This is a genomic window from Mycolicibacterium sp. ND9-15, assembly GCF_035918395.1.
Classification (GTDB): domain Bacteria; phylum Actinomycetota; class Actinomycetes; order Mycobacteriales; family Mycobacteriaceae; genus Mycobacterium.
In genome coordinates this window covers 382,340-832,058 of sequence record NZ_CP142362.1, presented here as the reverse complement: position 1 = coordinate 832,058, position 449,719 = coordinate 382,340, and the positions used below count along the sequence as shown (strand labels likewise).

The 449,719-nt window shown below is 67.0% G+C and carries 442 protein-coding genes, 6 tRNA genes and 9 pseudogenes (2 of these 457 cut by a window edge); 266 read left to right on the top strand and 191 right to left on the bottom strand.

Features of this window, described 5'->3' with window-relative positions; all coding sequences use genetic code 11:
• Window positions 1-1,090 carry the 3' portion of a hypothetical protein gene (locus tag QGN32_RS04115; protein WP_326547381.1) on the top strand. 785 nt of this gene lie to the left of the window's left edge, so 1,090 of the gene's 1,875 nt are visible here — the last part of the coding sequence; the start codon falls outside the window, past its left edge; it ends in the stop codon at window positions 1,088-1,090.
• 121 nt (window positions 1,091-1,211) lie between these two features.
• Window positions 1,212-1,655: a hypothetical protein gene (locus tag QGN32_RS04110; protein ID WP_326547380.1), complete on the top strand. Its 444-nt coding sequence runs from the start codon at window positions 1,212-1,214 to the stop codon at window positions 1,653-1,655.
• A 77-nt stretch (window positions 1,656-1,732) separates the two neighbouring features.
• On the opposite strand, the gene QGN32_RS04105 is transcribed toward QGN32_RS04110, so the two are convergent.
• The 3 genes from QGN32_RS04105 to QGN32_RS04095 form a co-directional block, all read right to left on the bottom strand.
• Complete coding sequence (locus QGN32_RS04105) at window positions 1,733-2,779, bottom strand: NAD(P)-dependent alcohol dehydrogenase (protein WP_326547379.1); 1,047 nt, start codon at window positions 2,777-2,779, stop codon at window positions 1,733-1,735.
• A 122-nt stretch (window positions 2,780-2,901) separates the two neighbouring features.
• Window positions 2,902-3,177 (bottom strand): YciI family protein, encoded by a 276-nt coding sequence (locus tag QGN32_RS04100; RefSeq protein WP_326547378.1) that lies wholly within the window; start codon window positions 3,175-3,177, stop codon window positions 2,902-2,904.
• Between the two features lie 10 nt (window positions 3,178-3,187).
• Window positions 3,188-4,303 (bottom strand): iron-siderophore ABC transporter substrate-binding protein, encoded by a 1,116-nt coding sequence (locus tag QGN32_RS04095; RefSeq protein WP_326547377.1) that lies wholly within the window; start codon window positions 4,301-4,303, stop codon window positions 3,188-3,190.
• A gap of 161 nt (window positions 4,304-4,464) precedes the next feature.
• On the opposite strand from QGN32_RS04095, the gene ctaD reads away from it, so the two are divergent.
• The 8 genes from ctaD (at window position 4,465) to QGN32_RS04055 (ending at window position 12,944) form a co-directional block, all read left to right on the top strand.
• The gene (gene ctaD, locus QGN32_RS04090; protein ID WP_326548924.1) at window positions 4,465-6,210 is read left to right on the top strand and encodes an aa3-type cytochrome oxidase subunit I; all 1,746 of its coding nucleotides are present in this window, start codon (window positions 4,465-4,467) and stop codon (window positions 6,208-6,210) included.
• A gap of 10 nt (window positions 6,211-6,220) precedes the next feature.
• Window positions 6,221-7,462, top strand: coding sequence for a phosphoserine phosphatase SerB (gene serB / locus QGN32_RS04085; RefSeq protein ID WP_326547376.1), 1,242 nt, complete (start codon window positions 6,221-6,223; stop codon window positions 7,460-7,462).
• Window positions 7,463-7,592: 130 nt separating this feature from the next.
• Window positions 7,593-8,435, top strand: coding sequence for an ABC transporter ATP-binding protein (locus QGN32_RS04080; protein ID WP_326548923.1), 843 nt, complete (start codon window positions 7,593-7,595; stop codon window positions 8,433-8,435).
• Between the two features lie 35 nt (window positions 8,436-8,470).
• Window positions 8,471-9,325, top strand: a complete 855-nt coding sequence (locus QGN32_RS04075; RefSeq protein ID WP_326547375.1) for an NUDIX hydrolase — start codon at window positions 8,471-8,473, stop codon at window positions 9,323-9,325.
• Complete coding sequence (locus tag QGN32_RS04070) at window positions 9,322-9,969, top strand: enoyl-CoA hydratase (RefSeq protein WP_326547374.1); 648 nt, start codon at window positions 9,322-9,324, stop codon at window positions 9,967-9,969. The genes QGN32_RS04075 and QGN32_RS04070 overlap by 4 nt, the downstream gene beginning before the upstream one ends.
• A gap of 11 nt (window positions 9,970-9,980) precedes the next feature.
• Window positions 9,981-11,018: a class I SAM-dependent methyltransferase gene (locus QGN32_RS04065; RefSeq protein WP_326547373.1), complete on the top strand. Its 1,038-nt coding sequence runs from the start codon at window positions 9,981-9,983 to the stop codon at window positions 11,016-11,018.
• Window positions 11,015-12,184, top strand: coding sequence for a class I SAM-dependent methyltransferase (locus QGN32_RS04060; protein ID WP_442791777.1), 1,170 nt, complete (start codon window positions 11,015-11,017; stop codon window positions 12,182-12,184). Before QGN32_RS04065 ends, QGN32_RS04060 begins: the two co-directional genes overlap by 4 nt.
• Window positions 12,185-12,251: 67 nt before the next feature.
• Complete coding sequence (locus tag QGN32_RS04055; protein WP_326547372.1) at window positions 12,252-12,944, top strand: esterase; 693 nt, start codon at window positions 12,252-12,254, stop codon at window positions 12,942-12,944.
• 9 nt (window positions 12,945-12,953) lie between these two features.
• Here QGN32_RS04055 and QGN32_RS04050 read toward each other — a convergent pair whose 3' ends face one another.
• Complete coding sequence (locus tag QGN32_RS04050) at window positions 12,954-14,249, bottom strand: outer membrane protein assembly factor BamB family protein (protein WP_326547371.1); 1,296 nt, start codon at window positions 14,247-14,249, stop codon at window positions 12,954-12,956.
• Window positions 14,250-14,330: 81 nt separating this feature from the next.
• Between QGN32_RS04050 and QGN32_RS04045 the strand changes: the two genes are divergently transcribed.
• Both QGN32_RS04045 and QGN32_RS04040 read left to right on the top strand, forming a co-directional pair.
• Window positions 14,331-15,068, top strand: coding sequence for an acyltransferase (locus QGN32_RS04045; protein ID WP_326547370.1), 738 nt, complete (start codon window positions 14,331-14,333; stop codon window positions 15,066-15,068).
• Window positions 15,069-15,436: 368 nt separating this feature from the next.
• On the top strand, window positions 15,437-18,598 hold the full coding sequence (locus QGN32_RS04040; RefSeq protein ID WP_326547369.1) for an AAA family ATPase: 3,162 nt from the start codon (window positions 15,437-15,439) through the stop codon (window positions 18,596-18,598).
• A gap of 1 nt (window position 18,599) precedes the next feature.
• Here the strand turns inward: QGN32_RS04040 and QGN32_RS04035 are convergent, their stop codons facing one another.
• The 3 genes from QGN32_RS04035 to QGN32_RS04025 form a co-directional block, all read right to left on the bottom strand.
• Window positions 18,600-19,841: a glycosyltransferase family 4 protein gene (locus tag QGN32_RS04035; RefSeq protein WP_326547368.1), complete on the bottom strand. Its 1,242-nt coding sequence runs from the start codon at window positions 19,839-19,841 to the stop codon at window positions 18,600-18,602.
• A gap of 94 nt (window positions 19,842-19,935) precedes the next feature.
• Window positions 19,936-21,489, bottom strand: coding sequence for a 1,4-alpha-glucan branching protein domain-containing protein (locus tag QGN32_RS04030; RefSeq protein ID WP_326547367.1), 1,554 nt, complete (start codon window positions 21,487-21,489; stop codon window positions 19,936-19,938).
• Entirely contained in the window at window positions 21,486-22,256 is a 771-nt protein-coding gene (locus tag QGN32_RS04025; RefSeq protein ID WP_326547366.1) for a class I SAM-dependent methyltransferase, read from the bottom strand. Before QGN32_RS04025 ends, QGN32_RS04030 begins: the two co-directional genes overlap by 4 nt.
• 194 nt (window positions 22,257-22,450) lie before the next feature.
• Here QGN32_RS04025 and QGN32_RS04020 point away from each other — a divergent pair, with 194 nt between their 5' ends.
• From QGN32_RS04020 to mnmA, 6 genes are all read left to right on the top strand, one after another.
• Window positions 22,451-23,242: an electron transfer flavoprotein subunit beta/FixA family protein gene (locus tag QGN32_RS04020; protein WP_326547365.1), complete on the top strand. Its 792-nt coding sequence runs from the start codon at window positions 22,451-22,453 to the stop codon at window positions 23,240-23,242.
• 41 nt (window positions 23,243-23,283) lie between these two features.
• Entirely contained in the window at window positions 23,284-24,240 is a 957-nt protein-coding gene (locus QGN32_RS04015; RefSeq protein WP_326547364.1) for an electron transfer flavoprotein subunit alpha/FixB family protein, read from the top strand.
• A 206-nt stretch (window positions 24,241-24,446) separates the two neighbouring features.
• Complete coding sequence (locus QGN32_RS04010) at window positions 24,447-25,298, top strand: GNAT family N-acetyltransferase (protein ID WP_326547363.1); 852 nt, start codon at window positions 24,447-24,449, stop codon at window positions 25,296-25,298.
• A complete protein-coding gene (locus tag QGN32_RS04005; RefSeq protein WP_326547362.1) occupies window positions 25,295-26,122 on the top strand; it encodes a lysophospholipid acyltransferase family protein in 828 nt (275 codons plus the stop codon). Before QGN32_RS04010 ends, QGN32_RS04005 begins: the two co-directional genes overlap by 4 nt.
• Before the next feature lie 45 nt (window positions 26,123-26,167).
• Window positions 26,168-27,370: a cysteine desulfurase family protein gene (locus QGN32_RS04000; protein WP_326547361.1), complete on the top strand. Its 1,203-nt coding sequence runs from the start codon at window positions 26,168-26,170 to the stop codon at window positions 27,368-27,370.
• 25 nt (window positions 27,371-27,395) lie between these two features.
• Window positions 27,396-28,463, top strand: coding sequence for a tRNA 2-thiouridine(34) synthase MnmA (mnmA, locus tag QGN32_RS03995; protein ID WP_326547360.1), 1,068 nt, complete (start codon window positions 27,396-27,398; stop codon window positions 28,461-28,463).
• 6 nt (window positions 28,464-28,469) lie between these two features.
• Here mnmA and QGN32_RS03990 read toward each other — a convergent pair whose 3' ends face one another.
• Entirely contained in the window at window positions 28,470-29,108 is a 639-nt protein-coding gene (locus tag QGN32_RS03990) for a sensor domain-containing protein (protein ID WP_326547359.1), read from the bottom strand.
• A gap of 58 nt (window positions 29,109-29,166) precedes the next feature.
• On the opposite strand from QGN32_RS03990, the gene QGN32_RS03985 reads away from it, so the two are divergent.
• Window positions 29,167-30,177, top strand: coding sequence for a uroporphyrinogen decarboxylase/cobalamine-independent methonine synthase family protein (locus QGN32_RS03985; RefSeq protein ID WP_326547358.1), 1,011 nt, complete (start codon window positions 29,167-29,169; stop codon window positions 30,175-30,177).
• A gap of 324 nt (window positions 30,178-30,501) precedes the next feature.
• Here the strand turns inward: QGN32_RS03985 and QGN32_RS03980 are convergent, their stop codons facing one another.
• The 3 genes from QGN32_RS03980 to QGN32_RS03970 form a co-directional block, all read right to left on the bottom strand.
• On the bottom strand, window positions 30,502-31,077 hold the full coding sequence (locus QGN32_RS03980) for a hypothetical protein (RefSeq protein ID WP_326547357.1): 576 nt from the start codon (window positions 31,075-31,077) through the stop codon (window positions 30,502-30,504).
• Window positions 31,078-31,171: 94 nt separating this feature from the next.
• Entirely contained in the window at window positions 31,172-32,776 is a 1,605-nt protein-coding gene (locus tag QGN32_RS03975) for a 4-coumarate--CoA ligase family protein (RefSeq protein WP_326547356.1), read from the bottom strand.
• Between the two features lie 38 nt (window positions 32,777-32,814).
• Complete coding sequence (locus tag QGN32_RS03970; protein WP_326547355.1) at window positions 32,815-33,213, bottom strand: MmcQ/YjbR family DNA-binding protein; 399 nt, start codon at window positions 33,211-33,213, stop codon at window positions 32,815-32,817.
• Window positions 33,214-33,265: 52 nt separating this feature from the next.
• Here QGN32_RS03970 and ligA point away from each other — a divergent pair, with 52 nt between their 5' ends.
• Both ligA and QGN32_RS03960 read left to right on the top strand, forming a co-directional pair.
• Window positions 33,266-35,365, top strand: coding sequence for an NAD-dependent DNA ligase LigA (gene ligA / locus QGN32_RS03965; RefSeq protein ID WP_326547354.1), 2,100 nt, complete (start codon window positions 33,266-33,268; stop codon window positions 35,363-35,365).
• 61 nt (window positions 35,366-35,426) lie between these two features.
• Window positions 35,427-35,681 (top strand): metallothionein, encoded by a 255-nt coding sequence (locus QGN32_RS03960; protein ID WP_326547353.1) that lies wholly within the window; start codon window positions 35,427-35,429, stop codon window positions 35,679-35,681.
• A gap of 16 nt (window positions 35,682-35,697) precedes the next feature.
• Here the strand turns inward: QGN32_RS03960 and QGN32_RS03955 are convergent, their stop codons facing one another.
• Complete coding sequence (locus tag QGN32_RS03955; RefSeq protein WP_326547352.1) at window positions 35,698-36,363, bottom strand: ACT domain-containing protein; 666 nt, start codon at window positions 36,361-36,363, stop codon at window positions 35,698-35,700.
• A gap of 102 nt (window positions 36,364-36,465) precedes the next feature.
• Here QGN32_RS03955 and gatC point away from each other — a divergent pair, with 102 nt between their 5' ends.
• The 5 genes from gatC to QGN32_RS03930 all read left to right on the top strand — a co-directional run bounded on the left by gatC (window position 36,466) and on the right by QGN32_RS03930 (window position 42,439).
• Window positions 36,466-36,765 carry an Asp-tRNA(Asn)/Glu-tRNA(Gln) amidotransferase subunit GatC gene (gene gatC / locus QGN32_RS03950; protein ID WP_326547351.1) on the top strand — a complete coding sequence of 100 codons (300 nt, stop codon included), beginning with the start codon at window positions 36,466-36,468 and terminating at the stop codon, window positions 36,763-36,765.
• A gap of 14 nt (window positions 36,766-36,779) precedes the next feature.
• On the top strand, window positions 36,780-38,243 hold the full coding sequence (gatA, locus tag QGN32_RS03945) for an Asp-tRNA(Asn)/Glu-tRNA(Gln) amidotransferase subunit GatA (RefSeq protein ID WP_442791819.1): 1,464 nt from the start codon (window positions 36,780-36,782) through the stop codon (window positions 38,241-38,243).
• Between the two features lie 77 nt (window positions 38,244-38,320).
• The gene (locus QGN32_RS03940) at window positions 38,321-39,352 is read left to right on the top strand and encodes an ATP-dependent 6-phosphofructokinase (protein ID WP_326547349.1); all 1,032 of its coding nucleotides are present in this window, start codon (window positions 38,321-38,323) and stop codon (window positions 39,350-39,352) included.
• Between the two features lie 128 nt (window positions 39,353-39,480).
• Window positions 39,481-40,986, top strand: a complete 1,506-nt coding sequence (gene gatB, locus QGN32_RS03935) for an Asp-tRNA(Asn)/Glu-tRNA(Gln) amidotransferase subunit GatB (protein WP_326547348.1) — start codon at window positions 39,481-39,483, stop codon at window positions 40,984-40,986.
• A gap of 259 nt (window positions 40,987-41,245) precedes the next feature.
• A complete protein-coding gene (locus QGN32_RS03930) occupies window positions 41,246-42,439 on the top strand; it encodes an integrase core domain-containing protein (RefSeq protein ID WP_326544898.1) in 1,194 nt (397 codons plus the stop codon).
• A gap of 280 nt (window positions 42,440-42,719) precedes the next feature.
• Here QGN32_RS03930 and QGN32_RS03925 read toward each other — a convergent pair whose 3' ends face one another.
• On the bottom strand, window positions 42,720-43,841 hold the full coding sequence (locus QGN32_RS03925; protein ID WP_326547347.1) for a PQQ-dependent sugar dehydrogenase: 1,122 nt from the start codon (window positions 43,839-43,841) through the stop codon (window positions 42,720-42,722).
• Window positions 43,842-43,980: 139 nt separating this feature from the next.
• Here QGN32_RS03925 and QGN32_RS03920 point away from each other — a divergent pair, with 139 nt between their 5' ends.
• On the top strand, window positions 43,981-44,811 hold the full coding sequence (locus QGN32_RS03920; RefSeq protein WP_326547346.1) for a DoxX family protein: 831 nt from the start codon (window positions 43,981-43,983) through the stop codon (window positions 44,809-44,811).
• Between the two features lie 260 nt (window positions 44,812-45,071).
• The gene (locus tag QGN32_RS03915) at window positions 45,072-46,283 is read left to right on the top strand and encodes an IS110 family RNA-guided transposase (RefSeq protein ID WP_326547345.1); all 1,212 of its coding nucleotides are present in this window, start codon (window positions 45,072-45,074) and stop codon (window positions 46,281-46,283) included.
• A gap of 21 nt (window positions 46,284-46,304) precedes the next feature.
• Here QGN32_RS03915 and QGN32_RS03910 read toward each other — a convergent pair whose 3' ends face one another.
• Window positions 46,305-46,652 carry a PH domain-containing protein gene (locus QGN32_RS03910; RefSeq protein WP_326548921.1) on the bottom strand — a complete coding sequence of 116 codons (348 nt, stop codon included), beginning with the start codon at window positions 46,650-46,652 and terminating at the stop codon, window positions 46,305-46,307.
• A gap of 307 nt (window positions 46,653-46,959) precedes the next feature.
• Between QGN32_RS03910 and QGN32_RS03905 the strand changes: the two genes are divergently transcribed.
• The 3 genes from QGN32_RS03905 to ilvC are packed head-to-tail and all read left to right on the top strand — an operon-like array spanning window position 46,960 to window position 50,380.
• On the top strand, window positions 46,960-48,828 hold the full coding sequence (locus QGN32_RS03905; protein WP_442791776.1) for an acetolactate synthase large subunit: 1,869 nt from the start codon (window positions 46,960-46,962) through the stop codon (window positions 48,826-48,828).
• Window positions 48,828-49,337, top strand: coding sequence for an acetolactate synthase small subunit (gene ilvN / locus QGN32_RS03900; protein ID WP_326547344.1), 510 nt, complete (start codon window positions 48,828-48,830; stop codon window positions 49,335-49,337). The genes QGN32_RS03905 and ilvN overlap by 1 nt, the downstream gene beginning before the upstream one ends.
• Before the next feature lie 41 nt (window positions 49,338-49,378).
• Window positions 49,379-50,380: a ketol-acid reductoisomerase gene (gene ilvC, locus QGN32_RS03895; protein ID WP_326548919.1), complete on the top strand. Its 1,002-nt coding sequence runs from the start codon at window positions 49,379-49,381 to the stop codon at window positions 50,378-50,380.
• Between the two features lie 60 nt (window positions 50,381-50,440).
• Here ilvC and QGN32_RS03890 read toward each other — a convergent pair whose 3' ends face one another.
• Window positions 50,441-50,872: a hypothetical protein gene (locus QGN32_RS03890; RefSeq protein WP_326547343.1), complete on the bottom strand. Its 432-nt coding sequence runs from the start codon at window positions 50,870-50,872 to the stop codon at window positions 50,441-50,443.
• 70 nt (window positions 50,873-50,942) lie between these two features.
• Between QGN32_RS03890 and QGN32_RS03885 the strand changes: the two genes are divergently transcribed.
• On the top strand, window positions 50,943-51,836 hold the full coding sequence (locus QGN32_RS03885) for a MerR family transcriptional regulator (protein WP_326547342.1): 894 nt from the start codon (window positions 50,943-50,945) through the stop codon (window positions 51,834-51,836).
• A gap of 66 nt (window positions 51,837-51,902) precedes the next feature.
• Window positions 51,903-52,442, top strand: a complete 540-nt coding sequence (idi, locus tag QGN32_RS03880; protein WP_326547341.1) for an isopentenyl-diphosphate Delta-isomerase — start codon at window positions 51,903-51,905, stop codon at window positions 52,440-52,442.
• A 12-nt stretch (window positions 52,443-52,454) separates the two neighbouring features.
• Here idi and QGN32_RS03875 read toward each other — a convergent pair whose 3' ends face one another.
• From QGN32_RS03875 to QGN32_RS03835, 9 genes are all read right to left on the bottom strand, one after another.
• Window positions 52,455-53,462, bottom strand: a complete 1,008-nt coding sequence (locus tag QGN32_RS03875; protein ID WP_326547340.1) for a Rieske (2Fe-2S) protein — start codon at window positions 53,460-53,462, stop codon at window positions 52,455-52,457.
• On the bottom strand, window positions 53,459-54,976 hold the full coding sequence (locus tag QGN32_RS03870) for an FAD-dependent oxidoreductase (RefSeq protein WP_326547339.1): 1,518 nt from the start codon (window positions 54,974-54,976) through the stop codon (window positions 53,459-53,461). Before QGN32_RS03870 ends, QGN32_RS03875 begins: the two co-directional genes overlap by 4 nt.
• Window positions 54,973-55,704: a class I SAM-dependent methyltransferase gene (locus QGN32_RS03865; protein WP_326547338.1), complete on the bottom strand. Its 732-nt coding sequence runs from the start codon at window positions 55,702-55,704 to the stop codon at window positions 54,973-54,975. The genes QGN32_RS03870 and QGN32_RS03865 overlap by 4 nt, the downstream gene beginning before the upstream one ends.
• Complete coding sequence (locus tag QGN32_RS03860) at window positions 55,701-56,030, bottom strand: lycopene cyclase domain-containing protein (protein WP_326547337.1); 330 nt, start codon at window positions 56,028-56,030, stop codon at window positions 55,701-55,703. The genes QGN32_RS03865 and QGN32_RS03860 overlap by 4 nt, the downstream gene beginning before the upstream one ends.
• Complete coding sequence (locus QGN32_RS03855) at window positions 56,027-56,371, bottom strand: lycopene cyclase domain-containing protein (RefSeq protein WP_326547336.1); 345 nt, start codon at window positions 56,369-56,371, stop codon at window positions 56,027-56,029. Before QGN32_RS03855 ends, QGN32_RS03860 begins: the two co-directional genes overlap by 4 nt.
• Before the next feature lie 2 nt (window positions 56,372-56,373).
• Window positions 56,374-57,321 (bottom strand): phytoene/squalene synthase family protein, encoded by a 948-nt coding sequence (locus QGN32_RS03850; RefSeq protein ID WP_326547335.1) that lies wholly within the window; start codon window positions 57,319-57,321, stop codon window positions 56,374-56,376.
• Window positions 57,318-58,826: a phytoene desaturase family protein gene (gene crtI, locus QGN32_RS03845; protein WP_326547334.1), complete on the bottom strand. Its 1,509-nt coding sequence runs from the start codon at window positions 58,824-58,826 to the stop codon at window positions 57,318-57,320. Before crtI ends, QGN32_RS03850 begins: the two co-directional genes overlap by 4 nt.
• The gene (locus tag QGN32_RS03840; protein WP_326548918.1) at window positions 58,826-59,929 is read right to left on the bottom strand and encodes a polyprenyl synthetase family protein; all 1,104 of its coding nucleotides are present in this window, start codon (window positions 59,927-59,929) and stop codon (window positions 58,826-58,828) included. Before QGN32_RS03840 ends, crtI begins: the two co-directional genes overlap by 1 nt.
• A gap of 152 nt (window positions 59,930-60,081) precedes the next feature.
• The gene (locus QGN32_RS03835; RefSeq protein ID WP_326547333.1) at window positions 60,082-61,512 is read right to left on the bottom strand and encodes a phytoene desaturase family protein; all 1,431 of its coding nucleotides are present in this window, start codon (window positions 61,510-61,512) and stop codon (window positions 60,082-60,084) included.
• Between the two features lie 54 nt (window positions 61,513-61,566).
• On the opposite strand from QGN32_RS03835, the gene serA reads away from it, so the two are divergent.
• Window positions 61,567-63,153, top strand: coding sequence for a phosphoglycerate dehydrogenase (gene serA, locus QGN32_RS03830; RefSeq protein ID WP_326547332.1), 1,587 nt, complete (start codon window positions 61,567-61,569; stop codon window positions 63,151-63,153).
• Between the two features lie 8 nt (window positions 63,154-63,161).
• A complete protein-coding gene (locus QGN32_RS03825; RefSeq protein ID WP_326548917.1) occupies window positions 63,162-64,172 on the top strand; it encodes a 3-isopropylmalate dehydrogenase in 1,011 nt (336 codons plus the stop codon).
• 46 nt (window positions 64,173-64,218) lie between these two features.
• Here QGN32_RS03825 and QGN32_RS03820 read toward each other — a convergent pair whose 3' ends face one another.
• Window positions 64,219-65,424, bottom strand: coding sequence for an MFS transporter (locus tag QGN32_RS03820; RefSeq protein WP_326547331.1), 1,206 nt, complete (start codon window positions 65,422-65,424; stop codon window positions 64,219-64,221).
• A gap of 125 nt (window positions 65,425-65,549) precedes the next feature.
• On the opposite strand from QGN32_RS03820, the gene QGN32_RS03815 reads away from it, so the two are divergent.
• From QGN32_RS03815 to QGN32_RS03800, 4 genes are all read left to right on the top strand, one after another.
• Complete coding sequence (locus QGN32_RS03815) at window positions 65,550-66,365, top strand: fumarylacetoacetate hydrolase family protein (RefSeq protein WP_326547330.1); 816 nt, start codon at window positions 65,550-65,552, stop codon at window positions 66,363-66,365.
• The gene (gltX, locus tag QGN32_RS03810) at window positions 66,362-67,843 is read left to right on the top strand and encodes a glutamate--tRNA ligase (RefSeq protein ID WP_326547329.1); all 1,482 of its coding nucleotides are present in this window, start codon (window positions 66,362-66,364) and stop codon (window positions 67,841-67,843) included. Before QGN32_RS03815 ends, gltX begins: the two co-directional genes overlap by 4 nt.
• Before the next feature lie 117 nt (window positions 67,844-67,960).
• Window positions 67,961-68,035, top strand: a tRNA-Gln gene (locus tag QGN32_RS03805).
• Window positions 68,036-68,097: 62 nt separating this feature from the next.
• Window positions 68,098-68,170 (top strand) — tRNA-Glu (locus QGN32_RS03800).
• Window positions 68,171-68,240: 70 nt separating this feature from the next.
• On the opposite strand, the gene QGN32_RS03795 is transcribed toward QGN32_RS03800, so the two are convergent.
• Window positions 68,241-68,942 carry an IclR family transcriptional regulator gene (locus QGN32_RS03795; protein WP_326547328.1) on the bottom strand — a complete coding sequence of 234 codons (702 nt, stop codon included), beginning with the start codon at window positions 68,940-68,942 and terminating at the stop codon, window positions 68,241-68,243.
• A gap of 38 nt (window positions 68,943-68,980) precedes the next feature.
• Here QGN32_RS03795 and leuC point away from each other — a divergent pair, with 38 nt between their 5' ends.
• The 3 genes from leuC (at window position 68,981) to QGN32_RS03780 (ending at window position 71,871) form a co-directional block, all read left to right on the top strand.
• Complete coding sequence (gene leuC, locus QGN32_RS03790) at window positions 68,981-70,441, top strand: 3-isopropylmalate dehydratase large subunit (RefSeq protein WP_326547327.1); 1,461 nt, start codon at window positions 68,981-68,983, stop codon at window positions 70,439-70,441.
• A gap of 14 nt (window positions 70,442-70,455) precedes the next feature.
• A complete protein-coding gene (gene leuD, locus QGN32_RS03785) occupies window positions 70,456-71,049 on the top strand; it encodes a 3-isopropylmalate dehydratase small subunit (protein ID WP_326547326.1) in 594 nt (197 codons plus the stop codon).
• Between the two features lie 192 nt (window positions 71,050-71,241).
• Window positions 71,242-71,871, top strand: coding sequence for an HU family DNA-binding protein (locus QGN32_RS03780; protein WP_326547325.1), 630 nt, complete (start codon window positions 71,242-71,244; stop codon window positions 71,869-71,871).
• Between the two features lie 128 nt (window positions 71,872-71,999).
• On the opposite strand, the gene mutT1 is transcribed toward QGN32_RS03780, so the two are convergent.
• From mutT1 to cofC, 3 genes are all read right to left on the bottom strand, one after another.
• Window positions 72,000-72,923 carry an 8-oxo-(d)GTP phosphatase MutT1 gene (gene mutT1, locus QGN32_RS03775; protein WP_326547324.1) on the bottom strand — a complete coding sequence of 308 codons (924 nt, stop codon included), beginning with the start codon at window positions 72,921-72,923 and terminating at the stop codon, window positions 72,000-72,002.
• 71 nt (window positions 72,924-72,994) lie between these two features.
• The gene (locus QGN32_RS03770) at window positions 72,995-75,184 is read right to left on the bottom strand and encodes an RNA degradosome polyphosphate kinase (RefSeq protein ID WP_326547323.1); all 2,190 of its coding nucleotides are present in this window, start codon (window positions 75,182-75,184) and stop codon (window positions 72,995-72,997) included.
• Window positions 75,185-75,236: 52 nt separating this feature from the next.
• Window positions 75,237-75,881, bottom strand: a complete 645-nt coding sequence (gene cofC / locus QGN32_RS03765; protein ID WP_326547322.1) for a 2-phospho-L-lactate guanylyltransferase — start codon at window positions 75,879-75,881, stop codon at window positions 75,237-75,239.
• Between the two features lie 44 nt (window positions 75,882-75,925).
• Here cofC and QGN32_RS03760 point away from each other — a divergent pair, with 44 nt between their 5' ends.
• The 3 genes and pseudogenes from QGN32_RS03760 (at window position 75,926) to QGN32_RS03750 (ending at window position 78,950) form a co-directional block, all read left to right on the top strand.
• A complete protein-coding gene (locus tag QGN32_RS03760) occupies window positions 75,926-76,924 on the top strand; it encodes an NAD(P)H-dependent glycerol-3-phosphate dehydrogenase (RefSeq protein WP_326547321.1) in 999 nt (332 codons plus the stop codon).
• 3 nt (window positions 76,925-76,927) lie between these two features.
• Window positions 76,928-77,736: pseudogene (locus tag QGN32_RS03755) on the top strand (PLP-dependent transferase).
• A gap of 59 nt (window positions 77,737-77,795) precedes the next feature.
• Entirely contained in the window at window positions 77,796-78,950 is a 1,155-nt protein-coding gene (locus QGN32_RS03750; protein WP_442791775.1) for a D-alanine--D-alanine ligase family protein, read from the top strand.
• Window positions 78,951-79,021: 71 nt separating this feature from the next.
• Here the strand turns inward: QGN32_RS03750 and QGN32_RS03745 are convergent, their stop codons facing one another.
• Window positions 79,022-79,588: a DUF3515 domain-containing protein gene (locus QGN32_RS03745; RefSeq protein WP_326547320.1), complete on the bottom strand. Its 567-nt coding sequence runs from the start codon at window positions 79,586-79,588 to the stop codon at window positions 79,022-79,024.
• Between the two features lie 153 nt (window positions 79,589-79,741).
• Here QGN32_RS03745 and QGN32_RS03740 point away from each other — a divergent pair, with 153 nt between their 5' ends.
• The 3 genes from QGN32_RS03740 to QGN32_RS03730 are packed head-to-tail and all read left to right on the top strand — an operon-like array spanning window position 79,742 to window position 81,687.
• Window positions 79,742-80,701 (top strand): thiamine-phosphate kinase, encoded by a 960-nt coding sequence (locus QGN32_RS03740; protein ID WP_326547319.1) that lies wholly within the window; start codon window positions 79,742-79,744, stop codon window positions 80,699-80,701.
• 15 nt (window positions 80,702-80,716) lie between these two features.
• Complete coding sequence (locus QGN32_RS03735) at window positions 80,717-81,007, top strand: DUF1330 domain-containing protein (protein WP_326547318.1); 291 nt, start codon at window positions 80,717-80,719, stop codon at window positions 81,005-81,007.
• Complete coding sequence (locus tag QGN32_RS03730; protein WP_326547317.1) at window positions 81,004-81,687, top strand: uracil-DNA glycosylase; 684 nt, start codon at window positions 81,004-81,006, stop codon at window positions 81,685-81,687. Before QGN32_RS03735 ends, QGN32_RS03730 begins: the two co-directional genes overlap by 4 nt.
• 3 nt (window positions 81,688-81,690) lie before the next feature.
• Here the strand turns inward: QGN32_RS03730 and QGN32_RS03725 are convergent, their stop codons facing one another.
• Both QGN32_RS03725 and rpmB read right to left on the bottom strand, forming a co-directional pair.
• Window positions 81,691-82,023 (bottom strand): hypothetical protein, encoded by a 333-nt coding sequence (locus tag QGN32_RS03725; RefSeq protein WP_326547316.1) that lies wholly within the window; start codon window positions 82,021-82,023, stop codon window positions 81,691-81,693.
• A 57-nt stretch (window positions 82,024-82,080) separates the two neighbouring features.
• Entirely contained in the window at window positions 82,081-82,275 is a 195-nt protein-coding gene (rpmB, locus tag QGN32_RS03720; RefSeq protein ID WP_326547315.1) for a 50S ribosomal protein L28, read from the bottom strand.
• A gap of 248 nt (window positions 82,276-82,523) precedes the next feature.
• Between rpmB and QGN32_RS03715 the strand changes: the two genes are divergently transcribed.
• The 3 genes from QGN32_RS03715 to QGN32_RS03705 are packed head-to-tail and all read left to right on the top strand — an operon-like array spanning window position 82,524 to window position 87,078.
• Window positions 82,524-84,161 (top strand): DAK2 domain-containing protein, encoded by a 1,638-nt coding sequence (locus QGN32_RS03715; protein WP_326547314.1) that lies wholly within the window; start codon window positions 82,524-82,526, stop codon window positions 84,159-84,161.
• A 2-nt stretch (window positions 84,162-84,163) separates the two neighbouring features.
• Window positions 84,164-86,374 carry an ATP-dependent DNA helicase RecG gene (gene recG / locus QGN32_RS03710; protein ID WP_326547313.1) on the top strand — a complete coding sequence of 737 codons (2,211 nt, stop codon included), beginning with the start codon at window positions 84,164-84,166 and terminating at the stop codon, window positions 86,372-86,374.
• Window positions 86,371-87,078, top strand: a complete 708-nt coding sequence (locus QGN32_RS03705; protein ID WP_326547312.1) for an HNH endonuclease family protein — start codon at window positions 86,371-86,373, stop codon at window positions 87,076-87,078. The genes recG and QGN32_RS03705 overlap by 4 nt, the downstream gene beginning before the upstream one ends.
• Before the next feature lie 218 nt (window positions 87,079-87,296).
• Here QGN32_RS03705 and QGN32_RS03695 read toward each other — a convergent pair whose 3' ends face one another.
• Window positions 87,297-88,127: an aldo/keto reductase gene (locus QGN32_RS03695; protein WP_326547311.1), complete on the bottom strand. Its 831-nt coding sequence runs from the start codon at window positions 88,125-88,127 to the stop codon at window positions 87,297-87,299.
• A gap of 5 nt (window positions 88,128-88,132) precedes the next feature.
• Window positions 88,133-88,963, bottom strand: coding sequence for an aldo/keto reductase (locus QGN32_RS03690; protein ID WP_326547310.1), 831 nt, complete (start codon window positions 88,961-88,963; stop codon window positions 88,133-88,135).
• On the opposite strand from QGN32_RS03690, the gene QGN32_RS03685 reads away from it, so the two are divergent.
• The 9 genes and pseudogenes from QGN32_RS03685 to QGN32_RS03645 all read left to right on the top strand — a co-directional run bounded on the left by QGN32_RS03685 (window position 88,962) and on the right by QGN32_RS03645 (window position 98,164).
• The gene (locus QGN32_RS03685; RefSeq protein ID WP_326547309.1) at window positions 88,962-90,068 is read left to right on the top strand and encodes an alpha/beta hydrolase; all 1,107 of its coding nucleotides are present in this window, start codon (window positions 88,962-88,964) and stop codon (window positions 90,066-90,068) included. The genes QGN32_RS03690 and QGN32_RS03685 overlap by 2 nt on opposite strands.
• A gap of 34 nt (window positions 90,069-90,102) precedes the next feature.
• A complete protein-coding gene (locus QGN32_RS03680; RefSeq protein ID WP_326547308.1) occupies window positions 90,103-90,879 on the top strand; it encodes a DsbA family protein in 777 nt (258 codons plus the stop codon).
• Window positions 90,876-91,508, top strand: coding sequence for a vitamin K epoxide reductase family protein (locus QGN32_RS03675; RefSeq protein ID WP_326547307.1), 633 nt, complete (start codon window positions 90,876-90,878; stop codon window positions 91,506-91,508). The genes QGN32_RS03680 and QGN32_RS03675 overlap by 4 nt, the downstream gene beginning before the upstream one ends.
• Before the next feature lie 29 nt (window positions 91,509-91,537).
• Window positions 91,538-94,930, top strand: a complete 3,393-nt coding sequence (locus QGN32_RS03670; RefSeq protein ID WP_326547306.1) for a pyruvate carboxylase — start codon at window positions 91,538-91,540, stop codon at window positions 94,928-94,930.
• Window positions 94,927-95,505, top strand: coding sequence for a 16S rRNA (guanine(966)-N(2))-methyltransferase RsmD (rsmD, locus tag QGN32_RS03665; RefSeq protein WP_326548915.1), 579 nt, complete (start codon window positions 94,927-94,929; stop codon window positions 95,503-95,505). The genes QGN32_RS03670 and rsmD overlap by 4 nt, the downstream gene beginning before the upstream one ends.
• Before the next feature lie 11 nt (window positions 95,506-95,516).
• Window positions 95,517-95,996: a pantetheine-phosphate adenylyltransferase gene (gene coaD, locus QGN32_RS03660; protein WP_326547305.1), complete on the top strand. Its 480-nt coding sequence runs from the start codon at window positions 95,517-95,519 to the stop codon at window positions 95,994-95,996.
• Between the two features lie 138 nt (window positions 95,997-96,134).
• Window positions 96,135-97,457, top strand: coding sequence for an ISL3 family transposase (locus QGN32_RS03655; RefSeq protein WP_442791774.1), 1,323 nt, complete (start codon window positions 96,135-96,137; stop codon window positions 97,455-97,457).
• A gap of 29 nt (window positions 97,458-97,486) precedes the next feature.
• Window positions 97,487-97,768: pseudogene (locus QGN32_RS03650) on the top strand (type II toxin-antitoxin system prevent-host-death family antitoxin).
• Window positions 97,765-98,164, top strand: a pseudogene (locus QGN32_RS03645) (type II toxin-antitoxin system VapC family toxin). The pseudogenes QGN32_RS03650 and QGN32_RS03645 overlap by 4 nt, the downstream one beginning before the upstream one ends.
• Here the strand turns inward: QGN32_RS03645 and QGN32_RS03640 are convergent.
• Genes QGN32_RS03640 through QGN32_RS03620 form a run of 5 tightly spaced genes read right to left on the bottom strand, consistent with a single transcriptional unit; the run spans window position 98,151 to window position 106,647 of the window.
• Window positions 98,151-98,918 carry a M48 family metallopeptidase gene (locus tag QGN32_RS03640; protein ID WP_326547303.1) on the bottom strand — a complete coding sequence of 256 codons (768 nt, stop codon included), beginning with the start codon at window positions 98,916-98,918 and terminating at the stop codon, window positions 98,151-98,153. The pseudogene QGN32_RS03645 and the gene QGN32_RS03640 overlap by 14 nt on opposite strands.
• Entirely contained in the window at window positions 98,905-101,997 is a 3,093-nt protein-coding gene (locus QGN32_RS03635; RefSeq protein ID WP_326547302.1) for a type I restriction endonuclease subunit R, read from the bottom strand. Before QGN32_RS03635 ends, QGN32_RS03640 begins: the two co-directional genes overlap by 14 nt.
• Entirely contained in the window at window positions 101,994-102,938 is a 945-nt protein-coding gene (locus QGN32_RS03630) for a GIY-YIG nuclease family protein (RefSeq protein WP_326547301.1), read from the bottom strand. The genes QGN32_RS03635 and QGN32_RS03630 overlap by 4 nt, the downstream gene beginning before the upstream one ends.
• Window positions 102,935-104,209: a restriction endonuclease subunit S gene (locus QGN32_RS03625; RefSeq protein ID WP_326547300.1), complete on the bottom strand. Its 1,275-nt coding sequence runs from the start codon at window positions 104,207-104,209 to the stop codon at window positions 102,935-102,937. Before QGN32_RS03625 ends, QGN32_RS03630 begins: the two co-directional genes overlap by 4 nt.
• Window positions 104,206-106,647 (bottom strand): type I restriction-modification system subunit M, encoded by a 2,442-nt coding sequence (locus QGN32_RS03620; RefSeq protein WP_326547299.1) that lies wholly within the window; start codon window positions 106,645-106,647, stop codon window positions 104,206-104,208. The genes QGN32_RS03625 and QGN32_RS03620 overlap by 4 nt, the downstream gene beginning before the upstream one ends.
• A 218-nt stretch (window positions 106,648-106,865) precedes the next feature.
• Between QGN32_RS03620 and QGN32_RS03615 the strand changes: the two genes are divergently transcribed.
• The 14 genes from QGN32_RS03615 to QGN32_RS03550 all read left to right on the top strand — a co-directional run bounded on the left by QGN32_RS03615 (window position 106,866) and on the right by QGN32_RS03550 (window position 123,660).
• Window positions 106,866-107,432, top strand: coding sequence for a hemerythrin domain-containing protein (locus QGN32_RS03615; protein WP_326547298.1), 567 nt, complete (start codon window positions 106,866-106,868; stop codon window positions 107,430-107,432).
• Window positions 107,433-107,617: 185 nt separating this feature from the next.
• Window positions 107,618-108,355 carry a cell division protein SepIVA gene (sepIVA, locus tag QGN32_RS03610; protein ID WP_326547297.1) on the top strand — a complete coding sequence of 246 codons (738 nt, stop codon included), beginning with the start codon at window positions 107,618-107,620 and terminating at the stop codon, window positions 108,353-108,355.
• Between the two features lie 43 nt (window positions 108,356-108,398).
• Complete coding sequence (locus QGN32_RS03605) at window positions 108,399-109,001, top strand: YceD family protein (protein WP_326547296.1); 603 nt, start codon at window positions 108,399-108,401, stop codon at window positions 108,999-109,001.
• On the top strand, window positions 108,994-109,695 hold the full coding sequence (rnc, locus tag QGN32_RS03600) for a ribonuclease III (protein WP_326547295.1): 702 nt from the start codon (window positions 108,994-108,996) through the stop codon (window positions 109,693-109,695). The genes QGN32_RS03605 and rnc overlap by 8 nt, the downstream gene beginning before the upstream one ends.
• On the top strand, window positions 109,688-110,542 hold the full coding sequence (gene mutM / locus QGN32_RS03595; RefSeq protein ID WP_326547294.1) for a DNA-formamidopyrimidine glycosylase: 855 nt from the start codon (window positions 109,688-109,690) through the stop codon (window positions 110,540-110,542). Before rnc ends, mutM begins: the two co-directional genes overlap by 8 nt.
• 144 nt (window positions 110,543-110,686) lie before the next feature.
• Complete coding sequence (locus QGN32_RS03590; protein ID WP_326547293.1) at window positions 110,687-111,103, top strand: OsmC family protein; 417 nt, start codon at window positions 110,687-110,689, stop codon at window positions 111,101-111,103.
• Window positions 111,087-111,371 (top strand): acylphosphatase, encoded by a 285-nt coding sequence (locus QGN32_RS03585; RefSeq protein WP_326547292.1) that lies wholly within the window; start codon window positions 111,087-111,089, stop codon window positions 111,369-111,371. The genes QGN32_RS03590 and QGN32_RS03585 overlap by 17 nt, the downstream gene beginning before the upstream one ends.
• Before the next feature lie 26 nt (window positions 111,372-111,397).
• On the top strand, window positions 111,398-114,985 hold the full coding sequence (gene smc, locus QGN32_RS03580; protein WP_326547291.1) for a chromosome segregation protein SMC: 3,588 nt from the start codon (window positions 111,398-111,400) through the stop codon (window positions 114,983-114,985).
• A 128-nt stretch (window positions 114,986-115,113) separates the two neighbouring features.
• Window positions 115,114-116,427: a signal recognition particle-docking protein FtsY gene (gene ftsY, locus QGN32_RS03575; protein WP_326548914.1), complete on the top strand. Its 1,314-nt coding sequence runs from the start codon at window positions 115,114-115,116 to the stop codon at window positions 116,425-116,427.
• A 123-nt stretch (window positions 116,428-116,550) separates the two neighbouring features.
• Window positions 116,551-117,951 carry an ammonium transporter gene (locus QGN32_RS03570; protein ID WP_326548913.1) on the top strand — a complete coding sequence of 467 codons (1,401 nt, stop codon included), beginning with the start codon at window positions 116,551-116,553 and terminating at the stop codon, window positions 117,949-117,951.
• A gap of 33 nt (window positions 117,952-117,984) precedes the next feature.
• The gene (locus QGN32_RS03565; RefSeq protein WP_018600748.1) at window positions 117,985-118,323 is read left to right on the top strand and encodes a P-II family nitrogen regulator; all 339 of its coding nucleotides are present in this window, start codon (window positions 117,985-117,987) and stop codon (window positions 118,321-118,323) included.
• A gap of 76 nt (window positions 118,324-118,399) precedes the next feature.
• A complete protein-coding gene (locus QGN32_RS03560) occupies window positions 118,400-120,925 on the top strand; it encodes a [protein-PII] uridylyltransferase (protein ID WP_326547290.1) in 2,526 nt (841 codons plus the stop codon).
• A 69-nt stretch (window positions 120,926-120,994) separates the two neighbouring features.
• Complete coding sequence (gene ffh, locus QGN32_RS03555; protein WP_326547289.1) at window positions 120,995-122,554, top strand: signal recognition particle protein; 1,560 nt, start codon at window positions 120,995-120,997, stop codon at window positions 122,552-122,554.
• Between the two features lie 2 nt (window positions 122,555-122,556).
• Window positions 122,557-123,660, top strand: coding sequence for a metal-dependent hydrolase family protein (locus QGN32_RS03550; RefSeq protein WP_326547288.1), 1,104 nt, complete (start codon window positions 122,557-122,559; stop codon window positions 123,658-123,660).
• Window positions 123,661-123,730: 70 nt separating this feature from the next.
• Here the strand turns inward: QGN32_RS03550 and QGN32_RS03545 are convergent, their stop codons facing one another.
• Both QGN32_RS03545 and QGN32_RS03540 read right to left on the bottom strand, forming a co-directional pair.
• A complete protein-coding gene (locus QGN32_RS03545; RefSeq protein WP_326547287.1) occupies window positions 123,731-124,576 on the bottom strand; it encodes a D-alanyl-D-alanine carboxypeptidase family protein in 846 nt (281 codons plus the stop codon).
• 73 nt (window positions 124,577-124,649) lie between these two features.
• On the bottom strand, window positions 124,650-125,525 hold the full coding sequence (locus tag QGN32_RS03540; RefSeq protein WP_326547286.1) for a D-alanyl-D-alanine carboxypeptidase family protein: 876 nt from the start codon (window positions 125,523-125,525) through the stop codon (window positions 124,650-124,652).
• A 32-nt stretch (window positions 125,526-125,557) separates the two neighbouring features.
• Here QGN32_RS03540 and QGN32_RS03535 point away from each other — a divergent pair, with 32 nt between their 5' ends.
• The 6 genes from QGN32_RS03535 (at window position 125,558) to trmD (ending at window position 129,623) form a co-directional block, all read left to right on the top strand.
• The gene (locus tag QGN32_RS03535) at window positions 125,558-125,989 is read left to right on the top strand and encodes a nuclear transport factor 2 family protein (protein WP_326547285.1); all 432 of its coding nucleotides are present in this window, start codon (window positions 125,558-125,560) and stop codon (window positions 125,987-125,989) included.
• An 11-nt stretch (window positions 125,990-126,000) separates the two neighbouring features.
• Window positions 126,001-127,356 (top strand): magnesium transporter, encoded by a 1,356-nt coding sequence (gene mgtE, locus QGN32_RS03530; RefSeq protein WP_326548912.1) that lies wholly within the window; start codon window positions 126,001-126,003, stop codon window positions 127,354-127,356.
• A 199-nt stretch (window positions 127,357-127,555) separates the two neighbouring features.
• Window positions 127,556-128,149, top strand: a complete 594-nt coding sequence (gene rpsP, locus QGN32_RS03525; RefSeq protein ID WP_326547284.1) for a 30S ribosomal protein S16 — start codon at window positions 127,556-127,558, stop codon at window positions 128,147-128,149.
• An 8-nt stretch (window positions 128,150-128,157) separates the two neighbouring features.
• Window positions 128,158-128,400 (top strand): RNA-binding protein, encoded by a 243-nt coding sequence (locus QGN32_RS03520; protein ID WP_003928628.1) that lies wholly within the window; start codon window positions 128,158-128,160, stop codon window positions 128,398-128,400.
• 8 nt (window positions 128,401-128,408) lie between these two features.
• Complete coding sequence (rimM, locus tag QGN32_RS03515) at window positions 128,409-128,924, top strand: ribosome maturation factor RimM (RefSeq protein WP_326547283.1); 516 nt, start codon at window positions 128,409-128,411, stop codon at window positions 128,922-128,924.
• A 12-nt stretch (window positions 128,925-128,936) separates the two neighbouring features.
• On the top strand, window positions 128,937-129,623 hold the full coding sequence (gene trmD, locus QGN32_RS03510; protein WP_326547282.1) for a tRNA (guanosine(37)-N1)-methyltransferase TrmD: 687 nt from the start codon (window positions 128,937-128,939) through the stop codon (window positions 129,621-129,623).
• On the opposite strand, the gene QGN32_RS03505 is transcribed toward trmD, so the two are convergent.
• Window positions 129,620-130,564, bottom strand: coding sequence for a serine hydrolase (locus QGN32_RS03505; protein ID WP_326547281.1), 945 nt, complete (start codon window positions 130,562-130,564; stop codon window positions 129,620-129,622). The genes trmD and QGN32_RS03505 overlap by 4 nt on opposite strands.
• A 320-nt stretch (window positions 130,565-130,884) precedes the next feature.
• On the opposite strand from QGN32_RS03505, the gene rplS reads away from it, so the two are divergent.
• From rplS to QGN32_RS03450, 11 genes are all read left to right on the top strand, one after another.
• Complete coding sequence (gene rplS / locus QGN32_RS03500) at window positions 130,885-131,226, top strand: 50S ribosomal protein L19 (RefSeq protein WP_326547280.1); 342 nt, start codon at window positions 130,885-130,887, stop codon at window positions 131,224-131,226.
• Between the two features lie 86 nt (window positions 131,227-131,312).
• Window positions 131,313-132,128, top strand: coding sequence for a signal peptidase I (gene lepB, locus QGN32_RS03495; RefSeq protein ID WP_326547279.1), 816 nt, complete (start codon window positions 131,313-131,315; stop codon window positions 132,126-132,128).
• A gap of 28 nt (window positions 132,129-132,156) precedes the next feature.
• Window positions 132,157-132,888, top strand: coding sequence for a ribonuclease HII (locus QGN32_RS03490; protein WP_326547278.1), 732 nt, complete (start codon window positions 132,157-132,159; stop codon window positions 132,886-132,888).
• Between the two features lie 61 nt (window positions 132,889-132,949).
• Window positions 132,950-133,255, top strand: coding sequence for a DUF2469 domain-containing protein (locus QGN32_RS03485; protein ID WP_326547277.1), 306 nt, complete (start codon window positions 132,950-132,952; stop codon window positions 133,253-133,255).
• A 571-nt stretch (window positions 133,256-133,826) separates the two neighbouring features.
• The gene (locus QGN32_RS03480; protein ID WP_326548911.1) at window positions 133,827-135,017 is read left to right on the top strand and encodes an MCE family protein; all 1,191 of its coding nucleotides are present in this window, start codon (window positions 133,827-133,829) and stop codon (window positions 135,015-135,017) included.
• Window positions 135,014-136,039, top strand: a complete 1,026-nt coding sequence (locus QGN32_RS03475) for an MCE family protein (RefSeq protein WP_326547276.1) — start codon at window positions 135,014-135,016, stop codon at window positions 136,037-136,039. Before QGN32_RS03480 ends, QGN32_RS03475 begins: the two co-directional genes overlap by 4 nt.
• Window positions 136,039-137,139 (top strand): MCE family protein, encoded by a 1,101-nt coding sequence (locus tag QGN32_RS03470; RefSeq protein ID WP_326547275.1) that lies wholly within the window; start codon window positions 136,039-136,041, stop codon window positions 137,137-137,139. The genes QGN32_RS03475 and QGN32_RS03470 overlap by 1 nt, the downstream gene beginning before the upstream one ends.
• Window positions 137,136-138,518 (top strand): MCE family protein, encoded by a 1,383-nt coding sequence (locus QGN32_RS03465; protein WP_326547274.1) that lies wholly within the window; start codon window positions 137,136-137,138, stop codon window positions 138,516-138,518. Before QGN32_RS03470 ends, QGN32_RS03465 begins: the two co-directional genes overlap by 4 nt.
• Window positions 138,518-139,678 (top strand): MCE family protein, encoded by a 1,161-nt coding sequence (locus QGN32_RS03460; protein WP_326548910.1) that lies wholly within the window; start codon window positions 138,518-138,520, stop codon window positions 139,676-139,678. Before QGN32_RS03465 ends, QGN32_RS03460 begins: the two co-directional genes overlap by 1 nt.
• The gene (locus QGN32_RS03455; protein WP_326547273.1) at window positions 139,678-141,285 is read left to right on the top strand and encodes an MCE family protein; all 1,608 of its coding nucleotides are present in this window, start codon (window positions 139,678-139,680) and stop codon (window positions 141,283-141,285) included. Before QGN32_RS03460 ends, QGN32_RS03455 begins: the two co-directional genes overlap by 1 nt.
• Complete coding sequence (locus QGN32_RS03450; RefSeq protein WP_326547272.1) at window positions 141,282-141,761, top strand: Rv2253/PknI dimerization domain-containing protein; 480 nt, start codon at window positions 141,282-141,284, stop codon at window positions 141,759-141,761. Before QGN32_RS03455 ends, QGN32_RS03450 begins: the two co-directional genes overlap by 4 nt.
• A gap of 74 nt (window positions 141,762-141,835) precedes the next feature.
• Here the strand turns inward: QGN32_RS03450 and QGN32_RS03445 are convergent.
• A pseudogene (locus tag QGN32_RS03445) lies at window positions 141,836-141,976 on the bottom strand (dihydrodipicolinate reductase); the annotation flags it as partial.
• 143 nt (window positions 141,977-142,119) lie between these two features.
• Here QGN32_RS03445 and QGN32_RS03440 point away from each other — a divergent pair.
• The 3 genes from QGN32_RS03440 (at window position 142,120) to QGN32_RS03430 (ending at window position 145,480) form a co-directional block, all read left to right on the top strand.
• Window positions 142,120-143,088, top strand: coding sequence for an LLM class flavin-dependent oxidoreductase (locus QGN32_RS03440; protein WP_326547271.1), 969 nt, complete (start codon window positions 142,120-142,122; stop codon window positions 143,086-143,088).
• A gap of 15 nt (window positions 143,089-143,103) precedes the next feature.
• Complete coding sequence (locus tag QGN32_RS03435; protein ID WP_326547270.1) at window positions 143,104-144,177, top strand: NAD(P)H-dependent amine dehydrogenase family protein; 1,074 nt, start codon at window positions 143,104-143,106, stop codon at window positions 144,175-144,177.
• Window positions 144,178-144,283: 106 nt separating this feature from the next.
• Window positions 144,284-145,480: a cytochrome P450 gene (locus QGN32_RS03430; protein WP_326547269.1), complete on the top strand. Its 1,197-nt coding sequence runs from the start codon at window positions 144,284-144,286 to the stop codon at window positions 145,478-145,480.
• A gap of 100 nt (window positions 145,481-145,580) precedes the next feature.
• On the opposite strand, the gene QGN32_RS03425 is transcribed toward QGN32_RS03430, so the two are convergent.
• The 6 genes and pseudogenes from QGN32_RS03425 to QGN32_RS03400 all read right to left on the bottom strand — a co-directional run bounded on the left by QGN32_RS03425 (window position 145,581) and on the right by QGN32_RS03400 (window position 149,151).
• Window positions 145,581-146,870, bottom strand: a complete 1,290-nt coding sequence (locus tag QGN32_RS03425) for a TetR/AcrR family transcriptional regulator (protein ID WP_326547268.1) — start codon at window positions 146,868-146,870, stop codon at window positions 145,581-145,583.
• A gap of 141 nt (window positions 146,871-147,011) precedes the next feature.
• Window positions 147,012-147,152 (bottom strand): hypothetical protein, encoded by a 141-nt coding sequence (locus QGN32_RS03420; RefSeq protein WP_326547267.1) that lies wholly within the window; start codon window positions 147,150-147,152, stop codon window positions 147,012-147,014.
• Between the two features lie 64 nt (window positions 147,153-147,216).
• Window positions 147,217-147,264, bottom strand: a pseudogene (locus QGN32_RS03415) (hypothetical protein); the annotation flags it as partial.
• Window positions 147,265-147,324: 60 nt separating this feature from the next.
• The gene (locus QGN32_RS03410) at window positions 147,325-147,453 is read right to left on the bottom strand and encodes a hypothetical protein (protein WP_326547266.1); all 129 of its coding nucleotides are present in this window, start codon (window positions 147,451-147,453) and stop codon (window positions 147,325-147,327) included.
• Between the two features lie 17 nt (window positions 147,454-147,470).
• Window positions 147,471-148,118, bottom strand: coding sequence for a nitroreductase family protein (locus tag QGN32_RS03405; protein WP_326548909.1), 648 nt, complete (start codon window positions 148,116-148,118; stop codon window positions 147,471-147,473).
• Between the two features lie 103 nt (window positions 148,119-148,221).
• Window positions 148,222-149,151, bottom strand: a complete 930-nt coding sequence (locus tag QGN32_RS03400; RefSeq protein ID WP_326547265.1) for an SDR family NAD(P)-dependent oxidoreductase — start codon at window positions 149,149-149,151, stop codon at window positions 148,222-148,224.
• An 81-nt stretch (window positions 149,152-149,232) separates the two neighbouring features.
• On the opposite strand from QGN32_RS03400, the gene QGN32_RS03395 reads away from it, so the two are divergent.
• The 10 genes from QGN32_RS03395 (at window position 149,233) to QGN32_RS03350 (ending at window position 160,801) form a co-directional block, all read left to right on the top strand.
• Window positions 149,233-150,927, top strand: a complete 1,695-nt coding sequence (locus tag QGN32_RS03395) for a nitric oxide reductase activation protein NorD (RefSeq protein WP_326547264.1) — start codon at window positions 149,233-149,235, stop codon at window positions 150,925-150,927.
• A gap of 54 nt (window positions 150,928-150,981) precedes the next feature.
• Window positions 150,982-151,788 (top strand): CbbQ/NirQ/NorQ/GpvN family protein, encoded by an 807-nt coding sequence (locus QGN32_RS03390; protein WP_326547263.1) that lies wholly within the window; start codon window positions 150,982-150,984, stop codon window positions 151,786-151,788.
• Window positions 151,789-151,850: 62 nt separating this feature from the next.
• Complete coding sequence (locus QGN32_RS03385) at window positions 151,851-152,963, top strand: ABC transporter substrate-binding protein (RefSeq protein ID WP_326547262.1); 1,113 nt, start codon at window positions 151,851-151,853, stop codon at window positions 152,961-152,963.
• A 3-nt stretch (window positions 152,964-152,966) separates the two neighbouring features.
• A complete protein-coding gene (locus QGN32_RS03380) occupies window positions 152,967-154,106 on the top strand; it encodes a spirocyclase AveC family protein (protein ID WP_326547261.1) in 1,140 nt (379 codons plus the stop codon).
• A 25-nt stretch (window positions 154,107-154,131) separates the two neighbouring features.
• The gene (locus tag QGN32_RS03375; protein WP_326548908.1) at window positions 154,132-155,019 is read left to right on the top strand and encodes an SDR family oxidoreductase; all 888 of its coding nucleotides are present in this window, start codon (window positions 154,132-154,134) and stop codon (window positions 155,017-155,019) included.
• A gap of 19 nt (window positions 155,020-155,038) precedes the next feature.
• On the top strand, window positions 155,039-156,490 hold the full coding sequence (locus QGN32_RS03370; protein WP_442791818.1) for an aldehyde dehydrogenase family protein: 1,452 nt from the start codon (window positions 155,039-155,041) through the stop codon (window positions 156,488-156,490).
• A 9-nt stretch (window positions 156,491-156,499) separates the two neighbouring features.
• Entirely contained in the window at window positions 156,500-157,723 is a 1,224-nt protein-coding gene (locus QGN32_RS03365) for a cytochrome P450 (RefSeq protein WP_326547259.1), read from the top strand.
• Window positions 157,720-158,631 carry an SDR family NAD(P)-dependent oxidoreductase gene (locus QGN32_RS03360; protein WP_326547258.1) on the top strand — a complete coding sequence of 304 codons (912 nt, stop codon included), beginning with the start codon at window positions 157,720-157,722 and terminating at the stop codon, window positions 158,629-158,631. Before QGN32_RS03365 ends, QGN32_RS03360 begins: the two co-directional genes overlap by 4 nt.
• The gene (locus QGN32_RS03355; RefSeq protein WP_326547257.1) at window positions 158,628-159,896 is read left to right on the top strand and encodes a cytochrome P450; all 1,269 of its coding nucleotides are present in this window, start codon (window positions 158,628-158,630) and stop codon (window positions 159,894-159,896) included. Before QGN32_RS03360 ends, QGN32_RS03355 begins: the two co-directional genes overlap by 4 nt.
• Before the next feature lie 23 nt (window positions 159,897-159,919).
• Window positions 159,920-160,801 (top strand): mycofactocin-coupled SDR family oxidoreductase, encoded by an 882-nt coding sequence (locus QGN32_RS03350; protein ID WP_326547256.1) that lies wholly within the window; start codon window positions 159,920-159,922, stop codon window positions 160,799-160,801.
• On the opposite strand, the gene QGN32_RS03345 is transcribed toward QGN32_RS03350, so the two are convergent.
• Together QGN32_RS03345 and QGN32_RS03340 are read right to left on the bottom strand one after the other, a co-directional pair.
• Window positions 160,798-161,454, bottom strand: a complete 657-nt coding sequence (locus tag QGN32_RS03345; RefSeq protein WP_326547255.1) for a TetR/AcrR family transcriptional regulator — start codon at window positions 161,452-161,454, stop codon at window positions 160,798-160,800. The genes QGN32_RS03350 and QGN32_RS03345 overlap by 4 nt on opposite strands.
• An 88-nt stretch (window positions 161,455-161,542) precedes the next feature.
• Window positions 161,543-162,754, bottom strand: a complete 1,212-nt coding sequence (locus QGN32_RS03340) for an IS110 family RNA-guided transposase (protein ID WP_326547254.1) — start codon at window positions 162,752-162,754, stop codon at window positions 161,543-161,545.
• Between the two features lie 403 nt (window positions 162,755-163,157).
• Between QGN32_RS03340 and QGN32_RS03335 the strand changes: the two genes are divergently transcribed.
• Entirely contained in the window at window positions 163,158-163,946 is a 789-nt protein-coding gene (locus tag QGN32_RS03335; protein ID WP_326547253.1) for a spirocyclase AveC family protein, read from the top strand.
• A gap of 28 nt (window positions 163,947-163,974) precedes the next feature.
• On the opposite strand, the gene QGN32_RS03330 is transcribed toward QGN32_RS03335, so the two are convergent.
• The 3 genes from QGN32_RS03330 to QGN32_RS03320 are packed head-to-tail and all read right to left on the bottom strand — an operon-like array spanning window position 163,975 to window position 166,882.
• Window positions 163,975-164,982, bottom strand: coding sequence for a hypothetical protein (locus tag QGN32_RS03330; protein WP_326547252.1), 1,008 nt, complete (start codon window positions 164,980-164,982; stop codon window positions 163,975-163,977).
• The gene (locus QGN32_RS03325; protein ID WP_326547251.1) at window positions 164,979-166,304 is read right to left on the bottom strand and encodes a Dyp-type peroxidase; all 1,326 of its coding nucleotides are present in this window, start codon (window positions 166,302-166,304) and stop codon (window positions 164,979-164,981) included. Before QGN32_RS03325 ends, QGN32_RS03330 begins: the two co-directional genes overlap by 4 nt.
• A 17-nt stretch (window positions 166,305-166,321) precedes the next feature.
• On the bottom strand, window positions 166,322-166,882 hold the full coding sequence (locus QGN32_RS03320; protein WP_326547250.1) for a hypothetical protein: 561 nt from the start codon (window positions 166,880-166,882) through the stop codon (window positions 166,322-166,324).
• Window positions 166,883-167,185: 303 nt separating this feature from the next.
• On the opposite strand from QGN32_RS03320, the gene QGN32_RS03315 reads away from it, so the two are divergent.
• From QGN32_RS03315 to QGN32_RS03295, 5 genes are all read left to right on the top strand, one after another.
• Entirely contained in the window at window positions 167,186-167,488 is a 303-nt protein-coding gene (locus QGN32_RS03315; protein WP_326547249.1) for a hypothetical protein, read from the top strand.
• A gap of 37 nt (window positions 167,489-167,525) precedes the next feature.
• Window positions 167,526-167,867 (top strand): heme-binding protein, encoded by a 342-nt coding sequence (locus tag QGN32_RS03310; protein ID WP_326548907.1) that lies wholly within the window; start codon window positions 167,526-167,528, stop codon window positions 167,865-167,867.
• Between the two features lie 61 nt (window positions 167,868-167,928).
• Complete coding sequence (locus QGN32_RS03305) at window positions 167,929-168,669, top strand: HAD-IIA family hydrolase (protein ID WP_442791817.1); 741 nt, start codon at window positions 167,929-167,931, stop codon at window positions 168,667-168,669.
• 33 nt (window positions 168,670-168,702) lie between these two features.
• Window positions 168,703-169,923: a CoA transferase gene (locus QGN32_RS03300; RefSeq protein ID WP_326547247.1), complete on the top strand. Its 1,221-nt coding sequence runs from the start codon at window positions 168,703-168,705 to the stop codon at window positions 169,921-169,923.
• Complete coding sequence (locus QGN32_RS03295) at window positions 169,920-170,726, top strand: acyl-CoA thioesterase (RefSeq protein WP_326547246.1); 807 nt, start codon at window positions 169,920-169,922, stop codon at window positions 170,724-170,726. Before QGN32_RS03300 ends, QGN32_RS03295 begins: the two co-directional genes overlap by 4 nt.
• Here the strand turns inward: QGN32_RS03295 and QGN32_RS03290 are convergent.
• The 5 genes from QGN32_RS03290 to QGN32_RS03270 form a co-directional block, all read right to left on the bottom strand.
• Window positions 170,704-173,193, bottom strand: a complete 2,490-nt coding sequence (locus tag QGN32_RS03290) for an AMP-binding protein (protein ID WP_326547245.1) — start codon at window positions 173,191-173,193, stop codon at window positions 170,704-170,706. The genes QGN32_RS03295 and QGN32_RS03290 overlap by 23 nt on opposite strands.
• A complete protein-coding gene (locus tag QGN32_RS03285; RefSeq protein ID WP_326548906.1) occupies window positions 173,190-174,185 on the bottom strand; it encodes an ABC transporter ATP-binding protein in 996 nt (331 codons plus the stop codon). The genes QGN32_RS03290 and QGN32_RS03285 overlap by 4 nt, the downstream gene beginning before the upstream one ends.
• 44 nt (window positions 174,186-174,229) lie before the next feature.
• Window positions 174,230-175,810: an ABC transporter permease gene (locus QGN32_RS03280; RefSeq protein WP_326547244.1), complete on the bottom strand. Its 1,581-nt coding sequence runs from the start codon at window positions 175,808-175,810 to the stop codon at window positions 174,230-174,232.
• Window positions 175,811-176,827: an iron ABC transporter substrate-binding protein gene (locus QGN32_RS03275; protein ID WP_326547243.1), complete on the bottom strand. Its 1,017-nt coding sequence runs from the start codon at window positions 176,825-176,827 to the stop codon at window positions 175,811-175,813.
• A gap of 257 nt (window positions 176,828-177,084) precedes the next feature.
• On the bottom strand, window positions 177,085-177,903 hold the full coding sequence (locus QGN32_RS03270) for a DUF1206 domain-containing protein (protein ID WP_326547242.1): 819 nt from the start codon (window positions 177,901-177,903) through the stop codon (window positions 177,085-177,087).
• Between the two features lie 138 nt (window positions 177,904-178,041).
• On the opposite strand from QGN32_RS03270, the gene QGN32_RS03265 reads away from it, so the two are divergent.
• The 7 genes from QGN32_RS03265 (at window position 178,042) to QGN32_RS03235 (ending at window position 185,079) form a co-directional block, all read left to right on the top strand.
• The gene (locus QGN32_RS03265; protein ID WP_326547241.1) at window positions 178,042-178,410 is read left to right on the top strand and encodes a YraN family protein; all 369 of its coding nucleotides are present in this window, start codon (window positions 178,042-178,044) and stop codon (window positions 178,408-178,410) included.
• The gene (locus QGN32_RS03260; RefSeq protein WP_326547240.1) at window positions 178,411-179,922 is read left to right on the top strand and encodes a YifB family Mg chelatase-like AAA ATPase; all 1,512 of its coding nucleotides are present in this window, start codon (window positions 178,411-178,413) and stop codon (window positions 179,920-179,922) included.
• Window positions 179,919-181,043, top strand: a complete 1,125-nt coding sequence (dprA, locus tag QGN32_RS03255) for a DNA-processing protein DprA (RefSeq protein WP_326547239.1) — start codon at window positions 179,919-179,921, stop codon at window positions 181,041-181,043. The genes QGN32_RS03260 and dprA overlap by 4 nt, the downstream gene beginning before the upstream one ends.
• Before the next feature lie 104 nt (window positions 181,044-181,147).
• A complete protein-coding gene (locus QGN32_RS03250) occupies window positions 181,148-181,996 on the top strand; it encodes a siderophore-interacting protein (protein WP_326547238.1) in 849 nt (282 codons plus the stop codon).
• Between the two features lie 24 nt (window positions 181,997-182,020).
• Window positions 182,021-183,181, top strand: a complete 1,161-nt coding sequence (locus tag QGN32_RS03245; RefSeq protein ID WP_326547237.1) for a lactate 2-monooxygenase — start codon at window positions 182,021-182,023, stop codon at window positions 183,179-183,181.
• Window positions 183,182-183,213: 32 nt separating this feature from the next.
• Window positions 183,214-184,122 (top strand): tyrosine recombinase XerC, encoded by a 909-nt coding sequence (locus QGN32_RS03240; protein ID WP_326547236.1) that lies wholly within the window; start codon window positions 183,214-183,216, stop codon window positions 184,120-184,122.
• 69 nt (window positions 184,123-184,191) lie between these two features.
• Window positions 184,192-185,079, top strand: a complete 888-nt coding sequence (locus tag QGN32_RS03235; RefSeq protein ID WP_326547235.1) for an alpha/beta fold hydrolase — start codon at window positions 184,192-184,194, stop codon at window positions 185,077-185,079.
• 229 nt (window positions 185,080-185,308) lie between these two features.
• Here QGN32_RS03235 and QGN32_RS03225 read toward each other — a convergent pair whose 3' ends face one another.
• A complete protein-coding gene (locus QGN32_RS03225) occupies window positions 185,309-185,809 on the bottom strand; it encodes a M23 family metallopeptidase (protein WP_326547234.1) in 501 nt (166 codons plus the stop codon).
• A 282-nt stretch (window positions 185,810-186,091) separates the two neighbouring features.
• Between QGN32_RS03225 and rpsB the strand changes: the two genes are divergently transcribed.
• From rpsB to QGN32_RS03210, 3 genes are all read left to right on the top strand, one after another.
• Window positions 186,092-186,985 carry a 30S ribosomal protein S2 gene (rpsB, locus tag QGN32_RS03220; protein WP_326547233.1) on the top strand — a complete coding sequence of 298 codons (894 nt, stop codon included), beginning with the start codon at window positions 186,092-186,094 and terminating at the stop codon, window positions 186,983-186,985.
• 12 nt (window positions 186,986-186,997) lie between these two features.
• Window positions 186,998-187,813: a translation elongation factor Ts gene (gene tsf / locus QGN32_RS03215; RefSeq protein ID WP_326547232.1), complete on the top strand. Its 816-nt coding sequence runs from the start codon at window positions 186,998-187,000 to the stop codon at window positions 187,811-187,813.
• A 71-nt stretch (window positions 187,814-187,884) separates the two neighbouring features.
• Entirely contained in the window at window positions 187,885-189,306 is a 1,422-nt protein-coding gene (locus QGN32_RS03210; protein ID WP_326547231.1) for an amidase, read from the top strand.
• Here the strand turns inward: QGN32_RS03210 and QGN32_RS03205 are convergent.
• Window positions 189,298-190,422, bottom strand: coding sequence for a glycerate kinase (locus tag QGN32_RS03205; protein WP_326547230.1), 1,125 nt, complete (start codon window positions 190,420-190,422; stop codon window positions 189,298-189,300). The genes QGN32_RS03210 and QGN32_RS03205 overlap by 9 nt on opposite strands.
• Before the next feature lie 20 nt (window positions 190,423-190,442).
• Window positions 190,443-190,877, bottom strand: a complete 435-nt coding sequence (locus QGN32_RS03200; protein WP_326547229.1) for a MarR family winged helix-turn-helix transcriptional regulator — start codon at window positions 190,875-190,877, stop codon at window positions 190,443-190,445.
• Between the two features lie 36 nt (window positions 190,878-190,913).
• Between QGN32_RS03200 and QGN32_RS03195 the strand changes: the two genes are divergently transcribed.
• From QGN32_RS03195 to QGN32_RS03180, 4 genes are all read left to right on the top strand, one after another.
• Window positions 190,914-191,591 carry a class I SAM-dependent methyltransferase gene (locus QGN32_RS03195; protein WP_326547228.1) on the top strand — a complete coding sequence of 226 codons (678 nt, stop codon included), beginning with the start codon at window positions 190,914-190,916 and terminating at the stop codon, window positions 191,589-191,591.
• Window positions 191,592-191,795: 204 nt separating this feature from the next.
• A complete protein-coding gene (gene pyrH / locus QGN32_RS03190; RefSeq protein ID WP_326548905.1) occupies window positions 191,796-192,497 on the top strand; it encodes a UMP kinase in 702 nt (233 codons plus the stop codon).
• Between the two features lie 79 nt (window positions 192,498-192,576).
• Window positions 192,577-193,134 carry a ribosome recycling factor gene (frr, locus tag QGN32_RS03185; RefSeq protein WP_326547227.1) on the top strand — a complete coding sequence of 186 codons (558 nt, stop codon included), beginning with the start codon at window positions 192,577-192,579 and terminating at the stop codon, window positions 193,132-193,134.
• Complete coding sequence (locus QGN32_RS03180; protein WP_326547226.1) at window positions 193,134-194,012, top strand: phosphatidate cytidylyltransferase; 879 nt, start codon at window positions 193,134-193,136, stop codon at window positions 194,010-194,012. The genes frr and QGN32_RS03180 overlap by 1 nt, the downstream gene beginning before the upstream one ends.
• On the opposite strand, the gene QGN32_RS03175 is transcribed toward QGN32_RS03180, so the two are convergent.
• The 6 genes from QGN32_RS03175 to QGN32_RS03150 all read right to left on the bottom strand — a co-directional run bounded on the left by QGN32_RS03175 (window position 193,942) and on the right by QGN32_RS03150 (window position 203,218).
• Window positions 193,942-194,373: an ANTAR domain-containing response regulator gene (locus tag QGN32_RS03175; RefSeq protein WP_326547225.1), complete on the bottom strand. Its 432-nt coding sequence runs from the start codon at window positions 194,371-194,373 to the stop codon at window positions 193,942-193,944. The two genes, QGN32_RS03180 and QGN32_RS03175, sit on opposite strands and share 71 nt — an antisense overlap.
• Window positions 194,370-197,267, bottom strand: a complete 2,898-nt coding sequence (locus QGN32_RS03170) for an FAD-binding and (Fe-S)-binding domain-containing protein (protein ID WP_326547224.1) — start codon at window positions 197,265-197,267, stop codon at window positions 194,370-194,372. The genes QGN32_RS03175 and QGN32_RS03170 overlap by 4 nt, the downstream gene beginning before the upstream one ends.
• 19 nt (window positions 197,268-197,286) lie before the next feature.
• Window positions 197,287-198,429, bottom strand: a complete 1,143-nt coding sequence (locus QGN32_RS03165) for an enolase C-terminal domain-like protein (RefSeq protein WP_326547223.1) — start codon at window positions 198,427-198,429, stop codon at window positions 197,287-197,289.
• On the bottom strand, window positions 198,426-200,219 hold the full coding sequence (locus tag QGN32_RS03160) for a thiamine pyrophosphate-requiring protein (protein WP_326547222.1): 1,794 nt from the start codon (window positions 200,217-200,219) through the stop codon (window positions 198,426-198,428). Before QGN32_RS03160 ends, QGN32_RS03165 begins: the two co-directional genes overlap by 4 nt.
• 117 nt (window positions 200,220-200,336) lie before the next feature.
• A complete protein-coding gene (locus QGN32_RS03155) occupies window positions 200,337-202,157 on the bottom strand; it encodes a glycoside hydrolase family 15 protein (protein ID WP_326547221.1) in 1,821 nt (606 codons plus the stop codon).
• A gap of 2 nt (window positions 202,158-202,159) precedes the next feature.
• Window positions 202,160-203,218: a glucose 1-dehydrogenase gene (locus QGN32_RS03150; protein WP_326547220.1), complete on the bottom strand. Its 1,059-nt coding sequence runs from the start codon at window positions 203,216-203,218 to the stop codon at window positions 202,160-202,162.
• Window positions 203,219-203,326: 108 nt separating this feature from the next.
• Here QGN32_RS03150 and QGN32_RS03145 point away from each other — a divergent pair, with 108 nt between their 5' ends.
• Complete coding sequence (locus QGN32_RS03145) at window positions 203,327-203,779, top strand: MarR family winged helix-turn-helix transcriptional regulator (RefSeq protein ID WP_326547219.1); 453 nt, start codon at window positions 203,327-203,329, stop codon at window positions 203,777-203,779.
• 36 nt (window positions 203,780-203,815) lie between these two features.
• Window positions 203,816-205,027 (top strand): 23S rRNA (adenine(2503)-C(2))-methyltransferase RlmN, encoded by a 1,212-nt coding sequence (rlmN, locus tag QGN32_RS03140; RefSeq protein WP_326547218.1) that lies wholly within the window; start codon window positions 203,816-203,818, stop codon window positions 205,025-205,027.
• A 131-nt stretch (window positions 205,028-205,158) separates the two neighbouring features.
• On the opposite strand, the gene QGN32_RS03135 is transcribed toward rlmN, so the two are convergent.
• The 3 genes and pseudogenes from QGN32_RS03135 to QGN32_RS03125 all read right to left on the bottom strand — a co-directional run bounded on the left by QGN32_RS03135 (window position 205,159) and on the right by QGN32_RS03125 (window position 207,526).
• The gene (locus QGN32_RS03135; RefSeq protein ID WP_326547217.1) at window positions 205,159-205,614 is read right to left on the bottom strand and encodes a hypothetical protein; all 456 of its coding nucleotides are present in this window, start codon (window positions 205,612-205,614) and stop codon (window positions 205,159-205,161) included.
• Window positions 205,611-206,136: pseudogene (locus QGN32_RS03130) on the bottom strand (hypothetical protein). Before QGN32_RS03130 ends, QGN32_RS03135 begins: the two are co-directional and overlap by 4 nt.
• 28 nt (window positions 206,137-206,164) lie before the next feature.
• On the bottom strand, window positions 206,165-207,526 hold the full coding sequence (locus QGN32_RS03125; RefSeq protein WP_326547216.1) for an aromatic ring-hydroxylating oxygenase subunit alpha: 1,362 nt from the start codon (window positions 207,524-207,526) through the stop codon (window positions 206,165-206,167).
• A 170-nt stretch (window positions 207,527-207,696) separates the two neighbouring features.
• On the opposite strand from QGN32_RS03125, the gene QGN32_RS03120 reads away from it, so the two are divergent.
• On the top strand, window positions 207,697-208,095 hold the full coding sequence (locus QGN32_RS03120) for a hypothetical protein (RefSeq protein WP_326547215.1): 399 nt from the start codon (window positions 207,697-207,699) through the stop codon (window positions 208,093-208,095).
• A gap of 38 nt (window positions 208,096-208,133) precedes the next feature.
• On the top strand, window positions 208,134-208,736 hold the full coding sequence (locus QGN32_RS03115; RefSeq protein WP_326547214.1) for a TetR/AcrR family transcriptional regulator: 603 nt from the start codon (window positions 208,134-208,136) through the stop codon (window positions 208,734-208,736).
• A 70-nt stretch (window positions 208,737-208,806) separates the two neighbouring features.
• Here the strand turns inward: QGN32_RS03115 and QGN32_RS03110 are convergent, their stop codons facing one another.
• Genes QGN32_RS03110 through QGN32_RS03095 form a run of 4 tightly spaced genes read right to left on the bottom strand, consistent with a single transcriptional unit; the run spans window position 208,807 to window position 212,450 of the window.
• A complete protein-coding gene (locus tag QGN32_RS03110) occupies window positions 208,807-209,241 on the bottom strand; it encodes a nuclear transport factor 2 family protein (protein WP_326547213.1) in 435 nt (144 codons plus the stop codon).
• A gap of 11 nt (window positions 209,242-209,252) precedes the next feature.
• Window positions 209,253-210,749: an aldehyde dehydrogenase family protein gene (locus tag QGN32_RS03105; protein WP_326547212.1), complete on the bottom strand. Its 1,497-nt coding sequence runs from the start codon at window positions 210,747-210,749 to the stop codon at window positions 209,253-209,255.
• 31 nt (window positions 210,750-210,780) lie between these two features.
• On the bottom strand, window positions 210,781-211,326 hold the full coding sequence (locus QGN32_RS03100; protein ID WP_326547211.1) for a TetR/AcrR family transcriptional regulator: 546 nt from the start codon (window positions 211,324-211,326) through the stop codon (window positions 210,781-210,783).
• Between the two features lie 20 nt (window positions 211,327-211,346).
• Window positions 211,347-212,450: a phosphotransferase gene (locus QGN32_RS03095; protein WP_326547210.1), complete on the bottom strand. Its 1,104-nt coding sequence runs from the start codon at window positions 212,448-212,450 to the stop codon at window positions 211,347-211,349.
• A 44-nt stretch (window positions 212,451-212,494) separates the two neighbouring features.
• On the opposite strand from QGN32_RS03095, the gene QGN32_RS03090 reads away from it, so the two are divergent.
• Genes QGN32_RS03090 through QGN32_RS03080 form a run of 3 tightly spaced genes read left to right on the top strand, consistent with a single transcriptional unit; the run spans window position 212,495 to window position 215,878 of the window.
• Window positions 212,495-213,667, top strand: coding sequence for a CaiB/BaiF CoA transferase family protein (locus QGN32_RS03090; protein WP_326547209.1), 1,173 nt, complete (start codon window positions 212,495-212,497; stop codon window positions 213,665-213,667).
• A gap of 28 nt (window positions 213,668-213,695) precedes the next feature.
• Window positions 213,696-214,826: an Rv3169 family protein gene (locus tag QGN32_RS03085; protein ID WP_326547208.1), complete on the top strand. Its 1,131-nt coding sequence runs from the start codon at window positions 213,696-213,698 to the stop codon at window positions 214,824-214,826.
• Window positions 214,823-215,878, top strand: a complete 1,056-nt coding sequence (locus QGN32_RS03080; RefSeq protein ID WP_326547207.1) for a phosphotransferase family protein — start codon at window positions 214,823-214,825, stop codon at window positions 215,876-215,878. The genes QGN32_RS03085 and QGN32_RS03080 overlap by 4 nt, the downstream gene beginning before the upstream one ends.
• Before the next feature lie 15 nt (window positions 215,879-215,893).
• On the opposite strand, the gene QGN32_RS03075 is transcribed toward QGN32_RS03080, so the two are convergent.
• Window positions 215,894-216,952, bottom strand: coding sequence for a phosphotransferase family protein (locus QGN32_RS03075; RefSeq protein WP_326547206.1), 1,059 nt, complete (start codon window positions 216,950-216,952; stop codon window positions 215,894-215,896).
• Complete coding sequence (locus tag QGN32_RS03070; RefSeq protein WP_326547205.1) at window positions 216,949-217,497, bottom strand: TetR/AcrR family transcriptional regulator; 549 nt, start codon at window positions 217,495-217,497, stop codon at window positions 216,949-216,951. The genes QGN32_RS03075 and QGN32_RS03070 overlap by 4 nt, the downstream gene beginning before the upstream one ends.
• 38 nt (window positions 217,498-217,535) lie before the next feature.
• Between QGN32_RS03070 and QGN32_RS03065 the strand changes: the two genes are divergently transcribed.
• The gene (locus tag QGN32_RS03065; RefSeq protein ID WP_326547204.1) at window positions 217,536-218,777 is read left to right on the top strand and encodes a cytochrome P450; all 1,242 of its coding nucleotides are present in this window, start codon (window positions 217,536-217,538) and stop codon (window positions 218,775-218,777) included.
• A 9-nt stretch (window positions 218,778-218,786) separates the two neighbouring features.
• Window positions 218,787-218,978, top strand: coding sequence for a ferredoxin (locus tag QGN32_RS03060; RefSeq protein WP_326547203.1), 192 nt, complete (start codon window positions 218,787-218,789; stop codon window positions 218,976-218,978).
• 48 nt (window positions 218,979-219,026) lie between these two features.
• Here QGN32_RS03060 and QGN32_RS03055 read toward each other — a convergent pair whose 3' ends face one another.
• Together QGN32_RS03055 and QGN32_RS03050 are read right to left on the bottom strand one after the other, a co-directional pair.
• Window positions 219,027-219,869 (bottom strand): thioesterase family protein, encoded by an 843-nt coding sequence (locus QGN32_RS03055; protein ID WP_326547202.1) that lies wholly within the window; start codon window positions 219,867-219,869, stop codon window positions 219,027-219,029.
• Complete coding sequence (locus QGN32_RS03050; RefSeq protein WP_326547201.1) at window positions 219,866-220,684, bottom strand: SMP-30/gluconolactonase/LRE family protein; 819 nt, start codon at window positions 220,682-220,684, stop codon at window positions 219,866-219,868. Before QGN32_RS03050 ends, QGN32_RS03055 begins: the two co-directional genes overlap by 4 nt.
• Before the next feature lie 73 nt (window positions 220,685-220,757).
• On the opposite strand from QGN32_RS03050, the gene QGN32_RS03045 reads away from it, so the two are divergent.
• The 7 genes from QGN32_RS03045 to QGN32_RS03015 are packed head-to-tail and all read left to right on the top strand — an operon-like array spanning window position 220,758 to window position 227,592.
• Window positions 220,758-221,495 carry an NIPSNAP family protein gene (locus QGN32_RS03045; protein WP_326547200.1) on the top strand — a complete coding sequence of 246 codons (738 nt, stop codon included), beginning with the start codon at window positions 220,758-220,760 and terminating at the stop codon, window positions 221,493-221,495.
• Window positions 221,492-222,730 (top strand): cytochrome P450, encoded by a 1,239-nt coding sequence (locus QGN32_RS03040; RefSeq protein ID WP_326547199.1) that lies wholly within the window; start codon window positions 221,492-221,494, stop codon window positions 222,728-222,730. The genes QGN32_RS03045 and QGN32_RS03040 overlap by 4 nt, the downstream gene beginning before the upstream one ends.
• 1 nt (window position 222,731) lies before the next feature.
• Entirely contained in the window at window positions 222,732-223,700 is a 969-nt protein-coding gene (locus QGN32_RS03035) for a zinc-binding dehydrogenase (protein WP_326547198.1), read from the top strand.
• Window positions 223,697-224,443: an HpcH/HpaI aldolase family protein gene (locus QGN32_RS03030; RefSeq protein ID WP_326547197.1), complete on the top strand. Its 747-nt coding sequence runs from the start codon at window positions 223,697-223,699 to the stop codon at window positions 224,441-224,443. Before QGN32_RS03035 ends, QGN32_RS03030 begins: the two co-directional genes overlap by 4 nt.
• Window positions 224,440-225,168: an SDR family NAD(P)-dependent oxidoreductase gene (locus tag QGN32_RS03025; RefSeq protein ID WP_326547196.1), complete on the top strand. Its 729-nt coding sequence runs from the start codon at window positions 224,440-224,442 to the stop codon at window positions 225,166-225,168. Before QGN32_RS03030 ends, QGN32_RS03025 begins: the two co-directional genes overlap by 4 nt.
• 8 nt (window positions 225,169-225,176) lie before the next feature.
• Window positions 225,177-226,673, top strand: a complete 1,497-nt coding sequence (locus QGN32_RS03020; RefSeq protein ID WP_326547195.1) for a flavin-containing monooxygenase — start codon at window positions 225,177-225,179, stop codon at window positions 226,671-226,673.
• A 4-nt stretch (window positions 226,674-226,677) separates the two neighbouring features.
• Window positions 226,678-227,592 carry an alpha/beta hydrolase gene (locus QGN32_RS03015; protein ID WP_326547194.1) on the top strand — a complete coding sequence of 305 codons (915 nt, stop codon included), beginning with the start codon at window positions 226,678-226,680 and terminating at the stop codon, window positions 227,590-227,592.
• A gap of 102 nt (window positions 227,593-227,694) precedes the next feature.
• Here QGN32_RS03015 and QGN32_RS03010 read toward each other — a convergent pair whose 3' ends face one another.
• Window positions 227,695-228,162, bottom strand: coding sequence for an SRPBCC family protein (locus tag QGN32_RS03010; RefSeq protein ID WP_326547193.1), 468 nt, complete (start codon window positions 228,160-228,162; stop codon window positions 227,695-227,697).
• 66 nt (window positions 228,163-228,228) lie between these two features.
• Here QGN32_RS03010 and QGN32_RS03005 point away from each other — a divergent pair, with 66 nt between their 5' ends.
• Window positions 228,229-229,398, top strand: a complete 1,170-nt coding sequence (locus tag QGN32_RS03005; RefSeq protein ID WP_326547192.1) for an acyl-CoA dehydrogenase family protein — start codon at window positions 228,229-228,231, stop codon at window positions 229,396-229,398.
• A gap of 92 nt (window positions 229,399-229,490) precedes the next feature.
• Here the strand turns inward: QGN32_RS03005 and QGN32_RS03000 are convergent, their stop codons facing one another.
• Window positions 229,491-230,423, bottom strand: a complete 933-nt coding sequence (locus QGN32_RS03000; protein ID WP_326548904.1) for a TIGR03560 family F420-dependent LLM class oxidoreductase — start codon at window positions 230,421-230,423, stop codon at window positions 229,491-229,493.
• Window positions 230,424-230,528: 105 nt separating this feature from the next.
• On the opposite strand from QGN32_RS03000, the gene QGN32_RS02995 reads away from it, so the two are divergent.
• Window positions 230,529-231,446, top strand: a complete 918-nt coding sequence (locus QGN32_RS02995) for an LLM class F420-dependent oxidoreductase (protein WP_326547191.1) — start codon at window positions 230,529-230,531, stop codon at window positions 231,444-231,446.
• A gap of 68 nt (window positions 231,447-231,514) precedes the next feature.
• Here QGN32_RS02995 and QGN32_RS02990 read toward each other — a convergent pair whose 3' ends face one another.
• Window positions 231,515-232,189, bottom strand: coding sequence for a DUF427 domain-containing protein (locus QGN32_RS02990; RefSeq protein ID WP_326547190.1), 675 nt, complete (start codon window positions 232,187-232,189; stop codon window positions 231,515-231,517).
• Between the two features lie 108 nt (window positions 232,190-232,297).
• Between QGN32_RS02990 and QGN32_RS02985 the strand changes: the two genes are divergently transcribed.
• Together QGN32_RS02985 and QGN32_RS02980 are read left to right on the top strand one after the other, a co-directional pair.
• Entirely contained in the window at window positions 232,298-233,737 is a 1,440-nt protein-coding gene (locus tag QGN32_RS02985; RefSeq protein ID WP_326548903.1) for a WS/DGAT/MGAT family O-acyltransferase, read from the top strand.
• Window positions 233,738-233,840: 103 nt separating this feature from the next.
• Window positions 233,841-234,398, top strand: a complete 558-nt coding sequence (locus QGN32_RS02980) for a hypothetical protein (protein WP_326547189.1) — start codon at window positions 233,841-233,843, stop codon at window positions 234,396-234,398.
• On the opposite strand, the gene QGN32_RS02975 is transcribed toward QGN32_RS02980, so the two are convergent.
• Window positions 234,395-234,649 carry a DUF2631 domain-containing protein gene (locus QGN32_RS02975; RefSeq protein WP_326547188.1) on the bottom strand — a complete coding sequence of 85 codons (255 nt, stop codon included), beginning with the start codon at window positions 234,647-234,649 and terminating at the stop codon, window positions 234,395-234,397. The two genes, QGN32_RS02980 and QGN32_RS02975, sit on opposite strands and share 4 nt — an antisense overlap.
• Before the next feature lie 88 nt (window positions 234,650-234,737).
• On the opposite strand from QGN32_RS02975, the gene QGN32_RS02970 reads away from it, so the two are divergent.
• Window positions 234,738-235,598: a mycofactocin-coupled SDR family oxidoreductase gene (locus QGN32_RS02970; RefSeq protein WP_326547187.1), complete on the top strand. Its 861-nt coding sequence runs from the start codon at window positions 234,738-234,740 to the stop codon at window positions 235,596-235,598.
• On the opposite strand, the gene QGN32_RS02965 is transcribed toward QGN32_RS02970, so the two are convergent.
• Window positions 235,591-236,883, bottom strand: a complete 1,293-nt coding sequence (locus QGN32_RS02965; protein WP_326547186.1) for a cryptochrome/photolyase family protein — start codon at window positions 236,881-236,883, stop codon at window positions 235,591-235,593. The genes QGN32_RS02970 and QGN32_RS02965 overlap by 8 nt on opposite strands.
• A 39-nt stretch (window positions 236,884-236,922) precedes the next feature.
• On the opposite strand from QGN32_RS02965, the gene QGN32_RS02960 reads away from it, so the two are divergent.
• Together QGN32_RS02960 and QGN32_RS02955 are read left to right on the top strand one after the other, a co-directional pair.
• Window positions 236,923-237,795, top strand: a complete 873-nt coding sequence (locus tag QGN32_RS02960; protein ID WP_326547185.1) for a TIGR03619 family F420-dependent LLM class oxidoreductase — start codon at window positions 236,923-236,925, stop codon at window positions 237,793-237,795.
• Window positions 237,792-238,130 (top strand): annotated as a pseudogene (locus QGN32_RS02955) (ester cyclase); the annotation flags it as partial. The gene QGN32_RS02960 and the pseudogene QGN32_RS02955, both read left to right, overlap by 4 nt.
• Before the next feature lie 138 nt (window positions 238,131-238,268).
• Here QGN32_RS02955 and QGN32_RS02950 read toward each other — a convergent pair.
• The 3 genes from QGN32_RS02950 to QGN32_RS02940 form a co-directional block, all read right to left on the bottom strand.
• Window positions 238,269-238,847: a fasciclin domain-containing protein gene (locus QGN32_RS02950; protein ID WP_326547184.1), complete on the bottom strand. Its 579-nt coding sequence runs from the start codon at window positions 238,845-238,847 to the stop codon at window positions 238,269-238,271.
• 93 nt (window positions 238,848-238,940) lie between these two features.
• Window positions 238,941-240,677 carry a cytochrome c biogenesis protein DipZ gene (locus QGN32_RS02945; protein WP_326547183.1) on the bottom strand — a complete coding sequence of 579 codons (1,737 nt, stop codon included), beginning with the start codon at window positions 240,675-240,677 and terminating at the stop codon, window positions 238,941-238,943.
• 87 nt (window positions 240,678-240,764) lie between these two features.
• Entirely contained in the window at window positions 240,765-241,439 is a 675-nt protein-coding gene (locus tag QGN32_RS02940; RefSeq protein ID WP_326547182.1) for a fasciclin domain-containing protein, read from the bottom strand.
• Between the two features lie 167 nt (window positions 241,440-241,606).
• On the opposite strand from QGN32_RS02940, the gene dxr reads away from it, so the two are divergent.
• From dxr to QGN32_RS02885, 11 genes are all read left to right on the top strand, one after another.
• Window positions 241,607-242,767, top strand: a complete 1,161-nt coding sequence (gene dxr / locus QGN32_RS02935; RefSeq protein WP_326547181.1) for a 1-deoxy-D-xylulose-5-phosphate reductoisomerase — start codon at window positions 241,607-241,609, stop codon at window positions 242,765-242,767.
• Entirely contained in the window at window positions 242,764-243,987 is a 1,224-nt protein-coding gene (locus QGN32_RS02930; protein ID WP_326547180.1) for a M50 family metallopeptidase, read from the top strand. The genes dxr and QGN32_RS02930 overlap by 4 nt, the downstream gene beginning before the upstream one ends.
• A 9-nt stretch (window positions 243,988-243,996) precedes the next feature.
• Entirely contained in the window at window positions 243,997-245,169 is a 1,173-nt protein-coding gene (gene ispG / locus QGN32_RS02925; RefSeq protein WP_326547179.1) for a flavodoxin-dependent (E)-4-hydroxy-3-methylbut-2-enyl-diphosphate synthase, read from the top strand.
• Window positions 245,170-245,224: 55 nt separating this feature from the next.
• Entirely contained in the window at window positions 245,225-246,079 is an 855-nt protein-coding gene (locus QGN32_RS02920) for a GNAT family N-acetyltransferase (protein WP_326547178.1), read from the top strand.
• Window positions 246,080-246,114: 35 nt separating this feature from the next.
• The gene (locus QGN32_RS02915; protein WP_326547177.1) at window positions 246,115-246,774 is read left to right on the top strand and encodes a GNAT family N-acetyltransferase; all 660 of its coding nucleotides are present in this window, start codon (window positions 246,115-246,117) and stop codon (window positions 246,772-246,774) included.
• A gap of 151 nt (window positions 246,775-246,925) precedes the next feature.
• Window positions 246,926-248,734 carry a penicillin-binding transpeptidase domain-containing protein gene (locus QGN32_RS02910; RefSeq protein ID WP_326547176.1) on the top strand — a complete coding sequence of 603 codons (1,809 nt, stop codon included), beginning with the start codon at window positions 246,926-246,928 and terminating at the stop codon, window positions 248,732-248,734.
• A 32-nt stretch (window positions 248,735-248,766) separates the two neighbouring features.
• A complete protein-coding gene (locus QGN32_RS02905) occupies window positions 248,767-249,345 on the top strand; it encodes a DUF1707 SHOCT-like domain-containing protein (protein WP_326547175.1) in 579 nt (192 codons plus the stop codon).
• A gap of 46 nt (window positions 249,346-249,391) precedes the next feature.
• Entirely contained in the window at window positions 249,392-250,249 is an 858-nt protein-coding gene (gene map, locus QGN32_RS02900; RefSeq protein ID WP_326547174.1) for a type I methionyl aminopeptidase, read from the top strand.
• Window positions 250,250-250,322: 73 nt separating this feature from the next.
• Window positions 250,323-251,810: a cobyric acid synthase gene (locus QGN32_RS02895; RefSeq protein WP_326547173.1), complete on the top strand. Its 1,488-nt coding sequence runs from the start codon at window positions 250,323-250,325 to the stop codon at window positions 251,808-251,810.
• Complete coding sequence (locus QGN32_RS02890) at window positions 251,807-252,469, top strand: hypothetical protein (protein WP_326547172.1); 663 nt, start codon at window positions 251,807-251,809, stop codon at window positions 252,467-252,469. Before QGN32_RS02895 ends, QGN32_RS02890 begins: the two co-directional genes overlap by 4 nt.
• 62 nt (window positions 252,470-252,531) lie before the next feature.
• Window positions 252,532-253,095, top strand: coding sequence for an alpha/beta fold hydrolase (locus QGN32_RS02885; protein ID WP_326547171.1), 564 nt, complete (start codon window positions 252,532-252,534; stop codon window positions 253,093-253,095).
• Between the two features lies 1 nt (window position 253,096).
• Here the strand turns inward: QGN32_RS02885 and ngg are convergent, their stop codons facing one another.
• Together ngg and QGN32_RS02875 are read right to left on the bottom strand one after the other, a co-directional pair.
• Complete coding sequence (gene ngg, locus QGN32_RS02880) at window positions 253,097-254,863, bottom strand: N-acetylglutaminylglutamine synthetase (protein ID WP_326547170.1); 1,767 nt, start codon at window positions 254,861-254,863, stop codon at window positions 253,097-253,099.
• Entirely contained in the window at window positions 254,860-256,695 is a 1,836-nt protein-coding gene (locus tag QGN32_RS02875; protein WP_326547169.1) for an N-acetylglutaminylglutamine amidotransferase, read from the bottom strand. The genes ngg and QGN32_RS02875 overlap by 4 nt, the downstream gene beginning before the upstream one ends.
• 344 nt (window positions 256,696-257,039) lie before the next feature.
• Between QGN32_RS02875 and QGN32_RS02870 the strand changes: the two genes are divergently transcribed.
• The 11 genes from QGN32_RS02870 to QGN32_RS02820 all read left to right on the top strand — a co-directional run bounded on the left by QGN32_RS02870 (window position 257,040) and on the right by QGN32_RS02820 (window position 265,757).
• Entirely contained in the window at window positions 257,040-258,407 is a 1,368-nt protein-coding gene (locus QGN32_RS02870; protein WP_326547168.1) for a glutamine synthetase family protein, read from the top strand.
• The gene (locus tag QGN32_RS02865) at window positions 258,394-259,167 is read left to right on the top strand and encodes a gamma-glutamyl-gamma-aminobutyrate hydrolase family protein (RefSeq protein ID WP_326547167.1); all 774 of its coding nucleotides are present in this window, start codon (window positions 258,394-258,396) and stop codon (window positions 259,165-259,167) included. The genes QGN32_RS02870 and QGN32_RS02865 overlap by 14 nt, the downstream gene beginning before the upstream one ends.
• Window positions 259,164-260,528 carry an aldehyde dehydrogenase family protein gene (locus tag QGN32_RS02860; RefSeq protein ID WP_326547166.1) on the top strand — a complete coding sequence of 455 codons (1,365 nt, stop codon included), beginning with the start codon at window positions 259,164-259,166 and terminating at the stop codon, window positions 260,526-260,528. The genes QGN32_RS02865 and QGN32_RS02860 overlap by 4 nt, the downstream gene beginning before the upstream one ends.
• Window positions 260,525-261,301 (top strand): 3-oxoacyl-ACP reductase, encoded by a 777-nt coding sequence (locus tag QGN32_RS02855; RefSeq protein WP_326548902.1) that lies wholly within the window; start codon window positions 260,525-260,527, stop codon window positions 261,299-261,301. Before QGN32_RS02860 ends, QGN32_RS02855 begins: the two co-directional genes overlap by 4 nt.
• 103 nt (window positions 261,302-261,404) lie before the next feature.
• Window positions 261,405-261,734: an ArsR/SmtB family transcription factor gene (locus tag QGN32_RS02850; protein ID WP_326547165.1), complete on the top strand. Its 330-nt coding sequence runs from the start codon at window positions 261,405-261,407 to the stop codon at window positions 261,732-261,734.
• 34 nt (window positions 261,735-261,768) lie between these two features.
• Window positions 261,769-261,957 carry a hypothetical protein gene (locus QGN32_RS02845; RefSeq protein ID WP_326547164.1) on the top strand — a complete coding sequence of 63 codons (189 nt, stop codon included), beginning with the start codon at window positions 261,769-261,771 and terminating at the stop codon, window positions 261,955-261,957.
• Between the two features lie 239 nt (window positions 261,958-262,196).
• Entirely contained in the window at window positions 262,197-263,045 is an 849-nt protein-coding gene (locus QGN32_RS02840) for a class I SAM-dependent methyltransferase (RefSeq protein ID WP_326547163.1), read from the top strand.
• A gap of 174 nt (window positions 263,046-263,219) precedes the next feature.
• Window positions 263,220-263,897: an energy-coupling factor ABC transporter permease gene (locus QGN32_RS02835; protein ID WP_442791816.1), complete on the top strand. Its 678-nt coding sequence runs from the start codon at window positions 263,220-263,222 to the stop codon at window positions 263,895-263,897.
• Complete coding sequence (locus tag QGN32_RS02830) at window positions 263,894-264,250, top strand: PDGLE domain-containing protein (RefSeq protein ID WP_326547161.1); 357 nt, start codon at window positions 263,894-263,896, stop codon at window positions 264,248-264,250. The genes QGN32_RS02835 and QGN32_RS02830 overlap by 4 nt, the downstream gene beginning before the upstream one ends.
• 2 nt (window positions 264,251-264,252) lie before the next feature.
• Window positions 264,253-265,026 (top strand): cobalt ECF transporter T component CbiQ, encoded by a 774-nt coding sequence (cbiQ, locus tag QGN32_RS02825; RefSeq protein ID WP_326547160.1) that lies wholly within the window; start codon window positions 264,253-264,255, stop codon window positions 265,024-265,026.
• Window positions 265,023-265,757, top strand: coding sequence for an energy-coupling factor ABC transporter ATP-binding protein (locus QGN32_RS02820; RefSeq protein WP_326547159.1), 735 nt, complete (start codon window positions 265,023-265,025; stop codon window positions 265,755-265,757). The genes cbiQ and QGN32_RS02820 overlap by 4 nt, the downstream gene beginning before the upstream one ends.
• Window positions 265,758-265,765: 8 nt before the next feature.
• On the opposite strand, the gene mtr is transcribed toward QGN32_RS02820, so the two are convergent.
• Together mtr and QGN32_RS02810 are read right to left on the bottom strand one after the other, a co-directional pair.
• Window positions 265,766-267,181 carry a mycothione reductase gene (gene mtr / locus QGN32_RS02815; RefSeq protein ID WP_326547158.1) on the bottom strand — a complete coding sequence of 472 codons (1,416 nt, stop codon included), beginning with the start codon at window positions 267,179-267,181 and terminating at the stop codon, window positions 265,766-265,768.
• Window positions 267,178-268,158 carry an alpha/beta hydrolase gene (locus tag QGN32_RS02810; RefSeq protein ID WP_442791815.1) on the bottom strand — a complete coding sequence of 327 codons (981 nt, stop codon included), beginning with the start codon at window positions 268,156-268,158 and terminating at the stop codon, window positions 267,178-267,180. Before QGN32_RS02810 ends, mtr begins: the two co-directional genes overlap by 4 nt.
• 252 nt (window positions 268,159-268,410) lie before the next feature.
• Here QGN32_RS02810 and mqo point away from each other — a divergent pair, with 252 nt between their 5' ends.
• The 9 genes from mqo to QGN32_RS02765 all read left to right on the top strand — a co-directional run bounded on the left by mqo (window position 268,411) and on the right by QGN32_RS02765 (window position 280,684).
• Window positions 268,411-269,859, top strand: coding sequence for a malate dehydrogenase (quinone) (gene mqo / locus QGN32_RS02805; protein ID WP_326548901.1), 1,449 nt, complete (start codon window positions 268,411-268,413; stop codon window positions 269,857-269,859).
• Complete coding sequence (locus tag QGN32_RS02800; RefSeq protein ID WP_326547156.1) at window positions 269,856-270,302, top strand: GNAT family N-acetyltransferase; 447 nt, start codon at window positions 269,856-269,858, stop codon at window positions 270,300-270,302. Before mqo ends, QGN32_RS02800 begins: the two co-directional genes overlap by 4 nt.
• Window positions 270,299-272,164, top strand: coding sequence for a magnesium chelatase subunit D family protein (locus QGN32_RS02795; protein WP_326547155.1), 1,866 nt, complete (start codon window positions 270,299-270,301; stop codon window positions 272,162-272,164). The genes QGN32_RS02800 and QGN32_RS02795 overlap by 4 nt, the downstream gene beginning before the upstream one ends.
• Window positions 272,165-272,178: 14 nt before the next feature.
• Complete coding sequence (gene cobO, locus QGN32_RS02790) at window positions 272,179-272,793, top strand: cob(I)yrinic acid a,c-diamide adenosyltransferase (protein ID WP_326547154.1); 615 nt, start codon at window positions 272,179-272,181, stop codon at window positions 272,791-272,793.
• A 158-nt stretch (window positions 272,794-272,951) separates the two neighbouring features.
• Window positions 272,952-274,391 (top strand): cobyrinic acid a,c-diamide synthase CobB, encoded by a 1,440-nt coding sequence (locus QGN32_RS02785; RefSeq protein ID WP_326547153.1) that lies wholly within the window; start codon window positions 272,952-272,954, stop codon window positions 274,389-274,391.
• Window positions 274,388-275,593 carry a uroporphyrinogen-III C-methyltransferase gene (cobA, locus tag QGN32_RS02780; protein WP_326547152.1) on the top strand — a complete coding sequence of 402 codons (1,206 nt, stop codon included), beginning with the start codon at window positions 274,388-274,390 and terminating at the stop codon, window positions 275,591-275,593. Before QGN32_RS02785 ends, cobA begins: the two co-directional genes overlap by 4 nt.
• Before the next feature lie 32 nt (window positions 275,594-275,625).
• A complete protein-coding gene (locus QGN32_RS02775; protein WP_442791773.1) occupies window positions 275,626-277,212 on the top strand; it encodes an MFS transporter in 1,587 nt (528 codons plus the stop codon).
• Window positions 277,213-277,384: 172 nt separating this feature from the next.
• Window positions 277,385-278,902 (top strand): MFS transporter, encoded by a 1,518-nt coding sequence (locus QGN32_RS02770; protein ID WP_326547151.1) that lies wholly within the window; start codon window positions 277,385-277,387, stop codon window positions 278,900-278,902.
• 27 nt (window positions 278,903-278,929) lie between these two features.
• Window positions 278,930-280,684 carry a proline--tRNA ligase gene (locus QGN32_RS02765; RefSeq protein WP_326547150.1) on the top strand — a complete coding sequence of 585 codons (1,755 nt, stop codon included), beginning with the start codon at window positions 278,930-278,932 and terminating at the stop codon, window positions 280,682-280,684.
• A gap of 51 nt (window positions 280,685-280,735) precedes the next feature.
• Here the strand turns inward: QGN32_RS02765 and QGN32_RS02760 are convergent, their stop codons facing one another.
• A complete protein-coding gene (locus tag QGN32_RS02760; protein WP_326547149.1) occupies window positions 280,736-281,206 on the bottom strand; it encodes a ferritin-like domain-containing protein in 471 nt (156 codons plus the stop codon).
• Window positions 281,203-281,712: a hypothetical protein gene (locus QGN32_RS02755; protein ID WP_326547148.1), complete on the bottom strand. Its 510-nt coding sequence runs from the start codon at window positions 281,710-281,712 to the stop codon at window positions 281,203-281,205. The genes QGN32_RS02760 and QGN32_RS02755 overlap by 4 nt, the downstream gene beginning before the upstream one ends.
• Window positions 281,713-281,846: 134 nt before the next feature.
• Here QGN32_RS02755 and rimP point away from each other — a divergent pair, with 134 nt between their 5' ends.
• From rimP to QGN32_RS02720, 7 genes are all read left to right on the top strand, one after another.
• A complete protein-coding gene (rimP, locus tag QGN32_RS02750) occupies window positions 281,847-282,386 on the top strand; it encodes a ribosome maturation factor RimP (protein WP_326547147.1) in 540 nt (179 codons plus the stop codon).
• Window positions 282,383-283,426 (top strand): transcription termination factor NusA, encoded by a 1,044-nt coding sequence (gene nusA / locus QGN32_RS02745; protein WP_326547146.1) that lies wholly within the window; start codon window positions 282,383-282,385, stop codon window positions 283,424-283,426. Before rimP ends, nusA begins: the two co-directional genes overlap by 4 nt.
• Window positions 283,427-283,440: 14 nt before the next feature.
• Entirely contained in the window at window positions 283,441-283,872 is a 432-nt protein-coding gene (locus tag QGN32_RS02740) for a YlxR family protein (protein ID WP_326547145.1), read from the top strand.
• 101 nt (window positions 283,873-283,973) lie between these two features.
• Window positions 283,974-286,679 carry a translation initiation factor IF-2 gene (gene infB, locus QGN32_RS02735; RefSeq protein ID WP_326547144.1) on the top strand — a complete coding sequence of 902 codons (2,706 nt, stop codon included), beginning with the start codon at window positions 283,974-283,976 and terminating at the stop codon, window positions 286,677-286,679.
• A 1-nt stretch (window position 286,680) separates the two neighbouring features.
• A complete protein-coding gene (gene rbfA / locus QGN32_RS02730) occupies window positions 286,681-287,175 on the top strand; it encodes a 30S ribosome-binding factor RbfA (protein ID WP_326547143.1) in 495 nt (164 codons plus the stop codon).
• The gene (locus QGN32_RS02725; RefSeq protein WP_326547142.1) at window positions 287,150-288,148 is read left to right on the top strand and encodes a DHH family phosphoesterase; all 999 of its coding nucleotides are present in this window, start codon (window positions 287,150-287,152) and stop codon (window positions 288,146-288,148) included. The genes rbfA and QGN32_RS02725 overlap by 26 nt, the downstream gene beginning before the upstream one ends.
• A complete protein-coding gene (locus QGN32_RS02720; RefSeq protein WP_326547141.1) occupies window positions 288,141-289,505 on the top strand; it encodes an MATE family efflux transporter in 1,365 nt (454 codons plus the stop codon). Before QGN32_RS02725 ends, QGN32_RS02720 begins: the two co-directional genes overlap by 8 nt.
• Before the next feature lie 87 nt (window positions 289,506-289,592).
• On the opposite strand, the gene QGN32_RS02715 is transcribed toward QGN32_RS02720, so the two are convergent.
• Together QGN32_RS02715 and QGN32_RS02710 are read right to left on the bottom strand one after the other, a co-directional pair.
• Complete coding sequence (locus QGN32_RS02715) at window positions 289,593-290,159, bottom strand: class I SAM-dependent methyltransferase (RefSeq protein ID WP_326547140.1); 567 nt, start codon at window positions 290,157-290,159, stop codon at window positions 289,593-289,595.
• A gap of 81 nt (window positions 290,160-290,240) precedes the next feature.
• Window positions 290,241-291,008: an enoyl-CoA hydratase gene (locus tag QGN32_RS02710; RefSeq protein ID WP_326547139.1), complete on the bottom strand. Its 768-nt coding sequence runs from the start codon at window positions 291,006-291,008 to the stop codon at window positions 290,241-290,243.
• A 24-nt stretch (window positions 291,009-291,032) separates the two neighbouring features.
• On the opposite strand from QGN32_RS02710, the gene QGN32_RS02705 reads away from it, so the two are divergent.
• Together QGN32_RS02705 and QGN32_RS02700 are read left to right on the top strand one after the other, a co-directional pair.
• Window positions 291,033-291,317: a DUF2277 domain-containing protein gene (locus tag QGN32_RS02705; RefSeq protein WP_326547138.1), complete on the top strand. Its 285-nt coding sequence runs from the start codon at window positions 291,033-291,035 to the stop codon at window positions 291,315-291,317.
• Window positions 291,318-291,326: 9 nt separating this feature from the next.
• Entirely contained in the window at window positions 291,327-291,887 is a 561-nt protein-coding gene (locus QGN32_RS02700; RefSeq protein ID WP_326547137.1) for a DUF1802 family protein, read from the top strand.
• 10 nt (window positions 291,888-291,897) lie between these two features.
• On the opposite strand, the gene QGN32_RS02695 is transcribed toward QGN32_RS02700, so the two are convergent.
• Both QGN32_RS02695 and QGN32_RS02690 read right to left on the bottom strand, forming a co-directional pair.
• The gene (locus tag QGN32_RS02695; protein ID WP_326547136.1) at window positions 291,898-293,571 is read right to left on the bottom strand and encodes a CocE/NonD family hydrolase; all 1,674 of its coding nucleotides are present in this window, start codon (window positions 293,569-293,571) and stop codon (window positions 291,898-291,900) included.
• Between the two features lie 33 nt (window positions 293,572-293,604).
• A complete protein-coding gene (locus tag QGN32_RS02690) occupies window positions 293,605-294,174 on the bottom strand; it encodes a DUF3558 domain-containing protein (protein WP_326547135.1) in 570 nt (189 codons plus the stop codon).
• A 132-nt stretch (window positions 294,175-294,306) separates the two neighbouring features.
• Between QGN32_RS02690 and pptH the strand changes: the two genes are divergently transcribed.
• The 4 genes from pptH to QGN32_RS02670 are packed head-to-tail and all read left to right on the top strand — an operon-like array spanning window position 294,307 to window position 297,288.
• Window positions 294,307-295,263: an ACP phosphodiesterase PptH gene (pptH, locus tag QGN32_RS02685; RefSeq protein ID WP_326547134.1), complete on the top strand. Its 957-nt coding sequence runs from the start codon at window positions 294,307-294,309 to the stop codon at window positions 295,261-295,263.
• Window positions 295,260-295,940 (top strand): 4'-phosphopantetheinyl transferase PptT, encoded by a 681-nt coding sequence (pptT, locus tag QGN32_RS02680; protein ID WP_326547133.1) that lies wholly within the window; start codon window positions 295,260-295,262, stop codon window positions 295,938-295,940. The genes pptH and pptT overlap by 4 nt, the downstream gene beginning before the upstream one ends.
• Window positions 295,941-295,978: 38 nt before the next feature.
• A complete protein-coding gene (gene truB / locus QGN32_RS02675; RefSeq protein ID WP_326548899.1) occupies window positions 295,979-296,818 on the top strand; it encodes a tRNA pseudouridine(55) synthase TruB in 840 nt (279 codons plus the stop codon).
• 53 nt (window positions 296,819-296,871) lie between these two features.
• The gene (locus tag QGN32_RS02670) at window positions 296,872-297,288 is read left to right on the top strand and encodes a DUF6632 domain-containing protein (RefSeq protein ID WP_326547132.1); all 417 of its coding nucleotides are present in this window, start codon (window positions 296,872-296,874) and stop codon (window positions 297,286-297,288) included.
• Here QGN32_RS02670 and mntR read toward each other — a convergent pair.
• Window positions 297,285-297,980, bottom strand: a complete 696-nt coding sequence (gene mntR, locus QGN32_RS02665; protein ID WP_326547131.1) for a manganese-binding transcriptional regulator MntR — start codon at window positions 297,978-297,980, stop codon at window positions 297,285-297,287. The two genes, QGN32_RS02670 and mntR, sit on opposite strands and share 4 nt — an antisense overlap.
• Before the next feature lie 84 nt (window positions 297,981-298,064).
• Here mntR and QGN32_RS02660 point away from each other — a divergent pair, with 84 nt between their 5' ends.
• From QGN32_RS02660 to bla, 5 genes are all read left to right on the top strand, one after another.
• Window positions 298,065-299,036: a bifunctional riboflavin kinase/FAD synthetase gene (locus QGN32_RS02660; protein WP_326547130.1), complete on the top strand. Its 972-nt coding sequence runs from the start codon at window positions 298,065-298,067 to the stop codon at window positions 299,034-299,036.
• 222 nt (window positions 299,037-299,258) lie between these two features.
• A complete protein-coding gene (rpsO, locus tag QGN32_RS02655; RefSeq protein WP_326547129.1) occupies window positions 299,259-299,528 on the top strand; it encodes a 30S ribosomal protein S15 in 270 nt (89 codons plus the stop codon).
• Between the two features lie 312 nt (window positions 299,529-299,840).
• On the top strand, window positions 299,841-302,114 hold the full coding sequence (locus tag QGN32_RS02650) for a polyribonucleotide nucleotidyltransferase (RefSeq protein ID WP_326547128.1): 2,274 nt from the start codon (window positions 299,841-299,843) through the stop codon (window positions 302,112-302,114).
• Window positions 302,092-303,432: a M16 family metallopeptidase gene (locus QGN32_RS02645; protein WP_326547127.1), complete on the top strand. Its 1,341-nt coding sequence runs from the start codon at window positions 302,092-302,094 to the stop codon at window positions 303,430-303,432. The genes QGN32_RS02650 and QGN32_RS02645 overlap by 23 nt, the downstream gene beginning before the upstream one ends.
• A gap of 18 nt (window positions 303,433-303,450) precedes the next feature.
• Window positions 303,451-304,338, top strand: coding sequence for a class A beta-lactamase (gene bla, locus QGN32_RS02640; RefSeq protein ID WP_326547126.1), 888 nt, complete (start codon window positions 303,451-303,453; stop codon window positions 304,336-304,338).
• 223 nt (window positions 304,339-304,561) lie between these two features.
• Here bla and QGN32_RS02635 read toward each other — a convergent pair whose 3' ends face one another.
• Window positions 304,562-305,044, bottom strand: a complete 483-nt coding sequence (locus QGN32_RS02635; RefSeq protein WP_326547125.1) for a YflT domain-containing protein — start codon at window positions 305,042-305,044, stop codon at window positions 304,562-304,564.
• A gap of 76 nt (window positions 305,045-305,120) precedes the next feature.
• Here QGN32_RS02635 and dapB point away from each other — a divergent pair, with 76 nt between their 5' ends.
• From dapB to QGN32_RS02615, 4 genes are all read left to right on the top strand, one after another.
• A complete protein-coding gene (gene dapB, locus QGN32_RS02630) occupies window positions 305,121-305,855 on the top strand; it encodes a 4-hydroxy-tetrahydrodipicolinate reductase (protein ID WP_326547124.1) in 735 nt (244 codons plus the stop codon).
• The gene (locus tag QGN32_RS02625; RefSeq protein ID WP_326547123.1) at window positions 305,855-306,322 is read left to right on the top strand and encodes a tetratricopeptide repeat protein; all 468 of its coding nucleotides are present in this window, start codon (window positions 305,855-305,857) and stop codon (window positions 306,320-306,322) included. The genes dapB and QGN32_RS02625 overlap by 1 nt, the downstream gene beginning before the upstream one ends.
• 19 nt (window positions 306,323-306,341) lie before the next feature.
• Window positions 306,342-306,797, top strand: a complete 456-nt coding sequence (locus tag QGN32_RS02620) for a flavodoxin family protein (RefSeq protein WP_326547122.1) — start codon at window positions 306,342-306,344, stop codon at window positions 306,795-306,797.
• A 133-nt stretch (window positions 306,798-306,930) separates the two neighbouring features.
• On the top strand, window positions 306,931-307,704 hold the full coding sequence (locus QGN32_RS02615; protein WP_326547121.1) for an SDR family NAD(P)-dependent oxidoreductase: 774 nt from the start codon (window positions 306,931-306,933) through the stop codon (window positions 307,702-307,704).
• Here the strand turns inward: QGN32_RS02615 and QGN32_RS02610 are convergent.
• A complete protein-coding gene (locus QGN32_RS02610; protein WP_326547120.1) occupies window positions 307,658-308,836 on the bottom strand; it encodes a hemerythrin domain-containing protein in 1,179 nt (392 codons plus the stop codon). The two genes, QGN32_RS02615 and QGN32_RS02610, sit on opposite strands and share 47 nt — an antisense overlap.
• Window positions 308,837-308,849: 13 nt before the next feature.
• On the bottom strand, window positions 308,850-309,875 hold the full coding sequence (locus tag QGN32_RS02605; protein ID WP_326547119.1) for a pyridoxamine 5'-phosphate oxidase family protein: 1,026 nt from the start codon (window positions 309,873-309,875) through the stop codon (window positions 308,850-308,852).
• Between the two features lie 79 nt (window positions 309,876-309,954).
• On the opposite strand from QGN32_RS02605, the gene QGN32_RS02600 reads away from it, so the two are divergent.
• Both QGN32_RS02600 and QGN32_RS02595 read left to right on the top strand, forming a co-directional pair.
• Window positions 309,955-310,671: a TetR/AcrR family transcriptional regulator gene (locus tag QGN32_RS02600; protein ID WP_326547118.1), complete on the top strand. Its 717-nt coding sequence runs from the start codon at window positions 309,955-309,957 to the stop codon at window positions 310,669-310,671.
• A 179-nt stretch (window positions 310,672-310,850) separates the two neighbouring features.
• Complete coding sequence (locus QGN32_RS02595) at window positions 310,851-311,309, top strand: hypothetical protein (protein WP_326547117.1); 459 nt, start codon at window positions 310,851-310,853, stop codon at window positions 311,307-311,309.
• Here the strand turns inward: QGN32_RS02595 and QGN32_RS02590 are convergent.
• The gene (locus QGN32_RS02590; RefSeq protein WP_326547116.1) at window positions 311,303-312,226 is read right to left on the bottom strand and encodes an HpcH/HpaI aldolase/citrate lyase family protein; all 924 of its coding nucleotides are present in this window, start codon (window positions 312,224-312,226) and stop codon (window positions 311,303-311,305) included. The two genes, QGN32_RS02595 and QGN32_RS02590, sit on opposite strands and share 7 nt — an antisense overlap.
• A 46-nt stretch (window positions 312,227-312,272) precedes the next feature.
• Window positions 312,273-313,013 carry a dienelactone hydrolase family protein gene (locus tag QGN32_RS02585; protein WP_326547115.1) on the bottom strand — a complete coding sequence of 247 codons (741 nt, stop codon included), beginning with the start codon at window positions 313,011-313,013 and terminating at the stop codon, window positions 312,273-312,275.
• Between the two features lie 43 nt (window positions 313,014-313,056).
• Between QGN32_RS02585 and QGN32_RS02580 the strand changes: the two genes are divergently transcribed.
• The 3 genes from QGN32_RS02580 (at window position 313,057) to QGN32_RS02570 (ending at window position 315,664) form a co-directional block, all read left to right on the top strand.
• The gene (locus QGN32_RS02580; protein WP_326547114.1) at window positions 313,057-313,857 is read left to right on the top strand and encodes a thymidylate synthase; all 801 of its coding nucleotides are present in this window, start codon (window positions 313,057-313,059) and stop codon (window positions 313,855-313,857) included.
• Window positions 313,847-314,335 (top strand): dihydrofolate reductase, encoded by a 489-nt coding sequence (locus QGN32_RS02575; protein WP_326547113.1) that lies wholly within the window; start codon window positions 313,847-313,849, stop codon window positions 314,333-314,335. Before QGN32_RS02580 ends, QGN32_RS02575 begins: the two co-directional genes overlap by 11 nt.
• A 111-nt stretch (window positions 314,336-314,446) precedes the next feature.
• Entirely contained in the window at window positions 314,447-315,664 is a 1,218-nt protein-coding gene (locus QGN32_RS02570) for a winged helix-turn-helix domain-containing protein (RefSeq protein ID WP_326547112.1), read from the top strand.
• 3 nt (window positions 315,665-315,667) lie between these two features.
• Here QGN32_RS02570 and QGN32_RS02565 read toward each other — a convergent pair whose 3' ends face one another.
• A complete protein-coding gene (locus QGN32_RS02565; protein WP_326547111.1) occupies window positions 315,668-315,970 on the bottom strand; it encodes a DUF4193 domain-containing protein in 303 nt (100 codons plus the stop codon).
• Window positions 315,971-316,124: 154 nt separating this feature from the next.
• Between QGN32_RS02565 and thyX the strand changes: the two genes are divergently transcribed.
• The 3 genes from thyX to QGN32_RS02550 all read left to right on the top strand — a co-directional run bounded on the left by thyX (window position 316,125) and on the right by QGN32_RS02550 (window position 319,483).
• On the top strand, window positions 316,125-316,877 hold the full coding sequence (gene thyX / locus QGN32_RS02560; RefSeq protein ID WP_326547110.1) for an FAD-dependent thymidylate synthase: 753 nt from the start codon (window positions 316,125-316,127) through the stop codon (window positions 316,875-316,877).
• Between the two features lie 78 nt (window positions 316,878-316,955).
• On the top strand, window positions 316,956-317,804 hold the full coding sequence (dapA, locus tag QGN32_RS02555; RefSeq protein WP_326548898.1) for a 4-hydroxy-tetrahydrodipicolinate synthase: 849 nt from the start codon (window positions 316,956-316,958) through the stop codon (window positions 317,802-317,804).
• Window positions 317,804-319,483: a ribonuclease J gene (locus QGN32_RS02550; RefSeq protein ID WP_326547109.1), complete on the top strand. Its 1,680-nt coding sequence runs from the start codon at window positions 317,804-317,806 to the stop codon at window positions 319,481-319,483. The genes dapA and QGN32_RS02550 overlap by 1 nt, the downstream gene beginning before the upstream one ends.
• 85 nt (window positions 319,484-319,568) lie before the next feature.
• Here the strand turns inward: QGN32_RS02550 and QGN32_RS02545 are convergent, their stop codons facing one another.
• From QGN32_RS02545 to QGN32_RS02535, 3 genes are all read right to left on the bottom strand, one after another.
• A complete protein-coding gene (locus tag QGN32_RS02545) occupies window positions 319,569-320,381 on the bottom strand; it encodes a mycofactocin-coupled SDR family oxidoreductase (protein WP_326547108.1) in 813 nt (270 codons plus the stop codon).
• Window positions 320,381-320,695 carry a putative quinol monooxygenase gene (locus QGN32_RS02540; RefSeq protein WP_326547107.1) on the bottom strand — a complete coding sequence of 105 codons (315 nt, stop codon included), beginning with the start codon at window positions 320,693-320,695 and terminating at the stop codon, window positions 320,381-320,383. The genes QGN32_RS02545 and QGN32_RS02540 overlap by 1 nt, the downstream gene beginning before the upstream one ends.
• 69 nt (window positions 320,696-320,764) lie before the next feature.
• Window positions 320,765-321,217 carry a DUF2834 domain-containing protein gene (locus QGN32_RS02535; RefSeq protein WP_326547106.1) on the bottom strand — a complete coding sequence of 151 codons (453 nt, stop codon included), beginning with the start codon at window positions 321,215-321,217 and terminating at the stop codon, window positions 320,765-320,767.
• A gap of 98 nt (window positions 321,218-321,315) precedes the next feature.
• Here QGN32_RS02535 and QGN32_RS02530 point away from each other — a divergent pair, with 98 nt between their 5' ends.
• A complete protein-coding gene (locus tag QGN32_RS02530; protein ID WP_326547105.1) occupies window positions 321,316-323,805 on the top strand; it encodes an FtsK/SpoIIIE family DNA translocase in 2,490 nt (829 codons plus the stop codon).
• Between the two features lie 48 nt (window positions 323,806-323,853).
• On the opposite strand, the gene QGN32_RS02525 is transcribed toward QGN32_RS02530, so the two are convergent.
• A complete protein-coding gene (locus tag QGN32_RS02525; protein ID WP_326548897.1) occupies window positions 323,854-324,336 on the bottom strand; it encodes an amino-acid N-acetyltransferase in 483 nt (160 codons plus the stop codon).
• Between the two features lie 69 nt (window positions 324,337-324,405).
• Here QGN32_RS02525 and pgsA point away from each other — a divergent pair, with 69 nt between their 5' ends.
• The 5 genes from pgsA (at window position 324,406) to pspM (ending at window position 327,693) form a co-directional block, all read left to right on the top strand.
• Window positions 324,406-325,002, top strand: a complete 597-nt coding sequence (gene pgsA, locus QGN32_RS02520) for a CDP-diacylglycerol--glycerol-3-phosphate 3-phosphatidyltransferase (RefSeq protein ID WP_326547104.1) — start codon at window positions 324,406-324,408, stop codon at window positions 325,000-325,002.
• Window positions 324,980-325,468: a CinA family protein gene (locus QGN32_RS02515; protein WP_326547103.1), complete on the top strand. Its 489-nt coding sequence runs from the start codon at window positions 324,980-324,982 to the stop codon at window positions 325,466-325,468. Before pgsA ends, QGN32_RS02515 begins: the two co-directional genes overlap by 23 nt.
• A 131-nt stretch (window positions 325,469-325,599) precedes the next feature.
• Entirely contained in the window at window positions 325,600-325,920 is a 321-nt protein-coding gene (gene clgR / locus QGN32_RS02510) for a transcriptional regulator ClgR (protein WP_326547102.1), read from the top strand.
• Between the two features lie 113 nt (window positions 325,921-326,033).
• A complete protein-coding gene (pspA, locus tag QGN32_RS02505; protein ID WP_326547101.1) occupies window positions 326,034-326,849 on the top strand; it encodes a phage shock protein PspA in 816 nt (271 codons plus the stop codon).
• A 13-nt stretch (window positions 326,850-326,862) separates the two neighbouring features.
• A complete protein-coding gene (gene pspM / locus QGN32_RS02500) occupies window positions 326,863-327,693 on the top strand; it encodes a phage shock envelope stress response protein PspM (RefSeq protein WP_326547100.1) in 831 nt (276 codons plus the stop codon).
• A gap of 4 nt (window positions 327,694-327,697) precedes the next feature.
• On the opposite strand, the gene QGN32_RS02495 is transcribed toward pspM, so the two are convergent.
• Window positions 327,698-328,138, bottom strand: coding sequence for a limonene-1,2-epoxide hydrolase family protein (locus QGN32_RS02495; RefSeq protein ID WP_326547099.1), 441 nt, complete (start codon window positions 328,136-328,138; stop codon window positions 327,698-327,700).
• Between the two features lie 42 nt (window positions 328,139-328,180).
• On the opposite strand from QGN32_RS02495, the gene QGN32_RS02490 reads away from it, so the two are divergent.
• Window positions 328,181-329,353, top strand: coding sequence for a glycosyltransferase (locus QGN32_RS02490; RefSeq protein WP_326547098.1), 1,173 nt, complete (start codon window positions 328,181-328,183; stop codon window positions 329,351-329,353).
• A gap of 9 nt (window positions 329,354-329,362) precedes the next feature.
• Complete coding sequence (locus QGN32_RS02485; RefSeq protein ID WP_326547097.1) at window positions 329,363-329,557, top strand: DUF3046 domain-containing protein; 195 nt, start codon at window positions 329,363-329,365, stop codon at window positions 329,555-329,557.
• Window positions 329,558-329,563: 6 nt separating this feature from the next.
• On the opposite strand, the gene QGN32_RS02480 is transcribed toward QGN32_RS02485, so the two are convergent.
• Window positions 329,564-330,004: a hypothetical protein gene (locus QGN32_RS02480; protein WP_326547096.1), complete on the bottom strand. Its 441-nt coding sequence runs from the start codon at window positions 330,002-330,004 to the stop codon at window positions 329,564-329,566.
• 315 nt (window positions 330,005-330,319) lie between these two features.
• Here QGN32_RS02480 and QGN32_RS02475 point away from each other — a divergent pair, with 315 nt between their 5' ends.
• On the top strand, window positions 330,320-330,568 hold the full coding sequence (locus QGN32_RS02475; RefSeq protein WP_326547095.1) for a hypothetical protein: 249 nt from the start codon (window positions 330,320-330,322) through the stop codon (window positions 330,566-330,568).
• An 87-nt stretch (window positions 330,569-330,655) separates the two neighbouring features.
• Here the strand turns inward: QGN32_RS02475 and hypD are convergent, their stop codons facing one another.
• From hypD to QGN32_RS02390, 18 genes are all read right to left on the bottom strand, one after another.
• Entirely contained in the window at window positions 330,656-331,783 is a 1,128-nt protein-coding gene (hypD, locus tag QGN32_RS02470) for a hydrogenase formation protein HypD (RefSeq protein WP_326547094.1), read from the bottom strand.
• 10 nt (window positions 331,784-331,793) lie between these two features.
• Window positions 331,794-332,066 (bottom strand): HypC/HybG/HupF family hydrogenase formation chaperone, encoded by a 273-nt coding sequence (locus tag QGN32_RS02465; protein ID WP_326547093.1) that lies wholly within the window; start codon window positions 332,064-332,066, stop codon window positions 331,794-331,796.
• A 14-nt stretch (window positions 332,067-332,080) separates the two neighbouring features.
• On the bottom strand, window positions 332,081-333,175 hold the full coding sequence (hypE, locus tag QGN32_RS02460; RefSeq protein ID WP_326547092.1) for a hydrogenase expression/formation protein HypE: 1,095 nt from the start codon (window positions 333,173-333,175) through the stop codon (window positions 332,081-332,083).
• The gene (locus tag QGN32_RS02455; protein ID WP_326547091.1) at window positions 333,172-333,858 is read right to left on the bottom strand and encodes a D-sedoheptulose-7-phosphate isomerase; all 687 of its coding nucleotides are present in this window, start codon (window positions 333,856-333,858) and stop codon (window positions 333,172-333,174) included. Before QGN32_RS02455 ends, hypE begins: the two co-directional genes overlap by 4 nt.
• Window positions 333,855-334,583 (bottom strand): HypC/HybG/HupF family hydrogenase formation chaperone, encoded by a 729-nt coding sequence (locus QGN32_RS02450; RefSeq protein ID WP_326547090.1) that lies wholly within the window; start codon window positions 334,581-334,583, stop codon window positions 333,855-333,857. The genes QGN32_RS02455 and QGN32_RS02450 overlap by 4 nt, the downstream gene beginning before the upstream one ends.
• Window positions 334,580-335,308: a DUF6390 family protein gene (locus QGN32_RS02445; protein WP_326547089.1), complete on the bottom strand. Its 729-nt coding sequence runs from the start codon at window positions 335,306-335,308 to the stop codon at window positions 334,580-334,582. Before QGN32_RS02445 ends, QGN32_RS02450 begins: the two co-directional genes overlap by 4 nt.
• Window positions 335,305-337,611: a carbamoyltransferase HypF gene (gene hypF / locus QGN32_RS02440; protein ID WP_326547088.1), complete on the bottom strand. Its 2,307-nt coding sequence runs from the start codon at window positions 337,609-337,611 to the stop codon at window positions 335,305-335,307. Before hypF ends, QGN32_RS02445 begins: the two co-directional genes overlap by 4 nt.
• Window positions 337,608-337,871, bottom strand: coding sequence for a HypC/HybG/HupF family hydrogenase formation chaperone (locus QGN32_RS02435; RefSeq protein ID WP_326547087.1), 264 nt, complete (start codon window positions 337,869-337,871; stop codon window positions 337,608-337,610). The genes hypF and QGN32_RS02435 overlap by 4 nt, the downstream gene beginning before the upstream one ends.
• 3 nt (window positions 337,872-337,874) lie before the next feature.
• The gene (locus QGN32_RS02430) at window positions 337,875-338,351 is read right to left on the bottom strand and encodes a hydrogenase maturation protease (protein ID WP_326548896.1); all 477 of its coding nucleotides are present in this window, start codon (window positions 338,349-338,351) and stop codon (window positions 337,875-337,877) included.
• 28 nt (window positions 338,352-338,379) lie between these two features.
• On the bottom strand, window positions 338,380-338,499 hold the full coding sequence (locus tag QGN32_RS24235) for a DUF6893 family small protein (protein WP_442791772.1): 120 nt from the start codon (window positions 338,497-338,499) through the stop codon (window positions 338,380-338,382).
• Entirely contained in the window at window positions 338,490-339,827 is a 1,338-nt protein-coding gene (locus QGN32_RS02425; protein ID WP_326547086.1) for a hypothetical protein, read from the bottom strand. The genes QGN32_RS24235 and QGN32_RS02425 overlap by 10 nt, the downstream gene beginning before the upstream one ends.
• Window positions 339,824-340,468, bottom strand: a complete 645-nt coding sequence (locus QGN32_RS02420; RefSeq protein ID WP_326547085.1) for a DUF6084 family protein — start codon at window positions 340,466-340,468, stop codon at window positions 339,824-339,826. The genes QGN32_RS02425 and QGN32_RS02420 overlap by 4 nt, the downstream gene beginning before the upstream one ends.
• Complete coding sequence (locus tag QGN32_RS02415; RefSeq protein WP_326547084.1) at window positions 340,456-341,097, bottom strand: DUF5947 family protein; 642 nt, start codon at window positions 341,095-341,097, stop codon at window positions 340,456-340,458. Before QGN32_RS02415 ends, QGN32_RS02420 begins: the two co-directional genes overlap by 13 nt.
• On the bottom strand, window positions 341,094-342,026 hold the full coding sequence (locus QGN32_RS02410) for a NifU family protein (protein WP_326547083.1): 933 nt from the start codon (window positions 342,024-342,026) through the stop codon (window positions 341,094-341,096). The genes QGN32_RS02415 and QGN32_RS02410 overlap by 4 nt, the downstream gene beginning before the upstream one ends.
• Before the next feature lie 3 nt (window positions 342,027-342,029).
• Window positions 342,030-343,826: a nickel-dependent hydrogenase large subunit gene (locus tag QGN32_RS02405; RefSeq protein WP_326547082.1), complete on the bottom strand. Its 1,797-nt coding sequence runs from the start codon at window positions 343,824-343,826 to the stop codon at window positions 342,030-342,032.
• Window positions 343,827-343,913: 87 nt separating this feature from the next.
• Window positions 343,914-344,969 (bottom strand): NADH-quinone oxidoreductase subunit B family protein, encoded by a 1,056-nt coding sequence (locus QGN32_RS02400; RefSeq protein ID WP_326547081.1) that lies wholly within the window; start codon window positions 344,967-344,969, stop codon window positions 343,914-343,916.
• 124 nt (window positions 344,970-345,093) lie between these two features.
• Window positions 345,094-345,888: a hydrogenase nickel incorporation protein HypB gene (gene hypB / locus QGN32_RS02395; protein WP_326548895.1), complete on the bottom strand. Its 795-nt coding sequence runs from the start codon at window positions 345,886-345,888 to the stop codon at window positions 345,094-345,096.
• 2 nt (window positions 345,889-345,890) lie between these two features.
• A complete protein-coding gene (locus QGN32_RS02390) occupies window positions 345,891-346,220 on the bottom strand; it encodes a hydrogenase maturation nickel metallochaperone HypA/HybF (RefSeq protein ID WP_326547080.1) in 330 nt (109 codons plus the stop codon).
• Window positions 346,221-346,490: 270 nt separating this feature from the next.
• Between QGN32_RS02390 and recA the strand changes: the two genes are divergently transcribed.
• The gene (gene recA, locus QGN32_RS02385) at window positions 346,491-348,854 is read left to right on the top strand and encodes an intein-containing recombinase RecA (protein WP_326547079.1); all 2,364 of its coding nucleotides are present in this window, start codon (window positions 346,491-346,493) and stop codon (window positions 348,852-348,854) included.
• Window positions 348,823-349,344 carry a recombination regulator RecX gene (gene recX / locus QGN32_RS02380; RefSeq protein ID WP_326547078.1) on the top strand — a complete coding sequence of 174 codons (522 nt, stop codon included), beginning with the start codon at window positions 348,823-348,825 and terminating at the stop codon, window positions 349,342-349,344. Before recA ends, recX begins: the two co-directional genes overlap by 32 nt.
• 9 nt (window positions 349,345-349,353) lie before the next feature.
• Here recX and QGN32_RS02375 read toward each other — a convergent pair whose 3' ends face one another.
• Window positions 349,354-349,632: a hypothetical protein gene (locus QGN32_RS02375; RefSeq protein WP_326547077.1), complete on the bottom strand. Its 279-nt coding sequence runs from the start codon at window positions 349,630-349,632 to the stop codon at window positions 349,354-349,356.
• Complete coding sequence (locus QGN32_RS02370; RefSeq protein WP_442791814.1) at window positions 349,629-349,973, bottom strand: DUF1622 domain-containing protein; 345 nt, start codon at window positions 349,971-349,973, stop codon at window positions 349,629-349,631. The genes QGN32_RS02375 and QGN32_RS02370 overlap by 4 nt, the downstream gene beginning before the upstream one ends.
• A 143-nt stretch (window positions 349,974-350,116) precedes the next feature.
• Here QGN32_RS02370 and QGN32_RS02365 point away from each other — a divergent pair, with 143 nt between their 5' ends.
• Window positions 350,117-350,938 (top strand): TIGR03619 family F420-dependent LLM class oxidoreductase, encoded by an 822-nt coding sequence (locus QGN32_RS02365; RefSeq protein WP_326547075.1) that lies wholly within the window; start codon window positions 350,117-350,119, stop codon window positions 350,936-350,938.
• Here the strand turns inward: QGN32_RS02365 and QGN32_RS02360 are convergent, their stop codons facing one another.
• Genes QGN32_RS02360 through QGN32_RS02345 form a run of 4 tightly spaced genes read right to left on the bottom strand, consistent with a single transcriptional unit; the run spans window position 350,939 to window position 354,081 of the window.
• Window positions 350,939-351,820 carry an amino acid ABC transporter permease gene (locus QGN32_RS02360; protein WP_442791771.1) on the bottom strand — a complete coding sequence of 294 codons (882 nt, stop codon included), beginning with the start codon at window positions 351,818-351,820 and terminating at the stop codon, window positions 350,939-350,941. It lies immediately after the preceding gene.
• Window positions 351,817-352,500 (bottom strand): amino acid ABC transporter permease, encoded by a 684-nt coding sequence (locus QGN32_RS02355; RefSeq protein WP_326547074.1) that lies wholly within the window; start codon window positions 352,498-352,500, stop codon window positions 351,817-351,819. Before QGN32_RS02355 ends, QGN32_RS02360 begins: the two co-directional genes overlap by 4 nt.
• Before the next feature lie 27 nt (window positions 352,501-352,527).
• The gene (locus tag QGN32_RS02350; RefSeq protein ID WP_326547073.1) at window positions 352,528-353,337 is read right to left on the bottom strand and encodes a glutamate ABC transporter substrate-binding protein; all 810 of its coding nucleotides are present in this window, start codon (window positions 353,335-353,337) and stop codon (window positions 352,528-352,530) included.
• A gap of 15 nt (window positions 353,338-353,352) precedes the next feature.
• Window positions 353,353-354,081: an amino acid ABC transporter ATP-binding protein gene (locus tag QGN32_RS02345; RefSeq protein ID WP_326548893.1), complete on the bottom strand. Its 729-nt coding sequence runs from the start codon at window positions 354,079-354,081 to the stop codon at window positions 353,353-353,355.
• A gap of 271 nt (window positions 354,082-354,352) precedes the next feature.
• On the opposite strand from QGN32_RS02345, the gene miaB reads away from it, so the two are divergent.
• Both miaB and QGN32_RS02335 read left to right on the top strand, forming a co-directional pair.
• On the top strand, window positions 354,353-355,792 hold the full coding sequence (miaB, locus tag QGN32_RS02340; RefSeq protein ID WP_326548892.1) for a tRNA (N6-isopentenyl adenosine(37)-C2)-methylthiotransferase MiaB: 1,440 nt from the start codon (window positions 354,353-354,355) through the stop codon (window positions 355,790-355,792).
• Window positions 355,780-356,385: an Rv2732c family membrane protein gene (locus tag QGN32_RS02335; protein WP_326547072.1), complete on the top strand. Its 606-nt coding sequence runs from the start codon at window positions 355,780-355,782 to the stop codon at window positions 356,383-356,385. Before miaB ends, QGN32_RS02335 begins: the two co-directional genes overlap by 13 nt.
• Before the next feature lie 151 nt (window positions 356,386-356,536).
• Here QGN32_RS02335 and QGN32_RS02330 read toward each other — a convergent pair whose 3' ends face one another.
• Window positions 356,537-357,862 carry a DUF349 domain-containing protein gene (locus QGN32_RS02330; RefSeq protein ID WP_326547071.1) on the bottom strand — a complete coding sequence of 442 codons (1,326 nt, stop codon included), beginning with the start codon at window positions 357,860-357,862 and terminating at the stop codon, window positions 356,537-356,539.
• A gap of 163 nt (window positions 357,863-358,025) precedes the next feature.
• Between QGN32_RS02330 and QGN32_RS02325 the strand changes: the two genes are divergently transcribed.
• From QGN32_RS02325 to hflX, 5 genes are read left to right on the top strand one after another with little or no spacing between them, the layout of a single operon-like run.
• Complete coding sequence (locus QGN32_RS02325) at window positions 358,026-358,913, top strand: DMT family transporter (RefSeq protein WP_326547070.1); 888 nt, start codon at window positions 358,026-358,028, stop codon at window positions 358,911-358,913.
• A gap of 10 nt (window positions 358,914-358,923) precedes the next feature.
• Window positions 358,924-359,625 carry a class III extradiol ring-cleavage dioxygenase family protein gene (locus QGN32_RS02320; protein WP_326547069.1) on the top strand — a complete coding sequence of 234 codons (702 nt, stop codon included), beginning with the start codon at window positions 358,924-358,926 and terminating at the stop codon, window positions 359,623-359,625.
• Window positions 359,622-360,530, top strand: coding sequence for a tRNA (adenosine(37)-N6)-dimethylallyltransferase MiaA (miaA, locus tag QGN32_RS02315; RefSeq protein WP_326547068.1), 909 nt, complete (start codon window positions 359,622-359,624; stop codon window positions 360,528-360,530). The genes QGN32_RS02320 and miaA overlap by 4 nt, the downstream gene beginning before the upstream one ends.
• Window positions 360,531-360,534: 4 nt before the next feature.
• Window positions 360,535-361,407: a diaminopimelate epimerase gene (dapF, locus tag QGN32_RS02310; RefSeq protein ID WP_326547067.1), complete on the top strand. Its 873-nt coding sequence runs from the start codon at window positions 360,535-360,537 to the stop codon at window positions 361,405-361,407.
• 45 nt (window positions 361,408-361,452) lie between these two features.
• Window positions 361,453-362,898: a GTPase HflX gene (gene hflX / locus QGN32_RS02305; RefSeq protein WP_326547066.1), complete on the top strand. Its 1,446-nt coding sequence runs from the start codon at window positions 361,453-361,455 to the stop codon at window positions 362,896-362,898.
• An 80-nt stretch (window positions 362,899-362,978) separates the two neighbouring features.
• On the opposite strand, the gene mbp1 is transcribed toward hflX, so the two are convergent.
• On the bottom strand, window positions 362,979-363,221 hold the full coding sequence (mbp1, locus tag QGN32_RS02300) for a microaggregate-binding protein 1 (protein ID WP_326547065.1): 243 nt from the start codon (window positions 363,219-363,221) through the stop codon (window positions 362,979-362,981).
• Window positions 363,222-363,342: 121 nt separating this feature from the next.
• Window positions 363,343-363,846, bottom strand: a complete 504-nt coding sequence (locus QGN32_RS02295) for a hypothetical protein (RefSeq protein WP_326547064.1) — start codon at window positions 363,844-363,846, stop codon at window positions 363,343-363,345.
• Between the two features lie 596 nt (window positions 363,847-364,442).
• Here QGN32_RS02295 and QGN32_RS02290 point away from each other — a divergent pair.
• The gene (locus QGN32_RS02290) at window positions 364,443-366,461 is read left to right on the top strand and encodes a sunset domain-containing protein (RefSeq protein WP_326547063.1); all 2,019 of its coding nucleotides are present in this window, start codon (window positions 364,443-364,445) and stop codon (window positions 366,459-366,461) included.
• Here QGN32_RS02290 and lexA read toward each other — a convergent pair.
• The gene (gene lexA, locus QGN32_RS02285) at window positions 366,458-367,153 is read right to left on the bottom strand and encodes a transcriptional repressor LexA (protein ID WP_326547062.1); all 696 of its coding nucleotides are present in this window, start codon (window positions 367,151-367,153) and stop codon (window positions 366,458-366,460) included. The genes QGN32_RS02290 and lexA overlap by 4 nt on opposite strands.
• Before the next feature lie 209 nt (window positions 367,154-367,362).
• Between lexA and QGN32_RS02280 the strand changes: the two genes are divergently transcribed.
• A complete protein-coding gene (locus tag QGN32_RS02280; protein ID WP_326547061.1) occupies window positions 367,363-367,815 on the top strand; it encodes a LysM peptidoglycan-binding domain-containing protein in 453 nt (150 codons plus the stop codon).
• Between the two features lie 160 nt (window positions 367,816-367,975).
• The gene (nrdR, locus tag QGN32_RS02275) at window positions 367,976-368,446 is read left to right on the top strand and encodes a transcriptional regulator NrdR (RefSeq protein WP_326547060.1); all 471 of its coding nucleotides are present in this window, start codon (window positions 367,976-367,978) and stop codon (window positions 368,444-368,446) included.
• A gap of 18 nt (window positions 368,447-368,464) precedes the next feature.
• Here nrdR and QGN32_RS02270 read toward each other — a convergent pair whose 3' ends face one another.
• The 4 genes from QGN32_RS02270 to sthA all read right to left on the bottom strand — a co-directional run bounded on the left by QGN32_RS02270 (window position 368,465) and on the right by sthA (window position 372,851).
• Window positions 368,465-369,151 carry a PhzF family phenazine biosynthesis protein gene (locus QGN32_RS02270; RefSeq protein ID WP_326547059.1) on the bottom strand — a complete coding sequence of 229 codons (687 nt, stop codon included), beginning with the start codon at window positions 369,149-369,151 and terminating at the stop codon, window positions 368,465-368,467.
• 57 nt (window positions 369,152-369,208) lie between these two features.
• Window positions 369,209-370,231: an alpha/beta fold hydrolase gene (locus tag QGN32_RS02265; RefSeq protein WP_326547057.1), complete on the bottom strand. Its 1,023-nt coding sequence runs from the start codon at window positions 370,229-370,231 to the stop codon at window positions 369,209-369,211.
• Window positions 370,232-370,302: 71 nt separating this feature from the next.
• Complete coding sequence (locus tag QGN32_RS02260; RefSeq protein WP_326547056.1) at window positions 370,303-371,301, bottom strand: proteasome assembly chaperone family protein; 999 nt, start codon at window positions 371,299-371,301, stop codon at window positions 370,303-370,305.
• 143 nt (window positions 371,302-371,444) lie between these two features.
• Window positions 371,445-372,851: a Si-specific NAD(P)(+) transhydrogenase gene (gene sthA / locus QGN32_RS02255; RefSeq protein WP_326548891.1), complete on the bottom strand. Its 1,407-nt coding sequence runs from the start codon at window positions 372,849-372,851 to the stop codon at window positions 371,445-371,447.
• Between the two features lie 161 nt (window positions 372,852-373,012).
• On the opposite strand from sthA, the gene QGN32_RS02250 reads away from it, so the two are divergent.
• Window positions 373,013-374,053 carry a DUF4192 domain-containing protein gene (locus tag QGN32_RS02250; protein ID WP_326547055.1) on the top strand — a complete coding sequence of 347 codons (1,041 nt, stop codon included), beginning with the start codon at window positions 373,013-373,015 and terminating at the stop codon, window positions 374,051-374,053.
• A gap of 43 nt (window positions 374,054-374,096) precedes the next feature.
• Here QGN32_RS02250 and QGN32_RS02245 read toward each other — a convergent pair whose 3' ends face one another.
• The 3 genes from QGN32_RS02245 to QGN32_RS02235 form a co-directional block, all read right to left on the bottom strand.
• Entirely contained in the window at window positions 374,097-374,792 is a 696-nt protein-coding gene (locus QGN32_RS02245) for an iron-dependent transcriptional repressor DtxR (protein ID WP_326547054.1), read from the bottom strand.
• A 135-nt stretch (window positions 374,793-374,927) separates the two neighbouring features.
• Window positions 374,928-375,887, bottom strand: a complete 960-nt coding sequence (gene sigB / locus QGN32_RS02240) for a sigma-70 family RNA polymerase sigma factor SigB (RefSeq protein WP_326547053.1) — start codon at window positions 375,885-375,887, stop codon at window positions 374,928-374,930.
• A 148-nt stretch (window positions 375,888-376,035) separates the two neighbouring features.
• Window positions 376,036-376,437: a DUF3099 domain-containing protein gene (locus QGN32_RS02235; protein WP_326547052.1), complete on the bottom strand. Its 402-nt coding sequence runs from the start codon at window positions 376,435-376,437 to the stop codon at window positions 376,036-376,038.
• A gap of 67 nt (window positions 376,438-376,504) precedes the next feature.
• Between QGN32_RS02235 and QGN32_RS02230 the strand changes: the two genes are divergently transcribed.
• The gene (locus QGN32_RS02230) at window positions 376,505-376,741 is read left to right on the top strand and encodes a DUF3039 domain-containing protein (protein ID WP_326547051.1); all 237 of its coding nucleotides are present in this window, start codon (window positions 376,505-376,507) and stop codon (window positions 376,739-376,741) included.
• Here QGN32_RS02230 and QGN32_RS02225 read toward each other — a convergent pair.
• On the bottom strand, window positions 376,731-377,759 hold the full coding sequence (locus QGN32_RS02225; RefSeq protein WP_326547050.1) for a YihY/virulence factor BrkB family protein: 1,029 nt from the start codon (window positions 377,757-377,759) through the stop codon (window positions 376,731-376,733). The two genes, QGN32_RS02230 and QGN32_RS02225, sit on opposite strands and share 11 nt — an antisense overlap.
• Window positions 377,760-377,823: 64 nt before the next feature.
• Window positions 377,824-378,018: a DUF7455 domain-containing protein gene (locus QGN32_RS02220; RefSeq protein ID WP_064350917.1), complete on the bottom strand. Its 195-nt coding sequence runs from the start codon at window positions 378,016-378,018 to the stop codon at window positions 377,824-377,826.
• Between the two features lie 130 nt (window positions 378,019-378,148).
• Here QGN32_RS02220 and QGN32_RS02215 point away from each other — a divergent pair, with 130 nt between their 5' ends.
• Entirely contained in the window at window positions 378,149-378,526 is a 378-nt protein-coding gene (locus tag QGN32_RS02215) for a DUF952 domain-containing protein (protein ID WP_326547049.1), read from the top strand.
• Here QGN32_RS02215 and QGN32_RS02210 read toward each other — a convergent pair.
• Window positions 378,505-378,879, bottom strand: a pseudogene (locus tag QGN32_RS02210) (RidA family protein). The gene QGN32_RS02215 and the pseudogene QGN32_RS02210 sit on opposite strands and share 22 nt — an antisense overlap.
• 57 nt (window positions 378,880-378,936) lie before the next feature.
• On the opposite strand from QGN32_RS02210, the gene QGN32_RS02205 reads away from it, so the two are divergent.
• Window positions 378,937-379,719: a hypothetical protein gene (locus QGN32_RS02205; RefSeq protein ID WP_326547048.1), complete on the top strand. Its 783-nt coding sequence runs from the start codon at window positions 378,937-378,939 to the stop codon at window positions 379,717-379,719.
• A gap of 6 nt (window positions 379,720-379,725) precedes the next feature.
• On the opposite strand, the gene QGN32_RS02200 is transcribed toward QGN32_RS02205, so the two are convergent.
• On the bottom strand, window positions 379,726-380,790 hold the full coding sequence (locus tag QGN32_RS02200; protein WP_326547047.1) for a methyltransferase: 1,065 nt from the start codon (window positions 380,788-380,790) through the stop codon (window positions 379,726-379,728).
• 240 nt (window positions 380,791-381,030) lie between these two features.
• On the opposite strand from QGN32_RS02200, the gene QGN32_RS02195 reads away from it, so the two are divergent.
• Window positions 381,031-381,483, top strand: a complete 453-nt coding sequence (locus QGN32_RS02195) for a hypothetical protein (RefSeq protein ID WP_326547046.1) — start codon at window positions 381,031-381,033, stop codon at window positions 381,481-381,483.
• A 129-nt stretch (window positions 381,484-381,612) separates the two neighbouring features.
• Entirely contained in the window at window positions 381,613-381,981 is a 369-nt protein-coding gene (locus tag QGN32_RS02190) for a hypothetical protein (protein WP_326547045.1), read from the top strand.
• A 66-nt stretch (window positions 381,982-382,047) separates the two neighbouring features.
• On the opposite strand, the gene QGN32_RS02185 is transcribed toward QGN32_RS02190, so the two are convergent.
• The 11 genes from QGN32_RS02185 to ppgK form a co-directional block, all read right to left on the bottom strand.
• Window positions 382,048-383,148 carry a hypothetical protein gene (locus QGN32_RS02185; protein ID WP_326547044.1) on the bottom strand — a complete coding sequence of 367 codons (1,101 nt, stop codon included), beginning with the start codon at window positions 383,146-383,148 and terminating at the stop codon, window positions 382,048-382,050.
• A 533-nt stretch (window positions 383,149-383,681) separates the two neighbouring features.
• Entirely contained in the window at window positions 383,682-384,059 is a 378-nt protein-coding gene (locus tag QGN32_RS02180) for a hypothetical protein (RefSeq protein ID WP_326547043.1), read from the bottom strand.
• A complete protein-coding gene (locus QGN32_RS02175) occupies window positions 384,056-384,397 on the bottom strand; it encodes a hypothetical protein (RefSeq protein WP_326547042.1) in 342 nt (113 codons plus the stop codon). Before QGN32_RS02175 ends, QGN32_RS02180 begins: the two co-directional genes overlap by 4 nt.
• 4 nt (window positions 384,398-384,401) lie before the next feature.
• Window positions 384,402-384,563 carry a hypothetical protein gene (locus QGN32_RS02170; protein WP_326547041.1) on the bottom strand — a complete coding sequence of 54 codons (162 nt, stop codon included), beginning with the start codon at window positions 384,561-384,563 and terminating at the stop codon, window positions 384,402-384,404.
• Complete coding sequence (locus QGN32_RS02165; protein ID WP_326547040.1) at window positions 384,560-386,350, bottom strand: DNA primase family protein; 1,791 nt, start codon at window positions 386,348-386,350, stop codon at window positions 384,560-384,562. Before QGN32_RS02165 ends, QGN32_RS02170 begins: the two co-directional genes overlap by 4 nt.
• On the bottom strand, window positions 386,347-386,763 hold the full coding sequence (locus QGN32_RS02160) for a DUF2742 domain-containing protein (RefSeq protein WP_326547039.1): 417 nt from the start codon (window positions 386,761-386,763) through the stop codon (window positions 386,347-386,349). The genes QGN32_RS02165 and QGN32_RS02160 overlap by 4 nt, the downstream gene beginning before the upstream one ends.
• A gap of 108 nt (window positions 386,764-386,871) precedes the next feature.
• Window positions 386,872-387,114: a hypothetical protein gene (locus QGN32_RS02155; RefSeq protein ID WP_326547038.1), complete on the bottom strand. Its 243-nt coding sequence runs from the start codon at window positions 387,112-387,114 to the stop codon at window positions 386,872-386,874.
• 117 nt (window positions 387,115-387,231) lie between these two features.
• A complete protein-coding gene (locus QGN32_RS02150; protein ID WP_326547037.1) occupies window positions 387,232-387,480 on the bottom strand; it encodes a hypothetical protein in 249 nt (82 codons plus the stop codon).
• Complete coding sequence (locus QGN32_RS02145) at window positions 387,477-388,406, bottom strand: tyrosine-type recombinase/integrase (RefSeq protein WP_326547036.1); 930 nt, start codon at window positions 388,404-388,406, stop codon at window positions 387,477-387,479. The genes QGN32_RS02150 and QGN32_RS02145 overlap by 4 nt, the downstream gene beginning before the upstream one ends.
• A gap of 91 nt (window positions 388,407-388,497) precedes the next feature.
• Complete coding sequence (locus tag QGN32_RS02140) at window positions 388,498-390,042, bottom strand: RNA polymerase sigma factor (RefSeq protein WP_326547034.1); 1,545 nt, start codon at window positions 390,040-390,042, stop codon at window positions 388,498-388,500.
• A 203-nt stretch (window positions 390,043-390,245) separates the two neighbouring features.
• On the bottom strand, window positions 390,246-391,052 hold the full coding sequence (gene ppgK, locus QGN32_RS02135) for a polyphosphate--glucose phosphotransferase (protein WP_326547033.1): 807 nt from the start codon (window positions 391,050-391,052) through the stop codon (window positions 390,246-390,248).
• A gap of 121 nt (window positions 391,053-391,173) precedes the next feature.
• Between ppgK and QGN32_RS02130 the strand changes: the two genes are divergently transcribed.
• Window positions 391,174-392,022, top strand: a complete 849-nt coding sequence (locus QGN32_RS02130; RefSeq protein WP_326547032.1) for an inositol monophosphatase family protein — start codon at window positions 391,174-391,176, stop codon at window positions 392,020-392,022.
• A 39-nt stretch (window positions 392,023-392,061) separates the two neighbouring features.
• Here QGN32_RS02130 and cei read toward each other — a convergent pair whose 3' ends face one another.
• Window positions 392,062-392,718, bottom strand: coding sequence for an envelope integrity protein Cei (gene cei / locus QGN32_RS02125; protein ID WP_326547031.1), 657 nt, complete (start codon window positions 392,716-392,718; stop codon window positions 392,062-392,064).
• 166 nt (window positions 392,719-392,884) lie between these two features.
• Here cei and QGN32_RS02120 point away from each other — a divergent pair, with 166 nt between their 5' ends.
• Window positions 392,885-393,187, top strand: coding sequence for a DUF4193 domain-containing protein (locus QGN32_RS02120; RefSeq protein WP_112555248.1), 303 nt, complete (start codon window positions 392,885-392,887; stop codon window positions 393,185-393,187).
• On the opposite strand, the gene QGN32_RS02115 is transcribed toward QGN32_RS02120, so the two are convergent.
• Window positions 393,184-393,660 (bottom strand): DUF3093 domain-containing protein, encoded by a 477-nt coding sequence (locus QGN32_RS02115; RefSeq protein ID WP_326547030.1) that lies wholly within the window; start codon window positions 393,658-393,660, stop codon window positions 393,184-393,186. The genes QGN32_RS02120 and QGN32_RS02115 overlap by 4 nt on opposite strands.
• A gap of 25 nt (window positions 393,661-393,685) precedes the next feature.
• On the opposite strand from QGN32_RS02115, the gene dut reads away from it, so the two are divergent.
• A complete protein-coding gene (dut, locus tag QGN32_RS02110; protein WP_326547029.1) occupies window positions 393,686-394,150 on the top strand; it encodes a dUTP diphosphatase in 465 nt (154 codons plus the stop codon).
• Window positions 394,150-394,923: a DUF3710 domain-containing protein gene (locus QGN32_RS02105; RefSeq protein WP_326547027.1), complete on the top strand. Its 774-nt coding sequence runs from the start codon at window positions 394,150-394,152 to the stop codon at window positions 394,921-394,923. The genes dut and QGN32_RS02105 overlap by 1 nt, the downstream gene beginning before the upstream one ends.
• A gap of 72 nt (window positions 394,924-394,995) precedes the next feature.
• On the opposite strand, the gene QGN32_RS02100 is transcribed toward QGN32_RS02105, so the two are convergent.
• Complete coding sequence (locus QGN32_RS02100) at window positions 394,996-395,694, bottom strand: serine aminopeptidase domain-containing protein (RefSeq protein WP_326547026.1); 699 nt, start codon at window positions 395,692-395,694, stop codon at window positions 394,996-394,998.
• 134 nt (window positions 395,695-395,828) lie between these two features.
• On the opposite strand from QGN32_RS02100, the gene QGN32_RS02095 reads away from it, so the two are divergent.
• Both QGN32_RS02095 and QGN32_RS02090 read left to right on the top strand, forming a co-directional pair.
• Complete coding sequence (locus QGN32_RS02095; protein ID WP_326547025.1) at window positions 395,829-396,200, top strand: OB-fold nucleic acid binding domain-containing protein; 372 nt, start codon at window positions 395,829-395,831, stop codon at window positions 396,198-396,200.
• Complete coding sequence (locus tag QGN32_RS02090) at window positions 396,197-396,880, top strand: DUF3159 domain-containing protein (protein ID WP_326547024.1); 684 nt, start codon at window positions 396,197-396,199, stop codon at window positions 396,878-396,880. The genes QGN32_RS02095 and QGN32_RS02090 overlap by 4 nt, the downstream gene beginning before the upstream one ends.
• Window positions 396,881-396,893: 13 nt before the next feature.
• On the opposite strand, the gene QGN32_RS02085 is transcribed toward QGN32_RS02090, so the two are convergent.
• Together QGN32_RS02085 and QGN32_RS02080 are read right to left on the bottom strand one after the other, a co-directional pair.
• Complete coding sequence (locus QGN32_RS02085; RefSeq protein WP_326548890.1) at window positions 396,894-397,559, bottom strand: potassium channel family protein; 666 nt, start codon at window positions 397,557-397,559, stop codon at window positions 396,894-396,896.
• Window positions 397,560-397,596: 37 nt separating this feature from the next.
• On the bottom strand, window positions 397,597-398,268 hold the full coding sequence (locus tag QGN32_RS02080) for a potassium channel family protein (RefSeq protein ID WP_326547023.1): 672 nt from the start codon (window positions 398,266-398,268) through the stop codon (window positions 397,597-397,599).
• A 78-nt stretch (window positions 398,269-398,346) separates the two neighbouring features.
• On the opposite strand from QGN32_RS02080, the gene QGN32_RS02075 reads away from it, so the two are divergent.
• Genes QGN32_RS02075 through QGN32_RS02065 form a run of 3 tightly spaced genes read left to right on the top strand, consistent with a single transcriptional unit; the run spans window position 398,347 to window position 402,098 of the window.
• Window positions 398,347-400,347, top strand: coding sequence for an APC family permease (locus QGN32_RS02075; RefSeq protein ID WP_326548889.1), 2,001 nt, complete (start codon window positions 398,347-398,349; stop codon window positions 400,345-400,347).
• Window positions 400,344-401,582 (top strand): class I SAM-dependent RNA methyltransferase, encoded by a 1,239-nt coding sequence (locus tag QGN32_RS02070; protein WP_326547022.1) that lies wholly within the window; start codon window positions 400,344-400,346, stop codon window positions 401,580-401,582. Before QGN32_RS02075 ends, QGN32_RS02070 begins: the two co-directional genes overlap by 4 nt.
• An 18-nt stretch (window positions 401,583-401,600) precedes the next feature.
• Window positions 401,601-402,098: an MSMEG_6728 family protein gene (locus QGN32_RS02065; RefSeq protein ID WP_326547021.1), complete on the top strand. Its 498-nt coding sequence runs from the start codon at window positions 401,601-401,603 to the stop codon at window positions 402,096-402,098.
• Here the strand turns inward: QGN32_RS02065 and QGN32_RS02060 are convergent.
• Window positions 402,083-402,544, bottom strand: a complete 462-nt coding sequence (locus QGN32_RS02060; RefSeq protein ID WP_326547020.1) for an Rv1443c family protein — start codon at window positions 402,542-402,544, stop codon at window positions 402,083-402,085. The genes QGN32_RS02065 and QGN32_RS02060 overlap by 16 nt on opposite strands.
• Window positions 402,545-402,673: 129 nt before the next feature.
• Here QGN32_RS02060 and nhaA point away from each other — a divergent pair, with 129 nt between their 5' ends.
• The 4 genes from nhaA (at window position 402,674) to QGN32_RS02040 (ending at window position 408,343) form a co-directional block, all read left to right on the top strand.
• Entirely contained in the window at window positions 402,674-403,999 is a 1,326-nt protein-coding gene (gene nhaA, locus QGN32_RS02055) for a Na+/H+ antiporter NhaA (protein WP_442791770.1), read from the top strand.
• Between the two features lie 28 nt (window positions 404,000-404,027).
• Window positions 404,028-405,941, top strand: coding sequence for a 1-deoxy-D-xylulose-5-phosphate synthase (gene dxs / locus QGN32_RS02050; RefSeq protein WP_326547019.1), 1,914 nt, complete (start codon window positions 404,028-404,030; stop codon window positions 405,939-405,941).
• A 291-nt stretch (window positions 405,942-406,232) separates the two neighbouring features.
• Complete coding sequence (locus QGN32_RS02045) at window positions 406,233-407,390, top strand: alpha/beta hydrolase family protein (protein ID WP_326548887.1); 1,158 nt, start codon at window positions 406,233-406,235, stop codon at window positions 407,388-407,390.
• A 41-nt stretch (window positions 407,391-407,431) separates the two neighbouring features.
• Complete coding sequence (locus tag QGN32_RS02040) at window positions 407,432-408,343, top strand: alpha/beta fold hydrolase (protein ID WP_326547018.1); 912 nt, start codon at window positions 407,432-407,434, stop codon at window positions 408,341-408,343.
• On the opposite strand, the gene QGN32_RS02035 is transcribed toward QGN32_RS02040, so the two are convergent.
• Window positions 408,340-409,608, bottom strand: a complete 1,269-nt coding sequence (locus tag QGN32_RS02035; RefSeq protein WP_326547017.1) for an HRDC domain-containing protein — start codon at window positions 409,606-409,608, stop codon at window positions 408,340-408,342. The two genes, QGN32_RS02040 and QGN32_RS02035, sit on opposite strands and share 4 nt — an antisense overlap.
• A 2-nt stretch (window positions 409,609-409,610) precedes the next feature.
• Window positions 409,611-410,156: a DUF3000 domain-containing protein gene (locus tag QGN32_RS02030; RefSeq protein ID WP_326548886.1), complete on the bottom strand. Its 546-nt coding sequence runs from the start codon at window positions 410,154-410,156 to the stop codon at window positions 409,611-409,613.
• Window positions 410,157-410,309: 153 nt separating this feature from the next.
• Between QGN32_RS02030 and hemE the strand changes: the two genes are divergently transcribed.
• From hemE to QGN32_RS02010, 4 genes are read left to right on the top strand one after another with little or no spacing between them, the layout of a single operon-like run.
• Window positions 410,310-411,374 (top strand): uroporphyrinogen decarboxylase, encoded by a 1,065-nt coding sequence (hemE, locus tag QGN32_RS02025; RefSeq protein ID WP_326547016.1) that lies wholly within the window; start codon window positions 410,310-410,312, stop codon window positions 411,372-411,374.
• Complete coding sequence (locus QGN32_RS02020) at window positions 411,371-412,726, top strand: protoporphyrinogen oxidase (RefSeq protein WP_326547015.1); 1,356 nt, start codon at window positions 411,371-411,373, stop codon at window positions 412,724-412,726. The genes hemE and QGN32_RS02020 overlap by 4 nt, the downstream gene beginning before the upstream one ends.
• A gap of 4 nt (window positions 412,727-412,730) precedes the next feature.
• Window positions 412,731-413,426: a hydrogen peroxide-dependent heme synthase gene (gene hemQ, locus QGN32_RS02015; RefSeq protein ID WP_326547014.1), complete on the top strand. Its 696-nt coding sequence runs from the start codon at window positions 412,731-412,733 to the stop codon at window positions 413,424-413,426.
• A gap of 27 nt (window positions 413,427-413,453) precedes the next feature.
• Window positions 413,454-413,765: a hypothetical protein gene (locus QGN32_RS02010; protein WP_326547013.1), complete on the top strand. Its 312-nt coding sequence runs from the start codon at window positions 413,454-413,456 to the stop codon at window positions 413,763-413,765.
• Between the two features lie 69 nt (window positions 413,766-413,834).
• Here QGN32_RS02010 and msrB read toward each other — a convergent pair whose 3' ends face one another.
• From msrB to QGN32_RS01985, 5 genes are all read right to left on the bottom strand, one after another.
• Window positions 413,835-414,248 carry a peptide-methionine (R)-S-oxide reductase MsrB gene (msrB, locus tag QGN32_RS02005; protein ID WP_326547012.1) on the bottom strand — a complete coding sequence of 138 codons (414 nt, stop codon included), beginning with the start codon at window positions 414,246-414,248 and terminating at the stop codon, window positions 413,835-413,837.
• 9 nt (window positions 414,249-414,257) lie between these two features.
• Window positions 414,258-424,985 (bottom strand): nuclear transport factor 2 family protein, encoded by a 10,728-nt coding sequence (locus QGN32_RS02000; protein WP_326547011.1) that lies wholly within the window; start codon window positions 424,983-424,985, stop codon window positions 414,258-414,260.
• A 2-nt stretch (window positions 424,986-424,987) separates the two neighbouring features.
• A complete protein-coding gene (locus QGN32_RS01995) occupies window positions 424,988-426,055 on the bottom strand; it encodes an oxidoreductase family protein (RefSeq protein ID WP_326547010.1) in 1,068 nt (355 codons plus the stop codon).
• A 158-nt stretch (window positions 426,056-426,213) separates the two neighbouring features.
• Entirely contained in the window at window positions 426,214-427,503 is a 1,290-nt protein-coding gene (gene aftC / locus QGN32_RS01990; protein ID WP_326547009.1) for an arabinofuranan 3-O-arabinosyltransferase, read from the bottom strand.
• Between the two features lie 36 nt (window positions 427,504-427,539).
• Window positions 427,540-429,105 (bottom strand): alpha/beta fold hydrolase, encoded by a 1,566-nt coding sequence (locus tag QGN32_RS01985; RefSeq protein WP_326547008.1) that lies wholly within the window; start codon window positions 429,103-429,105, stop codon window positions 427,540-427,542.
• Window positions 429,106-429,254: 149 nt separating this feature from the next.
• On the opposite strand from QGN32_RS01985, the gene zapE reads away from it, so the two are divergent.
• Window positions 429,255-430,286, top strand: a complete 1,032-nt coding sequence (gene zapE / locus QGN32_RS01980; protein WP_326547007.1) for a cell division protein ZapE — start codon at window positions 429,255-429,257, stop codon at window positions 430,284-430,286.
• A gap of 22 nt (window positions 430,287-430,308) precedes the next feature.
• Here zapE and QGN32_RS01975 read toward each other — a convergent pair whose 3' ends face one another.
• The 6 genes and pseudogenes from QGN32_RS01975 to QGN32_RS01950 all read right to left on the bottom strand — a co-directional run.
• Complete coding sequence (locus QGN32_RS01975; protein WP_326547006.1) at window positions 430,309-430,842, bottom strand: GNAT family N-acetyltransferase; 534 nt, start codon at window positions 430,840-430,842, stop codon at window positions 430,309-430,311.
• A 6-nt stretch (window positions 430,843-430,848) separates the two neighbouring features.
• A complete protein-coding gene (locus QGN32_RS01970; protein WP_326547005.1) occupies window positions 430,849-431,340 on the bottom strand; it encodes a hypothetical protein in 492 nt (163 codons plus the stop codon).
• Between the two features lie 58 nt (window positions 431,341-431,398).
• Window positions 431,399-431,992 carry a methylated-DNA--[protein]-cysteine S-methyltransferase gene (locus tag QGN32_RS01965; protein ID WP_326547004.1) on the bottom strand — a complete coding sequence of 198 codons (594 nt, stop codon included), beginning with the start codon at window positions 431,990-431,992 and terminating at the stop codon, window positions 431,399-431,401.
• Entirely contained in the window at window positions 431,989-432,465 is a 477-nt protein-coding gene (locus tag QGN32_RS01960; protein ID WP_326547003.1) for an RNA polymerase sigma factor, read from the bottom strand. The genes QGN32_RS01965 and QGN32_RS01960 overlap by 4 nt, the downstream gene beginning before the upstream one ends.
• A 41-nt stretch (window positions 432,466-432,506) precedes the next feature.
• Window positions 432,507-433,229, bottom strand: coding sequence for a Clp protease N-terminal domain-containing protein (locus tag QGN32_RS01955; RefSeq protein ID WP_326547002.1), 723 nt, complete (start codon window positions 433,227-433,229; stop codon window positions 432,507-432,509).
• 79 nt (window positions 433,230-433,308) lie between these two features.
• Window positions 433,309-433,479 (bottom strand): annotated as a pseudogene (locus QGN32_RS01950) (SRPBCC family protein); the annotation flags it as partial.
• 77 nt (window positions 433,480-433,556) lie between these two features.
• On the opposite strand from QGN32_RS01950, the gene QGN32_RS01945 reads away from it, so the two are divergent.
• Window positions 433,557-433,910, top strand: coding sequence for a helix-turn-helix transcriptional regulator (locus tag QGN32_RS01945; protein WP_326547001.1), 354 nt, complete (start codon window positions 433,557-433,559; stop codon window positions 433,908-433,910).
• 4 nt (window positions 433,911-433,914) lie between these two features.
• On the opposite strand, the gene QGN32_RS01940 is transcribed toward QGN32_RS01945, so the two are convergent.
• Entirely contained in the window at window positions 433,915-434,334 is a 420-nt protein-coding gene (locus tag QGN32_RS01940) for a hypothetical protein (RefSeq protein WP_326547000.1), read from the bottom strand.
• Window positions 434,335-434,909: 575 nt separating this feature from the next.
• On the opposite strand from QGN32_RS01940, the gene QGN32_RS01935 reads away from it, so the two are divergent.
• Window positions 434,910-435,569 carry a hypothetical protein gene (locus QGN32_RS01935; protein ID WP_326546999.1) on the top strand — a complete coding sequence of 220 codons (660 nt, stop codon included), beginning with the start codon at window positions 434,910-434,912 and terminating at the stop codon, window positions 435,567-435,569.
• Between the two features lie 143 nt (window positions 435,570-435,712).
• Here QGN32_RS01935 and QGN32_RS01930 read toward each other — a convergent pair whose 3' ends face one another.
• Both QGN32_RS01930 and QGN32_RS01925 read right to left on the bottom strand, forming a co-directional pair.
• Complete coding sequence (locus QGN32_RS01930; protein ID WP_326546998.1) at window positions 435,713-436,513, bottom strand: hypothetical protein; 801 nt, start codon at window positions 436,511-436,513, stop codon at window positions 435,713-435,715.
• 171 nt (window positions 436,514-436,684) lie between these two features.
• Window positions 436,685-437,104 carry a PASTA domain-containing protein gene (locus tag QGN32_RS01925; RefSeq protein WP_326546997.1) on the bottom strand — a complete coding sequence of 140 codons (420 nt, stop codon included), beginning with the start codon at window positions 437,102-437,104 and terminating at the stop codon, window positions 436,685-436,687.
• 652 nt (window positions 437,105-437,756) lie between these two features.
• Between QGN32_RS01925 and QGN32_RS01920 the strand changes: the two genes are divergently transcribed.
• Window positions 437,757-438,344 carry a DUF2510 domain-containing protein gene (locus QGN32_RS01920; protein WP_326546996.1) on the top strand — a complete coding sequence of 196 codons (588 nt, stop codon included), beginning with the start codon at window positions 437,757-437,759 and terminating at the stop codon, window positions 438,342-438,344.
• A gap of 200 nt (window positions 438,345-438,544) precedes the next feature.
• On the top strand, window positions 438,545-439,006 hold the full coding sequence (locus QGN32_RS01915) for a hypothetical protein (protein ID WP_326546995.1): 462 nt from the start codon (window positions 438,545-438,547) through the stop codon (window positions 439,004-439,006).
• A gap of 227 nt (window positions 439,007-439,233) precedes the next feature.
• Here the strand turns inward: QGN32_RS01915 and QGN32_RS01910 are convergent.
• The 3 genes from QGN32_RS01910 to QGN32_RS01900 form a co-directional block, all read right to left on the bottom strand.
• Window positions 439,234-439,308: transfer RNA gene (locus QGN32_RS01910), tRNA-Val, on the bottom strand.
• A gap of 12 nt (window positions 439,309-439,320) precedes the next feature.
• A tRNA-Cys gene (locus QGN32_RS01905) sits at window positions 439,321-439,394 on the bottom strand.
• Between the two features lie 27 nt (window positions 439,395-439,421).
• Window positions 439,422-439,494 (bottom strand) — tRNA-Gly (locus tag QGN32_RS01900).
• 362 nt (window positions 439,495-439,856) lie between these two features.
• Here QGN32_RS01900 and QGN32_RS01895 point away from each other — a divergent pair.
• Together QGN32_RS01895 and QGN32_RS01890 are read left to right on the top strand one after the other, a co-directional pair.
• Window positions 439,857-439,928 (top strand) — tRNA-Val (locus QGN32_RS01895).
• 87 nt (window positions 439,929-440,015) lie between these two features.
• The gene (locus tag QGN32_RS01890) at window positions 440,016-440,444 is read left to right on the top strand and encodes a pyridoxamine 5'-phosphate oxidase family protein (protein WP_326548885.1); all 429 of its coding nucleotides are present in this window, start codon (window positions 440,016-440,018) and stop codon (window positions 440,442-440,444) included.
• A 10-nt stretch (window positions 440,445-440,454) separates the two neighbouring features.
• Here the strand turns inward: QGN32_RS01890 and QGN32_RS01885 are convergent, their stop codons facing one another.
• From QGN32_RS01885 to QGN32_RS01870, 4 genes are all read right to left on the bottom strand, one after another.
• Complete coding sequence (locus QGN32_RS01885) at window positions 440,455-441,339, bottom strand: universal stress protein (RefSeq protein ID WP_326546994.1); 885 nt, start codon at window positions 441,337-441,339, stop codon at window positions 440,455-440,457.
• A 15-nt stretch (window positions 441,340-441,354) separates the two neighbouring features.
• Window positions 441,355-442,320, bottom strand: coding sequence for an L-lactate dehydrogenase (locus QGN32_RS01880; protein ID WP_326546993.1), 966 nt, complete (start codon window positions 442,318-442,320; stop codon window positions 441,355-441,357).
• Window positions 442,321-442,385: 65 nt separating this feature from the next.
• On the bottom strand, window positions 442,386-442,682 hold the full coding sequence (locus QGN32_RS01875) for a DUF3618 domain-containing protein (RefSeq protein ID WP_326546992.1): 297 nt from the start codon (window positions 442,680-442,682) through the stop codon (window positions 442,386-442,388).
• Window positions 442,679-443,080 carry a phage holin family protein gene (locus QGN32_RS01870; protein ID WP_326546991.1) on the bottom strand — a complete coding sequence of 134 codons (402 nt, stop codon included), beginning with the start codon at window positions 443,078-443,080 and terminating at the stop codon, window positions 442,679-442,681. Before QGN32_RS01870 ends, QGN32_RS01875 begins: the two co-directional genes overlap by 4 nt.
• Window positions 443,081-443,414: 334 nt before the next feature.
• On the opposite strand from QGN32_RS01870, the gene QGN32_RS01865 reads away from it, so the two are divergent.
• Window positions 443,415-443,903, top strand: coding sequence for a hypothetical protein (locus QGN32_RS01865; protein ID WP_326546990.1), 489 nt, complete (start codon window positions 443,415-443,417; stop codon window positions 443,901-443,903).
• A 209-nt stretch (window positions 443,904-444,112) separates the two neighbouring features.
• Complete coding sequence (locus QGN32_RS01860; protein WP_326546989.1) at window positions 444,113-444,988, top strand: L,D-transpeptidase; 876 nt, start codon at window positions 444,113-444,115, stop codon at window positions 444,986-444,988.
• 4 nt (window positions 444,989-444,992) lie between these two features.
• On the opposite strand, the gene QGN32_RS01855 is transcribed toward QGN32_RS01860, so the two are convergent.
• Window positions 444,993-445,694: a GAF and ANTAR domain-containing protein gene (locus tag QGN32_RS01855; RefSeq protein ID WP_326546988.1), complete on the bottom strand. Its 702-nt coding sequence runs from the start codon at window positions 445,692-445,694 to the stop codon at window positions 444,993-444,995.
• Window positions 445,695-445,826: 132 nt separating this feature from the next.
• The gene (locus QGN32_RS01850) at window positions 445,827-446,324 is read right to left on the bottom strand and encodes a DUF1990 domain-containing protein (protein WP_326546987.1); all 498 of its coding nucleotides are present in this window, start codon (window positions 446,322-446,324) and stop codon (window positions 445,827-445,829) included.
• Between the two features lie 176 nt (window positions 446,325-446,500).
• Between QGN32_RS01850 and QGN32_RS01845 the strand changes: the two genes are divergently transcribed.
• The 4 genes from QGN32_RS01845 to QGN32_RS01830 form a co-directional block, all read left to right on the top strand.
• Window positions 446,501-447,166, top strand: coding sequence for a PaaI family thioesterase (locus QGN32_RS01845; protein ID WP_442791769.1), 666 nt, complete (start codon window positions 446,501-446,503; stop codon window positions 447,164-447,166).
• Window positions 447,163-447,582: a TIGR02611 family protein gene (locus tag QGN32_RS01840; RefSeq protein ID WP_326546986.1), complete on the top strand. Its 420-nt coding sequence runs from the start codon at window positions 447,163-447,165 to the stop codon at window positions 447,580-447,582. Before QGN32_RS01845 ends, QGN32_RS01840 begins: the two co-directional genes overlap by 4 nt.
• A gap of 64 nt (window positions 447,583-447,646) precedes the next feature.
• A complete protein-coding gene (gene thrS / locus QGN32_RS01835) occupies window positions 447,647-449,713 on the top strand; it encodes a threonine--tRNA ligase (RefSeq protein WP_326546985.1) in 2,067 nt (688 codons plus the stop codon).
• Window positions 449,710-449,719 carry the beginning of an ATP adenylyltransferase gene (locus tag QGN32_RS01830; RefSeq protein ID WP_326546984.1) on the top strand. 569 nt of this gene lie beyond the right edge of the window, so the window shows 10 of its 579 coding nt (coding positions 1-10); the start codon lies at window positions 449,710-449,712; its stop codon lies off the right edge, out of view. The genes thrS and QGN32_RS01830 overlap by 4 nt, the downstream gene beginning before the upstream one ends.

The window sequence follows — 449,719 nt, the reverse complement described above, 5'->3', positions numbered from 1 at the left end:
CCTGCCTGCGGAGAGGCATCTGCGCGATACCCGCAGCCTTGCCGTCGCACCCGCCCCCGACGGTTACGCCATGACCGGCGGGGCATATGAAGATGCCGCCGACGACGTGGAAGCGGCCCAGCCCGGCGAGCACTTCGAATACCGGCTCGGTACGCCGGTATCGCTGAAACGTGGTGGTGCCGCGATGGTTCCACTGGTCGTCAAACCCGTCGACGGCGTCCGCCGAGAACGCGTCTGGCGGGACGGCGCCGAGCCCGCTCCCGCCATCGTGCTGTTCTTCGCCAACACCACCGGCGTCGTGCTCGAGGAGGGTCCGGCCGTCGTCTACGACCAGGGCGGCTACGCCGGCGAGGCGATGGTGCCGTTCACGGCGCGCGGGGGGCGCACCCGGCTGTCGTTCGCGAAGGACCTCGCCGTGCGTTGCCGCCGCACGTCCACGGTCGACACCGTGACCGCTCGGATCTGGCTGACGGCAGAAGCCGTAGTGGAGGAACAGCGCCAGGAGGAGCTGCACACCCTGCACGCCGAGAACGACCACGACGAACCGGTCGAGGTGATCTTCGAGCTGTTCCGCACGTCGGGTTGCACGATCACGTCGGTCACCGGCGCCGACCAGGAAGCCGATGACGAGGACTGGCACCGGTTCCGGGTTCAGGTGCCGGCACACGGTGTTGCGGAGGCGACGGTGCTGGAAACCTGGCCGAATTATCGGCACGTCGGCTACGAGGAACTCTCGCCCGGTCAACTCGAGGACTGGCTGGCTGGACGTTGGCTCGATGCGGCCACGGTCGAAGCGCTGTCGGACGTCCTGGCGCACCGGGCCGAGGCGACGCGGCTGGACGAGGAACGTCGCCACCTCGACGAGGAGCGCGACGATCTCTACAACGGCCAGAGTCGCATCGGCGAGCAGTTGCGGGTGCTGAGCGCGGACGGAGCGGAGGGCGAACTGCGCCGTCGGCTCGTCACCGAACTCGAAACGATGCAGGACCGCGTCGTTCGTCTGGAGGCGGAGATCCGGGGGCGCCGCGACGCGGCCGATGAAGCTCGCCGGGCCGCGACGGATGAACTCAAGCGGGTGATCGCCGTCTAGGTTTCAGGCCGGCTGGCGCGGATGCAACCGGCCGACTTCTCGGGAAACCGGCCTGTCATGATCAGCGCCGTGAGACCATCCCGGCTGAAGGTGATGGCGCGGCTGTGACGTGGAGACGGGCATGATTCGGCAGGCAGTGACGGCTTTAGGGGCAGCAGTTCTCGGTGCGGTGGTGTTGGCGCCGCCGTCGGCAGCTGACGCGGCGCAGCAGGTGCTGATCGACTCCGGCGCGGTGCGGTGCGTGCTCAGCACGGATGAGGTCGCGTTCGGCGGCGGGCCGATGACGGTATGCGCGCTGACAAACGGACAGCCATGGGGTGCGGCGCCCTTCGAAACGTCCAAGTGGAACCAGCGGCCGAACCTCGCTGTCGTGCGGGGGGCCGGGCCATTCGTCTGGGAGCGAGGCACTATCGCCGAACCAGTCGCCGCGCCAGTTTCCGTGGACAGCCAGACCTTCAAAGCGAACGGTTGGACCGTCGAGCCACAGGGAATGCGCACGCGTATCAGCTACGACAGGACCGGTCACGGATTCTTCATCAACGCCTTCGATATTCGCGGTTTCTGACACCAAGTCGGCCTTCGAAACTGCGGGGAGATCGCAACTTCGGCGAAAACTGCGATCTCACCGCAGTTTGGGCGATATCAGGCGCGCAGTGACGACGTGTCGATCACGAACCGGTACCGCACATCGCTGGCGACCACCCGCTCGTAGGCCTCGTTGATGTAGTCGGGCTCGATGATCTCGATCTCCGGCCGCACGGCGTGTTCGGCGCAGAAGTCGAGCATCTCCTGCGTCTCGGCGATGCCGCCGATCAACGAGCCGGCGATGCGGCGCCGGCCGGCGATCAGCGCGCCGGCGGGCACCGACATCGGGTTCTCCGGCATACCGAGTTCGACCAGCGTCCCGTCGACTGCGAGCAGCCCGAGGTAGCGGCCGAGATTGAGGTTGGCCGACACGGTGTTGAGGATGAGGTCGAACGAGCCCTTCAGCTTGGTGAACGTCTCCGGGTCGGAGGTTGCGTAGTACTCGTCGGCGCCGAGGCGCAGACCGTCCTCCATCTTCTTCAGCGACTGGCTCAACACCGTCACGTGGGCGCCCATCGCGTGGGCGAGCTTGACGCCCATGTGGCCCAGGCCGCCGAGACCGACGATCGCCACCCGGGTGCCGGGTCCCGCATTCCAATGGCGCAGAGGCGAATACAGCGTGATCCCCGCGCACAGCAGCGGCGCCGCGGCGTCCAGGGGCAGGCTGTCGGGGATGCGCAACACATAGTTCTCGTCCACCACGATGGCGCCGCTGTAACCGCCGTGCGTCGGCTCGCCGTCGCGGCCGACCGCGTTGTAGGTGCCGACCATGCCCCTGGCGCAGTACTGCTCCTCACCCGCCAGGCACTGCGCGCACTCGCGGCAGGAGTCGACGAAGCAGCCGACACCGACGCGGTCGCCGACCTGGAACTTGGTGACCTCAGCGCCGACGGCAGTGACGATCCCGGCGATCTCGTGCCCGGGCACCAACGGATACTTCGCGCGGCCCCACTCGTCGCGCACGGTGTGAATGTCGGAGTGGCAGATGCCCGAGAAGTGGATGTCGAAGGCGACGTCGTGCGCCCCGACCTCGCGACGGGTGATGGTGGTCTTGGTCAACGGCCCGGTCGCCGACGGTGCGGCATATGCGGTGACTGTGCTCATTACGACCTTCTTCTGCATCGAATCGACTATCGAGAAAAGGCGCCGTCAATAGGTGCGGCGAACCCCCATAGACAACCGAAGAGCGCGTCGTGTTGATTCCGCGGGGCGCTGTGAGATTGCTCCTAGAGGCCTGGCGCCCGGAACGCGCCGTTGAACGACACGCGTTCGTAGCGGGCGACACCGGCGGCCGTGTAGGGGTCCCGGTCGACGATGTCCTGCGCCTCCTCGGCATCGATGTCGCCGGTGATCAGAACGGCGCCGGACTCGTCCTCCTGACGGCCCGCCAGCACGATCCGGCCGGCACTCACCTCGTTCTCGAGCCACTCGAGATGGGCGGGTCTGATTTGGTGGACGACGTCGGGTGGCTGCAGATAGGTCGACTTCAGCACGTGAAACACGGCCCCGAGGTTAGTTGATCGGCGCGTTGAGCCACTGCAGGTCGGCGAGCATTCCGCGCGCTGCGACGATGCCCTCGCCGGTCTGCCACACCTCGTTGTTGACCGCGAAGACCCGGTTGTCGCGGGTGGCGCCGAGCTTCTTCCACGCGTCGCTCTCGAGCACCGCGGGTGCGCGGTCCCGCGCGGCGGGGGAGTCGAAGGACAGGTAGACGATGTCGCCGTCGGCGATAGACAGGTCGGGATGGTCGGCCAGGTCGGTGTCGGTGATCCCCACCTCGAGGTAGGGCTTGTCGGTGAAGCGTTGCGTCACAGGGCGATCGACGCCCACGTCGGTCAGCACGCTGCCCGGAAAGGTCTTGGCGCCGTAGACCCGCATCGTGGTGTCGGTCAACTGCACGACCGACGCCTGGAAATGTGCGGCGTCGTTGTCGGCGCCGGTTTTGTCGGCGGCCCGTTGGAATCCGTCGACCAGACCGTTCGCCGCATCCTGGCGGCCGGTCGCCGCGCCCACCGTGCGCAGGTTGTCCTGCCAGGCCGGTCCGGGCGCCCCGGTGAACACCGTCGGCGCGATCTCCGAGAGCGCTCCGAATGCCTCGGGCGTCAACGCCTCAGAACCGAGGATCAGCTCGGGCGCCGCGGCCCTGACGCCGTCGAGGTCGGGCGTGCCGCGGGTGCCGACCGCGGGCACGTCGTGGATCACCTGGCCCAGGTACGACGGCTGGCTGTCGGCGCCGTCGGGCAACGCGGCCGCCACCACCCGCGACTGCAGGCCCAGGGCGCACAATGCGTCGAGCTGGTCGCCCGACAGCACCACGATGCGCTGCGGGTCTTCGCGTACCAGGGTCTCGCCGGCGGCGTGGCGCACCAAGCGGTCCGGCGGACCCGGGTCCACGGGCGTCGGTTCGGGCGCGCACGACTCGTCGGGTCTGCGCTGGTTGCCCAGCACCCCGGCGCCGGCGATTCTCGTCGTACTGGTCACGATCGACTGCGTTGCGGTGGTGTCGGACGACTCTTCGCCACCGGAGCCGCAACCGCTCACCGCCGTCACGCCGACAGCGGTGGCGATGGCTGCCAACGCCAGCGTCCTGGCGGCCGCCAGGCCCCAACGCGGTCCGCTGATCAGCACGTCGCCGACGGTAACATCCGGCCAGCTCCAAGGCGTCGAGCCGGCTTCGGCGCTCGAATACGACAGTTTGTAGGACCGCCCCCGACTCGGCGGCGAGACGGCAGCTAGGATTCAACGAGTAAACGGCGGGGATGTCCCGACCTGGATTTATGGAGGACCTGTTGGTAGCCGAAGCGCCCCCCATCGGAGAACTCGAGGCACGGCGTCCGTTCCCGGAGCGACTCGGTCCCAAGGGCAACCTGGTCTACAACCTCATCACCACCACCGATCACAAGCTGATCGGGATCATGTACTGCGTCACCTGCTTCATCTTCTTCTTCATCGGCGGGCTGATGGCGCTGTTCATGCGCACCGAGTTGGCGATGCCGGGGCTGCAGTTCCTGTCCAACGAGCAGTTCAACCAGTTGTTCACCATGCACGGCACGGTGATGCTGCTGTTCTACGCCACCCCGATCGTGTTCGGGTTCGCCAACCTGGTGCTGCCGCTGCAGATCGGCGCCCCCGACGTCGCGTTTCCGCGGCTGAACGCGTTTTCCTTCTGGTTGTTCCTGTTCGGTGGGCTCATCGCGATCTCCGGCTTCATCACCCCCGGCGGTGCGGCGGACTTCGGCTGGACGGCGTACGCGCCGCTCAGCACCGCGATTCACTCGCCCGGCGCGGGCGGTGACCTGTGGATCCTGGGCTTGGCGGTCGCCGGTCTGGGCACGATCCTGGGCGGGGTCAACATGATCACCACCGTGGTGTGCATGCGCGCACCCGGGATGACGATGTTCCGGATGCCGGTGTTCACCTGGAACATCCTGGTGACGTCGGTGTTGGTGCTGATGGTGTTCCCGTTGCTGACCGCCGCGCTGTTCGGCCTGGCCGCCGACCGCCATCTCGGCGCGCACATCTACGACCCGGCCAACGGTGGTGTGCTGCTGTATCAGCACCTGTTCTGGTACTTCGGCCACCCCGAGGTGTACATCATCGCGCTGCCGTTCTTCGGCATCGTGAGCGAGATCTTCCCGGTCTTCAGCCGGAAGCCGATCTTCGGCTACACCACGCTGATCTACGCGACCATCTCGATCGCCGCGTTGTCGGTCGCGGTGTGGGCGCACCACATGTACGCCACCGGCGCGGTGCTGCTGCCGTTCTTCTCGTTCATGACGTTCCTGATCGCGGTGCCGACTGGCATCAAGTTCTTCAACTGGATCGGCACGATGTGGAAGGGCCAGTTGACGTTCGAGACACCGATGCTGTTCTCGATCGGCTTTTTGGTCACCTTCCTGCTGGGTGGCCTGTCGGGTGTGCTGTTGGCCAGCCCGCCGCTGGACTTCCACGTCACCGACTCCTACTTCGTGGTCGCGCATTTCCACTACGTGTTGTTCGGCACCATCGTGTTCGCCACGTACGCGGGCATCTACTTCTGGTTCCCGAAGATGACGGGCCGGCTGCTCGACGAACGGTTGGGCAAGCTGCATTTCTGGTTGACGCTGATCGGTTTCCACGGCACGTTCCTGGTGCAGCACTGGCTCGGCAATGAAGGCATGCCGCGCCGCTACGCCGACTACCTGTCCACGGACGGGTTCACCACCCTCAATGTCGTCTCGACCATCGGCGCGTTCATCCTCGGCATCTCGACGATCCCGTTCGTGTGGAACGTGTTCAAGAGTTGGCGCTACGGCGAGCCGGTGACCGTCGACGATCCGTGGGGTTACGGCAACTCGCTGGAGTGGGCGACCTCGTGCCCGCCGCCGCGGCACAACTTCACCGAGCTGCCCCGGATCCGTTCGGAGCGACCGGCATTCGAGCTGCACTATCCACACATGGTGGAGCGGATGCGCGCCGAGGCCCACATCGGCCGCAGCCACGGACCCACCGACGGCGATGTGACACGGTTGGACGACGCGAGCGTCCGTACCTGACGATCGCGGCATGACCGGGCAACCGCGCGAGCGTTCGTCGCTGCTGATCACGGTCACCGGCCGTGACCAACCGGGCGTCACCTCGGCGCTTTTCGAGGTGCTGTCCCAGCATCGGGTCGAGTTGCTCAACGTCGAACAGGTGGTGATCCGCGGCCGGCTTACGCTGGGTGTGCTCGTCGCTGGATCGGCGGAAGTAGTCAGCGGGCCGGAGCTCCGCGATGCGGTGACTCGGGCGATCCACGACGTCGGCCTGGACGTCACGATCGAGCGCAGTGACGGCGAGCCCATCATGCGTGAGCCATCGACGCATACCATCGTCGTGCTCGGCCGCCCCATCACCGCCGAGGAGTTCGGTGTGGTGGCGCGCGAACTGGCCAGACTCGACGTCAACATCGACACGATCCGCGGTGTATCGGATTATCCGGTAACGGGATTGGAGCTGCGGGTATCGGTGCCTTCGCGCGCCGTCAACAACGAACTGCAGAAGGCGCTGGCCAGGGTCGCGGTCGCCGAGGAGATCGATGTCGCGGTCGAGGATTACAGCCTGACGCGGCGGGCCAAGCGCCTCATCGTCTTCGACGTCGACTCGACGTTGATCCAGGGCGAGGTGATCGAGATGCTGGCTGCCCGCGTGGGTGCGGAGGCGGCCGTGGCCGAGGTGACCGAGGCGGCCATGCGTGGCGAACTCGACTTCGCCGAATCGCTGCACCGGCGCGTGGCCACGCTGGCGGGTCTGCCGGCCTCCGTGCTCGACGACGTCGCCGAACAGATCGAGTTGACCCCCGGCGCCCGCACCACGCTGCGCACGTTGCGGCGGTTGGGGTTTCACTGTGGCATCGTCTCGGGCGGGTTCCGTCAGGTCGTCGAACCGCTCGCTCACGAGCTGATGATGGATTTCGTCGCCGCCAACGAACTCGAGATCGTCGACGGCAAGTTGACCGGTCGGGTGATCGGCCCCGTCATCGATCGGGCCGGAAAAGCCAAGGCGCTGCGCGATTTCGCGCACCAGGCCGGCGTGCCGATGGAGCAGACGGTGGCCGTCGGCGACGGCGCCAACGACATCGACATGCTCGCCGCGGCGGGACTCGGCGTGGCGTTCAACGCCAAGCCGGCGCTGCGGGAGGTAGCCGACGCGTCGCTGAGCCAGCCGTATCTGGACACCGTGCTGTTCATTCTCGGCATCACGCGCGGCGAGATCGAAGCGGCCGACGCGCTTGACGGCGTGGTGCGCCGGGTCGACATTCCGGACTGAACCTGCCTGCGAGCGACCGCACTTGTACGCGCTTGCCCGGCGTGTCGCGGGACAAACCCGGCCGCTCGCGGGGGTGGCGGGGGTGGCGGGGGTCAAGGGGGTGGCGGAATCACTTGACTACGATGAGCGGGTGCCCGCCGCCGAAGGAGATGCAGCCGACCCCGACGTGCTGATCGACTTCGCCAAGGTGTCGCTGCGGCGCGGCGGTCGGGTCCTGGTCGGCCCCGTCACGTGGGCGGTCGAACTCGACGAGCGCTGGGTGATTATCGGTCCCAACGGCGCGGGGAAGACCTCGCTGCTGCGGATGGCTGCAGCGCTGGAGCATCCGTCGTCGGGGACGGCGTACGTGCTCGGCGAGCGGCTCGGCCGCACCGACATGTTTGAGCTGCGCGCCCGGGTCGGGCTCAGCAGCTCGGCGTTGTCGCAGCGGGTGCCCGACGGCGAGGTGGTGCGCGATCTGGTCGTCTCCGCCGGCTACGCGGTGCTGGGCCGGTGGCGCGAGGCCTACGACGATGTCGACTACGAGCAGGCGCTCGACATGCTCGAGAGCGTCGGCGCCGAACACCTGGCGGAGCGCACGTACGGCACCTTGTCCGAAGGCGAACGCAAGCGGGTGCTGATCGCGCGGTCGATGATGACCGACCCCGAGCTGTTGTTGCTCGACGAGCCCGCCGCCGGACTGGACCTGGGCGGGCGGGAAGAACTCGTGGCCCGACTCGAGGATCTGGCCGCCGACCCGGATGCCCCGGCGATGGTGCTGGTGACCCACCACGTCGAAGAGGTTCCGCGCGGCTTCTCCCATGCACTGATCTTGTCCGAGGGCAAGGTGGTCGACTCGGGCCTGCTGCCGGACGTGCTGACCGCCGAGAACTTGTCCAAGGCGTTCGGCCAGGCGATCACGCTCGACATCGTGGACGGGCGGTACTTCGCGCGCCGAGCCCGGACCCGGGCAGCGCACAGGAGGCGAGCATGACTTCTCCGGTGGGTAGGAGCGAAGCGACTGGGGATATGACAGACGAACCAGCCGAAGAACCACTGGCGCCCCGTCCGGCCGCGACGGTGATGCTGATCCGCGAGACCCCGGATGTCACCCGGGAAGTGGAAGTGTTCCTGATGCGGCGGCATTCGGCGATGGATTTCGTCGCCGGTGTGATGGTGTTTCCCGGCGGAGGTGTCGACGATCGGGACCGCAACGCCGACATCGCCTGGTTCGGTCCCGAACCGGACTGGTGGGCAGAGCGATTCAACGTCGAGCCCGATCTGGCGCAGGCGCTGGTGTGCGCCGCGGCGCGGGAGACCTTCGAGGAGTCCGGGGTGTTGTTCGCCGGGGCCGCAGACGACGCCGACGTGCTGGTCGACGACGCCTCGGTCTACCGCGACGAGCGCGCCGCGCTGGTCGACCGGTCGCTGTCCTTCGCCGACTTCCTGCACCGAGAGAAACTGGTACTGCGCGCGGATCTTCTTCGGCCGTGGGCCAATTGGGTGACGCCGAAGGAGGAGCGCACCCGCCGCTACGACACCTATTTCTTCGTCGGCGCGCTGCCCGAGGGTCAACTCGCCGACGGTGAGAACACCGAGACCGACACCGCCGAATGGATCACGCCGCAGCGAGCGCTCGACGACTTCGCCGACGGGCGGACGTTCCTTCTGCCGCCCACATGGACCCAGCTCGACTCGCTCAACGGCCGGAGCGTCGCCGAAGCGCTTGCGGTGGAACGCCAGATCGTGTCCGTCACACCGCACCTGGCGGCCAACAAGGACACCGGCAACTGGGAGATCGAGTTCTTCGACAGCGACCGGTACAACGCCGCCCGCAACCGTCGCTCTCCTGAGGGTTACGGTACGGACGCGCGTCGAGCATGAGCGAGTTCGTCTCCGTTCACACCAGCGATGAGCAACCCGGCATCGCCACCCTGCTGCTGTCTCGGCCGCCGACCAACGCCCTGACCCGGCAGGTTTACCGCGAATTGGCCGGTGCGGCCCGACGCATCGGGGGCCGCGACGACATTCATGCCGTGATCATTTTCGGTGGCCACGAGATCTTCTCCGCCGGCGACGACGTGCCCGAACTGCGCACCCTCGACGCCGACGAAGCCGCCGTGGCCACGCGGGTCTGCCGCGAGGCCATCGACGCGGTGGCGGCCATTCCCAGACCCACCGTCGCCGCGATCACTGGCTACGCGCTAGGCGGCGGGATGACCCTCGCGCTCGGCGCCGACTGGCGGGTCTCCGGCGACAACGTCAAGTTCGGCGCGACGGAAATCCTGGCCGGGCTCGTTCCTGCCGGCGGCACGTCGCGGCTGACCCGCGCCGTCGGCCTCAGCAAGGGCAAGGAGCTGGTCTTCAGCGGGCGGTTCATCGACGCCAAGGAGGCGTACGCCTTGGGTTTGATCGACCAGATGGTGGCCCCCGACGCGGTGTACGACGCCGCGCTGGCCTGGGCGCAACGGTTCCTCGAGCACCCACCCCCGGTACTCGCTGCGGCCAAGGCGACGTTCGACCCCTAGGCTGCCCTGTTATGAGCTTTGAGGAAACCGACACTATCTCTGACGTCGCCGACCCCGCGGCTCCCGGGTCTGACGTCGCCGGCTCCGCTCCGGTGCCGAACCCGCACGCCACCGCCGAACAGGTCGAGGCGGCCCGCCACGACTCCAAACTGGCCCAGGTGCTGTACCACGACTGGGAAGCCGAGAGCTACGACGAAAAGTGGTCGATCTCCTACGACAAACGCTGCGTCGACTACGCCCGCGACCTGTTCGACGCGACGGTGCCCTTCTCCGAGCAACGCAAACTCCCGTACGACCGGGCGCTGGAGCTGGGATGCGGCAGCGGATTCTTCCTGCTCAACCTGATCCAGGCGGGCGTCGCGCGACGCGGCTCGGTCACCGACCTGTCACCGGGCATGGTCGAGGTCGCCACCCGCAACGGCGAAAACCTCGGCCTGGACATCGACGGGCGGGTTGCCGACGCAGAAGGCATCCCGTACGCCGACGACACCTTCGACCTGGTGGTCGGCCACGCGGTGCTGCATCACATCCCCGACGTCGAACTCTCGCTGCGGGAAGTGGTGCGGGTGCTCAAGCCGGGCGGCCGCTTCATCTTCGCCGGCGAGCCGACGAACGCCGGCGAGAACTACGCGCGCCCGCTGTCGACGCTGACGTGGCGAGCCGTGACGAACGTGACCAGGCTGCCGGGGCTGACCGGTTGGCGCCGCCCGCAGGCCGAGCTCGACGAGTCGTCGCGCGCGGCCGCGTTGGAGGCGATCGTCGACCTGCACACCTTCGCTCCCGCAGACTTGGAACGCATGGCACGCAACGCCGGCGCCGTGGAGGTCTCGACGGCCACCACCGAGTTCACCGCCGCGATGCTGGGCTGGCCGCTGCGCACCTTCGAGGCCGCGGTGCCGCCGGACCGATTGGGTTGGGGCTGGGCCAAGTTCGCGTTCACGAGCTGGATCGCGTTGTCCTGGGTGGACCACAACATCTGGCGCCAAGTGGTGCCGAAGGGCTGGTTCTACAACGTGATGGTCACGGGAGTCAAGCCAGCCGCGAAGTGAGCGTAGCCTTCGGCGTCGAAGACGTCGGCTATCTGCGGAGCGAGGCAGGTGTCGCAGCCCTGCGGGAAACCGCCGCGCTGCGTCTGACGAGTGCGACGCTGGTCTCCGACATCGCTTGGGCGCGTGCGCGTTTCGGTGAGCGCGCCGCGGTTCTGGTCGAGACGACGGTGTTGCGCCGCAAGGCAGCGGCGAAACTCTCCCATCCCGAGGGCTGGTTGTTCACCGACGAGGCGCTGCAGCAGGCCACCGCCGAACCGGTCGCCCGTCACCGCGCCCAGCGGCTCAGCCGCGCTCGTGTGCACGATGCGACGTGTTCGATCGGCACTGAGCTTGTCGCACTGCGGGATTCGGCCACGCTGGTGATCGGCAGCGATATCGACCCGGTCCGGCTCGCCATGGCACGGAACAACGTCACCGACGTCGATGTCTGCCGCGCGGACGCGCTTCGACCGGTCACGCGGAACACCGTCGTGGTGCTCGACCCGGCGCGACGTAGCGGCGGACGGCGCCGATTCGATCCGCGTGACTACACACCCGCGCTCGATGAACTCCTCGACGTGTACCGCGGACGCGACGTCGTCGTCAAGTGCGCTCCTGGAGTCGATTTCGACGCCCTGACACAATTGGGCTTCGACGGCGAGATCGAAGTGACGTCGCTGGCAGGCAGCGTGCGCGAGGCATGCCTGTGGTCCGCGGGACTTGCGGCTTCCGGGGTCCGGCGCCGAGCCACGTTGCTGGACACCGGCGAACAGGTCACCGACGCCGAATCCGACGACTGTGCGGTGGCACCCGCCGGACGGTGGCTCGTCGACCCGGACGGCGCCATCGTGCGCGCCGGCCTGGTCCGTCATTACGCCGCACGCCACGGCTTGTGGCAACTCGACCGCGACGTCGCGTACCTGTCGGGTGACCTGCTACCGCCGGGGGTACGCGGTTTCGAGGTGCTTGACGAACTGGCGTTCAACGAACGGCGGTTGCGCCAAGCGCTTTCGGCGCGCGACGTCGGCGCGGTTGAGATCCTCGTCCGTGGTGTCGGAGTCGACCCCGATGCGCTGCGACCGCGGCTTCGCCTGCGCGGCTCGCAGCAGGCTTCGGTGGTGATCACCCGCATCGGCGCCGGAGGTGCAAGTCGGGCAACGGCATTCATTTGCCGTCCGTCCCGCTGATCGTGCACGTATTCTTGCGGTGATGCGCCGGTATCCAGATCGGCGCCGGCGACAAGGACGTCCGACGATGCGCACTTTCAGGTGGCTCGCTGTGTTCGCGGTCACCGCGGTCGCGGGCGCGATCGCCGGCCCCGCGGCAACCGCCCAATCGGGGTGCGCCGACCTGCGGGGTAGCGTCGGGCCGGACCAGATCTGCCGCGTGCAGGTCCAGAATCCGACGTACACCCTCGATCTGAGCTTTCCCAACGACTATCCCGACCAAGCGCCGCTGGTGGCGTATTTGACGCAGGTGCGCGACGGCTTTGTCAACGTCGCGCAGAATCCGGACGCCTACAACCTGCCCTACGAACTCGACGCCGAGGGCACCGGCTACCGGTCGGGGCCGCCGACCACCGGCACCCGCAGCGTGGTGTTCACAGTCTGGCAGAACGTCGGCGGAGTACGCCCGCAGACCTTCTATCAGGCGTTCAACTGGAACCTGGCCAAGAAGGCGCCGATCACCTTCGACACCTTGTTCAAGCCGGGTACCAAGCCGATGGACGTGATCTCTCCCGAGGTCGACCGGTACCTCGAAAGCCAGGGGATGATCGACCCGGTGCCACCGGGCGACGGCATGGATCCCGCGAATTACCAGAACTTTGCGATAACCGAGGATTCGCTGATCTTCTTCTTCAGTCAGGGCGAACTGTTCCCGGAATCCGCGGGGCCGGTTCAGGCGACCGTGCCGCGCGCCGCGGTGGCGCCCATTCTCGCGCTGTAGGCCGGCGCGTCAGGCGGGCGCGAAGCCGTACACCACACCGTCACTGGTGGCGGTGACGACGCGGCGATCGTTGCCGACCGAGACGCCGACGGGCCACCCGCTCGCCTTCGGGAGCGGATAGGTGTTCAGCGTGCGGCCGTCGGCGGGATCGAAGACGAGCAAGGTCTGTCCGGCCTCCTCCCCGGTTCCTTCGCGCACGACGGTGTAGGCGACCTCGGGGCCGGATCGGCTCGATGTCGACAGCGGCGCCAGGTCGTCTCGAGTCCATTGCACTTCGCCGCGGTCACCCTCGTCCTTGATCCCGACCAGCTTTGCGCCCGGGCCCCCGCCCGCGACGATCAGCCCGTCGGGGGACACCGACGGCGGGGTCTGTGCGAGGTAGTCGAGCGGCACCGACCACTTCGTCTTGCCGTCGTCGGCGTCGAGCGCCCATAGCTGGTCGTCGTGGCCGTTCACATACACCGTCGACCCGTCGGCCGAGAACACCGGGCTGGCAAGGGGTCCGCCACCGACGGCGTCGCTGGTCCACTCGCGGGTCAGCAGCGGTGACTGCCCGGGCCGATAGCGCAGTCCGACGAGGATGGGTGCCTCCGCGTCGGGTTCCCAGAGACCCAGCACGACGATGCCGGTGGATGCGGCGAACGCCGGTGCGGCGGCTACGGGGCAGCGGGGCCGGGCGGGGCGGCAGTCGGCGAGTCCGCGCTCGGAATCCTTCGGGTCCAAGCCGGCGATCAGGTCCAGCGGGCTACCCTCCACGGTGCCCCGGTGAGCGTCGAAAACCAGCACCTGACCCAGATGCGTCACGACCAGCAGGTGACCCGGGTCCAGGATCCGCGCCGTGGTCGGCATCCCGATGACCGGTTGGCGCCAGCGGATCCATTGCGTCGGCGGAAACGACAGCATGGCCCCGGGCTGCCCGATGTAGACGTTGTCGAAGCCATCGAATAACGGACCGGAAGCACCACCGCCCTGCACGAGCCGGGTGCACCAGCGCTGCCGCGCCTTGTTGTCGGCCTCCCACACCATCAACGAACACCCGGCGGAGGTCTGCGCGTTGACGGCCAGGTAGCTGCCCGAGCCCAGCGCGACTGCGGCGGCGAGATCCCCCTTGACCGATCGCACCCATTCCAGGCGGAGTGTGTCGGCGCCCGCGTCGGGTCGGTAGCTGCTGTTGGCCGCGTCGCGGTATTGGGCCGCCCAGGCGTCGGCGGCTTTGGCCTCCACCCACGAGTCGGTGTCCTGGCAGCCTGCCAAGGTGGCCGTGATCAGCGCTGTTGCCGCCAGCACGGTCAATCGCCGGAACACTCGATCCTTTCCCGTTCCTAGTCTTCGGTCCAGGTGAGGGTAACCGTTCGGGGCGCAACCGCTCGCGTAGGCTTTCCGGCCATGACGACCATGTGGGGCGCGCCGTTGCACAAGCGCTGGCGGGGGTCGCGGCTGCGTGACCCGAGGCAGGCCAAGTTCCTGACCCTGGCGTCGCTGAAATGGGTGTTGGCCAACCGTGCCTACACCCCCTGGTATCTGGTGCGTTACTGGCGGTTACTGAAGTTCAAGCTGCGCAACCCGCACATCATCACTCGGGGCATGGTGTTCCTCGGCAAGGGTGTCGAGATCGAGGCGACGCCGGAGTTGTCGACTATGGAGATCGGCCGCTGGGTGCACATCGGCGACAAGAACACGATCCGCTGCCACGAGGGTTCGCTGCGGTTCGGCGACAAGGTGGTACTCGGCCGCGACAACGTCATCAACACCTACCTCGACATCGAGTTGGGCGATTCGGTGTTGATGGCCGACTGGTGCTACATCTGCGACTTCGATCACCGGATGGACGACATCCACATGCCCATCAAGGACCAGGGAATCGTCAAGGGCCCGGTGCGGATCGGTCCCGACACCTGGGTCGGCGTCAAGGTCACGGTGTTGCGCAACACCACGATCGGGCGCGGTTGCGTGCTGGGGTCGCATGCCGTCGTGCGGGGCGACGTTCCCGATTACTCGATTGCGGTCGGCGCGCCGGCGAAGGTGGTCAAGAACCGGCAATTGGCGTGGGAGACATCGGCAGCGCAGCGCGCGGAACTCGCGGCGGCACTTGCCGACATCGAACGCAAGAAGGCCTCCCGCTGAGGCTTCCTCGCGTTTGCGCGAGCGTGCGATTCGTTCCGCGAGCGTGCGTGTCCGTCGCCGACATGCCGCCGAGATTCGACGGTTCGCGCACGCTCGTGGGCGCTCAGCGCGCACATCGACTAACGGGGAGCCGTGTCGAACCTGCACTCGTCTGCCGAAGCGAGGAGGCGGCGAACCGTTTTCCAAGGTCTTGCCGACCGGGATCGCGCCATGTGCAGCGCCGACGTCGACGTGAGCACCACCGTCGACACCCACCTCTTCTGACACACGCCAGTCGGCACGTCTACCGTCGACTCACCGGCCCACCGGTTTTGACCGCACTCTGCCTCCGGTGGTGACACGATGATTTCCGTGAGCGGCGGTTCGCCATGACCACAGCGGCCGCGGGATGCACGTCATGCGGCGCGGAACTGACCACGACGGCCAAGTTCTGTGGCGAATGCGGTGCGGCCGTGGATCAGTCGCGCTTGGGCGCCGAATACAAGCAGGTGACGGTGTTGTTCGCAGATGTGGTCCACTCGATGGACATCGCCGCTGCGGTCGGCGCGGAGCGGTTGCGCGACATCATGACCGAGTTGTTCAATCGGTCGTCCGCAGTGGTGAAACGGTACGGCGGAACCGTGGACAAGTTCACGGGCGACGGCATCATGGCGGTGTTCGGAGCGCCGGTTGCGCTGGAAGACCATGCCCTGCGCGCCTGTCTCGCAGCGCTAAACATCCAACGCGCGGCCACCGATGTGGCTGTCGATGTCGATCGCAAGGACGGTGTTTCGCTGCAGATGCGGGTCGGCTTGAACTCGGGCCAAGTGATCGCAGGCAAGATCGGCTCCGGCCCGCTGAGTTACACCGCAATCGGCCAGCAAGTCGGCATGGCGCAGCGGATGGAATCCGCGGCGACGCCGGGTGGTGTCTTGGTCAGTGACTCGACCGCCAGGCTGGTCGAGGACGGCGCCGTACTCGGTGAAGCCGAAATGGTCAGTATCAAAGGGTCGGGCGCACCGGTATGCGCGCGGCCGCTGATAGACATCGCCACGAACCAGCCGCGTCCAGTCCGGCGGTTGATGAAGCTGGTTGGGCGTGAATGGGAGTTGAGCACCATTTCCGGGCTTCTCGATCAGTCAATGGCCGGCGCCGGCCGCGTTGTTGGAATCGTCGGGCCACCGGGAGTGGGTAAGAGCCGGATGGTGGCGGAGGTGGCGTCTCGAGCCGCCGAGCGCGGTGCCGAAGTGGTGACGACGCACTGCGAATCGCACGCCAAGGATATTCCACTTCATGTTGCGTCCCGACTGTTACGCAATGTTTTTGGGGTAGATGATCTAGACGCCCACGCGGCGCGGTGCCGGATTCGAGCACGCCTGCAAGATAGCGACCCCCAGGATGTTGTCTTGCTCGAAGACGAGCTGGGCATCCGCGACACCGATGTCGAGCTGCCCGATATCGATCCCGACGCCCGCAGACGCCGGGTGGCCGCGTTGTTGAACGGATTGGCTGTCAGACGCACATCGCCGTCACTTCTCGTCATCGAGGACGCACATTGGATCGACGAAGTGAGCGAGACGATGATCGCCCAGCTCGCCAATGTGGTGCCGCGGACACGCACCCTTGCGGTCATCACCTACCGCCCGGAGTACTCCGGAGCGCTTGCCCGGTTGCCCAATTCGCATCGTATTGCCCTTGATTCGCTCAGCGAGTCGGCATCCACCGTGCTTGCGATCGAGTTGATGGGTTCGGACCCATCGGTCGCAGATCTTGTTCGGCAAGTTTCCGAGCGAGCGGCGGGCAACCCGTTCTTCGCCGAGGAGATTGTCCGGGACCTGGCTGAGCGAGGCGTCATCGAAGGGAACCCCGGCGCGTATGTCCGTCGACTTGATTCGGCCGACGCGTCGGTACCTGCGTCTCTGCATGCCGCCATCGCCGCCCGCATCGACCGCCTGAGCGGACCTGCCAAGCAGACGTTGAACGCCGCGGCTGTGGCCGGGTCGCGTTTCGATTCGGCGACGTTGGAAACGCTTGTCGCACATTGTGAAGTCACCGAACTCGTCGACGCGGAGTTGATCGATCAGGTGACGTTCACCGCGCCAAGTGAATACTCGTTCCGTCACCCGTTGATCCGCTCGGTGGCATACGAGTCGCAGCTCAAGTCGATACGGTCCCAGCTGCATCGAAGTCTCGCCGACACGATCCAGGCGCGTGACCCGGATGCGGCCGACGCGAACGCTGGGCTGATCGGTGAACACCTCGAGGCGGCAGGCGATTTCGACGGGGCGTACACATGGCACACGCGCGCCGCGATGTTCGCAGATGCTCGTGACGCCAGGGCCGCTCGAGCGAGTTGGCAGCGCGCGTGCGGTGTAGCCGACCGAATGCCCGATAATCAACCCGACCGGATGGCGAAGCGGATCGCGCCGCGCATCCAACTGTGCGCCGGGACGTGGCGAGTGTGGGGTAACGCAGACGCCGACTTCCGCGAACTGGATGCGCTGTGCACCGAAGCCGGAGATCTGGTCTCGAAAGCGATAGGCATGGCGGGTTTCGTCACCGGTTGCGTTTTCGAAGACAGATACCGTGATGCCGAAATCTTCGGGTCGGAGTTGGCCGATCTGGTCGAATCGATCAACGACCCCGGTATTGATCAGCTTCTGATCGGTGCCGCCAACGGGATGATGCAGGGCGGGCGCGTCGTCGACGCTCTGCGCGTCAACCAGATTGCGATCGACCATGGTCAGGAGGAATTGTCGCTGGCCAACTTCGGCATGACAGCGGTGCTCGCAGCATCGGTCGGAATCCGTGCCCTGTGCCGCTGCAGTCTTGGGATCGACGGGTGGAAAGCGGACTTCGACCACGCCATCGCAATCGCACGGTCGGCCGGCGACCCGACCGCTTACGCCGCTGCAAACATGTACGAGTACGTGTTCGCGATGCACAACGGCGCGGTCCTACCCGCTGCCGACGCCGAGGAGAGCACCGCTGCCGCAGTGGAATTCGCCGGTCGGGCCAGCGAGGATTTCGCGTATGAAGCCGCTTGTCTTTCTCGTGGCATGGTGCTCATCTACGGTGACGGCACGCGGCGTGCAGCAGGTTACGATCTCGTTCGAAGGTACCGAAGTGACGTTGCTTCAAACAATAAGTCGATGAACGTGCGGTTCGCCGACACGGAGATCGCAAAGGAGAAGGCCGCGGCCGGAGATCTCGACGGCGCCATCGCGTCGGCGCGCTCGACCATCGACTATCTCCAAGACTCGGGCGACATGTGCACTCGCGGACCTGCGGTCACCACGCTGGTCGAATCGTTGCTGCGCCGCGGAGCACAAGGTGATCTCGCGGAGGCGAAGGCTGCGATGTCCCGGCTCGCCGCGATTCCGACCGACCCCGGCTTCGTGCTGCACGAGCTTCCGTTGCTACGGATGCATGCGCTGGTGGCCCGCGCCGAGGGCGATGAAGCGGCGTATCGAAACTTCGCCGATCGCTATCGCACAATGGCGAATCGGCTCGGATTCGAAGGGCATATGGCGACCGCTGCCACCATGTGACCTAGCGATTGGGCAGCGCGTGCTCCACGATGGGGCGGCGCCGATGCGGTTCGCGCTCCCGCCGCTTGGCGGCCAGGTACACCTGGGTGGTTTCATCGGCGATCGTGTGCCATTCGAACTGCGTGGTGAGTCGCTTGCGGGCGGCGATGGCGCGCTGCTGGGCGGCTTGCGGATCGTCAAGCACGGTGCGGACTGCGGCCGCTAGGGCTGTGATGTCACGTGGCGGGAAAGACACGCCGGTTTCGCCGTTGATGACCGCTTCGCCCAAACCACCGACGTTCGACGTGACCAAGGGAATTCCGGTCGCCGCTGCCTCCAGCGCGACGATGCCGAACGGCTCGTAGTGGCTCGGCAACACGGCGGCGTCGGCGGCGTGCAGCAGATCCACCAAGGCATCGTGGTTGAGATGACCGACGAATTCAGTGGCCTTGAGCACCTTGTACTTTCGCGCCTGATCCAGAAGCCGGTCCAATTGCGTGCCCTCGCCGGCGATCGCCAGCGTGGTACCGGGATGCGTGCGCCTGATACGGGGCAGCGCGGCAATCGCGTCGTGAATGCCCTTCTCGTACTCGAGTCGGCCGTGGTACAGCAACCGCGCCGGGCCTGTCCTGGGCCGCCGCTGTGCAAACGGCCATCGCCCACAATCGATTCCGTTGCGGATGACGTGGGTTTCGGCCAGTCCGGGCCCGAACAACTCGGTGATCTCGTCGCTCATCGACCTCGAACAGGTGATGAGCGAATCGGATTCATGCACCAACCAGGATTCGACCGCATGTACCTGTCGGCTGATCCGACCCGACACCCATCCGGAGTGTCTACCGGCCTCGGTGGCATGAATCGTGGAAACCAATGGCGCGTCGTAGAATTCGGCCAAGGCTATCGCTGGGTGCGCGACCAGCCAGTCGTGTGCGTGGACGACATCGGGTCGCCAGGGACGGCCGCGCCGGGTCTTCAGCGCTAAACCGGTGCGGACCATCGAATGGCCCATCGCCAGTGTCCAGGCCATCATGTCGCTGCCGAAGTCGAACTCGTGCGGATCGTGCGCCGCAGCGACGACGCGCACGCCTTCGGCAATCTCGTCGGTGGACGGGTGCGTGCTCGGGTCGGTGCCGCTCGGTTGCCGGCTCAGCACCACGACTTCGTGGCCGACGTCGGCCAGTGCGGTCGCCAGGTGATGGACGTGACGCCCGAGCCCGCCGACGACAACCGGCGGGTACTCCCACGACACCATCAGGATTTTCACGGTCGCTCGCTCCGGCGGGAGGGTGCGCAAAGTGCCGCTGTTGAGCGGCGTGTCGCGCAGCAGACACGCACGCTCGCGCAGAGAGGGGAGGGGCTCACTTCGGTAACCGTCGCGCGTCCAGGGCGCCGAACAGGCCGTCGGCACGGTTCCAACCCGCGGCCAGACGCTGCGCGTGCTCATGGCGACCGGACGCCACGGCGTCGGCGATCTCGCGGGTGGCGTGGGCGTGCAGATGCGCGCGGTAGCGCGCATAGTCGGCCGCGGAATCCTTGCTGACCATGAAGGGCCAGTCACTCGACACGGTGAGCAACGTCTCGCGAAGGATCTGGTCGGCGACGAAGTTGCGGGCCGGCGAAGTGTCGGTCTCGCCGAGCGTCTTGTCGACTGTCGTCAGCGCGGTATCGACGACCTCACTGTTCAACTGCACCAAGTCGGCTACCTGCTTGCCGGCCCATACCTGCCAGTCCTTACCGGAACCCCAGGAGCTGGGCGGTAATTCGACGGCAGCGCCGAGAAAACCGTCGGCCTTCGCGTCAGCCAGCGTGCCGACGCGCACACCTGCCTCCGGCAGCGCGCGCAGCACCCGTTCCAGCCACACCGGACCCTCGTACCACCAGTGGCCGAACAACTCGGTGTCGAATGCGGCGATGACGTGTGCGGGACGTCCGATGCGTTCGCTCTCGTCGCACAGTCGCTGTCGGACCACCCCGACGAAGTCGGCGACATGGGAGTCGATCGCTCGGTCGGCACGCTCGGGGTCGTACGGCGCCTTGGCCTCCGACGGCACGTTGCGCCCCGACACCCTGGCCGGCTTGAGGCCGGTGGTGTGGTCGTAGGTGTGGAAGTCGCGGTAGGCGGCATGCCCGGGGTAGCCGGATTTCGGCGACCACACCCGGTAGCTGACGTGCAGATCCCGGCCGAACGCGACGACGTCGGACGACGCGACGGGCCGGCCCAGCGCGGTGTCGCCGTGCAGCGATGGGCCGTCGACCATGAAGTGGCCGACACCCGCTGCGGCATAGTCGCGTTCCATCCCGGGCGCATACGCGCACTCGGGCGCCCAGATGCCAACCGGCGTGTGCGCGAACCGGAGTCGGGCGTCGGCGAGCCCCTCGCGCAGCGCGAACTCGCGCAGCCGCGGGTTGAGCAGCGGCTGGAACGGATGCGACAACGGCCCACCGAGCAGTTCGATCGTGTCGGCGTCGACCAACTCGCGCAGCAGCGGGCTGCCGCCGTGGGACCACAGCGTGGCGAAGTCGTCGAGCGCCTGCTCGGCTTCGGTGTGCTCGCGAACACCGAACTGCCGCAGGGGATCTCCGAGTGTGGTCGCCTCCAGCGCCCGAAGTCGCCAGTTCGCCAGCCAGTGGTGCATACCCGAGAGGCAGTACGGGTCGTCGAGTTGCGCGGTGACCACGGGGGTCATGCCCAGCGTCAACTGGTGCCGACGGTCCTCGGCGGCCAGCGCCCGCAGCACCCGCATGAGCGGTAGGTACGCCGCCGACCATGACTGATAGAGCCATTCCTCCCCGACGGGCCACCGGCCGTGATGGGCAAGCCACGGCAGATGCGTGTGCAGGACGAACGTGAAGAGCCCCGGAACCGGAGGGCCGGTGACATCCAGTCGGGGTACGGGATCGGAAGAAGTCACGGCCGCACCGCGATCGCGACGAGATCCAGGCTGTCGTCGATGTTCCGGTCGCGCGCGTCGACCAGGTCGAAGTCGTCGCTGCGCACCGACGCCACATCGGCGAGCAGGTCTTCGGGCCACCGCGCATCGGCCAGCGCCCGGGCGATCTGGGCGTCGATGATCGATCCGCCGTGGCGCGCGTCGAGTTCGACCAGTCGCGGGCCATGAAAAACCCCGTAGACGCCATCAATAGAAAACCCCGCAGCCGTCAACAGCTCGGTCAGCTCGGCGGCGTCCAGCTCGCGGGTGTGGAACGGGTTGATCGGCGTATCACGGCCGGGGGAGAAGGTGATCCGGTTCGGCGTCGACATGAGCAAAGTGCCGCCGGGCCGCAGCACCCGGAAGCATTCGGCGACGAATTGCCCCTGATCCCAGAGGTGTTCGATCACCTGAAAGTTGACCACCACATCAACCGCATCGTCGGCCAGCGGCAGCTCGGCGAGATTGCCGTGGCGCATGTCCACCCGCGGATACCGCGCGCGGACGTGAGCGACCGCCGACTCGTCGTAGTCCAGGCCGATCACGCGCCGGGCCACCTCGGCGATCAGGCCCGCGCCGTAGCCCTCGCCGCAGCCCGCCTCGAGCACGTCAAGCTCCGCGCAGCGGTCGGCCAGCCGCTCGTAGACGACCTCGTGACGGCGGAACCAGTAGTTCTCCTCCGCCAGCCCCGGAACCGTGCGTTCCCCGGTCAGGGGCAGGTCGGGACCGTCGGTGACAAATGCGCTCATTGCAACGCAGGCTAACGCGAATCGGTCCACAGGCGAACGGTTCACCGCCTACGTGCTGCTAGAACACCAACACCGACCCGCTACAGTGTTCCTGCGAACCAGCATAAGTTACCGGCGAGTAACATGTTGGTTGTTGCTCACAGCGTCGTATTGCGGGCCGCCAACGGTCCCTTCGAGGAGGACGAACCAGACTCATGACGAACATCGTGGTCCTGATCAAACAGGTCCCTGACACCTGGTCGGAGCGCAAGCTGACCGACGGCGACTACACCCTCGATCGGGAGGCCGCCGACGCGGTGCTCGACGAGATCAACGAGCGCGCCGTCGAGGAAGCGCTGTTGATCAAGGAGAGGGAAGGCGGCGAAAGCACTGTGACGGTGCTCACAGCCGGCCCGGAGCGCGCGACCGAGGCGATCCGCAAGGCACTGTCGATGGGTGCCGACAAAGCCGTGCACCTCGTCGACGACGGCATGCACGGCTCGGACATGATTCAGACCGGCTGGGCCCTGGCGCGCGCGCTGGGCACCATCGAGGGCACTGAGTTGGTCATCGCCGGCAATGAGGCCACCGACGGCACCGGCGGCGCGGTTCCCGCGATCATCGCCGAGTACCTGGGCCTGCCGCAGTTGACGCACCTGCGCAAGGTGACCGTCGAGGGCGGCAAGGTCAGCGGCGAACGGGAGACCGACGACGGCGTCTTCACCGTCGAGGCGCCGCTGCCCGCCGTGGTGAGTGTCAACGAGAAGATCAACGAGCCCCGCTTCCCGTCCTTCAAGGGCATCATGGCCGCCAAGAAGAAGGAAGTCACCAAGCTCACGCTCGCCGAGATCGGCGTCGAGGGCGACGAGGTCGGTCTCGACAACGCCGGTTCCAAGGTGCTCTCGTCGACGCCGAAGCCGCCGAAGACCGCGGGTGAGAAGGTCACCGACGAAGGCGACGGCGGCACCAAGATCGCCGAGTACCTGGTCGCTCAAAAAATCATCTAGCAGATCATTCCTTCCGTACTTGAGAAACGAGAGACATACCAATGGCTGAAGTACTCGTGCTCGTCGAGCACGCCGAAGGTGCGCTGAAGAAGGTCACCTCGGAGTTGATCACCGCGGCTCGCAAGCTGGGCGAGCCCTCGGCCGTCGTCGTCGGCGCACCGGGCACCGCACAACCGCTCGTCGAGGGCCTCAAGTCCGCCGGCGCCGCCAAGATCTACGTCGCGGAGTCCGAAGACGCGGAGAACTACCTGATCACGCCGCAGGTCGATGTGCTGGCCTCGCTGGTCGAGTCCGCCTCCCCGGCGGGCGTGGTGTTGGCCGCCAGCGCCGACGGCAAGGAGATCGCCGGGCGCCTCGCGGCCCGGATCGGTGCCGGGGTCCTGACCGACGTCGTCGGCCTCGAAGAGGGCGGCGTGGCCGTTCACTCGATCTTCGGCGGTGCGTTCACCGTCGAGGCCCAGTCCACCGGTGAGGTTCCGGTCATCACGCTGCGCGCCGGCGCCGTCGACGCCGAACCCGCCGACGGTGCAGGCGAGGTCGTCAACGTCGAGGTGCCCGGGCAGGCCGAGAACGCGACGAAGATCACCAAGCGCGAACCGGCCGTCGCCGGCGACCGGCCGGAGCTCACCGAGGCCACGGTGGTCGTCTCGGGCGGCCGCGGTGTCGGCAGCGCCGAGAACTTCACGGTCGTCGAGGAACTGGCGGACTCGCTCGGCGGCGCCGTCGGCGCGTCCCGTGCCGCGGTCGACTCCGGCTACTACCCGGGCCAGTTCCAGGTGGGCCAGACCGGTAAGACGGTCTCGCCGCAGCTGTACATCGCGCTCGGCATCTCCGGCGCGATCCAGCACCGCGCCGGTATGCAGACATCCAAGACGATCATCGCGGTGAACAAGGACGAAGAGGCGCCGATCTTCGAGATCGCCGACCTCGGCATCGTCGGCGACCTGTTCAAGGTCACACCGCAGTTGACCGAGGCGGTCAAGGCCCGCAAGGGCTGAGTTTCCTGCGCGAAGGCCCCCGGACACTGTTCGGGGGCCTTCTGCCGTCCCCGCGAGCGCTCACTCCTGTACAGATTCGGGCGCTTGTGGCGTACCAGGATGAGCGCTCGCGCGGGTAAGGCGCTGCGGGAATTCGTCACCAGGCGCTCAGCGACACGTCACCCGCCCGATGCCACCCGGAGATGCGGCTGGGCGAGCGTGCAGGCATGAGCACTGCTTCTGTACTCATCGCCCCTGACGAAACCGACCGCGCGCAAACCGGGTCCTCGACGTCCGCGCCGCGCTACACGCTCCTGCTGTCGACCGATGCCACGCTGGTCGAGGCGGCGCAGCGCCTCCGCCACGCGGTGTTCACCTCCGAGCCCGGATTCGCGCTGAGCGGCGCCCCCGACGGCTTGGACGCCGACCGGTTCGACGAGCATTGCGACCATCTTCTCGTCCGCGAGGACCTCTCCGGCGAATTGGTCGGCTGCTATCGGATGCTGCCGCCGGCCGGCGCGGTCGCCGCCGGCGACCTTTACAGCGCAACGGGATTCGACGTTCGAGCACTCGACCCGCTGCGTCCGGGCCTGGTCGAAATGGGCCGGGCCGTGGTGCGCGCGGATCACCGCAACGGCGGCGTGGTGCTGCTGATGTGGGCCGGGATTCTGGCGTATCTCGACCGCTGCGGCTACGACTATGTCACCGGCTGCGTGTCGGTGCCGGTGCGCGGTCCCGACGGCGACGCCCCGGGCGCGCAGATCCGCGGAGTACGCGACTTCGTCCGCCGTCGGCACGCCGCCCCGGCGCGCTACACCGTGCGCCCGCATCAGCCCGTGACCGTCGGCGGCAACGGGCTCGACGACATCGATCCACCGGCCCGAGTGGCCGTGCCCGCCCTGATGCGGGGCTACCTGCGGCTCGGCGCGCAGGTATGCGGCGAACCCGCGCACGATCCCGACTTCGGGGTGGGCGACTTCCCGGCGTTGCTCGACAAACGCCGAGCCGACACCAGGTATCTGCGCAGGCTGCGCTCCGTCGGAGCGGCCGCAGCCATGGCCGGTGAGACCGCGCGATGACCACGAGTTCGTGGGTGCCGCGGGCGGCGTGCGACGCGAGTTGCGCCAGCGCCGCCACCGGGCATGCGGGTCGCCGGGTGATCGTCACCTGCCGCGCCACGTTGCGCGCCACGGTGGCCCTTTCCCTGCTGGTGCTGGCCCCGCTGCTGGCCGTCCCTGCGCCGGGCCGATCCCACGTCCAGCGTGGCTACTGCCGGTTGCTGCTGCGTTGCCTGGGTGTGCGGACCACGGTGTCCGGCGGGCCGATCCGCAACTTGAGCGGCGTGCTGGTGGTGAGCGGGCACATATCCTGGGTGGACGTCTTCGCGATCGGTTCGGTGCTGCCGGGACGGTTCGTCGCGAAGTCAGAACTCATCGACTGGCCAGGCCTCGGCCTGCTGGCCCGGGTGCTGAAGGTGATTCCGATCGAGCGGGCCAATCTGCGGCGGCTGCCCGATGTGGTGGGCGCCGTCGCCCGTGGGCTTCGCGCCGGCCAGACGGTGGTGGCCTTCCCCGAGGGCACCACTTACTGCGGCCTGGCCTACGGGCGCTTCCGGCCCGCGATGTTTCAGGCCGCCATCGACGCCGGCCGGCCGGTCCAACCGCTACGGGTGAGCTACCACCACCCCGACGGGGCGCCGTCCACCGTTGCCGCCTATGTGGGCGACGACACACTGCTCGAGTCGATCCGGCGCCTGATCACCGCGAAGCGCACGGTCGTGCGGGTGCAGGTGGAGTCGTTGCAGCTACCAGGAACCGACCGTCGTGAACTGGCAACCCGCTGTGAGACCGCGGTGCGCGGCGATTCGGGGCAACGCTCGGCCGGTCACGCCCTGGTGGCCTGAGCGGATCGGAGGAGCCCCCGGCTCGACGGCTATTCTGGACTGGTTATGTCCCCGGATCAGCCGGTCTACCTCGATCACGCCGCCACCACCCCGATGTACCCCGTTGCCATCGAGGCGATGACGGCTGCGCTGGCCACGGTCGGCAACGCATCGTCGCTGCACGGCACTGGCCGGGCCGCGCGCCGGCGGATGGAGGAGTCACGCGAGACGCTGGCCCAGCTGCTCGGCGCACGCCCCTCTGAGGTGATCTTCACCGCCGGCGGCACCGAGAGCGACAACCTGGCGATCAAGGGCATCTACTGGGCGCGCCGCGATGCCGATCCGCACCGCACCCGAATCGTGACCACGCCGGTCGAGCACCATGCCGTGCTGGACTCCGTCGAGTGGCTGGTCGAGCATGAGGGCGCCGAGGTGAGCTGGCTGCCCGTCGAGAAGGACGGCTCGGTGACGCCGGCGGCGCTGCGCCGGGCGTTGCAGGACCACGACGACGTGGCCGTGGTATCGGTGATGTGGGCGAACAACGAGGTCGGAACGATCATGCCGATCGCCGAACTCGCCGCTGTGGCAGGTGAATTCGGCGTCCCCATGCACAGCGACGCCGTCCAGGCCGTCGGCCACATTCCGGTCGGCTTCGGGGCGAGTGGACTATCGGCGATGAGCATCGCGGCGCACAAGTTCGGTGGACCCACCGGGATCGGGGCGTTGCTGCTTCGTCGGGACACCGCCTGCGTGCCGTTGCTGCACGGCGGAGGTCAGGAGCGCGATGTTCGTTCCGGCACACCCTATGTGGCGGGTGCCGTCGCGATGGCCGCCGCGGCGGGGGCTGCCCTTGGCGGATTGGAGGCCACCAGTGCGCGAGTGTCCGCGCTTCGCGACCGGTTGGTCGAAGGTGTGTTGGCGAGCATCGACGACGTCGAGGTCAACGGGGCGACAGGGGCTGGCAGGCTGCCGGGCAACTCCCACTTCACTTTTCGCGGTTGCGAGGGGGACTCTCTGCTGATGCTGTTGGACGCCAAGGGTATCGAGTGCTCGACGGGTTCGGCTTGCACGGCCGGGGTCGCGCAGCCGTCGCATGTATTGCTCGCGATGGGCGCCGACCCGGTTAGTGCGCGCGGATCGCTTCGGCTGTCGTTGGGCCACACCAGCACCGACGGCGACGTCGATGCCGCGCTCGCTGCGCTGCCCGCCGCGGTGGAGCGGGCACGGCAAGCCGCCCTCGCCAGTTCGGGGGTCGTCGAGTTCCGATGAGCGCTTGCGCGAAGACAGTATGACCATGCGGGTACTCGTGGCGATGAGCGGTGGCGTGGACTCCTCGGTCGCCGCCGCCAGGATGGTCGACGCGGGCCATGACGTGGTCGGTGTGCATCTGGCGCTGTCGCCTTCACCGGGCACGCTGCGCACCGGGTCTCGCGGCTGCTGCTCGAAAGAGGACGCGGGTGACGCGCGCCGGGTCGCCGATGTTCTCGGCATCCCGTTCTATGTCTGGGATTTCGCCGACCGCTTCTCCGAAGACGTCATCGACGATTTCGTGTCGTCCTATGCCCGCGGTGAGACCCCGAACCCGTGCGTGCGCTGCAATGAGCGCATCAAGTTCTCCGCGTTGGCCGCTCGTGCGCTGGCACTGGGTTTCGATGCGCTCGCCACCGGACACTATGCGCGGCTGTCCGACGGCCGGTTGCGCCGTGCCGTCGATGCGGACAAAGACCAGTCGTACGTACTGGCCGTCCTCACGGCCCAACAGCTGCGTCACGCGGTGTTCCCGGTCGGCGACACACCCAAGCCGCAGATCCGTGCGGAGGCCGCGGGTCGTGGGCTCGCTGTCGCCGCCAAGCCGGACAGCCACGACATCTGCTTCATCCCGTCGGGCGACACTCGCGCGTTTCTGGGGGCCCGGATCGGTGTCCGGCGTGGGTCGGTCGTCGACGCCGCGGGCGTCGTGCTGGCCGAACACGACGGTGTGCACGGATTCACGGTCGGTCAGCGCAAGGGGTTGGGCATTGCCGGGCCCGGCCCCGACGGGCGGCCGCGGTATGTGACGGAGATCGACCCGGACACCGCGACCGTGCACGTCGGCACCGCTGCCGACCTGGACGTGTGGACGTTGACCGGCGAGCGGCCGGTCTTCACCTCCGGTGAGGCGCCAACGGGTCTCGTCGAGTGCCAGGTGCAGGTGCGTGCCCACGGCGGTATCGGCGACGGGGTGGCGCAGCTCCGTGACGGCCGGCTCGTGGTCGACCTGCGCGCACCACTGCGCGGTGTGGCGCCGGGCCAGACCATGGTGCTCTACCGTCCCGACCCCGCCGGCGACGAGGTGCTGGGTAGCGCGACGATCATGCGATAGCCCAAGCTATTCGGGCACGTTGGCGAGGATATTGGTGATGACGATCGCGGGTACGGAGTCGGGGTACCGGCACGCGGTCACCTCCACCAGCACCACCGACTTCACCCGGTAATCGCGACCGCACGCACCCGAGGGCCGGGTCTGCAGGGTGTCCACGCTGACCGTCCAGTCGCCGACAAACATCGGACCCGAAGGCGTTGCGCTGCAACCGTCGACAAGTGATACCAGGTAATCGAAAGCCCGCCGTGCAGTGACGGCGTCGCGATATGCGGCCGCGCCCTCGGAGATCAATCCGCCGCCGGGCGGGTTCTGGAAGGTGGTCTTGTGGAACTCCTCGACGTCCGGTCCGAACGTCCGGGTTTCGGCGAAAATCCATTGGCACTGCGGGGGAGTGGTCTCGACGAGCGGTTGGATGTCGACCGGGGTCTTTGCGTCCATGGTCGGGATGATCGTGAGATCCCCGCCGGTGATCGCGCGCATCTGCGATTGGTCGAGCATGATCGTTTCGACGTCGATCGGTGACAGCGATCCGTCGTCCATGCCGGGGATTACTCGCATCGCATGGCCGCTGACGGTGTGAGCACATCCCGCTGCGAGCGCCGCCATGGCGCACCACAGCGCGATCGACCGTAGCGCTGCGGGCATGCGTGTCCTTCCCAACCCGTCCGGACCGAGATTAGCCCGATCGAATACTGTCGAACGAGTGAATGCCTTCGCCGCAGCCACCGGGATCGGGTCGTGGCCGGGGACGGAGCCGCGCGAGGCCGCCGAGGTCGTCGTCGGCGAACTGCACACCTTGCCGCATCTGGTCGAACTGCCCGGCCGTGGCGTCGGCGCCGACATGATCGGCCGGGCCGGGGCGCTGCTCGTCGACATCAGCATGGACACCGTGCCCCGCGGCTATCGGATCGCATCCGGCCGCACAGCGGTGGCCAAGCGGGCGGTGAGCCTGCTCGACGAGGACCTCGACGCGTTCGAAGAGGCTTGGGAGAAGGCAGGTCTGCGGGGTGGCGGGCGCACGGTGAAGGTGCAGGCGCCGGGACCGATCACGTTGGCGGCGCAGCTGGAGCTGGCCAACGGCCACCGTGCGCTCACCGATCCGGGCGCGGTACGCGACCTGGCCGCCTCGCTGGCCGAGGGGATGGCGGCGCATCGCGCGCACGTCGGCCGGCGACTGGACGCGGCGGTGGTGGTGCAGTTCGACGAGCCGCTGTTGCCCGCGGCACTGGCGGGGCGGTTGACAGGGGTCACCAGCTTGACGCCCGTCCACGCGGTCGACGAGCCGGTCGTCACCGGACTGCTGGACGAGTGCGTCGCGGCGGTGGGTTCTCCCGTCGTGGTGCACAGCTGTGCATCGGGTGTGCCCTGGAAAGCCTTGCAGCACAGCACCATCGATGCCATCTCCGTTGACACCTCCGCACTCGTGACCGCCGATCTCGACGGAATCGGCGAGTTCGTCGACTCCGGACGCGCGGTGTTGTTCGGGGTGGTGCCGACGATGCCGCTCGACGCCGCGCCGTCGGTCGAGGGAACCGCAAAGGCCGCGGTGTCGCTCACCGATCGGCTCGGGTTCGCCCGATCCGTGTTGCGGGAGCGGATCGGCATCACGCCGGCGTGCGGTCTGGCAGGCGCCACCAGCGAGTGGGCGCGCACGGCGATCGGGTTGGCGCAGCAGACGGCGGACGCCTTCGCCGAGGATCCCGACGCCGTCTGATACGGCCACAGTCGAGGGTGAGAGCTGCGGTCGCCAGACAATTTACGGACGTTCCCGGAAGGGTCCGCATTGAGTGCGTGCCCCATGCCAGAATGCTTCGCAAACGACGTCGATCGTCGTCACGGAGAAGAGAGTTGGTTTCCGGATGAACGCGCGCCTCGCCGCAGGTGTCGGCGTGGTGTCCGTGTTTGTCCTGTTGGGCGGCTCGAGTGCGGCCGTCGCATACGCCGGTCCCGGTGATTCGCGGGACTCCGACCGAGGACACAGCTCCGATCGTGGCGGCGGTGGGTCCAACAAGGGCAAGCCCGACGACGACCGTCGTGGTTACGACAACGGAAACCGGGATCCCAACAGCAACCGCGGCGGTGGCACCGTTAAGTCGAACCGCAGCGCCCCTAAGTCGCGGGTCGGTTCGGGCCGCGACGACGACGGGCCACAGCTGTCGTCGAGTAGCCGGTCGGCCGCCACCACCCACCCGGACTCGGGCACGCGCTCGACCGCGCCGAACACGTCGGCCAGCCGGTCGGCGGCCGGTACCGAATCGAGTGCCGGCGAAGCGCCCCTCGGCAAAGTACCGGCGCCGAGCACCGCGGATGCTGCCGGTTCGGCCGGCGGGTCCGATTCCTCGAGTGCGCCGGTGCATGCATTCGAGCCCCCGCAGGTGACGGTCGGCAACGGCCGCAGACCGGCGACGAAAACCGGTGGACCCGAACAGCATCGGCAGCCTCCCGCGCCGGCATCCGCCGCGCCGGCACCCGCGCCGGTGCCGCCGCCGAGGCTCCCACCGCCGCCGCCACGGTCGGCGCCGGTCCCGCTCCACCCGGTGGACAAGCCGCCCGCGGTGATACGACAGTTCGTCGTCGCGCCCGGAGTCGGGTCGACCGACCCACTGTGGGGCATTGCCGGGCTATTGCTCATCCCTGTGGCAGGTGCCGCGCTGGGCTACCGGCAGGCGCGCGGGGCTCAAGCCGCCGAACGGATACACCGGTCCTGATCAGCCACGCAGATCCTTGCGCAGGATTTTGCCCGAGGCCGACTTCGGCACCGCATCGATGAACTCGACCTGGCGAACCTTCTTGTAGGGCGCCACCTGACCGGCGACGAACTCGATGATCTCCTCCTCGGTCAACTCAGCACCGGACTGCTTGACCACGAACGCTTTCGGGATCTCTTCACCTTCGGCGTCGTGGACCCCGATCACGGCGGCGTCCGCGACGGCGGGATGACTCAGCAGCAGGGCCTCCAGTTCGGCGGGCGGTACCTGATAGCCCTTGTACTTGATCAGCTCCTTGAGTCGGTCGACGATGTACACGCAGCCGTCCGCGTCGACCTGCGCGAGGTCGCCGGTGTGCAGCCAGCCTCCGTCGTCGATCGTCTCCTTGGTGGCTTTCTCGTTGCCGAGATAGCCGGCCATCACGTTGGGTCCCTTGAACCACAATTCGCCGGTCGCGCTGAGACCCTCTGCCGGCGGGTCGATTTCGTCACGGGTCTCGGGGTCGACGATCTTCGATGCAGCGTTGGACACCGTCCATCCGACCGAGCTCAGCGGCGCGACCATCTTCATCTCGTGCCGGCCGCCGTCGAACGGCGTGATGTGGCTGACGGGGCTGAGTTCGCTCATGCCGTAGCCCTGAACGACGCTGCAATCGAGTCTTTTCGCGACGGCGTGGCCGAGCTCGGCGTCCAGCGGGGCCGCACCCGACATCACGACGTTCAACGACGACAGATCGTATTCGTCGACCGACGGATGCTTGGCCAGCGCCACGGCGACCGGCGGTGCGATGAAAGCGATCGTGCACCGGTGGTTCTGGATGTTGGCCAAGAAGTCGCCGAGGTCGAAGCTCGGCATGATGACGAGCCGGGCCCGGGCGTGCACTGCGGCGTTGAGCAGAACCGTCAGCCCGTAAATGTGGAAGAACGGGAGAACCGCAAGCACCGTGTCGTCGGCGACCATTCCGTGCAGCGGCCGGATCTGGGCCACATTGGCCACCAGGTTGCGGTGGGTGAGCATGACACCCTTCGGGTATCCGGTCGTTCCCGAGCTGTACGGCAGCGCCGCCAGGTGTGACGATGGCGCGAAGCTGACCTGCGGCGGCAGGTGGCCGCGCCCCATCAGGTCTGCGGCGTTGGGATGGCCGTCGCCGGCTTGGCCGGGCCCGTCGAGTACCACCAGGCCGTCATCGGGCAGCCCGGCGGCCGCTGCCGCTTCCTCGGCGTGCGCCAACAGCGGCGACACCGTGACCAACATCTTGGCGTTGGAGTCGGTCAGTTGGTTGGCGATGTCCTTGGCGGTGAACAGTGTGTTGATTGTGGTGGCCGTCGCGCCTGCGCGCAGAATGCCGTGAAAGGCGACGGCGAAGCCCGAACTGTTCGGCGAGAGCAGCCCGACGACGTCTCCCACGCCGATCCCGCGCCCGGCGAGCGCGCCCGCGAACGCGTCTACCCGCGATATCAGTTCGCGGAAGCTGGTCTCGCGACCGGACTTCGCGTCGACGAGCGCGACACGATCGAGGTCGGTTTCGGCGATGTCGCCGAACAGGTAGTCGTAGACGCTTTTGGACGGTATGTCGACTTCGGGGAACGGGCTGGCAAAACTCATGTCGTCTCCGATCGAATCATGGCCTGTCGACTACTGGGTCAGACTTCGTCGAGCTGTTTGACGAGTTTGTTGGGCGCGGTCAGTCGGAACGAGGCATCGATCAGCTCGCGCACTTCACCCCAGTCGTACTCGCCCGTCAGATCCAGACCCAACCACCCCGACGGTCCGAGGTAGGCGGGGACGAAGAACCGGGCGTCCTGCCGCAGCGCCCGCCGGTCGCTTTCGTCGACTTTGACGATGATCGACTGCGGGTACTGCAGATACTCGCCTCTGGTTTCTGGTTTGACGCTGCCGCCGTACATGACGAACATGTTCGCGACGAAGAACGCGGGCCTGCCGTGGGAGACCTTCTCGTAGGCCTCGGGAAACGAAAGTGCCACCGTGCGCACCCGCCCCAGCACCGGGTCGTCGTCGCGGAACATGAGCGGGTGCGGCATGGGGCCAGGGTAACGGTGCGGTCCTGTCAGGCTGCTCCGTTAGCCTGCGAAGGTGACCTCCGAGGGTGCAGAAGACGAGCTGGCCGCGCAGGCCGACGACGGCTCCGACGGAGATTTGCGTCGTCGCTGGCAGACGCTCGCCGACGAGGTCCGCGAGCACCAATTCCGCTACTACGTGCGTGACTCGCCGATCATCAGCGACGCCGAGTTCGACGAGATGCTTCGCGAACTGGAGGCGCTCGAGGACGAGCACCCCGAGCTGCGCACGCCCGACTCACCGACGCAGCTTGTCGGCGGCGCCGGCTTCGCCACGGACTTCACCGCCGCCGATCATCTCGAGCAGATGTTGAGCCTGGACAACGTGTTCACACCCGACGAGCTCGCCGCATGGGCCGCGCGGATCAAAGGCGAGATCGGGGACGACGCCTACTTTCTGTGCGAGCTCAAGATCGACGGGGTGGCCCTGTCGCTGGTGTATCGCGACGGCCGGTTGGAGCGCGCCGCCACCAGAGGCGACGGCCGCACCGGTGAGGACGTCACGTTGAACGCCCGTACCATCGGCGACATACCCGAAAAGCTCAAGGGAAGCGAGCAATTCCCGCTACCGAAGGTTCTCGAGGTGCGCGGTGAGGTGTTCTTCCGGGTGGCCGACTTCGAGGAGCTCAACGCCGGGTTGGTCGCAGAGGGTAAGCCGCCGTTCGCCAACCCGCGCAACAGCGCCGCCGGCTCGCTGCGCCAGAAGAACCCGGCCGTCACCGCGCGTCGCAAGCTGCGGATGATCTGCCACGGCGTGGGCCACATCGAAGGCTTCCGGCCGAAGACACTGCACGGCGCCTACCTGGCCCTCGCGGCCTGGGGGCTGCCGGTCTCCGAGCACACCACCCGGGTGAAGGGGATGGCCGCGGTCACCGAGCGAATCGCTTACTGGGGTGAACATCGCCACGAGGTCGACCACGAAATCGACGGTGTGGTGGTCAAAGTCGATGACGTGGCGCTGCAGCGCCGTCTGGGATCGACGTCGCGGGCGCCACGGTGGGCGACCGCATACAAGTATCCGCCCGAGGAGGCGCAGACCAAGCTGCTCGACATCCTGGTCAACGTCGGCCGCACCGGCCGGGTGACGCCGTACGCGTCCATGGTGCCGGTCAAGGTGGCCGGCTCGACGGTCGGTCAGGCCACGCTGCACAACGCTTCGGAGGTCAAGCGCAAGGGCGTGCTCATCGGCGATACGGTGGTGATCCGCAAGGCCGGTGACGTGATCCCCGAGGTACTCGGTCCGGTCGTCGATCTGCGCGACGGTTCCGAACGCGAGTTCGTGATGCCGACGCACTGTCCGGCGTGCGGAACCAAGCTGGCGCCCGCCAAGGAGGGCGACGCCGATATTCGCTGTCCAAACACCCGGTCCTGTCCGGCGCAGTTGCGCGAGCGCGTGTTTCACGTCGCGGGCCGCGGCGCGTTCGACATCGAGGGCCTGGGCTACGAGGCGGGGACCGCGCTGCTGCAAGCCGGCGTCATCACCGACGAAGGCGACCTGTTCACGCTGACCGAAGCGGACCTGCTGTGCACCGATCTGTTCACCACCAAGAACGGTGAGCTGTCGGCGAACGGCAAACGGTTGCTTGCCAATCTGGACAGGGCCAAGTCGCGACCGTTGTGGCGGGTGCTTGTCGCATTGTCGATCCGTCACGTCGGGCCGACCGCGGCCCGCGCACTGGCCACCGAGTACGGCAGCCTGGACGCGATCATGGCGGCCTCCGAAGACGAATTGGCGGCCGTCGAGGGCGTCGGACCGACCATCGCAGCCGCCGTGACCGAGTGGTTCACCGTCGACTGGCACCGCGCGATCGTGGACAAGTGGCGCGCTGCCGGCGTGCGGATGGTCGACGAACGCGACGCGAGCATCGCGCGCACCCTCGAGGGGCTGTCGATCGTCGTCACCGGGTCGCTGACCGGGTTCTCCCGGGACGAGGCGAAGGAGGCGATCGTCACGCGCGGCGGTAAGGCGGCGGGCTCGGTGTCGAAGAAAACGGCCTATGTGGTGGCGGGGGATTCGCCCGGCTCGAAATACGACAAGGCTGTCGAGTTGAACCTGCCGATCCTCGACGAGGACGGTTTCGCCCGGCTGTTGGAGTACGGACCCGACGGCATCTGAGGTCGCGTTTGTCTGTCCCGTCCATCGGGCACTCGACCGGGCGAGGCGACAAGGAGTTGTGATGGCGATCTGTGATACCTGCGGCAACGACTACGACAAGGCGTTCAACGTGACATGGCCCGACGGGCGCAGCGCGACGTTCGACAGCGTCGAGTGCGCGGCCGTGCAACTGGCCCCGGAGTGTGCCCATTGCGGGTGCCGAATCCTCGGCCATGGCGTGGAGACCGAAGAAGCGATCTTCTGCTGTGCGCACTGCGCGCGCAAGGACACCAACGCCGACGTCAACGACCGCTGGCCCGTTCCCGCGGGCGGCTGACGCCCGGCTGCGCGGGTCAGCGCAGAATCGTCGCGACGATGCCCGCCAGATAACCGAGCCTGGCGACCTCCGACGGGCGGAAAAGCGGTCCACCCGGGCGGCCGAGCACCACCGCGGTGCGCGGGTCGCCGAGCGGGGCGGCCGCCAGCGTGGTGGCCATGTCGCGCCACAGCTGCGGAACCCAATCGGCGTCGCCGTCGAGCGCCTCGGCGTGCTGCAGCGGCAGCCACGGCGTTTCTGCCGTCTGGGTTTCGGGGGCACCATGACTGCCGGCCACCCGTTCGGGTCCCGCCTCCGTCAACCGGACCACCGAGCACCAGCCGACTCGAAGCACCCTGGGCGCCTCGTCGACGAGCACCTGGAGCTTCTGGGCCCTGGGCGCCGCAGCGACGTGGTCGACGAGTTCGAGCTCGCGGTGTGCCTCGAGCAGCCCGGTATGCGGCCGGACCGAGTCGACGTAGACACCCTTGATCTGTTCGGCGGCGGTGATCAGCATGTCGGGCATCGCACCGGCGGGCAGTTCGACCACGAGATCGTCGACGGCATAGCCGGCCGAGCGTTCCACCACGTCGAGAGACAGGATGTCGGCGCCCACCGAGCCGAGCGCCACGGCAAGTGAGCCGAGGCTGCCCGGTCGGTCCTCGAGCTGGACCCGCAGCAGGTACGTAGGCACGCGCAACACTGTTGCACAAGGCGCCGTCCCGAGCATTCTCGCGATGAGCGCTTGCGCGAAGCGAGACGACCGCGTCGGGCGCAGCGGCGACGGTGACTAGGCTTGCTTGTCGTGTCGCAGATCTCCCGAGACGAGGTGGCCCACCTGGCCCGTCTCGCTCGCCTCGCCCTGACCGAAGACGAGTTGGACAGCTATGCCGGGCAGTTGGACGCCATCCTCGACCATGTCAGCCAGATCCAGTCCGTCGACGTCGCCGGCGTCAAGCCGACCGGCAACCCGCTCACCGACGTCAACGTCTTTCGGCCCGACGTCGTCGAGCCGTGCCTGACCCAGGGAGAGGCACTGGACCAGGCGCCCAAGGCGGCCGAGGGCCGGTTCGCGGTCCCGAGGATTCTGGGGGAGGCGGAGTGAGCGACCTGACCAGGATGGACGCGTCGACGCTCGGGCAGAAGATCGCCACCAAGGAGGTGTCGTCGACCGAGGCCACCAAGGCATGCTTGGACCAGATCGCGGCGATCGACGACCGTTACCACGCCTTCCTGCACGTTGCGGAGAACTGCGCCTTGGCCGCCGCGGCACGAGTCGACGCCGCCGTGGCCGCCGGAGAGGCTCTGCCCTCGCCGCTGGCCGGGGTGCCGGTGGCGCTCAAGGACGTGTTCACCACGACCGACATGCCGACGACCTGCGGCTCCAAGATCCTCGAGGGCTGGACGTCGCCGTACGACGCGACTGTCACCGTGCGGTTGCGTGCGGCGGGCCTACCGATCCTGGGCAAGACGAACATGGACGAGTTCGCGATGGGTTCGTCCACCGAGAACTCCGCGTACGGGCCGACCCGCAACCCGTGGGACGTCGACCGCGTCCCCGGCGGGTCCGGCGGCGGCAGTGCCGCCGCGCTGGCGGCGTTTCAGGCGCCGTTGGCCATCGGCACCGACACCGGTGGCTCGATCCGCCAACCGGCCGCGCTGACCGCCACCGTCGGCGTGAAACCGACCTACGGCACCGTGTCGCGCTACGGGCTCGTCGCCTGCGCGTCGTCACTCGACCAGGGCGGCCCGTGCGCCCGCACCGTCCTCGACACCGCCCTGTTGCACCAGGTGATCGCGGGCCACGACGCGAAGGATTCGACGTCGGTCGACGCCGCGGTGCCCGATGTCATCGGCGCGGCCAGGGCGGGCGCGGCCGGCGACCTGAACGGTATGCGGATCGGCGTGGTCAAGCAGTTGCGCGGCGAGGGCTACCAAGCCGGCGTGCTGGCGTCGTTCAACGACGCGGTCGAACAGCTGACCGCGCTGGGGGCCGAGGTCAGCGAGGTGGACTGCCCGCACTTCGACTACGCGCTGTCCGCCTACTACCTGATCCTGCCGTCCGAGGTGTCGAGCAACCTCGCACGGTTCGACGCGATGCGGTACGGGCTTCGCGTCGGCGACGACGGCACGCGCAGCGCCGAGGAGGTCATGGCGTTGACCCGCGCCGCGGGATTCGGCCCAGAGGTCAAGCGCCGCATCATGATTGGCACGTATGCGCTGTCGGCGGGCTATTACGACGCCTATTACAACCAGGCCCAGAAGGTCCGCACGTTGATCGCGCGCGACCTCGATGAGGCCTACCAGAAGGTTGACGTGTTGGTGACGCCGACCACTCCTTCCACGGCATTCCGTCTCGGGGAGAAGGTCGACGACCCGCTGGCCATGTATCTGTTCGACTTGTGCACGCTGCCGCTGAATTTGGCGGGACACTGCGGGATGTCGGTGCCCTCGGGCCTGTCGCCCGACGACAATCTGCCGGTCGGGCTGCAGATCATGGCACCGGCCCTGGCCGACGACCGGCTCTATCGCGTCGGCGCCGCCTACGAGGCGGCGCGGGGTCCGCTGCCGACGGCGATCTAGGTACCGCGAGCGCACGTTCTTCTACGCAAACACCGACAGAGGGCGCGAACTACCGCGCACTCGGGGAGGATGTAGGCATGCGAGTCGGAGTGCTGACCGGTGGCGGCGACTGTCCAGGACTGAACGCGGTGATCCGAGCGGTGGTCCGCACGTGCGACGTGCGGTACGGCTCGTCGGTCGTCGGATTTCAGGACGGCTGGCGCGGGCTGCTGGAGAACCGTCGCGTCCAACTCGCCAACGACGACCGCAACGACCGGCTGCTGGCGAAGGGCGGCACCATGCTGGGTACGGCGCGCGTGCATCCGGAGAAGCTGCGGGCCGGGCTTGACCAGATCAAGCAGACGCTCGACGACAACGGCATCGACGTACTGATCCCGATCGGCGGCGAGGGCACGCTCACCGCGGCGCACTGGCTGTCGGAGGAGAACGTCCCGGTGGTCGGGGTGCCCAAAACCATCGACAACGACATCGACTGCACCGATGTGACGTTCGGACATGACACCGCCCTCGGCGTGGCGAGCGAGGCCATCGATCGGCTGCACAGCACGGCGGAGTCCCATCAACGGGTGATGCTCGTCGAGGTGATGGGCCGGCACGCGGGATGGATCGCGCTGAACGCCGGCCTGGCCTCGGGCGCGCACATGACCCTCATTCCCGAGCAGCCGTTCGACGTCGAAGAGGTCTGCCGACTGATCAAACAGCGCTTCGTGCGCGGTGACTCGCATTTCATCTGCGTGGTGGCCGAAGGAGCCAAGCCCGCGGAGGGCACGATGCAGCTGCGGCAGGGCGGTATCGACGAGTTCGGTCACGAACGCTTCACCGGCGTCGCGCAGCAACTCGGGTTCGAGGTGGAGAAGCGGATCAACAAAGAGGTGCGGGTGACGGTGCTCGGTCACGTGCAGCGCGGCGGCACGCCGACGCCCTTCGACCGCGTGCTGGCCACCCGCTTCGGGGTCAACGCCGCCGACGCCGCGCACGCCGGTGAGTACGGGATGATGGTGTCGCTCCGCGGGCAGGATATCGGCCGGGTTTCGCTGGCCGACGCGACCCGTCAGTTGAAGCTGGTCCCGCAGAGCCGTTACGACGACGCCGCGGAGTTCTTCGGCTGATCTACCCCTGGCAGACCCCACGGCGAGCGCAGAGGCAAACCCCCTCTGTTCCGCCGTTTCGAGCAGTCGCGGGTCTGTCCCCGACTTCGTGTGAGCCCACGCCGGTGACGGCCACTAGGATCGGCCGCATGACTGCCACGGCCCAGGCTGACCTGCTGGACTACGACGACGTCGTCGCCAAATACGACCCTGTGCTGGGCCTAGAGGTGCACGTCGAGCTCAACACCGCCACCAAGATGTTCTGCGGGTGCGCCAACAAGTTCGGGGCCGAACCCAACACCCAGGTGTGCCCGGTCTGTCTGGGCCTGCCCGGATCGCTGCCGGTGCTCAACTTGAAAGCCGTCGAGTCGGCGATCCGGATCGGGCTCGCGCTGAACTGTGAGATCGTGCCGTGGTGCCGGTTCGCTCGGAAGAACTACTTCTATCCGGACATGCCGAAGAACTACCAGATCTCGCAGTACGACGAGCCGATCGCGATCGACGGTTTTCTCGACGTGCCGCTCGACGACGGTTCCACCTGGCGGGTCGAGATCGAGCGCGCCCACATGGAAGAGGACACCGGCAAGTTGACCCACCTGGGCAGCGAGACCGGGCGCATCCACGGCGCGACGACGTCGCTGATCGACTACAACCGTTCCGGTGTGCCGCTGATCGAAATCGTCACCAAGCCGATCGAGGGCGCAGGCCCGCGCGCTCCCGAGGTGGCCCGGGCCTACGTGACCGCGCTACGGGACTTGTTGCGCGCGTTGGATGTATCCGATGTCCGGATGGATCAGGGGTCGATGCGCTGCGACTCCAACGTCTCGCTGAAGCCAACCGGGCAGCAGGAGTTCGGTACCCGCACCGAGACCAAGAACGTCAACTCGCTGAAGAGTGTCGAGGTCGCTGTCCGTTACGAAATGCGCCGCCAGGCAGCCATTCTCGAGTTTGGAGGCCGAATCCATCAGGAAACAAGGCACTTTCACGAGGACGGCCACACATCGCCGGGCCGCAGCAAGGAGACCGCCGAGGACTACCGGTATTTCCCAGAGCCCGACCTCGAACCGGTGGCCCCCGGCGCCGAGTGGGTCGAGCGTCTGCGCCAAACGATCCCCGAGCTTCCATGGGTGCTACGCAAACGGATTCAGGACGACTGGGGGGTCTCCGACGAGGTGATGCGCGACCTGGTCAACGCCGGCGCAGTGGAACTGGTCGCGGCCACCGTCGAACAGGGCGCCTCCAGCGACGCCGCCCGGGCCTGGTGGGGAAACTTTCTGGTGCAGAAGGCCAACGAAGCCGGCGTCGAACTCGACGATCTGCCGATCACGCCCACCCAGGTGGCCGCGGTGGTCAAGCTAGTCGACGACGGCAAGTTGTCGAACAAGCTCGCGCGCCAGGTCGTCGAGGGTGTGCTCGCCGGCGATGGCGAACCCGAGCAGGTGATGAAGGACCGCGGGCTCGAGGTCGTGCGTGACGACTCGGCGCTGCAGTCCGCCGTGGACGAGGCGCTGGCCGCCAACCCCGACGTCGTAGAGAAGATTCGCGGCGGCAAGGTGGCCGCCGCGGGCGCGATCGTCGGCGCGGTGATGAAGGCCACCAAGGGGCAGGCCGATGCGGCACGGGTGCGCGAACTGGTATTGACTGCCTGCTCCTAGCGTCGAGAGCCGAGCGTTGCTGCAAGCCCACCGAGGACCTGTTGTCTCACTTGATCGACCTCGAGGTCGGCGGGGCCGAACTGACCGTCGACGACATTCACCGCTTCGTCGCCACGCTGGTGACCAACACTCCCGTCGCCTGAGCGATTTGTGGAGTCGCACCGGCGGTCAGCGCCGTGTTCTGTTCGGGGACATCGCTGACAGTTGTATGTCTCGGGACATCGCTGACACTTGAGTAGGGCCTGGGCCAGGATGGCTCATGGCTCAGAAGGTGACGGCGATGGACATTCGGATGGCTTCGGCGTTGGCCGGCCAGGTCGACAACGTGGCGCAGTTCTGCCGGGACAGCGCGATCAGTCGACAGACGTATTACAAGTTCCGCAAGCGTTTCCGTGACGGTGGGATCGAGGGTCTGCAGGATCGGTCGCGGCGTCCGCTGACTTCGCCGGGGCAGACCCCGGTCGAGGTGGAAGACCTGATCGTGTTGCGGCGTAAGCAGTTGATCGAGGATGGCCGCGATCACGGTGCACAGTCGATCGTGTGGTCGTTGCAGCGCGAGGGTATCGCGGTGCCGTCAGTGTCGACGGTGTGGCAGATCTTGACCCGTCGCGGGGCGATCGTCCCGCAGCCACAGAAGCGGCCGAAGTCGGCGACCAAACGGTTTTGCTTCGATCGGCCCAACGAGTGTTGGCAGTCCGATTGGACCGGATGGACGCTGGCCGACGGCAGCGCGGTGGGCATCGCGGGCAGTCTCGACGACCACTCCCGGTATGTGGTGGGTTTGCGCGCGGGTGCCGGTGACGCGGACGCCGAGCTTGTCTGGGAGGTGATGCTGGCAGGCATCGACGAGTGCGGGATACCATCGATGTCGTTGTCGGACAACGGAATCGTCTACACTGGCCGCTTCCACGCGCATGAATCAGCTTTCGAGGTCAATCTGCGCGCTCTCGGGGTGCGGACCATCAACTCGACGCCGTTTCACCCGCAGACCTGCGGCAAGATCGAGCGGTTCTGGCAGACGCTGAAGAAGTGGCTGTCTGCCCGCGATCCGGCGGCTACTGTCGAGGAACTCAACGCCCTGCTCGAGCAGTTCCGCACCTATTACAACCACCAACGGCCGCACCGCGCGCTACGTGGCGCCACCCCGGCCGAGGCATTCAGCGCCACCGTCATGGCCCGCCCCGCCGAGCGTCCACTGCCCGCACCGGTGTTCGTCAGCCGCCGCACCGTCGGAGAGAAGTCGGGACAGGTGTTCGTCGCGCCCTACAAGGTCAACGTCGGGCTGCGCTGGGCCGGCCACGACTGCGATGTCATCCGCGACGGCGAGCACATCACCATCTTCAGCGGCAACCGACTCGTGCGCACTCTCACTGCCGATCCCACACGCAACTACCAGTCCATCGACAAGACCACCCGCACCTATCGCACCCGCGAGCCCAAACCGGCATCATGAGTGTCAGCGATGTCCCGAGACATAAGTGTCAGCGATGTCCCGAGACACCACACGGCGGTCAGCGCCGCTAACACTCCAGAAATCGCACGTAGTTACCCCGTTTACGCCATGACGTGCTTGATGCGGGTGTAGTCCTCGAACCCGTACATCGACAGGTCCTTGCCGTGGCCCGACGACTAGAACCCGCGGTGAGCGGTGTCGCGGTGTCCACGTTTGCGTACAGGGCTGTTCGCTGGCCAGAACCGCAGCCATGGCTGCAATATCGAGCGAGGCCAGCCGGTCAGGTGTTGTCCGCGGGACTGCGTGGGAAACCGCCGCCCTGTGGGAACAGCGGGAAGACGACATCGTCGAGCTTCTGCGCGTCGCCCGCCGTCTTGTTGATCGTGGCGCCCCAGATATTGCCGTCTGGCGACATCGCCAGCGCCCAGGCGTGGCCGTGCTGGTCCTGGCGCACCACCTCGGGGTCGCCGGTGACCGCGCCAGTCTCGGGAGCCATTCGGACGGCGACGGTCTGCTTGGTGTTGACGAGGTTGACCAGCACCGACCCGTCGAGCGCCGCGCAACCCGCCACGCCCGGCCGGTCGGGCCAGGTCCACACCGTCGAAGTCTTGGAGTCCTTCGTGATGCGCTGCAACCGGTCACCGGACGGTGCGCGGTCGGTGACGTACAGGGACCCGTCCGAATGATCGATACACATGCCGCCCGCGGCGCCCAGGCCCGACAGCGCCGTCGTCGTCGGGGCCTGGTCGACCGTGGTGGGCTGTTCGATGCGCAACGCCTTGCCCGCCAGAGATTGCGGGTTCGCGGCGTCGGCGGCGTTTCCCGCGTCGCCGGTCTGCACGAGCAGCGTCGTCGGGCTGGTGAAGATCAACGAGCCCGTGTTGCCGGTGGCGCCCTTCGGGATGCCGGTGAGGATCGGCTTGGGGATGTCGCCATCGGCGATGCGGACGACGCGGTTGTCCGTCGGGGTGCTGACGTAGGCATACATCAGCCGGTCCTGTTGATAGGTCGGCGAGAGCACGATGTCCATCAGCCCGCCGTCGCCCGAGCCGTCGACCGGCAGCGTCGTCTTGACCTTGGGCTCAGCCCGGACCGAAACCTCCTTGACAACGCCGGTCGTGCGCTCAGCGACCAGCGCTGACTGGTTGTCGGGGAGCATGATCAGCCCGCTGGTGCTTTCCAGGCACCCTTGCATGACGCCGGGCGCCGGGCACTCCTTGGGGAACGGCGTCGGCGGCAGCGGAGGCGGGGGTGGCGGCGTCGACGTCGGGCCCGGCTCGAGTTTCGGCTCGGTGGTGAACGGCTGCGACTGCAGATCGTCGAATCGCGCACATCCCGACCCGACGAGCAACGCCGCACACGACACGGCGAGCACACCCCGCATCGGACGGCGCAGTTTCATGCGAGCCAGGTTACGGATCGTTCGGCCGTGCCCGCCACGCGCACCCGCCGGACGCAGCGGCAGAGAACCGGTGAATTAAGGCCCCGAAAGCACCGCGCCAATACCCGGTTACCGGGTCATCAGCACTTACGCTGGCAGTGTGACCAGTCATTCCAATGACCCACGTGCCTGGCAGCGGCCCGACGACGCGGCCGGGCAGCCGGCGTCGGCGAGCCTGGTCGACCCCGAAGACGATCTTCCCTCCGCCAACTACGCGGGCGACTTCGAGACCACCGCGATCCCGCACTACGACGCCAACAGCGCCGCACCGGTCTCGCCTGGGTTCGGATTGCTAAACGACCCCGAACCGCTGCCGTACGTGCAGCCTGGCGATCGACACGTACTGGACAGCTATTCGCCTGAGCCCGCCGAGGTCGGGCCTGACCCGTTCAGGGGTGCGGCGGACCGTCGCGGCACGCTCGACCTGGGCCTTCTCTTGCTGCGGCTTGCGGTGGGCGCGCTGTTCATCGGCCATGGGCTGCAGAAGGCGTTCGGCCTGTGGGGCGGCCCCGGGCTCAGCGGGTGGGAAACGGAACTGTCCGATATGGGCTTCCGCTACGCCGACATCCTGACCTACGTGGCGACCGGCGGTCAGATCGTTGCCGGGGTGCTGCTGATCCTGGGTCTCTTCACTCCGGTCGCGGCCGCCGGTGCGCTGGCATACCTGGTGACCGGTGTGCTGGCCGAGGCGATGGTCGCCCACGAGGCGGCGCGGCTGTCGGACTTCCTGACCGACGGGCACGAATACAAGGTGTTCCTGACGTGCGCGGTAGCGGCCCTCGTGCTGACCGGGCCCGGCCGGTACGGATTCGACGCCGGACGCGGATGGGCGCGCCGGCCGTTCCTAGGGTCGTTCGGCGCGTTGGTGCTCGGCGCGGGCGCGGGTGTCGCGATCTGGGTGCTGTTCAACGGCGGCAATCCGTTCGCCTAATGGGAGTCGATCGGCGAGCCTCGAATGAATAGTGATTCGGTGCGGCGACGCTGATTATCGAGCCGCTGGTCGGTGAGCACTGCGTTCGCCTGGAGTGCTGTTCGACTCCTATGACTAGATCGTGCCCCGACCGGTTCGGTGAGGTCGCTTATAGCGCTGATGGGGTGTCGTGCCGTGCGTGAGCACTGATCCATTAGGTCGCCGCCGAGTGTCCTCGGGCTCACATCTGAATCAACGACGAGCGCAGGAGGTGGACACTGATGATCTTCGTCGGCGACGACTGGGCCGAAGACCATCACGACGTGTATCTGATGGACGAGACAGGCCAACACTTGGCGGCCCGGCGATTACCCGAGGGCCTGGCCGGTATCCGGGCCCTGCATGAGCTGATCGCCGCGCACGCCGAGGAGCCAAACCAGGTGCTGGTCGGCATCGAAACCGATCGGGGCCTGTGGGTCTCGGCGTTGGCCGCGGCCGGCTATCAGGTGTGGGCGATCAACCCGATGGCGGCCGCCCGCTACCGCGATCGGCATCACGTGTCGGGGGCGAAGTCCGATGCCGCTGATGCCAAGCTGTTGGCCGATCTGGTCCGCACTGACCGGCACAATCACCGACTGATCGCCGGCGACAGCCCGCAGGCTGAGGCGATCAAGGTGCTGGCCCGTTCTCATCAAAGCTTGATCTGGGCACGCACCCGGCATGCCAACATGCTGCGCAGCGGGCTGCGGGAGTACTACCCCGCTGCGCTGGAGGCCTTCGATTCGCTCACCGACAGCGACGCACTGGCCATCCTGGGACGTGCTCCAACACCTGACCAGGGCGCTCGACTGAGCGTGGCCAAGATCGGATCGGCACTCAAAGCTTCTGGACGGCAACGCAACATCGAGTCACGCGCCACCGAGATACAAGCCGTGCTGCGCCGTGAGCATCTCACTGCACCGCCCGCGGTCACAGCCGCGTTCGGGGCCACCACGACCGCGGCGGTGCACGTCATTGCCGCGCTGAACACTCAGATCACCGACCTCGAAACCGCGCTGGCCGACCATTTTGAGACGCACCCGGACGCCGACATCTACCGCTCCCTGCCAGGACTTGGTGTTGTGCTCGGCGCCCGGGTGCTCGGTGAGTTCGGGGACGACCCGAACCGGTTCACCACGGCCAAGTGTCGCAAGAACTACGCGGGAACATCACCGTTGACCATCGCGTCGGGTCGAAAACGTGCCGTGCTGGCCCGCCACATCCGCAACAAACGCCTCTACGACGCAGTCGATCAATGGGCGTTTTGCACGCTGACCCGAAGCGTCGGCGCTCGTGCCTACTACGACGAACACCGCGCCAACGGCGACACCCACCACCAAGCCATACGCGCACTCGGAAACCGCCTCGTCGGCATCCTCCACGGCTGCCTACGCCACCACACCCGCTACGACGAACACAAAGCCTGGGCACACAGACAAGCCGCCGCCGCTTGACCCGCTACACACCTGGGGTATCTAGTCCTGCGGATAGGGGTTCGGAACGCGGCCGCCGCTGGCCTCGGTCAGCAGCGGCAACGTCGCGAATGTCACCGCCGGCAGGCGCAGTTGCCTGCCGTCCCGAAGATGCGCGTAGGCCGACGAACCCTTGCCGAATCGCAGGCCGTCGACGTCGTCCCATCGCACCGTCTCACTGCCCAGCAACGTGCGCGCGGTCAGGGCGTCGCGGTCGGCCACCGTCCGGGAGCGCGCGACGTGGACAGAGAGTCCGATCGGCACGATCAAGAGCAGGGCCACCCAAGTGAGACCCGCGAGAACGAGCGCGAGCAGGCTGAGCGCCAGGAACCCGACGGCGAAATGCGCCATCGGGGAGATTCGGATGACGACGGGGGCAGGCACAGCGTCGGGACTCACCCCGCCATCTTCGCACTGAGTCGCGATTTGACCCGTGACCAGTGCAGAGGCTACCGTAGACGGCTATGCAGACCGTGGGGGTGCTCGTAGTAATTGGTAAGCGCGTTGATGCCGCGCTCGCCCTTATGCGGGCATAGCCACCGGCACCGACGCGCGACCCTCGTACAGCAGCCTTGCTGACGGGGGTTTTTTCTTGCCCCGACAACCGATTTGAGACCCTAGATACGGATCCGAACCAGGATTTAGGAGAACGAACACCGTGAGCGCACCAACAACTCGACCGCTGGAGCAGGTGGCCGCAACCGTGCCCGATGACGGACATGTCGAGAAATCGCGAGCGACGTCGACGCCCGCGTCGGCCCAACGCGTTGCGCCGCAACAGATGACCGGCGCGCAGGCGGTGATCCGGTCGCTGGAGGAACTGGACGTCGACACGATCTTCGGGATCCCCGGCGGCGCGGTGCTGCCGGTGTACGACCCGCTGTTCGACTCCCAGAAGCTGCGCCACGTACTGGTCCGCCACGAGCAGGGCGCCGGCCATGCGGCCAGTGGTTATGCGCACGCGACCGGCAAGGTCGGCGTGATGATGGCCACCTCGGGTCCTGGTGCCACGAACCTGGTCACGCCGCTGGCCGACGCGCACATGGACTCGATCCCGGTGGTCGCGATCACCGGTCAGGTCGGGCGAGGCCTGATCGGCACCGATGCGTTCCAAGAAGCCGACATCTTCGGCATCACGATGCCGATCACCAAGCACAACTTCCTGGTGCGCAGCGGCGACGAGATCCCGCAGGCGATCGCCTCGGCGTTCCACATCGCGTCGTCAGGACGTCCTGGTCCGGTGCTCGTGGACATCCCCAAGGACGTCCTGCAGGGCCAGTGCACATTCAGCTGGCCGCCGCGCACCGACCTGCCCGGCTACAGGCCGAACACCAAGCCGCACAGCCGCCAGATCAGGGAGGCCGCGAAGCTGATCGCGGCGTCCCGCAAGCCGGTGCTCTACGTCGGCGGCGGCGTGATCCGCGGCGATGCCAGCGCGGAGCTCCTGGAACTGGCCGAGCTGACCGGTATTCCGGTAGTCACCACGCTGATGGCGCGCGGTGCGTTTCCCGACAGTCATCCGCAGAACATGGGCATGCCCGGGATGCACGGCACGGTGTCGGCGGTGGCCGCCCTGCAGCGCAGCGACCTGTTGATCGCGCTGGGCACCCGCTTCGATGACCGGGTGACCGGCAAACTGGATTCCTTTGCGCCGGAGGCAAAGGTCATCCACGCCGACATCGACCCCGCCGAGATCGGTAAGAACCGTCACGCCGATGTGCCGATCGTGGCTGACGTCAAGGCGGTCATCGCCGAGCTGATCGGGGCGCTGCGCCGCGACGACATCGCCGAGACGCTCAAGATCGACAACTGGTGGGAGTATTTGCACGGGGTGCAGGCGACATACCCGTTGAGCTACGGGCCGCAGAGCGACGGCAGCCTGTCGCCGGAGTATGTGATCGAGACGCTGGGCAAGATGGCAGGGCCGGAGGCGGTGTACGTCGCGGGCGTCGGACAGCACCAGATGTGGGCCGCCCAGTTCATCTCCTACGAGAACCCGAAGACGTGGCTCAACTCCGGCGGCCTGGGCACCATGGGTTACGCGGTGCCCGCGGCGATGGGCGCCAAGTTCGGCCGCCCCGAGGCCGAAGTCTGGGCCATCGACGGCGACGGCTGCTTCCAGATGACCAACCAGGAGCTGGCGACCTGTGCCGTCGAGGGTGCGCCCATCAAGGTGGCGCTGATCAACAACGGCAACCTCGGCATGGTGCGTCAGTGGCAGACGCTGTTCTATGACGAGCGGTACAGCCAAACGGATCTGGCCACGCACTCGCGCCGCATCCCCGACTTCGTCAAGCTCGCCGAGGCGCTCGGCTGCGTCGGATTGCGTTGTGAGCGAGCCGAAGACGTCGAGGACGTGATCAGGCAGGCACGTGAGATCAACGACCGTCCGGTGGTGATCGACTTCATCGTCGGTGCGGACGCCCAGGTGTGGCCCATGGTCGCGGCTGGCACCAGCAACGACGAGATCCAGGCCGCTCGCGGCATCCGCCCGCTGTTCGACGATCCGGAAGAAGGGCACGCCTGATGAGTACGGCCGCAACGCACACATTGTCGGTGTTGGTCGAGGACAAGCCCGGTGTCCTGGCACGGGTCGCGTCGCTGTTCTCACGCCGCGGCTTCAACATCCAGTCCCTTGCGGTCGGCGCGACCGAGCACAAGAACATGTCGCGGATGACGATCGTCGTCAGCGTGGAGGAAGCGCCTCTCGAGCAGATCACCAAACAGCTCAACAAGCTGGTGAACGTGGTCAAGATCGTCCAGCAGGAAGAGGACAACTCGGTATCCCGCGAGCTGGCGCTGATCAAGGTGCGCACCGACGCGTCGACCCGCGGGCAGGTCATCGAGGCGGTGAACCTGTTCCGCGCCAAAGTCGTCGACGTGTCGACGGAGTCGTTGACGATCGAGGCGACCGGCACCCAAGAGAAGCTCGAGGCGCTGCTACGGGTATTGGAACCCTTCGGGATTCGCGAGATCGTGCAGTCCGGTGTGGTCTCGCTGTCGCGCGGCCCCCGCGGTATCGGCAACACCAAGTAAGCCAAGTCAGTTAGTAGATAGGAAAGTACGTGGCAGTTGAGATGTTCTATGACGACGACGCGGATCTGTCGATCATCCAGGGCCGCAAGGTCGGCGTCATCGGGTACGGCAGCCAGGGCCATGCGCACTCGCTGAGCCTGCGCGACTCCGGTGTGCAGGTGAAGGTCGGGCTCAAGGAAGGGTCGAAGTCGCGCGAGAAGGTCACCGAGCAAGGCCTGGAGGTGGACACTCCGGCCGAGGTCGCCAAGTGGGCCGACGTCGTCATGCTGCTGGCGCCCGACACCGCGCAGGCCGACATCTTCGCCAACGACATCGAGCCCAACCTCACCGACGGCAACGCGCTGTTCTTCGGTCACGGCCTCAACATCCACTTCGACCTGATCAAGCCGCCGGCCGACGTCACCATCGGAATGGTCGCCCCGAAGGGACCCGGGCACCTGGTGCGCCGGCAGTTCGTCGACGGCAAGGGCGTGCCCTGCCTGATCGCGATCGACCAGGATCCCAAGGGCGAGGGGCAGGCGCTCGCGCTGTCGTACGCCAAGGGCATCGGCGGCACCCGCGCCGGGGTCATCAAGACCACGTTCAAAGACGAGACCGAGACCGACCTGTTCGGGGAGCAGGCCGTGTTGTGCGGTGGCACAGAGGAACTTGTCAAGACAGGCTTCGACGTCATGGTGGAGGCCGGATACGCGCCGGAGCTCGCGTACTTCGAGGTGCTGCACGAGCTCAAGCTGATCGTCGACCTGATGTACGAGGGCGGCATCGCGCGGATGAACTACTCGGTGTCCGACACCGCCGAGTTCGGCGGCTACCTGTCCGGGCCGAGGGTGATCGACGCGGACACCAAGGAGCGGATGCGCGACATCCTCTCCGAGATTCAGGACGGCACCTTCGTCAAGAAGCTGGTAGCCAACGTCGAGGGTGGCAACAAGGAACTCGAGGCGCTGCGCAAGAAGAACGCCGAGCACCCGATCGAGGTCACCGGCAAGAAGCTGCGCGACCTGATGAGCTGGGTCGACCGCCCGATCACCGAGACGGCTTAAGACGCGATTTTGTGGAGCCGCAGCGGCGCTCAGCGCCGCTAGCGCTCCACAATCGCACGGTCAGGGGCGGTGTTCGTGCCCGGGACGACCCCGGGTACGACGCCGCTCCTTCATTTCGGACTCGAACACGTGCCTGCGGCCCTGCTGAAGTTCGTCGCGCACCCGGCGCTCGTGATCGCGGAAGACCGACCAGTAGCTGTCGTCGAAGTCCTCGACGATCTGGAAGGTCCAGCGCCCGTAAAGCACATTGCGGCCGACGACTTCGGATTCCAGGCGCTCGGCGACGGCGTCGTGACCGGCTTCGCGCAGTTTGTCGCAGGCCTCGCCCAGCAGTAGGTCCGCCCGTCCCATCAACTGGTGAAACGAATACAACTCGCCGCGCGCGCGTTCCACCCACTCCAGCGCCTCCGATACGGCGCCCACCGCCTCGACGGTTGCGTCGTCGAGTCCCTCGGGGCGGCTGTGCTGTACCTCGTCCTGTCGATCGGTCATGCGGCTATGAGTACCCTCTTCGCTCCAGCCGCCATATCCACTAAGCGAATATTGCATCAGCCTTGCATCGATGAGTTTCCGGATCGGGGTAAACGTCAACCCTGGCCAGGTCGACACCTTAGTGAGCAGGGCGATGGACGACGCTGACAAACCGCGGTACACGGTCCGCGTCGTGGCCGAACGCGTCGGCGTTCCGACCGCGACGCTGCGCAGCTGGAGCCAGCGATACGGAATCGGACCTTCTCACCACCGCCCGGGCCGCCACCGGCTCTACAGCGAGAACGACATCGCCGCCGTGCAGCACATGCACGAGCTGATCGAGCAGGGCACCAGCACGAGCAGTGCCGCCGAACTGACGGTCGAATCGACCATGCCGGCGCGTGGTGACGTCGATGCGGTGTTGTCGGCCGCACTCGAGCTCGACCTCGGCTCGCTGGGCCGACTCCTGCAGACCCACCTGCGTCACTTCGGCGTGCTCGATACGTGGGAGCTGATCGTGCGGCCCGCGTTCGAGGCCATCGTGACGAAACAGGACGGCGGCGGTTGCGTCGACGTCGAGCACGCGCTGTCGTGGACGGTTTCCCGGACGCTGCAGGCGACGCCGCTCGCGCCCCCGGGCGCCTCGACCTCGGTGATCTTGGGCTGCACGCCGCGAGAGACGCACGTTCTGCCGCTCGAAGCCCTGCGCGCGGGCCTTGCCGAACGCGGGCACGGTGCGCTCATGCTCGGTGCCGACGTCCCCATGAGCGCGCTGACGGACGCTATCGCACGGGTCCGATCGCCCGTAAGGGTGATGCTGTGGTCGCAGACCGCCGATACTTCCGACATGGCGATGGTTCGGGCCGCCGCTGGTGCGCAAGTCCTTCTCGGCGGGGCCGGGTGGGACGCCATCTCGCGCGTAGACCCGGGCGTGCGGTTGCACAGCCTGCGCGCGGCGCTGGAATGCTGTGCAGCTGATGCGTGACACCGGACGCATCGATTTCGCGTCGGTTAGCCCCACAGATGTGGGTACATATACGAGGTGTCCGCATTGACGACTACGACGGCGGAGTCCGTCGTCCTGCTCGACGAGGACGGCCGGCCCATCGGCAGTGCCGCCAAGTCCGCCGTGCACCACGCGCAGACCCCTTTGCACCTCGGGTTTTCCTGCTATCTGTTCGACGCCGGGGGACGGGCGCTGTTGGCTCGGCGCGCGCTCGGCAAGCAGACCTGGCCGGGGGTGTGGTCGAATTCGTTCTGCGGGCACCCGGCGCCGGGCGAGAAGGTCGACGACGCGGTGCGCCGACGCGCCGCGCAGGAGCTGGGTGTGGTGATCGAATCGCTGGTCTGCGTGCTGCCGGACTTCCGCTATCGCGCGGTGGCCGTCGACGGCACCGTCGAGAACGAGATCTGCCCGGTGTACGTCGCACGCTGCGACGGCAGGATCCAGGCCGACCCGGCAGAGGTCATGGAATGGATGTGGGTCTCCTGGGAGCAGCTTCGCTCGGCCGTCGAATTGCCGTGGTCGATCAGCCCCTGGGCCATCGAACAGATACCGCTACTCGACGAACGCTACCTGGCCGGATCGTGACCCTGTGCGGCGTCACGTCTGTGCGCGCAGGCGGTACAGCCGTTCGGCGTAGGCGAGGTCGTCGCGCCACAACCGGGTGGCCGCGCGTCGCATGAACGGGGTGATCAACGGCGCGCCGCGTAGCGCATGAGCGAAGCCCGGACGTTCGGAGTGCGCGATGACGGCCTCGATGACCGCGGTGCGCGGGGAACCGTCGCGATCCGCGCCGAGTGGCGTGGCGTGCGTCTCCACCACGCTGCCCGCGCCCTCGCCGTCGATGATGCGCATGACGATGGTGCGTGGCTCGGGCGTGCTGAACTCGGCGATCACCGGAACGCCCAGGCGCCCGATGCGAAACGTCACGGCTACCAGGAAGCGGTCCGCGTCTTCGGGCAGGTCGTCGTCGGCGGCCGGCGCCGAAAGCACCTCGAGCCGCGTGAACGAGTACGGGTGGAACCACGCCCCGTGCCACGGGTCGAGCCGGTTGGCGATGACGTCGGCGGGCTCGCACGTACCGACCAGCCGCGTCACCGCAGACAGCTGTGCGCCGTCCGGACGCTTCGGCAGTATCGGTGCGGCGGTGGGGGTTTCACCGCCAAGCGAATCGAGCCGCACCCACGCAAGAACACCGTCGTCGTGTGCCGGGTAGGGCCGCCAACTCCAGGTCCGGCCGCCGTCGAAGCGCAGGCCGTGCCACGGACAGATCAACGTGCCGCAGTCGATCGTTCCGCCCGCCAGGTCCGCACCGAGATGCGGGCAGGCGGCGGGACCGACCGCCAGCGCGCCGTCGTGGGCACGCCACGCGACCAGTTCGACCCCGCCGACCGTGGCGCTGACCGGGCGCTTGCCGATGTCGTTGCTCGCCGCGAACGCATACCAGTTGCCGCTCGGCCTGGTTTGGGAGCGGCGCAGCGCGGAGTGGATCAGTTCGGGTTCGGCATCGCGATAGGTGGGCTGTTGGCTGGACCACGGGATGCGCGGGAGCATTTCGAACGGCGTGGTTTTCGCCAACCGGGCTCTGAGATCGGCAAGCATGTTCATCTGTGCTGCCTTTCGGCCAGTCGGCGCAGCGGTGCGAAGCGACCCTGGGTGGGCACGGTCTGCAGGTCGTGTCCGGTGAGGCCGAACCGCGTCAGCAGGCGGTTGGCCGCCGACCATCCGGTGGTGGCGGCACGCTCCATCAGTGCGACCGGGAGATCGACGCGGATACCGTCGCCGGCCAGCGCCAAACCCGCGTGCGGTGTTGCCACGGTCGGACGCCGCGAGAAGTCGCCCGGGGCGAAGCGCGGGCAGTCCTGACGGCACAACACCCGTTCACCGACGACCCGCGCGGATGCCGTCTCGGGATAGAGTTCGCGCATCCGGGCCGGTAACCGCTCAAGCACCTCGTCTGGTCCGTCGGTCACGGCGTACGAGTGCAACTCCACCACGGAGCCGCCGGTGCGGCGCGACCAGGTGACCGCCTCGCGCTCGTATCTGTCGAGCACGCTGACATTGTCCAGCGGCGGCCGCCCGCCCGTCCCGAGAAACGCAGCGCGGTCCGGCTTCACCGGCCGATCCAGCCACAGTCGCTGCACCACGAACGGTGCGGCGGTGCGCATCGCGGCGATTCGGGACCGCCAGTCGTCGTCGCCGAGGGAGGGTGAGTCACCGACGATGCGCTGCAGGCCCGCGACGTCGGTTGCCAGCACCACCCCGTCGGCCTCCATGGAGTCACCGCCGTCCGAGCACACCACGAACCGCGCGCCGCTGCGTACTTCGGTCGCCGATACGCCGGTGTGTACCCGCACCCCCAGTGAAGCCAGATAGGCATGCAGCGGATTCCACAGTGCGGTATCGAAGTTGGCGTTCGCGACGTCGAAAACCAGACCTTCGCTGGAGCCCAGGAAGTAAATGTGAAACATCGTCGCCAACTCCGCGGCCGAGAGGTTGGCCGGCTCGGAGAAGAAGCTCCTCGAGAACACTTCGAAGGCCAGATGACGCGCGGCTTCGGGGAAGTTGATGTCGCGCAGGAACGTGTCGGCGTCGATGTGATCCAGCTCGTCATAGATCCTCGGCACCGAGACCGCGGCCAGCGGCGCCGCGGCGCGCGCATTCAGACGCGCCAGGTCGCGCAGGCGGAACGTCGGGCTGCGCAGCGCGAAGGCCAGCGCGTTGAGCGGTGGTTTCTGTGGCAGATTGCGGAAAGTGTCACGCCTGCCGTGCGCATCGACGAGCGGGTAGTCCGAGGCGGGTGTGAGCATGCCCAAGGCGGGATCGATGCGCCGCAACATGTTTCGCAGGTTGTAGTACTGCCGGAAGAACGCATGGAAGCCGCGGTTCATGGCGACCGGGGTGCCGTCGTCGAGCGACTCGGTCCAGCCTCCGACGCGCCCGCCGAGATACGGCTCGCGTTCGAGGACGTCGACACTCACCCCACGTTCGGCCAGGCCGGTGGCCGCCGCCAAGCCGGCGATACCCGCGCCGACGACCACCGCGTGGGGACGGTCCGGCAGCGCTGCCGCTTCGGGCGAACCGGTCGGTGCGGTGTGCGTCACGCGGCGCGGATCGGTCATCGGGGCGCCTCGGCGAGGAAGGTGTGCACGATGTTGCGTTGCCAACCCGGCATCGTCTGGCTGTGCACCGCGGTGAACCCGTTGCGATGCAGGCGATCACGAAACGCGGCGGCGCCGTCGAAGCGATTCACGCTGCGTCGCAGGTAGCGGTAGAGCGATGCGTCACCGCTGCGGAGCCGGCCGCTCGGGATGATGATCGCGGCGCAGACGGCGTTCCACACGGCGGTGGCCAGCCGCGAGTCGCGCACCGAGTACTCGTGTACGGCCAGCGTCCCGCCGGGCCGTAGCAGTGAACGGAACTCTCGCAGTTGAGCATCGGGGTCGGGCAGGTTGCGCACGAGGTAGGCGGCGAAGATACCGTCGAAGGGCCCGGTGACCCCCGCCTCGGCGAGGTCCTCGATGCGGCTGTGTACGAACCGCACCGACGAGGGCCACTGCTTGGCGCGCGCCTCCGCCAGCATCCCTGCCGAGCCGTCCACACCGACGATCTCCGCGTGCGGGGCCACCGCCAGCAGCGCGGCGGTGGATGCGCCGGTGCCACAGCCCGCATCGAGTAGGCGCAGCCCCCGGCCCGAATCGGGTAACCGGAGCCGCTGAGCGGAGATTCGCAGGTGTGCGTGGTAGCCGGGGTTGGAGTTCACCAGCGTGTCGTAGGCCGGCGCGCCCTCGTCGAATGCGGCCGGAACATCCGAGGGATCTTCGGAATTCCGGCCCGCGCAAAGCTTCACGACGCGTCCTCTTTCGGTGCGCGCGGCCGCTGACGCTCCCACAGCAGCAGCACCGCGGTGACCATCGCCCAGCCGAAGAGGAAATCTTCGACCGGGATGTCGAACGGGAACCGTATCCCGCTGGTGTGTTGTTCGTCGTAGATGACGATCGGCGCGCTCAGCTTGGTGAGCCACCCGTCGACCGGAATCTGGAAGCCGAGGACGATCGCCATCGAAATCCAGTACGCCGGCTTGCGAAACAGCCCGGTGCGCAGAACGCCCAACTCCAGCGCGCACACGGCGATCACCGAAAGCGCGGCGGGCACGGTGTATCCAAGTCCGCTCACTCGGCGTGCTCCGCTCGAGCCCGCATCCGCTGGGCCCACGTCAGTATCGTGCTGACGGCGTTATAGGTCAGCAGGCCGCAGATCGGAATCACGAGGAAGAACAGCAGTTCCTCGACGGGCATCACGCCCAGAACGTCGATACCCGTGACGTATTGCGGGTTGTAGGTCCAGACGTCCGCGAAGATGGCGATCGCGTCCCAGAACACGAACACCGCCGCCACGGGCAGCACCGCGGCCGCGGCCCGCCGCGCCTGGCGGTATACGCCCGCGCCGAAGATCTCCAGCGGCGCGGTGATCACCAGGCAGGCGACCAGCACCAGAAGGTAATGCCAGTTGTCCATCGTCACATCCTGTGGTCCCGGCGGCGTGCGCGCCATGCCTTGACCAGGCCGGCCCCGCCGACGCGCAGACGGCGGCCGGTGCCGACGGTGGCGCGCTGGCTGAACACCGCGAAATCGATGTCCTCGATGCTGTCGAGGATCTCGGAGTACAGCGTCAGGGCCGCCGCGACGCACGGGCGCGAACGCGGACGCAGATGGGCGATACCGCGTCGCGCGAAGTCGTAGACGCGCCGGTTGATGGCGTGCTGTTCGACCAGTGCGCGCCGCACCTTGGCGTCGGTGCGCCGGTTCTCGCGGCACCACGTCAGCACATCGCGGTCGACCCCGTGGGCGGCCAGCTCGTCGGCGGGCAGGTACACCCGGCCGCGCTCGAGATCCTCGTCGACATCGCGCAGGAAGTTGGTGAGCTGGAACGCCTTTCCCAACGCGGCCGCGTACGGGGCGGCCTCCTCGCGTGGGCCGACGGTGCCGAGCACGGGCAGCAGTTGCAGGCCGATGACCTCCGCGGAGCCGTACATGTAGCGGTCGAGCGCGGCCCGGTCGGGATAGTCGGTGACGGTCAGGTCCATGCGCATCGAGCCGAGGAAGTCGTCGAACAACTCCCACGGGATGCCGTAGCGGCGCGCGCAGTGCACGACCGCGGCGAGCGCTGGGTCGCCGTCGTCGCAACCGCCTTGCGCGAGTCGGTTGAAAAGCTGGGTGGCGAGCCGCTGTAACTGGTCGGCACGTTCGCTCATGCTGACGACGGGATCGAAGTCGTCGAGGATGTCGTCGGCGCGGCGGGCGAAGCCGTACAGCGCGTGCACCGCCGGACGCTGTTCGGGTGCCAGCAACCGGGTGGCCAGAAAGAATGTCCGGCCGTGCTCGGCGTTGATCGTGCGACAACGCCGGTAGGCCGCGCGCAGTGCCGGGTCGTGGACGCCCGCGGCGTCGAGTTCGGAACCGATCATGCCTGCACCACCTGGCTACGGGGCCGCCGGATCGGCAGGCCGGTGATTCGGTCGGCGGCCAGCCGACCGGACAGCATTGCGGTCGGCACGCCGACTCCGGGGACGGTCGACGAGCCCGCCAGCACCACGTTGGTGACGCCGCGCACGGTGTTGGCGGGACGGAAGGGACCGGTCTGGCTGAACGTGTGCGCCAACGCGAACGGGGTCCCCGCGGCCATACCCTGACGCGCCCAATCCGCCGGATCCACGACGTGCAGCACCTCGGCGTCCACTCCCAACTCGGGTAGCCGCGCGGTCACGACGTCCATCATCTGTCGCACGTAGCTGTCCCGTGTAGATGCCCAATCTACTTGCCCTACCGCGAGATTCGGTGCCGGCGCGAGGATGTAGAGCAGGTCGCGGCCCGCGGGTGCCAGCGACGGGTCGCCGGCGCTGGGCCGGGTCACCAACAGCGACGGATCGGACATCACACGGCCGTCGTCGATGATGTCGGTGAACGTCTGCTGCCACTCGGCGCCGAAAACGATGGTGTGGTGTCCGACGTCCGGTCCGACGGCACGACAGCCGACGTGGGCGACGACCGCCGACGGCGCGGGCCGCAGCGCCAGTGCGCGACGTGGCCTGCGCTCGAGCAGTCGGTAGGTGTCGGGCAACTCGGTGGTCAGCACGACCGCGTCGGCGGGAATCCGGTCGCCGCCGTCGGTGCGCACGGCCGCCACCCGGTCGCCGGTCCGTTCCAGTGCCGAAACCGCCGAGCCGTACCGGAATTCGACGCCGGCGTCCGTCGCGGCAGCGGCCAGCGCATCGGGTAGCGCGCGCACGCCGCCGCGGGGGAAGTACACGCCGGCGATGGTGTCCATGTAGGCGATCACGGCGTACACCGCCAGCGCCCGGTGCGGCGGCACGCCCGCGTACAACGCCTGAAAGGTGAACACCCGCTGCAATCGCTCGTCGCTGATGAAGCGGCGCACCACCTTGTCCCAGCGCCGAAAGCCGCCGATGGCGGCCAACCGGGCGAGCTGCGGTGTCAGCAGCGACAACGGCGAGTCGAAGTTCGCGTCGATGAACCCGTCGAACTCGACCTGGTAGAGCTTGGTCAACCAGTTGCGCAGGCGCACGTAGCCGTCGGCCTGGTCGCGCCCCGCGAACGACTGGATCTCGGCCGCCATCGCGTCGGCATCGCTGTGGACGTGCAGTCCGCTGCCGTCGGCGAACGAGGCGCGGTATGCGGGATCGACGCTTATCATCTCGAGCCGGTCCGAGATGGTCTCCCCGACGGCGGCGAACGCGTCGTCGATGATGTCGGGCATGGTGAGCACGGTCGGGCCGGTGTCGAGGCGGTAGCCGCCGATGTCCAGACGGCCGACGCGTCCACCGGGGTGCTGTCCGCGTTCGACGACGGTCACGCTTCGGCCCCGGCCGGCCAGTTGGAGTGCCGCGGACAGCCCGGACAGCCCGGCGCCGACCACCACGACGCGGTCGGTGCGGCCCCCGACGGTGCGCATCACGCGGCCCGTTCGGTGCAGGCGGTGGCCATGTCGGCCAGGGCGGTGCGGATCAACGGGTCCAGCGGCCCGGAGTCGATCGTGTCGAGTGCGCGGGTCAGGCGTGAACGGATGAGTTGCTCGATCCATTCGACGGCGCCGGAGGCGACGATCAGCTTCCGCCACCGCCGCACGTCGGCGTCGCTCAGATCGGAGGTGCTCATCAACTGCGTGAGCTCGCGGCGAAGGGACCCGTTTGCGAGCCGGTAGGCCGCGACCACGACACTGGTTGCCTTGTGCTCGAAGAGATCGCTGCCCGCCGGTTTCCCGGTGATCTCGGGTGACCCGAAGATGCCGAGGACGTCGTCGCGCAACTGGAACGCCTCGCCGACCGCTTCGCCGTAGTCGCCGAGCAGAACCAGGACGCCGGGTGCGCAGCCGGCCATTTCGGCTCCGATCTCGAGCGGTCTCCGAACGGTGTAGCGGCCGGACTTGCGCCGCAGCACGTCGAGAACCTGTTGCCACTCGGGGAATTCGGCGGCGTCGTTGACCAGGTCGGCGAACTGGCCCACAGCGAGTTCGGTGCGCATCGCGTCATAGCGCGGCCACGCGCGCGTCAGCGCATGGTCGCCGATGCCGCTCTCGCGCATCATCTGCTGGGCCCATACCAGGCACAGGTCGCCGAGCAGGACGGCGGCGGCCTCGCCGAAGCGTTCGGGGGATCCCGAGAGCGCCCGTTCGCGGTGCCACTGGGTGAACCGGACGTGGGCCGCCGGTCGTCCGCGCCGCAGCGCCGAACCGTCCATCACGTCGTCCTGCAGGAGTGCGAACGCGTGCAACAACTCGAAACTCGCCGCCGCCCGCAGCGCGCCGGGATCGTCGTCGGCGTTGCACAACCAGCCCAGGTACGCGAACGTGGAGCGCACGCACTTGCCCCCGTCGACGAAGTCCCGCAGTACGTCGGTCGCGATATCGACTCCAGCGGCGTTGAGGTCATCGGAGATCTGCGTAGCCACGAAATCTGCGAGTGATCGCAACACCTCGCGCCGCATGGCGTCGCGCCATACCGGAAAACCAGCGGTCATCAGCCCGCTGTCGGGAGCGCCGAGCTTCGACTTCGCCATCACGAGGGGGCGCATATGTCCATTGATACCGCTCAAGCACCGTCCCCTTCACTCGATGCGGCGAGAAGTACCCGAACTGACCGCACTCAACCGCGGTGTACCCCCGTCCCACCGCACCTATGCATCGAATCCGCATCGATGCAAGAAGGCCGTCAGGGGGACAGTGAAGGCAACGTCTTGATGCCGAACTCGCGGCGCAACACGGTACGGGCGGCGAAGTAGCCCGCCATGCCGTGCACACCGCCGCCCGGTGGGGTGGCCGACGAGCACAGGTACGCCCCCGGGATGGGCGTGCTCCAGGGATTGAGCCGGGGTGTCGGTCCGGCCAGTGCATGCATCAGCGTGTTGCCGCCGACGCCGATGTCTCCGCCGACGAGGTTGGCGTTGTGCTCGGCCAACCTCGCGGCGGGCACGGATCGGACCGCCACCACGATGTCGCGGAAGCCGGGCGCGAAGCGCTCGAAGATGTCGGTCACTTGCTCGGCCTGGTCGAGCGTCGAACCGTTGGGCACATGCGCGTAGGTCCACAGCGGGCGACGGCCCTCGGCGTCGATGCGACCTGGATCGGCCAAATGCGGCAGGGCGGCGAGCACCATCGGCCACTCGGGGTGACGTCCGGCGACGATCTCGCGTTCGGCGTGAGCCATCTGCTCGCGGGTGCCACCCATGTGCAGCGTCGGGGACCGTCGTAGCCGCTCGTCGGCGAACGGCACCTCCTCGGACAGCACGAAGTCGACCTTGGCCACACCGGGTCCGAATCGATACCGCTGCAACGCCTTTGCATACCGGCGGGGCAGCTTGTCACCGTAGATGCGCGCCACCGCGGTGGGTGCGGTGTCGAAAAGCGTGACGCCGCCGGGCGGTTCGGTGACCTCGCGGTCGACGGCGATCACGCCCCCGTGCGCACGAAGGTCGTCGACCAGCGCGTCGGCGATGGCCTGGCTTCCGCCCACGGGTATGGGCCAGCCGACGGTGTGCGCGAGCGTCGCCAGCATCAGGCCGCCACCGGCCGACACCAGTGAGGGCATCGGCGAGATCACATGTGCGGCAACTCCGCTGAACAATGCGCGCGCGTCGGCCCCGGACAGTGCGCCCCACGCGGGCGTGCCCTGCTCGAGCAGCCGGCGGGCCACCTGGATGGCCGCGATCGGATTCCTCGGGATCGAGCGCTTGTCGCCGAGCAGCAGTTCGAGCACCGCGGTATCGCGTTCGACCATCGGACCGAACAACCTGCGCCACGAATCCCCGTGCTCGAGTTCCGCGGCGGTCCGGTCGAGGTCGCGATAGCCGATCGCCGAGCGTGCGCCCGGGAGCGGATTGGCGTAGGACACCTCGGGCACCTGGAGGGTCACCCCGCGGGCGGGTAGGTCGAACTCGGCCAGGAACGGCGATGCCAGCGCGAGCGGATGCACGGCCGAACAGATGTCGTGGGAGACGCCGGGAAACTCGGCGTCGGGCAGCGTGCGCGCGCCACCGCCCAGGGTCGGTTGCGCCTCGAGGACCTGCACCGAGAGCCCGGCCCGAGCGCAGACGACGGCGGCGGCCAAGCCGTTGGGTCCGCTACCGACGACGGTGACATCCACGTGTGCTTTTCTCCCGCCCACCACCTGATGATTCAAGCCCATTAGTCTGACCGCGTGAGTCTGCCCGTTGTACTGATCGCCGACAAATTGGCTGAATCGACGGTCGCCGCCCTCGGTGACCAGGTTGAAGTCCGCTGGGTCGATGGCCCGGACCGGCCGAAGTTGCTGGCCGCGGTGCCCGAAGCCGACGCACTGCTGGTGCGTTCGGCGACCACGGTCGACGCCGAGGTGCTCGCCGCGGCCCCCAAGCTCAAGATTGTCGCCCGTGCCGGCGTCGGTCTGGACAACGTCGACGTGGCTGCGGCCACGGCCCGAGGGGTGCTGGTGGTCAACGCGCCGACCTCCAACATCCACAGTGCGGCCGAGCACGCGATCGCCCTGCTGCTGGCCGCGGCTCGAGAGATCCCGGCCGCCGATGCGTCGCTGCGCGCGCACACCTGGAAACGCTCGTCGTTCTCGGGCACCGAGATCTACGGCAAGACGGCCGGCGTGGTCGGTCTGGGGCGCATCGGCCAGCTGGTCGCCCAGCGGCTCGCGGCGTTCGGCTCCCATGTGGTGGCGTACGACCCGTACGTGTCGCCGGCCCGCGCCGCGCAGCTGGGCATAGAGCTGCTCGCACTGGACGAACTGCTGGGGCGCGCCGACGTCATCTCCGTACACCTGCCCAAGACCCCGGAGACGGCGGGGTTGATCGGCAAGGAGGCGCTGGCGAAGACCAAGCCCGGCGTCATCATCGTCAATGCGGCCCGCGGCGGCCTGATCGACGAGGAGGCGTTGGCCGAGGCGGTCCGGTCCGGTCATGTACGCGGGGCCGGTGTCGACGTGTTCGCGAAGGAGCCGACGACCGAGAGCCCGCTGTTCGACTTGCCGCAGGTCATCGTCACCCCACACCTGGGGGCGTCCACGGCCGAGGCGCAGGACCGGGCGGGCACCGACGTCGCGGAGAGCGTGAAGCTCGCGCTGGCCGGCGAGTTCGTGCCCGACGCGGTCAACGTCGGCGCCGGTCCGGTCAGCGAAGAGGTTGCCCCGTGGCTGGAGCTGGTCCGCAAACTCGGACTGCTGGCCGGGGTGCTCGCCGACGAACCCACGGCCACCCTGTCGGTCTGCGCGCAGGGTGAGTTGGCGGCCGAAGACGTTGAGGTGCTTCGCCTTTCGGCGCTGCGAGGGCTGTTCTCGACGATAACCGACCAGCAGGTCACGTTCGTCAACGCACCCGCACTGGCCGACGAGCGCGGCTTGGACTCCGAGATCAGCACGGTCAGCGAGAGCCCCAACCACCGCAGTCTCGTCGACGTGCGGGCGCTGGGGGTCAACGGCTCGGTCACCAACATCGCAGGCACCCTGTCCGGCCCCCAGCAGGTCGAGAAGATCGTGCAGATCAACGGCCGCAACATCGACATGCGCGCCGAGGGGATCAACCTGATCATCCACTACGTCGACCAGCCGGGAACCCTCGGCAAGATCGGCACGATGCTCGGCGCCGCCGACATCAACATTCACGCCGCACAGCTCAGCGAGGACGCCGAAGGGCCGAACGCGACGATCCTGCTGCGCATCAATCGTGACGTCCCTGAGGACGTCCGCGCCGCGATCACCGAGGCCGTCGGCGCCAACCTGCTGGAAGTCGTTGACCTGTCATGACTTCGACGATGAGGTTGGCGATCATCGCCGGCGACGGCATCGGTCCGGAGGTCGTCGGGGAGGCCGTCAAGGTGCTCGACGAGGTGCTGCCCGGTGTCGACAAGACGCCGTACGACCTCGGCGCACGGCGTTACCACGCCACCGGCGAAGTGCTACCCGACTCCGTGCTCGACGAACTGCGTGGGCACGACGCGATCCTGCTCGGCGCGATCGGTGACCCGTCGGTGCCCAGCGGTGTACTCGAACGCGGTCTGCTGCTGCGTATCCGGTTCGAACTCGACCACCACATCAACCTGCGGCCAGGACGGCTGTATCCCGGCGTGACCAGTCCGCTGGCGGGCAACCCCGACATCGATTTCGTCGTCGTGCGCGAAGGCACCGAAGGTCCCTATACCGGGACCGGCGGCGCCATCCGCGTCGGCACACCGCACGAGATCGCCACCGAGGTCAGCGTCAACACCGCCTTCGGTGTGCGGCGCGTCGTGACCGACGCGTTCGCCCGCGCGCAGCAGCGGCGCAAGCACTTGACGTTGGTGCACAAGAACAACGTGCTGACCTTCGCCGGGGCGCTGTGGTGGCGCACCGTGCAGGAGATCGCCACGGAATTCCCAGACGTCGGGGTGGCCTACCAGCACGTCGACGCCGCGACCATTCACCTCGTCACCGACCCGGGCCGGTTCGACGTGATCGTCACCGACAACCTGTTCGGCGACATCGTCACCGATCTCGGCGCCGCGGTGTGCGGCGGTATCGGCTTGGCGGCCAGCGGCAATATCGATGCCACCCGGACCAATCCGTCGATGTTCGAACCCGTGCACGGCAGCGCCCCGGACATCGCGGGCCAGGGGATCGCGGACCCGACCGCCGCGATCATGTCGGTCGCGCTGCTGCTGGCCCACGTCGGCGAGGCCGATGCGGCCGCACGCGTCGACAAGGCCGTCGAGCAGCATCTGGCCACTCGCGGTGACGAGAAGTTCTCGACCGCGCAGATCGGTGAGCGGATCGCCAGCTATCTCTGAGATCGGCGTCAGCGACTTCTGCGTGAGGGTCGTTCCGACGCCGAAATCACAGCCGTAGTGCAGACTTCGGTGAACTCTCGGAGTCGGGCGGCACGACCGGTATCGCGACGAGCGGCAGCACGGCGCTCACCGCGAATGCCGCGGGATAGCCGGCGACCCCGATCAGCGCGCCGAACAGCGGGGCGGATGCCGCCGAAGCCAGGTGCTGGCTGGTGTTCTGGGTGCCCAGCGCGCGCCCGCTCCAGAACGGTCCCGCGATCTCGGCGATGGCGGTGAACGCCAACCCGTTGTCCGACACCGTGATCACCGACGCGACCACCATCAACACCACGCTGACCGGAGAATTCAGCCAGTCCGACAGCGCCAGCAAGGCCATCGCGGCCGCCGCGCCCGCGGCGATAGTCCGGATCGGACGCAGTCGTTGCCCCATCCGGTCGGACCAGTGGCCCGCCGCGACACGGCCCAGGGCGCCGAGCAATTGAGCCACCATGACGATGACGCCGGCCGAAGACGCCGACCAGCCGCGCTCCGACATCAACCACACCAGTGTGAACGTCCACACGACGGCCTGCGGCACCACGAGCAACACCGAGACGGCGTGGATCCGCCACAGCACCGCCGATCCGCGGTAGGGGTTGGCCAGCTGCTCGATCGGCGCCTCCGAGCGCGGCGGTCGGGGCGGGTCGATCACCAGCACCAGGCACACCAGCGCCGAGACCGCGCACACGGCCGCCGGGAACACCAACGCGGCCGATATGCCGTAGCTTTGGGCGAGCCGCGGAATCACCAACGCGCCCAACCCAACCCCCAGCGGGGTGGCCGTCTGCCGGATGCCCATGGCCAGCCCGCGTTGCTCCTGCGGGAACCAGCCGACCACCAACCGCCCGCTGGCCGAGTTGCTGCTCGCGGCCGCCATGCCGCCGAGAAGCAGGAATGTCCCGACCGCGAACAGTGATTCGACCGACGCGGCGGCGAACGCCGCTGCGGCAATCAACGCCGACCCGACGGTCAGCACGATGCGCTCGCCTAAGCGGTCGACCACATACCCCCACGCGATCAACGTGACGACCAGTCCGAAACCCGGCATCGCGGAGAGCAGACCGGCAGCGGCCAGGTCGAGTCCGCGTTCGGTCTGCAGGGTCGGGATGAGAAACGCCGCGCCGTTGATGAACACGTTGGCGCTCGTCGTCGCCGCCAGCGCGATGCACAACATCGACCAGCGCCGCGCGGTGCTGATCGACTCGACGGGCATCGGACCATGGTGGCACATCGATCTCACGATGTTGAATAGATATCTCACTATACGAGATGACGGTGACGGGGCGCGGTCGGAAGGCGCCGTGACCGATGCTGTTGGCCGGCCACTAGGCTGACCGCATGCGTCTTGGCCGAATCGCCAGTCCCGACGGGGTTGCCTTCGTCAGCGTCGAGGGGCCGCCCGACGATCCCGCGCAGGCCGTCGTGCGGGAGATCGCCGAGCACCCGTTCGGCAACCCCCAGTTCACCGGCAGACAGTGGCCACTGGCCGACGTCCGCCTGCTCGCCCCCATCCTGGCCAGCAAGGTGGTCTGCGTCGGCAAGAACTATGCCGCGCACATTCAGGAGATGGCCGCGCACGCAAGGAGCAATGGGGGCAACAGCGGTGAATTCGACGACCCGATCATCTTCATGAAACCCAACACCGCGATCATCGGCCCGTACGTGCCGATTCAGCTGCCCGCCGACGCCGATCCCGTGCATTTCGAAGGTGAGCTGGCCGTGGTGATCGGGCGGCCGTGCAAGGATGTCCCGGCCGCCCGCGCCGCGGAAAACATCCTGGGGTACACGATTGGCAACGACGTGTCGGCCCGCGACCAGCAGCAGAAGGACGGCCAGTGGACCCGCGCCAAAGGCCATGACACGTTCTGCCCGGTCGGGCCGTGGATCGTCACCGACGTCGATCCCGCGGACCTCGAGATCCGTACCGAGGTCAACGGTGTGGTCAAGCAGCACAGCCGGACGTCCATGATGATCCACGACGTCGGCGCGATCGTCGAGTGGATCTCGCGGGTGATGACGCTGCTGCCCGGTGATCTGATCCTCACCGGAACCCCGGAAGGCGTCGGCCCGATCGAGGATTCCGACACCGTCAGCATCACCGTCGAGGGCATCGGTACGCTGACCAATCCGGTTGTGCGCAAAGGAAAGTCATGACAAGTGAAAACACCGTCCGGGTGCGGTTCTGTCCGTCGCCCACCGGCACGCCGCACGTCGGCCTCATCCGCACCGCGTTGTTCAACTGGGCATACGCCCGCCATACGGGCGGCGCCTTCGTGTTCCGCATCGAGGACACCGACTCGGCGCGCGATTCGGAGCAGAGCTATCACGCGCTCCTCGACGCGCTGCGCTGGCTCGGTCTCGACTGGGACGAAGGACCGGAAGTCGGTGGGCCGTATGGGCCGTACCGGCAGTCGCAGCGCCTGGACCTCTACCGTGACGTGATCGCCCGACTCGTGCAGGCCGGTGACGCGTACGAGTCGTTCTCCACGCCCGAGGAAGTCGAAGCGCGCCATCTGGCCGCCGGACGAAGCCCGAAACTCGGCTACGACAACTTCGATCGTGACCTCACCGAGGAACAGCGCTCGACGTTTCGCGCCGAAGGCAGGCGCGCCGTGGTGCGCTTGAAAATGCCGCACGAGGACTTCGGCTGGCGTGACCTCGTGCGCGGGGAGACCTCATTCCCGGCCGGATCGATCCCCGACTTCGCGTTGACCCGTGGCAACGGAGAGCCCTTGTACACGTTGGTCAATCCCGTCGACGACGCGCTGATGCGCATCACTCACGTGTTGCGCGGCGAGGATCTGCTGTCGTCGACCCCACGTCAGATCGCGCTCTATCAGGCGCTGATCCGGATCGGCGTGGCCGATGGCGTGCCCGAGTTTGCGCACCTGCCAAGCGTTCTGGGAGACGGCAACAAGAAGCTGTCCAAGCGCGACCCGCAGTCCAACCTGTTCCTGCATCGCGAGCGCGGCTTCATTCCCGAGGGCCTGCTCAACTATCTCGCGCTGCTGGGATGGGGCATCGCCGATGACCGCGACGTCTTCGGCCTCGACGAGATGGTGGCCGCGTTCGACGTCGCCGACGTCAACTCGAATCCGGCCCGGTTCGACCAGAAGAAGGCCGACGCGCTCAATGCCGAACACATCCGGATGTTGAGCGAGGAGGACTTCACCGCTCGATTGCGGGCGTACTTCGCCGAACACGGATACGACACCAGCCTCGATGACGGGCGATTCGCCGAGGCCGCCGCCCTGGTGCAGACGCGCATCGTGGTGCTCGGCGACGCCTGGGACCTGTTGAAGTTCCTCAACGACGGTGAGTTCGCGCTCGACGAGAAATCAGCGGCCAAGGAGTTGCGCCCGGAGGCGGTTCCGGTACTCGATGCGGCGCTGGCCGCGCTCGACGGCACCGGCGACTGGTCCACCGCGGCGATCGAGACGGCCCTCAAAGCGGCTCTGCTCGAGGGCCTGGGGCTGAAGCCCCGCAAGGCGTTCGGGCCGATCCGCGTCGCCGCCACCGGCGCGTCGGTCAGCCCGCCGCTGTTCGAATCGCTCGACCTGCTGGGTCGTGAGCGCAGCCTGGCCCGTCTGCGCGCCGGACGCGAACAGGCGTCGGCCGGCGCGGAGGCCTGAGAAGCGGTCCACAAATCTTTGGTAGTCTGCACGTCGGCCCGGTACCACACGCGACAGGATGCGCTCGTCGCGCACGGGCCCGAAAAAGGCCTGTGACCTACGGTTACGGGCAGCCAATGGGGTATGGTGTAATTGGCAACACAGCTGATTCTGGTTCAGCCATTCTAGGTTCGAGTCCTGGTACCCCAGCCAATGACCGTGATTAGGCCGACATATCTCGCTGAGATATGCTGGCGATCCGGAAACCAGTTCTGGCCCCCGTCGTCTAGCGGCCTAGGACGCCGCCCTCTCACGGCGGTAGCGTGGGTTCGAATCCCATCGGGGGTACACCTTGTGCGGATTCGGTGCGCTACAGGTCGGCGAGCGACTGGTAGCGCACCGAAATCACTCGTTGGATTCAGAGCCGGCGGGTCAACGCGTCGGCGGCCGCCAACAGATCGGCGGCCCACCGCGCACCCGGTCGTCGGCCCATTCGGTCGATCGGACCGGACACCGACACTGCGGCGATCACCGTGCCGCGACCGTCCCGTACCGGCGCCGAGACACTCGCCACACCGGGTTCGCGTTCGGCGGCGCTCTGCGCCCAGCCACGCTTGCGCACCTCGGCGAGGGCGCGATCGGTGAACTTCGCGGTCGGCAGCACGTTCTGCTGGGTGGCCGCGTCGGCATAGGCCAACAGGACCTTGGCGCCCGAACCCGCCGTCATCGGCAACCTGCTGCCGACCGGCACGGTATCGCGCAGCCCCGCAGGCGGTTCCAGCGCCGCCACGCAGATCCGTGAGGTGCCTTCGCGACGGTACAGCTGCACGCTTTCGCCGGTGATCTCGCGCAACCGGGGCAACACCGCCGCACCCGCTGCCACGAGCGGGTCGTTGACCTGCGCGGCCAATTCGGACAAGCCGGGACCGAGGCGCCAGCGGCCGTCGCCGTTGCGCGTCAGCAGGCGATGAGCCTCCAGGCCCGCGGCAAGGCGGTGCGCGGTGGCACGCGGCAGCCCCGTGCGCTCGCACAGTTCGGCCAGCCCACATGGGGACTCGGCCACGGCATGCAGCACGCCCACGGCTTTGTCCAACACGCCGATGCCGCTATCCTGTCTCACAAGGAGATACTAGCGTCCCAGATTGTGAGATAGTCAAGATGTCCACCGATGTTTCCAGCGCCGCTCGCCGGCCCGTCGACAAGCCGCGAACCATGGCCGAGAAGGTGTGGGCCGACCACGTCGTGGTCGAGGGCGGCGGTCAGGGTGCCGCGCGCGAACCCGATCTGATCTACATCGACTTGCATCTCGTCCACGAGGTGACCAGCCCGCAGGCGTTCGACGGACTGCGGTTGGCGCGGCGTCCGGTGCGCAGGCCGGATCTGACGATCGCCACCGAAGACCACAACGTGCCGACGATCGACATCGACAAGCCGATCGCCGATCCCGTGTCGCGCACGCAGGTGGAGACCCTTCGGCGCAACTGCGAAGAGTTCGGTATCCGGTTGCACCCGATGGGCGACGCCGAACAAGGCATCGTGCACATCATCGGACCGCAACTCGGGCTGACCCAACCCGGTATGACGGTCGTGTGCGGCGACAGCCATACCTCCACGCACGGTGCGTTCGGCGCGCTGGCGATGGGCATCGGCACCTCCGAAGTCGAGCATGTGCTCGCCACGCAGACGCTGCCGCTGCGCCCGTTCAAGACGATGGCGGTCAACGTCGACGGCCAACTTCCCGACGGGGTCAGTGCCAAGGACGTCATTCTCGCCGTGATCGCGAAGATCGGCACCGGCGGCGGACAGGGGCACGTCATCGAATACCGCGGCAGCGCCATCGAATCGCTGTCGATGGAAGGACGCATGACGATCTGCAACATGAGCATCGAGGCCGGGGCGCGCGCCGGAATGGTGGCGCCTGATGACACCACCTTCGAATTCCTGCGTGGCCGTCCGCATGCCCCGCAGGGGGCGCAGTGGGACGAAGCGGTCACCGCCTGGCGGCGCCTGCGCACCGACGACGGCGCCGAATTCGACACCGAGGTTTACATCGATGCCTCGACGCTGAGCCCGTTCGTCACCTGGGGGACCAACCCCGGGCAAGGGGTGCCGCTGTCCGATTCGGTCCCCGACCCCGAATTGATGTTCGACGACGGGGAACGGCAAGCGGCCGAAAAGGCATTGGCATACATGGGCCTTCGGCCCGGTACGGCAATGCGTGACATCGCGGTCGACACCGTCTTCGTCGGCTCGTGCACCAACGGCCGCATCGAGGACCTGCGGGTGGTCGCCGACGTGCTGCGCGGGCGCAAGGTCGCCGACGGCGTGCGCATGCTGGTCGTGCCCGGGTCCATGCGCGTGCGGGCGCAGGCCGAATCCGAAGGCCTGGGCGAGATCTTCACCGCGGCCGGAGCGGAGTGGCGGCAGGCGGGTTGCTCGATGTGCCTGGGGATGAACCCCGATCAACTGTCGCCGGGCCAACGCTGCGCGTCGACGTCCAACCGGAATTTCGAGGGCAGGCAAGGCAAGGGCGGCCGTACCCATCTGGTGTCGCCCGCGGTCGCCGCCGCCACCGCGGTACGCGGCACGCTGTCCTCCCCGGCGGACCTGACCAACTAGGAGGAGGAGAAGCGATGCAGGCCTTCCGTACCCACACCGGCATCGGCGTCCCGCTGCGCCGGTCGAATGTCGACACGGATCAGATCATTCCGGCCGTCTATCTGAAGCGAGTCACCCGAACGGGTTTCGAGGACGGCTTGTTCGCCGCCTGGCGCAGCGACCCGTCATTCGTGTTGAACCTACCCCCGTTCGACAGGGGTTCGGTGTTGGTCGCCGGTCCCGATTTCGGCACCGGTTCCTCACGCGAGCATGCCGTATGGGCACTCATGGATTACGGGTTCCGGGTCGTTATCTCGTCCCGCTTCGCCGACATCTTTCGGGGCAACGCCGGCAAGGCCGGCCTTCTGGCAGCCGAAATTGCGCAAGATGATGTCGAAATTTTATGGAAGCTCATCGAGGAGCGGCCAGGTCTGGAAATCACTGTGAATCTTCAAGATCGAACCGTCGCCGCCGGAACGGTCATGGTGCCGTTCAGGATTGACGACTACACGGCTTGGCGGCTGCTCGAGGGGCTTGACGATATAGGTCTTACGCTGCGGAAATGCGATGACATCGAGGCTTATGAAGCGCTCCGGCCGGACTGGAAGCCACGCACTCTGCCGGCCTGAGAAACGTCGCCGGTGAGCTGAAATCACCGCCACTGAGCCCGGTTCTTCCGGCCCCCGCAGGAGATAAAGGGGGGCAAGAAAGTTCGCCGGCTTTACCTGAAATTGCGCGTGGCTCTTGGAAATCAATGGGGAATGGGTTTACCGTGTCCTCTAGTCGGTCCAGAGAGGACCACTGGTTTCCGGAGGTTATGCATGAACAAAGCAGAGCTCATCGACGTACTCACGGAGAAAATGGGCTCGGATCGTCGGTCGGCAACCGCCGCGGTGGAGCACGTCGTCGACACCATCGTGCGTGCGGTTCACAAGGGTGACAGTGTCACCATTACCGGCTTCGGCGTTTTCGAACAGCGCCGCCGCGCCGCACGCGTCGCGCGTAACCCGCGCACCGGCGAGACCGTAAGAGTGAAGCCCACCTCCGTGCCGGCATTCCGGCCCGGTGCACAGTTCAAAGCCGTTGTCTCTGGGGCGCAGCGCCTCCCGTCGGAAGGACCAGCAGTGAAGAGAGGCGTTACGGCCGGAAGCGCCCGCAAGGCCGCGAAGAAGAGCCCGGCCAAGAAGAGCGCGGCGAAGAAGGCGCCGGCCAAGAAGGCCGCGACCAAGCGGACGGCGGCCAAGAAGACCGCCGCCAAGAAGTCACCCGCGAAGAAGGCCGCGACCAAGCGGACGGCAGCCAAGAAGACCGCCGCCAAGAAGTCACCGGCCAAGAAGTCCGCGGCGAAGAAGGCGCCGGCCAAGAAGGCCGCGACCAAGCGGACGGCGGCTAAGAAGACTGCGAAGAAGGCTCCGGCCCGCAAGGCGCCGGCCAAGCGCGGCCGCAAGTAGTTCCTCACGGAGACGCCGCGGGTCATCGAGATCCGCGGCGCTTCCGTATGTCGTGCCCCGACTAAAATTCATAGGGCTCAATCGTTTCGGGCCGGCGGTGGGCCGAACTTGTATTCAACTGGCGAGCGTCACTTGGTCGCCAGTGGACTTCCGATGTGGTCGGCCGCCACCAACCGTCCATCGTGCAGCGACATCACCCAGGCACTGCCCTTCCGGTTGCGGGACTTGTCGGGTCGCACGCCGTCGCGCCCGCACCACCACTCGATCAGGTCCGGGATCACCTTGCCCTGGCTGCAGATAACCGGTGTGCCCGCAGAGTCGGCGATCTCCAGGAATCGCTGTCGGGCCGCCTTGCGGTTGTCGGCGTAGGCTTCTTCGGTCAACAACCCATCGCTGTGGATCGACGTGCCGAGTTCTGTTGCCAACGGTTCCAGCGTCGACACACAGCGCACCCGGTCGGCGGCGAACAGGTGGTCGGCACCGAAGGCGAGCAACACCCCGACGAGTGACTCTGCCTGCGCACGGCCGTTCTTGTCCAAGGGTCGTTTACGGTCGTCGCCCTTGAAGCGTGACTTGCTACCCGCGGTCGCGTGGCGGACGATCAGCACCGTCTTGGTGTCGACCGGGATCTTCCTGAAGTGGCGCAGAACCTTTCGGTCCTGCGGATAGCTGACCTGGTTTATCGCTGCGGAAACGGGAAGCCACTTCAGCTCGTCGACCTCGTCGTTCGAGCGGAACTCGCCGCGGATCTGGCGCGCCGCCCAATAGCGCACTTTCTTCTTGCCCTGCTCTACGGGATAGCTCACCGACGTGAGCCGTCGACCGAGACGGGCCGTGTATCCGGTCTCTTCGCTCACCTCGCGGACGGCGGTGACGGGTTGGGTCTCACCGGGATCGACTTTGCCCTTCGGCAGCGACCAGTCGTCGTAGCGAGGACGGTGAATGAGTGCGACCTCTGGCGCATCGGGGGCACCATTCGGTCGCCACAACACCGCCCCCGCGGCAAGGATCGTCCTCGCGTCGGCGTCCGTCTCGGTTGTCTGCTTCGGCACCTCAACTCCCGCAGATCATTCCGGGCACCACGATCCGCGATGACGATCCGAAAAGATGCTGTGCCGTTCTGTCATGGCTGCCGGCGGCGTTCCATCAACGAAACCTGGTGGTCGCGAACCGTCTGACCCTCCTGCGGTGACGCCGTCCATTTACCGTCCACGCCCAACTCCCAGCACCGGGTCGCGGGATCCAAGGCCGACTCGAAGATGTCGTCAAGTTGTGCTTTCAGGCGCGGATCCTTCACTTCGGCCATGACTTCGACACGTCGATCGAGATTGCGATGCATCATGTCGGCGCTGCCGATCCAGAACTCATCGATGGCACCGAAGTGAATGATGCGCGAGTGCTCGAGGAACCGACCGAGAATGGAGCGGACGACGATGTTGTCCGAATACCCCGGCGCTTGGGGGCGCAGCGCGCAGATGCCGCGCACCACGACCTCTACCCGCACGTCGGCCTGCGATGCGCGGTACAGCGCGTCGATGACCTGCTCGTCCACCAATGCGTTGGCCTTCACCCTGATCCGGCCCGCGCCGCCGTCGCGGGTGGCGGTTATTTCGCGCTCGATGCGCTCGATGATGCCCCTGCGGACGCCTTGGGGAGCCACCAGCAGGTTGCGGTAGGAGTCCTTGCGCGAGTAGCCCGTCAGCGAGTTGAACAGGTCGGTGAGGTCGGCCCCGATATCGGGCGCGGCGGTCAGCAGGCCGATGTCCTCGTACAACCGCGCGGTTTTCGGGTTGTAGTTGCCGGTGCCGACATGGCAGTAGCGACGGATCAGCGAACCCTCCCGACGCACCACCAGACACGTCTTGCAGTGGGTCTTGAGCCCGATGAGCCCGTACACCACGTGCACCCCGGCACGCTCCAGCGCACGGGCCCATTGAATGTTTGCCTGCTCGTCGAACCGGGCCTTGATCTCAACGAGAGCGACGACCTGCTTACCCGCCGCGGCAGCGTCGATGAGCGCGTTGATGATTGGCGAGTCGCCCGAGGTGCGGTACAGCGTCTGCTTGATCGCCAGTACGTTCGGGTCGGCCGCGGCCTGCTCGATGAACCGCTGCACGGTGGTGGAGAAGGAGTCATATGGGTGATGGACGAGCACATCGCCGTCGCGCAGCGTCGAGAAGATGCTCTTGGGCGTCTCGCGTTCCCCGAAGGCCGGCGGCGTGGCCGGCACGAACGGCCGGTCTTTGAGGGCCGGGCGGTCGAGATCGTAGATCTGCCACAGCGAGGAGAGATCGAGCAGACCGGGGACCTCGATGACATCGCCGGGCGCGACGTCGAGTTCGCGCAGCAGCAACTCGAGCATGCTCTCGGTCATGTCGTCGGAGACTTCCAGCCGGACAGGGGAACCGAACCGGCGGCGAGCCAATTCGCGTTCGAGCGCCTGCAACAGGTCTTCGTCGCGGTCCTCTTCGACCTCGAAATCCGCGTTGCGCGTGATCCGGAACGCATGGTGCTCGACGATCTCCAGGCCGGGGAACAACACATGCAGGAACGCTGCGATCAATTCCTCCATCGGGAGGAACCGCACGATCTGCGCGTCGGCTTCGCGAGCCCCCAACTCGACAAAGCGTTCGACGTTGTCGGGCACCTTGATTCGGGCGAAGTGCTGACCGCCGTCGTCGGGATGTTTGACGGTGATCGCCAAGTTCAGGCTCAGGCCACTGACGAACGGGAACGGGTGTGCCGGATCGACCGCGAGCGGCGTCAGCACCGGGAACACCTGCTCGTGGAAGTAGGTGGACAGCCGCGTGCGTTCGGCCTCGTCGAGTTCGGCCCAGGTAACGATCACGATGCCCTCGTCGGCCAACGCAGGCCGCACCGCATCGAGGAAGACGTGCGCATGCCGGTTCGCGAGGTGTTGGGTGCGCTCGTTGATGCGGCGCAACTGCTCGCGCGGGGAAAGGTTGTCGGCGGAGCGCACCGACAGACCCATCTCATCGCGCCGCTTCAGCCCGGCGACCCGGACCATGTAGAACTCGTCGAGGTTCGATGCGAAGATCGCGAGGAACTTCGCCCGCTCCAGCAGCGGCAGCGACTGGTCGGCGGCCAGCGCCAGCACCCTGGCGTTGAAGTCCAGCCAACTCAACTCGCGGTTCAGATAGCGGTCTTCGGGCAGCGCGTTGTCGACCGCAGGCGCGGTCGCCGCGGGAGGCGCCCCCGGCGCCGAGTCGCCGGAGTCTGGCGATACGGGTCGGATGCTCGCGGCTACCGACTCGCTGTCGCTGTCACGAACCTGCGTCTCGGCTTCCGTCATGCCTCAGATGATTCCCTATCCAATGGTGTTCATGCCAGGCGCATACACCGGTTCAGCCCGAAGTCGCGATCGCAGCCGTCGTCGCCGCGCCGACGCCCAGACGGCGCGCGACCAGCAGATCATCGGGGGTGTCGATGTCACAACGCAGGCCCGGCCACGCTCCTGTCAGCTCGAGCGCGCCGGAACCGCGGTGGCGCCGAGCGGAGTCGGCGCCGAAGTGCGGGTCCAGGGCCACCCCGAACGAGAACAACGCCGATGTGCCGGTGCCGTGCCGGTCGCCGACGAAGCTGCGTGGGTGCCTGCGGGCGGCCGCGATCGCCGCGGCCAGTTCATGCGGCTGTAACGCGGGCAGGTCGCCTTGCAGCACAACGACATTGGCGGTCTCGCTCCGCACTTCTGCTTCGCCGGCGGAGATCGCGTTGTTCAACGGGTCGCGATGACCGTCGGGGGTCGGGTCGCTGAGCACCCGCGCACCGAGCCGGGCGGCGGCGTCGGCGGCGGTCTCGTCGGGAGTGACGACGGTGATCGCCCGCACCGCCGGGACAGCCGAGGCGGCGGCGATCGTGTCGATCAGCATCGCCAGCACCACCTTTTCGCGGGTGCCCGCGGGAAAGACCGGCGCCAGCCGGGTCTTGGCGGCGGCGAGTCGTTTTACCGCGATCACCAACCCGATGTCGGCTTCCGGTGACCCGCTCATATGCGTCATCCTGCCAGCAGACCCACCCGGGTTACGCTGAAGGCGTGGTCGAGGCAGCGGTATTGGGCGCCGGTGCGTGGGGAAGCGCACTGGCCAAGGTCCTTGCCGATGCGGGCAATGAGGTGAGGCTCTGGACCCGTCGCCCCGAATTGGCCGACGAGATCAACGACACCCATCGCAACCCTTCTTATCTCGGTGATGCCGAGTTGCCGAAGACCGTCCGGGCCACCAGCGACGCGGGGGAGGCGCTGGACGGCGCATGCACCGTGCTGCTCGCGGTACCGGCCCAGACGCTGCGGGCCAATCTCGAACAGTGGATCGGGCTCATCGACGACGACGTCACGTTGGTGAGCCTCGCCAAGGGCATCGAGCTCGACACCCTCATGCGGATGAGTCAGGTGATCATCCAGGTGACCGGTGCCGACCCGTCCCGCGTCGCGGCGGTCACCGGCCCGAACCTCGCGAGCGAGATCGTCGACGAACAGCCGGCGGCGACGGTCGTCGCCTGTAGCGACTCCGGACGGGCGGTCGCACTGCAGCGGGCGTTGTCGACGTCATACTTCCGGCCCTACACCAACGCGGATGTCATCGGCGCCGAGGTGGGTGGCGCCTGCAAGAACGTCATCGCGCTGGCCTCCGGGATGGCGGCGGGCGTCGGACTGGGGGAGAACACGGCGGCAGCCATCATCACGCGCGGACTCGCCGAGATCATGCGGCTGGGAATCGCATTGGGTGCAAAACCGGCGACGCTGGCCGGCTTGGCCGGGGTGGGCGATCTGGTCGCGACGTGTACGTCAGCGCAGTCCCGCAACCGCACCTTCGGGATGCGCCTCGGTCAGGGCGGCACCATGGAATCGGCGATGCTCGCGACCGAAGGCCACGTTGCCGAGGGCGTCGCATCATGTCAATCGGTGCTGGCATTGGCGGACAGCTACGACGTCGAGATGCCGCTCACCGACGCGGTTTTCCGGGTCTGCCACCGGGGGTTGTCGGTGGATGAGGCCGTCGCATTGTTGCTCGGGCGCAGCACCAAACCGGAGTAACCGGTGGACGGTCAGTACGGCGATTCCACCCGCAGCGTGAAATCCGTTGCATCAGAGGCTGTTCCGGGTCACCCGTGCGCCATCGCCGGTTCCGGCGACCACCTTCCATCCGTCATCCGACCAAGCGGATCCGCTCGACACCTACGGCCGCAGCTCGAGTCCGATGTGGCGCCGGCTGGAGTCGGCAGCAAGCTCGTCGTGCCCGCCGACGGCCATTACCAAGTCCGTCGCTATGCCACGGAATACCTTGCCGCGCAGGGTGTAACGGTCGTCGTGGCGAACAGCGAGCAGATGTGCGCCGCATCGGTGGACGCAGACGTGGTGTTCGCCGAAAGCCCGACGAACCGCGGTCGCGCGCGAACGGCTGCTCTCCGGTGCGGTCCTCGGCGCGTTCGAGGCCTGGCTGCTGTTGCGCAGCCTGGGCACCGGTGCTTGCCCTGACTGGGCCTTCGGTTCGAACGACAGTGCCACAACGCGGCGGCGCTCGCCGTGGCGCTGCACGCTCATCCGGCGGTGCGGGCGGTGCGCTATCCCGGGCTGCCCGACGACCCGTTCGCACCGCATCGCCGGTGCCCCAGATGAGACGGTTCGGCGGCCTGGTCGCCGCCGAGTTCGTCGCCGCCGCCGCCGTGCACGCCCTGGTCGAACGCAGCGCGCTGCTGATCGCCTCGACGAGCTTCGGCGGCATCCACACGTCGGTCGACCGTCGTGCCCGCTGGGGTGACGACGTCAGCGACGGGTTCGCGCGCATCTCACTCGGAATCGAGGACGCCGACGACCTGATCGCCGACATCGATCAGGCACTGGCCTGAAACCGGTTCGCCGTTGTCGGACGACCTCCGTGCGGCCCGGGCGGTAGCCTCTCTAGGTTGTGACCGCCCGCTATGACCCCGGAGCCGCCCGGCCGGCGACATCGGGCCGGAGCGCCGGACGCGTCCGTGTTGCCGTCGTCTACGGCGGACGCAGTTCCGAACACGCGATTTCCTGCGTCTCCGCGGGCAGTATCCTGCGCAACCTCGATCCGCGGCGGTTCGAAGTCGTCGCAGTCGGCATCACTCCCGAAGGGGCCTGGATGCTGACCGACGCGCAACCGGACACCCTTGCGATCGCCGACGGCCGGTTGCCGGAGGTGACCGCCGCGTCCGGCACGGAACTCGCGCTCGCCGCCGATCCGGGTCGAGGCGGACAGCTGCTGTCACTCGGGCAGGGCGCCGGCGACCTGTTGGCCACGGTCGACGTGGTGTTTCCCGTCCTGCACGGCCCGTACGGCGAGGACGGCACGATCCAGGGGCTGCTCGAGTTGGCCGGGGTGCCGTATGTCGGAGCCGGCGTGCTGGCCAGCGCGGTGGGCATGGACAAGGAGTTCACCAAGAAGCTGCTGGGCGCCGCGGGGCTGCCGATCGGCGACCACGAGGTGCTGCGGCCCCGTCAGGACACGTTGGGCTTGGCCGTGCGGGAGCGCCTCGGCCTTCCCGTCTTCGTCAAACCGACGCGCGGGGGATCGTCGATCGGCGTCAGCCGGGTCACGGCGTGGGATCAGCTGCCGCAGGCGATCGAACGGGCCCGCCGGCACGACCCGAAGGTGATCGTCGAGGCCGCCGTGCCGGGCCGCGAACTGGAATGCGGCGTGCTCGAGTTCCCCGACGGCAGGGTGGAGGCCAGCACCGTCGGCGAGATCCGTGTTGCCGGCGTACGCGGTCGCGAGGACGGGTTCTACGACTTCGCGACGAAGTACCTCGAGGAGGCCGCCGAACTCGACGTGCCCGCCAAGGTCGACGACGCCGTCGCGGACGCGGTTCGCCGACTGTCGATCCGCGCCTTCAACGCGATCGACTGTCAGGGGCTGGCCCGCGTCGACTTCTTCCTCACCGAGGACGGGCCCGTGGTCAACGAGATCAACACCATGCCCGGATTCACCACCATCTCGATGTACCCGCGGATGTGGGCGGCCAGCGGGGTCGACTATCCGACCCTGTTGGCCACGATGGTGGAGACCGCGCTCAACCGCGGCACCGGTCTACGCTGAGGCACCCGGTCCTTTGTCGATTCTGCGCCCAGGGCGCGATTCGCCCAGTCGATCACGCGCTCACCGCAGGATCAGCGCACCGGGCCCGGGTTGACGGGCTTGGCGGGCAAGGCTTTCGCGACGACGGCCGACAGCAGCTGGATCGGCGTCGGCCCCGAGCCTTGCGGCAACGTCAGCGCGACGTACACGCCGCGGTCGACGGCGTACCACGTGCTGCGTTCCCCCTCCGCGCCGGCAGCATCGGGGCCGCCTTCACCCACGCGGAACCACTGCACGTCGTCGACCACCTGAAGCGGTGCCCCTACGACGAACTCGACGGGTGGATCCACTCCGCAGCGCATGATGATCGGCTCACCCTCGCCGTCGGCCCGCCATGCCGCCGCGCCGGCGGGCGCCGGGTCGGCCAGCGGTGCGCGGGTCAGGTCATCGAGCTTCTCCGGCAGGTTGGCGATCAGCGTGGCGCACTCGGAACTGGCGGCCTGCGGGGCCGGCACCGCCGCCAGCGGGACGGGTTGCTGCTGCGCCGGATTCTGCCGCACCACGGCGACCACCAGGATCGCCACGACCGCGGCGACGGCGACGGCGAGGGCCGCGACCAGCAGCGCCCGCGGGGGCCCGTCACCGGTCTCCAGATCCACGGCTCAACTCTAGAGAGGCGCCCAATCGGCATGAAAGCGTCGACCACCCGCTGTCTGACCACATCGCTGCATAGACTCCACGCCGCAGGCGCTTGACGTAACCGCAGGTGCGGCCGGCGTGTGGGTCACGGTGCGGCCGCGACAGGAGGTGACATGGCGACCGACGATGCGGCCGAGACCCTGGCGCAAGTGGGAGAGTTCGCCGTGATCCGGCGATTGGTTGCGGACCGTCGCCAACCGGACGCGGTCGCGCTGGGACCCGGAGATGACGCGGCGGTGGTGGTCGCGCCCGACGGTAGGACCGTGGTGTCCACCGACATGCTGGTGGCCGAGCGCCACTTTCGGCTGGACTGGTCGACGCCGCATGATGTCGGGCGCAAGTCGATCGCGCAGAACGCGGCCGACATCGAGGCGATGGGGGCGCGCGCGACCGCGTTCGTAATCGCGTTCGGCGCTCCCCCGGAGACACCGGCCGAGCAGGTGCTGGCGCTGGCCGACGGGATGTGGCAGGAGGCCGAGTCGATGGGTGCGGGCGTCGCCGGCGGCGACCTGGTCAGCGCCCCGCAATGGGTGATCTCGGTGACGGCGCTCGGCGACCTGGACGGCCGTGAGCCCGTGCGCCGCAGCGGGGCAAGACCAGGCGATGTAGTGGCGATCGCGGGCGAGGTCGGCCGATCGGCCGCCGGATGTGAATTGTGGCGCAACGGTATTGAGCGGTTCAGCGAGCTGCGTCGCCGCCACGTCGCACCGCGACCACCCTATGGACAGGGTCGCATCGCCGCCGACAGCGGCGCCACCGCGATGACCGACGTGTCGGACGGGTTGCTGGCCGACCTCGGCCACATCGCCGAGGCGTCCGGTGTCGGCATCGACCTCGCTGCCGGCGCGTTCTCCGCCGACCGCGACGCCCTGGCCGGCGCCGCCGAGGCGGTGGGCGCCGATCCGTGGGCCTGGATCCTCGGCGGCGGCGAGGACCACGCACTGGTCGCGACCTTTGCGACCGCACCGCCGCCAGGGTGGAAAGCGATCGGCCGGGTGCTCGACGGTCCCGCGCGGGTCCTGGTCGACGACGCGGTGTGGCAGGGGAATCCCGGGTGGCAGTCGTTCGGGTAGCTAGGGTGTCGGATCGTGACCGTGTACGCCATCGCCCAGCTGAGGTTCACGGACCGGGCTGCCTATGACCGCTACCAAGCCCGTTTCCTGGATGTCTTCGCCCGGTTTTCGGGGACGCTGCTCGCAGCCGACGAGTTCCCGCAGATTTTGGAGGGCCGGTCCGACCGCGAAAAGGTCGTGTTGATGTCGTTCCCCGACGAGACATCTTTTCGTGCTTGGGCGAATTCTGCCGAGTATCAAGAAATCTCGAAGGACCGCCGAGCCGGCGCCGACTCTTTGGTGATGCTGATCGACGGGTTGGCATGACCGCGCGGCCGCTGCGCGAGCTCGTCGACGACGGCTGGGCCGACGCGCTGGAACCGGTCGCCGCCCAGGTCACGCAGATGGGCGAGTTCCTGCGCACCGAACTGGCCGCCGGCAACGGCTATCTGCCGGCGGGGCAAAACGTGTTGCGCGCGTTCACCTTTCCGATGGACAGCGTGCGGGTGCTGATCGTCGGCCAGGACCCGTACCCGACGCCCGGTCACGCCGTCGGCCTCAGCTTCTCGGTGGCGCCCGGCGTGCGGCCCCTGCCGCGCAGCCTGGAGAACATCTTCAAGGAGTACGGCAGCGACCTCGGCTACCCCGCCCCGGCGACCGGCGACCTGACGCACTGGGCCGAGCGCGGGGTGATGCTGCTCAACAGGGTGCTCACGGTCCGGCCGGGCAGTCCGGCGTCGCATCGGGGTCAGGGCTGGGAAGTCGTGACCGAGTGCGCGATTCGCGCGTTGGTCGCACGCAAGCAGCCGTTGGTAGCCGTGCTGTGGGGCCGGGACGCCTCGACGCTGAAACCGATGCTCGACGGCGCCGACTGCGTCGCTATCGAGTCACCGCACCCGTCGCCGCTCTCGGCGTCGCGCGGTTTCTTCGGTTCGCGGCCGTTCAGCCGCGCGAACGAGCTGCTCGAGAAGATGGGCGCCGAGCCGATCGACTGGCGGCTGCCCTGAACGTCACGGGTTGGGAACCTGGACGTTCGGCGGGTTGGGAATCTCGATGTCTGGCGCATCGGGGACCGTGATGTCCGGGGCGGGCGGAACCGAGATGTCCGGCGCCGGCGGTACCGTGACCGTTCCTTCGCCCTGGGTCCCAGTCGGCGCCCCGGGCGCGGGCGTGGTCGGCACGACGGTTTCGGTCTGCGTCTCCGTCGGTTCGGTCGTGGTGGTCGGCTCGGTTGTGGTTGTCGTGGTGGTTTCTTCTGCGTCGTCACCACCGCCGCACGCCGTCAGCAGGGAAACGGCCGCCATAGCGGAGGCCAGTGCGAGCAGAGACCGGGTCGATGCCATACGGAAATTCATGCCAGCCCGCCTACCCAGCCCGCCGGGATTTGAAACGGCCGACCGTCAGCCCCGCATGACCTTGCCGGCCTTGATGCACGAGGTGCACACGTTCATCCGCTGCTTGTTGCCGCCGGGACGGGTGACGGCGCGCACGGTCTGGATGTTGGGATCCCAGCGACGGCTGGTCCGGCGATGGGAGTGCGAGACCGACTTGCCGAAGCCGGGGCCCTTCCCGCAGATATCGCACACGGCAGCCATATGCAGAACTCCTCAGATCAGTACGTGGGGGTTCGGGTCTCTGCCCGCGACCGGCGCGACTCGACCCGACAACCTGACCAGGATACCGGGCGCCCCAGCGATCGCCAAAACGCTGTCCCATGCGGCGCGGGTACCTTCATCAGGCCACCGAGCGGCGGGAACGTTATCGCGGCGTTGTCTGCTCCAGTGGATAGGCTGATCCGCACGGCGGGGTGCGCCCAGCGCGTCACATTCTGTGGAGGTTAGGCATGTCGGCTCGACTGCTTGATGCCTCGATGCTGCGGGAATGGGCGCACGCGGCGGTCGGTGAGCTGATCACCCACACCGATGAGATCAACCGGCTCAATGTGTTCCCGGTCGCCGATGCGGACACCGGCACGAACATGCTGTTCACCATGCGTTCGGCATGGGCTCAGGCCAACGCGCTCTCGGGTGTCGACGACGTGGCCGAGGTCGCCGCGGGGCTGGCTCGGGGGGCCCTCAACGGTGCCCGCGGCAATTCCGGCGTGATCCTGTCCCAGATTCTGCGCGCGTTGGCCGAGGTCATCGCCGAGGCGTCGGCCGACCGGGGCGGTGCTGTCGCCGCCGTCGACGGGCCGCTCTTCGCCGCCGCGCTGCGCCACGCGGTGGTGCTCGTCATCCGGTCGATGGGGGAGGTCGTACCGGGCACCGTCGTCACGGTGCTCCAGGATGCGGCCGACGCCGCCGAGCACGCCTCGGCCGGGGGTGCCGAAGCGGCCGGCGTGGTGTGCGCGGCGGCCGACGCTGCGGCACGGTCGCTGGACGCGACCCCCGGCCAACTCGAGGCGCTGGCACGCGCCGGTGTGGTGGATGCCGGCGGCCGCGGGCTGCTGGTACTGCTCGACGCGATGAGCACGACGCTGACCGGCCGCGCCTCGCGGCGAGTCGAGTACGTGCCGAAGCCACCGCGCGCCGAGGAGGCGACCGCCCGCGTCGCTGCGGTCCCGCAGTTCGAGGTGATGTACCTGCTCAGCGGATGCGACCCGGAAGCGGCGGAGAAACTGCGCAGCGAGCTGGACGAGCTGGGCGAGTCGGTGGCGATCGCCGCCGCGTCGGGCGGCAGCGGCCAGTACTCGGTACACGTGCACGCCGACGACGCCGGCGCGGCCGTCGAAGCGGGGCTCGCCGTCGGTCAGCCGAGCCGCATCCAGGTCACGGCGCTCACCGGTGCGGCGAGTACGCGGCCGACCGGCGGTCGGTCGCGCGCCCGGGTGGTGCTTGCGGTCGTGGACGGAGAGGGCGCCGCCGGGTTGTTCGCGGCCGAGGGTGCACACGTCCTGCGGCTCGAGGACGACGCGCCGGTCAGCGCCAAGCAGCTGCTGCACGCCTTGGTCAACGCCGACGCGGGACAGGCGATGATCCTGCCGAACGGATTCGTCGCTGCCGAGGAACTCGTCGCGGGGTGTACGGCCGCGATCGGCTGGGGCATCGACGTGGTGCCGGTGCCCGCGGCTTCGATGGTGCAGGGGCTGGCGGCGCTGGCGGTGCACGACGCTTCGCGCCAGGCCGTCGACGACGGATACACGATGGCCAGGGCCGCCGCGGACGCCCGGCACGGGTCGGTGCGAGTTGCCACGGAGGAGGCACTGACGTGGGCCGGTATGTGCAAACCCGGCGACGGCCTCGGCATTTCGGGCGACGAGGTGCTGATCGTCGGCGATGACCTGGTGGCGGCGGGGGCGGGCTTGATCGACCTGCTGCTCGCCGCCGGCGGGGAACTGGTCACGGTGCTCACCGGTGCGGGGGTCGACGACGGTGTCGCAGCCGCGCTTGGCGATCACGTGCATGAACGGCATCTCGGCACGGAACTGGTCAGCTATCACACCGGCCACCGCGGCGACGCGCTGCTGATCGGAGTGGAGTAGCCGTGGCCACGCTGACCGACCGCCTCGACTACGTGCTCGGCAAGAAGGCCGCCGACCCGCTGGCGGAACACTTCGGCATCCTCACGGTCAACGATTTGCTGCGCCACTACCCGCGCAAGTACAGCGACCAAATGACGACCGGAGGCGAGGGCGAGGCTTTCGAAGAAGGTGAACACGTCACCTTCCTCGACGTCATCACGAAGGCCGAACTAAAGGAGACCAACCGCGAACCGCGGCGAGAATACCTCGTCGTCACCCTCGGGAACCGGCGCCCGAAGGTGACTGCAACCTTCTTCAACGTGAAGTTCATCAAGCATCAGTTGGTCGAGCGCGCAAAGGTGCTGCTCTCCGGAGAGATCGGCTATTTCAGGGGCACCTTGCAGCTGACCCATCCGGCGTTCCTCATCCTGCACGGGAGCGGCCGGATGAAGGGGTCGAAGTCACTCAAGGCGATCGCGGAGGCGTCCGGCGCAACCGGCGAGGACCTGCTGGCCGCCTTCGAACGGGACTTCTTCCCGATCTATCCCGCCAACAAGAAGGTGCAGACCTGGGAAATCTACGGCTGCGTGCGCCAAGTGCTCGACGTGTTGGATCCAATTCCCGAACCGTTGCCCGAATCGCTTCTCCGACAACATCGGTTGATCACCGAAGACCAGGCGCTCCGCGCGATACACACCGCCGAAAAGGCGGCTGAGCGGGATGCGGCAATCGCGCGCCTGACCTATGACGAGGCGCTCGGTCTGCAGTGGGCGCTGGCCGAACGGCGCCACAGTGAGATCAGCGGGTCCGGCCCCGCTGTTGCGCTTCGCGACGACGGTCTTGTCGGCGCCATGCGCGACCGCCTGCCGTTCGAATTGACGGACGGTCAGAAGGAAGTGCTTGACGTCGTGTCCGCCGAACTCGCCGGCACCCGCCCGATGAACCGCATGCTGCAGGGTGAAGTCGGTTCCGGTAAGACCATCGTGTCTGTCATGGCGATGTTGCAGATGGTGGACGCCGGATATCAGTGTGCGCTGCTCGCGCCAACCGAAGTGCTTGCCGCACAACATGACCGGTCGATCCGCGAGGTGCTCGGCCCGTTGGCGATGGCCGGCCAGCTCGGCGGCGCCGAGAGCGCTACCCGTGTCGTGTTGTTGACCGGATCGATGTCGCCCCAACAGAAGCGCGCGGTGCGCGACGAGGTCGCCGGCGGTGAGGCAGGTATCGTCATCGGCACACATGCGCTACTGCAGGACGCCGTGGAGTTCCACCGCCTCGGCATGGTGGTCGTCGACGAGCAACACCGGTTCGGGGTCGAACAACGAGACCGGCTGCGCAGCAAGGCTCCCCAGGGCATGACGCCCCACCTGCTGGTGATGACCGCTACCCCGATACCGCGCACCGTCGCACTGACCTACTACGGCGACTTGGAGACCTCGACGTTGCGCGAGTTGCCGCGAGGCAGACAACCGATCACCACCAACACCGTGTTCCTCAAGGAGCACCGGTCCTGGTTGGACCGAGCCTGGCAACGCATCACCGAAGAGGTGCGCGACGGCCGACAGGTCTACGTCGTCGCATCGCGTATCGACGAGAACGACAAAGCCAAGAGCGACAACAACGGGGGCCCGCCCCCGATCACCGTCGTCCAGCTGTACGACCGGCTGAGCCGCGGGCCCTTGTCCGGCCTGCGACTCGGTCTCATGCACGGCAGGCTGCCCGCCGAGGAGAAGGACGCCGTGATGGCCTCGTTCCGCGCCGGCGAGATCGATGTGCTGGTGTGCACCACGGTCATCGAGGTCGGCGTCGACGTGCCGAACGCCACCATGATGGTTGTGATGGACGCCGACCGCTTCGGAATCAGCCAACTGCACCAGTTGCGTGGGCGGATCGGTCGCGGCCGGCATCCCAGCCTGTGCCTGCTCGTGAGTGGACTACCGGAAGGCTCGAAGGCCGGGGCACGGCTGAACGCTGTCGCGTCGACTCTGGACGGCTTCGAGCTCGCCGACCTGGACCTCTACGAGCGCCAAGAAGGAGATGTGTTGGGGTTCAGCCAGTCCGGCCGCGCGATCACGCTGCGTTTCCTGTCGCTACACGAGCACCTCGACATCATCGTCGAGGCTCGCGACTTCTGCGCGAAACTGTTCGAGAAGGATCCCGCCAACCCGGGTATGGCGGCACTGGCGGCGCCGTTCGTCGACAGCGACCGCGTCGAGTTCCTGGACAAGGCATGAGGCGCAGGCACCTGCTGTGGCTGACCGCGGTCGTCGCGCTTCTGGTGGCGGTCGCCGTGCAGACGGTGGTGTCCTCGCACGATCGCGGCGACTTCATCGCGCGCGCCGACATCCCGACCGTCGCGCCCGGCATCGACGTCCTCGCGGGAGTGCCCGTCATCCCCCTGCGCATCCGCGGATACGACTACCGCAGAGCCGCTTTCGGCGACAGCTGGACCGACGACACCACCGCGCCCGGTGGGCACAACGGCTGCGACACACGTAACGACATCCTCGACCGCGACCTGGACGGCAAGACGTTCGTGTCGATCAAGCGCTGCCCCCGCGCGGTGGCGACCGGCACGCTGATCGACCCGTACACCAACGCCGTCATCGCATTCACGCGCGGTGAGAAGACCGGCGCGGCCGTGCAGATCGACCACATCGTGCCGCTGGCACTCGCCTGGGACCTCGGCGCGCGCAACTGGCCCGAGGAGTTGCGCGTGCGGTTCGCCAACGATCCCGCCAACCTGCTCGCGGTGGCCGGCCCGGCCAACCAGGATAAGGGCGATGGGGAGCCGGCGACCTGGATGCCGCCCAACGCGGCGTTCCACTGCCAGTACGCGATGCAGTTCATCGCGGTGCTACGCGGATACTCGCTACCGATCGATGCGCCGTCGGCCGCCGTGCTGCGCGGCGCCGCAACCACCTGCCCGACGGGTTGACCGGCGTCAGGGCACCTTCGGCTTGATCTCTTCCATCACCCACTGCGCGTAGTCGAGGTAAGCGTCCACGCATGACACCGGTGGGATCGGACTCCGGAGATCGTGACTCGGAGTTCTGCGAACCAGCCCAATTGGTCGATCATCTCGTCCGCGCTCATCCGGGCAGTTGGGTCAGATCGTCGACCTCATTCGGCGAACGCAAACCGGTGCACGCCGGGTCAGGTGCCGGTGTAGGTTTCCGGGTCTGGGCGAAACCGCGTGCCGTCGTCGAGGCCGTTGAGCACGCCCATCTGATCGTCGGTGAGCTCGAAGTCGAACACCTCGAGGTTCGACGCGATCCGCTCCGCCGAGGAGGAGCGCGGGATCACCACGTTGCCGAGCTGCAGGCTCCACCGGATCAACACCTGCGCCGGCGTCTTACCGTGCGACTGCGCCACCGAGACGACCGTCTCGTTGTCGAGCAAGCGTCCGACGCCCAACGGGGCGTACGCCTCGGTGACGATGCCGTAGCCGGCGTTGATCTCGCGCAGCTCCGCCTGGTTCAGCAGCGGGTGCAGCTCGATCTGATTGATCGCCGGGGTGAAGAACGACAGGTCGATGATGTTCGACAGGTGTTCGGCATGGAAGTTGCACACGCCGATCGACTTGGTGTCGCCGACCTCCTTGCGCTTCATCAGCCCGCCCCAGCTGTCGACGTACTTGCCCTGCTCACCGGCCGGCCAGTGGATCAGGTACAGGTCGACGTAGTCGAGTGCCAGCCGGTCGAGGCTCGCCTTGAGCGCATCCTGCGACGACTGGAAGCCCAGGTCGGGGGTGGCCAGCTTGGTGGTGACGAAGATGTCCTCGCGGGGCACGCCGGACGCCTTGATCGCCCGCCCGACCGCCTCCTCGTTGTCGTAGGCGGCCGCGGTGTCGATCAGCCGGTAGCCGGCCGCCAAGGCCGACAGCACCGCCTGTTCGGTCTCGGAGTCCGACAGTTCGCCTACGCCGAGACCGAGTACGGGCATCGGGTGGTCGTCGTTGAGCGTGACGGTCGGAATCGAGGTCATCGCACCTATCCTGTGAATTCGAATGTTCGTGGATCGGGGCCCAACCGAGTGCCGTCGCCGAGCGCGGAAATGGACGCCATGTCGTCCTCACTCAGCTCGAAATCGAACACGTCGAAGTTGCTCACGATTCTCTCGGGGGTCACCGACTTCGGGATGACTATATTGCCGAGCTGCATATGCCACCTAATCAATGCCTGGGCCGGTGTCTTTCCGTGCGCCTCGGCGACGGCGACGACGGTGTCGTTCGACAGCAGCGACCCCTGGCCGAGCGGACTCCACGCCTCGGTGGCGACGCCCAGCTGGGCGTGCGCCTCCCGCAACTCCTCCTGTTGAAGCAGCGGATGCAGTTCGATCTGGTTGACCGCGGGGACGATCCCGGTGGCGTCGACGAGTGTGCGCAGATGTTCAGGCTCGAAGTTGCTCACCCCGATCGAGCGGACGCGACCCTGCTCACGCAGGTACGCGAAGGCCTTGAACGTCTCGACGAAAGCACCCTTGGCCGGCATCGGCCAGTGGATGAGGTACAGGTCCAGATAGTCGAGCCCCAGCCGCTGCATGCTCTTGTCGAACGCGGCCAGCGTGCTGTCATATCCCTGGTCGGCGTTCCACAGCTTCGTGGTGATGTACACGTCGCTGCGCGGCAGACCCGAGTTCGCGAGCGCTTGGCCGACCTCGCGTTCGTTGCCGTACGCGGCGGCCGTGTCGATGTGTCGGTACCCGGCATCGAGCGCGGTCGCGGCCGCACGTTCGGTGTCCTCGGGCGGGGTCTGCCAAACCCCGAGCCCGACCTGGGGTATGGAATTACCGTCATTCAACGTGATCGATGGAGACGCCATGACCGAAAGTCTGCCAGCCAGTCCGCCGACCGAAGCCTTCCGGAGTCCGAGCCGCAAGGAGGTCCTCGTCAATGCCGTGGCGAGTGTCACAGTGCGTTCACTGGCCCACCTACCCGACGCCGTCAAGCGTGCGTTGCTCCGGGGTCGCACGGTCGCCGTCGACGGCAACACGCTGGACACCACGCTGCAGTTGATGCTGGCGGGGCAGAAGCTGATCGGGTTCGACGGGCTCAGCGGACCCGGTGACGTCGCCGCATCGCGCGCCCAACTGGAAGAGTTGTCATCCGGGTTCCTCCGGAACATCCCCGTCGCCGGGGTGACGAATCTCTGGGTTGACGGGGCCAACGGGCCGATCCCGGCCAGGCACTACCGCAGCGCCGTCGCCGGCGCCCCATTGCTGGTGTTCTTCCACGGCGGCGGCTTCGTGATCGGGGACCTCGACATCTACGACGACGTATGCCGCCTCATCTGCCGCGACGGCGAGATGAACGTGCTTTCCGTCGACTACCGGTTGGCACCCGAACACAAGGCGCCCGCCGCGTCCGATGACGGCTTCGCCGCCTATCGGTGGGCACTCGACCACGCGGCCGAACTCGGAGCCGACCCCGACCGCGTGGCGGTCGGGGGTGACAGTGCGGGCGGGAACATCGCCGCGGTGGTGACTCAGCGCGCACGTAACGAACGGGTCCGGTTGCCCGTCGTGCAGTTGCTCATGTATCCGTGGACCGACCTCAGCGAAGAAAGACGGTCACGGACCTTGTTCGCCGACGGATACTTCCTCACCAAAGCCGACCTTGCCTGGTTCGCCGACCATTACCTCGCCGACGCGCCGGTGTCGGCGACCGACCCGCGGGTCTCGCCGCTGCTGGCCGACGATCTGTCCGGGCTGTCGCCCGCGCTCGTGCTGACCGCCGGATTCGACCCGCTGCGCGACGAAGGCAACCAGTACGCCGAGGCTCTGCGCGCCGCCGGGGTGCCCGTCGACCTTCGACAGTTCGGGTCGTTGATCCATGCCTTCGCGAACATGTTCCCGGTCGGCGGTGACAGCGCTGCCGCCGTCGCGGAGATGATCTCTGCGCTGCGCGCGCATCTCGCCCGCGGCTGACGGGGCGCGAAAACACCGCCGGTACTCTTACCCCGTGGCCTCGAAACCTAAGAAGACCCCGCGTTACGACCTAAAGGCGGCCGACCGCAAACGCAACCTGGCCGTGCAGATCGGGTTGACCGCCGTCGTCGTGATCTTCGCCATCGCGCTGGTGGCGTACATCGTGATGACCAAGGAGGACAAACCCGGCGAGGGCGAAGCCAAGGCGATCCAGATCACATCGGGCAACCTGATCACCAAGGAAGGCACCTCGGAGCCCAAGGCCGTGATCTCGATGTACGAGGACTTCTTGTGCCCCGCGTGCGGCAACTTCGAGAAACAGTTCGGCCCCACCATCGACAAGCTGGTCGACAGCGGCGCGGTGGCCGCCGACTACCGCATGGTCTCGATCCTCGACCGGGCCGGGCAGGGCTACTCGACACGCGCGGCGAACGCGGCCTACTGCGTCGCCGACGCCGACACCGACGCCTTCCGGCGATTCCACGCCGCCCTCTACGCCCAGCAGCCCCCGGAAGGTGTGGGCCCGTTCCCCGACAACGCCCGGCTCATCGAGGTCGCCCGCCAGGCGGGAGTGACGGGAGACGTGCCCGCGTGCATCAACAACGGTCGCTACAACGACATGGTGAAGGGCCTGGCCAAAGCGAGCGGCGTGAACTCGACGCCGACCATCCGGATCAACGGCCAGGACTACTCGCCGTCCACACCCGATGCGCTGATCGCGGAGATCGAGAAGATCGTCGGCGAGGTGCCCGCGCTCGACGCCGGCGCACCGCCGCCCAACGCCGATCCGACACCGCCGGCAGCGCCGTGACAATCGCCGCGCCCGGCACCGTCCAGCCGGCCGAGCCCGCGGCCGACCAGCCGTCGGGCCTGCCGGTGGGACGTCCGAGCGCGGTCTGGATTCTGATCGCGGGCGTGCTGGGACTCGCCGCGGCGATCGCGTTGACCATCGAGAAGATCGAGCTGCTGGTCGATCCGGAGTACATCCCCACCTGCAGCTTCAACCCGGTGCTGTCGTGCGGTTCGGTGATGGTCACGCAGCAGGCGTCGGTCCTCGGCTTCCCGAACGCGCTGATCGGCATCGTCTCGTTCACCATCGTCGTCGTCACCGGCGTGCTGGCGCTCGCGCGGGTCGAGCTGCCGCGCTGGTACTGGGCGGGATTGGCCGTCGGTGCCCTACTGGGTGCCGCCTTCGTGCATTGGCTGATCTTCGAGAGCCTCTACCGCATCGGCGCGTTGTGTCCGTACTGCATGGTGGTGTGGGCGGTGACGATCCCGCTGCTGGTCGTCGTGGCCGCCATCGCGCTGCAGCCTCAGCAGGGGAATGCCGTTGCGCGCGTACTGCACACATGGCGGTGGTCGGTGGTGGCGTTGTGGTTCACCGGACTGGTCCTGCTGATCCTCGTGCGGTTCTGGAGCTACTGGTCGACGCTGGTCTGAGCACCCGGCGCAACGGTTAAAGTACGCGCGTGATCTCCAAAGTCCTGGTCGCCAATCGCGGCGAAATCGCGATCCGCGCCTTTCGCGCCGCCTATGAGATGGGGATCGACACCGTCGCGGTCTACGCCCACGAAGACCGCAACTCCCTGCACCGCCTGAAGGCCGACGAGTCCTATCAGATCGGTGAGACCGGCCACCCGGTCCGCGCGTACCTGTCGGTCGACGAGATCATCAGAGTGGCCCGGCATGCGGGTGCCGACGCGGTCTATCCGGGCTATGGCTTCTTGTCGGAGAACCCGGCGCTGGCGGCGGCGTGCGTGGACGCCGGGATCACGTTCGTCGGGCCCGGCGCGAAAGTGCTCGAGCTGACCGGCAACAAGACCCGCGCGATCGGCGCGGCCCGCTCCGCAGGGCTGCCGGTGCTGAACTCGTCGGCCCCGTCGGCGTCGGCCGAGGAGTTGATGGCGGTCGCGGCGGACATGGAGTTCCCGTTGTTCGTCAAGGCCGTGTCGGGCGGTGGCGGCCGGGGGATGCGGCGGGTCGCCGACATCGGGGCGTTGCCCGACGCGATCGAGGCCGCGTCGCGGGAGGCCGAGTCGGCATTCGGCGATCCGACGCTGTATCTCGAGCAGGCGGTGCTCAACCCCCGCCACATCGAGGTCCAGATCCTGGCCGACACCCACGGCAACGTGATGCACCTGTTCGAACGCGACTGCAGCGTGCAGCGCCGGCACCAGAAGGTCATCGAGTTGGCGCCCGCGCCGAACCTGTCCGGCGAACTGCGGCAACGGATCTGCGCGGATGCGGTGGCCCTGGCCCAGGAGATCGACTACACATTCGCAGGCACCGTCGAATTTTTGCTCGACGAGCGCGGTCACTACGTGTTCATCGAATGCAACCCTCGCATCCAGGTCGAGCACACCGTCACCGAGGAGATCACGGACGTCGACCTGGTGTCGAGCCAGTTGCGGATCGCCGACGGGGAGACGCTGGAGAGCCTGGGGCTGAGTCAGGACACGCTGACCGTGCACGGTGCTGCCATGCAATGCCGCATCACCACCGAAGATCCGGCCAACGGTTTCCGCCCGGACACCGGCCGCATCACGGGGTACCGCACGCCGGGCGGTGCCGGCATCCGGTTGGACGGCGGCACGCATCTGGGCGCGGAGGTCAGCGCACACTTCGACTCGATGCTGGTCAAGTTGACGTGCCGGGGACGCGACTTCGGTGCGGCCGTCGCGCGGTCACGCCGGGCGCTGGCGGAGTTCCGGATCCGCGGCGTATCGACGAACATCCCGTTCCTTCAGGCCGTCGTGAACGACGCCGACTTCCGCGCCGGACGGATCAGCACGTCGTTCATCGACGAACGCCCGTACCTGCTGACCGCGCGGACCCCGGCCGACCGGGGCACCAAGATCCTCAACTACCTGGCCGAGGTGACGGTCAACCAGCCGCACGGCCCCCGCACCGCGTCGGTCTATCCGCAGGACAAGCTGCCCGACATCGACCTCGACGCGGCGCCGCCGAACGGCAGCAAGCAACTGCTGGTCGAACTCGGTCCCGAGGGGTTCGCCCGCTGGCTGCGCGACACCAAACCAGTGGCCGTCACCGACACGACCTTCCGTGACGCCCACCAGTCGCTGCTGGCCACCCGTGTGCGCACGACGGGGCTGTTGATGGTGGCGCCTTACATAGCGCGGATGACGCCACAGCTGCTCTCCCTGGAATGCTGGGGCGGGGCGACTTACGATGTGGCGCTTCGGTTTCTGAAGGAAGACCCGTGGGAGCGGCTGGCCGCGCTGCGCGAGACGGTGCCCAACATCTGCCTGCAGATGCTCCTTCGGGGCCGCAACACCGTCGGCTACACCCCCTATCCGGAGACCGTGACCGACGCGTTCGTCGCCGAGGCGACGGCGACCGGCATCGACATCTACCGGATCTTCGACGCGCTCAACAACGTCGAGTCCATGCGCCCGGCTATCGACGCGGTCCGCGAAACCGGCACGGCGGTGGCCGAAGTCGCGATGAGCTACACCGGCGACCTGTCCGACCCCGGCGAGAACCTCTACACGTTGGACTACTACCTGAAGTTGGCCGAGCAGATCGTCGACGCGGGCGCGCACGTGCTGGGGATCAAGGACATGGCCGGGCTGCTACGGCCCCAGGCCGCGCGCCGGTTGATCACGGCGCTGCGCTCCCGATTCGATCTGCCCGTCCACGTGCACACCCACGACACCCCGGGCGGGCAACTCGCGACGTATCTGGCGGCCTGGCAGGCGGGCGCCAGCGCGGTCGACGGGGCGGCGGCGCCGCTGGCCGGCACCACCAGCCAGCCCGCACTGAGCTCGATCGTCGCCGCCAGCGCGCACACCGACTACGACACCGGGCTGTCCTTGTCGGCCGTCTGCGAGCTCGAACCGTACTGGGAGGCGCTGCGAAAGGTCTACGCGCCCTTCGATGTCGTGACATCGGGCCCGCCCGCCCCGACTGGGCGGGTGTACCGCCACGAGATCCCCGGCGGGCAGCTGTCGAACCTGCGCCAGCAGGCGATCGCGCTCGGGTTCGGCGACCGCTTCGAGGAGATCGAAGCCAACTACGCTGCCGCCGACTGGGTACTCGGTCGACTGGTCAAGGTGACGCCGTCGTCGAAGGTGGTGGGGGACTTGGCGCTGGCCCTGCTCGGCGCGGGAATCACCGCCGACGAGTTCGCCTCGGACCCGGCGCGTTTCGACATTCCCGATTCGGTGATCGGGTTCCTGCGCGGCGAGCTCGGCGACCCGCCCGGGGGCTGGCCCGAGCCGCTGCGCACCAAGGCACTGGCGGGCCGTGCGCCGGCCAAGCCGCAGCAGGAACTCAGCGAGGAAGACGAAGCGGCGCTCGCCCACTCCGGGCCCGAACGCCAGGCTGCGCTGAACCGGTTGCTGTTCCCCGGTCCGACAAAGGAACTCGAGGCGCACCGCGAACAGTACGGCGACACCTCGAGCCTGTCGGCCAACCAGTTCTTCTACGGACTGCGCAGCGGCGAGGAGCATCGGGTCCAGCTGGAACGCGGTGTCGAACTGCTGATCGGGCTCGAGGCCATCTCCGATCCCGATGAGCGCGGCATGCGCACGGTGATGTGCATCCTCAACGGTCAGCTTCGTCCGGTGCTGGTGCGTGACCGCAGCGTCGCCAGTGACGTTCCTGCCGCCGAGAAGGCCGACAAGACCAATCCCGACCACATCGCCGCGCCGTTCGCCGGCGTCGTCACCGTCAGCGTCGCCGCCGGCGACGCGGTCCAGGGCGGTCAGACCGTCGCCACGATCGAGGCGATGAAGATGGAGGCCGCGATCACCGCGCCGAAGGCCGGCAAGGTGGATCGGGTCGCGGTCTCGGCCACGGCACAGGTCGAAGGCGGCGACCTGCTGGTGGTGGTCAGCTGACCCGCATCATCGCCGGCGCGCTGGGCGGTCGTCGAATCACCGTGCCGCAGAACCGATCCGGGAGTGGTACGCGACCCACCACCGACCGGGTACGGGAGGCGTTGTTCAACGTGCTGGCGGCGCGGGTCGAGTTCACCGGCGCCGCCGTGCTCGATCTGTATGCGGGGTCGGGCGCGCTCGGCCTGGAGGCGCTGTCCCGCGGGGCCGCGGAGGCGACGTTCGTGGAGGCCGACCGGCGCGCGGCCGGCGTCATCGCCGACAACATCGGCGCACTCGGTGTGACGGGCGCTTCGGTGCGGCGAGGCGCCGTCGCCGCGGTCCTGGCCGCCGGATCTCAACGGGCGATGGACCTGGTCTTCGCCGACCCGCCCTACGACGTCGAGGCCGACGAGGTCGAATCGATGCTGTTCCTGCTGACCGAACGGGGTTGGGCCCGGGCGGGGACCGTCGTCGTAGTCGAGCGTGCGGTGACCGGGCCGCCGCTGAACTGGCCGCCAGGCTGGCAGGTGTGGCCTGCGCGCACCTATGGCGACACCCGCCTCGAGCTTGCCGAGGCGCCGCGGCTCCCCTGCTAGCGTCATCGCTCATGAGCGGCGCGGTTTGCCCGGGCTCCTTCGACCCGGTGACTCTCGGTCACATCGACATCTTCGAGCGCGCGGCCGCGCAGTTCGACGAGTTGGTGATCGCCATACTGATCAACCCGAACAAGAAGGGCATGTTCAACCTCGAGGAGCGCATCGCGATGATCGAGGAATCCACCGAACATCTGCCGAACCTGCGCGTCGAGTCGGGGCAGGGGCTGGTCGTCGACTTCGTCCGGCAGCGCGGGTTGACCGCGATCGTCAAGGGCTTGCGCACCGGTACCGACTTCGAATACGAGCTGCAGATGGCGCAGATGAACAAGCACATCGCCGGTGTCGACACCTTCTTCGTGGCCACCACACCGCGATACTCGTTCGTGTCGTCGTCGTTGGCCAAGGAGGTTGCGACGCTCGGGGGCGATGTCTCCGAACTGCTGCCCGCACCGGTGAACCGGCGGTTGCGGGAGAAGCTCAGCGGCGGTTAGCGGCTCTTCGTGAATGAGAGTGCACGATTGGTTGGCGGGTGACGGGAAAGGTGTCGTGTCGGTGAGCTGAGGTGGGGCCTCGGTGGGTGACGATGCGGGTTCCTACACCGAGCTTCATCAACACCACCGAGGTGCCCGTTGTCGAAGGCTACTGCCTGTCCGCCGTCTGTTGTTGCCGACACGATCATGCGCACGATCGAGTTGGGCGTGACGATTACCGACGCTGCCGTCGATGATGAGCGTACGACGATCTTTTGTACTCCGGTGAGCCGCGATCCACGCTGCCCGGATTGCGGCCGCGAGGGGCGCTATCGCGACACCGTGGTCCGGCCGCTAAACGATCTGCCGGTGGCCGGCTACCCGCTGGTGCTGCAGGTCGCCGTGCCCCGCTACCGCTGTCTGACCGCGCAGTGTGGCCGGGCGGTGTTCAACCAGGACCTCGGTAAGTTGGCCGCGCCACGCTCGGCGACAACGCGACGGTGTGCCCGCTATGTGTTGCGGCGGTTGATGATCGATCGCACCACCATCTCGGCGATCGCCGCCGAACTCGGTGTCAGCTGGCATACCGTCAACACGATCGCGATGCGGGCTGTGGCCGATCTAATCGCTGCGGCTGGACCCGATCGGCTGGCCGGGGTGCGAGTCATCGGAGTCGATGAACACCGCTGGGCGCCAAGGCGGCGCGGCACCGAGGGGTTCGTCACGCTGATCATCGACCTCACCCCGGTCCACGACAAGACGGGCCCGGCGCGGCTGCTGGACCTGGTCGCGGGCCGCTCTGCGGCAGCATTGGCCAACTGGCTCAATGAGCAGCCCCCCGCGTTTCGCGAGCAGGTCGAGGTCATCGCCATGGACGGTTTCGGCGGCTACAAGACCGCCGCCACCGCACAACTGCCCGACGCCACCGCGGTCATGGATCCCTTCCACGTCGTCGCCCTGGCCGGCCTGAAGTTGGACCTGTGCCGCCAACGCATCCAACAGCTGACCCAAGGCCACCGGGGCCGCGCCGGTGATCCCCTCTACGGTGTGCGCCGCACCCTACGCACCCGGTACCCCTTGCTCACTACCCGGCAACGCGCCCGACTGGAAGCGGTGTTCGCCACCGACGACCACCTCGGGGTCATGGTGACCTGGAGCGTCTACCAGCGCATCATCGCTGCCTACGGCCACCCCGACCGGCGTCGCGGCAAAACCATGATGACCACGATCATCGACTCGCTACGCCGCGGCGTCCCCGCGGTCCTGACCGAACTGGCCCAACTCGGCCGCACCCTGCACCGCCGCCGCCACGACATCCTGGCCTTCTTCGACCACCACGCGTCCAACGGCCCCACCGAAGCCATCAACGGCCGCCTGGAAGCACTGCGCCGCAACGCACTGGGATTCCGAAACCTCACCCACTACCGCTGGCGCTCACTACTGCACAGCGGCGCCTTGCACCCACTCGTCAATGCACTCTGAATTACGAAGAGCCCGGTTAGCGGCTACGGCTGCGCTACGGTCGTAGCACGTCTGAGGTGGCCTCTCGGGGGAACTGCCCAACGACACCGCCGGGCTGCTTCGGCGTGTGCAAGCCGGCGAAGACATCACGATCACTGTCAACGGTAAGCCTGCAGCAGTGCTGACCTCGAAACGTCCGTCACGACGTCGTTGGCTCAGTCGCCACGAGCTGTTGCTCCGTCTGCGTGACGCGCAGGCAGACCCCGGACTTCGTCGCTACCTTGATGAGTTCGCCGGAGAAAACCACCGACGAACTCGGTCCACTCCGATGACCGCTGCCGGCGTGTTGGACAGGTCGGTGTTCATCGCCCACGAAACGGGCCGTCGAATCCAGGAATCACTCATCCCCCGATGAGGTGGCGACCACGGTGATCACACTCGCCGAACTCAACGCGGGTGTCCTCGCGGCCGTCGATGCCGACGTTCGGGCGCAGCGACTCGTCACGCTCGACGCGGTCGCAGACATGATGACTCTTCCCGTCGACGAGCCCGCGGCACGCATGTGGGCTCGGCTGCGTGTCCATCTCGCCGAAGCGGGCAAGCGCGCACGGATCAATGATCTGTGGATCGCCGCCATAGCGGCATCGCACGGACTACCGGTTGTCACCCGAGATGGAGACTTTGACGCACTGGATGGGGTGGCCGAAGTGGCCATCATCCGTGTTTGATCTGACCGCATGTCGCGAAAGGTGTCTGACCGTCACGCCACTCCTCATGGGCGAGCGGCGAGGTGTTGAGTTCATCGCGGCGTGCGCGCCAGTCCGGCAGGAGACCGTCCATGAGCTTGACGAAGCGCTCGGTGTGGTTGCGCTCGAGATAATGGACCATCTCATGCACCACGACGTATTCGAGACAGTGGGGGTGTTTCTTGGCCAGTTCGACGTTGAACCACAGTTGCAGGTTTTCGCGGTTGCATGAGCCCCACTTGGTCTTCATGCGGCGAACGCTCCAGCGCGGCACGGTCACGCCGATGATTGGTTCCCATTCGGCGATTAACGGCGGAATCGCAACCCGAAGCTGGTGCCGATACCACCGATCGAGCAGAGCGCGCCGTCGCTCGGCATCGGTACCGTCGGGAGTGAACAGGGTCAGGCGGTCGGCTTCCGTCTCGACATGGGCCTGGCCGGGCCGCTCGACCACTTTGAGCCGGTGCCGCACCCCCCAGACGTAGTGCGACTCCCCGGTCACCATCTCTCGCTTGGACTGGCGCTCGGCGTCCCGAAGTCGTTTGCGCTGCTTCTTGATCCAGGGGAGGCGTTCTACCACTGCAAGGCGCACCCGGTCGTCATCGAGCCGTTGGGGGGCCGATACCCGGACCCGGCCGAGGGGAGGGTACACGCCGATGTGGAGGTGTTTGATGTCCTTGTACACCACGTCGATATCGATTCCCGCGACGGTGAGGTAGGCGCTACTGGTACTCATTTTGGGCCTTGACGAGATCGAAGAGGTCCTCGAGTTTTTCGGCGTCGAACTTCGCCGGTAGGACTTTCTTGATTGCCCGCAGCACCACCTTTTCTTTCAGCGTATGACCCACCCAGTCGTGCGGCTTGCTGGTGAGGATCGCCGTGTCGACCTGCATCGGGATCGCCAGGTCGGGCCACCCGAAGTCGATCAGGGCACGTCGGGCAGGGTTGTCGGCCCACTCCGGGTAAACGGTGTCCGATGCGCCCGTGCCGAGTTGGGCTGCCTGCTCGAGCAGTTGGTCGAGATATTGCTTGTACTCCAATGCGCCTTTGCGGCGTTCTTCGAGGAGCGCGTCGAGCAGCTCGGACATCTTGTCGTAGTACTGCGGGTTCGTCGCGCGCTCGTCGACGATCAGCTTGCGCATGTTGTTGACGATCGTCTCGGCGACGGCCTCGGAGTCGTTCTTGATGCCCTCGGGCAGCTTGTCGACGGCGCCTTTCCCGAGCTTCACGATGAGCTCGACGAGCCCGTCGTTCTCGAAGTTCGACACCACTTCCGAGGGTTTGGCGCTGATGTAGGTGTCGAGGAGGTGTCGCATACCGGCTTCGTACTGTTTGAAGTCGACGTCCTCACCCGCGCCGAGTTTGACTTCCTGACGCACGCTTGCGTAGTGGCGTACCTCGCTCTTGATGGCCGCGGCTTCGGCCGCGCTGTACCTGGCGGCGGCCATGTCGTTGGCGACGTTGGTGTAGGCGCGGGTCAGAGCCGCGATGGCCTTGTAGAGCTTGACGCGTTTGGGCTCGTTGACTTTGATCTGCTCGGCGTCGCCGGGTTCGCTCCCGCAGAAGTATTGCTGGTATTGCAGCGTGCCCTTCGGCGGGGCCACCGGCTCGCACATTGCCCGGATCTGCTCCAGCGCGTCGTCGAGGTCCTCCCGCGCGCCGGCCAGGCGGTCGGACAACAGACCGTCGATGTCTTGCTTGTCGTAGCCGTCGAGCGCCCCGCCGGTGTAGTCGGTGATCGCCGATTGCAGCGAATTGAACAGGTCTCGATAGTCGACGATGTAGCCGTAGTCCTTGTCGTCGCCGTCGAGGCGGTTGACCCGGCAGATGGCCTGGAACAGGCCGTGGTCGGCCATCTTCTTGTCGATGTAGAGGTAGGTGGCGCTGGGCGCGTCGAACCCGGTCAGGAGCTTGTCGACGACGATCAGCAGTCGCATCTGGCCGGGTTCGTTGACGAACTTGTGCTTGACGTCCTTCTCGAACTGCTCGACCTTGCCCATCGCGGCGTCTTCGGACTCGCCGAAGTGACCGGCCAGCATGCGGCGGTAGATCTCGTACTGGCGCAGCCTTTCGGTTGCGCCGTGGCCGGACTCTTCGGTGGCGATGTCTCCCGGATTCGGCCGGTAGCTGGTGACGATCGCGCACTTGCCCTTCAATCCGGCCTGGCAGAACAACTCATAGAACTTGCACGCCTGGTAAATGCTCGAGCCGACGAGCATGGCGTTGCCACGCCCGCTCACCAACCGGGGCTTGGTGTTCATGTCCATGAGAATGTCGTCGACGATCTGCCGGGCACGCGGCTCTGCACTGGCGATCTTCCGCACGGTGCCCCAACGCTTCTTGAGCTCGGCCTTGGACAGGTCGGTCATGCCCTTGGTCTGGGCGTCGAACCACTGATCGACTTTGGCCGGTGAGGTCAGCTCTTGGTCGATGTTGCGGGCCTCGTAGCGCAGGTCGACGACGACACCGTCCTGCACTGCCTCGTCGAACTTGTAAGTGTGGATGAAGCTGCCGAACGTCTCGATGCTGGTGGCCTTGTCGGCCTTGAGCAGCGGGGTGCCGGTGAAGCCGATGAACATCGCCCCCGGCAGCAGCTTCTTCATCGCCTCCTGCAGCTTGCCGGACTGGGTGCGGTGCGCCTCGTCGATGAACACGAAGAGGTTGCCCTTGGCCTTGAAGTTCTTCGGGATTTTCGAGTTGAGTTCCTCGATGAAGTCGGCTTCGTCGGCATCGCGGGCGGCCTCGTCGTCGGACCCCCGGAACTTGTAAATCAGCGAGCAGATCAGCCACGGCGCGCTCTGGTTGAGCGTGGCGAGCAGGTCGGCGCCCGAGGAGGTGCGGTAGATGTCTTCGTCGACGCCGCCGAAGACCTTTTCGATTTGCTCGTCGAGCTCGGTGCGGTCGGTGATCAGCAGCACCCGGGCGTCGTGCTGGTGTTCGCGGATCCACTTGGCCAGCCACACCATCGTCAGCGACTTGCCCGAGCCTTGGGTGTGCCAGATGATGCCGCCCTCCCGTTTGGCGATGCGCTGCTGGGCGGCCTTGACGCCGAAGTACTGGTTGTGCCGCGCGGTCTTCTTGACCCCGGAGTCGAAGACCATGAAGTCGTGCACGAATTCGAGCAGCCGCTGTTTCGAGCACTGCTGGGTCAGCGCACGGTCGAGCGGCGCCTCGATGTCCGACGGTTCCCTCCAATTCAGCCAATACTTCTCGGGTGTGTCGATCACCGCGTAGCGCAAGCCCTCGACGTCGTTGCCGGCGAACACCAGTTGCACCGTCGTGAAAAACGGGCGGATGAAGTGCGCCTGTTGGTTGCCGATGGTCTGGCGGATGCCCTCGGACACCGCGACTTTGGAGCGCTTGAGTTCGATGGTGGCGAGCGCGATGCCGTTGACATAGAGGACGAGGTCGGGCCGCTTGTCGTGGTTGCCGGTGACGGTGACCTCTTCGGCCAGTGCGAAGTGGTTGGCTTCGGGGTGTTTCCAGTCGATCAACCAGACGGTCTCGTAATGCTCGCCGTGACCGGCCTTGACCTTGACTCCGTATCGCAGCAGCCCGTAGACGTCGCGGTTGGCCTCGTAGAGGGCGCGGTCACCGCCAAGCGACGCCTCGCTCTTGAGCCGGTCGATCGTCTTGGTGATCAGCGTGTGGCTGTAGCGGCGGCTACGGAGGTTGTCCTGCAGCAATTCGACCTCAACATTGCTGTTGTCGTCGCGGTGCGCCCAGTTGCCGAGGTAGTCGTGGCCCAAGGAGTCGCGGAACAGCTCGACGACGTGCTTCTGGGTTTTACGCTCGACCTGGCCGACGGTGCTCATGCCGACTGCTCTTCCGATGCGTCGTCCACGCCCTGGTTTTGCCAGGCGCCGTAGGTGAGTCCAGTGCCTTGCACCTTCCATTCGATGCGACCATTCGCGGTCCGGCCGACGACGACCGCTGCAGCTGCACTGGGACTAGCAAACACCGTGTCGTGGGCAAACCGAAGGGAACCATCCTCAGCGGGGCCGATCGCGCCTTCGTGCAGGAGCTTTTCGCGGAGGGCTTCGTAGCCATGGTTGCTAGGGCCAACCCATGCCTGGCGAGCGTGGGAGCCTCCCAGCACAGTGAATTCTCCGTCGACCTCACGAGCGAGCGCCTGAATGTCTCCTTTCTTCAGGCGCAGTTCGAACAATGGAGATTCTTCCGTGGGCACCTTCACTTCAGCATCGGTAGCCGACGCCGTAGCGGCCGACGTAGCCGCTGAGCGAAGGAGATTCACTCCCAGCACCGGAAGGACAATCTTGGCTTGCGAGATGTAGTACTCCATGTCGGATGCATCGGCTTCGGGCAAGGCCGGCGTCGGTGGTGTTGTCCCGTTGAGCAGGTGCGCTCGCTTGGCCAGCTTCGCTAACGCGATGAACCGGCTCTCCAGATACCGGGCATGAGCCTTCGTGAGATTGGCGTCCTTGCTCGTCAGGATGATGGCCCGATTCCAGAAGTCCTTGCCGCCCTGTTCTTCCGGCCGTGAGTGTTGCTGCAAGCGCTTACGGATGTCATCGCCCTCGCCGATGTAGGCGATTTGTCCGCCCAAGGTGTCCGGATCATCCCCCAGCAGAACGTAGACGCCGGTGCGCGACGTTTCCGGACGTTTCATGAGGGCGGCGAGATCCGACCGCGGGGCGGCGACGACATGTCCGGTCCAGTTCATGATCTCGGCCGTCAGCAAGCCGCCCGGCGAGCCATCGGCGAGGAACAGTCGCACCGACTTGCCGAAATTCATAACGCGACCTCGTTGACGGGTAGGCGGATGCGCCCGATGAGGAGTTCTTGCATCATTCCTTGCTTGATGGCGCGGGCTTTATGGAGCCGCTGACCGAGAGCGTCAAGCTCACGGTCGCAATCTCGCAGAACTGTGGCGATCGCCTCCTGCTCGTCGATTCCAGGAATTCGTAGAGTGATGCTAGAGATGTGCGAGCGGTTAGTTGCCAAAACTTTGGTGCCAGCCGCCAGACGGAGTAACGCGTCCCGGAAGTCCGGTATGAATTGCAGGTACGCCTTGAACCCGTCGGCGAGAACAGTTTTGTCAAATCGGGCGGCGATGGTGTGGAGTCCGGCGACCACTCCCTCTCGCGGGGTAGCAGTGATCTCAACTGATTTGCCTACGCCGACCAGATCTTCTGAGGCATCCACAAAAACCAAGTCGCCAACTTTCAGACGGTCCGCATCGCGGGCCAGCGACACAGGGGCACGCGGCATCTGCTCTTGTGAGGTATCAACCAAGACGCCGGCACGAGTATGGATGTCCCCGTAGTGCAAATATCGAAGCGGTGAATCAGCATCTAGCTGCGCCCGTGATAGTGGAACTACCTTGAGGTATGAAACGTGATCGCCGAGACGAACCTGCTGCCACCTTGCGCTGAACCCAGGCAACCTAGCCTTACCCGTGAGGAGCTGTTGCATCATGCCCTGTTTGATCGCCTGCTTCTTTTCGATTAGATGCTCCAGCGTCTTGAGTTGGCTCGCGGCGTCATCGAGTACCTCGGCGATGGCGCGCTGCTCTTTAAGGCTGGGTATCCTCAGAACGACAGATTTCAGATCGCGTTGCCCGATGTTCGCTCGAATGCCACCCTGGCCGCGTGAAATGATTTGGTCACGTACATAAGCTGCTCGAAGCGCGTATTTGGAGTAGTTGACGGCCATGGCATCTGTTACTGGACGACCTCGGAATACGAATCCACCGAAAACAATAGGCTCATCCGCGAGGTACACGGATGAAATCCCAACTTCGTCTTGGGTTTCGGACGTCCGGTTGAACAAGATATCTCCACGCCGGACCTCATAGCGTTGCAGAATCTTTCGCGGAAGCTCAATCCGGCCGGGAATGTCTTGTGCACGGAGAGATTCGTAGGTGATGACCTCAAGAACGTTGGCGAAGGGAACACCTGAACCGTACACGGATTTATCAGCGTTGATGCCGTTGCTGAAGGTTAGGAGGTCGCCGAGGCTGATGTCTTGCCAGTCATCGGGTGTAGGGAATGTCGATTCCGTCACGGTTCGATACCCATCGAAGCCAAGTGCGCGGCCACTTTAGTTCCGATCTGTTGCAGTTCGATATCGAGCGCGGCAACTGTGTCGGCATATCGGTGGCCCAATTCTTGGATGCGGTTCACAAGCGCAAGCGTCAACGAATCGACCTCACCGGCCACGCGGCTCGCCACGGCGCCGCACCACTTGTCCTCCAGGACCAATTGCGTGACATCACCAACCTTCAGCTTCCCGTACTGCTTCAGCGTCGCCTCACCGAGCGCCGCCTGCGCCTCCTTGGCCTTCTTCTTGGCGGCGGTTTCGGCATCGTAGAGCTGGATCAGGTGCTCCAGTGCTTTGATTTCGCCGCGATCAGCCTTCTCGCGCCTCGCTTCTCGAAGACGCGCTGCAGTAAGCGCTTTGGTGATCTTTCCGTCCTCGTCCATCGCCGCGGCCAGGGCGCCGTCTTCAACTGCGTGTTCCTCGACGTACTCCTCGATAGCACGGGTGGCTTCCTCGACCGCGGCGGTCAGCTCGTCGACCTCGGCCTGCTCGTCGGCGAAGTACCGCGCCACGACTAATGCCGGCGGGATGAGATCCATCTTGTACTTCACCGCGCTGCGGCCGGACCCGACAACGAGATCCGGTGTTTCGCTGAGCTTGCGGTCTTTGTCCTCGATCGTCTTGCGCGGCTTGGCCGCATTCAGCCAGCCCTCGCTCATGATGAGAAACACGTCGTCGTGCATGGCGGTGTGCCAGTAGCTCATCAGCTGCTCGTATACGTCGTACTCGTCGAGCAGTGGCATCGCCTTGAAGCGCTCGAGCAGGTCGTCGCTGATGGTCGCGATGAGGTCGTTGGGCACCGTGTGTGCGTCGACGGCCTCCAGCGCCGGCCGATGTTTGGCGAACCAGTTCGCGACCTTGCGGGCCGCCTTCTTCGCAAACTTCTTGAAGTCCTCGGAGTCCAGGATGGTCTGCTGCACCTCGCCGACGTCCATGCGCAGGGCGCTGTAGCCGGCGCGCTTTCGCTTGAACAACGCGGAGCGCAAGTCGGGGAACGCATCCCAGTAGCCAGCCAGCGCATCGAGGTCGCGGTTCGGGATGCCGCCGTGCATATGGGCGTGCAGGTCCTGAATGTCTTCCGGTTCCGACGAGTCGATGTAGCGCGGGATGTTGAGGTTGTAGTCGTTCTTCGGGTCGGCGATCTCGGCCAGCGCCACCATGCGTGAGTAGCGCTCGACTTCCAGCTGGCGCGTGAAGACGTCGACGATCTGGTGGATGTCCCGGCTGCGCAACCGGTTCTTGGCCCCGTCCTTCATGAAGCCCTTGGCGGCGTCGATCATGAAGACGCCGGTGCGCCCGGCGGCGTTCTGTTTGTCCAGGATCACGATGCAGGCCGGGATGCCGGTGCCGTAGAACAGGTTCGGCGGCAGGCCGATCACACCCTTGATGTAGCCACGCTTGAGCAGCTCCCTGCGGATGGCGGCCTCGGCGTGGCCGCGGAACAGCACACCGTGGGGCAGGATGATCGCCGCCTTGCCCGTGCTCTTCAGCGACTTGACCACATGCAACAGAAACGCGTAGTCGCCGTTCTTCTCCGGCGGGCTGGCGAACCCGTCGAACCGGCCGTACTCGTTTTCCAGCCCGTTGGTCCACGACTTGACCGAGAAGGGCGGATTCATCACCGCGAAGTCGAACGCCTCGAGCTGACCGCGCTCGGTGAACTGCGGGCTGGTCAGCGAGTCGCCCTTGCGGATCTCGGCGATCTCGTTGCCGTGCAGGATCATGTTCATCCGGCACAGCGCCCAGGTGGCGTTGTCCTTTTCCTGGCCGTAGATCGACATGCCCCGCGGCGCCTCGGCGGCGGCCTTGAGCAGCAGTGAACCCGAACCGCACGCCGGGTCGTAGACCGTGGCGCTGCGCGGGGTCTGCGGGCCGATGCCGACCACCTTCGCCATCACCCGCGACACCTCGGCCGGGGTGTAGAACTGCCCCTTGCTCTTGCCGGACTCGGTGGCGAAGTGGCGCATGAGGTACTCGTAAGCGTCGCCGAGCAGGTCGTCGCCCTCGGCGCGGGAGCGCCGGAAGTCCAGGTCGGCGAAGATGGTGACCAGCTTGGAGAGCCGGTCCTGCATCTCCTTGCCCCGGCCCAGCTTCTCCTCGTCGTTGAAGTCTGCCAGGTCGATGACCTTCTGCAGCCCGTTGCCCTCGGCCAACTTGGCGATGATCTTGTTGATCCGGTCGCCGATCTCCTTGTCGCCCTTCAAGGCGAGCATGTCGTCAAACGACCCGCCCTTGGGCACCTCGATCAGGCTGTCGCGGTCCGCCTTCGCCTTATCCGAAACGTACTTCACGAACAGCAGCGTCAGGATGTAGTCCTTGTACTGGCTCGCATCCATACCGCCGCGCAGCTCGTCACAGCTACGCCACAGCGAGCTGTAGAGGTCGGACTTCTTTAATGCCACCGGTCGCCACCCCCGCTCAGTGTGTTTGCTTTCCGCCGTTGCGGCGAGCTTATCGACGCACGTCGACATGGTCATTGGGTTCGGAGACGGAACGTGAGGTCAACCAGACACCAAAGCCGAGCAGTGGCGCGCATAAGTTTCCGGCTCGCGGGTAAGCCGTTCCTTGGCGCACAGCCCACCCGCGCCGTCACTATCCACCAATTGCGGAGGTAAGTTCCGTGGTCGAAACGTTTGTTCAATCGACGGATGACGTCGTCCGGTTCCTGAAGGATCAGCACAACCTGATCAAGGACCTGTTCGAGGAGGTGCTGCACGCCTCGGAGGACAAGGCCCGCGAAAAGGCGTTCGTAGAACTACGCCAGTTGCTGGCGGTGCACGAGACCGCCGAGGAGATGGTGGTCCATCCGCGGGCGCGCGGTGAGATCGACAACGGCGACGAGATCATCGATGCCCGTCTCGAGGAGGAGAACGAAGCGAAGCACAAGCTCTCTGCGCTGGAGGACATGGACTTCGGCTCGAAGGAGTTCCTAGACGAGCTCACTGCGTTCCGCGACATGGTCGTTGCGCACGCCGAGGCCGAGGAGAGCGAGGAGTTCAACAAGCTGCAGCGCGAACTGGAGGGTGACGACTTGAAGCGGATGGCCGCGGCCGTTCGGGCGGCGCAGGCCATCGCGCCGACGCGCCCGCATCCGGGGGTCGAGTCGGCCAAGTTGAACATCGCCGTCGGGCCGTTCGCCTCGATGATCGACCGGGCCCGCGACGCGATCGAGGCTGCCCTGCGCTGAACCCGGCCGCTCTTTCCCGGCGCGGATTTCGCCTTGCCATAATCGCGGCAGGCAATTCAGTCAAGAGTTGCGGCCTGGGAAGCGGTGAACAGCAAAGTCGAGGCGACACACCGGGCGGGAAGCTGAGTCACACGGGTAACACCAGGCACAATAGTAACTGACCACTACGCCTGGAGGGTGTTGCCGTGTACCGAGTTTTCGAAGCGCTCGACGAACTGAGCGCGATTGTGGAAGAAGCCCGCGGTGTGCCGATGACGGCAGGCTGCGTGGTGCCCCGCGGCGATGTCCTCGAATTGATCGACGACATCAAGGATGCAATTCCCGGTGAGCTCGACGACGCCCAGGATGTCCTCGATGCGCGCGACGGGATGCTGCGCGAGGCCAAGGATCATTCCGACTCGATGGTGTCGACGGCCACCGCCGAAGCGGACTCCGTGCTCAACCATGCCCGTGCGGAGGCCGACCGGCTGCTGGCCGATGCGAAAGCGCAGGCAGACCGCATGGTGGGCGAGGCTCGCCAGCACAGCGAGCGGATGGTTGGCGAGGCCCGGGAGGAGGCCAATCGCATCGCCGCCACCGCCAAACGCGAATACGAGGCCAGCACGGGACGGGCCAAGACGGAAGCCGACCGCCTCATCGAGAGCGGCAACCTCGCCTACGAGAAGGCCGTGCAGGAGGGGATCAAGGAGCAGCAGCGGCTGGTCTCCCAGACCGAGATCGTGCAGACCGCGACCGCCGAGGCGACCCGGCTGATCGACTCGGCGCACGCCGAGGCGGACCGATTGCGCGGCGAGTGCGACATCTACGTCGACAGCAAGCTCGCGGAGTTCGAGGACTTCCTCAACGGAACGCTGCGCTCGGTCGGGCGTGGTCGGCACCAGCTGCGCACCGCCGCGGGCACGCACGACTACGCGGCGCGCTGAGCGCCGAGGGGCGCCAAAAACCCTCGCCGTAAAATCGATCCTTATGGCGACGCATGCCAGAGCGGCGGCGCATCGCGCGCCACAATCGCCGCTGGTGATCAACATTTCCCGGCTCGGTAGGCGGCCCGGGTCGATGATGACCGTCTCCGAGACGGTGCCCAGCCCGTCGCGGATCGGGCTCGACCTGGTCGCCATCGAGGAAGGCGCCCCACTGGCTCTCGAGCTGCGGGTCGAGTCGGTTTCGGAGGGTGTGCTGGTCAGCGGAACGGTGTCCGCGCCGACGGCGGGCGAGTGTGCCCGCTGCCTGACGCCGGTCACCGGAGACGTCGAGATTGACCTCACCGAGTTGTTCGCCTATCCCGACAGCGCCACAGATGAGACGACGGCCGCCGACGAACTCGGGCGCGTGGTGAACGACACCGTCAACCTGGAGCAGCCGATCATCGACGCCGTCGGATTGGCGCTGCCGTTCGCTCCGCTGTGCGGTCCCGACTGCGCGGGTCTGTGCCCGGACTGCGGCGTGGCGTTGGCCACTGCCGAGCCCGGCCACCACCACGAGCGGCTCGATCCGCGCTGGGCCAAGTTGGCCGGCATGCTCGACACTGTCGGCGGAGCCGACGATCCCACTGAGGAGACGCGTGACTGACCGCGCCGCGTTGTTGGCGGCGCTAGGCGTCGACCTGCCCGACGAACTTCTCACCATCGCGCTCACCCATCGCAGTTACTCCTATGAGAACGGTGGCCTGCCGACCAACGAGCGATTGGAGTTCCTCGGCGACGCGGTGCTCGGGCTGACCATCACCGAGGAGCTCTATCATCGGCACCCTGACCGGTCCGAGGGCGATCTGGCCAAGCTGCGCGCCAGCGTCGTCAACACCCAGGCGCTCGCCGACGTAGGTCGTCACCTGTCCGACGCCGGCCTCGGCGCGTATCTGTTGCTCGGCAAGGGGGAGGAGAACTCCGGCGGCGCCGACAAGGCCAGCATTCTCGCCGACGGCGTCGAATCCCTCTTGGGCGCAATCTATTTGGAGCACGGCATCACGGTCGCCCGGGAGGCCATCCTGCGGCTGTTCGGCCAGCTTCTCGATACTGCGCCCACCCTCGGCGCCGGGCTGGACTGGAAGAGCAGCCTGCAGGAGCTGACCGCCTCGCTGGGATTGGGGGCACCGTCGTACGCCGTCACCTCGACCGGTCCCGACCACGACAAGGTGTTCACCGCGACGGTCGTCGTCACCGACACCGAATACGGCAGGGGCGTCGGGCGCACGAAGAAGGAAGCCGAGCTCAAGGCGGCCGCGGCGGCGTGGAACACGCTGACCGCAGCCGAGGTAGATGCCTGAGCTTCCCGAGGTCGAAGTCGTACGGCGTGGTTTGGACGCGCACGTCGTCGACAAGACGATCACCGCCGTCCGGGTGCACCATCCCCGCGCGGTGCGCCGGCACGAGGCGGGCCCGGCCGATCTCACCGCGCGGTTGCTCGACACCAAGATCACCGGCACCGGGCGCCGGGGTAAGTATCTGTGGCTGACGCTGGACGACGGCTCCGCGCTGGTCGTGCACCTCGGTATGAGCGGGCAGATGCTGTTGGGCGCGGTGCCCAACGAGAACCATTTGCGCATCGCCGCGTTACTCGACGACGGCACCGCGCTGAGCTTCGTCGACCAACGCACATTCGGCGGTTGGATGCTCACCGAGATGGTCACCGTCGACGGCACCGAGCTTCCGGTGCCCGTCGCACACCTGGCCCGTGACCCGCTGGACCCGAGGTTCGATCGCGATGGCGTCGTTAAGGTGTTGCGGCGCAAGCACTCCGAGATCAAGCGTCAACTGCTCGACCAGACCGTGGTTTCGGGCATCGGCAACATCTACGCCGACGAGGCGCTGTGGCGCGCCCAGATCAACGGCGCCCGGGTGGCTTCGTCGCTGACCCGGTCGAAGCTGGCCGAACTGCTCGACGCGGCAGCCGAGGTGATGGCGGAGGCACTCGGACAGGGCGGCACCTCGTTCGATTCGCTGTATGTCAACGTCAACGGGGAATCGGGCTACTTCGACCGGTCTCTGGACGCCTACGGTCGCGAGGGCGAGCCGTGCCGGCGCTGCGGTGCGGTGATGCGGCGGGAGAAGTTCATGAACCGGTCGTCGTTCTACTGTCCGAAATGCCAACCCCGCCCGCGCGTCCGGCGCTGATATTTGCGCGAGCGTGCGAGTCTGTCGACGACACGCCGCGTATTTACAGCAGTTTCCGCACGCTGGCGCGCGGCGAGCGTGCGCGAAATGCGCCTCGATCGCGGCGTGTTGTGAACAAACACGCACCCTCGCGGAAAGGAAAGCATGACCGAACTGTGGGTTGAGCGCACCGGCGAGCGCCGCTACATCGGGCGAAGCTCGCGTGGCGCGGAGGTGCTCGTCGGCAGCGAGGACGTCGATGGCGTCTTCACGCCGGGCGAGTTGATGAAGATCGCACTGGCGGCTTGCAGCGGAATGGCCAGTGATGCGCCGCTACGACGCAGGCTCGGCGACGACTACCGCACGACGATCCGCGTCTCCGGTCCAGCCGATCGCGAACAGGAACGGTACCCGCTGCTCGAGGAGCACATGGAACTCGACTTGTCGGGACTGTCGGAGGACGAACTCTCGCGGGTACTCACGGTGGTCAAGCGTGCGATCGACCAGGTTTGCACGGTCGGCCGCACCCTCAAGGCCGGGACCAAAGTGACATTTGAGGTTTATGATGCAGGAGTTAGCTGAGGTGCGCCTGACGGCTTGGGTGCACGGACACGCGCAGGGCGTCGGGTTCCGGTGGTGGACCCGCGCCCGCGCCCTCGAACTGGGCCTGACCGGCTTCGCGACCAATAAGCCGGACGGCCGCGTCCAGGTGGTCGCCCAGGGGCCGAAGCAGGCCTGCCAGCGCCTACTTGACCTGCTGCAAAGCGGCGACACGCCGGGCCGGGTCGACGATGTCGTAGCCGACTTCACAGAACCTCGCGACTCGCTTCAAGGGTTCACCGAGCGATAGCCGTCTCGGCGGTAGTGTGGCACGTCGTGCACCTCAAGAGTCTGACCCTGAAGGGCTTCAAGTCGTTTGCTTCGCCGACGACTCTGCGCTTCGAGCCAGGCATCACATGCGTGGTCGGCCCGAATGGTTCGGGCAAGTCGAACGTGGTCGACGCGCTCACCTGGGTGATGGGCGAGCAGGGCGCCAAGACGCTGCGCGGCGGCAAGATGGAGGACGTCATCTTCGCCGGCACGTCATCACGGCCGCCTCTGGGCCGTGCGGAGGTGACGGTCACGATCGACAACTCCGACAACTCGCTGCCGATCGAGTACTCCGAAGTGTCGATCACGCGGCGGATGTTCCGCGACGGCGGCAGCGAGTACGAGATCAACGGCAGCAGCTGCCGGTTGATGGATGTCCAAGAACTGCTCAGCGACTCCGGCATCGGCCGCGAGATGCACGTGATCGTCGGGCAGGGCAAGCTCTCGGAGATTCTCGAGTCGCGGCCCGAGGACCGGCGCGCATTCATCGAGGAGGCCGCCGGCGTCCTCAAACACCGCAAACGCAAGGAAAAGGCGGTCCGCAAGCTCGATGCGATGTCGGCCAACCTGAACCGGCTGACCGACCTGACCACCGAACTGCGCCGCCAGCTCAAGCCGCTCGGGCGGCAGGCCGAGATGGCGCGCCGCGCCCAGACGATTCAGGCCGACCTGCGCGACGCCCGACTCCGGCTGGCTGCCGACGACCTCGTCACACGCCGTGCCGAGTTCGAGAACACCAACCAGGCCGAGACCACGCTGCGCCGCGAACACGACGAGATCGCCTCCCGGTTGGAGGCCAAGACCGTAAAACTGTCCTCGTATGAATCGGCAGTCGAGAGCCTCAGCGAACGCGCGGATGCCGCGCAGCAGACCTGGTTTGCGCTGTCGGCGCTCGCCGAACGCGTCAGCGCGACGGTGCGCATCGCAAGCGAGCGCGCACAGCACCTCGATGCCGAGCCCGACGCGTCGACCGGCCCTGACCCCGATGCCCTGGAAGCCCAGGCCGACGAGGTCGCCGAGCAGGAGCGCCAACTGCTCAGCGACCTGACCGAATCGCGTGGAAAGCTCGAGGCCGCGCGCGCCGAGCTCACCGAACGCGAGCGGATCGCCGCCGAAGCCGAACGCGCCCACCTCGCCGCCGCCCGCGCCGAGGCGGACCGCCGCGAGGGCCTGGCCCGGCTCGCGGGCCAGGTCGACACGATGCGCACACGCGTGGAGTCGATCGACGAGACCGTCGCGCGGCTCACCGGCACCATCGATGAGGCTGCGGCCCGTGCTCAGCAGACCCAGGCCGACTTCGAGACTGTGCAGAGCCGCGTCGGTGAACTCGACGCCGGCGAAGTCGGCCTGGACGAACACCACGATCGGACGGTGGCCGCGCTGCGGTTGGCTGACGAACGTGTCGCCGAACTGCAGGCCGCCGAGCGCGGCGCCGAACGTCAGGTCGCCTCGCTGCACGCCCGCATCGAAGCCCTCTCGGTCGGTCTGGACCGTAAGGACGGCGCTGCGTGGTTGCAGAAGAACCGCGGCGGCACAGGCCTTCTGGGTTCGATCGCCAACCTGTTGAAGGTGCGCGACGGCTACGAGGTGGCCGTCGCGGCGGTGCTCGGCGCGGCTGCCGACGCGGTCGCCGCCGAAAGCCCGAGCGCCGCCCGCGCCGCGGTGACGGCGCTCAAGGAGTCCGATGGCGGCCGGGCGGCTATCGTGCTCAGCGATTGGCCGGATCACGTTGCGGCACAACTTGAGTCGTTGCCTCGCGGCGCAGCGTGGGCGGTGGAGTTGGTCGAAGCACCGCCGCGGCTTCGGGGCGCGATCCGGGCGATGCTGTCGGGCGTCGTGGTGGTGGCGGACCTCGCTGCCGCGCTGGATCTGGTTGCCTCGCAGCCGAAGTTACGCGCGGTCACGACCGATGGCGACCTCGTGGGAGCGGGCTGGGTCAGCGGGGGGTCCGATCGCAAACCCAGCACGCTCGAGATCGCCTCGGAGGTCGAGAAGGCCCGCGCCGAGCTTGCCGAAGCCGAGCGGCAGGTCGGCGAGTTGTCGGCCGCGCTGTCCGGTGCACTGACCGAACAGGCGAGCCGTCAGGACGCGGCGGAGCAGGCGCTCGCCGCGCTCAACGAATCCGACGCTGCGATCTCGGCGATCTATGAGCAGTTGGGCCGCCTCGGTCAGGAGGCCCGTGCCGCCGACGACGAATGGCAACGGCTGATTCACCAGCGAAACGAGTTGGAGACCAACCGTTCAGGCACCGTCGAGGAGCTCGCGGGGCTCGAGCAGCGGCTGCACAATGCGCAGCAGGAACCGACATTCGAGGCCGAACCCGTCAACCGGCGGGAGACGACGGCTGCCGCTGAGGCGGCCCGTGCCGTGGAAGTGGAGGCCCGGTTGGCGGTGCGTACCGCTGAAGAGCGTGCGAATGCCGTTCGCGGAAAGGCGGATTCGCTGCGTCGGATGGCGGCCGCCGAGCGTGAGGCCAGGTTGCGTGCGCTGCGCGCCCGCGAGGCGCGACAGCACGCCGCCGCGGTGGCGGCTGCGGTTGCGGAGTCGGGTCGCCTTGTCGCGCAACGGCTGAGCATTGCCGTGGCGGTGGCATCACGCGGTCGCGACGAGGTCGCCGCTGAACGCCAGCATCGCGCCGCCGCGCTGGCCAACACGCGCGAGGAGGTGAACGAGCTCACCGCCAAGGTCAATGGTCTCACCGAAGCGCTGCACAAGGACGAGGTCGCCAAAGCGCAAGCCGCACTGCGAATCGAGCAGCTCGAAGAGCACATCCTCGAGCAGTTCGGCATGGCGAGCGCTGAACTGATCGCCGAGTACGGGCCAGAGGTGCCCTTGCCGCCGACGGAATTGGAAATGGCCGAATTCGAGCAGGCGCGGGAGCGCGGCGAGCAAGTCACCGCGCCCGCCCCGATGCCGTTCGACCGGCCCACTCAGGAACGGCGTGCCAAGAAGGCCGAGCGAGAGCTCAACGAGCTGGGCCGGGTCAATCCGTTGGCGCTCGAGGAGTTCGCCGCACTCGAGGAGCGGTACAACTTCCTGTCCACCCAGCTCGAGGACGTCAAGGGCGCGCGCAAGGACCTGCTCGACGTGATCGACGACGTCGACGCCCGCATCCTGCAGGTGTTCACCGAGGCGTACGCCGATGTGGAACGCGAGTTCACGCAGGTGTTTTCGACGCTTTTCCCGGGCGGCGAGGGCAGGCTGCTGCTGACCGATCCCAACGACATGCTCACCACCGGCATCGAGGTCGAGGCCCGCCCGCCGGGCAAGAAGATCAAGCGGCTGTCGCTGCTTTCCGGCGGGGAGAAGTCGTTGACCGCGGTCGCGATGCTGGTGGCGATCTTCCGCGCCAGGCCGTCGCCGTTCTACGTCATGGACGAGGTCGAGGCGGCGCTGGACGACGTGAACCTGCGTCGGCTGATCAGCCTGTTCGAGCAGCTTCGCGAACGCTCTCAGCTGATCGTCATCACCCATCAGAAGCCGACGATGGAGGTCGCCGACGCCCTGTACGGGGTGACCATGCGCGACGACGGCATCACCGCGGTGATCAGCCAGCGCATGCGGGGGCAGGAACTGGTCGGCGCCGCCAACTAGGCTGAGGTCGCCCGCTGCGCGCTAAGTGGTGGTTTGTCAGCAGGAGATGCGTGCGATCAACCAGTGAAGGCGCGGCCGGCGCCGCCCGGCGGCCCTGACACAATGGCTCGGTGACAGAAACCGCCTGGATGTGGATCGCGATCGCGGTCATTGCCGTTCTGCTCCTGACCGCGCTAGTCGTCGGACTGGTGCGTCACCGGCGCCGTCGAATCAGCTTGTCGAAGACCGACACGGCCACCCCGATCGACCGCTCGGGCGGCTATACCGCCTCGTCGGGCATCACGTTCTCGCAGTCCGCGCCGGCCGAGCCCGTCGAACGGATCGACTCCAGCGGACTGCCCGCGGTCGGTGATGACGCCACTATCCCGCGGGACTCACCGAAGCGCCCGATCGCGGACGTGCAGTTGCCGGAGGCGCCGGTCGAGGAGCCCGCGTCTCCGGCGCCCGAGAAGCCGGCCGCTCCAGTTATCGACGAGCCCGCTTCGGCCGTCGCGGAGCCTGCTCCCGTGTTCGACGAGATCGCGCCCACCGAGGGACGGCTGGAGCGGCTGCGGGGACGGTTGGCCAAGTCGCAGAACACGCTCGGCCGCAGCATGCTGGGTCTGCTCGGCGGCGGCGACCTCGACGAGTCGTCCTGGGAGGAAGTCGAGGACACGCTGCTGATCGCCGACCTCGGTCCCGTGGTGACCGAGTCGGTGGTCAAGTCGCTGCGCTCGCGGATGGCCAGCAGCCGGGTGCGTACCGAGGACGACGCCCGGGCCGTGCTGCGCGAGGTTCTCATCGACGAACTGCGACCCGAGCTGGACCGCTCGATCAGGGCGCTGCCGCACGCCGACAAGCCTTCGGTGCTGTTGGTCGTCGGAGTGAACGGCACCGGTAAGACGACCACCGTGGGCAAGCTGGCTCGCGTGCTCGTCGCCGACGGTCGCCGCGTGGTGCTCGGCGCGGCCGACACCTTCCGCGCCGCCGCGGCCGATCAGCTGCAGTCCTGGGCGTCGCGGGTGGGCGCGCATGTGGTGCGTGGCGCCGAAGGCGCCGATCCCGCCTCGGTGGCGTTCGACGCTGTGGACAAGGGCATCGAGGACGGCGCCGACGTCATCGTCATCGACACCGCCGGGCGGTTGCACACCAAGACCGGGCTGATGGACGAACTGGGCAAGGTCAAGCGGGTCGTCAGCCGCCGGGCCGAGGTCGACGAGGTGCTGTTGGTGCTCGACGCCACGATCGGCCAGAACGGTCTGCCGCAGGCCAGGGTGTTCGCTGAGGTCGTCGATATCACTGGGGTCGTGCTGACGAAGCTCGATGGCACGGCCAAGGGCGGGATCGTCTTCCGGGTACAGCAGGAACTGGGGGTGCCGGTCAAACTCGTCGGGCTCGGCGAAGGCGCCGACGATCTCGCGCCGTTCGAGCCCGCGGCGTTCGTCGACGCGCTGCTCGGGTAGCCGATCTGGCCGACCGGCCGCGCGGAAACACGAGCGTAACGATTCTCGCGTGTGCGTTCACTTGGTGGAAACCGAACAGAATCACCGGTGAAACGCGAGCCAAAGAGTCTCTTCGGGAGGCCGATGCTGTCGGCCCACTTCCCAAGGAGGTTCACACAAGTGGTTTCAGCCCTACCCCTTGCACTGCCCGATGACGCGTTCGCGCCGTTCGGCCCGGACGGGTTGAGCTCAGGCGACACCGCATGGGTGCTCACCGCCGCGGCGCTGGTTCTGTTCATGACGCCCGGCCTGGCGTTCTTCTACGGTGGGCTGTCGCGACAGAAGTCCGTTCTGAACATGATGATGATGTCGTTCGGGACCCTCGGCGTCGTGAGCGTCATCTACGTGCTGTGGGGTTACTCGATGTCGTTTGCATCGGCCCATACCGGCAACAGCGACATCGCCGGCGTCTTCGACAACCCGTTCGCGCTGTTCGGGCTGAGCCCGCTACTGGAGACCATGGAGGTGGACGGGACCACCCTCTACGTTCTCGGCGGATTCGGTTCGGTTCCCGCGATCGTCTGGGCGGGATTCCAGCTGACCTTCGCGGTGATCACGGTGGCGCTGATCAGTGGCGCGGTGGCCGAGCGAATGAAGTTCGGCACTTGGCTGGTTTTCGGTGGCCTCTGGGCGACGCTCGTGTATTTCCCACTTGCCCATATGGTTTGGGGCGGCGGACTGCTGTCCGGTGCTGCGGACGGCATCGCGGCCAGACTGTTCGGCGTCAACGACGAAGGCACCGCGAACGTGTCTCCGATCGACTTCGCGGGCGGCACCGTCGTCCACATCAACGCCGGCATGGCCGCCCTGGTTCTCGCGCTGCTGCTGGGCAAGCGGACCGGCTTCGGCAAGATCGCCTTTCGGCCGCACAACATTCCTTTCGTGATGCTGGGCGCCGCCATCCTGTGGTTCGGCTGGTTCGGCTTCAACGTCGGATCCGAGGGAGCGGCCGACATGCTCGCCGGCCAGGTCTGGGTCAACACCACCGCCGCCACCGCCGCCGCCATGCTCGGCTGGCTGCTGGTGGAGCGCATCCGGGACGGCCATGCGACCAGTGTCGGCGCCGCATCCGGCGTCGTCGCCGGCCTCGTTGCGATAACCCCCGCCTGCGGTTCGCTGTCGCCGATCGGGTCGCTGATCCTGGGCGGCGTCGCCGGTGCGCTGTCCGCCCTCGCCGTTGGCCTCAAGTACAAGCTCGGCTACGACGATTCGCTCGACGTGGTCGGCGTGCACCTGGTGGCGGGCCTGTGGGGCACGGTCGGCATCGGCCTGCTGGCCACCGAAACCGGGCTGTTCTACGGCGGTGGTTTCGAGCAACTCGTCGTGCAGGTCGTGATCGCCTCGGTGGCCGTTATCTTCACTGGCATCATGACGACGATCATTGCCTTTATCGTGAAGCCGTTGGGCTGGCGCGTTACCGCGGAAGACGAGGACACCGGCATCGATGAAACCGAACATGCTGAAACCGCTTACGAGCTCGTCTGATCGGCAACAATTTCCTCGGAAGGGATCGACTACATGAAGCTGATTACTGCGATCGTCAAGCCGTTCACGCTCGAAGATGTCAAGACCGGGCTCGAGCAGACCGGCATCCTCGGCATGACCGTCAGCGAGGTTCAGGGCTACGGCCGCCAGAAGGGTCACACCGAGGTTTACCGGGGTGCCGAGTACTCCGTGGATTTCGTGCCGAAGGTGCGAGTCGAGGTCGTCGTGGAGGACTCCGCCGTCGACAAGGTGGTCGATGTCATCGTTCAGGCCGCACGGACCGGCAAGATCGGTGACGGCAAGGTGTGGGTGAGCCCCGTCGACACCGTTGTCCGCGTGCGCACTGGTGAGCGGGGCGCCGACGCCCTTTGAGCCGCTTGAAGACCTGAGAGTTTGTCTCCGTCCGATCACAAGCGTGAACAGTTCTCGACAGGCCGGGGAGAACGAGATGACAGAGCAAGAACGAAGGATCGCCGACGAGCGCTTGCGCGTGGGGGTACCGCCCGCCCGAAGGGCAGGGGGAGAGCAGACGGCCGCCGACGCTCGATGGGTGGGCCCGGCGGCGGGCTCGTCTCGGCCGGCGACCGACCTCGCCGCCGCGAGTGAGCAGTTGTTGGGGGGCGGTGCGCGCCAACTGGATTCGGCCGCATTGCGGCACGCGCTGCAGGATCTGCACGAGTTCTGGATCAACACAAAGGCTACCGAGATCGGCATCACGCCTACCAGTGGATTCGCGATCATCGCGACGGGTGGCCTGGGTCGTGGCGAGTTCGTACCGTATTCCGACCTCGACCTGATGTTGTTGCACGACAACATGGCGTCAGACGTCGTCGGGCAGGTGGCGGAGCTGTTGTGGTACCCGTTGTGGGACGCCAACATTCGCATCGACCACAGCGTGCGGACGGTGCCCGAGGCGCTGAAGGTGGCTGGTCAGGACATCTCGGCGGGACTGGCGATGCTGGAGGCGCGCCACATTGCCGGTGATGCAAATCTGTCGACGCTGCTGATCGGAGGGGCCCGCCGGCAGTGGCGCACCGGAATCGCCTCGCGCTTCGACGAACTCGTCGAACACACCCGGGCGCGCTGGCAGCGTAGCGGCGAGATCGCCCACCGCGCCGAGCCGGACCTCAAATGCGGCCGCGGTGGTCTGCGCGACGTGCAACTGCTCAATGCGCTGGCGATCGCACAGCTGGCCGACGTCTACCCCAACCGGACCTTGGCATCGCCGCTGGGATCGCTGGGCGAGGCTCATCTGGCGTTGCTCAACGTGCGGACCGAGCTACACAGGGTCGCCAGGCGTGGGCGCGACCTGCTGCTGGCCCAGCATGCCGACGAGATCGGCGCGGCACTGCACATCGGGGACCGATTCGATCTGGCCCGCACGCTGTCCGACGCCGCGCGCACCATCAGCTTCTACGTCGACGCCGGTGTGCGCACCGCGGCCAACGCGCTTCCCCGGCGCGGATTCGCGGCGCTGCGCCGCCCCGCTCGTCGCCCCCTCGACGAGGGCGTCATCGAGTTCGCCGGCGAGGTGATCCTCGCGCGCGACGCGCGCCCCGAGCGCGATCCGGGTTTGATCCTGCGGGTGGCCGCCGCGTCGGCGACCACCGGACTCCCCATGGCGGCTTCCACGCTGGCCCGGCTCGCCGAAGCCGCCCCCGAGCTGCGTACACCGTGGCCGCGACAGGCACTCAAAGATCTGCTCGTGTTGCTCGGCGCAGGACCCTCGGCGGTCGCCACGATCGAGGCGCTGGACCGCACCGGACTGTGGGGGCGTCTGTTTCCGGAGTGGGGCGCGGTCCGCGACCTCCCTCCTCGCGACGTGGTACACATCTGGACCGTGGACCGGCATCTCGTCGAAACCGTTTCGCGGGCAAGTGCTTTCACCACCCGGGTATCCCGCCCCGATTTGCTCATACTGGGCGCACTGTGCCATGACATCGGCAAGGGACGCGGCGGCGATCACAGCGTCATCGGTTCCGAGCTGGCCACCCAGATCGGTACCCGGCTGGGCCTGTGGCCCTCGGACGTGGAGGTGTTGTCCAAACTCGTGCGCCACCACCTCCTGCTGCCGCATACCGCGACGCGGCGTGACCTGCAGGACCCCAACACGATTGCGACGGTGATCGACGACCTCGACGGCGACCTTGTGCTGTTGGACCTGCTGCATGTGCTGGCCGAAGCCGACTCGCTGGCGACCGGGCCCGGCGTCTGGGGCGACTGGAAGGCGTCGTTGATCGGCGATCTGGTCCACCGGTGCAGCAAGGTGATGGCCGGCGAGCCGCTGCCGCAACCGGATCCCATTGATCCACGCTATCTATCACTGGCCGCCGAGGTGGGTGTGCACTTGGAGCTGGCACCCGCGGACAGCCCGCACATCTACAACGTCACGATCATCGCGCCGGACCGACGCGGGCTGTTGTCGAAGGCGGCCGGGGTGCTTGCCCTGAATTCGTTGCGTGTCCATTCGGCCTCGGTCAACGGTCACGAAGGCTCGGCGATCAACACGTTCGTCGTCTCACCGCATTTCGGGTCGCCACCGGCGGCTGAGCTGCTGCGGCAACAGTTCATCCTCGCCCTGGACGGCGAACTCGACGTGCAGGAGGCACTTGATCGCCGCGAACGCGACGCCGCGCAACACGGCACCGCTCGCGCGGGTGAGGTGGCGGCCGCCGTCCCGATCAATCAGGTCACCGCCCCGCCGCGCGTGCTGTGGTCCGAGGGCGCCCGAGCCGGCGAACTGGTCGTGCAGATCCGCAGTACCGACCGCGCCGGCCTGCTGGCCCGGCTCACCGCCGTCTTCGAGCGCGACGGCGTCGACATCGCCTGGGCGAAGGTGACCACGCTGGGCTCCTCGGTGGTGGACCTGTTCGGCATCACCGCCGGCTCCGCCATGCGCGTAGAGATCGAGCGCGACCTCTACGCGATGCTGCCTACGCCGCCGGCCGCGAAACCGGTGCCCGAGGCGGGCTGATCGGGGCCGTTCCCGCTGCACACGCCCTGCCCGGACCGCCTCCACCCGGCCCCCATTAGGCTGGACGCCGTGTTTGAATCGCTGTCCGACCGGTTGACCGGCGCCCTGCAGGGGCTGCGTGGCAAGGGGCGGCTGACCGACGCCGATATCGACGCGACCACTCGTGAGATCCGGCTGGCGTTGCTGGAAGCCGATGTGTCGTTGCCCGTCGTGCGCGCATTCGTCAACCGCATCAAGGAGCGCGCCCGCGGCGCGGAGGTGTCCGGGGCGCTGAACCCGGCCCAGCAGGTCGTCAAGATCGTCAATGAGGAACTGATCGGCATCCTCGGCGGTGAAACCCGACCGCTGGCGTTCGCCAAGACGCCGCCGACCGTCATCATGCTGGCCGGCCTCCAAGGCTCAGGTAAGACCACACTGGCCGGCAAGCTCGCGAGATGGCTTCGGGGACAAGGGCATACACCACTTCTAGTGGCGTGCGACCTGCAGCGGCCGGGTGCGGTGAATCAGTTGCAGATCGTGGGTCAGCGGGCCGAGGTCGCGGTCTTCGCACCGCACCCCGGTGTGTCGGCCGAAGGGTCGGCGGACGCGGCACCGGGTGATCCCGTCGCGGTCGCCGCGGCCGGTCTGGCCGAGGCCAAGGCCAGGCATTTCGACGTGGTCGTCGTCGACACCGCGGGCCGCCTCGGCATCGACGACGAGCTGATGGATCAGGCCGCGGCGATCAGGCAAGCTGTGAACCCGGACGAAGTGATCTTCGTGCTGGACGCGATGATCGGCCAGGACGCCGTCACCACCGCCGAAGCGTTCCGCGAGGGTGTCGGGTTCACCGGTGTGGTGTTGACCAAGCTGGACGGCGACGCGCGTGGCGGCGCCGCGCTGTCGGTGCGCGAGATCACCGGTGTGCCGATCCTGTTCGCCTCGAGCGGGGAGAAGCTCGAGGACTTCGACGTCTTCCATCCCGACCGGATGGCCAGCCGCATCCTCGGTATGGGTGATGTGCTCTCGCTGATCGAACAGGCCGAGCAGGTCTTCGACGCCGAGAAAGCCGAAGAGGCGGCCGCCAAGATCGGCAGTGGCGAGCTGACGCTAGAGGACTTTCTCGAGCAGATGCTGGCGATCCGCAAGATGGGTCCGATCGGCAACCTGCTGGGTATGTTGCCGGGCGCGGGCCAGATGAAGGATGCGCTGGCCGCCGTCGACGACAAGCAACTCGACCGTCTGCAGGCGATCATCCGCGGCATGACGCCCCAGGAGCGCGCCGATCCGAAGATCATCAACGGTTCACGTCGGCTGCGCATCGCCAACGGGTCGGGCGTGACGGTCGGCGAGGTCAACCAGCTCGTCGAGCGGTTCTTCGAGGCCCGCAAGATGATGTCGAGCATGGCCGGTCAGATGGGAATGCCGTTCGGCCGCAAGCCATCCAACCGCAAGGGCAAGAAAGGGAAGAAGGGGAAGAAGGGTGGTCGGGGACCGACGCCGCCCAAGGTGCGCAATCCGCTCGGCGCCGGAATGGCTGGGATGCCGCCGGGCTTCCCCGATCTGTCCGATATGCCCAAGGGACTCGATGAGCTGCCACCGGGGCTCGCCGACATCGACCTGTCGAAGCTGAAGTTCCCGGGCCAGAAGTAGCCGTGCGCCTACACGTGCGCGGCGTCGGGTTGCCCGACGAGCAACCGGTGGAGTGGTGGATCGTCGATGAGCCCTCGGGCGAAGAGCCCGGCCGCCGTGGCGTACTGAGCGCCGAACCGGTCAGCGGCGCGGTGACCGTGTTTGACGGAGGGTGGATCCTGCCCGGTCTCGTCGACGCGCACTGCCACGTCGGTCTCGGCGACCACGGCCCGCTCGACAACCTCGACGATTGCATCGCGCAGGCCGAGGTCGAACGCGACGCGGGTGCGCTGCTGCTGCGCGACGCCGGTTCTCCGATGGACACCCGCAGCCTCGCCGAACGCGACGATCTTCCCGAGATCATCCGCGCGGGTCGCCATCTGGCGAGGCCGAAGCGGTATCAGCGCGGGTTCGCGATCGAGTTGGAAGACGAGTCCGCGCTGCCCGAGGCCGTGGTCGAGCAGGCCCGGTTCGGCGACGGCTGGGTCAAGCTCGTCGGCGACTGGATCGACCGCGAGGTCGGCGACCTGGCGCCGCTGTGGTCCGACGACGTGCTCAAGGCCGCGATCGACGCCGCCCATGCCAACGGCGCACGCGTGACGGCGCATGTGTTCAGCGAGGATGCGCTGCCGGGACTGATCAAGGCCGGTATCGACTGCATCGAGCATGGAACCGGCCTGACCGACGACACCATCGACTTGATGGTCGAGCACGGCACGGCGCTGGTGCCGACGCTGATCAACGTCGCCAACTTCCCGGGCATCGCCGACGGCGCCGAGAAGTATCCGAAATACGCCCGGCATATGCGGGACCTGTACGAAAAGAGCTTTTCGCGCATCGCCGCGGCCAGGGAGGCCGGCATCCCCATCTACGCGGGCACCGATGCGGGCAGCATGGTGGCGCACGGTCGGATCGCCGACGAGATCGATGCGCTCACCGACATCGGGATGACGCCGACCGAGGCCCTGGGCGCCGCCTGCTGGAGCGCCCGCGAGTGGCTCGGCCGGCCGAATATCGAGCACGGTGCACCCGCGGACCTGGTGTGCTACACCGACGATCCTCGGCGTGGTGCCGCTGTCCTCAACCGCCCGGATCTGGTGATCCTGCGCGGGCGCACCTTCCCCTGAGGCGCGAGCGACCGCAAAATGCCGCGAAGAGGCGGCGTGTCGTGCGCAGACACGGTCGCTCGCGCATTGCCTAAGGCTGGCTGAAGCCCCAGTCGAACAGCTCGATCGCCTGGCCGTAGAGGTCGCCGTTGCCGTACAACTGCGCGACCACCAGCCGACGACCGCCGCGTTGCGCCGCGGCGACGAAGGTGTCGCGTGCCAGATTGGTGTAGCCGGTCTTGCCGACGAGCGTGCCCGGATATCGCTTCAGCAGCTGATTCTGGTTGGTGATGGTCTTCGGACCGTCGTCGGTCGGAATCAACGACGACTGCTGGCGCACGATCGCCGCAAAGGCGGGGTACCGCAGCGCGTGGCGATAGATCACCGCAAGATCTTTGGCGGTGGTGACCGACTCCATGCCGGGCCCGTCCAGCCCGGACGGCGATGACGCGCGCGTGTTGCGCGCACCCAGACCCGAGGCCTTGGCGTTCATCTTCGCGACCGCGACCCGGTAGCCGCCGAGACCGTCGGCGAGGACGTTGGCGGCGTCGTTACCCGATACCAGCATCAGCCCGTCGAGCAGTTGACGGACTGTGTACGCGCGTCCGGATTTCACTCCGGCACAAGAGCATTCGACGTCCGCGGCCGCCGGCCTGGCCGCAATCACCCCGTTGAGTGGAAGCTGGTCGAGCACGACCATGGCGAGCAGCGCCTTGATGGTGCTGGCGGGCGCGTGCGGCTCGAGGGGATTGCGGGAAGCGAGGATTCGGCCGGAGTCGAGGTCAGCGAGAACCCAAGACTGTGCCGGCCCGTCGGGCAGCGCGACGGCCCCCGACGGTTCGCCGCCCGGCTGCGCCGAGGCCGGCGGAGCGACACCGATGGCCGGGGACATCGCGAAAGTCAGCGCGATGGCCAACGCAGCCAGCATGTGACGCATGGCCGCCGAGCGTATCGGCCGCGGCCCCCGGCCCGGTCTCGGATGCGTTGCGATTCAGCAACTCAAGCGGCGGTCACAGCGATCCCACACTGGTGCCGGGACTCAGCGCGAAGCCCCAGTCGAACAGGCTCGCCGCCTGATCCCAGTACGTTTGGCCGGGCTTGTCCATGCCGAACATCAACGCGAGGACAAGGCGACGTCCGTCGCGTTGCGCGGCGCCGACGAAGGTCTTCTTGGCGCGGTCGGTGAACCCCGTTTTCCCGCCGAGTGTGCCCGGATACCGCTTGAGCAGTTCGTCCTGGTTCACCAGCACCTTGTCGCCGGTCTCGGTGGGGAATACCGCGGTCGGCTGGGCGGTGATCGAGGCGAAGACCGGGTTGGCCATCGCGCTGCGGAAGATGAGCGCCAGATCGTGCGGCGACGACCACATCTCGATGCCGGGTCCGTCGAGGCCTGACGGTGAGGCAGCGTTGGTGCCGTACGCGCCGAGCAGGGCCGCCTTGGCGTTCATCTTGGTCACCGCGACGTCGTAGCCGCCGAGCATGGTGGCCAAGGTGTTGGCCGCATCGTTGCCCGACACCAGCAGCAGCGCCTCCAGCAGTTGGCGCGTGGTGTAGACCATGCCGGGCGTGACCCCCGCGCAGTTGCACTCGACCTCGGTGTCGGCCTCGTTCGCGACCACGGTGGCGTCGAGCGGTAGTTCGTCGAGCACGGTCAGGGCCAGCAGCACCTTGATCGTGCTGGCGGGCGCGTACTGGCCGTACTCGTCGCGGGCGGCGAGCACCGCGCCGGTGTCCATGTCGGCCAGAATCCATGCTTGGGCGGGCCCGTCGGGGACCGGAATCGACCCCGACGGTTGGCTCACTCCGACGGGTGCGGCCGCGGCGACAGTGGTTCCCCAGGCCACCAGGCACAGGACACTCGTCAGGCAGATCAACAGCTTGCGCATGGGCAGGCAGCCTAGTCGTGTTCAATCGACGCATGTTGAGCCTGGAGGAGATTTCGGACCGCTTTGAAATACAGCAGCTGTTGATCGACTATTCGACCGCGATCGACCAGAAGCGATTCGACGACCTCGATCAGGTATTCACCGCGGACGCCTACATCGACTACCGCGCGATGGGCGGGATCGACGGCGGCTACCCGCAGATCAAGGCGTGGCTGGCCGAGGTGCTGCCGAACTTTCCGGCCTACGCCCATCTGCTGGGCAACTTCGACGTGAACATCCGCTACCACTCCGACGGCGACACGGCCGCCGCGCGCACCCTCTGTTTCAATCCGATGGTCTTGGGCGGCGACAAGGGACAAGTTCTGTTCTGCGGGCTCTGGTACGACGACGAGTTCGCCCGCACCCCCGACGGCTGGCGGATTACCCGCCGCGTGGAAACCAAGTGCTTCGACAAGGTGGTGTAGTGGTGTGCGGGCTGACCGTCAACGATGCGGCTCCTGACGCCCGCCTCAAGGCGGTGCTCACCGCGCTGGATGCGCTGGATCTACCCGCGCTGAACGTAGCGGTGCGGCCGCTGTCGACGGCTGAGGTCGTCGAGATCCTCGAACGGCTCGGTCACCGGCAGCGCGCCGTCCTGTACCGGGTGCTGCCCAAGGGTCAAGCGCTGGCGGTGTTCGAGAGTCTCGACCCCACCCTGCAGAGCGATCTGCTGGGCGGGTTGCAGGAGAACGACGTGGCCGCGTTGTTCGCCGACCTGGACCCCGACGACCGAGTGGAACTGATCGACGAATTGCCGGCAACGGTCGCGCGGCGGCTTCTGCAGGGTCTACCGCAGCGGGAGCGGGAGATGACCGCCGGCATCCTCGACTATCCGCGGGACTCGATCGGTCGCCGGATGAGTCCGGAATTCGTGTCGCTGCGGCCGCAGATGACCGTCGCCGAGGCGTTGACGCGGGTGACCGACCACCTCGAGGACGCCGAAACCATCTACGCGCTGCCGGTCACCGACGACCAGCGGGTGCTGGTCGGTGTCGTGGGCCTGCGCGGGCTGTTGCGCTCGTCGTCCGACGTCACCATCACCGAGGTGATGCGGCCCGCGCACTCGGTGCGGGCCACCGAGGACGCCGAGATCGCGGCGCGCCGCTGTGCCGACCTCAAACTGCTGGCGCTGCCGGTGGTCGACAACGAGTCCCGGCTCGTGGGCATCCTCACCGTCGACGACGCGCTGCGGATCCTGGAGAGCGAGGAATCCGAGGACCAGGCCCGGCTCAGCGGTTCAGAACCGTTGCGCCGGCCGTATCTGACGGCGCCGGTGTCGAACCTGGTGCGCTCGCGAGTGGTGTGGCTGCTTGTGCTGGCGGTCGGCGCGACGTTGACCGTGCAGGTCTTGGAGATCTTTGAGGCCACACTGTCCGAGGTGGTGACCTTGGCGCTGTTCGTGCCACTGCTGATCGGCACCGGCGGCAACACCGGCAACCAGGCGGCGACCACTGTCACCCGCGCGTTGGCGCTTGGCGACGTCGGGCCGCGGGACGTGTTCAAAGTGCTGTTCCGCGAGTTTCGCGTGGGTTTGTCGCTGGGTCTCCTTCTCGGGTCGCTGGCGTTCGTGGTGACCAGCCTCGTCTACGACATCGACATCGGCATCGTGATCGGGTTGACGTTCGTCGGCGTGTGCGCCATGGCGGCCACCGTCGGCGGGGCGATGCCGCTGGTCGCGCGCGCACTCCGGGCCGACCCGGCGGTGTTCTCCAACCCGTTCATCTCGACCTTCGTCGACGCGACCGGTCTGCTGGTCTACTTCCTGATCGCCAAGGCGGTGCTGGGTCTCTGAAACCGCCGCTTTGGGAGAACCATCCGTGGTCTGGCACAATGGGCGGCTGTCTACCGCGGGACCCGTTCTGAGCGATCCGCCTCCGGCTGCTCGCTGGGCGCTCCTGCGGCGGTCACACACGCAAGGCAAAACCGGACCGAGGCAACCCGCCTCGATCGCTGAATTGCAGCGTGGCAATCACAGGAGAAGTAGCACAACCATGGCTGTAAAGATCAAGCTCGCTCGGCTTGGCAAGATCCGCAATCCCCAGTACCGCATCGCCGTCGCCGACGCGCGCACCCGCCGTCAGGGCCGGGCGATCGAAGTTATCGGGCGGTACCACCCGAAGGAAGATCCCAGCCTCATCGAGATCGACTCGGAACGGGCCCAGTACTGGCTTGGTGTCGGTGCCCAGCCCACCGAACCCGTACTCGCGCTGCTGAAGATCACCGGTGACTGGCAGAAGTTCAAGGGTCTGCCCGGGGCCGAGGGCACGCTGAAGGTCAAGGAGCCCAAGCCCAGCAAGCTGGACCTGTTCAACGCGGCGCTGGCCGAAGCCGAGGGCGGTCCGAGTACCGAGGCCACCCAGCCCAAGAAGAAGAAGGCGCCTGCAGCCAAGAAGGCCGCGCAGGCCGCCGACAAGGCGTCCGACGAGTCGGATCAGAAGGCGGTCGAGGCCACGGCCCAGGCCGACCCCAAGACCGACCCGGCCCCCGTCAAGGACCAGTCCGAACCGCCGGCCGAGGGCGAGGACGCCAGCGTCGCCGGCGCGACGGCCGACGGCTCCTCGGACGAGCCCTCGGCTGAGAGCTGAGCCAGGCCGTGAGTTCTGTCGTCGTCGACGCGGTCGAACACCTGGTGCGCGGGATCGTCGACAACCCCGACGACGTCCGTGTCGACATGGTGACCAACCGGCGCGGACGTACCGTCGAGGTGCACGTGCATCCCGATGACCTGGGCAAGGTGATCGGACGAGGTGGACGCACTGCGACCGCGCTGCGCACGCTCGTCGCCGGTATCGGCGGTCGCGGCATCCGCGTCGACGTGGTGGACACCGACCAGTAACCGGTCACATGGACCTCGTTGTCGGGCGGGTCGTCAAAGCGCACGGCATCACCGGTGAGGTGGTGGTGGACGTCCGCACCGATGACCCCGACGCACGGTTCGCACCCGGCACATCGCTTCGCGGCCGTCCCGCCAAGGGAACCCCGGAGCGCGAGTACGCGATCGAGTCGGTGCGCGAACACGGCGGCCGTCTGCTGGTGCGGCTGAACGGAGTGGCCGACCGCAACGCCGCGGACGCGTTGCGGGGCACGTTGTTCGTCGTCGACTCGCGGGAACTGCCGCCCATCGACGACCCCGATGAGTACTACGACCATCAACTCGAGGGTCTGCAGGTGCGGACCGTCGCCGGCGACGTCATCGGTTCCGTGGCGGAGGTGTTGCACACCGCGGCGGGCGAACTGCTCGCGGTGCGCGGGGCCGAGCGCGAGGTGCTGGTTCCGTTCGTCGGCGCGATCGTGACGTCGGTGTCGCTGACCGATCGGGTCATCGAGATCGACCCGCCCGAGGGCCTGCTGGAACTGTGAGGATGCCAAGCCGTGCTCATTGATGTGGTCACGATCTTCCCGGCCTACCTCGAGCCGCTGCGACAGTCGTTGCCAGGCAAAGCGATTGAGAAGGGCATCGTCGAGCTGGCCGTGCACGATCTGCGGCGCTGGACCCACGATGTGCACCGTTCGGTCGACGACGCACCGTACGGGGGCGGGCCGGGAATGGTGATGAAAGCCCCCGTGTGGGGCGCTGCGCTCGACGAGATCTGCTCGCATGAAACACTTCTCGTGGTACCCACGCCGGCCGGGCGGCTTTTCGGGCAGGCTGACGCGCAAGCGTGGGCGGAGGAAAAGCACCTAGTGTTCGCATGCGGCCGATACGAGGGGATCGATCAACGGGTCGTCGAGGACGCGGCGCGCCGGATGCGCGTTGAAGAAGTGTCCATCGGCGACTACGTACTGCCCGGCGGGGAGTCGGCGGTCCTGGTGATGATCGAAGCGATCGTTCGACTGTTGCCGGGCGTGCTCGGCAATCCCGCGTCGCACCAGGATGATTCGCACTCGCAAGGGGTACTGGAGGCGCCGAGCTATACCCGGCCGCCGAGTTGGCGCGGCCTCGATGTGCCCGACGTCCTGTTGTCGGGCGACCACGCGAAGGTGGCGGCTTGGCGGCGTGAGCAAGGATTGCAGCGCACACGGGAACGCCGACCGGATCTGCTCGACCCGACGGACTAAACGTGCCCGCCTGGGAACATCGTCTTGACGGCCTGGGTGATCGTGTCGCGTGCGGTGGCGTCGTCGGTGGGCTGCATCGAGGCGATCGCCATGACATAGCGATGGTCGTCCCCGATCGCTCCGGTCGACCAATGCACCCAGTTGCCCCCGTCCCAGCAGCAGAACCAGCCCTGCTTGACGGCCACCCGCTCGGCGTAGAGGCCCTCGGGGATGCCGAACCGCTGCGGGTAGACGCCGCCGGGCACCGTGCCGTCGGGCGCCGTCGGCGTCGACGCCGCCAGATTCGACAAGATGACGTTGGCCTCGTCGCGGGGTAACCCGCCGCTGCCGGACAGCAGTTGGGCGTAGTACCGAACGAGGTCACCGGTGGTGCTCAAGGTGTTGAACCAACGGCCGTTATAGGGCGTGCTGGTCGCCCCCAGGCCGTATCGCGCGGTGACCCGCGACACGATCGCGCTGCCGCCGCCGCGATTCCAGAAGACCTCGGCCGCGCTGTCGTCCGAGGACCGCAACATCGCTTCGAACGCCCGGCGATCCGCAGGCGTGAGCTCGGTCCGCCCCTGCGATTCCTGCAGCAGCAGGTCATCGGCGATGAACAGCTTGACCACCGAGGCGATGGGCATCGCCTCGCTGTTGCCGTTCGAGACGAGCTGCCCGGTGTTGCGGTCAAGGACGGTGATCGAGAGGTCGGCCCCGGCCTCGGCGGCCAGGGCGGTCGCCGAGCGTGTGCGATCCTCGAGGCCGCCGAAAGATGCGGGAGGTTCGTCGGGTGGAGCTTCGGGCAGCGGCGCCATGCCGCCCTGCGGCACGACGACGGTCAGGTGCGGGGACGCCGGGCGGGGCGGCGTTCCGTGCACTTTGGCCTCACAGCCGGCGGCCGCCAGAACCGCAACCGTAATGATCGCGAGCGTGCTGACCAGGCTCGACGGCCGCCTTCGCATGACCCTCCTCAGGTACTCCGCGGTGGGATGAGTAAAGCCCGCCGCGTCGCTCAAGCCTTGTTTCAGCGTAATGGCTAAGTACCCGGGGCGCCTGTTTAGTTAACCTTACGAACCGGAGGCGAGGCGGCGCGGTGCGATTTCGCTGGCGGGCTCCGATCTGGCACAATTGAGCAGTTGTCTGTGCAGGACCCGGGAACGGCCAGTTCCGCCCGCTGCGAGATACACCCCGATACGCCCCATCAGATCGGCTCGGCAGTCCCATGTCACGGCGTCAGTCGTGACAGCGGCCCGCAGCCGCCAACCGCAAGGAAGTGTCACCGATGAACACGCTGGACTTCGTCGATCAGACATCGCTGCGCGACGACATCCCGGACTTCGGTCCCGGCGACACCGTGAACGTGCACGTCAAGGTCATCGAGGGCGCGAAGGAGCGCATCCAGGTCTTCAAGGGTGTGGTTCTGCGTCGTCAGGGCGGCGGTGTCCGGGAGACCTTCACCGTGCGCAAGGAGAGCTACGGCGTGGGCGTCGAGCGGACCTTCCCGGTGCATTCGCCCAACATCGACCACATCGACGTCGTGACCCGCGGCGACGTCCGCCGCGCGAAGCTCTACTACCTGCGCGAGTTGCGTGGCAAGAAGGCGAAGATCAAGGAAAAGCGCTGACTTCCCGGCCGGCTGCCGGCGCGGGAGCCTGATCGTTGGAGCGCGAGCAGCGCGGGGCCGAGGACCGCGCTGGCTACCCTGATGCGGTGGCCGGTCACCCAGAATCAGACGAGTCGACAGCCGAGCGCCCATCCGAGGCCACGGCGCCGGACAGCGATGCGGTCCAGCCCAAGAAAAAAGGCGGTGCCCTGCGGGAATTCGCGATCCTCATCTCGATCGCACTGGTCCTGTACTACGTCGTGCTGACGTTCGTCGCGCGGCCCTACCTGATCCCGTCGGAGTCGATGGAACCCACGCTGCACGGCTGTCCCGGCTGCACCGGTGACCGCATCATGGTGGACAAGCTGACCTACCGGTTCGCGTCTCCGGAGCCCGGCGACGTGGTCGTGTTCAAGGGGCCGCCGAACTGGAACATCAACTACCGGTCGATCCGCTCGGACAACACCGCCGTGCGATGGGTGCAGAACGCACTGTCGGTCATCGGTTTCGTTCCGCCCGACGAGAACGACCTCGTCAAGCGGATCATCGCGGTGGGCGGGCAGACCGTCGAGTGTCGAGCCGCGACGGGGCTGACCGTCGACGGTAAACGGCTCGACGAGCCATACCTGGACCCCGACACGATGCGTGCCGACCCAGCGGTCTACCCATGCCTGGGCAATGAGTTCGGGCCCGTGAAGGTACCGCGGGACCGGTTGTGGGTGATGGGCGACAACCGCACCCACTCGGCCGATTCCCGCGCGCACTGCACCAGCACCCCCGCCGATGCCCAGAAGGGTCTGCTGTGCACGGGCGACCCCACGGCGGGCACAGTGCCGGTGGACAATGTCATCGGAAAGGCACGGTTCATCGCCTGGCCCCCGTCGCGTTGGGGCGGGGTGGGCAGCGTGAACCCCCAGACGTAACCGCCACGACGCAGTAGGAGATCCGTCCTTGCCGGCGACATGGCCGCCACGCACCGTGATCCGGAAGTCCTCGGGCTTGCGCACACTGGAATCTGCGCTGTATCGCAGTGGCCTGGGACCCGTTGCCGGCGTCGACGAGGTCGGCCGGGGCGCGTGCGCGGGACCGCTGGTCGTCGCCGCCTGCGTACTCGGTCCGAACCGGTTGGAGAGCCTGGCAGCGCTCGACGACTCCAAGAAGCTGAACGAAAAGGAGCGGGAGCGGCTGTACCCGCTGATCCGGCGGTATGCGCTGGCCTACCACGTGGTGTTCATTCCGTCGACGGAGGTCGACCGGCGCGGCGTGCATGTGGCCAACATCGAGGGCATGCGCCGGGCGGTGGCCGGCCTGTCGGTACGGCCAGGTTATGTGCTCTCCGACGGGTTTCGGGTGCCCGGTCTGCCGGCGCCCTCGCTGCCGGTAGTGGGTGGCGACGCGGCGGCGGCCTGCATTGCGGCGGCCAGCGTACTGGCCAAGGTGAGCCGCGACCGATTGATGGTGAGGATGGAGGCCGAGCACCCCGGTTACGGGTTCGCCGAGCACAAGGGCTACAGCACCCCGGCGCACAGCGCGGCGCTGGCCGAGTTGGGCCCCTCCGCCCAACACCGGTATTCGTTCATCAACGTCCGCCGGGTGGCCACGGCCGGCGGGATCCAGGTGGTGACCGAGCTCGTCGACGCCGGCGATGTCGGTCCACCGGATCACCGTGGCGAAGTGGGGTAGGGGACAATGGCGGTGGAAGAGCTGGCGAGGGCCGAGACCAACATGAAGGACAGCTGAGCCGATGAGTGCCGAAGATCTCGAGAAGTACGAAACCGAGATGGAGCTCTCGCTCTACCGCGAGTACAAGGACATCGTCGGGCAGTTCAGCTACGTGGTGGAGACCGAGCGGAGGTTCTACCTCGCGAACAGCGTCGAGGTGGTGCCGCGCAATTCCGAGGGCGAGGTCTACTTCGAGCTACGGCTCGCCGACGCCTGGGTGTGGGACATGTACCGGCCCGCCCGCTTCGTGAAGCATGTTCGGGTAATTACCTTCAAAGACGTCAATATTGAAGAGGTCGAAAAGCCCGAATTGCGCCTTCCCGAATAGCGGCTGCGCTGGGCGGACAAAGCTTTTGGCAAAGGTCGGTGCGATTCGCACGATGCTCGGTGTCCAGGATTTTCGCGGCGTCAATCTTTTCCGATACCGACCGTCTCTCTTCTTATAAAGATTGTCATTTAGCCGAGTACCGGCGTGTCGACGCGGCATGATTCATTGGGGCGCGCGGACTGACGGGTGAAATCCAACCGACGCCCAGGCGAGCGAGCCTAATCCTTGTTCCGCTATGCGCGGATCAGTCGAGCCAGTTGACGCCCGCTGAACGGGCGTACCACGTGTGAGACAGACAACATCGCGGTGTCTAATTTCTGCCTATTGAACAGGCCCGAAGTCTGTGACATTCTTGCACAGCAAATAAGTATTCGCGTCGGCACAGTGGTGGTGAGGCATCGAATATCCGGCGTAGACCATATGAACACGGGAGCGATTGACCCAAAGATATGTTCCGGCGTAAAGTCCTGCACCGTCCTCGAACGCGCTCTGGGGGGAAAACGGGCTTGTCATACCGACCAACGGGGTGCGGTTGTGAGCGCTCCCGCTGCGGACGCGAGGTCGGTCGGTGATGCAGCATCTGCTGCGTCCGCTCGTCGGGTTGGCATCCATCGTCTTGGCAGTGGCCGTGTTCGTGTTGGCGGCAAACCTGTTTCGGGGCAGTCTCGCTGACACCGTGCCGGTCACGGTCATCTCGCAGCGCGCCGGCCTGGTGATGAATCCTGATGCGAAGGTTCAGGTTCGCGGCGTTCAAGTGGGGCGAGTCGCGTCGATCGAGGAACTACCGAGCGGTGAAGCGGCGATCCACCTTGCGATGGATCCCTCACGGCTCGACGCGATTCCGGCCAACGCGCTGGTGGACATCGCGTCGCCGACGGTGTTCGGCGCGAAGCAGGTGCAGTTCGTCTTCCCCGACGACCCGTCACCGCAATCGCTGCGCGCCGGTCAGGTGATAGAGGCCCAGCACGTGATGGTCGAGGTGAACACCGTCTTCGAGCAGCTGACCTCGGTACTGTCCACGATCGAGCCGGCGAAGCTCAACGCTACCCTGGGGGCCATCGCGTCAGCCGTGTCCGGGCGGGGGCAGAAGTTCGGTCAGATGCTTTCCGACCTGGATTCCTACCTCGCGGCGTTGGAACCGAGCCTGCCCGCGCTCAGTCGCGATCTGAAACTCGCCCCCGATGTGCTGCGCGCATATGCCGACGCGGCAGGGGATTTCGTGTCGGTCGCCGACAACGCGACACGGATCAGCGAGACCTTGGTCGAGGAGCAGCAGAACCTCGATGCGGCGCTTGTCGGCGTGATCGGCCTGGCCGACGTCGGCAACGAGGTGATCGGCCAGAACCGGCATTCCCTGACCGAGGTGCTGCGGTTGCTGGTGCCGACCACTGAGCTGACCAACGAGTACAACCAGGCGCTGTGGTGCGCGCTGGCGGGCATGGTCGAGGCGTCTCATCTGCCACCACTCAAAGAGCCGGGGGTCGAGGTGCTGGCCGGCTTCCTGTGGGCCCAGGAACGCTACCGGTATCCGCTGGATCTACCCAAGGCCGGTGCCGAAGGCGGGCCGCAGTGCACCGGGTTGCCGAAGATGCCCTTCGAGGGTGTCGCACCGTACGTGGTGGCCGACACCGGAACGAATCCGTGGCGACGCACCTACCCGGGTATCGTCCTCAACGCCGACATCATCAAGCAGATCATGTTCCCCGACACCGAAACCGCTGGGCCACCGCGCAATACCGCGCAGATCGGGCAGCCCGGATGAGGCGCTCGTTGCGGTCGACGCTGATCAAGTTCGGAGTCTTCGCGCTCGTCATGACCGTGCTGACCGCATCGTTGTTCTTCATCTTCGGTCAGTACCAGACCGGCCGCACAAAGGGCTATTCGGTGGTGTTCGCCGACGCCTCCCGGTTGGAGGCGGGGCAGTCGGTGCGGGTGGCGGGGATGCGGGTCGGCACGGTCAACAGCGTGAAACTGCGCCCGGACAAGACGGTGCTGGTCACCTTCGACGCCGACCGGAACGTGCGCATGACGACGGGCACGCGGGCGGCGGTGCGCTACTTGAACCTGGTCGGCGACCGTTACCTGGAACTGCTCGAGGGCCCGGACGGGACGCCGATGCCGCCCGGCTCACAGATTCCGGTGGAGCGGACCCAGTCGGCGCTCGACCTCGACTTACTGCTGGGCGGTCTCAAACCCGTTATCCGAGGCCTGAATCCCGAAGACGTGAACACGCTGTCGGCGTCGCTGATCCAGATCTTCCAGGGCCAGGGCGGCACCCTGCACTCGCTGCTGAACAACACCTCCGGTTTCACCACCGCGTTGGCCGAGCACAATCAGACCATTCAGGCGCTGATCGACAATCTGCGCACGCTGCTCGTCACGCTGAACCGGGAGGGGGACAAGTTCTCGGGCACGGTCGACCGGTTGGAGAGGTTCGTCACCGAGCTTGCCGCAGAGCGGGATCCGATCGGGACGGCGATCGAGTCGCTGAACAACGGAACGGCGTCGGTGGCTGATCTCCTCACCGATGCGCGGGCGCCGCTCGCCGGCACCGTGGACGAACTCACCCGCTTGGCAATCAACCTCGACTTCCAGAAGGACCGGGTGGACACGAGTCTGCAGAAGGCGCCGGAGAACTACCGCAAGCTGATCCGCACGGGGTCCTACGGCAGCTTCTTCAACTACTACATCTGCGAGCTCAAGTGGCGGGTGACCGACCTGCAAGGTCGCACGGCGGTCTTCCCGTGGCTCCGACAAGAAACCGGGAGGTGCGCCGAGCCCTGATGCTGAAATACCGTGGCAGACATCTCATCCGGGCCGGTCTCATCGGCGCGGTGCTGATCGTGCTCGTGATCGCCGTCGGGCTTGCCCCGGAGCGGCTCGTGTCGTGGGCGACCGCGGTCCGGTACCAGGCGCAGTTCGCCGACGCCGGCGGCGTAGCGGCCGGCAACGACGTGACGATTTCGGGTATCAAGGTGGGCAGGGTGTCCAGCGTCGCGCTGGACGGTCGCAACGCGTTGGTGACGTTCGCGATCGACGGCTCGGTGGCGCTGGGCTCGGACACGACCGCACACATCCGCACCGGAACCCTGTTGGGCGAGCGCGTCGTGACCCTGGAATCCAAGGGCGACGGGTCGCTGCATCCGAGGGATGTGATCCCGTTGTCCCGCACCGCATCCCCGTATTCGCTCACCGAAGCGGTGAGCGAGTTGACGACCAACACCGCGGGCACCGACACCGCCTCGTTGAACCAATCGTTGGACACCTTGTCGGCCACCCTGGACCAGGTTGCCCCGCAACTGGGGCCCGCGTTCGACGGGCTGACCCGGTTGTCCCGGGCGATCAACGACCGCGACGACACCCTGGGCGAACTGCTCGAAAACGGCGCAGATGTCACCGAGATCCTGTCGGATCGCAGCGAACAGGTGAACACGCTGATACTCAACGCCAACGACCTGGTGACGGTGTTGTCGGCGCGGCGCCATGCCATCGTCGAGTTGCTCGCGCACACCTCGGCCATGTCCAGGCAGTTGTCCGGGCTCATCGCCGACAACGAGCGGGAGCTCGCGCCCACCCTCGAGAAGCTCAACCGAGTCACCGAGGTCCTGGAGAAGAACCGCGACAACATCGCGAAAGCCCTTCCCGGGCTGGCGAAGTTCCAGATCACGCTGGGCGAGACCATCGGAAACGGTCCGTACTACCAGGCCTACATTCCCAACATCGTCTTCGGCCAGCTGCTGCAGCCGTTCTTCGACTACGCGTTCGGGTTCCGGCGCGGCGTCAATGCCGGCCAGCCACCCGACAACGCCGGACCGCGCGCCGAGCTCCCGTTCCCCTACAACGGAATTCCGATGCCCCATGAGCAGTGGAGGCCGGGACGATGAACAGCTTCGTCAAGCGTGCGGTCGCGGTGGCGCTGGTGGCGGTCCTCGTCGGCGGGGTGGTGGTGCTGGTCCGGCAGACCGTCTTCCATCCCACGACGATCACCGCCCGTTTCACCACCGCCACCGCGATCTACCCCGGCGACGAGGTCCGCATCGCGGGCGTCAAGGTGGGCACCATCGAGGCCATCAAACCAATCGGCACCCAGGCCGAGATGAAGCTGGCCGTCGACCACGGCATCAGGGTTCCCGCCGACGCCAAGGCGGTGATCGTCGCCCAGAATCTGGTCTCGGCCCGGTATGTCCAACTCACACCCGCATACGAGTCGGGACCCGCGATGGCCGACGGGGCGGTGATCCCCATCGAGCGCACCGCCGTGCCGGTCGAGTGGAACGAGGTCAAAGAGCAACTGATGCGCTTGGCGACGGATCTGGGTCCCGCCGAAGCGATGTCGACCGGTTCGGTGGGCCGGTTCATCGACGGCGCGGCCACCGCCCTGGACGGCAACGGCGACAAACTGCGCCAGACGCTGGCGCAGTTGTCCGGCGTCGGCCGGATCCTCGCCGACGGCAGCGGCAACATCGTCGACACGATCGCCCACCTGCAGACGTTCGTCACCGCGCTGCGAAACAGCAACGAACAGATCGTGCAGTTCCAGGACAGGTTCGCGACATTGACCAGCGTTGTCGACGACAGTCGATCCGATCTCGACGGCGCGCTGAAGAACCTGTCCGACGTCGTCGGGGAGGCGACCCGCTTCATCCGCGGAACGCGAGACCAGACCGCCGAACAGATCCAGCGACTGGCCAACGTCACGCAGAACCTCGCCGACCACCGCATGGCGCTGGAGAACGTCCTGCACATCGCGCCGCACTCGATCGCCAACGCGGTGAACATGTTCGACCCGCGCACCGGCGCCGCCAGCGGCGTGTTCGTACTGAACAACATGTCGAATCCGGTGTGGGCCATCTGCGGCATGATCGGGGCGCTCGAGAACGTCACCGCGCCGACGACGGGCAAACTGTGCTCGCAGTACCTCGGGCCGGGCCTGCGCACCGCGAACTTCAACAACGTGCCGTTCCCGTTCAGCTTGTTCCTGTCGTCGAACCCGCCGCCGTACATGCTGCGGTACTCCGAACCGGAGCTGATGCCCGGTGCGGGCGGACCGACGGACGAGCAGCCAGAGAGCCCCCCCGCGGTGTCGGCGTACACCGGGGCCGGTGACGTGCCGCCGCCGCCCGGTTTCGGGCCGCCGCCGGGCGTCGCGCCCCCGCCACCCGGTCCGCCGACTCTGCAGGACATGTTGCTGCCGGCGGAGCGACCGGATACACCGGGCCAACCGGCGGTGCTGCCGCCGGTGCCGAACGGTGGGACGCCGTGATGATGGGCCGGCGGATGGGAGCGATCGGGCTCAGCGTGCTGCTGACGGTCACCGGATGCTCGTTCCAGGGCGTCAACTCGCTACCGCTGCCGGGTGCGGTGGGCCGCGGCGCCGACGCCAACGTCTACCACGTCGAACTCGCGAACATCGGTACGCTGGAATCGAACTCGCCGGTGATGATCGATGACGTCGTGGTCGGCAGCGTGGGCAGGATGACGTTGCACGGCTGGCACATCGACCTCGAGCTCTCGGTCAAACCCGAGGTGGTCGTGCCGGGCAACGCGGTCGCGACGGTCGGGCAGACCAGCCTCCTGGGTTCCATGCATGTGGCGCTTGACCCGCCGCCGGGGGCGGCGCCCAGCGGCCGGCTGAGCCCCGGCGCGACGATCGCTCTCGACAAGACATCGACCTATCCGTCGACCGAGCAGACGCTGTCCTCGCTGGCAGCCGTCGTCAACGGTGGCGGGCTCGGCCAGATCGGCGACATCATCGCCAATTTCAACACCGCGCTGTCGGGGCGTCAGGGCGCCGTGCGTGATTTGATCACCCGCCTGGACACCTTCGTCGGTACCCTCTACCAGCAGCGCGACAACATCATCGCGACGATCGTAGAGCTGAACAGGTTTTCGCAGCGGCTGGGCGATGAGCAGCAAGTGCTGACCCGGGCGCTCAACAAGATCCCGCCCGCGCTCGACGTCCTGCTCCAGGAGCGGCCCAGGTTCACCACCGCGCTGGAGCGGCTGGGGCAGTTCAGCGACACGGTGTCCGGGTTGATCAACGACACGCAGGCCGATCTCGTGAAAAATCTGCAGAACCTGGAGCCGACGTTGCGGGCGCTCGCCGATGTGGGTCCCGAGATCGACACCGCGCTGGCCTGGCTGCCGACGTTCCCACTGACCCAGAACCTGATCGACCGGGGCGTCCGCGGGGACTACGTGAACCTCTGGGTCACGGTCGATTGGACGAATGCCCGACTCAAGCGCGGGTTGCTGCTCGGCACCCGCCTCGGACAGGACCGTGCGTCGTTGATCCCCGCGCCCGGCGATCCCGGCTACGACGCGTATTACACGAAATTCCCACTGGGAGTGGGCACGTCGCCGCCGTTCGGCCCGATCCCGAATGCGGCCCCCGCGCCATGGGAGCCCGGGGGTGGTGGCTGATGCTGCCGCGCATGGTGCGGATCCAACTCGTGATCTTCACGATCGCGTCGATCATCGGTGTGCTCGCGATGGTCTTCGTCTACATGCAGGTTCCCACTCTCCTGGGGGTCGGAAAGATCACCGTCACGCTGCAATTGCCGTCCTCGGGCGGGCTGTACCGCTTCGCCAACGTCACCTACCGGGGCGTGCAGGTCGGCAAGGTGACCGAGATGGATGTGTCCCGCACGCAGGCCACCGCCACGCTTCAACTCGACACCTCGCCCAAGATCCCCGCCGATCTACACGCCGAGGTGCGCAGCGTCTCCGCGGTCGGTGAACAGTACGTCGAGCTGCTACCGCGCACGGACTCACCGCCGTACCTGCAGGACGGCTCGGTGATCCTGATGGCCGATACCACGATCCCGCAGCAGGTCAGCCCGATGCTGGATCAGGTCAACACGTTGATCGCGAGCATCCCCAAGGGGCAGCTGAAAACGTTGATCGACGAATCGTTCGAGGCGTTCGGAGGTGCCGGTTACGACATGGGGTCGCTGGTCGATTCGTCGGCCACGATCGCGGGCGCCCTGAACAGCGATGCCGCCAGCTCGGCGAGGTTGGCCGAAGATTCTGTGCCGCTGCTGGATTCGCAGGCCCGAACAACCGATGCGCTGCGGCTGTGGGCACAGAGCCTCGCCGGCGTCACCCAACAGGTCGTGGTCAACGACCCGCAAGTCCGCACGCTACTGGAGCAGGGGCCGGCCGCCGCGAATGAGGCCGCCCTACTGCTCGAGCAGATCAAACCGACCCTGCCGGTGCTGTTGGCCAACATGACCACTTTCGGTCAGGTGGCGGTGACCTATCGCCCCTCGCTCGAACAGGTGCTCGTGCTGCTGCCGCCGTTCGTGGCCAACGTGCAGTCGTCGGCTCCCCAGAACAATCCGACCGGTATCGCGCTCGGCGACTTCCGGATTCAGATGGCGGATCCCAACCCGTGCACCGTCGGCTTTCTGCCGCCCTCGGAATGGCGCAACCCGGCCGATCTGACCACGGTCGACACCCCGGACGGGTTGTACTGCAAGCTGCCGCAGGACTCGCCGATCGTCGTGCGCGGTGCCCGCAATGCGCCGTGTATGGGTGTGCCGGGCAAGCGAGCACCGACGGTTGAGCAGTGCTACAGCGACAAACCCTATGAACCGCTTGCGATGCGGCAGCACTCGCTCGGCGCGTACCCGATCGATCCCAACCTGATTGCACAGGGTGTGCCGCCCGACGACCGGGTCAGGGCCGACGAGCACCTTTTCGCTCCGCTCGAAGGCACCCCGCTCCCTCCCGTGGCCAGTCCGCCCCTGGTACCGGGAGCGGTGATCCCACCGCTGGGGCCGGGAGCGATTCCGCCCCTGCCCGATGCTGCGGCAGCGCCGGCGCCCTCACCGGGCGCGGTGGCATCCGCGGCGCCGAGTGCGTTTGGCACCGACGCGGCCGGGGCGGGCCCGTCCGTGGCGATCGCGCACTATGACCCGCAGAGCGGTCAATACGCGACATCGGACGGAAACGTCGGCCGCCAAACCGATCTCGTCGAGAGCCCGAAGTCATGGCGGGACCTGATCTACGAGGAAGGGACACGATGATCCGGCTGATGGCGATCACGGCGGCGATCATCGCGGCGATCAACGTCGCACCCCATGCGCACGCCCAGAACGAGGTGGCGCTCAACGGCGTCTTCACCGCGTTCTCCGACGGCCGGTGGGCGAAGACCAACGACTCGCGTCACGACGAGGCGAGCGTCACGCAGACCTGGACGATCACCTCGGCGTGCACCACCTATCAGGACTGCACCGGCCGTGTGGTCAGTGATCAGGGCTGGAGCGCCGACCTGGTCTATCTGAGCGGCCGCTGGAAGGTCACCCGGACCGTGGAGAACTGGGAGCCCTGCATCGACGGCACGGCCTACCCGGGCAGGCAGACGTGGAAATTCTGGCTCGACTACCCGCAGGACCCCAACCGCTACGTCGGCTGGGACAAGACCGAAGGGCCGAGCGGAGCCTGCGGATTCAACAAGGTGCTCGACATCGAGATGCCGTTCACGCTGACCCGCGTGGGTTGAACGCGTGCCGCGGAATCGTCAACGGCAAATCGAGCGAAGCAGACCCGGCTGCGCGGAAACGACATACGGCACCGCGCGTCGCGGCCGTCCTTTTCGGGAGAGTGCACCCACACGCCGACGAGGTCAAGATCAGCGCGCCGGCCGATGGCGCGGATTGCGATGGACCCGATGCCGCCGGTGGACCAGACCACGATGCGGTGCTTACCTTCGGTCATCGATCCTCCTCGGAGAGAGTGCGATATGGCAACCTTCATAACCGCGCGCCAGGCTGAGAATAGCATTCACTATTAAGCGGGACCAGAACAAAAATTAGGTTAGAGTCGGTCATCGTGAACCCTTCGGCCTTGTTGCGGCGCTGATGTTCACGCTCCGTTTCGACATGCGCGCGCCCGCGGATGGTGCGCCTGCGACCGAGCTGTATGCGGCCGCTGTGCGGATGTGTGAATGGGCCGAGACGCGCGGTGCGGTCGTTGCCGTGCTTTCCGAGCATCACGGCGCTGCCGACGGCCACCTGCCTGCGCCGCACCTACTGGCTGCGGCGATCGCCGCGCGAACCACCGAACTGGCCGTCTTGTTGGCCGCCGTGCCGATCACGTTCTGGGATCCCGTCCGGCTCGCCGAGAACATCGCCGTCCTCGACATCATCAGTCGCGGCCGGGTTTCCTACGCGTTCGGCATCGGCCACCGCGCCGAAGAGTACGAGCACTTCGGTGTGGACATGAGCCGGCGGGGCGCACTGGCCGACGAATCGTTGGCACTGCTTCGGCGCCTGTTGACCGGGGAGCCGATCGACATCGACGGACGTCGCGTTCAGGTTACGCCGCCTCCCGCCTCTCCCGGCGGGCCGTACATGCTCATCGCTGGAGGCAGCAAGGCCGCCGCTCGGCGCGCCGCGCGGCACGGGCTCGGTTTCATCTCCCAGGTCGCGTCCGACGAGCTGAAAAAGTTCTACGAAAGCGAGTCCCGTAACAACGGATTCGAGCCCGGCCTCATGCAGTTCCCCGTCGAGGGAGCCCCGACGACCGTCTTCGTCGCCGACGATGTGGATGCAGCGTGGCAGGAGCTGGGACCGTACCTGCTGCACGATGCGGTGACGGCCGCGTCCTACCGGCACGGCGACGACTCAGTGGCGAGTATTTCGACGGCGCAAAGCGAGTCCGAACTGCGGGAGGCCGGCGGGCCCTACCGCATCTTCACTCCCGCGGAGGCCGCCGCGTATGTCCGAAACGGCAGACCACTTCCGCTGCTTCCCCTCTGCGGCGGCTTGCCGCCCGAGGTGGCCTGGCCCTATCTCGAGCGCGCCGCAATGGCGTCCGTGCGAGCCTGACCGACAGGAGGTTTCATGACAACACCGCTGAGAACCGTTGTCTGGTCCACGGGCGGTGTCGGATCGATCGCCATCGACGCGATCCGGGGCAGACCCGACCTCGAACTGGTGGGGGTGTGGGTGCACTCAGACGAGAAGATCGGCAAAGACGCGGGAGAGTTGGCCGGTCGGGAGCCGATCGGGGTTGCGGCAACCAACGACGCCGACGCCCTGGTCGCGCTACAACCGGACTGCGTGGTGTACGCCGCGAGCGGACCTGACCGCGACGCGGGTGCGGTGCCCGACTATCTGAGGCTGCTCGAAGCCGGGATCAACGTCGTCTCGACTTCGTCGACGACACTGGTCTATCCACCTGCCTACTACTCACCCGAGTGGCGTGACCAAATGGAACAGGCCGCGAAGGCGGGAAACGCGTCGTTCTACGCTTCCGGAATCTTTCCCGGTTTCGGCTCCGATCAGCTCGCGCTGGTACTCGCGACGCAATCGAAGCGGATCAGGTGTCTGACCGTCACCGAGGTAGCGCTCAACGACCACTATCCGGTTGCCGACGTGATGATGGACGGCATGGGTTTCGGCCGCCCGTTGGATTTCGAACCTCTGCTGAAGACGCCGGGATACATCGAAATGGCTTGGCGCGCGCCGATTCACCTGATGGCTGCGGGCCTCGGCGCGGAGGTCGAGGAGGTCCGCGGCACGCTCGACCGCCGCGTCACGGACAGGGACATCGAGGTGGCGTTCGGCACCATCGAGGCAGGAACCTGCGGTGCGGTGAGCACTCGCGCCGCGGGCATGGTCAACGGCCGGGAAGCCATCGTCGTCCAGCACATCATCCGGATGGCACGTGACGTGGCGCCGGACTGGCTGTCCTCGGAGTTCGACGCCACCTATCGCGTCGACATCGATGGTGACCCCGACATTCACTGCGCGATGAACGTCGGTGCCGCCGAGGGGCATGGCGCGGGGCACGCTGCGATGACCGCGACCGCGATGCGGGTGGTCAACGCGATCCCCTATGTGGTGGCGGCTCCCGCGGGCCTACTCAGCTCCCTGGATCTGCCGAACACGTTGCCCCGGCACGCTTTCGGTTGAGCCAGGAAAGGCCATGCGGCGGTATCCCACCTGAGATCGCATGGCCGTATCTGAGACGGGTCGGCGAAGTGATCACGAACCTGACGACAACGAGAGGGAGCAACGAATGACCGGTACGAACACCGTCGACCTGTACTACGATCCGTTCGACTTCGACATCGATGACGATCCGTACCCGGTCTGGAAGCGGATGCGCGACGAGGCGCCGCTCTATTACAACGAGAAGTACAACTTCTACGCATTGAGCCGCTACGACGACGTCGCACAGGGGTTACACGACTGGGAGACCTACCGGTCCGGCAAGGGCACCACGATGGACGTCATCATGAGCGGCGTCGAGGTGCCGCCAGGGGTGATCCTGTTCGAGGATCCGCCACTTCACGACATTCATCGGCGGGTGCTGTCGAAAGTGTTCACACCGCGCCGAATGGAAGCCATCGAGCCGCTGACACGCCAGTTCTGTGTTCGCGCGCTCGACTCACTGGCCGGCGCTTCCCGTTTCGACGTGATCGGCGATTTCGGGGCGCTGATCCCGATGCGGACCATCGGCTATCTGCTGGGCATCCCCGAACAGGGCCAGCAGCAGATCCGCGACAACACCGATGCGTCGATCGGGCTGAAAGAGGGTAGTTTCCAGTCGGTGTCGGCCGCCACGTTCGAGAACGCCTATCAGTTGTTCGCCGACTACATCGAATGGCGGGCCGAGCATCCGTCGGACGACGTGATGACACAGTTGCTCAACGCCGAGGTCGAAGACGCAGGGCAGCTTCGACCTCTGTCGCGCCTGGAGGTGTTGACCTACACGAGCATGATCGCCGGTGCCGGTAACGAGACGACCACCAGGCTGATCGGTTTCATCGCTCAACTGCTTGCCGAGCACCCCGATCAGCGACGCGAACTGGTCGACGACTTCTCGCTGATCCCCCGGGCGATCGAGGAGGTGTTGCGTTACCAGGCGCCGTCGCCGGTGCAGGCCCGGTATGTCGCCCGTGAGACCGAGAGTTACGGACAGAAGATCACCGAGGGTTCGGTGATGTTGCTGCTCAACGGTTCTGCCAACCGGGACGAGCGGCGTTACTCCGATGGAGAGAGTTTCGACATCCACCGCGGCGGATCGCACCTGTCGTTCGGTCAGGGACTGCACTTCTGCCTCGGTTCGTCGCTGGCCCGGATGCAGGCCAGGGTCGCACTGGAGGAGATGCTGCGGCGGTGGCCGGAGTGGGAGGTCGATTACGCAGACGCCGCCATGGCACATACCTCGAGCGTCCGGGGGTGGGGCAAGCTGCCGATCACGGTCGCCTAAACGCCGTCACTGCCGGTCACTGCCGTCGTGAGCGCGCATCGTTGTACGGTTTCAAGCCCTAAACCCGTACCAGGGTGAGCGCTCGCGCAGAACTGGCCCCTCAAGCCGAGCGCGTGGTGACCCCGCGGAGCAAGGTGTCGCGCACGTGGATCTGCGACGCGCGGGGTCCGAGATCGTGCAGGAGGTTCTCCGGGATCCACGACACCCCGATCACGACGCGGGCCAGTATCTCGTTGGACGGGCCGTCGATCGAGATCTCACCGGAGCGAATCCCCGCGGTGAGTAGGGATTTCATCTGCCGGACGCGTTTGGTGAACAGCCACGCGATGTTCGGGGTGTCGGGGGGCGACTGGCGCATCCACGCCAGCTGGATCCGGAACTCGTCACCGAAATGAGCCAGGGCGTTGGTGTGGATCCAACTGAGTGCGTCCAGCTTCTCGACGGCCGACGAGTCGGACCGCAGCACGCTGGTCCAACCCACCTCAGCGACCTTCTCGCCGAACGACTGCATGATCGAGGCCAGCAGCTCCTCCTTCGACCCGATCAAGCGGTACACCGTTCCGGTGCCCAGGCCCGCGGCCGCGGCGATGTCGCGGATCGTGGTGACCTCGTAGCCTTTTCGCCCGAACTCGGCACGCGCGACCGCGCGCACGTGTGCGACCTTGTCATCGCGGGCGTTCTGCTCGTCCTCGATCCACGACTTGACCGCGTCGTCGGCGGCGATGAACGCGGCGGAGCGATCGAGTTCGGCGTCGCTCGGCGGGACGGTAGCCAGGCCCTCCAGCAGGATCCGGCACAACGTCGCCGCGACCTTGTCGGCTCCCGCACTGTGCCGGATGACGTCGAGACCGACCTGACGCATCGACTGAACGATCCGGTCGGCCAGGATCGGCAGATCGACGTCGGGGCGCAGATACCCGCTCCACCGCGCGGCACGCAGCGTCTGCACCATCGCCTCGAGGATCTTCGCGGGGCGTTGTTGTGCCAGCGCGGCGAGTTCCGGGTTCGACGTCGGGGCTTCGTAGAACGTCATCTGCAATGCGGCACTGTGCGTCACCGCGCACTCGGCGATCGCTGCGCCCAGTTCCACGATCCGGTCGAACGCCGACAGCGAAGCCGGATCGTCGAGACGGTCGAGGGCCTGCTCGGCGATGCGGTCGAGATCCTCGTGATAGCGCCGCAGCAACTCGACGAGGATCGCTTCCTTGGATTCGAAGTGGTGGTAGAGGCTGCCCGGAAGGATGCCTGCGGCGTCGGCGATCTCCTGCAGCGATGTCCGCAGCCCGGACGTGGCGATCAACGACGCAGCCGTCTGCAGGATCTCGGTTCGCCGAGTGCCGTCGCCGTATGAATGGCCAGCCCGCTTCCCGAGGTCCGCCTTCGGCGTCACGCGGCGCCCCACAGCACCTCCAAGACCAGGCTCCCGTCCACCTGTTTGGTCGAACCGACCCAAAGTTTGGTTAACGCTACCAGAGCCGAGTTATCGCGCAGCGTCGCTCGAGGTGAAGGCACCTGTGGCGGGTTCGCACGATCAGTGAGACGGCGAGCGAACGATCTTCAGGGGGCGCGCGTAGGAGATGTCGGTGTGATCGTGCGCGACGGTGAGGATCTCGCCGAGAAACCCCATCGTCTCGTCGGTGATCAGCGTCGTGCCCTCCGTATGCGACCACACACACCCGCGCGGCGATGGCCCAGCGGTCGTCCCGACGCTCGAGCCGGTCGATGTAGCGGCCCCCGTTGACGGTCAGATGGTTCTCCGGTGCGCGGTCGGTGCCGACGAACAGATAGTAGGTTTCCGCGTGCGCCTCATCGCCCGCGGTCCGCGGTGTGGTTCAGCAGCTGTGCTAGTAGCGAGCCTGCGTCTGGTATGCGAACGCCCAGTCGATGAATCTGTCGACGTGGCACACGAAACCGATGTGCTCGTCGATCCCGTCGTCGTGGTGGGCCGAGCGGATGTCCGCGCGATCGCACATTTCCTGCACCCTGGCATTCACAGCGGCGGCCCCTCCCACGTGTCCACGGCGACCACTTCGGAGATCGGCCGACGTTCGGCCGGACGGAACGTGACGCCGGGCCGCAGCCGCCCCACGGGTAGCAGGCAGCCTTGCACGTACGTTTGCGGAATGCCGAGCAGTTCGCGGACCGCCGCCTCGTGGGTCAGGTGCAAGGTCGTCACGCAGGTCCCATAGCCGCGCGTGTGCAGGGCCAGCGCGAAATTCCATACGGCGGGGAAGATCGAGCCGTACAGCGTTGCCTGGTAGAAGGATTCATCACCCTGGGTGCGGGGGAGATACGGTTCATAGCACGGGATGACCAGGAGCGGGACCTTCGCCATGTTCTCGACCAGCCACTCCGTCGAGGACATGATCTTCTTGCCGGGTGCCTCGGGCGGTAGGAGGTCGCCGATCAGCTGGCCGCCGACCTTCTGCAGATAGGCATCGCGGTAGAACTCCGCGAGCCGTGCGCGGAGCGTCTCGTCGAGTACGGCCACCCATCGCCAACTCTGCTGGTTCGAGCCGTTGGGGGCGTGCATCGCGATCCGAAGGCAGTCCTCGACCACATCGCGATCCACCGGGGCGTCGAGGTCGAGTGACTTTCGCGCCGACCGTGTGGTCGTCAGAAGCTGGTCGGTGTCGATGGCGCGCTCCTCGTGCTGATCACTCGAGCCGACGATAATCGGGAACAGATTTTTGGTCAACGATGGTTGTGGCTCGTTGACTAATGTCGTCGCCGGGCCACGATCAGCCGGTGACGCCGAGGCGATGCGTCACCGCGAAGACCTCGTCGTAGATCGAACCCGGGACCGTGAACGGCTCGGTGGCCGCCACCTCGGCGAGGTGCGCGGCGACGTCCTCCGCCGTCGGTTCCCCGTCGCGCGGCGCCAGCCAGCCCTCGCCGAGCCCGATGAACACCCTGGCGAACCGGCCCGCGCAGGCGGAGAAGTTCTGATGGCTGAACTCGCAGGCCCGACTAGCCAGATACACCACGATCGGCGCAACGAGTTCGGGGCGGATCGCGGTGAAGAAACCGTTGCCCTCGAGCACCTTCGGATCGCCCAGCGTCTCGGTGACCATGCGGGACGACCCGAACGGCAGCACGGTGTTCGCGCGGATCCCGTGCGGTTCGCCTTCGAGCGCGATGACGTTGGTCAGGCCGACGATGCCCGCCTTGGCCGCGGCGTAGTGCGCCTCGAGATGCTGGCCGAACATTCCCGCCGACGAGGCGACGAACACGAACCGGCCGTAGCCTTGCGCCTTCATCACCCGGTAGGCGGGCTGGGACAGGTAGAACGCGCCGTCGAGATGGACGGACAGCATGCGGCGCCAGTCGTCGGGTGTCAGTTCGTCGAATGCGATGGCGTTGAAGATGCCCGCGTTGCTGATCACCGCGTCGAGCCGGCCGAACGCGTCGACGGCGGTCCGCACGATCGCCTCACCACCCGCCGGGGTCGCTACCGAGTCGTATGACGCGGCCGCGGTGCCGCCCGATGCGGTGATCTCGTCGACCACCTGGTCGGCGACCGCGGTGTCCTCCCCGTCACCGTGCATCGTTCCGCCGAGGTCGTTGACGACCACCGCCGCTCCGCGCCTTGCCAACTCGAGCGCATAGACGCGGCCGAGGCCGCGGCCGGCGCCCGTCACCACGACGACCTGGCCGGTGAAGTCGATCATCGTCCCTCCAATGATTGACGGCGGTCCGGCCGGACTTTACGTTGGAACAGATATTTGGTCAACGAGGAAAGGGCGTGCTCGATGACGAGCGAGGACGCCGACGATCCCAGGCGCCTGGCGCTGCTGGCATCGGCTCTGGCCGGCCGCACCATAGCGGTCGCGCCGGCGACTCCGGGTGAAGCGGCCTGGACCGACGGCGTCACGGTCTTCGTCGACCCGTCCGCCAGCGCGCCCCGCCAACTCGAGTCGGTCACGGTGCAGGCGTCGCTTCTGGCCAGTGGGGGTCTGGGCGCCGATGTGGTACGCAGGCTCGTCAGACGTCCGGCGCTGGCCCGGCGATACCTGGCGGTGGAAGGCCAGCGCGCGTTGTCGGCCAACGACCACCTGCTGCCGTCCGGAGTCCGTTCGCTTCTCGACTGTGATCTCGCGGCACGTGCGGATTCCGCTGCCGGTTCGCTGAAGGTGGCCGGGGAGCACCGTGACATCGCCGATCCACCGGCGGGCTTCGGCGTGATCAAGGCACAGAAGCTGCTGTCGATGCGCGCCGCCGCACAGGTGGAACCGGCGGGCGGACACATCCCACGTCGCGGGTCGAACTTGGATCTAACCGAATCGGACGACGACGATGACGTCGACGGCGACGACGTCGCCGATCCCTTCTCCAGTCCCGTCGGCGGAGGCGGCGCGCTCGGCAAGCTCCTGAAGCGTATGACCAAGAGTGTCCGTAGGCTCTCCGGCGGCGGCACACCGGGAGCCGATACGCCAACTCATCGCTCCCGCAGGGGACTTCGCGGTGCGGGTGTGGTGACCTCGAGCGCGGCCGGGGCGGCGGACACCGATGGCTGGACAGCCGCCACGAACGAGCGGCGCACCTACCACGAGTGGGACTTCGAGCGGCGCTGCTATCGGCTGGACTGGTGCACGGTGCTCGAGATCGACCCCCGGATCGAGAAGGGGCATGTGCTGGTTCGTCCTGATGTGCACGCGTTGAGGCGGCCGCTGACCCGGCTCGGTATCGGGCTGGACCGATGCCACCGGCAGACTCAGGGTGACGACATCGACGTCGACGCGGCGGTCGAGGCGCGCGTGGAAACGCTGGCGGGTTCGACGCCCGACGAGGCCGTCTACCTCGACAGCTTGCGCAGGCGTCGCGATCTGGCCGTGCTCGTCCTGCTCGACGTCTCCGGTTCGGCCGGGGAGGCAGGCACTTTCGGACAGACCGTGCACGAGCAGCAGCGGGCGGCTGCGGCGGCGCTGACGGTCGCGCTGCACGAGCTCGGAGACCGCGTGGCGATGTACGCATTTCAGTCTCAGGGTCGCTCCGCGGTTCATCTGGTGCCGGTGAAGCGCTTCGACGATCACCTCGACGCGATGGCCATGCGGCGCCTTGGCAGTCTCACCCCGGGCGCCTACTCACGGCTGGGGGCGGCCATCCGGCACGGTACCGCGGTGATGGCGGAGAAGGCCGGCACGTCACGCCGCTTGCTGGTCGTGCTCTCCGATGGGTTGGCCTACGACCACGGTTACGAGCGGCTGTACGGGGCAGCCGACGTACGACGGGCACTGGGGGAGGCCCGGCGCGAGGGTGTCGGCTGTCTGTGCTTGACGATCGGGGCCGCCACCGACTCCGGTGAGCTGGCCAGGGTGTTCGGCAGCGCCGCACACGCGTCGATCCCCAAGCCCGCGCAGTTGGCGGACGTGATCGGACCGCTGTTCCGCTCGGCTCTCCGCACCGCGGACCTGCGACGGCGCGTGTCGACACCGGCGATGTCTTGAACCAAACATCTGTTCCCCGTTAGGGTCCATGAAACGAGTGAGCGAAGGGAAGTCATGCAGGTGAAGCCGCCGCGCCCGTACTACGTGCCCGTCGCAAACGAGGAGCAGGTGTTCAAGGCCGCCTACAAGCAGGGGCTCTCGATCGCGTTGAAGGGTCCGACGGGATGCGGAAAGACGCGGTTCGTCGAGGCGATGGCACACGACCTGGACCGGCCGCTGGTCACCGTCTCCTGCCACGACGACCTGACCACCGCCGATCTGGTCGGCCGGTTCCTTCTGCGCGGCGGTGACACCGAGTGGGTCGACGGGCCCCTGACCCGTGCGGTCCGGGACGGTGCGATCTGCTATCTCGACGAGGTCGTGGAAGCCCGACAGGACACCACCGTCGTGCTGCACCCGCTGGCCGACCACCGCAGGCAACTGCCGATCGAACGGCTGGGCGTCACGCTGGACGCGGCGCCGGGCTTCTGTCTGGTCGTTTCCTACAACCCGGGTTATCAGAGCGTGCTGAAAGATCTCAAAGACTCCACCAGACAGCGGATGGTCGCGATCGAATTCGGCTTTCCGACAACCGATGTCGAGGAGAAGGTCGTCGCCAGCGAAGCGACCATCGACCACGACCACGCGGCCGAGCTCGTACGGCTGGGCCACGCGATCCGGCGGTTGGAGACCGGGGGACTTCGCGAAGTCGCGTCGACGCGGGTGCTGATCGCCGCCGGCCGGCTGATCGCCGAGGGCTTGACCCCACGAGACGCCGCGCGCGCCGCGATCGCAGGCCCGCTCACCGACGACGCGACCGTGACCCGCGGATTGATCGAGATGATCGACGCCTACTTGGCCGACCCGCCAACGGACGATTGACGCTGATCACAACCCCCGCTACTGTCTGAACAAATATTAGGTTTCACGTCGACGGAGGGTGCATGTCCTACGAGAGCACCGCGGAACCGATCAAGTTCGGGTACCTCATGGACTTCAAACTGCCCGACCTGTACCCGCAGGAGATGAAGGAAGATCTGTCCAATCCGTTCGAGCTGATCTTCGCCGAGGCGGTCGAGAACGGGGTGATCGACCGACCCATCCAGATCATCTACAAGGAGGTCGAGGGGCTGCCGAAGGGCTCGGTCAAAGCAGTGATCGACGCATACGGCGAGCTCGTCGACGAGGGATGTCTCGCGGTGTTCGGGCCGCACATCACCGACAACTGCGTGCCGACCCGCGAGGCCATCGAGGAGCGCTTCCGGGTCCCGGCGCTCAGCGTCACCGGCAGCGACGCCTGGCTGGGGGAGTGGACGTTCTCGTTCCCACAGGGATCGCTGACCGACGAGCCGATCTTCTGGGCAGACCTGTTGGCCAAGGGCGGCCACCGCGAGGTCGGCATCCTCATGGAGCAGTCGCTCGTCGGTGAGACGTACGTGAAGAATTTCCGGAGCGCATGCCGGCGTAAGGGATTAAGGATAGTCGCCGAGGCGGCGATTGCTCAGACGGCGCAAGATGTCTCGGATGCGGTGCGCACTCTGCACGAAGCGAAGGCACAGGCCGTGGTGCACGCCGGCTTCGGATTCGGCATCGTGTTCGTCAACCCGGCGCTCGAAGCGCTCGGCTGGGATCCGCCGCGGTTCACCAGCACCGCCTTTCAGAACGCGTGGATCAACCCGATCATGTGGAACGCGTTCATGGGGTGGACGGGCGTCGACCAGTACGACGAGGGCAACCCCGTCGGTCAGCGGTTTCTCGACAAGTATCAGGATAAGTTCGGCCGCCGGCCGGAATACTGTGTGCCCGTGGTGAACTGCGATGTCGCCACGGCACTTCTACGCGCGTGCACCGATGCTCATCCGCTGAGTCCGCGAGGGGTCAAGGAGGCGCTGGAACGCGTCAAGATGATGCCTGCCGCCGCGGGTGCGCCGGGGACCCGCGTCTCGTTCGGCAACTGGACGCGCCGGGCCTGGATGGGCGCCGGTTATCTCGTGGCCCGAAGGCTCGACCCCGACGGCGTCAACTCTCATCTTGTCGACCGCTTTGGTGAGGAGTAACCCGTGACCACTGAAACACCGAAGGCTGATCCCACCCAGCCCGCTGTCGCCGAGCCGACGAAGCGCTCCTGGCTCGGGCCGTGGATCGCGGTGGCGGCACTCCTTGCCGTTGCGGTGTTCTTCGCCGTGAACACCCGCAAGGGTCCGGGCTCCCCGCGGATCGCCAATCCGGACGTCGAGGGCGCGCCGCGACCCGTCGGGGTGTTGTTCGGGTGGAGCACATCCACTTGGGTCGTGATCCTCGAGACCTTCACCGTCGTCACGATGGTCGTCATCGTCATCCTGTGGGTGGTGCACTGGCGGCGCAACCCACACAACCCGACGTTGCTGATGGCGCTGGTCACGTCGTTGATCGTGTGGCAGGACCCGATCATGAACTGGTCGCCGTTCGCGGTCTACAACCCGGAACTGGCACACCTGCCCGAGGACTGGCCGCTGGTGTCGCTGTCACCGACGGTGGAGCCGTTCGTGGTTCTCGGTTACGTGATGTTCTACCTTGGGCCGTACTTTCCGGCCATCTGGATTCTGCGGAAACTGCAGGCGCGCAGGCCCGTTGACTCGTTCGTATGGCGGCACCCGCTGATCAGCCTGGCGGCCATCATCTTCCCGATCGGGATGGTCGTGGACGCGGCGCTCGAGATCACCTTGGTGCGCACCGGTATGTACATCTATTCGCAGGTGCCGCCGTGGGCGTCGGTGTTCACCGGGGAACCCCATCAGTTCCCGCTGATCTGGGAAGTCGTCGCGGTGACATTCGTGATGATCCCAGCCGGTGTACTGCTGTATCGGGACGACACCGGCAAGTCCGTCGCGGAGAAACTCGCTCAGCGGGCCCGGATCTTCGCCTCTCGGCCCAGACTGGGCACCTTCGTCGTGATGTTCGTGATCATCAACGTCGCCTATCTCTGTTACGGCGGGCTGTTCGCGATCGTGAAAGCGACCAAGATCTCCACCTCAGTGGCCTGCCCATGGCCCTATCCGGAGGTGAAGACCTATGACCCGCAGGGTTTCTACGAGCAGAACGGGCAACCCGGTCCGTATTCCGCCGGGATCATGTCGACCTGGATGAGCGGACAGCCCGACGGACGACCGGACGTGGAACTGGGCGCCAGAAGTGATCGGTGCGCACCGGGCAATGAGTGATGAGCGCTGGCGCGAGGAACAGACGATGGGTGAACCGCGCAGTGTCGTCATCACCGGCGCCTCGCGAGGCCTGGGGCTGGCATCGGCCTCCCACCTGTACCGGCAGGGCTGGCAGGTCATCGCGGCCATGCGGTCGGTCGATGCCGGCATGCAACGGCTGCGGGATGCCACGGGCGCGGCGCCGGACGATCCGAACCTCATCGGTGTCACCCTCGATCTCACCGACACCGCGTCGATCGAGGCGGCCGCGAAGTCGATCGAGGAGGCGGTCGGTGCGCCCTACGCGCTGGTGCACAACGCCGGGATCTCGGCGGCCGGAATGGTCGAAGAGACACCGGTGAGCCTGTGGGAGCAGATGTTCGCGACCAACATCTTCGGCCCCGTCGCATTGACCAAGGCGCTGCTGCCGGCCATGCGTGAAGCCGGACGCGGTCGGATTGTCCTGGTGTCGAGCCAACAAGGAGTACGGGGGATGCCCTCGACCGCACCCTATTCGGCGGTCAAGGGTGCGCTGGATCGGTGGGGCGAGGCGATGGCCGGTGAAGTGGCGCCGTTCGGGATCGGCGTGACGATCCTCGTGACTGGGGTCTACGACACCGAAATCATCACCGACGCGGGAACCACCGATTGCCGCGATTTGGACGGCCCGTACGCTGCGCATCACCGCACCATGGACAAGCGAGGGCGCGCCGCGATGAAGATTGCCGCTCGCCCGCCGGACAAATTCGCCGTGTATCTGGCGAAGGCGCTGGACAGCGCGAAACCCTTCGCCAAGTTGCCGGCCGGCCCATCCGCACGAATGTTGTTGATCGCCAACCGCGTATTCCCGTCCGCCGGATTGCACCAGATGATCCGGCTGATGATGGGCATCCCGCGGTTCGGCGCGCTACGAGGAAGCAGAGACCATGGCTGACGCTCGCTTCGAGACCAAGATGATGATCGACGGCAAGCTCGTCGACGGTGAGGCGGGCACCTTCACCAACATCAACCCGGCGACCGAGGAGGCGCTCGGCGAGGTCGCCGATGCCTCGAAGGCCGATATGCACCGGGCGATCGATGCGGCGCGGCGAGCGTTCGACGAGACGGACTGGTCCACCGACCATGCGTTCCGGCAGCGGTGCCTGCTGCAACTTCAGGAGGCGCTCGAGTCCGAGCAGGAAGAGTTGCGTGAGGAACTCATCCTCGAGGTGGGCTGTCCGCGTGCCATCACGCACGGCCCTCAACTCGATGCGCCGCTTTCCGACGCCCTGAAATACCCGGCCCGGCTGATCGACGAATACCGTTGGGAGACCTCGCTGGGCGATGCGCTGGTGTCGGTCACCGGGGTCAACACCACCCGCAAAGTCTGGCGCGAGCCCGTCGGTGTGGTCGGGGCGATCGTGCCGTGGAACTTCCCGTTCGAGGTCACCATCCAGAAGATCGGGCAAGCCCTCGGCACCGGCAACACCGTCGTCCTCAAGCCGGCACCGAACACTCCGTACAACGCGACCCGGCTGGGGCGGCTCATCGCGGAGAACACCGACATCCCACCGGGCGTCGTGAACGTCGTCACCGCATCGGATCACTTCGTCGGCGAAGAACTCACCCTGTCGCCGAAGGTCGACCTGATCTCTTTCACCGGGTCCACCGCCGTCGGCCGTCGGATCATGGAGAAGGGCGCCGCGACGATGAAGCGGCTGTTCCTCGAACTGGGCGGCAAGTCGGCGACCATCGTGCTGGAGGACGCGGATTTCGGGGTGGGATGCATGATGGGCATTGCGCCGTGCATGCACGCAGGCCAAGGGTGCGCCAACCCCACCCGGCTGCTGCTGCCGCGCTCCCGCTACGACGAAGGCGTGCAGATCCTCAAGGGCATCTACGAGGGTGTCGCGGCCGGCGATCCGCAGGATTTCGGCACCATGTGCGGCCCGGTGATCTCCGACAGGCAGCGCAGCCGCATCCGCGGATACATCCACAAGGGCGTCGAGGAAGGCGCGACCCTGCTGGTCGGGGGAGCCGAGACACCCGACGGTATGGACAAGGGCTTCTTCGTCAAGCCAACGCTTTTCGTCGATGTCGACAACTCGATGACCATCGCGCAGGAGGAGATCTTCGGTCCCGTGCTGTCGGTGATCCGGTTCGACGACGAGGACGACGCGGTGCGCATCGCCAACGACAGCCCGTACGGCCTGGCGGGCAACGTCATGGCCGGCACGCTGGACCGCGCCCTGTCGGTGGCGAGGCGACTTCGCGCCGGATTCATCGGGTTGAACGGCACCGCCGGCTATGGCGCCGACACGCCGTTCGGCGGATACAAGGCCAGCGGCATTGGGCGCCAGAACGGTGTCGCCGGGTTCGACCAGTACACCGAGATCAAGTCCGTCGCCTACCCGGCCGGTTCGTAGGAGTAAGCCATGCAACAGTTGTTCGACGACCTCGAGGACTTCGGCGAATTCGACGACTTCGTGTCCGGTGATGTGCGCGACCCCTACACCGAACTGGCGAGGTTGCGTCGCGAAGAGCCCGTCCAGAAGATCGAGATCCCCGGTATCCCAGGGCAGGAGGGTAAGCCGATCGTCATGGTTTACCGCTATGAGGAAGCCCAGCAGATGCTACGGGACAACGAGACGTTCTCGTCGTCGATCATCATCCAGGCGTTCGGCGACGTGTTCGGCAAGCATGTGATGCTCGGCATGGACGAACCCGAGCACGGCCGGCACCGGGGGTTGGTGGCAAAGGCGTTCTCGCAGAAGGCGCTGGCCCGTTGGGAAGACGCGCTGGTCACCACGATCGGCAACGCGTTGATCGGCCGGTTCGCCAGCCGCGGAAGTGCCGACCTGGTCAAGGAATTCAACTTCCCGTACCCCACGCTGATAATCGCCGGGCTGCTGGGTCTGCCCCAGGACGACTACGCGCAGTTCCAGAAGTGGTCCATCTCGCTGCTGTCGTTCACCGTCAACCCCGAACGCGGTCGGGAGGCGTCCACCGCGCTGGCCGACTATTTCCGGCCCATCCTGGCAGCGCGTCGCGAGGACCCGCGCGACGATCTGATCAGCCGGTTGGCCGCGGCCGAGATCGACGGGGAAAAGCTCTCGGACGAGGAGATCTTCTCGTTCCTGCGGTTGCTTTTACCCGCCGGTGTGGAGACCACCTACCGGGCGTTCGGCAACCTGATGTTCGGGCTGCTGACCAATCCCGAACAGCTGGAAGCCCTTCGGGCCGACCGGTCATTGATACCCCAGGCGATCGAGGAGGCGGTGCGCTGGGAGCCGCCGCTGAGCATGATCACCCGGATCGCAAGCCGCGACACCGAACTCGGCGGCGTTCACATTCCCGAGGGTTCGTCGGTGATGCCCGTGTTGGGTGCGGCCAACCGACAGGACGAGCGGTTCCCCGACCCCGATCAATTCGACATCTTCCGAGAATCCAAGGCCAACATCGGGTGGGGCCACGGTGTGCACGTCTGCCTCGGCATGCACCTGGCGCGGCTGGAGATGCGGGTCGCGCTCAACCTCCTACTGGACCGCCTGCCCAACCTGCGGCTCGATCCGGGCGCCGAGGAGGCCTACATCCGCGGCCAGGTGTTCCGGTCACCGACGGCGCTTCCCATCCTCTTCGACACCCCGGTGAGCCCATGACTGATCTACGCTTCGACGACAAGGTGGTGGTCGTCACCGGAGGCGGCCGGGGAATCGGCCGCGGCCACGCGCTGCTGCTCGCCGCCAAGGGGGCACGCGTCGTCATCGCCGACAACGGGGCGGACATCGACGGACGCGCCTGCGCATGGCGACCGGCTGACGCAGTGGTCGAGGAGATCGCCCAAGCCGGCGGCCGAGCCGTGGCGTGCAGCGCATCGGTCGCCGACGAGGCGGGGGCGCAGTCGATCATCGACACCGCCGTCGACGCGTTCGGGCGCATCGACGCGGTGATCAACAATGCCGGCGTGCACGACCCGGGGCTTTTCGAGACGCTGTCGATGGACCGGATCCGCACAATGCTCGACGTTCATTACTTCGGAACGCTTTTCGTCTCGCGGGCGGCATGGCCCCATCTCGTCGACGCCGGCCGAGGCCGGATCGTCAACACGGTTTCAGAGGCCATGCTCGGCGGCATCCCGGAACTCACAAGCTATGGCGCGGCGAAGGGAGCGGTCTGGGGCCTGACCCGTAACCTCGCCACCGAGGGCGCCGCGCACGGGATCGGCGTCAATGCGATTGCGCCGAGGGCCTACACCCGCATGTCCGCGTCACAGGGGCGGCAACTGGCGCAGCTGTACGGCATGTCAGAGGACATGATGGCCGAGATCAACGCCAGCATGCCTCCCGAACTATGCGCTCCGGCAGCGGTTTTCCTCGCACACGAGTCATGCTCGTGCAACGGGGAGGTCCTGCTGACGGGGATGGGCGGTGTCTCACGCCTCGCGGTCGTGCGCACCCAGGGCATCTGGAAGCAAGCCCTGAGCGCCGAAGACGTCGCCGAGAACCTCGACCAGATCATGAACGTCGACGACGCCTATGTGACCGAAGTAACGAGGAGTGTCTTGTGACCGATTTCGAGACCGTCGACTTCTTCACCGATGAGACGCTCGTACCAGATCCATACCCCTACTTCGATTTCTTGCGGTCCAGTTGTCCAGTGGTGCAGGCGACCCCGTTCAACGTGCTTGCCGTCACCGGCTACGACGAGGCGCTTGCGGTTTACAAGGACCCGGCGTTCTCGTCCTGCGTCTCGGTCGCCGGTCCGTTCTCGGGCATGCCCTTCGGTGCCGGTGAATCCGACGACGTCACCGAGTTGATCGAACAACACCGCGGTGCTGTGCCGATGGCCGAACACATCACGTCGCAGGATCCGCCGCTGCACACCCGCACGCGGGGGCTTCTGAACAAACTCATCACCCCCAAGCGCCTGAAGGAGAACGAGGACTTCATGTGGCGGTTGGCCGATCAGCAACTGGACACGTTCCTCGACAAGGGCAGCTGTGAATTCCTCGCCGCCTACGCCAAACCGTTCTCGTTGCTGGTCATCGCCGACCTGCTCGGTGTGCCGCTGGAGGACCACGAGGAGTTCAAGGAGGTCTTCGCGCTCGAAACCGTCGGCGAACTCGGCAAGGAGGCGCCGACTTCGCACAACCCGTTGGAGTGGCTCAACGAGAAGTTCCATTCCTACATCGAGGATCGCAGACGCTCACCGCGTTCCGACGTGTTGACCGAGCTGGCGCAGGCCAAGCACGAAGACGGCTCGACCCCCGACATCGAGGACGTCATGAACCTGTCGACGTTCCTGTTCGCGGCAGGCACCGAGACGACGACGAAACTGGTCAGTTCGGCGGTCCGATTCATCGCCGAAAACGTGGGTTTCGAAAGGAAGCTCCTCGACGACCGCAGCACGATCCCCGCCTTCCTCGAGGAGACGTTGCGGATGGAAAGCCCTGTCAAATCCCATTTCCGGATGGCGCGCACCACCACGAAGATCGGCGAAGTCGAGGTGCCGGCGGGAACAATTGTGATGCTGCTGCCCGGTGCGTGCAACCGCGACGAACGTAAGTTCGCCGAGCCCAACACCTTTAAAGCCGATCGGCCCAACGTGCGCGAGCAGATCGCGTTCATCCGCGGCGTTCATTCCTGCCCGGGTGCGCCGTTGGCCCGCGCGGAAGGTCGGATCTCGTTGAACCGCATCCTCGACCGGATGACCGACATCACGATCTCCACCGAGCATCACGGCCCGCCGGGCAACCGCCACTTCACCTATGAGCCGACGTTCATCATGCGCGGCCTGTCCGAACTACACATCACGTTCACCCCGGTCACCTAGATCGGCCAGCAGAGGAGTACGACATGACCGGGAAGCTCGACGGAAAGGTCGCTTTCATCACGGGGGCCGCCCGCGGTCAGGGCCGCGCGCACGCGATCGCGATGGCCAGAGAAGGCGCCGACATCATCGCGGTCGACATCTGCCGTGACATCCCGTCCAATCCCTACCCGCTGGCCACCCTCGACGACCTCGCCGAAACCGAGCGCGCGGTCAAGGAGACCGGTCGGCGCGTCGTCGCCCGGGTCGCCGACGTCCGGGAGCGCCATGAGCTGCGGGACGCCGTCGAAGCCGGGGTCGCCGACCTCGGCAAGATCGACATCGTCGTCGCCAACGCGGGCATTCTGCCGATGGCCATGGGCAGACCGCACGACGCGATGTCGTTCGTCGACGCCTCCGACGTCGACCTGCTCGGCGTGATGAACACCGTCGCGGTCACGGTTCCGCACCTGCCCGACGGATCATCGGTCATCATCACCGGGTCGACGGCAGGCATGATCCGCGGCACCACGGACAACCCCAACATGGGGCCCGGCGGCAGGGGATACGGCTGGAGTAAGCGGGTGCTCATCGAATACGTCGAAGAGATGTCAATGGCACTGGCAGCCAGGATGATTCGCGTCAACGCGATCCACCCGACCAACTGCAACACTCATCTGCTGCAGAACGACGGGATGTACAGCATGTTCCGGCCCGACCTCACCGCCGAGGGCAAGCAGGCCACACGCGAGGACGCCGAGCCGCTGTTCACCATCTTCCAGGCGATGCCGATCCCCTATATCGAACCGGAGGACATGGCGAACCTCGGAGTGTTCCTCGCCAGTGACGACAGCCGTTACATCACCGGCCAGCAGATCCGCGTCGACGCGGGGTCACTGCTCAAGTGGCCCAACGGGCCCGGCGGTTAAGGCCGGTGTAGGAAACCGTGTAACACCGCCTGGACGAGTTCGTCGACGATCGCCTCACGCGACGGCGGCCTGTTGCCGAAGAAGGTGGAGCGCAGCGCCACCATGCCGACGATCATCGCAACCGTGGAATGCGCAGGGAGGTCTGGCTGTTCCGAACGCAATCCTCGCAGACGGATACCTTCGGCGCTGATCCGACCGAGCAGCGTGAGCGCCCGCCTGATGTCGGCGATGCCTGCGCTGTCGATCTCTTCGTCGGTGAGCCCGTCGGCGGCGACGAGGGTCACCAGCAGGCCGCGATGCTCGATGAGAACGTCGTAGAGCCGGCCGACGAACTGCCGGGTCAGTTCCTCCTCGGTGATCTTGTCCGGGATGACGGCCTGCCAGGTCTTGCCGAAGTCGTCGACGAAGTCGGTGAACGGGAGTACGAGTGCCTCCCGGAACAGGCCCGCCTTGGAGCCGAAGTGACGGAACAGCAGATATTCGGTGACACCGGCCGCCTCGGCGATCTCCCGCGTGGTGGTGCTGCGATAGTCCCTGCGCGCGAACAGCTCACGGGCGGCGGCGAGCAGGAGCCGACGCGCCTCGCCGGGAGGCCTGCGCGCGGTGGGCACCTCTGCGGCGGATCCCTTCTTCGACGAACGTCGCTGGGGCATGGGAATCGACGATAGCCGCCTCTTGACCGGAACATCGGTAATAGTATCCACTATTCAGGCTGACTAGATACCCCAGGTGTGTAGCGGGTCAAGCGGCGGCGGCTTGTCTGTGTGCCCAGGCTTTGTGTTCGTCGTAGCGGGTGTGGTGGCGTAGGCAGCCGTGGAGGATGCCGACGAGGCGGTTTCCGAGTGCGCGTAGTGCTTGGTGGTGGGTGTCGCCGTTGGCGCGGTGTTCGTCGTAGTAGGCACGAGCGCCGACGCTTCGGGTCAGCGTGCAAAACGCCCATTGATCGACTGCGTCGTAGAGGCGTTTGTTGCGGATGTGGCGGGCCAGCACGGCACGTTTTCGACCCGACGCGATGGTCAACGGTGATGTTCCCGCGTAGTTCTTGCGACACTTGGCCGTGGTGAACCGGTTCGGGTCGTCCCCGAACTCACCGAGCACCCGGGCGCCGAGCACAACACCAAGTCCTGGCAGGGAGCGGTAGATGTCGGCGTCCGGGTGCGTCTCAAAATGGTCGGCCAGCGCGGTTTCGAGGTCGGTGATCTGAGTGTTCAGCGCGGCAATGACGTGCACCGCCGCGGTCGTGGTGGCCCCGAACGCGGCTGTGACCGCGGGCGGTGCAGTGAGATGCTCACGGCGCAGCACGGCTTGTATCTCGGTGGCGCGTGACTCGATGTTGCGTTGCCGTCCAGAAGCTTTGAGTGCCGATCCGATCTTGGCCACGCTCAGTCGAGCGCCCTGGTCAGGTGTTGGAGCACGTCCCAGGATGGCCAGTGCGTCGCTGTCGGTGAGCGAATCGAAGGCCTCCAGCGCAGCGGGGTAGTACTCCCGCAGCCCGCCGCGCAGCATGTTGGCATGCCGGGTGCGTGCCCAGATCAAGCTTTGATGAGAACGGGCCAGCACCTTGATCGCCTCAGCCTGCGGGCTGTCGCCGGCGATCAGTCGGTGATTGTGCCGGTCAGTGCGGACCAGATCGGCCAACAGCTTGGCATCAGCGGCATCGGACTTCGCCCCCGACACGTGATGCCGATCGCGGTAGCGGGCGGCCGCCATCGGGTTGATCGCCCACACCTGATAGCCGGCCGCGGCCAACGCCGAGACCCACAGGCCCCGATCAGTTTCGATGCCGACCAGCACCTGGTTTGGCTCCTCGGCGTGCGCGGCGATCAGCTCATGCAGGGCCCGGATACCGGCCAGGCCCTCGGGTAATCGCCGGGCCGCCAAGTGTTGGCCTGTCTCGTCCATCAGATACACGTCGTGATGGTCTTCGGCCCAGTCGTCGCCGACGAAGATCATCAGTGTCCACCTCCTGCGCTCGTCGTTGATTCAGATGTGAGCCCGAGGACACTCGGCGGCGACCTAATGGATCAGTGCTCACGCACGGCACGACACCCCATCAGCGCTATAAGCGACCTCACCGAACCGGTCGGGGCACGATCTAGTCATAGGAGTCGAACAGCACTCCAGGCGAACGCAGTGCTCACCGACCAGCGGCTCGATAATCAGCGTCGCCGCACCGAATCACTATTCATTCGAGGCTCGCCGATCGACTCCCATTAGGCGCCGCAGAAGGGGACATGGTCATGGGCCAGCTCATCATGCTCGGAACTCTGTTCGGGCTCTTCGTCTTGATCTTCGGCGTTGTGCTGTACTTCGATCCCGAAGCGCGCGGCGCTAAGGCGGTTGCCGAGGACGACCGATGAGTACCGAGCTGACGCCGGCGTTGATCGTCGGCTTGTCCTTCGCCTACATCGGCGGAGTGCTGTTTCTGGCCTACGGCGCGTACCTGAGCATCCGGCGTGGCCGCTTGCATCCACTGCTGCTGGTATCCATCTCGGCGATCTCGTTCTCGTGGATCGAGGCGCCCTACGACTGGGCGATGTATGCCCAGTTCCCGCCCGCGCTGCCCCGCATGCCGTCGTGGTGGCCGCTGAACATGACGTGGGGTGGCGGACTTCCGTCATCGGTGCCGATCGGCTATATCGCCTACTTCGTGGTGCCCGCCGTGATCGGCGCCGCGCTCGGCCGGCGGCTGATTCGGCGATTCGGTTGGCGCAGACCACAGACCCTGTTGATCGTGGGGCTGCTCGTCGGCTTCTGCTGGGCCCTGCTGTTCAACGGGTTCTTCGGTCCCCGCCTCGGCGTCTTCTACTACGGCTACGTGATTCCGGGATTGGCGATCTTCGAAGGGAGCAAATTCCAGTACCCGATCTACGACGCGATCGCGATGGGACTGCAGATGATGGTGTTCACCTACCTCCTCGGGCGTACCGATGCACAGGGCCGCAACGCGATTGAGGTGTGGGCAGACAAACGAACGACGAGTCGCGTGGGATCGTCGCTTCTGTCGATCGCGGCCGTCGTCGTGGTCGGCCACCTCATGTACGGCGCGGTTTTCGCACCGCACCTGGTGACGAAACTCGCCGGCTACGTGACGTCCGGTCCGACGGAGCAGTTGTTCCCCGGCGTGCCGAACCAGCCTCGGTGAACCCGCCGACTGAACGCGGGCCCAGCCCTCACCGCATGGTCGCCACGTTGTGCCAGAGGTTGCGCAGGCTGTCGGTGCCCCCGAAGAGCGTCGTGAAGTGCGTCGAGTCGATCAACACAATGTCACCGGCGCGCTGATCCGCCGACGGCATCCAGATCAGCGCGTTGAACTCGGCGGCGCCGTCGGCGGTGAACGGGTGCGGTCGATGCGGGTCGACACGCTGACGGCCGAGCACCCGAACGGCGTCGCTCTCCGGTGCGGTCAGCTCGTAGTGGGGGAGGTGTGGGTGGAAGTTGAACGTGGTGACGTTGGCGAGCAACCCGGCCGAATCGAGGTCACGGAACCCGGTCAGCGGTGCGATCTCGCGCGTGCCCTCCACGACCGCGGGCCGCAAACCCCACGTGTTATGGACCGGCACGTCGAGCGCCTTCATCAGTGACCTGGTGTACTGACCGAACCGCTGCTGGCGCGGAACCAACGGGTCGCCGTGGTGCGCGTACTCCATCTGTCGCTGGGCGAAGTCATCAGTGAAGCCGACGTCGTGATGGGGCGCGAGCAGTAGGCAGGTGCCCTCGCGCGTGAGCCACTGGCGCAGGGCGGCAACCTCTTCCGGCGCCGCTTGCTGTTCGGACAGGATGTGGTCGAGACCGAAGACCATCAGGGTGTCGGTGTCGGCGAGGATCCGCTCGTCGATCGGCAACCGGTAGCCGGCCTGGTCGATGCGCTGAAAAACGGCGACGGGATGGCCGGTGGCTTCGCCGGCGAGGTCCTGGAAGGCCAACGTCGACCGATGGAACAACTCCAGGGTGCCCGCGATTCCCTGTAGGAAGTGGGCCGCATCGTATTCGGTGGTTTCGTAACGCGGCCACAGCGCGTTTCGTACTTCGGTCATGGTGGAGAAGCGGTTGTACATCTCGCCGGGGTCGCGCTGTGCTTCCCACGGGTAGCTCCACGTCCAGTAGATGCTGATTCGTCTGCGGCCGTCGTGCGCGCGTGGGACATGGCTCTGGTTGTAGGTGCGAGCCATGGTGCTCATGACGTTTCTCCCAGTGTCGCAAGGTATCGGAGACCGCCCATTCCTGGAAGAAAGAAGTACGCGCCGCCCTTGAGAGTGGTGAACGCCGGAATCCCCCTGTGTACTTTGCGGATGGGCCGCTTCGGAACCGTGAAGTCGAGCGTGCCGTCCTGGGTCCCACAGATGGGGTCTCGCTCGTTACCGAGTTCGTGAAAGGTCTTGTCATTGATCCAGACGTTCTGCGCGAACTCGAACTGCCGCACGAGGTCGGCGCAGATGATGAAGGCGGCGATACCGCGATCGACACCGTCGTCGGGTGCGCCTTCGGCCAGTGCGGGCCCGTACGTGGCCCCGCGGCGGATCATCCGGCGTCGGTTCATGTAATGCGCGGTGTCGCGCGGGTTCAGTCGCCGGGCATGTGAGCCGAGAGGGCAGGCGTATCCGAACGGGTCCATCTCCTGGTAGTTGAAGTCGTTGTTGCGCATCGGATCTGCACCCAACTCCGGGTCGTCTTTGTCGGGCGCGAGTACGAGTGGCGCGCCGCTTCGCCATCGGCCCATGAACTTCGCGGCCAGCAACTCCTCCTCCTCGGGAGTCTGGGAGTTCGTCTTCAGATACTCGCGGAACATCCCGACGTGTTCCTGTAGCCGGCGATAGGCCATATAGCTGCCGTTGCGCGACAAGATCTCGGGCTGTGGCAGGTCGAGCACCGGCCCGTTCTCGTCGGGATAGCCCAGGATGAATTCACCCGGTTCCAACGGGTCGCCCGAGCCCGGCGTGGGTTGTTCACCGGACCCCTTCATCACCGGCTGGGACAACCGGTCGCGGAAACCGAAATGGTCGTGGGCGTAATCGAACGGTGGGCTCGCGTTGAGGTCGAGATGCGAGAGGCTGCGCACGCCCTCGGTTCGCGCGAGCAGCTTGTCGTGCTCCTCGAGCGATCGCCGGCACTGTTCGTCGGTACGGGAGAACAGGATCGCGATGGCGTGCAGATCGTCGCCGGCCACCCCGCCGCCCCAGTGTTCCGGTGCGCATGACCCCGTGTCACCGAGGATGCTCGCCCGCGCTGCCATGCCTTCGCGGAACGCCTCGGGAAACGTCGCCAGCGACTCCATGGGAACACCGAGCGCGCGGAGGCCCTGCCAGGTGAAGGCCAAGGTGACCCAGCGATCCGAGGTGTCCATCGTGGCGCGGACATCGGCTGCGGACTGAACCTTGCCGAGCAGTGCGGTGAGCCAGGCGCGGCCGCCTTCGGCGGTGTCGAAGGTCAGGAATTCGTACCGTCCGGTGATCGCGGGTGTACGCGTCAGCAGGATGTGCTGTATGTCGTCGAGCTCAAGCATTGTGCGCCCCTCGAGGACTACTGCATCTGGTCGAGCATGGTGGAGAACGCCGCCTTCAGGCGCAGTGCCTTCTTGATCTCCTCAGAGGTGACGTATGGGTACTCGCCATACTCCAAGAAGCTTGGAACTTGGTGCTCGCGAACGAATGTCACGAATGCCTCCGGGTTCTCCCGCCAGTCCTCGGGGAAGCCTTCGAGGTTGGTGAACACCGTCGTGATTCCGGTGGCGCTGAACAACTGAACGGCGTCCTCGGTGTACTTGTCGAAGTCGGTGTCGAAAATGCCTTGGTACTGAAAGTGCAGGCCCGAGCCCACGTCGAACAGAATCCAGCGCAGGTAGTGCAACCGGAGAGGCGCGAGTACGTCGGGGCTCGCCGCGACGGCCTCTTCGATCTGCTTGCCGTACGCCCGGACGGCCGCCTCACGGCCTTCTTTGACCTTTGCGATGATCGAGAAGCCGTAGCAGGCCGGGGTCCTGGGGAAGACCGGTCCGTAGCGGCCACGCTCGAGTTCGAAGTAACCGGTCTCGGGAATGGCCATGGCTGCGGGCCGAGTCCAGTCTTGGCGGTCGGCGGCCATAGTGCCCCCCCAATTGTCGTCACCTGAGCAGACATTAGCACTGCTCGAGTGGGCGACACGCTCAATTCTTCCAGGCCTTTTCGCGTGGCCGGGAAGCGTTCGGCTCTGACTGCTTGCCTCGGGAAAGTGATGCCCGACTAATTAGCCAAACCATCCGCACGGCGAAGAGATTCACGCGCCGACGTGACGCAGAATTGCGAATTCATGAACGAAAATCTGGCACCGAATTACGCTGCGGACATTGCGGAAGTCGGCGCGTCGCCCACGGTGGCACGCGACCCGATCATCGGAAAGGAGGCGGCCATGAGGTTCACCAATCGCTGCCTGCTGGTGACACTCTCGATGACGGTGGCGCCGATCGGTGTCGCGGTCACGCCCGTCGCGTCAGCGGACTGCACGAACGCGGGCGCCGCCACCGTATGCGCGCAGGGAACCGTACGCGGCGGCGGGCCCGATGCCCCGCAGGCCGGTCCCGTCTACCCCGGTTACTGCGCCGACCCGTGGTATTGCAGCGACGATTGGGGCGTCGACGTCATCCTCGACCCGGGACCTCCGCTCATCGACATCGGCCGTCCGGGGCGACCCGGCGGTATCGGTCCGCGCTGAAAAGTCCGTTCACTATTTGAGTAAGGAGCTGCCAATGTTGTTCCGCCGCAGTGCTGTCGGTGCCGGTGTGATCGCCGGCGCGATCCTCTTCGGCGCCGCGCCCGCCGCCGCCGATCCGCCCAACTGCACGGCCGCCGACCTGGCCGGTGTCATGTCCGGGGTTTCCGCGGGCATGTCGTCGTACCTGTTCACCCATCCGGAGGTGAACGCGTTCTTCACCGGACTCAAAGGCAAGCCCAGGGATCAGATGACGACGGAGATCAAGGCATATCTGGATGCCAACCCGCAAGTTCGCGACGAGCTGCGAGCGGTCCGGCAGGCCGCGATCGACTTCCGTGACCGCTGCGATGTGCCGATGCCCGATATGCCGATGGGCTAGCGGTCCAGGAAACTGACACACTGGATCGGTGCGCGACACACCGAAGTGCTGGCTCACCGACATGGACGGTGTGCTCGTCCGCGAGGAACATGCGCTGCCCGGCGCCGCCGAGTTCCTGCAGCGATTAAGCGACCGTGCTCGGCCCTTTCTAGTGCTGACCAACAACTCGATCTTCACGCCCCGGGACCTGTCCGCGCGGCTGCGGCGCGCGGGCCTGGTCGTGCCCGAGGAGTCCATCTGGACCTCCGCGCTGGCGACCGCGGCGTTCCTCACCGACCAGCTGCCGGGCGGATCGGCCTATGTCATCGGCGAGGCCGGGCTGACCACGGCATTGCACGAGGCGGGGTACACCCTCACCGATATCGAACCGGACTTCGTGGTTCTCGGAGAGACGCGGACCTACTCGTTCGAGGCGATCACCAAGGCGATCCGGTTGATCCTCGGCGGCGCCCGGTTCATCGCCACCAACCCCGACGTCACCGGCCCGTCCGCGGAAGGACCGCTACCGGCCACTGGGTCGGTCGCCGCGATGATCACGAAGGCCACCGGCCGCGAACCGTACTTCGTCGGCAAGCCCAACCCGATGATGTTCCGCAGCGCGCTGAACCGGATCGAGGCGCATTCGGAGAGCACGGTCATGGTGGGCGACCGGATGGACACCGACGTCGTCGCGGGCATCGAAGCGGGGCTGGAAACCATCCTCGTACTCACCGGTTCGACGAACATCGACGACGTCGAGCGGTATCCGTTCCGGCCCAGCCGGGTACTGGCGTCCATCGCCGAAGCCATCGAACTCGTGTGAGTTGCGTTTGAGCAACCTCTTACACTGACCCCGATGACCGCCACACCCGATGCGACTCGGCCGCTGGCCGGTGTGCGCATCGTCGAGATCTCCAGCTTCGTCGCCGTCCCACTGGCCGGGATGACGCTGGCCCAACTCGGCGCGGAGGTAACGCGGGTCGATCCGATCGGCGGCGCCGCCGATTACCGACGATGGCCCGTCACCGGCGATGGCGAAAGCATCTACTGGGCAGGCCTGAACAAGGGCAAACGATCGCTCGCTGCAGATGTGCGCTCCGAAGCGGGACAGCGTCTGATCCAGCGGTTGATCGCGGGTGGCGGCATTCTGATCACGAACGTGGCCGGACGCGAATGGCATTCGTACGACACCTTGACGGCGCTGCGGCCCGACCTGATCCATGTCGAGGTCTCCGGGCGCGCCGACGGCGGCACGGGTGTGGACTACACCGTCAACGCGGGGATCGGCTTTCCGATGGTGACCGGTCCGTCCGAACTTGCCACACCCGTCAACCACGTTCTGCCCGCATGGGACGTCGCCTGCGGCATCTACACCGCACTGGCTGTGGTGACCGCCCTGCGGCATCGCGATGTGACCGGCGAAGGCCGGCGGATCAGCATTCCGCTGGAGAACGTCGCGCTGGCGACGGCGGGTAACCTCGGCTTCTTCACCGAAGTGATGATCAACGGCACCGCGCGCGAGCGTATCGGCAACTCGGTGTACGGCCAGTACGGCCAGGACTTCGTCAGCAGCGACGGGGTCTCGTTCATGGTGGTCGCGCTGACCGGCAGACATTTCCGGGACCTCAGCGAGCTCACCGGCACCGCGAAAGCCGTTGCCGCGCTGGCGGAAACACTGGATGCGGATTTCGCCGACGAGGGGCAACGTTTTCTACATCGCGACGCGTTGAGTGGGTTGTTCGCCGAGTGGTTCACCGCGCACACGGCAGACGAGATCAGCGCCGCGCTCTCGGCCACCTCGGTGTTGTGGGAGCGGTATCGTACCTTCGCCGAAGCTGCCACGGCCGACAAGATCGCCACCAACCCGTTGTTCACTTCGCTCGATCAGCCGCGGATCGGCACCTATCTGGCGCCGGGGCTGCCGATTTCGATCGACGGCCAGTATCCGTGCGCGGTCGCGTCGCCGGTGTTGGGGGACGACACCGTCGGCGTGCTGAACGACTGGTTGGGATTGTCCGCCGAGGAGGTCGACGGGTTGGTCGCATCGGGGACGGTGGCGACGGGCCGCGGCGAGTGAGCACGCTGCTCGATCTGCTCGACCTGCGCGCCGGTGAGGGCGCCGACACCTGGGTCGGCCCGGCAAGCGGTCCAGCCGGAAAGCGCGCCTACGGCGGGCAATTCGTTGCGCAGAGTCTGGCCGCGGCGTGCCGCACCGTCGACGCGGGCCGGCTGCCGACGAACCTGCATCTTCAGTTCTTGCGCGGCGGCGAGGCCGGCGACGAGGTCGAGTACACCGTCGCACGGGTCTTCGACGGCCGCACATCGTCGGCACGCCGTGTCGAATCTCACCAGCAGGGCAGGATGTTGACGACGGCCACGGTGTCCTTCGCCGTGCCCACCGGCGGACCCGAACACGGGCGCCGACCGTCCTTACCGCACGATGCGGAGTCGTTGCCTCGCACGGGACCTGCCGGCCCCGCACCGTCGATGCCGCTCGACGAACTGGACATCAGGATCGCCGACGACACGTCGACAGGCGAATTCGTCCGTCGGTTCTGGTGGCGCGCGACGCTGTCCCTTCCCGACGATCCGCTGCTGCACACGCTGATCGCGGTCTACGTGTGCGACGTGTACATGATCGATCCCGCCCTACAGGTTCATGGCCACTCGATGAAGGCGCGGACACACCGCAGCGGCACAACGGATTCCTCGATCTGGTTTCACCGGCCGGTGTACGCCGACCAGTGGAACCTGCTCGAGTCGACATCGCCGGCCGCCGCCGCGGGCAGAGGCGTCGTGACTGGCAGCCTCATTCGCGCCGACGGCGTCATTGCCGCCACGCTGGCACAGGAGGGCCTTATCGCGGAGCGGGATACCTAGCCGAATCCGGCGACGCGGTGCGCACCCGCCGTCGTAGCACGGTCACCAGATAGGTGAGCAGGATGCCGACGGCGAGCGAGGCGATCACCCCGAGAGCGGGGTGGCCGGGGAACAGCGCATAGACCTGGTAGTGAACCAGGTAGGTGTACAGCGATGCCTCGGCGAGGACCCCGCCCGCGCCCACCAACGCTGCGGGGCAGCGGATGGTGGGCAGCCAGATCACCAACGCGAGACCGCCGAACACGAGAAGCGCTCGCAACGTGCTGTCGAAGTAGCCGTGCAAAGCCACCGCCAGCACCGCTGTGAGCAGCGCACGCTGCGCGATCGTGGTCGCCTTCGACGCCGCCCACCCGATCGCAAAGAACCAGAACGCGAGCATCGTGAACCAGGCGTCCCGGCCCATGTCCAATCCCAGCACGTCGTAACGCAATGCCAACCCGGCGATTGCGAACACCACGGCGACCGCGAACGGCCGTTGGCGCTCAACGCGATCCATCGCCGGTAGCCAGAACAGCAGCGCCAGCGCGACGAGCGTCCACACCAGAACCTCGACGAACCACAGGCGGCCCGCGGTCATGCTGTCGTGCGGACCGAAGAACTTGTTGGCCAGCAACAGGTTCGTCCAGGTGTAATCGTCGGTCAGCAGCAACGCGACGCCGACCCACAGGACCGACGGGAGCGCTATCCAGCCGATGGTGTTTCGCAGGTGGCGCACCCGCTTCGTGCGGGGCACCGGTGTGAGGCAGAATCGGCCGAAGTTGTACCCGGCGATACCCAGCAGAAGGTGAGCGCCGCCCCACAACTCGAACAGCTCGGCGTGCGAACCGACGATCAAGATGATCGCGACGGCCCGCAACGCCACGCTGGTCTCCAGCGTGGCGTTCCACAGCCGCCACCGCCGCCGTCGCGGCGTCGCCAGCGTCTCCAGTTCACGCAGCGGTCGCTGCTGCCATTCGGCGGGCAGCTGCCCCAGCGCGCGCTCCAACCGTACCGACATCGCCACGTAGGACAGCGAATCGCCGCCGAGGTCGACGAAGCTTGCATCGGGGCCGATGGTGGTCGGGTCGATCTGGAGTACGTCGGCGAACAACCCGCGCAGGTCGGTTGTCGGTGACACCTCCCGGGCGAGCGCCAGCTCGCGGACGGTGCGGTAGTCCGGTTTGCCGGACGGCAGCAAAGGCAGCTCGCCCACCCAGACCGCACGGACGCCGGACGCCGGTATCCCGGCGGCCTCGGCCGCGATGCGCTGGACGTCACGCTCGGCATGTGCGCCCGTCGCCGCTACGAGGAGGCGGTCGTCGTCATTGGTGCAGAACGCGGTGACCCCAGCGGCGCTGAGTGCGGACTCGACGCGCTGCAAATCGATACGCAGCCCGTACATCTTGACGAACCGGCTGGTGCGGCCGACGATCTCGTAGAGCCCGTCGGGAGCGCGGCGGGCGAGGTCACCGGTGTGCAGTGACTCGACGGTCTTGCCGAGTGCGAGGTCGGCCGGATCGTGGGCGTAACCCATCATCACGTTGGGGCCGCGGTACACCAATTCGCCGACCTGCCCGTCGGAGCCTCCGGCGACGGGCTCGATCGTGAAGGAACCGCCAGGGACGGGCTTCCCGACCGCATTGGGCCTCGACAACGCTAATTCCGGTGGCAGGTAAGCCATTCTGGCGGTGGCTTCGGTCGCCCCATACATGACGAACAGCTGCCAGCTGCCGTCGCGCGCCTGTTCGGCGAACCGCCGCACCTGCTCGGGCGGCATTCGCCCACCTGCCTGCGTCACGTAACGCAGGTCGGGCAGGTCCATTCGGTCGAACCCGACCTGCTCGAGCAGTTCGAACGTGTAGGGCACACCTGCGAACGAGGTGCCGCGGTGGCGGCGGAACAGGTGCCAGAACCGCTCGTCGGTCACCGAAAGATCGGTGAGGATGAGGCAGGCGCCGCGGAGCAGGTGGCTGTTGACGACTGACAATCCGTAGCAGTAAGACATCGGGAGTGTGGTTGCTGCACGGTCGGTCTCGCGAATATCGAGGTAGTCGGCGACCGCGGCGGCATTGGCGAGCAGATTGGCGTGCGAGAGCCGCACGAGTTTTGGTGAGCCGGTGCTGCCCGACGTGGACATCAACACGGCGAGGTCGTCGTGCAGGGCGCGGCTACCTGCCCTGCGGCGGTGCTGGACGACGCCGTCACCGATGACGGTGTCGGGATCGTATGTCTGCAGTATCAAGGAGTGGTCACGGCCTGCCGGGACCAACAGCACCACGTGACGGCCGGCGTGCGCGCCGAGATACTGAACCAAAGTCTCGATGTCGTTGCGGGTTTCGAGCAAGACCAGGCGTCGGGTGTCGCCGAGGTCTCTTGCCGCGGCCTGGACCAGGTCGGCCAGCGTGGCGTAGGTCAGTTGCTGCGTCTCGGTGCACACCGCGATGTCGTCACCGTAGGCCCGCAGGTGGTCGATGAGAAGGCTCGTCACAACGCGACCCCGTTGCCCACCACCTGGATGTGCACCTTCGCGTTGACAGGTGGCGGATCGAGGCTGTGCTGGCGCACGATGATCGGGTCCGCGTCCCCGGCCGGGTCGACGGTCAGGAGCACGTCGTGGCCGAGGAACTCGACGGACAGCACGGTGCCGACGCCTTCTAGCCTCTCGGTGTCGGAAATCACCGTCGCGACAAGCTGTTCGGGCCGCAGCAGCAACGTCGCGGGACCAGCCGAAGACGACCCGGCTACGCGGATCTTCCCGAGCGCACAGTTGGCGACGCCGTCGGCGACCGTGCAGGGCAGTGAGATGCAGTCGCCGAGGAACGCGGCGGTGAAATGGTCGGCCGGTTGGCGGTACACCTGTTGCGGCGACCCGACCTGGGTGAAGCGACCGTCACGCATGACCGCGACCTGATCGGCGACCGACAGCGCTTCCTCCTGGTCGTGGGTGACCAGCAGTGTGGTCACGCCCGCGTCGGTGAGCATGCGCGCAACGGCTTTTCGAGTAGACGCACGCAACCCGGTGTCGAGGGAGCTGAACGGTTCGTCGAGAAGCATCACGATCGGTTTGCGAGCCAGCGCCCGGGCGAGGGCAACCCGTTGCTGCTGGCCGCCGGAGAGTTCGTGCGGCCGGCGTGACGCATAGGAGGGGTCCAGCGAGACCGTTTCGAGCAGTTCGCCTACGCGCGCGCGGATCTCGGCCCGACGCGATGCGCCGCCCAGCCCATAGGCGATGTTCTGTCCCACGGTGAGGTGCGGGAACAGTGCGCCGTCCTGGGCGACATATCCGACCGCCCGCCGGTGCGGTGCCACCGCGGTGCCCGGGCCCGCGACCAGCCGGCCGCCGATGGTGATGGTGCCGTCATCGGGGGTTTCGAAGCCGGCGATCAACCGCAGCAGTGTGGTCTTGCCGCACCCCGAGGATCCGACGACCGCGGTGATGCTGCCCGCATGCAGTTCGAGGTCGATGTGGTCGAGCACCATGTGGCCGTTGAACGACTTGGCCAGCCCGTGGGTTTCCAGAACGGTCACAGCGCGGCCGCCTTCGTGGCTTGCCGGTACAGCATGAGTGTCACCGGTATGGCGAGCACCACGAGCACCAACGCGTAGGGCGCGGCGGCCGCGTAGTCCAACTCGCTGGAGTACGACCAGAACATCATCGCCAACGTGCGGGTGCCGGTGGGCGCGAGCAGCAGCGTGGCGGTCAGTTCGGTTGCCACGGCGACGAACACCAGCGAGGCACCGGCCGCGGCGGCGGGTGCCGTCAACCGCAGCGTCACCCGGAAGAACGTCGCGGTCGGTGAACTTCCCAGCGACCGGGATGCCTCCTCGAGGCTCGGCGGGACCTGAGCGAGGCCGGCCCGGACATTGATCAGCGCCCGCGGCATGAAGAGCAGAACGTAGGCGAACACGATCAGCGCCACGCTCTGGTAGAGGGGGCGGACGAAGTGGATCGTGACGGTCACCAGCGCCAGCGCGGTGACGATGCCGGGTAGCGAACTCGTCACGTAGTTGGCGCCTTCGACGACGCGGGCCAGCACACCGCTCGAACGCACCGCCACCCACGCGACCGGGAATGCGAGCACGGTGGTCAGAACCGCTGCGGCGGAGGCCAAGCCGATGGTCTGGCCGAGCGCGGACAGGATGTCGTCGACGAGCCAGACCTCGGCGCCGCCCAGCCACAGCCACCGCAGGATCGTCCCGACCGGTACACCGATCGCCAGTACCGCCAACGCCGTCAGCGCGATCGTCGCCGGAATCACGCTGTAACGCAGGCGGATCGGTGTCCCCGCGCGGGGCGCGCCCGAGCCGATTCGCGCGAAGCGGGCGTTGCCGCGGGTGGCCGCCTCGGCGGTCAGCAGCACCAGGCACAGCAACACGAGCACACCGGCCAGCATGCTGCCTGCCGCCCCGTCGAACGTCGCCTGAAACTGCTGGAAGATCGCGACGGTGAAGGTGTCGAACCGCACCATCGCGAACGCACCGAACTCGGCGAGCAGGTGCACACCGACCAGCAGCGCGCCGCCGAGGATGGCCAGGCGTAGCTGTGGGAGCACGACCCGGAAGAACACCCCGGCCGAGTGCGACCCCAGCGCTCGGGCCGACTCCTCGACGGCCGGATCGAGCCGCCGCAGCGTGGCGGCGACCGGCAGGTACATGAACGGAAAGTAGGACAGCGTCGTGACCAGCACGCCCGCCCCCAGGCCGTGCAGCGACGGGATCAGCCCGATCCACGCATAACTGTTGACGAACGCCGGAACGGCGAGCGGCGCAACGAACAGTGGTCGCCAGAACGCTCGGCCCGGTAGGTCCGTCCGCTCCACCAGCCACGCAGTCCCCACCCCGATCACCACGCACAGTGGGAGGGTGATGAATACCAGAGCGACGGTGTTGACGAGCAGTTCCCCGACACGGGGGCGTACGACCAATTCATACGCCCGCGCCCAGCCGACCGAGACCGTCGCCCACGCCACGTAGCCCAGGGGGATGCACGTCGCAGCGACGAGGATCGCGACCGTCGCCGACACCAGCGGACCCGGCCGGGCCGTCCTCGTCGACCGCGAAACCGGTGCCGCGGGCGCAGGGATGGGGGGAGCGGCGGCGACCACCTACAGCAAGCCAGCCTTCGTCATCAGGTCGGTGACCTTCTGCGCGTCCAGGTTCGACGGGTCGACGTTGGGTGCCTGCAGCGTGTCGAGCGGCGGCAGAGCGGGATTCGCGGGCACACCGCTGGCGACGGGGTATTCGAACGACGTCCCCTTCTCGAGCACCTCCTGGCCGGCCTTGCCGGTGATGAACCGGACGAACTGCTGGGCCTGGTCGATCCTGTCGCTGGAGGCCAGCACGCCGCCGCCGGACAGGCTGACAAAGGCGCCGGGATCTTCGTTCTTGAAGTAGTGCAGCGCGGTATTGCCGCTCATCTCTTTGGTTTTCACCTGATCGCGGAACCAGTAGTAGTGGTAGATGACACCGCCGTCGACCTCACCGGCGTTGACGGCCTTGAGAGTGGCGATGTTGTCGCTGTAGAGCTTGGCGTTGGTCTTCATCGCGGCCAGCCACTGGGCGGTCGCGGGCTCGCCTTTCAACTCGAGCAGCGCCGAGACGATCGCCTGGAAGTCGGCCTTGGTCGGCGGCGCACCCCACCGCCCCTTCCACTCCGGTTGCTGCAGATCGAGCAGCGACTTCGGCAGCTGGTCCGGTTGCAGCCGTGACGTGTTGTAGACGAACACGGTGCTGCGCGCGGCCACCCCGGTCCACTTGCCGCTTGGCGGGCGGTACTGCGGTGGCACCTGATCGAGCGTGCCGGGTTCGAGGCCGGCGAAGAGTCCGGCGCGCTCGACTGCGGCCATCGCGGGCGAGTTCTCGGTCAAGAACACGTCGGCCGGCGACGCTTTTCCTTCGGCCACAAGCTGATTACCCAGTTCGGTGTCACCGCCCTGGCGGTAGGTGACCTTGATGCCGGTTTCCTTGGTGAAGGCGTCGATCCATTCCTTGGTGAGCGACTCGTGCTGGGCGTTGTAGACCAGCAATTCGTCGCTGTCACCCGAATCCGAGCAGGCGGTCGCGGCGGCAGCGACGGCGAGGGTTGACAGGACGGCGGCGATCCGCCTCCACCGTGGTCGCATGCAGGGGATCCTTTCGCGGTTCGTGCAGGTCAGATCGCAGGATCTTTAGCTGAGGTTTACCTAATGAACATACCCTTTCGACGGTCTTCGCTCGTTGGCTGTATCGCAATTGCGCTCCGGCCCTTCCGCGCCATGCTCCGGCAGGACCGTCAGGGGTATGGCTGCGAGGAACCGCTGCGCGGGATATGCGCGCGCAGCGCGGTGCCGCGGTCAGTTCCGGACGGCTGGCCGCGCTGTTCGACGCGATGACCGAATGGTCACATCCGACCGGATCGGGCCCGAACGAAGTTGTAGACGCCGAAGGCGGCGATGCCGACTGCGGCGAGAATGAGAAGGAACTTGCCGAACGGCGCGTGTCCGAGCGTCTTGACCGCCGCGTCCAGCCCCGTCGCCTTGGCGGGATCCGCCTGCAGCGTCGCGACGATGACCAGCACCCCAGCGCCCGCGAGCACCAGCCCCTTCGCCCCGTAGCCCGTGATCCCGACGGCGGTGACACCCGTGCCACCGGAGGCGCGCAGGTCGTTGAAGAACCTCTTCGTCACGCCCTTGTAGACGTGGTAACCGCCGACACCGATCAATCCGAGGCCCACCACAATCAGCACGGCCTTGCCCCATCCGGTCTGCATCAGCTGCGCGCTGAGGCCGGCGTTCTGCTCGGTGCTCTGCTGTCCACTGCCCGTGGCGAAGCGCGCCGCCGAGAATGCGATGGCGAAGTTGACCGCGGCCAGGCCGAGCGACTTCACCCGCTTCCACGCCGGAGCGTCATCCCGGAAACGGCCCGATCCTTCACCGGGCCTCGGGCCGACAATCGCCTCGGCAACCCGCCAGAGGCCGAGCGCCAGCAGTCCGATTGCGACGACCCACAACAACACCGCGCCGCCGGTTTGTTGTGCCAGCGTCGTCAGCGCCCCGGACTGGTCGGCGTTGCCGCCGGATCCCAGGGCGATGCGCAGGATCAGATAACCGACGAGCAGGTGCAGCACGCCGCTGACGGCGAATCCGGCGCGTGCCGTGTATTCGAAGGCATCGCTGTCGGTCGCTCGGTCGGCGACGCCGTGTAACGACTTGTCGGTCATGCGGGCGTTGTACCCGATTGTTTACGCCGGCGAAACCGGACGCGTCCAACTTGTGGATGAATTGCTCGTTGGGGATGACGGCCCATAACGGCGCCCGGATCGCGGCAAGGTGTCGGCCGACCTCTGCACGGTAGGGGCATGACTCTGTTGACCCGCGCCGAGATCGGCGCACTGGGAGAAGAACTCGCGGTCGAGCACCTGCGGTCACTGGGCTTACGGGTGCTCGACCGCAACTGGCGATGCCGGTACGGCGAGTTGGACGTGATCGCCGCCGACGACACGGCCCGCACGGCGGTGTTCGTCGAAGTGAAGACCCGCACCAGCGATCGGTTCGGCGGTGTCGAGCAGGCCGTCACCCCGCAGAAGGTGCGCCGGCTGCGGCGCCTCGCCGGCCTGTGGCTGGGGGCCCAGGAGGCCGGGTGGTCGCAGGTGCGCATCGACGTGGTCGGGGTACGCATCGGCAGACAGCGGGCACCGCAGATCATCCATCTGCGGGGGGTGGGTTAGGTGGCGTTGGGGCGCGCCTTCTCCGTGGCGGTCCGCGGGCTCGACGGGCAACTCGTCGAGATCGAGGCCGACATCACCTCCGGGTTGCCCGGGGTTCACCTGGTCGGTCTTGCGGACGCGGCCCTGCAGGAGTCGCGCGATCGGGTTCGTGCGGCGATCACCAACTGCGGCAATTCCTGGCCGATGGCGCGGCTGACCCTGGCGCTCTCCCCGGCGACCTTGCCGAAGATGGGCTCGGTGTACGACCTGGCGCTGGCCTTGTCGGTGTTGTCGGCCCACAAGAAGGAGCAGTGGGCCCGTCTCGAAAAGACCGTCTTGCTTGGTGAACTGGCGCTCGATGGGCGGGTCCGACCGGTCAAGGGTGTCCTTCCGGCGGTGCTGGCCGCCAAACGGGAGGGATGGCCCGCGGTGGTCGTGCCCGTGGACAACCTCGCCGAAGCGAGCCTGGTAGACGGTATCGAGGTGTGCGGGGTGCGCACGCTGGGCCAGCTCCAGTCTTGGGTCAAAGGGCGCGGCGCGCTCGAATCCCGAATCGCATCGCCGTCGCGGCAGCAGAAGCCGGTGGCCGATCTCGCCGATGTGATCGGCCAGACCCAGGCGAAGTACGCGGTCGAGGTCGCCGCTGCGGGCGGGCACCACCTGATGCTGACCGGGCCGCCCGGGGTAGGTAAAACCATGCTGGCTCAACGGCTTCCGGGTCTGCTGCCGTCGCTGTCGGAAAGCGAGGCACTGGAGGTGACGGCGATCCACTCGGTGGCGGGCCTGCTGTCGACCAACACACCGCTGATCACCACGCCGCCGTTCGTGGCGCCGCACCACACTTCGAGCGTGGCGGCGATGGTCGGCGGCGGCACCGGGATGGCGCGCCCCGGCGCGGTCAGCCGGGCGCACCGCGGGGTGCTCTTCTTGGACGAGTGTGCCGAGATCGGCGTCAGTGTGCTCGAGGCGTTGCGGACACCGTTGGAGGATGGTGAGATTCGGCTCGCTCGGCGCGACGGTGTCGCGCGCTACCCTGCCCGTCTCCAACTCGTGCTGGCAGCGAATCCATGTCCTTGCGCACCGCCCGACCCCCACGACTGCATCTGCAGCGGCCAGGAGAAGCGGCGCTATCTCGGCAAGCTGTCCGGTCCGTTACTCGACCGCGTCGACCTGCGGGTGGAGATGCATTCCTTGCGGGCGGGCGCGATCGTCGCGCAGGACGGCGAGTCCACGGCCGACGTGCGTGAGCGGGTCGCTAGGGCGCGAGCGGCCGCCGCCGAGCGCTGGCGGCCATACGGCATCAGCACCAACGTCGAGGTCAGCGGCTCGCTGCTACGACGCAGGTTCCGACTGCCGGCGGCGGTGATGAGGCCGCTGCACTCGGCACTTGACCGCGGTGCGTTGAGCGTCCGGGGGATGGACCGCACCATGCGGGTGGCTTGGTCGCTGTGTGATCTCGCGGGGCGCACGTCGCCGGTGGTCGACGACGTCACCGCGGCGTTGAGCTTTCGGCAAGGGGGAAGGGTGCGATGACCGATGACGTGACCGCGGCGTGGGCGTATTTGTCGCGGGTGGTTGAGCCGCCGTGCCCGGAGTTAGCGGCGTTGGTGGCACGCCTGGGTCCCGTTGAGGCGGCCGAGCGGGTGCGACGCGGGCAGGCCGGTGACAAGATCGACCGGCACGCCGAGGCTCGTCGTCACATCAACTGCGCTGCTGCGGATCTCGATGTATTGGCGCGGCTGGGTGGGCGGCTGGTCACGCCGGACGACGACGAGTGGCCGCTGTTGGCGTTCACCGGGTTCGGTGGGATCGCCGAGCGGCTCCGTCCGCAGGCTCATCCGCCCATGGTGTTGTGGGCGGTGGGACCCGCAGCGCTCGACGAGGTCGCCTACCGGGCGGCCGCCATCGTGGGTACGAGGGCCGCGACCGCCTACGGCGAGTTCGTCGCGGCCGACCTTGCCGCCGGTGTGGCCGGACGCGATGTCGCGGTGGTGTCCGGTGCCGCATACGGCATCGACGGGGCGGCGCACCGCTCGGCTCTGGCCGCCGATGGATTGACCGTGGCGGTACTCGCCGGCGGTATCGACATTCCCTATCCGGCGGGGCACGCTGCGCTGCTGCGCCGGATCGCCGAACAAGGCGTGGTGATCAGTGAGTATCCGCCCGGCGTACGCGCTGCTCGCCACCGCTTTCTGACCCGTAACCGATTGGTCGCGGCGCTGGCCGGGGCTACCGTGGTCGTCGAGGCCGGAGCACGCAGCGGCGCGGCGAACACCGCGGCCTGGGCGCGTGCGCTCGGACGGTCGGTGTGCGCGGTTCCCGGTCCCGTCACGTCATCGGCATCGGTTGGATGCCACGCTCTGCTGCGTGGCGATGCGCAGATCGTCACGCGCGCGGTGGACATCGTCGAACTGGTCGGCAACATCGGAGAACTGGCGCCGGAGGAGCAGCGCGCCGTCTCACCGCTCGACGAGCTCACCGAGACCGACAAACGGGTGTACGACGCGCTCCCACGACGTGGCGGACGCACCGCCGACGAGATCGCCATCACCTCGGGCCTGCCTGCCCGTCAGGTGCTGGGTCCGCTGGCGAACCTCGAGCTGTCGGGCTTGGTCGTGTGCCGAGATGGGAGGTGGAAGCTTGCGGCCCGCTGAGTTCGCATGAGGCCGTACAAGGTAGGGCGCCGCCGGCGGTGGCCCGCTCGTATAGTCGGTGAGGCCGGCTAATCATCAGGTCGGCCGAGGTTTGGAGGACTCTTGTGGCAGGGCGACCGATACACACCTTCGAAGTGGTGCGTACCGAGCAGATGACACCGCACCTCATCCGGCTGGTGCTCGGTGGCGCCGGGTTCGACACGTTCACCCCGAACGAGTTCACCGACGCCTACGTCAAGATCGTGATCGTCAACCCCGAGGTCGATGTCGCGAGCCTGCCGAAACCGCTGACCCTTGACTCGTTCTCGTCGTTGCCGCCGGAGCAGCGGCCCACCGTACGCACGTACACCGTCCGCAATGTCGACCCAGGGCGCCGCGAGATCTGCATCGACTTCGTCGTACACGGAGATCACGGCGTCGCCGGACCGTGGGCGTCTGCCGCCACCCCCGGCCAGCGGGCCTACCTCATGGGGCCGAGCGGCGCATATGCGCCCGATCCCGCTGCGGACTGGCATCTGATGGCTGGCGACGAAGCGGCGGTTCCCGCGATCAGCGCTGCGCTGGAAGCACTGCCGGACAACGCGATTGGCAAAGTGTTCATTGAGGTCGCCGGTTCGGACGACGAGATTCCGCTGAAGAAGCCAGACGGAGTCGAGGTGCGATGGATCTACCGCGGCGGCCGCGCCGACCTGGTGCCCGAGGACCAAGCCGGCGACCACGCGCCGTTGATCGCCGCGGTCAAGGAGACGCCGTGGCTGCCAGGGCAGGTGCAGGTCTTTATCCACGGTGAGGCGCAGACCGTCATGCACAACCTGCGGCCCTACATCCGCAAGGAGCGTGGCGTCCCCGCGAAGTGGGCGTCGTCGATCTCCGGGTATTGGCGACGCGGCCGCACCGAGGAGACGTTTCGCGAGTGGAAGGCCGACCTGGCCAAGGCCGAAGCCGGTACCTGACCGGCGCCCTGGCACGCTTGGCGCATGACGTTCGGGAACTACCAGTTCGAGATCTACCTGCAAGGCTTGTCGGGCATCGTGCCGAAGCTGCCGATGACGTTCGCGGAGTGGGAGGCCAAGGCGGAGTCGGCCATGCCGCCGTCGGTGTACTCCTACGTCGCGGGGGGCGCTGGCGACGAGCGCACCCAGCGACTCAACCGCACCGCATTCGACAACTGGGGTCTGATGCCGCGGATGTTCCGCGCGACCCGCGAGCGCGACCTGTCTGTCGAGCTGTTCGGCATGACGTTGCCGTCGCCGGTGTTCATGGCGCCGGTCGGGGTGATCGGCATCTGCGCCCAAGACGGCCACGGCGACCTCGCCACCGCCCGCGCGGCAGCGCGCACCGGCGTGCCGATGATTGTCTCGACCCTCACCGAGGACCCGCTGGAAGACGTGGCAACCGAATTCGGCGACACCCCAGGCTTTTTCCAGCTGTACACGCCGACCGACCGGGAGCTGGCCGCCAGCCTCGTGCACCGCGCCGAGGCCGCCGGATACAAAGGAATCATTGTCACCCTCGACACCTGGGTACCGGGCTGGCGTCCCCGCGACCTGTCGACGTCGAACTTCCCGCAGCTGCGCGGGCGCTGTCTGGCGAACTACACCAGCGACCCGGTGTTCTGCGCCGCGCTGGCGCAGCCGCCCGAGGAGAACCCCCAGGCCACGGTCTTGCACTGGGTGGGGCTCTTCGGGAATCCGCTGACGTGGGACGACCTCCCGTGGCTGCGGTCGCTGACCGACCTGCCCCTCGTCGTCAAGGGCATCTGCCATCCCGACGACGCGCGGCGCGCCAAGGACGGCGGCGTCGACGCGATCTACTGCTCCAACCACGGTGGCCGACAGGCCAACGGTGGGCTGGCGGCCATCGACTGCCTCCCCGGGGTGGTGGAGGCGGCCGACGGGTTGCCCGTGCTGTTCGACTCGGGCATCCGCAGCGGCGCCGACATCGTCAAGGCGCTCGCCCTCGGCGCCACCGCGGTCGGGATCGGGCGGCCGTACGCGTACGGGCTCGCGCTCGGCGGCGTGGACGGCGTCGTGCACGTGCTGCGTTCGCTGCTCGCCGAGGCCGACCTGACGATGGCCGTCGACGGCTATCCCACCCTGGCCGATCTCACTCCGGACACGCTGCGGCGCGTCACCTGAACGTCGCGGTCGGCTTCTGCGACGGTTGAGACGTGGAAGCCGTCCTCGAAGAGTTCGACGAGTACCTCGCGCTGGAGCGAAACCGCTCCGAGCACACCCGTCGCGCATACCTCGGCGATCTGCGGTCGCTGTTCGGGTTCCTGGCCGACCGCGGGGCAAACGCCGACCATGGGCTGGCCGGTCTGAGCCTGCCGGTCCTGAGGTCCTGGCTGGCCGCGCAGGCCGCCGCGGGCGCAGCACGCACGACGTTGGCACGGCGTACGTCGGCGGCGAAGATGTTCACAGCGTGGGCGCTGCGGCGCGGACTGATCGAAAGTGACCCGGCCACCCGGCTCCAGGTGCCCAGGGCCCGCCGCGCACTGCCCGCGGTGCTGCGCGAGGATCAGGCGCTCGACGCGATGGCGGCCGCGAAATCTGGTGCGCAGCAAGGTGACCCGCTGGCACTTCGCGATCTGCTGATCGTGGAGTTGTTGTACGCCACCGGTATTCGCGTCAGCGAGCTGTGCGGGCTCGACATCGACGACATCGACATGCCGCGGCGACTGCTGCGGGTGTTGGGCAAGGGCAACAAGCAGCGCACGGTGCCGTTCGGCGGGCCCGCGCAGGAGGCGCTGACGGCGTGGCTCGACGACGGTAGGCCGGCGTTGGCGACGGCGGATTCGGGTCCGGCCCTGCTGCTAGGTGCGCGCGGGCGCCGGCTCGACCCGCGACAGGCGCGCACCGTCGTACACCAGACCGTGTCCGCGGTCGACGGCGCGCCGGACATCGGGCCGCACGGGCTACGGCACAGCGCCGCCACGCATCTGCTCGAAGGCGGGGCGGACCTGCGCGTCGTGCAGGAACTGCTCGGCCATTCCACGCTGGCGACCACACAGCTCTACACGCACGTCACGGTCGCACGGCTGCGCACCGCCCACGACCAGGCCCACCCCCGCGCGTGAAATGGTGATTTCGGTGCGCTACTGATCGCTGACCGATCGAATGGGCACCGAAATCACCGAAGGAGGGACGTGCTCAGGTCGGCGGTTCGGCTGTCGTGGGGACCGGTTTCCTATCTCGAATGGACGCCGGTACGAGCCGACGACGCGGCGACGGTGGTGCTGCTGCACGGCGGCGGGGTGGATAGCGCGTCGCTGTCCTGGGCCGGCGTCGGACCGCGGTTGGCGGCGGCCGAATGCCGCGTTCTGGCCCCCGATCATCCTGGCTACGGGCAGAGTCCGCCTGCGCCGTGGCCGGCGACGCAGGACCGGTTGGTCGGTTACGTGAATGAGTTCGTCGACGCGGTCGTCTTTGGCCGTTACGCGATCGGCGGATTGTCCCTAGGCGGCGGAATGACGATCGGCCACGTGTTGGAGCGTCCCGAAAATGTCACCGGCGCAATGCTATTGGGTAGCTACGGCATCATGCCGAGGCTGTCGGATGGGCCGCTGTGCAGGGTGCGGCAGGCGCTGACGTGGGCGATGTCGCGGACCGGGCTGCTGACAGCCGTGACCAAGTGGTCCGGCCGGAACCGTCAGGTGATGACGCGGGTCATTCCGGCCCTCATTCGCGATCCCGCGCAACGCACTCCCGAACTGCTCGACGAGATCCTGGCGGCCGCTCGATCGGAACACGCATTCGACGCGTTCGCTCAATGGCAGCGCGACCAGTTCCGGTGGGACCGTCTGACCACCGACTACCGGGCCCGGCTGACATCGTTTCCCCGCCCGGCGCTTATCGTCCACGGTGACAGGGACACCAGCGTGCCGATCGCGGCGGCGCGGGCGGCCGCTGACCTGATACCGGATGTCCGCTTCGAAGTTGTTGCCGGCGCAGCGCATTGGGTGCAACGGGACCGGCCCGAGGTCGTGATAGCGGCCATGCTCGACTTCCTCGACACGGTCAACGCAGCAACTTGATCACCTCGGCGATAACCGACATCGCGGAAGCCCGAACCGTTGCCGGCGTTGCGTGAGTTGTTGGGCCATCTGTTCGTGCGCGCCGATCAACGCGAACGGGGAGCCGAGAAGGCCGGCGGGGAGGCGATGGCGCCGAGTATGGGCACGGTCGTCGTCGCGCGAGCGTGCGCAACTGGCTGAAAGATTGCGGCGTGTCGCGCGCAAGCGCGCACGCTCGCCGAAAAGGGGTTCAGCCGGTGATCGGTTTGAGACGGATCGGGGTGGTGGTCACCAGGCCGAGCGGGTCGACGTAATCGGCCCGCGACGCCGGCCCCCACATCGCGCCCCAGTGCAGACAGGCCGACACCGGGCAGCCGGGATGCCCCGCCTCCAGCACACCGATCGCCGCTTCGGGGTGCAGGCGTTGTCCCGGCTGGACCGTCGCCCGGACCGGTTCATAGCTCGTCCGTAGCCCGCCCGGGTGAGCGATCGACACGACGGGCCGTCCCGCCAGTTCCCCCGCGAAGACCACGATGCCCTCGGCCGCGGCGAGCACTCGCTGGCCCGGTGTGCCTGCCAGGTCCACGCCGCGATGTCCGGGTGTCCAGTTCGGCGAGGGTGCGTCGTAGGCGCGCGTCACCTCAGGGCGCGGCCGTAGCGGCCAGGCCAACCGGCCGGGCTCCGCGGCGGCGGGCGCCGCCCAGACCAGCGCCGAAGCCAGCGCCGCGACCGTCCGTGCAATCCATTGCATCAGCCCAGCTCAGCGCATACTGGGCGAAGGGTGCCAGGCCTCGGTCGCGATCTGTGGATCACCAGGTCGGTGTGGAAAAGCACCCCTGTGCAGCGTGTAAACTGCTAACCGCAGCTCGCTTGCGCGGGCTGACTTCGCGTGTCTGCGCACGACCCGTTCCACTAGGTCGTATCCCGGATGCCGTCGGTCCCGACTCGGTTTCGAGACGGGTCTGGCATTCCGAGCAGCCACCAGGGCCAGGCGTCACCCGGCGCCGGCATCAACCGACGAAAGGAATGACTCATGGCTGTTGTGACCATGAAACAGCTGCTCGACAGCGGCACCCACTTCGGGCACCAGACCCGTCGCTGGAATCCCAAGATGAAGCGGTTCATCTTCACCGACCGCAACGGCATCTACATCATCGACCTGCAGCAGACGCTGACCTACATCGACAAGGCGTACGAGTTCGTCAAGGAAACCGTCGCGCACGGCGGCACGATCATGTTCGTCGGCACCAAGAAGCAGGCCCAGGAGTCGATCGCCGAAGAAGCCACCCGCGTCGGCATGCCCTATGTGAACCAGCGCTGGCTGGGCGGCATGCTCACCAACTTCTCGACCGTGCACAAGCGGCTGCAACGTCTCAAGGAACTCGAGACGATGGAGCAGACCGGTGGGTTCGAGGGTCGCACCAAGAAGGAAATCCTGATGTTGACCCGCGAGAAGAACAAGCTCGAGCGGTCGCTGGGTGGCATCAGGGACATGACCAAGGTGCCCTCGGCGGTGTGGGTCGTCGACACCAACAAAGAGCACATCGCCGTCGGCGAGGCCCGCAAGCTCGGCATCCCGGTCATCGCGATCCTCGACACCAACTGTGATCCCGACCTGGTCGACTACCCGATCCCGGGCAACGACGACGCGATCCGGTCGGCCGCATTGCTGACCAGGGTGATCGCCGCCGCGGTCGCCGAGGGCCTGCAGGCGCGCGCCGGCGTGGGGCGGGACGGCGACAAGCCGGACGCCGGCCAGGGTTCTCTGGACGCCGAGCCGCTCGCCGAGTGGGAGCAGGAGCTGCTGGCCTCAGCGGCCAGCACGGCGACCAGCACGGCCACCGCATCCCCGACCGCCGCCGGCGCCGAGCCCGGTACCCCCGAGGCAGACATCCAGACCGAACCGAAACCCGCCCAAAACCCGTAAGAGAAGGCTGATATGGCTAACTACACCGCTGCCGACGTCAAGCGACTGCGGGAGCTGACCGGCGCCGGCATGCTCGACAGCAAGAACGCGCTCGTCGAGGCCGACGGCGACTTCGACAAGGCCGTCGAACTGCTGCGCATCAAGGGCGCCAAGGATGTCGGCAAGCGCGCCGAGCGTGCGACAGCCGAGGGCCTGGTGGCCGCGAAGGACGGCGCGCTGATCGAGTTGAACTCAGAGACCGACTTCGTCGCCAAGAACGCCGAATTCCAGGCGGTGGCCGACCAGATCGTCGCCGCCGCGGCAGCCGCCAAGGCGAACGATGTCGACTCGCTGAAGGCAGCCAAAGTCGGCGATACGACGGTCGAGCAGGTCATCGCGGACCTCTCGGCCAAGATCGGCGAGAAGCTCGAGCTGCGCCGGGTCGCCTACTTCGACGGCACGGTCGAGACCTACCTGCATAAGCGCGCCGCGGACCTCCCGCCCGCAGTCGGTGTGCTCGTCGAGTACACCGGTTCCGACGAGCAGGCGGCCCACGCGGTCGCCTTGCAGATCGCCGCGCTCAAGGCCAAGTACCTCACCCGCGAGGACGTGCCCGAGGACGTCGTCGCCAACGAGCGTCGCATCGCCGAGGAGACCGCCCGCAACGAGGGCAAGCCCGAGCAGGCACTGCCGAAGATCGTGGAGGGTCGGGTCACCGGGTTCTACAAGGACGTCGTGCTGCTCGACCAGCCGTCGGTGTCCGACAGCAAGAAGACCGTCAAGGCCCTGCTCGACGAGGCGGGTGTGACCGTGACCCGGTTTGCCCGCTTCGAGGTCGGTCAGGCCTAGAACTCTCCCGCGCCGCTCGGGCGTGGGTCCTGTAGTTCCCACGCCGCGGTACGAGTTGGTACCGTCGTTGCATGGGTCGCATTCATGCCTTCGGCGACGATGCTCTCGGCGATCTCGACGCTGTCGGTCTGGTTGAGGCGTTGCAGTCCGGCGCGGTATCGCGAGCCGAACTGGTCGACGCGGCGATCGCCCGAGCGCAGGGCGTCAATCCGGCGCTCGATGGGCTGGCCTACGAGGCGTTCGACCAGGCGCGGACTCGCGCCGCCGCGGCACGCTCTTACGGCGGCTACTTCAACGGCGTGCCGTCCCTCCTCAAGGACAACGTCGCGGTCGCCGGCATGCCGACGATGAACGGCACCGACGCGTGGGATCCGCGCCCGGAGCGGGGCCACGGCGCTTTCGCGCGTTCGTTCCTCGCGACGGGCCTGGCGCCGTTCGGCAAAACGCGGATGTCCGAGTTCGGCTTCAGCGCTTCGGCAGAGCATCCCCGGCTGGGCCCGGTGCGCAATCCGTGGAATCCCGAACACACCGCGGGCGCGTCGTCGTCGGGGTCCGCGGCGTTCGTCGCTGCCGGGGTGGTGCCGATCGCACACGCCAACGACGGCGGCGGCTCGATCCGAATTCCCGCGTCCTGCAACGGTTTGGTGGGACTCAAGCCCTCGCGTGGTCGCCTGCCGCTGGACAAGAAACTGCGGCAGATGCCGTTGCGCATCGTCGCCAACGGTGTCGTCACCCGCTCGGTGCGCGACACCGCGGCCTTCTACCGTGAGATAGAGCGGGTGTATCGCAATCCGCGGCTGCCCGCGATCGGCGACGTCTCCGGTCCCGGTATGCAGCGACTGCGAATCGCCGTATGCACCCAGTCGATCGCGCGGGCGGCCAGTCCGGAGATACACGAGCTGACGTTGAAGAATGCCGCCCTCCTCGAGGAGCTGGGCCATCAGGTCAGCGTGATCGACAACCCCGTGCCGTCACGTTTCATTGACGACTTCCTGCTGTATTGGTCGTTTCTGGCGTTCGCGCTCGTTCGCGGGGGACGCCGCACGTTCGGCCCCACTTTCGACCGCGGGCGTCTGGACAACCTGACTCTGGGGCTCGATCGCAACGCATCGCGCAACCTGCACCGGTTGCCGTCGACGATCGCGCGGCTCTCGCGGGTGCGCCAGATCACCTCGCGGCTCAGCCAGATCCACGACGTCGTGCTGACCCCGACGCTTGCCGAGGTCACACCGCGGATCGGTCACCTCGACCCCACGCTCGACTATCAGCAGATCATCGATCGCCTCATCGAGTGGGTGGCATTCACACCGCTGCAGAACGTCACCGGCGAGCCCGCGATCTCGCTGCCGCTGGCCGAGTCCGCGTCGGGTCTGCCGGTCGGGATGATGTTCGCCGCGCCGGTCGGCCAGGAGGGTCGGCTGCTGCAGTTGGCGTACGAACTCGAGGAGGCCCGGCCCTGGCGACGCATCCAGGACCGATCCGCCTCAAGCTAGGTCGCGGCAGATTTCGGCGGTGGCGCGGGTCAGCGACTCGGCGCCGTCACACAGCGCCTGTTCGATCGGCGTACCGGGAGCGGTGATCGCGACGAGTCGCTCGACGTCGTGATCCAGCAGCACGGCGGCGTCGGGGGCGACCCGGCCCGCGAAGATGATCACCCGTGCCCCGGCGCGAGCCGCCGCCTGGGCGACGCCGAACGGCGTCTTACCCATGACGGTCTGCGCGTCGACGCAACCCTCACCGGTGAACACCCAGTCCGCGCCGAGCAGCGCCCGCTCGAGCGCGACGGTTTCGGCGACTTCTTCGACGCCGGGTCTGCTTACCGCGCCGAGGAATTCGACCAGTGCGAAGCCCGTCCCCCCCGCCGCGCCCGCCCCGGGGCGCTGTGGTTGTGTGCCGCCGAGGGTCGCGGAGGCGACGGTGGCCAGCCGGGACAGGCCCGACTCCAGTCGCGCCACCTCGGCCGGACCGGCCCCCTTCTGCGGCCCGAACACCGCGCTGGCACCGCTGGGTCCCAGCAGCGGCGCCGTGACGTCGGATGCCACGCGAATGCACACGTCGCGCAGGCGGGGATCGAGACCGGTCAGGTCGATGCGCTCGAGCCGGACGAGATCCGCGCCGCCCGGTGCCAACGGTTCGCCGTCGGCGTCGAGGAACTTCGCACCCAGCGCGGTGAGCATGCCCGTCCCGCCGTCGTTGGTGGCCGACCCGCCCAGCCCGATCAGGAAATCCTCGGCGCCACGGTCCAGCGCGGATCGGATCAGTTCACCCACACCGAACGTGCTGGCGCGCAGAATGTCTCGTCGACCGGGTGGGATGAGTTCCAGACCCGCCGCGGCCGCCATCTCGATCACCGCGAGTTGACGCAGCGGCACATAGCCGTATCGGGCGGCGACGGTGCGTCCGAGCGCGTCGGACACCGCTACCTCGACATGCTGGCCGTGCAGTGCGTCGACGACGGCGTCGACGGTGCCTTCGCCGCCGTCCGCCATCGGTACGCCGACGACTTCTGCCTCCGGAAGTACCGCCGCCACGCCGGCGCGCATCGCCGCGACAGCTTCCGGCGCGGTCATTGACTCCTTGAACGAGTCCGGCGCCAGGACGATCTTCATGGACCGTAGTCTGGCAGAACTCAGTCCTTTCCGAGCGCTGCGAGAATCTGTTTGAACTCGTGTTGTTGGCGCTGCGTGAGGTTGGTCATCAGCCTGCGCTCGGCCGCGCGCACACCGGCGTCGGTGCGTTTCAACAATTTCCGCCCCTCCGGAGTGAGTTGTGCCGGCAGTGAGCGGCCCGACGGCACACGTGCCGGGCGAGTGACCAGGCCGCGGTTCTGAAGACCGCGCAGCACCATGTTCATCGCCTGCGGGGAGACGTTGAAGTCGCGGGCCAGTTCGGCATTGGACCGCCCGGGGTACTGCGACAGGATTCGCATGCAGAGGTACTGGGGGAATGCCACGTCCATGGGTTCCAGGACCGTCGCGGTCACTTCGGCGCGCAATGCATTCGCCACCCGCGACAGCAGGAAGCCCAGCGGCTGATCCTCCAGCGGCCCATCCATATCAATCATATTGACATATATCAACCACATTGATATCAACAAGTCATGACGGAACCGACTGGCGAGATGTTCGATAGCGCATACAAGGGCGAAATGCCCGAGATGAGCGGCGCGAAGCCACCGTGGAGCATCGGTGAACCGCAGCCCGAGCTCGCCGCCCTAATCGAGCAAGGCAAATTCCACGGCGACGTCCTCGACGCCGGATGTGGCGAGGCGGCCATCTCCTTGTATCTGGCCGAACGGGGCGTAACCACCGTCGGTCTCGACCAATCGCCGACCGCGATCGAGTTGGCTCGAGAGGAGGCCGCCAAGCGCGGGCTGGCCGCCGCCAGTTTCGAGGTCGCCGACATCAGCGGCTTCGGCGGTTACGACGGCCGGTTCGGCACGATCGTCGACTCGACGCTGTTTCACTCGATGCCCGTCGGACTGCGCGAGGGGTACCAGCGCTCGATCGTGCGGGCCGCGGCGCCCGGAGCCTCGTACTTCGTGCTGGTGTTCGACAGGTCCGGGATGCCCGAGGGGCCGGCCAACCCCGTCACCGAGGACGAGTTGCGCGACGTCGTCTCGAAGTACTGGACGATCGACGAGATCAGGCCCGCGCGCATCCACGCCGTCTTCCCGGATGGCTTCGAGGAGTTCTTCCCCGTCACCGACGTGCGCGATGAGCCGAAAGGGCGCAAATCCGTGCCTGGCTGGCTGCTGAGCGCTCACCTGCCGGGCTGACTCGGCGAGTCGCGACCCAGTCGCGGCCGTTCGGTCGGTCATGAGGCAGGATGAGGGGCATCTCAGCGAGGACCCCGAAGGAGTCGGATGGCGGACCCCAATGTCGCCGGTCAAGCGGCTCCGGACCCCAATATCGCCGCCGGGGCGGCTCCGGATCCGACCAGTCCCAACGGAGCCGAGGCATCCCCGGGTTCGAGCCGCCCGATGTACAACCGCGTGCTGCTCAAGCTGGGCGGCGAGATGTTCGGCGGTGGGGGGGTAGGCCTCGACCCCGATGTCGTGCACCTGGTGGCTCGCCAGATCGCCGAAGTGGTCCGCAGCGGCGTGCAGGTGGCCGTGGTCATCGGCGGCGGCAATTTCTTCCGCGGTGCGCAGTTGCAGCAGCGCGGCATGGAGCGCACCCGAAGCGACTACATGGGCATGCTCGGAACCGTCATGAACAGCCTTGCCCTGCAGGACTTCCTGGAAAAGGAAGGGATCGCCACCCGAGTCCAGACAGCGATCACGATGGGGCAGGTCGCAGAGCCGTACATACCGCTACGGGCGGTGCGTCACCTCGAGAAGGGCCGCGTGGTCATCTTCGGAGCGGGTATGGGCCTCCCGTACTTCTCCACCGACACCACCGCCGCGCAACGCGCGCTGGAGATCGGCGCCGAGGTGGTGCTGATGGCCAAGGCCGTCGACGGCGTCTTCACCGCTGACCCGCGGGAGCACCCCGACGCCGAACTCCTCACCAAGATCAGCCACCGCGAGGTCATCGACCGCGGCCTCAAGGTGGCCGACGCCACCGCATTCAGCCTGTGCATGGACAACGGCATGCCGATCCTGGTGTTCAACCTGCTCACCGATGGCAATATCGCGCGGGCGGTCGCGGGTGAGAAGATCGGGACACTGGTCACCAGCTGACACCCGCGCAAGGAGACGGCAGCGCAGTTGTGCACGCCGGGACCCGGTGAAGGACGCACGCCGACGAAGGAGTAGGACCGTGATCGACGAAACCCTCTTCGATGCCGAGGAGAAGATGGAGAAAGCGGTGTCGGTCGCACGTGACGACCTGTCGTCGATCCGCACCGGCCGGGCCAACCCTGGCATGTTCGCGCGCGTCAACGTCGATTACTACGGATCTCCCACACCGATCACGCAACTGTCGAGTATCAACGTGCCCGAGGCGCGGCTGGTGGTGATCAAGCCGTATGAGGCGGGCCAACTGCGCAATATCGAGGATGCGATCCGCAACTCCGACCTCGGGGTGAACCCCACCAACGATGGCAACGTGATTCGCGTCGCCATTCCGCAGCTGACCGAGGAGCGCCGCCGCGACCTGGTCAAACAGGCCAAGGCCAAGGGCGAGGACGCCAAGGTGTCGGTGCGCAACATCCGCCGCAAGGCGATGGAGGAACTGCACCGCATCAAGAAGGACGGCGAAGCGGGCGAGGACGAGGTGGGGCGCGCGGAGAAGGATCTCGACAAGGCGACTCACACCTACACCACGCAGATCGACGAACTGGTCAAGCACAAAGAAGGCGAGCTGCTGGAGGTCTAGTGACCAAACAGCACAAGAGTCCCGTGGCAGAGACGCCGGTCGACGAACCGCCCAAGAAGAAGTCGCGGGCGGGTCGCGACTTGCCCGCCGCGATCGGGGTCGGCGTCCTTCTCGGTGGGATGGCGATCGGCACGCTGCTGTTCTGGCCGATCGGGTGGCTGCCGGTGCTGGCGGTCTTCATCCCGATCGCCACCCACGAGGTGATCCGCCGGCTGCGCGAGGCCGGCTACGACCTTCCGGCTCTTCCGCTGCTGCTCGGCGGCCAGGCGATGATCTGGTTGAGCTGGCCGGCGGGTCCGGCCGGCGTGCTCGGCGCCTACGGCGGGACGATCGTCGTCTGTATGGTGTGGCGGCTGGTCGGGCACGGGCTCCGGCAGCAGCCGGTCAACTACCTGCGCGACATCGCCGCCGCCGTGTTGCTGGCGACGTGGGTGCCGTTGTTCGCGAGCTTCAGCGCGTTGCTGATCTTCCAGGACCACGGCGGCGGCCGGGTGTTCACGGTGATCGCCACTGTGGTCTTCGCCGACATCGGCGGCTATGCGGCCGGTGTGTTGTTCGGCAAGCATCTGATGGCGCCGGCGATCAGCCCGAAGAAGTCCTGGGAGGGGCTGGGCGGCTCGCTGCTGTTCGGCGTCGCGGCCGCGGTGCTGTCGGTGACGTTCCTGATGGACAAGCCGCCGTGGGTGGGCGTGCCGCTGGGACTGATGCTCGTCATCACGGGCGTGCTTGGCGACCTGGTCGAGTCGCAGGTCAAACGCGACCTGGGAATCAAGGACATGGGCACCCTGCTGCCGGGGCACGGCGGCATCATGGACCGCATCGACGCAATGCTTCCGTCGGCCGTGGCGGGTTGGGTGGTCTTGACGCTGCTGACGTAGTCGCTCTGGCCCCCGCCGTGGCGTGGTGAGTCCTGAGCCGGTCACGCAGCGTCAGCAGAAATTCAGAAGCGGCGTCGAAGTCGGCGCGAGGGCCGCGGCGCGTCCAGGACTCGACGACGCAACGGGCAATCCAGCGCAATCTGACGTTGCTGTTCTGGGACAGCATGCGTAGGAGGTCGAACGCTTCGTCGGCGGAAAGACCATAGGTTTGCATCAGCATGCCCTTGGCTTGCTCGATCACGGGCTGGCTCGCCAGCTTCTCTTTCAGCTGAGCGAGCTGCAGGCGCAGCTGCTCGGTCTCGTCGGCGGATACCGTGACTGCGGATCGGTCTGCGCCGGACATGTCGAGGGTTTGCGTCATTGCTGCTCCTTTCGGGGTCGGATGGCGCCGGCGAGGACGGAAGCGGTGTGCCGGGGAGTGCAGTGGCCGGCCAGATCGCGGATCTGTGTCCGGCAACTGAACCCGTCGGCGAGCACCGCGGTGTCGGAATCCAGATCGCGCAGGGCGGGAAGCAGTTTGTCCTCGGCGCAGGCGACAGAGACGTCGTGGTGACCGCGTTGAAAGCCGAAATTGCCTGCCAGGCCGCAGCATCCGGCGTCGAGGATGTGTGCGTCTACGCCGGCGTCGTCGAGAAGTTCCTTTTCATGCGTGTAATGCAGCACCGCGTGCTGGTGACAGTGGGGCTGTACGACCGCGTGGCCGCCGGTTCGAGGGGGATGCCAGTCCGGCGCCTTGCGGTGCAGGAGCTCGCCGATCGTGTAGGTCTGCGCCGCGAGTCGGTGGGCGTCCTCGTTGCCGTGCAACAGATCGAGCGCATCCGAGCGGAACACCGCGCCGCAACTCGGTTCCAGCACCAGGATCGGGGTACCGGCGCGCAGCACCGGCCGCAATGCCCGCAGCGTCCTGCCCAGAACCTTCTTCGCGACGCCGAGTTGACCTGTCGAGATCCACGTCAGACCGCAGCACAGCGCGCGGTCGGGGACGGTCACGGTGAAGCCGACCGCCTGCAGCACCTCGACCGCGTCGCGGGCGATGGCCGGATCGAAGTTGTTGGTGAACGTGTCCGGCCACAGCAGCACGGGGCCGCGGGCACCGGTCGGGTGGGGCTGCTTGCGCCACCACCGCGTGAAACGTTGTGCGGCGAACCGCGGTACGTCGCGGTGCGCGTCGATTCCTCCGGCGGCCTTGACGGCCGCGTCGAGGCGCGGCGCATGGGTCACCGCGTTGACCGCACGAGGCGCCGCCGCGGCCAGCCGCGCCCATAGCGGAATCCACCCCATGGAGTAGTGGGCCATTGGGCGCAGCCGGTGCCGGTAGTGGTGAAAGAGGAACTCCGCCTTGTAGGTTGCCATGTCGACGTTGACCGGACAGTCGCTCAGGCAGCCCTTGCAGGCCAGGCACAGGTCGAGAGCGTCGCGCACCTCGGTCGAGGCCCAGCCGTCGGTGATCACGTCGCCTTGCAGCATCTCGAACAGCAGTCGGGCCCGGCCGCGGGTCGAGTGGTGCTCCTCCCCGGTGGCGCGATAACTGGGGCACATGACCCCGGACTCGTCGCCGCGGCACTTTCCGACACCGACGCAGCGTGCGGCGGCATGCGAGAAGCGGTGCCCGTCCTCGGCGTAGGCGAAGGCGGTCGCCGGCTCGATCGGCAGATACCCGGTGCCGAACCGCAGATTCTCGTCGAGGCGGTACGGCTTGACGATCTTCCCCGGGTTCATGTGGTTGCCGGGATCGAACAGTGCCTTGGTCTTCTCGAACGCGTGGACGACACGCTGCCCGAACATGATCGGCAGCAGCTCGCCGCGCGACTGGCCGTCGCCATGCTCACCCGACAGCGACCCGCCGTAGTCGACCACGAGGTGGGCGGCGTCGTGGGCGAACCGGCGGTAGGTGGCGATTCCGTCGGAGGTGCGCAGGTCGAACGGGATCCGGGTGTGTACGCAGCCCTGCCCGAAATGCCCGTAGAGCGAGGATGTTCCGTAGTCGTAGCGGTCCAGGAGGGCGCGGAAGTCGCGCAGGTAGTCGCCCAGCCGCTGCGGGGGGACCGCCGCGTCCTCCCACCCCTCGTGTGTCTCCGGGCCGACAGGTGGATATGCCGTCGCTCCCAGGCCGGCCTCACGGGCGGCCCAGACCTGCTTCTTGCGCACCGGATCGTCCAGCACGGCGGCGTCGCAGTTCGCCACTTTCTGCAGCGCCTCGATCAGGGCCTTGGCGCGATGGTCGGCGTCATCCTGGTCGTGCCCATCCATCTGCACCATGAGCCAGCCGTGACCGCGGGGGAGTTGGTGCAGCGCCTGCTCGGCGAGCCGTCGGGAATGTTCGAGTTCGACCAGCCGATGGTCCAGCCCCTCCAAGGCGGCCGGCTCGTGCTCCAGAACGGCCGGCACGGCGTCCGCGGCGTCCGCGATGTCGTCGAACCCGAACAGCACCAGCGCACTTGCCGCGGGCCGGCGGACGAGGTCGATCTCCGCGCGCGTCACAGTGATCAGCGTGCTCTCACTGCCGACCAGAGCCTTGGCGAGGTGAAACCCGTTCTCGGGCAACAAGCTGTCGAGGTTGTAACCCGATACCCGGCGCGGGATGTTTGGGTAGCGCGACCTGATGTCCTCGGCGTAATCGGAGATGATCGACCGCAGCCCGCCATAGAGTTCACCGACACGACCGCCCGCGGTGATCACCCGCTCGACCTCCGCGTCGTCGGCGTCGCCGACCCAGCGGTGCACGCCGTCGTACGTCAGGATCTCCAGCGCGCGAACCGAATCGACCATCTTGCCGTAGGCCTGCGCGGTGGAGCCGCAGGAGTTGTTGCCGATCATTCCGCCGATTGTGCAGCTGACATGGGTGGAGGGTTTGGGCCCGACCATCCAGCCGGAAGCGGCAAGGTGGTCATTGAGGACGTCGAGTTTGATACCCGGTTCGACGACGGCCGTGCCGTTGTCGGTGTCGACGGCATGCACGCGGGTGCAGTACTTGCTCCAGTCGAGCACCACGGCGGCGTTACAGCACTGCCCGGCGAGGCTGGTGCCGCCGCCGCGGGAGAGCACAGGGACGTCGTTGTCGCGGCACACCGCGATCGCCGCGACGGCGTCGTCGGGTGTATAGGGCACGACGACGCCGATCGGCACCTGGCGATAGTTCGACGCGTCGGTGGAATAGGCGGCCCGCGACCCCGGATCGAAGCGGACCTCCCCTGCGATGTGGCGGTCGAGTTCGGCGGTGAGCTTGTCGTAGAGCAGCGGCGGGTGAACGCTCATGATCCAAAGTCCTTCGGTGTCAACGGACGCGGTAGGGTTCGAGATCCGTGCTGCGCACGGCGAGGCCGTGACCGGGGCTGGCGGGGTCGGGTCGGAGCACGCCGTTGACGGGCGGCGTCGCGCCCTCGAAGTAGCGGGTCTCGATGCGGGCGTGATCGTGGAACCACTCGAGGTGGCGCAGGTTGGGTGTCGCCGCGCCGATCGCCGCGTGCAGCCACGGCGCGCAGTGGGCGGAAATGTCGAGGTGGTGTGCGGCCGCCAGGGCGGCCACCCGCAGCCATTCGGTCACCCCGCCGCATCGCGACGCGTCTGCCTGCAGGCAGTCGACCGCCGAACACAGCGGCACGAAATCCGTTAGGCGATAACCGTATTCGCCGGCGGCGACGTCGGCGGCGACCGCGTCGCGCACAGCGCGCAGCCCCGCGAGGTCGTCGGAGGAAACCGGCTCTTCCAGCCAGGTGATATTCAGCTCGGCGACCGTCGACATCAGCCGGACGGCCTGTTTGGCGGTGTAGGCGCCGTTGGCGTCGACCAACAGTTCGGCGCCCTCGCCGATCACGGCGCGGGCCTGGTGCATCCGGGAAACATCGCGTGCGGTGCACGTTCCCCACGATTGTCCGATCTTGATCTTGACGCGCGGAATGCCGAGATCGCGCACCCAGCCCGTCAGCTGGTCGCGCAGCTGATGATGGTGGTAGGTGGTGAATCCGCCGCTGCCGTATACCGGAACGGCATCACGGACAGCACCGACGAGGCGGTGCAGTGGCGTGCCGACCAGCCTGGCCTTGAGGTCCCACAGCGCGACGTCGACCGCGGAGAGCGCCTGCCCGGCGATGCCGCCCCGTCCGATGTTGCGCACCGCTTTGGCCATGGCATCGAAAGCCGCGCCGACGGCGAGCGCGTCGCGCCCGACGACGTGGGTGGCGAGGTTTTCGGTGATGACGTCGACGCAGGCCGGATGCCCGTAGGTCCATCCCGTTCCGGTGACCTGCCCGCAGTCGGCGCGCGCGATGATCAGCGTGGTGTGGTCCCAGGCCAGCGTCCCGTCGGCCTCGGGGGCTTCGGTGGCAATGGTGTACGCCGCCGCGTGCAGTCCGGTCACCGCCTCGGCTGGGCGGACCGCCCCGTCCGCGCGGGCGGCGTTGTCGGTGCCGGCGGTCATGAGCGTGAATGCGGTAAGAACTCTTGCATTTTGGTCTTGAGGCCTTCTTTGATGAAGCCCCGGCTGTCCTCGTCACCCTTGAGCACCGCGGTGGCGGTCGCCTTGGCTTGTTCGAAGGTGGCGTGCGGCGGGATGGGCGGCATGTTGGGATCGGTATGTACGTCGAGGACGGTGGGGCGGTCGGCCGACAGCGCCGAACGCCACGCGCCGGCCAACTCGTCGGCGTCGCGAACGGTGTACGCATTGAGCCCCAGGCTGGTGGCGAAGCCGGCGAAGTCCACATCCGGAAGTGTTTGGGATGCGGCGAATTTCGGCGACCCATTCATGGCACGCATTTCCCAGGTGACCTGGTTGAGGTCGTTGTTGTGCAGGACCGCCACGATCAGCCGCCGATCGGACCACTGCTGGTAGTAGTGCTTGATGGTGATGAGCTCGGCCATACCGTTCATCTGCATGGCGCCGTCGCCCACGAATGCGATTGCGGGGCGGTCGGGGTGGGCGAATTTGGCGCCGATCGCGTAAGGAACGCCGGGGCCCATCGTCGCCAGCGTTCCCGACAGTGACCCGCGGATCCCGGGCCGGAACCGGAGTTGCCGGGCATACCAGTTGGCGGCGGACCCCGAATCGGCGGTGACGATCGCGTTCTCGGGCAGCTGCGCGGAGAATTCGGAGAACAGGCGCAGCGGGTTGACCCGGTCGGTGCCGACCCCGGCCTCCTTGGCCATGGTCTCCCACCAGCGGCTGACGTTCGACTCGATCGTGCCGCGCCACGACCGATCGGATTTGCGTTTCAGCTCCGGAATCAATGCGCGCAGAGCGGTTTTCGCGTCGGCGACGAGGTTGACTTCGTAGGGGTAGCGCATACCGATCAGCGTGGGGTCGATGTCGATCTGAACGCCGCGGGCCTGTCCGAAGTCGGGGAGGAACTGGGAGTAGGGGAAACTCGATCCGACGGTGAGCAGCGTGTCGCAGTCGCGCATCAGCTCGTAGCTGGGCCGCGTACCCAGTAGGCCGATGGAACCCGTCACCCAGGGCAGTTCGTCGGACAACACGTCCTTGCCCAACAGCGGTTTGGCCGCTCCGGCGCCGAGCAGCTCGGCGACCTCGGTCAGTTCGGCTTCGGCGCCGCGCGCGCCGTTACCCACCAGCATGGCTACTTTCGTTCCCGTATTGAGGATCTCGGCGGCCCGGCCGATCGCCGCGTCGTCGGGGCTGACGGCGGGCCAGTCGACACCGAGACTCGACGGCACCATCTTGAAGGCGTGTCGGGGTGGGCTGTACGACAATTCCTGCACGTCGGCCGGAATGATCAGTGCAGTCGGGGCGCGCCGGCCGATCGCGGTGCGGATGGCACGGTCGAGAACGTTCGGCAGTTGTTCGGGTACCGTGACCATCTGCACGTAATCCGCGGCGACGTCTTTGTAGAGGCTCAGCAGGTCGATCTCCTGTTGATAGGAACCGCCCATGGCGCTGCGGTTGGTCTGTCCGACGATTGCCACCACGGGTACGTGGTCGAGCTTGGCGTCGTAGAGGCCGTTGAGCAGATGTACCGCACCGGGACCGGACGTCGCCATGCAGACTCCGAAGGTACCGCTGAACTTCGCGTAGCCGACGGCTTCGAAGGCACTCATTTCTTCGTGGCGGGATTGGATGAATTGGGGGCTGTCGTCGGCGCGGACCCAGGCGGCCAGGATCGCGTTGATCCCGTCGCCGGGATAGGCGAACACTTGGCGTACCCCCCAGGCGCGTGACCGGTCGAGCAGGAAGTCGGCGACGGTCTGATCAGGCATGGCTGCTCCTCTTTGGATCGATCCGTGCATAGGCCGCTGTCTCCGTCCTACGCCTTTGGTTGCTTGTCAGCAACGATTGCGTCCTGGGAATTAAATAAGACTTCGGCATCGGCTGGGCTACTCGTCGGGTCGTCCGTCGGGGTGAAGACGCTGTTGACTGCGGCGTGCGGACGTGGTCGTGTGGTGACCGCTGAGCTGTCGGGCGCCGTTGATCAATCCGACGAGGCTGAACGCCTGGGGCGTGTTGCCGAGATGCCGCTGGGCCTTCGGGTCGTATTCCTCGCTCAGCATTCCCACGTCGTTGCGCAGCCGCAGCAATCGCTCGTAGAGCGCGGTGGCCTCCTCGGTGCGCCCGATGCCGCAGAGCGCCTCGACGAGCCAGAAGCTGCATGCGAGGAATACGCCTTCGCCACCGGGAAGGCCGTCGTCGCTCTTCTCCGGGTGGTATCGCAACAGCAGTCCATCACAGTCGAGTTCGGTTCGTACGGCCTCGATGGTGGCGACGATGCGGGGATCGTCGTACGGCAGAAAGCCGACGCGGGGTAACAGCAGAAGCGCCGCGTCGAGGTGGTCGGACCCGTAGGACTGGGTGAACGATCCGCGCTCGGCGTTGTAGCCACGGTTGCAGATGTCGTCGTGGATCTCCGTGCGCAGCCCGCGCCATCGCCGCAGCGGCCCGGGCAGGTGATGGTGTTCGACGGTCCGCACCGCCCGGTCCACTCCCGCCCACGCCATGACCTTGGAATGCACGAAGTGACGTGCCGGGCCACGGATTTCCCACAGGCTGCAGTCGGCGTCCGTCCAGTTCCCCTCCAGGAAGTCGAGCAGCGCGCACTGGACGTCCCAGGCGGTGTCGTCGGTCGGCAGACCGAAGTCCCGGGCCAGGTGCAGCCCGTCGAGCACTTCGCCCCACACGTCGAGTTGCAGTTGAGCAGCGGCGGCGTTGCCGACCCGGACCGGGCCCGAGCTCTGGTAGCCGGCCAGCCATGGCAGTTCGAATTCGGGCAGCCGCCGCCGCCCGTCGACGCCGTACATGATCTGCAGGTCTGCGGGATCGCCTGCGACCGCGCGCACCAGCCACTCCCGCCAGGCCCGCGCCTCGTCGACGAAGCCCGTGCCGAGCAGCGCCTGGAGCGTGAACGTGGCATCCCGAAGCCAGCAGTAGCGGTAATCCCAATTGCGAGGGCCACCGACCTGCTCGGGCAGCGAGGTCGTCGCCGCCGCCAGGATGCCGCCGGTGGGGGCGAAGGTGAGCGCCTTGAGCAGCAGCAGGGCCCGCCGTACCTCGGGTTGCCACCGCCCGCTGTAGCGGCATTGCGCCATCCAGTCGCTCCACCAGCCGGCGGTTTCCGCCAGGGCACGCTCGGCGTCGACCGGCCGCGGCGGTGGCAGATGGGACAGCTGATGAGTGAGCACGAACGGAATGCGTTGGCCTTCGGCGACGGTGAAGTCGGCAACCGTCGTCAGGTCCCGTCCTTCCGTACGAACCGGCGTGCGCAGCCAAACCGCGTCCGGACCGGCTATGGCCGACAGGCCGTTATCGCGGCGGCGGACCCACGGCACGACATGGCCGTAGTCGAACCGCAGACGCAGCGTCGACGTCATCGGGACCGTGCCGCTGACGCCCTCGACGATGCGGACCACATCAGCGGCGGTCCCGCGCGGCGGCATGAAGTCGATGAGCCGGACGCATCCCTGCTCGGTGTCCCATTCGGTCTCGAGCACGAGCGAGTCGTCGCGGTAGCGCCGCCGCGTGGACGGGCCGCCCGCGGCGGGCGCCACCCGCCAGGTGCCGGCGTCGGGGCCGCCGAGGAGCGCCGCAAAACAGGCCGGTGAGTCGAAGTAGGGCAGGCAGAGCCAGTCGAGGGCTCCGTCGCGCCCGACGAGCGCCGCGGTCTGCAGGTCTCCGATGAGCGCGTAGTCCTCGATCGCACTCATTGTCAGCTTGCGTCGTCGAGCGTGATGACCACCTTCACGTCGTCGGGCCCGGCGGTGAACGCCTCGCGGGCCCGGGCCAGCGGCACGCGCCGGGTGATCAGGCTGGCCAGCCAGTCCTTGTCGGCTTTGGCCAGCGCCTCGGCGGCTTGGCGGTAGTGACGCAGGTTGGCGTTGACCGAACCGACCACGGCATCGTTCTCCAGCACCAGTTCGCGGTTGACCGCACCGGCGTCGATCTGTAACCGCCGTCCCCTGGGCGACACCCCGGTCAAGCAGACGATGCCGTAGGTGGAGGTGTTGGCGATGGCCCCGAAGACCACCGGCCCGGCTCCGGTCGCCTCGATCACCACATCCGGTTGTAGTCGGGAGGCGACGTCGTCGATGTCGTCGTGGTGGTATGTCGCGCCCAGCGCAGCGACGATACCGGGCTTGGGGCCGTCGGTGACGCGGTCGAGGATGTGGGTGTCGAAACCTTGCTGGACCGACAGCAGGGCGGCCAGCAGTCCGATGGGCCCGGCGCCGGTGATCAACGCCCGCTCGGGATCGAAGTATCCCCGCTTTCCTACCCGTCTCACCTGCTCCCACGCTTTGGCCACCACCGTGGTCGGCTCCATGAGCATTCCAACGTCGGCCAGGTTCTCGTCGAGAGCGACCGCGTAATCGGTTTCCACCCGCCAGCGGCTGCTGCCGTAGCCGTCGATCTCCTTGATGCCGCGTTCGGTGTAGCGGCCGTTGCGGCACATGTCGAACTCGCCGTGCGCGCAGGCCCGACACGGCTCCGGGTCAGGCCGGCGCACCACACCCACGACCAGGTCGCCGGTGGAAAACGTACTGTCGGGCGGTGCCTCGGCCACCCGCCCCAGGGATTCATGTCCGAGCACCAGCGTGTCGCGCCCGGGTGGCGCCCACCCGTAGTGTCCGCTTGCGATCTCCTTGTCTGTGCCGCACACACCGATCGCCAGGCCGTCGACCAGCAGTTCGTCGGGTCCGCGGCGCGGTTCTTCGACATCGTCGACGGTGAGCGACCCCGCATTGCCGGGCCTTATCGTCAGTGCCTGCATACGGAGATGACTTGCCGCTGCGCAGTAATTGCAAACACCCAATAATTGCGCTTTGATAACGACCGACAACCGGAAGTGAGGCAGGAAATGGCAGGTCGCGGCGGCGCTGTGACGAGCGAACAGGTCGAGTCGGTCATGCGGGCGTCGCGGGCGCTGGTGGGCATCACCGCGGCCTCGATCTCCATAGCTGACGACGTGGTCACAGTGCCCCAGCTGCGGGTCATGATGATGATTGCGACCCGAGGTGCGATGAACCTTGCCGGCGTCGCGGCGGGTCTTCAGGTCAGCCCCTCCAACGCCAGTCGGATCTGCGACCGGTTGCTCAAGGTCGGCATGGTCGACCGGCGCGATGATCCGGCCGACCGGCGCAATATCGCCCTCACGTTGACGGCCGACGGCCAAGATCTGATCGACCGCGTGATCCATCACCGCCGCAACGCAATCCGGCGGGTATTGCGGCAGATGCCAGCGGAGCGGCGAGACTTGCTGACAGTCGTCCTCGACGACTTTGCGACCGCCGCGGGCGAACCCTCCGAGGAGCACCGGCACGCGTTGATCTGACCCGTGCGCCGGGCAATGGAATACTGGGTTGAGCCCATGTCTGAACCTTCCGCGGCGCTGCCGCTCGTGTTCGATCCGCCGCGCCGCGCCATGCCGCCGCGGCACTTCGCCGACCTCGACGAGGCGGGCCGCGCCGCTGCCGTCGGCGAGCTCGGGCTGCCGGCTTTCCGGGCCAAGCAGTTGGCCAACCAGTACTACGGCAGGCTGATCGCCGACCCACACCAGATGACCGATCTGCCGGCCTCGGTGCGCGACCAGGTTGCCGACGCGCTGTTCCCGAAACTGCTCGACGCGGTTCGCGAGGTCGAGACCGATGCGGGCGAGACGCGCAAGATGCTGTGGCGCGCGGTGGACGGCACCACGTTCGAGTCGGTGCTGATGCGCTACCCGCAGCGCAACACGGTCTGTATCTCGTCACAGGCGGGGTGCGGAATGGCCTGCCCGTTCTGCGCGACGGGCCAGGGGGGACTCAAGCGCAATCTGTCGACCGCCGAGATTCTCGAGCAGGTGCGGGCGGCAGCCGTCGAACTCCGCGACCGCGACGGGGACTGGATTGCGCGCACCGCGCGCGGGGACCGGATTGCGCGCACCGCGCGCGGGGACTGGATTGCGCGCACCGCGCGCGGGGAAATCGCGGGATCGCCCCGTGGCGGCAGGCTGTCCAACATCGTGTTCATGGGCATGGGCGAGCCGCTGGCCAACTACAACCGGATGCTCGCCGCGGTGCGACGGATCATCGCGCCCGTTCCCCACGGCTTCGGCATCTCGGCCCGCTCGGTCACGGTGTCGACGGTCGGGTTGGCGCCCGCGATCCGCAAGCTCGCCGACGAACGGCTCGGCGTCACACTGGCGTTGTCGCTGCACGCCCCGGACGACGAACTGCGCGACACGCTCGTTCCGGTGAACAACCGCTGGAAGGTGTCCGAGGCGCTCGACGCCGCGCGGTACTACGCGGACGCGACCGGCCGGCGAGTGTCGATCGAGTATGCGTTGATCCGCGACGTCAACGACCAGCCGTGGCGCGCCGACCTTTTGGGCAAGCGGCTACACGGCGCGCTGGGTCCGCTGGCCCATGTCAACGTCATCCCGCTGAACCCGACGCCCGGCAGTGAGTGGGATGCCAGCCCCAGACCCGCTGAACGCGAGTTCGTTCGCCGGGTCCGCGAACGTGGCGTGTCGTGCACCGTGCGCGACACTCGGGGCCGCGAAATCGCCGCTGCGTGCGGCCAGTTGGCGGCGCAGGGCTGACAATCGCTCAGGCTCGCCGCTTCCGAGCGGTCGTGTCGTACTAACCGGTTGATCCCACGCATCGGGTGCGAGCGATCAACCGCTTAGAGCGCGGGCCGTTCATGCGCGAGGACTTCAGTCGGCGGATCGTCTTACCCGGCGCCGTCAAACGTCGGCACGGAGCCGGTAGCGGGGAGCGCCATCTGCAGATAAACAGCGATGCGCCGAACCTTGTTGTCGGGGTTGAACTCATACACCGACACACTGTTGACCACGCTGCTGAAGTCACCCATGTGGCTGCGCTCCTCCAGTTCGAGGAACACCACGTCAGGAGTCTCGGTCAGGCGCTGGAACGTGCAGTTCCACTCAGACGACTTCGCCCAGTTGGTCAGGAACTCCACGTAGGACGTCCAGTCCATCACCTCTTTGAAAGGCCCCACTCGCACGAAGTTGTCGACGTCGATCAGCTCCGCCAGCGGCGCCCAGTCCGCGGAGGTGAAGTCGGGGTTCTTGGCGGCCTCCACGAGACGCTCGGTGATCCGGCTGTACTCCAACACGATCCGCGACCGCCCGGTCGCCGTTGCGAGGATTTCGTCCAGGGTCGTCACGCCCGCACCTCCGATTCGGCCAGGCGGCGCTCCAATGCCTCGAGGTACTCACCGGCGCCGTGGAATGGCCCGTGCACGCCGATCGCGACGTCGAGGAATGCGTTGTACTCGTCGTTGACGTGGGTCTCCCAGCGAGTGATCTCGCAATCGTCGTTGGTCTCCAGGAAACTGTAGGAGTAGAAGCCCATCTCGGCGCCGTCAGCGGTATGGCCTTCCCACCGTGTCTTCATCACCAACCCATTCTCCGATGGCCAATAGTTGAACGAAGCCGGTTTCCAGTCGGGAAAGCTCAACGAGTAGACCTTGGCCTCGAGGGTCGACGCACGTGCCGTGTCGGACGGGAACTCGCTGAGCTTGAACACCTGGTCACCGGTGAAGTACGGCGAGACGTACACCCCGTCGGCCGCGAACTTCCATGTGCCTGCGAACGCCTCGCCGTCCTTCACCCCCTGACGCAGGTATGCATCGCGATAAGCTTCGGCCATCCCGTGCATGGCGGACGATGCGCTCTTCGAGAGTCATTGATTCCTTTCGCATTTGGAGATGCTCGTCAGGCATCGGCCATGTATCGGTCGACGACGGAGTGGAAGTGGCCGATGACGACTTCCTCCTTCACCAAGGACATGTGATCGAGCCGGTTGTTGCGCAAACCCTTCTGCTGGCGGGGCATCTGGACGTAGTCCTGGTTCAGCGCCTCGAAATACTTGTAGCTGCCGGGATCGTCGACCTCGATCAGCTCCGCGCGGAAGGCGTCTCGGTGTTCGGCCGGCAGATACATGTAGCTGCTGACGTGCCAGATGCAGCGGTTCGGGTCGCCGTCGGGATGCGGCACCGCCATGATGATGTGGCATTCGCCTGCCCGGACGGTCATGAAGAAGTTCGGGAACAGCACCCAGCCCTGGTTGTCGCTCATCTGGTCGTCGGTCAGCCCGCTGACGTCGAGGCCCATGCCCGTCAGGGTGTCGCGGGTGGCCTGTTGCAGCAGACGGCGTGCCGTGACGCCGTCGGGGAATTCGACCTCACCGTCCGCACCCTGGTACGGCGCGACGAGTTCGGAGAACCGCGGGATCACCGCGGCGGTTCCTGGGAACGTCTCGGGCAGGGCCATGATGCCGTCGACCTGCTTCTGCGCACCGGCGCCCTGCACCTCGAACGGTGCGACGGCAACGCTGTGGTTGTCGAAGAACTGGTAGCGGGTGGTCGCCGGGTCGATGTTGAGGACGGCGAGCAACTGCGGGTGAATCCCGTTGATGTGGTAGCCCTCTTCGAAGGCGTCCATGACGACTTTCCAGTTGCAGTCGAGCGCCTCGCAGACGTCCATGACGGTGGTCATCTGGTCGAGGTGGTAGGGCTCGAGCAGTTCGATCACCGTGTCGCCCAGATAATCCCGTAGCGGTTGAGCGTTGGGGTCCGGGTTGAGGAAGATGAACCCCCCGAAGGTGTCGACCGAGACCTCCAGCAGCGAGTTGTCGCTCTTGTCGACCTGGCCGGCCAGGTTCTCCCGCAGCACACCGCGCAGCTTGCCCTCCAGGTCGTAGGACCACAGGTGGTACTGACACAGAAAGCCGCGCTTGGCATTACCGGTGTTGGTCATGCAGAGCATGTTTCCTCGGTGCCGACACGCGTTGACGAAGCCTCGCAGCTTCTCGTCCTTGCCGCGGACGATGACGTAGGATTGGTCGAGGATCTGATACCGCTTCCAGTCACCGACCTTGGGCAGGTCGTCGACGCGCCCTGCGACCTGCCATACCCGCGACCAGATGCGTTCGCGTTCGAGCGCGGCGTACTCCGGGGAGGTGTAACGGTCCGTCGAGATGCTCATGTTGAAGGTCCCGGGCTTGACGTCGTCGAGGCCGAGGCCGATTCCTGAATCCGGCTTGAGCCACTCGCCGGAGCGGATCACCTGTGTCATTGCCAACCTCCTGGTCAGGGAACTGGGCTGTGTGGTGCACTTACACGCGTCTTGCGGCTGTGACGACAGTCACTATACATCGACGTATTCTATATACAACAATGTATGAAAGTGGCTTGAGTCATATTACGTCGCGGTTAGGCGCCCGGCCTGACAGGAAGGAACCGGCGATGGACTGTGTGCTGGACGTCGAAGCCGCGGAGGCCGTGGAGTTGATCAGGGTCGCGGGCGGCTGGCTTTGCGACCGGGCGATGGCCGGCTGGACGGTAACGGTGCGGGTTCCGAACCTCGACCATGCTCGGAGTTTGTCGATCATCGGTGTGACCACTCGCGCGTCGACCGTCGAGGCCGATGCGTTGGTCGTACACGGCGCCGTTGGCTACCGGCACGGCTGCGTGCGTCACCGCGTCAGCCGCGCGGCCCGTGCGTTCAAGGCTCGGGCGTTACTCGCCGCCGGTCTGCCGCCGACCATCGTCGATCTCGAGACGTTCTGGCTTGGTCCGTCGTCGAACTTCTTGGTGGCGCGAGAATGCGCGCACACCCAGGCATCGGCGCTGGCGTCGCCGTGACGGTCCGTGGTCGCACGACACTGTGGGAGGATCGGCGGATGCCAGAGCGGTGGACGAGGGAGCGGCGTCTCGAGCACACCCGTAATCTGCTGCTCGACGCCGCCGAGGACGTATTCGCACGCAAGGGTCTGACCGGCGCCGCCCTGGAGGACATCGCCGACGTGGCCGGCTACACCCGCGGGGCGATCTACTCACACTTCGGCGCCAAGGAGGAGTTGTTTCTGGCGGTCGTGGACCGGCAGCGGCAGCGGTTCCTCGACGGGTTCAACGACATCATCCAGTCGTTCGCGCGGCTGGACGAGCTCAGCGTCGACGAACTCGCGGACCGTTGGCGTGAGGTGGGTAGCGATCCAAATCGGGCTGCCCTGAATTACGAACTCACGCTGTACCTTCTGCGAAACTCCGAGGCGCGTGAACGTCTCGGCGCGCAGCGGCGCGAAACGATCCGATCGCTCGGTGAGTTCATCAGCAAGAACGTCGCACGGTTGGGCGCGACACTCACATTGCCCGCCGACACGTTGGCCCAGTTGATCCTCGCGGTCAACGACGGTGTCACCCTTGGCAGCCATCTCGACGGGGCCGACCTCTACCGGCCCTATCTGCAGCTGATCGTTTCGAGCATCGTCCCGGCGGGCGACTGACCGGTCGCATCGAGACCTCCGTTTTGGCGGGTTTAGCTCGCACATTTCCGCCAAAACGTCGATCTCAGCGTCACGATCCGGGCGGATTCGTGAACCAGACGTTCTCCTCGACCAGGCGGCGGCTGCGCCACCCGTCGGGAGTGCGCACGAGTTCGTGGTGGTAATAGCCGCCGCAGAAGCTGGGCTCGGACATGCCGGGCAGCTGCATCGGGTTGTAGAACATCGCGCGCACCCGCGCGTTGTCGCCATCGGGGCCAGTTTCGACGTCGGCCTCTATGTTCGTGATGTGGTGCATGCTCCATGGAATCACGCCGAAATTCGCGGCGAACCAGTCGACGACCTCGTCCCGGCTCCCGACGACCGCGCCGGCCGACGAATAGTCGATGTGCGCGTCGTCGGTGAACACCGAGCGGTACAGCTCCCAGTCCTTGGTGTCTACCGCGCGGGCGTAGCGGTGCAGCAGCGCGGCGATGTCAAGTTCGTCGCGGACCTGCCGATCGTTCATCAATGCCTGCTTCACGGTTCGACCGTTTCGGGCATGCCGATCGTCTTGGCCTCGAGATATTCCTTGTATCCCTCTTCGCCGTTGCGGTAGCCCAGCCCGCTCTGCTTGGTGCCGCCGAACGGGCTGTTGATGCCGAAGTGGCTCTTGCCGTTGATCGTGACGTTGCCGGTGCGCATGCGGCAGGCCACTTCGAACGCTCGGTCCACGTCGGCGCCACTGACCTCACCGGACAGCCCGTAGATCGAATTGTTCGCGATGGCGATCGCCTCGTCGTCGGTGGCGTATGGCGTGACGGTGAGCACCGGGCCGAAGATCTCCTCCTGCGCCACTTGTGAATTGGGATCGACATCGGCCAGCAGGGTCGGCTGTGTGTAGTAACCGGTCGGCAGGTTCTCGGGGATACCGCCGCCGGTGACCAGCCGTGCGCCGGAGTCGATGCCGCTCTTGATCAGTCCGAGCACTTTCTGGCGCTGGGTCTCGCTGATCTGCGGGCCCTGCATGTTGCCCGGGGTCCACGGGTCGCCGACGGGGAAGCCCTCCATCATCGTCTTGAGGATCTCGATGCCTTCGTCGTAGCGGCTGCGCGGCAACAGAATCCGGCTCGGCAGGATGCAACTCTGGCCGGACATCACGCACGCCATCATGGCCGCCAACGGCAGCGCGGAGTTGAAATCGGCGTCGTCGAGCACGATGTGGGCCGACTTGCCGCCCAACTCCAGCAGCGTCTTCTTCACCGTCGACGCACCGGCGGCCAGGATCGCCCGTCCGGTCGCGGTCGACCCGGTGAACGTGATCATGTCGACCCGCGGATCGGCCGACAACGCCGCCCCGACCTCGTTGGCGCCTGCCACCACCACGTTGAACACACCGGCCGGGATGTCGGTCTCCTCGGCGACGATGCGGCCGTACTCACTGCCCGACCACGGGGTCAGCTGGGCGGGTTTGAGGACGACGGTGTTGCCGGCCATCAGCGCGGGCACGGTCTCGGCAACGTTGAGGTAGAACGGCACGTTCCACGGCGTGATCGCACCGACCACGCCGACCGGCTCGTAGTGGATCTTGCGCCGGGCCGGCCCCAGCGGCGTGTCGTGCACACCGTTGTCGACGAGGTACTCGAAGTTCTTGCCGTGCTCGGCCCAGTGCTTGACCTCCTCGATCGGGCTCTCGATCTGGCTGCCGGTCACCGAAACCGGACAGCCGACCTCGGTGATGAGGATCCGCCGCAGCCGTTCCTTGTTGCGTTCGAGCGCCTCGTGCAGCTGGGTCAGACAGTGGTGGCGGAAGTCCAGATCCCGTGACCAGTCGGTCTCGTCGAAGGCCCGCCGCGCGGCGCCGACGGCCCGCGCCATGTCCTCGACGGTTCCGTCGGTGGCCCGCCCCGCGACCTGTTCGCTGGCCGGATGGATCACATCGAACGTCGCTCCGCCGGCCGTGGTCTGCAGTTCGCCGTCGATCAGCATCCGCTCGTCGCCGGCAAGCACGCCGGTGTCGGTCTCTACCTGGGTCATGCGGACAGCTTTACAAATTTTTGCGCGAGTGTCAGCCGTTCGCCTTGATCCCGGTGGCGTGCCGCAGTTGCGCCAGGAACTGATCGTCGTCGTCACTGCGGACGATGTAGTGCGAGACGGCGACGCGAATTGCGGTGGCCGCCTTGACCGCTGCGTTGGGGCCGCTCAGCAGTCTCTGCAGCCGCGCCCGCATCACCGGGATGATCTTCGTCAGCTGGGCGATGACCACCTCGGGTTCGATGTCGACCAGCCGCACACCCGAGTACGAGTGCTGGTAGTCGACGATGAACCGCAGCGCGGCGTCGAGCTTCTCGGCGCCCCGCAAGCCGGCCGTCGCCTTGCTGATGCCGTTGTCGAAGAGGTCGCGTTCGTAGACACCGAACGCGCCGAGCAGTTCCTCCTTGGAGGCGAACCAGCGGTACAGCGTCGGCCGGGACACTCCGGCCTGGAGCGCGACCTCCGAGAGGCTGAGCTTGGTCTGCCCGCTGCGGGCGAGCACCTCCGCTGTCGCGACGAGTATCCGGTGTTGGGTCGAGGTGTCCTCGTGCCCAAGCGCGTCGCGCAGCGGTTCGTTCACGTGGCAAGCGTAGATCGAACTCACATCGACTTCTGGAGTACGGCGATCGTGTCGAGATCTTCCAGGGCCGCGACGCCGCGGCGCAGGCCCTCGAGCGCGATGTCCTCGTCCTGCATACCGCCCATGCCGGCGGTGATCAGCGCGGCGACGTAGGCGTAGAGCGCGCCCTGCCGGTACCGGTCCCAGAGCTCGGTGCGGTCGAGCTCGGGTCCGCCGCAGGCGGCCAACGCCCGGCGGTAGACGTCGAGCAGCTCACCTTGGTGCGCCTGGCGGTCCGCCGGCGCCATGCTGGTGACCAGTGTGTATGCCAGTTCGCGGTTGGGATGCCCGCGCCGCACGGCCTGCCAGTCCAGCAGCCCGGCCTCGCCGTTGCGGAAGTAGACGTTACCCGGATGAGCGTCGCCGTGCATGACGGTGTGCGGCGGTTCGTCGATGAGCCGGGCCACGGCGCGGTAGTTCTCGTCGATGAATCGTCCGGCCTCGACGTCGATGTCAGTGCGCTCGGCGATGCGGCGCGCCGACGTCTTGAGCAGCGGGCCGGTGAGCAGCGACGCGGTGTCGCCGGACGCAGTGTAGAGCCAGCCGGGCACCCGGTTCCAGAAGGTGGCATGCAGCTTCGCCAGCAGTTCGACGATCTTCGCCGCCCGGTCGGCGCTGATCGGGTGCAGGGTGTCGGGGAACTCGCACTCGTCTGCGGGCAGATCCTCCAGGGCCAGCACGTACCGCCCGGTCACCGAATCGAACTCCGAGCCGTGATACGCCGGCAGCCCGGACAGCCGCGGCGAGAGTTCCCGGTAGAAGCGGGTTTCGGTGGCGCCCAACCGGCCCATCTCGCCCATCAGCCGCGTGGCGACGGTCTCGGCGGCCAGCTTGACGAACACGGTCGGCGGGACGTCGTCGCCGCCCAGGGCGAGGCGGGCGCGCGACGAGGTGCCGGTGTCGCCGCTGAGTACCGACACCGCGGTCACCCGACGGCCGATGATCCGCGACATGGCCGTCGCATCGAGCTCGGACACGGATCGCGGAAGTGATCGGAGCCCGCCGATGGCGGCGTCGGTGGCGATACGTTGTACCCCGCGGCCCAGATGTGCGGCAAGGCCGACGACCGGCGCAGCGTGCTTCACCACGCTAGTTTACAAAGTTGTCAGTAAATGTAAAGAAGGTGTCGATGGCGGGTCCACTGGAGGGTGTGCGGGTCGTCGAACTCGGCGTGTGGGTGGCGGGACCGGCTGCGGGCGGCATCCTCGCCGACTGGGGTGCCGATGTCGTGAAAATCGAACCGCCGGCCGGCGACCCCGGACGGATGTTCGGCCGCATGCTGGGCATCGAGGGCGATTTGAGCCCGCCGTTCGAGATGGACAACCGCGGTAAGCGCAGCGTCGTACTCGACATGACTCGCGACGACGACCGCGCCGCGGCGTTCGAATTGATCTGCGGCGCCGACGTTTTCCTCACCAACGTGCGCCCGGCCGCGCTGACGCGCCTGGGTCTGGACTTCGAAGCGGTGTCGACGCGCAACCCGCGTCTGGTGTACGGCCTGATCACCGGCTACGGCGAAACCGGGCCCGATTCCGACCGCGCCGCATACGACGTCGCGGCGTTCTGGGCGCGCTCCGGCCTGGCCCATCTGCTCACCCGGCCCGGCGACACGCCGCCGTTTCAGCGCGGCGGCATGGGCGACCATGCGGCGGGCATGACGCTCGCCGGGGCGGTGTGCGCGGCGCTGGTCGCGCGAAACCGCACCGGTGAAGGACAGTTGGTCAGTACGTCGCTCTACCGGCAGGGCGCCTACACGGTGAGCTTCGACCTGAACACGTTCCTGCTCACCGGGCATCCGATCGCGATCGGTCAGCGCGAGACCATGGGCAACCCGTGCATGAACAACTACGTTGCGGGCGACGGGCGACGGTTCTGGATCGTGGGCCTGCAGGCCGGCAGGCACTGGCCGCCGCTGTGCCGCGCGGTCGGACGACCCGAGTGGCTCACCGATCCGCGCTTCGACACCCCGCAGGCACGCGCCGCCAACGCGGCCGAGTTGATCGCCGCTCTCGACGAGATCTTCGCGACGAGACCGCTCGTCGAGTGGGCCGAAGCCTTTGCGGCCGAACCGGATCTGTTCTGGTCGCCGATCAACACGCTGGAAGACGTGGTGGGCGACGAACAGTTCCACGCCGCCGGCGGAATCGTCTACGTGCCTGACGACGACGCGACGGTGCCGATGGTCGCCTCCCCGGCGGATTTCCACGGCACCCCGTCGGCGCCGCGGTCGGTGGCGCCCAAACTCGGTGAGCACACCGACGAGATCCTGGCGGAACTGCGCGACGGCCATACCTTTACATAATCGTCAAAAAGTGTCACCCTGCCTGGCTATGGGATACAGCGCCGCCGACGAGTCGTTCACTCACCAGTTGCCTCGACCGTTCGACGAAGTGCACCATCCGGACGCCACGTGGTCGGACCGGTGCTACTTCTTCGCCGCGTCACCCTCCGGCGATGTGTTGCTGACGTCCGGCTACGGCAACAACCCGAACACCGGGACGGGCCTCGGGTACATCAAGGTGACGCTCGCCGACGGCCGCCATTACGACCTGCTGGCCGGCCGCCCGGTCGACGGCGCGGCCAGGGCGGAGGTCGGCGCCGGCCCAATGCGGTGGACATGCGTTGAGCCGCTGAAGAAGTGGCGACTCGACGTCGAACCCAACAATTCCGGAATCGCGTGGGAGCTGTACTACGAACCGACCGCCCCGATGTGGGAAATGCTTCCCCTGCACGTCACAGGCAAAGACGGCAGGGTGATCGCCGACATGTACCACATGAAGGAGCCGGGACGGTGGTCCGGCTGGGTCGAGATCGAGGGTGAGCGTATCTGCGTGGACGGTTTCCACGGCGGCCGCGACCGTACCTTCGGCGTACGGGTCGCCGACGAGATCGACTTCTGGCTGTGGCTCGACGCGGGTTTCGAAGACCGCGCCATCGAAGCATGGGTCTTCGAAACCTCCGACGGCACAGTGACATACGTCGACGGAGGCATCACCCACCACGACGGCACGCTGTCCAAGCGTTTCGTCAAGATCGAGCACGACGTCGAATTCGACGCCGACCGCAAACGCCCGGCCCGGGCGGTGCTCGTCTTCACCGACGAAGACGGCGAGCAGTACCGCGTCACCGCGGACTCACCGAATCAACACGTCAACGTCTACTACGGACTGCCGATGTCGAAGTGCAGGTACGAGGATCTGGGCGGCGGGGCCTATTTCATCCACTTCCAGTGGGACAGCAGCGACCGCGAAGAGTTGGTAGAGAACGAGGACAAGGCCATGGCGCTGGATCAGCTGATGCGCTTCGACTTCGAGGGTCGCACCGGCTGGGGCATCTTCGAGATCCTCATGGGCGGTGCGGCATACCGCCGCTATCCCAACTGGCAACCGATGGACATGGCGAAGTTCAAGCAGGACAGGAGGGCGGTCGATCGTCCGCCCGCACCCGAGGCGCAGGCATGACCTCCGACGGAGATGTCCGCGGTCGCCTCACAGGGTGGCTGGCGGGTCGAGTCCCCGACGCCGCCGACCTTCGAGTGGAGGGGCTGGACCGCGTCGAGTTCGGTCACTCGGCGGAGATGCTGACCCTAACGATCGTCACTGGTACCGGCCCGGGCGAAATCCGCAGCGACGTCGTGGTCCGGCTGCGGCCCCGGCCGCCCGCGCTTCTCGAACCCTATGACCTGGCACGGCAGTTCACCGTGCTGCAAGCCCTGCACGGTTCTTCGGTGCGGGTGCCGCGGGCGATGTGGCTCGAGGACACCGGTGCCGTTCTCGGCCGCCCTTTCTTCGTGATGGAGCGGGTGGCGGGGACCGTCTACGAGATGGAAGCGCCGGACACGTCACGCGACGGTGTGCGGCGAATGTGCGAGAGCCTGACCGATCAACTCGCCGCCATCCACACCGTCGACATCGCCGCCGCGGGATTGGCTGCCATGGACGACGGGACTGACCACCTCGACCGCGAAATCGGGCACTGGGCCGGTGAGATGGAGCGCGTGAAACGAGGGCCGCTGCCGGCGCTCGAGCGGCTCCTGGAGGAGTTGAACACCTCTCGGCCGCAACGCTGTTCGAATGTGACGCTGCTGCACGGCGATGCCAAGCCGGGCAATTTCGCGTTCGTCGACGACGAGGTGAGTTTGGTGTTCGACTGGGAACTGACCACCGTCGGTGACCCGTTGACCGACATCGGTTACCTCGAACTGTTGTGGCGCATGCCGGTCGGCATCCCCTCTCACGACGCGGCCCTTTCGATCGACGAGATCATCGCCCGCTACGAAGCGTCGAGCGGAATCGAGGTCCGGCACCGAGAGTGGTACCGGGCGCTGAACGCGTTCAAGTTGGCCGTGATCAACCTCGTCGGCGCCCATCTGTACGACACCGGTGCCACCGACGATCAGCGATTCGCGCTGAACGCCTACGGGATACCGCTGTTCACCCAAATGGGTCTGGCCGACCTCGGCGTATCCGACAAACTCGACGACGGCCCCGTCATGCCCGCGAGAAGCGCGTGAGGAATCGAGGTTTGATCAGCTGACGCGGTCGGCCAACCGGCTCTCGAGCAGGCCGATGACATCGAGGTCCTCGATGGCCTGCGTCGTGCTGATCATCGCCGCACGTGACACCTCAATCGGCTGCCACTGCGAACCCATCGCGGCGGTGGATGCGGCGGCTATCCACGAGTAGACCGAGAACAAGCGGTACTGCTCGTGCGCGATGCCCTCGTCGAGCGCGACCCCGTACCGGGCGAGGCCGGCCCGATATCGGTCGAGCAAAGCGCGCTCCTCGGTGCGACGTGTCGGGATCGGCATCGAGTTGCACAGGAAGTACGCGACATCGCGAACGCCGGGTGCCCGGCCGGCGACCGCCCAATCGAAGAAACCGGTGCGGGTGCCGTCGACGAACAGGTTGCCGCTGTGGGTGTCGCCGTGCACGAGGGTGCGGTCGCCCTCGTTGAACAGTGCGACGATCTCCAGCGGGCGCGCCGCGTACAACTCGCCGATCCGCGCAAAGGCAGGCGGCATTTCGTCGGCGAACTGTTCGAGTGCGGAGACGATGAAACGCGCTCGCCTCGACGCGATCTCGGCATCCTCCGGTCTGCTCCGCATACCCGACGGCGTGCGCAGCCAGCCGAGGTTCTGGGACCGGAAATGGGCGTGTAGTGCTGCCAGTTCGTCGACGAGCGATTCGGCGACGTCGACGATGTCCTCGTCCCCGGGGGTGACGAACCGGCAGCCGGTGGCCTCGAGGTCCTCGAGAACCATGACGAACGAGCCGTCGGACTCGTCGTAGTCGGCGTGCCAGACCCGGGGAGCGCGCACCGGTAGCTCATTGCCGATGTGGGCGAAGAGCCGAGCCTCGGCCACCCCGAGCCCGATCTGGCGCAGGAACTTCCGCTGCCCGGGCGCGAACGGTTGCAGTTTGACGAAGACCGTGTCGGGCACCTGCGAGCGTGACGTCAACGCGATGCGGGCCCGGCCCGTGGTGCCTGAATGCGCGTCCAGCACGCGCGCCGCGTCCACCGGTGCGTCGAAGATCGTGCTGAACCAGTCGGCGGTGAGGTCGTCGACGGACACGGGGATGCTCATACATCGCCTCCCGGCGCGTGGTGTTTGACCCGGGCGGCGTGGCGCAGTTGCGCGAGGAAGTCGGCGTCGTCGTCGCTGCGCACCAGGTAGTGCGACACCGCGACGCGTACCGCCGTCGACATGGCAAGCCCCGGGTCGGGTCCGGTCGACAAGCGTTCCAGCCGTTGGCGCATCAACGGGATGACCCGGGAAAGTCGTTTGATCACCTGTTCGGGTTCGATGTCGATCATCCGCAGGCCCGGATAGGACTGCTGGTACTCGACGATCACCCGCAGCGCCGCGTCGAGCCGTTCACCCGGTGGCAGATCGGCGGTCGCCTCGGCCACGGCGCGTTCGTAGTACTGACGCTCCCACACCACGAACGCGTCGAGCAGGTCACGCTTGGAGGCGAACCAGCGGTAGAGGGTGGGACGCGACACGTGCGCCTGCAGCGCGACTTCGGAGAGGCTGAGCTTGGTCATGCCGTGACGACCGAGCACCTCCGCGGTCGCGGCAAGGATGCGATCCCGCGTCGAGGAGTCCGCGTCGAGTACCGGCACCGTCATAGCTTTACAAACTTTCGTCGAAGTGTCACGCTGATTCGGTGACATCGGCCCGTGAATTCAGTGCGGTGGACATCACGTCGGAGGACTTCTGGAGTAGGCCGTTCGGCGAGCGCGACGCGTCGTTCGCGCGGCTGCGGGGCGCCGAGGGGTTGAGCTGGCACCCGCCGCTGCCGTCGATGTTCCCGATGGAGGAGCCGGGATTCTGGGCGTTGACGCGACGTGCCGACATCGCCTACGTCAGTCAGCACCCCGAACTGTTCACCTCGGCCCAAGGCGTGGCGCTGAACCCGATGCCCGCCGAGATCCAGCGTTTCGCCTCGTTCTTCCTGACCATGGATCCGCCTCAACACACGGTGTACCGCCGGCTGATCAGTTCTGCGTTCACGCCGCGCAACGTCCGGCTGATCGAGGAGCAGATCCACAAGAACGCGGTCACCATCGTCGAAAACCTCGTCGGCGTAGGCGAAGTCGAGTTTGTGTCGGCGTGTTCGGCCAAGCTGCCGATGTTGACGATCATGGACATGCTCGGCGTGCCGAGCGCCGACCAGCCCGCGGTCGCCTACGCCGCCGAAAAGCTGTTCGGCATGAGCGACGAGGAGTACGCCAGCGCCGAGGAACGCGCCGACGACCCGGTCGCGCAGATCACGCTGCTGTCGAACACCGGGGTGGAGTTGGCCAAGTTCCGTCGTACCCATCCCGGTGACGACCTGATGACGAGCATCGTCAACGCCGAGGTCGACGGGCACCGGCTGACCGACGAGGAGATCGGCGCGTTCCTGATCCTGCTGGCGTCGGCGGGCAACGACACCACCAAGCAGGCGACGACACACGCGATGATGGCGCTCGTCGCCAACCCGGCCCAGCGGGACTGGCTGATGGCGGATTTCGACGGCCGAATCGGTTTGGCGATCGAGGAATTCGTCCGCTGGTCCTCGCCGGTGCTGCAGTTCGCCCGCTTCGTCACCGAAGACACCGACATCAACGGCCACCCGGTCGAGGCGGGGGACAAGGTTGGGCTCTTCTACTGTTCGGCGAACCGGGACGAGACCGTGTTCGACAGGCCCGGTGCGTTCGATCTCGCCCGCTCGCCGAACCCGCACCTCGCTTTCGGCGGCGGGGGTCCGCACTTCTGCCTGGGTAATCAGCTGGCCAAAGCGGAGTTGCGAAACCTGTTCCACGAGTTGCTAACTCGGTTGAGCACCGTCGAGTTCGGCGAGCCCGACCTGCTGTACAGCAGCTTCGTGCACGGCGTCAAACGGCTGCCCGCCGTGGTTCGCTAGGGGGTGAGCATGCGCGTCGAAGTCGATCTCGACAAGTGCACTGGACACGGCATCTGCGAGTCGATCGCCGAGGAGGTGTTCGAGGTGGGTGACGACGGCATCGTGGTGATCGGCGAGGTCGAGCGGCCGGAATCCGACCGGGAGCGCATGCAACGGGCCGTGACGCAGTGCCCCGCCGCCGCGTTGCGAATCATCGGCTGACGACCGCCTGCACCGTTGTCGTTCGCCCGTGATGGGTGTGTCCCCTGATCAGCGGTCGGGCTTGCTCTCTCCCACCCCGGCTCCACCCGTCGGCCGGATGAGCACGGACTGTTGTATCGCGCCGACCGCGCCGATCTCGTCGAACAGCGTGCCCAGCGTCGTTCCGATGCCGTCGGGGCCGTAGCTGGTTTCGGCGCGGATGCCGATCCACTCGCCCGCCGGGATGCGGTGCACGTGCACGACCAGGTCGGTGTTCATGAACGTCCACTTGCGGATGTCGAGTTTGGTGCCGATGCCGTTGGCGTCATCGGCGACCGCAAACAACCGCTCCAGCGGCGTCATGGTCTCGCCTTTGACCAGGTCGACCTCCGGGCGGAGCCACGACTCGCCGGGGCCCTCGCACAGCGGTTCGGTCAGCCACCGCCAGTCCACGCTGTGCACGTAGTTGCGGTCCCAGTCCTTCTTCATGTCCCGGCTCCTCGCCTCGGAGAGCGGGCGCAGCGGCGGCGCCGGCGCGTGCAGCAGGGCCCGGGTGTCGACGGTTTTCAACCTCCACCCGCTCGCCTTCGCGACGGGTCGCGGCTCGCCGTCCGGACCCTGCGCGAGCAGCTCTGCGCTGAGAAGTTGGATCTGCTTGCCGGACCGCTCGATTCGCGACCGCACCCACAAGTCACCCGCGGCGGGCACACCGCCGAGCAGGTCGATCAGCACCCGGCTCAACCGGGTGTCGTCGCCGGCCACGCAACGTTCGAGGGCCCGCACCAGCAGGGCCGACACCGGCGCACCGTGTTGGATCGCGGCCGACCAGGTGCTGCGCACGAGGTCGGTGGCGCGGAACTTCTCGCCGAGTTGGTCGGCGTCGTCGACGAGTTCGTAATAGGAATCGCTCATGGCAGCCCCGCTCCCGGTATGCCGACGGTGGTCGCATCGACGCGCGACAGCTTGGTGCCGATCAGCCGCTGCGGGTACGCGTCGGTGCTGGACAACAGAAACAGCGTGCGCCGCTCGGGACCGCCGAGCGCGCAGGCGATCGCGGTCCGCTCGCCGATGTCGACGCGGTCGGTGACGACGCCGCCTTCGATGATCCGCTCGAACTGATGAGCAAGCGTCATCGCGGTCCAGACCCCGCCTTCGGCGTCCAGACAGATGCCGTCCGGTGGTCCGTCGAGCCCGTCGGCGAACGTCCGACGGTCGGTCAGCGAGCCGTCCGCAGCGATGGCGTACGCGGTCAGGCGCCGCCCAATCGACTCGGCGACGATCAGGGTCGCGCGGTCGGGTGTGATGACCATCCCGTTGGGGAAGTCGAGGTCGTCGGCCACGACCGTGGAGGTGCCGTCGGGGTCGAGGCGCACGATCAGCCCACCTTCTCGGGCTTGGGACCCGACGTAGGCGCGGCCGTCGTCGTCGACGACCATGTCGCCCAGGCTGGCCGGCACCGTCATGGACAGGTCGGCGATCTCGGTCACGTTCTCGCCGTCGTAACGGAGCACCCGGCACTTTTTGGTGGAGGAGATGAGGAGCGACCCGTCGGGCCGAAAGCCCAGGCCGGAGGGGTGGTGGCCGGGCAGCGGCAGCGTGGTGAGGCCCCCATGCATATCGACGGTGTGCACCGCTTCGCCGAGCATGTCGGAGAACCACAGCAGACCTTCGAACCAGCGCGGCCCCTCTCCGAAGCAGAATCCGTTCGCCAGCGGCGTCGGCGTCACCCGGGACACACCTTTACAAAACACGCGACAAGTGTCACGCTCGCAGGGTGTCACTGTCAACTGGGCGCAGGTCATGAAGAAGTACTACGGTCACACTCTGCTCTACCTTCACCAGACCATCGAGCTGGGGTCGGGCCGCGCCGACCGCTTTGTCGGCGACGAGCGCTCACGCGAAGAGCAATTCACGGAGGTTTTCGGCGACGTCTATCACCCGATGATGGCGGACCTAGGTGCGCGGTTGTTCGCGATCTGGGGGACAACGCCTTACAACGGGCACTGGCCACAGTTGACGGTGATCTGGGAGATCGACGGATTCGCCGACTATGCGCGGATCGGCAAGGCGCAGGCCAGGGGCGGCAGCCACGAGGAAGCGGCCGCGAAATGGTCGACGTTCCTCGCCGAGATCGGTGCGTCGGGTGAGGGCCGCATCATGTACGCGGGCAAGTACAACCGGACACTGGCGCAACTACAGGAGGCCGACTTCGGCGCCGGCCTGGTGATACAGGAGATCATGCAGACCAAACCCGGTCGCCAGGACGACTACATCCGCGAGTTGGAACGCCTCTACGTGCCATGGTCCGAACGCACCGGGAAGCGTTGGCTCGGTTCGTTCATCACCACGTTCCGTTTCAACGAGGTGATCCACTACTGGGCGCTCGACGACGACTGGGACTGTTTCGCCAACCACTATCCGTCATGGAAGGACAGTCCACCCGCCGAAATCGTCACATGGATGAGCGTTGCGCCGGCACTGCGCGACGGCTGGGAAGACTCGATCCTGGCTGCCCTACCGCCCTCGCCGCTGCAATGAGCAATTCTGTGTTACAGGACTTCTCCTACGATCCGTTCGACCCGGCGGTGATGGCCGACCCGCTGTCGTACTACCGGACGATGCGCGATCGGCATCCGGTGTACTACGTCGACAAATGGGACACCTACGCCCTGTCGCGCTTCGACGACATCTGGCGGGTGCTCGAGACGAACGATGGCACGTTCGTCGCATCGGAGGGAACGCTGCCCGCCGCAACGGTTCTGGCCACCCATAACGACGGTCCGGTGCCCGACCCGCCGCTGCATCCGATGCCGTTCCACGCGAATTTCGATGCACCGATCTACGACACCGTGCGCCGTTGCACGTCGGCCCCGTTCCGGCCGAAATCGGTGAGCAAGTTGGCCAACCGCATCCGCACCCTGGCCAACGAGCGCCTCGACGAGTTGCTGCCGCGCGGGCGTTTCGACCTCACGCAGGAGTACGGCGGAATCGTCGCTGCATCCGTGGTATGCGAGCTTCTCGGCCTGCCTGTCGATCTCGCGGCCGATGTGCTGGCCACCGTCAACGCGGGCAGCCTTGCGCAGCCGGGCAGCGGGGTGGAGGTGGCCAACGCCCGGCCGGGTTATCTGGAGTACCTCATCCCCATCATTCAGCGCAGCAGGACCTGTCCGGGGCTGAACGCAGTCGCCGACAACCTGATCGACTACCGGCTGCCGGACGGATCGGCGTTCGACGATGCCGAGGCTGCCACCCAGATGCTCGGAATCTTCATCGGCGGAACCGAAACCGTGCCCAAGATCGTCGCGCACGGCCTGTGGGAGCTCGGCCTTCGGCCCGACCAGTTGTCCGCCGTGCGTGCTGACCTCGAGGCCAACGTCCCCGTGGCGCGTGAGGAGATGATTCGCTATTGCGCACCGGCGCAGTGGTTCGCGCGCACCGTTCGCAAGCCGTTCACCATCCACGACACCACGATCCGGCCCGGTCAACGGATCATCAGCCTGTTGGCATCGGCCAACCGCGACGAACGCCAGTATCCCGACCCGGATGCGTTCGTCTGGGACCGCCGCATCGAGCGTCTGCTGGCATTCGGCCGCGGACAACACTTCTGCATGGGTGTACACCTGGCGCGGCTGGAGATCGGGATCATGGTGACCGAGTGGCTCAAGCGTGTCACCGACTGGCGCGTTGACCACCAGGCCGCATTCCGGCCGCCGTCGAGCTTTCAGTGGGGCTGGAGCAGTGTTCCCGTGGAGGCCCAGGTGGAGGGCGCGTGAGATGTGGTCATACCGGCTGGTTGCGCCGTATACGTTCGAACGAGACGAGATTCCGGAGAAAACGCCTGAGTCGCTGGGCGACCGACAGGTGCTGCTGCGCTTCCATGCCGCAGGTGTCTGCGGCAGCGACCTGCCGCCGTTTCGGGGCGTACGCGGCAAGATCGCGGGTGATCGAGGGCGCAGCGCGGCCGAGATGCCGGGCTTTCCCATCCACGAGGTGGTCGGGGAGGTCATCGCGAGCCGGCACCGCAGCCACGGCCTGGGGGACCGGGTGGTCGGCTGGGCATCCGGCTTCGACGGGTTGATGCAACAGGTGGTCGCCGACGGTGACGGGCTCGCCTACTACGACCCCAGACTCGGTCCACAGCACGCCGTCGCGCTGCAGCCGCTGGCCTGTGTGCTCTACGCGATCGAACAGCTGCCCAAGCTGAAGGGATTGCACGTCGCCGTGATCGGGCAGGGCTCGATCGGTCTGCTGTTCTCCTATGTCGCAAAGGCTTTCGGGGCACGTCGGGTGACCGGGGTCGATCCCGTCGACCGCGACGCGGTCGCCAAGGAGTTCGGCGTCGACGCGATCGTGCGTGCCACCAGCGACCGCTGGGTGAGCCACCTCGAGGCTGGTGACCGACCCGATGTCGTGATCGAAGCCGTCGGCCACCAGGTCGCCACCCTCGGACACGCGATCGAGGCCGCCGCACCGGGTGGAACCGTCTTCTACTTCGGGGTGCCCGACGACGACAGCTACCCGGTCAACATGCGCACCATGCTGCGCAACAACCTGACGCTGAAGTCAGGCGTGACACTCGATCGGCGCCGCATGCTGACCGCGGCCGACGAGTTCGCGCGGCGCCATCCCGACCTCATACCCGCCTACGTGACCCACACATTCGGCGTCGAGGACACTCAGGCGGCGTTCGAACTCGCGTGCCGGCCGGCACCGGACCGCATCAAGATCGCGATCGTGGAATGACCCCGAGCAGGCTGCAGGACGCGCTCGCCGACAAGGAGCGGGTGTGGGGTGGCTGGGTCGTCGGCCCCACCGTCATCGGTCCCGAGGAGTTCGCCCGCGCCGGTTACGACTACGTCGGATTCGACATCCAGCACGGCTATCTCGACGACGCTGACGTCGCGCTCCTGCTGCGGCGGTGCGAACATGTGCCGATCGCGACCGCAGTGCGCGTGGGATCGACCGATCCCGGGCCGATCGGCCGGGTGCTCGACGCGGGCGCCGACGCCGTGATCGTGGCGATGGTCGAATCGCCCGAGCAAGCCGCCGCGTCGGTCGCCGCGACGCGCTACGCGCCTGCGGGAGTGCGCAGTTACGGGCCTCTCAGTCCCAGCATCGGCCGCGAGCCCGCCGCACACGAAGAGCGGGCCACCGTGTTCGTGATGATCGAGAGTGCGCGGGGGTTGACCGCGGCCGAAGAGATCTGCGCAACGCCGGGCCTTTCCGGCATCTATGTCGGCCCGGCGGACCTGGCGATCTCGCTCGGGTACACACCTGCAGAAGCCTGGACCACCCCAGCGGTGCAAGACGCGATCGCCCGAATCGGAACCGCCGCCACGGACGCCGGGTTGGTCGCGGGCATCCACGCCGGGTCGGGGAAGGCCGCGAGGGCGATGACGGAGTTGGGCTTTCGAATGCTGACCCTGGCGTCGGAGTCTCAGGCGCTGCGCCACGGTGCGGCCGAGATCCTGCGGGAGGTTCGATGACGTCGACGGATCGCGTCGCCTTGGTGACGGGGGCCGCCCGGGGCCAGGGCGCGGCGATCGTGCGGCGGCTTCGCGGGGACGGCTTTCGTGTCGCGGCATGTGACCTGCTGGTCGACGAATTGACCCGCACAGTCGCGGAAGGCGGTGACGACGGCGTCATCGCGGTCGGCCTCGATGTGACCTCCGCCGAGCAGTGGACGGCGGCGGTGGAAACCGTCGCCGCACGGTTCGGGCCGGTGACGACGCTGGTGAACAACGCCGGGGTGCTGCACCGTGCGGCACTGGCGGACGAGACCCTCGCGGGATTCGAAAGCAGCTGGCGCGTCAACTGTCTCGGGCCGTTCCTGGGCATCCAGGCGACACTCGACCACCTCTGCCGAGCCCACGACGCGGCGATCGTGAACACCTGCAGTACCGGCGCCATGCGAGCGTTCCCGAACCATGCCGCCTACGGCTCGTCGAAGTGGGCGCTGCGCGGCCTCACCCAGATCTGCGCTGCCGAACTGGCTCCCAAAGGTATCCGCGTCAATGCGGTGTTCCCCGGTCCGATCGCGACGCCCATGCTGGACGACGCGACACAGACCAGGTTGACCGCGACGTTCGGTCGGCTCGGCCAGCCAAAGGAGGTGGCCGACGCGGTCGCCTATCTGGTGTCGGATCACGCGTCGTTCATCACCGGTGCGGAGCTCGCAGTGGACGGAGGCCAATGTCTCCGAATCGGATGAAGCATCGGATGAATCCGTCGGTAGGCATCATCGGCGCCGGACCCGGCGGGCTGGCAATGGGAATCTTCCTCCACGAAGCGGGCTTTCGCGATTTCACGATCTTCGACCGCGAGGACGGCGTCGGCGGAACCTGGCGGATAAACACGTACCCCGGTCTGGCCTGCGATGTGAAGTCACACCTGTACTCCTACTCGTTCGACCTGAACGCCGACTGGTCGCGACTGTGGTCGGGACAGAAGGAGATCCTCGAGTACTTCGAACGCTGTGCGCAGCGCTACCAGCTCGCGTCCAACCTGAAGCTGAACACCGAGATCGCCTCGGCGCGTTGGATGGGCGACGCATGGCAGCTGACCTCGGCCGCCGGCGAACACTACGTGTTCGACGTGGTGGTCTCCGCCGTCGGCCTGTTCACCCGGCCGGTGATGCCCGACCTCGTGGAGTCCGAGCCGTTCACCGGTACGCTGATGCACACGGCGCGGTGGGATCACGCCGTCGACCTCGCGGGCCGGCGAGTCGCCGTGCTGGGCACGGGATCGACCGCGGCACAACTTATTCCAGAGGTCGCCAAGGTCGCCGAACGGGTTTATTCGGTGCAGCGCTCTCCGACATGGATACTGCCCAAGCCCGACCGCGCGTACAGCGAACGCGAGAAGTGGGTATTCCGCAACATTCCGTTGGCCAAGAGGATCTACCGCACCAGGCTGTGGCTGCGCAGCGAGTCGAACATCTCCGTGATCGAGAACGGCAGCGACAAGACGCAGGAATTCAAGGCCATTGCGCTCAAAGCGCTCGAGGCGAGCGTCGCCGACGATGGGTTGCGCGACAAGCTGACTCCCGACCATCCGCTCGGCTGTAAGCGGTTGGTGTTCGCGACCGATTATCTGAAGGCATTGACGCAACCGCACGTGGAGGTCGTCGCCAGCCCGGCACGAACGCTGCGGGCCCGGTCGCTGGTGACCGAAGACTGCACCGAACTCCACGTCGACGTGGTGCTCTGCGCGACGGGCTACGCCGCTGCCGATTACCTGGGGCAGATCGAGGTAGTGGGCGAGAACGGGGTGACGCTGCGCGAAACGTGGAGTGACGGGGCATACGCCTATCTGGGCATGGCGGTGCCGGGCTTCCCGAACTTCTTCATGCTCTACGGGCCCAACACCAACGTCGGCTCCAACAGCGTGATCTTCATGCTCGAGGCGCAGGCGCACTACGTCATGCGTGCGCTGAAGTACCTGCGGCGCAAGGGCGGATCCTATATCGCGGTGCGGCCCCAGGCCATGACGGAGTTCCTGGCCAAGATCGATCGCTGGATGGAGGGCACTGTGTGGCTCACCCGATGCAGCAACTACTTCCGCGCCGCCAACGGACGAGTCGTCACCCAGTGGCCACGCAGCGCGCGCACCTTCTGGGCGATGACCCGGCGGTTCAGGGCAACTGACTACACGTTCGATCCGCCGCCGAAGCAGCGGGTGCCCGACACGGTGACCCAGACGGCGGCGAGACGCTGAGGCCGTGACCATCATCGACCGTCTCGACCCCGCCTTACGCCACCTGGCGGAGGCCCGCACCGATCTGTCACCCGGAGTGCTCGGCGTTGTTCGCGACTCACTGAACCGGCGTCGGGCCGAAACGGTCAAGACGGTCAACGACGTCGGTGTCGAGATCGAGAATCGGATGGCCCGCTCGGTTCCGGTGCGGATCTACCGCGGCGGACCCGCCCCGGCCCCTGCGGTGATCTATTGCCACTCGGGCGCATTCGTGTTGGGCAACCTCGACACCGACCATCTGCAGTGTGTCGAGTTAGCCAGGCGCGGTTGTTGCACGGTGCTGTCGGTCGACTACCGGTTGGCGCCCGAGCATCCCTACCCGGCGGCGCTGGACGACGCTGCTGCCGTGCTGAACTGGGCGACCGAGTGCGCGGCCGAACTCGGGATCGATGCCTCCAGGCTGGCGGTCGGAGGAACCAGCGCAGGCGCCGCGCTGGCCGCGGGGCTAGCGCAGCGCGCTGCGGAGTCGGCGGCACCGCCGGTGCTGTTCCAGTTGCTGCACCAACCGGTGCTCGACGATCGGCCCACCGGTTCCAAAAACGAGTTCGCCACGACTCCGGGTTTCGACGCCCCCGCGGCCGCGATGATGTGGCGGCATTACCTAGCCGACGCGCCTGCCCAAGCCGCTGCGGTGCCCGCTCGCGTGACCGACTTGTCCGGTGTGCCAAGCGCTTTCATCAGCTGTTCGGAACTCGACCCGCTGCGTGACGAGGCCGTCGATTATGCGAGGCGACTGATGCGCGCCGGTGTCGCCGCCGAACTGCACGTGTTCCCCGGCACCTGTCACGGGTTCGACTCGCTGGCCCCGGAGTGGGACGTCAGCGTCCGGCTGTTCGAGCTTGCGGGCGCGGCGCTGCGGCGTGCGCTGCACGGGAGCTAGTGTTCGCGCGTCTGATACGCACGCTCGAAGCGGCGCGAGCGTGCGCAAGTGTCGCTCTTTCGCGGCGTGTTGCTCTGCAGACCCGCACGCTCGGGCAACACTTCAAGCGAGTTCGCGGGCGATCGCGGCGTGGTAGGTGTCGATGTGCGCCGGGTTCACCGCCCGGAAGAACGCGTCCGGCAGGGGGGCATGCTTGTAAGCCTCGACCGTCATCGTCCGGGTGAACAGCGTGATGTCTTCGCCCGGACTGGTGAAGTGGTACTGGACGGTGATGCGGCCTTCCATACCGCCGTTGCCGTCGCGGTCGTGGCCGAGTCGTCCGACCGAGGTGAAAACCCACAGGGTCGGACGTGCGGCGATGGCGAGGTGCCAGGTGAAGATGCGGTCACCGTCGGGACCGGTCTCGGTCCAGGTGTCGCCGACCCTCAACGGCAGGTGGTCCGGCAGCCCGCCGATGTGCGCGCTGGTGGGATAGGTCTTGGGCCAGTTCGCCGGGTTCGTCACGAAATCGTAGATCGCCTCCGGCGCCTGACTGAACGCGGTTTCCGAGCTGGTGGTGACGATGCCCAATGTGCTGCCTTCCGTGGAGGACGGTACGGACTTTACAACTAACCGCAATAGTGTCACGGTGTCCAGGTGGACTTCTCGCGCGTGCAGCTCAGTGAGGACGACCAGACGTTCCGCGACGAGCTCCGCGGTTTCCTGCGTTCTGTGGTGACCGACGAGGTGATCCGGCGGGACCGCGAAACCGGTGAGAACTTCGATGAGGACGTGCATCTGGCACTGGGCGCCGAGGGCTACCTGGCGGCCGACTTCAAGGCCGAGTCCGAAGGCGGGTTCAGCCTGGTGCGCCGGCGGATCTGGGAGCTCGAGATCGGTCGTGCCCACGCCCCGTGGTTCCACTGGCCCACCACGTCGATGGTCGCGCACTGTCTGCAGCAGTTCGGTTCCCAAGAACTGCAAGACGAAGTGCTGCCGCGGGTGCTTTCGGGGCACGTCCGGCTGTGCCTCGGCTACACCGAGCCCGAAGGCGGCTCTGACGTCGCGACGTGCAAGACGCGCGCGGTGCGGGAGGCGGATGGATCGAGCTGGGTCATCAATGGCTCGAAGATGTTCACGTCGAACGCGCAGAACGCGCAGTACGTCTTCCTGATCACCAACACCGACCCCGATGCGCCGAAACACCAGAGCCTCACCATGTTCCTGGTGCCGCTGGGCTCCCCGGGCATCGAGATCCAGCCGATTCGCACCGTCGACGGCGACCGCACCAACATCACCTACTACAGCGACGTGCGGGTCGCCGACAGGTACCGCGTCGGTGATGTCAACGGTGGCTGGACGGTGTTGCGCGACGCGCTGAACGCCGAACACGGCACCGTCGAACGAGACGACGAGGGCCTGCACAAGCTGGCGACCATGACCGAGCACCTGCTGTTGCTCGCCGAGGCGGTCGACCACATTGCGGCCGTTGCGAGCGACGAGGATTCGGTCAGACACCGCCTCGGTCGCGCGATCGCCCGGATCGAGGCGGCGATGAGCACATCGGACATGTTCGGGCGGGTGGCGAACGCGCAGACGATGCGCGACGTCACGCCGGATCTGATGGACCTGCTGGGTACCGCGTCGAGTCTGCCGGCCGGCGTCGAGGGCGCCGCGGACGACGGGGGAGCGGAGTACATCTTCCGGTTGGCCGGGCCCACCGGAGTCTACGGCGGCACGCTGGAGGTGTTCCGCAACATGATCGCCCAGCATGCGCTGGGGCTCGGACGCCCGAACTACTCGCCGCCGGCCAGGCGCCCGGCCTGATGGGCGAGACGAGCCGGTTTTAGCGCTGAGGGTCGTGGCATCGTGGCGAACAGCCCTGTGCAATACCGAGCGCTCCCGGCCAAGCGGCCCGGCTAGAGGCGCGCGATGACTTCGGAAGCCAGCAGGTCCAGGGTCTCGTCGGACGCGCGGTCGTGGGTGAACAACACGATCTGCCCGAATCCCAGCGACTGCAGTTCGCCGATACGGTCGACGATCACGGGCGGCGTCCCGACCAAACCCCCTTCGTCGAGCCCGAATGCCGGTACACCGAACCGTCTTTCGGCGAGTCGACGCACCTCCGGCAGCGAGGCGTCGTCGGGTGCCAGCGCCATCACCGCCTCGACCGACAGAAGAATCGTTGACGGATCGCGACCGATGTCCTCGCAGATAGACCGCAGCACCGACACCTTGTGTTCCAGTTCGCCGAGCGCGTAGGTGGGTACGTTCCACACGTCGGCGTACCGGGCGACCAGCGGCAGCGTGTACTTCTCGCCGACGCCGCCGACCACGATCGGCGGTCTCGGCTGCTGGACCGGCCCGGGTTTGACCGGAAAATCCGAAACGGTGAAGTGCTTGCCGCGAAAGTCGATCCGCTCGTCGGTGAAGGCCTGCGTCACGATCTCCAGCGTCTCGCCGAGCCGTTCGGAGCGCTCCCGAAACGACTCCCAGGGCAGCCCGACCCGGCGGTGCTCGTCCTCGATCGACCCGCTGCCGAGGCCGAGTTGCAGCCGGCCCGCGCAGATCTGGTCGAGCGTGGTGGCCATCTTGGCCAGCACCGCGGGATGGCGAAACTGATTGCACAGCACCATGTGTCCGATCCGGATGCGCTCGGTGTTTGCGAGCAACGCCGTGGCCAGCGTCCACGCCTCCAGCGACGGGTAGTCCGGCACACCAGGTCCGAAGAGGTGGTCGTAGAGCCACAGCGAGTCGACGCCGAGATCTTCACACCGCCGGGCGCGATGCAGCATCTGCTCGTAGGTGAACCCCATCTGCGGTAGGTAGACGCCGATCTCCGGCTTGCCCATATCTGGAGTCATCCGCGTCCCATCCTGCCGACCCTGTACTTTCCGCGGTTCGCATGGTAACGACATTCTCAGAAATTGAGAAGAACGTTCTAGACGGGACACAATATGCGGTTCACTTTCACCCACCCGATGCACAGCCACCCGTACAACCCAGAGCTGGTCACGGGCAAGGGGATTGCAACGGTCGCGGCCGCCGCCGAGGCGGCGGGATTCCACGGCTTCGGCTTCACCGACCACCCGGCGCCGACGCAGCGCTGGCTGCAGGCGGGCGGACACGATGCGGTGGACCCCTTCGTGGCGATGGGCTATGCGGCCGCAACCACGACGTCGCTGCGCCTCATCCCGAACATCGTCGTGCTGCCCTACCGCAACCCCTTCGTCGTCGCCAAGTCCGGCGCCACACTGGACCTGCTGTCGGACGGGCGGTTCACCCTCGGGGTGGGAGTCGGCTATCTGAAACGGGAATTCGCCGCGCTCGGAGTCGATTTCGAGGAACGAGCCGCACTGTTCGAGGAAGCGCTGGAGGTCATCCGCGGAATCTGGACCACCGACGACTTCTCCTATGAGGGCCGACACTTCACCGCCAGCGGCATCACCGCGCATCCCCGGCCCCTCAGCGACCCCCACCCACCGATCTGGATCGGCGGCAACACCGCCGCCGCCCGCAAGCGCGTCGTCACCCACGGCGACGGGTGGTGTCCGTTCCCTGCGCCGGCCGTGCTGGCCCAAACCGCGCGCACCGCGGCGATGGACGCTCAGACGCTGGCCTCGGGCATCGACGACCTCCGGCGCCGGTTCGACGAGGCCGGACGCGACTGGTCGCGAATCGATATCACGTTCACCAACCCCGACGGAGGGAGCCCCGGCGACGACGGCTTCAACGCCGATGCCTACCTCTCGGGCCTGGAGAGGCTGGGCGCGATCGGGGTGACGTGGGTACAGGTCGGGCTGCCCGGCGACAGCCTCACGCACGTGCTGGAGACCATCGAGCGGTTCGGTGAGTCGGTGATCGCCGCAGCCTGATGCGAGATTTCGGCCGAAAGTCGAGCACAAGCTCACGTTGGGCGACGGCGACGGCGGGGCGGCGGAAGTCAGCCCGGCAGTTCGGCCAGCACCTGCGCACGGATGGCATCGAAGCTGAAGAACCCCTTGATCGGTAGCGTTTCCGGCGGCGGGTCCGGATAGCTCCATGCGACGTCCTCGACCGTCGCATCCCCGATGACGGCCGACCAGTACGTCGCGTAACCCTTGTAGTTGCAGTAGCTGCTGGTCTGTGACTGCCGCAGCAGGTCGGTCCGCACATGCGCCGGAGCGACGTAGAGGCGGGGTTCCAGCGATGTCTCGAAGACGATCACCGTCTCGGTCGTGTCGACCAGCGGTTCGCCTGCCACCGTCACCCGCAGCGCGCGATTCGTCGGCCGACAGTCAACCCGGTGATACGGGTTGGGCGGATAGTGCACGAGCGTGCGGCCCTCCTCGAGCCAGGTGTCGACCGCATCCCAGGGCACATGGACGAACCCGGGCGCCTCCGCGACCGGTTCGCACGGGAGGTCGCCGACCACGTCGGCGGGAAACGCGTAGCTGAGCGGGTGGTCGCGACGGTGCACCATCAGCGCCCGCTCGGTGTCAAGGACCTGGCGCCCGTCGCGCAGGGCCTGCACGCGCCGCCGGTGCGGTTCGACGAACACCACGCCGTCAGGTAGTGCCGGGGTGAACCAACCGGCAGGATCGTTGCTCAGCGGCCCGCGGGCGGCGACCAGACTCATGCTGTTCAGCTTTACAAATTTCGACCACAGCGTCAGTTCTTCTCCGGACTTGCATGAGGTCGAGTGCAATTGGGAAGCCGGTACGAAGACAACGCGTCGGGGGCGGGGATGAAGCGACTCAACGGGGTGGACGCGCTGATGCTGTACAGCGAGACGCCCGAGATCCACATGCACACGCTCAAGATCGGCATCCTCGATGTGTCGGGCGTCGAAGGCTACAGCTTCGAGATGTTCCGTGAAATCGCGTATCCGCGGCTGATGGGGCTGTCCGCGTTGCGCTATCTCCTCGTAGACATCCCGTTGAGACTTCATCATCCGATGTGGTGGGAAACCCCCGATATCGACCTCGACTACCACCTCCGCCAAGCGCGCGTACCGGAGCCGGGTGGGCGTCGCGAACTCGACGACCTGATCGGTGAGATCGCGAGCACGCCGTTGGACCGAAGTCGTCCGTTGTGGGAGATGTACGTCGCCGAGGGACTGGCCGACGACCGGATCGCGATCATCCACAAGGTGCACCACGTGCTGGCCGACGGTGTCGCGTCGGCGAACCAGTTGGCCAAAGCGTTCGAACCCGACGCGCCGTCTCCGATCAGGGTCGTCGCCGACCCCACCGAGCGAACGACCGCGCAACTGCTCAAAGCCGCCGGCCGCGACCACGCGCACCTCATCCGCAAGCTGCCCCGGCTGATGAGCGAGACCGCCGCCGGGGTGTCGCGGGTTCGTAAGCGCGCCGGCGAGCGTGGCCGACATCCCGAATTGGCCCGCAGCTTCGCACCGCCACAGAGCTTCATCAACCATGTCGTCTCGCCCGGACGGCGCTTCGCGACGGCCCCGCTGTCGTTGCCCGAGGTCAAGCAGACCAGCAGGCAGCTGGGCGTCACGCTCAACGACATCGTGTTGGCGACCGCCGCGGGCGCGCTGCGCACACTGCTGCTGCGCTACGACGGGCGGGCCGACGCGCCGCTGATCGCCGGCGTCCCGGTCAGCACGGACCCGTCGCCGGATCGGTTGGTGGGCAACGAGTTCACCTACATGATGCCGTCGCTGCCGGTACACATCGACGACCCACTGGAACGGGTCAGGCTCACCGCGGTGTCGACGAAGATCGCCAAAGACAGCCATCAACTGCTCGGGCCGACTGTGCTGCCCGCCTGGATGTCCTACCTGCCGCCGGCGTTGGCGCCGAAGTTCTTTCGGATGCAGTCCCGCCGAATGGGGTCCGGTGGGGTGATGAACCTGACCATCTCCAACGTGGCGGGACCCCGCGAACGTGGACAGGTCGCGGGCGCCGTCTGCAGCGAGATCTATTCGGTTGGGCCCGTCGTTACCGGCAGCGGAATGAACATCACGGTGTGGAGCTACGTCGACCAACTCGCCATATCGGTGCTGACCGACGATCGCACGCTCACCGACCCGCACGAGGCGACCGACGCGCTACTGGATTCCTTCGCCGACATCCGCCGCGCCGCGGGGCTCCCCGGTGAGTTGGCCACCATGGGTTCGACCCTGCCGCTGGCCACCGCCTCGCGTCGGCCGACGGTGTAGGGCCGGAGAAACCTGACCTTTACAGATCAGCGCAATAGTGTCACGCTCTAGGGGTGCCGGCGCGTCCCCTCGACTGGCGTCGCTGACCTGACGGATAGGAACCATGGCAACTCGACTCTCCACCGATGACATCGTGTCGGCCGACTGTGCGCAGGCTGCCGTCGGCCCGCTCAAACATCATCGACTCACCATCCTGGCGGCCGGCCTGGCCGACGTGGTCGGGCTCGCGGGCGGTTGGCTGTTCGACCGGGCGCGGGCCGGCTGGGACGTCAACGTCCGGGTCGAGGGCTGCCGGGATGTGCGCCCGCTGGTGATACTCGGCGCGAGCGCGGTCGAGGGGCCGGCCGAAACCGTCCTGCGCGATGTGGCCTGCGATGGTGCGCTCGCGGTCAGCACGAGGCTGCTGCGGGCGGATTCGCGCGTTCGCGCCCACGTCTACGACCTGGCGAAGGGTGGCGGCGCCGAGGTGATGGCGTGGGGCGAGGACTGGCCGGTGGAACTCGGCGGCCGCATCGACGCCGTCGAGCACCGGTTGAGTGTCGCGGCGCGCGCGTTCAAAGCCCAGGCGCTCATCGCGGCGAAATCGGATCGGGCTGTCAGCGCCACCGAGACCCTGTTCGACCTGGCGACCGAGTCGATCCGGCCGCTGTACCCGGTCTAACGAATCCAGCCGCGCCGGCGCAGCCACCAGTCGCGCGCGACCGCGGCGAGGATCAGCACGGCGAACCCGATCAGGAAGAGGTCCTCGACGCGTCCGGTGTGGTTGCCGTGGATGAGGGCCAGCAGAAACAGCGCCGCGATGATGCCGCCGATGTGGAAGAACTTGACGTTCTCCTTCGACCAGCCCCATTCAGCCGACGGCACGTCTTCGACGTCGACTCCGGTGTGTCGCTCCACCTCGGTGTTGGCCACGGCTGCTCCTCACGGTCGGGCTGGTACTGCCGACATTCTGGCATATGCCTAAAACAGGCCTACTACGCGCGCCGTAGGGTGTTGCGTCATGACACCGCGGACGCGAGGAGCAGAACGGCGGATGCAGTTCGACGGCAAGGTCGCCTTCATCACCGGCGCGGCGCGGGGGCAGGGCCGGGCGCACGCGGTCCGATTCGCCGAGGAGGGCGCCGACATCGTCGCGGTCGACCTGTGCGAGCAGATCGACAGCGTCGCCTACCCCATGGCGACCCCGGAGGACCTCGACGAAACCGTCAACCTGGTGGAGAAGGCCGGTCGCCGGATCATCGCCGAACGCGGTGACGTCCGCGACCTCGGGCGACTACAGGACATCGCGGCGAAGGCAGCGGCGGAGTTCGGGCGCATCGACTTCGTGCTCGCCAATGCCGGAATCCTGCCCGCAGCGGGGGAGCAGGGGCGCGGTATCTCCGCATTCGTCGACGCGGTGAACGTCATGCTCAACGGCGTCTACTACACGATCACCGCGACGCTGCCCGCCCTGCTCGCGCACGGCGACGGCGGAGCCATCGTCATCACCAGTTCGGCTGCGGCGTTCAAACCCGTCACTGTGGACTTCGGCACGATGAACCACGGCGCGGCGGGTTACACGGCGGCCAAGCACGGTGTCATCGGGGTGATGCGGCACTTCGCACGAGCGCTGGCGGAGAAGAACATTCGCGTCAACTCCGTGCACCCGGGCGGGGTAGCCACGCCGATGATCTACAACGAGGCGCTGGCCGAGTGGTCGGGCGAACATCCGGCATTCAGTGTGTCCCAGCAACCGCTGCTCAACGTTCCACCGGTGGAGCCGGAGGCCATCAGCGACGCGATGGTGTACCTGTGCGGCGCGTCCGGTAGGTACCTGACCGGAGTGGCACTGCCGGTCGACGGCGGCCAGATCGTCAAGTGATGTCGGTGTACCGGCGCAGCGCCTCCTTGCGCTCGGCGGCGTGGTCGACGATGGGTGCCGGGTAGCTGTCGTCGTCGAGTTCGGGCACCCAGCGCCGCACATAGCTGCCGTCGGGGTCGAACTTGGCGCCCTGGGTGGTGGGGTTGAAGACGCGGAAGAACGGCGCGGCGTCGGTCCCGGTGCCCGCCACCCACTGCCAACCGTGCTGGTTGTTGGCCATGTCGCCGTCGATCAGCTGCTCGAGAAACCAGCGCGCCCCCCATTGCCACGGCAGGTGCAGATCCTTGACCAGAAACGAGGCGACGATCATCCGGACCCGGTTGTGCATCCACCCGGTCTCGGCCAGTTGGCGCATGCCGGCGTCGACGATCGGGAACCCCGTGCGTCCCGCCTTCCATGCCTCGAACCGCCGCTGCGCCTCGGCGCCGTCGTCGTGTTTCATCCCGTCGAACAAGGGGTTCCAGTTCCGCCAGACGCTGCGTGGCCACTCGTTGAGGACCGCGGCGTAGAAGTCGCGGAAAGCCAGCTCCCGTAGATACGCCTGCGCGCCGTCGCTCCTACCGAGGTCGACGACCATGGTCCGGGGATGGATGGTCCCGAACTTCAAATGCGCCGACATCCGGCTGGTGGCATCCAGGTCGGGGCGGCTCCGCTCGTCGGCATAGCCGTCGAGCCCGTTGTCCACGAACGTCTTCCACTGCTTACGGGCAGCCGTCTCCCCGGCGGGGAGCTCGAGGTCGCCCCCGGCATCGGGGACGTTCACCGCGCCGGACACCTCGGCTGGGTCGAGCCAGCGCGCCGATTCCGGGCCCGATCGGGCGGGTTGGCGCCAACCATGTTCACGCCAGGCGCCGTAGAAGGGCGTGAACACCTTGTAGGCGGTGCCGTCTTGTTTGGTCACCCGACCGGGCGACACCAGATACGGCGAGCCCGACGCCTGAAGCGGGATCTCGTCGAGCGCGGCCCCCACCGCGTGGTCGCGCCGACGACCGAACGGCGTGTGGTCCGCGGAGACGTGCACCGCCGATGCGCCGATCTCCTTGGCCAGAAACGGTACTCGCTGCTCGGGCCGCCCCCGTGTCACGAACAGCTTGCCGTCGAGGCTGTCATGCAGAGCGCGTAGCGCGTCGTAGAGGTACCGCAGTCGCCGGGGTCCGGCCGACGCTTCGAGCCGGGGGTCGAGGACGTAGCAGGCGAGTACCTCGCCGTCGGCGGTCGCCGCGGCCAGCAGTGGCGGTAGGTCGTGCAACCGCAGATCGCGTCGAAACCACAACAATGCGGGCATGGCATTGATGCTGCCCCGAATTCGCGGTAGAGAAACAGGATGGAGTTCTGGTCGGGCACCGCGTTCACGAAAACGTCAGAGATCCTCGGCCTCGCGCGCGCGTTCGACGAGGCCGGCTACGACGGGATGGTCTGCTCGGACCACATGATCTATCCCCGCGAGCTGAGCTCGCCGTATCCGGATTCGCCGACCGGTAAGCCGATGTGGGCGCCCGAGACCCCGTGGCCGGACTGCTGGGTGCAGATCGGTGCGATGGCGGCGGTCACCACCCGGCTGCGGTTCTCCAACGCCGTCTACATCGCGCCGGCCCGTCCGCTGCTGGAGGTGGCCAAGCAGGTCGCGACGGCGTCGGTGCTGTCCGGCGGCCGGGTGTCGCTGGCCGCGGGCGTCGGGTGGATGCGCGAGGAGTACGAGTTGATGGGCCAGGATTTCGGCACCCGCGGCAAGCGGCTCGACGAGATGATCCCCGCGCTGCGGGAACTGTGGCGCGGCGGGTGGGTGTCGTGGAGCGGCGAGTACTACCAGGTGCCCGAGATGATGATCGAACCTCATCCGGCGGCGCCGGTGCCCATCCTTTGCGGAGGGGAGTCCGAGGCCGCGCTGCGTCGGGCAGCACGACTGTGTGACGGCTGGGTCGGCTACGCGTACCGATGGGACGAGGCCGTCGGCTACGCGCAGAAGCTGCGCGCGCTACGGCGCGAGTACGGCCGTGAGGATGAGCCTTTCGACATCATGCTGGCGCTGCTCGAACCCCCGTCACCGGACTTGTACAAGCGGGCCGAAGACGCCGGCATCACCGCGGTGATGTGCAGTCCGTGGATGGGCATGGACCTGGAGCCCGGGGGTGTCGAGAGATATCGGGAGCCCATCGAGCAGTTCGCCGAGACGATCATCGCCAAGGTGCGCGCATGAGCTTCTCCGACGGCGAGATCCGCGACCTGGTCGAGCGCCTCTACACGTCGGTGGACCGGCGGGACTGGGAGACGGTAAAGGCCCTGGTCTCGCCTCGACTGGTCGTCGAGGTCGGCAGTGGACCGCCGGTCGGCTGGCAGGAGTGGCGGGCATACCTCGAAGAGTTCACCCGCGCGTTTTCCGACGGCCGGCATGTGATCGAGGAGGTTCTCGTCGACGGCTCCCACGGCATCTCCAGGTTCACATTCACCGGCACCCACGACGGCGAGTTCCGCGGCATCGCGCCGACCGGCGCCAAGGTTTCGATCGCCGGCATCCAGATCGACCGGTTCCAGGGCGACACGTTGGTCGCGCATCGCGGTCAAACCGATGTCCACGGCCTGTTGCAGCAGGTGGTACCGCATAGCCGCGCCCGGGGAGGGCAGCCCGGCTGGGGGTGGCACGGGCTGCCCTCGATCCTGTTGTGGCACAGGTCAGTTCGGGGGCATGAGCACCGAGTCGATGAGGTAGACGGTCGCGTTGGCCGTCTGTACGCCGCCGCACACCACCGAGGCGTCGTTGACCTTGAGGTCGTTCCCGCCGCCGGTCACGGTGACGTCGGCACCCTGCACGGTCTTGTGCGTACCGACCACCTGTGCCGGGCCGGCCTGCCCGGGCACGACGTGGTAGGTCAGGATGCTGGTCAAGAGCGCCGCGTCGGTCTTGAGCTGCTCGATGGTGGCCGGGTCGATCTTGGCGAACGCGTCATCGGTAGGCGCGAACACCGTGAACTGACCGCCGTTGAGCGTGTCGACGAGGTTCACCCGCGGATTGAGTTGACCTGAAACGGCTTTCGTCAGCGTCGTCAGCAGCGGGTTGTTCGAGGCGGCGACCGCGACCGGGTCCTGGGCCATGCCCATCACCGAGCCCGGACCCACCGGCACCTGCTGCGCATAGCCCGCGCACCCGGGGCCCACCATCTCGGCCTGGGCCGTGGTCGCGGTGCCCAGCATCAGGCCGGTGGCTCCCAGTGCGGCCAAGCCTGCGCTGACCATCTTCTTCCTGGTATTCATCACTCGCACTCCATTTCTGGTCGGGACGGCACTGCGCCGCCGGAACTGCGATCACTATTCGGAGCTGACTGGAATCCGGATGGGTCGCAATTGTCAGCCGTAGGTGAATGAGAACGCCTGCAGGCCTTGACTCAGCTGGACCTCGAGCGTGCCACGGCGGACATCGTCGTCGCCGACGAGCTGTCGCAGCGTCGGCGGACCGTCGACCGCGATCCGGCGGGATTCGCCGCCGCGCGTCACCGTCACCGTGCCGGTGCCGCCGACCACCAGGTAGACGTTGCGGGCGCGATAGTCGAGCCGGATGCTCGAGTCCGGACCCTCGGCGGTGGCGCCCTGGTAGTCGAGCGCCCAGCGCCCTCGAAGCCCGAAACTGTCCTCGGGCAAGCGTTTCGGATACTCGAAGGTGAATACGCCTTCGTCGTAGGCTCCGGGACCGCCGTAATTGACCATCTTGCCGACACCGAGGTACGTCTCGGGGGTGAGGTCGCGCGACGGGGTGGAGTCGGTCTTCTCCGTGGCGGGTGGCAGGTCAGCGGCGGGGTTCGCCTCCGAAAGCAGTTGCCGGATCAACTGTTCGGTCCTCGCGTAGTCGCCCTCGCCGAACTTGATGTGCCGCACCGTGCCGTCGGCATCGATCAGGTACTTGGCCGGCCAGTACCGGTTACGGTAGTTCGTCCACGTGGAGTAGTTGGTGTCGAGCGCGACGGGATAGGTGATGCCCAGGTCTCGAGCGCCGCTGCCAACGTTGGCCGGTACCCGCTCGAAGGCGTACTCGGGTGTGTGCACACCGATCACCTCGAATCCGGCGTCTTCGTATGCGGCGTACCAGTCGACGACGTGGGGAACCGCGCGCTGACAGTTGATGCACGAGTACGCCCAGAAGTCGATGAGAACAACCTTGCCGCGCAGCGATTTCAGGTCGACCGGGGCGCCGCCGGGGGTGTTCTGCCAACCGGTGATGCCCGTGAGATCGGGCGCCGTGCCGCAACTCTCCAACTCGGGCGCACCGTTGGTGCAGTTGGACAGCATTCGGTTCTGGTCGTTGACCAGCCCGCCGAGGTTGAGCTGTTCCCGGATCTGGTCTTCGCCGCCGACCCTCTCCTGAAGCGTGCCGGTGTAATCGGGGATGGCGCGCTGCAGCGCGGCGGGCAGGTTTAACGCCAACGCGATCGCCAGCAGGATCGTGACCACACCGGCGGCGATGCGAATCTGGCGCTGACGGCTTCGGAAGGCCGCGACCCGTTCCGCGACGCGACGGCCCGCAAGAGCGAAGAACAGCAGCGGCAGCGCGGCGCCGATGGCAAAGGACAGGGTCAGCGCGACGGTGGCGATGCCGACGGTGCCGGTGGCGCCGGCGATGATGATGGCGGCCAGCACCGGACCCGCGCACGGCACGTACAGCACGCCGAGCGCCAGCCCGAGGCCGAAACCGCTTCTACCGGAGCCGAATTGCTTCTGGGGCAATCGCGCAAACGGCTTCTCCAGCAGCGCCTCGAATCGCGGGAAGATCAGCCCGGCACCGATCGCGACGAGCGCAATCAGCGCCACCCAGCGGATCGCGTCCTGGGGCAGGCGCAGCAGCGACAACACGGTCGAGCCGAGCAGGGTCACCGTCGAGAAGCTGGCCACCAGCCCGGCGATCACGAGGTAGGGGCGCAACCGCTCGACGAGTAAGGGCCGCGTCGCGGTTGCCGCGGGTGCGGCTCCACCGGCCTCGACGCGGGCGGTCTGGGTGCCGGAAAAGAAGATCACCGGCAGCACCGGCAGGATGCACGGCGAGATGCCGGTGATCAGCCCGCCGAGGAAGCCGATGAGAACGAGGGTGAACATGACCGGTCCTTAGGGCGCGCGAGCGGGCACGGAATCGCGCATGTGGAGTTCTTCAAGCGATTCCGAGCCCGCTCGCAGGGAATTGGCCTAGGAGGCGGCCGGGGGCATCAGGACGGTGTCGATCATGTACACCGTCGCGTTGGCGGTGGACACCCCGCCGCACACCAGCCCGGCGTCGTTGACCTTGAGGCCGTCGCCCTCACCTGTGACCGCGACGTTGGCGCCCTGCACGGTCTTGTGGTCGCCGGCCACCTGCGCCGGACTGGCCTGTCCCGGCACCACGTGATAGGTGAGGATGCCGGTCAGCAGTTCGCTGTCGGTCTTGAGCGTCTCGATGGTGGCCGGGTCGAGCTTGCCGAAGGCCTCATCGGTCGGCGCGAACACCGTGAACTCGCCCCCGTTGAGCGTGTCGACGAGGTTGACTTTCGGGTTGAGCTGCCCGGAGACCGCTTGCGTCAGCGTCTTGAGCATCGGGTTGTTCGACGCGGCGACGGTCACCGGGTCCTGCGCCATTCCGGCCACCGAACCCGGACCCGACGGCACCTGCTCGGCGTAGGTCGCACAACCGGTGCCCACCAGGTTCGCGGCCGGATCCATGGACCGCTCCATCGGCGCGGGGGCGCCGGTGGTCGCACGGGAAGTTGTCTCCGGGGCCGCGGTGGGCGCCGGGGTCTCGGCCTCGTTCGAACACGCCGAGATGGTCAGGATCGCGGCCGCGGCCACACCCGCCGCCGTGACAGACTTGCGAAATTCGAGTTTCATGCGCTGCTCCCTTGTCGCGGGCGGCTTTCCCACCCCTCTGCTGTGACACCCGGAATTCGGACCGGCGCGCGACGTGGATGGGTCGCGTTAGATGTGCGTCACATTTTGATCGCATCGGTGAGCCCGGCGGGTGACGACCGCACGCCGGTAAGCGGCACAATGGTTCGGTGAGTGCAAGACGCCGCGTGCTGATACTGGGCAGCACCGGATCGATCGGTACCCAGGCGCTGGACGTCATCGCCGCCAATCCCGACCGCTTCGAGGTCGTCGGCCTGGCCGCCGGCGGTGGTAACCCGGACCTGCTCGGCCGACAGCGCGCCGCCACGGGTGTGGCCAACATCGCCGTCGCCGACGAGTCCGCCGCCGCGCGGGTCGGCGACGTGACCTACGCCGGGCCGGACGCCGTCACCGCGCTGGTTGAGAACACCGAGGCCGACGTGGTGCTCAACGCGCTCGTCGGTGCACTGGGGCTCAAACCGACGCTAGCCGCGCTGGCAACGGGCGCGCGCCTGGCGCTGGCCAACAAGGAGTCGCTCGTCGCAGGTGGGCCACTGGTGCTCAAGGCGGCCCGGCCGGGCCAGATCGTGCCCGTGGATTCCGAACACTCGGCGATGGCCCAGTGCCTGCGGGGCGGCACCCCGGACGAGGTCGCCAAGATCGTGCTGACCGCCTCGGGCGGCCCGTTCCGCGGCTGGAGCTCCGAGAAGCTGGAGTCGGCCACCCCCGAGCAGGCCGGCGCCCACCCGACCTGGTCGATGGGCCCGATGAACACGCTGAACTCGGCGTCACTGGTCAACAAGGGGCTCGAGCTGATCGAGACCCACCTGCTGTTCGGGGTGCCCTACGACCGCATCGAGGTGGTCGTCCATCCGCAGTCGATCGTGCACTCGATGGTCACGTTCACCGACGGTTCGACGCTGGCCCAAGCCAGCCCGCCGGATATGAAGCTGCCGATCGCGCTGGCGCTCGGCTGGCCCGAACGGGTGCCCGCGGCGGCCCTCGCATGTGATTTCTCCACGGCTTCGACCTGGGACTTCGAGCCGCTCGACGATGAGGTATTCCCGGCGGTGGCGCTGGCCCGGCAGGCGGGGGTAGTCGGCGGCTGCCTGACCGCGGTCTACAACGCCGCCAACGAGGCGGCGGCCGCGGCCTTCCTCGACGGGTGCATTCGGTTCCCGGCGATCGTGCGCACCATCGGCGACGTGCTGCGCGCTGCCGACCAGTGGGCCGCCGAACCCGCTACCGTGGATGACGTACTTGACGCCCAACAGTGGGCGCGTGACCGCGCCACGCGCGCGGTCGAGCGGGAGGTAACCACCACCAGATGATGTGGCTGACGGGTGTCGTGCTGTTCGCACTGGCCATCCTGGTTTCGGTGGCTCTGCACGAATGCGGGCACATGTGGGTGGCGCGCGCCACCGGCATGAAGGTGCGCCGCTACTTCGTCGGGTTCGGACCCACGCTGTGGTCCACCTGGCGGGCGAACAAGCTCGGCGACCGCACCGAGTACGGCGTCAAGGCGGTCCCGCTCGGCGGGTTCTGCGACATCGCGGGCATGACCTCGGTGGAGGAACTCGCGCCCGACGAGCACGAGCGCGCGATGTACAAACAGAAGACATGGAAACGGGCTGCGGTGCTCGCCGCCGGCCCCGGCATGAACTTCGTCATCGGCCTGCTGCTGATCTACGGCATCGCGGTGGTGTGGGGACTGCCCAACCTGCACGCGCCGACCACCGCGATCGTCGGCGAGACGTCGTGTGTGAAGGCCGAAGTCAGCAAGGGGCAGCTCGGCGACTGCCTGGCCCCGTCGTCGGCCGCCGCCGCGGGCATTCGGGCCGGCGACACCGTGGTGAAGGTCGGCGACACCCCGGTGGCGAATTTCGACGAGATGGTCGCCGCCATCCGCCCGCTGAAGGGTCCGACTCAGTTCACCGTGCAGCGCGACGGCGACGAGTTCACCACCGTCGTCGACGTCGTCCCCGCCCAGCGCTGGGTCGCCAGCGGAGACTCCGCCGAGCCGGCCCCGGTCGGCACGGTCGGCATCACCGCGGCGCAATTCGGGCCCACGCAGTACAACGCGCTGTCGGCGGCGCCCGCCACGGTCGCGTTCACCGGCGACCTCGCCGTGGAGATCGGCAAGTCGCTGGCCAAGCTCCCGACCAAGATAGGCGCATTGGTGCACTCCCTTGGCGGCGAGGAGCGCGACCCCGAGACCCCGATCAGCGTGGTCGGCGCCAGCATCATCGGCGGCGACGCCGTGGACCAGGGGCTGTGGGTCGCGTTCTGGTTCTTCCTGGCGCAGTTGAATTTCGTGCTCGGTGCGATCAACCTCGTACCGCTGTTGCCGTTCGACGGTGGACACATCGCGATCGCGTTCTACGAGAAAGTCCGCAACATGATCCGGTCGGCGCGCGGCAAGGTGGCCGCGGCTCCGGTCAACTACCTCAAGCTGATGCCCGCCACATACCTGATCCTCGTGGTGGTGGCCGGCTACATGCTGTTGACCGTGACCGCCGACTTCATCAACCCCATCAGAATCTTCCAGTAGGAGAGGTAAATGGCCTCCGGCCAACAGATAGGACTGGGGATGCCGGCGCCGCCGGCACCGGTTCTGGCGCCCCGCCGCAAGACCCGTCAGTTGATGGTCGGCGATGTCGGCATCGGCAGCGAGCACCCGATCGCCGTGCAGTCCATGTGCACCACCAAGACCCACGACGTCAACAGCACGCTGCAGCAGATCGCCGAGCTGACCGCGTCGGGCTGCGACATCGTGCGGGTGGCCTGCCCGCGTCAGGAGGACGCCGACGCGCTGGCCGAGATCGCCCGGCACAGCCAGATCCCCGTGATCGCCGACATCCACTTCCAGCCGAAGTACATCTTCGCCGCGATCGACGCCGGGTGCGCGGCCGTGCGCGTCAACCCCGGCAACATCAAGGAATTCGACGGCCGGGTCGGCGAGGTCGCCAAGGCCGCGGGCGCTGCGGGCATCCCTATCCGCATCGGCGTCAACGCCGGGTCGCTGGACAAGCGGTTCATGGAGAAGTACGGCAAGGCCACCCCCGAGGCGTTGGTCGAATCCGCGCTGTGGGAGGCATCACTGTTCGAGGAGCACGGCTTCGGCGACATCAAGATCAGCGTCAAGCACAACGACCCCGTGGTGATGGTGGCCGCCTACGAACAGCTGGCCGCGCAATGCAATTATCCGCTGCATCTCGGCGTCACCGAAGCTGGCCCGGCTTTCCAGGGCACGATCAAGTCGGCGGTCGCGTTCGGCGCGCTGCTGTCCCGGGGCATCGGCGACACCATCCGCGTCTCGCTGTCCGCGCCGCCCGCCGAAGAGGTCAAGGTCGGAAACCAGATCCTCGAATCGCTGAACCTGCGTCCGCGGACACTGGAGATCGTGTCGTGCCCGTCGTGCGGACGTGCCCAGGTCGACGTCTACTCGCTGGCCAACGAGGTCACCGCCGGGCTGGAAGGCCTGGATGTCCCGCTGCGCGTCGCGGTGATGGGTTGTGTGGTCAACGGTCCCGGCGAGGCGCGAGAAGCCGACCTCGGGGTCGCATCCGGCAACGGCAAGGGCCAGATCTTCGTCAAGGGTGAGGTGATCAAGACCGTGCCCGAGGCGCAGATCGTCGAGACGCTGATCGAAGAGGCGATGAGACTGGCATCCGAAATGAACACAGAGGGCGGAACAGATGCCAGCGGTTCGCCGGTCGTGACCGTAAGCTGAATGTGATCCCACACACTGGGTGATCATCGCCCGGCGTCGGTTAGAAAGAGATCCCATGTCGGCACCGCCGCTGTTTCGTCACGTCGACGAACGACGGGTCTCGGTGGTGCGTGACGTCGGCGCCGTCATACGTGTCCTCGACGAGGATCCGGTCGGATCCTGCATGGTCGCCTGCCGGGTGGCCGACAACGGTGTGGAGCCTTCGGCGATCGGCGGCGAACTGTGGACGCGGTGCCGGCCCACCGAGTCGCTGTGCTACGCAGGGGCGAACCTCATTCCGTTGCGCGGGGCGATGATCGATCTGCAGGCGTTCGCCGAGAAGGCGATGAGCACCGCACGGCGCTGCTCGTCGCTGGTCGGTCGGGCCGAATTGGTGCTGCCGATGTGGCGTCGCCTCGAGCAGGCCTGGGGCACCGCGCGTGACGTCCGCGAGCATCAGCCGTTGATGGCGCTGAGCACGCCGCCGCTGTGCGCCACCGATCCGGCGGTGCGTCAGGTGCGCGCCGACGAGCTCGACGCCTATCTCGTCGCCTCCGTCGACATGTTCATCGGCGAAGTCGGCATCGACCCGCGGCTCGGCGACGGCGGGCGCGGTTACCGCCGACGCGTCGCCGGGCTGATCGCGGCAGGCCGCGCCTGGGCCCGCTTCGAGCGCGGCGAGGTGGTGTTCAAGGCCGAGGTCGGCTCCCAGTCGCCGACGGTCGGCCAGATCCAGGGTGTGTGGGTGCACCCCGACTGGCGCGGGCACGGTTTAGGCACCGCGGGTACCGCCACCCTGGCGTCGGCGGTGGTGCGCTCCGGCCGCACGGCGAGCCTGTATGTCAACGACTTCAACACCGTCGCGAGGGCCACTTACGACCGGGTCGGCTTCCGACGGGTGGGAACGTTCGCGACCGTTCTGCTCGACTGACGATCCCAGCCGTCCGACTGATTTACGCTCACGTCATGGCTGACGACAACCGCACAATCGCGCGCAGAGAGATCGCCGACACGATGCTGCGCGCCCTCGAACGGCGACATGAACTTCTCGACGTCATCGTAGAGTCCGAGGACTACGACGCGGCCGTCGAAGCGATCGCCGGCATGCTCGGTGCGTCGCACCCGGCCGCCGAAGCGGTGCTGCGGTTGTCGTTCGATCGGCTGACCAAGGTGTCGCGGCGCCGGATCGCGGCCGAGCTGGAGGATCTCAACAACCAGCTCAGCTTCACCATGGGCGAGCCCGCCCGCACCGCTGACAGCATGGTGCTGCGACCGTTCCACGCCGACGCCGACCGTGACATCTTCGCGGCGCGCACCTCCGACGTCCGCGAAGCGGGCGACGGGTCTCGCGCCCCGGCAGGCGACCTCGACGACGAGATCCGCGGCGGCTTGCGCCGCGTCGATGCCGAAGAGGCGGCCTGGCTGGTGGTGGTGCACGACTCCGAGAAGGTCGGCATGGTCTTCGGCGACCTCATCTCCGGCGAGGTCAACGTGCGAATCTGGATTCACCCCGACTACCGCAAACAGGGGTACGGCACCGCCGCGCTGCGCAAGTCGCGGTCGGAGATGGCCGCGTATTTCCCGGCGGTGCCGCTGGTGGTCCGGGCACCGGCGGCCGGGTCGTAGCCCTCGCCCCTCGCGCCGCTCGTGTCGTTCGGCCGCTAACCGGTTGATCCCACGCATGGGGTGAGGGCAAGTAACCAGTTAAGGCTCCGAAGTCGCGCGCATCGGTGCGCCTCCCGCGCTTACAGGTCTCGACTTCGTAACATCTGCCCCAATGGCATCTTCAGTAACACGCATAACGAGCTTGCTGGCGGTCGGCGTGGTGATTGTCGGCCTCAACAGCGCATGTACCCCCAGGCCCGCGGGACCCGAGCCGACCGCCGAGAAGTTCTTCGCCGCGCTGGCGACCGGCGACACTGCGCGCGCGGCCGAACTCAGTGACCGGCCGGCCGAGACGCGCGAAGACCTGAACGGGGCATGGGCGGGTCTGCAGGCCACGCACCTCGACACCCAGATCCTGGGGGCCAAGTACGCCGAAGACACCGGCAGTGTGACCTATCGCTACACCTGGCATCTGCCGAAGGACCGCACCTGGACCTACGACGGGCAACTCAACATGGTCCGCGACGAGGGCCGGTGGATGGTGCGGTGGAGCGCCACCGGGCTGCATCCGCGGCTCGGCGACAACCAGACTTTCGCGCTGCGCGCGGACGCGCCACCGCGGGCATCGGTGATCGAGCGGGGCGGCACCGAGGTGCTGGTGCCCGGCTATCTGTACAGCTACACGTTGGACGCGCGGGCGGCGGGCGGGGCGCTGATGCAGACCGCGCGCGCCGTCGTCGACGCGCTGCGGCCATTCGACAACACGCTGGACCCGCAGCGGCTCGCCGAACAGGCCAGCTCGTCGAAGCAGCCACTGAACCTGATCACGCTGCGCAAATCCGACCACGACCGGGTCGCCGCCGCGATCGGCGCACAACCTGGTGTGGTCATCACGCCGCAGAACGAAATGGTGCCTACCGACGAGACTTTCGCGCCCGCAATCGTCAGCGAGGTCAAGAAGGCGGTCGTCGGCGAACTCGGCGGGCAGGCGGGCTGGCGGGTGGTCACCGTCAATCAAAACGGCGTCGACGTCGATGTGCTCAACGAAGTGCCGGGTACGCCTGCACCCTCGATCAGGATCAGCCTCGACCGCGCGGTCCAGGACGCCGCACAGAACGCGGTCAACTTCACCGGCAAGAAGGCGATGATCGTGGTGATCAAGCCCTCCACCGGCGAGATCCTGGCCGTCGCGCAGAACGCGTCCGCCGACAGCGAAGGGCTCATCGCCACCACCGGCCTGTACCCGCCAGGGTCGACGTTCAAGATGGTCACGGCCGGGGCGGCCATCGAACGCGACATGGCCACTCCCAACACGCTCCTCCCGTGTCCCGGGACGATGGACATCGGTCATCGGACGGTGCCCAACTACGGTGGCTTCGACCTCGGCACGGTGCCGATGTCGCGGGCTTTCGCCAGTTCGTGCAACACCACGTTCGCCGAACTGGCCAGCCGGATGCCGCCGCGCGGATTGACGATGGCCGCGGCGAGGTACGGCATCGGCGCCGACTACGACATCGAGGGGCTGAGGACCGTGACGGGTTCTGTGCCGCCCACCGTCGATCTGGCCGAGCGCACCGAAGACGGCTTCGGCCAGGGTAAGGTGCTGGCCAGCCCGTTCGGCATGGCGCTGGCCGCCGCGACCGTAGCGGCCGGTAAAACCCCTGTGCCGCAACTCATTCAGGGCAGGCAGACCGAGGTCACCGATAACCCCGCGCCGATGGACCCGAAGATTCTCGAGGGGCTGCGACCGATGATGCGGTTGGTGGTCACCAACGGCACCGCAGAGGATCTGCAAGGCGCGGGCGACGTGCGCGGCAAGACCGGTGAGGCGGAGTTTGCGGGCGGTTCGCATTCGTGGTTCGCCGGGTACCGCGGCGACATGGCGTTCGCCGCGCTGATCGTCGGCGGCGGATCGTCGGAGTACGCGGTGCGGATGCTCAAGGGCATGCTCGACGGGCTTCCGCCGGACTACCTGGCCTGAACCCCGCCGTTCGCCGTACCGTGGAACGTGCGATGACCGACATCAATTACGACGCCATGCGCGTCTCCGACGCCGACCGCAACGGCACGCTGCGGCGACTGCACAATGCCGTCGCGCTGGGCCTCATCGACATCGACGAGTTCGAGGAACGTTCGGCGGCGGTGGCGCGGGCGCGGCTGCACTCCGACCTGGACGCGCTGGTCGGCGACCTACCCGGCCCAGGCGCGATCGTCACGTCGGCCGCCGACCGGGTCGAGTTGCGAGGTGTCCTCGGGTCGCTCAAACGGCACGGCGAATGGACCGTACCGAGCCGACTGGCTCTGCACCGGCGGGTGGGTTCGGTGGACCTGGACCTGACGAGGGCGCGGTTCGCCGGGCCGATGGTGGTCATCGAACTCGACCTGAAGTTCGGGGGCCTGGACCTGCGACTGCCCGAAGGCGCCAGTGCTTCGATCGACGATGTCGAGGTCGTCGTCGGCAGCGCCGAAGACCACCGCAGGGATGCGCCGGGCGACGGCACCCCGCACGTCATCCTGACCGGCAAGGTGGTCTGCGGCTCGATCGACATCCGCGGCCCGCGTAAGTCCTGGCGGTTGGGCCGGTTCGGCTGACGAGCGGCTCCCTCTTGCCTGGCGAAGGGTCCGCTACGCTGGCATCATGGCTGTTCGCACCGCCCTTCGCCCCGGCGTCGTATCACCGACGCTGCCGGTGCCCAGCTCGATTCCGCGGCCCGAGTACGCCTGGAAGTCGACCGTCGACGAGGGCAGCGAGCCCTGGGTGCAGACGCGCGAGGTGATCGAGAAGATGCGGGTGGCCGGGCGGATCGCGGCGGGTGCGCTCGCCGAGGCCGGAAAGGCCGTCGCGCCCGGGGTCACCACCGACGAACTTGACCGCATCGCCCACGAGTACATGGTCGGCCACGGCGCCTACCCCTCCACCCTCGGCTACAAGGGCTACCCGAAGTCGTGCTGCACCTCGCTGAACGAGATCATTTGCCACGGCATCCCGGACTCGACCGTTATCGAGGACGGCGACATCGTCAACATCGACGTGACCGCCTACATCGACGGCGTGCACGGCGACACCAACGCGACGTTTCTCGCGGGCGACGTGTCCGAGGAGCACCGGCTGCTCGTCGAGCGCACGCACGAAGCGACGATGCGCGCGATCAAGGCCGTCAAACCCGGCCGTCAGCTGTCCGTCGTCGGCCGGGTCATCGAGGCGTACGCAAATCGGTTCGGCTACCACGTGGTTCGCGACTTCACCGGCCACGGAATCGGCACCACCTTCCACAACGGCCTGGTGGTGCTGCACTACGACCAGCCCGCGGTGGAGACCGTGCTGCAGCCCGGCATGACGTTCACCATCGAGCCGATGATCAACCTCGGCGGGCTCGACTACGAGATCTGGGACGACGGCTGGACCGTCGCCACCACGGACAAGAAGTGGACCGCGCAGTTCGAGCACACACTGGTGGTCACCGACGACGGCGCCGAGATCCTGACCCAGCTGTGAGACTTCTCTTCGCGAACGTGCATCCATTGCGATTTTCCGGCCGGATTTTCGCAGTGAGCGCACATTCGGCGCGATGAGCGGCGCGCTGCTCGTCGCCGGCACGACATCGGACGCCGGCAAGTCGATGGTGGTTGCTGGGCTGTGCCGGCTGCTGGCGCGCAAAGGCATTCGCGTCGCGCCGTTCAAGGCGCAGAACATGTCGAACAACTCGGCGGTCACCGTCGACGGTGGCGAGATCGGTCGCGCGCAGGCGATGCAGGCCCGCGCGGCAGGCCTGGCGCCACACACGCGGTTCAACCCGATCCTGCTCAAGCCCGGCAGCGACCGCACCTCCCAGCTGGTGGTGCGCGGTCAGGTCAGAGACACCGTAAGCGCGCGCGACTACATCACCCACCGCGACCGCCTGGCCGCGGTGGTCGCCGACGAACTGGCTCAGCTGCGCTCCGACTTCGACGCCGTCATCTGCGAGGGTGCCGGATCGCCCGCCGAAATCAATTTGCGCGCAACCGATCTGGCGAACATGGGGCTGGCGCGCACGGCGCAGCTTCCGGTGATCGTCGTCGGCGACATCGACCGCGGCGGGTTGCTCGCCCATCTGTACGGCACCGTCGCGGTGCTCGCCCCCGAGGACCAGCGGCTGATCGCCGGGTTCGTCGTCAACAAGTTTCGCGGCGACCCGTCACTGCTCGCGCCCGGGTTGGCGCAACTGGCGGAGTTGTCCGGGCGGCCGACCTACGGCGTCATTCCCTACGCCGAGGGGTTGTGGCTCGACACCGAGGACTCCGTGTCGGTGGTGGCGCACCGCGTGGTCGGTGACCCGCAGCCCCCGCGCGGGCAGCAGTGGCTGCGGGTGGCCGCGATCCGGTTGCCCCGCATTTCGAACTCGACCGACGTCGAGGCGCTGGCCTGCGAACCCGGCGTGCTGGTGCGCTGGGTGGCCGACCCTGCCGACTTCGCCGACGTCGACGTGGTCGTGCTCCCCGGCAGCAAAGCCACCGTCGCCGATCTGGACTGGCTGCGCCGCAGCGGCCTGGCTCAAGCGGTGGCCGCACATGCCGCCCGCGGACTGCCCGTGCTGGGGGTGTGCGGCGGGTTCCAGATGCTGTGCTCGCGCATCGACGATCCGGTCGAGTCACGCGCCGGCGTCGTGGCAGGTCTGAACCTGCTTGACGCGGACATCGTCTTCACCCCCGACAAGACGCTGCGCCGCCACCGAGAACCGTTGTCGGGCTACGAGATTCATCATGGTCAGGTCAGCCGGTCGGCGGAACGGGAGTGGTTCGGGGTCGGCCTCCGGCGCGGGTCCGTGTACGGCACCCATTGGCACGGGCTGCTCGACAACGACGAGGTCCGGCGGTCGTGGCTGGCCGAGGTCGCGGCCGCTGCCGACCGCAGCGGGTTCGTCGTCGCCGACGACGTCGATGTTTGCGCCCGCCGCGACGCCCAACTCGACCTGATGGCAGACCTGCTGACCAGCCATCTCGACCTCGACGCGGTACTCGCCCTGCTGGACGACGGCGCCCCGGCCAGACCCACCGTCGTCACGGGACTGCGGCGATGACCTGGCGACACGGGGTGGCGGCGCTGCTCACCGCGGCGACGCTGATCGGATGCGCCCACCAGGTCGCGGGCGCTCCGACCTGGCCGGGTGCCCGATTGGACAGGGCGCTGCTCACCGCCGCCGACTTCCCGCCGGAAGTGCAGTATGACCGCGTCGTGCGTGAGCCGGGACAGCCCGACGGCGCGGGCGGTCCGCAGGCGATGCTGTCCAAGCCCGCGGGCTGCTCCGACGGCCTGACCCGGGTGATCGCCGACTCGGCCGAGCGCGGCCCGGGCAGTGCGGCCGAGTACGTCGTCGGTTACGACGGAGCGCGCATCGTGATGACGGTGCTGACGTCTAATCTTGATCTCGACAAGCTGGCGGCCACCGCCGACCGGTGCGCGCGCTTCGAGGCGTTCTTCGACCTGTCCTCGCCGGGTATCCCGATGACGACGACGAAGATGGATACATCTCGCGGGGACGCGCTCGTCTATCGGCAGACGATGCGGTTGGGCGACATCGACAACCATGTCTACTTCTCGTTCGAGAACATCGGGACCATGGCCGTGTTCGGTATCGCCTTTCCCACGCCGAACCCGACAATCTCGGTCAAAGCCACGCTGCCGCAGACTTTTCTGGACATCGCGGCCAAGCAGGCCGAGCGCCTCGCGGCGGTCTGATTCGCACGTTCACTCCCGGCGAAACGACCGCGTCGGCCCATCGGCCGCTGTAGCGTGGCCCAATGCCGTCCACTACGGTGACCGTCGAGGGAATCAGCGTGCCCGTCGACGTCGCAGGACCCGACAAGGGTTCCGTCGTGGTGGTGCTCGGCGCTGGACATCAGTCGACCGCCGCGTACGACGCGGTGTGCCAACGGCTGCACACCGCATCGCTGCGGACGGTCGTCGTCGCCCCCGATCCGCGGCTGACCGCCAAGTCGGTCGTGGGCATCCTCGACGCGCTCGACATGAAATGGGCGCTGCTGGTGGGGGACCGCATCGGCGGCGAGTTGGCATGGGAACTCGCCGCCACCCGGCTCGACCGGTTCATCGGGCTGGTCGTCATCGACCGCGGGCACCCACGTGTCGCCGACGCCTCCGGCGTGATCCGCGACGAGCACTGTCCGCCGGTCGAGATGAACACCACCGCGCTGGTCAGCACACCCGCCGCGCGCGCGGTGGCCAAGGCCAGCCAACGCTATGTGTACGGCGACTACCGGATGGTCGACCTGCTCGGCAGGCGCAACGCCGCGGAATCCACGGCGCAGTTGGCCGCCGAAATCGTGATGCGCACCAGCACCTGGTAGCTCAGGCGGACGCCTCGTCCGGTGTCCAGGCCTGCGGCAGCGCCGGGCTTCCCGGAAACAAGAAATCGACGAAAGCCTTTGCGGTGGGCTGTGGTTCATGGTTGGCCAACCCGGGTCGCTCATTGGCCTCGATGAACACGTACTCCGGTTCGGTGACGTCGGGCACCAGCAGGTCGATACCGGTCACCGGGATGCCGATCGCGTGGGCCGCCTTGACCGCGACCTCACACAGGTGAGGGTTCACCTTCGCCGTCACATCGTGAATGGTGCCGCCCTGGTGCAGGTTCGCGGTTCGGCGCACCCGCAGGCGATGTCCCTCGGGCAGCACGTCGTCGAAGGACCAGCCCGCTTCGGCGACCGTCGATTCGGTGACCGCGTCGATCGGGATCCGGGATTCGCCACCCGTGGCCGCCTCCCGGCGCCGACTCTGCGCTTCGATCAACTCCCGCACGGTGTGGTGTCCCGTCCCGACGATCTCCGCCGGCCTGCGCAGTGCGGCGGCCACCACCTTGCCGTCGATCACCACCAGTCGAAGGTCGTCACCGGGCGCCCGCTGTTCGATCAACACATGCGGATGTTCCTTGCGGGCACGGGCCAGCGCGGCGTCCAACTCCTCGGGGCTGCTGATCCCGACGGTGATGCCCTTGCCCTGCTCACCGCGGGTCGGTTTGACCACCACGTCGCCGACCTCTTCGAGGAAGGCGTGGTCCTTCTCGTCGAAGGTCGCCAACCTGCCTTTGGGCACCGCGATACCGGACTCGGCCACGAGACGCCGGGTCAGCCGCTTGTCGTCGCAACGTGCCATCGCCACCGCGGAGGTGAACTCCGACAAGGATTCCCGGGTGATGACGCTGCGACCGCCGTGCGACAGCCGCATCTCGCCGGCCTCGGCGTCGAGCACCTCGACCCAGATGCCGCGGCGCATGGCCTCGTCGGCGATGATCCGCGCGTACGGGTTCAGGTCTTCTACGGTTTCGGGCGGATGGGTGAACAGCGGTTCGTTGATCGCATTCTTGCGCTTGACCGCCATGACCGGCACGCGCTCGAATCCGAGCTTTTCGTACAGCGCGATCGCGGCGGCGTTGTCATGGCTCACCGACAGGTCCATGTAGGCGCGGCCGCGGTCGCGGTAGATTGCGGCCAGCGCGTGGGTGAGCGCGGCGCCGACACCCGGCAGGCTGGTGGTGGGGTCGACGGCGAGCGTCCACAGGCTCGACCCGTTCTCCGGGTCGGAGAACAACCGTTTGTGGTCGACGCCGGTGACGGTGCCCACCACGGATCCGTCGTCGTCACGCACCGCGACCAGATAGTCGACCGCGTCCTGGCTAAGGTGGTTCTGCCACAACACGTCGACGGGCCCGGGCACCATTCCGCATCGCACGTAGACGCGGTTCATCTCGTCGGCATCCTCGGCGCTGCGCAACGCGCGCACCGAGAACCCGCTCGGCGACAGATCCAGGTCCTCGTCGGTGAACCTCAGCCGGTAGGTGTGGCTCGGATCGATGAAGAGCTCAGCGGGCGCCATCGAGACCAGGACATGGGGTTCGCGGGCGTAGATGCAGATGTCGCGACGGCCCGGCCCTTCGTGCCGCAACACCTCGGCGAGCTTATCGGGCTTGGCGAATGTCTGCCCGAAAATCAGTCGGCCCCAGCCCATTTCGATGACCACGTCGTCGGCCATCGCGTCCACGAGATGTTGGGGTGAGGCGTCGTGCAGGCCGAGCGTGATCGCTTCGGTCTGGTCGGTTTCGGGGTCGAGCGAGGTCATGCCGCCGGCCCTGTGATCCCATGCCGCTGCAGCCACAGCTCGAGCAGCGCGAGCTGCCAGAGTTCGTTGCCGCGCAGCGGGGTGAGCCGCCCGTTCGGGTCGGCGAGCAGCCGGTCGATCGCCGCGGGCCGGAACAGGTCGCGTTCCTTGGCGGCGGGTGCGTACAGCGCGTCGCGCACCATGTCCAGATAGGGTCCCTCGAGGTGGGTGAGCGCGGGCACCGGGAAGTAACCCTTCGGACGGTCGATGACGTCGGACGGAATGACTCGCCGCGCGGCCTGCTTCAACACGCCCTTGCCCTCGTGCGCGATCTTCAGCTCGGGTGGGCAGCTCGCGGCGAGTTCGACGAGCTCGTGGTCGAGAAACGGCACGCGACCCTCCAGCCCCCAGGCCATGGTCATGTTGTCCACGCGCTTGACCGGATCGTCGACGAGCATCACCGTGGTGTCGAGCCGAAGCGCACGGTCGATGCCGGTTTCGGCGCCGGCGCGCGCGAAGTTCTCCGTGACGAACCGCAGGCTGGGGTCGTCGCCGGAGCCGTCTGGTCGGCGACCGAGCGCCTCCGTGGTGAACGCCGGCGAGACGAGCGCCTCGTACCCGGACTGGTCGCGGTCGAAGAACGCCTTGCGGTAGCTGGCCACCGAGCCGTCGACGGAGGCCGCGGCCGGCGCGCCCAGCGGCGGATACCAGTGGTATCCGGCGAACACTTCGTCGGCACCCTGGCCGGACTGCACGACCTTGACGTGCTTGGACACCTCCTGGCTGAGCAGATAGAAGGCCACGCAGTCGTGGCTGACCATCGGTTCGCTCATGGCGCCGATCGCGCCGTCGAGCGCGGGCAGCATGCGTTCGGTGCCGATCCGGATCTGGTGATGGTCGGTGTCGAAGCGCTCGGCGATGATGTCGGAGTACTTGAACTCGTCGCCTGCAACGCCGGCGACGGATTCGAACCCGATGGAGAACGTCGCCAGCCCGTGCTGGCCGGCCTCGGCGAGCAGCCCGACGATCAAGCTGGAGTCGACACCGCCGGAGAGCAGGCAGCCCACCGGGACGTCGGCGACCAGTCGGCGCTCGACCGCGACGCGCAGGGAGCTGAGAACGGCTTCCTCCCAGTCGTTTTCGGACCAGTCGGCCCGGTCCGCATGCCGGGTGAAATCGGGTTCCCAGTATGTCGTGGTGCTGCGGCTTCCGTCGGGTTCGATCGCCACCAGCGACGCCGGCGGCACCTTGGTCACCCCACGCAGGATCGTGCGGGGCGCGGGCACCACCGAATGGAACGTCATGTAATGGTGCAGCGCGACCGGGTCGATGCGAGTGTCGATGTCGCCACCTGCCAGCAGCGCGGGCAGCGATGACGCGAACCGGATGCGAGCGGAGTTCTCGCTGATATAAAGCGGTTTGATGCCCAGCCGGTCGCGCCCGAGCAACACCCGGCCGCTGTCGCGCTCGACGATCGCAAACGCGAACATGCCGTAGAGGCGGTCGACGAACCGGTCACCCCACTGGTGGTACGCCTTGAGCAGCACTTCGGTGTCGCTGTGCGAGAAGAACCGGTAGCCGTGCTCGCCGAGCTCCCGGCGCAGCTGCTTGTAGTTGTAGATGCAGCCGTTCCACGCGACCGCCAGCCCCAGGTCGGAGTCGAGCATGGGCTGACCGCCCGCTTCGGACAGGTCGATGATCTTCAGGCGACGGTGACCGAGCGCAACCCTGCCTTGAGACCATGCGCCCGCCGAGTCCGGACCTCTGGGCGCCATTGCCTCGGCCATCGCCGAGACAGCTGCGACGTCAGGCACCCGGCCGTCGAGACGCACCTCGCCGGTGGCTCCACACACGCCCTCGACACTACCCCTGTTGACGCCAGCGAAACGTGAGACGGGTGTGACTCGGGTGTACTCGGCGCTGGTGGCGCGGTGGAACCGCGGTGACAGCGTGCTCTGTCAGCAACGATCTCGAATCACGACGAGAACCGAGGCGATGGTCATACCAGGCTGTAGGTGGACGCCACCGCAGCTCTTCAGCTTTTCGTCGACAACGAACCTTGGCAAAGGTCTGACACCCTGCCTCTAGAAGTGACATTTGCGTAGAGACGTGGCGGAACGCCGAAGCCAACCACTGACAATGGTTGACTAACGGTCAATCTCGCGCCGCCAGCGACATGGAGGAAGGCCCCACCACGATGAGCGTCACATCGGGCATGTTGTCGCAGGCCGATCTCGAGCGGCTGGTGACGGCCGGGGACATCGACACTGTCATCGTCGCGTTCTGCGACATGCAGGGCAGGCTGACCGGCAAGCGGGTGTCGGCCCGGATGTTCGTCGAGGAGGTAGCCACGCACGGCGCCGAATGCTGCAACTATCTGCTGGCGGTCGACGTCGATATGAATACCGTTGACGGGTACTCGATGTCGAGCTGGGAGACCGGCTACGGCGACATGGTGATGACGCCCGACTTCTCGACGTTACGGCTGATCCCCTGGCTGCCCGGGACGGCGCTGGTCATCGCCGATCTCGGCTGGCACGACGGTAGCGAAGTCCGGCAGGCCCCGCGCAGCGTCCTCAATAACCAGATCGACCGGCTCGCCGAACGCGGACTGGTGCCTTACGTCGGCACCGAACTCGAGTTCATGGTGTTCGACGACGGCTTCCGCGAGGCGTGGGCCAAGGGGTATCGGGGGCTGACGGCGGCCTCCGACTACAACGTCGACTACGCGGTGCTCGGGTCGACGCGGATCGAGCCGTTGCTGCGCGACATTCGTCTCGGCATGACCGGTGCGGGCATGTACTGCGAGGGCGCCAAGGGGGAATGCAATCTCGGCCAGCAGGAGATCGCGTTCCGATTCGACCACGCGCGGGTCACCTGTGACAACCACACGATCTACAAGAACGGCGCCAAGGAGATCGCCGACCAGCACGGCAAGAGTGTGACGTTCATGGCGAAATTCGATGAGCGCGAAGGCAACAGCTGCCACATCCACATATCGTTGCGGGGAACCGACGGTGCCGCGGTGTTCGCCGACGAGACCGATCCGCGGGGCATGTCCCCGATGTTCCGCAGCTTCATTGCCGGCCAGCTGGCGACGCTGCGAGAGCTCACACTGTTCTACGCGCCGAACGTCAACTCCTACAAGCGGTTCGTCGACGGCAGTTTCGCGCCGACCGCGATCGCGTGGGGGCTGGACAACCGGACCTGCGCTCTGCGGGTCGTCGGCCACGGGCACGGCATGCGGATGGAGAACCGGGCACCCGGCGGCGACGTCAACCAGTACCTGGCGGTGTCGGCGCTGATCGCAGGTGGGCTGTACGGCATCGAACGTGGGCTCGAACTGCCCGAGCCGACGAAGGGTAACGCCTATACCGGTGGCGCAGAGCGACTCCCGACGACACTGACCGAAGCCGCCGCGTTGTTCGAGAAGTCGGAGGTGGCGCGGACGGCGTTCGGGGACGAGGTCGTCGAGCACTATCTGAACAACGCCCGCGTGGAGCTGGCCGCGTTCAACGCCGCCGTCACGGATTGGGAACGGGTGCGGGGCTTTGAGCGGCTCTGACTTCCTGGCTCGAGAGAGAAGTGTCCGCCCGGTCATCGGGCTGACCACCTATCTGCAGCAAGCGCAGACCGGAATCTGGGATGTGCGGGCAAGCTTCCTGCCGGCGATCTACTTCGACGGCGTCGCGCTGGCGGGTGGTATCGCGGTGCTGCTTCCACCGCAACCGGTCGACGACGACATCGCCGACCGCGTGCTCGACGGGCTCCACGGCGTCATCATCACCGGCGGCCGCGACGTGGTACCCGAGTACTACAGCCAGGAGCGGCACCCGGCCACCGACCAGGGCACCGCCGACGACCGCCGCCGCGACGAGTTCGAGTTCGCGCTGGTGCGGGGGGCGATGCGGCGCGGTATGCCGGTGCTCGGGATCTGCCGCGGGGCCCAGGTGCTCAACGTCGCGTTCGGTGGGACGCTGCACCAGCACCTGCCCGACGTCATCGGTCACACCCGCCATCAGCAGGGCAACGCGGTCTTCAGCACCTCGACGATCCGCACCGTGCCCGGCACCAGGTTGGCCGGGCTGATCGGGGAGACGTCGGACGCCCAGTGCTATCACCACCAGGCGATCGACAAACTCGGCGACGGGTTGGTGGTCTGCGCGTGGGACGAGGACGGGGTCATCGAGGCGGTCGAGATCCCGGGCGAAGAGTTCACGCTGGCGGTGCAGTGGCATCCCGAAGAGCGCCTCGACGACCTGCGGTTGTTCGCCGCGGTTGTCGAAGCCGCGGATGTGTATGCGAGGGGAAGGACGAACACGTGAGCGCATCCGACGTGATCAACCCGGCGACCGAGGAGTTGCTGCGCACCGTCGAGCGGACCGACGAAGCCGCGGTCGACGATGCGGTGGCGCGGGCGAAGGCGGCGCAACGGGATTGGTCGCGACGGGCCCCCGCCAAGCGCGCGGCGGCGTTGCGCGCATTCGCGGAGACGGTGGACGCGCGCATCGACGAGCTGGCGGCCCTGGAAGTCGCCAACTCCGGGCACCCGATCGGCAACGCCGGGTGGGAGGCCGGCCACGTCCGCGACGTGCTGCACTTCTACGCCGCCACACCAGAACGGTTGTCCGGCAAGCAGATTCCGGTCACCGGTGGGATCGACGTGACATTCAACGAACCGCTCGGGGTGGTCGGCGTCATCACCCCGTGGAACTTCCCGATGACGATCGCGTCCTGGGGGTTCGCCCCTGCGCTCGCCGCCGGTAACGCGGTGCTGATCAAACCGGCCGAGTGGACGCCGCTCACCACGATCCGCCTGGGGGAGTTGGCCGTCGAAGCCGGCATTCCCGCCGATCTGTTTCAGGTGCTGCCCGGCAAGGGCTCGGTGGTCGGTGAGCGGTTCGTCACCCACCCCGACGTGCGCAAAATCGTGTTCACCGGCTCGACCGAGGTCGGCACCCGGGTGATGGCGGGCGCCGCCAAGCAGGTCAAGCGCGTCACGCTCGAGTTGGGCGGCAAGAGCGCCAACATCGTGTTCGACGACTGCGATCTCGAGCAGGCGGCGGCCACCGCGCCGTACGGTGTGTTCGACAACGCCGGCCAGGACTGCTGTGCACGCAGCCGAATCCTGGTGCAGCGCAACGTCTACGACCGCTTCATGGAGATGCTCGAGCCCGCGGTCAAGGGCGTCGTCGTCGGTGACCCGCGCGCCAAGGACACCGAGATGGGCCCGTTGGTGTCCAAGGCGCACTGGAACGCCGTGGCGTCCTTCGTCCCCGACGACGCGCCGGTCGCGTTCCGCGGGTCGGCACCGTCGGGCCCCGGATACTGGTTCCCGCCGACAGTGCTCACACCGCAGCGCACCGACCGGACCGTGCGGGAGGAGATCTTCGGCCCAGTCGTCACGGTGCTGCCGTTCGACGACGAGGCCGATGCGATCGCGCTCGCCAACGACACCCCGTACGGATTGTCCGGCTCGATCTGGACGGACAACCTGTCGCGGGCGATCCGCGTCTCGCGGGCGGTGGAATCGGGCAACCTTTCTGTCAATTCGCACTCGTCGGTGCGCTACAACACGCCGTTCGGCGGGTTCAAACAGTCCGGCCTCGGCCGTGAACTCGGCCCGGACGCACCGCTGTCGTTCACCGACACCAAGAACGTCTTCATCGCGGTGCAGGAGGCCTGATGGACCTGACGCAACGACTCGCCGGCAAGGTCGCCGTCGTCACCGGCGGCGCCAGCGGCATCGGACTGGCGGCCGCCAGGCGAATGCAGGCCGAAGGCGCCGTCGTCGTCATCGGAGATGTCGACGCGACGACCGGCAAGAGCGTCGCCGACGACTTGAACGTGACCTTCGTGCAGGTCGACGTCTCCGACAAGGTTGCGGTGGACAACCTGTTCGACACCGCGTTCGAGGTGCACGGCGGGGTCGACATCGCGTTCAACAACGCGGGTATCAGCCCGCCCGAGGACGACCTGATCGAGAACACCGGCATCGACGCCTGGCAGCGGGTACAGGACGTCAACCTCAAGTCGGTGTTCTTCTGCTGCAGGGCGGCGCTGCGGCACATGGTGCCCCGGCAGAAGGGTTCGGTCATCAACACCGCTTCGTTTGTGGCGGTGATGGGTTCGGCCACCTCGCAGATCTCCTATACCGCGTCCAAGGGCGGGGTGCTCGCGATGTCGCGTGAGTTGGGGGTGCAGTACGCGCGGCAGGGCATCCGGGTCAACGCGCTGTGCCCGGGACCGGTGAACACCCCGCTGCTGCAGGAGTTGTTCGCCAAAGACCCCGAACGGGCCGCGCGGCGGCTGGTGCACATCCCGGTCGGCCGGTTCGCCGAACCGGCGGAGATCGCGGCCGCGGTGGCGTTCCTCGCCAGCGACGACGCCTCCTTCGTCACCGCGTCGTCCTTCCTGGTCGACGGCGGCATCAGCGGTCACTACGTCACGCCGTTGTAAGGCCGCGACCGTGCGGGTTTGTCGGGGACACGCAGGTTGATTCCCGACATTTGCGCACGGTCATGCACCCGCGAGCGTGCAGATCGGCGCTACATTGAGTGACGTGAACGAGCCCGCCGCCCAGGTGGACGTCGAACGTGCGGCGTCCGCGCTGGCCGACGTCGACACGGCCAGTTGGGCTCAGCGGTTCGACTTGTTGTCCGACCCGCACCGGCTGGAGATCTTGCTGACGCTGCACCGGGTGCCGGGAATCCGCGTCGGCGACCTCGCGGCCACGCTGGGCCGCTCGGAAAACGCAGTGTCGCAAGCGCTTCGTGTGCTGCGGCAGCAGGGCTGGGTCAGCGCCACCCGCGTGGGCCGGGGCGTCAGTTACCGCCTCGACGACGAGATCGTGCACGACCTGCTGCACTGGATCGGCGCCCGGCACAACTGACGCGGCCGCCGTGTCCTGGCGGTTCTTCCGGTCGATGTCAACAATCCAGCACCGCCCGACCAGCGCGCGGGCGCTGCGCTATGTCCTGGTCCGCGCGGGGAAGCCCTCGCCGTTCACCGACGACCGGCTCGCCGGTGTTGTCGACCAAGCGGGATTCGGCGCGCTCAGCGGCGCCGAGTCGGTCCGTCGGGGCCGCGCAGCCCTCAGCGAAGCAACTTCTTAGCGGTTCGGCGGCGATGCCGTAGCGGCGGCCCTCAGGGCGTCTTGACCCGCGAATTTCGGGGTCGGACAATTGGTCACGAAACCGCTTATCGAACACTTGCTTCCGGAAGGCACGCTAGGCACCGCCTTTCGTCGAACCGATCGACGACGAGGCAACCGAATGCGAGCAGGGCGACGGCACGATTTAGGCGTATCGACGCAGCGGCGGCAACGGCGGAAGAAAACTGCGAGGAGGTTGAAATGGTAACGGCAGAAAAGAAATCCGTCACCGGCGAGGCCGATCGTCAGCTCAAGGCCAAGCACCGCGCACTGTGGGCGTCGGGGGACTATCCCGCGGTGGCCGCCGAGCTGATCCCCGACCTGGGAGCTGAACTCGTCCGCGCCTGCGGCGTGCGACCGGGCGATCAGGTACTCGACGTGGCCGCGGGCTCGGGCAATGCGGCCATCCCCGCGGCCGTGGCCGGCGGCATCGTCACCGCGAGCGATCTCACCCCGGAGTTGTTCGACGCCGGACGGCGGATCGCCGCCGAGCACGGGGTGAGCTTGGAATGGGCGGAGGCCGACGCGGAGGCGTTGCCGTTCGCCGACTGCAGCTTCGACGTCGTGATGTCGTGCGTCGGTGCGATGTTCGCTCCGCACCATCAGGCGACGGCCGACGAGCTGATCCGCGTCGCCCGTCCCGGCGGAACGATCGGAATGATCAACTGGACGCCGGAGGGTTTCGTCGGCAACCTGTTCGCGACAATGAAGCCCTACGCGCCGCCGCCGCCTCCCGGGGCCAGCCCGCCGCCGCTGTGGGGCAGCGAAGACCATGTGCGCGAGCTGTTCGGCGACCGGGTCGACGGCCTCGAGACGCGACGCCAGATCGTCGTGATGGACCACTGCGCGACCGCGACCGAATTCCGCGAGTACTGGAAGCGCAACTACGGGCCCACGATCGGCGCCTACAAGTTCAACGCCGATAAGCCGGACCGGGTCGAGGCGCTCGACCGCGACTTCCTGGCCTTCCTCGAGCGCTCCGCTCGCGGCGACACGGGACAGGTGTTCTGGGAGGCCGAGTATCTCCTGGTGACCGCGACGAAGCGATAGCGGTACGTCAATCACGCCGAGCGCTCATCCCGGTACGAATTCCCGCGCGCGAGCCGTACCAGGGTGAGCGCTCGCGCAGGTGTCTCGACAGGAATACCGCCTGAATACCTGTTCAGCTAGACAGGTGTTCATCGGGGGATCTAGGCTCGCTGGGTGACCTCTTCGTACGTCGCGATGCACATGAGCGACGGCATCGTCAACGCCCCGACGTCCGTTGTGTTCGGCTTGATCGCCGTCGTCGCAGTCGCGTTGTGCGCGGCCAAGGCCAGAAACGAACTCGACGAACGCACCGTGCCGCTGGCGGGCCTCGTCGCCGCATTCATCTTCGCTGTGCAGATGATCAACTTCCCGATCCTGCCGGGAGTCAGCGGTCATCTGCTGGGCGGGGCGCTCGCCGCGATCTTGGTCGGCCCCTACACCGGGGCGCTGTGCATCGCAATCGTGCTCGTTGTGCAGGCGCTGCTGTTCGCCGACGGCGGGGTGACCGCGTTGGGCACGAACATCGTCAACATGGCGGTGATCGGTGTGGCGGCCGGATACTTCACCGCTGTACTGCTCTACACCGTCGCCACCAAGCGCGCGGCCGTGCCCGTCGCCGGCCTCGGCGCCATCTCCTTCGTCGCCGCATTGATCGGCACCGTCTGTGCGGCAATGGGCTTCGTCGCCGAGTACGCGATGGGCGGAGCAGCGACGACGTCGCTCGGCGCGGTGACGGGTTACATGCTCGGCACCCACGCGCTGATCGGCGTGGGGGAGGGTGTCATCACCGCGGTCACCGTGATGGCCGTCGCGCGTTCGCGGCCCGATCTGGTCTACCTGTTGCGCCGGAGCCGGCAGGAGGTCGCGGCATGACATCCCGCTGGCAGTTCTGGGCCGTGTTCGCCGTGGCCACACTGCTGATCGCGGGCGTGGTGTCCTACTTCGCCAGTTCGAGTCCGGACGGGCTCGATTCGACGACGCTGCGGGGCTGCGAGGTCGTCGAGACCGCCGCCGGCGACAGACTCACCGGGGAGTGCATCGCCCAGCACGCCGACGAACACAGCCTGGCGGCCTCCCCGCTGGCCGACTACGCCGTCGGCGGCCGCGACGGCACCGGCGGCATCGCGGGGATCATCGGCGTGCTCGCGACGGTCGTGGTCGCCGGATCGCTGTTCTGGTTGATCGCCCGCACCCGTAGAGCGGGCGACCGCAGCAGGTCAGGCTAGCCATGGGCGCGGGCGCTCATCCGCTCTACCGGCACGACGACTCCGCGGTGCACCGCGCCCCCGCCGAGGTGAAGGTCGTCTGCTTGCTGGTGTTCGTGCTCGCCGTCGTCGCGACCCCGCGGGAGATGTTCTGGCCCTTCGCCGTCTACGCCGTGATCATCGTCGGCGTGTGGCGCCTCGCGCGCATCCCGATGCGTTGGATCCTGCCGCGGATGCTGATCGAAGCGCCGTTCCTGGTGCTGGCGGTGTTGCTGCCCTTCGCCGAAGGTGGGGAGCGCATCGACGTTGCGGGGTTGCAACTTTCGGTCGCGGGGCTGTGGGCGGCATGGGGAATCGTGGTCAAGGGCACGCTCGGCGTCGCGGCCGCACTGACCGTGGCCGCCACCACGTCGACGACCGAATTGCCGACCGCACTGAGCCGGCTCGGCGTGCCTGCGGTCGCGACCTCGGTGCTGGTCCTGATGATCCGGTATGTCGACCTGCTCAGCGCCGAGGCGAGTCGGATGCGGATGGCGCGAATCTCGCGGGGTGATTCGCCGCGCGCTCTGCATCAGGCGGGCGCGATCGCGAAGGGAATCGGCGCGCTGTTCTTGCGGTCCTACGAACGCGGCGAGCGGGTCTACGTCGCGATGCTGTCCCGCGGATTCGACGGCAGTGCACCGGATCTGGCGGTGATCGGGGCGCCGCCCCGGGCGGTCGCTTCGCAGTGGGTGGTCGTGATGACACCCGCCGTGGCCGCGGCAGGGATAGCGACGGCGGCGTGGGTGCTGCGATGAACGCGATCGTGGTCGATGCGCTGCGCCACGTCTACCCGGACGGCCATGTGGCCCTCGACGGCGTGAACCTGACCGTGGCGCGCGGCGAGCGCATCGCGGTGCTGGGCCCGAACGGCGCGGGCAAGACCACGCTGATGTTGCATCTCAACGGTGTACTCACCGCGACGTCGGGCGCGGTGCGGATCGGCGATGTCACGTTGACCCGCAAGACACTTCACGATGCCCGCAGGCGCGTGGGCCTGGTCTTCCAGGACCCTGACGATCAGTTGTTCATGCCGACCGTCGCCCAGGACGTGGCGTTCGGCCCGGCGAACTTCGGGTTGCGCGGCGAGGAGTTGGCTGCGCGGGTACGGCAGGCGTTGGAAACGGTGTCCCTAACCGAAGAAGCCGACCGAAGCCCCACCCACCTGTCGGCGGGCCAACGTCGCCGTGCGGCGCTGGCGACGGTGCTGGCATGCCGGCCCGACATCCTGGTGCTCGACGAACCGTCGGCCAACCTCGATCCGGTCGCGCGCCGCGAACTGGCCGGAACCCTGTCGGGATTGGGCTCCACCATGCTGATCGTCACGCACGATCTGCCCTACGCCGCCCAACTGTGTGAGCGGGCGGTGGTGATGGATCGCGGCATGATCGTGGCCGACGGGCCGATGCGAGACATCCTCGCTGACGCGGAACTGCTTGCCGCGCACCGGCTTGAGCTGCCCTGGGGCTTCGAGGTGCCGACCCGGTAGCGACCCGGCTAGTGCCGTTTGGAGGGCGGCCACGGCGGTTCGCCGCACAGGGCCAGCAGCGCGTTCTCGATGACCTCCGGTAGGGCGGGGTGAATCCAGTACTGGCCCCGCGCCATCTCCTGCGCGGGCAGGTCGAACGCCATCGCCTGCACGACGGGCTGAATCAGCGACGATGCCTGATGGCCCATGATGTGTGCGCCGAGCAGCAGGCCGGTGTCGTCGTCGACGATGAGTTTGGCGACACCGGTGGTGTCCTCCATCGCCCACCCGTAGGCGACGTCGGCGTAGTCCTGGATCTTGACCTTGATCCGGAAACCCTGTGCGCGCGCGTCGTTTTCGGTCAGGCCTACACTGGCGATCTGCGGATCGGTGAACACCGCCGAGGGCACATAACGGTGGTTGGACGACATCAGCGCATCCGTATCGTCCCAGTCCTGCAGAAGGTTGTGTTTGACGACGCGCGCTTCGTGGTTGGCGACGTGCTTGAGCTGAAAGTCCGAGGATACGTCGCCGAGCGCGAAAACGCCGCGCGCGGTGGTGCGTTGGTACTCGTCGACGACGACCTGTCCGTTCGCGGTCACCTTCACACCGGCCTGCTCGGCGTCGAGCAGATCGCCGTTGGGCACCCGGCCCGTCGCCACCAGTAAGGCGTCGCCACGGACTTTCGTCCCGTCTGTGCAGATGATCTCGACACCGTCGCCCGTCGCTCGGGCGTCGGCCAGTTCATGGTGATCGCGGACCTCCCATTTCTTGGCGGCGAGGTCGGTGAAGCGCATCGCGATGTCGTCGTCGTGACCGCGCAGCAGGGTGCTGCCCCGGATCAACAGCGTGACCCGGCTGCCCAGCGACGAGAAGATGTGGGCGAACTCGGTCGCGATGAATCCGCCGCCGATGATGACCAGATGCTCGGGAACGTCGGCGATCCGCATGATGGTGTCGCTGGTGTGGTACGGCACCCCGCACGTGGTGACGGCCTCCGGGACGACCGCCCGCGAACCGGCCGCGATCACCACCTGGTCGGCCGTGAAGTCGTCGCCGTCGTCGGTGCGCAGCGCATAGCGACCGTCGGGTCTGGTGGGCCGAAACGTGGTGTGCTTGGCGAACACCTCCACATTCGGAGAGGAGCGTCGATAGTTCTCGCCGCTCAACGCGATCGGATCGATGCGCCCGAAGACCCGTGAGACGATGTCGGGCCACCGTACCCCACCGAGCTGCGCGTCGATGCCGTACTGCGATGCCGCAACGACGTCGCGGGCCACCCCGGCCGCGTAGACGAACATCTTCGTCGGGATGCAGCCGACGTTGAGGCAGGTGCCGCCGAAAACGGCTTGCTCGCAGATCGCCACCTTCTTGTCGATGTAGCGCTCGTCGAGGATCGAGTTGCCGGAACCGGCGCCGATGATCGCGATGTCGAAATGCGTCATGGCGATCGCGCTTGCCGGGCTCGGGTGGCGGCGTCGCAGCCGCGCGCGAGATGCCAGTCCAGCCACCGGTCGAGTTCGCGGTAGGCGGCCTGCCGCGGTTCGGGCACCGACAGGAATACGTCGTGTTTGGCGTCGGTGATCGGCACGATCGTGGTCCGGTTGCCGATGCAGCCCGCCCATCGGGCGATCTGCCTGACGTCGAGCACGGCGTCACCGCGCTGAATCTCTGCGACTCTTCGCGGGTCCCGCACCTCGCGAACACTGCGGTCCGAGCGCAGGACGAGGTTCGGCACACCGACATCGAGCCCGCGGTGAAGTCTCGCGTGCCCCCGGCGGATTGCGGTGATCCAGCCCGTCGTGACGGGAAAGCCGCCGACAGGTTTCCATTTCAGGTCGTAGTCGAAGTCACCGTGATAGTCCCGATGCAGTGTCGTGCCGTACCCACCCTCGCTCGGCGGGCGCACCACCATCCGCTTGCGCATCCGCGAGACGGCACCCAGCGCGGCACGCGTCGGGGCGGCTCGCAGAATGGACGGTCCCTGCAGGTCCAGCCAGGGGCTGTTGAGGACGAGACCGCCGACGCGTTTGCGTTCGGTCAGCCCGCGGGCGTGCAACCGGTCCAGCCACAGCGACACGATGAGACCACCGGCCGAGTGCCCGTACACCAGCACCTCTGCCGAGGACACCGAGCCGATGATGTCGAGAGCGCGCTCGAGTTCGACGTCGTAGCGGGTCAAATCGGTGGTGAAGTGCGGGGTTTGCCCCTCTCGCCATGAGCGCCCGCATTTGTGCAGGTCGACCGCGTAGAACGCGAACCCGCGGGTGGAAAAGTGGTCGGCGAGCTCGGTGTTGAAGAAATAGTCGGTGAACCCGTGCACCAACAACACCGCGCGAGTGGCCGACGCAGCAGGCTCCCCTCGGCGCACGATGGTCGCGACGAGCTCGCCCTCCCCGTCCGGGTCAGTTCCGAGGGTCATCGTGTGCTGCCAATAGCCAGGCAGCACGTCTGCCTTCCAGTCGGGCACGACAGCAACGATAGTCGGCGCGACCGATATCGCCCGGTAAGCGGCGGCTCTGCGTGCGCGGGGTTGAGAACAGCGCCTCCGGGCTAACCTGATGCCGAGCACACACGCAACCACAGGGGCCAACCGATCTCAGCGTCTGGGGGACTGACAGTGTCTGACGGCGAACCGGGGACGACAGACGTCGTGCTTGTCGGGGCGGGCATCATGAGCGGCACGCTGGGCGCCCTGCTGCGCCTGCTCGAGCCGGACTGGTCGATCACGCTCGTCGAGCGCCTGGACGCGGCGGCCGCCGAGAGCAGTGACGCGTGGAACAACGCGGGTACCGGCCACTCGGCGCTGTGCGAGCTGAATTACACGCCGCAGAAGCCCGACGGGTCGATCGACATCTCGAAAGCGGTGCGCGTCAACGAACAGTTCCAGGTGACGCGCCAGTTCTGGGCCTACGCCGTGGCGAACGGGTTGATCGGCGATCCACGCAGCTTCCTCAACCCGACGCCGCACGTGAGTTTCGTGCACGGCACCGCCGGTGTGAAGTACCTGCAGCGCCGGTACGACGCGTTGGTGACCAATCCGCTCTTCGCCGGGATGGAGTTCATCGATGACGAGGACGAGTTCGCCCGGCGGCTGCCGCTGATGGCCGAGAGGCGCGACTTCTCCGACCCGGTGGCGCTGAACTGGACGCAGCAGGGTACCGACGTCGACTTCGGTGGGTTGTCGCGCCAGCTGCTCGGCTACGTCGCCCAGCGCGGCATGACGACCCGGTTCGGTCACGAGGTCCGCGACCTGCGCCAGGAGCCCGACGGCTCGTGGACGCTGAAGCTGGTCAATCTGCGCACCGGCCGCACCAGCAAGCTCACGTCCCGCTTCGTGTTCGTCGGCGCGGGCGGCGGGGCGTTGAACCTGCTGCAGAAGGCCGGCATCAAGGAGGCCAAGGGCTTCGGCGGCTTCCCGGTCAGCGGCAAGTTCCTGCGTACCGACGTATCGAGACTGACCTCCGCGCACCGGGCCAAGGTGTACGGTCAGCCGCCGGTGGGCGCGCCACCGATGTCGGTTCCGCATCTGGACGCCCGCGTCATCAACGGCAGGTCCTGGCTGCTGTTCGGGCCGTTCGCCGGCTGGTCGCCGAAGTTCCTCAAACAGGGCGACGTCCTCGATTTGCCCGAGTCGATCACGCTGAACAACTTCGCTTCCCTGGTCAACGTCGGGCTCACGCAGTTCGGGTTGCTCAAGTACCTGGTCGGCCAGTTGATGCTGTCAGATGCCGAGCGAATCGACGCGTTGCGCGAATTCGCGCCCAGTGCAAGAGATTCCGATTGGGAGCTCAACGTCGCGGGACAGCGGGTGCAGGTCATCTGCGGCAAGAGCGGCAGGGGCGTTCTGGACTTCGGGACGACGGTGCTGGCGTCCGGCGACGGGACGATCGCGGGTCTGCTCGGCGCATCGCCGGGGGCGTCGACCGCCGTGCCCGCGATGCTCGAGGTGCTGGAGCGCTGCTTCGCCGAGCGCTACCAGAGGTGGCAGCCCCGGATCGAAGAGATGGTGCCGTCGCTGGGTCACGAGCTGTCCTCCGAGCCGGCACTGTTCGATGAGGTGTGGTCGCACGGGACCCGGGTGCTGCGGCTCGACGAATCCTCGGCGGTGGCCACCGGATGACGGTTGCGCTGCGCCGCAGCTGGTCGCGCGACCTCGACGCCGCGATGCTCTACGAATTGCTGAAGCTGCGGGTCGAGGTGTTCGTCGTCGAGCAGGCCATCCCGTACCCCGAACTCGACGGCCGCGACCTACTGGCCGAGACGCGGCACTTTTGGCTGGAAACCCCTACCGGCGAAGTCATTTCGACGTTGCGGCTGATGGAGGAACATCCCGGGGGGCAGAAGGGCTTCCGGATCGGGCGGGTGTGCACCAAGCGCGAGGCGCGCGGAAGCGGGCACAGCACGCGGCTGCTGCAGGCCGCGCTGGCGGAAGTGGGCGACTATCGCTGCCGAATCGACGCGCAGACGTACCTGGCCGACATGTACGCCCGCCTCGGCTTCGTCCGCGACGGCGAGGAGTTCATGCAGGACGGCATTCCGCACGTCCCTATGCTGAAGCCGTGACATACCCCTTCAGCGCGATCGTCGGACATGACCGCCTACGGCTGGCCCTGCTGCTGTGCGCGATCCGCCCGGACATCGGCGGGGTCCTGATCCGCGGCGAGAAGGGCACCGCCAAGTCGACCGCCGTGCGAGGGCTGGCCAAGGTGCTGGAGGCGGTCGGGGATGTGGACGCCGCGACACCGGGGGCCGCCGGCGGGCAGCTGGTCGAGTTGCCGATCGGCGCCACCGAGGACCGGGTCGTCGGATCGCTGGATCTGCAGAAGGTGCTGCGCGACGGTGAGCATGCGTTCTCCCCGGGACTGCTCGCGCGCGCACACGGTGGCGTGCTCTACGTCGACGAGGTGAATCTGCTGCACGACCATCTGGTCGACGTGCTGCTCGACGCCGCGGCGATGGGCCGGGTGCACGTCGAGCGCGACGGCGTCTCGCACAGCCACGACGCCCGCTTCATCCTGATCGGCACCATGAACCCCGAAGAGGGCGAACTGCGGCCGCAACTGCTCGACCGGTTCGGGCTGACCGTCGACGTGCGGGCGTCCCGCGAGGTCGACGTGCGCGTCGAGGTGGTTCGGCAGCGGATGGCGTACGAGGCCGATCCAACCCGCTTCGCCCGGGAGTACGCAGACGCCGACTCCGAGCTCGCGCGACGGATCGCGGCCGCTCGCGCTTCGGTGGGCTCGGTGTCATTGCCGGACAGCGAGTTACGGCGTATCGCGGCGCTGTGTGCGGCGTTCGACGTCGACGGCATGCGCGCCGACCTTGTCGTCGCCAGGACCGCCGTCGCCCATGCCGCGTGGCGCGGGGCCGACGTGGTGACCGAAGAAGACATCCGTGTCGCCGCCGAACTCGCGCTGCCGCACCGCCGTCGCCGCGACCCGTTCGACGACCCGGGCCTGGACCCAGGCCAACTCGATGACGCGATGGCTCAGGCCGACGAGGCCACCGACCAAGACCGGGGGCCCGAGCCCGATCCGGACCCGCCTGGTGGCGGTATGTCGTCACCGGAGGGCGATGACCGGGACAACACGGTGCCGCAACGAGATTCAGCGGGCGCGACACGTAGCAGCGCACCGCCATCGGCGGTGTTCCGCACCCGGTCGCTGGTGGTGCCGGGGGTGGGCGAGGGTGCGCCGGGGCGCCGGTCGCGCGCACGCAACCGCACGGGCAAGGCGATCTCGGCCACGAGCAACGACGGGTCCGGCCACGGGGTGCATGTCTTCGGCACGCTGCTGGCCGCGGCGGAACGGCAGCGTGGGCCGGGACGGCCGCGGCCACAACCGGGCGATGTGCGACGAGCGGTCCGCGAGGGCCGCGAAGGCAATCTGGTGATCTTCGTGGTCGACGCATCGGGTTCGATGGCTGCGCGGGACCGGATGTCCGCGGTCGGCGGCGCGACGCTGTCGCTGCTGCGCGATGCGTATCAGCGGCGCGACAAGGTCGCTGTCATCACCTTCCGCCAGCAGGACGCGAAGGTGCTGCTGCCGCCGACGTCGTCGGTGCACATCGCGAGCCGGCGCCTCGCCCGCTTCGACACCGGCGGCAAGACGCCTCTGGCGCAAGGGCTGTTGGCGGCCCGGGACCTGGTCGTGCGGGAGAAGGCCCGTGACCGGGCGCGGCGCAGCCTGGTGGTGGTACTGACCGACGGGCGTGCCACCGGTGGTGCCGACCCGCTGGGCCGGGCGCGGTCGGCGGCGGCCCGGCTGCTCGCCGAAGGGGCCGCCGCCGTCGTCGTGGACTGCGAAACTAGCTATGTGCGACTGGGGTTGGCCTCAGAGCTCGCCGCGCAACTGGGCGCCCCGGCGGTACGGCTGGCTCATCTCCGAGCGGACAGCCTCACCGACGTGGTCCGCACCGCCGCCTGATCAAGGAGTCCGTCATGCCGCAGGGCCAGCCGACAACCGTTCCCGACGACGGGTTGACGACACGTGCGCGGCGGAACACACCGCTGTTCGCCGTGCACACGGGTGCGGGCAAGGGTAAGTCGACCGCGGCGTTCGGGATGGCTCTGCGCGCCTGGAACCAGGGGTTCGACATCGCGGTGTTCCAGTTCGTCAAGAGCGCCAAGTGGAAGGTGGGCGAAGAAGCGGCCTTCCGCGAACTCGGCAGGCTGCACGACGAGCACGGCGTCGGTGGGCCGGTGCAGTGGCACAAGATGGGGTCCGGTTGGTCGTGGTCGCGCAAACACGGTGACGAGGACGACCACGCCGCCGCCGCGGCCGACGGATGGGCCGAGATCGCGCGGCGGCTCGCCGACGAGCGCCACCATTTCTATGTGCTCGACGAGTTCACCTACCCGCTGAAATGGGGCTGGATCGACGTCGACGAGGTTGTCGACGTGATTCGCTCGCGCCCCGGCAACCAACATGTCGTCATCACCGGCCGTGACGCACCGCGGCAACTCGTCGACGCCGCGGATCTGGTCACCGAGATGACAAAGGTCAAGCACCCGATGGACGTCGGCCGCAAGGGCCAGAAGGGCATCGAGTGGTGACTCTCGATCGGCGCGAGCGTGCGTGTTTGCACACGGCACGCCGCGCGAACTCAGGCAGTTGCGCACGCTCGCCGCGCTCCGAGCGGGCGCAAAGTGTCGAGAACTCGCGGCGTGTCGTCTACAGACGCGCACGCTCGCGGAAGTAGGGGGAGGGTGGCGTGACCAGGGCGACGCCCGCCGTCGTGATCGCCGCGCCCGCCTCGGGTAGCGGAAAAACCACCGTCGCAACGGGTTTGATGGGTGCACTTCGGCGCGCGGGGCGAGCCGTCGCACCGTTCAAGGTCGGCCCCGACTACATCGATCCCGGCTACCACGCGTTGGCCACCCGCCGACCGGGCCGCAACCTCGACCCGGTGCTGGTGGGGGAGCAGCTGATCGGACCGTTGTACCGGCACGGCAGCACCAGCGCCGACATTGCGGTCATCGAAGGCGTGATGGGCCTGTTCGACGGGCGTATCGCCGAGGGTTCACCGAGCACTCCGTTCGGGTCCACCGCACATGTCGCCAAGCTGTTGGGCGCGCCGGTCGTCATGGTCGTCGATGCCCGCGGGCAGAGCCACAGTATCGCCGCACTGCTGCACGGCTTTTCGACGTTCGACGCTTCGGTTCGCATCGCCGGGGCGATCCTCAACCGGGTGGGCTCGCCGCGCCACGAGGAGGTGCTGCGGCAGGCTTGTGAGCAAGCCGGCGTGCCCGTCTTCGGCGCGATCCCACGCAGCGACGAATTATCCGTTCCCTCAAGGCATCTGGGTCTGGTCACCGCGATCGAACACGGCGATCGGGCCCGCGCGGCCGTCGAGGCGATGACCGCGCTCGTCGGGCGCCATGTGGACCTCGTCGGGATCACCGCGCTGGCCGCCAGTCGGGTGATGGCCGATCCTTGGGATGCCGAGGAGGTGACGCCCGTCGGCGGAAGCGCCACGGTGGCGCTCGCGTCGGGCCGCGCCTTCAGCTTCGGCTATGCCGAGCATCGCGAAGTGCTCGCCGCCGCCGGTGCCGAGGTCGTCGAGTTCGACCCGCTGACCGATCCGCTGCCACAGCACACCGCCGCCGTCGTGCTACCGGGTGGCTTCCCCGAGGAGTTCGTCACCGAACTGTCGGCCAACGACATCGCGCGGGCGCAGATCAAACAATTGGCGGCGGCGGGTGCGCCGGTGCACGCCGAGTGTGCGGGGCTGACCTATCTCGTCGACGACCTCGACGGTCACCCGATGTGCGGTGTGCTGTTCGGGTCGGCGACGTTCACCGACCACCTCACCCTCGGCTACCGCGAAGCGGTCGTGGTGACCGACTCGCCGTTGCATTCGGTCGGCGACCGCATGATGGGGCACGAGTTCCACCGCACCGCAGTCTCTTTCGCCGACAGCTACGAGCCCGCGTGGATCTTCGCCGGCCGCGAAATCGAGCGCAGACGCGACGGTGCCGTGGACGGCGGCGTGCATGCCGGCTACCTGCACACCCACCCGGCCGCGCACCCGCAAGCGATCAGCCGCTTCGTGGCCGCGGCCGCAGCCTCTAAGCTCGCGCCGATGAGCCGCTTGCGCGAAGAGAATGAGGCGCCGATGAGCCGCTTGCGCGAAGAGAATGGGATCCGGTGACCGAGAACGCCTACCTCGTCGGCCTGCGCCTGACCGACAGGAAGGTTGTCGTCGTCGGCGGCGGCAGCGTCGCGCAGCGGCGATTGCCGCTTCTGGTGGCCAACGGTGCCGATGTGCACGTGATCGCCCGCGAGGTCACCCCGGTGGTCGAGGCGATGGCCGGGATCACCGTGTTGCTGCGCGAGTTTGGTGCCGGTGATCTCGAGGGCGCCTGGTATGCGATCGCGGCCACCGACGACCCAGCGGTCAACGCCGCCGTCGTGGCGGAGGCCCAGCAACGCCACATCTTCTGCGTGCGCGCCGACGTGGCCATCGAGGGCACCGCGGTCACCCCCGCGTCGTTCGAGTACGAGGGCCTGTCGGTGGGCGTGCTGGCCGGCGGTGAGCACCGCCGCTCGGCAGCGATCCGGTCGGCGATCCACGAAGCCATGCAGCGGGGGCTGATCGCCCCGGACATGTCGGCGACCCCCGACGTCGTGCACGGCGGCGTGGCGCTCGTCGGCGGAGGGCCCGGCGACCCCGAACTGATCACCGTCCGTGGCCGTCGGTTACTGGCGCACGCCGACGTCGTCGTCGCGGACCGCCTCGCCCCTCAGGAACTGCTGGCCGAACTGTCCCCGCACGTCGAGGTCATCGACGCGTCGAAGATCCCGTACGGCCGGGCCATGGCGCAGGAGGCGATCAACGGCCTTCTGATCGATCGCGCGAAGGCAGGCAAGTTCGTCGTGCGACTCAAGGGCGGCGACCCGTTCGTCTTCGCGCGCGGGTACGAAGAGGTGCTCGCGTGCGCCGAGGCCGGAATACCTGTCACCGTCGTCCCGGGAGTGACCAGTGCCATAGGGGTACCGGCGCTGGCCGGCGTGCCGGTCACCCACCGCCATGTCACGCACGAATTCGTGGTGGTCAGCGGGCATGTCGCACCGGGGGATCCGGAATCGTTAGTGAATTGGAATGCCCTGGCCGCACTTTCGGGCACAATCGTGTTGCTGATGGCGGTCGAACGCATCGAACTTTTCGCCAAGGCCCTGCGGGAAGGCGGACGACCTGCGGATACGCCGGTGCTGGTGGTGCAGCACGGCACGACGATGGCGCAGCGCACTTTGCGGGCCACCCTCGCCGATGTGGCGGAACGGATCCGGGAGGACGGAATTCGGCCGCCGGCGATCATCGTGATAGGCCCGGTGGCCGCCTTCGGCGGTTAAAGGATTCTTAAGATTACTGTAAGGTAACCCGCATGACGGCTCTCAATGACGCTGAGCGTGCTGCCATGCGCCGTGACGCCGAGGGCGGGGACCGGGCGTTCCCAACGCACTCCCAGAGGAGCGCCACGCAGTCCGCGCGGGAGCGGACCGGCCGGCCGGCGTGGCTGCCCTCGCGCCGCTTCTTCGCCGCGGTCATCGCGATCGGCGGTATGCAGCTCCTCGCCACCATGGACAGCACCGTTGCAATCGTGGCGCTTCCCAAGATTCAGGACGAGCTGAGCCTCTCCGACGCCGGCCGCAGCTGGGTCATCACCGCATACGTGCTGACCTTCGGCGGGTTGATGCTGCTCGGCGGGCGGCTGGGCGACACGATCGGCCGTAAGCGCACCTTCATCGTCGGCGTCGCGCTGTTCACCATCGCTTCGGTGCTGTGCGGCCTGGCGTGGAACGAGGCGACGTTGGTGGTCGCCCGGCTGCTGCAGGGCGTCGGCGCGGCGATCGCGTCGCCGACTGCGCTGGCACTGATCGCCACCACGTTCCCGAAGGGCCCCGCCCGCAACGCCGCCACCGCGATCTTCGCCGCGATGACCGGCATCGGCTCGGTGATGGGTCTGATCGTCGGCGGCGCGCTGACCGAGGTGTCGTGGCGGTGGGCGTTCCTCATCAATGTGCCGATCGGGTTGGTGATGATCCACCTGGCCCGCAAGACGCTGCGCGAGACCAGCCGCGAGCGGCTCAAGCTCGACGCGGCCGGCGCGATCCTGGCCACGCTGGGATGTACCGCCGCGGTGTTCGGGTTCTCGATGGGACCCGAGCAGGGCTGGCTGTCGCCGATCACGCTGGGTTCGGGCCTCGCCGCGGCTGCGGCCCTGCTCGCCTTCCTCTACGTCGAGCGCACCGCCGCCAACCCCGTCATGCCCTTCGACCTGTTCAAGGACCGCAACCGGGTCGCGACGTTCGCGGCGATCTTCTTGGCCGGCGGCGTGATGTTCACGCTGACCGTCCTGATCGGGCTGTACGTGCAGGACATCATGGATTACAGCCCCCTGCGGGCCGGCATCGGATTCATCCCGTTCGTGATCGCGCTCGGGATCGGGCTCGGGCTGTCGTCGCAGCTGGTGCAGATGTTCCCGCCGCGACTGCTGGTGATCGCCGGCGGCGTGCTGGTGCTCGGCGCGATGATCTACGGCTCGACCCTGGACGCCAACATCCCGTACTTCCCGAACTTGGTGCTGCCGATCACCGTCGGCGGCCTGGGCATCGGCATGATCGTGGTGCCGCTGATGCTGTCGGCGATCGCCGGCGTCGGCTTCGACCAGATCGGCCCGGTGTCGGCCATCGCTCTGATGCTGCAGAACCTCGGCGGTCCCGTCGTACTCGCCGTGATCCAGGCCGTGATCACCTCGCGCACGCTGTACCTGGGCGGCACCACCGGCCCGGTCAACGACATGACCGCCGCGCAGTTGCATGCGCTGGATCAGGGTTACACGTACGGCCTGCTGTGGGTGGCCGCGGTCGCGGTGATCGTCGGCGGTGCCGCGCTGTTCATCGGCTACACAGCATCGCAGGTCGCGCATGCGCAGGAAGTCAAGGACGCGATCGAGTCCGGAGAGCTTTAGCTCGACATCTGACTCCGGAGAGCTTTAGCTCGACATCTGACTCCGGAGAGCTTTAGCTCGACATCTGACTCCGGAGAGCTTTAGCTCGACATCTGACTCCGGAGAGCTTTAGCTCGACATCTGACTCCGGAGAGCTATAGCGCGAAAACCGCACTCGGTAGGGTGGCTTTCCATGTCTGCCGTCGGTGGTCCCACGGGATCGACAGACCGCCCCGTGCCGCCCGCGGCGCTACCGCTCGCCTCGTCGGTTCTGGGCCCGGCGATCCTCGCGATCACCGGCATGCAACTCATGGCGACCCTCGACGGCACGATCGTGATCGTCGCGCTGCCCCGGATGCAGGCCGACCTCGGCCTCACCGACGCCAGCAAGAGTTGGGTGATCACCGCCTATGTCCTGGCGTTCGGCGGCCTGCTGTTGCTCGGTGGGCGCGTCGGCGACGCGATCGGCCACAAGCGCGCGTTCCTATCCGGCGTCGGGGTCTTCACGATCGCCTCGCTGGTGTGCGGCCTGGCCACTGACCCCGCCACGCTCATCGTGGCCCGAGCGGTGCAGGGCACCGGGGCGGCGGTGGCGGCGCCCACCGGGCTCGCGCTGATCGCGACGACGTACAGGGTCGGGCAGGCGCGCAACCGCGCGCTGGCCATCTCGGCGGCCATGCAGGGCGTCGGCTCGGTACTGGGGCTGGTCCTGGGCGGGGCACTGACCGTGATCTCGTGGCGGCTGGCGTTCCTGATCAACGTGCCGATCGGCATCGCGATCATCGCGATCGCGGTCCTCAAACTCGCCGAGACGCACCACGAGCGGCTCAAACTCGACGTCACCGGTGCGCTGCTGGCCACCCTGGGCTGCTCGTCGGCGGTGCTCGTCTTCACGCAGGGCCCTCCGCGCGGCTGGATCGACCCGCTGGTGATCGGCGCTGGGGTCGCGTCGGTGACCTTCTTTGTCAGCTTCCTGATTGTCGAGCGCACCGCGCAGCACCCGATCGTGCCGTTCTCGGTGTTCGACAACCGGAACCGGGTGATGACGTTCGTCGCGCTGTTCCTCGCGGGTGGCGTACTGCTGACGCTGACCGTGATGATCGGGCTGCTGGTGCAGGACGTGCTGGGCTATTCGGCGCTCGAGGCGGGGATCTGCTTCATCCCGTTCGCGCTCGCGTTCGGGGTGGGCACCGCGATGGCCGCCCGGCTTGCGCCGCATGTCGCGCCGCGCTGGCTGATCCTCGGCGGCGGCCTGTTCGTGCTCGGGGCGATGCTGTACGGCTCTACGCTGGACCGCAGCATCCCGTACTTTCCGGACCTGTTCGCGCCGATCGTCGTCGGTGGATTCGGCATCGGGGCGATCGCGGTGATCCTGCCGCTGTGCGCGATCGCCGGAGTGGGCCCCGGCGAGATCGGTCCGGTGTCGTCGATCACGCTGATGGTGCAGAACCTCGGCGGCCCGCTGGTGCTGGTCGTCATCCAAGCCGTGCAGACGTCTCGCACCCTGTACCTGGGCGGCACGACCGGACCGGTCAAGGACATGACCCCGGCCCAGCTCGACGCCCTCGGCCAGGGCTACACCTACTCGCTGCTCTGGGTCGCCGGGGTGGCCGTGATCGTCGGCATCGCCGCGTTCGGGATCCGATTCTCCCCCCGCCAGATCGCCGCCGCGCAGCACACCAAGGAGGCGGTGGAGGCGGGCGAGCTGTAGCTCACTCAGTCAGTAAGGTTGTCGGCTGTGATCACCCGCATGTCGGAGTTGTTTCTGCGCACCCTGCGCGACGACCCGGCCGACGCCGAAGTGCCCAGCCATAGGCTGCTGATCCGGGCGGGCTACATCCGCCCGGTCGGGCCGGGGCTGTACAGCTGGCTGCCGCTGGGGCTCAAGGTGCTTCGCAAGATCGAGCAGGTCGTTCGCCACGAGATGGCCGCGATCGGCGGACAGGAGATCCTGTTCCCGGCGCTGTTGCCCAAAGGTCCCTACCAGACCACCAACCGATGGACCGAGTACGGCGACAGCGTGTTCCGCCTGCAGGACCGTCGCAGCAACGACTACATGCTCGGGCCGACGCACGAGGAGTTCTTCACCCTGACCGTCAAGGGGGAGTACAGCAGCTACAAGGACTTTCCGCTGCTGTTGTTCCAGATCCAGAACAAGTATCGCGACGAAGCGCGGCCACGCGCCGGAATCCTGCGCGGGCGCGAGTTCGTCATGAAGGACTCGTATTCGTTCGACGTCGACGACGACGGACTGCGGGCGGCCTACCTGCGCCACCGCGACGCTTACCAGCGGATCTTCGACACGCTGGGCGTGCGCTACGTCATCGTCTCGGCGGTATCCGGTGCGATGGGCGGCAGCGCGTCCGAGGAGTTCCTGGCCGAGAGCGAGATCGGCGAGGACACCTTCGTGCGGTGTCTGGAGTCCGGCTACGCCGCCAACGTCGAGGCGGTCACCACCGCGGTCCCTGCGGCCCTGCCGATCGACGGCCAACCCGAGGCCAAGGTCTACGACACCCCGGACACCCCGACGATCGCCTCGCTGGTCGACTGGGCCAACTCGGCGCTGGACCGCACCGTCACCCCGGCCGACACGCTGAAGAACGTGATGCTCAAGACCCGTGCGCCCGGCGGGGAATGGGAACTGCTGGGCGTCGGGGTGCCCGGCGATCGGGAGGTCGACGACAAACGGCTCGGTGCCGCGCTCGAACCTGCCGAGTACGCGTTGCTCGATGACACCGACTTCGCCAGGTATCCGTTCCTCGCCAAGGGGTACATCGGTCCGAAAGCGTTGCTGGCCAACGGTGTTCGCTATCTCGTCGACCCACGGGTGGTCGACGGCACGTCGTGGATCACCGGTGCCGACGAGTCCGGCAAACATGTGGTCGGCCTGGTTGCCGGGCGCGACTTCGTCGCCGACGGCACCATCGAGGCAGCCGAGGTACGCGACGGCGACCCGTCGCCGGACGGGGCCGGGCCGCTGGTGTCCGCGCGCGGTATCGAGATCGGCCACATCTTCCAACTGGGCCGCAAGTACACCGAAGCGTTCGAGGTCGACGTGCTCGGCGAGGACGGCAAGCCGGTCCGGTTGACCATGGGTTCCTACGGCATCGGGGTGTCGCGGCTGGTCGCGGTCATCGTCGAACAGCACCACGACGAGCTCGGCCTGCGGTGGCCGTCGTCGGTGTCTCCCTTCGACGTCCACCTGGTCATCGCGAACAAGGACGCGGCGGCCCGCGCGGGCGCGGAAGAGTTGGCGGCCGAACTGGACCGCCGCGGTGTCGACGTTCTCCTCGACGACCGGCAGGCATCGCCGGGGGTGAAGTTCAAGGACGCCGAACTGCTCGGCGTGCCCTGGATCGTGGTGGTCGGCCGCGGCTGGGCCGACGGCGTGGTCGAACTGCGCAACCGGTTCACCGGAGACAACCGGGAGATAGCCGTCGGCGCCGCGGCAGCGGACATCGCGACGACCCTCAGTTCGCCGAACGTGCGCTGAGCGCGAGAACACGACTGGAATCTCGCAGTGAGCGCACGTTCGGCGCGTGGGTTATTCGTTGCCGCCGGGAAATGCCACCGTGACCGGTGTCGTGCCGAGCACCTGGCTCCAGCGCGCTGCCTTCACCGCACACTGCGTCAGCGCCGCCACGCCGAAGGCGCGGTCCTGCTCGGTGGTGGCCTGCTCGACGACCGCCCGCCACGCAACCGCAGCGTCCTGCTCCATGCGGACGGCGAGCTTGGCGGCATCGGTCGGGGTATCGACCTTCATCGGGAGCTGATATCCAGCGGCGGGCAGGGGAGCCTCAATCGATCGCTCGCTCAGCATCGCCAGCCCGGCCTCGCGGCGGTCGCGGTGCTCGGCCATCGACTTCGACACCAGGTAGTTGTCCTCGGGCGTGGAGTGCGCCGAGACAATGCCGTATCCGTAGATGGTGGCGTGCTCGGTGGCGATCGCATCGAACAGCGCGCCGTCAGCGGGGTTTGACGGACGCGCCGGTCCGGTCGGCTCCACCGACGTCATCGCGGCCGCCGCGGTTCGCCGAGGGCCACCGTGTACGCGGCGGTGCACGCCGCGGCGATCGACGCGATCAGCCCGGCGCGGTAGCCCGAGAGCTTGGCCGCCAACTCGGTGGCGGCGGCCGCCGACGCCCGCAGCGCGTTGACCGTGTCCTTGACGGTGGGTGGCTTCACCGGCTCGGCGGTCGTGCTGGTCGGCGTCTGGGTGGGTGCCTCGTCGCCGCGGATCCGGACCAGTTCGTCGGCCAACGCCTGGGCATGGGCCGCGCGTTCGGCGGCCACGGCGGTCAATGCCTGCGCGACGGCCCCGCGTTCGTGTGCGGCGGCATCGGTGGCCAACTGGCTGTCGGCGCGCGCCCGGTCGAGTTGTGCGGAGAGTTCGTCGACCTGCGGTGGCGGTGGCGGCGAGCCGCATGCGGCCGCGGTAGCGGCGAGCAGCGCCAACGCCGCGGCCGAAGCCAGCACGCGTCGCCTGTTGATGGTCGGCGGAGGGCTCGGCACGACAAACATCTTGCCATTGCGCTCCCCTCGCATCGGTGCTCGTTTGGCGGTTACCGCGGCAGTGCTGGCGTATCGTGGAGTGTCGGTTCCAGGGTGTGCCGCCCGGGAGTCGGGTCCGGACAACTCAAGACGAGGAGCTCGCCGTGACGGAGCGTTCTGCGGGATTGCCGTCGCAGAAAGAGGTGATCGAGCTACTCGACGGCGAGTTCGCGCGCGCAGGTTACGAAATCGAGGGCGTGATCGTCGATACCGCCGCGCGTCCGCCGCGCGTCACGGTGGTAGCCGACGGGGACGGCGGCCTGGACCTCGATTCGATCGCCGAGCTGTCCCGTACCGCGTCGACGCTGCTCGATGAGGTCGACGCGAGATCCGCACCCTATGTCCTCGAGGTGACCTCGCCGGGCGTGGACAGGCCCCTGACCGCTGAAAAGCACTACCGCCGGGCGCGCGGCCGCAAAGTCGAACTGACCCTCGCCGATGGCACCCGACTCACCGGGCGGGTCGGTGAAATCCACGACGCCGTACTGCGTTTGGTGGTGCGGGACGGCAAGCGGCCCACCTTCTCGATCCGGGAGCTGCCGTTGGGTGAGATATCGAAAGCCGTTGTGCAAGTTGAATTCTCGCCTCCTAATCCACGAGAGATGGAGCTGGTCGGCCAATCTGGGAAGGAGGATCCCGCGTGAACATCGACATGGCCGCGCTGCATGCCATCGAGGTGGATCGGGGCATCCCGGTGGGCGAACTCGTCGAAACCATCAAGTCGGCACTCCTGACCGCCTATCGACACACTGCGGGGCACGCCGCCGAGGCCCGGATCGAGATCGACCGCAAGACCGGCGAAGTCAAGGTCATCGCCACCGAACTCGACGAGGACGGCAACACGGTCTCCGAATGGGAGGACACCCCAGAGGGTTTCGGCCGTGTCGCCGCCACTACGGCACGCCAGGTGATGCTGCAGAGGTTCCGTGACGCCGAGAACGAGAAGACCTACGGCGAGTTCTCGGCACGGGAGGGCGACATCGTCGGCGGCGTCATCCAGCGCGATGCGCGCGCCAACGCGCGGGGCCTTGTCGTGGTCCGGATGGGCAGCGAAACCAAGGGGTCGGAGGGCGTCATCCCCGCCGCCGAGCAGGTGCCCGGTGAACGTTACGACCACGGCGACCGGCTGCGCTGCTATGTCGTCGGCGTCAGCCGCGGCGCGCGTGAACCGTTGATCACGCTGTCGCGCACGCATCCGAACCTGGTGCGCAAGCTGTTCTCACTGGAGGTCCCCGAGATCGCCGAGGGGTCCGTCGAGATCGTGGCGGTGGCGCGGGAAGCCGGCCACCGGTCGAAGATCGCGGTCACCTCCCGGGTGCCTGGCCTCAACGCCAAGGGGGCCTGCATCGGGCCGATGGGCCAGCGAGTGCGCAACGTCATGAGCGAGTTGTCGGGCGAGAAGATCGACATCATCGACTACGACCCCGATCCGGCGAAGTTCGTCGCCAACGCGCTTTCGCCGGCCAAAGTGGTCTCGGTGGCGGTCATCGACGAGACCGCCCGTGCGGCCCGCGTCGTGGTGCCAGACTTCCAGTTGTCGCTGGCCATCGGCAAGGAAGGGCAGAACGCCCGGCTGGCGGCCCGACTCACCGGTTGGCGCATCGACATCCGCAGCGACGCGGCCCCTGCCGGGAAGGCCGAGCCCGGCCAGGACGCGGCGGGCGGGGCCGTCGGCGAGCGGTAGGCACCGGTCGGCGCGTGCGCCAACGCCGACCAGTGCAGCCATTTCAAATACCAGCGACAGTGGCGGTAGACTCACCGGTGATCCAGCGCGAGACTTCGGCTTCGACGCAACGACGCAGCCCCGACGAACCTGTCGGACCGGTGCGGACCTGCGTTGGCTGCCGAAAACGAGAGCTGGCCGTCGAACTGCTTCGGGTGATCGCTGTCGGCAACGTTGACGAGGCTGGGAATGGTCCCAGCGTCGTAACCGTTGACCCGGCGAGAAAGCTGCCGGGGCGGGGTGCATGGCTGCATCCCACCCCACAGTGCCTCGACGCAGCAATGCGACGGCGAGCGTTCGGTCGAGCGTTGCGCATCACCGGTTCACCGGACCTATCCGCGGTGATCGAGTACGTCGGCACTGTGAGCAGTGCGGACACCCCGGTCGCACGGCAACAGAACAGGTAGCGAAGAACATGAGCACACCGTGAAGTCCCGATGACCATGCGTCATAGCTAACCCGAGGCGCGGCGCCCACCACCGCTGACGCCTCTAGAGATGGAGATGTAGTGGCAGGTAAGGCCCGTGTACACGAGTTGGCCAAGGAACTCGGTGTCACCAGTAAGGAAGTTCTCGCTCGTCTGAGCGAACAGGGTGAGTTCGTCAAATCCGCGTCCTCCACGGTGGAGGCGCCGGTTGCGCGCCGGTTGCGCGAATCCTTCGGCGGCGGGAAGGCCGCGGAGAAGGTCGCGGAAAAGGTCAAGGCCGACGGCAATGGGTCGTCGGCTGGCTCGCCGGCGGCCGCACCGGCCAAGAGCGCGGCGAAGACACCCGCGCCCAAGCCTGCCGCACCCGCCGCTGAGGCGCCGCCCGTCGCACCTCAGCCCGCAGCGGCCACTCCGCCGGCCACGCCCGCCGCGCCACCCACCCGCCCGGGTCCGACACCCGGTCCGCGACCGGGCCCGCCGAGCGCGCCGAAGCCGGCGCCACGCATTCCGCGCGTCGGAAACAACCCGTTCTCCTCTCAACAGCCGGTCGACCGTCCGATCCCCCGTCCTCAAGGCCCCCGGCCCGGTCCCGGGGCTCCGCGGCCCGGTGCGCCGCGGCCAGGCGGCGCGACGCCCGGCAACATGCCGCCGCGCCCACCCGGCGCCCGGCCCGGCGCCATGGGCCGTCCCGGCGGTCCGCGTCCCGGCCCCGGCGCCCGCGGGCCCGGTGCCGGCGGCGGTCGTCCCGGCGGTCCGGGCGGTGGTGGCGGCGGCGGTAACTACCGCGGCGGCGGGGCCGGTGCGCCTGCCGGTGGTGGTGGCTTCCGCGGCCGGCCGGGTGGCGGTGGTCGTCCCGGCCAACGCGGCGGTGCTGCCGGTGCGTTCGGTCGACCCGGTGGTGCGCCGAAGCGTGGCCGTAAGTCGAAGCGGGCGAAACGCGCCGAATACGAGAACATGCAGGCCCCGGTCGTTGGTGGTGTTCGGCTGCCGCACGGCAACGGTGAGACGATCCGGCTCGCCCGCGGTGCGTCGCTGAGCGACTTCGCCGAGAAGATCGACGCCAATCCGGCCGCGCTGGTGCAGGCGCTGTTCAACCTCGGCGAGATGGTTACCGCGACGCAGTCCGTCGGCGACGACACCCTCGAACTGCTCGGCAGCGAGATGAACTACAAAGTTCAGGTCGTCTCGCCGGAGGATGAGGACCGCGAACTGCTGGAGTCCTTCGACCTCACCTACGGCGAAGACGAGGGCGGCGAAGAGGATCTCGAACAGCGTCCGCCGGTGGTCACCGTCATGGGCCACGTCGATCACGGCAAGACCCGACTGCTGGACTCGATCCGTCAGGCCAACGTCCGCGAGGCCGAGGCAGGCGGCATCACCCAGCACATCGGCGCCTACCAGGTCGAGGTCGATCTCGACGGCAACGTCCGGCCGATCACGTTCATCGACACCCCGGGCCACGAGGCGTTCACCGCCATGCGTGCGCGCGGTGCGAAGGCCACCGACATCGCGATCCTCGTGGTGGCCGCCGACGACGGCGTGATGCCGCAGACCGTCGAGGCGATCAACCACGCGCAGGCCGCCGAAGTGCCGATCGTGGTGGCGGTCAACAAGATCGACAAGGAAGGCGCCGACCCGGCCAAGATCCGCGGCCAGCTCACCGAATACGGGCTGATCCCCGAGGACTACGGCGGCGACACCATGTTCGTCGACATCTCCGCCAAGCAGGGCACCAACATCGAGGCGCTGCTGGAAGCGGTCGTGCTGACCGCCGACGCCGCCCTCGACCTGCGGGCCAACCCCGACATGGAGGCCCAGGGCGTGGCGATCGAGGCGCACCTGGACCGCGGGCGCGGGCCGGTGGCCACGGTGCTGGTGCAGCGCGGCACGCTGCGCGTGGGTGATTCGGTGGTCGCCGGCGATGCCTACGGCCGCGTCCGACGCATGGTCGACGAGCACGGCGAGGACGTCACCGAGGCCCTGCCGTCGCGGCCCGTCCAGGTCATCGGCTTCACGTCGGTGCCCGGCGCCGGTGACAACTTCCTCGTCGTCGACGAGGACCGCATCGCGCGTCAGATCGCCGACCGTCGCAGCGCACGCAAGCGCAACGCGCTGGCCGCTCGCAGCCGCAAGCGGATCAGCCTCGAGGATCTGGATTCGGCGCTGAAGGAAACCAGCCAGCTGAACCTGATCCTCAAGGGCGACAACGCCGGTACGGTCGAGGCTCTCGAGGAGGCCCTGCTGGGCATCCAGGTCGACGACGAAGTCGAGCTGCGCGTCATCGACCGCGGCGTCGGTGGCGTCACCGAGACCAACGTCAACCTGGCGTCGGCCTCGGACGCGATCATCATCGGCTTCAACGTCCGCGCCGAGGGCAAGGCCACCGAGCTGGCCAACCGCGAGGGTGTGGAGATCCGCTACTACTCGATCATCTACCAGGCGATCGACGAGATCGAGAGCGCGCTCAAGGGCATGCTCAAGCCGATCTACGAGGAGCGCGAACTCGGCCGCGCCGAGATCCGCGCGATCTTCCGGTCGTCGAAGGTGGGCAACATCGCCGGTTGCCTCGTCCAGTCCGGGATCATGCGGCGCAACGCAAAGGCCCGGCTGCTGCGCGACAACGTAGTGGTGGCCGAGAACCTCACCGTGTCCTCGCTGCGCCGCGAGAAGGACGACGTCACCGAGGTCCGTGAGGGTTACGAATGCGGTCTGACGCTGACCTACTCCGACATCAAGGAAGGCGACGTCATCGAGACGTACGAACTGGTCGAGAAAGAGCGCAGCTAGCGTGGCGGACCCCGCACGGGCGAAGCGGCTGGCCAAGCGCATCTCGACCCTCGTCGCCTCGGTGATCGAGTACGAGATCAAGGATCCGCGGCTGGCCGGTGTCACCATCACCGACGCCAAGGTCACCAACGACCTGCACGACGCGACGCTGTACTACACGGTGCTCGGCTCGTCGCTGTCCGAGGAGCCGGACTACGCCGGGGCGGCCGCGGCGCTGGAGAAGGCAACAGGGGTGCTGCGCTCCAAGATGGGCGCAAGTCTCGGTGTGCGCTTCACACCGACGCTGATGTTCGAACGGGACACCGTTCCCGACGCGGCGGTCAAGATGGAGGAACTGCTCGCCCGCGCCCGCGCCGCGGATGAGGATTTGGCGAGGGTTCGACAAGGTGCCAAGCACGCGGGGGACGCCGACCCGTACCGTGTCAGTGAGGATGAAAGCCGCGGGGGCCTGGACGACTCTGAGGACATCGGTGACCGCGATAGACAAGACGACTGACGCTGCCGAAGTGGGCCATCGGGTCGATGCCCACGCCGCCGCGGAACTCCTTTCGGCTGCCGCGACGATCGGCGTGGTCTGCCACGTCTATCCCGACGCCGACACGATCGGTGCCGGGCTGGCGCTGGCACTGGTGCTCGACCAGGTCGGCAAGGACGTCCAGGTGAGCTTCGCCGCACCGGCGGAACTGCCCGAATCGTTGCAGTCGCTGCCCGGCGGCCACCTGCTCGTCGAACCCGACGCGATGCGTCGGGGCACTGACCTGGTGGTCACGGTCGACATCCCCAGCGTCAACCGGCTGGGCGCGCTGCGTGGACTCGTCGACCACGGCCACGAAGTGCTGGTCATCGACCATCACGCCTCCAACCAGCTGTTCGGCAGCGCCAACTACGTCGACGCTTCGGCGGATTCCACGACGATGCTGGTGGCCGACCTGCTCGACGCCTGGGGCAAGCCGATCGACATCGGTGTGGCGCATTGTCTGTACGCGGGCCTGACCACCGACACCGGCTCCTTCCGGTGGGCCAGCCCGCGAGCGCACCGACTGGCGGCACGGCTGGTCGATCTCGGCGTCGACAACGCCGCCATCAGCCGAACCCTGTTCGACACCCATCCCTTCGCGTGGCTGCCGATGCTGTCGCGGGTGCTGTCCTCGGCGCAGTTGCTGCCGGATGCCGTCGGCGGCCGCGGACTCGTGTACGCGGTGGTGGGGTACGAGGAGTTGGCCAAAGCCCGGCCCGAGGAGGTCGAAAGCATCGTCGACATCGTGCGCACCACCGAGCAGGCCGAGGTGGCCGCGGTGTTCAAGGAGGTCGAGCCCGCGCACTGGTCGGTGTCGATGCGCGCCAAGTCCTACGACCTGACCGGCGTGGCCAGTTCGTTCGGAGGCGGCGGACATCCGCACGCCGCGGGTTACTCGGCCACCGGGGCGGCTGACGACGTGGTGCGGGCGCTCTCCGCCGCTCTTGGCTGAACCCGAGGGCGACCCGGCGGTCGCGCCCGGGCCCACACGTAAGCCGGCGACGTCGGGCCGTCGTATCGCCGCCCTGGCGTTTCCCGCGCTCGGCGTGCTGGCCGCCGAACCGATCTACCTGCTGTTCGACCTCGCTGTGGTGGGCCGGTTGGGTGCCCTGGCGTTGGCCGGGTTGGCGATCGGCGGGCTGATCCTGACCACGCTGAGTTCCCAGATGACGTTCCTGGCTTACGGGACGACCGCGCGCTCGGCCCGCTTCTTCGGCGCCGGTGAGCGCGCGGCCGCCGTCGGGGAGGGGGTGCAGGCGACGTGGCTGGCGCTGGGTTTGGGGTTCGTGATCGTCTGTGCCGTAGAGGTTTTCGCCGTGCCACTGGTGTCCGCACTGGCCGGGCCCTCCGAGGGCGGCGACATCGCCGACGAAGCGCTGGGGTGGGTGCGCATCGCGATCGTCGGGGCGCCCGCGATCCTGGTGTCGGCGGCCGGCAACGGGTGGATGCGCGGGGTTCAGGACACCGTGCGGCCGCTGAAGTTCGTCGTGTTCGGGTTCGCGGTGTCAGCGGTGTTGTGTCCGCTGCTGGTGTACGGCTGGCTCGGCATGCCCCGGCTCGGGCTGCCGGGCTCGGCCGTGGCGAATGTGGTGGGGCAGTGGGTGGCCGCGGTGCTGTTCTGCCGCGCGCTGCTGATCGAGCGGGTTCCATTGCGGATTCACCCGGAGGTGTTGCGCGCGCAGGTGGTGATGGGCCGCGATCTGGTGTTGCGGACGTTGGCTTTTCAAGCCTGTTTCGTGTCGGCCGGAGCGGTCGCCGCCCGGTTCGGCGCAGCGGCCGTCGCCGCCCACCAGGTCGTGCTGCAGTTGTGGAATTTCCTTGCGTTGGTGTTGGATTCGCTGGCGATCGCCGCTCAGTCGCTGGTCGGTGCGGCGCTGGGCGCGGGTCAGCTGGCGCACGCGAAGTCGGTGGCGTGGCGGGTGACGATCTTTTCCGCGTTGGCGTCGGCGGTGCTTGCCATCGTGTTCGCCGTCGGAGCGTCGGTGTTCCCCAGCGTGTTCACCGACGACCGGTCCGTGCTCGACGCGATTGGTGTGCCGTGGTGGTTCATGGTGGCCCAGTTGCCGGTCGCCGGAATCGTTTTCGCGCTGGACGGGGTGCTGTTGGGCGCCGGTGACGCGAAGTTCATGCGCAACGCGACGTTGGCCAGCGCGCTGGTCGGCTTCCTGCCGCTGATATGGCTGTCGCTGGCCTTCGGCTGGGGCCTGCTCGGGATCTGGGCGGGGCTCTCGACGTTCATGGTGCTGCGGTTGGTGTTCGTCGGCTGGCGCGCGTTCTCGGGCCGCTGGCTAGTGGCGGGCACGGGCTAGGTTCCCCCGGCGAGCGCGCGTGTTTGCACACGACGCGCCGCGAAAAAGCAGCAGTTTGCGCACGCCCGCAAAGGCGTGAGCGTGCGGCTACTCAGCGGCTCGTGCCACCGCGGCCCAGCCGAATTCGGTCGTCTTCACGCGAACCTCGCCGAAACCGGCCGCCGCCAACCGATCCGGCAGCGTCGTCGGGTCGACGGGGTTGTAGGTGTCGCCCTCGTGGGCGTCGGCCAACTCGTCGCTGCCGAGGCTGTCGCTGGCCACCAGCGCCGCCCCGGGCCGTAGCACGCGGGCGACTTCGGCGAACAACCGGTCCTGAAGTTCGGCGGTCGGAACGTGGTGCAGCATCGTGAAACAGGCTGCGCCTGTGAAGCGGCCGTCGTCATAGGACAGTGCGGTCGCATCGCCGCGCACGATCTCGACGGTCGACACGCCGGCGAACCGGTCGGTCAGCATCGCGGCCAGTTCGTCGTCGATCTCCACCGACGTCAACCGCGCGACCGATTCGCTCAGCACGTCGGTGGTGGCACCGTAGCCCGGCCCGACCTCGAGCACGTCATCGCCGAGGTCGATCTCGCCCAACGCCCACGGCAGGATCACCTCGCGGATCAGCTGCCGCCACTCGTCGCTGCCGCAGTACTCATGCGCTTCGTTCACGCTCGACAGCGTACGAGCGTGCGCAAAGCGCGGAAAATCAGCGGCGTGTCGGGTGCAGACCCGCACGCTCGCCAGAAAACGTCAGCGGACTTGCGAGCGGCCCCGCTGCAGCACCGCCTCGCGGTTGGCGGCGATGTCGTCTCCGCTGGCCGTGCGCATCCACTCCCGCGCCGACGCCGCCTCGATCCACAACCCCTCATTGGTCTGCGCCTCGTCGATCCGGTGGTACGACGCGAGCAGTGCGCGCACGGCGCGCTGGTTGTTGCCGACGATCGAGGCCGCGACCTGCCGGGCCGTCGGCATCAGCTCGGAATGCGGCACCACCTGGGTGACCAGTCCAGTGCGCAAACCTTCTTCGGCCGACAGGTAGTCCCCGGTCAGGCTCATCCGGCGGGCCATACCTATGCCGACCTTCTGCGGCAGCCGCACCGAGAGCCCCCATGTCGGGAGCAATCCGACGCGGGCGTGCGTGTCGGCGAACCGGGCTTGTTCGGAGGCGATCAGCACATCGCAGTACAGCGCGATCTCGAGTCCACCGGTGACCGCAGCACCGTTGATCGCGCCGATCACGGGTTTGGTCATGGGCGGCCACTTCGGCGAGATGTCGGGCAACTCGGTGGTGTCGCCGAGTTCCTTGAGGTCCAGACCCGCGCAGAACACCGGGTCCGCACCGGTGACGATGACGACGTCGACGTCGTCATCGGCCTGCGCTTCGCCCAGCGCACCGTAGAACCGCCTACGCAGTTCGACCGACAGCGCGTTGCGCGACTGCGGGCGGTTGAGGGTCAGCGTGCGCACCCGGTCACGGGTGTCGACGAGCAGAATGTCTGTGCTTGCTGGGCCGGTCATACCGACGAACCTATCGTGGAGTCCATGTGCCGAAACATCACCGAGCTACGTGGGCTGGAGCCGGCGGCCACCGACGAGGAGGTCGAGGCCGCCGCTTCCCAGTACATCCGCAAGGTCAGCGGTATCACCCGACCGACCGCCGCCCACGCCGAGGCCTTCGAAGCGGCCGTCGCCGAGGTCACCGCCACGACTCGGCGGTTGCTGTCCGCGCTGCCGCCACGGCGTGAGCCGCCCAAGACGGTTCCGCCGATGCGCCGGCCCGAGGTGCGGGCCCGCCTGAAAACCGGGCCGGCAGCCAAGGCGACATAGTCCGGTCCGATGACGACGACGCTGACGCAGCCCGCGCTCAAGGAGTGGAGCGCCGCGGTCCGCGCGCTGCTCGACGGCAGGCAGACCCTGCTGTTGCGCAAGGGCGGCATCCACGAGAAACGATTCGCGGTGACGGCGTCACGTTTCCTGCTGTTCCCGACGGTCGCGCACAGCCACGCCGAACGTGTCCGCCCCGAACACCGCGACCTGCTCGACGCGGCGGCCGCCGACAGCAGCGACGATGCGGTAGTGATCCGCGCCGGCGCCCGGGTCATCGCCGCGATCGAAGTGAACAAGCCTGATGCATTGAAAGACATTGCCCCCCTTCATATCTGGACCGACGAATCGGTGCGTGCCGACCGGCTCGACTTTCGGCCCAGGCATCGGCTCACCGCTCTGGTCGTGCAGGCCTACCCGCTGGCGCACCCGCTGCGACTGGCCCGCATGCCCGAGTACGCGGGCTGCACCAGTTGGGTCCAGTTGCCGGTCGACCCGGATTGGACGTCACCGGTGCACGACGACGCCACGCTGCGCGAAATCGCGGATGAGGTACGCGGTTTGGTGGGCTGACCGGTTGGTCTCAGTCGGCGCCCGGCGCTTTCGGGCCCGCGGGCAGCACCAGTCTGGAAGCGCCGTCGCCGAGGTGCACGGTGTGGGTGGCCGAGGCGAGCCTGCTGCCCGTGCCGAGCGGTTCGCCGGTGCCGAGATTGCGGGCGAACCGCGGGTGCGCCCCGCCGGCCACCAGCACGCGGATCCGGGAGCCGGCGCCGAAGCGGTGCGCGACCGGGTCCAGCTCGATGCGAACCGAGCCGGAATCCGGTGCGGCGCTGAGGTAGCCGTCGCTGACATTTCGCGACCGACCCTTCGCGTCCACCTCGCTCACCCGCACGAACAGATCGTTGTACGGGTTGTCGCACGAATGCGACAGCTCCACGGCCGGCGCCCCGACCACGTACAGGTCGGTGGGTAGCCGATCGCCGGTGAAGCTCAGTACGTCGGCACGCTGAGCCAGGCCGTTGTCCTTCCGGTACCCGGCCTCACGCGACAGCAGGCGACCGCCCACGGTCGGCGTCGGATGCGCCGGGTTGTAGGTGAACGTCGACGGCGAAACGGTCTCCGGTGGCACCGCGTCGCCGAGGCGGCCACCGGGTTGCAGGTAACGCACCACCTCGGGCATGGCCGGTGGCCAGTCCGGCAGATCGGTCCAACCGTGGCCGGTGACGAAGATCCGAACCGGCCGGCGTCGCCGGCGTTCGGCCCCGGTTAGATGGGCGCCCAGCCAGTCCAGCGTTTCGCGGATCGCGGTCGGCGCGGCCTTGGTCATCAGCTGGAGGTGCGTCCAGGGGCCGACGGTCAAACCGACATCCACCCCGCGCTCGCTCAGCCGCCGATACTGGGTGATCGTCTGCTCGAGGAACAGGTCCTGCCAGCCGCTGATCAGCAGTACCGGCACGTCGGCGGTGTCCAGCGCGCCGCGGAGGTTCAGCCCGTTCCAGAACGGGTCGTCCGCCTCGGGGTGGTCGAGCCAGGATTCCCACCACGGGGCGCCCCTGCCCAGAAGTGTGCGGCCCGCTTCGCCGGCGGGCAGGCGGTGCATCGCGCGGGCGAGGCGGCGACCCGACCGCGCCTTCCGCACCAACGCCCGCAACCTGTTCGGATCCTCTTGGTGGGCGACCAGATGGCTCCAGCCGAGGAAGTCGCTCAGCGCGAACGAGCCGTGACCCCAGCGCGGACCGCTGACGTCGTGGGGCCCGACGGTGATGACGGCGGCCTTCATCTCCGGCGGCGGATCGGTGAGCAACGCCCACTGGGTGAAGCCCAGATACGACAGCCCGATCGTGCCGAACGAGCCGGTGAACCACTCCTGATCGCGCAGCCACTCGACAGTGTCGGCGCCGTCGGCGATCTCGTTGACCATCGGATCGAACTCGCCGCCGGAGCCGTACGTACCGCGCACGCTTTGCAGAACGACGTGATACCCGCGCGCCGCATAGACGCGACCGTAGAGGACGGCGAACGGGAAGTCTCGGCCGTAGGGGCCGCGGACCAGCAGGGTGCCCGCCGGATCGGACGTCGTCGGCGCATAGTGGTGGGCCCTCAGCTCGACGCCGTCGCGCATCGGCACGCGGACCTTGCTGACCGTGAAGTCGGTGGTGTGCGGCGGCAGCCGCAGCAGGCGTGACACGGCGCGTCCGGTGAACTTCTTGACCCTCGAACGGGATGCCGGCTGGGCGGCTACGGAGGATGCGGTCACCTCTCAGAGGCTACGCAGTCGGCATGCGACCCGTCAGAACACGTAGTGCGGAATCAGCTCGTGGGCGCGTTGGAGGTTGGTCTGCATGCAGTCGGGGTCCGGCTCGGAGTAGATCGGCGAGTAGAACAGCGACTGTTGCAGTACGCCGTAGCTGGTGTCGAAGGCGATCATGCAGGTGATCCACCAGCGGTTGTTCCAGTCTGTGGGTTTCATGATCCAGTACTGCGCCGCGCGGTGCCCGTCGATGTCGAGTTGCACCGCGTCGGCGGGCAGGGTCTGCTCGTAAGTGCGCCAGACGATCGCCTCGACGGCCAACTGATAGTTCCCCGCGTCGTACCTGCAGCGCAGCTGATCCTCGGGCGTCGGCGGTGTGTACATCAGCCCGATGGCCTGCACCGCTTCGAGCGGAATCTGCTTGCACGGGTTGAACGGTGACGGGTCGGTCGTCTCGACGACGGGCCACTTGATCGACGTGGTGACGTTGGTCATCGGGATGTCTTCGGCATCCACGCGCGGGGCACCCGCCGGATTGGTGTGCCACACCACGATCACCGCGGCAACCAGCGCGCACAGCACCGAGAGCAGGCGCAGCTTGGCGACCATCTCACCCCTTTGTCCGTCGGTCCGACCCTGCGGGGAGTCTAGCGGGCGGTTCCGAGCCGCCGAAGAGGAAACAAGAACCTGTTCTAGTTGCCGGGCGAACCGATGGCGCCGGGTTAAGTACCCTGGTCAGTTGTGACACGCGACGGCCGACGACCCACCTTGTGGGCGATCAGCGACCTCCACACCGGTCACACAGGCAACAAACCCGTGACCGAGTCGCTGCATCCGGCCTCACCCGATGACTGGCTCATCGTCGCCGGCGATGTCGCCGAACGCACCGACGACGTCCGCTGGGCGCTGGATCTGCTGCGTAAGCGGTTCGCCAAGGTGATCTGGATCCCGGGTAACCACGAGTTGTGGACCACCGACCGGGATCCGATGCAGATCTTCGGCAAGGCCCGCTACGACTACCTGGTCAACATGTGCGACGAGATGGGCATCATCACGCCCGAGCATCCGTTCCCGGTGTGGACCGAGGAGGGCGGTCCGGCCACCATCGTGCCCATGTTCCTGCTGTACGACTACACGTTTCTGCCGGACGGCGCCGGCACCAAAGCCGAGGGGTTGGCGATCGCGCGGGAGCGCAACGTCGTCGGCACCGACGAGTTCCTGCTGTCGTCGGAGCCGTACGCGACCCGCGACGCTTGGTGCCGCGACCGGTTGGCCTACACCCGCAAGAGGCTCGAGAACCTCGACTGGATGATGCCGACGGTGCTCGTCAACCATTTTCCGATGGTGCGCGAACCCTGTGACGCGATGTTCTATCCGGAGTTCTCGCTGTGGTGCGGCACCACCGCTACCGCCGACTGGCACACCCGCTACAACGCGGTGTGCTCGGTCTACGGCCACCTGCACATCCCACGCACGACGTGGTACGACGGTGTGCGATTCGAAGAGGTGTCGGTCGGATATCCACGAGAGTGGCGGCGCCGCAAACCATATCGGTGGATGCGCCAGATCCTGCCGGATCCGCAGTACCCGCCCGGCTACCTCAACGAGTTCGGCGGCCACTTCGAAATCACCCAGGAGATGCGGGAGAACGCCCAGAAGATGCAGCAGCGGATCCGCGACAGGCAGCTCTCGCGATGACGATCGCCGCCTCACTGCTGTCCGACGTGCTGCCCGCGACGACGTCTGCGCTGGCCGCCGCCGAGATCTATCGCGATCCGCCGGACCTCGCCCCGTTGCCCGAGGAGGAGCCACTGATCGCCAAGTCGGTGGCCAAGCGCCGCAACGAGTTCGTCACCGTGCGGTACTGCGCACGGCAGGCGCTCGGTGAACTCGGAATCGAACCGGTGCCGATCCTGAAGGGGGAGAAGGGCGAACCCCGTTGGCCCGACGGCGTCGTCGGCTCCCTGACTCATTGCGAGGGGTACCGCGGCGCGGTGGTCGGTCGGCAGGTCGACGTGCGTTCGGTCGGTATCGACGCCGAACCACACGACGTGCTGCCCGACGGAGTGCTCGACGCGGTCAGCCTGCCGGCCGAGCGAACCGAACTCGGGCAATTGCCCGGGGGCCTGCATTGGGACCGAATTCTGTTCTGCGCCAAGGAGGCAACCTATAAGGCGTGGTTCCCGGTGACTCGCCGCTGGTTGGGTTTCGAGGATGCCCACATCGTCTTCGAGGTGGACGACACCGGCACGTCGGGGGCCTTCGTGTCGAGCATCCTGATCGACCCGGCTGCTGAACACGGCCCGCCACTAGAGACCTTGGCGGGCCGGTGGTCGGTCCGTGACGGGCTGGCGTTGACGGCAATCGTCTTGTGACCGAACCTGGTTTGGTCATCGTCGACAAGCCGGCGGGGATGACGAGCCACGACGTCGTCGGGCGCTGTCGTCGGTACTTCGGTACCCGCAAGGTCGGGCACGCCGGCACGCTGGACCCGATGGCGACCGGGGTGCTGGTCGTCGGCATCGATCGCGCCACCAAGATCCTCGGGTTGCTGAGCGCGACCGACAAGACGTATGCGGCGACCATCCGACTGGGCCAGACCACTTCCACCGAGGACGCCGAAGGCGAGATCCTGCAGGTGGTTTCGGTTGACAGCGTCACCGACGCACAAATCGGCCGGGCTGTGGCCGGACTGTGTGGTGAGATCGACCAGGTCCCGTCCTCGGTGAGCGCGATCAAGGTCGGCGGGCAGCGCGCCTACAAACTCGCCCGCGAGGGTCGGGCCGTCGAGTTGGCGCCGCGACGCGTGCGCATCGACCGCTTCGCGGTGCTGAACGTCCGGCGGCAGCCCGGCGTCATCGACGTCGACGTCGAAGTGGACTGTTCCAGCGGTACCTACATCCGCGCACTGGCCCGCGACGTGGGGGCCGCGTTGGGAGTCGGCGGGCACCTCACGGCGTTGCGCCGCACCAGAGTCGGGGACTTCGGTTTGACCGAGGCGTGCACGCTCGACGAACTGGCCGACCGGCCACGGCTGTCCTACAGCCTGGACGCGGCGTGCCTCCTGGCGTTCCCTCGGCGGGACCTGACGGCGGCCGAGGCCGAGGACGTCCGGCACGGACGGCCGCTGCAGCCCGCTGGAATCGGTGGCATCTACGCCGCGACGGCCGACGATGGTCAGGTCATCGCGTTGCTCGAAGATCGGTCGGCGCGGGCGAAATCGGTGGTGGTGCTGCGCCCGGCGACCTTGTAGGCCATCGCATTCGGGCGCATACTCACATCTGGGGCCCACAGAAGGGAGCCACGATGTCGTCTCCGTACAGGCTGCTCCAGCTCGCACTCGGAGTGTTCGGCGTCGTCATGCTCTGCGTGTATCCACTGGCCGTGCTCTGGCCGTCGGGATGGGCATGGCATGCGGGGCCGCCCCACCATTCGGACTATTTCATGATGATCGTCGGGCTGTACGCCACGCTCGGAGTCTTTCTGTTGTGGGCAGCGCGAAATCCGAGAGCTCATCTGAGCTTGATCTGGTTCACGGTGTGGTCCAGCGTCGTTCACGCCGCCATCATGACGGTGCAAGCGGTGCGCGGCGAGCATCAGACGGGTCACCTCCTGGGCGACGTGCCCGCGCTGTTGCTGGTTGCGATCGTGTTGGCGGTGCTGGTGCGAGCTTCGGGGCTCAAGCTGCCCGGGGAACAGCCGGCGGCACTTGAGCGGGGCTAGCTCGCGACCACCCAAATCGCTTCTGCGGCAGGGCTTCCCAGGTCGACCGTCGTATCGTCACCGTCTGATGATTCGATGGCGACCGAGATCATCCCCGCGAAGTCGCGGCGGGCCAGCACCCGCAGCCGCGAGTCCAGATTGATGCCGACGCTGTCGAAGTACCGCAGCATCTCGGGATCGGCGTCGGAAATGCGTGCGATCGTGCCGGTGTCGCCGTCGTGACACACCGACAACTGGCGGGCGTCCGGCGTGGGTACCCGGCCGTCGGCGGCGGGGATGGGGTCACCGTGCGGATCGCGGGTCGGGTACCCGAGCTTTGCATCGATTCGGTCCAGCATCCGGTCCGACACCGCGTGCTCGAGCACCTCGGCCTCGTCGTGCACCTCGTCCCAGCCGTAACCCAACTCGCGGACGAGAAACGTCTCCATCAGCCGGTGGCGGCGCACCATCGCCAGCGCGGCGGCCCGGCCGGCCGCCGTCAATGTCACCGCGCCGTACTTCTCGTGATTGACCAACCCCTGGTCGGCGAGCTTGCGGATCGACTCCGAGGCCGTGCTGGCCGACACGCCGATCCGCTCGGCCAGCAGCTTCGTGCTGATCTTCTCCAGCGACCATTCCTGGACGGTCCAGATGACTTTCAGGTAGTCCTGGGCAACCGTCGTCAGGTCACGCGCATCGCCGGCAGGATTCACAGTGAGAAAGTTTAGGCAATGGTCACCTCATCCGGGGGGATCCGGCGAAGCGCTGCACCCCGGATGCGCCGTAGGCTTGCCGTCGTGCAGCGTTGGCGGGGACAAGACGAGATCCCGACCGACTGGGGCCGATGCGTGGTCACCATCGGGGTCTTCGACGGTGTGCATCGCGGCCACCAGGAACTGATCAACCGCGCGGTCAAGACCGGCCGCTCGCGCGGGGTGCCGACCGTGGTGATGACCTTCGATCCGCATCCGATGGAGGTCGTCTTCCCCGGCAATCATCCCGCGCAGCTGACCACGCTGACCCGGCGCGCCGAACTGGTCGAGGAACTCGGCATCGACGTTTTCCTGGTCATGCCGTTCACCTCGGATTTCATGAAGCTGACCCCGGAGCGCTACATCCACGAACTGCTGGTCGAACGCCTGCATGTGGTGGAGGTCGTGGTGGGGGACAACTTCACCTTCGGCAAGAAGGCGGCCGGCAACGTCGCGCTGCTGCGCAAGGCCGGCGAGCGGTTCGGCTTCGCGGTCGAGGCCATGTCCCTGGTGGCCGAACACCACGAGGACGAGACCGTCACCTTCTCGTCGACCTACATCCGGTCCTGCGTCGACGCCGGCGATGTCGTGGCAGCCGCCGAGGCGCTGGGCCGTCCCCACCGCGTGGAGGGCGTCGTGGTCCGCGGCGACGGCCGGGGCAAGGTGCTCGGTTTCCCCACCGCCAACGTCGCGCCGCCGATGTACTCGGCGATCCCGGCCGACGGGGTCTATGCGGCGTGGTTCACCGTGCTGGGCCACGGACCGATCGCGGGCAGCGTCGTTCCGGGCGAGCGGTATCAGGCCGCGGTTTCGGTCGGCACCAATCCGACCTTTTCCGGGCGCACCCGCACCGTGGAGGCGTTCGTGCTCGACACCACCGCCGATCTGTACGGCCAGCACGTGGCGGTCGACTTCGTGGCCAGGCTTCGCGGGCAGGAGAAGTTCGCCAAGGTCGAGGATCTGGTGGCGCAGATGGGCCGCGACACCGAGCACGCCCGCACGATCCTGGCTCGCTGACGCCGAGCGACCGCGCTTGTGTGAAACCTGGGCGAAATCCGGCCGCTTTTCCGCCCAGGATTCACATCCGACGCCCTGAACTCTGATTTCAGGGCTGAGCCCGCCCGCTGCTAGACTGCCTGCCGACCCGGCGTGTGCTGCAGTTCGCGGTGGCCGCGCCTTCTCGGGGCCCTCTCGGGGGCCCACGCCCTTCCCCGCGGACTGAGAAGATGGAGTTGTTTCGTGGCGCTTACCGCCGAGCAGAAGAAGTCGATCCTGAGCGACTACGGCCTGCATGACACCGACACCGGCTCGCCGGAGGCTCAGGTCGCCCTGCTGACCAAGCGGATCACCGACCTGACCGAGCACCTGAAGGTGCACAAGCACGATCACCACTCGCGGCGAGGTCTGCTGCTGCTCGTCGGCCGCCGGCGCCGGCTGCTCAAGTACGTGGCCCAGGTCGATGTGCAGCGCTACCGTTCGCTGATCGAGCGGCTCGGCCTGCGTCGCTGATGCTGCACAGGCGCGCATCCGCGCGCCGGGATTTAGGCCGCGGACTCGCCGCAGAGTACGATGACTTCGTTCGACTGCCGATTTCGGCGCGAACGACCTGGGTGCGGTTTTCGCAACCCGCGAGCACCGTTCCCGCGCGTCATAACCCGGACCTGCTCGATCGCGCGGTCTTCGGTAGTGGCTGCCGGAAGAATTGCCGGCAGCTTCGATCGACGGCCGTAGCCGCATCGAGGTCGGTGGTTCGAACGCTGTGACGACGCGAAAACAGCTAAACAGTGGAAGCACTGAACCAGAGAGGCCATACGGACACCCATGTCTGTAGTTGAAATTGAAGACGGCGTGTACGAGTCGACCGCCGTCATCGACAACGGAAGCTTCGGCTCCCGCACCATCCGTTTCGAGACCGGCCGGCTGGCCCAGCAGGCGGCCGGCGCCGTCGTCGCCTATCTCGACGACGAGACCATGCTGCTGTCGGCCACCTCCGCCAGCAAGAACCCCAAAGACCACTTCGACTTCTTCCCGCTGACCATCGACGTCGAGGAGCGCATGTACGCCGCGGGCCGCATCCCCGGCTCGTTCTTCCGTCGCGAGGGCCGTCCCTCGACCGACGCGATCCTGACGTGCCGGCTGATCGACCGTCCGCTGCGGCCGACGTTCGTCGACGGCCTGCGCAACGAGATCCAGGTCGTGGTCACCGTGATGAGCCTGAATCCCCAGGATCTGTACGACGTGGTCGCGATCAACGCGGCCTCGGCGTCCACGCAGATCGCCGGGCTGCCGTTCTCCGGCCCGGTCGGCGGCGTGCGTGTCGCACTGATCGACGGCACGTGGGTGGCGTTCCCGACCGTCGAGCAGCTCGAGCGGGCGGTGTTCGACATGGTCGTCGCCGGTCGTGTCGTACCGGGGACGCGCGACCAAGCAGAAGAAGTGGCGATCATGATGGTCGAGGCCGAGGCCACCGACAACGTCGTCGAGCTGATCGCCGGCGGTGCGCAGGCGCCCACCGAGAGCGTCGTCGCCGAGGGCCTCGAGGCCGCCAAGCCGTTCATAGCGACCCTGTGCGCCGCCCAGCAGGAGCTGGCTGAGCGCGCCGCGAAGCCGACCGCCGACTACCCGGTGTTCCCGGAGTACGGCGAGGACGTGTACTACGCCGTCGCCTCGGTGGCCACCGACGCGCTGTCGGAGGCGCTGACCATCGCCGGTAAGGCCGAGCGCAACGACCGCACCGATGAAATCAAGTCCGAGGTCCTCGAGCGGTTGGCCGAGCAATATGCGGGCCGGGAGAAAGAGGTTGGCGCCGCGTTCCGGTCGTTGACCAAGAAGCTTGTGCGGCAACGCATTCTGACCGATCACTTCCGCATCGACGGCCGCGGCATCACCGATATCCGCGCCCTGAGCGCCGAGGTCGCGGTCGTGCCGCGGGCGCACGGCAGCGCTCTGTTCGAGCGCGGTGAGACCCAGATCCTGGGCGTCACCACGCTGGACATGATGAAGCTGGCCCAGCAGATCGACTCGCTGGGGCCCGAAACGTCCAAGCGCTACATGCATCACTACAACTTCCCGCCGTATTCGACCGGCGAGACCGGTCGGGTCGGTTCGCCGAAGCGCCGCGAGATCGGCCACGGCGCGCTGGCGGAGCGGGCGCTGATGCCGGTGCTGCCCAGCGTCGAGGAGTTCCCGTATGCGATCCGCCAGGTGTCGGAGGCGTTGAGCTCAAACGGTTCGACCTCCATGGGCTCGGTGTGCGCGTCGACGCTGGCGCTGCTCAACGCGGGTGTGCCGTTGAAGGCTCCGGTCGCGGGTATCGCGATGGGCCTGGTGTCCGACGACATCGAGACTGCGGACGGCGGCACCGAGCGCCGGTTCGTCGCGCTGACCGACATCCTCGGCGCCGAGGACGCCTTCGGCGACATGGACTTCAAGGTCGCGGGCACCAAGGAGTTCGTCACCGCGCTGCAGTTGGACACCAAGCTCGACGGCATCCCCTCGCAGGTACTGGCCGGTGCGCTGGCGCAGGCCAAGGATGCGCGGCTGACGATCCTCGAGGTGATGGCCGAGGCGATCGACGGGCCCGACGAGATGAGCCCGTACGCACCGCGGATCACCACGATTAAGGTGCCGGTCGACAAGATCGGCGAGGTGATCGGGCCGAAAGGCAAGATCATCAATCAGATCACCGAGGACACCGGTGCGCAGATCTCCATCGAGGACGACGGCACCGTGTTCGTCGGCGCGACCGACGGGCCTTCGGCTCAAGCGGCCATCGACCGCATCAACGCGATCGCGAACCCGCAGTTGCCCAAGGTCGGCGAGCGGTTCCTGGGCACGGTGGTGAAGACCACTGACTTTGGAGCTTTCGTTTCCTTATTGCCGGGTCGCGACGGCCTCGTGCACATCTCCAAGCTGGGCCGCGGCAAGCGGATCGCCAAGGTCGAGGACGTCGTCAAGGTCGGCGACAAGCTGCGCGTGGAGATCGCCGACATCGACAACCGCGGCAAGATCTCGCTGATACTGGTCGATGAAGACGAGGCGGCAGGTGCAAACTCGGAGACCGCGCCGGCAGATGCCGCCCGGGCCAGCAGTTAGGGCTTTGCGCCGCGCCGGGCGTGGCGACGAATCATCGACGGCCGTGCGCCGCACGGTGTTACCCGGTGGCCTGCGTGTGGTCACCGAGTACATCCCGTCGGTGCACTCTGCGTCGGTAGGTTTGTGGGTCGACGTGGGTTCGCGTGACGAGGGACCCACCGTTGCGGGCGCCGCGCACTTCCTGGAGCACTTGCTGTTCAAGTCGACGCCGACGCGGTGCGCGGTGGACATCGCACAGGCCGTCGACGCGGTCGGAGGTGAGCTGAACGCGTTCACCGCCAGGGAGCACACGTGCTACTACGCGCATGTGCTCGACTCCGACCTCGAGTTGGCCGTCGATCTGGTCGCCGATGTGGTGCTGCGGGGCCAGTGTGCGGTCGACGACGTCGAGATCGAACGCGACGTGGTGCTCGAAGAGATCGCGATGCGCGACGACGATCCTGAGGACACTCTCGGCGACGTGTTCCTCGCGGCGATGTTCGGCACCCATCCGGTCGGCCGCCCGGTGATCGGCAGTGTGGATTCGATCTCCTCGATGACCCGCGCGCAACTGCACTCGTTCCACGTCCGGCGCTACACACCCCAGCGAATGGTCCTCGCGGTGGCGGGCAACGTCGACCATGACGAGGTGGTGGCGTTGGCGCGCGAGTACTTCGGCGCTCGACTGGTTCGCGGTCGCACACCCGTACCGCCCCGTAAGGGCACCGGTCGGGTGGGCGGGCACCCGAGTCTGGAACTGGTCAACCGCGATGCCGAGCAGACGCACCTCACGCTGGGCGTCCGCACGCCAGGACGTCACTGGGAACACCGGTGGGCGCTGTCGGTGCTCAACACCGCATTGGGCGGCGGCCTGAGTTCGCGGCTGTTTCAAGAGATTCGAGAGACCCGCGGGCTGGCTTACTCGGTGTACTCCACGGTGGACACCTTCTCCGACAGCGGAGCGCTGTCGGTCTACGCGGGGTCCTTGCCGGAGCGGTTCAACGAGGTCGCGCGGGTGACCACCGATGTGCTGCAGGCGGTGGCACGCGACGGCATCACTGAAGCCGAATGCCGGATCGCGAAGGGTTCGTTGCGGGGCGGACTGGTGCTCGGACTCGAGGACTCCGGCTCGCGGATGAACCGGATCGGTCGCAGCGAACTGCACTACGGCGAACACCGCACGATCGAGGAGACGTTGGCGAGGATCGACGCGGTGACGCTCGATGAGGTGAACGCGGTCGCACGCCGGCTTCTGAGGCGTCCCCACGGCGGTGCCGTCCTCGGCCCGCTTAGCACGAAAAGGTCACTCCCGCAGCCGCTTCGGGTTCTCGCCGGCTGACCCCTTACGCTAGGGCCGATGAGCGACTTCTCACGGCGTGACGTCCTGGTCGGCGGATTGACACTCGCGGCGCTGGCCGCATCTCCGCACAAGACCGCCATGGCCGCTCCGCTGCCGCCGGTCGAAGATCGGATCGGCGCCGTGGAGCGTAGTCAGAACACGCTCATCGGGGTGTTCGCGACCAACCTCGACACCGGCCGGACCGTCGCGCACCGCGCACAGGACCCGTTCGCGATGTGCTCGACATTCAAGGGCTACGCCGCCGCCCGAGTGCTGCAGAAGGCCGAGCGCGGCGAACTCGCGCTGACGGATCGCGTCACCATCGAACCGAGCGACATCGTGCCCAATTCGCCCGTCACCGAGGCCCACGTCGGGCAGACGATGACTCTGGCCGAGTTGTGTCAGGCGGCCCTGCAGCAGAGCGACAACGCCGCGGGCAACTGGCTGCTGCGGGTGATCGGCGGCCCGTCGGGCGTCACCGAATTCGCCCGGAGTATCGGCGACGAGCGATCACGGCTCGACCGGTGGGAGGTCGAACTCAACGCGGCAGTCCCTAACGACCCGCGCGACACCACGACACCCGAGGCGATCGGCCGAGGCTACCGGTCGATGCTCACCGGCAGTGTGTTGTCTGAACCACTACGTCGCCAGCTCGAGGAATGGATGCGCGCCAACCAGACGTCAAGCGTGCGGCCCGCGCTGCCGCCGGGCTGGACGACGGCCGACAAGACCGGCAGCGGAGATTACGCGTCCACCAACGACGTCGGCCTTGCCTTCGGGCCCGACGGTGAACGACTGCTGCTGGCGATCATGACCCGGACCGCGGCAAACGATCCCGATGCCCCGAACAACCGTCCGATGATCGGTGAACTGGCCACGTTGCTGGTGGCCGAACTCGTGCCCTGATGGGTCCACCGGCCCGCCCGGCCAACCCCTCCGTGGCCGGGTTCGGGCGGTTTGTCAGCGGCTGTCCCCCCACCGCTCGCGGGCTCCCCCATGCTCCGGGAGCGCCAGCCGCTGGACTACACGCTATGTCACGCAGGGATACGGACGAATCGGGCAAAACCCTATTCTTTTGGACCGGCAGGTGCAGCGATGCCGGTAAACAAGCAGCTCAGCCGCAGACCAGCTAAACGCCTTGGGTGTAGCGCGCGGCCTCGGCGGCATACTGGGCTGCCACACATACGTCGTATCGCTGGGCTTCGAGCGATTCGACACTGGAGAAATCCCGCTCGCCGCCCGTCGCGAGGTGCGCAACGAAACCGAACACCGCGCCCCAGAAGGCTCCGATCGCGAGGGCGATCAGCATCGTCACCAGCCAAACCGGCCCGACGGTGAAGATCGCGAGAAGCAAACCGATGAACAATCCGAACCAGGCACCGCTGGCAGCGCCGGCGAACGCCGCCCGGCTCTTGGTCATGCGTCCGGTGACACGTTCGACGGTGCGCACCCCGTCGCCGATGATCCTCACGTGCTCGACCGGGAAACCGCCGTCTGACATCCGGTCCACGAGCCGTTGAGCGTCGACATAGTTGTCGAACGACGCGATGACCTGGCGAGCCGGGCGGTGTTCGCCCACCGGTTGCTCGGGCAGTCCACTCGGATTAGTCACCCTGTACCCCATCTTCTGTATCTCGGCATCACAGACCGTGGATCAACGGTAGCGCACCCGCCGATAGGGTGGCCGCATGCGAGTCGGAGTACTGGGCGCCAAGGGCAAGGTCGGCACCACGATGGTCGAAGCTGTCGAGGCCGCCGACGACCTGACGTTCACCGCCGGAGTCGACGCCGGTGATCCGTTGAGCCGGCTGTCCGACACCCGAACCGAGGTCGTCATCGACTTCACCCATCCGGACGTCGTGATGGACAACCTGAAGTTCCTCATCGAGAACGGCATACACGCCGTCGTCGGCACCACCGGGTTCACCGACGACCGCCTCGATCAGGTCCGTCAATGGTTGGACGCGAACCCGGGCGCCGCGGTTCTCATCGCCCCCAACTTCGCGATCGGGGCCGTTTTGTCGATGCACTTCGCGCAGCAGGCGGCCCGCTACTTCGAGTCCGTCGAAGTCATCGAACTTCACCACCCGCACAAGGCCGATGCGCCGTCCGGCACCGCGACGCGCACCGCACGACTCATCGCCAAGGCCCGAAAAGAGTTGCCGCCCAACCCGGATGCCACCAGCACCGGCTTGGTCGGTGCGCGCGGCGCCGACGTGGACGGCGTTCCGGTGCACTCGGTGCGCCTGCCAGGGCTGGTCGCGCACCAGGAGGTGCTCTTCGGCACGCAGGGCGAGACGTTGACGATCCGGCACGACAGCCTCGACCGGACCTCCTTTGTGCCCGGCGTCCTGCTCGCGGTGCGGCGGGTGGCCGAGCGGCCGGGCCTGACCGTGGGTATCGAGCCGCTGCTTGATCTCTGATGGCCGAGGGCGCGCGCGTACTGCGCATTCAACTGCTGATCGGGTTCATGTGCGTGGCGCTGGTCGTCTACTTCGTGCTGCTCGGACGCCTCGCGATGGCCTTCGTCACCACGGGGGAGCCCGCCGCGGTCGGGCTGGGGCTGGGGCTGATGGTGCTGCCGTTGATCGGGGCGTGGGCCCTGCTCAGCACGCTGCGCGCGGGTCTGACCCATCAGCGGCTTGCGCGCATCGTCCGCGACGAGGGTTTGGAACTCGACGTCAGTGCGCTGCCCCGGATGCCGTCCGGACGTATTCAGCGCGACGCCGCAGACGCACTGTTCGTCACCGTGCGTGCAGAGTTGGAAAGTGACCCGGACGACTGGCGGCGGTGGTATCGACTGGCACGTGCCTACGACTATGCCGGTGACCGCAGCCGCGCGCGGCAAGCGATGAAGAAGGCCGTCGAGATGGAAGAGCGGCAGCGATGAACCCCACGAGCGGACCGCAATGAGCAAGACGCTGTTGATCGTGCACCACACGCCGTCGCCGCACTGTCAGGAGATGTTCGAGGCGGTGGTGGCCGGCGCTACCGACCCTGAGATTGAGGGCGTGGAGGTTGTCCGGCGGCCGGCGCTCACCGTGTCGCCGGTGGAGATGCTCCAGGCCGACGGCTACCTCCTGGGCACGCCGGCGAATCTCGGGTACCTCAGCGGCGCCCTCAAGCATGCGTTCGACCAGTCGTATTACCAGCTGCTCGACACCACCCAGGGACGCCCCTTCGGCGCCTACATTCACGGCAACGAGGGCACCGAGGGCGCCGAGCGCGCCATCGACGGCATCACCGCCGGGCTGGGGTGGGTGAAGGCAGCGGAGACGGTTGTGGTGATGGGCAAGCCGGCCAAGACCGACGTCGAGGCGTGCTGGAATCTCGGCGCGACGGTCGCTGCTCTGCTGATGGGTTAGCCCAATCCGCGTCGCTGAGCACCAATCAGACGATTACCGCGGCCAGAGCGCTGTATCACTGGCACTGTTCCTGGTGGACGAGGTTGTCCGCCTGTGGCGAACCCGTTCGTGCGGGGGATTTCGGAGAAGAGCTGTGACGCAAGGACCTGGACGTCTCCTCGGCAAGTCGGCGGTGATCACCGGGGCGGCGATGGGCATCGGACGGGCGACCGCCGAGGTCTTTGCCCGCGAGGGCGCACGGCTGATCGTGACCGACATTCAACGTGAACCGCTGCTGGGGGTGGCCGATGAATTGCGGCGTAGTGGTGCCGAAGTCGAGACGGTCGTCGGCGACGTCTCGGTCGAGGAGGACGCGCGGCGGATGATCGCGGCCGCAATCGACCGCTTCGGACGGCTCGACGTGCTCGTTGCCAACGCCGGCATCATTCCGCTCGGCGACGCGATGGAGGTGACGGCCGCCGGCTGGGACGAAGTCATGGCGATCGACGGGCGCGGCATGTTCCTCACCTGCAAATTCGCGATCGAAGCGATGGTATCGACCGGTGGTGGTGCCATCGTGTGCCTATCCTCGATCTCGGGACTGGCCGGCCAAAAGCGCCAGGCGGCCTACGGACCGGCCAAGTTCGTCGCTACCGGCCTGACCAAGCATTTGGCGGTCGAGTGGGCCGACCGCGGCATCAGGGTGAACGCCGTTGCGCCGGGGACGATCCGAACCGAGCGGGTCAACCGGCTTCCGGAGGAGCCGGGCGGCTCGGAATACCTCGCCGACATCCAGCGCATGCACCCGATGGACCGACTCGGCGAACCGGCTGAAGTCGCTAGCGCGATCGCCTTTCTGGCCTCCGACGAAGCTTCGTTCGTCACCGGCGCCGTGTTGCCCGTCGACGGGGGATTCCTGGCGCAATAGCGCCCTGCTGCGCCTCGGCGAGCGCGGCCAGGCGCGCCATGTCCTCGCGCAGTGCCTCGGTGCGGTCGGCGTGCGCAGGGACCAGAACCGAGACGGATCGCGACAACCACTGCGGCATCGACACACCCTGGAACGCCTGCGTGAGCCGAGTGCCGGTAGCGGTCGGTTCGAGCCGAAAATGCCAGGCCGTTGCGTCGCCGGCACCGCCGGAGGTGACGTAGCAGAATTCGATGGGCGCGTCGTAGGTGAAGATCGTGCAGTTACGCGACCATCGATACCGGCGGCTGCGGTTGGTCCCGCGGAATCGCCGGCCCGGACCGGCCGATGCCGTGCGGTCCAGATACCGCACTCGGCGGCACTCGTGACTCCACTCCGGAACCCGCAGCGGATCGGCGACCAGTTTCCACACCGCATCGATCGGGGCGTCGACGTCAACGCTGGTCTTCCCGCAGAGTCTTTGGTGCAGCCGGCTGTGCTGCGGTAGATACCAACAACGCCATGCGCGGCGCATATAGCTACGGGCGGTGAAGGTCTCGATCGCCCACGCAACCGGCTTGGGCACTACCGATCGGATCACCGCACGCTCCTCATCGGTCGCCTCGTCGAACAACCACAGAGCGGTGAAGGCCAGCTCGACGGGCTTGAGAGGCTTGACGGCGAAGGCCCGCTCGATAGCGTCCCATTCCGCTTTCGTCACCGCCGCCGCCACGATCGGCATCATCTCAGTTTCCTCGCGCCGCAAGTGTGGCAGCATCACCGCCGCGAGTTCGTCGAGCGCTGCCGCCACTTCGGTTCGCGCACAGGAGGTTTGGGCGTAATGGTGGGCGGTGTCGATGAGCCGGTCGATCGCCGGTGTCAACGCGTGGTGGTCGGCGTCCATCGCGTCCAGAATCCGAGTCGCCGCAGGGACGCGTTCCCGCGCCAGGGGATACAGGCCGTCGTCCTCGATGTGATGGTGACGATGCAGGAACTCCATCATCCATGTCAGGTGCGTCGCGATCGCGGCGCGCTGGCTGGGATCGGGATAGGGCCACTGCGTCAGCGCCGACTGCGCGCGAGCGATGTCGCGGCGCAACGCGTTGTGAACGATGTTCATCATCCGGGTGTGGGCGCACTGAGCGTCGGATGTCATCGCACGATCCTCACTAGCGCTTGGCCTTGCCGAAGCCGAGTTCATCGAATCGCGGCACCCGTTGCCCGCGTCGCTGCGCCTCGGCGTCCAGTCGCCGGCGCAGTCTTCGGCCCGCCGACACCAGATGAATGACGCGCCGGACGGGGTCGGCCGGAATGATGAAGTCGTTGAGCGCTCGCTGCGCCTCGAACTCGACGTGTTCACCGACATTGCGGCAGTGTCCCGTCATGCTGATGTTCTCCTGGCTTTCAAAAGCCGCCCCGTGTGCGTGGAACGTCAGGCAGGCGGGCCCGTCGCCGATTTCGATGCCGACGGGTGCACGCAGCCGGAAGCCGCGGGGAGTCTGCACGGCGTCTCGCACGCGCAGCGGTAGCGGCCAACCGTCGGATGTGACGCCGGTCAGCACCGGCGTGCCGAGCCGGTCGAGTGCATCGCGTACCCGCACCTGCCAGGCCGTCGGAGCGCGGGTGCTCCAAGACCCGGCGCCGCGCCCGACCGGCTCGGGATCCGACGGGTGCGCGGTGAACGGCGCCTGCGGCTTCCACAGCTGCGGGGGCCGATCGAGATTCCCTCCGGGCCACCAGAACACCCGCACCGGGCTGACCTCGATCCAGATGCGGGTCCAGTACCACGCCATCCGACGCAGCATCGCAGTCGGGATCTTTTCGAAGGCGTCCGGTAAACGCGCGGCCGCCTCGGCCAGATACCGCGCGGAATTGGCTCGCAGGTCGGCATCGCGGACGGTGGCGAGGCCCTGGATGACGAAGGTCGCCGGATCGGCGAGCCCGGAGCCGAGGGGCTGCGAAAACGACAGCGACACTTTGGGATTGCGCCGAGCCCGCTCGGCCTTGAGTGGGTAGGTGAGGCCGGTGGCGATATCGAGGGTGTTTCCGTCGCGGCCCCGATACGGGGTGACCGGCCAGGTGATGGGCGCGCCCTCGCGGTCGAGCGAGGCGTACTCCGTGGTGATGAACGCCGCCGCGTGCTCGCGGATGTCCTGCCAGTCCAACATCGCCCGCGTGTCCGGCGTGGTTGCCATGCCAGCCTCCGTAATATGCTCAAATAGAGATAGCCATATTGAATAGTGTTGACTATAAATATTTGATTGGATGGCGTCAATGACATCACGGACATCTCGGTCATCACGGACATCTCGGTCATCTCGGGCTTCCCAGCCCGGCCGACGCAAATACGACAACAGGCGGCGCCGCGCCGATGCCGAAGCGCGTCAGCACAGGATCATCGAGGAGGCAATAGGACTGTTCGTCGAGCGCGGCTTCGCTGGCACCTCGATCGACGACATCGCGGCCGCAGCCGACGTGTCCGCACCGACGATCTATGCAACGTTCGGCTCGAAGTCCGGTGTGCTGGCCCGGGCGATCGACGTCTCGGTCGTCGGCGATTACAACGATGTCCCGGTGGTGGACCGGGTGCTGAGTCTTATCGACCAGGCCGGCCGACAAGTACTTCGCCAATTCGCCGCGGTGGCCCAGTTCATCCGCACCGTCAATGAACGGGTGGCGCCACTGACCCGGGTGATGGAGCAGGCGGCCTCGACCGACCCGGCCCTGGAGAAGCTGCGCACGACACTGATCGCCGCGATCCGTGCCGACTGCGCCGTGGCGATCGAACGAAATTGGCGAACCGCACTGCGCCCCGGGCTCTCCGAAGACGGGGCCGCCGATGCGATGGCGACGATGATGTCACCGGCTGTGTACTCCACCCTCGTCGCTGACATGGGCTGGTCACCCGATCGCTACCAAGAGTGGCTGGCCCATGCGTTACCGCATCTGCTCCTGCGACCGGAGCTCTTGTGCGAGCCACCCGGCCGCTGAGGGCGACCAGCGCGGTGAAATCAGCCGTGCGGGCAACGCGGCGGAGAAGCCGGCGACGGGTCGCATGCTGAGCAAGGTCACCGATACGCTGGAGGTCGTCGGCGTGTCGATGGCGTTGTGCGCGAACGCGCGTGATAACCCGGTGGCACACTTGCCGCGACGCTGATGAGGGAGTAGCCATGCCGGGGATCGCCGAGATCGCTCTGGGGGCGGCGCCCATCGCGGGCGGAGCACTGCTTGGCATCGCAGCGGGCACTCTGAAGGGTCCGGATGTCCGCGGCGGAATCATCAAAGACCTGGACCTGCTGGAACGAATCCCGCCTGAGCAGGCCGAGCGGCGCCAGCGGCTGCAGCGGGCCATCGACCAGCGCATCGACGACCTGATCGCGACCGCGGAGAAAACACGGGAGCTACGACAGGCCGCTGCCTCCTACAAAGGGAACTGGCGCGACGTGCTCGTTTTCGCCTGCGCCGTGCTGTTCACGATCGTGTGGTGGCACGTCGACCACGATCGGACGAATTGGCTGGTGATGCTCATCGTGATGATCATCGCGACCGTGGTCGCCGGCATCTACGCCGCGCGCGGACTGCTGCGGTCAGTGCGGTTGCTGCTGCGCAGGCGTCGCAACCCTCAGTAGTGGTAGGTATCCGACGGCGCCGGAATGTGCGCCGGATCGTCGACGTCGTCGAACTCGGACACCTCGATGCCGTATGCGCGGGCCAGGTCGAGGATCTTGTTGGCCCTGGCGATCCGCGGTAGGTCCGAGCCGTTGCGAATCTCGCCGCCGTCGCGTTCGAACTCGGTGAAAAATTCCTTGGCCCAAGCGATCTCGTCGGCAGAAGGGGCCAGTCCTTCGTTGACGGTAGCGCACTGCTCCGGCGTCAGGCAGATCTTGCCGGTCATGCCGAACTCGACGGAGACTGCGGTGGCCTCGATGAGTTTGAGCGCACTCGAACCGACGGTCGGACCGTCGATGGCGCTCGGCAGGTGAGCGGCCTTCGCCGCGATCGTGAACCGCGACCGCGCATACGCCAGGGTGGTCGGGCTTTCGCCGAAGCCGGTGTCACGCCGGAAGTCGCCGATTCCGAAGGCGAGCCGGAACGTGCCCTTGGCCGCGGCGATGGCGGTGATGCGCTCCAGCCCCCGCGCCGTCTCGACCAGTGCGACGATCGGCACGTTCGGCAGCCGGTTGGCGGTTTCAGTGACGTGGTCGACGGATTCGACCATCGCCAGCATCACCCCGCCGACCGAAGTCCTGCCCAGGGCGTCGAGGTCATCTGCCCACCACGGCGTCCCGAAACCGTTGACCCGGACCCAGTCGGTGTTGCCGTCGTCGAGCCAGCGGACCACGTTGTCGCGGGCGACGGCCTTGTCCTTCGGCGCGACCGCGTCTTCGATATCGAGGACGACGACGTCCGCTGCAGACCGCACCGCGGGCGTGAACCGTTCGTACTGTGCGCCGTTGACCAGAAGCCAGCTGCGGGCGAGCACCGGGTCGATACGCGAGCCGACCTCGTCGTGTTCCGGATAAGTGTCGGGTTCGTGATCTTCCATCGGATCATCGTCGCGTATCACTGCGGCGCGGCGTGCTCGGACGGAGTCAATTGGGAAGCGCGGATTCGAACAGCTCCTGCAGCGCTATCCAATGCCGCTCGGCGGCCTCCTCGTCGTACGGCGCGTTGTCGGGCACCGCGAAGCCGTGCCCGGCCGGATAGAACTCGACCGTGTGGGCGACATCGGCCGCGGTCAGAGCCTTGTCGAGGGTCTCGGCGTCCGCGCTGGTGAAGCCGTGGTCGTTCGCTGCGCCGGCGACGTACACGGTGGCCTTCATCCGGTCGGCGAGAAGGTGTGGGCTAGACGGCTCGTCGGTGACCAGGCCGCTGGCGTGGAAGGAGCCCGCGGCCGCGACCCGGTCGGGCACCCGGCCGGCGACGATCACCGAGGTCCGCCCACCCATGCAGTAGCCGCATACGCCGAACGCGTCGCCCTTGACCTCGGGGCGCGACGCGAGGAAGTCGAAGAAAGCCGCGGCATCGCCGGCCATCATGTCGGGCGTGATCGACGAGATCATCCCGAACAGACGCTTACGCTGTCGGGCGTCGGTGAAAGCGGTCCGCATGTCGAAGGGCTCCCACTCGCCGTGGCGGTAGTACACGTCGGGCAACAGCACGGCGTGACCGAAGCCGGCCAGTCGCGCGGCCATCTCCTGGAAGGTGTCGCGGACTCCACCGGCGTCGACGTACATCACGACGCCGGTCCACGGCCCGGGGCCGTTCGGGGTGTGCAGGGTGGCGGGACAGGCGCCGTCGGGAGTGGTGACGGTCGTGGAGATGCTCGGCATGGCCTCCGTTCTACTCGTCCGGTTTGGAAGTAAGCTGACCGACGTGCCGATCGCCACTCCTTACGAGGATCTACTGCGGCTGGTGATGGAGCGCGGGACGCCCAAGTCGGACCGCACCGGCACCGGTACCCGCAGCCTTTTCGGCCACCAGATGCGCTACGACCTGGCGGCGGGCTTTCCGCTCATCACCACCAAGAAGGTGCACACCAAGTCCATCGTCTACGAGCTGCTGTGGTTCCTGCGCGGCGACTCGAACGTGGGCTGGCTACAGGACCACGGTGTCACCATCTGGAACGAATGGGCCTCTGCCACAGGGGATCTGGGGCCGGTCTACGGGGTGCAGTGGCGGTCCTGGCCGACGCCTTCCGGCGAGCACATCGACCAGATCAGTGGGGCGCTGGAGCTGCTGAAATCCGACCCGGACTCGCGGCGCAACATCGTCTCGGCGTGGAACGTCGGCGAGATTCCGCGGATGGCGCTCCCACCGTGCCACGCGTTCTTCCAGTTCTATGTGGCCCACGGCAAGTTGTCATGTCAGCTGTACCAGCGCAGCGCCGACCTGTTCCTCGGAGTGCCGTTCAACATCGCCAGCTACGCGCTGCTGACCCACATGATGGCCGCCCAGGCCGGGCTGGACGCCGGCGAGTTCATCTGGACCGGCGGCGACTGCCACATCTACGACAACCACGTCGAGCAGGTGCAGCTGCAACTGAGCCGCGACCCGCGCCCGTATCCGGAACTCGTTCTCGCACCACGGGATTCGATCTTCGACTACACCTACTCCGACATCGCGATCCTCAACTACGATCCGCACCCGGCGATCAAGGCTCCGGTTGCGGTCTAACGTCGGCCTGATCTGGGCCCAGTCGACGTCTGGCGTCATCGGTCGCGGCGGCGGCATCCCGTGGCGCCTGCCGGAAGATCAAGCGCGATTCAAGGAACTCACGATGGGCCGCACTGTGGTCATGGGCAGGCTGACGTGGGAATCGCTGCCCGTCAAGGTGCGGCCACTGCCGGGACGCCACAACGTGGTGCTGACCCGCCGGCCCGACTACGTGGCCGAGGGCGCCCGGGTGGTTCACACCCTGCAGGATGCGCTGGCCGACGACACCACCTGGGTGATCGGCGGGAACGAGGTCTATGCGCTGGCGCTGCCAATCGCCACCCGCTGCGAGGTCACCGAGGTCGACCTCGACCTGCACCGCGAAGACGACGACGCGTTGGCGCCGGTACTCGACGAGGGCTGGGCCGGCGTGACGGGGGACTGGCTCACCAGCGCCTCCGGGCTGCGCTACCGGTTCCACAGCTACCGGCGCACCTGACGCCTCAAGCCCTCGGCGAGCGCTCAGCTACGTACGCTTCCTACCGCGGATTGCGTACGTAACTGAGCGCTCGGCGACGATGTTGTCGGTGCTGTGCTGCACGATGGCAGGGTGCCGACCAGACTCACGGCCGCTCAGGCGCGACGGGTCGCCGTCGCGGCGCAGGGCTTCGCCGGGGCGAAACCGACCGGCGCGCTCACCCGCGCACACCTGCGACGACTGATCTCGCGGATCCAGGTGCTGCAACTGGACTCGGTGTCGGTGTCGGTGCGCGCGCACTACGCGCCGGTGTTCAGCCGGCTCGGGCCTTACGACCGCGGCGTGCTGGACCGGGCGGCGTGGAGCCATTCCGCGCGATCTCCCCGGCTGCTGGTGGAGTACTGGGCGCACGAGGCGGCGTTGATGGCCGTCGAGGACTGGCCGCTGCTGCGCTGGCGGATGCGGGAGTACACGCATGGCCGGTGGGGCAGGCACATCGTGAGGAAGAACGCGAAGCTGGCCGAGCGGATCGTCGGCGCGGTGACCGAGTTGGGGCCGTCGACGGCGGGCCAGATCGCGGCGTACCTCGGTGCCGAACAGCGCGGCAGGAAGGGGCCGTGGTGGAACCGCAGCGACACGAAGTGGGTGACCGAGGCGCTGTGGTCGTCCGGAGTGTTCGCAACGGCCACCCGGGTGGGTTTCGCCCGGTATTACGACCTCGCCGAGCGGGTGCTGCCGGTCGAGGTGGTGACACGTGAGGTCGACGACGAGGAAGCGGTACGGGAACTGGTGTTACGCGCATCCGGGGCGTTGGGCGTCGGCACCGAACAGGACATCCGCGACTATTTCCGGATGGCACCGGGCCAGGTGAAGCCGGCGATCGCGAAGCTGGTTGCCGACGGCGCGCTGGAACCGGTCGAGGTCGACGGGTGGACGGCCCCGGCGTATCTGCGGGCGGGGCAAATCATGCCGAGGCGCGACCGCGGCACCGCGCTGCTGTGCCCCTTCGACCCCCTGATCTTTTTTCGGCCGCGCGTCGAGCGGTTGTTCGGCGGTTTCAAGTACCGCATCGAGATCTACACGCCGGCCGCCAAACGTCAGTACGGGTACTACGTGTGGCCGTTTCTGCTCGACGGCGAACTCGTCGGCCGGGTCGACCTGAAGGCCGATCGGGGCAGCGACGCGCTGCACGTCGTCGGTGCGTTCACTGAGCCAACTGCAGAACGTTCGCGGGTGGCGTCGGCGCTGGCGGGCGAATTGCGGTCGATGGCGTCGTGGTTGGCGCTTGCTGAGGTGAGAGTCGGGGCGCACGGCGACCTGGCACCGGCGCTGAGCGCGGTTCTGAACTGACGCTTAGACGCAGTCGGCGCAGACCATCCGGTCGCCGGACTGCAGCGCGAGTCGGCTGTGGTGCTGCACCAGGAAGCAACTCGAGCAGGTGAACTCGTCGGCCTGCTTCGGGATCACCCGCACGGTGAGCTCCTCACCCGACAGGTCCATGTCGGGCAGATCGATGGAGTCGACCGGGTCGCCGTCGTCGACGTCGAGTACCGCCACATCGACCTGGCCGCGCCGCCGGGCTGCGATCGCCTCGAGCGACTCGTCGGCCGACTCGTCGCTTTCCTTGACGCGAGGTGCGTCGTAATCGGTGGCCATCACTCACCCTCCCTCTCTGGATCGTCCCTGAGTAACGCCGATGGAGAATCGCTTTGTTCCCGGCCCGCTCACGGTCGAAACCTGAATTCTCATGCTTTGTTGGGTCGGGCCGGACGCACCACGATCACAATGGCGGACCACGTTAGGGTGAGCCGTGGCCGAGACCACGCCGCTGCGCGTGCAACTGATCGCCAAGACGGAGTTCCTGGCACCGCCGGATGTGCCCTGGGAAACCGAGGCCGACGGTGGACCGGCGCTGGTCGAGTTCGCCGGCAGGGCGTGCTATCAGAGTTGGTCGAAGCCCAATCCTCGGACCGCCACCAACGCCGGCTACATCCGCCACATCATCGACGTCGGACACTTCTCGGTGCTCGAGCATGCGTCGGTCTCCTTTTACATCACCGGCATCTCGCGGTCGTGCACGCACGAGTTGATCCGGCACCGCCATTTCTCGTACTCGCAACTCTCGCAGCGGTTCGTCCCGGAGCACGAAGCGCAAGTGGTGGTGCCGCCGGGCATGGAGGACGATCCCGAGCTGACTGAGATCTTCGCCGCCGCCGCCGACGCGAGCCGCGCGACCTACACCGAACTGCTCAAACGGCTGGAGGCGAAGTTCGCTGACCAGCCGAATGCGGTGTTGCGGCGCAAGCAGGCGCGCCAGGCCGCGCGCGCGGTACTGCCGAACGCCACCGAGACTCGGATCGTCGTCACCGGCAACTATCGGGCATGGCGGCACTTCATCGCCATGCGGGCCAGCGAGCACGCCGACGTGGAGATTCGCCGACTCGCCATCGAATGCCTGCGCCGACTCGTCGACGTGGCACCGCAGGTGTTCAGCGACTTCGAGGTCTACACGCTGGCAGATGGCACGGAGGTCGCCACGTCCCCTCTGGCCACGGAAGCGTGACGACAAGCGAGTAATCTGAGCGCCGTGACCACCAGCGGAATCGACGCGACGGCCCCGTTGGGCACCGTGCTGACCGCGATGGTGACTCCGTTCCAGGCCGACGGCTCGCTGGACACCGACGCCGCGGCCCGGTTGGCCAACCGGCTCGTCGACTCCGGTTGTGACGGTCTGGTGCTGTCGGGTACCACCGGCGAGTCCCCGACCACCACGGACGAAGAGAAGATCACGCTGTTGCGCGCGGTGCTCGAGGCGGTCGGTGACCACGCACGCGTCGTCGCCGGGATCGGCACGTACGACACTGCGCACAGTGTGCACGGAGCGAAGCTTGCCGCCGCCGAGGGCGCCCACGGGTTACTGGCGGTGACGCCGTACTACTCGCGGCCGCCGCAGGCGGGTCTGATCGCGCACTTCGGCGCGATCGCCGACGCCACGGACCTTCCGGTGATGCTGTACGACATCCCGCCGCGCTCGGTCATTCCGATCGACTGGGACACCATCCGCAAGCTTGCCGAACATCCCAACATCGTCGCCGTGAAGGACGCCAAGGGCGATCTGCACGGCGGCGGGCAGATCATCGCCGAGACCGGGCTGGCGTACTACTCCGGAGACGATGCGCTGAACCTGCCCTGGTTGGCGATGGGCGCCGTCGGTTTCGTCAGCGTCTGGGGACACGTGGCCGCCAGCCACCTGCGAGAGATGTTCTCGGCCTTCCAGTCCGGCGACATCGCGACGGCGCGCAAGATCAACGTCACCCTCGGACCGCTGGAGCGCGCTCAAGCCCGCCTCGGCGGGGTGACGCTGTCGAAGGCGGGCTTGCGGTTGCAGGGCTTCGAGGCCGGCGATCCCAGGCTGCCGCAGGTGCCTGCCACTGCCGAACAACTCGACGAGTTGGCCGCAGATATGCGGGCGGCCGCGGTGCTGCGGTAGTGAACGAAGAGTTCAACCCACCGGGGCCGCTGGCCCCAGGCGGATTGCGGGTCACTGCATTGGGCGGGATCAGCGAAATCGGCCGAAACATGACCGTTTTCGAGCATCTGGGCCGACTGTTGATCGTCGACTGCGGAGTGTTGTTCCCGACGCACGACGAGCCCGGCGTCGACCTGATCCTGCCCGACCTGCGCCTCATCGCAGACCGCCTCGACGAGGTGGAGGCCCTGGTGCTCACCCATGCGCACGAGGACCATATCGGCGCGATTCCGTTCCTGCTCAAACTACGGCGCGACATCCCGGTCGTCGGCTCGAGGTTCACGCTTGCGCTGGTGGCCGAAAAGTGCCGCGAGCACCGCATCAAGCCCGTCTTCGTCGAAGTCGACGAGGGGCAGAGCTCGAGGCACGGTGTGTTCGAGTGCGAGTATTTCGCCGTCAACCATTCGATTCCCGGCTGTCTGGCCATCGCGATCCACACCGGCGCCGGCACCGTGCTGCACACCGGTGACATCAAGCTCGACCAGTCGCCGCCCGACGGCAAACCCACCGACCTGCCCGGAATGTCGCGACTGGGCGATGCCGGCGTGGACCTGTTTCTGTGCGACTCCACGAACGCCGAGATCCCCGGGGTCGGGCCATCGGAGAGCGAGATCGGCCCGAACATGCACCGGCTGATCCGCAGCGCACAGGGCCGCGTCATCGTCGCCTGCTTCGCCTCAAACGTCGGTCGTGTGCAACAGATCATCGACGCATCGGTGGCACTCGGCCGCAAGGTGGCTTTCGTCGGCCGGTCGATGGTCCGCAACATGGGGATCGCCAAGGAACTCGGCTATCTCACGCTGGCCAACGATGACGACATCGTCGACATCGGCGCAGCGGAGATGATGGCCCCCGAGCGCGTTGTGCTGGTCACCACCGGTACGCAGGGCGAACCGATGGCGGCGCTGTCGCGGATGTCGCGCGGCGAGCATCGCAGTATCACGCTGACGGCGGGCGACCTCATCATCATGTCGTCGTCGCAGATACCGGGTAACGAGGAAGCGATCTTCGGGGTGCTCGACGCCTTGGCCAAGATCGGCGCCCGCGTCGTGACCAATGCGCAAGTCCGCGTGCATGTTTCCGGACACGCCTACGCCGGAGAGTTGCTGTTCCTCTACAACGGCGTGCGCCCGCGCAATGTGATGCCCGTGCACGGCACCTGGCGGATGCTGCGGGCCAACGCGGGCCTGGCGGCCCGCACGGGGGTTCCGGAGGAGAACATCGTGCTCGCCGAGAACGGGGTGAGCGTCGATCTGGTTGCGGGCCGGGCGTCGATCGCCGGCGCGGTGCCGACCGGGAAGATGTTCGTCGACGGTCTCGTCACTGGTGACGTGGGCGACGCCGTGGTCGGTGATCGGCTCACGCTCTCTTCGGGATTCATCGGTATCACCGTCGTCGTCCAGCGCGGTACCGGTAAGCCGGCGGCCCCGCCACACCTGCACTCGCGCGGCTTCTCCGAGGACCCGAAGGCGCTGGAACCGGCCGGCCGCAGGATCGAGGAGGCGCTCGAAGCCCTTGTCTCCGAACGTGTCACCGATGTCAACCGCATCGCCCAGGCGTCGCGGCGGGCGGTCGGAAAGTGGGTGGGGGAGACGTACCGGCGCCAGCCGATGATCGTGCCGACGGTGATCGAGATCTGACGGCGGCTGTTGCTTCGCCGCGAAATAGCATTCATGGTCGCTGATTCGCGATGACCACAGCCATGGTTTCTCTTTCGGCGCTTTCTCAGCGCTTGTTGACCGACCCGGCGTCGACGGGAAGTGCGACGCCGGTGATGTAACGCGCGGCGTCGGAGACCAGCCACGCCACCGCGTTGGCGATGTCCTCTGGCTGCAACACCTGTACCGGCAGCGCGTTGCCCATCTCCTGCGGTGTCTTGTCCGCGATGCTGCCCAGCCACTCCCGAGTGGCGTCGTTGTTGATCATCGGGGTGTCCACGCCGGCCGGATGCACCGAGTTCACTCGGATATTGTGTTGCGCAAGCAGATTGGCGTACAGGCGCATCAGGCCGACGATGCCGTGCTTGGCCGCGACGTAACCGATCGCGCCGGGGTCGTCGCTGCCCATCCCGACCAGGCCCACCACCGAACTGGTCAACACGATCGAGCCGCCATCGCCGTGAGCGATCAACGGTTCCTTCGCCACCTCGACCGTGTGGTGCACCCCGGTGAGGTTCACGTCGATCACGTCGCGCCACCCATCGGCGCCCGACTGCATCGGGGCGATACCGGCGTTGGCGACGACGATGTCGAGGCGGCCGAACTCGTCGAGACCCGCCTGCAACGCCGAAGCCAGGCCGTCCCGGTCGCGAACGTCGGCCTGGCGCGCCACGATTCGCGCGCCGATGTCCTCGACCAGCTTGACCGTCGCGGCGAGATCGTCCGCTGTCGCCAGCGGGTACGGCACCGAAGCGATCTGGTCGCAGATGTCGACCGCGATGATGTCCGCGCCATCGGCCGCCAGCCTGACCGCCTCCGCGCGGCCCTGACCCCTGGCGGCGCCGGTGATGAACGCGACTTTGCCTGCGAGCCCGGACATCAGGGCCGCAGGGCGCCCTTGCTGGGATCACCCGCGACAACCGGTTGCAGCATCTTGATGTCCGGCGCACCGTCGAGGTGCTCGCCGACCGCGCCGAACAGCGTCGCGATGGCCGGTGCGGTGCTGTGGGTCTTCAACGCGTCCTCGTTTGCCCACTGCTCGACGAACACGAAGGTTCCGTTGGCTTCGTGCAACGCGTAGAGCTCACAGCCGGGTTCGGTATGCACTGCCTCGATGGCGTTCTTGCACGCCTCCCGAACGGTGTCAACGGATTCGGGTTTGGCGGTCATGGTCGCGACGACGACTACAGGCATGGGCGGCGGGACTCCTCGTTGAGTGCGGGCTGAACGAGTGCACAGCCTACTCACCGCACCGCGGGGACCTCAGACCACGTCGACCCAGATCGTGAAGGCCGCCGCGGCTATCGCGACCACGATGAGGCCGACGGTGTCCACAGCCCCGATCCGCGGCGCTTCGGTTCGGTGGATACGTAACTCTCGCGCGAGCAGAAACAACGGGAACGTCACGCTGATCGCGATCAAGAACGAGGCGACGACGTAGACCCAGACGAATCGGATGCCGTGCTTGCGGGCCTCGAGCACCATGAAGATCACCGCGGCAAGAAGAAACAAGGTGATATCGGCGGTGATCGAACGCGCTGCGGCGTTGACTTTGGTGTCCTCCCAGAACACGGAGAAGAACTCGGCCCCGCGCTCGGCGTAGGCCAGATTCTGGCTCCACGTCGCGATCAACGCGGCGAGCGCGATGGCGGCGTAGCTGGTGCAGAGCACCTTGGTGGCGGTCGGCAGCCCTGCCGGCCTGTCGGTATCGGTCATTTCCGCACGGTATGTCGCGAAAGGGCGTCAATCGATACGGATCTGTTACCCGTGTGGCAGATGGTGAACTTGGGGCTGCAGCGACTAGTCTTACAGGCATGCCTAGTAAGACCGCCGCCCGTTCCGGAAACCGTTCCAGCAGGTCAAAGACGGGTTCGCGAGCGGGCAACCGGACGGCACCGCGGCGTAAGCCGGCGCGTCGCCGGAACCCGTCGGCGATCTCGTCGGCGGGCGCCTCGGTGGGGCGCGGTGTGCGGGCGGGCTGGCTGATACTGGCCAAGGGCGCCGGCACCACCGCGCGTTCGGTCGGTCGTGCCCGCGACCTCGAACCCGGTCATCGCCGCGACGGCATCGCGCTGGCGCTACTCGGCATGGCTGTGATCGTCGCCGCGAGTTCGTGGTTCGAGGCCGCAGGCCCGGTGGGCGAGTGGCTCGACACGTTCGTGCGGATGCTGATCGGTGCCGCCGTCGTGCTCGTTCCGCTCGCGCTGGCCGCGGTGGGAATCGCGCTCATGCGCACCGAACCGGATCCAGATGCCAGGCCGAGGCTGATCCTCGGTTCGGCGATGATCGCGCTGCCCGCACTCGGCTTGTGGCATCTGTGGGCCGGTTCGCCGCAGGACCCGGGCGCCCGGCAACATGCCGCGGGCTTCTTCGGCTTCGCGATCGGCGGTCCGCTCTCCGACGGGCTGACACCCTGGATCGCCGCGCCTCTGCTGTTCATCGGTGTGCTGTTCGGCGTGTTGCTGGTGACCGGAACGACCATCCGCGAAGTGCCGTCGACCGTCCGCGCGATGTTCTCCACGCGGCCCTACGACTACGACTACGAGGAATACGACGACGAGGACACCGCCGTCATCTCCGAGTCCGAGGACTTCTCCGACGGTTACTTCGACAACTCACTCCCACCCGGCCCACCCGACGATCAGTCGGGGTACGGCGACGCAGATCAGGCATGGCCGACGCGGACGCCCATGGAGAACTATCCGATCTCCGACGAGGCGCCCACGGTTCCCGAGCCGACCGCCAAGACTCGCAAGAAGAAGGCCGCCAAACAGCAGGCGCTGTCACTGGACCGTGTGGTCGACGGACCGTACGCGCTACCGTCGCTGGATCTGCTGATCACCGGCGATCCGCCCAAACGCCGCAGCGCCGGCAACGACCGCATGATCGAGGCGATCACCGAGGTACTCGACCAGTTCAAGGTCGACGCATCGGTCACCGGCTGCACCCGTGGCCCGACCGTCACCCGCTACGAGGTCGAACTCGGCCCCGGCGTCAAGGTCGAGAAGATCACTGCGCTGCAACGCAATATCGCCTACGCGGTCGCGACCGAAAGCGTCCGGATGCTGGCACCGATACCCGGCAAGTCAGCGGTCGGCATCGAGGTTCCCAACGTGGACCGGGAAATGGTCCGGCTCGCCGACGTGCTCACCGACCCGGCCACCCGGGGCGTCCACCACCCGCTGGTCATCGGCCTGGGCAAAGATATTGAGGGCGAGTACATTTCGGCGAACCTCGCCAAGATGCCCCACCTGCTGGTCGCCGGCTCGACCGGGTCGGGCAAGTCGAGTTTCGTGAACTCCATGCTGGTGTCGCTGCTCGTGCGGGCCACGCCGGAGGAGGTCAGGATGATCCTGGTCGACCCGAAGATGGTGGAACTCACGCCCTACGAGGGCATTCCGCACCTGATCACGCCGATCATCACCCAGCCCAAGAAGGCCGCCGCCGCGCTGGCGTGGCTGGTGGAGGAGATGGAGCAGCGCTACCAGGACATGCAGGCCTCACGGGTGCGCCACATCGACGACTTCAACAAGAAGGTCCGCTCCGGTGAGATCACCGCACCGCTGGGCAGCCAGCGTGAGTACAAGCCCTACCCGTACATCGTCGCGATCGTCGACGAGTTGGCCGACCTGATGATGACCGCCCCGCGCGACGTCGAGGACGCGATCGTGCGCATCACCCAGAAGGCCCGCGCCGCAGGCATTCACCTGGTGCTGGCCACGCAGCGACCTTCGGTGGACGTCGTCACCGGTTTGATCAAGACCAACGTGCCGTCGCGCCTGGCGTTCGCCACCTCGTCGTTGACCGACAGCCGCGTCATCCTCGACCAGCAGGGTGCCGAGAAGCTGATCGGCATGGGCGACGGGCTGTTCCTGCCGATGGGCGCCAACAAGCCGATCCGACTGCAGGGCGCCTTCATCACCGACGACGAGATCCACGCTGTCGTCGAGGCGACCAAGGCGCAGGCCGAACCGGAGTACACCGAGGGCGTCACGAACGCCAAGACCAACAGCGAGCGCACCGACGTTGACCCGGACATCGGCGACGATATGGACGTCTTCCTGCAGGCGGTCGAACTCGTGGTGTCCAGCCAGTTCGGGTCGACGTCGATGTTGCAGCGCAAACTGCGCGTCGGGTTCGCCAAAGCCGGCCGGCTCATGGATCTGATGGAGACCCGCAGCATCGTCGGGCCCAGCGAGGGGTCCAAGGCTCGCGAGGTGCTCGTCAAACCCGATGAGTTGGCCGCAACGCTCGCGTTGATCCGCGGCGGGGACATCGGTAGCGACAACGACGACGACGAGTGATTTCGGTGCGCAACAAGTCGCCACGCGATCGGTAGCGCACCGAAATCGCTACAACGTGAGCAGCATTCGCGTGTTGCCGAGGATGTTCGGCTTGACGTAGGACAGGTCGAGGAACTCCGCGACACCCGTGTCATACGAGCGGCACATCTCTTCGTAGACCTCTGCGGTGACCGGTGTGCCGTCGATCTCGCTGAACCCGTGCCTGGTGAAGAAGTCGACTTCGAAGGTGAGCACGAAGATCCGCTGAAGGCGCAGTTCGCGGGCGACGTCGAGCAACCGGTCGACGATCGCATGCCCGACGCCATGGCCCCTGACCTTCGGGTGCACCGCGACGGTGCGCACCTCGCCGAGGTCGGACCACAGCACGTGCAGGGCGCCGCAGCCGATCAGTTCGCCACCCTGTTCGGCGACCCAGAACTCCTGCACGGCCTCGTAGAGCGTCACCAAGTTCTTCTCCAGCAGGATCTTGCCGGAGTAGATGTCGACCAAGGCCTTGATGGCGGGGACATCCGAGGTTCGCGCACGCCGCACGACGACCTCGCCGGATTCTGCGCTCACACGTGGAGAGTATCGGCTCACCGCAACCGATATTCTGTTGCGGTGTCGGGCCAACCCCATACCGATCCGCTGGTTCCGCGCGCCCGTGTAGCGAACGTCGCGAATGTGCTCACCGGCGTGCGGATGGTGTTGGTTCCCGTCTTCCTGGTGCTGCTCTTTTTCGGTGACGGTCATGAAACATTTTGGCGGATAGCCGCATTCGTGGTGTTTTGCATCGCGGTGATCACCGACCGGTTCGACGGGGCGCTGGCCCGCAGCTACGGCATGGTGACGGAGTTCGGCACACTGGCCGACCCCATCGCCGACAAGGCCCTCATCGGCGCAGCGCTGATCGGGCTTTCGATGCTGGGCGACCTGCCGTGGTGGATCACGGTGGTGATCCTCATCCGGGAGGTCGGCATCACGGTGCTGCGGTTCGCAGTGCTGCGGCACGGGGTGATACCCGCCAGTCGGGGCGGCAAGCTCAAGACCTTGATTCAAGCGGTGGCGATCGGACTGTTCATCCTGCCCTTGTCCGGTGCGTGGCTGTCCGTCGCCTGGGTGATCATGTGGGCGGCGGTGGTCCTGACGGTCATCACCGGCGTCGATTACGTCGTTTCCGCGATCAGGGACTCCCGTGGTCGACCCGCTGATCTGTGACGACGCCCGCGCGCTGGTGGCCGACCTCACCGTGCGCGGCCAGACCGTGGCGACCGCCGAATCCCTGACTGCGGGTCTGCTGGCGGCGACGCTGGCGGGCGTGGCGGGGGCGAGCGTGGTGTTGCGCGGCGGCCTGATCACCTATGTGGAGGGCACGAAGATCTCGCTGGCCGGGGTGCCACGCGAGGTGCTCGACGAGGTCGGCCCCGTCGCGGGGCCGACCGCGCGGGCGCTGGCGGTCGGCGCCCAACAGCGCTGCGAGGCGACCTGGGGTGTGGGCCTCACCGGGGTCGCCGGACCCGAACCACACGGCGGCCATCCGGTCGGCACGGTGTTCCTCGGAATCGCCGGACCCGTAGAGACCGAGGTCGTCGAGTTGGCGCTGGCCGGATCGAGGTGGGAGATCCGGTTCGCGGCGGTCCAGGAGGCCGTCGCACGACTGCGGTCGGCCATCGAGGAGCAGTGAACCCACCAGTGATACCTGCAATGATCCGCGCGATCCGGGAACCAACGGGCCCGCCCGCGGCGTTGCCCTACTAGATGCCCTACTAGATGCCCTACTAGATCCCCAGCCACCGACTCCGGAGGGAGAGCACGATGACGGCATTGCTTCGCGAGGTGATCGGCGATGTGCTGCGTCGGGCCCGCGTCGACCAGGGACGCACCCTGCGCGAAGTCTCCGATACTGCGCGCGTCAGCCTGGGCTACCTCTCCGAGGTCGAACGCGGACGCAAGGAAGCCTCGAGCGAACTGCTCAACGCGATCTGCGGCGCTCTCGACGTTCCGCTGTCACGGGTACTCTCCGACGCCGGTCAGGAGATGGAGCGCGAGGAGCGCGCAGCGTTCGCGGGTGCCGCGAACATCGACGCCGCGACCAAGGTCGTCATTCCGCAGGTTGTGTCCATGGCGGTCGCCTGACCCAGTTGCGGCACTGAGTGGGTGTGGCGATGCGCGCCGACCCGATAGATTGGCAGCACGGTAAGCCGGGCCGGCGAGTCCGAGACAACGACACGAAGGCGGAGTGAACTGACATGGCCAACCCGTTCGTCAAGGCGTGGAAGTACCTCATGGCGCTGTTCAGCTCCAAGGTGGACGAGTACGCCGACCCGAAAGTGCAGATCCAGCAGGCCATCGAGGAAGCCCAGCGCCAGCATCAGGCACTGACCCAGCAGGCCGCCCAGGTGATCGGCAACCAGCGTCAGTTGGAGATGCGCCTCAACCGTCAACTCGCGGAGATCGAGAAGTTGCAGGTCAATGTCCGGCAGGCGCTGACCCTGGCCGATCAGGCCACCGCATCCGGCGACGCCGCCAAGGCCACCGAGTACAACAACGCCGCCGAAGCGTTCGCCGCCCAGCTGGTCACCGCCGAGCAGAGCGTCGAGGACCTCAAGGCGCTGCACGACCAGGCGCTGAACGCGGCAGGTCAGGCCAAGAAGGCCGTCGAGCAGAACGCGATGATGCTGCAGCAGAAGATCGCCGAGCGTACCAAGCTGCTCTCCCAGCTCGAACAGGCCAAGATGCAGGAGCAGGTGAGCTCGTCGCTGCGGTCGATGAGCGAGCTGGCCGCCCCGGGTACCACGCCCAGCCTCGACGAGGTGCGCCAGAAGATCGAGCGCCGTTACGCCAACGCCATGGGCGAGGCCGAGCTGGCACAGAATTCCGTGCAGGGCCGCATGCTGGAGGTTCAGCAGGCCAGCGTGCAGATGGCCGGGCATTCGCGGCTGGAGCAGATCCGCGCCTCGATGCGTGGCGAGCAGCTGCCCGCCGGCGGTAGTGCCGCCGCGCAGCCGGCGACCCCGGCGGCCAATCCACAGCAGGCGACGCCGGAAAACCCGCTGTCCCAATAACCAAGGACCACCAGTGAGTTCGCGAACGAGTCGACCCGAGCCCTGGCGCTCGATGGTGCAGCGGGGTATCCAGAACGGAATAGACACGGCAGCAGAGTGGTCCGACGTGCTGGCCGACAAACTGAACGCCGCCGCGGACCCGCGCGCGAAGCTGCTGCGCAAACGGCGCTGGGCGCTGCGATTCACGGTCTTCTTCACGATCTCCTGCGTGTTCTGGATCGGCGTGACCGGATTGGTGGCGGCATGGGATACCCCTGCCTGGGCGCTGCTCATTCCGTCGCCGATCGCGGTCGGTGCGGCGTTCTTGGCCACGCTGACGTTCCTGCGTTACCGATGGCTGCGGCGCGAGCCCTTACCGCCACCGCGATCCCGTGCCACCCGACGGCTGCCACCGTGGGGATCGGCCGCGCGCCAGCCAATGGCGGCGCTGGCGGCCTCCGAGCGCGGGTTGTTCTCGCTGCTCGGCGTGATGGAGCGGGGACGGATGCTGCCCGCGGACGAGCTTCGCGAGCTGACCGCCGCGGCCAACCACACCGCCGCCACCATGGCCGCGACCGCGAACGAGGTGACGTCGATGGAGCGCGTCATCCACTCCACGCCGCAGTCACGCGACCATCTGGCGCACACCATCCGCGCCTTCACCGCACAACTGGACCACGGCGCCCGTCAGTACAACGAAATGGTCAGTGCCGCTGCGCAGCTGGTGTCAGCTGCGAACGCCGGTCCGACGTCGACCTCGCCGATGTGGCAACAGCGTTATCGGGACGAGTTGTCCAACGCCACCGACCGCCTCATCGGCTGGGCGCAGGCGTTCGACGAACTCGGCCACATCCGCGGCGCGTAACCGGCTACATCGTGGGACGCAGCGACGGGAACAGCGTTGCGGCGACACCGCGCAGGATGGCCTTGAGCATATCGACGGTGTCGAAGTAGTCGCGCCACAACGTGATTCGGCCGGCGTGCACTTCGAACGTCCCGCATACCCAGAACTGCACGCGCACCGGCCCGAACATCAACGCGTCGGTGCGTTCGGTGAGCACGGAGTTACCGTCGGCCGCGATGCGATGCATTTTCACCTCGAAGCCGACGCGGCCCTGACCGCGGCGCATCAGGCCGATGATGCGCCGGCGGCCGCGGATCGTGGGATAGCCGACGTTATGCCATTCGGCGTGGTCGGCCAGCAACCCCTCAGCGGTGTCGTAATCCTCGTCCTGCAGGGCATACAGGAAAGTCTCCACCGCCCGGATGTTGTCGACGTCGGTGCTCAGTCCGGAAGCCTGGTCGGTCATGGGGCAAGCCTAGTGCCGAGGCGGTGTGGCAGGGTAGGCCAAGTGCGCGTTGCCGTGGTGGCAGGACCCGATCCGGGGCACGCCTTCCCGGCTATCGCGTTGTGCCTGCGGTTCCTGGTCGCGCACGACTCACCAACGCTGTTCACGGGGACCCGATGGCTCGACACGGCACGCGGCGAGGGCATCGACGCCTGCGAACTGGATGGCCTGGATCCGACGTCGGCCGACGACGACGCCGACGCTGGCGCCAAGATCCATCAGCGGGCCGCCCGGATGGCGGTGCTCAACAGGGACCGCATCGCGGCGCTGAAGCCCGATCTGGTCGTGTCCGATTCGATCACCGCTTGCGGCGGGCTGGCCGCCGACCTGCTGGGCGTGCCATGGGTCGAACTGAACACCCATCCGCTGTACCGGCCGTCGAAGGGCCTGCCCCCGATCGGCAGCGGGCTGGCGGTCGGAAGGGGTGTGCGGGGGCGGTTTCGAGACGCGGTGCTGCGCGCGCTGAGCGCGCGGTCGTGGCGCGCCGGGCTCCGGCAGCGATCCGAGGCTCGTGTCGGGATCGGCCTGCCGGCCGAGGATCCGGGACCGCTTCGACGTCTCATCGCGACACTGCCCGCGCTGGAGGTGCCGCGCCCCGATTGGCCGCCCGAAGCCGTCGTCGTCGGCCCGCTGCACTACGAGCCGACGACGTCGGTGCTGACGCTGCCCGCGGGTGACGGACCGGTCGTGGTGGTTGCCCCGTCGACGGCGGCGACGGGCGCAGGAGGGCTCACCGACCTGGCGCTGAACACGCTGGTGCCCGGCGACGTGCTGCCCGCCGGTTCGCGGGTGGTGGTGTCGCGGTTGGAGGGACCCGATCGCAACGTGCCCCCGTGGGCGATCGTCGGACTGGGCCGCCAGGACGAGTTGTTGTCGCATGCCGACCTGGTGATCTGCGGTGGGGGGCACGGGACGGTGGCCAAGGCGCTGTTGGCCGGTGTGCCGATGGTGATCGTGCCGGGCGGCGGCGATCAATGGGAGATAGCGAATCGTGTTGTGCGCCAAGGGAGCGCCCAGCTGGTGCGGCCTCTCACTTCGGAGACGTTGGCACGGGCGGTGCGCGAGGTGTTGGGCACGCCGGCCTACCGCGCCGCGGCGCGACGGGCCGGGGCGTCGGTTGCCGATGTCGAAGATCCGGTACGGGTGTGCCATGAAGCGCTGACCGCCTCGGCGTAGTTTGGGCTGGTGCGGTTGACGGAATTCCATGAACTCGTCGAAGAGCAGTTCGGCTCGGTACGCGGCGCGTCGCTGCTCGTCGACCACGTGCTCAACGGGTTCGGAGGGCGGACCGCCGCGCAGGCCATCGAGGACGGAGTCGATCCGCGGGACGTCTGGCGCGCTCTGTGCTCGGATTTCGACGTTCCGCGTGATCGGTGGTGAAAATCGCTAGCGTTTGTCCTCGGCGCGACCGGTACCCGCGGTGTGTGACGGACCGACGCGATCGTCCTCGCGGTCGGACTCGGGCATCTGCGACGCGGGTTGATGGTCGGCCGGAGACGCGGTGGCCCCGCCGGGAGTCTCGTCCGGTGGCGGGCTCTTGCCCTCCGCATCCGCGACGGGCTTCACCGCGCCGGCGGTTCGTTCGCCACCTTCGTCTCGGCCGCCGGCCGGCTTGGCCGAGGTTTGCCGCCCTTCGTAGGGCGGTACCGCGGGTTTGACGTCCTTGGGCGGCTCGTTGGTGAAAGCCGTCTGGAAATCCGGCTTGCCGCCGTCGTCGTAGGCGGGTACGGACTCATCGCCCTGATAGGTGCCCGAAGGTCGGTCTACCCCGCCTGATGGTTGATCTGATCCGGTACCACGCTTTCCCTGCTCTTCCGGCTCTGACATGGCTGCTACTCCTCACACGCGCCACAAGGACTGCGGCGACGCAGAGAAGGGATACCCGCTTATCCTCGATCCACGGGTGGGCACACTAATCTGAGCAGCTCAAGAAAGACACTTCCGGCGCACGTGCGTTCACCTTACGTGAGCATGTGTCGGGGTGGCCGCGGTCGTCGAAGCCGCATTGTTTGGGACTCCTGCGAGATAGCCGAAACGGGCCATCGGTCGAAGATGGCCCCGCTGAGCGATGCGCGCACAACGCGGCCACTCCTACGTTCTCAAGCAAGCGGCGAAATCCCGCCCAAACTAGAAGGAGCTCACATGGACACACGTACTCATCTGAAACGAGCGGCGGCTGCCGCAGCACTGACGGCCGCCCTGGCCGGCATCGCTCCCTCCGTGGCGGAGGCCAAGCCACGCGATGGTACCTGCGCCGCGTTGGCCAACGCGGCCTACCAGGCGTTGGCCAACGCCGACCACTATGAGCGCCAGGGAGACATGGACAACGCCAACTACTGGATGTCCACCTACCGGAAGGCCCAGCAGAACATCACCAGGAGAAATTGTTGAGCACCCGAAGCGCACGCCCATCGCACGCTTGTTGACGCCCTTACTCTCCACACGCGTACGACAAGCGTGCGTTGAGCGCCAAAGGCGTCACGCGCGCTGACCCAGCACCAGCGCCGTTTCCCGGTGCAACCGGCCGAAGTTGTAGTACGCCGCGCAGGCGCCCTCGGCGGAGACCATGCACGTCCCGATTGGTGTCTCCGGCGTGCAGGCGGTGCCGAACACCTTGCACTCCCAGGGCTTGATCACGCCCTTGAGCACCTCACCGCACTGACACGCCTTCGGGTCGGCGACTCGCACACCGGGCATGGCGAACCTTCTCTCCGCGTCGAAGTCCGCGTAGTCGGGATGGATCTTCAGCGCGCTCTGCGAGATGAATCCCAGGCCCCGCCACTCGAAATGCGGCCGCAGTTCGAAGGTCCGGGCCATCAGCTTCAAAGCCTGGGTGTTGCCCTCGGGACGGACCACCCGCGTGTACTGGTTCTCCACCTCGCAGCGTCCTTCACGGATCTGCTGCAGCAGCATGTGCACCGAAGCGAGGATGTCGAGCGGCTCGAAACCCGCCACCACCAACGGCTTTCCGTACACCTCGGGAACGAACCGGTACGGCCGCAACCCCACCACCGTCGAGACGTGCCCGGGACCCAGGAAGCCGGACAACCGGAGGTCCGGTGACTCGAGGATCGCCTTGATCGGCGGAACGATCGTCACGTGGTTGCAGTAAACGCTGAAGTTCTGCACGCCCAGCGCGCGGGCGCGGACGAGCGTCACGGCGGTGGAGGGCGCCGTCGTTTCGAAGCCGACCGCGAAGAACACCACGTGTTTGTCCGGACAGTCGAGGGCGATCTTGAGTGCGTCGAGCGGGGAGTAGACGAACCGCACGTCGGCGCCGCGGGCTTTGGCTTCGATGAGGTTGCCTCGAGATCCGGGTACCCGCATCATGTCGCCGAAGGTCGTGAAGATGACGTCGGGTTGCTCGGCGAGCCACATCGCGTCGTCGACGCGCCCCATCGGGATGACGCACACCGGGCATCCGGGTCCGTGCACCAACTCGACCGTCTCCGGTAGCAGGTGCTCGATGCCGTGCCGGTAAATGGTGTGGGTGTGGCCCCCGCACACCTCCATGAACTTGAACTCATCGCTGCCTGCGAGCTCGGTGATCGATTTGACCAGCGCCCGCGCGGCCGCCGGATCGCGGAATTCGTCGACGAACTTCATGGCAAGCCTCTCAAGCGATTTCGGACGAGTTGAACGCTTCGATCTCGGCGGCGTAGTCGGCGCCCATCTTCTGCACCTGGTCGAGTGTCAGTTTGGCCTCGTCCTCGTCGATCCTGGCCATGGCGAACCCGACGTGAACCAGGACCCAATCGCCGACTTGGAGGTTGTCATCGGCCAGCAGGCGCACGCTGATCGTCCGTCGCACGCCGTTGACGTCGACCGTGGCCAGCGACTGTTCGGCGTCGACGATGCCGACCACCTGACCGGGAATGCCCAGACACATCAGCAGGATTCCTTTCAGCAGATTCGCGGTAGTGGGTCGCCGACGAGCATGTCGACTATCCGGCTGCCACCGAATGACGTTCGCAGAGCGACGATTCCGTGTGGATCCGGCACGATCTCGCCGACGACCGCGGCTTGTGCACCCTGCGGATGCGTGCGTAAGGCCGCGACCGCGGCGTCGGCTTCGGCGGCCGGCACGATGGCGACGAACTTGCCCTCGTTGGCCACGTAGAGCGGATCGATGCCGAGCATGTCGCACGCCCCCAGCACCTGCGGTTGCACGGGGAGCCTCTCCTCGTCGAGGATCACCGCGAACGGCGCGTCCCTGACGAGCTCGTTGGCCACCGTGCCGACACCGCCGCGGGTCGCGTCGCGCATCCACCGTGTCGACGGTGCCGCGCCCAGAAGGATTTCCACCAGTTCGTGCACCGGCGCGGTGTCCGAGGCGATGTCGGCGTCGATCGCCAAATCGCCGCGAGCCAGCATGACCGCCATCCCGTGTTCACCGATGGTGCCGGACAGCACCACCTTGTCGCCGGGTTGGACGAGATCACCGGATAGTTTTCTGCCCTCGGGGATCAGTCCGACACCGGTGGTGCAGATGTAGACGCCGTCGGCGGCGCCCCTGCCGACGACCTTGGTGTCGCCGGTGACGATCTGCACGTCCGCGCTGCGCGCCGCTTCACCCATGTCGGCGACGATCTCGCGAAGTTCGGCGATCGGGAAGCCCTCCTCGATCACGAACGCCGCGGACAGCCACTGCGGGCGCGCGCCCGAGACCGCCAGGTCATTGATCGTGCCGTGCACCGCTACCTGGCCGATCGACCCGCCGGGAAAGCGCCGTGGGGACACGACGTAGGAGTCCGTGGAGAAGGCCAGCCGTTCGCCCGACGGGGTCGCAAGCGCTGCGGCATCACCGAGTTGTTCGAGTTCGTCGTTGCGGAAGGCTTCGAGGAACACCGCGTCGACAAGTGCCGCCGACGACTTGCCGCCGGCCCCGTGCGCGAGTGTTATCACCTCGTCGAGCAGACGCGGTCGACGCTTGCGGAACTTGTCGATGCGTTCCAGCACGCGGTCCTCGCGTTCGGCCGCGCTCGCTGCTTGGGTCATCTCGCGTGTGCTCCGTTTCGTGCGCGGGCGGGGTCTGTTCGCATGTGCGTCTGCACCACCGACCAGAGCCGGTAGCCGAGCATCGCGTGGCTTTCCTGGATGCGGTGGATGCTCTGGGATCCGACGGTGAAGCAGAAGTCGAGGTCTTCGGTGGCCGCCATCCGACCGCCGTCGTGACCCGAGAAGCCGACGGTCAGCAAGCCGCGCCGCTTGGCCTCGGTGATCGCCGTCATCAAGTCGTCGGAGTTGCCGGAGGTCGACAGCGCGATCGCCACGTCGCGGTCGCGCGCGTGGGCGATGATCTGGCGTTTGAAGATCAGCTCGAACCCGACGTCGTTACCCAGTGCGGTCACTACGGCATTGTCGGCGGCGAGCGACCACGCGGCGACCGGTCGCCCGCGTGCCGGTCGGCTGAACAGCGAGGCCAACGTCGCGGCGTCGGTGGAGCTGCCGCCGTTGCCGAACGTGTAGAGCCGGCCGCCCCGGCCGAACCGTTCGGCCATCTGCGTTCCGGCCGCGGTGAGCGCTTCGCCGTACCGTTCGAGCGATTCTCCTTGCAGCCGGGCGCTTTCGCCGGCCTTGCCGCGTGCCGAGGCGGCGAGGTCGGTGAGCAGGCTTGCCGCGTCGGTCTCCTCCGACTCGATGAACGGATACAGGAAGCCGGTGGGGTCGGAGTCGCTCATCGGTGCACCTCCTCGGACTCGACGCGCGCGATGGCGGCGCCGGCGTGCAACAACACGAGATCGTTGGGGGCGACGTCGCCGACCAGCGTGACGTCGACCCACTCCTCGCCCTCGGCGGTGCGCACCAGCGCCGAACCGGTGGCGTCGACCGGTTCCAACAGCACCTCGCCGAGGCGCCCTTCGTCGCTGCACGTCACGCAGGCGTCGTCGCTGCACTCGGCCGGTTTCAGCAGTCCCGGATGCTCAAAGCAGACGTGGGTCAGCTCCCACAAAAGGTGATAGAGCAAAACGAACGCCCCGGTCGCGGGAACCATCGGGTCGTCGGTGTCGACCCAGAGGATGTGGTTGGCCGCGCCGGCCGGCGGACGCGGGCCGGAGCCGATCCACAGCGTCAGGACTCCCCATGCCTGCGCGCGGCGCATGGCATCGACGACCGACGGTTCGTCCGCCGCCGCCACCGCGATCAGCAGATCACCGGGCCGGCTGGCCACCCTCGCCTGGGCCACGGGGTCTGGTTCGACGAGGGCGACCGACGGGAGTGCCCGCTTACCCATGATCACCGGATGCACGAACTCCACGGCGATGTGGTGGGCGTGTGGTTCCCACTGCGGCGAGATCACCCACAAGGTCGCGCCGGCGTGGAACCTGCGGGCCAGATCCAGCGCGGCGGCGGCCAGATCCGCGGCCAGCTCCTCGTCGACGTACGGTCGATCAATGGTGGTCATATCGATTTTTCCTGTCCGAGAACGGAATTCACAAGATCAAGCGTTGTCCGGGTGGCCGCTTCGAGCTCGGCGCACTCCTCGTCGGTGAGTATCCCGCAGACCCAGGCCCAGTGGGCGGAAACGACTGCTCCCGGTTCCGGTGAGGGTGCCAGCGACAAACCCCGCTTTCTCCATCCGACCCATTCGGGGCGTGGATCGCCGAGCGTCAGCCGACCATTCACGTAGCGCAGGGGGCGAGACACGATCTCTGTCCGCTCACCGGCGACCGACACGACCGTCCCCCACCGGATGCGGCAATCCTGCATGACGCCCACCGCGGTCATCGCGTCCCGGCGCAGGAACTTCACCCACGGATAGACCACGAAGACGTGGAAGCTGTGATGGGCCAGAACGTCTGTGCTGGCCGGCACCGCGTCGAGCAACCCGGTGACCTGGCCGGTGAACGCCAAACGTAGTCGGGTGAGAAGGTGCGCGGGGTCGACCTTGCCCAGCGCCCGGCCACCGACCCAGTATGTGCGGACGACTTCTTCGTCCAGCACATCGGAAGCACCGACCGCCTCGGCGATCGCCGACAGATACGGCCAGGCGCCGTCGAACTCCCGTGCGTGGGCGGCAAGCCCACACGTGCCGCCGCCTCCCGTCGGCCCGCAATAGCCGAGCTCGTTCGGCGGATAGGCGTACCGGTCGAACAACAAATGGCCCTCGGGCTTTCTGATGCGGTTCATTCGGCATTCCCCACCAGCAGCTGGCCCAGCGCGATACCGCCGTCGTTGGGCGGCACGATGCGGTGCGTGATCGCGCGAAGCCCCCGGGCGTGCAGCCCGGTCAGCGTCAGTTGGAGCAGTAGGGCGTTCTGGAACACCCCGCCTGACAGCGCCACCGGTCGAGACGGGTCGGCGTGGGTGCACGCGATCTCGACGACCAGATCGGCGACCGCCCGATGGAATCGGGCTCCGATCACAGACGCCGACACACCGGCCCGAAGATCACGGATCACGGCGCGGAGCAAGGGAGCCGGATCGATCGACGCCGCCGACCCGCAGCCGAACTCATAAGACTCCGATCCGCAATCGACGCCGCGGGAGAGGCCCTCGAACTCGATCGCCGCCTGCGCTTCGTAGTCCACCACCTGACGCACGCCGGTGAGCGAGGCCACCGCGTCGAACAGCCGGCCCATGCTGGAGGTCGGGGCACAGCCCAGATTCGTCTCCAGTTGGTGGGCCAGCGCCCTGCGCTCGTCGGGCGGGCAGGCCGACACCGACGGCAGGTCGGCATCCCACGCGATCTCCGCCGATCGCAGATGTGCCAACGCCATTCGATAGGGGCGCCGCACGCTGATGTCGCCGCCGGCGAGCGGTACATACTTCAGATGCGCGAGCCGTTGAAAGCCTTTGTAACTGGCCAACAGCACCTCGCCGCCCCAGATCGCTCCGTCGGGCCCGTAGCCCGTTCCGTCGAACGCGAAGCCGAGAACCTGGGTGGACCCGTCGAGGCCGTGTTCGGCCATCACCGCGGCGATGTGCGCATGATGATGCTGGACCGTCCTGACCGGACGTCCTGCCGCGTTGCGTTGCGCCCACATGGTGGACCGGTACAGCGGATGCGCGTCGGCGACGAGTACCTCCGGTGCGACCGACGTCAATTCCTGAAGATGCTGCTGGGCGGAATCGAACGCGGACAGCGTGGCCAGATCGTCCATGTCGCCGATGTGCTGGCTCAACCACGCGTACCGGCCTTCGGCCACCGCCATGGTGTTCTTCAGGTCGGCCCCGACTGCGAGCGTGGGAGCCACCGGCACGGGCAATGCGACGGGCAGCGGCGCATAACCCCGCGAGCGCCGGATCGGCAACGACACGACTTCACCGTGATTGTCGGCACGGCCGAAGGTAACCATCCGCATGACCGAGTCATCGCACGGCACCAGGATTTCCCGGTCATGCAGGAGCCAACCGTCGACGAGGGGCGAAAGCCGCTCGACCGCAGCGTCGTCGGTGAAGCAGATCGGTTCGCCGGCCAGATTGCCCGACGTCATGACCAACGCTGTCGGTCCGGGTTCGTCGCCCGGCAGGCCGAACAGCAGCGCATGCAGTGGGGCGTAGGCAAGCAGGATTCCGAGGTCCGGGTTGCGCGGCGCCACCGATTCGGCGACCGGGGCCCCGACTGCTCGCGGCACCAACACGATGGGGCGCTGCGGGCCGGTCAGCAGCCGCGTCGACGCGTCGTCGACGACAGCGAGGCCACGGGCGGTCTCGAGATCGGGTGTCATCACGGCGAACGGTTTGTCGCCACGCCGCTTCCGCTTCCGCAACTCGGCGACGGCGCGTTCGTCGGCGGCATCGCAGGCCAGGTGGTAACCACCGATTCCCTTGACCGCGAGGACACCGCCGTCGCTCAGCAGCCGACGTGCTCGTCGCAGCGCGGATTCGCCGGCGGTCGCGGTGCCATCGCCGTCGCGGTATGTCACTGTCGGCCCGCAGGCAGGACAACAGACGGGCTGGGCGTGAAACCTGCGGTCGGCGGGATCGTGGTATTCGCGGGCGCAGTCCGCGCACATCGGGAAGGCCGCCATCGTCGTGGCTTGCCGGTCGTAGGGCAGCGAGTCGATGATCGTGAAGCGGGGCCCGCAGTTGGTGCAGTTGACGAACGCGTGTCGGTACCGCCGGTTCGCCGGATCGCGTTGTTCTGCGGCGCAGTCCGCGCACATCGCGACGTCGGGGGACGTCAGGGTGCGCGCGCCGTCGGTCCGCGACGTGTCGGCGATGACGAACCCGGTTCCTCCCGCGATCGGAAGCCGCTCGATGTCAAGCGATTCGATCACGGCCAGAGGCGGGGGACTGTCGCGCAGCCGCGTCAGGAACGCGTCGACGTCGACGGCCTCGCCCTCGATCTCGATGACGGCGCCGGAGCTGTCATTGCGAACACTGCCCGTCAGGCCCAACGCGGCTGCCGTCGTGTACACGAACGGCCGGAACCCCACGCCCTGCACCACGCCGTGCGCGTAGACCCGCATCCGAGACCGCGTGGTCATGGCGAATCCCCGATACCCGAGATAGATTCGCCCCTTCCCATCAACTCCAGCCCGGCCATCGCCGCGTCGGCCCCGGCCTTGTCGGTCTTCTCCACGACGAAACCCATATGGATTATCACCCAGTCGCCGGGGGCGAAGGTTTCTTCCGGCAGCATACCGACGTTGACCTTGCGGTGTTCACCGGCGACGTCGGCCAGGGCGAGCTGACCACCGTATCCCTCGAGCATCGTCACGACCTGACCCGGTATCCCCAGACACACGGTTCAGCCCTCCGCTGCCGCGACCCGAGCCAGCAGCCCGGCCACCACGTCGTCGATCGCCCGCACCGCATCCGGCACCGCCGCCGCGACGGTTTCGCAGAGCCCGATACCCTCTTCCGTGCAGTCGATTTCGCAGCCGATCACCACGGTGTAAGGCGGGGTTCCGCCGAGCGCGTTGAGGCTGGCGAACACCGCGGCCGGGTCCATCGCGTGCGCGTCCAGACCCGTTGCGGCGCGCAGATCTTCGAGGTCGGCCTCGAACACATGAAGCGCGCCCGGTACCCCGCGGTTGGGAATGGCGTCGACGAGGACCAGGGCATCCCAGCCGTCGAGCAGGTCGTAGGCCAGGTGCATACCCCCGATGCCGTAATCCCTCACCTGAACCTGCGGACCGCCGAGATCGGGTGGCACGCAGCGGATCACCTCGGGGCCGAAGCCGTCGTCCCCGAGGAAGATGTTGCCGAGCCCGGCTACCAGAATCGGAGAGATAGGGACACCTCTTCCGCGGTCACATGCGCCGTATCTTCATGTAGCGTCGCGCATCCGGCACGGAACGAATACCGATCAGCACGGCCGCCACAGCGGCCGCGGCCACGATTCCGACGGCTATCCAGCCGACTACTTCCATTGCGAACTCCCTTCAACCACAGGTTCGACTTCGTCGGGTGCGAAGTACAGGTAGCGGCCGTACCAGTCGTGCAGGTCGGCCGCGGGATCGTCCTCGATGACCACCCCGATATGGTGCTCGCCGTCGACGTCTTCGTGCACGGAGGTCACGCGCGCAATCTTGTTTACATAGAACAGGTCCTGGGCGTCGGCCCGCCGGGACGGGCGCAACCGGACGCGGGTGCCGCGGGTGACGCGGGTGTCGTTGACGAGCACGGCATCCGAGTCCGGCCGTACCGCCGTGTCCGCCATGGGGTCCCACCACTCGACACCCGCAGGAATCTCCGGTATCAAACCGGGCTCTGCGGTCGGCGCATGCGGATTGCGCAACACCCCGTGCAGATCGAGCATCGCCTCCGGCGACATCGAATCGCAGCGGTCGATGATCGCTGCGGCGAGTGGGTCGGTGGCGCGTGCCTGCGCCTTCTCGCCCTCGGTCATCGTCATGATCCGCAAGGTGAGGATCTCGTCGATCTCGGTCGAGTCGTAGAGCGCGCCTTTGCTCTGTTCGGCGATCTCGGGGTGGTCGTAAAGGATGATCGGGGACGCCAACACCAGGTCGCGATGCGGCGATGGACCGGCGAGCACCGGAAAGCAGCGGTGCTGTCGACACCGCGCCACCGCCTCGGCGGCCGAACCCGGCGGTTCTAGCAACGAGACGAACTCGCCGTCAGCGACCTCTAGCAGCAGATGAGTGCCGATCATCGATACGGCGATCGCCTCGTCCTTGTCACCGGCAGGCGCAGCGCAGTTGCGCACATCGAACGTGAGCCGCAGAAGTTCGTCGTCCTCCTCGGCGGAGATAGCCAGCCGACCGCACAACTCGCGGCGGCTTCGCACCAGTCTGCCCCCAATGACGCCCTCCATCTCCGTCGCGTAGGGGACCGAGATATCGAGCGCGCGAGGCAAGCTCATGACCGGGAACGGTTCGATGGCGATCTCGCATTCGACGGCCTCGTCCCAGCTGACCCAGGACCGGGAACCCGACACCAGTTCACCGACCGGTTCGAAACGACCGTCGCCGAGGTCGCGTTCGACGCTGCGGTGCTGCAATTGGAGGAACCGGACCACACCGGTCAGCATCGGGATGCCGCGGGAAGCCACCAGCACCTGAGCCGAGAGCGAGGAATCCTCGCCGATGCCGGCCTCGGCCGCACCGTTCGGGCCCAATACCCCGAACTGCCAACGCGACTGGTTCTTGCTCGAGCTGGCGCGGTAGGGGTACAGCAGGTAACCCTCGTAGAGCACCGCGTCGGCAACGGCTCGCGCATGATCCCAGTCTGCGGTCATCGAACCTCCTGCGCGGTGCGGGCGGTCAGCAGTGTGGCGATCGCATCGTCGTAACCCAGCAGGCCACGCGCGGATTTGAACTGCGCCAGCGCGTCGAGAGTGTCGTGGCTCAACCGCAGCCAGCCGGTGTTGGGATAGTGCAATCGCATGAGCTCACGCCACGTCGACACCGGTAGGTCGTAGTGGTCCTCGCGGTCCCACGGCACTTGCTGCACCGCGAAGTTGCGCTCACCCTTGGTGAAAACCGTTCCGCTGAACAGGAATTGCAGCGGGATCACGCCATCGTGCAGAGCGTGGAAGTACTTGGCGGCGGTCACCTCTAGGTCATAGGTGCACTCGAGCGGGAGGTCGACCTGCGTGGTGCCGGTGAACCCGGGCACCATCGTGCTGGTGTGTTGCCAGACGAAGTTGTGCTGTGTGGCATCCCAGCGGTCTCGCGGACCGAACAGGTCGAGCAGGCCCAGGGCCTCGTCGTCGCTGTAACCGCGGCGCAACGGTTCGATGCGGACCTGGCAGCGCAACGCAATTGCGTGCACGGGTTCGTCGCCGTCGACGGCGATACCGAGGCGCGCGGTCAGCGCCGGCGTCACCGCGTACCGCTCGGTGGAAACCTCGAGCACCGCGAACGTCAACTCGGGCATGGCGCCACCACTTTGCCGCGGGTGCCGACCTGTTCGAAGAAGGTATCGACGTACTCCCGCACCTGCTGACCGCCGTCGAAGCCGTGCCACAGTTGGCGGAGCCGGCCGACGAACTCGTAGCAGGCGTCGATGGGCACCAAATGACAATCCGGCGAACGGGTTTCGTCGTCGGGCACTCGCACGAGAAGTGCCTCGGTGTCGTCAGCGAGCAGATCGACTCGCGGGTCGGCTGCCCGGACACCCTCCCACGCGGACAGGTCCAGTTCGGACTCCGTCGCACCCCCCGGGCCTGGATAGAAGGCCACCACCTGGTTCAGCGTCGAGTTGCGGAAGAAGAAGGCCAGTCCGACGGGGATCTGAAGGAGCTGCCACTCCCGTCGCCCGAGCCCGAAGTCCCCGAAGGTCAGCCAGCGGTCGGGGACCGCGCGAAAGCGCAGTTCGGCGGCAGCGTCGGTGAAAAGCAGATAACACCCCCGGCATACGCACATCAGCTGTCGTGCTTGAATGTCCACGACATGCTGGTGCTCGTCGGCGATCTGCTCGGCGCACATCTCGCAGCGCTCGCCCGCGGGCACGGGAGCGCCTCGACTGGCCCGGATTCGTGCAAGCACGTCGTATGCGTCAGTCATGCCATGCCCGCTCCCGTGGGTTGCGCCGCCATCGCAATGGACAGCACTCCATCGCGGGTGAGCAGCGGCATCGGTTGCAGGTGAGCGAGCGGGGCGGCGTCGTCGACGCAGGCGCCGGCGTGCACGACGTCGAAGTGGGCACGACAGTTCGGGCAGCGCAGCACCGCATCGCCGACGGGGGAGCCCATCCGTCGATGCAGCGCGGCGCCCGCCAGCGATTCGTCGCAGACACCACACCGGTCGCGGTAGGCGAACAATTTCTCGCCGATGCGGCACGCCAGCACGGTGATTCCGGCCACGCTGAACCCGCCGACCTCGCCCGGGCCCAGGTCGGCGAATTCGGGAACGGGGTGCCACGAAGCCGGGCCCGGTGCGTCTTGACGGACTCGGCGCAGCAGCGCCGCCGCCGGAATCACGGCGGCGCTGGCAGCCGCTGAGACCACCTCGATCGAGGTGACCTCGGGTGCGGCTGACCGGATCGCGTCCTCGACCGTGAGTTCCAAAGTGACGGCGGAGGACGGACAACTCTGACAGCTGCCGGCAAACTGCAGGCGGACGGTGACGCCGTCGGGGCCGTCGACGACTTCGAGCAAGGTCACGTCGCCGCCGTGTGAGCCCAGGTAGGGCCGGACCCTGTCCAGTGCATCCTCGACCCGCCGGTCGACGCCGTGCGGATGCAGCCCGTGCACGAGCAGCAGGCTCGCCACGAGGTCGTCGCGCACGAGCAGTTCGGGCAATCGCGCGTCGGCGCTTACCGCCATCCGCAGCATCCGCTCCAGCCCGGCGCCGTAGAGATCGGTCACCTCACCGACGAGTTGGACCGCCCGCTCGTAGGCGGCAGGGCCCCCCGCGGCGGACGCGTCGAGCAGGGCCTGTATCCGGTCGCCCGCCGTGCGCCACTGCGCGTCGTCTTCGGTCGGCGGGGCCATTCCCTATTCCCCGGTGACGGACTGGGTCGGGGAGTGCAGCAAGTCCAGTGTCTTTCCCTTACCCAGGTACATGTGCACCCCGCACGGCAGGCACGGGTCGAAACTTCGTACCGTGCGCATGATGTCGATACCTTTGAAGTGTTCCCTGTCGTTCTCCTCGAAGATCGGCTGGCCCTGTACCGCGTCCTCGTAGGGGCCGGGCGTGCCGTAACTGTCGCGCGGGTTCGCATTCCACGGGGTCGGTGGATACGGGTGGTAGTTGGCGATCTTGCCGTCGCGGATCACCATGTGGTGACTCAAGACTCCGCGGACCGCTTCGGTGAACCCGCAGCCGATGCCCTCCTCGGGCACGTCGAACTTCTCCCAGGTCTTGGTGCGACCGGCGCGGATCTCCACCAACGCCTTCTCGGCGAAGTGCAGGGCACAGGCGGCGGCATAAGCCTGGAAGTACGTTCGCGCGCGATTGCGCTCGAGGGTGTTGCTGCCGTAATGCGGTATCTTCCACTCCAATTCGACCGGGCCCTTCAAAGCGGTCTTGGGCAGGTTGATCTGCACGCTTTGACCGGTCGCCTTCACATACCCGACGTCGACCAGCCCGGCGAGCGCTGTCGACCACAACCGCGCCAGCGGTCCGCCACCGGTGTCCAGCGCCAAGTGATCCTTCCCGTCGAACCAGCGCGGCGACATCACCCAGCTGTAGTTCTCGTCGAAGTCGCGTTTCTGCGGACGCGGGTTGGTGTGCTGGTTCCACGGGTGCCGCCGGTCCACCGGATTGCCCAGCGGGTCGGTCTTGACGAACATCTCCTGATCGGTCCAGTCGTCGTAATAGGAGTGCCCCAACAGGATTCGGATGCCGAGGTTGATGTCCACCAGCGAGTGGGTGTGCAGCTTTCCGTCGATCACGACTCCGGGTGTGACGAACATGGCGTCGCCCCAGCGCTCCATGTCCTTGTACTCGAAGTTGCATACCTCGGGATCCTGGAAGGAGCCCCAGCAGCCCAGCAGTGTGCGTCGCAGCCCGACCTGGTCGTAGCCGGGGAGCGCTTCGTAGAAGAAGTCGAAGAGGTCGTCGTGCATCGGCACGACCTTCTTCATGAACTCCACGTAGCGCATCAGCCTGGTCATGTAGTCGGTCATCAACTGGATCGTGGCGGTCGTTCCGATGCCGCCGGGATACAGCGTCGACGGGTGCACATGGCGACCTTCCATCAGGCAGAACATCTCTCGCGTCCAACGGCTGACCTGTAATGCCTCACGGTAGAACTCACCGGTGAACGGGTTGAGCGCGCGCATGATGTCTGCGATCGTGCGATGACCGTGCATATCGGCGTGCGGCGCTTGGGTGTTCTCGGCCCTGGCCAGCACACTGGGATTGGTTTCGGCGACCATCTTCTCGCAGTAGTCCACGCCCACCAGGTTCTCCTGGAAGATGTTGTGGTCGAACATGTACTCCGCGGCCTCACCCAGGTTGATCAGCCACTCACCGAGGTGCGGAGGCCGGACGCCGTAGGCCATGTTCTGGGTGTAGACCGAGCACGTGGCATGGTTGTCACCACAGATGCCGCAGATCCGGCTGGTGATGAAATGGGCATCGCGGGGGTCCTTGCCCTTCATGAAGATCGAATAGCCGCGGAAGATCGACGAGGTGCTGTGACACTCGACGACTTCGCGGTTGTCGAAATCGATCTTGGTGTAGATGCCGAGGCTTCCGACGATCCGGGTGATGGGGTCCCACGCCATCTCCACGAGTTGGCCGGGATCGCGCTTCACGTGTGACGGCTCGGGGATGGTGGTTGTCATCGAACTCTTCTCTTTCTTCTAAGGAGAAGCGTCACAGGCCGTTTCGATACCCGAAAGCACGCCTGGGCGCCCCGGGACGGCCCGCACCTACCAGGTGCGGGTCGCTCCGGTCGTGAGTTGCGTGCCGGGATGGCGCCACTTGGGTTCTTTGTCGACGGTGCGGCCGGTGACGTGGCGCAGGCTGCGAATGACCGATCCGTACAGACTCGAGGCCGCAGTGGAGACCTTGCCGCCGGGCGGTTCATCCATGAACGGCATGAACTTGTCGGGAAATCCCGGCATGGTGCAGCCGATGCAGATTCCGCCCACGTTCGGGCAGCCCCCGACTCCGTTGATCCAGCCGCGCTTTGGCACGTTGCATTTGACGACCGGACCCCAACAGCCCAGTTTCACAATGCATTTGGGGGAGCCGTACTCCGTTGCGAAATCGCCTTGTTCGTAGTAGCCGGCCCGGTCACAACCCTCGTGCACGGTCGCGCCGAACAACCACTGTGGTCGTAACGCATCGTCGAGCGGAATCATCGGGGCCTGATCGGTGGCCATGTACAGCAGATAGGTCAGTGTCTCGGCGAGGTTGTCCGGTTGGATGGGACATCCGGGCACACACACGATCGGTATGCCGGCCTTGCTCTTCCAATCCCAGCCGAGGTAGTCGGGCACTCCCATGGCGCCGGTCGGATTGCCCGCCATCGCGTGGATACCGCCGTAAGTGGCGCACGTGCCGACCGCAACGATGGCAGTGGCCTTGGGCGCCAGCCGATCCAGCCATTCGCTCGTGGTCATCGGTTGGCCGGTGGCCGGGTCGTTGCCGAACCCGCACCAGTAGCCCTCGGCTTTGATCTTCTCGTTCGGGATGGACCCCTCGACCACCAGAACGAACGGGTCCAACTCGCCCCGATCGGCCTTGAAGAACCACTCGAGAAAATCATCGGCGCCCCCGTTCGGTCCGCACTCGAAATCGATCAGGGGCCAGTGGACGGCGATTTTCGGCAGCCCCGGAAGCGCCCCAAGGGCGATCTCCTCGATGCTGGGTTGGGTGGCGGCAGTCAACGCCACCGAATCACCGTCACAACTCAATCCGGCGTTGATCCACAGAACGTGGATCAGTGCCTCTTCTGCTTTGACTGCTGCCTCCGTTGGCATAGGTCACAGCTTCCTGGGGGCCGGGCTGGGGCCCTCACGACCGGGAGCCGGGCTGGGGCCCCCACAACATCACACGGTGCCGTGGCGCCGAACTTCGGCGCTGAGTTTGGGTTTACTCCGGGGGCTATGTCTTGTCAACGGATGTAACGGAACTAGCGGAATTTGCACAATCTTCGATCCATTCGTACCACTGCGCAGTACCATCGCCGGTAATTGCCGACATCGTGAGTATCTGCGCGTCTGGGTTCAGTGATCGCACGTAACCGCGACTTTTTTCAAGATCGAAACTCACGTACGGCAGCAGATCGATCTTGTTGACGATGACCAGACCCGCTGCGGCGAACATGTGCGGATACTTCAACGGTTTGTCATCGCCTTCGGTCACCGAGATGACGACGACTTTGCTGCGCTCACCGAGATCGAACAGCGCGGGGCAGACGAGGTTCCCGACATTCTCGATGAACAGGAGCGACCCCGGCTCCGGGTCGAGGGTCTGCAGCGCCCGGTGCACCATGGCGGCGTCGAGGTGGCAGCCCGCGCCGGTGTTGACTTGCACCGCGTTCGCACCGGCGGCCTTGATGCGTTCGGCGTCCAGAAGCGTCTCCTGATCTCCTTCGATGACCGCCACCGGACGATCCGCGCAGAGATCGCGGATCGTGCGCTCGAGAAGCGTCGTCTTGCCCGCGCCTGGAGAACTGGTGAGGTTGAACGCCAGGATGTCGCGTTCGGCCAGCCAAGCGCGGTTTTCGTCGGCGAGTTCGTCGTTCTTCGCGAGCACCTTCTGCTCGAGCGTGATCGTCTCGGTGTGGACGTGGTCGTGGTCGTGGTGATGGTGCGGATGGCCGTTCTCGTGGGGGTGGACATGCCCCGGCACAGTGACGGTCGCGCCGTCGTCGCCGCAGCCACAGGTTGCGCACATGGTCAGCTCACTTCCATCGAGAGGATCTTCAGGTCCCGGCCGGCGACCACCTCGACATTCGCGCTGCCGCAGGGGCATAACAGGATCAGGTCGGGCAATTCGAAGTTCTGACCGCAGGTGCGGCAGTACGCCGCGCCGGGTTGGACGTCGAGGAGCAGGCGTGCGCCGTCTGCGACCGTGCCCGTGGTGGCGAGTTCGAAGCAGAACTGCATCGAGTCGGGCACGAGGGCGCACAGCGCGCCGACCTCCAGCTTGACGCAGTGCACCCGGCGTCCCGCGGCGTGCTCGCACACCGCGTCGACCACGCTCTGGGTTATCGCCATCTCATGCATACGGTGCCCGTTTCTACCGGAATGTCTTCACGATAGGCCGCAGAACGGGCCGCAGGGAGGGGACGGGAGATCCGCTCCAGGCATCTGTCCTGCGCCACGGCGTGTCGGGCTTGAGTCGAACAGGTGTTCGTCTAGTGTGGGCAGTGTTCGACGGCTAGATGCTGGTCAGGCCGACTTGACCCGAACTTGTCGGAGGCTGCCTCTAGCGTCACGGCCAACTGATCAAAACTGATCACCGAACAGCTAGACATCCGAAGGACGGAGACCACCATGGCGCAGGCACCCGACCGCGAGAAGGCCCTCGAGCTGGCCCTCGCGCAGATTGAGAAAGCCCACGGTAAGGGCTCAGTGATGCGGCTCGGCGACGAGGTGCGCCAGCCGATCTCGGTCATCCCCACCGGGTCCATCGCTCTGGACGTGGCGCTCGGTCTCGGCGGATTACCGCGCGGACGCATCATCGAGATCTACGGCCCGGAATCCTCGGGTAAGACCACCGTCGCCCTGCACGCGGTCGCCAACGCGCAGGCCGCCGGTGGCATCGCCGCGTTCATCGACGCCGAGCACGCGCTGGACCCGGAGTACGCCAAGAAGCTCGGTGTAGACACCGACGCGCTGCTGGTCAGCCAGCCCGACACCGGGGAGCAGGCGCTCGAGATCGCCGACATGCTGATCCGCTCGGGCGCACTGGACATCTTGGTCATCGACTCGGTGGCGGCGCTGGTACCGCGAGCGGAGATCGAAGGGGAGATGGGCGACAGCCACGTCGGGCTGCAGGCCCGGCTGATGAGCCAAGCACTTCGCAAGATCACTGGCGCACTGAGCAATTCGGGCACCACCGCGATCTTCATCAACCAGCTCCGCGAAAAAATCGGAGTTTTCTTCGGGAGTCCTGAAACAACAACGGGCGGAAAGGCTTTGAAGTTCTACGCTTCAGTTCGAATGGATGTCAGGCGGATTGAAACGCTGAAAGATGGTACTGAGGCGGTCGGTAACCGGACCCGTGTCAAGGTCGTCAAGAACAAGTGCCTGGCGGAAGGCACTCGAATCTTCGATCCAATCACCGGTATCACCCATCGCATTGAGGACGTCGTCGATGGCCGTAAACAGATCCACGTCGTCGCTGCCACCAAGGACGGAACGTTGCACGCGCGGCCCGTGGTCTCCTGGTTCGACCAGGGGGTACAGGACGTCGTCGGACTGCGGGTCGCCGGTGGCGCAACCGTTTGGGCGACACCCGACCACAAGATCCTCACGGAGTACGGCTGGCGTCAGGCAGGGGAACTCCGCAAGGGTGACAGAGTGGCGCAACCGCGGCGCTTCGATGGATTCGGCGACAAGGAGCCGATCTCAGCGGATCACGCACGGCTGCTCGGCTACCTAATCGGCGATGGCTATGTGGGTGGCAAGACTCCGATCAACTTCATCAACGTTCAGCAGTCCCTCATCGAAGATGTGACTAACATCGCGGCGGCGTTGGGTTGTGCAGCCCATCCGCAAGGGCAGATGTCGATTGCGCTCGCTCATCGACGCGGTGAACGCAATGGCGTCCTAGATCTCTGCCGGCGGGCTGGTATTTACGGCAAGCTCGCGTGGGAGAAGACGATTCCCGATTGGTTCTTTGCGTCCGACATCTCGGCGGATGTCGTCGGGAATTTGCTCTTCGGCCTGTTGGAGAGCGACGGTTGGGTCAGCCGCGAGCAGACGGGGGCGCTTCGGGTTGGCTACGCGACCACTTCTGAGCAGCTCGCACATCAGATTCACTGGCTGCTGCTGCGATTCGGAATCGTCAGCACTGTTCGGGATTATGATCCGACTCAGAAGCGGCCGAGCCTCATCAATGACCGACGGGTCCAGGGCAAGCGCCAAATATTCGAGGTCCGGATCTCGGGTATGGAGAACGTGACAGCGTTCGCGGAAGCGGTTCCCATGTGGGGGCCGCGTGGCGCTACGCTTGTTCAAGCGATGCCAGAAGCTATGCGGGGGCCGCGGCGCGGCTCGCAGGCGACGTATCTGGCCTCGGAGATGACCGACGCCGTGCTCAATTATCTCGACGAGCGTGGCGTGACCGCGCGGGACGCGGCAGCCATGATCGGTTCAGGCGCCGGCGACCCCCGCGGTGGAATGAAGCAGGTTCTGGGCGTCGGCCGTCTTCGCCGGGATCGTGTGCAGGCGCTTGCCGACGCCCTGGACGACCAGTTCCTGCACGATGTGCTGGCAGAAGAACTCCGGTACTCGGTGATCCGGGAAGTACTGCCAGTACGTCGGGCAAGGACATTCGACCTCGAGGTTGAGGAGCTGCACAACCTTGTCGCAGAAGGCGTTGTTGTGCACAACTGCTCGCCGCCTTTCAAACAAGCCGAGTTCGACATCCTGTATGGCAAGGGCATCTCCAAGGAGGGGTCACTCATCGATATGGGTGTCGAGCAGGGCTTCGTGCGCAAGTCCGGCTCGTGGTTCACCTATGAGGGTGAGCAGTTGGGCCAGGGCAAGGAGAACGCCCGTAATTTCCTCATCGAGAACGTCGACGTGGCCAACGAAATCGAGAAGAAGATCAAAGAGAAGCTCGGCATCGGCGCGGTGCTGACCGACGGTCCGCCCGAAGATGAAGTCCTCCCCGCCCCCGTCGACTTCTGAGGCTCCCCGCGAGGAGCAGGCGCGCGACCTGTGTCTGCGCCTGCTCACCGTGAGGGCACGCACCAGAGCCGAACTAGCCGGTCAACTGGCCAAGCGCGGGTATCCCGCCGACATCAGCGACCGGGTGCTCGATCGGCTCGAACAGGTCGGTTTGGTCGACGACGCGGAGTTCGCCGAACAGTGGGTCCGATCCCGGCGGACGAACGCGGGCAAGGGCAGACGGGCGTTGATCGCCGAGTTGCGGACCAAAGGGGTCGACAACGACACCATCGAGGCGACCCTGGCCGATGACGAACCCGGCGCCGAACGCGCACGCGCCGAGCGACTCGTCGCCGACAAGCTGCGCCGCGAGAAGCTCACCGACGGTGACGGCGCCAAAGTGATGCGTCGACTGGTGGGAATGCTCGCCCGGCGCGGCTACGGGCAGACGATGGCCTTCGATGTCGTGAAGGTGGCGTTGGCCAACGAACGCGAACGGCGCCGCGTGTAGCGACAGGTTTCAGAGGCCCGCAGCGTTGATCACCCGCCGACGGAACACCAACGGCGGAGGCAGCGCCAAGCCGCGGGTGACGAGGTGGCGCACCACGAGGACAAGCGCCGTGACCGCGATCGATCGCCAGGTCGCGTCGACGCTGAGCCGCAGCAAGCCTGCGGCGAGCAGCAAATCCAGCAGTACATGCAGGGCCAGCGGGGGGCGGCGTAGCACCACCAATGTCAATGCCGCCAGCACGAGGGCCGCCGCCGCGATCACCCATGAGAGGTCGGCGAATCCGATCACGGTGTCGCCGGGTTCTCCGTGGGCGCTGCGACGCGACCTTGCTCGACAGCGCGTTGTTCGGCGGCGATCTCCTTGGCGAGGAAGTAGTTCAGCGCCGTACGAATGGTGGCGATGGCCGCGAGTTTGCCGATTTCCTGGAACGACGGCGAGATCGCAGTCCGAAGGACGTCGCTGGCGAGTTGAAACTCCAGCCCGAGCGCGAGAAACCGGCCCAGAGTCAAACGTACGGCGGAGAACTCGGTAGCGTCGCGGCGGAGCAGCGAGATGAAGAACTTCACGATCGCGATCAAGGCTCCGATCACGATGACCAGAGCGCCGGCCGCTTCGACCAGGCGCACCATCAGGTCCACCCCAGTACGCAACGTCGACTCGGGAAGAAGCTCCAGCGCGGAGAAGCTCACCTGCACAACGGCAAGTCTCTCGTAACGCGCCGTGGTCGGGTGCAACTACCGCGATTTCCGTGGCCGCGAGGTAAATTGCGCCGATGTTGCTTTCGGCCAAGCTCGCCCCGACGTTCGACTATCCGGTGCTCCACGACTTCTGGTGCCGTGCCGACGAGTTGGGGTTCCACTCCGTCGCCAACTACGACCACTTCTACGGACTGGTCGATCCGACGACGCCCACACTCGAGGGGTGGGCCAGCCTCGCCGCGATGGCGGTGGTGGTCCGACGAGCCCGCGTGGGCTGCCTGGTCACCGGCGTGACGTACCGCAACCCGGCGGTACTGGCGAACAGGGCCGTCACCGTCGATCACATCTCCGGCGGGCGGATGGACTTCGGCATCGGCGCCGGTTGGTACGAGGGCGAGCACCGCGGCTACGGCATCGACTTCCCGTCGCCGGGGCAGCGGGTCGCGATGGTCGACGAAGCGCTGACCCTCATCCGACGCCTGTGGACCGAGGAGGTTGTCGACTTCGCCGGCCGCTTCTTCACACTTCACGAAGCGCGCTGTAACCCCAAACCGGTCCAGCGCCCGCATCCGCCGATCGTGGTCGGGGCGTCACAGCCGAAAATGCTCACGCTCGCCGCTCGGCACGCCGACGAATGGAACATGCCGAGCACCGACCTTCAGGAGTGGGCGGCGGCCAGTCGCCTGCTCGATCGCGCTTGTGCGGAACTCGGCCGCGATCCTTGCTCGATCCGCCGGGCAGTCCAGCTGTTCGTTCTTCCCGAGCAGCCGGATCAGGTCGACGCCCAGCTCGAATCCGTCGCCGAGTACGCGCGGCTCGGCTGCGAGCACGTCGTGCTGTCCTTCTACCAGCCGCCCGGCGACGAGCTGCTACGCCGATGCGCGGAGCTGGTCTGATCACACGGTTCTGGCGCCCGGTGCGCCTTCCTGTTCGACGGACTCCGTCTCGAGGGGCGCCGGACCGCGACGCGAGCGCCGCATCCGCGCCTCGACGCGGGTGGCCACCCACGACAGCGTGAAGTTGACGGTGATGATCAGCACGGCGACCACGATCAGCGCCGGCAGCAGATTGCTGTACGCGGCACCCATCTGCACACCCTGGCGCACGAGCTCGAGGAACGTGATGACGTATCCGATCGCCGTGTCCTTGAGTACCACTACGAGTTGCGAGATCAGAACCGGCAGCATGGACGTGATCGCCTGCGGCAGCAGGATCGACCGCATCGTCTGCCCCCACGTCAACCCGAGCGCGAAGGCCGCCTCGGACTGTCCGCGGGGAAGCGCATGGACGCCGGCCCGCACGATCTCGGCGATGACTGCACCGTTGTACAAAGTCAGGCCGGTGATGACGGCGGCGAGCGCCAAGTGCCTGGACGCAAACACGTCGTAGGCCGCGTAGAGCGCGAACGCGAACAGCATCATGATGAGCACTGGCACTGCGCGGAAGAACTCGACGATCACCGCGCAGAGCCAGCGAATCAAGCCGTGTGTCGAAAGTCGGCCCACACCAAGGATGAATCCCAGGATCAGCGCCAACACGATCGAAACCGCCGCCGCCGTCAACGTGCCCTGCACGCCGGGCAGTACATAGGTTCGCCACAGATCCGCTGTCAGGAACGGTTGCCACTTGGCGACCGTGAGCTGCTGCTTGGCGATCATCTGGAACAACACTGCCAACAGCACCACCACGGTGACGAGGATGACGATCGCCGTGATCATCCAGTTACGGATTCGCGCGCGCGGCCCCGGCGCGTCGAAGAGAACCGAGGCCGAGCTCACCGCGCCACGGCCAACCGCTTACCCAGCCATCCGAAGAACAACCCCGTCGGCAGTGTCAGGATCACGAAGCCGAGGGCGAAGATCGCCCCGACGGTCAGTATGGCCGCGGTGTTCTCGATCATCTCCTTCATCAGCAGCGCGGCCTCGGCCACGCCGATCGCCGACGCGATCGTGGTGTTCTTGGTCAACGCGATCAACACCGACCCTAACGGGATGATCACCGCGCGAAAAGCCTGCGGTAGCAGGATGAGTCGGAGGTTCTGCCCGAACGTCAGTCCCAGCGACCGCGCGGCCTCGGCCTGGCCCAGCGGCACGGTGTTCACTCCCGAACGCACGGTTTCGCACACGAACGCGGCCGTGTACACCGCCAGCCCGAGCACCGCCAACCGGAAGTTGCTGTCCTCGATCGACGTTCGCGAGTTCGGGTCAACCAGCGTGATGCCCAACGTCTGCGCCAGGCCGAAGGAGCAGAACAGAATGATCAGCGTCAGCGGCGTGTTGCGCACCACGTTGACGTATGTGGTTCCGAGCCAGCGCAGTACGGGCACCGGCGCCAGCCGCATCGCGGCCAGCAGCGTACCGAGCACCAGTGCGCCGATGCCCGAAAGGACCGTCAGCTGGATCGTCGTCCAGAACGCCTCGACGATCTGGCCGACCGTGTAGTCCGGGAGAACCTCCACATCACCTCCTAGCGCGGCGGAGGTCCGTCAGCTCTGGGTGATCTGCGGTGGTTTCGGTGCGGGAATACCTGCCGCGCCGAGGTTGTCGTCCCACGCCTTCTTCCAAGCGCCCTCCTGCTCCATCTTGGCGAGGGCGTCGTTGATCTTCGTCAGCAATTCGGAATCGCCCTTCTTCAAGCCGATTCCGTAGCGCTCCTCGGAGAAGGTGCCGCCGACGACCTTGAACACACCGGGGCTCTGCGCCGCATAACCCGCGAGGATGACCTCGTCGGTGGTCACCGCGTCGATGGCGCCGTTCTTCAACGCTTCGACGCACGCCGAGTAGGTGTCGTACTGCTGCAGCTGTACGCCGGGGAACTTGTCCTTGATCCGCTGAGCCGGCGTCGATCCCGAGACCGAACACAGCTTCTTGTTGTTCTCCAGCGACGCCTCACCGGTGATGACGGTGTTGTCCGCGCGCACCAACAGGCTCTGTCCGGTGATCAGGTACGGTCCCGCGAAGTCGACCTTCTCCTCACGGGCATCGGTGATCGAGTAGGTCGCGACGATGTACTGCACCTGGCCGTTCTGAATCAGAGTCTCGCGCTGCCCCGACGGGGCTTCCTTCCACTCGATCTTGTCCTCGGGATAGCCGAGTTTCTCAGCGACATATGTCGCCACGTCGACGTCGAAGCCGCTCATGGTGCCGTCGGGATTCTTGAGGCCCAGGCCGGGCTGGTCGACCTTGGTGCCGATGACGATCGTGTCGCCGTCGTCACCGCCGCACGCTGTCGCCGCCAGGGGCAACGCGACGGCGAGCGCGAGCGCCCCGAGAACGCGCTTCGAAATCGATGGCATTCGGCTTCCTTTCGACTAGTGGTGCAGGATCTTGCCGAGAAAGTCCTTGGCACGGTCGCTTCTCGGGTGGGTGAAGAACTGATCGGGTTCGGCCGCTTCCACGATCGCGCCGTCGGCCATGAAAACCACCCGATTGGCCGCGCCGCGGGCGAAACCCATCTCGTGCGTCACGACCAACATCGTCATCCCCTCCTTGGCCAGCGACGTCATCACGTTCAGGACTTCGTTGATCATCTCGGGGTCCAGCGCGCTGGTCGGTTCATCGAACAGCATGACCTTCGGGTTCATCGCCAGCGAGCGCGCGATCGCCACCCGCTGCTGCTGGCCCCCCGACAGTTGCGCCGGGTATTTGTCGGCCTGATTGGCGATGCCGACCCGCTCCAGCAATTCCATCGCCTTCTCGCGGGCCTCGGCCTTCGACTTCTTGCGCACCTTCATCGGCGCCAACGTGACGTTCTCCAGGATCGTCTTGTGGGCGAACAGGTTGAAGGACTGGAACACCATGCCCACGTCGGACCGCAGCTCTGCGAGCTTGCGACCCTCCTCGGGCAGCACCGCTCCGTCGATCGCGATGGTGCCGGAATCGATGGGCTCGAGCCGATTGATGGTGCGGCACAACGTCGACTTGCCAGACCCCGACGGCCCCAGCACCACGATCACCTCTCCGCGCTCGACATCGAGGTTGATGTCCTTGAGCACATGCAGGCTGCCGAAGTGCTTGTTGACCCCGGAGATGGAGATCATCGGCACACTCGTCTGGGTCGGATTGCCCTCTTTCCCGTCCGACCAGGCGGTCTCCATGGGTGCAGACCTTACCGAGCGAAGGCCCTGCCTGCCCGGAACTCGAGAATCCGCCCGGATCCCCCCTCTGGCCGATCCGTACCATGGGGCCGTGACTTCGATGGTGGCGCGAGAGGCAGCGGCCGACCGGGTCGTTCGCCAAGTCGCGACCGAAACCTCCGCGCGCGGGCGAGCGTCGGCACGCACCTACCAGGTCCGCACGTATGGCTGCCAGATGAACGTGCACGACTCGGAGCGGCTGGCGGGATTGCTGGATGCCGCCGGGTATCGACGAGCCGCCGACGACGAGGATGCCGATGTCGTCGTGTTCAACACGTGCGCCGTACGCGAGAACGCCGACAACAAGCTGTACGGCAACCTCAGCCACCTGGCACCGCGCAAACAGGCCGATCCCGATATGCAGATCGCCGTCGGCGGCTGCCTGGCGCAGAAGGACCGCGACACGGTGCTGCGCCGAGCGCCGTGGGTCGACGTGGTGTTCGGCACCCACAACATCGGATCATTGCCGACGCTGCTGCAGCGTGCGCGGCACAATCGCGCCGCCCAGGTAGAGATCGTCGAGGCGCTGCAGGAGTTTCCGTCCGCGCTGCCCGCTGCGCGCGAATCCGCATACGCCGCTTGGGTGTCGGTGTCGGTGGGCTGCAACAACACCTGCACGTTCTGCATTGTGCCGGCGCTGAGGGGCAAGGAAGTCGACCGCAGGCCCGGCGACGTGCTCGCCGAGGTGCAGACTCTGGTCGAGCAAGGCGTTCTCGAGATCACGCTGCTCGGTCAGAACGTCAACGCCTACGGCGTCTCGTTCGCCGACCCAGCCGAACCGCGCGACCGCGGCGCATTCGCCAGACTCCTGCGCGCCTGCGGGGGCATCGACGGCCTCGAGCGGGTGCGGTTCACGTCCCCGCACCCCGCCGAATTCACCGACGATGTGATCGCCGCGATGGCCGAGACACCGAATGTGTGCCCGACGCTGCACATGCCGCTGCAGTCCGGGTCTGACCGCGTCCTGCGGGGCATGCGGCGGTCCTACCGGGCCGAGCGCTACCTCGGAATCATCGAGCGGGTCCGCGCCGCGATCCCGCACGCCGCGATCACCACCGATCTCATCGTCGGATTCCCCGGGGAGAAGGAGGCGGACTTCCAGGCCACCCTCGACGTCGTCGAGCAGGCCCGGTTCGCCGGTGCCTTCACCTTCCAGTACTCCAAGCGGCCCGGCACCCCGGCCGCCGAATTACCCGATCAGCTTCCCAAATCCGTTGTGAGCGAGCGCTATCAGCGGTTGATCGACCTCCAGGAGAGGATCTCCCTCGAGGAGAACTGCGCGCTGGTCGGCCGAACCGTTGAAGTTCTGGTGGCCGCGGGCGAGGGTCGCAAGGACGCCGCGACCGCCAGGATGTCGGGCCGTGCCCGCGACGGCCGCCTGGTTCACTTCAACCCCGCGGGACTCGATATCCGGCCCGGGGACGTCGTGACCACGACAGTGACCGGCGCCGCCCCGCACCACCTGCTCGCGGATTCGAGCGTGCACAGTCATCGGCGCACCCGGGCGGGGGACGCTCACGCCGCAGGCAGGCGACCGCGCACCGGCGTGGGCCTCGGCATGCCGGGCATCGGCGCGCCGACCGAACCACCGACATCGACGGGATGCGGGCAATGACGACTCCCAACCACAACGGCTTCGAGGATTTCAAGGGCGACATCGAGGCCGCCGAACGCCGTGTCGCGGGTGAAATCGATCCCGGCGCACGGGCTCTGGTGATCGCTATCGGAGTCTTCGTGCTACTGGTGTCGTTCGTATTGCCGCATACCGGGGACGCCCGCGGGTTGGATGTGCTCATCGGCGGCGAAACCGCGGCCCGCGAGGGTATCTCCCTGCCGCATCGCGTATTCGCCTGGTTGGTGCTGGTATTCGGCGTCGGCTTTTCGATGCTCGCATTACTCACCCGGCGCTGGGCGTTGGCCTGGATCGCATTGGCCGGATCGACGGTGGCGACGCTGCTCGGCCTGCTGGCGGTGTGGTCACGGCAGACCGCCCCCGAACCTTACCCGGGGCCGGGGATCGGGCTCATCCTGGCTTGGATCGCGGTGGCGGTGGTGACATTCCACTGGGCCAGGGCGGTGTGGTCGCGCACCGCGCTGCAATTGGCGGCCGAGGAGGAACGTCGTAGGGCCGTCGCGGAGCGAGAGAAGAAAGGCCTGCTCGACGACCTCGACAAGCCCGACGATCCCAACGGTTCCACGAAAGGCTGATCGAGCCGAAGCCGTCGGCGCACACGTCGCGGTGGACGACGACTTTCCCCTTCCTCGTCGAGTTCTACGCGAGGGTCGTGTCGGCGCCGAAATCACAACCCTGACGTCGATCTCGACGAGCGATCCCGCCCACTGGACGCGGAAAGTCCACTCAGCGGCTCTTGCCCAGGGCCTCGGCGGCCGCGTCGGCCCACTGCCGCCACTGCTGGGCGTTCGCGCGTGCCTCGGCGGCGTCCTTGTCACGTCCTGCCGCGACCGCCTTCTCGGCCTGGCGCTCGTACTGCTCTGCGCGAGCCCTGAATTGGTCGGCACGTGCCTGCGCCTCCGGATCAACGGCTTGCGTCGGCGCCTCGCGGATCTTCTTCTCCACGGCGCGCAGTCGTCGTTCCAACTCGGCGCTGCGCTCGCGGGGCACCTTGCCGATGGCGTCCCACTTGTCCCCGATCGCCCGCAGCGCGACCCGCGCCGCGTCGAGATCGGAGGTGTCCAGTTTCTCCGCCTCGGCCAGCAGTGCCTCCTTGGCCTCCGCGTTGGCGCGGAACTCGGCGTCGCGTTCGGCGCTGATCGTGTTTCGCGCGCCGAAGAACTTGTCTTGAGCCGCCTTGAACCGCTGCCACAACGCGTCGTCGACGTCCTTCGAGGCGCGGCCGGCCGCCTTCCACTCCGTCAGCAACTCACGGAACGCCGCGCTCGTCGGCCCCCAGTCCGTCGAATCGGCGAGTTCCTCGGCGCGCTCACACAACGCCTCCTTGGCCTGTCGGGCGCCGGCCCGCTCGCGGTCCAGCTCGGCGAAATGCGAACCGCGCCTTCGGTTGAACTGCTCACGCGCCGCTGAGTAGCGCTTCCACAGGGCGTCGTCGGTCTTGCGGTCCAACCCGGTGATCGTGCGCCACTCCTCGAGGATCTCCCGCAGCCGGTCGCCCGCGACCTTCCATTGGGTGGCATTGGCGGCGAGGTCTTCGGCTTCGGCGGCCAGCGCCTCCTTGCGGGCGGTCTGCGCGGCCCGAAACTCCTCACGCCGGGCCCGCTCGGCCTGTGCCGTCTCGTCGGCGTGGGTGATGATCGCCTGCAGTCGGGCAGCGATCGCGTCGACGTCGCCCAGCACGTGCGCCGTCGGCAGGGTCTCGGCCAATGTCTGGGCGGCCGCCTTGATCTTGCGAGCGTCGCCGGTGCCGGACTGGAGCCGGCTTTCCATCAGCGCGACCTCCGTCTGGAGATCGTCGAAGCGCCTACCGAAGTGCGCGTAGGCCGCTTCCGTGTCGCCGGCCTGCCAGGATCCGACGATCCGTTCGCCCGAGCCGGTGATCAGCCATACGGTGCCGTCGGGGTCGACGCGCCCGAACCGGTGCGGATCGCTGGTCGGGGGCGCAGCCACCGCGGGCCCGGGCCGGCCCGGCCGGGGCACGGCCCGTGGCGGTCCGGGCCGGGGAGCGGGTTTGGGCGAGGAGGACTGGCCTCCTGGCTCGCTGGTCGTCATGTCCGTAATCCTCGTACCCTCCGCGGCGTACCGCGCATCTGCCGCGCAACGCGGCGCCTGATCGCTGTCCGAACGCTATTGAAACAGGTCGTCGAGGCGTGTGCGCACAGCTTCCCGCGATGGCCTGCCTAGGCTCGTCGCGACAACATACGGGAGGGCTGCGATGGCCGGCATGGACAGTGGGGTGGAGTTGGCCGTCTTCCTCGCCCTCGGCGCCGCGCTGTTCGTTGCGATCGGCGACGTGATCCACCAACGACAGGCGCACGAGGTCACCGACGAATCGGTAGGTCATCTCGAACTGTTCAGCCGGCTGCTGCGCGACCGCCGGTGGTGGCTGGGCAGCCTCGTGGCGGCCGCAGGGTTCGCACTGCAGGCCGCCGCACTGGGTGTCGGGTCGGTGCTTCTCGTACAGGCCATCCTGGTCACATCGCTGCTGTTCGCGCTGCCGATCCACGCCCGGCTGTCGCACCGGCCGGTGACGCGTTGGCAGTGGGCCTGGGCGGCGCTGCTGGCGGCGTCGGTCGTCGTGATCGTCACCGTCGGCAACCCGACCGCGGGCCATTCCCGCGCTTCGTGGGAAACCTGGACTGCGGTGCTGGTGGTGTTCGGTCCGGCGCTGGTGCTGTGCGTCATCGGTGCCAACATCTGGAAAGGCCCCGTGAGCGCGGTGCTGCTCGCGCTGGTGTCAGGTGGGCTGTGGGGCCTGTTCGCGGTGCTGACCAAGGGCGTCGTCGACCGTCTCGACGACGGGCTGGAGGCCCTCCTGCGCACGCCGGAGCTGTACGTCTGGGCACTCGTCGCGGTCGCGGGCACCGCATGGCAGCAGGCCGCGTTCCGGGCAGGGTCGCTGACCGCGTCGCTGCCGACGATGACGGTCGCCGAACCGGTGGTCGCGTCGGTGCTCGGCATCGTCGTGCTGGGGGAGACGCTGCGGCCCGGGGAGGCCGGCTGGCTCACGCTGGTCGCCGCGGTGGCGGCGATGGTGGTCTCGACGGCCGCCCTCGCCCGCGGTGAGGCCGCCACCGCTGCCGACCCTGCGGCGCAGCATTAGCGTGGACGGCGTGCTGAGCGCCATCGCGATAGTCCCGTCGGCACCGGTCATGGTGCCCGAGCTCGCGGGTGGCGCCGCCGCTGAACTGGGCGATCTGCGCGAAGCCGTGTTCACGGCGGTGGCCGGGCTGCCACCGCGCTGGATCGCCGTGGGGAACGGGCCCAGCGATGCGGTCATCGGCCCGCGCCACACCGGCACGTTTGCCGGCTACGGCGTCGATCTGCGGGTCACGCTGTCGCCGGAGGTCGACGGCGAACCGGCCGCGTTGCCGCTGTGCGCCTTGATCACCGGCTGGGTGCGCGGTGCGGCCCGCACCGACGCCTCCGCCGAGGTGCGGGTATACGCCGAGGCCGACGACGCCGACGCCGCGCTGGGCCGCGGCAGGCGGTTGCGCGCCGAGATCGACGACGCGGCCGACCCGATCGGGGTGCTCGTCGTCGCCGACGGCGCCAACACGTTGACGCCGACGGCCCCCGGCGGTTATGACCCCGATTCGGTCGCCGTACAAGCGGCGCTCGTCGATGCCCTGGCCGCCGGCGACACCGCCGCGCTGTCCCGGCTACCAGAAACGATCGTCGGGCGGGTGCCCTACCAGGTCCTCGCGGGCCTCATGGAGGGTGTGCCTCGGTCGGCCACGGAGCTTTATCGTGGCGCGCCCTACGGCGTCGGCTACTTCGCGGGCGTCTTGCAGCCGAAGAGCCGAAGAGGATGACACGGCCGATCGCGATCATCGGACCGACGGGGACCGGCAAATCGGCGTTGGCGCTGGCTGTGGCCGAGCGACTCGGTGGCGAGATCGTCAACGCGGACGCGATGCAGATGTACCGCGGCATGGACATCGGAACCGCGAAGTTGACCGTCGACGAGCGTCGCGGCATCCCGCACCACCAGCTCGACGTGCTGGCGGTGACCGAGACCGCGAGCGTGGCCCGCTACCAGCGCGCGGCCGTCGCCGACGTCGAGGCCATCGCGGGACGCGGCGCCGTGCCGGTCGTGGTGGGCGGATCGATGATGTACGTCCAGTCTTTGCTCGACAACTGGACGTTTCCGGCCACCGACCCGGCGGTGCGCTCCCGGTGGGAACAGCGACTCGCCGAAATCGGGGTGGCCGTCCTGCACGAGGAGCTGGCGCGGGTGGACGCCGATGCGGCCGCTGCGATCCTGCCCACCGACGGGCGCCGGATCGTGCGGGCGCTCGAGGTCGTCGAACTGACCGGTCAGCCGTTCGCCGCGTCGTTTCCCACCATCGGCGCGCCCCGCTGGGACACCGCGATAGTCGGATTGGACTGGGATACAACGTTTCTCGATGAACGGCTGGCGCAACGGACCGACAAGATGTTCGCCGACGGGCTGGTTGGCGAGGTGCGGACACTGCTGGATCGTGGGCTGCGCGACGGCGTCACCGCGTCGCGCGCGCTGGGTTACGCACAAGTGCTCGCCGACCTCGACGCGGGCGGCGACGGCTCCGCCGCCCGCGAGCCGACGTTCATCGGCACCCGGCGCTATGTGCGCCGGCAACGGTCCTGGTTCCGCCGCGACCACCGCACCACCTGGATGGACGGCGCCGCGTCGGACCTCCTCGAGGACACGGTGCGAGTGTGGCGGGACGTACCCTGAACAGGTGAAGTTCGCCAAAGGCCACGGGACGCAGAACGACTTCGTGCTGCTACCTGACCTCGACTTCGAACTGACGCTGTCACCGAGATCGGTCGCCGCACTGTGCGACCGCCGCCGCGGGCTGGGCGCCGACGGTGTGCTGCGGGTGACTACCGCGCAGGCCGCGCACCGGGCGGGTCTTTTCGAGCAGTTGCCGGAAGGCGTCGCGGGGGAGAACTGGTACATGGATTACCGCAATGCCGACGGGTCGGTCGCGCAGATGTGTGGCAACGGAGTGCGGGTGTTCGCCCATTACCTGCGCGTGAGCGGACTGGCGGACCGCGACGAGTTCGTGGTCGGCTCGCTGGCCGGTCCGCGTCCGGTGGTGCTGCATGCCTGGGACGAGACCACCGCCGACGTCACGGTCGAGATGGGCAAGGTGAACCAACTGGGTGCCGGCGAAGCGATCGTGGGCGGCAGGCCGTTCGCGGGACTCGCGGTCGACGTCGGAAATCCGCATCTGGCCTGCCTCGACCCCGACCTGACCGTCGAAGAACTGTCCGCGCTCGACATCGGGGCACCGGTGCACTTCGACACCGCGCAGTTTCCCGAGGGCGTGAACGTCGAGGTGATGACGGCGCCGGCGAACGGCGCGGTATCGATGCGCGTGCACGAACGCGGCGTCGGCGAGACCCGGTCGTGCGGAACCGGCACCGTCGCCGCGGCCGTCGCGGCGCTGGCCTTCAGCGGCGCCGGCACCGGCAGCGTCGACGTGCGGATTCCTGGCGGCGAAGTCTCGGTCACCATCACCGACGCCAGCAGTTTCCTGCGTGGACCCTCGGTTCTGGTGGCCCATGGTGAGCTGTCCGAGGAATGGTGGAGCCTTGCGCAACGTTAATTGGGGTGCATGAAAAGTGATCTCCGTGCGAATCTCTATTCGCCTATGACGTATCCCGATCCTCCTATCCGCCACACCCCGAGCGCGGGTGAACTGGCCCTCGAAGACCGCACGGCACTGCGCCGCGTGGCCGGTCTGTCGACCGAACTCACCGACGTCTCCGAGGTCGAATACCGCCAACTGCGCCTGGAACGCGTGGTGCTGGTGGGCGTTTGGACCGAAGGAAGTTCGGCCGACGCCGAAGCCAGCCTGGCCGAACTCGCCGCACTCGCCGAGACGGCCGGTTCGGAGGTGCTCGAAGGGGTGATTCAGCGCCGCGACAAACCGGACGCCTCCACCTATATCGGCTCGGGTAAGGCCGCCGAACTTCGCGAGATCGTCCTCGCGACCGGAGCCGACACCGTCATCTGCGACGGTGAGCTCAGCCCCGCCCAGCTGACGGCCCTGGAGAAGGCGGTCAAGGTCAAGGTCATCGACCGCACCGCGCTCATCCTCGACATCTTCGCCCAGCACGCGACCAGCCGGGAAGGCAAAGCGCAGGTCACCCTGGCTCAGATGGAGTACATGCTGCCCAGGCTGCGCGGCTGGGGCGAATCGATGTCCCGGCAGGCCGGCGGTCGTGCCGGTGGAGCCGGGGGCGGGGTGGGCACGCGCGGTCCCGGTGAGACCAAGATCGAGACCGACCGTCGCCGCATCCGCGAGCGAATGGCCAAACTACGCCGCGACATCAAGGACATGAAGAAGATCCGCGACACGCAGCGCAGAGGCAGGCGCCGCAGCGAGGTGCCGTCGATCGCCATCGTCGGCTACACCAATGCCGGTAAGTCGAGTCTGCTCAACGCGCTGACCGGTGCGGGGGTACTGGTGGAGAACGCGTTGTTCGCGACGCTCGAACCGACAACGCGCCGAGGCGAATTCGCCGACGGCAGATCTTTCGTACTGACCGACACGGTCGGGTTCGTCCGCCATCTGCCCACCCAGTTGGTGGAGGCGTTCCGCTCCACGTTGGAAGAGGTCGTCGACGCCGATCTGCTGGTGCACGTGGTCGACGGGTCCGACGTCAACCCGCTGGCCCAGATCAACGCCGTGCGCGAGGTCGTCAACGAGGTCATCGGAGCTGCGCGGCCGGCGACATCAGGTCTAGCCGACCACGACGCACCGCCGGCGCCGGAGTTGTTGGTGGTCAACAAGATCGACGCCGCCGACGGTCTGACACTGGCGCAGTTGCGCGGTGCGCTGCCCGACGCGGTGTTCGTCTCGGCGCGCACCGGCGAGGGACTGGACCGTCTGCAGCAGCGGATGGCGGAGTTGATTCCACCGACAGACACCACGATCGACGTCACAATTCCCTACGACCGCGGCGATCTCGTCAACCGCGTCCACGCCGACGGGCGTGTCGACGCCACCGAGCACACCGCCGAAGGCACGAGGATCAAGGCGCGAGTGCCGGTTCCACTGGCCGCGACCCTGCGCGAATACGCGACGTTCTGAGCCCGTCGCCGCGACGTCTGCGCATAGCGAAGAGGCGCAAAGGGTTTCATCCCTCTGCGCCTCTCGCGTTTGGTACCGAACTACTCCTGCTCGGATTCTTGGCGCTTCTCGGCGGTCTTGGCCGCGGCCCGTGCACTCTCGGCTTCGGCTTCCTTCTGCGCGGCGTTACGCTGCGCGTCAGCCTTGTCCTGCTGCGCCTGACCCTCGCGATACAGGTCGTCTCGACCCGCGACGGCGCCGAGCACCTCCTTGGCCTTACCCTTCACTCCCTCGACGACGCCCTTGACGGCTTCCTCGGGTCCACTGTTGTTCTTGTCGGACACTGCGCCTTCCTCCTTGCCGATCGTTTCTCGTGGCCCTCCAATACCCGATGCGCCGGTTCGTCAATCGGATAAACCGGACTCGGTGAGTCAGCTCACAGCGGTGAAACCGCACAGCCGTGGCTCAGTCGACCGCAAACACCGCGGGAGCGGACGCCGACATCACGCGTTGCGCCAGTTGCGCCTTCAGATGATCGAGGCGGGCTTCTTGGGGAGCCGTCCGGTCCTTGGTACGGGCCAGGTCGATGAACTCGTCGGTGACGAATCCTTCGCGCAGCAGCAACGTCACGCCGCGATCCGCAATGCCCACGACGAACACGAAATCTTCGAGCAGGCGACCTCTGTCGCCTCGCACCAGTGAACGGTCCACGGTGTAGCGGTCGTCCGACACCGCGCGGCTGACCGCCTCGAAACCGTCCCGGCCGCCGGGGCCGCGAAACGCGGTGCGCACGGTGATCGATCGGCGATCGGGTGGCTCGTCAGGGGAGAGCATCGCGAAGGCGCGTTGCATCACTTTGAACGCCATGGCCACTCCGGCCGGGGAGTGACCGCCGTGGTACCGGTTCATGTCGTCGAACGTGAAGGTGAGCGGTTGGCGCCGCTCGCGAACTTCGAGGATTTCACTCATCACGATTCGGTCGGCGGTAAAGCCGATATACGCCAGAGCAATACACGAACCGACACCTCCTGCCCGCGGCGTAACTCATCTGCGGCCAATTCGTCGACGCGCAGCGGCTCAGCGCAGCGATGTCGCCGTTCGTCAGGTCGGCGGTGAAAACATCCCAGTGGGTCAGGCTCACCCGGGAAAACATGGCTTCGAGTTTAGGCGCGGAACGACGTGGGCTCGTGGCGACCAACACACCGGTTGAACCTCGTCGCCGAGTGGGCGGGACGCAAAGATCGCAGTCAGCCGCAAAGCGGATGTGTGCCATGCCTGCTGGCTACCGATATTCCGGCGGATATCCGGTGGCCTAAGCCATTCTCGGTGTTCGTGTGCAAACTGTTTTTTGGCACCATTCCGCCGCGGTCGAGAGGAAAACTTCGGCCTTGGGCCGCGGGTCGGACTGCACTAATCCGCGCGGCACGCGGGGTTATCCACAGCGAATGAGGGATTGGCAGGTATTTTCTTCGCAAGATCGGCGTGTTCGTTGGTAGTTGACGTCTGCTGACAGATGACGGGCACGAAATCTTCGAGCGAAATTTCGTGCCGACCCGGGAGGACGAATGATCGGGCAGAACAGCCGGAGGACCACGGTGTGGGGCCGAGTGGCGATCGGTCTGCTCATGGGCGCCGTAACTCTACTGCTGGCACCGGTGGCGGGCGCCTCGCCGGAATCCGACGCCGCGAATACCGCGATCACAGCGGCATGGGAGGCCAGCGGCGGTGACGGCGGCCCCCTGGGTCCCAAACAGGGCGAGGTATACCCGGTGGGCGAGGGGTTTGCGCAGGACTACGCCGGCGGCAAGGTGTTCTTCACCCCTGACACCGGCGCTCACTTCATGCGGGGCGCGATCCTGGAGAAGTACGAATCACTCGGCGGGCCCGCCGACAGTGATTTGGGGTTCCCGACCATGGACGACGGTCCGGGCCGGGCCCCGGGCAGCTTCAACGTCACGTTCAGCGCCAGCGACAAGCCGGTGATCTTCTGGACATCGGACACCGGCGCGCGGGTGGTGCGCGGGCCGATCAATGCCGCGTGGGACAAGTTGGGTGGATCGTCGGGGACACTCGGAGTGCCCGCGGAGGACGAAAGCTACCGCGGTGACCTGATCACCCAGAAGTTCACCGGCGGTGAGATCACCTACAACACTCGCGACAAGAATTTCACCACCGTGCCGCCGGACCTTGCCGGGCAGTTGACGGATCTGGAGGTGCCAGGCGATCCGGTCTCCGCGATCAACGCGGCCCGCCGCGCGGCCGGAGGGCCGCTGGGACCGCTCGGCGCCGCAGAGGGACCGCCCTATCCGATAGGCAAGGACGGCCTTGGGCAGAACTTCGCCGGCGGCAAGATCTTCTACAGCCCGTCGACAGGCGCGCGAGTCGTGACGGGTCAGGTACTCGCGAAGTATGAAAGCCTCGGCGGGCCCGAGGGGGATCTCGGATTTCCGATTTCCAGCGAAACCGACGGCGGTCTGCCCACCGCAAGCCGCATGTCGAGGTTCGCCGCCGAAGACAAGCCCGTGATCTTCTGGACGCCGGACCACGGCGCGGTACTGATGCGCGGCGCGATGAGCGCAGCCTGGGACAAGCTGGACGGCGCCGAGGGCACACTCGGCGCACCGATGGCCGACCAGACCGAGAAGGACAACGTCATCACGCAGCGGTTCACCGGCGGCGTGGTGTCCTGGGACCAGTCGACGGGCGAGTTCTCTACGGAGCCACCGAATCTGGCGGGCGAGTTGGCCGGCCTCGAGGTGCCCGCTCGGCAGGGGTCCGAAACGCCGAACGCCTCCGGGGCCTCGGACTCAGGCGGCGACCGGAACTGGCTTATGTTCAGTTGGTGGTGGCTGCTCGCGATCGTGCCGGTGCTCCTGCTCGTCGGCCTGGTGGTGTTCGCCGGCATGCGAAATCGCCGCGGCGGCGACGTCGATCGTCCCGAGGCCGTGGAGGACCGCTACGACGACAGGTACGACGGCGAACAGCCCTACAGCACAGTGGGTGCGGACGAGCAGTCGTCGAGCGGCGGCGACGAGTCAGCGGCGATGTTCGGTGACCGCTATGCCAGTGAGGGTCTGGGCGCGCTTGCGCCGCTTGGCAGTGCCGGGGACACGTCGCCGGCCAATCCATGGGAGGCGCCGACCGGTACCGACGCCGCGGGAGACGCGGGCGAACTCGGCGAGGCCGAGGAGAATCCCGACGACGTCGACACCGCGCCGACGCGAATACCGACCGTCGAAGAGCGGGGGGTCGAGGACGGCGACGCCGATGAGCGGGAAACACCTGTCGAACCCGTCGAATCGATCGAACCCGAGTCCGAAGCCGAACCCGCTCAATGGGATCCGCTGACCGACACGGGACGTCACGCGAAGATCGTCGTCGACGAACCGGAAGTGCCGAGCCCGGCTTTCCGCCTACCGGTCGATGACTCCGGGCAGCCGCCGGAGGGATATCCGATCAAGGCCGATACCCAAACCGGCCGGTACTGGCTGCCCTACACCGCCGGCTATGACGAGGTACGCGCCGAAATATGGTTCTCCAGCGAAGAATTCGCGCGTACGAACGGTTTCGTCCGAGCCGACTAGATCTTCCGGATGACGGTGACGACCTTGCCGAGCACTGCGGCGTCGTTCCCCGGGATCGGGTCGAAGGCTGGGTTGTGGGGCATCAACCACACCTGACCGCGGGTGCGTTTGAACGTCTTCACCGTGGCCTCACCATCGATCATCGCGGCCACGATATCGCCGTTGTCGGCGACGTTCTGCTGACGCACGACCACCCAGTCGCCGTCGCAGATCGCCGCGTCGACCATCGAGTCACCGACCACTTTGAGCAGGAAAAGCGAGCCCTCGCCGACCAGTTCGCGCGGTAGCGGGAAGACGTCCTCGACGGCCTCCTCGGCGAGGATCGGTCCGCCGGCGGCGATCCGGCCGAGCACCGGCACGAACGTCGGCTCCGGAAGCGCGTCGGAGCCGGCGACATCGGTGGTGACGATCGGGCTCACAGCCTCGTCGGCGCCACGCACGTCGACCGCGCGCGGGCGGTTGGGGTCACGCCGTAGGTAACCCTTGCGCTCCAGGGTGCGCAACTGGTGGGCCACCGAGGAGGTGGACGTCAGCCCGACCGCGTCGCCGATCTCCCTGATGCTCGGGGGATAGCCGCGAGTGGTGACCGATGAGCGGATCACGTCGAGAATGGTGCGCTGGCGTTCGGTTAGACCAGGGTCGAGCGTTCGGCCCCCGCCCGTGCCGTCCGGTGTATCGCTGCTGGAGTCCATGCCGCCGAATGTAGCCCGCGGCACAGGATTAATCAAACATGTGTTCGAGGCGTGTCGGGAGCGCCATCGCCGGGGAATGCGCCCGAATTTCTTGTCGGTGCCCTGTCCTATCGTTTGGCCACAGTTCGATCACATGTTCTATCGTTCGAACATGTGAGCGAGTATGTTCGAACACAAGAGCGAAAACCAACGGACCGGAAGGCAGGAAGATGACGATCCTCGACTCCCAGGAAGTTCAGGCCCCGCGCGTGCTCAGGCCCGGCATCAGGCCTGCTGGTGCCCGTCGGCGCCCCTTGTCCACCCGACCGGGCGGGGCGCCGGTTCGGTATCGGGGCACCGGCGTACTGATGTCGCGCGCCTCGCACCGGCGGCGGCCGATCACACCGGGTGCCACCGTGCTCCTTGCGTTGGTGGCGGCAGCGATCACGGTGTGGCTGGGCCTGGTGGCCCAGTTCGGCGGCGTGGTCGGCACCACCCCGGCCGCCGTTCCGGACCGGCTCGCGGTGATCCAGGTTCAAACCGGCGAGAGCCTGCACCAGGTGGCCCAGCGGGTGGCGCCCGGCGCCCCTGTGGGCCAGGTGGCGGACCGGATTCGCGAACTCAACCAACTCGACTCGGTTGCGCTGGACGCCGGGCAGACGCTCATAGCGCCGGTCGGCTGACATCCGTTGGTTGGGCCGTAAAGAGCTTGGTGCGCACGTGTTCACCGACAGATCGTTCTGGTATGTGCCGATGAGGCCGGTGCTGGGCTTTCGCAACGCGCCGCAGGTACGCTCAGAGAGGTTCGAGTTGGTCGTTTGTTGGCGCGGCGAAGGAGCGGTGATGCACTGTCCTTTCTGTCGTCATCCCGACTCGCGAGTGGTCGACTCCCGGGAGACCGACGAGGGTCAGGCGATCCGGCGGCGGCGCTCGTGCCCGGAATGTGGACGCCGGTTCACCACGGTGGAGACGGCTGTGCTGGCCGTAGTGAAACGCAGCGGTGTCACCGAGCCGTTCAGCCGGGAGAAGGTCATCAAGGGTGTGCGCCGGGCGTGTCAGGGCAGGCAGGTCGACGATGATGCGCTGAACCTGCTTGCCCAGCAGGTCGAGGACACCGTGCGGGCCACCGGTTCGCCCGAGGTGCCTAGCAACGAAGTAGGGCTGGCCATCCTGGGCCCGCTACGTGATCTCGACGAAGTGGCATATCTTCGCTTCGCCTCGGTATATCGCGGGTTCAGTTCGGCCGAGGACTTCGAGCGTGAGATCGAGGCGCTCCGAGCGCATCGCGATTCGCCGCAGCCGACCGCCAGTTGATTCGCCGCAAAGCCTCCCTCAGTCGATCTGTTTGACGCCGTCGTTGACGACGCGGCCGGCGATGCGCACCCAGCCCTCGGGAGTCCACTCCGTGTGGATGTACGAACCCTTGCCCTGCACGATCGTCAGGTCGCGGCTCAGGTAGTCGGTGATTCGCACAGCGGCGGCGCCCGTGGCCTCGTCCTCGGGCACCCCCAAATCGGACGCGAACATCCGCGACCGCAGCAGCCCCTGCTCCCGGTCGGCCCACGTCCACAGGTAGTGGTTGATGTCGTCCGGGTAGTCGGACGGGTCGAGCGCGAGAAGCTCATCGATGGAGGCGACGTCGTGGATGGCGAACTCCGGCGCCCACTCCGCACGCGCCTGCACCGAGGTCAGCTCGTCGGTGTAGACGACCTGCACGATGCCGGCGGGAACACGCAGTGTGTGAACGGGAGTGCCTTGTTCGCGAAGCCACCAGGCCGCACCGACGGTGGGGTGGCCCGCGAAGATCAGTTCGACCGCCGGCGTGTAGATGCGGGCGTGCGCGGTACTAGTGCCGGGCGCTGGTAGATCGACGAATATGGTTTCGCTGTAACCCAATTGGCTGGCTACCCGCTGGCGATCGTCCGGGTCGACGGTGCTGGCGTCGACGACGCCGAGTGGATTTCCGTAGTTGCTGTCCGGGTCGGTGAAGACACGCAGCACCGTCACATCGATAGCCATGGGCCGATGCTACTTCGTATCCTCTTGTCGTCGAACGGCACGCGGTCGGCGCTACGTTCAGGTCGCACTGCGCTCGTCGGCGCCCAGCGCCTCGAGCACCGCGGCCATGGTGTCGAGGGAGCCACAGATCGTGCCCTCGTTGGTGCCAGCCCGCAGCAGTTCCCGCAGATACTCCTGGTCGTGGACCGCTGGTTCGGTGCCGTCGATGAACTTCTCCACGACCTCGACGAAGCGGTCCGGGTCGTCGTGAAACGGGAAATGACCGGAGTCATCGAAGATTTCCAGCTGTGACCCTGGCATCGCGGCGTGGGCCATCCAGCCGTGGCTGACCGGGATCACGGCGTCGCAACTACCCCAGATCAGTTGCACCGGAACCGATTGCGTCAGGTAGCAGCGGTCCAGCATGGTCACCACCTGCCCGCGCCAGTCCACGACGGCACGCAGTGTGCGGGCGAATGCCGAGGATGCGGTCGGTTCGGGAAGGTCATTGAGGATGCGCAGAACCTGTGGCAGGTCGCGGCCGAGGCCGGTGGACCCGAAGATCCCACCGGCGAGGCGGCCCACCATCTGCAGAGTCGGCAGCACGAACGGCAGGCGCAACAGCGCCAGCGCTTCACTGCCCATCGGCAGCGAGGCGAACCGCAGCGCGACGTTGACGTCCTTGGTGACCCCGCCCGCACCGACCAGAATGAGCCGGTCGACCAACTGCGGGAACTGGTAGGCGAACTGCATGGCCACGCCGCCGCCGAGGGAATGGCCGACCACGGTGACCCGCTCGGTGTCGAGCACGCTCAGCAGATCTCGCATCCCGTTGGCGTAAGCGGCGACCGAGTAATCGGCGCGTGGTTTGTCGGACTTGCCATGGCCCAGGAGATCCGGCGCGATGACCGTGAACCGCTGCGCGAGCTTCGATTGCACGGTGTCCCAGGTGGTGGAGTTGTCCCCGATGCCGTGGATCAACAGGATCGCGGGACCGGAACCCGCCACCCGGTACGCGCGGCGATAGCCGTGGATGGTGCGAAACTGCAGGCTGGGCGTCAGGTCCCGGACCGAGCGGAGGTTCGGCTTTCGCGCGGACATTGCGTCAACTTAGCGGGCCTTCGGGAAGCTCGCTCGCTGTGGCCCCCCCCCGCTCATCGCGGTGACGGGCGCTATCCGGTGTCGTCGCCGTCCTGAAAGCGATCCTTGGACTTCTTCTCGGCCTGCTGGGCGAGGAACCGCTCGAACTCGGCGCCGAGTTCTTCGCCGCTGGGCAGGTCTTCGTCACTGGTCAAGAGGGACCGGTTCTCCTGAGCGGCGACGAAGGCGTCGAACTGACGCTCGAGCGCGGCGACCACCTGCGCGACTTCGGAGCTCTGCTCGACTTGCTCGTTCACCTTGGTCAATACCTCCGCGCCCGCGGTGACCAAGGATTCGAGCGGGATGCTCAGTGACGCGTTCCTGCCGACTTCGGCCAGCAATGCTTCTGCCGCCGCGGGGTAGTCGGTCTGCGCCAGATAGTGCGGCACGTGGACGGTGAAGCCGACGACCTCGTGCCCGTGCTGCGACATGCGGAACTCCAGCAGGTTCGACACACTGGCGGGAACCTGCACCTCGCCGACCCACGGTTGGTGGTCGGCGATGAGCTCCTTGTCGCTCGAGTGCGCCGTCATCGTGATGGGGCGGGTGTGCGGCACCGCCATCGGAATCGTGCCCAGGCCGACGAACCGGCGGACGTCGAGCCGTTCGGCCAGCAACCGCACGGCGGTGATGAACCGCTCCCAGCGCAGATCCGGTTCCAGCCCGGCGAGAAGCAGGAACGGAGTGCCGACGCTGTCGCGCATCGCGTACAGGTTGAGTTCCGGGTCCTCGTAGTGGGTGAAGTGGTCGGTCTTGTATGTCATCAACGGACGCCGGGACCGGTAATCCAGCAGCTCGTCGATCGCGAACGAGGCCACCAGCTCGGTGTCGAGCGTGGCCTTCAGATGCTGGGCGGCCAAGCGGATGGCGTGTCCTGCGTCGGAGAACCCTTCGAGGGCGTGAATGAGCACCGGTCCTCGGCCATCCTTCGACGACAGCTGGGGTGCGGGGAATTCCAACTCGTACATGCCGGACTGTTCCGGCTGGTAACGCTGTTCGGGCTTCCCTGGGTTTTCGCGGCTGTCAGCCATCGAGCCTCGCCTCCTCGCGGTGGTGCCAAACCGTGGATGTCTCACTACCAGTGACAACTAGTCTTGCCTACGTTGCGTTCCCGTTCCCGGGCATCCATACCCAAAGCAGCGAAGAAGTTTGCTCTCGTGGCCGACGCTGGCTGCTATATGCGGAACTGCTTGAGTGCTCTCAGCTTGTTCATCACGTCCAGCGCCGCGACCTTGTAGGCCTCGGAGAAGGTGGGGTAGTTGAACACGGCGTCGACGAGGTACTCGATCGTGCCGCCGCAGCCCATGATGGCTTGACCGATGTGGACCATCTCGGTGGCGCTGGTGCCGAAGATGTGCACGCCGAGCAACTTCAGGTCGTCGGTCGACACCAGCAGCTTGAGCATGCCGTACGAGTCACCGGCGATCTGGCCCCTGGCCAACTCGCGGTAGCGCGACACCCCGACTTCGTACGGGATCGCGTTCCGGGTCAGTTCGATCTCGGTGGCGCCGACATACGACACCTCGGGAATCGAGTAGATCCCGATCGGCTGCAAATCGGTCATGCCCTTGGCGGGCTCACCGAACGCGTGATAGGCCGCCAGCCTGCCCTGGTCCATCGAGGTGGCGGCCAGCGCCGGGAAGCCGATCACATCGCCGACGGCGTAGATGTGGTCGACCCTGGTCTGGTAGTTGCTGTCGACGGTGATACGGCCACGCGCATCGGCCTCCAGGCCCGCGTTCGCCAGGTCGAGATGTTCGGTCCAACCCTGCCGACCTGCGGAGTACATCACGGTCTCGGCGGGGATCTGCTTGCCACTGGCCAGTGTGGTGACGGTTCCGGCCGAACCGACGTCTACGGCGGTCACCTCCTCGCCGAAACGGAACGTCACCGCGAGGTCGCGCAGGTGGAACTTGAGGGCCTCCACGATTTCGGGGTCGCAGAACTCCAGCATGGTGTCACGCTTCTCCACCACCGTGACCTTGGTGCCGAGTGCGGCGAACATCGACGCGTACTCGATGCCGATTACGCCCGCACCGACCACGACCATCGTCGCCGGCAGGGACTTCAGGTCCAGAATCCCGTCGGAGTCCAGCACACGGTCCTCGTCGAACTCGACGCCGGCCGGCCGGGCCGGTTTCGTGCCGGTGGCGATCAGGACGTAGTCGCCACTGACGGTGGTTCGCTCACCGCGGGTGGGTTCCTCGACCAACACGGTGTGTGCGTCGACGAAGCGGCCGTGGCCCTGGATGAGGTCGATCCGGTTGCGCATCAACTGCGATCGGACGACGTCCTGCTCTTTGCCGATGACATGGCTCGTACGGGCCAGCAGGTCGGCAGGCGTGATCTTCTCCTTGACCCGATAGCTGGCCCCGTACAGCTCGCGCTGGCTCATGCCGGTGAGGTAGAGCACCGCCTCCCGCAGTGTCTTGGACGGGATGGTCCCGGTGTTCACGCAAACACCGCCGAGCATCCGCCCACGCTCGACCACCGCGACCGTCTTGCCGAGCTTCGCCGCCGCGATCGCCGCTTTCTGCCCGCCCGGACCTGAACCGATGACGACGAGGTCGTACTCGAGCATGGAACCCATGGCAAAAGGTGTACGCCGGTCGGACGGATTCCGCAGCCCGACTGGCCGCAACCGTTGCTGAATTCATCCCCAACCTCGAATTGATCCACAGCGGCGAGGGCCGCGACCCCCGACGGGCGCACTTCGTCCGAGCCGGCGGGGAGGGTCGCCCCATGACGACCACACCCTCACCCGATTTCCACCTGAACCGCCCGGCGGTCCTGATCGCCGCCCTGCCCGCAGTTCTGGGTTTCGTCCCAGAAAAATCCCTCGTGCTCGTGACCGTGGACCGCGGCGCAATGGGATGCGTCATGCGCGTGGATCTGGGCGACGAGTTGACCGGATCGGTCGACCACATCGCCGAAGTGGCCGCGACGGCCCGCCCGGACGCTGCGATCGCCGTCTTCGTCGACAAGGACGGCGCGGGCTGCCGGCTGTGCAATGACGAGTACCGCGAAGTCGCCGCCACGCTGGCGGCTGCCCTGGCTGAGCGGGGCATCGAACTGCTCGCCGCACACATCGTCGATCGGGTTGCGGCCGGCGGGCGATGGCACTGTGCCGACGGTTGCGGTAACTGGGGCACCGTGGACGACCCGTCGGCGTCGCCGCTCGCGATGGCGGCCGTGCTGGACGGCCGCAGGCTCTACGGCCGGCGAGCGGAACTCCAGGATGTCATCGCCGTCACCGATACCGTCCGCTCGGCGGCGTTGGCCGGCGTCATCGAAGACGTTGAGGCCGGGCGGTCGGACGCCGATGCACGCCGCGATATCGAGGCGGCCATCGCGGCGGCGACGGCGGTGGCCGGCGGGGCGGAACTAGCCGATGACACGCTGGCTCGGATCGGGGCCGCGCTGACCGATCTGCAGGTGCGCGACACGTTGTACGCGCTGGCTGTGGGGGAGAGCGCGGCGCAGGCCGAGTCGTTGTGGGCGGAGCTGTCGCGGCGGCTCCCGGAACCGTGGCGCGTCGAAGCGCTGGTGCTGCTGGCGTTCTCGGCTTACGCACGCGGCGACGGTCCGCTGGCGGGCGTGTCGCTGGAGGCAGCGCTGCGCTGCGACGGCACCCATCGGATGGCGGGCATGCTCGACACCGCGCTGCAGTCGGGTCTGCGGCCGGAGCAGATTCGTGAGCTGGCCACGACGGGCTACCGCTTGGCCGACCAACTGGGGGTGCGGCTACCGCCGCGGCGAGTGTTCGGTCAACGGGCCGGCTGACCACCGGCCGTCGGGCACCTGATCCCGGCGAATCAAATGGCGATCAGACCTTCTCGACCGTTACGGCGTGCGCCATGTGATGGGGCAGCTCGACCTGCTCGTGGCCGGGGATCACGATCATCACCCCGCCGTGGTCGTTCACCTGTACAGTCACCCGGGCGTTCGGTACCACCCCCGCATCCTTGAGCCTGCTGATCAGTTCGACGTCGCCCTGGACGTGCTCGGTCAGCCGCCGTACCACCACCGCGACGGGCATACCCGCAGGCAACTCGGTCAGCCGCACGAGGTTCACCCGATCGCCGTCAGGCGAAGTGCTGATCAGGCCCAACTCCGAAAGTCCGGGAATCGGGTTACCGAACGGTGAGGTGGTCGGGTTGTTGAGGACCTGGACGAGCCGGCGCTCGACGTCCTCGCTCATCACGTGTTCCCACCGGCAAGCCTCGGCGTGCACTTCCTCCCACGGCAATCCGATCACATCGACGAGCAGCCGCTCGGCGAGTCGGTGCTTACGCATGACGGCGACGGCCAGCGCGCGGCCCTTGTCCGTCAGCTCGAGATGGCGGTCGCCGGCGACGTGCAGCAGGCCGTCGCGCTCCATGCGGGAGACGGTCTGGCTCACGGTGGGACCGCTCTGATCGAGACGTTCCGCGATGCGGGCACGCAGAGGCACCACGCCCTCTTCCTCGAGGTCGTAGATCGTCCGCAGGTACATCTCAGTGGTGTCGACCAGATCATTCATGCGCTAACCTCCGTCAACGGTCGAGTCTACCGGCTTGAGGGCCTGAACTGCGTTCTTACCTCACCGGCACTGCCCGCCGTCCTCGAAATGCCACACGCTCCCCGCAGATTTCGGCGGGGAGCGTGCCGGAGGGCCCTAGCTGGCGTACGAACGCAGTCGATCAGCGCGCTCGCCATTGCGGAGCTTGGCCATGACCTCGCGCTCGATCTGTCGGACCCGCTCGCGCGAGAGCCCGAAGAGCTTGCCGATCTGGTCGAGGGTGCGCGGCTGGCCGTCGTCGAGGCCGAAGCGCAGCCGGATCACCTGCTGCTCGCGTTCGTCGAGCGTGGCGAGCACATGCCGGATGTCGGTGTGCAGCAACTCGGAGATCACCGCGTTCTCGGCGGACATCGCCTCGGCGTCTTCGATGAAGTCGCCCAGCGGCGCTTCCTCGTCGCTGCCCACCGGCATGTCGAGGCTCACCGGGTCGCGGCTGTGCTCCAGCAGATCGTTGATCTTCTCCACCGGGATCCCGGACTCGGCCGCCAGTTCCTCATCGGTCGCTTCGCGGCCGAGGTTCTGGTGCATCTCGCGCTTGATCCGGGCCAGCTTGTTCACCTGCTCGACCAGGTGCACCGGCAGCCGGATCGTGCGGCTTTGATCCGCCATTCCACGGGTGATCGCCTGGCGGATCCACCACGTGGCGTACGTCGAGAACTTGAATCCCTTGGCGTAGTCGAACTTCTCCATCGCCCGGATGAGACCCAGGTTCCCCTCCTGGATCAAGTCGAGCAGCGGCATCCCGCGACCGGTGTAGCGCTTCGCCAGCGACACCACGAGTCGCAGGTTGGCTTCCAACAGATGGCGCCGCGCGGCCTCGCCGTCGCGCATCACAGCAGCAAGATCACGTTTGCGGTTCTCGCCCAAGCGCTTCCGCGTTTCAAGCAGGTGCTTCGCGTAAAGTCCTGCCTCGATGCGCTTTGCGAGTTCCACCTCGTCGGCGGCGTTCAGCAAGGCCGTTTTGCCAATGCCATTGAGATACACGCGCACGAGGTCAGCCGCTGGGCTCTGGGCGTCCAGGTCTTGGTCGGCGCGGATGGTGCTGGCAATTGCCATGACGGCCTCCTGATCAAGTCGAACTGTCATGAGCTACAACGCCCACGAGGTTCAAAGAGTTCCCAGCCATTGGCTGGTTCACACCTTCTGATCAGCGGTTTCTCACCGGCGACCTGAGAATGTCCTTAGAAAAAGGGACGCCAGCGACTCACCTGGGAACCTCGCCGTTGGCAGCGCGAGGTTCGGACTGCGGCGGCGTAAAGGTGCCGTGTTCGAGCGCCCGTCGCTCGGCGGTCGGAACTTCGGGCGTGTTGTGCCGCTTGTCGTATCGCCGGGGCTCTTCGGCTCGCCGTGGCGGGCGGTCGTTCGCTATGAGCACGGCGATCCACGGCAGCGGAATCGAGGCCACCACAATCGCCAACGAGATCAAGCCGTTGTGCCAGATGCCGTAGGCGACCGCGGCGAGTATGAGAGCCGGGATCCGAAACGACATGAGAATCAGGTACTTGCGGACCCGTTGACGGTGCTCCACCTCGTAGGCCGGGGCGGCACGCGTGATCAGGACGGGTCGGCCGTCGTCGTCGAAACTCAGCTCGGGGCCGTGTTTCATACCCTCCACTGTTCCACATTGTCGCTCCGATGTACGCGCCGGTTTTCTTACGGGCAAAATGGTCGTCATGCGAACCCAGACGATCGAGCGCACCGACACCGACGAACGCGTCGACGACGGGACTGACAGCGATATCCCCAAGTACTTCCACTACGTCAAGAAGAACAAGATCGCCGAAAGCGCGGTGATGGGCACCCACGTCGTCGCGCTGTGCGGCGAGGTCTTCCCGGTGACCAAGTCCGCCAAGCCGGGCTCGCCGGTGTGTCCGGAGTGCAAGCGCATCTACGAGAAGCTCAAGAAGTAGCCCCGTCGGCCGCCGCCTCCGGTCCCCGGCTTTCGCGTGGGCCCAGACGGCTGGGCGCAACTGCGGGAACCTCCTCGGTCGCGACGCCGCTGCGCTTTTCGGCCTTCTCTTTCAACCACCACCCGAACCGCTTCGCGTGGGTGGCGGGCGCCGGCCATTCCTCTTCGATGGCGGCGTTCAGTTCGGCGCCGATCATGATCGCGAACCCGAGGAAGAAGGCGAACAACAGGAAGGCGATCGGCGTCGCCAACGCGCCATAGGTGTAGCCGGTCGCGGTGATCCACGTCAGGTAGAAGCGCAGTCCGAACGTGGCCGCCAGGAACACCACGGTGGCCAGCACAGAGCCCAGCAGCAGCCGGTGCGACGGCAACGGCTTCGGTAGCGACACCCGATAGAGGATGTTGACCGCCACGACCAACCCGAAGATCAGCACCGGGTAGTAGCCGAACTGCAGGATTCGGTCCCAGCTGTCGGGTAAGTACTGGGCGATCTTGCGCGGGCCCAGCGCGATGAAAGGCGCCGTGATGATCGCGACGATCAGCATGACCACGTAAAGCCCCAGCGCGTAGAACCGCTGGCGGACCGGATGGCGCAGCGGGGTCTGGTCATGGGCCTCGGTGATGGAGTCGACGAAAGCAGAGATCGCCGAGGACCCGGCCCACAGCGAGATCACGAACCCCACCGAGACCACCTCACCGCGGGCACCCTTGACGATGTCGCGGATCGTCGGCTCGATGATCTCGGTGATGACATTGGTGGAGAAGAACCGCCCGGCTGTGTCGATGATCTGGTCCTGAATGGTCGGCAGCGTCTCCGGACCGAACAGCGGGGCGATGTAAGCCAAGCTGCCGAGCATTCCGAGCAGCAGCGGCGGCAGCGACAGCGCGGACCAAAAGGCCGCCTGTGCCGACTCCGAGAAGATCGAATCGTCCCAACTCTTCGACAGGGTGCGTCGCACCATGTGTCCGATGTGGTGGCGCGACGGCCTCGACGGCAACCGCTGGGGCTGGTCTGTCATGACCAGTCCAGCATTGCTGACGAAAGGTGTTCCTGCCCAGAGCGGCTGTCAGCCGTGTCGGGCCTTATGCCTCCACCGGGCTGACTTCCAGGACGGCGGCCAGCTCGATCAGCTTGGCCTCATGCTCGTTTGCGTGGTGCTGGCAGAAGAGCAACTCCGCGCCCGATGGGAGCTTCGCGCGCACTCGCGCCGCGGCGCCGCAACGGTCGCAGCGGTCGGCCCGGGTCAGTGGCGGGCTGGTGAGCGTTGCGTTCGTCATTGCGGACCTCCGTACTGTTCGCGTGCATCTACTGTCTCAGACGTTTTGGCTTCCGGCGTTGTTCCCAAGGGGGTTACCGGTGTGTCGTGTCTCACCGTTACCCGAGTTGCCGACACGGCAGGCTGGCGGTATGAACGCCGCGCCCAACGTGCTGGTTCACCTGTGTAGCAAAGACGAATGGCAGGCCGCTCGAACACACGGCGAGCATCGCCCCGGTTCGTTGACCGCGAACGGGTTCGTGCATCTGTCGGCGCCCGAACAAGTGCACGTGCCGGCCAACCGGCTGTATGCCGGTCGCACCGACCTGGTGCTGCTCCGCGTCGACGCCGCACGGCTGTCCTCTCCCGTTCGCTGGGAACCCGGGGTGCCCACTGATCCAGTGGGAATGGTGTTCCCGCATCTGTACGGGCCTTTGCCGGTAGCGGCTGTGATACGCGTCACTTCATACTTGCCGGACGCCGACGGCCGGTTCGCTCCGCTGGCACCCTACGCTGGGTTTTCGACGTAGGCGTCGACCTCGATCTCCACGAGCACGTCCGATGAGATGAGCGAGGCCACGTCAACCATCGTGGCTGCCGGGCGGATGTCACCGAACACGTCAACGTGTACGGCGCCGACCTCGCGCCACAGTGAGATGTCGGTGACGTATATGCGGGTGCGCACCACATCGGACAGCGACGCGCCGACTTCATGTAGGGCTGCTTCGATGCGGGTCAGCGCGTTCCGCGTCTAGCTGGCGACGTCGCCACCCGCGCCGGTGGTGCCGGCCACCACGACGTGGGGACCGACGCGCACCGCCCGCGAGTAGCCGACGGCCGCCTCGTATTCCGACCCCGACGACACGACGTGCCGTTCTCCCATGGCATCAAACTAGATCACTCCCACGGCATGAAGGCCCTCTACGTACACTTACAAATCGTGGGCATTTTGTTAGGTCTCGCACCGTGGATTGTGTACTGGGTGCTCGTCGGCAATGTTCCGTTCACCGTCGCGGTGCTGATCGCACTGGCCGTCGCCGTCGCTGCATTCGCGTTGGGACAGTTGCGCGGAGGACCGGGGCGAGTCCTCGAAATCGGCGCTCTGGCAACATTTTTGGTGCTCGCCGTGCTCACGTTCACGCTCGATCACGCATTCATGGAACGCTGGATCCAACCACTGAGCAATGCCGGAATCTTTCTTGTGGCGCTCACCGGTGTGTTGATCGGCAAGCCTTTCGTGCGGGAGTTCGCCGAGGTCGGCCAGCCACCTCACGTCGTCAAAAGTGAACTGTTCGCGCGGATCACCTCATTGCTGACCTGGATCTGGGTGGCGGCCTTCGGCGGTATGACGCTGTCATCGGCGATCCCGCCCATGGTGTACGGCGATGCGACCATCCTGGACACCAAGACGCCGCTGTCGTTCGTCTGCTACTGGGTCATCCCGTTCGCGTTGTTGGCCGGCGCGGCGTTCGCGACGCGGGTGCTGCCGGACCGGATCGCCGCCGGTGCCGACGACATTGTCCGCAAGACGTCGTTCGTCGCATTCGCCGAAGCCGAGATCGACCAGTTGATGTACCTGGCCACCGAGCACGCCAACCGGGAAGTGGGGCCCGGCAAGGAGGCCTACGACATCAAGATCGGCAGCAAGGGGATTCCGCTGACCGGGGACGAGACGCGCGAATCGTGGCCCTCCACCTACAAGGTGCGCGACAAGAAGCGGTAGCCCGCCTCACACCGGGGAGGCCTCGACGATCGAGATCGGGGTCACCGTGTCGACCACGCGATCGAGCCGGAACCCCGCACGGTACAACAGGTTTGCGAAGTCCTCGCGGGTGCGTTCCCGGCCGCCCAAGGTGAGCAGCATCTCCAGGTCCATCTGGAATCCCAGGAATGAGTCGGCGCGTTCGGGCAGGACCATCTCGAGAAGCAACAACTTCCCGTCGGGTGCGATCGCAGTGCGGATGTTGCGCAGGATTGCCAGCGATTCTTCGTCGTCCCAGTCGTGGATGATGTTCTTCAGCACGTAGGCGTCGCCGCCTTCGGGGACCCTGTCGAAGAACGAACCGCCCTCGGCGGCGCAGCGCCCGCGCAGACCCGCGGCCTTGAACGTGATGTCGGCGTCGGTGACCACCGACGGCAGATCGTAGACGACTCCGCGGGCCTGCGGGGCGCGGGCCATGATCGTCGAGAGCAGTAGCCCGTGTCCGCCACCGACGTCCACGATGAGCTTGAAGCCCGTGAAATCGTAACGACTCAACGCCATTTCGTTGATGATACCGCTGGTCGCCGTCATGGCGTTGTTGAAAACCTGGGCCAGATCGCGGTCCTTTTCCAGGTAGTCCCAATACGTCATGCCGCGCAGTTGGGCGACCGCTGGCTCGCCCGTCTGCACCGAATGCAGCAAGTTGGCCCAATCCTCCCAGCGGGCCTGGTGGCCGATGAACAACACCATGTCGCGCATCGATCCGGGAACGCCGGAGCGCAGCCCCTGGCCCACCTTGGTCAGTGCAAAAGTGTCGTCGCGACGATGCTCGACCAGGCCCTTCGCCGCCAGCGCCCGCATCAGCCGGTAGAGGGCGTCCGGATCGGCTCCGACCCGCTCAGCGACATCGGCGGCGCGTGCCGGGCCGTCGGCCAGATCGTCGGCGATGTTCAGTTTCGCGGCGACGTACATGGTCTGCGTGGTCCACGCGCCCGTCGCCATCTCGAGGATGGCCACGCTCGGCGGCACCGTCGCACGGTGTAGATGCTGCAGTCCGGCGCGCAACCGGTTGACGGCGCGGACGACGGGCATGGGCGGAACCTTCACAGGCGTTCTCGGCACGGCGGGAAACGATACACGTCACCGAGTTGCGCACGCGACGACGAGATCGAGTCGCACAGCGCCACACTCGCGAACGTGCGGGGTCGAATCGCGTCCGGGGCCGCTCGCTCGTGATGCATACTGCGTTTCACATGCGGGCAGGCACTGAGGAGCGTCATGGGAGTCAGGCGGGTTACTGCGACGACATCTGTTCTCGCGGCAGCTGTTGCGGTGGGGCTTGCCGCCCCCGCATACGGCACGGACCAGATCAGTGCGAATGCAGTCGGCACGTACGAGGCCGTATATGAGTGGGGCGCCAAGACATGGGTCGTGACGCCCTGCGAGGGCAACGCCTTTCAGTGTGTGCATGTCACCGAGTACGGCGCCGATGACGCCGAGCGGAAGTCGCCGTCATGGAGTGGGAACGCCTATTGGCAGGTCGGCTGGTGGATCATGCGAGGAGTGCTGAACCCCAAGGCGCTCACTTGCGAGGACGGGTCGCAGCACGACCTGGTGATGAACTACGCATGGGATGCGGCGAGCGGCAAGGCAATCCGCTCCTTTTACGACCCCGGCCTATGCGGCGAAGCCGGCAACGGTTTCAACGACTTCAGCCTCAACAGGACAGGTCCCGCGCCGGCACCGCCGCCGCCGGCGATGGCCGCAGAGGCTCAGTCCAGGTAGTCGCGCACTACGGCGCAGTCAGCGTTATGCGCAAGCAGGAGAATCGCTGCTGGTCAGCCTGCGCTGTAGCTCCAAATATCTTTGACTGAGTCGCACGCCTCGCCTCCCTACACGAAAGGCGAGACCCAGATGACCGAACCGCAACCGCAGCATCTGCAGCGGGCATCCCGCGCCTACAAAGAGGCCTGCGGCCTGTGCCTGTACGCCTGCGAGGTCTACCACGGCCGCGGCATGCCCGGCGAGGACCGCCTGCCGCTCGAAGACCTCGGCTTCTGTGTGCCCGACGTGCTCGACGCGCTGGTCTCCATGCTGCAACTACAGATGGGCCAAGCTGTCACCGTCGCGCTGCCGCCCGGCGAAGACGGCGTGTGGGAGCTGGCCGAACTGGTCGCCGCCAACGCCAACTTCGACGAGGCGATGTTTCGGGCGGCGACCCGAGCCGGTGACGGCCGCGAACAGTTCTGGCGTGTCATCGCCGACGCCGAACCGCCCGCCTGAGCATCGGTTCGCCGTGCCCGGCGCGCCGCGAGGAAATCCACTAAACCCCACGGCGCGCCGGGTGGTCTACGGCGTCACCAAATCAACCGCGACGATGGCCCCGGCGTCGTGCTGCAACAGCGCGAAATACGTTTCGGCCCGCAGCTTCACCGTGTTGTTGTCCAAATCCGGCAGCGATGCCAGCAGCACGTCGGTGCCGTGCGCGCTGAACGCCGCGCCGTTGACCACGACACCGATGCCCGCGGTGATCGCATCGTTGACCAGCAGCGTCGTGCCGTTGAACGCCACGACCGGCGCCCCTACCGTGTCACCGGGGCCGACCGCGGCCTTATCGGCCAACAGCGGATAGTCGGCGCTGTTGATCACCAGCGCGGTCGGTTTGGCGCCGGTCTGCGCCCACACCTTCGCGATGCCCGCGTCGGCCATATGGCTGGCGCTCGTGGCGTAGGTGACAGGTGTGCCCGCGGCGGTTTCCAGCGCGTCGGCTATCGCCGCGTTGACGCTGAAAACGCTTTCGGCGGCGAGCCGCTCGGACACCGCCGCAGCGCCGACACCGAATCGGATGACTTGATCGGAGACGACCGACGTCACCGCGAACGCCTTAAGCGTCGCCGACGCCAGCGCCGGATCGCCCATCGCGGGCTTTGTGCCGCCCTCGTCGGTGGCCGTCTGCGCCACCAGCGCGTCGTACAGCGGCCCGGAGACAGTCAGACTGTCCGCGGGAGTGAACGGGATGCCCGCGGCCTGCCAGAGCCACTGCGGCCGGCCCAACTGTTCGACGGCGACCGCGCCGCGCGCCCCGGCGTTGGCCGACGTGATCGAGCGGCATTCGATCTGCACACGCGCGGGCACGCCGCGGGTCAACGCTTGCGCGAATTCAATGAGCTGGCCGTGGTCCTCGGGCCGCGAGCCGCGGGTCTCGACGGCTGTGGCGACCGCTGATCGCATCCGCTCGGAGTGCTCGGCAATCGCGTTCGCCGCCATCAGCGCTTCGAGCTCGGCGCGGTCGTCGCGTATGAGTTGATCTTCGCGCGGCGTGAGGTCGCGGCCCTCGGCAACGCAGCGATTCGCGCGCGTCTCGACACGCTCGGCGGCGGCGCGCAGACGCGCCTCGCGTTCGGCGCGGGGCAGCTCTACGAGCGCGTCGACATCGGTTCGTGTGCTCATATCAGTTCCAACTTTCGTGGGAAATTCGGCCGACGGCGCGAACGCCAGCGCGCGCACCGCAACAACCGGTGGGGTGAAGGACAAAAGGCCCGGCGGCCTGGGGCGCGCGAATCTGGCGTCGGCCCCGAAGGATATGCGGACAACGGCCCGAAACCCTCGAAAAGTGGATGACCGCAACGGCGGTCGAACCCACAGCCCGCAACGGCGGACGATTCCAAGCATACCGGCTCAAATATGCGACCTAACCGAAAGCCGTTGCACGTCAATAGGATTGACGCGGAGGGTATCTCGCGGAATCCGTTGCTTTCCAACATGATTCGGGGCGGTTCCAGCAAACGGCGTCGGGCAGTGCAGGTAGTTTGCTGGAAAATCAAGATCAATGTGGATTCGCGGGATAAAAATTGGCCTCGACCTTGGGTCCCCAGGCTCGAAGCCCCTCAAAAAAAGAGGGTACACCATAGCTGCGGCGTTTGCTAGTGCCATCGAAACGGGTTGCACCGCAAAGGCTTTCGCGTTGTGAAACATGTTGGCGTTCATCGCTTTTCGTCGCCGTTGCCAGTATTGAAGAACCGCAGCGCTCGGGCCGGTCGCCTCGGCGGCTTGTCGGGGTCGCGGCCCGCTGCCCGCAGCCAGCGTCGGCGCTGAGCTGCGGAGACGTTGCAACTGGCGTGCGATGGACCGATGTAGCGCGACCGGTCGGTGTCGTGGTGGTCTAGGTGCCATTTGTGCGCCGGGTGGATGGGCTTACCGCAGCGGGCGCAGGTGGCCAGTCCCGCGGCGACGATGCGCCCGACGCGTTCGCGTTCGGCTTTGTGCGCCGCGTCGTAGCCGCGTTGATTGGTCGTCGCCCGTCGCGGTGTTGCTCGGCGTGGTGGTGGTAGGCGGCGCAGATTGCGCCGGCGTCTGCTCACTGCAGCCCCCTCAGGGTGTGCCACGCGCGCATCACCGACGCGATAGCCTCGCCGCGCTCGTCGGCCTCTACGAGGTCGCGGGCGATGGTCAGCAGCTCGGCCGATGTCAGCCAATCGAGGGTGACGTCGTAGGCGTCGGCGGCGTCGCCGGTGCCCTCAGCGATGGAATCGGCGGTCGGCCCCACCGAGAGGTAGAGAACCAAGCATCGGAACTGTCCGTCGTCGGTCATCGGCGCGGCCCTCGGTAGCGCCCGGCGACGACGCCGGGCGGTCGCCACGAATACGGCAGCGACCGGACCCACGCGGCGCACGCGGCCCGCGACGGGCACTGCTGGCACAGACTCAGCGCGCGTCACGGTCGGCGGCGTCGTGAGCGTCGAATATGCCAGGCTGCCCGGCACATAGCGCGCCGTCGAGACGGGGAACGCCGTGCAGAACCGTCGCGACGAGCATGACCCAACCGGGCTTGCCGGCGTCGACGGGAACGCGGCGGCGGCGGCTCACGACGTCGGCCCCTGTCGTTTGCCGGCCTTGAGCTCGCACCATTGACAGAGGCCGGTTTCACGACTCACGACGCCGGGCCGGCCGCATGAACAGGGTCGTCGGTGACCGTTGGCGTGGACAGGGTGGACAGGGTGGTCCAAAGCCTTTCGTGAGCCTATAGATTGTTGAAGCGTTGGAGTGCCCTGTCCACCCTGTCCCAGCGGGGCTTTTCCCTCGTTATCGCTGTCACTGTCGTTGTCATCGTCGGCCGTGCGGAACCGGACACCGACCCAAGCGCGGAACCGTTCGCCAAGCGTGCCCGCCGACCATCCTGGGCGGGATATGCCCGGTCTGCTGCCTTTGACCCGTTGGTAGTCGACGGTTTGCCACGCGTCATGGTCCTTCAGTCGTCCGCTGAGAGTTTGATCGGACCATTCACGATGCCCGCGGCCTTTTAGCCAGCCGTTGAACACGACGAGCAGATCGGTCGTCGCGATGTATCTGTCCGCATCAAAGACCAGATGCTCAGAGATGAATCCGAGCACCGCGTCGGAGTCTGCCCGCCACGCGCTTGTGTCGTTCTCTATTTCCGGTGGCGCCAGCGGCAACACGCGGCCGTTGGAGTACCAGTCGACGGCGCCGCTCACCGCCCACGCCAACACCGCTTCGTGCTGGCCGTCGCGCCCTTGCTTGAGGCGGTCTCGAAGGGTTGGGTCGCCCTCGCGGTCGAACGGACCCGTGAGAGGCTCACCGGGCTTGCGAAAGGTGTACGGGAACCGCACTAGTGCCAGCCGTCGCCAGGTGCCGTGATCGGTCTCGTCGACTCTTGGGCGGTAATTCGTCGATATCACCAGCGAGTGTGTCGGCGGCCACGATATCGAGTCTTTCCCGATGCGCCGCGCCGTCATGGTCTCGGTTCCGAGCACATCCTTTAGCCGTTTGGTGTTCAGGTGCCGGGTCTCGGGGGTTTCCTCGAGTACCGCCAAGCGAGCGCCCTTGAGTGTCGTCAGCTCAGTCGGGTGGTCGCTGGGATTGGCCAGTAGCACTCGCTCCGGGACGATGACGGCATGCTCTCCCACCGCGCGCGTAATAGCAGTCAACAGAGTTGTTTTCGCATTGGCGCCAGTCCCTTGCCACACCGGCATCACGTCGTCAGGTGTCGGATGACCGGTGACCGCTTGGCCGATCCGCCACCGCAACCATTCCGCCGACGCCGTTGGTAACGCGGTCAGCGCTTTGGTCCAATCGGAGTGAGTTGCGCCCGGTCGATAGTCGACTGAAGTGTGCTTGGTCAACAGCAGGGAGGGGTCGTGTGACGTGAGCTTCCCGCTACGCAAGTCGATCACGCCGTTACCGGCGCAGAATAGGTCGGGCTGCGCGTCGAACTCGTCGGAATGTCTTTCGAGAATGCCTTTCGCAAGCCCGACAATGGCGCGTATCCGGCTGGCCGCAAACAACCCAGATATCCGCTTGAGCCGCTCGGCGTCAGCACCTTGACGGGCCTCGCTGGCGTGCAACGCGATGACCGCCACCCGCACGCGTTCGACGATGGCCGCCTCGGTGACGGGCTCCCAGTACCCAATATCCGTGTAGCGCATCCACCCCATGCCGGCGCACCAACAGAACTTCCCGACAAGCGTTGTGCCCGCGATGTATTGGGCGATGTGGGCATCGTCGAGCCGTGGCGGCTCGCTTGTCTGGTCTCTCGGCGTATCGGCGTCGAATTCAGGCGGCGACTCCGCTCGTCGACCGAAACCCTGCTCATAGAGCCGCTGAGAGACGGCCCGGCCGTCCTCTGGCGCGCTCACTGTGCACTCACCCGCGGAATGTAGGCACCGAACTCTCTGGCGCAGTCGCGCACGAACTGCCGTTGTGCGATTTGTCGCCAGTCATATGCCGCTGAGATCGCCTGTGCCGCGTCGCAGCGGGCTTGCTGGCATGTCTCCACCCGCAGCGCCCAATGCCTCGCAGCGTCGAACACAGCGGCAAGCTTGCGGGGATCGTCGCCGGGTAGCTCGCACCACGCCGGGCTGCCGATCATCGGCCACGACTGCACGCTTGTCAGGAGCGGTGACACGAATTCGTGAACATCCCACCAACTGACTTGCTGCGAGAGGGCAATCGGCTCGGGAACGCTCAACGACTGACTAGAATCGGTGGCAGCTTTGGCGAGCTGGTCGGCCCCGAATCTCGGTTCGGGGCTGATTTCGTCAGGTGGCATCGTCGGCCGCCTCCCGCGCGCAGCGACGGCACAGGCCGCGGGCGCGATCCTGTGAGCGGGTCAGCACCCGGTCACAGCCCCGGCAGCGTGGCTGCCATTCGGGCGCGTTCATGCTTGGCCGCCCTTGGCGGCGCGACGACGGCGGGCCTGCGCGGACTTGAGCGCCATCTTGGCGTAGAACGCCTTGCGTAGGTGCTCGGCGCGCATGGGGTCGCCGTTGGCTTCGGCGAGCCATTTGTCTTCTAGTGCCCGGCGCGCGTTTGCGGTTCGGGCGGTGCGATTCTCGGTGTTGGCCCACGACATGTGGGCGGCGATTTGCGCGCGTAGTACGCGCTCAGGGGCAGAGAGCATGCTTCGGAGGCCCTTTCAAGGCTCCGGAGCGCTTCGCCTCCGCGTTGGTGTGTCTTTAACGACTAAGCATGTGAGGCTCTATGCTACCGCGGATTTGTGGCCTAATTCCGCGTGGCGTTAAACGTAGATCTTGACCGGGGCGCGGAATAGCCATTTCCGTTCAGCCGCGTCGGCTTGCGCGATCTTCGCGGCCATCTCGGTCCTCGTAGGAAGCGGCGGGTCGCATCGACACCTGTGGGCGGGGCGCCAGCCTTCGTCTTTGGGGCTGCCCGACCCCCAGTAGACGGCGACCAGCTTGCCGCAGCGCTTGCATGTGGCAGCGATTAACGGCTTGTCGTAGAAGAATCGGTGCAGGGCGTCGCTCACAGGTCGCCTAGGTTGAGGTTGCGGGCCTCGGCCGCGGCGCGGTCTAAGGCCGTGGATTTCGTATACCGGTCGATCATGTCGCGGGTAGACCATCCGGCGACGGCCATCAGACCGCCCTCAGATCCGCCCGCGGCGAGCCAGCGCGACGCGGCGGTGTGTCGCAGCAGGTGCAGATGAAACCCTTTAAGCCCGGCGACTTCGGCGCGGAATTGCAGCGCGTTGCGAAGACCGAAGTACTCCAAGCCTTTTCCGCGGTCACCGAGCCATAGCGCCGCGGTGCCGGCGAGGCGGTGCGCGCGCCGGGCGCGTATGTAGCGATCAACGGCGCGCGCAGTCTGCGGGCCGAAAGGCGCGGTGCGGCCCTTGCCGCCCTTACCGCGGTGCACGGTGACGACGCCGCGCTCCAAGTCGATAGCGTCGAGCGTGAGGCCGATAAGCTCACCGGCGCGCATGCCGGTTTCCAACATGAGGCGCACTATCGCCTCGTCGCGGCGGTCGCGAAAATCCTTGCCGGAACACGCCTTGATCAGTCGGCGTAGCTCGTCGTCGGTGAGCGAATTGACCACCTTGGCGTCGAGCCTCGGCGCTTTGAGCCCGAGCAGCGGATCGGCGTCGATCTCGCCTTCCTCGGCAAGCCACGCCGAGAACCGTCGCATACCGAGCTGGCGGGCGCGTGCGGTCGCAGGTTCGGCGCCGTCGTCGAGCAGATCAGCAACAAACGCCTTCATAAGATCGCGGTCCAGGGCGGGGGAGTGGCCCCGGCTATCGCACCAACGCAGAAACGCGCGCACACCGTCGCAGTAGCTCTTGATCGTCTGTTCTGACTTGCGCTCAGCGCGTAGGGACAGCTCCCACGAGGGCAACAACGCCGCCAGATCGAGCGCCACAGGCTTGCGCCGTCGCTGCGACGGTTGGATACCGGTCATGCCGATATCTTAACTAGAAACGTTGTACTTCGGTGATATTCTGAACTAGAGCAGTAAATCCGCTGCTCACAGCAGTTAAGCGAGGTGGCACTCAGTCCAGGTAGTCGCGCAACACCTGAGAACGGCTGGGGTGGCGCAACTTCGACATCGTCTTCGATTCGATCTGTCGGATGCGCTCGCGGGTCACGCCGTACACCTGACCGATCTCGTCGAGTGTGCGCGGCTGACCGTCGGTGAGCCCGAATCGCAGCCGCACCACGCCGGCTTCACGCTCGGACAGTGTCTCCAGCACCGACTGCAGCTGATCCTGCAGCAGCGTGAAGGACACCGCGTCGACGGCCACGACGGCCTCGGAGTCCTCGATGAAATCGCCCAGCTGGGAATCGCCCTCATCGCCGATGGTCTGGTCCAGCGAGATCGGCTCACGGGCATACTGCTGGATCTCCAGCACCTTCTCCGGTGTGATGTCCATCTCTTTGGCCAGCTCTTCGGGCGTGGGCTCGCGGCCCAGGTCCTGCAGTAGCTCGCGTTGGATGCGACCGAGCTTGTTGATCACCTCGACCATGTGCACCGGGATGCGGATGGTGCGGGCCTGGTCGGCCATCGCGCGGGTGATCGCCTGGCGGATCCACCAGGTGGCGTAAGTGGAGAACTTGTAACCCTTGGTGTAGTCGAATTTCTCGACGGCGCGGATCAGGCCCAGGTTGCCTTCCTGGATGAGGTCCAGGAACGCCATCCCGCGACCGGTGTAGCGCTTGGCCAGCGACACGACCAGACGCAGGTTCGCTTCCAGCAGATGGTTTTTCGCGCGGTCGCCGTCGCGGCAGATCCACATCATGTCGCGACGCTGCGCGGCGGGTAGTTTCTCGCCCTTGTCGGTGAACTCGGCCATCAGCTGCGTTGCGTACAGACCGGCCTCGATGCGCTTGGCCAGCTCGACCTCTTCCTCGGCATTGAGCAGGGCGACCTTGCCGATCTGCTTGAGGTAGGCACGCACCGAGTCGGCCGACGCGGTCAGCTCGGCGTCCTTGCGGGCTTGCCGCAGCGCCTCGGACTCCTCTTCATCCCAGACGAAGTCCCCCGACGCCTTGTCCTTCTCGGACGGCTCGGCGATCTCCTCATCCTCGGCGGCGGCCTCGTCGCCGGCCTCCGCTGCAGGGGCGTCACCTTCGCTGGCCGCCGCACTGTCTTCGGCGGGCTCGTCGTCGACTTCGAGATCCCCGAGATCGATGTCGGCTTCCTCGACCGCGAGATCTTCACCGGGCTCGGCTTCCAGGTCGTCGGCCTCGAGCTCTTCGGCGTCGACGTCGGCCTTGGTGGCGTCGGCCGTGGTGGGGTCAGGCTCTGCCGCGGCGTCCTTCTTGGCACGCCCGCGGGGCGCGGTGGACTTGGCGGCCTTCGTCGCGCGCTTGGCCGGCGCCTTGCTCGCGGTGACCTTGGCGGCCTTCTTGGCCGGTGCCTTGGTGGCAGAGCGGGACGTGGTCTTGGCGGCCTTCTTGGCCGGTGCCATCCCGTGGGCCGACTTCGCCGCGGTGCCTGATGCGCGGCTCGCCGCGGGCTTCTTGGCGGGGGCGGTCTTGGTAGCGGTGCGCTTCACCGGCTCATCGGTTGCCGGGCTTGCCTTTGTCGCTGCCACGTACACCCTTTCCTCGTGCTACTCATCGCGGGCTGGGCCCACCGCTAAGCGCGGGGAGGGTGTGTGCCCCACCGATGAGCGTCGGCTGTCGAATATTGGCGGTTGATGATCGTCGCTATCCAGGCTGCGGCCGCCGTCGACCATTGTAACGACAGTGTGGGATAACGCCGCCTTCAGCGGCAAATCGCAGGTTCCGGGCGTGGCTACCTGGCGGTAGCTGTGACGTCTTCCTCAGCGGCCATCGCGGCGCCGACGATGCCCGCGGTGTTCTGCAGCGTCGCGGCCACCACCGGCGTGCGGTTCGTCAGCAGCGGGATCCACTTCTCGGCCTTGCGGCTGATGCCGCCGCCCGCGATGAACAGGTCCGGCCAGATCGCATTTTCGATCGCTACCAGCACCTTCGTCACCTCAACGGCCCAGCGCTGGTAGCTCCAGCCCTTGCGTTCCTTGACCGACGACGCTGCGCGGTGCTCGGCTTCCTTGCCGCCGACCTCGATGTGGCCGAACTCGGTGTTCGGCAGCAGAATGCCGTTGTGGATCACCGCCGAACCGATACCGGTGCCGAAGGTCAGCAGCACGATGACGCCGGTGTTGTCCTGGCCCGCGCCGAACTTCTCCTCGGCCAACCCGGCCGCGTCGGCATCGTTGAGAACCGTGACCTGCTGTCCGTCGAGGGCGTTGCGGTAGAACTCGGCGGCGTTGCTGCCGATCCAGCCCTTGTCGACGTTGGCCGCCGTGCGCACGGTGCCGTCGGTGACCACACCGGGGTAGGTGACGCCCACCTTCTCCGTCCAGCCGAACTCGCGGACCACCGCGGCGACGGTCTTGCTGACCGCCTCGGGGGTCGCGGGCTGCGGAGTTTCGAGCTTGAAGCGCTCACCGATCAACTGCCCGGTGCTCAAATCGACGATGCCGCCCTTGACGCCGCTGCCCCCGACATCGATTCCGAATCCGCGGCGCTGGCCCCCGTTGACGCTCGACGCGCCGGCGGGCGAATCGGTCGCGGTCATGAAGCTCCTCTACTTCAGCCAGGTCATGCGCCCCACACCTTAGTGGGTGGGCCGAGCCGGCACGCACCTGTCGCGCAGACAGGTCGCGACAACGAATGCCGAAACGTGCTGCGATGGGTGAATGTCCGACAACGACGCCGACCCCGTCCTGCTGCGCTCGGTCGCCGAGCAACTGGCCACCGAGGCGGCCGACTTCGTGCGGCGGCGTCGCGCAGAGGTTTTTGGCGACCTCGGCTCGTCGCCCGATACCTTGCCCGTCCGGACCAAGAGTTCGCCCACCGACCCGGTCACCATCGTCGACACCGAGACCGAACGGCTGATCCGCGACCGGCTCGCGGTGCTGCGCCCCGGTGAGTACGTGCTCGGCGAAGAGGAAGGCGGGACGGCCGCCCGCGGGGACGGACTGACCTGGGTGCTCGATCCGATCGACGGCACGGTCAACTTCCTTTACGGGCTGGAGGCCTATGCGGTGTCGGTCGCCGTGCAGCGCGACGGGGTTTCGGTGGCCGGCGCGGTCGCGAACGTGGCCGCCGGCGCGGTGTACTCGGCCGCGGTCGGCCACGGCGCGTATCTGCGGCGTGCCGAGGTGACCACGCAGCTGCACACCAGCGCAGCTGACGATCTGTCAATGTCGTTGCTGGGCACCGGGTTTTCCTATGACCGCGAGCAGCGTGCCCGACAGGCCGCGGTGCTGGCCCGGGTCCTTCCGGCGGTGCGTGACGTGCGCCGCATCGGATCGTGCGCACTGGATCTGTGCATGGTCGCGGCGGGCCAGCTCGACGCCTACTACGAAAACGATGTGCACCTGTGGGACTGGGCGGCCGGGGCCCTGATCGCCGCCGAGGCGGGTGCCGCGCTGGAGCTGCCGCAGGGGCAGGGGGCAGCTGGCGCACCGGGGTTTATCGTCGCCGCGGCACCGGGTGTATCAGCCGCGCTGGACGCCGCACTGCGCCGCGCTGGTGCGTTCTAAGCGGCGCGAAAGCGGTTGCCGGACAGCCGGATACCAGTGTCAGCAGGCTGTCGAGTGGATTTTCGACAGCAACGACGGATCGGCCGCCTGGGTGGCATCCGGTCGCAGGCTGGCGAGCATCGCTTCGATGTCGTCGCTGCTGCTCAACTCGGTGAAATCGGTGCCGAGGGCCAGGTCCACGCTGTCGTCGCCGCGCTCGTCTTCGAACAGTTCGGTGCACGGCGCGACCAGCCACACCGCGGCGGCCGCGGCGCGTCCGGCCTCGCCGAAACGAATCTGGCCCTGGCAGGCCAGGCGGGCGGAGGTGTAGATCGGGTCATTGGCCGCGGTCGGTTCGGCGAACCCCAGATCCTTCAACGCCGTGGCCACCTCGGCGGCCTGGCCGCCCTGACCGCTGGCATTGAGCACCCTGACCTTGGTGTCGGCGAGGCGGGCGGGGCTCACGTCGACCATGTCGGCACGCGACACCTGCACACCGAGGGTGGGGGCCGGCGCACTGGGATCGGTTGGCGCAGGGGGCGGATTGCAGATTGCCGCTTCCTGCACGTCGGCCGGTCTGTTCAAGGCGATGACCCACACCAGCAGGGTCGCCACCGACAGCGCGACGAACAATACGATCGCCGGCAGGTAGTTCCGCCGCCGGAAGGGGCGACCGTGCTCGTCGAATGCGGTTCCCTGTGTGATTTGCGCGACCACGAGTGCACTCTAAAGCCCCTGCTCCCGCGTTCTTCGCATGGAACGATAGCTCTTGTGACATAAATCACAGTGGAACGGGTACCAATACGGGCACGAAACGTTTGGCGGATGCGTTCGACGCTGGTACAAAGCTCTGCTGCACATGGTTTATCCGGAGGGGACGAAGATGGCTACCGATTACGACGCCCCGCGGCGCACCGAGACCGATGACGTCTCGGAAGATTCGCTCGAGGAGCTGAAGGCGCGGCGTAACGAGGCCCAGTCGGCGGTTGTCGACGTCGACGAGTCAGAGTCCGCAGAGTCCTTCGAATTGCCGGGCGCCGACCTCTCGGGTGAAGAGCTGTCGGTGCGGGTGGTGCCCAAACAGGCTGACGAGTTCACCTGCTCGAGCTGCTTCCTGGTGCATCACCGCAGCCGCCTGGCCAGCGAGAAAAACGGAGTGATGATCTGTTCGGACTGCGCGGCCTAACTCCGCAGCGCGGCCAGGACCCGGTCCGGGTGCCGGCAGCTCACCAGCCAATACGGCGTGGGGTCATCCGGATCGTCCAGTACCACCAGAACCATCGGGCCGACCCATGCCCGGTGTACGACGTAGGCGGCCGGGTCGAGTTGACGGCCCAGCGCGGCCGATTTGGCGCTGCGCGGCACCTCGGCCGAGCGGGCGATCACGCCGGTCGGCAGATGCGCGTCCCCCGCCCACAGTTCGGTGCCGTCGGGCCCGCTGACGACCCGCACCTCGGTACGCCCCAGCCACAGCAGCACGACTGCCGCGACGGGCAGCAGCACGGCGTACGCCAGCCATCGGGGCAGGCCAGAGACGCCCATCTCGACTTCGACGGCGATCAAGGCCGCGAGCGCCAAGCCCGGCGGCCACCACCACCACGGCACCCACAGGCGCTCGCGGTAGCGCACGGATTGCGTCGTGGCGCGCGTGTCGGACACGCGGCCAAGAGTAATCTCTGACGTCGTGCCCACTTCTCTGGCGGTCGTGCGCCTAGACCCTGATCTGCCGATGCCCAGTCGCGCCCATGACGGCGACGCAGGCGTCGACCTTTTCAGTGCGCTCGACGTGGACCTGCCGCCCGGTCACCGGGCGCTGGTGCCCACCGGTATCGCGGTGGCCATCCCGCACGGGATGGTCGGTCTGGTGCACCCTCGTTCGGGTTTAGCTGCCCGCGTGGGACTTTCGATTGTCAACAGCCCAGGGACGATCGACGCCGGGTACCGTGGCGAGATCAAGGTGGCGCTGATCAACCTCGATCCGCAGGTGCCGATCGTCGTGCACCGCGGGGACCGCATCGCCCAGTTGCTGGTTCAGCGGGTCGAGTTGCCCGAGCTGGTCGAGGTCACGTCGTTCGACGAGGCCGGTCTCGGCGAAACCTCCCGTGGCGACGGCGGCCACGGTTCCTCCGGCGGACATGCGAGTTTGTGATGGCATTCGGTAGAAGCAAAGACAACGACGACGTCAGCGGCGTCGAAGAGACGGTCGATCCGGTCGACGGGGAGTTGGAAGGTCCGTTCGACATCGAGGACTTCGACGACGCCGAGACAGCGGCGGCGGGCCGGCTGGATCTGGGCTCGGTGCTGATCCCGTTGCCCGCGGCTGGTCAGGTGCAGGTCGAGCTCACCCCGCAGGGCGTGCCCAGTGCGGTGTGGGTCGTCACTCCGCACGGCCGGTTCACCGTCGCCGCCTACGCGGCGCCCAAGACCGGCAGCCTGTGGCGCGACATCGCAAGAGAACTGGCCGACTCGCTACGCAAGGACGGCGCCCAGGTGTCGATCCAGGACGGTCCGTGGGGACGTGAGGTCGTCGGCGTGGCGTCCGCGCAGCAGGCTCAGGCGGCGCAGCAGGGTCAGCCCGGCGTCGTGCGCTTCATCGGGGTCGACGGCTACCGGTGGATGATCCGCTGCGTCGTCAACGGTCCCCAGGAACACATCGAGGCGCTCGCCGCCGAAGCGCGGGAAGCGTTGGCCGACAGCGTGGTTCGCCGCGGTGACACTCCGTTGCCGGTACGCACGCCCCTGGCGGTCGAGTTGCCGGAGCCGATGGCCAACCAACTGCGCGCCGCCGCTGAACAGGCCGCGGCTCAGCAGGCGCAACAAGCTCAGCAGGGCGGCGAGCAAGAGCCGCCGGCCGAGCCGGTCGCGCGCCGCAGTGCCCAGGGTTCGGCGATGCAGCAGTTGCGGACCATCACCGGCGGCTGAGTTTTTGCGCGCTAACCGGTGGATCCCACGTACCACGTGCGTGCGATCCACCGGTTAACGCCTTGACTGCCATCAGGCATCCAGCAGGGCGGCCACACATGCCGCGCCCAGCACCGCCGGGTCGGCGCCCATCTGGTCGAGTGTGACCGTGCGCAGCGCCGCCCGCGGCGCCGCCGCCACCCACTCGGCGGCCACCTCGAGCGGATGCACCGGGTCGTCGGTCGCGGCGGCAACGCCCAGCGGGACGGCCAACCGCTCCAACTCGGTGAAGGTGGGCGCGGCGTATCGGGACGCCTCCTCCATCGCCTCCGGCAGTAGCGGCCACTGGCCCAACCACGACCGGGCGAGTTCGTCGCCCAGCCACTGCGGGCTCGAGGCCCGCATGGCCGCGGTGGTGGCCGCGAGGCCGTCACGGCGCAGCAACTCCGCGGAGTGACGCGCCGCGACCGCCGCGGGCGCATGCGTCGGAGTCCCCGTCCACGCCGGAAGCGCGGCGAGCACCGCGACCGTGCGACTCGGGTGGGCCAGCGCCCACGAGGTGGCGACCGCGGCGCCGATCGACACACCACCCACGGCGATCGCCCCGTCGTGTGCCGCCTCGTCGAGGGCCTCGCGGTAGCCGTCGACGAGCCGGTGTGGCTGGGGCGGCGGTGTGACCACCGTCGCACCCTGCTCGTGCAGGGCTCCGGAAAACGCCCGGTAGACGAAGTCATCGTCCGATCCGGTGCCCGGCAACAGCACGGTCGTGACGCCGCGGAGATCGACCGTCATGGCTCGATCGTGCCTTGCCCTCAAAGCGCCCGGCGCGGCGAGGTGACCCGGCGTGGCATCTCGTAACCAACAGGGTTACCGTGGCGATTATTCGGGTAGATCCACGGTGGATCTGCGATAGGTCAGGAGAGGCCATGGCAACGGCCGAAGGGTATCTGCGCCGGCTCACCCGTCGGTTGACGGAGGACCCCGAGCAACTCGATCTCGAGGAGCTCAGCGACGAAGCCGCCATGACCGGCGCTCAGAAGGCGATCGACTGTCAGCGCGGTCAAGAAGTCACGATGGTCGGCACCCTCCGCAGCGTCGAGTGCAACACCAAGGCGTGCGCCAGCGGTGTGAAGGCCGAACTGTTCGACGGCACCGATTCGGTGATGCTGGTCTGGCTCGGCCAGCGCCGCATCCCGGGTATCGAGGCCGGCCGCACCCTCAAGGTGCATGGGCGCGTCGGCAAGCTCGACAACGGGGCCAAGGCCATCTACAACCCGCATTACGAGATTCAGAAGTGAGCGACCCCGGAACCGAACCGGGGCAACCGAGAACCCAGCAGTCGACGAAGGCGAACGCCGTCCTCGACCAGATGGGCGGTGTCAGTGGGCTGATCTATTCGTCGCTGCCCGTGGTGGCGTTCGTTCCGGTCTCCCAGATTTTCGGGCTCGTGCCGGCCATCGTCGCGGCGCTCGGCGTGGCCGGGGTCGTCCTCGCATGGCGGCTGGCTCGCCGGGAGTCCGCCCAGCCCGCGATCTCCGGCTTCTTCGGTGTGGGCATCTGCGCGTTGATCGCCTACGTGATGGGGGAGTCGAAAGGCTACTTCCTGCTTGGCATCTGGTCGTCGCTGTTCTGGGCGGCGGTGTTCACGCTGTCGGTGCTGATCCGCCGTCCCGTGGTCGGCTACGTGTGGGGCTGGGTCAACGGCCACAGCCGCGACTGGCGCCGGCTACGCAGGGCGGTGACGGCGTTCGACATCGCGACGCTGTTCTGGGTCGCGGTGTTCGCCTCCCGCTTCGTCGTGCAACGGCATCTTTACGACGCCGACCAGACCGGCTGGTTGGGCGTCGCGCGCATCTCCATGGGTTGGCCGCTGACCGCGGTTGCCGCCCTGGTGACCTATCTGGCGATCCGGTCCGCGCAGAAAGCCATCGCCGCGAACGAGGCGCCGGACGACCTGAGGGCTCCGGCCGGCGGATAGATCGGGCGCCGTGTCAACCCAGCTGCGGATGCAACAGCAGATCCTGCAATTGGTCCTCGGCTTCGGCGACGGCCACGAACAGTAGTTCGTCGCCGCCCTCGAGCGGTTCGTCGGACTCGGGCACGATCACGCGGGGGCCTCGCAGGATCGTCACCAGCGCACAGTCGCGTGGCAGTTCGAGGCGTCTGACGGGCTTACCGCCCCACGGGGTGTCGTCGGGCAGGGTGATCTCGACGAGGTTGGCCTGACCCTTGCGGAACTCCATCAGCCGCACCAGATCGCCGACGGCGACGGCCTCCTCGACGAGCGAGGCCAGCATGCGTGGCGTCGACACCGCCACGTCGACTCCCCAGCTCTCGTCGAACAACCACTCGTTGCGCGGGTCGTTGACGCGGGCCACCACCCGCTGCACCGCGAACTCGGTCTTGGCCAGCAGGCTGACCACCACGTTGACCTTGTCGTCCCCGGTGGCGGCGATCACCACGTCGAACTGCTCGAGTTGGACTGACTCGAGCATGGTCAGCTCGCACGCATCCCCCAACCGCCACTGCGCCGCCGGGATCGCGTCGACGTCGATGTGGTCGGGATTGCGTTCGAACAGGGTCACCTCGTGGGCGTCGACGAGTTCGCGAGCGATGGACCGGCCGACGGCGCCGGCCCCGGCGATGGCGACCTTCAACTGCGCCACTCCTCCATGTCGTGGTGGACGCGTTTCATCAGCTTTCGAGGTCCTCGCTCGGCGGCAACGCCGCGATGGCCAGCGCTTCGGCGATATGTCCGGCGATCGCGGCCATGAAGACCTGGTCGCCGGCCTGGATGACGGTCTTGCCGTCGGGCAGCAGGCCGGCCCCGAAGCGGATCAGGAACGCCACCCGGCCGCCGGTGGCCGCCTCCAGTTCAGTGATCCGGCGGCCCATCCACGACTCGTGCAGCGCCAGCTCGGTCAGGCCGACGTTGCCGGTGGGGTCGCGCCACTTGGTGGTCTCGGTCTCGCGGGTCAACACGTTGAGCAACCGGTCGGTGGTCCACGGCACGGTGGCCACCGTGGGAATGCCCAACCGCTCGTAGACCGCCGCGCGCTTGGCGTCGTAGATGCGGGCGACGACCCGCTCGACGCCGAAGGTCTCGCGCGCCACCCGCGCCGAGATGATGTTCGAGTTGTCGCCCGACGACACCGCGGCGAACGCGCCCGCTTCTTCGATGCCCGCACGCAGCAGCACGTCGCGGTCGAAGCCCATCCCGAGCACCCGCTCGCCGGAGAACTCCGGTGACAGCCGGTGAAAGGCGGTGCCGTCCCGGTCGATGACCGCGACGTCGTGGCCGATCCGGGAGAGGCTGTCCGACAGCGACGCACCCACCCGGCCGCACCCCATCACCACTACACGCACTCCACGGTCCTTCCTGTCGAACCCGTGCAGTGGAGAACGCTACAGCTTCCCGACGGTCAAATGCCGCTGGGCTTACTCTTGGCACTCGTGTCCAAGCTTTCCACCGCGCGGCGGTGGGTCCTCGGGAGGCCCTTTCGCAGCGACCGGGTCAGAGACACCCTGCTGCCCAAACGGGTCGCCCTTCCGGTCTTCGCCTCCGATGCGCTGTCGTCGGTGGCCTATGCGCCGGAAGAGATCTTCCTGGTGCTGTCGGTCGCCGGGTTGGCCGCGTACTCGATGACACCGTGGATCGGCCTGGCAGTCGCCGGGGTCATGTTGGTCGTCATCGCCAGCTACCGGCAGAACGTGCACGAATACCCGGACGGCGGCGGAGACTACGACATTGTCACCACCAACCTCGGGCCGACTGCCGGCGTCACCGTGGCCAGTGCGCTGCTGGTGGACTACGCGCTCACGGTCGCGGTGTCGATGTCCTCGGCGATGTCGAACATCGGCTCGGCCGTGCCGTTCATCAACCACCACAAGGTGCTGTTCGCCGTCATCGCGATCCTGCTGCTGGCGGCGCTGAACCTGCGCGGGGTCAAGGAGACGGGGACCGCTTTCGCCATCCCGACTTACGCGTTCTTACTCGGCATGTTCGCGATGCTCGGCTGGGGGTTCTTCCAGATCTACGTGCTCGGCGAACCGCTGCGAGCCGAATCGGCGGGCTTCGAAATGCGCTCCGAACACGGTGAAATCCTCGGGTTCGCGCTGGTTTTCCTCGTCGCACGGGCATTCTCGTCGGGCAGCGCGGCGCTCACCGGCGTCGAGGCCATCAGCAACGGTGTGCCGGCTTTCCGTAAACCGAAGGCACGCAACGCCGCAACGACGCTGGCTCTGCTCGGCCTGATCGCGATCTCGCTGTTCATGGCCATCATCATGCTGGCCAGGGCAACCGGTGTGCAGATCGCCGAGCGGCCACACGAACAACTCGTCGGTGCCCCGCCGGACTACCACCAGAAGACCTTGATCGCTCAGTTGGCCGACGCGGTGTTCCACGACTTCACCGCGGGGCTCTTCGTCATCGCCGGTGTCACGGCGCTGATCCTGGTGCTGGCCGCCAACACCGCGTTCAACGGGTTCCCGGTGCTCGGATCGATCCTCGCCCAGGACCGGTACCTGCCACGGCAACTGCACACCCGCGGAGACCGGCTCGCGTTCTCCAATGGCATCCTGTTTCTGGCGCTCGCCGCGATCGCGTTCGTGGTGGCGTTCCGCGCCGAAGTCACCGCGCTGATCCAGCTCTACATCGTCGGGGTGTTCGTCTCGTTCACGCTCAGCCAGTTCGGCATGGTCCGGCACTGGACTCGGCTGCTGCGTAGCGAGACCGAGCCCATGATCCGGCGCAAGATGATCCGATCCCGGGTTATCAACGCGATCGGCTGCGCCTGCACCGGCACGGTGCTGGTGATCGTCGTGGTGACGAAATTCGTTGCCGGAGCATGGATCGCGATCCTGGCGATGGTCGCTCTCTTTGTGATGATGAAGCTGATCCACAAGCACTACGCGACCGTGTCACGAGAGCTCGAGGAGCAGGCCGCCGCGGCGGGGGACCTGGTTCTGCCGAGCCGCAACCACGCGATCGTGCTGGTGTCCAAACTGCACCTGCCCACGATGCGTGCGCTGGCCTACGCCAGGGCGACCCGGCCGGACACGCTGGAGGCGATCACCGTGAGCGTCGACGACGGCGAGACGCGGGCGCTCGTACACAAGTGGGAGGAGAGCGATATCAGTGTCCCGCTGAAGGTACTGGCCTCGCCGTACCGCGGGATCACCGAGAAGGTGCTCGAGTACGTCGCGCGCATCACCAGGGAGTCACCGCGCACCGTTGTCACCGTCTTCATTCCGGAATACGTCGTCGGCCACTGGTGGGAGAACATCCTGCACAACCAGAGTGCGCTCCGGCTCAAGGGCCGGCTGCTGTTCGAGCCCAACGTGATGGTGACTTCGGTTCCGTGGCAGCTGAGTTCGTCGGAGCGGCTCAAGACGTTGCAGCCGCAGTCGGCCCCGGGCGACGCGCGCAGGGGACTTCTGGATTGACCGGGGAACCCGGCGGCCCGTCCGGGCTGCCGTCTGAACTCGTGCTCACCGCCGGGCCACCTGCCAACGGCGGCAGCTGTGTGGCGCGCCATGACGGCCGTGTCGTGTTCGTCCGCTATGCGCTGCCCGGCGAGCGGGTCAGGGTGCGGGTGGTCGCCGATCGCGGAAAGTATTGGCACGCCGACGCGATCGAAGTCATCGAACCGTCGCCCGAGCGCGTCGAGTCGATCTGTCCGATCGCCGGCGCGGACGGCGCCGGCTGCTGCGACATGGCGTTCGCAGAACCGGACGCGGTACGCAAACTCAAGGGTGCGGTCGTCGCCAACCAGCTGATGCGGCTGGGCGGCTACCAGTGGCGTGACGAGGCCGAGGCCACCGCCGATCCGGTCGGTGACGTCGGCGCGACCGGGTGGCGCACGCGGGTCCGGCTGGACACCACAGCCGCCGGACGACCGGGATTCCACCGCTATCACAGCGCCGAACTCGTCACCGAGCTGAACTGCGCACAGCTACCCGACGGCATGCTCGACGGGCTGGCCGAGCGCAGTTGGCCACCTGGCGCACAGCTGCACGTCGCACTAGACGACGACGGCGCGCGTCACGTCGTACAGTCTGGACCCCGGGCAGGACGCGACAGCGGACGCAAGGCCCCCACACAGGTGATCGAGGGCGACTACGAGGCCGTTCAGCGCGTCGGCGGACGGACCTGGCGGGTGCCCGTGACCGCCTTCTGGCAGTCGCATCGTGACGCGGCGCCGCTCTACAGCCGGCTGGTGGCCGACTGGGCTCAGTTGAGCGCCGGGATGACGGCGTGGGACTTGTACGGCGGGGCAGGCGTTTTCGCGGCCGTGCTGGCCGAGGCCGTCGGCGAGACGGGCCAGGTCCTCACCGTGGACACCTCGCGGGGAGCATCGCGAGCGGCGCGGGCCGCGCTGAGCGACATGGGCTGGGTGTCGGTGGTCACCGACTCGGTGCGCCGAGCGGTGGCCGCCCAGCGGCGCCGGGCCGATGTCGCGGTGCTCGACCCGCCGCGGACGGGGGCCGGCCGCGAGGTGATCGATCTGCTGGCGAGCGCCGGGGTGCCCCGGCTGATCCACATCGGCTGTGAGGCAGCGTCGTTCGCACGCGATGTCGGGCTATACCGGGGACACGGCTATTCGGTCGAGGAGCTGCGGGTGTTCGACTCGTTCCCACTGACCCATCACCTCGAATGTGTCGCGGTGTTGAGCCGGTAAACGGGTATCCCACCGGCGATGCAGACCTTCCTGCCCTGCCCGGGCTTCGCCGACACCGCCCGCGTCCTGGATACGAAGCGGCTCGGCAAGCAGCGGGTGGAGGCGATCCAGGTGGTGCGCGCGTTGACGGTCCCCGGCTACGGCTGGCGCCATCACCCGGCCGCGGCGATGTGGGCCGGTTACGAAGAGGCGCTGGTCCGCTACGGGCTCGACATCTGTGCCGCATGGTGTCGGCTGGGCCACGCCGACACCTGCGCAACAACGATGGTCACCGACCTCACCCGCACCACCGGCATCGGCACGCCGCGCACGCAGGCGGAGTTGACGGCCGCGGGGGAGACGCCGCCGTGGCTGGGCGATCCGGCGTTTCACCGCGGCCACCAGTCGGTGCTGGTGCGCAAGGATCCGCAGCACTACCGCAAGTTCTTTCCCGATGTGCCCGACGATCTGGAGTACGTGTGGCCCGAATCCGACCGCCCGCGACGTGTCCCGCGCGACGGTCAGTCGCCGAAATAGCGCCGCAGTCTGCGCTGGCGATGGGTGAACAACGCTCCGATGCCGGCGGCGACCACGGGCGTCAGCACGCGCACCGGGGCACGCAACTCGAAGGTGAGCCGGTCATGCACGACGGTCCTCACATCGCCCACGGGTTCGAGGGTGCGCTCGTGCCGCCACGACCGCATGCTCAGCATCGTCGAGTCCTCGTGAAAGCCGTGGCCAGGCCACAACGCGGCGATGGTCAAATCGTCGTAGTCGAACGGCAGCACCCCGAACAGCCGCATCCAGCAACGGCCGATCGGCTCGCCGACCGGGATGGTGTCGACTGTGAGGTCCTTCGCGCCGCGCGGCATCGACATCGTCAGCCACGGCCGCAACTCGTGGTTGATGCCCTCGGGGGTGACGATGCGCTGCCACACCTGCTCGGCGGGCGCGTCGATGGCGCTGCGACGTTCGACAATCATCCCGGCACAAGGTAACCGAGTCGGCTGCCCCTGCGGGACCGTACGTCGCGTTGATACGTTGAGCGTGGGTGTGCCGGGAAGTCTGGTCGGCGATTCGTTGTCGACCGCTAGCCACAGATCGGACTTGCCGTGACTGCCAATCCTCTCCGGTTCGCAAGGCGGACGCTGTTCGCGCGCGGGTCGTGGTCCGAGGCGAGCCGGGTGTCTGCGATCCTGCGCAAGGAAACGGTCGGCGGCGCGGTCCTTCTGGTGGCTGCCGCGGTAGCCCTCGTCTGGGCCAACACGCCGTGGTCGGCGAGCTACTACGCGCTGCGCGATCTCCAGGTCGGCGGCGAGCCGTTGGGCCTGCATCTGAACCTCGCGCTCGGCGCCTGGGCTGCGGACGGTTTGCTCGCCGTGTTCTTCTTCGTCGTCGGCCTTGAACTCAAACGCGAGTTCGTGGCCGGAGATCTGCGTGACGCCACCCGCGCTGTGCTGCCGATCGCCGCGGCCGTCGGCGGCATGGTGGCGCCCGCGTTGATCTTCGTCGCGGTGACCGCGCCCCTAGGGGATGGCGCGACGCGCGGTTGGGCCATTCCGACCGCTACGGACATCGCGTTCGCGGTCGCGGTGCTCGCGGTCATTTCCACGCATTTGCCTTCCGCCCTGCGGATCTTCTTACTGACCCTGGCCGTGGTCGACGACCTGCTGGCGGTGGCGGTGATCGCTGTGTTCTACACCGAGGACATCGACGTGGTGGCCTTGTCGGCGACGCTCATCCCGCTGTCGCTATTCGCGGTGTGTGTGCAGCGCCGGATCCGGTCCTGGTGGCTGTTGGTCCCGTTGGCGGTGGCCACGTGGATCCTGATGCACGAGTCCGGTGTCCATGCCACGGTGGCCGGCGTGCTGCTCGGCTTCGCGGTGCCGGTGATGCGTTCGGGGCAGGCCGGCGGCCCGGAGGCCGGGCCCGGCCTGGCCGAGCACTTCGAACACCGCATACGCCCGCTGTCGGCCGGGGTGGCGGTACCGGTGTTCGCGTTCTTCGCCGCCGGGGTGAGCATCGGCGGCTACCGGGGCTTCACCCAGGCGCTGGCGGATCCCATCACGCTCGGCATCGTGCTCGGGTTGCTGGTGGGCAAGCCCGTCGGCATCTTCTTGACCACGCGGGTGCTGGCCTCAGTCACTCGCGCCGATCTCGACTCCGCGATCCGGTGGGTCGACGTGCTCGGCATCGCCATGCTGGCAGGGATCGGGTTCACTGTGTCGCTGCTCATCGGAGACCTCGCGTACGGCGCCGGCTCAGATCGTGACGAATTCGTGAAGATCGGGGTGCTCACCGGATCGGTGTGCGCGGCGGCTCTGGCCGCCGTGCTGCTAAGGCTGCGGAACAGGCAATACCGCGCCATTTGGTTGCAGGAAACCGCCGATTCCGACCACGACGGCGTACCCGACATCTACCAGGTTGGACACGACTGACGACGACGGCCGTGCGTAAACTGAACGAATGCTTGAACAGATCCGCGGGCCCGCCGATCTGCAGCACCTTACGCAGTCGCAGCTAAGCGATCTAGCACGTGAGATACGTGAATTCCTGATCCACAAGGTCGCTGCGACCGGCGGGCATCTCGGCCCGAACCTCGGCGTGGTCGAGCTCACGCTCGCGCTGCACCGGGTGTTCGATTCACCACACGACCCGATCATCTTCGACACCGGACACCAGTCCTACGTGCACAAGATGCTGACGGGTCGCAGCCACGAGTTCGACACCCTGCGCAAGAAGGGTGGCCTGTCCGGCTACCCGTCGCGCGAGGAGAGCGAACACGACTGGGTGGAATCCAGCCACGCCAGTTCGGCGCTGTCCTACGCCGACGGGCTGGCCAAGGCGTTCGAATTGTCCGGCCACCGCAACCGCCACGTGGTGGCCGTCGTCGGTGACGGCGCACTGACCGGCGGCATGTGCTGGGAGGCGCTCAACAACATCGCCGCTGCAAGGCGGCCGGTCGTGATCGTCGTCAACGACAACGGCCGCAGCTACGCCCCCACGATCGGCGGTTTCGCGGAGCATCTGGCGGGACTACGGCTGCAGCCGGGTTACGAACGGGTGCTCGAAGGGGGCCGCAAGGCGGTTCGCGGTGTGCCCGTCATAGGTGAGGCGTGCTATCAGGCCATGCACTCCATCAAGGCCGGCATCAAGGACGCGCTCTCTCCGCAGGTGCTGTTCACCGACCTCGGGATCAAGTACGTCGGTCCCATCGACGGCCACGACGAGCACGCGGTGGAGACCGCGCTGCGCAACGCCCGGGGCTTCAACGCGCCCGTGATCGTGCACGTCGTCACCCGTAAGGGCATGGGCTACGCGCCGGCGGAGAACGACGAGGCCGACCAGATGCACGCGTGCGGAGTCATCGACCCCGAGACAGGGTTGGCGACGTCGGTGCCCGGGCCCGGTTGGACGTCTACGTTCTCCGAGGCGTTGATCGGCTATGCCGCCCGGCGTCGCGACGTGGTGGCGATCACCGCGGCCATGCCCGGCCCGACGGGCCTGAGCGCCTTCCGTCAGCGCTTCCCGGACCGGTTCTTCGACGTGGGTATCGCCGAACAGCATGCGATGACGTCGGCGGCGGGGCTGGCGATGGGCGGTCTGCATCCGGTCGTCGCGATCTATTCGACGTTCCTGAACCGGGCGTTCGATCAGGTCATGATGGACGTCGCGCTGCACAAGCTGCCGGTGACGATGGTGCTGGACCGCTCGGGCGTCACGGGTCCCGACGGCGCCAGCCACAACGGCATGTGGGACCTGTCGATATTGGGCATCGTGCCCGGTATGCGGGTGGCCGCGCCGCGGGACGGCGTCCGCCTGTGCGAGGAACTCGGCGAGGCGCTCGACGTCGACGACGGCCCGACCGCTATCCGGTTCCCGAAAGGTGATGTAGGCGAGGATATTCCGGCGATCGAGCGGCGCGGCAGCATCGACGTGCTGGCCACGCCCGCCGACGGGCTCACCGACGACGTGCTGTTGGTGGCGGTGGGCCCGTTCGCCGCAATGGCGTTGGCGGTCGCAGACCTGTTGCGCAAACAGGGCATCGGCGTGACGGTCGTCGACCCGCGCTGGGTGCTGCCGGTGCCAGAGACGATCTCGAAGCTGGCCCGCGGGCACAAGCTCGTCGTCACGCTCGAGGACAACGGGGTCAACGGCGGTGTGGGATCGGCGGTCTCGGCGGCGTTGCGCCGAGCGGAGATCGATGTGCCGTGCCGCGACGTCGGCCTGCCGCAGGAATTCTTCACGCACGCCTCCCGCGGCGAGGTGCTCGCGGAGGTCGGCCTGACCGATCGGACCGTGGCCCGCCAGATCACCGGGTGGATCGCCGCGCAGGGCGCTGCCGTCAACGAACCCGAAGTCAGCGAGCGACTCGACTGATTCTCGTCGGCCATTTCGGCGGCCTCGTCGGAGATGCCGCGGCGCTGGACCCGCAGGACGAAGATCGCGATGGACACACCTGCACCAACGCGCCGAGGACGCGTCCTCGGCGGCTCAACCCGGTCAGCGAAACGCTGCTGGTCCTCTTCGTTCCCGGTTTCGTCCTGCTCCGCCATTCCGTCACGCCAAGCAGTGTCCCGCGGCGGCCGTGAAGGTTCCGCGTAATCTCCTACGAACCGAGACAAAGCGGCTGGCTACGCTGTGGGCGTGAAATCAGCTTGCGTACTGACTATCGCGGTGCTGGTCGCGGTCGGTTCGGTGGGGGCTCCGGGCCCGGCGTCGGCAGGGGTTCCGCAGTGGTCGGGTCTCGACGCACGCGCCTACAGCGGCCCGATCCCGGTGCCGGGCGGTTTGATTCAGACGGTTCCGCTCGATCCGGCTCTGTCGGTGGCGGGCGCGGCTCAGGCCTATCGCATTCTGTACGCCACCATCGACCAGCACAACCGCCCCGCCGTCAGCACGGCGGTCGTCTTCGCTCCGAAAAGCCCTCCACCACAGGGTGGTTGGCCCGTCATCGCGTGGGCGCACGGAACCGTCGGACTGGGTGACGACTGCACGCCGTCGGCGCGGCCCCGCAGCGAACGCGACAACGAGTACCTGACGCACTGGCTGGAGCAGGGCTACGCGGTGGTCGGTAGCGACTACGCCGGTCTGGGCACTCCCGGGTTGATGAGCTACCTCAACAGCGTGACGACCGCACGGGGCGTGGTGGATTCCGTGATCGCGGCACACCAGATGGGTCTGCCGCTCTCAACCGAGTGGGCCGTGGTGGGCCAGTCGCAAGGCGGTGGAGCAGCCATCGCGACCGCCCGGTGGGCCAGCGCGTTCAGTTCCGGTTCGGGTCTTACCTACCGTGGAGTCGTGGCCACCGGCACCCCGGCCGGCGTCGAGAACCTCGCCAAGCAAGCGGGTCCGGACATGGTCGTCCCGCCAGAGTTGGGGCCGGTCGCAAATGCCTACACCGCTTACATCGTGACCGCCCTGCGGGAGGCGCGCCCCGACCTCGACGTGGACGCGATCCTCAGCCCGGCGGGCCGCGTTGCCGCGGACCAAGCCGAAAACGAGTGTCTGGCTGAGCTTTCGGCGGCGCTGGCCGACATGACGGTGTCCGGCTTCTTCGGCGCGCCGCTGGCATCGATTCCCGGCGCCGCCGAGGCGGTCGATGCGTTCATGGGTTTCCCCGCCGACGGATACGACCAGCCGATCTTCCTCGGCGTCGGGCTACTCGATCACGACGTACCGCCGAGGCTGACGCTGCAGTTCAACGACCGGCTGGTCGCCAACCGTCAAGACGTCACTTTGAAGGTGTACCCGGACGAGGACCACAGCGGCACGGTACTGGCCTCGTTGCCGGATTCGACCCCGTTTCTGCAGGGGCGGTTCGGCTGACGGCCCGACACGGTCGGGACGCATCCCACTAGGCTGCGGAGATGGACGTCGGGTTGGAGCGCTGGAAAGCCGCAGGCCGCTACTTCGACTACCTCGGTTTCGAAATCTTCTATCGAATCGACGGCCCACCGCTGGGCGAGGCCCCGATATTGCTGGCCATCCACGGTTATCCGTTCAACTCGTGGGACTGGTCGATGATCTGGCCGACGCTCACCGACCGGTTGACCGTCATCGCGCCCGACATGATCGGCTTGGGCTTCTCGGCGAAGCCGGCCGCCTACCAATACTCGGTGTCCGATCACGCCGACATTCACGAGGCACTGCTGGATCACCTGAACGTCGAACGTTGTCACGTTCTGGCGCATGACCTGGGGGACTCGGTCGGCCAGGAACTGCTGGCCCGCAGCCAATTCGGCCAACAGTCGTACGGGGCGGTGCGCTACCAGTCGATCACCTGGCTCAACGGCGGGTTGTTCAACGAGGCCTACACGCCGCGCGCCATGCAGAAACTCATGTCGGGAACCGGGTTGGGGGACTTGATGAGCCCGCTTCAGGGCAGTCGGTTGTCGCGTCGGGTGCTCGAGTCGACCATCAACGAGATGTTCGGCCCGAACACCAAGCCGTCGCACGGGCTGATGGGGTCTTTTCACCAGATCCTGGAATACAACGACGGCAAGCGCGTGCTGCACAAGGTCGGCCGTTTCCTCGGCGACCGCTATACGCATCGCAACCGGTGGGTGCGTGCGATGCGCGAAACCGCGGTGCCGATGCGGCTCATCGACGGACCTGTCGACCCGAACTCCGGTGCGCACATGGCGCGTCGGTACGCCGAGGTCATTCCCGATGCCGACGTCGTGATGCTCGCCGACGACATCGGCCACTGGCCGCAACTCGAGGCGCCGGAAGAAGTATTGCGGCATTTCCTGGCCCATGTCGACCGGGTGACCGCCTAGTTTTCGAGAGCCTTGGCCAGCGCCGGCACTGTCAACTCGCGCTGCCACGGCCGCGCGCCTGCTTCGCGCAGGAAGTCGTCGACCGCCGCGACCACGGTCGAGTTCTGCGGTGGTGGTTCCCAGTCCCAGCACAACCTCCGCACGACATCGGGCGAGATGAGATTCTCTGTCGGCACTGAAACTCGTTGCGAGACTTCAAAGAGAGCCGCGCGCGCAGCCTCCAGCCGGGCCGCTGCTTCGGGTTTGCGCCTGGCCCATCGGGATGCCGGCGGGGGGCCGTTGGACGCCTCCTGCGAACTCGGCAGGTCCTCAGTGGTGCGCGCCCGTGCGAGCGCATCCAGCCACACCTTCGCGTTGCGGCGCTGCCGGTGCCCCCCGAACACCGGCAGCGCGGTCAGCTTCTCCGCGGTATCCGGATCGGCGGTGGCGGCGTTGATGATCGCCGCGTCCGGCAGAATCCGGCCAGGCGCGATGTCGCGGCGCTGGGCGATCGTGTCGCGAGCGATCCACAGCTCGCGCACCGCAGCGAGAGCGCGCGGGTCGCGGACCTTGTGAATTCCCGACGTACGTCGCCAGCGGTCGCGGCGGGTCGGTGCCGGTTCGAACATCTTCAGGTGCTCGAATTCTTGTACCGTCCAACCGGTTTTGCCCTGCTCATCGAGCACCGCGGCGATCGCGTTGCGCAGGTCGACCAGCACCTCGACGTCCAACGCCGCGTAGTTGAGCCAGTCGGTGGGCAATGGCCGCTTCGACCAGTCGGCGGCGCCGTGCCCCTTCATCAGTTGCAGGCCCAGCAGCCGCTGCACCATCGCGGCGAGATTGACCTTGTCGAAGCCGGCCAGTCGGCCCGCCAACTCCGTGTCGTACAACCTGACCGGCCGTATGCCGAGCTCCGACAGACACGGCAGATCCTGGTCGGCGGCATGGAGCACCCACTCGTCGGTCGTGAGCACTTCGGCCACCGGCGCCAACGTTTCGACGGGGTCGGCGCCGTGGCTCACCGGATCGATCAGCACGGTGCCCGCCCCGGCCCGTCGGATCTGCACGAGGTAAGCGCGGTTGGAGTAGCGGAATCCCGAGGCGCGTTCGGCGTCGACCGCGAACGGGCCATGGCCGGAGTCGAGAAACTCAGCGGCCCTGTGGATCTCGCTGACGCTGACCGATAGTTCGGGCACCCCCCCGCGGGGGGCCAGCAGCGGAGTCGCCGCCGGCTCGGATCGTTCGGCCTCGGCCTCCTCGGGGACGGCCTCCTGGGATTCGGCCATCGTCAAGCGCGGGTGCGGGGGCCCAAATCGGTGACACCCTGAGGTGGCAGACCGGCCGCATGCTCGAGCACTTCGCAGAACGCCTCGACGTGTGGCCCCAACTCCAGCGTCGTAGCCGTCCACGAGGCGCGTAGCTCCAACTGGTGGGCCCGCGGCGGACCGGAGATGTCGCCGTAACGCACCGAGGTGGTGGCGGTGACGGTGCCGCCCAGCGCGGTGACGTGTTCGGCGCGCTCCTGAAGGGCGTCGACGAGCCAACTCCACGCGACCTCGGGCAGCAGCGGGTCGACGGCCTCACTCGAGTCCAGATCGGCCTGGATGTAGGTGACGAGCCGCATGGTGCCGTCCCACGCGTCGGCGCCTTCCGGGTCATGCAGCAGGATCAGCCGGCCGAACGCTTCTCCTTCCGAGCCCTCCTGCGCTCCCGGCACGATCGTCGTCTCGGGATGGCGGACCTCCGCGCCCAGCGCATAGCTGAACGGCGCCAGCCGCTGCGGCGGGCGGATCGGGCCGAGCTCGATCTCCGGTCGGACGGTGGTGGCACTCATCGCCGCCACCGCTTCGCGGAACTGAGCCGGTTCGGCGGTGGTCACGACGTTTCACGCTAGTCCATACGAGCAGGTCTGTACGCGTGGCGCGCCGATCCGGTCGGCTTGAGGCGAAGCGGGCGCAGTTCGGTCAGCATGGCAGCATTGACAGCGATGAACACGCGCCGTGAGCTGCCCGACTCGCCATATTTGGCCGCCGCGAGCGGCCGCAAACCCGGTCGTGTGCCGGTGTGGTTCATGCGCCAGGCCGGTCGTTCGTTGCCCGAGTATCGCGCGCTGCGGGCGAAGAACACCATGATGCAGGCCTGCTTCGACACCGAGCTGATCACCGAGATCACCCTGCAGCCGATCCGCAGACACCGTGTGGACGCAGCGATCCTGTTCTCCGACATCGTGGTGCCCCTGCGGGCTTCGGGCATCGACCTCGACATCGTGCCCGACGTCGGCCCGGTGATCGAGCACCCGATCCACACCGCCGCCGACGTCGCGGCCATGAGACCGCTCGAAGAGCAGGCCGTCGCGCCGGTTTCGGAAGCCGTCAAGCTGCTGGTGTGCGAACTCGGTGAGGTGCCACTGATCGGCTTCGCGGGCGCGCCGTTCACCCTGGCGTCCTATCTGGTCGAGGGCGGGCCGAGTCGCAACCACGAGCGCACCAAGGCCATGATGCTCGGCGAACCCGACACCTGGCATGCGCTGATGACCGCACTGACCGATGTGACGATCGCGTTCCTGCAGGTGCAGGTGAACGCGGGTGTCGACGCGATCCAGGTGTTCGACTCGTGGGCCGGGACGTTGTCGCTGGCCGACTACCGCAGCTACGTGCTGCCGCACAGCACCCGGGTGTTCGCGGCGCTGGCCGGTGCCGGGGTGCCGATGACGCACTTCGGGGTCGGCACCGCCGAACTGCTGGGTGCGATGTCGCAGGCGGCATCCGGGCACGGCGCCCCGGCCGTCGTCGGCGTCGACTGGCGCACGTCGCTGCCCGACGCCGCCGCCCGGGTGGTGCCGGGGACGGCATTGCAGGGCAACCTCGACCCGGTGGTGTTGCTGGCCGGTTGGGCGGTGGCCGAACGTGCGGCGCGAGTGGTCGTCGACGATGGCAGGCGGGCGGTCGACGCCGGAGCCGCTGGGCACATCTTCAACCTCGGGCACGGCGTGCTCCCCGCCACTGACCCCGAGGTGATCACCGACGTGGTCGCGTTGGTGCACTCGCTGTGAGCCTGTCGTATTGCGTTGTCGGCGGAGGGATTTCGGGTCTCGTCGCCGCGTATCGGCTGCGCGTCGCCGCGGGGCCCGATGCGTCGATCACGTTGTTCGACCCCGCCGACCGGTTAGGCGGCGTGCTGCGCACCGAGCGGATCGCCGGCCAGCCGATGGACGTCGGCGCGGAGGCGTTCGTCGCCCGTCGGCCCGATATCCCCGCGTTGCTGGCCGAACTGGGCATGGCGAACAGGCAGGTCGGCACGACCGGCGCACGCCCGCTGATCTACAGCCAGGCCGGGTTGCATCCACTGCCCACCGGAACGCTGCAGGGGATACCGGCGCAGCCGTCGGCGCTGGCCGGGCTCGTCGACGACGCGACGATCAAGTGGATGCACGGCGAGCGCAACCGGCCGTTCTCGTGGCGGCCCGGTGCGGACCCGTCCGTCGCCGAGTTGGTCGGCGACCGGTTCGGCGAGCAGGTGGTGACCCGCTCGGTGGAGCCGCTGCTGACCGGGGTCTATGCCGGGAGTGCGACGACGATCGGGGTGCGCTCGGCGGTTCCGACGCTGGCCGCCGCCCTAGACAGGGGGGCGGCCAGCCTGACCGACGCCGTGCGGGAGGCGTTACCACCCGTGGTGACCGGATCGGTGTTCGGCGCGGTCGACGGCGGCTACGGCGTACTGGTCAACGCGCTCGTCCGCCGCGCGCGGGTGCACTGGCGGCAGGTCGCGGTCGAGGCCCTGAAGCCGGGGGATCAGGGCTGGGAACTGGTCGACGACGAAGGCGTCCGCCACCACGCCGACGCGGTGGTGCTCGCCGTGCCGGCACCGCGGCTGGCGCGGCTCGTCGCCGATGTGGCGCCGCGTAGCGCCGCCGCCGCGCGACGAATTCAGGTGGCGTCGTCGGCGGTGGTGGCGCTGGCGCTGCCGGGAGGTACGCCGCTGCCGCAGCAGTCCGGGGTACTGGTGGCCAGCGGTGAACGGCTGCGGTGCAAGGCCGTCACGCTGACGTCCCGCAAGTGGGGGCCACGCGGCAATGTCGAGTTGCTTCGGCTGTCCTTCGGCCGGTTCGGCGACAATCTGGCCCGTAGCGCGGGGGATGAGGAGCTGCTCGCCTGGTCGGCCGAGGATCTGGACACGATGTTCGGCGTCCGGGCGGAGCCCGTGGACTACCTCGTGCAGCGCTGGATCGACGCGATGCCGCAGTACGGTCCCGGGCACGGCGAGTTGGTCGCCGAACTACGGGCGGCGTTGCCGCCGACGATCGCGGTGGCCGGTGGTTTCCTCGACGGCATCGGTGTGCCCGCGTGTGTGTCGGCTGCCACCAGGGCGGCGGCCGCGCTGGTCACCTCCCGCGTGGCACGATAGAGCCATGGCCAAACTCGACTACGACGCGCTCAACTCCGCCATCCGCTACCTGATGTTCTCGGTGTTCGCGGTGCGGCCAGGGGAACTGGGAGAAGAGCGGGCGGGCGTCGCGGACGAGACCGCGACGTTCCTCAAACAGCAGGAGGAACGCGGCGTCGTGGTGCGCGGCCTCTACGACATCGCGGGCATGCGCGCCGACGCCGACTTCATGATGTGGACGCACGCCGACAACGTCGAGGCGATACAGGCCACCTACGCCGACTTCCGTCGCACCACCACGCTCGGCCGCGCGAGCAACCCGGTGTGGAGCAACGTCGCGCTGCACCGCCCCGCGGAGTTCAACAAGAGCCACATCCCTGCGTTCCTCGCCGGCGAGGAGCCCGGCAACTACATCTGCGTGTACCCGTTCGTGCGGTCCTACGAGTGGTACCTGCTGCCCGACGAGGAGCGCCGCCGCATGCTCTCCGAACACGGCATGGCGGCGCGGGGCTACAAGGACGTTCGGGCCAACACCGTTCCGGCGTTCGCGCTGGGCGACTACGAGTGGATCCTGGCGTTCGAGGCGCCCGAATTGCACCGGATCGTCGATCTCATGCGTGATCTGCGCGCCACCGACGCTCGTCGACATACCCGCGCGGAGACTCCGTTCTTCACCGGACCGCGGATCACCCCCGAGCAGTTGATCGAACGCCTGCCGTAAAGGGCCACGCTCGTCCATCATGGGTCGATGAGGACACAGGTCTTGGTTGCCGCTGCCATGTCGGTCGGCGCGTTCGCGGCGGCGCCCAGCGGATTCGCCCAGGCGCCCGACAGTGAGCGATGTGCGCCCCGCTTCGGTCAGGTCATCGACATCACCGCCGGCGACATCGACTGCGTCACTGCGTCGGACTACGCCGTGCAGTACGACGTCAACGGCGACAAGTACCAAGTGATCGGCCCGTTCACGTGTTACTCGGGTAACGCGATGACGGCGCCGCTGCTTTTCCAGTGTGTCGCCGACACCGAGGACCGCGCCGAGTTCGCCGTCTACCCGGCGTAGTCGTCAGCGCCGAAATAGCATTCCTGGTAGCTATCCCGGTTCGATCGCGACCGTAGCTTCTCGTTCGCGTCAGGAGGCCGGCACGAGCCGCAGCGAGATCGAGTTGATGCAGTAGCGCTGGTCGGTCGGCGTCGGGTAGCCCTCGCCCTCGAAGACGTGTCCGAGGTGGCTGTGGCAATTGGCGCAGAGCACCTCGACGCGGCGCATGCCCAGCGAGTCGTCGGGTCGCAAGATGACGGCGTCGGAGTCGGCCGGATCGAAGAACGACGGCCAGCCGCAGTGCGATTCGAACTTCTCGGTGCTGCGAAAGAGTTCGGCGCCGCAGGCGCGGCACTCGTAGACGCCCTCGGTCTTGGTGTCGGTGTACTCGCCGGTGAACGGGCGCTCGGTGCCGGCCTGGCGCAGCACGTGGAATTCCTCGGGGCTGAGCTTCTGGCGCCACTCGTCGTCGGTCAGCTGCAGTCTGGGAGCCGGTGTGGTCATGTCTCCAAGCTAACCACTTTCGGCGCGACGCACCCGATCCTCGGCGTAGGCGAACGCCGACTCCTCGTCGTCGAGTTCGAACATGCACGCTGACGCGACTCGTCCGTCGCGGATGACGAACACCTCCAGGTCGCTCCACGCATATTTCTCGCCGTCTCGCCCGGTGCCTTCGCGCTCATTGCGGCAGACGCCACAGGTCGGCGACAGCCAGCACACCGCTGAATTCCATGTCCGCAACGATTCGACCATCGCCATCAGCGCTTCAACGCCCGCGCGAAAATCCGCCGCTGTGCGATCACTCAACACTGAACGCGACCGGTTCTCTACGTGGAAGTCGGGGGCGATCAACTCGTTGAACACCCGATCGGAATCGCCCTGGGCTACTGCGATCGCAAAGTCCGTCGCGGTTCCACCCGCAACGGCGAACGCCGCACCCTCCCCGGCGTAGTACCGCTGTTCGAGTTCGCGATAGGCATCCTCGAAGTCGTCTTCGTCGAAGCGACTCAGGTAAACGATTCGCCCGTCATCATCGACCTCGTGTACCCAGAAGGCGGTCGATTCGAACCCAGAGTCGTTGACGTAGCGGGTCCGCCCGAGGTGCAGACGGTCACCCCGCACTGCCAGCGACCGCATATCGAGTTGGGTGTACTGCTCGGCGACGCGTTCGGCGGCCGTGCGCATGTCAGCGATCGCGTATCCGCTCCACCGCCGCCGATCTTCATTCACCAGCGCCGGCGAGAAGCACGCTGCAAGACCATCGAAGTCGCGGTCATTTGCCAACCGGTTGAGTGCGTCCCACGTCTGCTTGGCCCGATTGCTGACGGACAATCGGCTGGTATCCCGCACCCGTTCTTCGGCGTAGGCGAAGGCCCCCGCCTCGTCGTCGAGGTCGAACTCGCACTCCGACGTCATGCGCCCGTCCCGATACTCGACCACGGTGAGCCGCGTCCATGTGTACTGCTCGCCGTCGCGGCCGACGGCCTCGCGCTCGTTACGGCAGACGCAACACGTTGGCGACACCCAGCAGACGGCTGAGTGCCATGTTCGTACAGAGGCGACCATCGCGGTGAAATCTTCGATGTACGCACGAGCTTCTACCATCGATGAGTCGGGAAACGCTGAGCTGGACCGCGTCTCGAACCGCATCTCCGGTGCGGTGAGTTCGCCGAACAACCGGTCGAAATCCCCGCGGTTCAAAGCAACGAGCCATTCGGTCTGAGTCGCGCCTGCTTCGGCGGATGCCATGCCCTCGCGGGTGTAGTAGCGCCGATCGAGTTCTCGATAGGCGTCTTCGAAGTCGTTTTCGTCAAAGCGGCCGTAGTAACAGACCAGACCGTCGTCGTCCGTTTCGATGACGTGCAGGTAGTTGGTTTCGAATCCGGCGTCGTTGGCCCAGCGCGTTCGCGACAACTGCAGCGAACTACCGCGCACGGCTAGGGTCTGGCCCTCGAAGAGCGAGTACTGCTCGAGAATCTCGGCGCAAGCGGCGCGGACGTCGCCGGGCGGATTTCCGGCCATGGCCCAGCGATCGTCGTACACATATTCTTCGGCGAAGAAGGCGGCTGCGCCGTCGGCATCGCCGGCCTGCATCGCCTCTCCCACCGATTTCCAGATCCGGCTCGCCCGGTTGGCGACAGCCAGGCGACTGCACGACGTTCGCTGTTGTTCCTCGGCGTACGCAAACGCCGCCTCCTCATCGTTCACTTCGAACCGACACACCGGCGACAGGCGGCCGCTGGTCCCCTGCGCTCGCTCCTCGGCGTAAGCGAAGGCCGCGTCCTCGTCTTCGAGATCGAACTTGCACGACGACACGACTTGCCCGTTGCGGATCTCGGTGATGTAGATCCATGTCCACCTGTATTGCTCGCCGTCCTGGCCGACGGCTTCTCGCTCGAAACGAGTGAGGCAGCAACCCGGAGACAGCCATTGCTCGACCGAATTCCACGTTTGAGCCGACGACAACATCGACGACAGCTCTTCGACGCTGGTTCGAAACTCGTCGACCGAGCGATCTAAGATGACGGAGTGGGACCGGTTCTCGAATCGCAGCCCGGGTGCGCTCAGCTCGCCGAGCATCCGGTCGAAGTCACCTCTGTGGCACGCCATGGTGAATTCTGTTCCCACAGTTCCGCCTTCGAGGAAAGGCGCACCCTCGCCGCCATAATACCGTTCCGACAGCGTGCGGTAGGCACTCTCGAAGTCGTCCTCGTCGAACCGAGCCGCGTACGCGAGCAGTCCGTCGTCGTCGAGCTCCAGCACATGCAAATGTGCTGTGGTGTTGCCCGCCTGATCCGACCAACGGGTCCAGTGCAGGTTCAGCCGGTCGCCCCGCACCGCGAGGATGCGCCAATCAAACTTACTGTATTGCCCGAGGATTCGCTCCCACGCGGTGCGGAACTGGTCGTTTCCCCGAATGGGATCGCCCCCGAGCTGCCGATGGTCGTCGTAGACAAGGTTGTCGGAGAAACACCGCATGATGGCGTCCACGTCGCGGTCTCGTAGCGCACGTGTGATGGCATGTGCCACCTCGGAGGACCGGTTGGCGACGGCCAGTCGGCTTGGTGCTCGCATGCGCTCCTCGGCGTAGGCGAACGCGCCTGCCTCGTCGTCTTCATCGAAGATGCAGGCTGCCGTGAGCCGCCCAGCCGCGACTTCGACAACGTGAAGGTGGGTCCAGGTGTACTGCTCACCGCCATGCCCGACGGCTTCGCGCTCGAACCGGCCGACAAGCAGTGTCGGCGACAGCCAACAGACCGCCGACTGATATGTCCGCACCGAAGCGACCATCGCGTTGAGCTGTTCGAAACTGGAGAGGAATTCGGCCGCCGAGCGGTCACCGAAGGCCGAGCGTGACCGGTTCTCCACACGCAAGCCGGGCGTCGAGAGCGCAGTGGACAACTCTTCGGGGTCGCCCTGGCCCATCGCCAGGACGAAGTCGGTCGTTCTGGCGCCCGCCTCGGCGTAAACAGTTCCTTCTCCGGCGAAATAACGGCGCTCGAGTTCGCGGTATGCGCCTTCGAAATCCTCCTCGTCGTAGGTGCACTGGTACGTAAAGAGCCCGTCGGCGCCGACTTCGCAGACGAACAGGTGCGAAGTCTCGAAGCCGGCTTCGCTGGAAACGTGGCTCGAGACCAGGACAAGGCGCTCGCCGCGAACTGCCAGGGTGCGCGATTCGAAGCGGACGTACTGCGTCACGAGCCGCTGAATGTTCGCGCGGAGCCCGGCAAGCCCCTCGATCGGGTTGCCACTCAACCGCCGTCGATCCTCGAACAGGCAGCGGTCCGAGAAGTTCGCGACCATGCCTTCGACGTCGCGTGCCCGCAGCGCGTTGTAGGCGGCATCCGCGGCCTGGCTGGCCCGGTTCGCCACGGTCAGCCGACGTGGACCCGCACGCATGCGCTCTTCGGCGTAGGCGAGCGCTACCTCTTCGTCCTCAATCTCGAACTCGCACAGGGATGCTGCTTGCGAATTCCGGATTTCGATCACATAGACCTGCGTCCATGCGTAGCGCTCCCCGTCGTTGCCGACAGCTTCGCGCTCTCCGCGGATCACCACCCAGTTAGGTGACAACCAGTGCACCACGGAGTGCCATGTCCGCTGCGAAGCGACCAACCCGCTCAGTTGCTCCACGCTCTCGTGGAGCTCGCCGACTGAACGGTCGCCGAACACCGAGCGGGATCGGCTTTCGATCTGTGTTCCGGGAGCGGCGGATTCGACGAAGGCGCGCTCGAGCTCGCCGCGGTTCAAAGCAGTGATGTAATTGGTGAGAGTCGGACCGCCTTCGGCGAATGCCGCGCCCTCACCCGCGAAGTAGCGCCGATCCAGTTCGCAGTACGCGCCCTCGAAGTCGTCCTCGTCGAAGCGGGCCTCGTAGAGCATTCCGCCGTCATAATCCACCTCTTGAACGTGCAGATGGGTTGACTCAAAGCCGTCGTCATTCGACATCCGGCTCCAAATCAGAGCCAGACGCTCGCCCCGCACCGCCACTGTGCGCCACTCAAAACGGTCGTACTGCTCGATGGCTAGAGCCGCGGATGCCCGATACTCGGCAATGCCGTGGACCGGATTGCCTTTCAGCCGCCGCTGATCCTCGTACACGAACGAGTCGGAGAACTCGGCGACGATCCCGTCGGGATCACCCGCCCGCAGTGCCCGAAGCGCGGTGTCCATCTTCGCGCTCGCCCGGTTCGTCACCGCCAGCCGACTGCTGCTCGCCCGCATCCGCTCCTCGGCGTACGCGAAAGCCGCCTCCTCATCCTCAAGGTCAAAAAAGCACAGCGACGCGATTCGGTTGTTGTGCACCTCGAACGCCTGAAGCCATGTCCATGCGAATCGCTCACCGTCTGCTCCGGCCGCCTCGCGGTCAAGTCGGGCAACCCCCCATGTGGGGGACAGCCAACAGACGGATGACCCCCATGTGCGCCACGAGGCAACCATGGCACTGAGTTCTCGGGAGCTGGCGCGCATCTCGCTCGCTGAGCGAGCTGGGAAGGGCACGCGGGAGCGGTTCTCGAAGCGCATCTCGGGGGAGCTGAGCTCACCGAAAGCCCGGTCGAAGTCGCCACGATTCAGGGCGATTATCGATTGGGTTGCCGCGGCGCCCGCCTCGGCGAAGGCAGCCCCTTCTCCGGCGAAGTATCGGCGCTCGAGTTCGCGGTATGCGCCTTCGAAATCCTCCTCGTCGAAGGTGCACAAGTATGTGATGAGCCCGTCATCGTCGACCTCACAGACCAACAGATGCGAAGTCGCAAAGCCAGCTTCGCTGGAAATGTGACTTGAGACCAAGACAAGGCGCTCGCCGCGTACGGCCAGCGTGCGCCATTCGAAGCCGAAGTACTGCCTCACGAGCCGCTGGATGTTCGTGCGGAGCCCGGCAAGCCCCTCGATCGGGTTGCCGCTCAACCGTCGGCGGTCCTCGAAGAAGCACCGGTGCGAGAAGGCGTCAACCATGCTTTCGACATCGCGCGCCCGCAGCGCTCTGTACGCCGAATCGGAGGTCTCACTGGCCCGGTTCGTCACTGCTAGGCGGCTGGTGGTCGCGTGCAATCGATCTTGGGCGTAGGCAAATGCCACCTCTTCGTCATCGACCTCGAACTCGCACATCGACGCGATTCGGCCATCGCGAACCTCCACCACGAGAATCCGTGTCCACGCGTAATCTTCACCATCTCGGCCGGTAGCTTGACGCTCCAGCCGGGAAACAGCCCAGTTCGGCGAGAGCCAGCGCACCGCCGACAGCCATGTCCGCGACGAATCGAGCATCGCGTCAAGATCGCCGAAGCTGGCGCGTAGGTCACTGACCGAGCGGTCGGGGAAGGGCAAGCGCGTCCGGTTCTCGACACGCATATCGGGCCAAAAGAGGTCGAATAGCCGGTCGAAATCGCCGGCGTTCAAGGCACATATCGACTCGGTCGCTGCGGGGCCGTTCTCCGCGAACGCCGCGCCTTCGCCCGCGTGGTAGCGATTTTCAAGTTCGCGGTACGCGCCGTCGAAATCGTCCTCGTCGAAGGGACCTTGGTAGATGATCAGTCCGTCCTCGTCGATCTCGACCAGGTTCAGATCGACTGTCTCGTTGCCTTCGTCGTCGGACCGGCGATTAGCCGCCAGCACCAGGCGCTCGCCCCGCACGGCCAATACGCGCGCTTCCCAGTGGGTGTACTGGTCGCAAGCGCGCTCGAGCGCCGTCCGTGTCGCGGCCCGACCCTCGATTGGATATGCACTCAACCGTCGATGATCGTCGTAAACGAATCGCTCTGAGTAGGCCGCGACTGCTGCGTCGATGTTGCGGGTATTCATGGCGGCGGCGAGGGCGAGCCCGGCCGCGCTGGCTTGGTTCGTCACCGCCAGCCGACTGGTGGTCAGGCGCACCCGATCTTCGGCATAGGCGAATGCGGCCGCCTCGTCGTCGAGTTCGAACTGGCATATCGAGGCGAGTTGACCGTCGCGGATCTCCGTGACATTGAGCCGCGTCCACGCATATATTTCGCCGTCATGCCCGATGGCCTCGCGCTCGAACCGGCCAATGGCCACACTCGGCGATAGCCAGCGCACGACCGAAAGCCATGTCCGCATCGAGGCGACCATCGCATCGAGTTCCTCGAATCCAGCGCGGACTTCGACCGCCGACCGGTTCGGGAAGAGCGAGCGGGAACGGTTCTCGAAATTTGGATCCTGGGTCCCCGCTGCGCCGAACATCCGATCGAAGTCGCCTCGGTTCATCGCAGCCATGGACGCGATCGCGACTGCACCACCTTCGGCAAACGCTGCTCCTTCACCGGCGTAGTACCGGTTCTCGAGTTCTCGGTATGCGCTGTCGAAGTCGTCGTCTTCGAAGCGGCCGAAGTACGCGAGCTGCCCGTCTTCGTCGTAGTCGAGAACGTTTAGGGTCGTCGCCTCGTTTCCGGCATCGTCCGTCAAGCGCTGCCAACGCAATTCGAGCCGCTCACCGCGGACGGCCAGCGTTCGCCACTCGGTATTCGGGTATTGCTCGAGAATGCGATCAGTGGCTTCGCGCAATTCAGCAGCACCTGCTATGGGGTCACCGCTGAGTCGCCGCCTGTCGTCATACACGAACCGTGCTCGTTGCGCTCCGACGGCGGCTTCTGCGTCGTGGAGCTGCAATGCCCGCCATGCGACGTCGCCTAATGCACTGGCCCGGTTCGTGACCGCCATCCTGCTCGTGATCGTCCATAGTCGCTCTTCGGCGTAGGCGAAGGCCGCATCCTCGTCGTCGGGTTCGAATTCGCACATCGACGCGATCCGCCCGTCGCGAACCTCGAACACGATGACGAAGAACCAGGTGTAGTGCTGCCCGTCCGTGCCGACAGCTTCCCGTTCGCAACGTGCAACGAAGCAGTTCGATGACAACCACCGCATAGCCGGGCACCAAGATCGCGACGAGACCACCATCGTCGCAAGCTCTTCCAGCGTGGTTCGGTATTCCGCTCCCGAGCGATCCGGAAAGGCGGAGCGCGAACGATTCTTGATGCAGACATCCGGCGCCATGAGTTCGTTGAACAGTCTGTCGAGGTCGCCTCGGTTCAGCGCGAGCGTCCACTCGGTGCCCGTGGCTCCACTTTCGGCGAACGCTGAACCCTCGCCGGCGTAGTAGCGCCGATCCAGCTCGCGATACGCGTCATCGAAGTCCTCGTCGAAGCGGCCCTGGTAGATGATCTGCCCGTCACCGTCGACCTCGGCCACGATGAGCCCGGCGGTCTCGTTGCCGGCGTCGTCGGACCAGCGCACGTGTAACAGCGCCAGACGCTCACCGCGTGCCGCCAACGTGCGCGACTCGAAGTGGCAATACTGCTCACCGAGGCGTTCTAATGCCGCCCGCGCTCCGGCGCGCTTCTCGATCGGGTCACCGCTCAACCGACGACGGTCGTCATAGCCGAGTCGATCTGAGAAGAGCTCCGCTGCCGCGGCGACATCCCCAGCCTGCATCGCCTCGATAACGGCGGTGAAGGTCTTAGTGGCCCTGTTTCTCACCGCGAGGCGCGATGACGGCCTTGTCTTCGCTGTCGTCGTCGATGCAGATATGACTTGCGTGTTCACCTGAGTGATCGCGTTCGTCACTTCCTTGGCCGCATACAACGCCTTGGCGTTGTCACGAGCAGCATTGGCGCCCTTTGCATCCCCGGCCGCATCTAGGACACGGCCCAAGGTCAGGCATGCATCGGCGTGGTCGAGCACCAGGTCGGTACCGCCGGCGACCTCGACAGCTTCGTGTGCCATTGCCACGGCGTCATGGTGGCGGCCCTGTGCGGCCAGAATCTCGGCACGCACTGCGCGCCATGCGATCGCCGATTTGAGGTTGCGGCCGGCGAGCCGCTCGCTTTTGGTGGCATACTCATCTGCTTCGTCGACTCTGCCCTGAGCGAGAACCGATCTCGCGAGAAGCGCCGCGGCCTGGCCGGCGTCGGCGCCGACACCGAGGGCGTCGAGACCCTCCAGTGCGGTTCGGAAGTGCGGCTCGGCGGCGACCGGGTCGCCCTCTATCGACTCGATGATGCCCGCGAACAGCTCGGTCTCCATCAGACCGTGCCGCAAACCGAGATCGGCGACCACCTGACGAGCGTCGGCCAACATGGTCCGGGCCTTGTCCGGCCGTCCCCGAAGCAGTTCCAGCACGGCCAGGCAGCGCAACGACGTCGCCTCCAGCGACGGCGCTGCTGTCGTCATCCGCTGCATCCGGACCACGTCCAGACAACGTCCGCCGGCCTTCGGCACCGGGCTTGGCCCCCACAGCGCGGCGTTCGGTGCCGCGCCGAGTGCCGCGGTGATCTGCCGGTGGTCTCCGCTCTGCCGTGCGGCGATGAGCGCCTCGAAAAGATCGGTCTCACAGTCGCCGATCCGCCCCAGCCGCGCCCGCGCACCCGCCCGGACCCGGTGTGCCTTCGCCAATCCTGCGTGGTCACGCCGACGGCCGAACTCGTCGATCGCGCCCCGTAGCAGATCATCGACCTCCGGCAGCCGCGCCGGGTCGGTGTAGACGGTGAACTGGCACCGGTAGCAGATCGCCCACGGTGAGAGCGCTTCGTCGGCAATGCGATCGAGATCGTCCACAAGCGGCGCGCCTGCGGCGACGTCGCCCGCCGACAGGAACGCCTCGCAGCCGGTCAGCAGCAGGTCGGCGTGAAGGCCCGCGTCGGCCATGGCAAGCGCCGCCCCGCGGGCGGCCTGCGTTCCCGCGGAGACCAGTTCGTCTCGGTCGAGAGCACGGCGTGCCGATGCGGCATAGTGACGTGCCGATCGCAACGCCAGGTCGCTTGTGTGCTCATCAGCGGCGCCGAGTTCGAGTCGGTAGGTGTGAGCGGCTTCGAGGTGCCGAGCGACCACCTCGTCGGCATCGAACGCCACGCTCGGGCCGCCCGCCTCCACCCAATCGGCCAACCGTTTGTGAAGGTCCGCCCGGTCTGACTTGAGCAGTCGACGATAGGCGACGTCCCGGATCAAGAAATGGTGGAAGCGCCACACCGGCTCGTCGCCGACGTACGCCCCGCTCGGTTGCAGCAACTCGCGTCGCCGAAGGCGGTTGAGCGACAACTCAACTCCGGGGGCTGCGCTTCCAGCAAGCGCACGCACCGTATCCGGCGAGAAGTCACTGCCGATCACCGAGGCGATCTCGAGGACACGTCGATCGGTCGGCTCCAGCCGCTCCAGTCTCGACGCCAGCAGCGCATGAATGGTGGGCGGGATGGCAATCGCGTCGACGTCGATCGTGAGTCGCCAGCCAGCCGGCCGCTCGACGAGCACCCCGTCGTGCGCGAGCATTCCGATCAGTTCCCGCACAAACAGGGGATTGCCTCCGGTGGACGAGGGGAGTCGGCGCAGCAGCTCGTCGGGAAGCCGCGCCGCGCCCAGCACTTTGGAGGCGAGTTCGGCGGTGGATCCGGCGTTGAGCCCGCCGAGGTGCACTGCCTCCGACACCCATCGACTGACGGTGACCAGATCTGGTCTTGACTCGCGCAGTTCGGGCCGGGCGAGTGCCAACACCAGGACCGGTACGCCGCGCAGCCATTCCATGAGGTGTTCAATGAAGTCCAGCAGCAGGGTATCCGCCCACTGGATGTCGTCAAGCACCAGCACAACGGGTTGGTCGGCCGCGAGGACTTCGACGAACCGTCGTAACGCCCAGAAGTTTTCCTCGACGGATCCCGCATCTCCCGACACGAGGCCGGTGAGGGCGCGAAGCAACCGATCCCGCTCGGAAATGGCGGCGGGAAGATCGCTTTCGAGGTCGTGGGCACGCAGCACTTCGATGATCGGGGCCAGTGCAACGGATGCTTCGATGACGCATCGAGCATCTACAACACGGGTATTAGCCTGTGCTGCAGTGAATTCGGCTGCTAACCGGCTCTTGCCGACGCCGGGGTCACCGATGACCGTCACCAATCGGGGTTGGTGGGATTCGACCGCGTCGTCGAGGACGGACTGCAGCCGGCAGAACTCTTCGTCGCGCCCCACAAACGGGGCGGCGTCGGCGGGCTCCGATTGGTGGCCGACCCACTGGTACACCGCCACCGGCGCGGTGCGGCCCTTCACCTGCACCTGGCCGAGTGACTCGTAGCCGTACCGGTTGCGCGTAGCGCGCCACGTCTCCTCGCCGACCACGACGCGGCCGCGTGGACACTCGGCCTCGAGGCGCGCCCCGACGTTGAGCGCGTCGCCGACGAGGTCGGCGTCATCCGCGCCGACCACGACCTCACCGGTGTTGACCGCCACTCGCAGTGCGAGTTCGACGCCGTGTGTCCCGGCGACCTCGGCGGCGAGTTCGACGAAGTGCTCCTGGAGCGCGACCGCCGCCTCGACGGCGTGCGGGGCGTCGTCGGGTCCGATTTCAGGGACACCCCAGACGGCCATGAACCCGTCGCCGATGTACTTGGTCATGCCCGCCCGGTGGCGTTGCGCGACCGACCGCAGCAGGTCGTGGTAGCGGCCGATCACCTCGCGGGCGGTCTCGACGTCGACCTTCTCCTCGAAGCTGGTCGAGCCGGCCAGGTCGGCGAACATCACCGTGACCGTCTTGCGCACCGCGGCCGCGACGGGGCCGTCCTTCGCGGAGAGCTGACCGTCAAGTGCTGTGCCACAGCCACGGCAGAACCGTGCGGTTGCGCTGGCCTCGACACCGCAGGTCGCGCAGACCCGGGCAAGCGATGCGCCACAGCCTTCGCAGAAGCGGGCGTCCTCTTCATTCGGCGTTTTGCAGGAACTGCAGGCGCGGCGGTTCTCGGCCATGGTCAGTCGGGCCTCAGTGACAAGGCGTCGTGGTCCTCGATCGCCGCCGTGGCGCCGCTCAACATCGTGCGAAGCAGTTCCAGCTGGCGGTCGTTGGCGATGTCCAGGCTGCCTGCACCGAGGACGGGGTAGGCGAAGCACCACGCGATGGCGAGCCGGTAGTCGTGCCGCAGTTGTTCTCGGGGGTAAACGATTCCATGTTCGGCCAGGCGCTCGGTGTACCGCTCGAGTAGCTCGCTTTCACAGCGACGCCGTGTCTCGGCCGTAAGGCTCTGACTCAGGAAGTAGCCGATGTCGTAGGCGCCACGACCCTTCGCGCCGATCTGCCAATCCAGCGCGGTCAGCGGCGGGTCGTCGGGGCCGATGGGGAAGAACAGTTGGTCCAGTCGCAGATCACCGTGCACGTACGTCGCGGGCGGCCGCACGAACTCATCCAGGAACCACTGCATCGCCGAGGGGAACCTCTCGCCGAAGTCCCGCATGGCGGGGGACATGTCGGAGCCGATGCGCTCGAGGAATACCGGCCAGGCAGCCTTGAAGTTCGTGATGATGACGTCGGACAGCGGCGGGACGTTCATTGGAGTCAGCCATGTCAGCGATGCCAGTCGGTCGTTGTCCCACCAGTACGCGTGATGGCCGGCGATGGCATCGATAAGGGTTTCGGCATCCGCGACGCTGCAGCCGACGGTCTGATCGGCGTTGCGCAGCCGCCCGAGATCTTCGAGCACCAGCACGAAATCGTGCGTCACTTCGTCGAAGGCGGCGAAATACGGGCGCGCCGGCGGCAGCGGGTTGGCCAGGCCGATTTCCTGGTAGAAGCGGATTTCGCGCAGGTAGAAGTTGCCGGGCTCGCAGATCGCCGTCCGGGCCGACATATCTGCGGTCGGTAGTTTGACGACGACGGTGGCGGGCGTGCCAGGGCCGCCCTCGAGATGAACCCGGTACAGGCGACCCAGCAGGCCGACGCCGATGCCGATCTGCTCGAGCTTGCAGGCCCGCACGTCGGCCTCGAGGACCTCGCTGAGCCAGTCCGGGGTGATACACCGCGGGTCCACCGGGATTGTCGGCATGTTGCGCCTCCCCAGTGGACCCCCGTGAGCGAATTAATCGTACGAGATCAATGGCCTGTCAGCAGTGTTAATGCAGTTGCCGGAGCGCCGAAAGTGCAGTCAGGGCTGTGAGCGGCGACCGATCACGACCCTGGGTGCACTTTCGCGGCCGCTTGGCGTCAACTGATCGGCGGCCCGACCGGTTTCGCCGGCTCAGACGGGGCGGGCTCGACCTTCTTCAGCCACGTCGGATCGATCCCGTCGTCGAGACGGCCCTCTGCCTTGGCATCCAGATAGCGGAAGTACAGCACCGAAAACACGACGACGAGCATCAAGCCCCAACCGTAGGTGAACTTCATGTACTCGAGGAAGCGGCCGGTCGTCGGCCAGTGCCCGAGCAGCCAGCGGTCGGCGCTCATGAACCCGTAGATCGCCACCCACGCAGGCCAATTGCGAAGCACCGAGTTCTTCAGCACCACCGTCATCAGGAACGGGAAAAGCATCATCGAGTAGTAGCCCTGCCCCAGCGACAGCACCAGGAACGAGGTGATCAGCAGCACGCCCGACGACGTCGTCATCCAGAACAGCGGGTCACGGGTCCGGTAGTACTTGTACAGCAGCCACAGCGAGATCACCGCGATAATCGCAAAAGCGATGCGCAACAACAGGATCAACCACGTCGGCAAGCCATAGTAGAGGCCGTTGCCGGCGATCGAGCTGTTGAAGTAGTCGCGCGTGGTGAAGATGTAGGGCACCGTGCGTGTCACAAAATTCATCGGGTCGCTGATCAACGGCCATGCCGCCGCGTTGAACACCAGCGGAACGGCGATTGCGGCAACCAGCGCACGCCATTGGCGGTTCACCAGCGGCAGCAACAACAGCGGGGCCAGCAGCGGTTTGACCACCAATGTCAACCCGATCGCCACACCCGCGAGCCATTCGTGGTTGCGTTTCCCGTCTAGCAGCCACCGGAAGAACAGCACCTCCGCCAGCAGGATGCAGCCGTTGATGTTGCCGAAAACCAGTGTGTTGATCACGCTTTCGGTGCAGAACATCGCCGCCAGCAGCGCGGGCAGCGCGACCGAACCGAAGCCGTAGCCGAACAGGCGCACCAGGAAGTAGGCGGCCAACACGATCGCGATCGTGTTGAACGTGATGAACCAGTACCGCGACGCGTCGACGGGCAGATAACCGAACGGCGCCATCAACAGCGTGCCGCCCGGCGGATAGAGGTAATGCGGGTCGACGTGGTTGAAGTGCTCGTTGTAGATATCCCAGCCCATCTTGAAATTGACGACCGCCCGGTACACGGGTCCGTAGTCGTCGGTGATGTAGCCGTTGGTGGCCAGGACGTAACTGCGGTGAATGATGAACAGGATCGCCAGCGGCCACAGAATCAGTTTCAACAAATGCGCCACGCTGGGTGGGTAGGTTCGAGGCCGGAACGGAGCGGTCACAAGATCACGCACGACCGCACGGTACCCGACCCCTGTCGACGTCAGGCGTCAGGCGGGGCAGAACGTGTCGGTCTCCGGCAGTTCACCGCTGCCGAGGTAGCCGATCACCGGTGGCAGCGCGCACGGCGAGTAGATCGAGGCGCCGTGCCCGATGCCCTGCCACATCACCCGCTTGCTGGCCGACCCGGCGTTGATCACCGTGGCCGCGACCGCTGCGACGCCTTCGTTGCCGACGATCGGGTCGTTCTGGGTGCCCAGCAGCAGCACGGGAATCTTGAGGTTCTTCGGTTCCTCGGGCGCGGACCCGCTGGGCCAGTTCAGGCAGTCGACGAGACTCAGTGCGCCGATGGTGCCGAACTGCGGGTACAGCTTGTTCCACGCGACGACGAGTTCGCGCACCCGGTTCGGAGTCGGCCGGTTCAGCGAGTCGCTGCAGCCGTTGACGAACTGACCGTCGCTGTCGCGCAGGTCCTTGGCCCGGTTGATCAGATCGGTGAACGGAACAGCGTCCCCGGACTGGGCGGCGGCCACGGCCGCGGCCAGGGCGTTGCCTGCCTCGACCCGGTCCCCGCGCGGGTAGGCCAGTGCGGTGGAGATCGCGTTGGCTACGGTCGCGACCGCCGCGCCGTTGGGCCCCCGGCCTTGGCGCGCCGCCGACAGCAGCGCGTCGACCGCGCCCTTGGGATCGGGGCCCAGTACGCAGTTGGTCGCCGCGCACTGCGCGGCCCAGGCGTCCAGCGAAGCCTGCTCGCCCTTGACCCGCTGCTCCATCGCGGCTTCGGCGGCGATCCCCAGCGGCAGCGGGGAGTCGAGCACCAGCCGCGCGACCTTGTTGGGATGCGATCCGGCATAGGCGAGCGCCACCTGCGCTCCGTTTCCGACCCCCAGCAGTGCGAGCGCCGGCACGTCCCAGGTGCTGCGCAGTCGCTCGATGTCTTCGGCAGCGTGCGAGTTGGAGTAGGCCGAATCACCGGGAGCGATGGTGTCGGTACAGCTGGTGGTCGCGGTCTGCACGATCGCACCCAGGTTCGCCACGGGGTCGTCGCCGGACTGGAACTGCGCCTGATCGAGCATCTCCTGCCGGTCGAACAGGTCACGGCAGTCCAGCGCCCCGGACATGCCGATGCCGCGTCGGTCGACGGCCACTATCGGGTGGGTGTTGAGCACGTCGGCACCGGCTCGCGACAGCCACACCGGCAGCTGCACCGACGACGGCAGGTCCGTGCCGGTCGTCATCACCAGCGGACCGGCGTCCTCCGGGGTCTGCGGACCGCGGGCCCGCACCACACCGATGCTGACCGACCCGGACGCACCGTTGATCGGGTCGAGGTCGGCGTCGTAAGTTGCGCAGTCCAGGGTCACCCCGGGCACTGCGGGCACGGCGGCGTCACTGAACGCGCGTGATGTGCAGTCCCGCCAGGCCAAGTCGTTTTTCGGCGCCTCGACGGCCGGCGGACCTTCGGCGGCCTTGGTGGTTTCCGGCTCGCCCTGCGGGCCCGCGCCGGAGTCGGTGGCGAAGCGGGGATTGGCGGCCAGGCCCGGGGAACACGCCGCGACGAACGCCGCGACGGTTGCCAGGCTCAGGAGCCGGATCAGCTGACGACGCCGATGCATGTCGACCACAGTACTGATGCGCGGTTCAGCCGAGCCGGACGTAGCGGGTGCACAGCTAGCGCATCTGCTTGAAGACGCTGCGGTCACCGGACCCGCCGAGCCTCTGACTGGCATGAAGACGATTGCAGCACGCCGATAAGGTGCCCTGCATGGACGGGTCGGCCGCGGTGCAGCATCTGGTCGACCGCCACCCCGACGTCACACCGGATAAGTTGATCGCCCAGCTCGTCCCGCCGCCCACGTTCTCCGACGTGAGCTTCGGCACCTACCTCCCCGACCCTGCCGAGCCGTCGCAGGCCGCGGCCTTGCGGTCATGTGCGCGGTTCTGCGAACAGGCCGCGCAACGGCGGTCGGGGAAGAAGAAACTGTTCGGTCGCCGTGAGGTGTTGCCCGGCGTCGGGCTCTATCTCGACGGCGGTTTCGGTGTCGGTAAGACGCATCTGTTGGCCTCGTCGTACTACCGGCTGCCGGAGCCGAAGGCGTTCGCGACCTTCGGTGAGTTGACGCAACTGGCAAGCGTTTTCGGGTTCGCCGAGTGCATCGATTTGCTGGCCGACTACGTCGTGGTCTGCATCGACGAGTTCGAACTCGACGACCCGGGCAACACCACGCTGATCTCGCGGCTGCTGTCGCAACTGGTCGAACGTGGGGTGTCGATCGCGGCGACGTCAAACACGCTGCCCGAGCAACTGGGGGAGGGCCGGTTCGCCGCGCAGGATTTTCTGCGTGAGATCCACACTCTGGCAGCTATTTTCGAGACGGTGCGCATCGACGGGCCCGACTACCGCCACCGTGACCTCCCGCCCGCGCCGGAGCCGCTGAGCGACGCCGAGGTCAGCTCACGCGCCGCGCGGGCGTCCGGCGCGACGCTCGACGACTTCGACGCGCTGTGCGCACATCTGGCCACCATGCACCCGTCGCGCTACCTGACGCTGATCGAGGGTGTCACCGCGGTCTTTGTCACCGGCGTGCACACGATCGAGGACCAGAATGTTGCGCTGCGCCTGGTGTCGCTGACCGACCGGTTGTATGACGCGGGGACCGCGGTGGTGGCGTCGGGCGCCAAGCTGGACACCATCTTCAGCGAAGAGATGCTGGCCGGTGGATTTCGCAAGAAGTATCTGCGCGCGACGTCGCGGTTGCTTGCGCTCTCGCGGGAAGGCACATGGAGCGGACGATGAAAGTCTCGATCGGGCTGTAGCGCTATAACGCCCGCGCCATCACGTAGTCGTTCTCGACGGCCGCGCCCAACCGAAAGGTCTTGGTGCCGCTGACCGCGAAACCGTGCTTGGCGTAGAACCGCTGCGCGCGAAGGTTCTGCTGGTTGACGCCGAGCCAGACCACTCGCGCGCCGAGGTCGGCGGCCTTCTGCACCGCTGAGGTCATCAGCGCCCCCGCCGCGCCGGTGCCGTGGTGCTCGGGCAGCACGTAGATCTTCGAGACCTCGAGAGCCGGGCGCAGTTCGACGGCGCGCTGGACGTCTGGCTCGTCGGGCACACCGCGAATCAGCATGGCGTAGCCGGTGATCGACCCGTCGGCGTCGCGCGCGACGAGCACCACCCGATCGGGGTCGACGAGGTACTGACGGAAGCGGGCTTGCGACAGGTTCTCGTCGATGAACGCCGCGACGTCGCCCGGGGTCGCCGCCGGAGGGCAGGCGAGAGGAAAGGTACGGCCGGCGACGTCGGCGAGTTCGGCCACATCGGCCTCGACGGCCGCCGTGACGTCAATACCCAACGGCGACTACACGTTCCACTGAGCCAGGTGTTCGCCGGTGATCCTGTCGAGCAGCACCACGTTGGACACCAGGTCGCGGTAGCAGTCCCAGAACACCGCACCGCTGACCGTGGACCCGGCGGGTGCATTGTTCAGCGCGGGTTGCAGCGCGTCCGCAGCGTCGGTGTTGCGCGGTTCGTAGCTGTCGCCAGTGGCCGTCACGCCACGGAAGCTGTAGGTGATCGACTGGGCATACGGCGTCGGCACCTGGATGGAATGGACCGTCACCCAGGCCCGCCACACCTGCTGACGCGGAGGCCGCGGGGGATAGCCGAAGCCGGGCGGAATGGGGGACGGATCGACGCTGTGCACGGTGATGTCGGCGACCAAACCCTTGAACTTCACCTGCAACGTGTCGCCGAGCCTGCCGATCGGGGCGGTCACCGCCGATGCAGGCGCAGCGACTATCCCGGCGACCGTCGCCATCGCGGCGACGAGGAGCACGAACCAGCGACGCATCCCCGCATGATCGCACAAACTGAAACGTGTTACAGCCGCTTCCAGGTCAGGACGCCCCTTACGCGGCCTCGAGGCTCAACAGGGCCGCCTTCGCCTGCGGGCCGCCGACGTACCGTCCGGGCGATCCGTCGGAGCGTACGACGCGGTGGCATGGGATCACGACGGGCAGCGGATTGTGCGCGCATGCGGTTCCCACTGCCCGCACGGCGCGCGGGTTGCCGACGGCGGCGGCGACGTTCGCGTAGCTCTCGCGTCGCCCGTAGCCGATGTCGCGCAGGTGGTCGATGACGCTGCGCCGGAAGCCCGCGGCAAGTCGCAGGTCGACCGGCACCTCGAAGGCCGTGCGGCGCTTGGCGAAGTACTCGTCGAGTTGCCGTGCGACGGTGTCCAGCCGGTCGGGAGCCTTCAGGATGCGCGGGCTGACCACCTCCGCCAGCCGGGTGAGCACCCGGTCGTGGCCCTCGATGCCGAAGGCGACGCGCACTAATCCGACGGTGGTGGCGGCCAACAGCAGCGGGCCGACGGGGCTGTCGAACGTGCGGTACGCGACGTCGAGCACGTCGCCGTCGTCGGCGGCGTGTTCGAGCCGCCGGTGCAACCGCTCGAGCGTTTCGGCGTCGGGCTGCAGGTCGTCGAAGAGGTTGGCGGTCATCGGCTTTCGTCCTCATGGTAGATCTTGCGCAGGGTCTTGATGCCGTCGGCGGCGGCGCGGCGCGCGGCGTCGGGGGAGTTGCCGAGCAGGCCGGCGATCTCGGCGAACGGCAGGCCGGCGATGTGGTGGTAGGCGACGGCCTGGCGCTGTTTGGTGGGCAGGCGTGCCAGCGCGTCCCACAGGTCGGGGTCGCGGCCAGCCGGATCCGCACGCGGCGACGCCAGATCCGGCATCGACGCGGTGGGTGCGGGCCTGCGCGAGCGGGCCCGCCCCACGTCGACGGCGCGACGGTGGGCGATGGTGACGAGCCACGCCTCGACGTTGGCGTCGGCGGGTAACTGCGGGTAGGCGCGCAGCGCGGACAGGAACGTCTCGGACCAGGCGTCCTCGGCGTCGACGGGGCCGACGACCGCGCGGCACACCCGCAGCACGGTCGGTCCGTGCTGGGCCACCACCTCTTCGAACGGTCGCACTCTCACATCATGAAGACGTCGAGGGGCCCACCGGTGTGAGATCAGTCGGTGAAGACTTGCAGCGCGGAGAGGAGGTCGGTTGCGAAGCGGTCCTTGTCGACGCCGGCGCGGTGCAGAGGGCCGTCGTCGTTCTCGGCCTCCCACAGCGCGAGCAGGATGTGCTCGGTTCCGACGTAGTTGTGCCCCAATCGAAGTGCTTGTCGAAACGTGAGTTCGAGCGTCTTCTTCGCGGCGCCGGCGAAGGGAATCAGCGCGGGAAGCTGACCGTCGCTCCGCTCCGGCAGTGACACGACCTTCGACGCGGCGTCGAAGTCCACACCCTGGGCGGCCAAAAGCTTGGCGGCCAGATTGTTGGAATCCTTGAACAACGCCAGCAGTAGGTGATCGGAGCTGATTTCACGGTTGCCGGCGGCGTGGGCGAGGTTCTGGGCTTCCACCACGACGTTGCGTGCGCGCGGGGTGAATCGGCCGAACCCCGCGTCGGGGTCGAGGAGATCGACACCGGCGGGTGTCTTGGCGACGAAGCGCTTCTGGGCGGCCTGCTTGGTGACGCCCATGCACTTGCCGATCTCGGTCCACGACGCCCCCGAGCGGCGGGCTTGGTCGACAAAGTGGCCGATGAGGTGGTCGGCGATCTCGCTGAGGGACTCGGCGGCCAGCACCGCGTCGGTGAGCTGGTCGAGGGGCTCGGAGTGCACGGTTTTGATGACGTCGATCAGGTCGTCGAGCCGGACCGGGTTGGCGATTTCGGCGGGCTTCGTCATGGCGTCAACCCTAGGTTGACCACCACGGGTGCGTCAACCGTTGGTTGACGGTCGCTGGTAGCCCCGTTTGACCGTGCGGTCGAGTAATGTGGACGACGAAACTGTCGCCGGCGGCGCGGAGCCGATCGCCGTCGGCGTCCTGCAGCATTCCGGTGGCGTCGATCGCGACGTGGCCTTGCGGGTCAGCCAGCACGGCGAAGATGTCGGATGGCGCGGCGATGGTGCGATGCACTTCGACGCGGTCGGTCATCAGCAAATCATGCCCTGGTTACGAAACCTGGGGAAAGCAGTTTTGGTCATTGCTGCCGGGGTACCCGGCGGATTGTTATGCGCCACCACGTCGATCCCGCCCGCGTCCGGTCCGCAGTGCTGCGCCGAGCGATCGCGTTCATCAACGAGAACGCGCACAGGGAAATAACACTCGGAGATATTGCCGATGCCGTCAATGTGACGCCGCGCTCCGTGCAGTATGCGTTTCGCCGACACCTCGGCATGACTCCGCTGGAGTATCTGCGACTGGTGAGGCTCGATTGCGCGCATCGCGAACTGCAAACTGCGGACCCCCGCAGCGACACCGTGATGGCGATCGCCGGTCGATGGGGATTCAGCCATGCGGGCCGATTCAGCGACGTTTACAAGCGCACCTTCGGGACCGCCCCGAGCGAGACGTTGCGCTCCTGAGCGCTTATCTCGGGAAGAAGCCCTCGCGCGTGAAGAAGCCGGGTTGCCATCCTCGCGCTCCTAGGCACAGCATGGGTCGGCCGTCGGGTGACTGCGCAGCGGCCTGCGGCTTGGGGCACGGCGAGCCGACTTCCTGCACGCCGAACAGTTCGTAGGCGGCGACCCAGAAGCCGGTGTACACGGGCGGCCATTGATTCTCGATCCAGCGGCACTGCAGGACTTCGCCGCCGGGACCGCGGCCGAAGGTGAACCGCTCCATGTTGGTGCATGGACCGGCGAGGTGGGCGTCGTAGTTCATGCCCGGGACGTCGGTGGCGTAGCGACCCGGAGCGTCGGGGTAGTCGGTGTCGTCAGCGGAGGCGAACGGAGCCGCGCAGACGGCGGCGCCGGCGATCGCAGCGGCGGCGAGCAGTTGGCGAATCATGTCTCACCCTCGTGTCGTCATGACCGGTCGTTCTTCGCAAATCGTAGTAGGTACGACGCGACGGCCGCGGACTTTCCCGTCACGCGGGGGCACGCGGATGCCGCACGCACGTCGACGGGGTCAATTCAGCTGTTGTCGAGAGATCGGTAATGGTGGAAATCCGCTACCGAAGTCCGGTCTGTCGTGGCGAGCAGCCCATCGAGCGGGCACTGCGCCGATCTCTTTGTGGCACAGCCTTTCTCGCCCGCATCTTTCTAGAGCTCGGTTGAGGTCAGCCAGCCCCGCCCGGTCGTCGTACACCCGCCGACCCTGCGCCCGCGCCAGGCGCAGGAAACAGCTCCATCGGTGGACAACATCGCGCCCTCATCCCGTGCGGCTCGTGCGAGCGGACCCATGACCGCGGTTGAAGCGCCTCTCGCAGAGGAGGCTGGTGTGAAGCATAGGTATCGGCGGCTGGGTTAAACCTTCGTGCGCTTCGGCTCAATCAGGCAGACTGAGCCGGTGGGAAATGACCACGTCAGGGCGCACATATCGAAAAAGCTCTCTGCGCTGCGACGGCACGGAGGCGTGACCCGATGAGTTGGGCGACCATGGTCTCGACCACTCTGGTGCGTTTCGCGAGTGTTGTGTCGACTGCCGCCGTCGCAATTTGGACGAAGCGCATCGACGCGAGAACCAAGCAACAAGAAAGAGACCACGCTTTGGTCTTGGACTTCGAGAAGCGGGCGGGAGAGGAGAAGAAGGCCGCACTGAAGTGCCTAATCTCTGCGACTCTCCACCTCAAGCGCGGAGCAGAACTACTCGTCGGTGCCGAGCAGAGCCTCAGCCAACGGCGGGCCGAGGCCATCAGGCAACTGTACGAATTCCGTATCCGCCTGGGTCTCGACGACGGCATAGCCGAGTTGATGATTTATGCCGCAGAACCGGTTCGCGACCTCACCGAATTATTGCTCGACGAATGGGACCGCCAGTTCCGCGATCACGGCTACTCGCTCGCACAGTTGGATGCGTGCAAGAGGCGACTAGTCCAGACGGCGGGCGACGTTCCGCCGACCGACGAAGAGGCGATTTATGCGGAGCGCAAGTGGTGTGAGCTCAAAGAAGAAGAAGGATCATGGCTCAAGAGACTCGGCGACGAGTCGGAGCTTGACGTCGAGGCGCTGGTGGCGCTGTGCCATCGCGTCTTGAAAGCCGCCCATAAGGATCTCCGTGGTGGCTACGGCGTAGAAACATGATTGAGGCCGTTGACGACTGATGTTGCTAGCGAACAACGCTTGAGACGTGGTGCGCGATACCGAGATAGAACCCGAATCGCCTGCTGTACAACACGATTGCATCCAGAAAATTGGGTAAGGGTAGCCGACATCGTCCGCCGAGGCTAGTAGTCACGGGCTTGTTGAATCTGACTCTTGATTTCCCTGTAGGCCTGGACTCGTGCCATCACTGCATCTGCAGCCGAGTCCGTTGGCGTGGTGTCTGGCGCGGCCTCAATCCCATAAAGCAAGCCGCTCAACTTTGCATGCAGTTCTGCGCGTTGTTCTGCAGTCCGCGCGTCCTTGCGCTCGTCGCTGAGTGATTTGTCGATGAGGCGCGCCTCCGTCGCGCACTTGCCGATTAGTTCAACTCGTTCGACAGCAGCCAGTTCCAGGTTGGCAACGGTGGTCTTCGCCTCGGCGAGGATTCTGCGATCATCCGGGCTGGGCTTGTCAAGAGCGGACAATTCGTCAGCAACTTTACGTAGAGCGTGTGCTTTCTGAAAGTTGTCCGTGATTTGTTGGATGTCGGCAGTGAAGTCGACATCACCGAGCCACCCGGTGCGCGCAGCTTCCGATGCGCCCACCTGTCTTACAGCAGCCATTGCAGATTCAACGAGCGCGGCGTTTTCTTTACCCAGTGCCCGGATGCGCTGTTGCTTTTTTTTACGGGCTTTCTCTTCGCGTTCCCGTTTCTCCGCGGCCGCACGGGCTGCACGCTCCGCGCGTGCTCGCTCCTCCGCTGCTGCGCGGCTCTTCTTGTATTCCGATGTCGCCCACGCGGTGAACCCGATCAGAATCGCACCCCCGGCGACAACGCCGAGCGCAATCCAGATCTCTTTCGGAATCAACGCGATGAGCACGATGACGAAAACGATCAGCCCAGCAATACCCTTGCCGACGTCGTCCGAACCTTTGCTACTCATGTTTCGCGTCTTCTGGTCGTCCAGGACCGCGCGTAGTTAAGCGCCACATGGCCATCGGAACAACGGCGGGGCGACGTTCGTCGATGTAGCCGCCTGAGCGGCGGGCAACACATGGTGGTGGCACAGATTTACAGGGTTGGTGTCGGGCCTGTCTGGCCAGGGACAGCTCGGTCATGGACAGTCCTCGGTGTCTATTCGAACCACACCGAAGTCGATCGCGGTGTCTTTGGTGATGGTCGATCCGGGCGGTGGTGTAGATGTACAGACCTGCCAATTCGCATCCATGATCTGGTTGCGGCCTTGACCTGTGAGGTCGGTAGACCCGGAGTAGAAGACCTCGTTATCTGTGAGGGATTGGATAGCGTCCTGGGCGTCCTGCAGGTTCCTGCCGATCAAGTTCGGCATCGTCCAGGATTGCGCTGCTGGGGCAACCGAGCCGTCAGGGACGGGCAAGCTGGGCGTCGGTGAGATTGCCGGTTCTGGTGCGTCGGCTACCGGACGTTCCGTTGTCACCGTGACTGTCTCATTGGTGGAGCCGGAGGGCTTGAGCACCCTGAAGCGATGATTCCTGCTGCGATCGCTGCGATCCACCCCTGTTTCCCCATGCGCGTCATATTAACGACGAGACCGACAAGATAACTCGAAGTGCTCGGCGATGGCCCCGGCAAAGGCTCCGGGCGCTGTGGCGGCGGCAATGACGGCGCGAATCATGAAGGGGCTGCGACTTGTAGTGGTTGGCTTTCCTGAAACCATGGGCAGACTCGCTAACAGATAGTCTGATCACAGGTTCCATTCCTGTGAAACCCGTCGGACAGCCGCGTACTCCGACGTCCCGTTGCTGACTTCACCGATGATGTGCATTGACATCAACGCCGACACGAGCCCGATGATGTTAGCCAGCGTTCCTCGCCGAGCACGGCGATCATCACAGAATGCGGTAGCGAACTGATCTTAGGGAAACACCTGATTCCTCAGGTCCGGTCTTTCCGTAGCGTCTGTACTGAGCCGACCGCTCCGGCGTGTTGACTGCGTATCGGTAATCGTGGGGGGTCGGAGTGCCGTCGGGGGCACTCCAACACTGTCTTGTGCCGGTACGGGCAGCGCGGGAAGCGGTGGCATCTCTGCGATGGCCACTACCAACTGAGGGAACCACTGTGCATCAACCAGACTCACCAATTTCGGCCTCGAGCGGGCGGTGGTGCCCCAAGCGGCCTAAGACCTCTGACGCGAAATGGTCTGTGCAGTGAGCGCGGGCTGGTTCCCCGATCCCGGCGGCCAGCCGGGGCAGCGCTATTACGACGGCCGGCGGTGGACTCAGCACTTTGTGCCCACGCCGCCACCGAGTGCGCCGGCACCGTCGGCGGTGGCGGTGGCGGTGTCTTCCGGCGGAGGAGCTAACCATGCACTGCACGCTGTGCTGACGTTGCTGACCTGTGGGCTGTGGCTGCCGATCTGGATTCTGGTCGCCCTCTTCAGTGGGTTGTCTGGATCGTCGGTCGCTGTCGGAGGTGGCCCCGGTGGTGTGAACGTGAGGACTCGGTCGCGGACTCCACTGATCGTGGCAGGCGTGATCCTCGGGCTGGTGTTGCTGGGCAACATCATCGAGCACCCATGGTTGCTCCTCGTGTTGGTTCCGATGGTCGGCGCCGGCGGATTCTTCTTCTGGAAATACAAGTCCGCGCAGGATCGAAAGGCTCAGGAACTTCGCGAGCAGTATCGCCGTGACGTTCTCGCCAACCGCGCCGACTATGAGGACAAGCTCTTCGCCGAGGGTGACCCGCGGGGCATCTACGGTCGGTACCCGCCGCCGAATTACGGGGCGAACTTGTGACGCGATACAGGTCTTCCATCCGCGTCGTGGCGGCGCCAGCCGGTCTCGCAGCCGCGGCGCACGCCGATTCCAAAGTGCCGTATCGGCGAGCAGCAGCGAATCGACAAAAAGGTCACGCTGTGGCGGTGAGATGGATCAGACCCTACCCAGAGCGAAATCTCGAGCCTGTTGTCGTCGATGGTCGACTACTACACGATGGGGTGCAGCAGAAGAATTTGGGAACCGGGTCAATTCAACTGCTCGGATCATTCAAAGCGGAGCAGCAGATGACCTATCGACTGTATGAGGCGGTGCCGTACTTGCGTCCGTATGCAGCGTTCGCAGATTGCACTGACTTCGAAACCCTGAGGCTTTGGGCCGTAAAGAACAACGAGTGGAAAGGCCAACGCGCGAACGCGGTGATCGTGTCCGATGAAGGTCGCTTCTGGTATGTCGCTCGGAATGGCTCTTGTCGAGAAGTCAGCAGTGTGCGCGGGCGTGCCAACAAACCGTCTCAAGTCGAACGGCTGACGGGTCGGTTGGAGGATCGACCTGGCTACGGCAATGACGACGCCGCGAGCCTCGGCTACAGCCTGCCCCCGGCTGCGAGGTGGGAACACAAGACGATTCACGTGCCCCCGGACACCGAAGGCGGTCTGCCGCCGTCGCCAGCGGGCAGCTAACGGCGCGATGGGCGAAACCGGGCCGGCAGGCGGCTTGGAACAAGGGATCGCTAGACAGTCGGGGTTGAGGCGTTCGGTCTCGGCGGCGAATCGCCGGAACCTCGGCTTGGGTGTACGTGCGCTCAGTCGTGCATGGGGTTGTCGTCATGGCGAAACCTCTCGGGTTTTGCCACCGTGAGGTCCAATCTAGGTTCGCGAACCGTTCACGAATATCCGCAGGCAGAACGTGGTGCGCGATACTGGGATTGAACCAGTGACCTCTTCCGTGTCAGGGAAGCGCTCTCCCGCTGAGCTAATCGCGCCAGAAACCTCGTTGGAGGTGGAGACGGGAATCGAACCCGTGTGCACGGCTTTGCAGGCCGTTGCCTCACCACTCGGCCACTCCACCGCTGGGGTTGATGCCACTGCACCTTCGAGCGGATGACGGGATTCGAACCCGCGACCCTCACCTTGGCAAGGTGATGCGCTACCAACTGCGCTACATCCGCGCGCCACGAACGACTCGTCGCTCGTCGCGAAGGACGACGATAGTCCACCAAAGTGTAGCTGCACAAATCTCGACGTTCCCCGGTGCGTCTCTGCCCGTTCACATCTCGAAACGGCTGGTACGGCCCGCGGGAGAGGAAGAACCGGGGCCTGCGTCGTCCCCCCGGCAGGCGGCCCGGCTTCGCGCAGCCGGCGAGTATCGCCGCCCATCGGCGAAGATCAGCCATCGGGGCTTAGCCCGTGACCTCGCGCGGCCACTTCGAAACCAGGCAGTCCGCCGCTGCTTATCCCGTCGAGCGGATTCGGGCCGTAGCCCCTCATCGTGCTAGTCTTCGACGTCGTTCGGCCATTCGGTCGACTCTCCGGTCTCGTAGCTCAGTGGGAGAGCGTCCGCCTCACACGCGGAAGGTCGCTGGTTCGAACCCAGCCGGGACCACATCTCCGTCGGCAGGCGCCGCGACGCCCTGTCTTCATAGACTCGCCACTATGACTTTCATGATCGGTCCAACATGTGCCGGTGGCCATGCCTGATACGAACCAGCCCGTGGTGATCCTTCCGGAAACTGAATGCTGGCGGCTCTTGGGCACGGTGTCGTTGGGTCGACTGGTCACCAGTGTCGACGACAACCCCGAGATCTTTCCCGTCAACTTCGCCGTTCAGCGCCGCACGCTGCTGTTCCGCACCGCCGAGGGCACCAAGTTGGTCAGCACGGCCATCAACCGCGACGTGGTGTTCGAAGCCGATGAATACACCACCGCCGAGGGCTGGAGCGTGATCGTCCGCGGCGTGGCCCGGTCGGTGCGCGATGACGACGACGTCGCGGAGGCCGAACGGGCGCAACTGCTGTCCTGGCCCGAAACGGTCAAACAACACTATGTCCGCGTGCTTGCGAGAAAGGTCACCGGCCGCCGCTTCCGGTTTGGGCCGGCGGACCCGGACCCGCGCAGCTAACGCATGCGAGTCACGCTTGGCGCGCGACGATCACCGGCATCCGGACGGACTGGAGCACCGCAGCGCTGACCGAACCGAGCAGCATGCCCGCGAAGCCGCCGCGTCCGCGGCTGCCCACGATTACCAGCTGTGCTTCCTCGGAATGTTCGATGAGCTGGCGGGCCGGCTGATCGCAGACCACGAGGCGGTAAACCTGCACATCGGGATAGCGCTCCTGCCACCCTGCCAGGCGCTCGGCCAGCAACGCATCCTCGGACGACTTCATCGTCGACCAGTCCATGCCGGGGTAGTCGAGGACGCCGGCATCGCTCCATGCGTGCAGGGCAACGAGGTCCACCTGACGCAGCGAGGCCTGCTCGAACGCGATTGCCGTCGCCAGCTCAGATGCAGGGCTGCCGTCGATTCCCACCAGAACGGGTGCCTTGGCGGGGTGCGGCATCAGTGGATCTTCGTCGTGGATGACCGCCACAGGGCAATGCGCGTGGTGAACGAGCCCGGCGCTGACGGAGCCGAGCACACTGCCCAGCGCCCCCTGCCCCCGACTTCCGACCACGACCATGTCGGCGTTCCGCGAAAGCTCTACGAGCGTCGGAACCGTTGCCGCATAATGGATCTCGGTCTGCGTCTGTGGCCGCTCGGCCCCAGTGGTGGCCCGCCTCGCGACCTGAGCGGCGTCGTCGAGGAACGACTGTCCCCGCTCCTGCTGCCATTTCCCGAAGTCGCCGGGCAGCGGCGACGCAGACCAGGTGGCCACCACCGGGTTGGCGACGTGGACCAGTATCAGCGGGCGGTTTCGCAGTGCGGCATCGCGTGCGGCCCAGTCGACGGCGACCTTGGACGCCGGCGACCCGTCGACCCCGACCACGATGCCCCGGTCTTGTGCGTTGGTGGACATGACTTGAACGCTAGATCAAAGACCGAGGGACCGTTGCGCGTCCTTCAGCGTCTGAGCGGACGTCCGCAGTCCCTCCAGTTCGTCGGTCGACAGCGCCAACTCCAGAATCCGTTGTGCACCCTCGGCTGAGACGACCGTCGGCAGTGACAGCGCCACATCGCTGATGCCGTGCGCGCCGTCCTGCACCGTCGAGACGGGTAAGACGCGGCGTTGATCCTGCAGGATCGCTTCGATAATGCGTGCTGTTGCCAACCCGATCGCGAGGTTCGTCGCGCCCTTGCCGGAGATGATCTCGTAGGCGGCGTTCACCACGTTCGTCCCGATCTCGTCCCGGACCTGCGCGCGGAAAACCGGGACGCCATCGATGCGGAAGTCCGCTGCCCGGACGCCCCCGATCGAAACCGCAGACCACAGCGGAATCTCGGAGTCACCGCGCTCGCCGACGATGAACGCGTGCACATTGCCCACCGCCACCCGCGCTCGTTCCGCGATCATGAAGCGAAACCTGCTGGAGTCCAGAAGCGTTCCCGAGCCGATTATCCGACCGGGCGCGGGTTGGACCGCCTTGACCGCGGCATAGGTGACGACGTCGACCGGATTGGTCACGAAAATGATTACGGCGTCCGGCGAGTGTTCGAGCAACCTTGGCGTGAGTGTGTGCGCCATCGCCACATTGGTGGCGGCCAGGTCGAGTCGGCTCTGGCCGGGATGCTGCTTCGCGCCCGCAGTGACGATCACTATCGCGGAGTGCGCCGTCACCGCGATGTCGTCTGAACCGACGATCGCGCAATGCGGGACGAACTGGCTTCCATGTGTCAGGTCGAGTACCTCGGCCCGGACCTTGGCCGCATTCGTGTCGTGAAGCGCAAGCGCTCCGGCCGAGCCTCGGATCAGGCAGGCGTAGGCGATCGCAGTGCCCACGGAACCGACGCCCACCACCGATATCTTCTTGTGCGGTCGCCGGTCGCCGGATTCGGTCATCGCCCCGATGGTGACACCGCCCGCCGTGGCGCACACGTCCGTACTGCGAAGGTCACGCCGGAGAGCTAGCGGCGCCGGCGCCAGGCGATGATCCCGAGCACGGCCAACACCGCGATGACCGCCGCGACCGGAACCGTCCGCTTCGGGTTGTCGGTGGCCGTGTGCCGGAGCGTGTCCGCTCTCTCGGCGACGCGCTCTTTCGTCTCGCTCGCCTTTTCCTTGGCGCGCGCCTTCACATCCATCTTGGCCTGCAGCGCTTCGACCGTCTCGCCGAGTTCGTGGCGGGTCTGCTCGATATCCGCCTCGATGTCGTTAATACCCGCATCGGGGCCTGGTTCGGGGCGGGAATTCGGCGCGGTCATGAGCGGGTGTCCTTCAGCTCTTGGATGTCGGCTTTCACCGTCTCGACGGTCTTGGGGGCCGCGGGAGTGACCTCACGCGCCTGTCTGCGTCCGACAAGCGCCGCGATACCCGCGACGAGGAACAGCACCGCGGCGACGATCAGCGCCGCGGCCCAAACCTCCAGTACGAGGGACAGCGCCGCCACCGCCGCCGCGATCAGCGTCGCCGCGCCGAAGAAAGCCAACAGGCCTGCAATGCTGAACAAGCCCGCACCGATACCGGCATGCTTGGCCGATTCTTGAAATTCTTTTTGCGCCAACCGCATCTCGTCGCGAATCAGCCGCGACGTCTGCGTCGACAACTGACCCATCAATTCGCCGATCGACGCGTCCGGGGTAGGCCTCGATTCCACCGTCATCACACACCAACCTCTGACTTGTCTTGACCTGTCCGACAGTGATGCCCATGGTCATCGACCGCGAAACCCGAATGACGATCGTGATCTTGGTGACGCGGCGAGGCACCGCGTAATCGCAGGTGAACGTGATATCGAGCCCGCCGCTGAGGACGTATGCGGCTCTACCATGCCGAACCGGTCACCGTTTGGAAACGGTGCGGTGCGGCGTGGGGCGTCCATGGCGATCGGCTGCTGATATTAACGCGGTCGCTTAACTGCGACTCGGTACGGCATGCAGATCTGCAGCCCCGGTTTGAACGGAAAGTTGTGAGTGCGAGTGGAGGGATCAACGTCGATGACGACCTTTAGACGAGTCAACATCGCGGCAGCTGTGGGTGCTGGACTGTGTGGGGTAGCCATTGCGTTGAGTCCGGCCGCGTCGGCCGGAGGCTATGAGTGTGTCCCTTCGGCGACCGGGGAGGCTCCCGCGGGAGTACCGGCTGGTGCGGTGTGCGCTCCGGTCAACGAGATGGCCGGCATACCGATGGCACTGCCCGGCCCGCCGCCGATCGCACCGCCCCTGGTGCCGCCGGTGGTGCCGCCGCCCCTGGTGCCGCCGCCCTTGGTACCCCCGATGGTGCCGCCGCCCCTGGTGCCCCCGATAGCACCGCCGCCTGTCGTCCCGCCGGTGGCGGGTGCTCCGATTGTGGGCGGCGCCCCGGCCGTCGTCGGCGCTCCGCTCACCGAGATGGGCGGGTTGGCCGGTAAGGGGGACAAGGTCGGACCACCGGCGCCAGGAGCGCCTGTGCCGGGCCAACCCACTGCGCCCGGTCCGGTGACGTGACGGTGCACTGAACGAGTCCCTCCGGGTTGGCCCGGCGGCGAGCGCAACTCGTCGCCGGGCCAAATCCGTTCAGCGGCAATGTATTCAACGTCCGTCGTGGCCGAAACGTGACGGAGACTTGATCGAATTGCCTACGGGCTCTATGGCTTAACTTGCTGGAGCTCCCATAGCATGGTTGACATCGTTGTAATTCCAAGGGAGGCACAAGATTGCGTGCCATTGTCAGGTGTGTTCTATCCGCGGTCGTCGTCGCCACCAGTGTGGTGGCCGGGCCGGCTGTAGAAGGCAGGGCAGCCGTTAACCAGTGGGTGAGAAACGCCATCGCCTCCATACAGCCGGCGCAAGGCCAGGTCGTCGGAGTCGCGCACCCCGTCGTCGTGTCGTTCAAGGAGTCCGTCGCCGACAAGCGGGCCGCCGAGCGGCTCCTCGACATCACCTCGAATCCCGCCATGACCGGCAAGTTCGAGTGGCTCGACAGCGAGACCGTGCAGTGGGTTCCCGACCGGTTCTGGCCGGCGCACAGCACAATCGCTCTGTCCGTCGGCGGGATGAAGACGAACATCGCGACGGGCTCCGCGGTAGTCGCTGTCGCCAACATCGCGGAACACACGTTCACCGTGACCATCGACGGAGTTGAGGCTGGTCCGCCCCCGATCCTCCCCGCGCCACACCACCGTCCTCACTTCGGCAAACCCGGGGTTTTCCCGTCTTCGATGGGCAGGCCCGAATATCCGACGCCTGTGGGTACCTTCCCCGTTTTGGCCAAAGAGCGTGACGTGCTGATGGATTCGAGCAGCGTCGGCATCCCCGTCGGCGCGGACGACGGTTACCTGCTGGACGTGGAATGGGCCGTCCGGCTCACCACGCGTGGCATCTTCGTGCATTCAGCGCCGTGGGCGATCAATGCGCTCGGCCACGAGAACGTCAGCCACGGCTGCATCAACCTCAGCCCCGAAGACGCCGAGTGGTATTTCAACACGGTCAAGGTCGGGGACCCGGTTCTCGTACAGGAGAACAGCGTGGAGGTACCGCGACCGAGGGTGGAACCGGCGAACCCCGAGGTTCCGCGAGTGATCGCCCGCTGACGCCTCAGCCCTTGGACTTCTGGACGAACTCCGTCGCGACCTTGATCAGCGGCACATTGGAATCCTGAGATAGCTTGCGCAGCAGATCGAAAGCCTGAACTGCGTCGACGCCATAGCGTTCCATGATCATGCCCTTCGCCTGGCCGATGATGTCGCGGCTGGCCAACGCTTGCCTGAACTGTTGGTCGCGCCGCGCCGCATTCCACGCCACCGATGAATGGGCCGCGAAAACCAGTCCGATGCTCCGCGATTCGTCCCCGAACACGTCGGGTTTCTCCGAATAGACGTTGAGCGCGCCCATCGTTTCGCCCTCGATGAACAACTGAAATGCCATGATCGACCGAATCGGCGTCTCGGCGAGTGCGTCTCGGCGGTAGCCGGGAAAGCGATCGTCAATTTCGAGGTCGGCAACGTAGACGACTTTCTTGTCCCATGCCGCTGTCAGGCACGGGCCCTCCCGGTGCCGCTGCTGGATCTTGTCCAACAGCATCGGATACAAATGCGTCGCGGCGGGGGTCTCGACGGTCTTGGACTTGCGGATGATGGTGATGCCGGCGTACTGCGCACCAGGAATCTCGACGGCTGCATGTTCGGCCAGCTCCGCGATCACTGTTTCCGCGTCTGGTCGGTTGTAGAGCCCGCGCACCAATTCAGCGATGCGCAGATGGGTGTCCTCGCGCTCGTCGGGTTCGTTCGCCATCACCATCTGAAATCCTTCTCCAACTCGTCCCAGGCTACGCGGACGAGCCGGTAATCGATCTAGCGGTCGGTCATAATTATCGGCGACGCAAACAACGCTGACTGCAGTTTTCGGAGCTTTGCCGCCGAGGACAGCGCCCTACAGCGCCCGCAGATACCGCTCGGTGACGACGCGCTGAACCAGTGAGGCCACCGGGGAGCCCAGGCGACTCCACCAGGTCGCGTGCCGGCTGAACGCCCTCACCACAGCAGACACCTGCCCCGACGCCGGGTCGTAGCGCACCAGGAACAGCTCTTCACCCGACTCCGCGTGGCCCGGCAGGGTGCCGTAGGCGAACCCGCGGGCATTGTCTTCGGCCACGACGTAGACCACTCGGCACGGCGCCCCGATCGGACCGAGGTGCACGATCACCTCGGCCCCCACCTCCGCAGTTTCCGTCGTCGCCTCGACACGGACCCCGGCGCCGCGCAGCATGCCCCATCGCATGCCGGCCGCGGCGGCATCCTCGAAGCGGCCCCGACTGTGGCCGATGACTGCCGATTTGTGCACATGGTGGTAGCCGGACGGCAGCACACCGGCGGTGGCGCCCACCTCCGGATAGGTCAGCGGTAGCGCGGCGAGGTTGCTCAGCTGCACCCGGCCACCTTCCCATCCACGGCGTACGGTCGGTGCCGTGACCTCCCGTTGGCCGCATCGGAGCGGTAACTGCAGCGGACCGCCGCCGACCGTCGCGCCCCGCCACACTCGGTGTCGGCGAGGCGCTGCGCAAAGCCGGAGCCACCGGCGGCCGAACTAGGCAATACGGTGGACGGGTGAGTGCGGAGGGCAGGAGGGAGGCGACCCGGGAGATCACCGGGGCGCAGTCAGTCGCTGCGGAACCCGGTGGTGGGTTCAACCCGCCGGTCCCCACCGAGCGTGGGGGACCCGACTACGGACGCTTCATCGACGCGGTCCGTACGTTGCAGGACCACGCCCGCGCGGCCGACGCCCCCGACGAGGTGATCACTCAGGCGGCGGACCAAATCGAGAAGGTTTCCCAGCTCCTCGCCCCGTACTACGCAGATGAGTGGTCCTCCCCCTCGGGGCGGCGAATGGACTTGCCCGGCCGCGGCAACATCCTGTCCATCCCCCTCGACCTGCATGTCACCGGGGACCAGCACATCCGCGGCACAGCCGAGTTTCGCCGCTTCCACCTCGGCCGCAACGGCGCGGCCCACGGCGGCAGTGTTGCGCAACTGTTCGACGCGCTGCTGGGCTTCACCGCGTTCAAGCTCAGCGGTAGCAGGGCTCAGCGCACCGCGTTCCTGCACGTCGACTACCGCAAGATCGCGCGCGTCGAGAAGCAGTTCCAGGTGGCCGCGGGCATCGACCGGATCGAGGGCCGCAAGATCTTCGTCTCCGGCCGGCTGCTCGACGCCGACGCGGTGCTCGCCGAGGCGCACGCGTTGTTCGTCAAGCTCAAGCCGGGTCAGCCGTGAAGGCCGCCGACGTCAAGCTGCGCCTCGGGCGATGGCGCGATCGGGTGCGCGAGCGTCGCACCACGAACTTCACCTACCGCATGGCCGTCGGCGTCGTCGGTGCCGCGGTGCTCGGCCTGGGCATTGTGGCCATCCCGTACCCGGGCCCGGGCTGGGCGATCGTATTCGTCGGGCTCGCCATCCTGGCCACCGAGTTCGACTGGGCGCGACGATTGCTCAAGTACGCCCGGAAACGCTACGACGAGGTGATGGCGTGGTTTCACCGACAGCACGGCGCGATACAGATTTTGGGCGGAGTGTTCACCGCACTGGTGGTCTTCGCCACCTTGTGGCTGCTCGGCGCGGTCGGCTTCTTCTCCGAACTCGTCGGGCTGGACCACAAGCTGCTGAAGAGCCCTGTTGGCATCGGGTCCTGACTACCGGCACGGATAGCATGGTCGCGTCCTCGAATCTGTTGACGACGAAACTGGAGAGTCACCGATGAGCGCCGCGACAAACCGCACCCCAGCAGCCCTGATCCGGGTCGCTGCCGGGACCACCGCGGGTGAGGCGGTGCGAGAGGCCGGCCTGCCGAGCCGGGGCGCTCCGGATGCGATTGTCGTCGTCCGGGACGCCGAGGGGCGGTTACGCGACCTGTCGTGGGCGCCCGGCACCGATGTCGAGGTGACTCCGGTGGCCGCGGACACCGACGACGGCCGCAGCGTCATTCGGCACTCCACCGCACACGTACTGGCGCAGGCCGTGCAGGACATGTTCCCGGAGGCCAAGCTCGGCATCGGCCCGCCGATCGCCGACGGGTTCTACTACGACTTCGACGTAGAGCGCGCGTTCACGCCCGAGGATCTGGCGGCGCTGGAGAAGCGCATGCGCCAGATCGTCAAGGAAGGCCAGCTGTTCTCCCGGCGCGTCTACGAATCCAAAGACCAAGCGCGCGAAGAGCTCGCCGACGAGCCTTACAAACTCGAACTGGTGGACGACAAGTCCGGCGACCCCGACGTCATGGAAGTCGCCCCCCCTGGCTCTGATGACGAGCTGACCGCCTACGACAACCTCAATCCCCGCACCCGCGAACGGGAATGGGGCGACCTGTGCCGCGGACCGCACATCCCGACGACCAAGTACATCCCGGCGTTCAAACTCACCCGCAGCTCGGCCGCCTACTGGCGCGGCAATCAGGACAACGCGAGCCTGCAGCGCATCTACGGCACGGCGTGGGAGTCGCAAGAAGCCCTTGACAAGCACCTCGAGTTCATCGAGGAGGCGCAGCGGCGTGACCACCGCAGGCTCGGCGCCGAGCTCGACCTGTTCAGCTTTCCCGACGAATTAGGTTCGGGCTTACCGGTTTTCCACCCCAAAGGTGGTGTGGTGCGCTTGGAGTTGGAGAACTACTCGCGGCGCAAGCATCTGGAGGCGGGATACGAATTCGTCAACACCCCGCACATCACCAAAGAGCAGCTGTACATCACCTCGGGTCACCTGGAGTGGTATGCCGACGGCATGTTCCCCCCCATGCACATCGACGCCGAGTTCGGTCCGGACGGCGAGGTGCGCAAGCCTGGGCAGGACTACTACCTCAAGCCGATGAACTGCCCGATGCACCATCTGATCTTCCGGTCACGGGGACGGTCGTATCGCGAATTGCCGTTGCGGCTCTTCGAGTTCGGTTCGGTATACCGCTACGAGAAGTCCGGCGTGGTGCACGGCCTGACCCGGGTGCGGGGCATGACCCAGGACGATGCCCACATCTACACCACCCGCGAGCAGATGCGCGACGAGTTGGCCTCGCTTCTGCGCTTCGTGCTGGAGCTGCTCGCTGATTACGGTCTCGACGACTACTACCTGGAGTTGTCCACGAAGAACCCGGAGAAGTACGTCGGCGACGACGACGACTGGGAGCAGGCCACCGAGACGTTGCGGGAGGTCGCCGAGGCCTCCGGTCTTGACCTGGTGCCCGACCCGGGCGGCGCGGCCTTCTACGGTCCGAAGATCTCGGTGCAGGTCAAGGATGCGCTGGGGCGCAGCTGGCAGATGTCGACCATCCAGTTGGACTTCAACATGCCGGACCGGTTCGAGCTGGAGTACACCGCCGCCGACGGCAGCCGGCAGCGTCCGGTGCTGATCCACCGCGCATTGTTCGGTTCGATCGAGCGGTTCTTCGGGGTGCTCACCGAGCACTACGCCGGTGCGTTCCCGGCCTGGCTCGCGCCGGTGCAGGTGGTCGGCATCCCGGTCGCCGACGACCACGTTCCCTATCTCAACGGCCTTGCGGCGCAGCTGCAGATGAAGGGCATCCGAGCCGACGTGGACGCCGGCGACGACCGGATGGCCAAGAAGATCGTCAACCACACCAACCAGAAAGTGCCGTTCATGTTGGTGGCGGGGGACCGCGACGTGGAGGCCGAGGCCGTGAGCTTCCGTTTCGGTGACCGCACTCAGATCAACGGCGTCCCACGCGATAAGGCGGTCGCCGCGATCGCCGAGTGGATCGCAAGCCGGAAAAACGCCGCTCCCACAGCGGAACTGCTCGAGGTGGACACGGCGAAGTGAGCCCCG

What these genes read in the sequence shown, in the direction of transcription:
- QGN32_RS04110 (WP_326547380.1), top strand. Translation starts at nt 1,212, where the DNA reads ATGATTCGGCAGGCAGTGACGGCTTTAGGGGCAGCAGTTCTCGGTGCG.
- QGN32_RS04105 (WP_326547379.1), bottom strand. Translation starts at nt 2,779, where the DNA reads ATGAGCACAGTCACCGCATATGCCGCACCGTCGGCGACCGGGCCGTTG.
- serB (WP_326547376.1), top strand. Translation starts at nt 6,221, where the DNA reads ATGACCGGGCAACCGCGCGAGCGTTCGTCGCTGCTGATCACGGTCACC.
- QGN32_RS04075 (WP_326547375.1), top strand. Translation starts at nt 8,471, where the DNA reads ATGACAGACGAACCAGCCGAAGAACCACTGGCGCCCCGTCCGGCCGCG.
- QGN32_RS04070 (WP_326547374.1), top strand. Translation starts at nt 9,322, where the DNA reads ATGAGCGAGTTCGTCTCCGTTCACACCAGCGATGAGCAACCCGGCATC.
- QGN32_RS04065 (WP_326547373.1), top strand. Translation starts at nt 9,981, where the DNA reads ATGAGCTTTGAGGAAACCGACACTATCTCTGACGTCGCCGACCCCGCG.
- QGN32_RS04055 (WP_326547372.1), top strand. Translation starts at nt 12,252, where the DNA reads ATGCGCACTTTCAGGTGGCTCGCTGTGTTCGCGGTCACCGCGGTCGCG.
- QGN32_RS04045 (WP_326547370.1), top strand. Translation starts at nt 14,331, where the DNA reads ATGACGACCATGTGGGGCGCGCCGTTGCACAAGCGCTGGCGGGGGTCG.
- QGN32_RS04040 (WP_326547369.1), top strand. Translation starts at nt 15,437, where the DNA reads ATGACCACAGCGGCCGCGGGATGCACGTCATGCGGCGCGGAACTGACC.
- QGN32_RS04025 (WP_326547366.1), bottom strand. Translation starts at nt 22,256, where the DNA reads ATGAGCGCATTTGTCACCGACGGTCCCGACCTGCCCCTGACCGGGGAA.
- QGN32_RS04020 (WP_326547365.1), top strand. Translation starts at nt 22,451, where the DNA reads ATGACGAACATCGTGGTCCTGATCAAACAGGTCCCTGACACCTGGTCG.
- QGN32_RS04015 (WP_326547364.1), top strand. Translation starts at nt 23,284, where the DNA reads ATGGCTGAAGTACTCGTGCTCGTCGAGCACGCCGAAGGTGCGCTGAAG.
- QGN32_RS04010 (WP_326547363.1), top strand. Translation starts at nt 24,447, where the DNA reads ATGAGCACTGCTTCTGTACTCATCGCCCCTGACGAAACCGACCGCGCG.
- QGN32_RS04005 (WP_326547362.1), top strand. Translation starts at nt 25,295, where the DNA reads ATGACCACGAGTTCGTGGGTGCCGCGGGCGGCGTGCGACGCGAGTTGC.
- QGN32_RS04000 (WP_326547361.1), top strand. Translation starts at nt 26,168, where the DNA reads ATGTCCCCGGATCAGCCGGTCTACCTCGATCACGCCGCCACCACCCCG.
- mnmA (WP_326547360.1), top strand. Translation starts at nt 27,396, where the DNA reads ATGCGGGTACTCGTGGCGATGAGCGGTGGCGTGGACTCCTCGGTCGCC.
- QGN32_RS03990 (WP_326547359.1), bottom strand. Translation starts at nt 29,108, where the DNA reads ATGCCCGCAGCGCTACGGTCGATCGCGCTGTGGTGCGCCATGGCGGCG.
- QGN32_RS03980 (WP_326547357.1), bottom strand. Translation starts at nt 31,077, where the DNA reads ATGCCCCACAGTGGGTCGGTCGACCCGACTCCGGGCGCGACGACGAAC.
- QGN32_RS03975 (WP_326547356.1), bottom strand. Translation starts at nt 32,776, where the DNA reads ATGAGTTTTGCCAGCCCGTTCCCCGAAGTCGACATACCGTCCAAAAGC.
- QGN32_RS03970 (WP_326547355.1), bottom strand. Translation starts at nt 33,213, where the DNA reads ATGCCGCACCCGCTCATGTTCCGCGACGACGACCCGGTGCTGGGGCGG.
- QGN32_RS03960 (WP_326547353.1), top strand. Translation starts at nt 35,427, where the DNA reads ATGGCGATCTGTGATACCTGCGGCAACGACTACGACAAGGCGTTCAAC.
- gatA (WP_442791819.1), top strand. Translation starts at nt 36,780, where the DNA reads ATGGACGCGTCGACGCTCGGGCAGAAGATCGCCACCAAGGAGGTGTCG.
- QGN32_RS03940 (WP_326547349.1), top strand. Translation starts at nt 38,321, where the DNA reads ATGCGAGTCGGAGTGCTGACCGGTGGCGGCGACTGTCCAGGACTGAAC.
- gatB (WP_326547348.1), top strand. Translation starts at nt 39,481, where the DNA reads ATGACTGCCACGGCCCAGGCTGACCTGCTGGACTACGACGACGTCGTC.
- QGN32_RS03930 (WP_326544898.1), top strand. Translation starts at nt 41,246, where the DNA reads ATGGCTCAGAAGGTGACGGCGATGGACATTCGGATGGCTTCGGCGTTG.
- QGN32_RS03925 (WP_326547347.1), bottom strand. Translation starts at nt 43,841, where the DNA reads ATGAAACTGCGCCGTCCGATGCGGGGTGTGCTCGCCGTGTCGTGTGCG.
- QGN32_RS03915 (WP_326547345.1), top strand. Translation starts at nt 45,072, where the DNA reads ATGATCTTCGTCGGCGACGACTGGGCCGAAGACCATCACGACGTGTAT.
- QGN32_RS03910 (WP_326548921.1), bottom strand. Translation starts at nt 46,652, where the DNA reads ATGGCGCATTTCGCCGTCGGGTTCCTGGCGCTCAGCCTGCTCGCGCTC.
- ilvN (WP_326547344.1), top strand. Translation starts at nt 48,828, where the DNA reads ATGAGTACGGCCGCAACGCACACATTGTCGGTGTTGGTCGAGGACAAG.
- ilvC (WP_326548919.1), top strand. Translation starts at nt 49,379, where the DNA reads ATGTTCTATGACGACGACGCGGATCTGTCGATCATCCAGGGCCGCAAG.
- QGN32_RS03890 (WP_326547343.1), bottom strand. Translation starts at nt 50,872, where the DNA reads ATGACCGATCGACAGGACGAGGTACAGCACAGCCGCCCCGAGGGACTC.
- QGN32_RS03885 (WP_326547342.1), top strand. Translation starts at nt 50,943, where the DNA reads ATGAGTTTCCGGATCGGGGTAAACGTCAACCCTGGCCAGGTCGACACC.
- QGN32_RS03875 (WP_326547340.1), bottom strand. Translation starts at nt 53,462, where the DNA reads ATGAACATGCTTGCCGATCTCAGAGCCCGGTTGGCGAAAACCACGCCG.
- QGN32_RS03870 (WP_326547339.1), bottom strand. Translation starts at nt 54,976, where the DNA reads ATGACCGATCCGCGCCGCGTGACGCACACCGCACCGACCGGTTCGCCC.
- QGN32_RS03855 (WP_326547336.1), bottom strand. Translation starts at nt 56,371, where the DNA reads ATGGACAACTGGCATTACCTTCTGGTGCTGGTCGCCTGCCTGGTGATC.
- QGN32_RS03850 (WP_326547335.1), bottom strand. Translation starts at nt 57,321, where the DNA reads ATGATCGGTTCCGAACTCGACGCCGCGGGCGTCCACGACCCGGCACTG.
- crtI (WP_326547334.1), bottom strand. Translation starts at nt 58,826, where the DNA reads ATGCGCACCGTCGGGGGCCGCACCGACCGCGTCGTGGTGGTCGGCGCC.
- QGN32_RS03840 (WP_326548918.1), bottom strand. Translation starts at nt 59,929, where the DNA reads ATGGCGAAGTCGAAGCTCGGCGCTCCCGACAGCGGGCTGATGACCGCT.
- QGN32_RS03825 (WP_326548917.1), top strand. Translation starts at nt 63,162, where the DNA reads ATGAGGTTGGCGATCATCGCCGGCGACGGCATCGGTCCGGAGGTCGTC.
- QGN32_RS03820 (WP_326547331.1), bottom strand. Translation starts at nt 65,424, where the DNA reads ATGCCCGTCGAGTCGATCAGCACCGCGCGGCGCTGGTCGATGTTGTGC.
- QGN32_RS03815 (WP_326547330.1), top strand. Translation starts at nt 65,550, where the DNA reads ATGCGTCTTGGCCGAATCGCCAGTCCCGACGGGGTTGCCTTCGTCAGC.
- gltX (WP_326547329.1), top strand. Translation starts at nt 66,362, where the DNA reads ATGACAAGTGAAAACACCGTCCGGGTGCGGTTCTGTCCGTCGCCCACC.
- leuC (WP_326547327.1), top strand. Translation starts at nt 68,981, where the DNA reads ATGTCCACCGATGTTTCCAGCGCCGCTCGCCGGCCCGTCGACAAGCCG.
- leuD (WP_326547326.1), top strand. Translation starts at nt 70,456, where the DNA reads ATGCAGGCCTTCCGTACCCACACCGGCATCGGCGTCCCGCTGCGCCGG.
- QGN32_RS03780 (WP_326547325.1), top strand. Translation starts at nt 71,242, where the DNA reads ATGAACAAAGCAGAGCTCATCGACGTACTCACGGAGAAAATGGGCTCG.
- QGN32_RS03770 (WP_326547323.1), bottom strand. Translation starts at nt 75,184, where the DNA reads ATGACGGAAGCCGAGACGCAGGTTCGTGACAGCGACAGCGAGTCGGTA.
- cofC (WP_326547322.1), bottom strand. Translation starts at nt 75,881, where the DNA reads ATGAGCGGGTCACCGGAAGCCGACATCGGGTTGGTGATCGCGGTAAAA.
- QGN32_RS03740 (WP_326547319.1), top strand. Translation starts at nt 79,742, where the DNA reads ATGGCGACCGACGATGCGGCCGAGACCCTGGCGCAAGTGGGAGAGTTC.
- QGN32_RS03730 (WP_326547317.1), top strand. Translation starts at nt 81,004, where the DNA reads ATGACCGCGCGGCCGCTGCGCGAGCTCGTCGACGACGGCTGGGCCGAC.
- QGN32_RS03725 (WP_326547316.1), bottom strand. Translation starts at nt 82,023, where the DNA reads ATGGCATCGACCCGGTCTCTGCTCGCACTGGCCTCCGCTATGGCGGCC.
- rpmB (WP_326547315.1), bottom strand. Translation starts at nt 82,275, where the DNA reads ATGGCTGCCGTGTGCGATATCTGCGGGAAGGGCCCCGGCTTCGGCAAG.
- QGN32_RS03715 (WP_326547314.1), top strand. Translation starts at nt 82,524, where the DNA reads ATGTCGGCTCGACTGCTTGATGCCTCGATGCTGCGGGAATGGGCGCAC.
- QGN32_RS03705 (WP_326547312.1), top strand. Translation starts at nt 86,371, where the DNA reads ATGAGGCGCAGGCACCTGCTGTGGCTGACCGCGGTCGTCGCGCTTCTG.
- QGN32_RS03695 (WP_326547311.1), bottom strand. Translation starts at nt 88,127, where the DNA reads ATGACCTCGATTCCGACCGTCACGCTCAACGACGACCACCCGATGCCC.
- QGN32_RS03685 (WP_326547309.1), top strand. Translation starts at nt 88,962, where the DNA reads ATGACCGAAAGTCTGCCAGCCAGTCCGCCGACCGAAGCCTTCCGGAGT.
- QGN32_RS03690 (WP_326547310.1), bottom strand. Translation starts at nt 88,963, where the DNA reads ATGGCGTCTCCATCGATCACGTTGAATGACGGTAATTCCATACCCCAG.
- coaD (WP_326547305.1), top strand. Translation starts at nt 95,517, where the DNA reads ATGAGCGGCGCGGTTTGCCCGGGCTCCTTCGACCCGGTGACTCTCGGT.
- QGN32_RS03640 (WP_326547303.1), bottom strand. Translation starts at nt 98,918, where the DNA reads ATGAGTACCAGTAGCGCCTACCTCACCGTCGCGGGAATCGATATCGAC.
- QGN32_RS03635 (WP_326547302.1), bottom strand. Translation starts at nt 101,997, where the DNA reads ATGAGCACCGTCGGCCAGGTCGAGCGTAAAACCCAGAAGCACGTCGTC.
- QGN32_RS03630 (WP_326547301.1), bottom strand. Translation starts at nt 102,938, where the DNA reads ATGAATTTCGGCAAGTCGGTGCGACTGTTCCTCGCCGATGGCTCGCCG.
- QGN32_RS03605 (WP_326547296.1), top strand. Translation starts at nt 108,399, where the DNA reads ATGGCGACGCATGCCAGAGCGGCGGCGCATCGCGCGCCACAATCGCCG.
- mutM (WP_326547294.1), top strand. Translation starts at nt 109,688, where the DNA reads ATGCCTGAGCTTCCCGAGGTCGAAGTCGTACGGCGTGGTTTGGACGCG.
- QGN32_RS03590 (WP_326547293.1), top strand. Translation starts at nt 110,687, where the DNA reads ATGACCGAACTGTGGGTTGAGCGCACCGGCGAGCGCCGCTACATCGGG.
- QGN32_RS03585 (WP_326547292.1), top strand. Translation starts at nt 111,087, where the DNA reads ATGCAGGAGTTAGCTGAGGTGCGCCTGACGGCTTGGGTGCACGGACAC.
- ftsY (WP_326548914.1), top strand. Translation starts at nt 115,114, where the DNA reads ATGTGGATCGCGATCGCGGTCATTGCCGTTCTGCTCCTGACCGCGCTA.
- QGN32_RS03570 (WP_326548913.1), top strand. Translation starts at nt 116,551, where the DNA reads ATGCTGTCGGCCCACTTCCCAAGGAGGTTCACACAAGTGGTTTCAGCC.
- QGN32_RS03565 (WP_018600748.1), top strand. Translation starts at nt 117,985, where the DNA reads ATGAAGCTGATTACTGCGATCGTCAAGCCGTTCACGCTCGAAGATGTC.
- QGN32_RS03560 (WP_326547290.1), top strand. Translation starts at nt 118,400, where the DNA reads ATGACAGAGCAAGAACGAAGGATCGCCGACGAGCGCTTGCGCGTGGGG.
- QGN32_RS03545 (WP_326547287.1), bottom strand. Translation starts at nt 124,576, where the DNA reads ATGCGTCACATGCTGGCTGCGTTGGCCATCGCGCTGACTTTCGCGATG.
- QGN32_RS03540 (WP_326547286.1), bottom strand. Translation starts at nt 125,525, where the DNA reads ATGCGCAAGCTGTTGATCTGCCTGACGAGTGTCCTGTGCCTGGTGGCC.
- QGN32_RS03535 (WP_326547285.1), top strand. Translation starts at nt 125,558, where the DNA reads ATGTTGAGCCTGGAGGAGATTTCGGACCGCTTTGAAATACAGCAGCTG.
- rpsP (WP_326547284.1), top strand. Translation starts at nt 127,556, where the DNA reads ATGGCTGTAAAGATCAAGCTCGCTCGGCTTGGCAAGATCCGCAATCCC.
- rimM (WP_326547283.1), top strand. Translation starts at nt 128,409, where the DNA reads ATGGACCTCGTTGTCGGGCGGGTCGTCAAAGCGCACGGCATCACCGGT.
- QGN32_RS03505 (WP_326547281.1), bottom strand. Translation starts at nt 130,564, where the DNA reads ATGCGAAGGCGGCCGTCGAGCCTGGTCAGCACGCTCGCGATCATTACG.
- rplS (WP_326547280.1), top strand. Translation starts at nt 130,885, where the DNA reads ATGAACACGCTGGACTTCGTCGATCAGACATCGCTGCGCGACGACATC.
- QGN32_RS03485 (WP_326547277.1), top strand. Translation starts at nt 132,950, where the DNA reads ATGAGTGCCGAAGATCTCGAGAAGTACGAAACCGAGATGGAGCTCTCG.
- QGN32_RS03480 (WP_326548911.1), top strand. Translation starts at nt 133,827, where the DNA reads ATGCAGCATCTGCTGCGTCCGCTCGTCGGGTTGGCATCCATCGTCTTG.
- QGN32_RS03475 (WP_326547276.1), top strand. Translation starts at nt 135,014, where the DNA reads ATGAGGCGCTCGTTGCGGTCGACGCTGATCAAGTTCGGAGTCTTCGCG.
- QGN32_RS03470 (WP_326547275.1), top strand. Translation starts at nt 136,039, where the DNA reads ATGCTGAAATACCGTGGCAGACATCTCATCCGGGCCGGTCTCATCGGC.
- QGN32_RS03465 (WP_326547274.1), top strand. Translation starts at nt 137,136, where the DNA reads ATGAACAGCTTCGTCAAGCGTGCGGTCGCGGTGGCGCTGGTGGCGGTC.
- QGN32_RS03460 (WP_326548910.1), top strand. Translation starts at nt 138,518, where the DNA reads ATGATGGGCCGGCGGATGGGAGCGATCGGGCTCAGCGTGCTGCTGACG.
- QGN32_RS03455 (WP_326547273.1), top strand. Translation starts at nt 139,678, where the DNA reads ATGCTGCCGCGCATGGTGCGGATCCAACTCGTGATCTTCACGATCGCG.
- QGN32_RS03450 (WP_326547272.1), top strand. Translation starts at nt 141,282, where the DNA reads ATGATCCGGCTGATGGCGATCACGGCGGCGATCATCGCGGCGATCAAC.
- QGN32_RS03440 (WP_326547271.1), top strand. Translation starts at nt 142,120, where the DNA reads ATGTTCACGCTCCGTTTCGACATGCGCGCGCCCGCGGATGGTGCGCCT.
- QGN32_RS03435 (WP_326547270.1), top strand. Translation starts at nt 143,104, where the DNA reads ATGACAACACCGCTGAGAACCGTTGTCTGGTCCACGGGCGGTGTCGGA.
- QGN32_RS03430 (WP_326547269.1), top strand. Translation starts at nt 144,284, where the DNA reads ATGACCGGTACGAACACCGTCGACCTGTACTACGATCCGTTCGACTTC.
- QGN32_RS03410 (WP_326547266.1), bottom strand. Translation starts at nt 147,453, where the DNA reads ATGTGCGATCGCGCGGACATCCGCTCGGCCCACCACGACGACGGGATC.
- QGN32_RS03400 (WP_326547265.1), bottom strand. Translation starts at nt 149,151, where the DNA reads ATGATCGACTTCACCGGCCAGGTCGTCGTGGTGACGGGCGCCGGCCGC.
- QGN32_RS03395 (WP_326547264.1), top strand. Translation starts at nt 149,233, where the DNA reads ATGACGAGCGAGGACGCCGACGATCCCAGGCGCCTGGCGCTGCTGGCA.
- QGN32_RS03390 (WP_326547263.1), top strand. Translation starts at nt 150,982, where the DNA reads ATGCAGGTGAAGCCGCCGCGCCCGTACTACGTGCCCGTCGCAAACGAG.
- QGN32_RS03385 (WP_326547262.1), top strand. Translation starts at nt 151,851, where the DNA reads ATGTCCTACGAGAGCACCGCGGAACCGATCAAGTTCGGGTACCTCATG.
- QGN32_RS03375 (WP_326548908.1), top strand. Translation starts at nt 154,132, where the DNA reads ATGGGTGAACCGCGCAGTGTCGTCATCACCGGCGCCTCGCGAGGCCTG.
- QGN32_RS03370 (WP_442791818.1), top strand. Translation starts at nt 155,039, where the DNA reads ATGATGATCGACGGCAAGCTCGTCGACGGTGAGGCGGGCACCTTCACC.
- QGN32_RS03365 (WP_326547259.1), top strand. Translation starts at nt 156,500, where the DNA reads ATGCAACAGTTGTTCGACGACCTCGAGGACTTCGGCGAATTCGACGAC.
- QGN32_RS03360 (WP_326547258.1), top strand. Translation starts at nt 157,720, where the DNA reads ATGACTGATCTACGCTTCGACGACAAGGTGGTGGTCGTCACCGGAGGC.
- QGN32_RS03350 (WP_326547256.1), top strand. Translation starts at nt 159,920, where the DNA reads ATGACCGGGAAGCTCGACGGAAAGGTCGCTTTCATCACGGGGGCCGCC.
- QGN32_RS03345 (WP_326547255.1), bottom strand. Translation starts at nt 161,454, where the DNA reads ATGCCCCAGCGACGTTCGTCGAAGAAGGGATCCGCCGCAGAGGTGCCC.
- QGN32_RS03340 (WP_326547254.1), bottom strand. Translation starts at nt 162,754, where the DNA reads ATGATCTTCGTCGGCGACGACTGGGCCGAAGACCATCACGACGTGTAT.
- QGN32_RS03335 (WP_326547253.1), top strand. Translation starts at nt 163,158, where the DNA reads ATGAGTACCGAGCTGACGCCGGCGTTGATCGTCGGCTTGTCCTTCGCC.
- QGN32_RS03330 (WP_326547252.1), bottom strand. Translation starts at nt 164,982, where the DNA reads ATGAGCACCATGGCTCGCACCTACAACCAGAGCCATGTCCCACGCGCG.
- QGN32_RS03325 (WP_326547251.1), bottom strand. Translation starts at nt 166,304, where the DNA reads ATGCTTGAGCTCGACGACATACAGCACATCCTGCTGACGCGTACACCC.
- QGN32_RS03320 (WP_326547250.1), bottom strand. Translation starts at nt 166,882, where the DNA reads ATGGCCGCCGACCGCCAAGACTGGACTCGGCCCGCAGCCATGGCCATT.
- QGN32_RS03315 (WP_326547249.1), top strand. Translation starts at nt 167,186, where the DNA reads ATGAGGTTCACCAATCGCTGCCTGCTGGTGACACTCTCGATGACGGTG.
- QGN32_RS03305 (WP_442791817.1), top strand. Translation starts at nt 167,929, where the DNA reads ATGGACGGTGTGCTCGTCCGCGAGGAACATGCGCTGCCCGGCGCCGCC.
- QGN32_RS03300 (WP_326547247.1), top strand. Translation starts at nt 168,703, where the DNA reads ATGACCGCCACACCCGATGCGACTCGGCCGCTGGCCGGTGTGCGCATC.
- QGN32_RS03285 (WP_326548906.1), bottom strand. Translation starts at nt 174,185, where the DNA reads ATGGTGCTCGACCACATCGACCTCGAACTGCATGCGGGCAGCATCACC.
- QGN32_RS03275 (WP_326547243.1), bottom strand. Translation starts at nt 176,827, where the DNA reads ATGCGACCACGGTGGAGGCGGATCGCCGCCGTCCTGTCAACCCTCGCC.
- QGN32_RS03270 (WP_326547242.1), bottom strand. Translation starts at nt 177,903, where the DNA reads ATGACCGACAAGTCGTTACACGGCGTCGCCGACCGAGCGACCGACAGC.
- QGN32_RS03265 (WP_326547241.1), top strand. Translation starts at nt 178,042, where the DNA reads ATGACTCTGTTGACCCGCGCCGAGATCGGCGCACTGGGAGAAGAACTC.
- dprA (WP_326547239.1), top strand. Translation starts at nt 179,919, where the DNA reads ATGACCGATGACGTGACCGCGGCGTGGGCGTATTTGTCGCGGGTGGTT.
- QGN32_RS03245 (WP_326547237.1), top strand. Translation starts at nt 182,021, where the DNA reads ATGACGTTCGGGAACTACCAGTTCGAGATCTACCTGCAAGGCTTGTCG.
- QGN32_RS03225 (WP_326547234.1), bottom strand. Translation starts at nt 185,809, where the DNA reads ATGCAATGGATTGCACGGACGGTCGCGGCGCTGGCTTCGGCGCTGGTC.
- rpsB (WP_326547233.1), top strand. Translation starts at nt 186,092, where the DNA reads ATGGCTGTTGTGACCATGAAACAGCTGCTCGACAGCGGCACCCACTTC.
- tsf (WP_326547232.1), top strand. Translation starts at nt 186,998, where the DNA reads ATGGCTAACTACACCGCTGCCGACGTCAAGCGACTGCGGGAGCTGACC.
- QGN32_RS03210 (WP_326547231.1), top strand. Translation starts at nt 187,885, where the DNA reads ATGGGTCGCATTCATGCCTTCGGCGACGATGCTCTCGGCGATCTCGAC.
- QGN32_RS03205 (WP_326547230.1), bottom strand. Translation starts at nt 190,422, where the DNA reads ATGAAGATCGTCCTGGCGCCGGACTCGTTCAAGGAGTCAATGACCGCG.
- QGN32_RS03200 (WP_326547229.1), bottom strand. Translation starts at nt 190,877, where the DNA reads ATGATTGATATGGATGGGCCGCTGGAGGATCAGCCGCTGGGCTTCCTG.
- QGN32_RS03195 (WP_326547228.1), top strand. Translation starts at nt 190,914, where the DNA reads ATGACGGAACCGACTGGCGAGATGTTCGATAGCGCATACAAGGGCGAA.
- pyrH (WP_326548905.1), top strand. Translation starts at nt 191,796, where the DNA reads ATGTACAACCGCGTGCTGCTCAAGCTGGGCGGCGAGATGTTCGGCGGT.
- QGN32_RS03175 (WP_326547225.1), bottom strand. Translation starts at nt 194,373, where the DNA reads ATGACGCAAACCCTCGACATGTCCGGCGCAGACCGATCCGCAGTCACG.
- QGN32_RS03170 (WP_326547224.1), bottom strand. Translation starts at nt 197,267, where the DNA reads ATGAGCGTTCACCCGCCGCTGCTCTACGACAAGCTCACCGCCGAACTC.
- QGN32_RS03165 (WP_326547223.1), bottom strand. Translation starts at nt 198,429, where the DNA reads ATGACCGCCGGCACCGACAACGCCGCCCGCGCGGACGGGGCGGTCCGC.
- QGN32_RS03160 (WP_326547222.1), bottom strand. Translation starts at nt 200,219, where the DNA reads ATGCCTGATCAGACCGTCGCCGACTTCCTGCTCGACCGGTCACGCGCC.
- QGN32_RS03155 (WP_326547221.1), bottom strand. Translation starts at nt 202,157, where the DNA reads ATGAGTGCGATCGAGGACTACGCGCTCATCGGAGACCTGCAGACCGCG.
- QGN32_RS03150 (WP_326547220.1), bottom strand. Translation starts at nt 203,218, where the DNA reads ATGCAGGCACTGACGATAAGGCCCGGCAATGCGGGGTCGCTCACCGTC.
- rlmN (WP_326547218.1), top strand. Translation starts at nt 203,816, where the DNA reads ATGTCTGAACCTTCCGCGGCGCTGCCGCTCGTGTTCGATCCGCCGCGC.
- QGN32_RS03125 (WP_326547216.1), bottom strand. Translation starts at nt 207,526, where the DNA reads ATGACACAGGTGATCCGCTCCGGCGAGTGGCTCAAGCCGGATTCAGGA.
- QGN32_RS03120 (WP_326547215.1), top strand. Translation starts at nt 207,697, where the DNA reads ATGGACTGTGTGCTGGACGTCGAAGCCGCGGAGGCCGTGGAGTTGATC.
- QGN32_RS03115 (WP_326547214.1), top strand. Translation starts at nt 208,134, where the DNA reads ATGCCAGAGCGGTGGACGAGGGAGCGGCGTCTCGAGCACACCCGTAAT.
- QGN32_RS03110 (WP_326547213.1), bottom strand. Translation starts at nt 209,241, where the DNA reads ATGAACGATCGGCAGGTCCGCGACGAACTTGACATCGCCGCGCTGCTG.
- QGN32_RS03105 (WP_326547212.1), bottom strand. Translation starts at nt 210,749, where the DNA reads ATGACCCAGGTAGAGACCGACACCGGCGTGCTTGCCGGCGACGAGCGG.
- QGN32_RS03090 (WP_326547209.1), top strand. Translation starts at nt 212,495, where the DNA reads ATGGCGGGTCCACTGGAGGGTGTGCGGGTCGTCGAACTCGGCGTGTGG.
- QGN32_RS03085 (WP_326547208.1), top strand. Translation starts at nt 213,696, where the DNA reads ATGGGATACAGCGCCGCCGACGAGTCGTTCACTCACCAGTTGCCTCGA.
- QGN32_RS03080 (WP_326547207.1), top strand. Translation starts at nt 214,823, where the DNA reads ATGACCTCCGACGGAGATGTCCGCGGTCGCCTCACAGGGTGGCTGGCG.
- QGN32_RS03075 (WP_326547206.1), bottom strand. Translation starts at nt 216,952, where the DNA reads ATGAGCATCCCCGTGTCCGTCGACGACCTCACCGCCGACTGGTTCAGC.
- QGN32_RS03070 (WP_326547205.1), bottom strand. Translation starts at nt 217,497, where the DNA reads ATGACGGTGCCGGTACTCGACGCGGACTCCTCGACGCGGGATCGCATC.
- QGN32_RS03060 (WP_326547203.1), top strand. Translation starts at nt 218,787, where the DNA reads ATGCGCGTCGAAGTCGATCTCGACAAGTGCACTGGACACGGCATCTGC.
- QGN32_RS03055 (WP_326547202.1), bottom strand. Translation starts at nt 219,869, where the DNA reads ATGAGCGATTCCTATTACGAACTCGTCGACGACGCCGACCAACTCGGC.
- QGN32_RS03045 (WP_326547200.1), top strand. Translation starts at nt 220,758, where the DNA reads ATGAAGAAGTACTACGGTCACACTCTGCTCTACCTTCACCAGACCATC.
- QGN32_RS03040 (WP_326547199.1), top strand. Translation starts at nt 221,492, where the DNA reads ATGAGCAATTCTGTGTTACAGGACTTCTCCTACGATCCGTTCGACCCG.
- QGN32_RS03035 (WP_326547198.1), top strand. Translation starts at nt 222,732, where the DNA reads ATGTGGTCATACCGGCTGGTTGCGCCGTATACGTTCGAACGAGACGAG.
- QGN32_RS03030 (WP_326547197.1), top strand. Translation starts at nt 223,697, where the DNA reads ATGACCCCGAGCAGGCTGCAGGACGCGCTCGCCGACAAGGAGCGGGTG.
- QGN32_RS03025 (WP_326547196.1), top strand. Translation starts at nt 224,440, where the DNA reads ATGACGTCGACGGATCGCGTCGCCTTGGTGACGGGGGCCGCCCGGGGC.
- QGN32_RS03020 (WP_326547195.1), top strand. Translation starts at nt 225,177, where the DNA reads ATGAATCCGTCGGTAGGCATCATCGGCGCCGGACCCGGCGGGCTGGCA.
- QGN32_RS03000 (WP_326548904.1), bottom strand. Translation starts at nt 230,423, where the DNA reads ATGGGCAAGCCGGAGATCGGCGTCTACCTACCGCAGATGGGGTTCACC.
- QGN32_RS02995 (WP_326547191.1), top strand. Translation starts at nt 230,529, where the DNA reads ATGCGGTTCACTTTCACCCACCCGATGCACAGCCACCCGTACAACCCA.
- QGN32_RS02990 (WP_326547190.1), bottom strand. Translation starts at nt 232,189, where the DNA reads ATGAGTCTGGTCGCCGCCCGCGGGCCGCTGAGCAACGATCCTGCCGGT.
- QGN32_RS02985 (WP_326548903.1), top strand. Translation starts at nt 232,298, where the DNA reads ATGAAGCGACTCAACGGGGTGGACGCGCTGATGCTGTACAGCGAGACG.
- QGN32_RS02980 (WP_326547189.1), top strand. Translation starts at nt 233,841, where the DNA reads ATGGCAACTCGACTCTCCACCGATGACATCGTGTCGGCCGACTGTGCG.
- QGN32_RS02970 (WP_326547187.1), top strand. Translation starts at nt 234,738, where the DNA reads ATGACACCGCGGACGCGAGGAGCAGAACGGCGGATGCAGTTCGACGGC.
- QGN32_RS02965 (WP_326547186.1), bottom strand. Translation starts at nt 236,883, where the DNA reads ATGCCCGCATTGTTGTGGTTTCGACGCGATCTGCGGTTGCACGACCTA.
- QGN32_RS02960 (WP_326547185.1), top strand. Translation starts at nt 236,923, where the DNA reads ATGGAGTTCTGGTCGGGCACCGCGTTCACGAAAACGTCAGAGATCCTC.
- QGN32_RS02950 (WP_326547184.1), bottom strand. Translation starts at nt 238,847, where the DNA reads ATGAATACCAGGAAGAAGATGGTCAGCGCAGGCTTGGCCGCACTGGGA.
- QGN32_RS02945 (WP_326547183.1), bottom strand. Translation starts at nt 240,677, where the DNA reads ATGTTCACCCTCGTTCTCATCGGCTTCCTCGGCGGGCTGATCACCGGC.
- QGN32_RS02940 (WP_326547182.1), bottom strand. Translation starts at nt 241,439, where the DNA reads ATGAAACTCGAATTTCGCAAGTCTGTCACGGCGGCGGGTGTGGCCGCG.
- QGN32_RS02930 (WP_326547180.1), top strand. Translation starts at nt 242,764, where the DNA reads ATGATGTGGCTGACGGGTGTCGTGCTGTTCGCACTGGCCATCCTGGTT.
- ispG (WP_326547179.1), top strand. Translation starts at nt 243,997, where the DNA reads ATGGCCTCCGGCCAACAGATAGGACTGGGGATGCCGGCGCCGCCGGCA.
- QGN32_RS02920 (WP_326547178.1), top strand. Translation starts at nt 245,225, where the DNA reads ATGTCGGCACCGCCGCTGTTTCGTCACGTCGACGAACGACGGGTCTCG.
- QGN32_RS02915 (WP_326547177.1), top strand. Translation starts at nt 246,115, where the DNA reads ATGGCTGACGACAACCGCACAATCGCGCGCAGAGAGATCGCCGACACG.
- QGN32_RS02910 (WP_326547176.1), top strand. Translation starts at nt 246,926, where the DNA reads ATGGCATCTTCAGTAACACGCATAACGAGCTTGCTGGCGGTCGGCGTG.
- QGN32_RS02905 (WP_326547175.1), top strand. Translation starts at nt 248,767, where the DNA reads ATGACCGACATCAATTACGACGCCATGCGCGTCTCCGACGCCGACCGC.
- map (WP_326547174.1), top strand. Translation starts at nt 249,392, where the DNA reads ATGGCTGTTCGCACCGCCCTTCGCCCCGGCGTCGTATCACCGACGCTG.
- QGN32_RS02895 (WP_326547173.1), top strand. Translation starts at nt 250,323, where the DNA reads ATGAGCGGCGCGCTGCTCGTCGCCGGCACGACATCGGACGCCGGCAAG.
- QGN32_RS02890 (WP_326547172.1), top strand. Translation starts at nt 251,807, where the DNA reads ATGACCTGGCGACACGGGGTGGCGGCGCTGCTCACCGCGGCGACGCTG.
- QGN32_RS02885 (WP_326547171.1), top strand. Translation starts at nt 252,532, where the DNA reads ATGCCGTCCACTACGGTGACCGTCGAGGGAATCAGCGTGCCCGTCGAC.
- ngg (WP_326547170.1), bottom strand. Translation starts at nt 254,863, where the DNA reads ATGACCTCGCTCGACCCCGAAACCGACCAGACCGAAGCGATCACGCTC.
- QGN32_RS02870 (WP_326547168.1), top strand. Translation starts at nt 257,040, where the DNA reads ATGAGCGTCACATCGGGCATGTTGTCGCAGGCCGATCTCGAGCGGCTG.
- QGN32_RS02845 (WP_326547164.1), top strand. Translation starts at nt 261,769, where the DNA reads ATGTCAACAATCCAGCACCGCCCGACCAGCGCGCGGGCGCTGCGCTAT.
- QGN32_RS02840 (WP_326547163.1), top strand. Translation starts at nt 262,197, where the DNA reads ATGGTAACGGCAGAAAAGAAATCCGTCACCGGCGAGGCCGATCGTCAG.
- QGN32_RS02835 (WP_442791816.1), top strand. Translation starts at nt 263,220, where the DNA reads ATGCACATGAGCGACGGCATCGTCAACGCCCCGACGTCCGTTGTGTTC.
- QGN32_RS02830 (WP_326547161.1), top strand. Translation starts at nt 263,894, where the DNA reads ATGACATCCCGCTGGCAGTTCTGGGCCGTGTTCGCCGTGGCCACACTG.
- cbiQ (WP_326547160.1), top strand. Translation starts at nt 264,253, where the DNA reads ATGGGCGCGGGCGCTCATCCGCTCTACCGGCACGACGACTCCGCGGTG.
- QGN32_RS02820 (WP_326547159.1), top strand. Translation starts at nt 265,023, where the DNA reads ATGAACGCGATCGTGGTCGATGCGCTGCGCCACGTCTACCCGGACGGC.
- mtr (WP_326547158.1), bottom strand. Translation starts at nt 267,181, where the DNA reads ATGACGCATTTCGACATCGCGATCATCGGCGCCGGTTCCGGCAACTCG.
- QGN32_RS02810 (WP_442791815.1), bottom strand. Translation starts at nt 268,158, where the DNA reads ATGACCCTCGGAACTGACCCGGACGGGGAGGGCGAGCTCGTCGCGACC.
- mqo (WP_326548901.1), top strand. Translation starts at nt 268,411, where the DNA reads ATGAGCGGCACGCTGGGCGCCCTGCTGCGCCTGCTCGAGCCGGACTGG.
- QGN32_RS02800 (WP_326547156.1), top strand. Translation starts at nt 269,856, where the DNA reads ATGACGGTTGCGCTGCGCCGCAGCTGGTCGCGCGACCTCGACGCCGCG.
- cobO (WP_326547154.1), top strand. Translation starts at nt 272,179, where the DNA reads ATGCCGCAGGGCCAGCCGACAACCGTTCCCGACGACGGGTTGACGACA.
- QGN32_RS02775 (WP_442791773.1), top strand. Translation starts at nt 275,626, where the DNA reads ATGACGGCTCTCAATGACGCTGAGCGTGCTGCCATGCGCCGTGACGCC.
- QGN32_RS02770 (WP_326547151.1), top strand. Translation starts at nt 277,385, where the DNA reads ATGTCTGCCGTCGGTGGTCCCACGGGATCGACAGACCGCCCCGTGCCG.
- QGN32_RS02760 (WP_326547149.1), bottom strand. Translation starts at nt 281,206, where the DNA reads ATGACGTCGGTGGAGCCGACCGGACCGGCGCGTCCGTCAAACCCCGCT.
- QGN32_RS02755 (WP_326547148.1), bottom strand. Translation starts at nt 281,712, where the DNA reads ATGTTTGTCGTGCCGAGCCCTCCGCCGACCATCAACAGGCGACGCGTG.
- QGN32_RS02710 (WP_326547139.1), bottom strand. Translation starts at nt 291,008, where the DNA reads ATGACCGGCCCAGCAAGCACAGACATTCTGCTCGTCGACACCCGTGAC.
- QGN32_RS02705 (WP_326547138.1), top strand. Translation starts at nt 291,033, where the DNA reads ATGTGCCGAAACATCACCGAGCTACGTGGGCTGGAGCCGGCGGCCACC.
- QGN32_RS02700 (WP_326547137.1), top strand. Translation starts at nt 291,327, where the DNA reads ATGACGACGACGCTGACGCAGCCCGCGCTCAAGGAGTGGAGCGCCGCG.
- QGN32_RS02690 (WP_326547135.1), bottom strand. Translation starts at nt 294,174, where the DNA reads ATGGTCGCCAAGCTGCGCCTGCTCTCGGTGCTGTGCGCGCTGGTTGCC.
- pptT (WP_326547133.1), top strand. Translation starts at nt 295,260, where the DNA reads ATGACGATCGCCGCCTCACTGCTGTCCGACGTGCTGCCCGCGACGACG.
- truB (WP_326548899.1), top strand. Translation starts at nt 295,979, where the DNA reads ATGACGAGCCACGACGTCGTCGGGCGCTGTCGTCGGTACTTCGGTACC.
- QGN32_RS02670 (WP_326547132.1), top strand. Translation starts at nt 296,872, where the DNA reads ATGTCGTCTCCGTACAGGCTGCTCCAGCTCGCACTCGGAGTGTTCGGC.
- QGN32_RS02650 (WP_326547128.1), top strand. Translation starts at nt 299,841, where the DNA reads ATGTCTGTAGTTGAAATTGAAGACGGCGTGTACGAGTCGACCGCCGTC.
- QGN32_RS02645 (WP_326547127.1), top strand. Translation starts at nt 302,092, where the DNA reads ATGCCGCCCGGGCCAGCAGTTAGGGCTTTGCGCCGCGCCGGGCGTGGC.
- bla (WP_326547126.1), top strand. Translation starts at nt 303,451, where the DNA reads ATGAGCGACTTCTCACGGCGTGACGTCCTGGTCGGCGGATTGACACTC.
- dapB (WP_326547124.1), top strand. Translation starts at nt 305,121, where the DNA reads ATGCGAGTCGGAGTACTGGGCGCCAAGGGCAAGGTCGGCACCACGATG.
- QGN32_RS02625 (WP_326547123.1), top strand. Translation starts at nt 305,855, where the DNA reads ATGGCCGAGGGCGCGCGCGTACTGCGCATTCAACTGCTGATCGGGTTC.
- QGN32_RS02620 (WP_326547122.1), top strand. Translation starts at nt 306,342, where the DNA reads ATGAGCAAGACGCTGTTGATCGTGCACCACACGCCGTCGCCGCACTGT.
- QGN32_RS02610 (WP_326547120.1), bottom strand. Translation starts at nt 308,836, where the DNA reads ATGACATCCGACGCTCAGTGCGCCCACACCCGGATGATGAACATCGTT.
- QGN32_RS02605 (WP_326547119.1), bottom strand. Translation starts at nt 309,875, where the DNA reads ATGGCAACCACGCCGGACACGCGGGCGATGTTGGACTGGCAGGACATC.
- QGN32_RS02600 (WP_326547118.1), top strand. Translation starts at nt 309,955, where the DNA reads ATGACATCACGGACATCTCGGTCATCACGGACATCTCGGTCATCTCGG.
- QGN32_RS02595 (WP_326547117.1), top strand. Translation starts at nt 310,851, where the DNA reads ATGCCGGGGATCGCCGAGATCGCTCTGGGGGCGGCGCCCATCGCGGGC.
- QGN32_RS02590 (WP_326547116.1), bottom strand. Translation starts at nt 312,226, where the DNA reads ATGGAAGATCACGAACCCGACACTTATCCGGAACACGACGAGGTCGGC.
- QGN32_RS02585 (WP_326547115.1), bottom strand. Translation starts at nt 313,013, where the DNA reads ATGCCGAGCATCTCCACGACCGTCACCACTCCCGACGGCGCCTGTCCC.
- QGN32_RS02565 (WP_326547111.1), bottom strand. Translation starts at nt 315,970, where the DNA reads ATGGCCACCGATTACGACGCACCTCGCGTCAAGGAAAGCGACGAGTCG.
- dapA (WP_326548898.1), top strand. Translation starts at nt 316,956, where the DNA reads ATGGTGACTCCGTTCCAGGCCGACGGCTCGCTGGACACCGACGCCGCG.
- QGN32_RS02545 (WP_326547108.1), bottom strand. Translation starts at nt 320,381, where the DNA reads ATGTCCGGGCTCGCAGGCAAAGTCGCGTTCATCACCGGCGCCGCCAGG.
- QGN32_RS02540 (WP_326547107.1), bottom strand. Translation starts at nt 320,695, where the DNA reads ATGCCTGTAGTCGTCGTCGCGACCATGACCGCCAAACCCGAATCCGTT.
- QGN32_RS02535 (WP_326547106.1), bottom strand. Translation starts at nt 321,217, where the DNA reads ATGACCGATACCGACAGGCCGGCAGGGCTGCCGACCGCCACCAAGGTG.
- QGN32_RS02530 (WP_326547105.1), top strand. Translation starts at nt 321,316, where the DNA reads ATGCCTAGTAAGACCGCCGCCCGTTCCGGAAACCGTTCCAGCAGGTCA.
- clgR (WP_326547102.1), top strand. Translation starts at nt 325,600, where the DNA reads ATGACGGCATTGCTTCGCGAGGTGATCGGCGATGTGCTGCGTCGGGCC.
- pspA (WP_326547101.1), top strand. Translation starts at nt 326,034, where the DNA reads ATGGCCAACCCGTTCGTCAAGGCGTGGAAGTACCTCATGGCGCTGTTC.
- QGN32_RS02495 (WP_326547099.1), bottom strand. Translation starts at nt 328,138, where the DNA reads ATGACCGACCAGGCTTCCGGACTGAGCACCGACGTCGACAACATCCGG.
- QGN32_RS02480 (WP_326547096.1), bottom strand. Translation starts at nt 330,004, where the DNA reads ATGTCAGAGCCGGAAGAGCAGGGAAAGCGTGGTACCGGATCAGATCAA.
- QGN32_RS02475 (WP_326547095.1), top strand. Translation starts at nt 330,320, where the DNA reads ATGGACACACGTACTCATCTGAAACGAGCGGCGGCTGCCGCAGCACTG.
- hypD (WP_326547094.1), bottom strand. Translation starts at nt 331,783, where the DNA reads ATGAAGTTCGTCGACGAATTCCGCGATCCGGCGGCCGCGCGGGCGCTG.
- QGN32_RS02465 (WP_326547093.1), bottom strand. Translation starts at nt 332,066, where the DNA reads ATGTGTCTGGGCATTCCCGGTCAGGTGGTCGGCATCGTCGACGCCGAA.
- hypE (WP_326547092.1), bottom strand. Translation starts at nt 333,175, where the DNA reads ATGACCCAAGCAGCGAGCGCGGCCGAACGCGAGGACCGCGTGCTGGAA.
- QGN32_RS02455 (WP_326547091.1), bottom strand. Translation starts at nt 333,858, where the DNA reads ATGAGCGACTCCGACCCCACCGGCTTCCTGTATCCGTTCATCGAGTCG.
- QGN32_RS02450 (WP_326547090.1), bottom strand. Translation starts at nt 334,583, where the DNA reads ATGACCACCATTGATCGACCGTACGTCGACGAGGAGCTGGCCGCGGAT.
- QGN32_RS02445 (WP_326547089.1), bottom strand. Translation starts at nt 335,308, where the DNA reads ATGAACCGCATCAGAAAGCCCGAGGGCCATTTGTTGTTCGACCGGTAC.
- hypF (WP_326547088.1), bottom strand. Translation starts at nt 337,611, where the DNA reads ATGACCACGCGGTCTCGGATGCGGGTCTACGCGCACGGCGTGGTGCAG.
- QGN32_RS24235 (WP_442791772.1), bottom strand. Translation starts at nt 338,499, where the DNA reads ATGGAAGTAGTCGGCTGGATAGCCGTCGGAATCGTGGCCGCGGCCGCT.
- QGN32_RS02425 (WP_326547086.1), bottom strand. Translation starts at nt 339,827, where the DNA reads ATGACCGCAGACTGGGATCATGCGCGAGCCGTTGCCGACGCGGTGCTC.
- QGN32_RS02420 (WP_326547085.1), bottom strand. Translation starts at nt 340,468, where the DNA reads ATGCCCGAGTTGACGTTCGCGGTGCTCGAGGTTTCCACCGAGCGGTAC.
- QGN32_RS02415 (WP_326547084.1), bottom strand. Translation starts at nt 341,097, where the DNA reads ATGACTGACGCATACGACGTGCTTGCACGAATCCGGGCCAGTCGAGGC.
- QGN32_RS02410 (WP_326547083.1), bottom strand. Translation starts at nt 342,026, where the DNA reads ATGGCCCCGCCGACCGAAGACGACGCGCAGTGGCGCACGGCGGGCGAC.
- QGN32_RS02405 (WP_326547082.1), bottom strand. Translation starts at nt 343,826, where the DNA reads ATGACAACCACCATCCCCGAGCCGTCACACGTGAAGCGCGATCCCGGC.
- QGN32_RS02400 (WP_326547081.1), bottom strand. Translation starts at nt 344,969, where the DNA reads ATGCCAACGGAGGCAGCAGTCAAAGCAGAAGAGGCACTGATCCACGTT.
- hypB (WP_326548895.1), bottom strand. Translation starts at nt 345,888, where the DNA reads ATGTGCGCAACCTGTGGCTGCGGCGACGACGGCGCGACCGTCACTGTG.
- QGN32_RS02390 (WP_326547080.1), bottom strand. Translation starts at nt 346,220, where the DNA reads ATGCATGAGATGGCGATAACCCAGAGCGTGGTCGACGCGGTGTGCGAG.
- recA (WP_326547079.1), top strand. Translation starts at nt 346,491, where the DNA reads ATGGCGCAGGCACCCGACCGCGAGAAGGCCCTCGAGCTGGCCCTCGCG.
- recX (WP_326547078.1), top strand. Translation starts at nt 348,823, where the DNA reads ATGAAGTCCTCCCCGCCCCCGTCGACTTCTGAGGCTCCCCGCGAGGAG.
- QGN32_RS02370 (WP_442791814.1), bottom strand. Translation starts at nt 349,973, where the DNA reads ATGGTGCGCCTGGTCGAAGCGGCCGGCGCTCTGGTCATCGTGATCGGA.
- QGN32_RS02365 (WP_326547075.1), top strand. Translation starts at nt 350,117, where the DNA reads ATGTTGCTTTCGGCCAAGCTCGCCCCGACGTTCGACTATCCGGTGCTC.
- QGN32_RS02350 (WP_326547073.1), bottom strand. Translation starts at nt 353,337, where the DNA reads ATGCCATCGATTTCGAAGCGCGTTCTCGGGGCGCTCGCGCTCGCCGTC.
- QGN32_RS02345 (WP_326548893.1), bottom strand. Translation starts at nt 354,081, where the DNA reads ATGATCTCCATCTCCGGGGTCAACAAGCACTTCGGCAGCCTGCATGTG.
- miaB (WP_326548892.1), top strand. Translation starts at nt 354,353, where the DNA reads ATGAACGTGCACGACTCGGAGCGGCTGGCGGGATTGCTGGATGCCGCC.
- QGN32_RS02335 (WP_326547072.1), top strand. Translation starts at nt 355,780, where the DNA reads ATGCGGGCAATGACGACTCCCAACCACAACGGCTTCGAGGATTTCAAG.
- QGN32_RS02330 (WP_326547071.1), bottom strand. Translation starts at nt 357,862, where the DNA reads ATGACGACCAGCGAGCCAGGAGGCCAGTCCTCCTCGCCCAAACCCGCT.
- QGN32_RS02325 (WP_326547070.1), top strand. Translation starts at nt 358,026, where the DNA reads ATGGCCGGCATGGACAGTGGGGTGGAGTTGGCCGTCTTCCTCGCCCTC.
- miaA (WP_326547068.1), top strand. Translation starts at nt 359,622, where the DNA reads ATGACACGGCCGATCGCGATCATCGGACCGACGGGGACCGGCAAATCG.
- hflX (WP_326547066.1), top strand. Translation starts at nt 361,453, where the DNA reads ATGACGTATCCCGATCCTCCTATCCGCCACACCCCGAGCGCGGGTGAA.
- QGN32_RS02295 (WP_326547064.1), bottom strand. Translation starts at nt 363,846, where the DNA reads ATGAGTGAAATCCTCGAAGTTCGCGAGCGGCGCCAACCGCTCACCTTC.
- QGN32_RS02290 (WP_326547063.1), top strand. Translation starts at nt 364,443, where the DNA reads ATGATCGGGCAGAACAGCCGGAGGACCACGGTGTGGGGCCGAGTGGCG.
- lexA (WP_326547062.1), bottom strand. Translation starts at nt 367,153, where the DNA reads ATGGACTCCAGCAGCGATACACCGGACGGCACGGGCGGGGGCCGAACG.
- QGN32_RS02280 (WP_326547061.1), top strand. Translation starts at nt 367,363, where the DNA reads ATGACGATCCTCGACTCCCAGGAAGTTCAGGCCCCGCGCGTGCTCAGG.
- nrdR (WP_326547060.1), top strand. Translation starts at nt 367,976, where the DNA reads ATGCACTGTCCTTTCTGTCGTCATCCCGACTCGCGAGTGGTCGACTCC.
- QGN32_RS02270 (WP_326547059.1), bottom strand. Translation starts at nt 369,151, where the DNA reads ATGGCTATCGATGTGACGGTGCTGCGTGTCTTCACCGACCCGGACAGC.
- QGN32_RS02265 (WP_326547057.1), bottom strand. Translation starts at nt 370,231, where the DNA reads ATGTCCGCGCGAAAGCCGAACCTCCGCTCGGTCCGGGACCTGACGCCC.
- QGN32_RS02260 (WP_326547056.1), bottom strand. Translation starts at nt 371,301, where the DNA reads ATGGCTGACAGCCGCGAAAACCCAGGGAAGCCCGAACAGCGTTACCAG.
- sthA (WP_326548891.1), bottom strand. Translation starts at nt 372,851, where the DNA reads ATGCTCGAGTACGACCTCGTCGTCATCGGTTCAGGTCCGGGCGGGCAG.
- QGN32_RS02250 (WP_326547055.1), top strand. Translation starts at nt 373,013, where the DNA reads ATGACGACCACACCCTCACCCGATTTCCACCTGAACCGCCCGGCGGTC.
- QGN32_RS02245 (WP_326547054.1), bottom strand. Translation starts at nt 374,792, where the DNA reads ATGAATGATCTGGTCGACACCACTGAGATGTACCTGCGGACGATCTAC.
- sigB (WP_326547053.1), bottom strand. Translation starts at nt 375,887, where the DNA reads ATGGCAATTGCCAGCACCATCCGCGCCGACCAAGACCTGGACGCCCAG.
- QGN32_RS02235 (WP_326547052.1), bottom strand. Translation starts at nt 376,437, where the DNA reads ATGAAACACGGCCCCGAGCTGAGTTTCGACGACGACGGCCGACCCGTC.
- QGN32_RS02230 (WP_326547051.1), top strand. Translation starts at nt 376,505, where the DNA reads ATGCGAACCCAGACGATCGAGCGCACCGACACCGACGAACGCGTCGAC.
- QGN32_RS02225 (WP_326547050.1), bottom strand. Translation starts at nt 377,759, where the DNA reads ATGACAGACCAGCCCCAGCGGTTGCCGTCGAGGCCGTCGCGCCACCAC.
- QGN32_RS02220 (WP_064350917.1), bottom strand. Translation starts at nt 378,018, where the DNA reads ATGACGAACGCAACGCTCACCAGCCCGCCACTGACCCGGGCCGACCGC.
- QGN32_RS02215 (WP_326547049.1), top strand. Translation starts at nt 378,149, where the DNA reads ATGAACGCCGCGCCCAACGTGCTGGTTCACCTGTGTAGCAAAGACGAA.
- QGN32_RS02200 (WP_326547047.1), bottom strand. Translation starts at nt 380,790, where the DNA reads ATGCCCGTCGTCCGCGCCGTCAACCGGTTGCGCGCCGGACTGCAGCAT.
- QGN32_RS02190 (WP_326547045.1), top strand. Translation starts at nt 381,613, where the DNA reads ATGACCGAACCGCAACCGCAGCATCTGCAGCGGGCATCCCGCGCCTAC.
- QGN32_RS02185 (WP_326547044.1), bottom strand. Translation starts at nt 383,148, where the DNA reads ATGAGCACACGAACCGATGTCGACGCGCTCGTAGAGCTGCCCCGCGCC.
- QGN32_RS02160 (WP_326547039.1), bottom strand. Translation starts at nt 386,763, where the DNA reads ATGCCACCTGACGAAATCAGCCCCGAACCGAGATTCGGGGCCGACCAG.
- QGN32_RS02155 (WP_326547038.1), bottom strand. Translation starts at nt 387,114, where the DNA reads ATGCTCTCTGCCCCTGAGCGCGTACTACGCGCGCAAATCGCCGCCCAC.
- QGN32_RS02145 (WP_326547036.1), bottom strand. Translation starts at nt 388,406, where the DNA reads ATGACCGGTATCCAACCGTCGCAGCGACGGCGCAAGCCTGTGGCGCTC.
- ppgK (WP_326547033.1), bottom strand. Translation starts at nt 391,052, where the DNA reads ATGACCGCGACCGATTCGCCCGCCGGCGCGTCGAGCGTCAACGGGGGC.
- QGN32_RS02130 (WP_326547032.1), top strand. Translation starts at nt 391,174, where the DNA reads ATGTCCGACAACGACGCCGACCCCGTCCTGCTGCGCTCGGTCGCCGAG.
- QGN32_RS02120 (WP_112555248.1), top strand. Translation starts at nt 392,885, where the DNA reads ATGGCTACCGATTACGACGCCCCGCGGCGCACCGAGACCGATGACGTC.
- QGN32_RS02105 (WP_326547027.1), top strand. Translation starts at nt 394,150, where the DNA reads ATGGCATTCGGTAGAAGCAAAGACAACGACGACGTCAGCGGCGTCGAA.
- QGN32_RS02100 (WP_326547026.1), bottom strand. Translation starts at nt 395,694, where the DNA reads ATGACGGTCGATCTCCGCGGCGTCACGACCGTGCTGTTGCCGGGCACC.
- QGN32_RS02095 (WP_326547025.1), top strand. Translation starts at nt 395,829, where the DNA reads ATGGCAACGGCCGAAGGGTATCTGCGCCGGCTCACCCGTCGGTTGACG.
- QGN32_RS02065 (WP_326547021.1), top strand. Translation starts at nt 401,601, where the DNA reads ATGCAGACCTTCCTGCCCTGCCCGGGCTTCGCCGACACCGCCCGCGTC.
- QGN32_RS02060 (WP_326547020.1), bottom strand. Translation starts at nt 402,544, where the DNA reads ATGATTGTCGAACGTCGCAGCGCCATCGACGCGCCCGCCGAGCAGGTG.
- dxs (WP_326547019.1), top strand. Translation starts at nt 404,028, where the DNA reads ATGCTTGAACAGATCCGCGGGCCCGCCGATCTGCAGCACCTTACGCAG.
- QGN32_RS02040 (WP_326547018.1), top strand. Translation starts at nt 407,432, where the DNA reads ATGGACGTCGGGTTGGAGCGCTGGAAAGCCGCAGGCCGCTACTTCGAC.
- QGN32_RS02035 (WP_326547017.1), bottom strand. Translation starts at nt 409,608, where the DNA reads ATGGCCGAATCCCAGGAGGCCGTCCCCGAGGAGGCCGAGGCCGAACGA.
- QGN32_RS02030 (WP_326548886.1), bottom strand. Translation starts at nt 410,156, where the DNA reads ATGAGTGCCACCACCGTCCGACCGGAGATCGAGCTCGGCCCGATCCGC.
- hemE (WP_326547016.1), top strand. Translation starts at nt 410,310, where the DNA reads ATGAACACGCGCCGTGAGCTGCCCGACTCGCCATATTTGGCCGCCGCG.
- hemQ (WP_326547014.1), top strand. Translation starts at nt 412,731, where the DNA reads ATGGCCAAACTCGACTACGACGCGCTCAACTCCGCCATCCGCTACCTG.
- QGN32_RS02010 (WP_326547013.1), top strand. Translation starts at nt 413,454, where the DNA reads ATGAGGACACAGGTCTTGGTTGCCGCTGCCATGTCGGTCGGCGCGTTC.
- msrB (WP_326547012.1), bottom strand. Translation starts at nt 414,248, where the DNA reads ATGACCACACCGGCTCCCAGACTGCAGCTGACCGACGACGAGTGGCGC.
- QGN32_RS02000 (WP_326547011.1), bottom strand. Translation starts at nt 424,985, where the DNA reads ATGGCCGAGAACCGCCGCGCCTGCAGTTCCTGCAAAACGCCGAATGAA.
- QGN32_RS01995 (WP_326547010.1), bottom strand. Translation starts at nt 426,055, where the DNA reads ATGCCGACAATCCCGGTGGACCCGCGGTGTATCACCCCGGACTGGCTC.
- QGN32_RS01985 (WP_326547008.1), bottom strand. Translation starts at nt 429,105, where the DNA reads ATGCATCGGCGTCGTCAGCTGATCCGGCTCCTGAGCCTGGCAACCGTC.
- zapE (WP_326547007.1), top strand. Translation starts at nt 429,255, where the DNA reads ATGGACGGGTCGGCCGCGGTGCAGCATCTGGTCGACCGCCACCCCGAC.
- QGN32_RS01970 (WP_326547005.1), bottom strand. Translation starts at nt 431,340, where the DNA reads ATGCGTCGCTGGTTCGTGCTCCTCGTCGCCGCGATGGCGACGGTCGCC.
- QGN32_RS01965 (WP_326547004.1), bottom strand. Translation starts at nt 431,992, where the DNA reads ATGACCGCCAACCTCTTCGACGACCTGCAGCCCGACGCCGAAACGCTC.
- QGN32_RS01955 (WP_326547002.1), bottom strand. Translation starts at nt 433,229, where the DNA reads ATGACGAAGCCCGCCGAAATCGCCAACCCGGTCCGGCTCGACGACCTG.
- QGN32_RS01945 (WP_326547001.1), top strand. Translation starts at nt 433,557, where the DNA reads ATGCGCCACCACGTCGATCCCGCCCGCGTCCGGTCCGCAGTGCTGCGC.
- QGN32_RS01940 (WP_326547000.1), bottom strand. Translation starts at nt 434,334, where the DNA reads ATGATTCGCCAACTGCTCGCCGCCGCTGCGATCGCCGGCGCCGCCGTC.
- QGN32_RS01935 (WP_326546999.1), top strand. Translation starts at nt 434,910, where the DNA reads ATGAGTTGGGCGACCATGGTCTCGACCACTCTGGTGCGTTTCGCGAGT.
- QGN32_RS01930 (WP_326546998.1), bottom strand. Translation starts at nt 436,513, where the DNA reads ATGAGTAGCAAAGGTTCGGACGACGTCGGCAAGGGTATTGCTGGGCTG.
- QGN32_RS01890 (WP_326548885.1), top strand. Translation starts at nt 440,016, where the DNA reads ATGCCTGATACGAACCAGCCCGTGGTGATCCTTCCGGAAACTGAATGC.
- QGN32_RS01885 (WP_326546994.1), bottom strand. Translation starts at nt 441,339, where the DNA reads ATGTCCACCAACGCACAAGACCGGGGCATCGTGGTCGGGGTCGACGGG.
- QGN32_RS01880 (WP_326546993.1), bottom strand. Translation starts at nt 442,320, where the DNA reads ATGACCGAATCCGGCGACCGGCGACCGCACAAGAAGATATCGGTGGTG.
- QGN32_RS01875 (WP_326546992.1), bottom strand. Translation starts at nt 442,682, where the DNA reads ATGACCGCGCCGAATTCCCGCCCCGAACCAGGCCCCGATGCGGGTATT.
- QGN32_RS01870 (WP_326546991.1), bottom strand. Translation starts at nt 443,080, where the DNA reads ATGACGGTGGAATCGAGGCCTACCCCGGACGCGTCGATCGGCGAATTG.
- QGN32_RS01865 (WP_326546990.1), top strand. Translation starts at nt 443,415, where the DNA reads ATGACGACCTTTAGACGAGTCAACATCGCGGCAGCTGTGGGTGCTGGA.
- QGN32_RS01855 (WP_326546988.1), bottom strand. Translation starts at nt 445,694, where the DNA reads ATGGTGATGGCGAACGAACCCGACGAGCGCGAGGACACCCATCTGCGC.
- thrS (WP_326546985.1), top strand. Translation starts at nt 447,647, where the DNA reads ATGAGCGCCGCGACAAACCGCACCCCAGCAGCCCTGATCCGGGTCGCT.